Origin of the sequence: Streptomyces melanosporofaciens, assembly GCF_900105695.1 — a bacterium.
Taxonomy (GTDB): domain Bacteria; phylum Actinomycetota; class Actinomycetes; order Streptomycetales; family Streptomycetaceae; genus Streptomyces; species Streptomyces antimycoticus.
Genome location: NZ_FNST01000002.1, coordinates 1660165 through 2121537, shown reverse-complemented (window position 1 = coordinate 2121537; position 461373 = coordinate 1660165). Strand labels below are relative to the sequence as shown.

At 71.9% G+C, this 461373-nt stretch carries 267 protein-coding genes, 6 tRNA genes and 9 pseudogenes (2 of these 282 cut by a window edge); 161 read left to right on the top strand and 121 right to left on the bottom strand.

Annotation, left to right across the window (positions count from 1 at the left end; translation table 11 throughout):
* Both BLV72_RS11545 and BLV72_RS11540 read right to left on the bottom strand, forming a co-directional pair.
* On the bottom strand, window positions 1-749 hold the 5' portion of the coding sequence (locus tag BLV72_RS11545; RefSeq protein ID WP_093462020.1) for a carbohydrate ABC transporter permease. The gene continues 277 nt to the left of window position 1, outside the view; 749 of the gene's 1026 nt are visible here — the first part of the coding sequence; the start codon lies at window positions 747-749; the stop codon falls past the left edge of the window.
* Between the two features lie 7 nt (window positions 750-756).
* The gene (locus tag BLV72_RS11540; protein ID WP_093462019.1) at window positions 757-2091 is read right to left on the bottom strand and encodes an ABC transporter substrate-binding protein; all 1335 of its coding nucleotides are present in this window, start codon (window positions 2089-2091) and stop codon (window positions 757-759) included.
* 279 nt (window positions 2092-2370) lie between these two features.
* Here BLV72_RS11540 and BLV72_RS11535 point away from each other — a divergent pair, with 279 nt between their 5' ends.
* On the top strand, window positions 2371-3417 hold the full coding sequence (locus BLV72_RS11535; protein ID WP_093462017.1) for a LacI family DNA-binding transcriptional regulator: 1047 nt from the start codon (window positions 2371-2373) through the stop codon (window positions 3415-3417).
* Between the two features lie 70 nt (window positions 3418-3487).
* Here the strand turns inward: BLV72_RS11535 and BLV72_RS11530 are convergent, their stop codons facing one another.
* Both BLV72_RS11530 and BLV72_RS11525 read right to left on the bottom strand, forming a co-directional pair.
* Window positions 3488-4855, bottom strand: a complete 1368-nt coding sequence (locus BLV72_RS11530) for a glycoside hydrolase family 6 protein (protein WP_093462016.1) — start codon at window positions 4853-4855, stop codon at window positions 3488-3490.
* Entirely contained in the window at window positions 4852-6066 is a 1215-nt protein-coding gene (locus BLV72_RS11525; protein ID WP_093462014.1) for a glycoside hydrolase family 5 protein, read from the bottom strand. Before BLV72_RS11525 ends, BLV72_RS11530 begins: the two co-directional genes overlap by 4 nt.
* A gap of 359 nt (window positions 6067-6425) precedes the next feature.
* On the opposite strand from BLV72_RS11525, the gene BLV72_RS11520 reads away from it, so the two are divergent.
* The 3 genes from BLV72_RS11520 (at window position 6426) to BLV72_RS11510 (ending at window position 10572) form a co-directional block, all read left to right on the top strand.
* Window positions 6426-9317, top strand: coding sequence for a glycoside hydrolase family 48 protein (locus BLV72_RS11520; RefSeq protein WP_093462013.1), 2892 nt, complete (start codon window positions 6426-6428; stop codon window positions 9315-9317).
* A gap of 128 nt (window positions 9318-9445) precedes the next feature.
* A complete protein-coding gene (locus BLV72_RS11515) occupies window positions 9446-9772 on the top strand; it encodes a hypothetical protein (protein WP_244320728.1) in 327 nt (108 codons plus the stop codon).
* A gap of 50 nt (window positions 9773-9822) precedes the next feature.
* A complete protein-coding gene (locus tag BLV72_RS11510; protein WP_093462011.1) occupies window positions 9823-10572 on the top strand; it encodes a Clp protease N-terminal domain-containing protein in 750 nt (249 codons plus the stop codon).
* Here BLV72_RS11510 and BLV72_RS11505 read toward each other — a convergent pair.
* Window positions 10550-11023: an STAS domain-containing protein gene (locus tag BLV72_RS11505; RefSeq protein ID WP_093470302.1), complete on the bottom strand. Its 474-nt coding sequence runs from the start codon at window positions 11021-11023 to the stop codon at window positions 10550-10552. The genes BLV72_RS11510 and BLV72_RS11505 overlap by 23 nt on opposite strands.
* A 112-nt stretch (window positions 11024-11135) precedes the next feature.
* On the opposite strand from BLV72_RS11505, the gene BLV72_RS11500 reads away from it, so the two are divergent.
* Together BLV72_RS11500 and BLV72_RS11495 are read left to right on the top strand one after the other, a co-directional pair.
* Complete coding sequence (locus tag BLV72_RS11500) at window positions 11136-11495, top strand: helix-turn-helix transcriptional regulator (RefSeq protein WP_093462010.1); 360 nt, start codon at window positions 11136-11138, stop codon at window positions 11493-11495.
* A 56-nt stretch (window positions 11496-11551) separates the two neighbouring features.
* A complete protein-coding gene (locus tag BLV72_RS11495; RefSeq protein ID WP_093462009.1) occupies window positions 11552-11929 on the top strand; it encodes a MerR family transcriptional regulator in 378 nt (125 codons plus the stop codon).
* Between the two features lie 30 nt (window positions 11930-11959).
* On the opposite strand, the gene BLV72_RS11490 is transcribed toward BLV72_RS11495, so the two are convergent.
* Window positions 11960-12565, bottom strand: a complete 606-nt coding sequence (locus BLV72_RS11490; protein ID WP_093462008.1) for a hypothetical protein — start codon at window positions 12563-12565, stop codon at window positions 11960-11962.
* Between the two features lie 167 nt (window positions 12566-12732).
* Between BLV72_RS11490 and BLV72_RS11485 the strand changes: the two genes are divergently transcribed.
* Both BLV72_RS11485 and BLV72_RS11480 read left to right on the top strand, forming a co-directional pair.
* Complete coding sequence (locus BLV72_RS11485) at window positions 12733-12939, top strand: hypothetical protein (RefSeq protein WP_093462007.1); 207 nt, start codon at window positions 12733-12735, stop codon at window positions 12937-12939.
* 265 nt (window positions 12940-13204) lie between these two features.
* Window positions 13205-13516 (top strand): annotated as a pseudogene (locus tag BLV72_RS11480) (GNAT family N-acetyltransferase); the annotation flags it as partial.
* A gap of 71 nt (window positions 13517-13587) precedes the next feature.
* Here BLV72_RS11480 and BLV72_RS11475 read toward each other — a convergent pair.
* Together BLV72_RS11475 and BLV72_RS11470 are read right to left on the bottom strand one after the other, a co-directional pair.
* Window positions 13588-13875, bottom strand: coding sequence for a hypothetical protein (locus tag BLV72_RS11475; protein WP_093462006.1), 288 nt, complete (start codon window positions 13873-13875; stop codon window positions 13588-13590).
* 224 nt (window positions 13876-14099) lie between these two features.
* Window positions 14100-14849, bottom strand: a complete 750-nt coding sequence (locus tag BLV72_RS11470) for an SDR family NAD(P)-dependent oxidoreductase (RefSeq protein ID WP_093462005.1) — start codon at window positions 14847-14849, stop codon at window positions 14100-14102.
* A 137-nt stretch (window positions 14850-14986) separates the two neighbouring features.
* Here BLV72_RS11470 and BLV72_RS11465 point away from each other — a divergent pair, with 137 nt between their 5' ends.
* Window positions 14987-15421 (top strand): Rrf2 family transcriptional regulator, encoded by a 435-nt coding sequence (locus BLV72_RS11465; RefSeq protein ID WP_093462004.1) that lies wholly within the window; start codon window positions 14987-14989, stop codon window positions 15419-15421.
* Window positions 15422-15575: 154 nt separating this feature from the next.
* On the opposite strand, the gene BLV72_RS11460 is transcribed toward BLV72_RS11465, so the two are convergent.
* The 4 genes from BLV72_RS11460 to BLV72_RS11445 all read right to left on the bottom strand — a co-directional run bounded on the left by BLV72_RS11460 (window position 15576) and on the right by BLV72_RS11445 (window position 18568).
* A tRNA-His gene (locus BLV72_RS11460) sits at window positions 15576-15648 on the bottom strand.
* Window positions 15649-15759: 111 nt separating this feature from the next.
* Complete coding sequence (gene orn, locus BLV72_RS11455) at window positions 15760-16368, bottom strand: oligoribonuclease (RefSeq protein ID WP_059142078.1); 609 nt, start codon at window positions 16366-16368, stop codon at window positions 15760-15762.
* Between the two features lie 5 nt (window positions 16369-16373).
* Window positions 16374-17696 carry a helix-turn-helix domain-containing protein gene (locus tag BLV72_RS11450; RefSeq protein WP_093462003.1) on the bottom strand — a complete coding sequence of 441 codons (1323 nt, stop codon included), beginning with the start codon at window positions 17694-17696 and terminating at the stop codon, window positions 16374-16376.
* A 497-nt stretch (window positions 17697-18193) separates the two neighbouring features.
* Entirely contained in the window at window positions 18194-18568 is a 375-nt protein-coding gene (locus BLV72_RS11445) for a hypothetical protein (protein WP_342030660.1), read from the bottom strand.
* Between the two features lie 498 nt (window positions 18569-19066).
* Between BLV72_RS11445 and BLV72_RS11440 the strand changes: the two genes are divergently transcribed.
* Window positions 19067-19588, top strand: a complete 522-nt coding sequence (locus tag BLV72_RS11440; RefSeq protein ID WP_093462001.1) for a universal stress protein — start codon at window positions 19067-19069, stop codon at window positions 19586-19588.
* Between the two features lie 616 nt (window positions 19589-20204).
* On the opposite strand, the gene glmS is transcribed toward BLV72_RS11440, so the two are convergent.
* The 4 genes and pseudogenes from glmS to BLV72_RS51995 all read right to left on the bottom strand — a co-directional run.
* On the bottom strand, window positions 20205-22037 hold the full coding sequence (gene glmS, locus BLV72_RS11435; RefSeq protein WP_093462000.1) for a glutamine--fructose-6-phosphate transaminase (isomerizing): 1833 nt from the start codon (window positions 22035-22037) through the stop codon (window positions 20205-20207).
* 122 nt (window positions 22038-22159) lie between these two features.
* Window positions 22160-22435, bottom strand: a complete 276-nt coding sequence (locus tag BLV72_RS11430; protein WP_037953108.1) for a hypothetical protein — start codon at window positions 22433-22435, stop codon at window positions 22160-22162.
* 110 nt (window positions 22436-22545) lie between these two features.
* Window positions 22546-23190: a DUF4429 domain-containing protein gene (locus tag BLV72_RS11425; protein ID WP_425288515.1), complete on the bottom strand. Its 645-nt coding sequence runs from the start codon at window positions 23188-23190 to the stop codon at window positions 22546-22548.
* Between the two features lie 9 nt (window positions 23191-23199).
* A pseudogene (locus BLV72_RS51995) lies at window positions 23200-23453 on the bottom strand (DUF4429 domain-containing protein); the annotation flags it as partial.
* Between the two features lie 103 nt (window positions 23454-23556).
* Between BLV72_RS51995 and BLV72_RS11420 the strand changes: the two are divergent.
* Window positions 23557-25191, top strand: coding sequence for a beta-N-acetylhexosaminidase (locus tag BLV72_RS11420; RefSeq protein WP_093461998.1), 1635 nt, complete (start codon window positions 23557-23559; stop codon window positions 25189-25191).
* A gap of 109 nt (window positions 25192-25300) precedes the next feature.
* Here the strand turns inward: BLV72_RS11420 and BLV72_RS11415 are convergent, their stop codons facing one another.
* The 4 genes and pseudogenes from BLV72_RS11415 to BLV72_RS11395 all read right to left on the bottom strand — a co-directional run bounded on the left by BLV72_RS11415 (window position 25301) and on the right by BLV72_RS11395 (window position 31669).
* Window positions 25301-26467 carry an acyl-CoA dehydrogenase family protein gene (locus BLV72_RS11415; RefSeq protein ID WP_185930145.1) on the bottom strand — a complete coding sequence of 389 codons (1167 nt, stop codon included), beginning with the start codon at window positions 26465-26467 and terminating at the stop codon, window positions 25301-25303.
* A 3-nt stretch (window positions 26468-26470) separates the two neighbouring features.
* Window positions 26471-27403: a hydroxymethylglutaryl-CoA lyase gene (locus BLV72_RS11410; RefSeq protein WP_093461997.1), complete on the bottom strand. Its 933-nt coding sequence runs from the start codon at window positions 27401-27403 to the stop codon at window positions 26471-26473.
* Window positions 27403-29939: pseudogene (locus tag BLV72_RS51990) on the bottom strand (acetyl/propionyl/methylcrotonyl-CoA carboxylase subunit alpha). Before BLV72_RS51990 ends, BLV72_RS11410 begins: the two are co-directional and overlap by 1 nt.
* A 77-nt stretch (window positions 29940-30016) precedes the next feature.
* Window positions 30017-31669: a carboxyl transferase domain-containing protein gene (locus BLV72_RS11395; protein ID WP_093461995.1), complete on the bottom strand. Its 1653-nt coding sequence runs from the start codon at window positions 31667-31669 to the stop codon at window positions 30017-30019.
* A gap of 93 nt (window positions 31670-31762) precedes the next feature.
* Here BLV72_RS11395 and BLV72_RS11390 point away from each other — a divergent pair, with 93 nt between their 5' ends.
* The 3 genes from BLV72_RS11390 to BLV72_RS11380 all read left to right on the top strand — a co-directional run bounded on the left by BLV72_RS11390 (window position 31763) and on the right by BLV72_RS11380 (window position 34670).
* Window positions 31763-32389: an SACE_7040 family transcriptional regulator gene (locus BLV72_RS11390; RefSeq protein WP_093461994.1), complete on the top strand. Its 627-nt coding sequence runs from the start codon at window positions 31763-31765 to the stop codon at window positions 32387-32389.
* A gap of 170 nt (window positions 32390-32559) precedes the next feature.
* Window positions 32560-33717 (top strand): acyl-CoA dehydrogenase family protein, encoded by a 1158-nt coding sequence (locus BLV72_RS11385; RefSeq protein WP_093461992.1) that lies wholly within the window; start codon window positions 32560-32562, stop codon window positions 33715-33717.
* A 59-nt stretch (window positions 33718-33776) separates the two neighbouring features.
* Window positions 33777-34670 (top strand): acyl-CoA thioesterase, encoded by an 894-nt coding sequence (locus BLV72_RS11380; protein WP_059142088.1) that lies wholly within the window; start codon window positions 33777-33779, stop codon window positions 34668-34670.
* A gap of 121 nt (window positions 34671-34791) precedes the next feature.
* Here BLV72_RS11380 and BLV72_RS11375 read toward each other — a convergent pair whose 3' ends face one another.
* The 3 genes from BLV72_RS11375 to BLV72_RS11365 all read right to left on the bottom strand — a co-directional run bounded on the left by BLV72_RS11375 (window position 34792) and on the right by BLV72_RS11365 (window position 37415).
* On the bottom strand, window positions 34792-35601 hold the full coding sequence (locus tag BLV72_RS11375; RefSeq protein WP_425288366.1) for a phosphatase: 810 nt from the start codon (window positions 35599-35601) through the stop codon (window positions 34792-34794).
* Between the two features lie 120 nt (window positions 35602-35721).
* The gene (locus BLV72_RS11370) at window positions 35722-37113 is read right to left on the bottom strand and encodes a DEAD/DEAH box helicase (RefSeq protein ID WP_093461991.1); all 1392 of its coding nucleotides are present in this window, start codon (window positions 37111-37113) and stop codon (window positions 35722-35724) included.
* A 98-nt stretch (window positions 37114-37211) separates the two neighbouring features.
* Window positions 37212-37415, bottom strand: coding sequence for a cold-shock protein (locus BLV72_RS11365; RefSeq protein ID WP_010986199.1), 204 nt, complete (start codon window positions 37413-37415; stop codon window positions 37212-37214).
* 294 nt (window positions 37416-37709) lie between these two features.
* Here BLV72_RS11365 and BLV72_RS11360 point away from each other — a divergent pair, with 294 nt between their 5' ends.
* The 3 genes from BLV72_RS11360 (at window position 37710) to BLV72_RS11350 (ending at window position 39166) form a co-directional block, all read left to right on the top strand.
* The gene (locus tag BLV72_RS11360; protein ID WP_093461989.1) at window positions 37710-38009 is read left to right on the top strand and encodes an SCO5918 family protein; all 300 of its coding nucleotides are present in this window, start codon (window positions 37710-37712) and stop codon (window positions 38007-38009) included.
* 152 nt (window positions 38010-38161) lie between these two features.
* Window positions 38162-38533, top strand: a complete 372-nt coding sequence (locus tag BLV72_RS11355) for an ArsR/SmtB family transcription factor (protein ID WP_093461988.1) — start codon at window positions 38162-38164, stop codon at window positions 38531-38533.
* 3 nt (window positions 38534-38536) lie between these two features.
* Window positions 38537-39166, top strand: a complete 630-nt coding sequence (locus tag BLV72_RS11350) for an SRPBCC family protein (protein WP_093461986.1) — start codon at window positions 38537-38539, stop codon at window positions 39164-39166.
* 49 nt (window positions 39167-39215) lie between these two features.
* Here the strand turns inward: BLV72_RS11350 and BLV72_RS11345 are convergent, their stop codons facing one another.
* From BLV72_RS11345 to BLV72_RS11330, 4 genes are all read right to left on the bottom strand, one after another.
* A complete protein-coding gene (locus BLV72_RS11345) occupies window positions 39216-40286 on the bottom strand; it encodes an endonuclease/exonuclease/phosphatase family protein (RefSeq protein WP_167746341.1) in 1071 nt (356 codons plus the stop codon).
* 276 nt (window positions 40287-40562) lie between these two features.
* The gene (locus BLV72_RS11340) at window positions 40563-41843 is read right to left on the bottom strand and encodes a sensor histidine kinase (RefSeq protein ID WP_093461985.1); all 1281 of its coding nucleotides are present in this window, start codon (window positions 41841-41843) and stop codon (window positions 40563-40565) included.
* 1 nt (window position 41844) lies between these two features.
* The gene (gene cseB, locus BLV72_RS11335) at window positions 41845-42630 is read right to left on the bottom strand and encodes a two-component system response regulator CseB (RefSeq protein WP_093461983.1); all 786 of its coding nucleotides are present in this window, start codon (window positions 42628-42630) and stop codon (window positions 41845-41847) included.
* 69 nt (window positions 42631-42699) lie between these two features.
* On the bottom strand, window positions 42700-44226 hold the full coding sequence (locus BLV72_RS11330; protein WP_093461982.1) for a M1 family metallopeptidase: 1527 nt from the start codon (window positions 44224-44226) through the stop codon (window positions 42700-42702).
* A gap of 337 nt (window positions 44227-44563) precedes the next feature.
* Between BLV72_RS11330 and BLV72_RS11325 the strand changes: the two genes are divergently transcribed.
* From BLV72_RS11325 to BLV72_RS11305, 5 genes are all read left to right on the top strand, one after another.
* A complete protein-coding gene (locus BLV72_RS11325; protein WP_093461981.1) occupies window positions 44564-45487 on the top strand; it encodes an alpha/beta hydrolase in 924 nt (307 codons plus the stop codon).
* Window positions 45488-45605: 118 nt separating this feature from the next.
* Window positions 45606-46835, top strand: a complete 1230-nt coding sequence (locus BLV72_RS11320) for an acyltransferase family protein (RefSeq protein WP_093461979.1) — start codon at window positions 45606-45608, stop codon at window positions 46833-46835.
* Window positions 46828-48201, top strand: a complete 1374-nt coding sequence (locus tag BLV72_RS11315) for a sensor histidine kinase (protein WP_093461978.1) — start codon at window positions 46828-46830, stop codon at window positions 48199-48201. Before BLV72_RS11320 ends, BLV72_RS11315 begins: the two co-directional genes overlap by 8 nt.
* Window positions 48198-48875: a response regulator gene (locus tag BLV72_RS11310; protein WP_014060867.1), complete on the top strand. Its 678-nt coding sequence runs from the start codon at window positions 48198-48200 to the stop codon at window positions 48873-48875. Before BLV72_RS11315 ends, BLV72_RS11310 begins: the two co-directional genes overlap by 4 nt.
* Before the next feature lie 59 nt (window positions 48876-48934).
* A complete protein-coding gene (locus BLV72_RS11305; RefSeq protein ID WP_244320727.1) occupies window positions 48935-51802 on the top strand; it encodes a glycosyl hydrolase family 65 domain-containing protein in 2868 nt (955 codons plus the stop codon).
* A 138-nt stretch (window positions 51803-51940) separates the two neighbouring features.
* Here the strand turns inward: BLV72_RS11305 and BLV72_RS11300 are convergent, their stop codons facing one another.
* Window positions 51941-52933 carry a helix-turn-helix domain-containing protein gene (locus BLV72_RS11300; protein ID WP_093461976.1) on the bottom strand — a complete coding sequence of 331 codons (993 nt, stop codon included), beginning with the start codon at window positions 52931-52933 and terminating at the stop codon, window positions 51941-51943.
* A gap of 319 nt (window positions 52934-53252) precedes the next feature.
* Between BLV72_RS11300 and BLV72_RS11295 the strand changes: the two genes are divergently transcribed.
* On the top strand, window positions 53253-57308 hold the full coding sequence (locus BLV72_RS11295; protein WP_167746340.1) for an ABC transporter transmembrane domain-containing protein: 4056 nt from the start codon (window positions 53253-53255) through the stop codon (window positions 57306-57308).
* Window positions 57309-57444: 136 nt separating this feature from the next.
* Here the strand turns inward: BLV72_RS11295 and BLV72_RS11290 are convergent, their stop codons facing one another.
* The gene (locus BLV72_RS11290) at window positions 57445-57888 is read right to left on the bottom strand and encodes a hypothetical protein (RefSeq protein WP_078641555.1); all 444 of its coding nucleotides are present in this window, start codon (window positions 57886-57888) and stop codon (window positions 57445-57447) included.
* A gap of 183 nt (window positions 57889-58071) precedes the next feature.
* On the opposite strand from BLV72_RS11290, the gene BLV72_RS11285 reads away from it, so the two are divergent.
* The gene (locus BLV72_RS11285) at window positions 58072-59475 is read left to right on the top strand and encodes a S28 family serine protease (RefSeq protein WP_093461973.1); all 1404 of its coding nucleotides are present in this window, start codon (window positions 58072-58074) and stop codon (window positions 59473-59475) included.
* Between the two features lie 74 nt (window positions 59476-59549).
* On the opposite strand, the gene BLV72_RS11280 is transcribed toward BLV72_RS11285, so the two are convergent.
* Complete coding sequence (locus BLV72_RS11280; RefSeq protein WP_093461972.1) at window positions 59550-61472, bottom strand: glycoside hydrolase family 3 protein; 1923 nt, start codon at window positions 61470-61472, stop codon at window positions 59550-59552.
* A gap of 235 nt (window positions 61473-61707) precedes the next feature.
* On the opposite strand from BLV72_RS11280, the gene BLV72_RS11275 reads away from it, so the two are divergent.
* Entirely contained in the window at window positions 61708-62928 is a 1221-nt protein-coding gene (locus BLV72_RS11275) for a macrolide family glycosyltransferase (RefSeq protein WP_093461970.1), read from the top strand.
* A gap of 327 nt (window positions 62929-63255) precedes the next feature.
* Here the strand turns inward: BLV72_RS11275 and BLV72_RS11270 are convergent, their stop codons facing one another.
* The gene (locus tag BLV72_RS11270) at window positions 63256-64170 is read right to left on the bottom strand and encodes a LysR family transcriptional regulator (protein WP_093461969.1); all 915 of its coding nucleotides are present in this window, start codon (window positions 64168-64170) and stop codon (window positions 63256-63258) included.
* A gap of 142 nt (window positions 64171-64312) precedes the next feature.
* Between BLV72_RS11270 and BLV72_RS11265 the strand changes: the two genes are divergently transcribed.
* On the top strand, window positions 64313-65371 hold the full coding sequence (locus BLV72_RS11265; protein WP_093461967.1) for an EamA family transporter: 1059 nt from the start codon (window positions 64313-64315) through the stop codon (window positions 65369-65371).
* On the opposite strand, the gene BLV72_RS11260 is transcribed toward BLV72_RS11265, so the two are convergent.
* Window positions 65345-66142 carry a sugar phosphate isomerase/epimerase family protein gene (locus BLV72_RS11260; protein ID WP_093461966.1) on the bottom strand — a complete coding sequence of 266 codons (798 nt, stop codon included), beginning with the start codon at window positions 66140-66142 and terminating at the stop codon, window positions 65345-65347. The genes BLV72_RS11265 and BLV72_RS11260 overlap by 27 nt on opposite strands.
* 368 nt (window positions 66143-66510) lie before the next feature.
* Window positions 66511-67371, bottom strand: a complete 861-nt coding sequence (locus BLV72_RS11255; protein ID WP_093461964.1) for a helix-turn-helix transcriptional regulator — start codon at window positions 67369-67371, stop codon at window positions 66511-66513.
* Window positions 67372-67507: 136 nt separating this feature from the next.
* Here BLV72_RS11255 and BLV72_RS11250 point away from each other — a divergent pair, with 136 nt between their 5' ends.
* Entirely contained in the window at window positions 67508-68503 is a 996-nt protein-coding gene (locus BLV72_RS11250) for an aldo/keto reductase (RefSeq protein WP_093470298.1), read from the top strand.
* Window positions 68504-68522: 19 nt separating this feature from the next.
* Here the strand turns inward: BLV72_RS11250 and BLV72_RS11245 are convergent, their stop codons facing one another.
* The 4 genes from BLV72_RS11245 to BLV72_RS11230 all read right to left on the bottom strand — a co-directional run bounded on the left by BLV72_RS11245 (window position 68523) and on the right by BLV72_RS11230 (window position 72888).
* Window positions 68523-69668 carry a methyltransferase gene (locus BLV72_RS11245; RefSeq protein ID WP_093461963.1) on the bottom strand — a complete coding sequence of 382 codons (1146 nt, stop codon included), beginning with the start codon at window positions 69666-69668 and terminating at the stop codon, window positions 68523-68525.
* A gap of 296 nt (window positions 69669-69964) precedes the next feature.
* Window positions 69965-71023 carry a CU044_5270 family protein gene (locus tag BLV72_RS11240; RefSeq protein ID WP_093461961.1) on the bottom strand — a complete coding sequence of 353 codons (1059 nt, stop codon included), beginning with the start codon at window positions 71021-71023 and terminating at the stop codon, window positions 69965-69967.
* On the bottom strand, window positions 71020-71703 hold the full coding sequence (locus BLV72_RS11235; protein ID WP_093461960.1) for an RNA polymerase sigma factor: 684 nt from the start codon (window positions 71701-71703) through the stop codon (window positions 71020-71022). The genes BLV72_RS11240 and BLV72_RS11235 overlap by 4 nt, the downstream gene beginning before the upstream one ends.
* Window positions 71704-71937: 234 nt before the next feature.
* Window positions 71938-72888 carry a bifunctional helix-turn-helix transcriptional regulator/GNAT family N-acetyltransferase gene (locus BLV72_RS11230; protein WP_244320726.1) on the bottom strand — a complete coding sequence of 317 codons (951 nt, stop codon included), beginning with the start codon at window positions 72886-72888 and terminating at the stop codon, window positions 71938-71940.
* Window positions 72889-73139: 251 nt separating this feature from the next.
* Between BLV72_RS11230 and BLV72_RS11225 the strand changes: the two genes are divergently transcribed.
* From BLV72_RS11225 to BLV72_RS48730, 3 genes are all read left to right on the top strand, one after another.
* On the top strand, window positions 73140-74372 hold the full coding sequence (locus BLV72_RS11225; protein WP_093461958.1) for a helix-turn-helix domain-containing protein: 1233 nt from the start codon (window positions 73140-73142) through the stop codon (window positions 74370-74372).
* Between the two features lie 167 nt (window positions 74373-74539).
* Window positions 74540-75133 (top strand): hypothetical protein, encoded by a 594-nt coding sequence (locus BLV72_RS11220; protein WP_093461957.1) that lies wholly within the window; start codon window positions 74540-74542, stop codon window positions 75131-75133.
* A complete protein-coding gene (locus tag BLV72_RS48730) occupies window positions 75130-75420 on the top strand; it encodes a hypothetical protein (protein ID WP_208905608.1) in 291 nt (96 codons plus the stop codon). Before BLV72_RS11220 ends, BLV72_RS48730 begins: the two co-directional genes overlap by 4 nt.
* Before the next feature lie 44 nt (window positions 75421-75464).
* On the opposite strand, the gene BLV72_RS11210 is transcribed toward BLV72_RS48730, so the two are convergent.
* A complete protein-coding gene (locus tag BLV72_RS11210; RefSeq protein ID WP_093461955.1) occupies window positions 75465-76523 on the bottom strand; it encodes a LacI family DNA-binding transcriptional regulator in 1059 nt (352 codons plus the stop codon).
* A 183-nt stretch (window positions 76524-76706) separates the two neighbouring features.
* On the opposite strand from BLV72_RS11210, the gene BLV72_RS11205 reads away from it, so the two are divergent.
* From BLV72_RS11205 to BLV72_RS11150, 12 genes and pseudogenes are all read left to right on the top strand, one after another.
* Window positions 76707-77864, top strand: coding sequence for a Gfo/Idh/MocA family protein (locus BLV72_RS11205; RefSeq protein WP_093461954.1), 1158 nt, complete (start codon window positions 76707-76709; stop codon window positions 77862-77864).
* Between the two features lie 7 nt (window positions 77865-77871).
* On the top strand, window positions 77872-78846 hold the full coding sequence (locus tag BLV72_RS11200) for a DUF6807 domain-containing protein (RefSeq protein WP_093461952.1): 975 nt from the start codon (window positions 77872-77874) through the stop codon (window positions 78844-78846).
* Window positions 78847-78851: 5 nt separating this feature from the next.
* Window positions 78852-79601, top strand: a complete 750-nt coding sequence (locus BLV72_RS11195) for a cupin domain-containing protein (protein ID WP_093470296.1) — start codon at window positions 78852-78854, stop codon at window positions 79599-79601.
* A 67-nt stretch (window positions 79602-79668) separates the two neighbouring features.
* Window positions 79669-80958 (top strand): ABC transporter substrate-binding protein, encoded by a 1290-nt coding sequence (locus BLV72_RS11190; protein ID WP_093461951.1) that lies wholly within the window; start codon window positions 79669-79671, stop codon window positions 80956-80958.
* Entirely contained in the window at window positions 80955-81917 is a 963-nt protein-coding gene (locus tag BLV72_RS11185) for a carbohydrate ABC transporter permease (protein ID WP_093461949.1), read from the top strand. Before BLV72_RS11190 ends, BLV72_RS11185 begins: the two co-directional genes overlap by 4 nt.
* Entirely contained in the window at window positions 81914-82795 is an 882-nt protein-coding gene (locus tag BLV72_RS11180) for a carbohydrate ABC transporter permease (RefSeq protein WP_093461948.1), read from the top strand. Before BLV72_RS11185 ends, BLV72_RS11180 begins: the two co-directional genes overlap by 4 nt.
* Window positions 82796-82801: 6 nt before the next feature.
* On the top strand, window positions 82802-83386 hold the full coding sequence (locus BLV72_RS11175) for a hypothetical protein (protein WP_093461946.1): 585 nt from the start codon (window positions 82802-82804) through the stop codon (window positions 83384-83386).
* A gap of 19 nt (window positions 83387-83405) precedes the next feature.
* Window positions 83406-85202 (top strand): hypothetical protein, encoded by a 1797-nt coding sequence (locus BLV72_RS11170; protein WP_093461945.1) that lies wholly within the window; start codon window positions 83406-83408, stop codon window positions 85200-85202.
* A 117-nt stretch (window positions 85203-85319) separates the two neighbouring features.
* Window positions 85320-86480, top strand: a complete 1161-nt coding sequence (locus tag BLV72_RS11165; RefSeq protein WP_093461943.1) for a Gfo/Idh/MocA family protein — start codon at window positions 85320-85322, stop codon at window positions 86478-86480.
* On the top strand, window positions 86477-87646 hold the full coding sequence (locus BLV72_RS11160; RefSeq protein WP_093461942.1) for a dihydrodipicolinate synthase family protein: 1170 nt from the start codon (window positions 86477-86479) through the stop codon (window positions 87644-87646). Before BLV72_RS11165 ends, BLV72_RS11160 begins: the two co-directional genes overlap by 4 nt.
* On the top strand, window positions 87643-88473 hold the full coding sequence (locus BLV72_RS11155) for a sugar phosphate isomerase/epimerase family protein (protein ID WP_093461940.1): 831 nt from the start codon (window positions 87643-87645) through the stop codon (window positions 88471-88473). Before BLV72_RS11160 ends, BLV72_RS11155 begins: the two co-directional genes overlap by 4 nt.
* A gap of 176 nt (window positions 88474-88649) precedes the next feature.
* Window positions 88650-88865 (top strand): annotated as a pseudogene (locus tag BLV72_RS11150) (hypothetical protein); the annotation flags it as partial.
* Window positions 88866-88906: 41 nt separating this feature from the next.
* Here the strand turns inward: BLV72_RS11150 and BLV72_RS11145 are convergent.
* The 8 genes from BLV72_RS11145 to BLV72_RS11110 all read right to left on the bottom strand — a co-directional run bounded on the left by BLV72_RS11145 (window position 88907) and on the right by BLV72_RS11110 (window position 96790).
* Window positions 88907-89266 (bottom strand): hypothetical protein, encoded by a 360-nt coding sequence (locus BLV72_RS11145; RefSeq protein WP_093461939.1) that lies wholly within the window; start codon window positions 89264-89266, stop codon window positions 88907-88909.
* Entirely contained in the window at window positions 89263-89895 is a 633-nt protein-coding gene (locus BLV72_RS11140) for a SigE family RNA polymerase sigma factor (RefSeq protein WP_093461938.1), read from the bottom strand. Before BLV72_RS11140 ends, BLV72_RS11145 begins: the two co-directional genes overlap by 4 nt.
* 70 nt (window positions 89896-89965) lie before the next feature.
* The gene (locus BLV72_RS48725) at window positions 89966-90394 is read right to left on the bottom strand and encodes a hypothetical protein (protein ID WP_093461936.1); all 429 of its coding nucleotides are present in this window, start codon (window positions 90392-90394) and stop codon (window positions 89966-89968) included.
* A 431-nt stretch (window positions 90395-90825) separates the two neighbouring features.
* Window positions 90826-91221 (bottom strand): D-ribose pyranase, encoded by a 396-nt coding sequence (rbsD, locus tag BLV72_RS11130; protein WP_093461935.1) that lies wholly within the window; start codon window positions 91219-91221, stop codon window positions 90826-90828.
* On the bottom strand, window positions 91218-92144 hold the full coding sequence (rbsK, locus tag BLV72_RS11125; RefSeq protein WP_093461934.1) for a ribokinase: 927 nt from the start codon (window positions 92142-92144) through the stop codon (window positions 91218-91220). The genes rbsD and rbsK overlap by 4 nt, the downstream gene beginning before the upstream one ends.
* A 131-nt stretch (window positions 92145-92275) precedes the next feature.
* Window positions 92276-94219 (bottom strand): ABC transporter permease/substrate-binding protein, encoded by a 1944-nt coding sequence (locus tag BLV72_RS11120; RefSeq protein WP_093461932.1) that lies wholly within the window; start codon window positions 94217-94219, stop codon window positions 92276-92278.
* Window positions 94209-95777, bottom strand: a complete 1569-nt coding sequence (locus tag BLV72_RS11115) for a sugar ABC transporter ATP-binding protein (RefSeq protein WP_093461931.1) — start codon at window positions 95775-95777, stop codon at window positions 94209-94211. Before BLV72_RS11115 ends, BLV72_RS11120 begins: the two co-directional genes overlap by 11 nt.
* Complete coding sequence (locus tag BLV72_RS11110; protein ID WP_093461929.1) at window positions 95774-96790, bottom strand: LacI family DNA-binding transcriptional regulator; 1017 nt, start codon at window positions 96788-96790, stop codon at window positions 95774-95776. Before BLV72_RS11110 ends, BLV72_RS11115 begins: the two co-directional genes overlap by 4 nt.
* 186 nt (window positions 96791-96976) lie before the next feature.
* Here BLV72_RS11110 and recD2 point away from each other — a divergent pair, with 186 nt between their 5' ends.
* Together recD2 and BLV72_RS11100 are read left to right on the top strand one after the other, a co-directional pair.
* On the top strand, window positions 96977-99220 hold the full coding sequence (recD2, locus tag BLV72_RS11105; RefSeq protein ID WP_093461928.1) for an SF1B family DNA helicase RecD2: 2244 nt from the start codon (window positions 96977-96979) through the stop codon (window positions 99218-99220).
* 151 nt (window positions 99221-99371) lie between these two features.
* The gene (locus BLV72_RS11100; protein WP_043237162.1) at window positions 99372-100661 is read left to right on the top strand and encodes a citrate synthase; all 1290 of its coding nucleotides are present in this window, start codon (window positions 99372-99374) and stop codon (window positions 100659-100661) included.
* A 547-nt stretch (window positions 100662-101208) separates the two neighbouring features.
* Here BLV72_RS11100 and BLV72_RS11095 read toward each other — a convergent pair.
* The 3 genes from BLV72_RS11095 to BLV72_RS11085 form a co-directional block, all read right to left on the bottom strand.
* Complete coding sequence (locus tag BLV72_RS11095; RefSeq protein ID WP_093461926.1) at window positions 101209-103518, bottom strand: heavy metal translocating P-type ATPase; 2310 nt, start codon at window positions 103516-103518, stop codon at window positions 101209-101211.
* Window positions 103519-103605: 87 nt separating this feature from the next.
* The gene (locus BLV72_RS11090; RefSeq protein ID WP_093461924.1) at window positions 103606-103833 is read right to left on the bottom strand and encodes a heavy-metal-associated domain-containing protein; all 228 of its coding nucleotides are present in this window, start codon (window positions 103831-103833) and stop codon (window positions 103606-103608) included.
* 212 nt (window positions 103834-104045) lie between these two features.
* A complete protein-coding gene (locus tag BLV72_RS11085; RefSeq protein ID WP_093461923.1) occupies window positions 104046-104705 on the bottom strand; it encodes a TetR/AcrR family transcriptional regulator in 660 nt (219 codons plus the stop codon).
* Window positions 104706-104873: 168 nt separating this feature from the next.
* Here BLV72_RS11085 and BLV72_RS11080 point away from each other — a divergent pair, with 168 nt between their 5' ends.
* Window positions 104874-107210, top strand: a complete 2337-nt coding sequence (locus BLV72_RS11080) for an MMPL family transporter (RefSeq protein WP_093461921.1) — start codon at window positions 104874-104876, stop codon at window positions 107208-107210.
* A gap of 48 nt (window positions 107211-107258) precedes the next feature.
* Here the strand turns inward: BLV72_RS11080 and BLV72_RS11075 are convergent, their stop codons facing one another.
* The 6 genes from BLV72_RS11075 to BLV72_RS11050 form a co-directional block, all read right to left on the bottom strand.
* Entirely contained in the window at window positions 107259-107468 is a 210-nt protein-coding gene (locus BLV72_RS11075) for a helix-turn-helix transcriptional regulator (protein WP_014060813.1), read from the bottom strand.
* A 273-nt stretch (window positions 107469-107741) separates the two neighbouring features.
* Window positions 107742-108761: a Gfo/Idh/MocA family protein gene (locus BLV72_RS11070; RefSeq protein ID WP_093461920.1), complete on the bottom strand. Its 1020-nt coding sequence runs from the start codon at window positions 108759-108761 to the stop codon at window positions 107742-107744.
* An 83-nt stretch (window positions 108762-108844) separates the two neighbouring features.
* Complete coding sequence (locus BLV72_RS11065; RefSeq protein ID WP_093461918.1) at window positions 108845-109765, bottom strand: sugar phosphate isomerase/epimerase family protein; 921 nt, start codon at window positions 109763-109765, stop codon at window positions 108845-108847.
* A 162-nt stretch (window positions 109766-109927) separates the two neighbouring features.
* Window positions 109928-110800: an ATP-binding cassette domain-containing protein gene (locus tag BLV72_RS11060; protein WP_093461917.1), complete on the bottom strand. Its 873-nt coding sequence runs from the start codon at window positions 110798-110800 to the stop codon at window positions 109928-109930.
* Between the two features lie 5 nt (window positions 110801-110805).
* Window positions 110806-111876 (bottom strand): ABC transporter permease, encoded by a 1071-nt coding sequence (locus BLV72_RS11055; protein ID WP_093461915.1) that lies wholly within the window; start codon window positions 111874-111876, stop codon window positions 110806-110808.
* Window positions 111877-111883: 7 nt separating this feature from the next.
* Window positions 111884-112894: a sugar ABC transporter substrate-binding protein gene (locus tag BLV72_RS11050; RefSeq protein ID WP_093470295.1), complete on the bottom strand. Its 1011-nt coding sequence runs from the start codon at window positions 112892-112894 to the stop codon at window positions 111884-111886.
* 281 nt (window positions 112895-113175) lie between these two features.
* On the opposite strand from BLV72_RS11050, the gene iolC reads away from it, so the two are divergent.
* The 6 genes from iolC to BLV72_RS47875 all read left to right on the top strand — a co-directional run bounded on the left by iolC (window position 113176) and on the right by BLV72_RS47875 (window position 122507).
* On the top strand, window positions 113176-114123 hold the full coding sequence (gene iolC / locus BLV72_RS11045; protein ID WP_093461914.1) for a 5-dehydro-2-deoxygluconokinase: 948 nt from the start codon (window positions 113176-113178) through the stop codon (window positions 114121-114123).
* 143 nt (window positions 114124-114266) lie between these two features.
* On the top strand, window positions 114267-115154 hold the full coding sequence (locus tag BLV72_RS11040; RefSeq protein ID WP_093461912.1) for a Cgl0159 family (beta/alpha)8-fold protein: 888 nt from the start codon (window positions 114267-114269) through the stop codon (window positions 115152-115154).
* A 56-nt stretch (window positions 115155-115210) separates the two neighbouring features.
* Window positions 115211-116140 (top strand): 5-deoxy-glucuronate isomerase, encoded by a 930-nt coding sequence (gene iolB / locus BLV72_RS11035; RefSeq protein WP_093461911.1) that lies wholly within the window; start codon window positions 115211-115213, stop codon window positions 116138-116140.
* Complete coding sequence (gene iolD, locus BLV72_RS11030) at window positions 116137-118023, top strand: 3D-(3,5/4)-trihydroxycyclohexane-1,2-dione acylhydrolase (decyclizing) (protein ID WP_093461910.1); 1887 nt, start codon at window positions 116137-116139, stop codon at window positions 118021-118023. The genes iolB and iolD overlap by 4 nt, the downstream gene beginning before the upstream one ends.
* 37 nt (window positions 118024-118060) lie before the next feature.
* Window positions 118061-119566: a CoA-acylating methylmalonate-semialdehyde dehydrogenase gene (locus BLV72_RS11025; protein ID WP_093461909.1), complete on the top strand. Its 1506-nt coding sequence runs from the start codon at window positions 118061-118063 to the stop codon at window positions 119564-119566.
* Between the two features lie 196 nt (window positions 119567-119762).
* Complete coding sequence (locus BLV72_RS47875; RefSeq protein ID WP_107417391.1) at window positions 119763-122507, top strand: type 1 periplasmic-binding domain-containing protein; 2745 nt, start codon at window positions 119763-119765, stop codon at window positions 122505-122507.
* 35 nt (window positions 122508-122542) lie between these two features.
* Here BLV72_RS47875 and BLV72_RS11015 read toward each other — a convergent pair whose 3' ends face one another.
* From BLV72_RS11015 to BLV72_RS11005, 3 genes are all read right to left on the bottom strand, one after another.
* Entirely contained in the window at window positions 122543-123049 is a 507-nt protein-coding gene (locus BLV72_RS11015) for a hypothetical protein (protein WP_167746339.1), read from the bottom strand.
* A 166-nt stretch (window positions 123050-123215) separates the two neighbouring features.
* Window positions 123216-125036, bottom strand: coding sequence for an alpha/beta hydrolase (locus BLV72_RS11010; protein ID WP_093461907.1), 1821 nt, complete (start codon window positions 125034-125036; stop codon window positions 123216-123218).
* Between the two features lie 8 nt (window positions 125037-125044).
* The gene (locus tag BLV72_RS11005) at window positions 125045-125476 is read right to left on the bottom strand and encodes a hypothetical protein (protein ID WP_093461905.1); all 432 of its coding nucleotides are present in this window, start codon (window positions 125474-125476) and stop codon (window positions 125045-125047) included.
* A gap of 366 nt (window positions 125477-125842) precedes the next feature.
* Between BLV72_RS11005 and BLV72_RS11000 the strand changes: the two genes are divergently transcribed.
* The 3 genes from BLV72_RS11000 (at window position 125843) to BLV72_RS10990 (ending at window position 131772) form a co-directional block, all read left to right on the top strand.
* Window positions 125843-127957, top strand: coding sequence for an FUSC family protein (locus tag BLV72_RS11000; RefSeq protein ID WP_093461904.1), 2115 nt, complete (start codon window positions 125843-125845; stop codon window positions 127955-127957).
* Between the two features lie 139 nt (window positions 127958-128096).
* Window positions 128097-128858 (top strand): thioesterase II family protein, encoded by a 762-nt coding sequence (locus BLV72_RS10995; RefSeq protein ID WP_093461902.1) that lies wholly within the window; start codon window positions 128097-128099, stop codon window positions 128856-128858.
* A 103-nt stretch (window positions 128859-128961) separates the two neighbouring features.
* A complete protein-coding gene (locus BLV72_RS10990) occupies window positions 128962-131772 on the top strand; it encodes a helix-turn-helix transcriptional regulator (protein WP_093461901.1) in 2811 nt (936 codons plus the stop codon).
* Between the two features lie 33 nt (window positions 131773-131805).
* Here BLV72_RS10990 and BLV72_RS10985 read toward each other — a convergent pair whose 3' ends face one another.
* Window positions 131806-132447 (bottom strand): response regulator transcription factor, encoded by a 642-nt coding sequence (locus tag BLV72_RS10985; protein WP_093461899.1) that lies wholly within the window; start codon window positions 132445-132447, stop codon window positions 131806-131808.
* Window positions 132440-133684: a sensor histidine kinase gene (locus tag BLV72_RS10980; protein ID WP_093461898.1), complete on the bottom strand. Its 1245-nt coding sequence runs from the start codon at window positions 133682-133684 to the stop codon at window positions 132440-132442. The genes BLV72_RS10985 and BLV72_RS10980 overlap by 8 nt, the downstream gene beginning before the upstream one ends.
* Before the next feature lie 191 nt (window positions 133685-133875).
* Here BLV72_RS10980 and BLV72_RS10975 point away from each other — a divergent pair, with 191 nt between their 5' ends.
* From BLV72_RS10975 to BLV72_RS10920, 15 genes and pseudogenes are all read left to right on the top strand, one after another.
* Window positions 133876-134421 carry a hypothetical protein gene (locus BLV72_RS10975; protein ID WP_244320725.1) on the top strand — a complete coding sequence of 182 codons (546 nt, stop codon included), beginning with the start codon at window positions 133876-133878 and terminating at the stop codon, window positions 134419-134421.
* 76 nt (window positions 134422-134497) lie between these two features.
* Window positions 134498-134998, top strand: a complete 501-nt coding sequence (locus BLV72_RS10970) for a PH domain-containing protein (RefSeq protein ID WP_059142150.1) — start codon at window positions 134498-134500, stop codon at window positions 134996-134998.
* Window positions 134995-136539 carry a PH domain-containing protein gene (locus tag BLV72_RS10965; RefSeq protein ID WP_093461895.1) on the top strand — a complete coding sequence of 515 codons (1545 nt, stop codon included), beginning with the start codon at window positions 134995-134997 and terminating at the stop codon, window positions 136537-136539. Before BLV72_RS10970 ends, BLV72_RS10965 begins: the two co-directional genes overlap by 4 nt.
* A gap of 317 nt (window positions 136540-136856) precedes the next feature.
* Window positions 136857-161432, top strand: a complete 24576-nt coding sequence (locus tag BLV72_RS10960) for a type I polyketide synthase (RefSeq protein WP_208905605.1) — start codon at window positions 136857-136859, stop codon at window positions 161430-161432.
* Window positions 161433-161479: 47 nt separating this feature from the next.
* Window positions 161480-171748, top strand: coding sequence for a type I polyketide synthase (locus BLV72_RS10955; RefSeq protein ID WP_093461892.1), 10269 nt, complete (start codon window positions 161480-161482; stop codon window positions 171746-171748).
* On the top strand, window positions 171741-178721 hold the full coding sequence (locus tag BLV72_RS51495; RefSeq protein WP_483153940.1) for a type I polyketide synthase: 6981 nt from the start codon (window positions 171741-171743) through the stop codon (window positions 178719-178721). Before BLV72_RS10955 ends, BLV72_RS51495 begins: the two co-directional genes overlap by 8 nt.
* A 68-nt stretch (window positions 178722-178789) precedes the next feature.
* Window positions 178790-181465, top strand: a pseudogene (locus tag BLV72_RS51985) (type I polyketide synthase); the annotation flags it as partial.
* Between the two features lie 153 nt (window positions 181466-181618).
* Window positions 181619-186892, top strand: a pseudogene (locus tag BLV72_RS51980) (KR domain-containing protein); the annotation flags it as partial.
* 46 nt (window positions 186893-186938) lie between these two features.
* A complete protein-coding gene (locus BLV72_RS51975; protein WP_425288513.1) occupies window positions 186939-197114 on the top strand; it encodes a type I polyketide synthase in 10176 nt (3391 codons plus the stop codon).
* A 73-nt stretch (window positions 197115-197187) separates the two neighbouring features.
* A pseudogene (locus tag BLV72_RS10945) lies at window positions 197188-202167 on the top strand (type I polyketide synthase); the annotation flags it as partial.
* 279 nt (window positions 202168-202446) lie between these two features.
* Complete coding sequence (locus tag BLV72_RS10940; protein ID WP_425288512.1) at window positions 202447-218091, top strand: type I polyketide synthase; 15645 nt, start codon at window positions 202447-202449, stop codon at window positions 218089-218091.
* A 51-nt stretch (window positions 218092-218142) separates the two neighbouring features.
* The gene (locus BLV72_RS10935) at window positions 218143-239712 is read left to right on the top strand and encodes a type I polyketide synthase (RefSeq protein ID WP_093461887.1); all 21570 of its coding nucleotides are present in this window, start codon (window positions 218143-218145) and stop codon (window positions 239710-239712) included.
* Window positions 239713-239771: 59 nt separating this feature from the next.
* Window positions 239772-249386, top strand: a complete 9615-nt coding sequence (locus BLV72_RS10930) for a type I polyketide synthase (RefSeq protein ID WP_425288511.1) — start codon at window positions 239772-239774, stop codon at window positions 249384-249386.
* Between the two features lie 56 nt (window positions 249387-249442).
* Window positions 249443-266656 carry a type I polyketide synthase gene (locus tag BLV72_RS10925; protein WP_093461884.1) on the top strand — a complete coding sequence of 5738 codons (17214 nt, stop codon included), beginning with the start codon at window positions 249443-249445 and terminating at the stop codon, window positions 266654-266656.
* A gap of 62 nt (window positions 266657-266718) precedes the next feature.
* Complete coding sequence (locus BLV72_RS10920) at window positions 266719-278406, top strand: type I polyketide synthase (protein ID WP_093461883.1); 11688 nt, start codon at window positions 266719-266721, stop codon at window positions 278404-278406.
* A 112-nt stretch (window positions 278407-278518) separates the two neighbouring features.
* On the opposite strand, the gene BLV72_RS10915 is transcribed toward BLV72_RS10920, so the two are convergent.
* The 3 genes from BLV72_RS10915 to BLV72_RS10905 are packed head-to-tail and all read right to left on the bottom strand — an operon-like array spanning window position 278519 to window position 281937.
* On the bottom strand, window positions 278519-279457 hold the full coding sequence (locus tag BLV72_RS10915) for an ACP S-malonyltransferase (protein ID WP_093461881.1): 939 nt from the start codon (window positions 279455-279457) through the stop codon (window positions 278519-278521).
* Between the two features lie 33 nt (window positions 279458-279490).
* Window positions 279491-280915, bottom strand: coding sequence for an ABC transporter permease (locus BLV72_RS49750; RefSeq protein WP_244320723.1), 1425 nt, complete (start codon window positions 280913-280915; stop codon window positions 279491-279493).
* Complete coding sequence (locus BLV72_RS10905; RefSeq protein ID WP_093461879.1) at window positions 280912-281937, bottom strand: ABC transporter ATP-binding protein; 1026 nt, start codon at window positions 281935-281937, stop codon at window positions 280912-280914. The genes BLV72_RS49750 and BLV72_RS10905 overlap by 4 nt, the downstream gene beginning before the upstream one ends.
* 334 nt (window positions 281938-282271) lie before the next feature.
* Between BLV72_RS10905 and BLV72_RS10900 the strand changes: the two genes are divergently transcribed.
* The gene (locus BLV72_RS10900; protein WP_059145638.1) at window positions 282272-282928 is read left to right on the top strand and encodes a thioesterase II family protein; all 657 of its coding nucleotides are present in this window, start codon (window positions 282272-282274) and stop codon (window positions 282926-282928) included.
* A gap of 58 nt (window positions 282929-282986) precedes the next feature.
* The gene (locus BLV72_RS10895) at window positions 282987-284396 is read left to right on the top strand and encodes a class I adenylate-forming enzyme family protein (RefSeq protein ID WP_093461877.1); all 1410 of its coding nucleotides are present in this window, start codon (window positions 282987-282989) and stop codon (window positions 284394-284396) included.
* A gap of 91 nt (window positions 284397-284487) precedes the next feature.
* Here the strand turns inward: BLV72_RS10895 and BLV72_RS10890 are convergent, their stop codons facing one another.
* Together BLV72_RS10890 and BLV72_RS10885 are read right to left on the bottom strand one after the other, a co-directional pair.
* Complete coding sequence (locus BLV72_RS10890; RefSeq protein WP_093461875.1) at window positions 284488-286146, bottom strand: flavin monoamine oxidase family protein; 1659 nt, start codon at window positions 286144-286146, stop codon at window positions 284488-284490.
* Window positions 286147-286185: 39 nt separating this feature from the next.
* Window positions 286186-288996 (bottom strand): helix-turn-helix transcriptional regulator, encoded by a 2811-nt coding sequence (locus tag BLV72_RS10885; RefSeq protein ID WP_093461873.1) that lies wholly within the window; start codon window positions 288994-288996, stop codon window positions 286186-286188.
* Between the two features lie 580 nt (window positions 288997-289576).
* Between BLV72_RS10885 and BLV72_RS10880 the strand changes: the two genes are divergently transcribed.
* Window positions 289577-290677: a sulfotransferase gene (locus BLV72_RS10880; protein WP_244320722.1), complete on the top strand. Its 1101-nt coding sequence runs from the start codon at window positions 289577-289579 to the stop codon at window positions 290675-290677.
* Window positions 290678-290868: 191 nt separating this feature from the next.
* Window positions 290869-291804, top strand: a complete 936-nt coding sequence (locus tag BLV72_RS10875) for a LysR family transcriptional regulator (RefSeq protein ID WP_093461869.1) — start codon at window positions 290869-290871, stop codon at window positions 291802-291804.
* Between the two features lie 117 nt (window positions 291805-291921).
* Here BLV72_RS10875 and crcB (BLV72_RS10870) read toward each other — a convergent pair whose 3' ends face one another.
* From crcB (BLV72_RS10870) to BLV72_RS10855, 4 genes are all read right to left on the bottom strand, one after another.
* Window positions 291922-292296 carry a fluoride efflux transporter CrcB gene (gene crcB / locus BLV72_RS10870; RefSeq protein WP_093461867.1) on the bottom strand — a complete coding sequence of 125 codons (375 nt, stop codon included), beginning with the start codon at window positions 292294-292296 and terminating at the stop codon, window positions 291922-291924.
* Entirely contained in the window at window positions 292293-292628 is a 336-nt protein-coding gene (locus BLV72_RS10865; protein WP_086705893.1) for a DUF190 domain-containing protein, read from the bottom strand. The genes crcB (BLV72_RS10870) and BLV72_RS10865 overlap by 4 nt, the downstream gene beginning before the upstream one ends.
* On the bottom strand, window positions 292625-293125 hold the full coding sequence (gene crcB / locus BLV72_RS10860; RefSeq protein WP_093461865.1) for a fluoride efflux transporter CrcB: 501 nt from the start codon (window positions 293123-293125) through the stop codon (window positions 292625-292627). Before crcB (BLV72_RS10860) ends, BLV72_RS10865 begins: the two co-directional genes overlap by 4 nt.
* 165 nt (window positions 293126-293290) lie before the next feature.
* Entirely contained in the window at window positions 293291-294322 is a 1032-nt protein-coding gene (locus BLV72_RS10855) for a polyprenyl synthetase family protein (protein WP_093461863.1), read from the bottom strand.
* 168 nt (window positions 294323-294490) lie between these two features.
* Between BLV72_RS10855 and BLV72_RS10850 the strand changes: the two genes are divergently transcribed.
* Both BLV72_RS10850 and BLV72_RS10845 read left to right on the top strand, forming a co-directional pair.
* Window positions 294491-294709, top strand: coding sequence for an MbtH family protein (locus tag BLV72_RS10850; protein WP_078641478.1), 219 nt, complete (start codon window positions 294491-294493; stop codon window positions 294707-294709).
* Between the two features lie 149 nt (window positions 294710-294858).
* Window positions 294859-295848 carry a zinc-dependent alcohol dehydrogenase family protein gene (locus BLV72_RS10845; RefSeq protein ID WP_093470293.1) on the top strand — a complete coding sequence of 330 codons (990 nt, stop codon included), beginning with the start codon at window positions 294859-294861 and terminating at the stop codon, window positions 295846-295848.
* Window positions 295849-295897: 49 nt separating this feature from the next.
* Here BLV72_RS10845 and BLV72_RS47265 read toward each other — a convergent pair whose 3' ends face one another.
* The 3 genes from BLV72_RS47265 to BLV72_RS10835 form a co-directional block, all read right to left on the bottom strand.
* Window positions 295898-296134 carry a hypothetical protein gene (locus BLV72_RS47265; protein WP_143059767.1) on the bottom strand — a complete coding sequence of 79 codons (237 nt, stop codon included), beginning with the start codon at window positions 296132-296134 and terminating at the stop codon, window positions 295898-295900.
* Window positions 296107-296517 (bottom strand): VOC family protein, encoded by a 411-nt coding sequence (locus tag BLV72_RS10840; protein ID WP_093461861.1) that lies wholly within the window; start codon window positions 296515-296517, stop codon window positions 296107-296109. Before BLV72_RS10840 ends, BLV72_RS47265 begins: the two co-directional genes overlap by 28 nt.
* A gap of 163 nt (window positions 296518-296680) precedes the next feature.
* On the bottom strand, window positions 296681-297103 hold the full coding sequence (locus BLV72_RS10835) for a hypothetical protein (RefSeq protein WP_093461859.1): 423 nt from the start codon (window positions 297101-297103) through the stop codon (window positions 296681-296683).
* Window positions 297104-297281: 178 nt separating this feature from the next.
* On the opposite strand from BLV72_RS10835, the gene BLV72_RS10830 reads away from it, so the two are divergent.
* Together BLV72_RS10830 and BLV72_RS10825 are read left to right on the top strand one after the other, a co-directional pair.
* Window positions 297282-297752, top strand: coding sequence for a cation:proton antiporter regulatory subunit (locus BLV72_RS10830; RefSeq protein ID WP_093461857.1), 471 nt, complete (start codon window positions 297282-297284; stop codon window positions 297750-297752).
* Window positions 297753-297756: 4 nt separating this feature from the next.
* A complete protein-coding gene (locus BLV72_RS10825; protein WP_093461855.1) occupies window positions 297757-299058 on the top strand; it encodes a cation:proton antiporter in 1302 nt (433 codons plus the stop codon).
* 59 nt (window positions 299059-299117) lie between these two features.
* Here BLV72_RS10825 and BLV72_RS10820 read toward each other — a convergent pair whose 3' ends face one another.
* Window positions 299118-300131 (bottom strand): sporulation protein, encoded by a 1014-nt coding sequence (locus BLV72_RS10820; protein ID WP_093461853.1) that lies wholly within the window; start codon window positions 300129-300131, stop codon window positions 299118-299120.
* 458 nt (window positions 300132-300589) lie between these two features.
* Between BLV72_RS10820 and BLV72_RS10815 the strand changes: the two genes are divergently transcribed.
* From BLV72_RS10815 to BLV72_RS10805, 3 genes are all read left to right on the top strand, one after another.
* The gene (locus BLV72_RS10815) at window positions 300590-301009 is read left to right on the top strand and encodes a hypothetical protein (protein ID WP_093461852.1); all 420 of its coding nucleotides are present in this window, start codon (window positions 300590-300592) and stop codon (window positions 301007-301009) included.
* A gap of 146 nt (window positions 301010-301155) precedes the next feature.
* The gene (ctaD, locus tag BLV72_RS10810) at window positions 301156-302898 is read left to right on the top strand and encodes an aa3-type cytochrome oxidase subunit I (protein WP_093461850.1); all 1743 of its coding nucleotides are present in this window, start codon (window positions 301156-301158) and stop codon (window positions 302896-302898) included.
* A gap of 157 nt (window positions 302899-303055) precedes the next feature.
* Window positions 303056-303745 (top strand): siderophore-interacting protein, encoded by a 690-nt coding sequence (locus BLV72_RS10805; RefSeq protein WP_093461849.1) that lies wholly within the window; start codon window positions 303056-303058, stop codon window positions 303743-303745.
* A gap of 125 nt (window positions 303746-303870) precedes the next feature.
* On the opposite strand, the gene BLV72_RS10800 is transcribed toward BLV72_RS10805, so the two are convergent.
* Window positions 303871-303943 (bottom strand) — tRNA-Arg (locus tag BLV72_RS10800).
* 382 nt (window positions 303944-304325) lie between these two features.
* Here BLV72_RS10800 and BLV72_RS10795 point away from each other — a divergent pair.
* From BLV72_RS10795 to BLV72_RS10765, 7 genes are all read left to right on the top strand, one after another.
* Window positions 304326-305936 (top strand): dynamin family protein, encoded by a 1611-nt coding sequence (locus BLV72_RS10795; RefSeq protein WP_093470292.1) that lies wholly within the window; start codon window positions 304326-304328, stop codon window positions 305934-305936.
* A gap of 6 nt (window positions 305937-305942) precedes the next feature.
* On the top strand, window positions 305943-307835 hold the full coding sequence (locus BLV72_RS10790) for a GTPase (protein WP_093461847.1): 1893 nt from the start codon (window positions 305943-305945) through the stop codon (window positions 307833-307835).
* Window positions 307836-307972: 137 nt separating this feature from the next.
* Window positions 307973-308479 carry a single-stranded DNA-binding protein gene (locus BLV72_RS10785; RefSeq protein ID WP_093461846.1) on the top strand — a complete coding sequence of 169 codons (507 nt, stop codon included), beginning with the start codon at window positions 307973-307975 and terminating at the stop codon, window positions 308477-308479.
* Between the two features lie 215 nt (window positions 308480-308694).
* Complete coding sequence (locus BLV72_RS10780; RefSeq protein WP_093461844.1) at window positions 308695-310092, top strand: Cys-Gln thioester bond-forming surface protein; 1398 nt, start codon at window positions 308695-308697, stop codon at window positions 310090-310092.
* Between the two features lie 324 nt (window positions 310093-310416).
* On the top strand, window positions 310417-312081 hold the full coding sequence (gene ettA / locus BLV72_RS10775; RefSeq protein WP_093461843.1) for an energy-dependent translational throttle protein EttA: 1665 nt from the start codon (window positions 310417-310419) through the stop codon (window positions 312079-312081).
* Window positions 312082-312085: 4 nt separating this feature from the next.
* A complete protein-coding gene (locus BLV72_RS10770) occupies window positions 312086-312574 on the top strand; it encodes an acyl-CoA thioesterase (RefSeq protein ID WP_093461841.1) in 489 nt (162 codons plus the stop codon).
* Window positions 312571-313401 (top strand): DUF8185 domain-containing protein, encoded by an 831-nt coding sequence (locus BLV72_RS10765; RefSeq protein ID WP_093461839.1) that lies wholly within the window; start codon window positions 312571-312573, stop codon window positions 313399-313401. Before BLV72_RS10770 ends, BLV72_RS10765 begins: the two co-directional genes overlap by 4 nt.
* A gap of 42 nt (window positions 313402-313443) precedes the next feature.
* On the opposite strand, the gene BLV72_RS10760 is transcribed toward BLV72_RS10765, so the two are convergent.
* Entirely contained in the window at window positions 313444-313848 is a 405-nt protein-coding gene (locus BLV72_RS10760) for a globin (RefSeq protein ID WP_059145662.1), read from the bottom strand.
* A gap of 149 nt (window positions 313849-313997) precedes the next feature.
* On the opposite strand from BLV72_RS10760, the gene BLV72_RS10755 reads away from it, so the two are divergent.
* Entirely contained in the window at window positions 313998-315212 is a 1215-nt protein-coding gene (locus tag BLV72_RS10755) for a methyltransferase domain-containing protein (protein ID WP_244321391.1), read from the top strand.
* Window positions 315213-315289: 77 nt separating this feature from the next.
* On the opposite strand, the gene BLV72_RS10750 is transcribed toward BLV72_RS10755, so the two are convergent.
* The 4 genes from BLV72_RS10750 to BLV72_RS10735 all read right to left on the bottom strand — a co-directional run bounded on the left by BLV72_RS10750 (window position 315290) and on the right by BLV72_RS10735 (window position 321539).
* The gene (locus tag BLV72_RS10750) at window positions 315290-316438 is read right to left on the bottom strand and encodes an FHA domain-containing protein (protein ID WP_093461838.1); all 1149 of its coding nucleotides are present in this window, start codon (window positions 316436-316438) and stop codon (window positions 315290-315292) included.
* 69 nt (window positions 316439-316507) lie between these two features.
* Complete coding sequence (locus BLV72_RS10745; RefSeq protein ID WP_093461836.1) at window positions 316508-317929, bottom strand: vWA domain-containing protein; 1422 nt, start codon at window positions 317927-317929, stop codon at window positions 316508-316510.
* A 22-nt stretch (window positions 317930-317951) separates the two neighbouring features.
* Window positions 317952-319337, bottom strand: a complete 1386-nt coding sequence (locus tag BLV72_RS10740; protein ID WP_093461834.1) for a PP2C family protein-serine/threonine phosphatase — start codon at window positions 319335-319337, stop codon at window positions 317952-317954.
* 3 nt (window positions 319338-319340) lie between these two features.
* Complete coding sequence (locus tag BLV72_RS10735; RefSeq protein WP_425288365.1) at window positions 319341-321539, bottom strand: serine/threonine-protein kinase; 2199 nt, start codon at window positions 321537-321539, stop codon at window positions 319341-319343.
* Here BLV72_RS10735 and BLV72_RS51970 point away from each other — a divergent pair.
* Window positions 321517-321873: a hypothetical protein gene (locus BLV72_RS51970; protein ID WP_425288364.1), complete on the top strand. Its 357-nt coding sequence runs from the start codon at window positions 321517-321519 to the stop codon at window positions 321871-321873. The two genes, BLV72_RS10735 and BLV72_RS51970, sit on opposite strands and share 23 nt — an antisense overlap.
* A gap of 43 nt (window positions 321874-321916) precedes the next feature.
* Here BLV72_RS51970 and BLV72_RS10730 read toward each other — a convergent pair whose 3' ends face one another.
* From BLV72_RS10730 to BLV72_RS10690, 9 genes are all read right to left on the bottom strand, one after another.
* Window positions 321917-323242 (bottom strand): coiled-coil domain-containing protein, encoded by a 1326-nt coding sequence (locus BLV72_RS10730; protein ID WP_093461831.1) that lies wholly within the window; start codon window positions 323240-323242, stop codon window positions 321917-321919.
* Between the two features lie 128 nt (window positions 323243-323370).
* On the bottom strand, window positions 323371-324384 hold the full coding sequence (locus BLV72_RS10725; RefSeq protein WP_244320721.1) for a glutamate ABC transporter substrate-binding protein: 1014 nt from the start codon (window positions 324382-324384) through the stop codon (window positions 323371-323373).
* Between the two features lie 20 nt (window positions 324385-324404).
* Window positions 324405-325814 (bottom strand): hypothetical protein, encoded by a 1410-nt coding sequence (locus BLV72_RS10720; protein WP_093461828.1) that lies wholly within the window; start codon window positions 325812-325814, stop codon window positions 324405-324407.
* Window positions 325815-325948: 134 nt separating this feature from the next.
* A complete protein-coding gene (locus tag BLV72_RS10715; protein ID WP_093470290.1) occupies window positions 325949-326959 on the bottom strand; it encodes an N-acetylglucosamine kinase in 1011 nt (336 codons plus the stop codon).
* Between the two features lie 80 nt (window positions 326960-327039).
* Complete coding sequence (locus BLV72_RS10710) at window positions 327040-328254, bottom strand: 6-phospho-beta-glucosidase (RefSeq protein ID WP_093461827.1); 1215 nt, start codon at window positions 328252-328254, stop codon at window positions 327040-327042.
* Between the two features lie 43 nt (window positions 328255-328297).
* On the bottom strand, window positions 328298-329203 hold the full coding sequence (locus BLV72_RS10705; protein WP_093461825.1) for a carbohydrate ABC transporter permease: 906 nt from the start codon (window positions 329201-329203) through the stop codon (window positions 328298-328300).
* Window positions 329204-329218: 15 nt separating this feature from the next.
* Window positions 329219-330172 carry a carbohydrate ABC transporter permease gene (locus BLV72_RS10700; RefSeq protein WP_059145671.1) on the bottom strand — a complete coding sequence of 318 codons (954 nt, stop codon included), beginning with the start codon at window positions 330170-330172 and terminating at the stop codon, window positions 329219-329221.
* Between the two features lie 11 nt (window positions 330173-330183).
* Window positions 330184-331512, bottom strand: a complete 1329-nt coding sequence (locus BLV72_RS10695; protein ID WP_208905604.1) for an extracellular solute-binding protein — start codon at window positions 331510-331512, stop codon at window positions 330184-330186.
* 117 nt (window positions 331513-331629) lie between these two features.
* Complete coding sequence (locus tag BLV72_RS10690) at window positions 331630-332865, bottom strand: ROK family transcriptional regulator (RefSeq protein WP_093461823.1); 1236 nt, start codon at window positions 332863-332865, stop codon at window positions 331630-331632.
* Between the two features lie 298 nt (window positions 332866-333163).
* Here BLV72_RS10690 and BLV72_RS10685 point away from each other — a divergent pair, with 298 nt between their 5' ends.
* On the top strand, window positions 333164-335089 hold the full coding sequence (locus tag BLV72_RS10685; RefSeq protein WP_244321390.1) for a S53 family peptidase: 1926 nt from the start codon (window positions 333164-333166) through the stop codon (window positions 335087-335089).
* Window positions 335090-335213: 124 nt separating this feature from the next.
* Here BLV72_RS10685 and BLV72_RS10680 read toward each other — a convergent pair whose 3' ends face one another.
* Window positions 335214-336314 carry a mechanosensitive ion channel family protein gene (locus BLV72_RS10680; RefSeq protein ID WP_093461821.1) on the bottom strand — a complete coding sequence of 367 codons (1101 nt, stop codon included), beginning with the start codon at window positions 336312-336314 and terminating at the stop codon, window positions 335214-335216.
* 453 nt (window positions 336315-336767) lie between these two features.
* Between BLV72_RS10680 and BLV72_RS10675 the strand changes: the two genes are divergently transcribed.
* Window positions 336768-337304, top strand: a complete 537-nt coding sequence (locus tag BLV72_RS10675; protein ID WP_093461819.1) for an HNH endonuclease — start codon at window positions 336768-336770, stop codon at window positions 337302-337304.
* A gap of 110 nt (window positions 337305-337414) precedes the next feature.
* Here BLV72_RS10675 and BLV72_RS10670 read toward each other — a convergent pair whose 3' ends face one another.
* Window positions 337415-340402, bottom strand: coding sequence for a glycoside hydrolase family 84 protein (locus BLV72_RS10670; protein WP_167746337.1), 2988 nt, complete (start codon window positions 340400-340402; stop codon window positions 337415-337417).
* Window positions 340403-340793: 391 nt separating this feature from the next.
* On the opposite strand from BLV72_RS10670, the gene BLV72_RS10665 reads away from it, so the two are divergent.
* The 6 genes from BLV72_RS10665 to BLV72_RS10640 all read left to right on the top strand — a co-directional run bounded on the left by BLV72_RS10665 (window position 340794) and on the right by BLV72_RS10640 (window position 348799).
* Complete coding sequence (locus BLV72_RS10665) at window positions 340794-341084, top strand: hypothetical protein (protein ID WP_014060729.1); 291 nt, start codon at window positions 340794-340796, stop codon at window positions 341082-341084.
* Window positions 341084-343270 carry a 4-alpha-glucanotransferase gene (gene malQ / locus BLV72_RS10660; RefSeq protein WP_093461816.1) on the top strand — a complete coding sequence of 729 codons (2187 nt, stop codon included), beginning with the start codon at window positions 341084-341086 and terminating at the stop codon, window positions 343268-343270. Before BLV72_RS10665 ends, malQ begins: the two co-directional genes overlap by 1 nt.
* Before the next feature lie 175 nt (window positions 343271-343445).
* Window positions 343446-345206, top strand: a complete 1761-nt coding sequence (locus BLV72_RS10655; protein ID WP_093470288.1) for an alpha-L-fucosidase — start codon at window positions 343446-343448, stop codon at window positions 345204-345206.
* 95 nt (window positions 345207-345301) lie between these two features.
* Window positions 345302-345544 carry a hypothetical protein gene (locus BLV72_RS10650; RefSeq protein WP_014060726.1) on the top strand — a complete coding sequence of 81 codons (243 nt, stop codon included), beginning with the start codon at window positions 345302-345304 and terminating at the stop codon, window positions 345542-345544.
* Between the two features lie 360 nt (window positions 345545-345904).
* Window positions 345905-346879, top strand: a complete 975-nt coding sequence (locus tag BLV72_RS10645; RefSeq protein WP_093461814.1) for an acyl-ACP desaturase — start codon at window positions 345905-345907, stop codon at window positions 346877-346879.
* 78 nt (window positions 346880-346957) lie between these two features.
* On the top strand, window positions 346958-348799 hold the full coding sequence (locus tag BLV72_RS10640) for an SEL1-like repeat protein (protein ID WP_244320719.1): 1842 nt from the start codon (window positions 346958-346960) through the stop codon (window positions 348797-348799).
* Window positions 348800-349011: 212 nt separating this feature from the next.
* On the opposite strand, the gene pepN (BLV72_RS10635) is transcribed toward BLV72_RS10640, so the two are convergent.
* Complete coding sequence (gene pepN, locus BLV72_RS10635; protein ID WP_093470287.1) at window positions 349012-351582, bottom strand: aminopeptidase N; 2571 nt, start codon at window positions 351580-351582, stop codon at window positions 349012-349014.
* A 164-nt stretch (window positions 351583-351746) separates the two neighbouring features.
* Complete coding sequence (locus BLV72_RS10630) at window positions 351747-352772, bottom strand: aspartate-semialdehyde dehydrogenase (RefSeq protein ID WP_093461811.1); 1026 nt, start codon at window positions 352770-352772, stop codon at window positions 351747-351749.
* Window positions 352773-353087: 315 nt separating this feature from the next.
* On the opposite strand from BLV72_RS10630, the gene BLV72_RS10625 reads away from it, so the two are divergent.
* A complete protein-coding gene (locus tag BLV72_RS10625; RefSeq protein WP_093461810.1) occupies window positions 353088-354821 on the top strand; it encodes a TIGR03767 family metallophosphoesterase in 1734 nt (577 codons plus the stop codon).
* Between the two features lie 112 nt (window positions 354822-354933).
* Here the strand turns inward: BLV72_RS10625 and BLV72_RS10620 are convergent, their stop codons facing one another.
* Together BLV72_RS10620 and pepN (BLV72_RS10615) are read right to left on the bottom strand one after the other, a co-directional pair.
* Window positions 354934-355959: a hypothetical protein gene (locus BLV72_RS10620; RefSeq protein ID WP_093461808.1), complete on the bottom strand. Its 1026-nt coding sequence runs from the start codon at window positions 355957-355959 to the stop codon at window positions 354934-354936.
* 307 nt (window positions 355960-356266) lie between these two features.
* Window positions 356267-358885, bottom strand: coding sequence for an aminopeptidase N (pepN, locus tag BLV72_RS10615; protein WP_093461807.1), 2619 nt, complete (start codon window positions 358883-358885; stop codon window positions 356267-356269).
* A 171-nt stretch (window positions 358886-359056) separates the two neighbouring features.
* Between pepN (BLV72_RS10615) and BLV72_RS10610 the strand changes: the two genes are divergently transcribed.
* On the top strand, window positions 359057-359692 hold the full coding sequence (locus BLV72_RS10610; RefSeq protein ID WP_093461805.1) for a DsbA family oxidoreductase: 636 nt from the start codon (window positions 359057-359059) through the stop codon (window positions 359690-359692).
* Window positions 359693-359855: 163 nt separating this feature from the next.
* Here BLV72_RS10610 and BLV72_RS10605 read toward each other — a convergent pair whose 3' ends face one another.
* On the bottom strand, window positions 359856-360449 hold the full coding sequence (locus BLV72_RS10605) for a biotin transporter BioY (RefSeq protein ID WP_059145689.1): 594 nt from the start codon (window positions 360447-360449) through the stop codon (window positions 359856-359858).
* Between the two features lie 253 nt (window positions 360450-360702).
* Between BLV72_RS10605 and BLV72_RS10600 the strand changes: the two genes are divergently transcribed.
* On the top strand, window positions 360703-362124 hold the full coding sequence (locus BLV72_RS10600; protein WP_093461804.1) for an amino acid permease: 1422 nt from the start codon (window positions 360703-360705) through the stop codon (window positions 362122-362124).
* Window positions 362125-362288: 164 nt separating this feature from the next.
* Window positions 362289-362930, top strand: coding sequence for a superoxide dismutase (locus BLV72_RS10595; RefSeq protein ID WP_059145691.1), 642 nt, complete (start codon window positions 362289-362291; stop codon window positions 362928-362930).
* A 305-nt stretch (window positions 362931-363235) separates the two neighbouring features.
* Here the strand turns inward: BLV72_RS10595 and BLV72_RS10590 are convergent.
* The 4 genes and pseudogenes from BLV72_RS10590 to BLV72_RS10575 form a co-directional block, all read right to left on the bottom strand.
* Window positions 363236-363831, bottom strand: a pseudogene (locus BLV72_RS10590) (alpha-amylase family protein); the annotation flags it as partial.
* Window positions 363832-363976: 145 nt separating this feature from the next.
* Window positions 363977-365491 (bottom strand): tripartite tricarboxylate transporter permease, encoded by a 1515-nt coding sequence (locus BLV72_RS10585; protein WP_093461802.1) that lies wholly within the window; start codon window positions 365489-365491, stop codon window positions 363977-363979.
* Window positions 365492-365493: 2 nt separating this feature from the next.
* Window positions 365494-366075 (bottom strand): tripartite tricarboxylate transporter TctB family protein, encoded by a 582-nt coding sequence (locus tag BLV72_RS10580; RefSeq protein WP_093461801.1) that lies wholly within the window; start codon window positions 366073-366075, stop codon window positions 365494-365496.
* Complete coding sequence (locus BLV72_RS10575; protein WP_093461799.1) at window positions 366072-367085, bottom strand: Bug family tripartite tricarboxylate transporter substrate binding protein; 1014 nt, start codon at window positions 367083-367085, stop codon at window positions 366072-366074. Before BLV72_RS10575 ends, BLV72_RS10580 begins: the two co-directional genes overlap by 4 nt.
* A gap of 112 nt (window positions 367086-367197) precedes the next feature.
* On the opposite strand from BLV72_RS10575, the gene BLV72_RS10570 reads away from it, so the two are divergent.
* Both BLV72_RS10570 and BLV72_RS10565 read left to right on the top strand, forming a co-directional pair.
* The gene (locus BLV72_RS10570; protein ID WP_093470286.1) at window positions 367198-368280 is read left to right on the top strand and encodes a DUF5937 family protein; all 1083 of its coding nucleotides are present in this window, start codon (window positions 367198-367200) and stop codon (window positions 368278-368280) included.
* A gap of 113 nt (window positions 368281-368393) precedes the next feature.
* A complete protein-coding gene (locus tag BLV72_RS10565; protein ID WP_093461797.1) occupies window positions 368394-369227 on the top strand; it encodes an alpha/beta hydrolase family protein in 834 nt (277 codons plus the stop codon).
* Window positions 369228-369385: 158 nt separating this feature from the next.
* Here the strand turns inward: BLV72_RS10565 and BLV72_RS10560 are convergent, their stop codons facing one another.
* Window positions 369386-370855 carry an amino acid permease gene (locus BLV72_RS10560; RefSeq protein ID WP_093461796.1) on the bottom strand — a complete coding sequence of 490 codons (1470 nt, stop codon included), beginning with the start codon at window positions 370853-370855 and terminating at the stop codon, window positions 369386-369388.
* 181 nt (window positions 370856-371036) lie between these two features.
* On the opposite strand from BLV72_RS10560, the gene BLV72_RS10555 reads away from it, so the two are divergent.
* Both BLV72_RS10555 and BLV72_RS10550 read left to right on the top strand, forming a co-directional pair.
* Window positions 371037-371525: a ribose-5-phosphate isomerase gene (locus BLV72_RS10555; protein ID WP_093461794.1), complete on the top strand. Its 489-nt coding sequence runs from the start codon at window positions 371037-371039 to the stop codon at window positions 371523-371525.
* On the top strand, window positions 371525-372334 hold the full coding sequence (locus tag BLV72_RS10550; protein WP_093461793.1) for an Fpg/Nei family DNA glycosylase: 810 nt from the start codon (window positions 371525-371527) through the stop codon (window positions 372332-372334). Before BLV72_RS10555 ends, BLV72_RS10550 begins: the two co-directional genes overlap by 1 nt.
* A gap of 137 nt (window positions 372335-372471) precedes the next feature.
* Here the strand turns inward: BLV72_RS10550 and BLV72_RS10545 are convergent, their stop codons facing one another.
* Window positions 372472-373704 carry a GNAT family N-acetyltransferase gene (locus BLV72_RS10545; RefSeq protein WP_093461791.1) on the bottom strand — a complete coding sequence of 411 codons (1233 nt, stop codon included), beginning with the start codon at window positions 373702-373704 and terminating at the stop codon, window positions 372472-372474.
* Window positions 373705-373832: 128 nt separating this feature from the next.
* Between BLV72_RS10545 and BLV72_RS10540 the strand changes: the two genes are divergently transcribed.
* The 3 genes from BLV72_RS10540 (at window position 373833) to BLV72_RS10530 (ending at window position 378465) form a co-directional block, all read left to right on the top strand.
* Window positions 373833-374975, top strand: a complete 1143-nt coding sequence (locus tag BLV72_RS10540; RefSeq protein WP_093461790.1) for a PP2C family protein-serine/threonine phosphatase — start codon at window positions 373833-373835, stop codon at window positions 374973-374975.
* A 146-nt stretch (window positions 374976-375121) separates the two neighbouring features.
* Complete coding sequence (locus tag BLV72_RS10535) at window positions 375122-375940, top strand: ABC transporter ATP-binding protein (RefSeq protein ID WP_093461788.1); 819 nt, start codon at window positions 375122-375124, stop codon at window positions 375938-375940.
* On the top strand, window positions 375937-378465 hold the full coding sequence (locus BLV72_RS10530; RefSeq protein WP_093461787.1) for an ABC transporter permease: 2529 nt from the start codon (window positions 375937-375939) through the stop codon (window positions 378463-378465). Before BLV72_RS10535 ends, BLV72_RS10530 begins: the two co-directional genes overlap by 4 nt.
* A gap of 84 nt (window positions 378466-378549) precedes the next feature.
* On the opposite strand, the gene BLV72_RS10525 is transcribed toward BLV72_RS10530, so the two are convergent.
* Entirely contained in the window at window positions 378550-379734 is a 1185-nt protein-coding gene (locus BLV72_RS10525; RefSeq protein ID WP_093461785.1) for an acyltransferase family protein, read from the bottom strand.
* Window positions 379735-380349: 615 nt separating this feature from the next.
* Between BLV72_RS10525 and BLV72_RS10520 the strand changes: the two genes are divergently transcribed.
* Window positions 380350-380544, top strand: a complete 195-nt coding sequence (locus tag BLV72_RS10520; RefSeq protein ID WP_078641423.1) for a hypothetical protein — start codon at window positions 380350-380352, stop codon at window positions 380542-380544.
* Window positions 380545-380675: 131 nt separating this feature from the next.
* On the opposite strand, the gene BLV72_RS10515 is transcribed toward BLV72_RS10520, so the two are convergent.
* Window positions 380676-380749 (bottom strand) — tRNA-Gly (locus tag BLV72_RS10515).
* Between the two features lie 179 nt (window positions 380750-380928).
* Here BLV72_RS10515 and BLV72_RS10510 point away from each other — a divergent pair.
* The 5 genes from BLV72_RS10510 to clpX all read left to right on the top strand — a co-directional run bounded on the left by BLV72_RS10510 (window position 380929) and on the right by clpX (window position 385685).
* Window positions 380929-381005: transfer RNA gene (locus BLV72_RS10510), tRNA-Pro, on the top strand.
* A 155-nt stretch (window positions 381006-381160) separates the two neighbouring features.
* Window positions 381161-382603, top strand: coding sequence for a trigger factor (tig, locus tag BLV72_RS10505; protein ID WP_093461784.1), 1443 nt, complete (start codon window positions 381161-381163; stop codon window positions 382601-382603).
* Window positions 382604-382883: 280 nt separating this feature from the next.
* A complete protein-coding gene (locus BLV72_RS10500) occupies window positions 382884-383498 on the top strand; it encodes an ATP-dependent Clp protease proteolytic subunit (RefSeq protein WP_161561328.1) in 615 nt (204 codons plus the stop codon).
* Window positions 383499-383559: 61 nt separating this feature from the next.
* A complete protein-coding gene (locus BLV72_RS10495; protein ID WP_059145703.1) occupies window positions 383560-384216 on the top strand; it encodes an ATP-dependent Clp protease proteolytic subunit in 657 nt (218 codons plus the stop codon).
* A 182-nt stretch (window positions 384217-384398) separates the two neighbouring features.
* Window positions 384399-385685, top strand: a complete 1287-nt coding sequence (clpX, locus tag BLV72_RS10490; RefSeq protein WP_059145704.1) for an ATP-dependent Clp protease ATP-binding subunit ClpX — start codon at window positions 384399-384401, stop codon at window positions 385683-385685.
* 108 nt (window positions 385686-385793) lie between these two features.
* Here clpX and BLV72_RS10485 read toward each other — a convergent pair whose 3' ends face one another.
* From BLV72_RS10485 to BLV72_RS10475, 3 genes are read right to left on the bottom strand one after another with little or no spacing between them, the layout of a single operon-like run.
* On the bottom strand, window positions 385794-386636 hold the full coding sequence (locus tag BLV72_RS10485; protein ID WP_093461782.1) for a hypothetical protein: 843 nt from the start codon (window positions 386634-386636) through the stop codon (window positions 385794-385796).
* A 58-nt stretch (window positions 386637-386694) separates the two neighbouring features.
* Complete coding sequence (locus tag BLV72_RS10480; RefSeq protein ID WP_093461781.1) at window positions 386695-387687, bottom strand: hypothetical protein; 993 nt, start codon at window positions 387685-387687, stop codon at window positions 386695-386697.
* A gap of 53 nt (window positions 387688-387740) precedes the next feature.
* A complete protein-coding gene (locus BLV72_RS10475) occupies window positions 387741-388685 on the bottom strand; it encodes a hypothetical protein (RefSeq protein WP_093461779.1) in 945 nt (314 codons plus the stop codon).
* Between the two features lie 117 nt (window positions 388686-388802).
* Between BLV72_RS10475 and BLV72_RS10470 the strand changes: the two genes are divergently transcribed.
* From BLV72_RS10470 to obgE, 17 genes are all read left to right on the top strand, one after another.
* Window positions 388803-391490, top strand: coding sequence for a valine--tRNA ligase (locus BLV72_RS10470; protein WP_093461778.1), 2688 nt, complete (start codon window positions 388803-388805; stop codon window positions 391488-391490).
* A 224-nt stretch (window positions 391491-391714) separates the two neighbouring features.
* On the top strand, window positions 391715-393175 hold the full coding sequence (locus BLV72_RS10465) for a peptidoglycan D,D-transpeptidase FtsI family protein (RefSeq protein ID WP_093461776.1): 1461 nt from the start codon (window positions 391715-391717) through the stop codon (window positions 393173-393175).
* A 54-nt stretch (window positions 393176-393229) separates the two neighbouring features.
* A complete protein-coding gene (gene folC, locus BLV72_RS10460) occupies window positions 393230-394735 on the top strand; it encodes a bifunctional tetrahydrofolate synthase/dihydrofolate synthase (RefSeq protein ID WP_093461775.1) in 1506 nt (501 codons plus the stop codon).
* A 1-nt stretch (window position 394736) separates the two neighbouring features.
* Complete coding sequence (locus tag BLV72_RS10455) at window positions 394737-395090, top strand: DUF4233 domain-containing protein (RefSeq protein WP_093461773.1); 354 nt, start codon at window positions 394737-394739, stop codon at window positions 395088-395090.
* Between the two features lie 75 nt (window positions 395091-395165).
* Window positions 395166-395579, top strand: a complete 414-nt coding sequence (gene ndk, locus BLV72_RS10450; protein WP_078641414.1) for a nucleoside-diphosphate kinase — start codon at window positions 395166-395168, stop codon at window positions 395577-395579.
* A 321-nt stretch (window positions 395580-395900) separates the two neighbouring features.
* Complete coding sequence (locus tag BLV72_RS10445) at window positions 395901-396920, top strand: rod shape-determining protein (protein ID WP_093470284.1); 1020 nt, start codon at window positions 395901-395903, stop codon at window positions 396918-396920.
* A 148-nt stretch (window positions 396921-397068) separates the two neighbouring features.
* The gene (gene mreC, locus BLV72_RS10440; protein ID WP_093461772.1) at window positions 397069-398013 is read left to right on the top strand and encodes a rod shape-determining protein MreC; all 945 of its coding nucleotides are present in this window, start codon (window positions 397069-397071) and stop codon (window positions 398011-398013) included.
* Between the two features lie 6 nt (window positions 398014-398019).
* Complete coding sequence (gene mreD / locus BLV72_RS10435) at window positions 398020-398730, top strand: rod shape-determining protein MreD (protein WP_059145737.1); 711 nt, start codon at window positions 398020-398022, stop codon at window positions 398728-398730.
* Window positions 398731-398815: 85 nt separating this feature from the next.
* Complete coding sequence (gene mrdA / locus BLV72_RS10430) at window positions 398816-400960, top strand: penicillin-binding protein 2 (RefSeq protein ID WP_093461770.1); 2145 nt, start codon at window positions 398816-398818, stop codon at window positions 400958-400960.
* Complete coding sequence (gene rodA, locus BLV72_RS10425; protein ID WP_093461768.1) at window positions 400957-402159, top strand: rod shape-determining protein RodA; 1203 nt, start codon at window positions 400957-400959, stop codon at window positions 402157-402159. The genes mrdA and rodA overlap by 4 nt, the downstream gene beginning before the upstream one ends.
* 35 nt (window positions 402160-402194) lie before the next feature.
* Entirely contained in the window at window positions 402195-403835 is a 1641-nt protein-coding gene (locus BLV72_RS10420; protein WP_093461767.1) for a CYTH and CHAD domain-containing protein, read from the top strand.
* A gap of 71 nt (window positions 403836-403906) precedes the next feature.
* Entirely contained in the window at window positions 403907-405829 is a 1923-nt protein-coding gene (locus tag BLV72_RS10415; RefSeq protein ID WP_093461765.1) for a TIGR03960 family B12-binding radical SAM protein, read from the top strand.
* A 149-nt stretch (window positions 405830-405978) separates the two neighbouring features.
* A complete protein-coding gene (locus BLV72_RS10410) occupies window positions 405979-406755 on the top strand; it encodes a TIGR03936 family radical SAM-associated protein (RefSeq protein WP_093461764.1) in 777 nt (258 codons plus the stop codon).
* Between the two features lie 222 nt (window positions 406756-406977).
* Window positions 406978-411078, top strand: a complete 4101-nt coding sequence (locus tag BLV72_RS10405; protein WP_244320718.1) for an Rne/Rng family ribonuclease — start codon at window positions 406978-406980, stop codon at window positions 411076-411078.
* 243 nt (window positions 411079-411321) lie between these two features.
* Window positions 411322-411642, top strand: coding sequence for a 50S ribosomal protein L21 (rplU, locus tag BLV72_RS10400; protein ID WP_059145719.1), 321 nt, complete (start codon window positions 411322-411324; stop codon window positions 411640-411642).
* Between the two features lie 14 nt (window positions 411643-411656).
* Window positions 411657-411914 carry a 50S ribosomal protein L27 gene (gene rpmA / locus BLV72_RS10395; protein WP_014060683.1) on the top strand — a complete coding sequence of 86 codons (258 nt, stop codon included), beginning with the start codon at window positions 411657-411659 and terminating at the stop codon, window positions 411912-411914.
* A gap of 139 nt (window positions 411915-412053) precedes the next feature.
* Window positions 412054-413487, top strand: coding sequence for a GTPase ObgE (gene obgE, locus BLV72_RS10390; protein ID WP_059145720.1), 1434 nt, complete (start codon window positions 412054-412056; stop codon window positions 413485-413487).
* A 205-nt stretch (window positions 413488-413692) separates the two neighbouring features.
* Here the strand turns inward: obgE and BLV72_RS10385 are convergent, their stop codons facing one another.
* The gene (locus BLV72_RS10385) at window positions 413693-415804 is read right to left on the bottom strand and encodes a hypothetical protein (protein WP_093461762.1); all 2112 of its coding nucleotides are present in this window, start codon (window positions 415802-415804) and stop codon (window positions 413693-413695) included.
* A 316-nt stretch (window positions 415805-416120) separates the two neighbouring features.
* Between BLV72_RS10385 and proB the strand changes: the two genes are divergently transcribed.
* From proB to BLV72_RS10360, 5 genes are all read left to right on the top strand, one after another.
* A complete protein-coding gene (gene proB / locus BLV72_RS10380; protein ID WP_425288363.1) occupies window positions 416121-417323 on the top strand; it encodes a glutamate 5-kinase in 1203 nt (400 codons plus the stop codon).
* 270 nt (window positions 417324-417593) lie between these two features.
* Entirely contained in the window at window positions 417594-418055 is a 462-nt protein-coding gene (locus BLV72_RS10375; RefSeq protein ID WP_093461761.1) for a hypothetical protein, read from the top strand.
* A gap of 91 nt (window positions 418056-418146) precedes the next feature.
* A complete protein-coding gene (locus BLV72_RS10370; RefSeq protein ID WP_093461759.1) occupies window positions 418147-419445 on the top strand; it encodes a glutamate-5-semialdehyde dehydrogenase in 1299 nt (432 codons plus the stop codon).
* Window positions 419446-419551: 106 nt separating this feature from the next.
* Window positions 419552-420181, top strand: a complete 630-nt coding sequence (locus tag BLV72_RS10365; RefSeq protein ID WP_244320717.1) for an SCO2584 family spore wall biosynthesis protein — start codon at window positions 419552-419554, stop codon at window positions 420179-420181.
* Window positions 420182-420471: 290 nt separating this feature from the next.
* Entirely contained in the window at window positions 420472-421554 is a 1083-nt protein-coding gene (locus BLV72_RS10360; RefSeq protein WP_093461756.1) for an SCO2583 family membrane protein, read from the top strand.
* Between the two features lie 65 nt (window positions 421555-421619).
* On the opposite strand, the gene BLV72_RS10355 is transcribed toward BLV72_RS10360, so the two are convergent.
* Window positions 421620-422846 (bottom strand): M48 family metallopeptidase, encoded by a 1227-nt coding sequence (locus BLV72_RS10355; RefSeq protein WP_093461755.1) that lies wholly within the window; start codon window positions 422844-422846, stop codon window positions 421620-421622.
* A 105-nt stretch (window positions 422847-422951) separates the two neighbouring features.
* Here BLV72_RS10355 and BLV72_RS47870 point away from each other — a divergent pair, with 105 nt between their 5' ends.
* The 7 genes from BLV72_RS47870 (at window position 422952) to BLV72_RS10325 (ending at window position 427312) form a co-directional block, all read left to right on the top strand.
* Window positions 422952-423104 carry a hypothetical protein gene (locus BLV72_RS47870; RefSeq protein WP_156107794.1) on the top strand — a complete coding sequence of 51 codons (153 nt, stop codon included), beginning with the start codon at window positions 422952-422954 and terminating at the stop codon, window positions 423102-423104.
* A gap of 98 nt (window positions 423105-423202) precedes the next feature.
* Window positions 423203-423370 (top strand): hypothetical protein, encoded by a 168-nt coding sequence (locus BLV72_RS47865; RefSeq protein WP_167746263.1) that lies wholly within the window; start codon window positions 423203-423205, stop codon window positions 423368-423370.
* A gap of 59 nt (window positions 423371-423429) precedes the next feature.
* A complete protein-coding gene (nadD, locus tag BLV72_RS10345; protein ID WP_060944022.1) occupies window positions 423430-424041 on the top strand; it encodes a nicotinate-nucleotide adenylyltransferase in 612 nt (203 codons plus the stop codon).
* 10 nt (window positions 424042-424051) lie between these two features.
* Window positions 424052-425899: an LCP family protein gene (locus tag BLV72_RS10340; protein ID WP_093461753.1), complete on the top strand. Its 1848-nt coding sequence runs from the start codon at window positions 424052-424054 to the stop codon at window positions 425897-425899.
* Window positions 425900-426076: 177 nt separating this feature from the next.
* A complete protein-coding gene (gene rsfS, locus BLV72_RS10335; protein ID WP_059147939.1) occupies window positions 426077-426517 on the top strand; it encodes a ribosome silencing factor in 441 nt (146 codons plus the stop codon).
* Window positions 426514-427167, top strand: coding sequence for a histidine phosphatase family protein (locus BLV72_RS10330; RefSeq protein WP_093461752.1), 654 nt, complete (start codon window positions 426514-426516; stop codon window positions 427165-427167). The genes rsfS and BLV72_RS10330 overlap by 4 nt, the downstream gene beginning before the upstream one ends.
* A 72-nt stretch (window positions 427168-427239) precedes the next feature.
* Window positions 427240-427312: transfer RNA gene (locus BLV72_RS10325), tRNA-Ala, on the top strand.
* A 22-nt stretch (window positions 427313-427334) separates the two neighbouring features.
* Here BLV72_RS10325 and BLV72_RS10320 read toward each other — a convergent pair.
* Complete coding sequence (locus tag BLV72_RS10320) at window positions 427335-428111, bottom strand: MmyB family transcriptional regulator (RefSeq protein WP_093461750.1); 777 nt, start codon at window positions 428109-428111, stop codon at window positions 427335-427337.
* On the opposite strand from BLV72_RS10320, the pseudogene BLV72_RS10315 reads away from it, so the two are divergent.
* The 9 genes and pseudogenes from BLV72_RS10315 to BLV72_RS10275 all read left to right on the top strand — a co-directional run.
* Window positions 428080-429411 (top strand): annotated as a pseudogene (locus BLV72_RS10315) (MFS transporter); the annotation flags it as partial. The gene BLV72_RS10320 and the pseudogene BLV72_RS10315 sit on opposite strands and share 32 nt — an antisense overlap.
* A gap of 78 nt (window positions 429412-429489) precedes the next feature.
* Window positions 429490-429648: a hypothetical protein gene (locus BLV72_RS47860; protein ID WP_167746336.1), complete on the top strand. Its 159-nt coding sequence runs from the start codon at window positions 429490-429492 to the stop codon at window positions 429646-429648.
* A gap of 5 nt (window positions 429649-429653) precedes the next feature.
* The gene (locus BLV72_RS10310) at window positions 429654-429887 is read left to right on the top strand and encodes a hypothetical protein (RefSeq protein ID WP_030835565.1); all 234 of its coding nucleotides are present in this window, start codon (window positions 429654-429656) and stop codon (window positions 429885-429887) included.
* A 101-nt stretch (window positions 429888-429988) separates the two neighbouring features.
* Window positions 429989-430061, top strand: a tRNA-Ala gene (locus BLV72_RS10305).
* Window positions 430062-430340: 279 nt separating this feature from the next.
* Window positions 430341-433217 carry a leucine--tRNA ligase gene (leuS, locus tag BLV72_RS10300; RefSeq protein ID WP_093461747.1) on the top strand — a complete coding sequence of 959 codons (2877 nt, stop codon included), beginning with the start codon at window positions 430341-430343 and terminating at the stop codon, window positions 433215-433217.
* Window positions 433218-433376: 159 nt separating this feature from the next.
* Complete coding sequence (locus BLV72_RS10295) at window positions 433377-434159, top strand: hypothetical protein (RefSeq protein ID WP_093461746.1); 783 nt, start codon at window positions 433377-433379, stop codon at window positions 434157-434159.
* A 164-nt stretch (window positions 434160-434323) separates the two neighbouring features.
* Window positions 434324-435169, top strand: a complete 846-nt coding sequence (locus BLV72_RS10290) for a DegV family protein (protein ID WP_093461744.1) — start codon at window positions 434324-434326, stop codon at window positions 435167-435169.
* Between the two features lie 130 nt (window positions 435170-435299).
* Entirely contained in the window at window positions 435300-436472 is a 1173-nt protein-coding gene (locus BLV72_RS10280; protein ID WP_244320716.1) for a ComEA family DNA-binding protein, read from the top strand.
* A 104-nt stretch (window positions 436473-436576) separates the two neighbouring features.
* Window positions 436577-439258: a ComEC/Rec2 family competence protein gene (locus tag BLV72_RS10275; RefSeq protein WP_425288362.1), complete on the top strand. Its 2682-nt coding sequence runs from the start codon at window positions 436577-436579 to the stop codon at window positions 439256-439258.
* A gap of 73 nt (window positions 439259-439331) precedes the next feature.
* Here BLV72_RS10275 and BLV72_RS10270 read toward each other — a convergent pair whose 3' ends face one another.
* From BLV72_RS10270 to BLV72_RS10250, 5 genes are all read right to left on the bottom strand, one after another.
* Window positions 439332-440114, bottom strand: coding sequence for an ABC transporter permease (locus BLV72_RS10270; RefSeq protein WP_093461740.1), 783 nt, complete (start codon window positions 440112-440114; stop codon window positions 439332-439334).
* The gene (locus BLV72_RS10265) at window positions 440111-441103 is read right to left on the bottom strand and encodes an ATP-binding cassette domain-containing protein (protein ID WP_093461738.1); all 993 of its coding nucleotides are present in this window, start codon (window positions 441101-441103) and stop codon (window positions 440111-440113) included. Before BLV72_RS10265 ends, BLV72_RS10270 begins: the two co-directional genes overlap by 4 nt.
* 81 nt (window positions 441104-441184) lie before the next feature.
* The gene (locus tag BLV72_RS10260; protein ID WP_093461737.1) at window positions 441185-442042 is read right to left on the bottom strand and encodes a DUF4097 family beta strand repeat-containing protein; all 858 of its coding nucleotides are present in this window, start codon (window positions 442040-442042) and stop codon (window positions 441185-441187) included.
* Window positions 442043-442151: 109 nt separating this feature from the next.
* Complete coding sequence (locus BLV72_RS10255; RefSeq protein WP_093461735.1) at window positions 442152-442682, bottom strand: toxin-antitoxin system HicB family antitoxin; 531 nt, start codon at window positions 442680-442682, stop codon at window positions 442152-442154.
* Window positions 442683-442896: 214 nt separating this feature from the next.
* Window positions 442897-443427 (bottom strand): GNAT family N-acetyltransferase, encoded by a 531-nt coding sequence (locus BLV72_RS10250; RefSeq protein WP_093461734.1) that lies wholly within the window; start codon window positions 443425-443427, stop codon window positions 442897-442899.
* Between the two features lie 206 nt (window positions 443428-443633).
* Between BLV72_RS10250 and BLV72_RS10245 the strand changes: the two genes are divergently transcribed.
* Entirely contained in the window at window positions 443634-444215 is a 582-nt protein-coding gene (locus tag BLV72_RS10245) for a DJ-1/PfpI family protein (RefSeq protein WP_093461732.1), read from the top strand.
* A 126-nt stretch (window positions 444216-444341) separates the two neighbouring features.
* On the top strand, window positions 444342-445046 hold the full coding sequence (locus BLV72_RS10240; protein ID WP_093461731.1) for a type 1 glutamine amidotransferase domain-containing protein: 705 nt from the start codon (window positions 444342-444344) through the stop codon (window positions 445044-445046).
* Here the strand turns inward: BLV72_RS10240 and BLV72_RS10235 are convergent.
* The 3 genes from BLV72_RS10235 to BLV72_RS10225 all read right to left on the bottom strand — a co-directional run bounded on the left by BLV72_RS10235 (window position 445021) and on the right by BLV72_RS10225 (window position 446967).
* Entirely contained in the window at window positions 445021-445956 is a 936-nt protein-coding gene (locus BLV72_RS10235; RefSeq protein ID WP_093461729.1) for a polysaccharide deacetylase family protein, read from the bottom strand. The two genes, BLV72_RS10240 and BLV72_RS10235, sit on opposite strands and share 26 nt — an antisense overlap.
* Before the next feature lie 93 nt (window positions 445957-446049).
* Complete coding sequence (locus BLV72_RS10230; protein WP_093461728.1) at window positions 446050-446592, bottom strand: MOSC domain-containing protein; 543 nt, start codon at window positions 446590-446592, stop codon at window positions 446050-446052.
* A gap of 96 nt (window positions 446593-446688) precedes the next feature.
* Complete coding sequence (locus tag BLV72_RS10225) at window positions 446689-446967, bottom strand: hypothetical protein (protein ID WP_093461726.1); 279 nt, start codon at window positions 446965-446967, stop codon at window positions 446689-446691.
* Window positions 446968-447021: 54 nt separating this feature from the next.
* Here BLV72_RS10225 and holA point away from each other — a divergent pair, with 54 nt between their 5' ends.
* Entirely contained in the window at window positions 447022-448017 is a 996-nt protein-coding gene (gene holA, locus BLV72_RS10220; protein WP_093461725.1) for a DNA polymerase III subunit delta, read from the top strand.
* 108 nt (window positions 448018-448125) lie between these two features.
* Here the strand turns inward: holA and BLV72_RS10215 are convergent, their stop codons facing one another.
* Together BLV72_RS10215 and rpsT are read right to left on the bottom strand one after the other, a co-directional pair.
* Window positions 448126-448926, bottom strand: coding sequence for a hypothetical protein (locus BLV72_RS10215; RefSeq protein WP_244320715.1), 801 nt, complete (start codon window positions 448924-448926; stop codon window positions 448126-448128).
* Between the two features lie 396 nt (window positions 448927-449322).
* Window positions 449323-449589 carry a 30S ribosomal protein S20 gene (rpsT, locus tag BLV72_RS10210; protein ID WP_093461723.1) on the bottom strand — a complete coding sequence of 89 codons (267 nt, stop codon included), beginning with the start codon at window positions 449587-449589 and terminating at the stop codon, window positions 449323-449325.
* 238 nt (window positions 449590-449827) lie between these two features.
* Between rpsT and lepA the strand changes: the two genes are divergently transcribed.
* The 4 genes from lepA (at window position 449828) to hemW (ending at window position 457638) form a co-directional block, all read left to right on the top strand.
* Entirely contained in the window at window positions 449828-451705 is a 1878-nt protein-coding gene (lepA, locus tag BLV72_RS10205; RefSeq protein ID WP_093461722.1) for a translation elongation factor 4, read from the top strand.
* Window positions 451706-451951: 246 nt separating this feature from the next.
* Window positions 451952-453841, top strand: coding sequence for an AMP-dependent synthetase/ligase (locus BLV72_RS10200; RefSeq protein ID WP_093461720.1), 1890 nt, complete (start codon window positions 451952-451954; stop codon window positions 453839-453841).
* Between the two features lie 185 nt (window positions 453842-454026).
* Window positions 454027-456126 carry a SpoIIE family protein phosphatase gene (locus tag BLV72_RS10195; protein ID WP_093461719.1) on the top strand — a complete coding sequence of 700 codons (2100 nt, stop codon included), beginning with the start codon at window positions 454027-454029 and terminating at the stop codon, window positions 456124-456126.
* A 279-nt stretch (window positions 456127-456405) separates the two neighbouring features.
* Entirely contained in the window at window positions 456406-457638 is a 1233-nt protein-coding gene (gene hemW / locus BLV72_RS10190; RefSeq protein WP_093461717.1) for a radical SAM family heme chaperone HemW, read from the top strand.
* Window positions 457639-457649: 11 nt separating this feature from the next.
* Here the strand turns inward: hemW and BLV72_RS10185 are convergent, their stop codons facing one another.
* Window positions 457650-458471, bottom strand: coding sequence for a DUF3097 domain-containing protein (locus tag BLV72_RS10185; protein ID WP_093461715.1), 822 nt, complete (start codon window positions 458469-458471; stop codon window positions 457650-457652).
* A gap of 97 nt (window positions 458472-458568) precedes the next feature.
* Window positions 458569-459291 (bottom strand): MBL fold metallo-hydrolase, encoded by a 723-nt coding sequence (locus BLV72_RS10180; RefSeq protein WP_093461714.1) that lies wholly within the window; start codon window positions 459289-459291, stop codon window positions 458569-458571.
* A 165-nt stretch (window positions 459292-459456) separates the two neighbouring features.
* On the opposite strand from BLV72_RS10180, the gene hrcA reads away from it, so the two are divergent.
* Window positions 459457-460473, top strand: coding sequence for a heat-inducible transcriptional repressor HrcA (gene hrcA, locus BLV72_RS10175; RefSeq protein WP_093461712.1), 1017 nt, complete (start codon window positions 459457-459459; stop codon window positions 460471-460473).
* A protein-coding gene (dnaJ, locus tag BLV72_RS10170; protein WP_093461711.1) for a molecular chaperone DnaJ crosses the window boundary here: on the top strand, window positions 460474-461373 show its 5' portion. 234 nt of this gene lie beyond the right edge of the window; only the first 900 of its 1134 coding nucleotides appear in the window; its start codon is at window positions 460474-460476; its stop codon lies off the right edge, out of view.

Genomic DNA, 461373 nt, shown 5'->3' with positions numbered 1-461373 from the left:
ACGGTGACATGCAGGAACTGCTTCCAGCGCGAGGCCCCGTCCAGCGCCGCCGACTCGTACAGATCGTTCGGCACGGCCTGCATGGCGGCCAGGTAGATCAGCGCGTTGTAACCGGTCCACCGCCAGATGACGATCGTGGAGACCGCGATCTGCGAGGTCCAGGTGCCGTTCTGCCAGTCGATGCCGTCCAGTCCGACCAGCCCCAGAGACCAGTTGACCATGCCGTAGTCATGCCCGAAGAGCAGCGCGAACACCAGCGTGGCGGCAGCGACGGAGGTGGCGTACGGGGTGAGGATCGCCACCCGGAAGAACATCGAGGCGCGCAGCCGGTAGTTGAGCAGATGCGCGATCCCGAGGGCCATCATCAGCTGGGGAACGGTGGAGATCACCCCGATGGTGAAGGTGTTCCGCAGCGCTTTCCAGAAGAACTCGTCCTCCCACAGCCTGGAGAAGTTGTGCCACCCCGCCCATTCCATATGGGTGGGGTTGGTGAGCTCCACTTGGTGCAGCGAGGCCCACCCGGTGTAGAGCAGGGGGAAGAGGCCGAAGGCGGCGAAGAAGACGAAGAAGGGGGCGACGAAGGCGTACGGGCTCCATCGCACGTCCCAGCGGTAGCGGCGGCTGCGCCGGTCGCGACGCCGCTGCTCGGCCGGGTCGGGCGCCGGCGCGGTCGCGGCGCGCGGGGCCGCGCCCCCCTGCCCTGCGGGGGGCGCGGCCGTATCAGGGGTGAAACCGGAAGGTGCGGTCATGTCCGGGTCACTGGTCCAGCGCGTTGTCGTTCGTCTTGATCGCGGCCTTCCAGCCTTCGTCGGCGGACTTGCCCTGCTGCTCCACCTGGAGCAGGCCGACATCGGTGAAGTTCTGCTTGATGACGGCGTCCTTCGGGCCCAGGACCTGCGTCGGACTGTCCTTCGCGGCCTGCGAGAAGATCTTGCCGATGGGCGCGTTGTTGAAGTACGGGAGCTTGGCGTCGGCCACCTGGGGAAGGCTGTACGCGGCCTGGGCGCTGGGGAAGCTCGCCTGCTTCTCGAAGAGCTTGGCCTGCTGCTCGGGTGCGGTCAGCCAGGTGGCGAGCTTGACCGCCTCGTCCTTGTTCTTCGCCGCCTGCGGCACGGAGAGGAAGGAGCCGCCCCAGTTGGCGGGCTTGGGGGCGGCGGCGACGTCCCATTTGCCCTTGTACTTGTCCCCGGCGTACTCCTTGATCTGGCCGAGCATCCAGGCCGGGCAGGAGGCGGTGGCGAACTTGCCGTTGGCGAGCGCCTGCTGCCAGGGCTTGGTGAACTCCTGGAGCCCTGCGGAGAGTTTGGCCGCGGACGCGTCGGTCGCCAGCTTCCACGCCTTCTTGACGGCCGGGCCGTCCTTGTAGATGGGCTTCCCGCTCTTGTCGTAGTAGACCTCCGAGCCGCCGGAGACCGCCGCGTTGAACAGTCCGCCGGCCGAGTCCAGGAACGCGGCTCCGCCCGGCGCCTTCTTCGCGTAGTCCTTGCCGGCTTCGAGGTACTTCTGCCAGTCGCCCGCCCAGAGCTCGGAGACCGCGTCACGGTCGGCCGGGAGCCCGGCCTGCTGGAAGAGGTCCTTGCGGTAGCAGATCGCCATCGGGCCCACGTCCGTGCCGAGGCCGATCGTCTTTCCGTCCTTGGCGGTGGCCTGCGCCCACTTCCAGTCGAGGAAGTTTTCTTTTTTGACGCCGTCCGCCTTCGAAAGATCAACGAACTTGTCGGCCTGGGTGGTGGTCACCTCATTGATGTTGCCCACCTCGACCGCCTGGATATCGGCGAGCCCGCTGCCCGAGCCGAGATGGGTGAGCAGCTGCGGGTAGTAGTTCGAGGCCGGGTCGATCACATTCTCTTCGATCTTGATATCCGGGTGCAGCTTGGTGTACTCGTCATAGAGCCCGGCCTGTTTGAAACCCATGACGCCGTACGTGCCGACGGTCACGACCGTCTTGCCCTTGCTGTCCCCGCCGCCGGACGAGCCGGCGGATCCGTCGTCGCCGTCATCGGCGCAGCCGCTGAGCAGCCCGACTCCTAAAGCGGCGACGGCCGCGAGGACCACGGCTCTGCTGCGGTGACTACCAGTGTTCCTGCGCATTCCGTCCTCCTAGCGCCCCGCCCAACGGCTTCCGGCCAATACGTAGCGATACATGGGTTTTTGAGATGCATCGAGCCGAGTGGACATCGTGCGGGTTGTGTATGGCTCAGGTACTGTGGGAGCGCTCCCAGCTGTGATGTGTTGAAGGGTCGCGGCTCCCCGCTGGGGTGTCAAGGGAGCGCGCGAAACAACTTCCCGAAACCACACTGCTGTTGAATGACTTCGCAGCCGCCCATTGGGGGGTTGGAGCTGCTGGGTACGGACGGCTGGAGGCGCGATATGGCAGGAACGCGGCGGCATGGCGCGGGGCGGGGACGGCCGACCCTCGAGGAAGTGGCGGCCCGTGCCGGAGTCGGCCGCGGCACCGTCTCCCGCGTGATCAACGGTTCGCCGCGGGTCAGCGACCGCACCCGGACAGCCGTCGAGCAGGCCGTCGCCGAACTCGGCTATGTGCCCAACCGGGTGGCCCGCGCGCTCGCCGCCAACCGTGCCGACGCCGTCGCCCTGGTCATCCCCGAGCCCGAGACCCGGCTCTTCGCCGAACCGTACTTCTCCGACATCATCCGCGGCGTCGGCGCCGAGCTCGCCGACACCGATCTGCAACTGCTGCTGACCCTCATCCGCACCCCCAAGGAGCGGCAGCGGCTCGCGGACTACCTCTCCGCGCACCGGGTCGACGGGGTGCTGCTGGTCTCCGTGCACGCGGACGACCCGCTGCCGGACCTGCTGGAGCAGATCGAGATGCCCGCGGTGCTCAGCGGCCGCCGCTCGGCGCACGAATCGGTCCCGTACGTCGACTCGGACAACACCGGGGGCGCCCAGTCCGCCGTGGAACACCTCATCGGCCGTGGCCGCTCGACGGTCGCCACCATCACCGGACCGCTGGACATGTATGTCGCGCAGTGCCGCCTGGAGGGCTACGGCGCCGCGATCCGGGCGGCCGGCCGGGAGGTGGAACCGGAGCTGGTGGCCGCCGCGGACTTCACCGAGGAGGGCGGCCGCCGGGCCATGAGCCAACTCCTCGACCAGCGCCCGGACCTGGACGGGGTCTTCGCCGCCTCGGACGTGATGGCCGCGGGCGCCCGGCAGGTGCTGCGCGAGAGCGGGCGCCGCGTCCCGGACGATGTGGCGCTGGTCGGCTTCGAGGACTCGGCCGTCGCCCGCCATATGGACCCTCCGCTCACCAGCGTCCGGCAGGCCACGGAGGAGATGGGCCGGGCGATGGTGCGGGTGCTGCTGGAGGAGATCGAGGGGCTGTCGGACCGCACCTCCAAGCGGCCGCAGATGGTACTTCCCACCCAACTGGTGCGGCGGGAGTCGTCCTGAGGGGCAAAGCGTGTGGGGCCGGTGGTCGCGTCTTCGCGATCACCGGCCCCACCTTCAGGGGACGGGCCGATTACAGCGCCGGGTAGGCGTTCTTCAGCAGCTCCTGGAACTGGGCCGAGAACCAGTGGCCCGACAGCGGAGCGTTCCCCAGCGCACCCGACATGTTGTTGCCGTTGCGCGGGTTGCCGGTGTACGTCGGGTCGCACATCCGGTCGAAGCCCTTGCCCTCGTCGTTCGGGATCTGGGAGCTCGCCCCGTCCGACTCGCCCGGGGGCTTCATCCACACGTATGCGTCGATCCCGGCCGCCGGTGCCGCCTTGGGCCGCTCACCGAGTCCGGCGCCGGACTGGTTGCACCAGTTGCCGATGTGGATCCGGCGGTCGTAGCGCCCGCCGTTGATGTACGTGTCCACGTCCGTCTTCGCGCCGGGGCCGCTGGGCCGGGCCGAGCCGCCCCAGCCGTTGCGGGAGGTGTCGATCAGCGCGCCGATGTTGCTCGGGAAGCCGACGTTGACCAACTCCTGGCGGAACGCCTGGGCGAAGGAGAGCTCGTCCACGTACTGGTTCCAGTCCACCCACTTCGACTGGCGCACGGTGGTGCCGTTGACCGAGTCGTTGACGGTGAAGTTGTTCTCCTTCAGCGCGCTGTAGTTGGCCGTGTTGACGATGATGCCGGCCACCTTGTCGACCGTGCTGCCCTCGGCCGTCGCCGCCTGCTTGATCACCTGGGCGGTGGGGTTGAAGTTGCTGTCCCAGCCGATCCAGCCGTGGTGACCGGCGTCCACGTAGTTGTAGACGTTGCCGATCGAGCCCAGCTTGTTCAGGGCGTAGCCGACGCCCTTCACATAGTTGCCGTTCGCCTTCATCGTGTCGCACTGCGGGGTCGCGGTGGCGCTGCCGCCGGTGTTGGTGACCAGGTTGGGCAGCGAGTCGATCTCGATCGTGGTCACGATCCGCAGATTGGAGTTGGCGTACTTCGACTCGGAGAGGATCGCCGCGATCGGGTCGATGAACTGCGTCTTGTACTTGTCGATCTCGGTCGGGCCCAGCTCGCCGTTGGACGCCAGCGCGGAGCAGTCACGGCCGGGCAGGTCGTAGACCACTAACTGGACGACGGTCGGGCTGCCGCCCGACTGCTGCAGCGCCTTGTCGAGGTGGGCGCGCAGCCCCATCGCCCCGCCCGTGCCGTTGATCGCGGCGATCCGGTCCAGCCAGATGCCGGTCGGCTGGTTGGAGACCTTGCTGCCGCCGGGCTCGGCGGCGGCCTTCGCCGACCAGTCGGGGTTCACATACACCTTGGCGCCCGCGTACGGGTTGTCGACCTTCGCGGCGGCCGCCCTGCCGCTGTCCACCTGGGCGGACGCCACACCGGTCAGCGCCCCCATGGTCAGCGCGGAGGCGGCGAGCAAAGTGCCCGCCATTCGGATTCTGCGGCTCATTGCATTCCCTTCAGGTGATCACGGAGTCCCACGCCGAAGTTGGTCGGCGTGCCGTTGTAATCGCTGATCAGAGACGGGCCCGAGGAACAGTCCCAGGTGTTCCAGGTCCAGCCCAGATACGAGGCGCCCTTGGCGTCCAGCCAGGCCATGACCCGGTCGATATAGCCGTGGGAGCAGGTGTTCTCGCCGATCTCGCCCGCCACGAACGGGACCTGGGCGATGACCGGGGCGAGCTGTTCGTCGAAACAGCTCTCGCTCGAGCAGGTGTTGAAGTTGTAGGTGTGCCAGGCGGCGGCGAGGTTACCCGCCGGGTCGTTCGGCTTGTACGTCAGCCACTGGCGCAGATCGTTGGAGTAGGCGACCCCGGGGATCAGGACCAGGTTCTTGGCGCCCGCGGTCCTCACGGCGTTCAGCAGGGTCTGCATCCCGGCGACCTGGAAGTCGATTCCGGGGCAGCTCCCGCCGTCGCGCCAGCACTTCCACGCCGCCGTGAGATCGGAGGTGGCGCGGTCCGGGAACGGCTCGTTGAACAGGTCGAAGACCACGGCCCGGTCGCTCTTGAAGGTCTGGGCGACCGAGGTCCAGAAGGCCGGGGTGTACTGCGCGTTCGGCATCGGCTTCTGGCAGGTGGCGTACGCGGTGCCGGGGCAGTGGCTGTCCCCTCCGGTGTAGGTGCCGTGGGACCAGTGGAGTTCGACGATGGGGGTGATGCCATGGGCCTCCAGCCGGGCGACGAGTGCCTTGACCGCCGCGATGTAGTTGGCCCCTCCGTAGGCCGGGTCGATATGGGAAAGGCCCAGCCAGCACTCCTCGTTGAGCGGGATCCGGACCGCGTTGACCTTCCAGTCCGCGATGGCCTTGACGGAGGCGTCGTCCACGGGGCCGTCGAAGATGCCGTATCCCTGGACGCACATGAACTCACCGCCGGAGCGGTTGACGCCCAGCAGCCGCCGGGTGGCGCCGTTCTCGTCGACGAGCTTGTTGCCCGAGGCGCGCAGCTTCGGCGGTGCGGCGGCGTTCGGGCGGAGCGGCTTTGTCGCCTTCGACGGCTTCGACGGCTTCGACGGCGCGTCGGCCGGGGCGACCGACGCGGTGGTCGTGGCCGACGCGCTCGCCGCCGAGGCGGTGGCGCCGGTGGGCACCAGGGCGGTGCCCACCACGGATAAGACCGCGGCGGCCACCAAGGCGTAAAGACGCGGGGGTGCTCGCATGGAGCGACTCCTTGGGGTCCAAGCGCCGTTCGATACGGCGCAGACTGCTGGAACCGCTCCCACTGGTTGAAGTGAAGGTAGCGCTCGACGGGCTCATGTCAACAGCTCCCGTTCACGGAATTATCGGTAGAAGACCTCTGAGCACGTGGTGTTGTTCAAAGACTTGACACCTCATCAGGCTGACACGAACCTTGGGAGCGCTCCCACTGGTTCGCACTTTCCCCCACCACCCGCACGAACCGCGAGGAGGTCCCCCGATGCGCGTACAGCGTGGCTCGCCCTTATCAGGCACCCCACTTCCAGGCGCACGACTTTCAGGGGCACGGCTCTCAGGGGCACGGCTCGGGGCACGACGACGCATGCGACGGCTGGTGACCGCCCTGGCCGCCGCGCTCTCGCTCCCGGTGGCCATGACCGCGGCGGGCGGCGCCGCCCCCGCGCACGCCGCGGCGGTCCAGTGCGGGGTCGACTACAAGACCAACGACTGGGGCTCCGGCTTCACCGCCGACCTCACCCTCACCAACCCCGGCACCGACGCCATCGACGGCTGGACCCTGACCTACGACTACGCCGGCAACCAGAAGCTGAGCAACGGCTGGAACGGAAGCTGGTCGCAGTCCGGCAAGACCGTCACCGTCACCAACGCCGGGCACAACGCGAAGATCGCGGCCGGGGGCAATGTCACCACCGGCGCCCAGTTCACCTACAGCGGCACCAACGCCGCCCCCGCCTCCTTCGCCGTCAACGGCGTGGCCTGCCGGGGCGCCCATCAGCCGCCCATCGCGGTGCTGAGCAGCCCGTCCCCCGGCGCCGTCTTCACCTCCGGCGGCACCGTCCCGATGACGGCCACGGCCGCGGCGGCCGACGGGGCGACGATCACCAAGGTCGAGTTCTACAGCGACACCAAGCTCCTGGGTACCGACACCACCTCCCCGTACGCCTTCGACCACAAGGACGTCCCGGCGGGCGACTACTCGCTCTACGCCAAGGCGTACGACAGCCAGGGCGCCTCCGCCGAGTCCACCCCCGTCGGCATCCATGTGGCGGCCGGTCCCACGCTGGTGGCGAGCCCCGGTCAGCTCGGGGTGCAGCAGGGCAAAACCGGGACGTTCGGCGTCAAGCTGTCCACCAAGCCGTCCGCGAACGTCACCGTCTCCGTCGCCCGCACCTCGGGCAACACCGGGCTGACGATCTCCTCGGGCGCCACGCTCACCTTCACCCCCGCCACCTGGGACACCGCCCAGCAGGTGACCGTGGCCGCCGCCAACAGCGGCACCGGTGCCGCCACCTTCACCGCGAGTGCCGCCGGCCACACCAAGGCCGAGGTCACCGTCACCCAGCTGGCCGCCGCGAAGGTCTACGACGCCCGCTTCCTGGACCTCTACAACAAGATCACCGCACCTTCGGCGGGCTACTTCTCGCCCGAGGGCGTTCCGTACCACTCGGTGGAGACCCTGATCGTCGAGGCCCCCGACCACGGCCATGAGACGACCTCCGAGGCGTACAGCTATCTGATCTGGCTGCAGGCGATGTACGGCAAGGTCACCGGCGACTGGTCCAAGTTCAACAACGCGTGGGACATCATGGAGAAGTACATGATCCCCACCCACGCCGACCAGCCCACGGGCGGCTTCTACGACGCCTCCAAGCCGGCCACCTACGCGCCCGAATGGGACCAGCCCTCCCAGTACCCCTCCCAGCTCAACGGCAATGTCCCGGTCGGCAACGACCCCATCGCCGCCGAGCTGAAGAGCGCGTACGGCACCGATGACATCTACGGCATGCACTGGATCCAGGACGTCGACAACGTCTATGGCTACGGCAACGCGCCCGGCAAGTGCGAGGCCGGACCGAGCGACACCGGCCCGAGCTATGTCAACACCTTCCAGCGCGGCCCGCAGGAGTCGGTCTGGGAGACCGTGACCCAGCCCACCTGCGACAGCTTCAAGTACGGTGGGAAGAACGGCTATCTGGACCTGTTCACCGGCGACGCCGCGTACGCCAAGCAGTGGAAGTTCACCAACGCCCCCGACGCCGACGCCCGGGTCGTCCAGGCCGCCTACTGGGCCTCGGAGTGGGCCAAGGCGCAGGGCAAGGGCGGCCAGATCTCCGGCAACATCGCCAAGGCCGCCAAGATGGGCGACTACCTGCGCTACGCGATGTACGACAAGTACTTCAAGAAGGTCGGCAACTGCGTCGGGGAGACCGGCTGCGCGGCCGGGAGCGGCAAGAACAGCTCCCACTACCTGCTGTCCTGGTACTACGCCTGGGGCGGCGCCACCGACACCTCTGCGGGCTGGTCCTGGCGCATCGGCTCCAGCCACGCCCACGGCGGCTACCAGAACCCGATGGCGGCCTGGGCCCTGAGCTCGTACGCCGACCTCAAGCCCAAGTCCGCGACGGGCGCGGGCGACTGGTCCACCAGCCTCAAGCGCCAGCTGGAGTTCTACCGCTGGCTGCAGTCCAGCGAGGGCGCCATCGCGGGCGGTGCCACCAACAGCTGGCAGGGCCGCTACGCCACGCCGCCGTCGGGCAAGTCCACCTTCTACGGGATGTACTACGACGAGAAGCCGGTCTACCACGACCCGCCGTCCAACCAGTGGTTCGGCTTCCAGGCGTGGTCCATGGAGCGGGTCGCGGAGTACTACAACCGCACCGGTGACGCCTCCGCGAAGACGGTCCTGGACAAGTGGGTCAAGTGGGCGCTGTCCAAGACCACCGTCAACGCCAACGGCACCTACCAGATCCCGTCCACCCTCCAGTGGTCCGGCCAGCCCGACACCTGGAACGCCTCCAGCCCCGGCGCCAACGCGAGCCTGCACGTCACCGTTGCCGACTACACCAATGACGTGGGCGTGGCGGCCGCGTATGCCAAGACCCTGTCCTACTACGCCGCCAAGTCCGGCGACACCCAGGCCAGGGACACCGCGAAGGCGCTGCTGGACGGCATGTGGAACAACTACCAGGACGCCCTCGGGATCGCGGTCCCCGAGTCCCGCGCCGACTACAACCGCTTCGACGACCCGGTCTACGTCCCCAGCGGCTGGACGGGGACCATGCCGAACGGCGACAAGATCGACGCCGGCTCCACCTTCCAGTCGATCCGCTCCTTCTACCAGAACGACCCGGCCTGGTCGAAGGTCGAGGCGTATCTGAAGGGCGGCGCGGTGCCCAGCTTCACGTACCACCGGTTCTGGGCCCAGGCGGACATCGCGCTGGCGATGGGGTCGTACGCGGACCTCTTCGAGTAGTCACCATCGCGCGACGGCGGGGCTCCCGGGGCCGGGGGCCCCGCCACGGTGCCGCGTGGAGGCGGCGGGCTCACGCGTCCGGCGTTTCCGAGGTGCGGTGAGAGGGCGTGGGGAGCAGCCTGGGACATATGACCGAATCCCAGGCCCCGCGCATTCACCGGCCTCCGATCGTGGTGCTCGGCGTGCAGCAGAACGACCCCCCGTACCGTCTGGTCGAGATCGCCGGAGAGCTGGCGGGCAAGGCGCACTCGGTCCTGGACGTCATCGAGATCGCCCGGGAGGTCGGCCTGGACGATGTCGATCTGGACGATCCGGATGTGGTCCGGTGGGTGGGCGGCGACAAGTTCACGTGGACGTCGTTCTGGCCCCCGCACCGGTCGCACGGGTCGCACGGGTCGCACCACGAGCACCGGGCCAGGCCGTCCCGCGGGGCGGGCTCCGGCGATGTGGATTGACTGTCAACCCAACGTTGACGCTCCCTAGGGTGTCAACCTATGGTTGACACATGACGAAACCAGTCGGACTCAGTCATCCCGTACGCCTCGACGATCTGATCGAGGCCATCAAGAAGGTCCACACCGACGCTCTCGAGCAGCTCACCGACGCGGTGATCGCCGCCGAACACCTCGATGAGGTGGCCGACCACCTCATCGGCCACTTCGTGGACCAGGCCCGCCGCTCCGGCGCCTCCTGGACCGACATCGGCAAGAGCATGGGGGTGACGCGGCAGGCGGCCCAGAAGCGCTTCGTCCCCAAGGCGCCCGGCGAACCGTCGGACCTCGACCCCAACCAGGGCTTCAGCCGCTACACCCCACGGGCGCGGAACACCGTGATGGCGGCGGCGAACGAGGCCCGCGCGGCCTCCAACGGCGAGGTGTGCCCCGAGCACCTGGTCCTGGGCCTCCTCCACGACCCGGACAGCCTCGCCGCGAAGGCGATCCTCGCCCAGGGCGTCCTGCTCGACACCGTCCGCCAGGCGGCCACCGAGGCCCTCCCGCCGGCCGCCGAGGAGGTGCCCGAGCTCATCCCGTACGACGCGGGCGCCCGCAAGGTCCTGGAGCTCACCTTCCGCGAGGCCCTGCGGCTGGGCCACAACTACATCGGCACCGAGCACATCCTCCTCGCCCTCCTCGAACACGAGGACGGCGCGGGCCTGTTGACCGGACTGGGCATCGACAAGGCCACCGCCGTGGACACCCTCACCAAGGCGCTGACCCGCATCGCCGAGGCCATCAAGGACGAGATGGAGGGGTGACCGAGCGGCCCTCGACGGCCCAACGGCGGGTGTGCGGCGGCCGGAACAGGGGTGCTGTGCCGGTCAGGCTGAGGACGCGCCTGACCACGCCACTCGGGGAGCGGACGGTGACCGTCTTGCCGTGTGCGAGCGCCTCTCGGCGAAGCCTCAGCAGTGCGTTGAGGCCCGAGCAGTCCCAGAACCTCACCGCTCTCAGGTCCACGTCGACGCCCTCGGCGGAGGCGCGGAGGGCTGTGCGCAGGGCGGCGGACACGGCGGGCGCGGTCTCGTAGTCCACTTCCCCCCGGATCACCACAACCTTCCGGGGCCCCTCCTGGTAGCTGTCGGTGATGAGGGAGGGCAGGGGCGTGGGCGCGGGGCGCGACGGCGTCGGCCCGACCGCCGCGTCGTGCGCGGGTCGGTACGGCGAGCGGTGCCCGGGCTCGGGCGTGGAGACGTCTCGGGCGTGCATCTGTCTCTGGCTCCCCTCAAGTCGCCGCACGGGCATCACACGACTTGCATTACCCGAAGCATAATTCATGTTTCTGGATGCGTCATCATCGCTTCGGTAATATCATGAGCGCATGGGAGGAGTGCCTGAATCGCACACTGGATGGACGTTCCTGACCAACCACGCCCGCGTGCTGGCCACGATCGCCGACGATCCGAACGTGCGGATCCGCGACATCGCCGCGCACTGCAGGCTGACGGAGCGCGCCGTCCAAAAGATCATCGCCGACCTGGAGCAGGACGGGTATCTGTCCCACACCCGTGAGGGGCGCACGAACACGTACCGCATCGAGCCCGGGAAGGTCCTGCGCCACCCGGCCGAGGCCGGACTCCCCGTGGCCTCGCTGCTCTCCCTGCTCGTCGAGGACGAGGCCCGGCGCAAGCACCCCGACGGGTCCATGGGCGGCGGGAACCCGAACCCGACGGCGCACTGACGCTCCCGCCCTCGATTACGCTGAAACGACCCTTGATGTCAGAGGTAGGAGTCACGGTGCGTATCGGCGAACTCGCCGCCCAGACCGGCGTCAGTGTGCGAGCGCTGCGCTACTACGAGGAGCAGCACCTGCTCACCTCGGAGCGCAGCCCCAGCGGCCAGCGCCACTACCCGGACACCGCGGTCGCCCACGTCCTGATGATCCAGTGCTTCTACGCCGCGGGCCTGTCCAGCAAGACCATCCGTGAACTCGTCCCCTGCATGCACACCGGCGTCGCCACCCCCGCCATGCTCGCCCGCCTGACCTCCGAACGCGACCGTATGAACGCCCAGATCGCCGACCTGGCCAAGGCCCGCGACCACCTGGAGGCCCTCATGGCCGCGGGCGACGGCATGGTCGACGGCGAGACCCGGTGCGTCCCGCAAAGCGCTTGATCCACCGCGACGGCTAAGGCAGACGGCCAATCAGCGGCGGGCGCCGCTCCCGCCGTGATAGCCGAGTTCGAGGTAGCGGGCGCGGGTGCTCCAGGGGCCGAGGTCGGGTGTGTTGGCCAGGACGTCGTGCCAGCGCGAGCCGCCGGAAGCCGCCTTACCGGAAGGGCCCCCTGGGGCATGCGCGGGGCGTCCGGCCCAGAGCCGCACCCCCGACCGCGCCGCGGACTCGCGGACCGGCTCCCACAAGCCCATCGAGAACATGCCGGCGAGCTGGTACATGGCGATGAAGCCGACAATGCCCTCCTCGGGGTCCGAGCGGTCCGAGCGCTCGGTGAGGGCGTGCCACAGGAAGTACGGGTTCGGGAGCCGCACATCGGGCTGGAAGCGGTAGACGAGCCGCTCCAGCCTGATCGAGCCGATGCGCGGCAGCTTTATCCGGTTGAGCGGAACGACCTCGCGCTTGCCGCCGTTCCAGGTCAGCCTCTCGTAGCGGCCCATGTAGCCGGGCTCGCTGTAGACCGTGGCATAAAGGCGTTCCCTGCGATCGGGCCGCCGGTTGTGCAACATGCCCGCGCCGACGACGGCGCCGCCCACGGAGGCCAGGCCCGCCAGGAGGATTCTGGTCTTGCGCTTCATCGGGACGCGACACCTCGTTTCTGACGGGACGACCGCCTTCATCGTGTGCCACGCCGCGGAGGACCTCCACGGTTCCCCGCATCCCGCCGCCCGGCCCAACCTCAGCCATCTCTCTCCCCGGTGAGACGATCGCGAGGACCGTAAGAACGAATGCAAGGGCGGGGAACATGACTGTTCTGGTGCTGCTCGGCGTCTTGGTGCTTGTCATCGGCGGATGCGCGTGTGTGGTGTGGGCGGAACGCGGCGGTCCCCGCTGGGCCCGCGTGGTGGCGACTGTGACGCTTGCCGCGGGGAGGCTGCTGAGGCGCTCCGAGAAGAACCGGCGCCGCAGCCTGACCCCGACCAGCAGTGATGGTGGCAGTGGCGGTGACTAGGGTGCTTTCAGTGGTGGATCTGGCCGGGCGCCACCTGGCAGGCATCTGCCTGCGGTCCGCACGCTGATCCCCAGGAGAAGCCCTGGGCGGCGGCATCCCAGAGCGCCCCGGCCGCCCCGCCCGCACGCCGCGGGTCGCGTACGGTGCCCCGGCCAGCCCCGGCCAGCCCCGGCCAGCCCCGGCCAGCCCCGGCCAGCCCCGGCCAGCCCCGGCCAGCCCCGGCCAGCCCCGGCCAGCCCCGGCCAGCCCCGGCCAGCCCCGGCCAGCCCCGGCCAGCCCCGGCCGTGAGTGGTGGCGCGAGTACCTCGACCCGGCGCCGGAGAAGGACTTGACGTTCTCGTACTCCGAGCTGGCCGTGATCCCGGAGTGGCGCAAGCAGGGACTGGCCGAGCGGCTGACCCGCACGCTGATGGCAGGGCGGGACGAGGTCCTTGCGGTCCTGCTCGTGGACACCGAACACCCCCGGATCCAGGTCCTGTACGAGTCCTGGGGCTTCCGGAAGGTGGGGGAGCGCCGGCCCTTCCCGGACTCTCCGCTCTTCGCGGTGATGCTCGCTGAGCTTCCGCTGCCGAGCTGACGCCGGACACACCGAAGCGCCCTCTCGCCTACGCGGAGATGAGGGGGCGCTTACGGACGTAGTGACTGGGGCTAGCCGATCTTCCACTGGCCGGTCTCGTCGGCAACGGTGACGTCGAGCTGTTCGTCGTCGTTCTGGCCCGAGAGGGTGAGGGTGTCGCCGACGCGGGCGTCTTGGGCCTGCTCGGGTTCGTCCGTTGCGGCCGGTGTCCGCTCGGCGTCTGCGGCCTCGCTGGTGGTTGCGGCCTGCGAGGAGGACCGGACCTTGGGGCTGGTGCTGATCTTGCTGCCCTCGTTGCCGCATGCGGTGAGCGGCAGGCAGAGGATGGCGGCGGTGAGTGCTATGGCGCGAGTGCGCATGGTTCCCATGGTTCCCCCCTGAGTGCGTGCTGATGTGCCGTGTGTGGGGGGGATGAGCACTGTATCGGGCGTGTGGGCTGGTGTGGAGGGATTCGGCGGGACATGTCGCCGCCCCGCCGGTGTCGACGGGGCGGGTCGCCCGAGCACTGCCAGGAGCGCGGGTCGTCGGCGGTGCGCGCACCGAAGGCGCGACGTCCTTCGGGGCGCGCGGCAGGGGTTCCGGTTCAGGCGTTGTAGCCGCCGTGGGCGTCCAGCACCGCGCCCGTGACGTACGACGCGGCGGGGCTCGCGAGAAAGGCGATCGCCGCGGCGATTTCGTCGGGGTGCCCCAGGCGTTGCAGGGAGAGCGAGCTGACCAGGGCCTTGAGGGTCTCGGGGTCCGGCGTTTCCATGCCGCCCTCCATCAGTCCGGCCTCCACGACGTTGGCCGTGATGTCCCGGGGCCCGAGGTCCCGTGCGACCCCCATGGTGTACCTCTCGATCCCTGCCTTGGTCGCCGAGTAGTCGGCAGCTCCCGGGACACCGACCCGGGAGCCCAGTCCGGAACTCACCGTGACAATGCGGCCGCCCGCGCGCAGCACTCGGGAGGCGGCCCGGATGACGGCGATCACGCCGAGGTAGTTGGTGGCGTGCATCCGGTCCAGCGCGGCGGTGTCGGCGGCCGGGTCGTCCACCATGCCGGCCACGGAGATCGCCGCGTTGTTGACGAGGATGTCCAGGCCGCCGAAGTGCGCGACCACGTCGTCGATCAGCGTCGGCGCCCGACTCGTGTCCGCCTGGTCGGACTTGAAGGCGACGGCCTTGGCTCCCTTGCCGCGCACCTCGTCGACGACGGCCTGCGCCTGCTTCTCGGAGCTGACATAGGTGAAGGCGACGTCGGCGCCCTGCTCGGCCAGCAGTCGTACGGTCGCGGCTCCCAGTCCGCGCGACCCCCCGGTGACCAGGGCGACCTTGCCCGTGAGTGGCTTGCTCATTCTTCTCACCTCGTTGATTGACCGGATTGACCCTTCCCGGCAGTCGCAACATTAATTGTTACGACAGGCTGTCGCAACCTTAACTGTTACGACTGTGCTGTCGTAACATAAAGCGTTGCGGCCGAGAGGAGGAGCCCATGAGCGCCAACAGCAGGCTGACCATCGCCGCCCACGCGTTGGCCTGGATCGGTCTCTACCAGAGCCGGGGCCATGAGGTCGCCACCTCCGAGCAGATCGCGACCAGCGCGAACACCAACCCCGTGGTGATCAGGCGGCTGCTCGGCGAGCTGCGCAGGGCCGGGCTCGTGGAGTCCCGGCGGGGCGTGGGCGCGGGCTGGTCGCTGGCGCGCGAGCTGGGGTCGATGACCCTGCTCGACGTGTACGAGGCAGTGGAACCCGGCCCGCTGTTCGCGATGCACCGCACCACCCCGGACCAGGGATGCGTGGTGGGTTACGGCATCCAGCCGGTGATGCAGGGCATCTATGAGGGCATCGAGGAGACCCTGAGACGCGAGCTGGCCCGCGTCACGCTCGCGAACGTGCTCCGCGACGTACTCGCGGCACCTCGCTAGCCTCCCCGTTACGCCCTGACATCACCAAGATCCCCATCCATGCCCGGGCCGGCGAACAGCCTGGCAACTCCTGCCGCTGGAGCTGGGGTTCGGGTTCCGGGCGCAAAAGATCAGCCGGTGCCGCGTTTCCGCAGGTCACCGGCTGATCTGTAAGGGTGAGTAACGGGACTCGAACCCGCGACATCCTGGACCACAACCAGGTGCTCTACCAGCTGAGCTATACCCACCATGACCGGCGCTTTCCGCACCGGCCGAGAAAAAGTGTACAGGGTCCGAAGGGGTGCTCGCTCCCGGCTTTCGGGGTGTCGGGAGCGAGCACCGGGTCGGGCCGGCCCGGGTCAGGTCTGCCGGGCGGGCAGGACGTGCTTGGCCGCGATGGTCTTCGCCGTGTCCGAGTCCGGGCCGGGCGCGGGGACGAAGACCGCTTCACGGTAGTAGCGCAGCTCGGCGATGGACTCGTGGATGTCCGCGAGCGCGCGGTGGTTGCCGTTCTTCTTGGGGCTGTTGAAGTAGGCCCGCGGATACCAGCGGCGGGCCAGCTCCTTGATCGAGGAGACGTCGACGATCCGGTAGTGGAGGTAGCTCTCGAGCGTCGGCATGTCCCGGAGGAGGAAGCCCCGGTCGGTGCCGACCGAGTTTCCGCACAGCGGGGCCTTGCCGGCCTCGGGGACGTGCTCGCGGATGTAGGCCAGGACCTGGTCCTGGGCATCCTCGAGCGTGGTCCCGCCCTCGAGCTCGGCGAGCAGGCCGGAGGTGGTGTGCATCTCGCGCACCACCTCGGGCATGGTGACCAGCGCTTCCGCGGGGGGCCGGACAACGATGTCCACTCCCTCGCCCTGGATGTTCAGCTCGGAGTCCGTGACCAGCGCGGCCACCTCGATAAGCGCGTCGTTCGCCAGCGAGAGCCCGGTCATCTCGCAGTCGATCCACACCATGCGATCGTTCATACGTCTCACCCTACGGGGCGTTCCCGCTGGCCGGGCAGGGACGGACGGCCCGGAGCGCGGCCCGCGGCCTGTTCGGGCAGGCGTGGGGCGTAGGTGTCCGACTCCGGTTTGCCAGGGTCCGGATGCGGAGCGTGATGGTGGTGCGGAGGATGCCCCGAGTGACCGGTGGGACCGCCGGGCGCGCCCTGTCGCCGCAGCGGCAGGGAGTGGTCACCCGAGCGGGGTTCGATCACCTCGGCGCGGTCGGGCCGGTCGGCCCGCTCCAGCCGCTCCAGGCGGTCGGGGCGGTCCGTGCGATCCGCCGGCCCGCCCTGGGGCCTGCGGGCGCGGTACGCGGCCCGGTAGGCGGCCGGGGAGGACCCCAGCTGCCGCCGGAAGTGCCCGCGCAGCGCGACCGGCGAACGGAAGCCGCAGCGGCCGGCGACCTCGTCGACCGAGTAGTCGGAGGTCTCCAGGAGCCGCTGCGCCTGCAGCACCCGCTGGGTGATCAGCCACTGCAGTGGAGCGCTCCCAGTGAGCGAGCGGAACCTGCGGTCGAAGGTTCTGCGGCTCATATAGGCGCGCGCCGCCAGGGCCTCGACGTCGAACTGCTCATGCAGATGCTCGAGCGCCCACGCCACCACCTCGGCGAGCGGATCCGCCCCGATCTCCTCTGGTAACGACCTGTCCAGATAGCGCTCCTGCCCTCCGCTGCGGCGTGGCGGGACGACCAGGCGCCGGGCGAGGGCGCCGGCGGCGTCCGCGCCGTGGTCGGTGCGCACGATGTGCAGGCATAGATCGATCCCGGCGGCGGTGCCCGCCGAGGTCAGTACGTCGCCGTCGTCGACGAAGAGCTCGCGGGGGTCCACATGGACCGACGGATAGCGTTTGGCGAGCGTCGGCGCGTACATCCAGTGGGTGGTCGCCGGGCGGCCGTCCAGCAGCCCGGCGGCGGCCAGTACGAAGGCCCCGGTGCACAGGCCCACGATCCGCGCGCCCTCCTCGTGCGCGCGGCGCAGCGCGTCGAGCGCGGCGGCCGGTGGCGGCTGGGTTATCGACCGCCAGGCCGGTACGACGACGGTGCCGGCCCGGGAGAGTGCCTCCAGGCCGTATGGTGCGGTCAGTTCCAGTCCGCCAGTCGTTCGCAGTGGCACATCTTCGCCCGCGCACACCAGCAATCGGTACCGAGGGACTCCGGCGTCCTGCCGGTCGATACCGAAGACGGAGAGCGGGATGGAGCTTTCGAAGATGGGGCCGCCGCTGAACAGCAGCACCGCGACGATTTCTCGTCGCCGGCGTCCGGAGAGCTTGCGCGAGGTCTCCGGTACGGTCGTGGAGTCCTGGCTCATGGCACTAAGCCCCCCTCGGTGGTCGCGTCCTCTCGGTCCTGCACGTTTCCCCTCGGTCCTGAACGGTTCCCCCGCCGGTCATGGCCAAGATCGAATCTACTGTGTCGCGTGTGGTCGCCGTGACCAGTTCACCACCCGCCACTATGTCGACATGGGAACTTGGCGCGAAGCATTCGATCACGAAGCGTTGCACTCGTAGCCCTCGCTGTGAAGTACGCCTTGTGCCGACACCCACTTCCCGTAGGGGGTACGTGCCCCGCGGACCCCTTTCCACGCTGGCCGGACGGGTGTTGAGCACGGCGTTTGCCAAGGGAAGAAGTGTGGCCCGAAGTTGGCTCAAAACAAGCGGGCGCATGCGTACGGATGCGTCATGCGACCGGCGTACGGCCGGCTCGTACATCCTCGGGGCTCGAGCGACGCTCCAGCGGCGCTCCATCAGCGCTGAGTGTACGGAGCGCTACGGACCGCTTTCCCGGCCCCGGGGCTTTCGCGCGTCCTCAGACGCGGCGGCCGCCCCGGTGCGCGCCGATGCCCGTACGGCCGTGGCGGCCCCGATGCGGACTGGCGCCGTCCGCGTCCAGCCGGGCCGCGGTGCGTTCGGAATGGCGCAGCAGGGCGCGGCTGGCGGCGGTCACGGCGGCGAGGCCCGCACCGGCCCCCAGGGCGCCGCCGAGGGGTAATCCGCACATGAGCAGGACGACGGGGACCACGGCGCAGCCGAAGGCCGCCCAGCGGATCACCTCGCTCACCGCGTCGCTAGCGGTGGGCTGGACCGGGGCTCGAGCGGGGCTTGGAATATGGGGCCGTCCGGGTGTCCCGGCCGTGTCGCCGGGGATGCCGCCGGGGGCGTCGTACTCGCGGGCGACGGACACGGGCAAGGCTCCTCTCGAGCGGCCGGCGAGATGTCGGCAGGGCGCTCCGCGCGGGGGTGGGGAGGGGCGGCGGGCCGGAGATCCGGGCAGGTGAGCGGGTCGGGCCGGGGCCGCCGTACCGGCTGCCGCTACTACAACGCCCGGCCCGCCCCCAGGTCACTGCCGGGCGGCCGGGCGGCGTGCCGTGGCGGTCCGGCCGGCCCTGGCGACGGGCCGCGGACCGGGCGTGGCGGGGACCACTTGGGGCATTGCGTTACGGGCCGCCCTCCGGCATGCTCCGGGGAACGCTTCGGGCGGCTCCGCTCCCGTGGCTACCTCTGGGCAGGTGGTGAATGCCGCCGTACCCTTGGGGGTAAGGGCTTGGAAAGATGAATCCCGGACGGATTTCGACCCCTCGAGATCGTCCCCGAGCTCCAGCGGAGCTCAAGTCCCCCGACAACCCCCAACCTGAGCCCCCGCCGATCCCTCCGCACGAGGACATCCTTCGCCGAGACACCGATGGCCGGTCACGAAATCCCCGAACCCGCGGACCGCAAGCGGGTCGCCGATCACATGGCGACCCCCGAAGCGGCGGAAGAAACACGTCATTCCTGCGATCCAGCGTTCCAGCACGGTGTCGTGGTCGGATTCGACGGCTCCACGTCGAGCGAGCGCGCCCTCGCCTACGCCATCGGCATGGCCCGGCGCTCAGGCTCAGGGCTGATCATCGTCCACGTGGCCAACCGGCTGCCGACGACGGTGTGGGCGGGCTGTGAGCCGCCGGTCTTCGTCGACGTCCCCGATCACCGCACCGAGGTGCTGGGGCTCGAGTTGGCCTGCGCCGATCATCTCTCCGAGGTGCCCTGGATCCTCGTCGAGCGGGGCGGGGACATCTGCCATGAGCTGGAGGAGGTCGGCCGGGAGTACGCGGCCGACGCCATTGTGGTGGGCTCCACGCACGGGCTGGTGGGGCGGATCTTCGGCTCGGTCGCGGGGCGGCTCGCACGGCGGGCGCAGCGGCCCGTCATCGTCATCCCCTGAGCGCCGGCCGGGTGTCCCCTGGCCTCGCCTGACGTCCGCCGGGCATCCCTGGGCGTCTTCTGTCGTCCGCGGGCCATCCCCTGGGTGTCCGCTGGGCATCTTCTGAGTGTCACCGGGTGTCTCCTGGCGCCTCAGGCGCTCCAGGCGCTCCACGGGTCCCCGAGCGCCCCTGAGCGGCTTCTGCGGGCCTTCCCGGCCCCTCCAGGTCCCTTCAAGTCCCCGTGCCCTGGCGTGCCGTGGCTCCGGCGCCCGTTCGTCAAGCGCGGTTGTTCAGCCCAAAACCTCTGCCGTCGGCATGGCTTGGCCCGGACGCCGGGAACCGGACACCCTCAACTCCCCTTGACCGCAGGTGAGATGGCGTCAAGTTCATCTTGACAACGGACAAACCTACCCGTGCGTAGAGGTGGATTGTGCGTTTGTGAGGGGTACAAAACGTTCGATCGTGCCGGCGCGCGGGAAGTGACGGTTCCCGCGCGTCGGCCAGCCGTCGGCGCAAAAGGGCGACGCCGGCGAAGGGGAGGCGGCCCCCGCGTGCGTGGTGGCACACGCGGGGGACCGCCAAGGGTTCGCGCAGGGAGTCGCGGAGGATTCGCCGAGGTCGCGTGGGTGCGCGGGGCTACTCGACCGTCACCGACTTGGCGAGGTTGCGGGGCTTGTCGATGTCGCGGCCGAGCGCCAGCGCCGTGTGATACGCGAGCAGTTGGAGCGGGATGCCCATGAGGATCGGGTCGAGCTCCACCTCGTTGCGGGGTACCACGATCGTGTGGTCCGCCTTCTCCTGCTCCCGGTGGGCGACGGCCAGGATCCGGCCGCTGCGGGCCTTGATCTCCTCCAGCGTCGCGCGGTTCTTCTCCAGCAGGTCGTCATCCGGCAGGACCGCCACGGTCGGCACCTCGGGCTCGATCAGCGCGAGCGGCCCGTGCTTGAGCTCGGAGGCCGGGTACGCCTCGGCGTGGACGTAGGAGACCTCCTTCAGCTTCAGGGACGCCTCGCGCGCCACCGGGTAGCCGCGGACCCGCCCGACGAACATCATGCTCTTTGCGTTCGCATATTCCGCGGCGAGCTCTTTGATCTCTTCCTCGCCGCTCAGCACCTCGGCGATCTGCTCGGGCAGCTTGCGCAGCCCGGCGATGATCCGCTTGCCGTCGGCGACCGAGAGATCACGGATCCGGCCCAGGTGGAGGGCGAGCAGCGCGAAGGCGACGGCGGTGTTGGTGAAGCACTTGGTGGAGACGACACACACCTCCGGGCCCGCGTGGACGTACACCCCGCCGTCGGTCTCCCGGGCGATGGCGCTGCCCACGACGTTGACGACGCCCAGCACCCGGGCGCCCTTGCGCTTGAGCTCCTGGACGGCCGCCAGCGTGTCGTAGGTCTCGCCGGACTGGCTGACCGCGATGTAGAGGGTGTCCGGGTCCACGACCGGGTTGCGGTAGCGGAACTCGCTCGCGGGCTCCGCGTCCGCCGGGATCCGGGCCAGCTCCTCGATGAGCTGGGCCCCGATCAGGCCCGTGTGGTACGCCGAACCACAGCCGAGGATCTTGACCCGGCGCACCCCGCGCGCCTCGCGGGCGTCCAGGTTGAGCCCGCCCAGCCGGACGGTGGAGAAGCGGTCGTCGATCCGGCCGCGCAGCACCCGGTCCACGGCGTCGACCTGCTCGTGGATCTCCTTGTGCATATAGGTGTCGTGGCCGCCCATGTCGTACGACTCGGCCTCCCACTCCACCGTGGTGGGGGAGGGTGCGGTGCGGCTGCCCTCGGTGGTGTAGGTGCGGTAGTCGTCGGCCTTGAGGGTGGCCATCTCGCCGTCGTCCAGGGTGACCACCTGGCGGGTGTGGCTGACCAGCGCGGCGACGTCGGAGGCGACGAACATCTCCTTCTCACCGATGCCCAGCACCACCGGCGAGCCGTTGCGGGCGACGACGATGCGGTCCGGGAAGTCGGCGTGCAGCACGGCGATGCCGTAGGTGCCCTCGACCATCGAGAGCGCGTGGCGGACCTTCTCCTCCAGGGTGGGCGCCTGGGAGCGGCCGATGAGATGGGCGAGCGCCTCGGAGTCGGTGTCGGAGGCGAGCTCGACGCCGTCGGCGGCCAGCTTGGCGCGCAGCTCGGCGGCGTTGTCGATGATGCCGTTGTGGACGACGGCGACCTTGCCGTCCGCGTCCAGATGCGGATGCGCGTTGGTGTCATTGGGCGCGCCGTGGGTGGCCCAGCGGGTGTGGGCGATCCCGGTGGTGCCCGCGAACCGCTTGGGAAGCCTGGCCTCCAGCTCGCGGACCCGGCCCTTGGCCTTGGCGGTCTTCAGCCCGGCGCTCTGGGCGCCCTTGGCGGGCTTGCCCTGGATCGCGATGCCCGCGGAGTCATAGCCGCGGTACTCCAGCCGCTGCAGCCCCTCCAGCAGCAGCGGTGCCACATCGCGCTTGCCGATGTATCCGACGATTCCGCACATGGTGTTCAGGCCCTCCCATTGATCGCTCGTACATGCTCGTGCTCGTGTCCGGCGGTGGCGGCCGCCATCGTGGACCGGTGCCGTGGACCGGCGTCGTGGTCCGATGCCGTGGACCGGCTCCGTCAGCCGTAGACGATGCGGCGCAGCTGGCGCAGCGAGAGTTCGGGCGGGGCCACCGCGCGGTACGGCAGCTCGGCCGTGATCCGCTCGAAGATGTCCGCGTTGGTCAGCCCACCGGACTGCAGCTCGCGGTGGCGGCGCCGGACGAACTCCTCCGTCGTCTCGTCGAAGTACGCCAGTACGTCCAGCACCACCCGGCCCGCCTCGCCGCGGCTGAGCGGCGTACTGCGGACCAGGTGGTCGATCAGGTCATCGTGGGACATTCGGCGGTCGAGCATCCGTTGATACTGCGATGCGGTGAAGTGTTTCGCAACATTCCTGCCCGATATCGGGCAGGGGTGGGTCTCAGTGACGGAAAAAGCGGGCTCGATGACGGGAAAGCCGTGCCTCAGGCGCCGGAAAAGCGGCGGAGCACGGCCTGTTTGGCGGTGGTGAACTCCGCCTCGGTGAGGATCCCGCTCTGGTGAAGATCGCCGAGTTCGCGCAGTCGTCGCAGCAGGACGTCGTGGTCCACGTCACCCTCGTCGCCCCCGGTGGGCGGGGTGTCCGCGGACGGCTCCGGGGCGGGCGGCTGGGCGGGGAGCGCCTTCGCCGGGGCGCCCGGATGCGGCATCCGCGCGACGACGGCCGCCGCGACCAGCGCCATCAGCGGATCCTTCTTGAAGCCGTACAGCACCACGGCATGCGGGTCGTACTTGGGCGCGGCCGTCGCCGTGGCCTTCGCCACGACGAAGCGGAGGTAGCCGTTCTCCAGCCCGGCCGCCGGGACCCACTCCACCAGCTCCAGGTCCGGCAGGAGGATCGTGCGGGGGCCGCCGGACTTCTTCGACTCCTCGGTCTTCCAGTTCCAGTCCAAGCGGATCCGCTCACCGTCGAACGAGGCCGTGGCGTCGCCCGCCGAGGCCGAGACCGGCACCGAGGGGCCGTGCAGCACATAGTGGTCGCAGGGGCCGGACGGCACCTGATCCAGGGCCAGGCCCTGGCGGACCTCGTCGACCAGATACTCGGCGAGATCCCTGCGCTCCGGTTCCACCGAGAGCTGATACGGATCGGCGGCGTCCGGCAGCTTGCCGCCGGTGGTCTGCAGCAGCGGGTCCGCCCCTCGCGCAGCCGCAGCCGCAGCCGGCCCGACTTGCGCCCCGGCTCGTAGGCGACACCGGCCAAGGCCACCAGGGGGACGGTCAGTTCGCCGAGCGCCTGCCGTACGGCGTGCACGCTGCGGTCCCGCCCCGGGACGATCCGGATCGCTTCCCCGTCAAAGCTCCAGGCGCCATCGCGCTGGGTGATTTCCGCCATGCGGGGAATTCTGACAGGCCCACAGCGACACATTGGTCTACACCTTGACCGCAACTGGGCGTCGCGGTACCCAAGATGCCACGTTGCGTTGAAGGGACCCTCTGTGAGACGACGTCGTGCCCGACTTCTGTGTTCCCTCCTGCTGACCGTGGTGGCCGGGGCGGGGACCGCGGCCTCCTCCGCCTCCGCCGCTCCGGCTTCCCCCTCGTCCTCCGCCCCGGACGCCGCGGCCGCCCCGACCCCCCTGGACCGGGTCGTGCCCGCGCCCGCGTCCGTACGGCCCGCGGCGGGCTCGTACGCGATCCACCCCGACACCCCCATCCGGGTCTCCGGCTCCGACGGCTCGGCGCGCTCGGCACGCCGGGTGGCCGACTACCTCGCGACGGTGCTGCGCCCCGCCACCGGCTATCGGCTGCCCGTCACCGCGCGGGCGGGCGGCGAGGGCATCCGGCTGCGGCTGACGCCCAAGGCCGCCGCGGTGTCGAAGCTGGGCGCGGAGGGATACCGGCTGGAGGTGACCGGTCGCGGGATCACCGTCACCGCGCGCGCCTCCGCGGGGCTGTTCCACGGCGTCCAGACGCTGCGGCAGCTGCTGCCCGCGTCCATCGAGCGCACCAACCGGCAGGCGGGCCCCTGGCGGATCTCCGCCGGCACCATCACCGATGAGCCGCGCTATGCCTGGCGGGGCGCGATGCTCGATGTCTCCCGGCACTTCTTCGGCGTGGACCAGGTCAAGCGCTATATCGACCAGCTCGCCCTCTACAAGATCAACAGGCTCCATCTGCACCTCTCGGACGACCAGGGGTGGCGGATCGCGCTCGACTCCTGGCCGCGGCTGGCCACGTACGGCGGCTCCACCCAGGTCGGAGGCGGCCCCGGCGGCTACTACACCAAGGACGACTACCGCGAGATCGTGAGCTACGCGGCCAGCCGTGAGCTGACCGTCGTTCCCGAGATCGACATGCCGGGCCACACCAACGCGGCGCTCGCCTCCTACGCCGAGCTCAACTGCGACGGCGTCGCCCCGCCGCTCTACACCGGCACCGAGGTCGGTTTCAGCTCGCTGTGCGTGCCGAAGGACGTGACGTACGACTTCGTGGACGACGTCATCCGCGAGCTCGCCGCGCTCACCCCCGGCCCCTACCTCCACATCGGCGGGGACGAGGCCCACTCCACCAGCCATGAGGACTATGTGGCCTTCATGGACCGGGTGCAGCCGGTGGTCGCCAAGTACGGCAAGACGGCGATCGGCTGGCATCAGCTCACCGGTGCGCACCCCGCGAAGGGCGCGATCGCCCAGTACTGGGGGACGGACGGGAGCGAGAAGGAGGTCGCGGACGCGGCCAAGGCGGGCACCCAGCTGATCCTCTCACCGGCCAACCGGTCCTATCTGGACATGAAGTACGACGCCAGCACACCGCTGGGGCAGAACTGGGCCGGGTACGTCGAGGCGAAGCAGTCCTACGACTGGGACCCGGGCACCTACATCAAGGACGCCCCGGCGTCCTCGGTGCTCGGTGTCGAGGCGCCGCTGTGGTCGGAGACCCTCGAGACCAGCGCGCACATCGAGTACATGGCCTTCCCCCGCCTCCCCGGCATCGCCGAGCTCGGCTGGTCGCCCGCGAGCGCACATGACTGGGAGAGCTACCGGGTCCGGGTGGCGGCGCAGGGCCCCCGCTGGGACGCCATGGGCATCACGTATTACCACTCCCCGCAGATCCCCTGGCCCACGAGCTGAGCCTCTCCCGGCACGGCCGTGATGCCGGTGACGGTGCCGGTGCCTATGCCGGGCCGGGGCTGGGGCTGGGTCCCGGGGGTGCTGCCCCCGGGACCCACTCCGTGGTGGCTCAGCTCGCGAAGCCGAGCTCCCGCGCGATCAACGTCCGCTGGACCTCGCTGGTGCCCTCGCCGATCTCCAGGATCTTGGAGTCGCGCCACATCCGGGCCACCGGATACTCGTTCATAAAGCCGTAGCCACCGTGGATCTGGGTGGCCTCGCGGGCGTTGTCCACCGCGATCTCGGAGGAGTAGAGCTTCGCGATGGACGCCTCCTTCTTGAACGGCTCGCCGAGGACGAGGCGGGAGGCCGCGTCCCGCCAGGCGACCCGGGCCATATGGGCACGCATCTCCATATCGGCCAGCTTGAACTGGATGGCCTGATTGGCGCCGATGGGCCGGCCGAACGCCTCGCGGGTCCTGGCGTACGCCACCGACTCGTCCACACAGCCCTGGGCGAGGCCGGTGGCCAGGGCGGAGATCGCGATCCGGCCCTCGTCCAGTATCCGCAGGAACTGGGCGTAGCCCCGGGCCTCGGCGCCCAGCAGATTCGCGGCCGGGACCCGGCAGTCGGCGAAGGACAGCTCGCGGGTGTCCGACGCGTTCCACCCCACCTTGGAGTAGGGGGCGGCCACGGTGAAGCCGGGGGTGCCGGACGGCACGATGATCGAGGAGATCTCGGGGCGGCCGTCCTCCTTGCGGCCGGTGACGGCGGTGACGGTGACCAGCGCGGTGATGTCCGTACCGGAGTTGGTGATGAAGCACTTGGTGCCGTTGATCACCCACTCGCCGGTGGCCTCGTCCAGCCGGGCCGTGGTGCGGGTGGCGCCCGCGTCCGAGCCGCCGCCGGGCTCGGTCAGGCCGAACGCGCCCAGGGTCTCCCCGGAGCAGAGCCCCGGCAGCCAGGTGCGCTTCTGCTCCTCGGTGCCGTAGAGGAAGATCGGCATCGCGCCGAGCGAGACGCCCGCCTCCAGGGTGATCGCCACCGAGGAGTCCACCCGGGCCAGCTCCTCCAGGGCCAGGCAGAGCGCGAAGTAGTCCCCGCCCATGCCGCCGTACTCCTCCGGGAAGGGCAGGCCGAACAGGCCCATCCGGCCCATCTCGCGGACGATCTCGTACGGGAACTCATGGTGCTCCCAGTACTCCCCGATCTTGGGAGCGACCACATCATGCGCGAACGCCTCGACGGTGCGGCGCAGTTCCTCGTGTTCGGGGGAGAGTCGGTGGTCGATCGGCATGGCTCAGGTCTCCTTCTGGGAGAGGGCGCGAACGGTGCGGGACGGGCTGGGCCGGCCCAGATGCCGGGCCATCCACACGCTGGTGGCGGTGAGACGGCCGATGTCGACCCCGGTCTCGATGCCGAGGCCGTCGAGCATCCACACGAGGTCTTCGGTGGCGAGATTGCCGGTGGCGCTCTTGGCGTAGGGGCAGCCGCCGAGGCCACCGGCGGAGGCGTCGACGGTGGTCACGCCGTGCTGGAGCGCGGCGAGGGTATTGGCGAGTGCCTGGCCGTAGGTGTCGTGGAAGTGCACGGCCAGCCGGTCGTTGGCGACGCCCGCCTCGTTGAGCGTGGCCAGCAGCTCCCGCACATGGCCGGGGGTGGCCACGCCGATGGTGTCGCCGAGGCTGATCTCGTCGCATCCCATGTCCAGCAGGCGGCGGCTGACCGAGACGGTCTGGGAGATCGGGACCTGCTCCTCCCACGGGTCGCCGAAGCACATCGACAGATAGCCGCGCACGGCCACGCCCGCGTCCTTGGCCTTGGCGACGACCGGCTCGAACATCTCCAGCGCGCCGTCCACCGTGCGGTTGAGATTGGCCTTGGCGAAGGACTCCGTGGCGCTGGCGAAGACGGCGATCTCGCGTGCGCCCAGCGCGAGGGCGCGGTCGAGACCGCGCTCATTGGGCACGAGCACGGGGAGCCGGGCGGCCACGTCGTCGATCAGCGGCATCAGCTCCTCGGCGTCCGCCAGTTGGGGCACCCACTTGGGATGGACGAAGCTGGTGGCCTCGATGGTGGTGAGACCGGCTTCGGCGAGCCGCCGGATGAACTCCGCCTTGATGGCCACCGGGACCAGCGCCTTCTCGTTCTGCAGCCCGTCCCGCGGGCCCACCTCATGGATCCGGACCCGGGCGGGCAGCCCGGGGGCGGGGACGGTCATGGGGAGGGTCATCACTCACGCTCCTCGCTCTCGTGCGGGGTGACGACGGCCAGCAGCTGGTCCATGGCGACCGTGCTGCCGGGGGTCACGTCGAGCTCGGTGACGGTGCCGTCGTGCGGGGCGGAGATGAGGTGCTCCATCTTCATCGCCTCGACCACCAGCAGGCCCTGACCCGCGGTGACCTCGTCGCCGACGGCCGCCTTCACGACGGTGACGGTGCCGGGCATGGGCGCGGTCAGCTCCCCGGCGTGGGCGGCGGCGGCGCCTCCGCGCAGCGCCTCCTCCACGGGGTCGTGCCCGACCACGCGCCAGGTGTCCCCGTCCCGCCCCAGCCAGTGGCTGGCGCCGTGCGCGGCATGGCGGAAGCGGTGGGTGACCCCGCCGAGGTCCAGCAGCACGGTGCCCTCGTCGAGGGCGATGAGCCGGGCCCGCGTGCCCGCGCTCGCGTCGGCGGCCTGGCGTGGGTCCGCCGCGGCGATCATGCCCGCCGCGCCCGCCGCGCCCGCCGCGCCCGCCGCGCCCGCCGCGCCCGCCGCGCCCGCCGCGCGCGGGGCCGTGTCCGCTGCCGCGTGCGCCCCGCCGGGGTGGCGGTCAGCTGCCGCGTGGTGGGCGGCGGCAGCCTGCTCGTCCGCTTCCGCTTTCGGGGTGCGCACACTGGCGCCGGTGACGGTGCCGTCGTGGCTGGTCCGGGTGGCCGGGACATCCGCGCCACCTTCGCCCGGGGCGCCCATGGGCCGGACGGCCTCGGCGGCCGCCCCCCGCGGCTCCCCGGTCCGGCCGGTGGCGGGGGCCCCCGCGCCGCCTTGGCCCGTGCCCTGGGGCCCGCCGGGCCGGTCCGTCGCCCCGGCTGCCGCCGAGGTGCCGTCGGGGTGCTCGATGAGGAGCTCCGCGTCGTGGGCGCGGCCGCGCACACGGACCGTCACCGGGGGTGGCCCGCTACGCGGAGGCGGTGGACCGTCCAGGCGGGGGCGCCGCCGAGGCGCCAGCCGGTCGGCACCGAGAACGGATCGACCCAAACGTCCGGGGCCGGGCCGCCGAGGCCGGAGCCGCCGGGCTCCGGGCGCCCAACGGATCCGCCGCCACGCGGAGCGGCGGGCTCCAGCGCCGCCTGGCGCAGCAAGGCCGCCGCCGCGTAGACCTCCTCCGGTATGGCCGGCGGGATCAGCGAGGCCGCCGCGCGGTCGACCAGGCCCGTGTCGAGCTCGCCGGAGGCGACCGAGGGGTGGGCGGCCAGACGGCGCAGAAAGCCGGTGTTGGTGTCCACGCCCAGGACGGTCAGGGAGCCGAGGGCGGCGCGCAGCCGGCGCAGGGCGGTGGGGCGGTCGGGGCCGTGGGCGATGACCTTGGCGAGCATCGGGTCGTAGACCGTGCCGACCTCGGTGCCCGCGCTGAGCCCGGAGTCGACCCGCACCCCCTCGCCCTCCGGCTCGTCCAGCGCCAGCACCATGCCGGCGGACGGCAGGAAGTCCACCCGGCCGTCGGCCGCCGCGCGGGCGGTCTCGGCGCAGATACGGGCCTCCACCGCATGGCCGCTGAAGCCGATCTCGTCCTGCCCGAACAGCAGCGGTTCGCCCGCGGCGACGCGCAACTGCCACTCCACCAGGTCCAGCCCGGCCTGCCCGCCGACGGACACCGTCAGCTCGGTGACCGGATGCTCCACCTGGAGGCGGGTGTTCATCTCCATGAAGCAGTACGCGGACGGATCGTCGCCCGGCACGATGAACTCGACCGTGCCCGCGCCCACATAGCCGCACGACCGCGCCGCCGCCACCGCGGCCTCGCCCATCCGCGCCCGGGTGGCCTCGTCCAGCAGCGGGCTGGGCGCCTCCTCGATGATCTTCTGATGGCGGCGCTGCAGCGAGCACTCGCGCTCCCCGAGGTGGACCGCGTGCCCCTGGCCGTCCGCCAGCACCTGGATCTCGATATGCCGGGGCCGGTCGATCCAGCGCTCCACCAGCAGCGTGTCATCGCCGAACGCCCCGCGCGCCTCGCGCCGGGCGGCCGCGATCTCGTCGGCCAGCAGCGCCTCGTCGCGGACCAGCCGCATGCCCTTGCCGCCGCCGCCCGCCGAGGGCTTCAGCAGCACCGGCATCCCGATCTCCCGGGCGGCGGCGGTGAGCTGGTCGTCGGTCAGCCCGCTGCCCGAGGAGCCCGGCACCACCGGCACCCCGGCCGTGTGCACGGTCTCCTTGGCGCGGATCTTGTCGCCCATCAGCTCGATGGCGCCGGCGGGCGGCCCGATGAAGGCCAGACCCGCGTCGGCGCAGGCGCGGGCGAACGCCCCGTTCTCCGCGAGGAAGCCGTAGCCGGGGTGGACGGCCTGGGCGCCGGTGCGCGCCGCGGCGTCCAGCAGCCGCTCGATGGACAGATAGCTCTCCGCGGCGGGGGCGGGGCCGATCCGCACCGCGGTGTCCGCCTCGCGCACATGGCGGGCGTCGGCGTCCGCGTCGCTGTAGACGGCGACCGAGCGCACGCCCAGCCGCCGCAGGGTGCGGATGACGCGCACGGCGATCTCACCGCGGTTGGCCACCAGCACGGTGTCGAACATCGCGGGCGACGGGCTCGCCGCACGCGGACCACTCGCCGAGCTCATCGGGCTCTTCGGGCTCATCGGGTGCATCCCCCTCACATCCGGAAGACGCCGTAGCCGGGCGCCGCGGGCTCGGTGGCCGTACGGCCGGGCAACGGTGCGTTGGCGCAGGCGGTCAGGGCGAGACCGAGCACCGTGCGGGTCTCCAGGGGGTCGATCACACCGTCGTCCCACAGCCGGGCGGTGGCGTAATACGCGTTTCCCTGCGCCTCGTACTGCTCGCGGACCGGGGCCCGGAACGTCTCCTCCTCCTCGGCGCTCCACTCCTCCCCGCGCGCCTCCATCTGGTCGCGCTTGACGGTGGCGAGCACGGAGGCGGCCTGCTCACCGCCCATCACCGAGATCTTGGCGTTGGGCCACATCCACAGGAAGCGCGGCGAATAGGCGCGGCCGCACATCGAGTAGTTGCCCGCGCCGTAGGAACCGCCGATCACGACCGTCAGCTTGGGGACGCGGGTGCAGGCCACGGCGGTGACCATCTTGGCGCCGTGCTTGGCGATACCGCCCGCCTCATAGCTGCGGCCCACCATGAATCCCGAGATGTTCTGCAGGAAGACCAGGGGGATGCCGCGCTGGTCGCACAGCTCGATGAAATGGGCGCCCTTCTGGGCCGATTCGGAGAACAGGATGCCGTTGTTGGCGACGATGCCCACCGGGTGGCCCATGATCCGCGCGAAGCCCGTGACCAGTGTGGTGCCGAACTCGGCCTTGAACTCGGCGAACCGCGAGCCGTCCACCAGCCGCGCGATGACCTCCCGCACGTCGTACGGCGTGCGCGAGTCGACCGGAACCGCCCCGTAGAGCCCCGCCGGGTCGACCGCGGGCTCCTGGGAGGGCTCCAGCGCCCACGGCGGCGACCCCTGCCGCATCGCGGACGGCGGCAGGGTGGCGACGATGGAGCGGACGATCCGCAGCGCGTGGGCGTCGTCCTCGGCCAGATGGTCGGTCACGCCCGAGACCCGGGAGTGGACCTCGCCGCCGCCCAGCTCCTCCGCCGAGACGACTTCGCCGGTGGCCGCCTTCACCAGCGGCGGCCCGCCCAGGAAGATCGTGCCCTGCCCGCGCACGATCACGGCCTCGTCACTCATCGCCGGGACATACGCCCCGCCCGCCGTGCAGGACCCCATCACCGCCGCGACCTGCGGAATCCCGGAGCCGGACAGCCGCGCCTGGTTGTAGAAGATCCGCCCGAAGTGGTCGCGGTCCGGGAAGACCTCGTCCTGCATGGGGAGGAAGGCACCGCCGGAGTCGACCAGATAGACGCACGGCAGGTGGTTCTCCAGCGCGACCTCCTGGGCGCGCAGATGCTTCTTCACCGTCATCGGGTAGTACGTGCCGCCCTTGACCGTGGCGTCATTGGCGACCACGACCACCTCACGGCCGGACACCCGGCCGATCCCGGCGATCACCCCCGCCGCCGGGGCCTGGCCCTCGTACATCCCCTCGGCGGCGAGCGGGGCCAGCTCCAGGAACGGGGAGCCCGGATCCAGCAGTGTGTCCACCCGGTCGCGCGGCAGCAGCTTGCCGCGCGCGGTGTGCCGCGCCCGCGCCCTCTCCCCGCCGCCCAGCCGCGCCACGGCCAGCTTCTCGCGCAGCCGCGCGGCCAGCTCGCGGTGCGCGGCCTCATTGGCCTTCCAGGCGTCGGACGCCGGGTCGGCGCCGCTGTGCAGCGCCGGTGCCTGCTCCATGGCTGCGAGCCCCCTCGCTCGGTACCGTTAGTGAACGTTAACTAGTTACCACCAGGTTAACGACCACTAACCCGGCTGTCTAGAATCGATTTCATGAGCACGCAAGCAGCCGCCCCGACCCGCCGCGAGCAGATCCTCAGGGAGGCCGCCCGCCTCTTCGCCGAGCGCGGCTTCCATGGCGTCGGCGTCGATGAGATAGGCGCCGCGGTCGGCATCAGCGGCCCCGGTCTCTACCGCCACTTCCCCGGCAAGGAGGCGATGCTCGCCGAGCTGCTGGTCGGCATCAGCGGCCGGCTGCTGACGGGCGGCAAGCGGCGCGCCGCCGAGGGGGAGGGGGCCGGGCTCGCCCCGGCCGAGGTGCTGGACTCGCTGATCGAGGGCCATATCGACTTCGCCCTCGACGACCGCCCGCTGATCATCCTCCACGACCGCGAGCTGGACCGGCTGCGGGACACCGACCGCAAGCTGGTGCGCTCGCTCCAGCGGCAGTACGTGGAGCTGTGGGTCGAGGTGGTGCGCGAGGTCTACCCCCGGCTCGCCGAGGCCGAGGCCCGCGCGTGTGTCCACGCCGTCTTCGGGCTGCTCAACTCCACGCCCCACCTCGGCCGCCCCGGCGCCCTCCCGGGGCGCGCGGCCACCGCCGCCCTGCTGCACCGCCTGGCCCTCGGTGCCTTCGGTGGCGCCCACGGTGTGGACGGGGATGCGAACCGGGCCTCGTAAGACGAACCGAGCCCCTGTAGGAGGGGGCTGGACAGCCTCGGTAACTCGCGGGTAGCTTTCACTGAGCAAGCGCTTAGGTGAGTGTCGCCAAGCTATCAGTTGAGGAATCACGACGGCGGTCGGCCGGTCCGCGCAGCGGCGACGGCTCAGCCGTAAGGAGGGCCGCGCCAATGCGCCGCACGGTGTTCAACGAGGACCACGAGGCGTTCCGGGAGACCATCCGCGACTTCATCGCGGCCGAGGTCGTGCCGTACTACGACCAGTGGCGGGAGGCCGGTCAGGCCCCGCGCGACTTCTACAAGAAGCTCGGCGAGCTGGGTGTCTTCGGCATCGAGGTGCCCGAGGAGTACGGCGGGGCGGGCGAGACCAGCTTCAAGTTCAACGCCGTCATCACCGAGGAGACCGCCCGCGCCGGGGTCAGCTTCGGCGGCAGCAGCGTCCACACCGCGCTGTGCCTGCCGTACCTCCTCAAGTACGCCAACGAGGAGCAGAAGCAGCGCTGGCTGCCCTCCTTCGTCACCGGCGACCTGATGACCGCCATCGCCATGACCGAGCCCGGCACCGGCTCCGACCTGGCGGGCATGAAGACCACCGCCAAGCTCTCCGAGGACGGCACCCACTACGTCCTCAACGGCGCCAAGACCTTCATCACCGGCGGCGTCCTGGCCGACCGGGTGCTGGTCTGCGCCCGCACCGCCCCGGCCACCCCCGAGGACCGCCGCGGCGGCATATCCATCCTCGTGGTCGACACCAAGAGCGAGGGCTACGCGGTCGGCCGCAAGCTGGAGAAGCTGGGCCTGAAGACCTCCGACACCGCCGAGCTCTCCTTCACCGACGTCAAGGTGCCGGTGGAGGACCTGCTGGGCGAGGAGGGCAAGGCGTTCGGCTACCTCACCCACAATCTGCCGCAGGAGCGCCTGGGCATCGCCGTCGGGGCGTACGCACAGGCCGCGGCGGCCGTCCGGTTCGCCACCGAGTACGTCCGGGACCGCACCGTCTTCGGTCAGGCGGTGGCGTCGTTCCAGAACACCAAGTTCGTGCTCGCCGACTGCCAGTCCGAGGTGGACGCGATGCAGGCGGTCGTGGACCGGGCCCTGGACGCGCATGACGCCGATGAGCTGACCGCCGCCGACGCCGCCTCCGCCAAGCTCTTCACCACCGAGCGCGCCGCCGTCGTCATCGACAAGTGCCTGCAGCTCCACGGCGGTTACGGCTACATGATGGAGTACCCCATAGCCCGGCTGTACGCGGACACCCGCGTCAACCGGATCTACGGCGGCACCAGCGAGGTCATGCGGTCCATCGTCGCCAAGTCGATGGGGCTGTGACGCCCGTCATGAGCGGCGGCAACAGGACCGCAATCCAGGTCTGCAAGACTGCTTGAACCATGAATGACGCACTTCAGAGCCTTCTCGATCTGCTCGATCTCGAGCAGATCGAGGAGGACATCTTCCGTGGCACCAGCGACGCCGCCCCCCTCGTACCGCGGGTCTTCGGCGGTCAGGTCGCCGCCCAGGCCCTGGTCGCCGCGGGCCGCACCGTCCCCGAGGACCGCTCGGCGCATTCGCTGCACGCGTACTTCCTGCGCCCCGGCGACCCCGGGGCGCCCATCGTCTACACCGTCGACCGGATCCGGGACGGCCACTCCTTCACCACCCGCCGGGTGGTCGCCGTCCAGCACGGGCAGCCGATCTTCCATCTCTCGGCCTCCTTCCAGCTCTACGAGGACGGCCTCGAGCACCAGGAGCCGATGCCGGACGTACCGGACCCGCTCACCCTGCCCACCGCCGATGAGCTGCTGCCGCGCTATGAGCACCTCTTCGGCCCCGGGGTGACCCAGCGGATGCTCCAGGCGCGGGCCTCGATCGATCTGCGGTACGTGGACGAGCCGCCCTTCGGCAGCGTCGGACGGCCGCGCGAGCCCAAGTCGCAGGTTTGGTTCCGGACCAACGGCAAACTGGACGGCGTCGCCGACCACCCCCTGCTCCACGTCTGCCTGGCGACCTATGTGTCCGATATGACGCTGCTGGACTCCATCCTGCTCGCCCATGGGCGCGGCGGCTGGGCGGTCGGCGACATCGTCGGGGCCAGCCTGGATCACGCCATGTGGTTCCACCGGCCGTTCCGGGTGGACGACTGGCTGCTGTACGACCAGGAGAGCCCCTCGGCGTCCGGCGGGCGCGGGCTGGCCAAGGGCCGCATCTTCACCGCCGACGGGCGGCTGGCCGTCTCCGTGATCCAGGAGGGGGTCATGCGGGTACCGCGCGCGAAGAAGAAGTGAGCGCGGCGGGCGGCGGGGCCGCCCGGGCTCGTCGGTAACCCGCGGGGACGGCCCGGGGCTACTGGGCGCCCGCGGGGGCAGCCAGGGCCCGCCGGGAGTCTGCCGCGGCGGCCCGGCGCCGTCAGAACTGGGCCGACAGCCCCGCCGCGTCCAGCAGGTACGCCGTCATCGGGTCGTAGAACCGCGGGCTGGTGACATGGTCGTCCAGCGGGACCACCACCGACAGCGTGCCCTCGGACTCGCCGAGGAAGAGCGCCGGGTCGTTGCAGTCCGCGTAGCCGACCGCGTCGATGCCCCGCTGCCCCGCGCAGCCCGCCCACCCGTGGTCGGCGACCACCAGATCGGGCAGCGGCCGCCCCTCGTGGGCCAGCCCGTCGAGGATCGCGGCCATGGGCGCGGGGGAGTGGGTGTGCCACAGCGTGGCGCCCCGCTCCAGCATCGCCACATCGCAGAACTGGAAGACGTACCCCTCGTCCGCCTGCAGCCCGCCCGGGATCTCCACGATCTCGCAGCCGGCGGCCCGCAGCGCCGCCGCCGTGGCCCGGTGGACCTCCAGCAGCCCGCCCGGATGCCCGGTGGCGAACAGCACCCGCTCGCTCGCCTCCGCCGCCTTCCGCAGCACCGAGGCCATCCGGTCCAGCGCGCCGACCGTCAGCTCAGGGTCGATCGTGTCCTGCCCCGAGCGGTACTCCGGGTCGTCCACCACGCCGCACCGCTCCGCCATGACCGCCAGCACGTCCTGCTCATCGGTCCAGCGGTCGCCCAGCTCCAGGCCGAGCCAGTAGTGGCGGTCGCCGTTCGCGAGCTTGCGGTAGTGGGAGAGGTTGTTCTCACGAGGAGTGGCGACATCGCCCGCGATGCGCGTACGGATGAGGTGGTCGATCAGTTCGGCACGGCTGGGCACGGCGCTGGGTATCGGCATGTTGCCCATTGTCGCCTCTCCGACGGGGGAATGGGGACATCCGCCGCCGGTCGGGCGTGATGCGACCATGGCGAAATTCCGGATGTCGGCCCGGACCGCCGCCGCCTGGGCCCCCGTATCGGACCGGGCCTAACGGCCGGGCCGACGGCTCCGGGCGGAGCGGCGGGGGGCGCCGGGACGGCGCGCACGCTGCGGTTGGGGCTGGGGCGCGCTGATGATCACGGGCACGCCGGAGGGTTCCTGGGCGCCGGTGATCCGGGTGAGTTCGGGGTCGGCGGAGTGGACCTGGGCGGTCTGCGGGGTGATGCCCGCGTCGGCCATGAGACGGCCCATCTCCCGGCGCTGGTCCGGGGTGACCAGCGTGATGACGCTGCCGGATCCGCCCGCGCGGGCGGTGCGGCCGCCACGGTGCAGATAGTCCTTGTGGTCCGCGGGCGGGTCGACATTGACCACGAGATCGAGATCGTCCACATGGATGCCCCGGGCCGCGACGTTCGTGGCCACCAGCGCGGTGACATGGCCGGACCTGAACTGGTCCAGGGTCCGGGTGCGCTGCGGCTGGGACTTGCCGCCGTGCAGCGCGGCCGCCCGGACGCCGCTGGTCAGCAGATGCCGGGTAAGCCGGTCGACGGCGCGCTTGGTGTCCAGGAAGAGGAGGACGCGGCCGTCCCGGGCGGCCACCCGGGTGACGACGGAGCGCTTGTCGGTGTCCGCGATGTGCAGGACGTGGTGCTCCATCGTGGTGACGGCACCGGCGGACGGATCGACCGAGTGCACGGCCGGGTCGTCGAGGAACTGACGCGTCAGCTTGCTGATGTCATGGTCGAGGGTGGCGGAGAACAGCAGGCGCTGGCCGTCGGCGGGGACCTGCCGCAGCAGCCGGGTCACCTGGGGCAGGAAGCCCATGTCCGCCATCTGGTCGGCCTCGTCGAGGACGGTGGTGCGCACCTGGTCCAGCCGGCAGTCGCCGCGTTCGATCAGGTCGTAGAGGCGCCCGGGGGTCGCGATGACCACCTCCGCGCCCTTGCGCAGGGCATCGGCCTGGCGGTTGAGCGACATGCCGCCGACCACCGTGGCCGCACGCAGCCCCAGCCGCCGGGCATAGGGGGTGAGCGCCTCGGTGACCTGCTGGGCCAGCTCCCGGGTGGGGACCAGCACCAGTGCGAGGGGGCTGCGGGGCTCCGCGCGCTGCCCGGCGGTGCGGGCGAGCAGGGCGAGGCCGAAGGCGAGGGTCTTGCCGGAGCCGGTGCGGCCACGGCCCAGTACGTCCCGGCCGGCGAGCGCGTTCGGGAGGGTGGCCGCCTGAATGGGGAACGGCACGGTGACGCCCTGCTGGGTCAGCTCCGTGATCAGCTCCTCCGGCATGTCGAGCTCGGCGAAGGAGGCGACGGCGGGCAGTACCGGGCTGGAACCGGGCGCCAGGGCGAATTCGCTTGCGCCGGATGAGCGGGGGCGCCCACTGACGGCGGAACGGGAGGGTACGGGTTTTTTGCGGCGGTGCGAGCGGGTGGATCGGGTCAACGCGGTGCCTTTCGGCTGGGCGTGGTCTGTGGAAATGCGTACGAGCCGGGGCCCGCACCCCTTCAGGTGCGGGCCCCGGCTCGTGACAGGCGCTGCTATCAGGCGGGAACGATGTTCTCGGCCTGCGGGCCCTTCTGGCCCTGCGTGACGTCGAAGGTCACCTTCTGGCCTTCCTGCAGCTCGCGGAAGCCCTGGGTGGCGATGTTCGAGTAGTGGGCGAAGACGTCGGCGCCGCCGCCGTCCTGCTCGATGAAGCCGAAGCCCTTTTCCGCGTTGAACCACTTCACGGTGCCAGTAGCCATAGTCATTCTCCTTTTACCTGGGATCGGTCCGGAACGCGCAGGAAGCGCGTCCCGAGTCGCCGAAATGACCCCATCCGGAAATGACCGGCGGAAACAAAAAATGCGCCGGACGCTACATCGTCAGGCGCACACAAGTCCATGGGTACCAAAACTGCAACTAGTAAGGACCCTATCACGTGCCACCTCGGAACGGCGGGAACCACGTGGGCGATTTTTGCCGTCGGGCTGTGCCATCCCGCTTCGAGGTGTGACACGCTGGTCGTCCCGGCTCCCTTCTCTCCCCGTTGAGGCACTATGCGCTGCATCATCGCCAATTTCGCCTTCGACCTGACCGCGCGCGAGGTGACGGACGCGATGAGCGGCGTCAGCCCGGAACCGATCACCGGCCCATCGGTCCAGATCGGCCGCCGCGCCTACCCGGTCAAGCAGGTCGGCGCCGTGATCACCCGCCAGGACCGCCGCGACTTCACGGCGGGCGAGGTGATCCGGGCGATGACGCGCCTCGGCTTCACCTGTCACCCGGCACCCGCGGTCGCGGCGGCCGACCCCCTCGAGACCGCCTCCGACCTTCTGGGCAAGCCGCTGGAGGGCTGACACCCACCGGCGTGGCGCGGGCACGGCAAGGGCGTCGAGAAGGCGCTGACCTCCTGCGCTTCCGTGAGTGGGCAACATCATCGGCCGCCCATGGCGGCCATGAATGAACTTAAGCGTTGACTTATATAAGCGGCGGCTGGCATAGTCCTGGCGTGCACGCACTCGATGTCCTCTCAGACCCCGTTCGGCGCCGGATATTGGAGCTGCTGGCCGCGGGGGAGCAATCGTCCGGCGAGGTCAGCACCGTGATCCGGTCCGAGTTCGGCATCTCGCAGCCCGCCGTGTCACAGCATCTGCGGGTGTTGCGGGAGGGCGGATTCGCCTCCGTACGGGCCGAGGGCACACGGCGGTTATACGCCGTCGAGGCCGCGCCCCTGCGGGAGGTCGACCGGTGGCTGGATCAGTTCCGGGGCTTCTGGGAGCAGCGGCTGGACGCGCTGGGGACCGAACTGGCGCGAGGCAAGCGGCAGCGGCGGCTCGATCAGGGGCGCGGCGGCGACAGTCGAACCGGTGAGGACACATAAGTCATGAGCGAGATCGTCGACCAGATCAACGACGTCCACCGCGAGGTCGGCACCCGTGAGGTGCCCGACGGCGAGGCCCGTACCGTCCTGCTGCGGCGCACCTACGACGCCGCGATCGAGGACGTATGGGACGCGTGCACCGACCCGCAGCGGATCAGCCGCTGGTTCCTGCCGGTGAGCGGCGACCTGAAGCTCGGCGGCCACTACCGGCTGGAGGGCAACGCGGGCGGCGAGATCCTGCGCTGCGAACCCCCGCGGCTGCTCGCGGTGAGCTGGCTGTTCGGCGAGAACCCCGGCTTCAGCGAGGTCGAGGTGCGGCTGAGCGCCGAGGGCGAGGAGCGGACCGTGTTCGAGCTGGAGCATGTCGCCGTCGTACCGCCCGAGATGTGGGACCAGTTCGGCCCCGGCGCGGTCGGCGTCGGCTGGGACGGCGCACTGCTCGGCCTCGCCCTGCATCTGGTGGGACAGACGCCCGCGGACCCGGAGGCCTGGCAGACCTCGGACGAGGCGCGGGAGTTCATGACCCGCTCCAGCGCGGCCTGGGGCGCGGCGTACGAAGCCTCGGGGGCGTCGGCAAAGGTCGCGGCCGCCACGATGCGGGCGACCACGGAGTTCTACGTACCCCAGGGGTAGTCGCCTGGGCCCGCCGTGAGGGCCCGCCGTGAGGGTGTCCCGGGGCGGGTCACAGCTTCAGCCGTGCCGCCACCGGCAGGTGATCGCTGTCGGTGGCGGGCAGTGTCCAGGACGAGCGCGGGTCCACGCCGCGGACGAGTATGTGGTCGATCCTCGCCACGGGGAACGACGCGGGCCAGGTGAGACCGAACCCGGCGCCCGCCTCGCTCTGGGCCGAGCGCAGGGGCGACGTGATGGCGGACAGCGCCCGGTCCTCCAGCGTGCCGTTGAAATCACCCACGAGCACGGTGCGATTCCGTGGTTCGGCGCGCAGGGCGGCGCCGAGGCGGTGCGCGGCGGCGTCGCGAGCGGCGGCGGTGAACCCCGAAACGGGGCTGAACCGGACCGACAGCAGATGGGCGACGAAGACGGTGACCGGCCCCTTGGGCGTCCGCACGACGGCGCGCAGGGCGCGTGGCCAGGGCGCGATGTCCACCGTCCGGGACGCGTCGACGGGGTATCTGCTCCACAGCCCGACCGTGCCCCGCACCGTGTGATACGGGTACGTGCCGGCCAGCGTGCGCTCGTACTCCCCGGTCGCGGCGCCCAGTTCCTCAAGAGCCAGCACATCGGCGCCGGAGTCCGCGAGGGCGCGGGCGGTGCGGGCGGGGTGCGGGTTGTGCTCGTCGACGTTGTGGGTCACCACGGTCAGGTCCCCGCCGTCCGCCCGCTTGTCGAGCAGCATCCCGCCGAAGAGCGAACACCAGACGAGCGCGGGCAGAACGACCGCCACGGTGGCGGTCGCGGACCGGCGGACGAGGGCGCAGAGCAGCAAAAGGGGCACGGCCAGACCCGTCCAGGGCAGGAAGGTCTCGACGAGACTGCCGAGATGGCCGACCTGGTTGGGGATGGCGCCGTGGCCCAGCATCACCAGCGCGGCCGCCAGCGCGATCCCGGCGATGGCGCGTCCCCGACGCCAGACGCCGGGAGCGGTGGCGGCACGCGTGTCGGGCTCGGGCGGGGCAGTCGCGTCGGGATCGGGGGCGGCGCCCGCGTCGGGCTCGGGCTCGGCGTTCGTGTCGGGCTCGGCCGGGGGAGTGGGGGCCTGGTGTGCGGAAGGGGCGTCGAGGGGTGTTGCCATGGTGGCCTCACCGGGTCCCGGAGGTGGTCGTCGGCCACCACCGTCGTACGGCCTCGATCGGCTGCGGCGGCCTCGCCGCATGTGGGCCGGGTGCGCGGAGTACGCGGCGTACGCGATCAGGGAACATGCGCAAGGCACCTCCAAGGTGGTTGACGTGCTGCGGTCGCACGTCAACCACCTTGGCCGGGGCGGATCTCCGCACGGCCGTGGCCGTGGATCCGGAACCGCTCAGTCGGTCATCCGTCGTGTATCGAGCCGGGTATCGGCTCTGCCGCGTCAGTCCGTCGGCGGTAGCCGCAGCGTGACGACGGCCCCGCCGTCGGTCGCGTTCGAGAAGAGCAGCGACGCGCCGATGACCCGGGCCTGGCCGGAGGCCACGGTCAGTCCGAGCCCATGACCGCGGCCGCGTTCCGCCGCGCCGGTGCGGAAGCGCTGCGGCCCTTCCGCGAGGAGGCTGTCGGGGAAACCGGGGCCGTGGTCGCGGACGACGACCGTCGTTCCCTCCACCGTGACCTCGACCGGCGCGGCGCCGTGCCGGTGGGCGTTGCCGAGCAGGTTGGCGAGGATCCGGTCGAGTCGGCGCGGGTCCGTCTCGACCACCACGGGCGCGGCGCCGACCGCGAGGCGCGCGTCGAGGCCGGTGCGGGTCAGCGAGCCCCGGACCAGGTCGGGGAGGGTGACGGGGCGCAGATCGGCGCGTTCCACACCGGCGTCGAGACGGGAGATCTCCAACAGGTCCTCGACGAGGGTGCGCAGCACCCGGACCCGGTCCCGCACCAGATCGGTGGCTTCGCTCTCCGGGAGCAGCTCGGTGGAGGTGACCAGGCCCATCAGCGGGGTGCGCAACTCGTGCGCGACATCGGCGGTGAAGCGCTGTTCGCTGTGCAGCCGGTCCCGCAGGCTGTCGGCCATGGAGTCCACCGTGGCCGAGATCTCGGTGATCTCGTCGCCCGCCCGGCCGCCCACCTCGGTCCTGGCGGCCAGGTCGCCCGAGGCGATGCGCCGTGCGGTGCGCGCCACCCGCCGCAGCCGCCGGTTGGGGAGTTCGGCGGCGAGGGCGGACAGGGGCACGATGACGGCCAGCGCGGCCAGCGAGTACTTCCACATATGCCGGTCCAGGGCGCGGCGGCTGAGCTGGTCGGGCGTCATGTCGATCGCGATCGCCGCCAGGTGGCCACCGGACAGCCGCCGCCCGGCCCACATCCGCGGCTGGTACGGGTTGCTCTCCTCGTAGAGGGCAGCGTTCCCCCGGGCCCGGACCATCCGCACCAGCTTCGGTGGCATCTCGCCGGGGGTGTGCACGAGGGCGTCGGACCCGCTGTCGCCGCCCGGGGCGAGGGCGGTGTCCAGGGCGGTGTACGCCTTGCCGGCGCCCTCGTTCATGGACCGTTCGTACGTGCTGTGGTGCACCAGAAGGCCGACCGTCAGCGCGATGCCGCAGCAGGCCGCGGCCACCAGCAGGGCGATCTTCCAGCGCAGCGAGCGCCAGTTGAGCAGGGCGCGTGGCCAGTTGAGCAGGGCGCGTGGCCGGATAGGCAGGGCAGGTGACGTAGCCACGTCAGCGCCTCAGCTTGTAGCCGAAGCCGCGGACCGTCTCGATCCGTCCGGTGCCGATCTTCTTGCGCAGCCGCTGCACACACAGGTCGACGACCCGGCTGTCGCCGTCCCAGTCGTAGTCCCAGACGTCGCGCAGCAGCGTCTCCCGGTCCAGGACGATGCCGGGGTGCGCGGCGAACTCCAGCAGCAGCCGCAGTTCGGTGGGTGCCAGCGCGATCGGCTCACCGGCCAGGAACACCTCCAGGCCGCCCGTGTCGATGGTCAGGTCCCCGAAGCGGAGCCGGGCGCCGTGGTGGTGGCGCGGGCCGGGCTGGGGACCCGCGGAGCCGGCCGCCGCCGGGGCGGCCGGATCCGCTGACGCCGCGACCGGCGGACAGGTGGCGGGCGGATACGTCGCCCGCCGCAGCAGCGACCGGATCCGGGCCACCAGCACCGCGGTGTCGACCGGCTTGACGACGTAGTCGTCGGCGCCCGCCTCCAGGCCGGATATGACGTCCAGATCGTCGCCGCGCGCCGACATCATCAGGATCGGATCCATGCTGGTCTCCCGGATCCGGCGGCACAGCCCGATGCCGTCGAGCCCCGGCAGCATCACGTCCAGCAGCAACAGATCATGCCCGCCCGCCCGGAACAGTTCGAGACCGGTCAGCCCGTCACCGGCCGTGGACACGCGGTAGCCGTAGCGCTCCAGAGCCATCGCGACCGACCTGCGGATCACCTCGTCGTCCTCCACGAGGAGGACCGTGACGGGCAGGGGACCACCGCCACCGGTGGCTGTATGCGACATTTTCACCAACCTGTGCGAAGGGGGGAGCCCCCATCATGCCGTTATGTCACGAGCTCTTCGGCGACCGTGTCACGAGCTCTTCGGCGGCTCCGGGGCCACCCAGTCCGGGTGGCCCGCCATGGGCGGAGTCTTCTCGTCGTACAGCCAGCCGTTGATGTACGCGGTGAAGTCGCGGCCGCTGATCTCGTTCGCCACCGCGATGTAGTCCCGGGTGTCGGCGTTCCTGCCCCGGTACCGGTCGAAGAAGGTCCGCTCGATCTTCTGGAAGGTGGCGTCACCGACCTGGTGGCGCAGCCCGGCGAGCATCAGCACACCCGCGTTGTTGCCGCCGACCAGCGCGTCGATGGCCTCCTTGGGCCGGTTCGGGGGGCCGCTCGCGGCGCGGCTCTCGGGGTCGAACTCGTAGCGCGCCTTCAGCACGGTGTCCAGGTCCCGCCAGCCCTGGTCCACGGTGTAGAGGAGCTGGTAGTAGTCGGCGTGGCCCTCGCTGATCCAGTTGGTGTCCCAGTTCGAGACGGCGAGCGCGTCCCCGAAGTACTGGTGCACCATCTCGTGGACCATGGTCGGTTCGAGTTGCTCCGCCGGTCCCTGGAGGTTCTCGACGGCGAACGTGGACAGGGTCGCCGATTCGAAGGCCACTCCCAGATAGCCCTCGGGCACCCCGAGCACGCCGTAGGTCTCCAGTGGGAACGGCCGGCCGAGCTCCTTCTCGAACCAGGAGAGCTGGTCCGGGATGCGGTCGACCAGCGGCTTGGCCGCCTCGTACGCGTCGGCGTCGACATAGCTGCGCAGCGGCAGCCCGTGGGGGCCGCGGCCCCGGATCTCCTTGTAGTGCCCGACACCGACCTGGACGACCTGGGTGGAGATCTCGTCGCGGGTCGAGAAGACGGTGGTGGCCTCGTCGCCCGCCGTCGTCCGTGAGCGCAGCGTCCCGATGCCCACGGCCTGGAGGTCCTTCGGCGCGGTGACGCGGAAGGTGAACCGGGCCTTGTCGGTCGGGTAGTCGTTGGCGGGGAAGAACATATGCGCCCGGTCCGGCTGGCCGAACACCACGAAGCCGTCCTTCTTGTTCACCCATGGGGTCAGACGCGGCGCGGGGCCGGCCGGGTCGCCGGGCCGGGTCCGGTTGTCGCTCCGGTCGACGCGGTAGGCGATGTTCACGTCGAACCGCCGGTCCTTGCCGAGCGGCTGCCGCGGCGTGATGTCCAGCTTCTCGCCCGCCTTGTCCACGGCGAATCGGGCCGGCTCGCCCTGGACGGTGACCGTCTTGATCTCGTCCACGGCCGCATCGAGGCTGAACCGGGACAGCGCCTGGGTGGCGGTGGCCCGGATCCGTACGGAGGAGTCCATCAGCGTGGTGCCGGGCCGGTAGGTGTAGCCGACGTCGTACGAGCGGACGTCGTACCCGTCGTTGCCCAGATACGGCAGCAGCCGGTCACCGGCGCTCCGGGCGCCGGGGGAGGCCGGGTCGCCCGCGGGGGCACCGGCCCAGCCGGGCGGACCGGCGGCGACGGTCGCCATGGCCGCCGTCGAGGCCGCCATGGCCATCAGCACGGCACGGCGGCGGCGCGCCCGGTGGGTGGGGGCAGGGGACATCGTGACCTCCTACGGTGAGACCGGTGCGCCGCGTCGGCGCACCGGTCTCACCTTGGGCGAAGGAGATCTCCCCTTCGGCGGAGCGGGGCCTCCGGGGCCGCTCGGCTGTGCATCAACCGCGTATCGGCCGTAGCCGCGCATCAGCCGTCACCACGTAGGTATCGGCCGTCGACCCGGGCACCGTCGCGGCGCGGAGGGCGATCACCGCAGCGGCCCGACCCCCTACCCGTAGTACCTGGGGACTACCCCGCGGATGCACTCCCCGGTGGGACGCCAACCACACGGCCGACTCCATAACTTCCGTACTCACACCAGCCGTCGGTACGGAAGGAAAGCCATGGCGTCCCGTCTTCGCCGCGCCCTGCTCGCGGCGCTCGTCACCACCTCGGTGGTGGTGCCCCTGATGGGGGCCGCAGGGCCGAGCGAGGTGCCGGCGCCCGCACCCGTGGCGCTGGGGCCCGTGAACGTCCAGGGGCTGGACCACCGGTACGCGGTCAACCGGGAGGGGATCGCGGCGGCCGAGGCGATGGCGGCCCGGCACGGCGACCACGCGCGGGAGCGGGCACTGCGGAAGATGCGGAAGCCGTCGCGGCACTTCCTGTCCTTCGACGGACGGGACGGTGGCCGCGCCGTCGAGGTGTACGGGGACCTGGGCCGGGCCACGCGCGTCGCCGTGCTGGTGCCCGGGTCGGACACCAACCTGGAGACGTACGACCGGTTCCGGGCCGGGGCCCTCGCGCTGAGCCATCAACTCGGCAGCCGTACCGCCGTCGTCGGCTGGCTCGGGTACAAGACGCCGGGCACTGTGGCACCCCAGGTGCTGACCACGGGCCGGGCCGCCGGGGCGGCTCCCCGACTGGCCGCATTCGTACGGGAGTTGAACGCGGCCAAGCCCCGGGCCCGGATCTCGCTGCTGTGCCACTCCTACGGTTCGGTGGTCTGCGCCCGGGCCGCGCGGGGGCTGGAGGCCGCGGACATCGTCCTGTACGGCAGCCCCGGTACGGGATTCGACGACGCCCGGCAGCTGCACACCCGGGCCACCGTCTGGGCCGGGCGGGGCGGGAACGACTGGATCGGCGGGGTGCCGCATGTGCGGATCCGGCTGCTGGGCACGACCGTCGGCTTCGGGACCGATCCCGTCTCCGGGCGGTTCGGCGCACGGAAATTCGACGCGGGGGAGGTCGGGCACAGCGACTATCTCAAGCCCGGATCCGCCGCCCTGGTGAGCATGGGCCGGATCGTGGAGGGCCGCTATGCGTGACACCGTTCGTACACCTGACACCATTCGTACGCGCGAGAGGTTCCGTACGCGTGACACCTTCCGTACGAGTGGCACGGTTCGTACGCGTGACGCGGCTCGTACGCGTGACACCTTCCGTTTGCGTGATCTCGTCCGGCGGATCGAGGCCGCCACCCCGCCCGACCGCGACCGCGCCGTGGACGCCCTGCGGGCCCTCGCCATCCTCGGTGTGGTGCTCGGCCACTGGCTGGTGACCGCCCTGGTCGCCGACAGCGGCACCCTGCGCGCGGCCAGCCCGCTGCTGTACCAGCCCGAACTCACCCCCGTCTCCTGGGCGTTCCAGACCCTCGCGGTGTTCTTCCTGGTCGGCGGGCAGATGGGCGCCAAGAGCCACGCCTGCGCCCGCGCCCGGGGCATCGGCTATGGGCGGTGGCTGCGCGCCCGGCTGGCCCGGCTGTTCCGGCCCGTCGCCGCCGTGCTCGCCGTGTGGGCCGTGGCGGCGGCAGCGATGCTCGGCTCCGGGGTGAGCCTGCTGACCGTGCACACGCTGCTCAAACTCGTCCTGTCCCCGCTGTGGTTCCTGCTGGTCTACGCGGTGCTCACGGCCGCGACCCCGCTGGTGGCGCGGCTGCATCCGCTGTGGCCGCTCGCCGTCGTGCTCCATGTCGATCTGATCCGGTTCGGCTTCGGCGGCCCGGCCTGGCTCGGCTGGATCAATCTGGCGGCGGGCTGGCTGGTCCCGTACTGCCTGGGCGCCACCTGGGGCCGGGGCCTGCTGCGCGGCCGGACGGCCGGGTGGGTGCTGCTGATCGGGGGCGCGGCGGTCACCGCCGGGCTCGTCCTGCTCGGCGGCTATCCGGCGGCGATGGTCGGGGTGCCCGGCGCCCCGGTCTCCAACCTCAACCCGCCCACCCTGGCGGCCGTCACCTTCGGTCTCACCCAGTGCGGCGCGGCCCTGCTGCTGCGCGGCCCGCTGCGCCGGGTGCTGGCGCGGCCCGCCGCGTGGGCGGCGGTGGCGCTGGTCAACCTCTCCGCGATGACCGTGTTCCTGTGGCACCAGACCGCGATGATGGCGGTCAGCGTGACCACACTGCGGCTGTACGGGCCGCTGCCGGGGCTGCACACCGTGCCCGACGACCTCGGCTGGGTGCTGACGCGGCTGTGCTGGCTGCCGGTGTTCGCGGGGGCGTTGCTGATCTGCTGGGCGGCGTTCCACACGTACGAGGCGGGGCGGCCGCGCAAGGGCGGCGGAGGGGCCGTCCGCGGTGGTGGCGGGGTCGTCCGCGGTGGTGGCGGCGGCGTTCGCGGTGGGAGCCGCGTCGTCCGTGAGGGACGGTTGGCCCGGCATGTGGAGAAGCCCAGTGTCTAAAGTCAAGGGCATGACGGGCGGGCGGATGACGGACCGGCTGGCGGAGGGGGCGCGTGCCCTGCCGCGCACGCTGGGCGAGGGACTGCGCGCGGCGCCGGGCATCCTCCGTGCGGACCTGTGGACGATGCGGCGGGACCCGCTGCCGCGGATGCGCTGGCTGGGCCGGCTGCCCCATGGCCATGTGGTGTTGTTCGCGGTGCTCATGGCCTGGCTCAGCATGGCGCAGTTCCAGGAGCCCGCCCGCCCGGGGACGGCCCAAAACCCGGTGCCTTTGATCGGTCTCGTGGTGCTCGAAGCGCTGGCCGTCCAGGTGGCGCTGACCCGTCCGATACCGGCGTGGTGGCTCTCGACCGCCATGCTGTTGGTGACGGCGCTGGAGGGGGACGGCCGTCTCCCCGAGTACGTGCTCTACCCCTGGAACTACGGCCAGATCGCGCTGCACACCGTCGTGCTGCTCCTCCTCGCGCTGCGGGTCCGCCCCCGGATCGCCGCCGAGGCGCTGGTCCTGACCCTGCTGGTGGGGACGGTCATCGCGGCCCTCGCCACCCGGCCCCACGCGGACGGCATGGACGAGGCGTTCGTGTCCTTCACCACCGCTGTGGTGGTGGGCGCCGCGCTGCGCGGCCGCCGGGTGGCGCGGCGGCGGCTGGTCGAGCAGGAGGAGCTCACCGCGGAGGAGCGGGCCCGGCGCACCCTGCTGGAGGAGCGCAACCGCATCGCCCGCGAGCTGCACGACGTGGTCGCCCACCACATGTCGGTGATCTCCATCCAGGCGCAGGTCGCTCCGCATCTGGCCGAGAACCCCTCCGACGACCTGAAGGAGAACCTCGCGGGCATCCGCCAGAACGCGGTCGAGGCGCTGGCCGAACTCCGCCGCGTGCTGGGCGTGCTGCGCTCCGAGGACGCCCTGGCCGACGGCGCCCGGCACGCCCCGCAGCCCACCCTGGACCGGCTGGACGAGCTGGTGGGCACGGTGCGCGGGACCGGAATCACGATCCTTACGGATGTCACGGGGGAGCGGCGGCCGCTGCCGCCGGGCGTCGAGCTGTCGGCGTTCCGCATCGTGCAGGAGGCACTGAGCAATGTGATGCGGCACGCGCCGGGCGCCCAGGCGCGGGTGGAGCTGGGGTACCAGCGGCGCGGGCTCACCGTCCGGATCGTCAACACGACACCGGACGGGCCCGCCCCGCCCTCGCCGGGCGCCGGACACGGGCTGCTCGGGATGCGGGAGCGCGCTGCGATGCTAGGGGGTGAGCTGACCACCGGCCCGACGCCGGACGGCGGTTACGAGGTGACCGCCGTGCTGCCCACGCACCACCCCGACCCGTCCACCGCCGCGACCGAAACCGCCGAGGACCCCGTATGACGACGACCATCCGCGTCCTGATCGCCGACGACCAGATGATGGTCCGCCAGGGCTTCACGGTGCTCCTCAACGCCGAACCGGACATCGAGGTCGTCGGCCAGGCCGTGGACGGGGCCGACGCCATCGACCAGGTCGCCGAACTGGCCCCGGACGTGGTCCTGATGGACATACGGATGCCGGGAGTCGGCGGTATCGAGGCCACCCGCCGGCTCACCGAACCCGCCGGGGCCACCGTCAAGATCCTGGTCCTCACCACCTTCGACCTCGACGAGTACGTCTACGAGGCGCTGCGCGCGGGCGCGTCCGGGTTTCTGCTCAAGGACGCCTCGGCGGATGAACTGGCCCATGCGGTACGGGTGGTGGCGGCCGGGGACGCGCTGCTGGCGCCGAACATCACCAAGCGCCTGATCGGCGAGTTCTCCCGGGTGAGCGCCGCCGCCCCGCGCGGTCCCCTGCGGGACCGGGTGGGCGATCTGACGGAGCGCGAGACCGAGGTGCTCACCCTGATCGCCCAGGGGCTGTCGAACGCGGAGATCGCCGCACGGCTGGTGGTGGCCGAGCAGACCGTGAAGACCCATGTGAGCCGGATCCTGTTCAAGCTGGGGCTGCGCGACCGGACGCAGGCGGCGGTCTTCGCCTATGAGACGGGGCTGGTGCGCCCGTCCGCGTTCTGACGGGCCCGGCGCGCCTCGTTCTGACGCACCCGCCACGCCTATTGATCTTGTTCTCTCATATGAACTCGCGTTCACATATTGAAGGCATCACGCCATCCATTGACCTGTCGTGTTCACCTCTTTATCGTCACCGGGACCGTCACCGGCCCACCACGACGGAGAACAATGACGTACTCCCCCTCCGGCTGCCCCGGCCTGCCCGGCTGCTCGCCCCGCTGCTCGTCTGCGGGCTGATCGCCGCCGTGCCCCCGGCGTCCGCCGCTCCCGAATCCGACCCCGCCCCGGCGGCCGACGCCCCCGCCGGCGGGGACTGCACGCGCGGGCCGTCCGACGGCTGGGCGCTCTCGTCCGGCCGTATCGATCCCCAGGACAGCTCCCACGCGTATGTGGGCAACGGCTATCTCGGGCAGCGGGTGCCGCCCCAGGGGACCGGGTACTCCGGAGGGGGCGACAAGACCGGCTGGCCGCTGTTCACCCCCCGCTACGACGGCGCCTTCGTCTCGGGCCTCTACGCGCACAACGCGAAGACCACCGAGAACCGGCAGGTCGCCGCCGCCATCCCCACCTGGTCCACGCTGAACGTGGCCACCGGGGGCGCCGGTTCGGAGACCTTCGGCTCCCGGACGCCCGCCGGGCGGATCTCCCACTACCGGCAGACGGTCTTCATGCGGTGCGGGCTGGTGCGGACCTCGCTCACCTGGACCGCGTCCGACGGGCGCGCCACCGACCTCACCTATGACATCGTCGCCGACCGCGCCAACGCGCACGTGGGCGCCGTAAGGATGCGGATGACCCCGCACTGGGGCGGGGACGCGACCGTCACCGACCTCCTCGACGGACGCGGCGCGCGGCGGATGAGCGGGACCGGCGGTGGCGCCCATAAGGACGGCACGGTCGATGTCGGCTTCCGTACGGACGGCACGAAGACCGACGGAGCCGTGGCCTCCACGCTGCGGCCGGGCCCGGGAGTCCGGGCGGGCAAGGCGAGGGCGGAAGGGCCGGAGGGGCCGGAGGGGTCGAAGGGGTCGGAGGCGGCGCGGAAGCTGTCCGCGCGCCAGGCCCTCCGCTTCCCCGTCCGCCCGGGCCGTTCCTACGAGTTCACCAAGTACGTGGGCGTGGACACCGCGCTGACCTCCCGCACCCCGCGCGCCGACGCCCGCGCCGCCTCCCGCCGCGCGGCGGACCAGGGCTGGGACGGGCTGTTCGCCGCGCACAGCGCCGCCTGGCGGCGGCTGTGGCGCTCCGATATCGAGGTGGCAGGGCGCGGCCGGAACGACCTTCAGGACTGGGTGCGCTCCACGCAGTACGGACTGCTGTCGGCCACCCGCGCCGGCTCCCGGAACAGCATCTCGCCGACCGGGCTGAGCAGCGACAACTACGGCGGGCTGATCTTCTGGGACGCCGAGACCTGGATGTACCCCGGGCTGCTCGCCACCCATCCCGAACTCGCCAAGTCGGTGGTGGAGTACCGCTACAAGACCCGCGCGGGCGCCCGCGCCAACGCCCGCAAGCTGGGCTACCCGGGCCTGTTCTACCCCTGGACCAGTGCGGGCAAGGGCGGGCTGTGGACCGAATGCCACAGCTGGGACCCGCCGCACTGCCGCACCCAGAACCACCTCCAGAGCGATATCGCCGTGGCGGCCTGGCAGTACTACGAGGCGACGGGTGACACCCGGTGGCTGCGCGGACGCGGCTGGCCGGTGCTCGAGGGGATCGCCGAGTTCTGGGCCGGACGCGCCACGCGCAACACCGACGGCAGCTACTCGATCAAGAACGTGGCCGGTCCCGACGAGTACAGCAATGGCGTCGACGACGGTGTCTTCACCAACGCCGGAGCCGCCACCGCCCTGCGCGACGCCGCCCGCGCCGCCCGCGTCCTCGGCCGTGAGGCGCCCGCCTCCTGGACCCGGATCGCGGACAAGCTGCGGATTCCGTACGACAAGAAGAAGCAGGTTTTCCAGCAGTACGACGGCTATAAGGGCTCGACCATCAAGCAGGCGGACACCGTGCTGCTGATGTATCCGCTGGAGTGGCCGATGTCCGGTACGTCGGCGGCCAAGACCCTGGACTACTACGCGGCCCGCACCGACCCGGACGGCCCGGCCATGACGGACTCGGTGCACGCCATCGACGCCGCCGCCATCGGCGAGCCCGGCTGCTCCACGTACACCTACCTCCAGCGCTCCATCAAGCCGTTCGTGCGCGGCCCCTTCGACACGTTCTCGGAGGCGCGGGGCGAGAAGGCGGGCGCGCAGGACCCCCTGTCCGGCTCCCCGGCGCATGACTTCCTCACCGGTAAGGGCGGCTTTCTGCAGGTCTTCACCCACGGGCTGACCGGGATGCGGATGGGCGAGGACGGTGTGCGGCTCGACCCGATGCTGCCGCCGCAGCTCCACGACGGCGTCACCCTGCGGGGGCTGCGCTGGCGGGGCCGCACCTACGACGTGGCCATCGGCCCGCACCAGACGACCGTAAGGCTGACCGAAGGCGCGCCGATGCGGATCGAGACCCCGCGGGGCGGAGCGCAGCTCGTGAGCCGGGGCACGCCCGCGGTGCTCAAGACCCGCCGCCCCGACCTCAAGCCGACCGACAACGTCGCGCGCTGCGGGAAGGCGACGGCGAGCACGGAGGAGCCCGGGATGTACGCGGGCGCCGCCGTGGACGGCAACGCGGCCACCGCCTGGGTCCCCGACGCGGACCGGGGCACGCTCACGGCCGATCTCGGCCGCGCCGTGCGACTGGCGAAGGTCAGCCCGGAGTGGACCCGCACCGGGCCCGTCTCCCATGAGGTGCGGACCTCGCTCGACGGCCGCCACTGGCACGAGGGGACGGCCGGCCCGGCCCGCTTCGTGCGCGTCACCGTGCGGTCGGCGGACGACAAGAAGCGCGCGGGCATCGAGGAGTTGCGGGTGACCCGGGCCAAGTGACGCCCTGGCGGGCGGGACAGTGCGGTCCGTGCATGGAGGATCAAGGCACTGTGCACAGGACGCCAATGACATCCCGGCCCCGCTCGGCCCATGCTGATCAGTGACGGGTGAGCAGGGTTACCACGGGGGGAGCCCCGCTCACCTGTTCGTCCAGAGCGCCGTATGGCGGAAGTCCCGAGGGGGGACGCCATAGGCTCCGCGGAAGGCACGGCTGAAGTCCGCGGCGTGGCTGAAACCCCAGCGGGCGGCGATGGCATGGATGGGGGTGTCGCCCAGAGCGGGATCGGCGAGGTCGCGGCGGCAGCGTTCCAGGCGCTGGGCGCGGATCCACGCGGAGACCGTGTGCCCCTGCTCCTCGAAGAGGCGGTAGAGGTACCGGAGCGAGATGTGATGGGCCGCGGCGATCGACGCCGGGGTGAGCCCCGGGCTGTGCAGGTTCTGCCGGACGAATTCCTCGATGCGTAACCGCAGGGTGCGCCGACGGCTCTCGGGGGTGAGCCGGTTCTCGGCGCGCGCCTCGGCACCGGCGTCCAGCTCATGCGCGAGCAGCGCGTTGAGCAGATCGACGGCGACGGTGCCGAGGCGCGGTGCGTCGGCCGGGCCGTAGCGGTCGGATTCGGCGGCCAGCCGGATGAGGAAGTCGGCGAGCATGGCCCCGATGCCGGACCGCCCGGACAGCCGCTGCCCGAGCAGCCGGTTGAGCTCGGCCGCCGGGAACGGCAGCAGCGAAGGGCTGAGGGTGATCGACATCCCGTCGACCCGGCCACGCTCGCACACCGCCAGATACGGCGTGGAGGTCGAGGTGAGCATGAGCTGCCGGGCGCCGACCGTGGCTTCGACGTCCCCGTGGCGCACATCGCTCTCGCCGCTCAGGGTGAGCCGCAGATGGTAGAGCTCCGGGTCGGAGCGCCGGATATGGGCCGCCGTCCGCTCGTTGCGCAGTGACGGTACGGAGGTGGAGGTCAGCGTCACCTCGCCGAGGCTCACCCCGCCCCGTACGCTCGCGCGGAAGTCGTGCTCATGGTCGCTGCGGAGCTCCATCGGGATCGCCGTCAGCTCGCACAGGGCGCGCCAGGCCGCGAATCGCTCCGCGGGCGGGATGTCGTCGATCTGGAGTCCCGTCACGATCATCACCCTTTCGCCGTACGGTGGTGAGCTTTTCGGTGGACGCGACCTTAGACAGCCCTGCCAAGTGTTTGATGAACGGTCCGGTATTGAACAGTCCGCTTTTGGGCGATTCCGTGAACGCGTATCCGGTTGGGGGCGGAGCGGGCCGAGGGGGCGGCCCGGCCGGGTGTGACCCGGTCCGATTGTTGCCGAAGGATGAAATCCGCACATCAGTGTGTTGGTGCCTTCCGGAAGCGTGTGCGGATCGGGAGGTCAACGGGTGGCGGACGTAGCGGCGGACGCAACGGATGAAACGGGCAAAAAGGGTAAGAGTGGGTCAGATGTGGGCGGGCCGGATGTCGGGCAGGGCTGGGTAAGGCGGCTGTTCGGCTACTGCTGGCTGTACCGCAAGGATGTGCTGCTCGCCCTGGGTGCCTCGCTCGCCGGAATGGCCGTCATGGCGCTCGTCCCGCTGGTGCCGAAGCTGATCATCGACGATGTGATCGTCCAGCACGACCGGTCGCTCGCCCCCTGGGCCACCCTGCTGATCGTCGCCGCCCTCGTGGTGTACGTCCTCACCTATATCCGCCGCTTCTACGGCGGACGGCTCGCCCTGGACGTCCAGCACGCCCTGCGCACCGAGATGTACGCGTCCATCGCCCGCTTCGACGGCAGACGGCAGGACACCCTCTCCACCGGCCAGATCATCGGCCGGGCCACCAGCGACCTCCAGCTCATCCAGGGCCTGCTCTTCATGGTGCCGATGATGATCGGCAACATCCTCCTCTTCCTGGTCTCGCTCGTCGTGATGGCGACGCTCTCGCCGCTGCTCACCGTCGTCGCCCTCGCCGTCGCCCCCGCCCTGTGGATCCTCGCCTCGCGCAGCCGCATCCGGCTCTTCCCCGCCACCTGGTACGCCCAGGGGCAGGCGGCCGCCGTCGCGGGTGTCGTCGACGGGGCCGTGACCGGTGTCCGGGTGGTCAAGGGGTTCGGGCAGGAGGCGCAGGAGACCGACAAGCTGCGGGCGGTCGGCCGCCGGTTGTTCGCCGCCCGGCTGCGGACCGTACGGCTGAACTCCCGCTACACCCCCGCCCTCCAGGCCGTCCCCGCCCTCGGTCAGGTCGCCATGCTGGCGCTCGGCGGCTGGATGGCCACCCGCGGCCAGATCACCCTCGGCACCTTCGTGGCCTTCTCGACGTATCTCGCCCAGCTCGTGGGCCCGGTGCGGATGCTCACGATGCTGTTGACCATCGGCCAGCAGGCGCGGGCCGGGGTCGAGCGGGTCTTCGAGCTCATCGACACCGAGCCGGTCATCGACGAGCGCCCCGGCGCCCGGGAGCTTCCCGAGGACGCCCCGGCGACGGTCGAGTTCGACCGGGTGAGCTTCGGCTACGACCCCGAGCGCCCGGTGCTCTCCGAGGTGTCCCTGCGGATCGAGCCGGGCGAGACCCTGGCCGTCGTGGGCGCCTCCGGAAGCGGCAAGTCGACGCTGTCCATGCTGCTGCCGCGCTTCTACGACGTGTCGTCGGGCGCGGTGCGGATCGGCGGCCACGATGTGCGGGAGCTGACGTACGACTCGCTGCGCGGGGCGGTCGGGCTGGTGCCGGAGGACAGCTTCCTCTTCTCCGACACCGTGCGCGCCAACCTCGCCTACGGGCGGCCGGACGCGAGCGAGGAGCGGATCCGGGCCGCCGCCCGTGCCGCGCAGGCCGACGGCTTCATCTCCGCGCTGCCGCACGGCTATGACACCGAGGTCGGCGAGCAGGGGCTGACCCTCTCCGGCGGCCAGCGCCAGCGGCTGGCCCTGGCCCGCGCGATCCTCACCGACCCCCGGCTGCTCGTCCTCGACGACGCCACCTCGGCGGTGGACGCGCGGGTCGAGCACGAGATCCACGAGGCGCTGCGGGGCGTCATGGCGGGCCGTACGACCCTGCTGATCGCCCACCGCCCCTCCACGCTCGCCCTCGCCGACCGCATCGCGGTCCTGGACCGGGGCCGGGTCGTGGACGTGGGCACGGATGAGGAGCTGAGGGCGCGGAGCGCGGTGTACCGGCGGCTGCTGGCGGACGGGTCCGAGACCGTCGCCGCCCCGGGCGGCGACGGCCCGGCCGCGGCCCATGCCGAGCCGCGCGGCGGCGACGCCTCCGCGCACGCGGTGGGCCTCGCCGGGGCGTTCGGCGGGGAGTCCGCCGCGACGGGGTTGGCCGAGCCGGGTATCGACGGCGGGCCGTCCGCGGACGGCGACGGCGCGGCGCATGGCCGTGAGGAGTGCCCGTGCCTGACGGTGGGCCTACAGGCGCGTGGTGGCGACGATCCCGGGCATGCCGTCGGTGAGACGGCTTGCGACGGGGCGGCGACCGAGCCGTGGGTGCGGTCGGACGGTGGTAACGGGCGGGGCCGGCCGCGCGGCGGGGACGACCCCGAGCATGCCGACGGCTGCCCCCGGCCCGGCGGGGTGACCCCGGAGCTATGGGTGCGGCCCGATGGTGACGGCCGTAAGGACGACACGGCGGCGGGAGCGGGAGCCGCGGCCGTGGCCGGGCCCGGGTTCGCGGGGGCGCTGTCCGGGATGCCCGCCACCCCCGAGCTGCTCGCCAAGGTCGCCGCCCTGCCGCCCGCCACCGACACCCCCGACATCGACGAGGAGCAGGCCGCCCGCCCCGAGGAGACGTACGGGCTGCGGCGGCTGCTGCGCGGCTTCGGGGCGCCGCTGGCGGTCGCGTTGTTGCTCGTCGCCGTGGACGCGGTCGCCGGTCTGCTGCTGCCCGTGCTCATCCGGCACGGCATCGACCAGGGTGTCCAGCGGCTCGCGCTCGGGGCGGTGTGGGCCGCCTCCGGGCTCGCGCTCCTGGTCGTCCTCGTGCAGTGGGCCGCCCAGATCGGCGAGACGCGGATGACCGGGCGGACCGGTGAACGGGTGCTCTACGCACTGCGCGTCAAGATCTTCGCGCAGCTGCAGCGGCTCGGCCTCGACTACTACGAGCGCGAGCTGAGCGGCAAGATCATGACGCGGATGACCACCGACGTCGACGCGCTGTCCACGTTCCTCCAGACCGGCCTGGTCACCGCCGTCGTCAGCCTGCTGACCTTCTTCGGCATCCTGGTCGCGCTGCTGATCATCGACGTGGGCCTCGCGCTGGTGGTCTTCCTGACCCTCCCGCCGCTCATCATCGGCACCGTCGTCTTCCGGCGCCTCAGCGTCAAGGCGTACGAACTGGCCCGCGAGCGCGTGAGCGTGGTCAACGCGGATCTGCAGGAGAGCGTGGCGGGGCTGCGGATCGTGCAGGCGTTCCGGCGCGAGCGGTCCGGCCGGGAGCGGTTCGCGGCACGCAGCGACGCCTACCGCCAGGCGCGGCTGCGCGGTCAGCGGCTGATCTCGGTGTACTTCCCGTTCGTCCAGCTGCTGTCGTCCGTGGCCTCCGCGCTGGTGCTCATCGTGGGCGCCGGGCGGGTCGGGGACCACACGCTGACGGCGGGCGCGCTGGTGGCCTATCTCCTCTACATCGACCTGTTCTTCGCCCCCGTCCAGCAGCTCTCCCAGGTCTTCGACGGCTATCAGCAGGCGTCGGTGTCACTGGGCCGCATCCAGGAGCTGCTGCGCGAGCCCACCACCACACCGGTCGCCGACGACCCGCGCGAGGTGCCCACGACGCGCGGCGAGATCGCCTTCGACGATGTGCGGTTCCGGTACGGGGACGACGAGGAGGCGCTGGCGGGTATCTCGCTCACGATCCCCGCGGGGCAGACCGTGGCATTCGTCGGGGAGACCGGGGCCGGTAAGTCCACGCTGGTCAAGCTGGTGGCCCGGTTCTACGACCCGACCGGGGGCGCCGTGCGGGTGGACGGCGTGGATCTGCGCGAGCTCGACCTCACCGGCTACCGCGGCCACCTCGGGGTGGTCCCGCAGGAGCCGTATCTCTTCGCCGGGACGGTGCGCGACGCCATCGCCTACGGACGGCCCGGGGCGAGCGACGCGGAGGTGGAGGCCGCCGCTCGGGCGGTCGGCGCCCATGCCATGGTGGCGTCGCTCGACGGTGGCTATCTGCACGAGGTCTCCGAGCGCGGGCGCAATCTCTCCGCCGGGCAGCGGCAGTTGATCGCACTGGCGCGCGCCGAGCTGGTGAACCCGGACATCCTGCTGCTCGACGAGGCCACGGCCGCGCTCGATCTGGCCACCGAGGCGCTGGTCAACCAGGCCACGGATCGTCTGACGGGACGGCGCACCACGCTGGTCGTCGCGCACCGGCTGACCACCGCCGCTCGTGCGGACCGGGTGGTGGTCCTGGACCATGGCCGGGTCGTCGAGGACGGCACTCATGAGGAGCTGGTGGCGCGGGACGGCCGGTACGCCGCGCTGTGGCGCACGTTCATGGGCGAGACGGCCCCTGCCGTCGTCTGAGCAACCCGGTGCCCGCCGTGGGCCCTTCGTCGCGTGGCAGCGCGGCGGATGGGCCCGCGTCGCGGGGCGGTGTGCACGGGTCATCCGCCGTACGGCGGTGACGCTCAGCGTTCGCCCGCTGTTACGTACGGTAACATCACGGTTCCATGCCGCTGGCCCTCGCTATGGCCTCCACCTCCCGCCGGTCCTGCTCCCGCTGCTCCGCCTCGGCCGCCACCCGCTGCTTGTGGCGGTGCAGGAAATCGGGGTCCCCGGCCCGCTCCTGAGGCACCAGCACCTTCATGCCCTTGGCGTGCGGGCTGTCGCCGAGGTCGACCACCACCCGCTCGTCCTGGGACGTGAGCAGGCCGAACAGCACCAGCAGCTCGGCCTGAAGAGCGGGGGTGAACAGCTCTTTCTCCTCCGGCCCCATACCGAGCTCGTACGTCCCCCCGCGGACGGCCGGTGAGGTGCTCAACTCGCGCAGCAGCCGCATCAGCAGCTCGAGCGAGCGGGGATCGATTCGTTCCTGCAATTCGTTCAGATACCGCGTCAGCCGCTCGGCCCGTTCACTCCGGTCGTGCCGTTCGTCTCGGTCCATACAGGCAGCATGAGCCATCACAGCCCGCTACGAAAGAGGGCGACGGTAACAACTCTCCGTATCCGGCGTCGTGTTGGAGCACCGACGACCTCTGGCGACCCGAGTGTGTGCCCGGATAGGTTCTCGGCGGCCTGTGCGAATTCTCGGGCCACAAGAGTCATGACGGCAACAAGGGGAGGGTGCATGCGCAAGATGCTCAGATGGCTGGTGGCGCTCGCGATACTGATGGGGGCGGTCGGTGCGGGCGCCGGAGGCGCGTCCGCGGAGCCGGCCGCCCCCGCCCAGCCGGATATCAAGGAGCGCGTCCTGGCGATTCCGGGGATGCGTTTCGTGGAGGAGCAGCCCTACGAGGGCTATCGCTTCCTCGTCTTCACCTACGCCCAGCCGGTGGACCACCGGCATCCCTCCAAGGGCACCTTCCAGCAGCGGTTCACCCTGCTGCACAAGGCCACCGACCGGCCCACGGTCTTCTACACCTCGGGCTACAACGTGACCACCGCACCGCGCCGCAGTGAGCCGACGCAGCTCGTGGACGGCAACCAGGTGTCCATGGAGTACCGTTTCTTCACTCCCTCCCGGCCTCAGCCCGCCGACTGGTCCAAGCTGGACATCCGGCAGGCCGCGAGCGACCAGCACCGCCTCTACCGGGCCCTGAAGCCCATCTACGGCAAGAAGTGGCTGGCCACCGGCGGCAGCAAGGGCGGTATGACGGCCACCTACTACCGCCGCTTCTATCCGCACGACATGGACGGCACCGTCGCGTATGTCGCGCCCAACGACGTGGCCAACAACGAGGATTCCTCCTACGACCGCTTCTTCGCGGGCGTCGGCACGGCCGAGTGCCGCACCAAGCTCAACGCGGTGCAGCGCGAGGCGCTGGTGCGGCGCGACGAGATCGTGCAGCGCTACCAGAAGTGGGCGGACGACGAGAAGCAGACCTTCACCGTCGTCGGCAGCGCCGACAAGGCGTACGAGAACGTGGTCCTGGACCTGGTGTGGGCCTTCTGGCAGTACCACCTGCTGAAGGACTGCGCGGACGTCCCCGCCCCGACCGCGTCGACCGACGAGCTGTACGGCTTCATCGACGAGATCTCGGGCTTCTCCGCCTACACCGACCAGGGCCTGGAGACCTACACGCCGTACTACTACCAGGCGGGCACCGAGCTCGGCTCGCCCACCTTCGAGACCCCGCACCTGGACGGGCTGCTGCGCTACCCCGGTATCTACGCCCCGCGCAATTATGTGCCGCGCGACATCCCGATGCGCTTCACGCCGGGCGTGATGCGGGACGTCGACAACTGGGTGCGGCACGACGCCCGGCGGATGCTCTTCGTCTACGGCCAGAACGACCCGTGGGGCGCCGAGCGCTTCCGGGTCGGCAAGGGTGCCAAGGACTCCCACGTCTACACGGTCGCCGGCGGCAACCACGGCTCCAGCATCGCCCAGCTCACGGGCGAGGAGAAGGCCGAGGCCACGGCGGAGGTGCAGCGGTGGGCGGGCGTCAGCCCGACCAGCAAGCCGCTGGCCCGGCATGACGCCAAGCTGGACCGTCGCGAGGTCGAGCGCGAACCGGCCTTGCGGCCGTAAGCGGGCCCATTCGTGGGCGACGAGGGTGTCCGCCCCGGCGGACACCCTCGTCGCGGGCAAACTCTGACCGGCGCTCAATACCCCAGCCCGTGCCCGATCGGGTACAGCACCCGGGACGGGTCGTCGGCGCGCCGCACCGCGACCGGCAGCCTGCCGCGCGGGGTGACCCGCCCCGCGATCACCCGGGCGGCGGCGCGCAGCTCCACGTCCGTCCAGCAGTACGTGGCCAGCGACGCGGCGGGCTCCGTGCCGCGTCCGCCCAGCCGCGCGATGTCGTACGGATCGCGCAGCGCCAGATGCACCACCGGCACCCCGGTGGCCACCAGCCGTGCGACCAGGGTGCGCTGGGCGGATCCGGAGGCGATGTCGTACGTCGCCACGATCACCGCGTCCCGCCCCCGCGCCGCCGCGACCGCCGCCTCGATCCGCTCGGGCGAGGGGCCGGGCGAGTCGCCCGTGCCGGTGGGCAGCGCCTTGGCCGCGAAGCCGAGGCCGGACAGGGCGCGGGCCAGGACGGCCGTCGGCGGGCCGCCGGTGCCCGAGGGCGCGGCGGCGTCCACCCCCACCACCAGCAGGTCGTGATGGCGGCTCGGTGACAGCGGCAGCAGCCCGCCCCGGTTGGTGATCAGGGTGGTGGTGCGCTCGGCGATCCGGTCGGCGGTGGCCCGGTGCTCCCGGGTGCCCACCGTGCGGTTGACCGCGCGGTCGCTGGTGTACGGATCGTCGAACAGCCCCCGGCGCGCCTTGAGTTCCAGGATGCGCCGCAGCGAGCGGTCGATCCGGTCCTCGTCGAGCTCGCCCGCCCGGACGGCCTTGCGCACGCCCTCGAAGGCGCGGGACAGGCTCGGCGGGTTGAGCAGCTGGTCCACCCCCGCCTTGAGCGCGAGCACCGGCACCCGGTCGTCGCCGTACTTCTTCCGCACCCCCGCCATGCCGAGCGAGTCGGTGACCACCACCCCGTCGTAGCCCAGCTCCTCGCGGAGCACACCGGTGAGGATGGGTCGGGAGAGCGTGGCGGGGTCGTCGGCCGGATCGAGTGCGGGGAACAGCAGATGCGCCGTCATGATCGAGTCGATCCCGGCCTCGATCGCGGCCCGGAACGGCGGCGCGTCCAGCCGCTCCCACTCCTTGCGGGAGTGGGTGATCCGCGGCAGGCCGACATGGCTGTCCACGGAGGTGTCGCCATGGCCGGGGAAGTGTTTGGCGGTGGCCGCGACCCCGGCGCTCTGATAGCCCTCCACCTGAGCCGCCACCAGCCGCGCCACGGCCTTCGGATCGGCCCCGAACGAGCGCACGCCGATCACCGGATTGGCGGGGTTGACGTTGACGTCCGCGATCGGGGCGTAGTCCTGCCGGATGCCGAGCGCGGCCAGCTCCGCCCCCGCGGTGCGGGCGGCCGTACGGGCGTCGGCCGCGCTGCCGCCCGCGCCGAGCGCCATGGCGCCCGGGAACAGCGTGGCGGGCGCGCCGACCCGGGCGACGGTGCCGTACTCCTGGTCGACGGAGAGCAGGACGGGGACGGGCACGGAGGCGGCCAGCGCGGCCCTCTGGATGCCGCCCGAGAGCGCGGCGACCTGGTGGGGGTCGCGGATGTTGTGCGCCCATCCGATGTACATCACCCCGCCCACGTGATACTTCGCGATCAGCTCGGCGGCGTTGTCGACCCCGATCTCCTTGCGGTTGGCCGCGACATCGGCCGGATCGGGGTGGGTGGCCGAATGGCCGTACACCCGCATCACGAAGAGCTGGCCGATCTTCTGGTCCAGCGTCATCCGGCCGATGAGCTCGTCGATCCGCCGGCGGTCGCGCTCCTGGTCCCGGCCGGGCTCCGTGGTGGCTCGTGAGGGCGTCGCGGAAGGGCTGCCGGAACCGGCGGTGGTGCGGCGCGCGGGGGCCGCGGGCGCGGGGGAGCTGTTCGTCGGCGCACTGCAGGCACCGGCCGCGGCGGCGGCCAGGGTGGCGGTGAGCAGGGCGCGGCGAGACGTCGTCGTGTGCACCCGCACTCCTTCCATGGGACGTTCGGAGGGGGTGGCCGAAGGTGGTCCAGGACACGCTGGGACACAAAGCGCGGCCGGGTCAAGGAGAGTTGGACTTTCCGACGGCCCGGAAACGTCAAGGAAAAGACTCGTTAAAGACGGGGATCTGGCGCTCGTGCGAAACCGGCGCTAATGTAGCGATCGGGTATGCGCACTGTTTGTATGCGGCATCCGTTCTCGCTTAGGTTCCGTTTTCATGACCCCATCGACGGGTGCCAAGCCCCCCACACATATCGCCATGTTCGGCATCGCGGCGCACGGGCACGTCAACCCGAGCCTGGAGATGATCCGCGAGCTGGTGGCCCGCGGCCATCGGGTGACCTACGCCATCCCCGAGTCGTTCGCCGAGAAGGTCGCCGAGACCGGCGCCGAGCCGAAGACCTACACCTCGGTCCTCCACGGTGAGAATGTGCCGGGCGCCAGAGGATCCGATCTGATCGACTACATCGAGCCGTTTCTCACCGAGGCGGAGCAGGCGCTGCCGCAGCATCTGGCGGCCTACGAGGGCGATGAGCCGGATCTGGTGATGTACGACGTCACGGCGTACCCGGCACATGTCCTCGCCCATCGCTGGGGCGTCTCCGCCGTCGAGCTGGCGCCCAGCTTCGTGCCCTGGGACGGGTACCGCGAAGAGGTCTTCGAGCCGATGTACGCGCAGCTGCGGTGCTCCGAGCGCGGCCGGGCCTACTACGCGCGCTACCGCGCCTGGCTCGAGGACAACGGACTGGCCGGCACCGACCCCGACCGGCTCATCGGCCGTCCCAGCCGCTGTGTCGCCCTCATCCCCGAGCTGCTCCAGCCCAACGCCGACCGCGTCGACCCATCCGTCTACAGCTTCGTCGGCGGCTGCCAGAGCGCCCGCCGCGAGGCGGCGGAGTGGCCCCGCCCGGAGCGGGCCGCCGAGACCGACCGGATCCTGCTGGTCTCGCTCGGCTCGACCTGGACCAAGGAGCCCGGCTTCTACCGCGCGTGCGTCGCGGCGTTCGGAGACCTGCCGGGGTGGCATGTGGTGCTGCAGATCGGCGAGTTCGTCGATCCGGCCGACCTCGGCGAGGTCCCCGCCAATGTCGAAGTGCACAGCTGGATACCGCAGTTGAGCATCCTGCGGAAGGCCGACGCCTTCGTCACCCACGCGGGTGCGGGCGGCGCCCAGGAGGGGCTGGCCTGCGGGGTGCCGATGGTCGCCGTACCGCAGGCCGTCGATCAGTTCAGCAACGCGGACACCCTCGAAGCGCTCGGCGTCGGCCGCCATCTGCCCAAGGAGGAGGCCACCGCGCCGGCGCTGCGCAAGGCCGTGCTCGACCTGGTGGACGACCCCGAGGTGGCGGCCCGCTGTGCCGCGCTCAAGGCGCGGATGGCCGCCGAGGGCGGACCGGACCGCGCGGCGGACCTGATCGAGGCGGAGCTGCCCGTCTGAACGGTCGCCCTATGGGCGCACCGGGCCCCCTGGGCGCCCCTTGGGTGCCCGCGGTGTGCCCCTTGGGCGCCGCCGACGCTCTGGGAGGGGTGTCGCGTCGGCGGCGGGGTGCTGCTGGCCGCGGGCGGCGGAGAGGTGGTCAGCGACGCAGTCAGCGGCGAGGCCGATTACCGCCATGCGGAGACTCCCCATCAGCACACCGCTTCGACGCGTCGCGGCTCGCACCGGTTCCGCAACGGGTGTGCGGAGAGAGGATCGGCGAGGTGGGACGTACGCGCCCCAAGCGGCGGCGCCGGGCAGCCAGTTGAGCCGGTGCCCTGCCGGTGCTCAGACCGTGCGCCGCGGCCAGAGGCCGCCCAGCAGCCGTACCGTTTCGGTGATGGCGGGGCGGCGGGCCGCGCCGGTGCGCCACAGGGCGTACAGCCGCCGCACCGGGACCGGCTCCAGGGGCAGCGCCAACACCCCGTCCGGCAGCGGACCGCGCCCCAGGCGGGGCATGAGGGCGACGCCGAGACCGGCCGCCACCAGGGCGATCTGGGTGTGGTTCTCGGCCGCCTGATACGCCAGGTCCGGATCATGGCCCGAGGCGCGCAGCGTACGGACCAGCCAGTCGTGGCACACCGACCCGGGCGGCTGGCAGATCCACCGCTGCCCCGGCAGGTCCTCGCGGCGCAGCGCCCGCCGTGCGGCCCGCTCGGCCAGCGGATGTCCGGCCGGGACGAGCAGATCGCACAGGTCGTCGCCGATGACCGCCCGCTCCTGCCCCTCCGGGGCGGGCAGCGGGGCGATGTCCCAGTCATGGGCCACCGCCAGGTCGATGACCCCCTGCGCCACCAGGTCCACCGACAGATGCGGATCCACTTCGAGCAGCCGGGCGTCCAGGGAGGGGTGTTCGGCCGCGAGCGCGGCCAGCACCACGGGCATCAGCCCGCGCGCCGCCGAGGCGAAGGCGCCGATCACCAGCCGGCCCATCGGCTGTCCGCGCCGCTCCTCCAGGGTGGTCTCGGCCTCCTCGACGATGGCCAGCAACTGCTGGGCGGTGGCGGCCAGATGCCGCGCCGCGTCGGTCAGCGCGATGCCCCGGCCCTGCCGCTCCAGAAGGGTGGTCCGGGTCTCCCGCTCCAACTTGGCGATCTGCTGCGATACGGCGGACGGGGTGTAGCCGAGCGCGGTCGCGGCGGCGCTGACCGAGCCGTGCACGGACACCGCGTGCAGCGCCCGCAGCCGGGCCAGATCCAGCATGGGCCCTCCCCCCTTTGGCTGGTACCGCGTCGTTGACCGGTCCCGCGTCTTTAACCGTTACTGCGTCTTTAACCGTTACTGCATCCAAGCATGAAGACATCCGCGCTGGTGCTACCAGGTCCCGGCCCCTGATCCTCGACCCATGCGACCTGTGCACATAGCCCTCGCCGTGCTGGTCACGGCCCTGTGGGGGGTCAACTTCGTGGTCATCGAGATGGGCCTCGACCACTTCCCGCCCCTGCTCTTCTGCGCCCTGCGATTCCTGGTGGCCGCGCTGCCCGCCGTCTTCCTGGTCGGCCCGCCGAGGGTCGCCTGGCGATGGATCCTGGGGGTGGGGCTGGCCCTGGGGGTGGCCAAGTTCGGGCTGCTGTTCATCGGGATGCACGAGGGGATGCCCGCCGGGCTCTCCTCGCTGGTGCTGCAGATCCAGGCGGTGTTCACCGCGCTGTTCGCGGCCGTCGTGCTCGGCGAACGCCCCGGTCGGCGGCGACTGCTGGGCATGGCCGTCGCCCTCGCCGGGATCGCGGTGGCCGCCGTGGACGAGGGCACCTCGGGGCCGCTCATCGGCTTCGTCCTCGTCGTCGCGGCGGCCGCCTTCTGGGGTGTTTCCAACGTCCTCACCCGCAAGGCGGCGCCGCCCGACGCCCTGAACTTCATGGTGTGGGTGAGCGTGGTGCCCGTACTGCCGCTGCTCGGGCTCTCGCTGATGTTCGAGGGCGCGGGGCCCGACCTGGACGCGCTGAGCAGGCTCGACTGGGCCGGAGTGGGCGCGATCGTCTACGTCGCCTGGGTCACCACCGTGTTCGGCTTCGGGGTCTGGGGCTTTCTGCTGCGCACCTACGACGCCTCGACGGTCGCCCCCTTCTCGCTGCTGGTGCCGGTCTTCGGGATGTCCTCGGCGGCCCTGGTGCTGGGGGAGGGGATCAGCGCACCGCGCTGGCTGGCGGCGGCGCTGCTGGTGGGCGGCGTGGCCCTGACCTCGCTCCCGCGCCCACCGCGCCTCCGGCGCGGGGCGCGCCGTGGACCTGAGGTGCCCGGGGTGGACCGCCGCCCCGAGCCGGACGGCCCCGAGGCGGGCGGGCTTGAGCCGGGCGGGCTTGAGCCGGGCGGGCTTGAGCCGGACGGCCCCGAGGCGGGCGGGCTTGAGCCGGGCTCTGCTGGGGCCCCGGCGTGGTCAGGCCGCGTCGGTCAGCAGACGTAGCAGGTGCTCCCGGCCCGGGGCCAGCAGCTCCGGGAACTCCCGCGCCTGCGGATACCACCGCTTCTCGTACTCCCAGCACAGCCAGCCGTCCCAGCCCTCGCGGCTGAGCAGTTCCACGCACTCGGTCAGCGGCAGCACCCCCTCACCCAGCGGCAGCGGGGTGGTGTCGTCGGCCGAGGCGATGTCCTTGACCTGGACGTAGCCCAGATGCGGGAAGAGCGCCGGATAGCTGGTGGCCGGGTCCTCACCGCCCAGCCAGGTGTGCATCACATCCCAGATCGCCCCGACGCTGCCATGGCCCACCAGCCCGAGGACGCGGGCCGCGTCCGCGCCCGTCCGATGCGAGTCGTGGGTCTCCAGCAGCAGCCGTACGTCGAGGTCGGCGGCGCGGGGCGCGGCCGCGGCGAGCCGCCGGGCAGCCGTGGCGTCGGCCTCCTCCGGGCTCTGCTCCCCGCCGCCGGGGAAGACGCGGACATGGCGGGCGCCCAGGTCGTGGGCGAGCTCCAGCAGCTCCCGCAGCCCGGCCAGCACCGGCTCGTCCGGCCCGGCCTGGGCGGCGCGCACATACCCGGCGACGGTGAGGATCTCGATCCCGGCGTCCCGGAACTCCGCCACCACCCGGGCGCGTTCATCCGCCCCGATCCCCGGGTGCACCGGCTCCTCGGGGTGGGCGCGCAGCTCCACGCCGTGGTACCCGGCCCCGGCGGCGAGCCGGGCGACGTCGGGCATGGGCATACCGGGGACGCCGAGAGTGGAGAAGGCGAGCTTCATGCGGGCTCCCTTGATGGGGGTCGTGCGGTACGTGGGGATCTTCCTGCCCTTCATCCGGGACGCTAAGCAGGGGCACGAGTCGGGTCAATCCTGACCTCACGCCCACGGCGTGTCTTGGCGGGCGGGCAGGCCGTGGCCCGCCCGCCCGGTGCCGCGTGCGGGCGGCCGGGCCCGGCGGGCCGTGGCCGCTCAGCGGGCAGGGTGCGGGCTACGCCTGCCTCAGGTGTCCGAGGAGTGTGCGGGGGCCCCGGGGCGCGGGTGAGGGGCGGCGCGGACGGCCTCGGTAGTCGGCCAGGCCGTGGCGGCCCGTTACGTCGTGGCCGACCGCCCGGTTCTGCGGGCGCCCGGTGTCCCGTGGGGCGGCCGCTTCACCGGATGGGCGTGTTCGTCGACCCCGTGGGGAATTCCTCGATGCCGAGGACCTGAAGGAGCTGCAGGCGCTCGCGGGTCTCGGCGTCCGCCGGGGTGAGCACCAGCAGGAGCTGGCCCTGGTCGGGAGTGACCAGGGTCTCGCAGTCCAGCACCAGGCGGCCCACCCGCGGATGCAGCAGGGTCTTGCGGTCGGCGCGCCGGACCGCCACCTCGTGCTCGGCCCAGAGCCGGCGGAAGTCGGCGCTCGCGCCCCGCAACCGGTCGATGAGTCCGGTGACCGTGGGGTCGCCGGACCGGCGGCCGGCGGCCGCGCGCAGATCGGCCACGAGCTGCCGGGAGTGGTGCTCCCGCTCCTCGGGCGGGGCGGCGGCGCGCTCGGCGGGGTCGGTGAACCATCGGTAGGCGATGTAGCGCCGGTCGCCGGAGAAGCCGGTGTGGTCGCCGGTCAGCAGGACGGCCGCACGGTTCTGGGCGAGGACCTCGCCCAGGTCGGACAGGACCAGGGCCGGGTTGTCGCCGAGCAGGTCGAGCATGCGGATCAGACCGGCGCGCGCCAGGCCGGCCACCCCGTCCGCGGGCGGGGGCCGGTGCCCTGCCAGGTGGAACAGGTGGTCGCGCTCGTCCTCGGAGAGGCGCAGCGCCCGGGCCAGCGCGCCGAGGAGCTGCGGTGAGGGCTGACTGCTGCGGCCCTGCTCCAGGCGGACGACGTAGTCCACCGACATGCCCGCGAGCATGGCCACCTCTTCCCGGCGCAGACCGCTGGTCCGGCGCCGGGGGCCGTCGGTGATGCCGACCTCGGCCGGGCGGATCGCCTCGCGGCGACGGCGCAGGAAGTCGGCGAGCTGGTCACGTTCCATCTCCCCAGGGTCCCTCGCGGCGGGCGGACCATCCAGGGAGCGGCTCTCCCACGATGAACGCTCCGCTCCCGTGGGCCGCGGCGCGGGCGCAGGGTGGGTGACAGATCCACATCAGATCGACGACGAGGAGAACGCGATGCAGAGGCGAACCCTGGGCAGCACCGGCCCGGCCGTTTCCCCCGTGGGGCTGGGCGGCATGAGCATGTCGGGCGCGTACGGCGTCGCCGACCGTACGGAAAGCATCGCCACCGTGCATGCCGCACTGGAGGCGGGCGTCACGCTGATCGACACCGCCGACTTCTACGCCATGGGCCACAACGAGCTGCTGCTCGCCGAGGCGCTGCGCGGCCGCGATCGCGACAGCTACACGCTGAGCGTCAAGTTCGGCATGCTGCGGGGGCCCGGCCCCGGGGCCGCCGGGCATGACGGCCGTCCCGAGGCGGTGAAGAACTTCCTGGCCTACTCGCTGACCCGGCTGGGCACCGACCACATCGACATCTACCGTCCCGCCCGGCTGGACCCTGCGGTACCGATCGAGGAGACGGTGGGCGCGATCAAGGAGATGATCGACGCCGGGTACGTACGGCACCTCGGCCTCTCGGAGGTCGACGCGGCGACGATCCGCCGGGCGCACGCCGTGCATCCGGTCGCCGACCTGCAGATCGAGTACTCGCTGATCTCCCGCGCGGTGGAGGCGGACGTCCTGCCCACGCTCCGTGAGCTCGGCATCGGACTGACCGCGTACGGCGTCCTGGGCCGCGGCCTCATCTCCGGTCACTGGACCGCCGACCGCACCGCCGGCCCCGGCGACGCCCGCGCGTTCAGCCCGCGGTTCGCGAGCGAGAACGTGGCACACAACCTCGCCCTCGTGGACGCGCTGCGCCGGGTGGCCGAGGCGAAGGGGTGCACCGTCGCCCAGCTTGCCATCGCCTGGGTCTTCGCCCAGGGCGAGGACATCGTGCCGCTGGTCGGCGCCCGCACCCGCGAGCGGCTGGCCGAGGCGCTGCCCGCGACGGAGCTGACCCTCACCGCCGACGACCTCGCCGAGATCGAGAAGGCGATGCCCCGGGGCGCGGCGCGCGGCGACCGCTACCCGTCCGCGTTCATGTCCGGCCTCGGCGTGGGGAACTGAGGCTCGCTGCCGCGCTCGCTCAGCCCGCCGTCAGCCGCCATAGCGAGGTGACCTCCGCCGCGCGGGCCGTGTGGAGGGGGTCGGTGGGGTCGAGGGCGCGGGGGTGGGCGGGGCGGATGTCCAGGCGGGCCGTGACCGTCAGGCCCGCCGTGGCGAAGGCGGTCAGGAGTTCGGCGCGTGGCCGCAGGCCGAGGTGTTCGGCGAGGTCGGAGAGGATCAGCCAGCCCTCGCCGCCGGGGGTCAGATGACCGGCCAGCCCGTTCAGGAAGCCGCGCAGCATACGGCTGGACGGGTCGTAGACCGCGTATTCGAGGGGTGAGGAGGGCCGGGCCGGGACCCAGGGCGGGTTGCAGACGACCAGCGGGGCGCGGCCCGGCGGGTAGAGGTCGGCCTCGACCACCTCGACCCGCTCGGACAGGCCCAGGCGGGCCGCGTTCTCGCGGGCGCATCCCAGCGCCCGTGCGTCCTGGTCGGTGGCCACCACCCGCTGGATGCCGCGCCGGGCCAGGACGGCGGCCAGGACGCCGGTTCCGGTGCCGATGTCGAAGGCCAGCTCCTGCGTGGGCAGCGGGGCCTCGGCCACCAGATCGACGTACTCGCCGCGCACCGGCGAGAAGACCCCGTAGTGCGGATGGATGCGGTCCCCGCCCAGCGCCGGCACCTTGACGCCCTTACGGCGCCACTGATGCGCGCCGATCAGCCCGAGTAACTCCGGCAGCGAGGCCACCGACGGGTGCCCGCCCGCCGGGCCGTACGCCTCGGCGCACGCCTGCCGTACGTCCGGCGCCCGGCGCAGCGGGATGCCGAAGTCCGCGTCCAGCGGCACCAGCACCATCCCCAGCAGCCGGGCCCGCCGGGACCGGGCCTGGCGGTGCCGGTGGAACACCTCGGCCGGTGACGCCGCCGGGGCCCGCCGCTCCTTGGCCCGGCGCGGTCCGCGGTCGATCCGGCGCGCCATCGCCGTCAGGAGCTGACGGGCGCCCTGGTAGTCGCCGCGCCACAGCAGCGCGGTGCCCTCGCAGGCGCGGCGGTGGGCGGTGCCGGCGGGCATCCGGTCGTCCGCCACCTCGATCCGCCGGGGCGGCGGCGTGCCGTTCTCGGAGCGCCAGTGGGCGGTCCGGGTCCGGCCGTCCTCGGTCCACTCGATGACCTGCTGGGTACTCAGGGGTACACCCTTTGCTCTTGTGCCGTTCCGACGCGCCGCACGGGTGCGTCGTGTGGACGTTCCCCGTGCGATGCCCGCGTGCTGTACGGGCCCGCGTGTGCGCCGATCCTCCCCGTACGGGACCCGCCCGCGCGAGCGGATTTCCGGTCGAGGTGACGCCTCGTCATCTGTGCGACCGGGAAGGCGCCCGCCGGAGCGGACGCCGTTCGGCGCCTTGACGGCCGGCTCCAGGCGGCTCGGAACGGCTCCGGGCGGCTCGGGACGGCCCAGGCCGGCTCGGAACGGCTCCGGGCGGATCAGGGTGCGTCGACCCGTGTCACCTTGCCCTTTTCATCGGTGACGGCGACGTCCAGGAGCGCGCTCGTATCCGTTCCGAGGTAGGTCAGGGTCTTCGCGTCGAAGACCCAGCACTCGGTCGTGGTCCGGTAACGCTTCTCGCGATGGGTGTACGTGAGGCCGATACCGGACCGGCCCGCGCCGTCCTTGACGTTCTCCACGACGCGGACGTCCGGCAGCTTGGCCACGGCACGGTAGAGCGCGGCATTGAACTCGGGCAGCAGGGTGGCCTGATCGAGGATGGCTCCGACGTTCTCGAAGACCGTCTCGGTCAGCCGGGATTTCACCACCCCGCTGTCGCTCTTGAGTTTCTTCAGCAGCGCGTCGGGGTCGGTGGGGAGGGCCTCGAGCTGCCGGACGGTCGGAACTCCCGGCGACATGGCGATGTCCTCGGTCTCGTTGCGGACGGGTTCGCCGCTGGGGGACAGTCCGGTGAGGTGCCGGAGGCCGTCCCGCTTGCCGGACACGGGCTGCCACTCCTCACTGCGGACATTCCCCTCGTACGTCTTGGTGCCCGTGACCTTCCCCTTGGAGTCCCGTACGAGCTTCGAGGGACCGCCCCACGTGGACGAGGGTCCCTGGGACCTGGTGTAGATGAACTGGTCGTCGCGGGCCTTGACCGCCGGGCGGTCGGCCGCTGCCACGGCGATCCGGTCCAGTAGCTGCACGGCTTGCCGGTGCTCGGCCCTGGGGTCGCCGCCGACGCCGGTGGCGCCGCCTTCGCCGTCCCGCAGGCCATCGACCGCCACCGCGCCCACGACCACGGCGGTGGCCAGCGCCAGCGGCGCCGCGATGAGGACGAGGCGCCGTCGGGGGCGCCGGGTTGGGGGCGGCGCGGATGCGGTGTCCGGCGTACCCGACAGCTCGTAGACGGTCTCGCTGCTGATCTGCTCCATCAGATGTTCCTTCAGGACGCGGTGGCGGTCCTGCCGGAGCACCGGACGGCCCGGGGCGGGCAGCAACTCGGCCAGCTCCTGGGGGTCGACCGGCTGATCGGCTCGTCGCGGGTTGGTGTTCATCGCTTCTTCTCCTGCGTGGACCGGGCCGCCCGATGGCGGCTGACCGGTATCTGTCCGCCCATGGCCGCGCGTTGCACCGCGTCCTGCCCGGTGCAGCCGTCCGCGCCGTCGTTATCCGTGCCCTCGCCGCCTGCGCGGCGGAGTTCGAGCTCGGTGAGCTTGCGCAGGCGCTTTCTCGCGCGGGAGAGCCGGGCCCGTACGGTGCCGGTGGCCACGTCCAGGGCCTCGGCCACCGTCGCGGCGTCCAGGCCCTCCCATACGCAGAGCGTGAACACCTCGCGCTCCCCACGGCGCATCGTGCGCAACGCCTTCCGCGCGGCGGCCAGCTCCTCGGTGTCGGCCAGGCGCTGGGTGACCTCGTCGGCGAAGTCCGGAACGGGGTCCGGGGGTGGGAGTCTGGCGAGCGCGGTCCGGTGTCTTCGCGCCGCCCGCGTGGTGTTGCGCGTGACGTTCGTCGCGATCCCCAGCAGCCACGGGCGGAGGCTGTCGTCCCCCGGAAGCAGCCGCTCGCGCAGCCGCCACGCCTCCAGGAAGGTGAGCGACACGATGTCGTCGGCCATGCCCCAGTCGCCGGTCAGCCGGACGGCATGCCGGTAGACCACCGAGGCGCACTCGTCGAAGAGCTGCCCGAAGGCATCCGGGTCCCCGGCTCGCACGCGAGTGCGCAGTGATGTCTCCACACTCCCCCCTGTCCACCGCGCGGACCGCGTTGCGGTGATCTGCGTCACAGAGTGCTCCGCCGGTGTGCCGTGATGTGCCGTCGTTCGTCCGCGGCGCCGTCGTGGCCGGTCGCGCCCACGCGGCGGAGCCGCACATGGACACAGCCCCGCGCCCCTTGGCGGCGCTGCTGGACCGCAGCCGACTTCACCAGGTCCGCTGAGTCGCGTGCGGCGTATCACCCGGACCGCAGGCCGTCAGTCGTGTGCCGAGCCCCGGAGCGCGAGCCGCCAGTCCTGCCCGACCAGGGGCGATCCATAGCCGCGGTGCGGCTTTTCGGCGATCAGCTCGAACCCGGCGCCCTCGTAGATCCGGCGGGCGGAGGTCAGGACGTCATTGGTCCACAGCACGAGATCGCGGTAGCCCGCCTCACGTGCGAAGTCGACACAGGTGCGGACCAGCCACTCGCCGAGCCGCCGCCCGCGCGCCTCCGGTTCGACGAGCAGCAGCCGCAGCCGGGCCGTATCGGGCCGCTCGTCCCGGACGCACATCACCGAGCCGACGGGACGGCCGTCGAGCTCCGCGATCCACGCCCGCTCGCGGGCCGGGTCATGGCCCGCGCCGAACTCCCCGACGATCCGCGCCACCAGGGCCTCGAACTCGGCGTTCCACCCGAACTCCCGCGCGTATACGGCGCCGTGGCGCTGCACGATCCAGCCCAGGTCGCCCGGCTCCAGCCCGCGCAGCCGCACTTCCGGCTCCGCCGGGTTGGTGAATACGCCCCGCGCGGTTGCCAGCGCCTCGCGCAGCCGCCCCAGCTCGTTCCGGGGGATCTTGGCCAGCAGCCTGGTCACCGCGTCCCGCGACCGCCGGTCGAGATCGTCGGCCGCCGCCCGGCCCTCGGCGGTGAGCAGCACCTCCTGGAAGCGGGCGTCGCGGTGGTGGCGCTCGCGCGTCACCAGCCCCCGCTCCTCGAACCGGCTGAGCGTCCGGCTCAGATGCGCGGCGGTGACGCCGAGGTGCTCCCTGAGGGCGGAGACATGGGTGCGCTCCCGCCGCGCCAGCTCGTAGAGGATGCGGGCCTCGCTCAGCGTGTACGGGGTGTTGAGCTGCCCGGGGTAGTCGAGGACGCCGATCAGGCGGGTGTACATCCGGTTGAAGTCGCGGACCTCGTCCACGGCCAGATCGAGATTGTCGCGCGGGCCCATCCGGCACCCCTCCGTACCCCTGTGTCGATTTTGCTTGATCTCATAGTTGCGCCAGATCAAGTATTTGGGAAGGGGGTCCCCTCCCGGGGGAGGGAGATGTCGGCGGCGACCGCAACGCCGACGCGCTTCGCGTTCGTCCCGGCCCGCGGGGCGGGCGAGCGCTCCTTCGTGTGCCCAATGCCTGCTGGGCTCCCACGGCTCCCCCTCCGGGCGTACCGTGGCCCAAAGACCTTCTGGCGGTGGTGTATCGCATGACTGATCTGTCCGTTGGTAAGCGACTGGCCCGACTTCGCGACATTCGCGACCTCACGCAAGAGCAACTCGCCGACCGTGCCGGCGTGTCCGTCGACACCATCCGCAGGTTGGAGCAGGGCACCCAGCGGGGAGCGAGAATCGCCACGTATCAGAAGCTGGCGGGCGCACTCGATATCGAGCTCGCCCGCCTGCTGGGCCAGCCCACCATGACGCAATCTCTCGCGCCCGACGGTGGAGTCATCGCGTTGCGGGCCGCCATCCAGGCCCCGAGCGATCTGCCGGGGCTGGACCTGTGCGGCGCGGACAGCGACGCGCCCGGCCCGGATGACCTCCGCCCGGTCATGGAGCAGGCCCAGAAGCACTATCGGCGGGGACAGTTCACCGATCTGGTCGGCATGCTGCCCGGGCTCGTGACCGATCTGAAGGCGGCCACCCGCGAGGCCGAGGGGGGCCCCGACCACGACACGGTGTGGTCGATGTCCGCTGCCGCGCACATCATCGTCGCCGACGTGGCCGCGCAGTTGGGGCAGACCGATCTGGCCTACACCGCGGTGGAGCGAGCCATGCATGCCACGGCGCGGGCCGGCGACGAGCTGCGGCACGCTCTCGCCGTCTCGACGCTTTCGCTTGTGCTCCTGCGGCAAGGCCGATGGAGCGATGCCCAGCGGGTCGCAACCAGCAGGGCGGCTGAGATCGAGCCGCGGTTCTCCGACCGCAGCCCCGAGAAGTTCGCGATGTTCGGGATCCTGCTGCTGTCCGGTGCCGTCTCGGCAGCACGGGCGAACCGCGATGAGTCCGACAGCACAAAAGATGACGCGCTCACCTTCCTCAGGCAGGCGGAGGCGGCGGCCGCGCTGTCCGGGGCGGTACGGGTGCGAGGCACCGCCTTCGGCCCGGCGAGTGTGGGCATGCAGGCCACCACCGTTCAGGTGTCGCTCGGTCACCCGGACAAGGCTTTGGCCACAGCCAGTGGGGTCAACGTGGATGAGCTGCCCTGGAAGATCTCGCGCGCCAGGCATCGGCTGGATCTGGCATTCGCCCGCTACCAGACGCATGACGACGAGGGAGCCCGCGATGTGCTGCTCACCCTCGACGAGGAGCATCCTGAGTGGCTGACGCATCAGATGCTCGCCGCCTCCACCGTGGGAGGACTGCTGGAGACCGAGCGCCGCCGCGACCGAGACCTGCGAAAGCTCGCGGTGCGGCTGGGCGTGGACCCGGCAGCATGAACAAGTGCCGTAGTCCCGCCGAAAACTGAGGCTGGACTACGGCACTTCGTCACTGGGCTGTGATCACACGCACACCTAGCGTGATCCGCATCGCGGCGGCGTCGCCCCTTGCTCCCGCCAGGAACCTGTCCGGCGCCGCCCCTCGTAGATCAGCAGGGGAGCCCGATGTGACGACCAGAGCCTTACCGTGGACACCGCCGCCCGCCGTGGATGTCCAGGCGTTACCCGCAGGCAAGTGGTGGGATGCCGTACGGGCCGCGCCGACCGTCGGGGAACGCGCCTTAAAGCTCCTCGGCGACGAGAACGGCGCCGTCATCCAGGACAAGTACGGCACCCTGTACTGGCTCGTCGCGGTGGGCTCCGCCACGAGCTGGCATCTGCGGCAGGTGCGGGTCCTGACCGAGCTGGCGGACGAGTGCAGCTACCTCGGTGTGCCGCCCAACTCCTGGACCACACCGCCCGGTACCCACTGGCGCGTGCCGCTCTCGGTCGACCACTACCTGACCGACGCCTGGAAGCTGTGGGGAGCGCTGGCCGAGGCCGACCGCGTCGAACTCGGCCCGGTCCCACAGGGGCGCCAGACCTGCTATCGCTGCGAGCTGCCCACCGAAGAGCCCGTCATCGTGGACGTCCAGCACGGCGGCAGCGGACCCGGCCGCACGGTGTACGCCTGCCCGACCCACGCCCTGGCCCACCGGCGCGACCCGGTCGCCGAGGCCGCCGCCATGCGCCGCGCCCGCGAACGGGGGCACACCCGGTGACGGAGGACGAGCGCACCGAGCGGGAGCGGATAGCGGAACTGCGGACCCCGGGCCGGAAGTGGGTCTTCGGCCAGCTCCAGGGCTGGAACTGCGCCCTGTGCGCGGCACGCCTCTACGCGGACCGGCCGATCTGCACGGTGGAGGTGGACTACGGCAGCGTCACCGAGACGTACCGGCTGTACGTCTGTGCCCCCTCGTGCGAGACGGCCCGCGCCGCTCGGCGCCCCGCCCCGCCGGACGGCGACCACCCGTTGATCCGCGCGCCCCGCCGGCGGACCGGGGCATAGACGGCTTCGTACGGAGGAGACCCGCCCCGCACGGAGTGCATTGCTCAGCCGCGCGGCGGGGCCGTCGAGGCGCGAGCCATCAGTTCGGCGCGGACCATCGCCACCCCGCCCGGCGGCTGCGGCTCGCGGCCCAGGGCGAGGCGCCCGGCCCGGGCGCCCGCCTCGTGCAGCGGCAGCCGCATCGTGGTGAGGGCGGGGACCGCGTCCGCGCTGAAGGGAAGGTCGTCGAAGCCCGCGACCGAGACGTCCTCGGGGATCCGCAGGCCCTGGTCGCGCAGGGCCGCGCAGACGCCGAGCGCGATGGTGTCGTTGGCGGCGACTATGGCCGTCAACCCCCGGTCCCGGCGCAGCAGTTCGAGGGTCGCGTCATAGCCGGAGGCGCGGTCGTACAGGCCGTGCACGGTGAGCCGCTCCATGTCGGCGTCGAGACTGTTCACTCGCGCGGCGCCGAGCGCCGCCCGGTGGCCCTCCAGCCGGTGGCGGGTCGTGGTGCGCTCGGCGGGGCCCGCGACATAGCCGATGCGGCGGTGGCCGAGGGTCAGCAGGTGTTCGGTGAGGCGGCGGGCGCCGCCGCGGTTGTCGAAGGTGAGGGTGGTCGCGTCCGCGATCGGCGGGCGGCCGCACAGCACCACCCGGGTGCCGGACGCGGCCAGCCGGGACGCCTTGGTGGCCACGGCGGCGGCGTGGTCGGGGTGCTCGACCGCGCCGCCGGTGAGCACGACGGCGGCGGCGCGCTGCCGCTGCAGCAGGGTGAGGTAGTTCAGCTCGCGCTCGGGCGAACCGCCGGTGTTGCAGATGACCGCGAGCTTCTCGGCGCCGCGGCCCGGTTCGCCCGCCGGTGCGCCCATCTCGGCCTGTACGGCGCCCGCCATGATGCCGAAGAAGGGGTCCGCGATGTCGTTGACGAGTACCCCGACCAGATCGGAGGTGGCGGCGGCGAGAGCGCTTGCCGGGCCGTTGACCACGTATTCCAGCTCATCGACCGCGCGCAGCACCCGGGTCCGGGTCGACTCCGCGACGGGGTAGTTGCCACTCAGGACGCGCGACACGGTGGCCGCCGAGACCCGAGCCCGTGCCGCCACATCGGCCAGGGTCACTGCCATGTTTCCTCCGTTGGATGGTCACCCGATGGTCACCTTCTGGGACACCGCGCGCACTGGTTGGCGCCCCCATGCTCTCACTCCATGAGCGGCGCGATTCTGCCGTCCAGGGTCTTGTCCTGTCATCCGGACCATGCCTAGGGTCCTCTGCAGCAAGCGCTTACCCCCGGCGAGGAGCCTCAGCCCATGGCCGCAGCAGCCACCGCCCGTATCCGTGCCGCAGTGGTCGGCACCGGAGGAATCGTCACCGGCAGCCATCTGCCCGCACTACGTGATCACGTCGACCGTGTGGACCTCGTGGCCGCCGTAGACGTGGCCGCCGACCGACTCGACGCCTTCCGCGCCACGGCGGCCGAAGGCGGCACCTTCGCCGTCACCGGCTACTCCGACGTGGCGGCCATGCTGGAGGCCGAACGCCCCGATCTGGTGCTCATCGGCACCCCGCCCTCCCTGCACCGCGAGCAGACGGTGGCCGCGCTGAAGGCCGGCGCCTGGGTGCTGTGCGAGAAGCCGCTGTGCCTCACGCTCGCGGAGTACGACGAGATAGCCGCGGCCGAGCGGGAGGCGGGCGGCCCGTACGCCTCGGTGGTCTTCCAGCACCGCTACGGCTCGGGCGCCGTCCACGCCCGCGAGCTGCTGGCCGAGGGCGCCCTGGGGCAGCCGCTGGTGGCCCACTGCCAGACCACCTGGCACCGCGACACCGCCTATTACGCGGTGCCGTGGCGCGGCCGCTGGGAGACCGAGGGCGGCGGCCCCTCGATGGGCCACGGCATCCACCAGATGGATCTGCTGCTCCATCTCCTCGGCGACTGGACCGAGATCCGCGGCATGGCCGGACGGCTGGTCCACGAGGTGGAGAGCGAGGACGTGTCCACCGCGCTGGTGCGGTTCGCGAACGGCGCCATGGCCACCGTCGTCAACAGCGTGCTCTCGCCCGACGAGGTCAGCCGGATCCGTATCGACTGCGCGGACGCCACCGTCGAGCTGACCCATCTCTACGGCCACCGCAACGACGACTGGGTCTACACCCCCGCCCCGCACCTCCGCGACGAGCCCGCCCGGCAGCGGCGCTGGCGCACCCCGGCCGCCGATCTGCCCAGCTCGCACGGGGCCCAGCTGACCGGGCTGCTGGACGCGATACGCGACGGCGTAAGGCCGCCCGGCAGCGGCCAGGACGCCCGCCGCACCCTCGAGTTCATCGCCGCGCTCTACAAGGCGGCCTTCACCGGGCAGCCCGTGCGCGCGGGCGAGATCGTGCCCGGGGACCCGTATTACGACGCCATGCACGGCAACCACCCCGCTTGGGCGCCGAAGGCAGCGACCGCCACCACCAAGGAGAGCTGAGGCCGCCATGACCCAGCACATCACCGTCACCCACACCCACGGGACACGGATCTCGGTCGCCTCCGGCGGCGTCGAGCTGATGGCCTACGTCTACCGGCCCGACCCGGAAGCCTTCGAGGCCCGTAAGCCCTACGCCCACCCGCTGCGCACCCTCGCCGGGAACCCGGTCTCCGGCTACCGGCCCAGCGACCACCGCTGGCACAAGGGCCTGCAGATGACCTCCAGCCATCTGTCCGGCCAGAACTTCTGGGGCGGCAACTCCTACCTCGGCCCCGAGCAGGGCTACCAGCATGTCGAGGAGCGCGTGGGCTCGATGCGCCACGACGGCTTCGAGGAGTTCGTGGTCGCGGACGACCGGCTGCGCTTCGTGGAGAACCTCACCTGGGTCGCCAACCCTTCTGTACAACACAGCGGCGGCCAGGAGTGGGCGCGCGAGGTGCGCACCATCGAACTCCACTCGGTGGAACCGGAGGAGGGCACCTGGGCCCTGGACTGGTCCATCCGCCTCACCAACATCCGCGGCGAGGCCCTGCACTTCGGCTCCCCTACCACCGCCGGCCGGGAGATGGCCGGATACACCGGGCTCAACTGGCGCGGCCCGCGCGACTTCACCGGCGGCGACGTGATCGGCCCGGACGGGCGCGGCGGCGAGGGCGAGAAGGGCGCCTCGGACCTGATGGGCACCCCGGCCGCCGAGGCCCCCTGGGTCGCCTTCACCGGTGAGCACGACGGCGTGGACGGGCACTCCACGCTGCTGTTCGCGCACGCGCCGGAAAACCTCGACAACACCGAATCCATCCACGCCTCCCACTGGTTCGTGCGCTCCGAGCCGATCCCCTCGGTCGCCCCCTCCTGGGCGTTCTTCGAGGAGTTCGAGCTTCCCCCGGGGGAGTCCTTCGGCTACCGCTACCGGGTGGTGGTCGCCGACGGCGCCTGGGACCGGGCGCGCGCCGAGGGCTACCTCGAGAACCACGGGTGGTGAGCCGGATGAGCGAGATGTTCGCCCCGCTGCCGGGTGGTGTGGGGATGTCCCACATCAGCGCGTACGAGTGGGAGGCCGCCGACGGGGTGTGCGGCGGCAGCCCCCATCTCCATCTGGCCTGCACCGAGGCGTATGTGGTCACCGCCGGGCGCGGCGCCGTGCAGACCCTGACCGTCCAGGACGGCTTCACCGAGACACCGCTGGAGCCGGGTGCGGTGGTGTGGTTCACCCCCGGCACCGTGCACCGGATGGTGCAGGGCGGCGGCCTCAAGGTGACCGTGCTGATGCAGAACAGCGGGCTGCCGGAGGCCGGGGACGCCGTCTTCACCTTCCCGCCCGAGGTGCTGGCCGACCCCGAGCGGTACGCGGCGGCCGCCGCGCTGCCCGCCAAGGAGGGGCCGGAGGCCGACGCGGCCGCCCGGCGCCGCCGGGACCTGGCGATCGAGGGCTATCTGACGCTGCGGGCCGCCGCCGAGAGCGGCGACGAGGGACCGCTGCGCGCCTTCCACGAGGCGGCGGTGCGGATCGCCGCGCCCAAGGTGAAGGAGTGGGAGCCGCGCTGGCGGGACGGGGCGCTCGCCGCCGCGCGGCGCACCGGTGAGCAGCTCACCGCGCTCGCCGCGGGCGACCCCTCGCATCTGGCCGAGGCGCGGGTCACCGCGACCGGGCCCAGCCGCCGGGGCGGCTACGGCATGTGCGGCCGCCGGGACGAGTACGAACTGCCGGGTGTCACGCTCCCGTACTACGGCGAATAGTCGCCGTAGAGCACCACCACCCACGCTCATACGCTCAACGGAATTCAGGAGGGAGGTCGGCTCCGGTATGCGCGGAAACAGGACAAGGGCGTCCTGCGCCCTGGCTCTCGTGCTCACGCTCGCAGGGACCCTCACGGGCTGCGGCGGCGATGGCGGCGGCGGCTCGGGCGGCAAGGTCAGCCTGCGGTTCACCTGGTGGGGAAACCCCGACCGGGCCGCCCGCACCGAAGAGGCCGTGGGGCTCTTCGAGAAGCGCCACCCCGACATCGACATCAGCACGTCCTTCGCGGGCTTCGACACCTACAAGGCGAAGCTGGCCACGCAGGCGGCGGGCGGCGACGCCCCCGATGTGATGCAGCTCGACTACCGGCAGATCAACCAGTACGCCACCTCCGGCATCCTGCTGGACCTCGGCAAACACCCCGAGCTGCGCACCTCGGAGATCGACAAGGGGCTGCTGGCCACCGGGGTGGTGGACGGCAAGCAGTACGCGCTCCCGGTGGCCCGCGGCACCGAGACGATGGCGTACGACGCCACGCTGTGGCGCAAGGCGGGCGTCCCCGAACCCACCCTGACCTGGACCTGGAACGACTGGGCCGACGCGATGCGCAAGCTGGCGGCGTCCCCGGCGACCAAGGGGCGGGTCGGCTCCACCGACCCGGGCCAGAGCGAGGACGTCTTCGAGATCTGGCTGCGCGGCCAGGGCAAGTCCCTCTACACCAAGGACGAGAAGCTCGGCTTCACCGCCGACGATCTGACCCGCTACTGGGAGTGGTGCACGGGGCTCCGCAAGGAGGGGGCGGTCTCGTCCGCCGAGCAGACCACCCAGATGGACGGCACGGTGGAGAACACCCCGCTGGGCCGGCTGAAGTCCGTCGCCGACTTCAACTGGGACGCCCCCGTCAGCGGCTATGCGGCCATCGTCGGCGAGGGGCTGAAGATGGCACCGTTCCCGGTCGGCGAGGACGGCACCCCCGGGCAGTACTTCAAACCGTCGATGTTCTTCGGCGCCTCGGCCAAGACCGGACACCCCAAGCAGGCGGCCCAGTTCATCGACTTCCTGCTCAACGACAAGGAGGCGGGCGCCATCCTCGGCGCCTCCCGCGGCATCCCGGCCAACGACGCCATCCGGCAGGGCGTGCTGCCCAAGCTGGAGGGCTTCGACCAGGTCATCTCCACGTACCAGAAGCAGTTCGAGGGCAGGCTGAAGGACCCGCCGCCCGCGCCGCCCAAGGGTGACACCTCCCTGCAGTCCACCTTCTCGCGCGACTACGACCAGGTCAGCTACGAGCGCATGTCGCCACGCGAGGCGGCGGAGAACTACATCACCGAGGCGAAGGCGGAGCTGAGGCAATGACCGCGACCGCGACCCGCCCCCAGGACGCCGCGCCCCCCGCCACCGGCGGCAAGCGGGCGCCCAAGCGCGAGCGGCAGGGGGCCGCCTGGGTGTTCCTGTCCCCATGGGTGCTCGGCGCCGCCGTGCTGACCCTGCTGCCCATGGCCGTGTCCCTGTACCTGTCGTTCACCGACTACGACATGTTCGACGCGCCCCAGTGGATCGGCTTCCGCAACTACACGCAGATGTTCACCGAGGACCCCCGCTACTGGCGGTCGGTCATCACGACCCTGACGTATGTCGTGATCGCGGTGCCGCTGCAGCTCGCCATGGCGCTCGCCGTCGCCATCGCGCTGAAGTCGGTCAAGCGCGGCAAGGGTTTCTACCGCTCGGCGTTCTACGCGCCCTCGCTGCTCGGCGCGTCGATGTCCATCGCCCTGGTCTGGCGGGCGATCTTCAACGACGGCGGCTCGGTGGACAACCTGCTCTCCGGCATGGGCATCGACATCGGCGGCTGGATCAACAAGCCGGGCTGGGCCATCCTGTCGGTCGCGCTGCTGACCATCTGGCAGTTCGGCGCCCCCATGGTGATCTTCCTGGCCGGGCTCCAGCAGATACCCGTGGAGCTGTACGAGGCGGCGGCGGTCGACGGGGCCTCCTGGTGGCGGCAGTTCCGCTCCATCACCATCCCGATGCTCTCCCCGGTGCTCTTCTTCAACCTGGTGCTCCAGATGATCCAGGCGTTCCAGGTCTTCACCCCCGCCTTCGCGGTCAGCGCGGGCAAGGGCGGACCCGCCGACTCCACGCTGGTCTACACGCTCTACCTCTACGACCGCGGCTTCACCGCCTCCCATATGGGCTACGCCTCCGCCATGGCCTGGGCGCTGCTGCTGGCCATCGGGGTCGTCACCGCGGTGCTCTTCCGCACCTCCCGGGCCTGGGTCTTCTACGCCAACGACAACAACGAGGGGGGCCGATGACCACCGCCCCGATCTCCACCGCCCCGGCCGGCCCGGCGGCGCGGCGGCGGCCCGCGGGCCGGATCGCGCTGCACGCCTGCCTGATCGCCGTGCTGCTGGTGATGCTCTATCCGCTGGCCTGGCTGCTGGCGACCTCGTTCAAGCCCGCCGACGAGGTCATCGCCAGCCTCAAGCTGCTGCCCAGCCACTTCGAATGGAGCAACTACTCCACCGCCCTGGACGGGGTGAACGAGGTCAGCGTCGGACGGCTGCTGTGGAACTCGCTGCTCATCGCGTGCGGTGCGGTGCTCGGCAACGTCATCAGCTGCTCGCTCGCCGCGTACGCCTTCGCGCGGCTGCGGTTCAGGATGCGCGGTCCGCTCTTCGCGTTCATGATCGCGACGATCATGCTGCCGCACCACGCCATCCTCATTCCGCAGTACATCATCTTCAACCAGCTCGGCATGGTGAACACCTACTGGCCGATGATCCTGCCGAAGTTCCTGGCCACCGACGCCTTCTTCGTCTTCCTCATCGTGCAGTTCATGCGCGGACTGCCGCGTGAGCTGGAGGAGGCGGCGCGGATCGACGGGTGCGGGCCCTTCCGCTCGTTCTTCAGCGTCATCCTGCCGCTGACCCGGCCCGCGCTGATCACCACCGCGATCTTCACCTTCATCTGGACCTGGAACGACTTCTTCACCCAGCTCATCTATCTCTTCGAGCCGGAGAAGTTCACCCTGACCCTGGCCCTGCGGTCCTTCGTGGACGCCTCCAGCCAGTCGGCCTTCGGCCCGATGTTCGCGATGTCGGTGTTCGCGCTGCTGCCCATCGTGCTCTTCTTCCTCGCCTTCCAGCGGTTCCTGGTCGAGGGCATGGCCAGCTCCGGACTGAAGGGGTGACCGGCCATGGACACCGCCACCAAACGTGAACCCGGCGAGCTGTTCGGCCCGCGCTTCGCCCTCTTCGCCGACGTCCTGGCGGTGGGCCTGGCCACGGCCGCCGCCTCGCTGCCGCTGATCAGCGCCCCCGCCGCCATGTCCACGGCCTGCGCCGTCCTGGACCGGCGGGTGCGCCAGGACGCGCCCACCACGGCGGGCGGCTACCTCCGCGCGCTGCGGAGGCGGCTGCGCACCGGCGATCTGCTGGCCGGGGCGGGGCTGCTGGTCGGTGGCGTCCTGCTGCTGTTCAACGCGCTCGCGGCAGGCGCGGGGCTGCCGGGCGCGGTGGTCTTCCGGCCCGCGCTGCTCGCCGTGGCCGGACTGCTCGCCGTCGTCTATCTGCGGGCCTGCGCCCGCCCCGAGTCGGCGACGAACTGGCGGGCCGCGCTGCGCTCGGCGGCGTACGCCAGTGTGCGCGGGCCCCGCGCGAGCGCCGTGCTGCTGCTGGCCGTCGCCACCGCCGCCGTCTGCGCCTGGGCCTATCCGCCGCTGCTCTTCCTCGTCCCCGGCCCCCTCGCGATCGCCGCCAGAGCCACGGAGCACCATCTATGAGAGCCACGGAGCACCACCGATGACACCCCTGCCCCGCCGTCACTTCCTCGCCGGGACCGCCGTCGCCGGCGCGCTGCCGGCCATCGGCGCTCCGGGTGCCGCCTCGGCCGCGGGCCGGGTCGACAAGCCGTTCCTGGCCCTGCTCACCGAGGCGGCCGACGCCCGGGTGGCCGAGGTCGTGGACGGGCTCGACGCGGTCCTCGACCAGCTCGACAACCTCGGCCAGGCCCGCCCCGCCGCCCGCAGCCTGCGGCTGCTCGCCTCCGTCCATGTGTGGGGCGACGCCGCCCACCACCACGACGGCGCGCTGCTCGCGCCGATGACCCGGCTCGTGGACGCGCTGGCCGCCGCCCAGTTCGACGACGGGCTCTACGACCAGGGCGCGGTCCACTCGCCCCCGGACACCGCCTTCTCGATCGTCGATCTGGGCTTGGTGTACGGCCTGCTGGACGCGGACGGCCACATCGGCACCCGGGCGATTTGCGCCGGCTTGAAGACGATCCTGCTCAAGGCGGGCAGGGGCCTGTCCACCGGCGGGGTGCACACGCCCAACCACCGCTGGAAGGTGTGCGCCGCGCTGGCCCGGATCAACTCCTTCTGGCCCGACGCCCGCTTCACCCGCCGTATCGACGCCTGGCTGGCCGAGGGCATCGACCAGTACGACAGCGGCCAGTACAGCGAGCGCAGCGCCACCTACGCGCCCATCGTCACCAACCCGTCGCTGCTGACCCTCGCCCGGCTCACCGAGCGCCCGCGGCTGTACGACCATGTGCGCCGGAACCTGGAAGCCACTATGCACCTCATGGAGCCGAACGGCGAGGTGGAGACGGTGCATTCGCGCCGTCAGGACCAGAAGACCCTCAAGCATCTGTCCGAGTACTGGCTGCAGTTCCGGGCGCTGGCGCCGCGGGAGCGGGACGGGCGGTTCGCGGCCGTCGCCGCCACCATCCAGCGGCGCGGGGCCGACCAGACCTTCGACGAGACCCCGCTCGGGGACTTCCTGGCCGAGGTGCTGGACCATCCGGAGCTGGCCGCGCCGCTGCCCAAGGCCACCGGGGTGCCGGGGGAGTTCACCTTCCACGACCGGGACTGCGGGCTGGTGCGGATCGCGAAGGGGGACACCCGGACCACCGTCTTCGGTGGCACCGACTTCCCCGACGTCCACGCGATCTCCTCGGGCCTGTCCACCAACCCGACGTTCTTCAAGTGGCGCAAGGGCGCGGCCATCCTGGACTCGCTCCGGCTGTCCCCGCAGTTCTTCTCGCTCGGCCACTTCCGGGCCGAGGACGTGGAACGCACGGCGGACGGCTGGCGGCTGTGGGCCGAGGTGCGGGCCGGATACCATCTGCCGCTGCCGCCCCAGCACCGCCGCCCCGACGGGCGGTATCCGCTGACGGACGACGGCCGGTTCTGGTCCGCGATGGACTTTCCGCACCGCCCCAAGGAGTGGCGCACCCTGCGCACCGAGGTGCGGATCGCGGAGGCCGACGGCGGCTGGAACCTGGACGTCGAGATCGGTGAGTCCGAGGTCCCGTTCGCCCTCGAACTGTGCTTCCGCGGCGGCGGGAAGCTGACCGGGGTCGACCCCGTGCCCGGCCAGAAGGACACGTATCAGCTGGTCAAGGGGTACGGGACCTATACGGCGGACGATGACGTGATCACCTTCGGACCGGGCAACGGCAGCGGCCCCCGCCAGCCCGCCGTCGTGGACTCCGGCGAGCGCTACAGCTGGATGGCCGGCGATCTGACCCCGGCGGGACAGCGGGTCCTGATCACCGGGCGTTCGCCCCTGCGCTACCGGCTGACGCTGCGCTGAAGCGCTGACCGTCCCGCGTTCGCCCCCGTGTTCGCTCTGTACAGGGGCGGGGCGGGGCGGTTAGCGTTCATATTTAGAAAGCGCTTACTGTTACTCGCGGTGAGGAGAAGAACCCACGTGACACGCAAGACAGTGCGGATCGCCATGAACGGTGTGACCGGCCGGATGGGCTACCGCCAGCACCTCGTCCGCTCTCTCCTCCCCATCCGCGAACAGGGCGGCCTGGACCTCGGCGACGGCACCGTGCTGTGGCCCGAGCCGCTGCTCGTCGGCCGCCGGGAGCACGTGCTCAAGGAGATGGCCGAGCGCCACGGCCTCGACCCGGTCGCGGACGTCTCGACCGACCTGGACGCCGTGCTCGCGGACGACCGCGTCGACATCTACTTCGACGCCCAGGTCACCGCCGCCCGCGAGGAGGCCATCAAGAAGGCCGTCGCGGCGGGCAAGCACATCTACACCGAGAAGCCGACCGCCACCGGTCTGGAAGGCGCCCTGGAGCTGGCCCGGCTCGCCGAGGCGGCGGGCGTCAAGCACGGGGTCGTCCAGGACAAGATCTTCCTGCCGGGGCTGCTGAAGCTCAAGCGCCTCATCGACGGCGGCTTCTTCGGCAGAATCCTTTCCGTGCGCGGGGAGTTCGGCTACTGGGTCTTCGAGGGCGACTGGCAGAGCGCCCAGCGGCCCTCCTGGAACTACCGGTCCGAGGACGGCGGCGGCATCGTCGTCGACATGTTCCCGCACTGGGAGTACGTGCTGCACGAGCTGTTCGGCGCCGTGCGCACCGTCCAGGCGCAGGCCACCACCCACATCCCGACCCGCTGGGACGAGCAGGGCAAGCCGTACGAGGCCACCGCCGACGACGCGGCCTACGGCGTCTTCCAGCTCGAGGGCGGCGCCATCGCCCAGATCAACTCCTCCTGGGCGGTCCGGGTCAACCGCGACGAGCTGGTCGAGTTCCAGGTCGACGGCACCGAGGGCTCGGCCGTCGCGGGGCTGCGCAAGTGCCGCGCCCAGCACCGCTCGGCCACCCCCAAGCCGGTATGGAACCCCGATCTGCCCGCCACCGAGTCCTTCCGCGAGCAGTGGCAGGAGGTGCCGGACAACGAGGAGTTCGACAACGGCTTCAAGGCGCAGTGGGAGCTCTTCCTGCGCCATGTCGCGCTCGACGAGCCCTGGCGCTGGGACCTGCTGGCCGGGGCGCGCGGTGTCCAGCTCGCCGAGCTGGGCCTGAAGTCGTCGGCCGAGGGCCGCCGGCTCGACGTACCGGAGCTGAGCCTGTGACCGTCCACCTCCCCGCGCCGGGCGGCACGACCCGCCCCTACGAACCCCGCACCGAGCCGCTGTCGCTCACCCCCGGGTCCCCCTTCACCTCCCGCGTCGTCTTCTCGGCCGCCCATGTGGTGGCCGACCCGTACGCCGATGTGACCCCCGACAGCCTGGCCGCCGTCGACTGGGACGCCACCCTGGCCTTCCGCCGCCACCTGTGGTCGCACGGGCTGGGCGTGGCCGAGGCCATGGACACCGCCCAGCGCGGCATGGGCCTGGACTGGGCGGGCGCCGCCGAGCTGATCCGCCGCTCGGCGGCCGAGGCGAAGGCGGTCGGCGGCCGGATCGCCTGCGGCGTCGGCACCGACCAGCTCTCCGCCACCGAGATCGGCTACCCCTACGGCGTGTCCGAGGTCCGGGCCGCCTACGAGGAACAGCTCGCCGTCTGCGAGGAGTCCGGCGCCCGGGCCGTCCTGATGGCCTCGCGCGCCCTGTGCGCGGTGGCCAAGGGCCCCGAGGACTATCTCGAGGTCTACGGCCATCTGCTGCGCCAGTCGGCCGAACCGGTGATCCTGCACTGGCTGGGCCCGATGTTCGACCCGGCCCTGGAGGGCTACTGGGGCAGCACCGACCTGGACGCCGCCACCCGTACCTTCCTCGACGTGATCGCCGCCCACCCCGACAAGGTCGACGGCATCAAGGTCTCCCTGCTGGACGCCCAGCGCGAGATCGACCTGCGGCGCAAACTGCCGGACGGGGTGCGCTGCTACACGGGCGACGACTTCCACTACCCCGAGCTGATCGAGGGCGACGACCGGGGCTTCAGCCACGCGCTGCTCGGCATCTTCGACCCGCTGGGCCCGCTGGCGGCCGAGGCCGTGCGCAGACTGGACACCGGCGACGCCACCGCCTTCCGGGCCCTGCTGGACCCGACGGTGGAGCTCTCCCGTCACCTCTTCCAGGCCCCGACCCGCTACTACAAGACGGGCGTGGTGCTGCTGGCCTGGCTGGCGGGCCACCAGTCGCACTTCACGATGGTCGGCGGCCTGCAGTCGGCCCGTTCGCTGCCGCATCTGGCGCGGGCGTACGAACTGGCGGACGGTCTCGGCCTGTTCCCGGACCCGGCGCTGGCGGAATCCCGGATGAAGGACCTGCTGTCCGTGTACGGAGTCGCCCGATGAGCGCTGTGTCCCGGCTGAGCCTCAACCAGGAAACGATCAAGCAGTGGTCGCTGCCCGAGCTGGCGGAGGGCTGCGTCAAGGCGGGCGTCACGGGCGTGGGCCTGTGGCGCGAGCCGGTCCAGAAGTACGGCGTGGCGGCCGCCGCCGAGCTGGTGCGGAACGCGGGCCTGACCGTCACCAGCCTGTGCCGGGGCGGCTTCTTCACCGCGATCGAGCCCGAGGCGCGCGCCGCGGCACTCGCCGACAACCGTAAGGCCATCGACGAGGCCGCGACCCTGGGCACCGACACCCTGGTCCTGGTCTCCGGCGGCCTCCCGCCCGGCAGCCGCGACCTCTTCGCCGCCCGCGAGCGCATCGCCGACGCGCTGGGCGAGCTCGCCCCGTACGCCGCGGACCACGGCGTCCGCCTGGCCATCGAGCCCCTGCACCCCATGTTCGCCTCCGACCGCTGTGTGGTCTCCACCCTCGCCCAGGCCCTCGACCTGGCCGAGCGCTTCCCGGCGGACCAGGTGGGCGTGATCGTGGACACCTACCACCTGTGGTGGGACGACACCGTGGCGGACCAGATCGCCCGCGCGGGCGCGGGCGGCCGCATCGCCGCCTTCCAGCTCGCCGACTGGATCACGCCCCTCCCGGAGGGCGTCCTCCTGGGCCGGGGCCAACTCGGCGACGGCTCGGTCGACTTCCGCTGGTTCCGCGAACAGGTCGACGCCACGGGCTACACCGGCCCGATCGAGGTGGAGATCTTCAACCCGGACCTCTGGGCCCGGGACGGCGCGGAGGTCCTGGCCGAGGTCGCGGACCGGTATCGGGCGCTGGTGCTGTAACGACTGGATCCAAGAACACCAGGGCCCCTCCTGCCGGGAGGGGCCCCCTCGTGCACTGGTTACGCGCCTCACTCACGCAGGCAGCCGCCACGAGAGGCCGTGAGGCGTCTCGTACCAGAGGCGATGCCCTTCGTCCGAGACCGTGAGGCCGAAGCGATCCCACTCTCATCCAGCAGGCCGCCGACATCCACCGCACGGGCATGGCGGAGTCGGACTCCCAGGCGCACATGGCCGGAAGCGAGATCCTGGTAGGTCTGGTGGACGAGCTGGTCGCTGTGTGGGACGGGCAGCCGGCTCGCGGGTACGGCGGCACGGCCGATGTCGTGGCCTACGCCGAGCGCACCGGTGTCCGGTCTCGGGTGATCTGGCCGGAGGGTGCTACCCGGGACTGACCGGGAGCGCGGCTGGCGGGGGCGTACGAGGCGGGCCGGTGTCAGCCCTGGGCGGCGGCGGAGGTCGAGGTCGGGGGTCCGGGCGGTGAGGTGGGGGAGGGCCGGGTCGGAGTCCCCGTGGTGGACGAGGGGGTCGAGGTGGCCGGGGGCGAGGGGCGGGGGTCGCGGGCGGGTGGGGCCGGACGGTTGCCCTCCGGGGAGCCGGACAGCAGCAGGAAGGCCACGGCCGCCGCCGCTGCCGCCGCCACGGCGACGGCGGACGCGACCCGCCGGATCCGCCGGGTGCCCCAGGCCGGGCCGGTGGGCGGCCGGTACGGGGACAGCTCATGGGCGTCGATGAGCCGCGCACGGGCGTCGAGCGCGGCGCGCAACCGGTCCTCGACGGGTGGGGGAGTGCTCATCGGGCCGCCTCCAGCAGCTTTTCCAGAGTGACGAGCGCACGGCTCGCGGTCGACTTCACGGTGCCTCGGGAGACGCCCAGGGTTTCGGCTATCTGGGCCTCGGTCAGCTCCGACCAGTAGCGCAGCACCAGCACCTCGCGCTGGCGCGCGGTGAGTCGGGCCAGCGCGTCGAGGACCTGCCGGTGTTCCTCGGCGAGCAGCAGCGGCTCGTCCACGGGCGCTCCCGGCCCCTGGTACGGCGGGGTGTAGGCGCGCGCCGTACGCCGTCGGCGCAGCACCGAGCGGGCGGCGTTGACCACGGCGGTGTGCAGATAGGCGTGCGCGTCCTGGAGGCTGTCCAGCCGTGAGCCGTGTCGGCGGCAGACGGCGGCGAAGGCGTCCTGGACGACGTCCTCGGCGGTGTGCAGGTCGTCCACCAGGAAGACCGCCAGCCGGATCATGTCCAGCCGCCGGGCCTGGTACAGATCGGCCAGCGTGGGGCCGGGCTCCCCGTCGCCCCGGCCGTCCACCGGCCTCAGCGCCCGCAGCCGCCGCCCGGCGCGCCCCGTCTCCACCGGCGGCGTCGAGGCGGTCGTCCGGGCGCGGCGGAGCAGCCGGGTCCACCAGGGCAGGACAAGAGTGAGCTGCATCGTCCTCGTTCACCTCATCGGCGGGGCGGGGCCGGCTCCGGAACCGGCCCCGCCCCATCCGTGGTTGCGGCTAGCGACCGGCCTTGGTGGGGGCGGGCTCGGTGGGCGCGGGCTTGGTGGGCTCGGGCGCGCTGGTGGGCGGCTCGGTGGGCGCGGGCTTGGTGGGCTCGGGCGCGCTGGTGGGCGGCTCGGTGGGCGCGGGCTTGGTGGGCTCGGGCGCGCTGGTGGGCGGCTCGGTCGGCGCGGGCTTGGTGGGCTCCGGTGCGCTGGTGGAGGGCGGGGTGGGCGCCGGCTTGGTGGGCTCGGGCTTGCTGGTGGGCGGCTTGGTGGGCGCGGGCTTCGAGGTTGCCGCCGGGGCCGGCTCGGCCGGGCCGGAGCGGTCGCCGGTGGCCGCCTGGGCGGCGATGCCCCCGCCCACGATCAGGGCGATACCGGCGGCCGACCCCAGAATCCAGGGGCGCAGACGGCGGTTGGGCTTCTTGGCGCGGTCGTGCTGCATACGGAACGACTCCCGAAAGGATTGAGCGAACGCTGATGGGGAGGCGCGTACCGAGGGCGCGAAGGACCCGTTCCGGAACCCGCCTTCACCCCACCAGACGTGCGGCCCCACCCGAGGTTGTCGCGCCCCGGAAAAAATTCCGCGACCGCGCTCCGGGTGCCGACGCTCCCCCTCCCGGAGCCGATCGCCCCGTGCCCTGAGCCGACGTCCGGCCCTGCCCTGATCTGACGTCACGTAACGGATCGATAACTACCGGAAACCGTGCAACCGTTCCCGCCCCTGGTGGGTCGTACCTGGCATCGGGCTTCCTGGGGAGGATCCGGGGGGATTGAGAGGAAGCCCCGTGGAGGGGGAAACGAGGGGCTCGGCCAAGGCCGGGCCCCTCGAAACGTCTCGCACCGCGCCCCGGGGACGACCGCGCGTCGCACCCGTCAGAAGGGCACCCCGCACCGCAGCAGCACATTCGCGTACGGCCGCGCCTCCCCCGTACGCACCACCAGCCTCGCCCGTGCCGTCATCGTCTTGAGCTCCTCGTGCGGGACCAGATCCAGCGCGGGAGCCGGGAAGAGGCGGTCGAGCAGGGCGGTCGCCCCGGGGTTGTGGTCGCGTACCTCCCGCGCCGCCGTGGCCGCTTCGACCACCAGCTCGTCCAGCAGCCCGGTGAGCACCCGCTCGAACGACGGCACCCCGGCCGTGAAGGCGAGGTCCACCACGAACGGCCCGTCCGGTATCGGAAGGCCCGCGTCACACACCATCACCGTGTCGGTGTGGCCCAACAGGGCGATGCCCGCGCTCAGATGGCGGTTGAGGATCCCGGATCGCTTCACAGCGCCGCCACCTCCTCGGTGCTCGGGAAGGACGCCTGCGCCCCGGCCCGTGTCACCGCGGCCGCGCCCACGCGCACCGCGAACCGCACCGCGGTCGGCAGGTCGTCGCCGACGCCGAGGCGCCAGGCGAGCGCGCCGGTGAAGGCGTCCCCGGCGCCCGTGGTGTCCACGGCCGTCACCGCGGGGCTGGGCACGAGCACCGTACGGTCGCCGTCGGCGACCAGCGCGCCCTCGGCGCCCAGGGTCACCACGACCGAGCGCGGACCGCGCGACAGCAGGGCGTCGGCCCACTCCTCGGGGTCGTCCGAGGACCCCACCGGGGCGTCGCTCAGCAGGAACCGCGCCTCGTGCTCGTTCACCACCAGCGGATCACAGGCGGCCAGCACATCGGTGGGCAGCGGCGCGGTCGGCGAGGGGTTGAGCACCACCCGCGGCCCGGGGCGGCCACCGAAGCCCGCGCCCGCCGCGCGGACCACCTCGGCGACCGTCTCCAGGGGGATCTCCAACTGCAGCGAGACCACCCGCGCCGCGGCCAGCAGGCTCGCCGCGGCCCGGACGTCCTCGGGGGTCAGCCGGGCGTTGGCCCCCTGGGAGACCACGATGCTGTTGTCACCCGAGGGGTCCACCGTGATCAGCGCGACCCCGGTGGGCGCGCCGCCGACGAGGACGCCGACGGTGTCGACCCCGGCCTTCGCTTGCGAATCCAGCAGCAGTCGGCCGTAGTCGTCGTCGCCGACCCGGGCCAGCAGCGCCGTCCGGGCCCCCAGCCGGGCGGCGGCGACGGCCTGGTTGGCCCCCTTGCCGCCCGGGTGGACCGCGAGGTCGGACCCGAGGACGGTCTCGCCGGCCCCGGGGCGGCGGTCGACTCCGATCACCAGATCGGCGTTGGCCGACCCCACGACCAGCAGGTCGTAGTCGTGCATCCGCACGTCCTTTCGTTTGTCACTTCGCAGTGACGACCTTCACCGGCACCTTCACCGTGCCGTCGATCTTCTGCCCCTTGGCCGCCTTGACGGCGTTCTGCACCACCATCCGGCCCAATTCCTTTCGTTTGTCACTTCGCAGTGACGACCTTCACCGGCACCTTCACCGTGCCGTCGATCTTCTGCCCCTTGGCCGCCTTGACGGCGTTCTGCACCACCATCCGGCCCAATTCCTTGGGCTGCTGGGCGACGGTCGCGGCGAGGGTGCCGTTCTCGACGGCCTTGAGCCCGTCCGGGGTGCCGTCGAAGCCGACGACGTCCACGGACTTGCCCGCCTTGGAGCCGAGCGCCTTGACCGCACCGAGCGCCATCTCGTCGTTCTCGGCGAAGATCCCGTCGATGCCCGGGTGGCCCTGGAGCAGATTGGTGGTCACATCCAGCCCCTTGGCCCGGTCGAAGTCGGCGGTCTGCTTGCCGACGACCTTGATGTCCGGGTACGCCTTGAGGCCCTCCGCGAAGCCCTTACCGCGCTCACGCGAGGCGGAGGTGCCGGGGGTCCCCTGCAGCACCAGGATCGTGCCCTTCTTTCCGAGCCGCTCGGCGAGCGTCTTGGCGGCCAGCTTGCCGCCCGTGATGTTGTCCGAGGCCACCAGGGTCGCGATCTTCGCCTTGTTGACGCCACGGTCGGCGGCCAGCACCGGGATGCCCGCCTTGTCGGCGGCCCGGACGGAGGGGCCCGCGGCATCGGAGTCGACCGGGTTGATGATGATCGACTTCATGTTCTGGCTGGTGAAGTTCTGGATCTGATTGGCCTGCTGGGAGGCGTCGTTCTGGGCGTCGGTGACCGTGAGGCTGACCCCGGCCCGCTTGGCCTCCTCCTGGGCGCCCGCCTTCAACTGGACGAAGAAGGGGTTGTTGAGCGTGGAGACCGAGAGGCCGACCTTGGTGGACGCGCCCCCGGAGGAGCCGGAGCGCCAGACGGAGGCGCCGACGGCGATGGCGGCGACGACCACGGCGGCCAGCGCGAACTTGCCCGCGTTGACGGCCTTCTTACGGCCGCCACCGGACGATCCGCCCGCCGCGGCCCCGGGCGCGCCCGGGCCGGCCCCGGCGCGTCGGCGCAGCGTGTCCAGCAGCACCGCGAGCGCGATGACGACACCGATGACGACCTGCTGCCAGAAGGGGGAGACCTCCAGCAGGTTGAGCCCGTTGCGCAGCACCGCGAGGATCAGCGCGCCGATGAGCGTGCCGGACGCCTTACCGACACCACCGGACAGGCTCGCGCCGCCGATGACGACCGCGGCGATCGCGTCGAGTTCGTAGCCGACGGCCGCCTGCGGCTGGGCGGAGGACAGCCGGGAGGCGAGCACGATGCCCGCGACGGCCGCGAAGCCGCCGGAGAGCGCGTAGATGACCAGCTTCTGCCGGGTCACCCGGATTCCGGAGAGCCGGGCGGCCTCCTCGTTGCCGCCGATCGCGTACATCGCGCGGCCCGCGTACGTACGGCCCAGCACACCCGCGGTGATCAGCCCCATGCCGATCATCACGAGCACCGGGATGGGCAGCCAGCCGCCGATGGTGTCGCCGAGACCGGACATCGAGTCGGGGATCGGTATCGGGCTGCCCTGGGAGATCACCAGGGCCAGGCCGCGGCCGATCGACAGCATCGCCAGCGTGGCGATGAACGGCGGCAGCTTCCCGAAGGAGACCAGCGCCCCGCTGACCAGACCGCAGGCGATACCGGTGGCGACGGCCAGGAGTACGGCGATCCACACCGGCAGCCCCTGTGAGGTCGCCGACCAGGCGAGCACGGTGGCGGACAGCGCGGCCACCGAGCCGACCGACAGGTCGATCCCCGCGGCGACGATGACGAAGGTGACGCCGAAGGCGAGGATCGCGGTGACCGCCGCCTGGACGCCGACGTTGAGGAGATTGCCGGTGGTGAGGAAGTCGCCGGAGAGCAGCGACATGGCCGCCACCAGCAGCACCAGGGCGCTCAGGGCGCCGTTGTCGAGCAGCACGCGGCGCAGCACCGCCGAGCCCCCGGGGTCCTTCGTAAGCGTGTCAGTGGCCACGGGAGCCCTCCTTTTCGTTGCCGCCGACTCCTTCGTCGGCGCCCTTGACGTCCTTCACTGCCAGGGCCATCACGGCGTCCTGGGTCGCTTCCCGCGCGGTCAGCTCGCCCGAGATCCGGCCCTGGGCCATGACCAGGACCCGGTCGCTCATCCCCAGCACCTCGGGCAGATCGCTGGAGATCATCAAAACGGCGTGGCCGGACGCGGTGAGTTCATTGATGAGCTGGTAGATCTCGACCTTGGCGCCCACGTCGATACCGCGGGTCGGCTCGTCGAGGATCAGCACCTTGCTGTCGGCGAGCAGCCACTTGCCGATGACGACCTTCTGCTGGTTGCCGCCGGAGAGGGTGCGCACCCGCTGGTCGAGCCCGGCCATCCGGACGGCCAGCCGCTCGGCGACACCGGCCGCCGCGCTCCGCTGGGCGGCCCGGTCGACCAGCCCGGCGCGGGTGGCGGCGCGCAGCGTGACCAGGCCCAGGTTCTCCTGGACGCTGCCGTCCAGGACCAGGCCCTGGCCCTTACGGTCCTCGGGGACGAGGCCGATCCCGGCCCGCATGGCGGCCACCACGTCATGGCGGGCCAGCGGGCGGCCGAGCACCTCGACGGAGCCGGAGTCGTACGGGTCGGCGCCGAAGAGCGCCCGGACGACCTCCGTACGGCCCGCGCCGACCAGCCCGGCCAGGCCCACCACCTCCCCGGCGCGCACGTCGAAGCCGATGTCCTGGAAGCTGCCGTTCCGGGTGAGCCCCCGGACCTTCAGCAGGGGGTCACCGGCGTCCGTGCGCTCCCGTGGGTACTGCTGTTCGATGGAGCGGCCCACCATCAGCCGCACCAGCTCGTCCCGCTCGGTGGTGGCCGGGACCTGGGTGACGCTGCGGCCGTCGCGCAGCACGGTGACGCGGTCGCCCAGGGCGGCGATCTCCTCCAGGTGATGGGTGATGAAGACGACGCCCACCCCGTCCGCGCGCAGCGTGCGCACGATCCGGAAGAGCTTGTCGACCTCCTCGGTGGTGAGCACGGCCGTCGGCTCGTCCATGATCAGGACGCGGGCGTCCAGGCTCAGCGCCTTGGCGATCTCCACCATCTGCAGCCGGGCGATGCCGAGGTCCCGGACGCGGGTCCGGGGCGCGACGTCCACCCCGACGCGGGCCAGCAGCTCGGCGGCGCGCTCGTCCATGGTCTTGCGGTCGATCATGCCGAAGCGGCGCGGCTGGCGGCCCAGGAAGATGTTCTCGGCCACGGTGAGGTCCGGGACGAGGTTGAACTCCTGGTAGATGGTGGCGATTCCGAGCCGCTCGGCGTCCTGCGCGCTGTTGATGCGCACCGGGCCGCCGTCGACCAGGATCCGGCCCCCGTCGGGGCGGTGCGCGCCGGAGAGCATCTTGATCAGCGTGGACTTGCCCGCGCCGTTCTCGCCCAGGAGGACGTGCACTTCGCCCCGGCGCAGATCGAAGTCCACCCCGTCCAGGGCGATCACCCCGGGGAAGGTCTTACGGACGCCCTCCATGCGCAGCAGCTCCGCCCCGCCGGGGGAGGACCGTTCGGACTCGGCACTCATGGCTTGCTCCCTTCGGGCTCGCCGCACGAGCGGCGGGTGACCAGGCGGGCGGACAGGGTCACCGATTCGGCGGGCCGCCCCTCGACGAGGTCGATCAGCGCGCGTACGGCGGCATGGCCGAGCGCTCCGGTCGGCTGGGCGACGGCGGTGATCGGCGGATCGGTGTGGACGAACCAGGGGATGTCGTCGAACGCGGCGAGCGCCACGTCGTCCGGCACCCGCAGCCCCCGCGCGCGGATCTCGTCCATCGCGCCGAGCGCCATCAGGTTGTCCGCGGCGAAGATCGCGTCCGGGGGCTGCGGCAGATCGAGGAAGCGGGCGGTCACCCGGCGGCCGCTGTCCGCCTGGAAGTCCCCCTGGCCGATGTGGTCCTCGGACAGCGCCAGACCGAACTCGCGCAGCGCGGAGCGGAAGGCGTCCACCCGTTCGCGGCCGGTCGTGGTGGCCGCCGGGCCCGCGATGATCGCGAGCCGGCGGTGTCCCAGGGCGCACAGATGGTCCACCAGATCGCGGATGGCGCCCCGTCCGTCGGTGCGGATCACCGGCACCGCGTCCAGGCCCTCGCCCTCGATCCAGCGGTCGACGAAGACCATGGGGGTGCCGGCGCGGGCGGCGGCCAGCATCATCGGGGAGCCGCCGTCGGTGGGGCTGACCAGCAGGCCGTCTATGCGGCGGTCCATGAGGGTGCGCACATGGTGGTCCTGGAGTTCGGGCCGCTCGTCGGCGTTGCCGATGATCACGCTGTAGTCCAGCTCGCGGGCGGCGTCCTCGACCGAGCGGGCCAGCTCGGTGAAGAAGGGATTCAGCACATCGCTGATGACCAGCCCCAGGGTCCGGGTCTGATCGGTGCGCAGCGAGCGGGCCACCGCGTTGGGGCGATAGCCGAGGTCGGCGACCGCGGCGAGCACCCGTTCACGGGTGTCCAGGCGAACGGAGGGGTGGTCATTGAGCACCCGTGAGACCGTCGCGACGGAGACCCCGGCACGCCGCGCCACGTCCTTGATGGCCGGCATCGTCCACCTCCTTGTGGAATCGATTACATGTGATTGGAATCGATTACATGGAAGGAGGCAAGGGGTCGGTCCCCGGTGAAACCGGATCGTGATATTCCGCGACCGGACACCCACCCGCGTTCCTTCCCCACGGGCGTTGTCCACAGGCCCGAACCGTCTGTCGGCTCCCGGCGGTACGGTCGGGGCATGCTCAAACTCGCGGTGGTGGAAGGGGTCCTGGAGCGGATCACCTACGCCAATGAGGAGAACGGCTATACGGTCGCGCGGGTCGACACCGGCCGAGGCTCCGGCGATCTACTGACCGTGGTCGGATCGCTGCTGGGAGCCCAGCCGGGCGAGTCGCTGCGGATGGAGGGCCGCTGGGGTTCCCATCCGCAATATGGCAAACAGTTCACGGTCGAGAACTACCAGACCGTCCTCCCCGCCACCGTCCAGGGCATCCGGCGCTATCTCGGCTCGGGGCTGATCAAGGGCATCGGCCCCCGGATCGCCGACCGGATCACCGAGCACTTCGGCGTCGACACCCTCGATGTCATCGAGCAGGAGCCCAAGCGGCTGGTCGAGGTCCCCGGCCTCGGCCCCAAGCGCACCAAGATGATCGCCGCCGCCTGGGAGGAGCAGAAGGCCATCAAGGAGGTGATGGTCTTCCTCCAGGGGGTGGGCGTCTCCACCTCCATCGCGGTGCGGATCTACAAGAAGTACGGCGACGCGTCGATTTCGGTCGTGAAGAACGAGCCGTATCGGCTGGCGTCCGACGTCTGGGGCATCGGCTTCCTCACCGCCGACAAGATCGCCCAGTCGGTCGGCATTCCCCATGACAGCCCCGATCGGGTGAAAGCCGGTCTGCAGTACGCGCTGTCCCAGTCCGCCGACCAAGGCCACTGCTATCTCCCCGAGGAGCAACTCATCGCGGACGCCGTGAAGTTGCTCCAGGTGGACACCGGTCTGGTCATCGACTGCCTGGGGGAGCTCGCGGCCGAGGACGAGGGTGTGGTGCGCGAGCCGGTCCCGGGGCCGGAGGACGGCGAGCCGGTCTCCGCGGTCTATCTGGTGCCCTTCCACCGCGCCGAGATCTCCCTCGCCGGCCAGGTGCTGCGGCTGCTGCGCACCGAGCAGGACCGGCTGCCCGCCTTCGGGAATGTGGACTGGGACAAGGCGCTGAGCTGGCTGGCGAGCCGCACCGGCGCCGATCTGGCGCCCGAGCAGAGCCAGGCGGTGCGGCTCGCGCTGACCGAGAAGGTCGCGGTGCTCACCGGCGGGCCGGGCTGCGGCAAGTCCTTCACCGTGCGGTCCGTGGTGGAGCTGGCCCGCGCCAAGAAGGCGAAGGTGGTGCTGGCGGCGCCCACCGGCCGGGCCGCCAAGCGACTGTCCGAGCTGACCGGCGCCGAGGCGTCCACCGTCCACCGGCTGCTGGAGCTCAAGCCCGGCGGAGACGCGGCATATGACAGAGACCGCCCGCTCGACGCGGATCTGGTGGTGGTCGACGAGGCGTCGATGCTCGATCTGCTGCTGGCCAACAAGCTGGTCAAGGCGGTCCCGCCCGGTGCCCATCTGCTCTTCGTCGGGGATGTGGACCAGCTTCCCAGCGTGGGCGCCGGGGAGGTGCTGCGCGATCTGCTGGCCCCCGGCAGCCCCGTCCCGGCGGTGCGGCTGACCCGGATCTTCCGCCAGGCCCAGCAGTCCGGTGTGGTCACCAACGCCCACCGGATCAACGAGGGGGTGCCGCCGGTCACCCAGGGCCTCTCGGATTTCTTTCTCTTCGTCGAGGACGACACCGAGGAGGCCGGGCGGCTCACGGTCGATGTCGCGGCCCGCCGCATCCCCGCCAAGTTCGGCCTCGACCCCCGCCGTGACGTGCAGGTTCTGGCCCCGATGCACCGCGGCCCGGCGGGCGCGGGCACGCTCAACGGACTGCTTCAGCAGGCCATCACCCCGGCCCGCCCCGACCTCGCGGAGCGCCGCTTCGGCGGCCGGGTCTTCCGGGTCGGCGACAAGGTGACCCAGATCCGTAACAATTATGAGAAAGGGGCCAACGGGGTCTTCAACGGCACGGTTGGCGTCGTCACCTCACTCGACACCGATGAGCAGCGGCTGACCGTGCGGACGGACGAGGACGAGGAGGTACCGTACGACTTCGACGAGCTGGACGAGCTGGCTCATGCCTATGCGGTGACCATCCACCGGTCACAGGGCAGTGAGTACCCGGCCGTCGTGATTCCGGTGACCACCGGGGCCTGGATGATGTTGCAGCGCAACCTCCTGTACACGGCGGTGACCCGTGCCAAGCGCCTTGTCGTGCTGGTCGGCTCGCGCCGCGCGCTGGGGCAAGCGGTGCGCACCGTCTCGGCGGGGAGGCGCTGCACCGCGCTGGATCACCGACTCGGCGGTGATGTGACAGTCGAGCGTGTCAAGAGGGTTTCCGAACGATGACGAACGGGGCAGGATGGCCGTGAAGGCGGCACTGAGTGCCGCCAAAAGGCTCTTCAGCCGACCCCGAGTGCACGTTCTCTACCCGAGTAGGGGAAGGTGGGGGGAGTCAGGGCACCTCGAAGAAGAGAACCAGACGTCGGTGAGGGATGACGTGAGCGACAACTCTGTAGTACTGCGGTACGGGGACGGCGAGTACACCTACCCGGTGGTCGACAGCACCGTCGGCGACAAGGGCTTCGATATCGGCAAGCTGCGTGCCCAGACCGGTCTGGTGACCCTGGATTCCGGTTACGGCAACACCGCCGCGTACAAATCCGCGATCACCTATCTGGACGGTGAGCAGGGCATCCTGCGATACCGCGGCTACCCCATCGAGCAGCTGGCGGAGCGTGCCTCCTTCCTGGAGACCGCCTTCCTGCTGATCAACGGGGAGCTGCCGACCGTCGATGAACTGGCGGCCTTCCGTGGGGAGATCACCCGCCACACGCTCCTGCATGAAGACGTCAAGCGGTTCTACGACGGTTTCCCGCGGGACGCCCACCCGATGGCGATGCTGTCCTCCGTGGTCAGCGCGCTGTCGACCTTCTACCAGGACAGCCACAACCCGTTCGACGAGAAGCAGCGCAACCTCTCGACGATCCGGCTGCTGGCCAAGCTGCCGACCATTGCCGCGTATGCGTACAAGAAGTCGGTCGGTCACCCCTTTGTCTACCCGCGCAATGACCTGGGCTATGTCGAGAACTTCCTCCGGATGACCTTCTCGGTCCCCGCGCAGGAGTACGACCTCGACCCGACCGTGGTCTCCGCGCTCGACAAGCTGCTGATTCTGCACGCCGACCACGAGCAGAACTGTTCGACCTCCACGGTCCGGCTGGTCGGCTCCTCGCAGGCCAATATGTTCGCCTCCATCTCGGCGGGCATCAACGCGCTGTGGGGCCCCCTGCACGGCGGCGCCAACCAGTCCGTGCTGGAGATGCTCGAGGGCATCCAGGCTTCGGGCGGCGACGTCGACACCTTCATCCGCAAGGTGAAGAACAAGGAAGACGGCGTGAAGCTCATGGGCTTCGGGCACCGCGTCTACAAGAACTTCGACCCCCGGGCGAAGATCATCAAGTCGGCGGCGCACGATGTCCTCTCCGCGCTCGGCAAGTCCGACGAGCTACTCGACATCGCGCTCAAGCTGGAGGAGCACGCCCTCGCGGACGACTACTTCGTCGAGCGCAAGCTCTACCCGAACGTGGACTTCTACACCGGTCTGATCTACCGGGCGATGGGCTTCCCGACCGAGATGTTCACCGTGCTGTTCGCGCTCGGCCGGCTGCCGGGCTGGATCGCCCAGTGGCACGAGATGATCAAGGAGCCGGGCTCCCGCATCGGCCGCCCGCGCCAGATCTACACGGGCGTCGTCGAGCGCGACTTCGTCCCGGTCGAGGAGCGCTGACCTTCGCTTCTCCGGTGCCCCCGTCCTGGCTGCCCGGCCGGTCGGGGGCACTTCGCGTCCGGGGACGCCTTCGGGTATCCGGTGCTTGGCCGCCGTAGCGCCTCGGGGTGTGCCGACCGTCGACACAGGCTTTTGCGCCCCGGAGGCGAACCGAGCCCCAAAAAAACCAGAAGCGCCCCGCTTCCGATCCCCCCACGGGTCGGAGCGGGGCGCTTCCCTTGCCCCGGAGCGGATTCCCCCCACGGGATCCGGCCGGGTGTCCACGGGCCCTTGCGGGCCGTATGGTGCGCGATCCGCCGGGACGCGTACCTACGGGAGGGCCGCTCAAAGCTCCCCGAGTACGTCGTCCCGGCTACGCGTAGCGGGATGCGTCCCCCAAGACGAATCCCCACCGTCCCATTAGACTCGCCACCCCCCTCGATGGTTACGTTGGGTTGTCTGTGATCTGCGTCTCTTGCCATATGCGCCATAAAAGGGCAAGAGCCTCGATTTGAAGATCGAGGCCCTGCCGTATGGGTGTTGTGCGGCTTATGGGGACTTGGTGAATCTATGTGGACGCTGTGAAGGTCCGCAGTCGCAGACTGTTCGTCACCACGAACACGGATGAGAACGCCATGGCCGCTCCCGCGATCATAGGGTTCAGCAGTCCGGCCGCCGCGAGCGGGAGCGCGGCGACGTTGTAGCCGAAGGCCCAGAAGAGGTTGCCCTTGATGGTGCCGAGCGTCCGGCGCGCCAGCCGGATCGCGTCCGCCGCCACCCGCAGGTCGCCCCGGACCAGTGTCAGATCCCCGGACTCGATGGCCGCGTCCGTGCCCGTGCCCATCGCGAGCCCGAGGTCCGCGGTGGCGAGGGCGGCCGCGTCGTTGACCCCGTCGCCCACCATGGCGACCGTACGGCCCTCGCCCTGCAGCCGCTTCACGACGTCCACCTTGTCCTGGGGCAGCACCTCGGCGATGACGTCGTCGATGCCGACCTCGCGGGCCACCGCCTCGGCGACGAGCCTGTTGTCGCCGGTCAGCAGCATCGGGGTGAGGCCGAGGGCGCGTAGCTGGGCGACCGCCTCGGCGCTGGTCTCCTTGACGGCGTCGGCCACCAGGAGGACGCCGCGCGCCTTACCGTCCCAGGCCACGGCGACCGCCGTCTGCCCCTCCGACTCGGCCGCCGCCTTGGCGGCCGCCAGGTCCTCGGGCAGTTCGACGGCCCATGCGCCGAGCAGCTTCTCGCGGCCGACCAGGACCGCGTGGCCGTCCACCGTGCCCTGGACGCCGAGGCCGGGCTCGGACCGGAAGTCCGCGGGCGTCGGGAGGTCGCCGAGCCGCTCGGCCGCGCCGTCCGCGATGGCGCGCGCGATCGGGTGCTCCGAGGCGTGCTCCAGGGCGCCCGCGAGCCGCAGCAGCTCCACCTCGTCCACGCCGGGCGCCGTGACGGCCCCGCGCAGCCGCATCTGTCCGGCTGTCACCGTGCCGGTCTTGTCCAGGACGACGGTGTCCACCCGGCGGGTCGACTCCAGCACCTCGGGCCCCTTGATCAGGATGCCCAGCTGGGCGCCGCGGCCCGTGCCGACCATGAGCGCGGTCGGGGTGGCCAGGCCCAGGGCGCAGGGGCAGGCGATGATCAGGACGGCCACGGCCGCGGTGAAGGCGGCGGCCGTCTCGCCGGTGGTGAGCAGCCAGCCCAGCAGGGTGCCGACGGCGATCAGCAGCACGATCGGCACAAAGATCCCCGAGACCCGGTCGGCGAGCCGCTGCACCTCGGCCTTGCCGTTCTGCGCGTCCTCGACCAGCTTGGCCATGCGGGAGAGCTGGGTGTCCGCGCCCACGCGGGTGGCCTCGACCACGATCCGGCCCGCCGTGTTGACGGTCGCGCCCGCCACCGCGTCGCCGGCCACCACGTCCACCGGCACCGATTCGCCGGTCAGCATCGAGACGTCCACGGCGGAGGAGCCCTCGACCACCGTGCCATCGGTGGCGATCTTCTCGCCGGGGCGCACCACGAAGCGGTCGCCGACCGCCAGCTCGCCGACGGGGATCCGCACCTCGCTTCCCCCGCGCAGGACGGCCACGTCCTTGGCGCCGAGCTCCAGTAGTGCGCGCAGCGCCGCACCCGCCCGCCGCTTGGACTTCGCCTCCAGGAAGCGGCCCAGCAGGATGAGGGTGGTCACCCCGGCGGCCGCCTCCAGATAGATCGAGGACGACCCGTCGGCCCGGGAGACGGTGAGGTCGAAGCCGTGGCGCATTCCCTGCATGCCCGCGTCGCCGAAGAACAGCGCCCACAGGGACCAGCCAAGGGCCGCCAGCGTGCCGATGGAGACCAGGGTGTCCATAGTGGCCGCGCCGTGCCGCAGGCCCGTCCAGGCGGCCTTGTGGAAGGGCGCGCCGCCCCAGACGACGACCGGCGCGGCGAGGGTGAGCGAGAGCCACTGCCAGTTGTCGAACTGCAGCGACGGCACCATCGCCAGCACCACGACGGGCAGGGACAGGGCGAGGGAGACGAGCATGCGGTGGCGCAGCGGGTCCGGCCCGGCCTCGCCGCGCCGGTCGGCCTCCGGTGCGCCGGTGTCCTCGGGGGTGCGGGGCTCGGGCACGACGGGGCGCGGTTCCTCGGCGGTGTACCCGGTTTTGACGACGGTGGCGATCAGGTCGGCGACCTCGATCCCCGCGCCGTAGGACACCTTGGCCTTCTCGGTGGCGAAGTTCACCGTGGCGGTGACGCCGTCGAGGCGGTTGAGCTTCTTCTCGATGCGCGCGGCGCAGGACGCACAGGTCATACCGCCGATGGCGAGCTGGACCTGCGAGGGCCCGCCGGTCGTCGCCGTGGTGTCGGCGGTGGCCCCGGCGGGGGGTGCCGTGCTGGTCATGTCTGGTCTCCTGGGAGGAGGGCCGGGCCGTACGGCGACTGTATGAGCAGGGCGGTACGGTCCGGCGGAGGTTTGGTGGGGGCTCGCTCAGGCCGCCCGGCCGGTGAGCTCGTAGCCCGCCTCGTCCACGGCGGCGCGGACGGTCTCGTCGTCCAGCGGGGCGGCCGAGATCACGGTGACCTGCCCGGTGGACGCCACGGCCTTGACGGAGGTGACGCCGTCGAGCGTGCCGATCTCCTCGGCGACGGCGCCTTCGCAGTGGCCGCAGGTCATACCGGTCACCTGGTAGACGGTGGTGACAGCCTCGGAGCTCATGGGGTTTCTCCTGTGTGGGGTGAGCGTGACGGTCGGTGCGCAGGAGGCACCGGAATGCCTCAGCGTCTCCTGACGATCCCCACTTTATACCCCTAGGGGGTATCGATGGAAGCCGGTGGTGCGCCGGCCTGTGACGGGTGTGCCGCGCCCGCGCGCACTTCTCCCCGGTCCGGGGCGTACGAGGGGCCGGGGGAAGAGGGCGTGGTGCGGGGTCAGGGGCGGGCGCCGACCGCCCCGGTGCCGAGTACCGGGGCCAGATAGCCGTACAGGGCGGTCTTCAACTCCGCGACGTACGCCTCCCGTTCGGCGCCCTCATGGCCGAGGATCAGCGTCAGTCCGGCCTTGAACAGGGCGAACGTCATGGTGGTGGTGTGGGTGCGGCGCTCGGGGGAGAGGTCGGGGTTGCGGATGCCGATCAGCTCGCTGATGCGGTCCTGGATCGAGTCGTGCAGTTCGGCGTGTTCCTCGAGGAGTTGGCCCGGCGCGTCGGAGGACTGGATCAGGGCCAGGAAGACCGGATTCGCGCAATTGAACTCGATCATCGGATCGAGGACCGTGTCGAGCAGCTCGCCGAGGGGCAGTCCCGCGTTCTCCGGTGTGAGGACCGTCCCGTGGGTCTCCGTCATCCGGCGGTTGAGGCGCTCGCCGAGCTCGACGGCGATGGCCTCCTTGTTCGGGAAGAACTGGTACAGCGTGCCGGGGGAGACTCCGGCCTCGCGGGCGATGGCGTTGGTGCTCGCCGAGGTGTAGCCGGTGCGGCAGAAGACATGGGCGGCGGCGTCGAGCAGCTGCTGGATCCGGCGCTCACCGCGTGCTTGTCTGCGGCGCGGCTTCGCCGTTTCGTCGCGCAGGTCCGCCTTGCTCTCGCTCACCTGTTTTCCCCGGCTCTCCGTGTTCGATTGACAAACACGAGTAACCGCTCGCATTCTTGAGAAACGCGAGCGGTCGCTCGTGTTTACCACCCATGGTAATCAGCGACCCATGCTGCCCACGGACGTGTGGGTGGCGGCATGGGGCACAGGTGAAGGGGACACCGCGCCATGACCGATGTCAACCGCCCACCCGGGGACCGGATCGGAGGGTGGACGCGCCTGGTCACCGCGCGGCCGCGGCTGTCCCTTCTGATCGCTCTGCTCTTCACGGCGCTGGCCGTCGTGGCCGGGAGCGGGGTCGCCGATCGGCTGGGAAGCGGCGGCTGGGAGGACCCGGCGGCCGAGTCCTCGTATGCCACCAAGGCGCTGGAGAAGCGCTTCCCCGCCTCCCAGCCCAATCTGATCCTGCTCGTCGACAGCGGCGGCAGGACCGTGGACGATCCGGCCGTCGCCGCCGAGGCCCGGGCCCTCGCCAAGAAGCTCTCGCATGAGCAGGCGGTCACCGGCGTCACCTCGTACTGGGCCACCGGCGCGCCCTCGCTGCGGGCCCGTGACCGGGGCGAGGCGATCATCGCCGCGCGGATCGTGGGCGACGAGTCCGCCGCCGGCAAGACGCTGGAGCGCATAGCGCCCCATTACCGGGGCGCCCATGGCCCGGTCGAGGTGTCCATCGGCGGGATGGTCGCGGTCCGCCACGAGCTGCAGACCACCATCCAGGAAGATCTGCTGCGGGCCGAGATGATCGCCCTGCCCATCACCCTGGTGCTGCTCGTCATGGTCTTCGGCAGCGCCGTGGCCGCACTGCTTCCGCTCGGCGTCGGCATCATCGCCATCCTCGGCACCGACGCCGTGCTGCGCGGGCTCACCGAGTTCACCGATGTCTCGGTCTTCGCGCAGAACCTGACCACCGCGCTCGGCCTCGGACTCGCCATCGACTATGCCCTGTTCATCGTGCGCCGCTTCCGGGAGGAGCTGGCCCGGGGCGCGGAGAAGCTGCCCGCCGTCGCGACCACGCTGCGCACCGCCGGGCGCACCGTGCTCTTCTCGGCGCTGACCGTCGCCGCCTCGCTCGCCGCGATGCTCGTCTTCCCGCAGTACTTCCTGCGCTCCTTCGCCTATGCGGGGATCGCGGTGGTGCTGATCGCCGCTACCGCCGCCCTGGTGGTCCTGCCCGCGGCGCTCATCCTGCTGGGGGACCGGGTCAACGCACTGGACCTCACCCGGCTGCTGCGCCGCGGCCGCCCGGCCCGCAAGGGTGAGCCCGGGGCGGGCTGGGCGCGGCTCGCCCGGCTGGTGATGCGGCGCGCCCCGCTGTTCGCACTGGCCACCGTCGCCGGTCTGGTCGCGCTGGGACTGCCGTTCCTGAGGGTGGAGTTCGGCACCGCGGACGACCGCCAGCTCCCGTCGAGCGCCGAGTCCCATGTGGTGCAGCAGCACATCCGGGAGGGATTCCCCGGCGGTCCCGGGGGCGCGGTGGAGGTCCTCGCCGAGGGCGGCACCGGCACCAAGGCCCTCAACGACTACAGCGCCAAGGTCTCGGCCCTCCCCCAGGTGCTGCGGGTGGACGGCCCGGCGGGCCGGTTCGCGGACGGGCGGCGGGTGGCCGAGCCGGGGCCGGCGGAGGCCGCGCGTCTGGCCGGTGGCTCGGCCGACATCACCGTCCTGCCCAAGGGCGAGGCCGTGGACGCGGCCAGCCAGGACCTGGTGCGCACGATCCGCGCCCAGGAGTCGCCATTCACCACCTCGGTCACCGGCACCGCCGCCGTCCTGGTGGACACCAAGGACTCCATAGGCGACCGGCTGCCCTGGGCCGCCGGCATCATCGTCGCCGTCACCCTGCTGCTGGTCTTCCTGCTCACCGGCAGCGTGCTGATACCGATTCAGGCGGTGCTGCTCAACGCGCTCAGTCTGACCGCGATGTTCGGCGCGGTGGTGTGGGTCTTCCAGGAGGGGCATCTGTCCGGTCCGCTCTCCTTCACCACCTCCGGCGATATCGAGACCACCCTGCCCGTCCTGATGTTCTGCGTCGCCTTCGGTCTCTCCATGGACTACGGAGTCTTTCTGCTCTCCCGCATCAAGGAGGAGTACGACCGAACCGGAGACCATCAGGCGGCGGTCGAGTTCGGACTGCGGCGCACCGGCGGCCTGATCACGGCGGCGGCGCTGATCCTCGCCGTGGTGATGGTGGGCATCGGCACCTCGCGGGTCACCAACACCAAGATGCTGGGGCTGGGCATCGCCCTGGCCGTGATGATGGACGCGATGGTGGTGCGCGGTCTGCTGGTGCCGGCGGTGATGAAGCTGACCGGCCGGGCCACCTGGTGGGCCCCTGGCCCGCTGCGCCGACTGCACACCCGGTTCGGCCTGAGCGAGGGGAGTCCGCTCCCGCCGGAAGCCGCACGGACGCCGGGACCGGCACAGATGCCGCCAGTGGCAGCGAGGCGGACGGCCAGTGTGAGGAGGACGGGCTGTCCGGAGAGGGGGAGCCGGCGCGGGACCGGGTGAGCACGGGCCACCGCTAACGGATCACGGGGATACGGCACCACGGCGCCGCTAATCCTTGGCGTCCCGCCGGGCGCGGCGGTTGCCGGGTCTGCGGGCCACCCAGGAGCGGATGGTGTCCGCATACCAGTACGGCTTGCCGCCCTCCACCAGATCGGGGGGCGGCAGCAGGCCGTGCTTGCGGTAGGACCGCACGGTGTCGGTCTGCACACCGATATGCGCGGCGATCTCCTTGTAGGACCACAGCCTCCGGTCGGTCATCTCTTATGCCCTTCCGCAGGTCGTCGCGGCCACGGCCAGTGGGCCGTCGGGGGAGCCGCGGCGCGCCTGCTCACGCTCCATCAGCCTGTGCCCGGGTCAACGACGCTGAGTGACGGGCGGCCAGGGGCTGTTGAGCAGCTGTGACGTAGACGTGTGGAGATGTGACGGCTGTGACGCACGAGTGACGCACCGGACGATCGATCCTCTGCCATGGCCACAGCGGACCGGCCGTGGGGAAACGGCCGGGTCCGCTGGGGGCGAGCTGGTGAGGCGTCAGCTGTAGAACGCGGGGCGTTCGATCATCTCGACGATCGTGCGCTCACCCGTGGCCTGGGCCCGGACCCCAGCCTCGCTGACGGCGGTCGCGGCATAGCCGTCCCAGGTGCTGGGGCCCTCGACCTCGCCGCGCCGGGTGGCGTTGACCCACGCCTGCACCTCCCGGTCGTACGCCTCCTCGAAGCGGGCGACGAAGTCGGGGGCGATCTCCCCGCCCCAGGTGCCGGGCCGGTTGACCAGCATGCCGTGGGCGTCGCCGACGCGGGCGGTGCCCCGTTCGCAGACCGCCTCCGCCTGGACCTGGTAGCCGAAGCCGCAGGTGGCGAAGATCTCCACATTGACGATCGCACCACCGGTGGTCTCGAAGACCACCAGCTGGGGGTCGCTGAGCGGCTCGGGGGACAGTGAGCTGGGGGTCGGCTTGAGCACGGTGACCGCGGCGATCTCCTGCTCCAGCAGCCAGCGCGACTGGTCCATCTCATGCACCACCGAGTCGGTGATCATCATCTCGTTGGTGAAGTACGAGTGCACCGAGGCGTTGCGGTGGCGGCAGTGCAGCAGCAGCGGGCGGCCCAGCTCACCACCGGCCAGCAGCGCCTTGAGCTTCATGAACTCGGTGTCGTAGCGGCGCATGAAGCCCACCTGGACCCGGCGGTGGCCCAGCTTCTGCTCGGCCTCCAGCACCCGCAGCGCGGACGCGGAGTCCGGGGTGAGCGGCTTCTCGCACAGCACCGGCAGATCGCGCTCGAACGCGCTGAGCAGCGCGGCCTCGTGCGCGGGTCCCGGCGAGGCGATCAGCACCGCGTCCACGCCGGGGGCGGCCATCGCGGCGGCCGGGTCGGTGAACGCCTGACAGCCGTCGGCGGTGTCGGCGACCGCCTTGGCCCGCGCCTCGTCGATGTCGACCACGGCGGCCACCCGGGCGCCGCTGATCACCTCGTTGATGCGGCGGACATGGTCGGCGCCCATCTTGCCGGTCCCGATGACGGCGACCCCGAGCGTTCCCTGCTGCGTCATTGGCTGACCTCTCTTCTCTCTCTGCTCTCTGGACGGTTCGACGGCCCGTGGGGGCGAAGCGGCCCGTGGGGGCGAAAGGGAGGTCAGGCGCCGCAGGAGCGCAGGAAGCGCCGGGTGCGCTCGGCGATGGGGTAGGGCTGGTCGGGCGGGCAGGGGTACATGTCCTGCTCGACGATGGCGAACAGGTCCACATCCAGGTTCTGGGCCGCGGTCAGGACCGGTCCCAGCTCCGGAACGCCGTTCGGCGGTTCGCACATGACGCCGCGCTGGACGGCGGGGCCGAACGGCACCTCGTTCTTGACCACATCGGCGAGGATCTCCGGGTCGACCTGCTTGAGGTGGAGATAGCCGATGCGCTCGCCGTAGGTCTCGATCAGCTTGACGCTGTCGCCGCCGCAGTAGGCGTAGTGGCCGGTGTCCAGGCAGAGGTTGACCAGGTCGGAGTCGGTGGCGTCCAGGAAGCGGGCCACGTTCTCCTCGGTGTCGATATGGGTGTCGGCATGCGGGTGGACGACGATGTCGAGCCCGAAGCGCTCCCGCACCTCACGGCCGAGCCGCTCCATCCCGGTGGACAGATGGCGCCACTGCTCGGCGGTGAGCGTCGGGGGCTCGATCAGCTCGGCGGTCTTGTCGTCCCGCCAGAAGGAGGGGATGACCACCAGGTGCTTGGCGTTCATCGCCCGGGTCAGCTCGGCCACCTGGGAGACATGCTCCCAGGTGGCGTCCCAGACCTCGGGGCCCCGGTGCAGCGAGGTGAAGATGGTGCCCGCCGATACGGTGAGGCCGCGCCGGGCGGTCTCCTCGGTGAGCCGGGCCGGGTCGGTCGGCAGATAGCCGTACGGACCCAGCTCGATCCACTGGTAGCCGGCCTGCGTGACCTCGTCGAGGAAGCGCTGCCAGGGGACCTGCTGGTCGTCGTCGGGGAACCAGACCCCCCAGGAGTCGGGGGCCGAGCCGACCCGGATGCGGTCCAGGGCGGGTGCGGGGGAGGCGTCGGCAGTCATGGCAGAGGGTCTCCTCGTGTGCTGGGGTGCCCGCGTCGTACTGTTTTGGGCAGCTTCACCGGCCGGGCGGGCGGCCGTCAAGAGTTCGTCAGGACATTCGGACGTCTTGTCAGGAGAAAGACATCCGGAGGATGGGGTCCTGTCAGGGGGGAAGGTGTCCGGTCAGGCGGAAGGGGCGGTCACCTCCTCGGGCAGCTCATCCACATCGACCCCGCGGACCTGGGCCAGCTCATGCTTGAGCGCGGCCAGTTCGGCGCCGCCGGCCATATGGTTGGTGAGCTCTTCGAGGCTGACGTCCTCGCGCGCCGCGTTCAGTTCCAGGGCGCCGAGTCTCAGCACCGCGAAGTGATCGCCGACCATATAGGCGTGGTGCGGGTTGTGGGTGATGAAGATGACCCCGAGCCCGCGCTCGCGCGCCGCCGCGATGTACTTGAGCACGACACCGGACTGCTTGACGCCGAGCGCCGCGGTGGGCTCGTCCAGGATCAGCACCCGGGCGCCGAAGTGGACCGCCCGGGCGATGGCCACGGACTGCCGCTGGCCGCCGGAGAGGGTGCCGATGGGCTGTTCCAGGTTGTCGAGGTGGATGCCCATGGCGGACAGCTCCTCGTCGGTGATCTTCTTCATCCGCTCGATGTCCAGCCGGCGCACCGGCCAGGGGCCGCGGGTCAGCTCGGAGCCGAGGAAGAAGTTCCGCCACACCGGCAGCAGGGGCACGGTGGCCAGGTCCTGGTAGACGGTGGCGATGCCCAGGTTCAGGGCGTCGCGCGGGTTGTTCAGCCGCACCGGCTCGCCGTCGACGAGGTATTCGCCCTCGTCGTGCTGGTGCAGCCCCGAGATGATTTTGATCAGGGTGGACTTTCCCGCTCCGTTGTCGCCGAGCACACAGGTCACCCGGCCCGGCCGGACGGCCAGGTCGATGCCCTCCAGGGCGCGTACGTTTCCGTAGAGCTTGCCCACGCCGCGCAGCCGGACCACCGGCTCATCGGCCGGTGCGGCGCCGGCGGGGCTGTTCTTGGGGTCCTTCGTTGCCATGACGGTCACCTCCTGGCGGCCTGACGGCGCACCCACAGATTGACGAGGGTCGCGAGCAGCAGCATCACGCCGACGAAGAACTTGAACCAGTCGGGGTTCCAGTTGGCGTAGACGATGCCCTGGTTGACCATGCCGAAGATGAAGGCGCCGAGGACCGCGCCGATCGCCGAGCCATAGCCGCCGGTGAGCAGGCAGCCGCCGATCACGGCCGCGATGATGTAGTAGAACTCGTTGCCGACGCCCTCGCCGGCCTGCACGGTGTTGTACTCGAAGAGCAGATGCATGCCGACGAACCAGGCCGCGAAGCCCACCGTCATAAAGAGGGCGATCTTGGTGAGGTTCACCGGTACGCCCACGGCCCGTGCGCTCTCCTTCGAACCACCGGCCGCGAAGATCCAGTTGCCGAACTTGGTGCGCAGCAGCACCCAGGTGGCGATGGCGGCGAAGATCAGCCACCACAGCACGGTGATCTTCACATCGACGCCGAAGACGCCGATCTCGGAGGCGAAGAGCGACTTGGCCTGGTCGAAGCCGTCCATGTCGGTGATGGAGTCGGTGGCGACATTGTCGGTCAGCAGCTTGGTGATGGCCAGGTTGGCGCCCTGCAGCATCAGGAAGCTGGCGAGGGTGACCAGGAAGCTGGGCAGCCCGGTCTTGATCAGCAGCAGTCCGTTGATCAGCCCCACGGCGAGCGAGACCAGCAGGGCGACGATCACGCCCACCCAGACATTGGCGGTGAGCTGGAAGCTGAGCATGCTCGCGGTCAGCGCCGAGGAGGTGACCGCGACCCCGGCCGACAGGTCGAACTCGCCGCCGATCATCAGCAGGGAGACGGCGAGCGCCATGATCCCCATGGTGGACGCCTGGTAGAGGACGGTGGCGAAGGAGTCGGCCTGGCGGAAGGTGGGGGCGGCGACGAAGAAGAAGAGATAGACGCCGATGGCCGCGACCAGCGCCCCGATCTCGGGGCGGGCCAGCGCCCGCCGGGCCAGCGAGCGCTCGGCGGTGCGGCTCTTCGGCGGGGCCGCGGGGGAGGCGGGCGGTGTGGCGGCCGCCGGGGTGGCGGTATGGGTCATGGCCGGGTCACCGCGTTCCGTTCTTGGCGAACGTGGCGATGGTGTCCACGTTCTCCTTGGTGACGAACGCGGGCCCGGTCAGCACGGGCTTCTCCCCGCCGCCGCTGAAGTTGCCGTTGTTCTTGAAGAGCCACAGGGAGTCGATGGACAGATAGCCCTGGAGATAGGGCTGCTGGTCGACGGCGAACTGGACATCGCCGCTCTGGACGGCGGAGACGAGGTCCTTGTTGAGGTCGAAGGTGGCGACCTTGGCCTTTCCGCCCGCGTCCTTGGCGGACTGGACGGCGGTCAGGGCGAACGGGGCGCCCAGGGTGACGACGTAGTCGATGCTCGCATCCTGCTTGAGCTTCGCGGCGATGGTCGACTTGACGGACGGCATGTCGGTGCCGTTGACGTAGAGGGTGTCCGTCTTGCCCTTGAAGGTCTTCTTCACACCCGCGCAGCGGGCCTCGAGGGCGACATGGCCCTGTTCCTGGATCACGCAGATGTTGTGCTTGGCGCCGATCTCGTTGAGATGTTTGCCGAATGCCTGGCCCGCGATGTTCTCGTCCTGGCCGAAGTACTCCAGCAGACCCATGCTCTTCCACTGCTCGAGTCCGGCGTTGAAGGCGACGACCGGGATTCCGGCCTTCTTCGCCTTGGCTATCGCGCCCTTCATGGCGTCGGGCTTGGCGAGGGTGACGGCGATGCCGTCGACCTTCTGGTTGATCGCGTTCTGGATCAGGTTGGCCTGGTCGGCTCCGCTGGGGTTGCTGGAGTAGACGAGGTCGACATTGTCCTTGGCCGCCGCGGACTTGGCGCCCTTGCGCACGGTGTCCCAGAAGGTGTCGCCGGGGGCCGCGTGAGTGATCATCGCGATCCTCAGCCGGGGGGTGTCGGCCTTGCCGGCCGCGATGCCGGAATCGGCTTCCTGGGCCTTCTTGCCGCCCTGGCTGCTGCAGCCCGCGGCCAGGAGGACGGCGGCGGTGGCGAGTGCGGCGAGGCCCGCTCTGCGGTGTCGATTGAGTCTGAGGTCCATCCGTTCCAGCACCTCTCAAGGCAGGTCCGTCGAGTTGGCACGGCCGTGCAGAACGGGAGCCAACTCCCCGCGGCTGTCCTCTGTCAAGGCTTTGTCATGACAACATTTCATCTAGACGTAACGACGCGATAACGTCCCATGCGGGACCGAATGATGACGTCAGTATGTAAGGACAAAGCCTTGACAGTGGCTGGGGGACACGTCTAGACCTGAAGGGCCGGGGGACCTCCCGGAGTTCTGTGCACCAGACCCTGAGCTGCGTCTTTCCCGAAGGGGCAGGCATGAGTGAGCCGTACGACCTGATCACGATGGGCCGCATCGGAGTGGACCTGTATCCGCTGCAGACCGGTGTGCCACTGCCGCAGGTCGAATCGTTCGGAAAGTTTCTCGGCGGCTCGGCGACCAATGTCGCGGTCTCCGCGGCCCGCTTCGGCCGCCGCTCCGCGGTGATCAGCCGCACCGGGGCGGATCCGTTCGGCGACTACATCCACCAGGAGCTGCGGGCCTTCGGGGTGGACGACCGCTTCGTCACCCCCGTCGAGCAGTACCCCACCCCGGTCACCTTCTGCGAGATCTTCCCGCCCGACGACTTCCCGCTGTACTTCTACCGCCGCCCCAAGGCACCCGATCTGGAGATCCACTCCGATGAGCTGAACCTCGACGCCATCCGCGCCACCCGGATCTTCTGGATGACCGGCACCGGGCTCAGCGAGGAGCCCAGCCGCACCAGCACCCTCGCCGCGCTCGCCGCCCGCGCCAAGAGCGGCACCACCGTCTTCGACCTCGACTGGCGGCCGATGTTCTGGGCGGACCCGGACACCGCCCGGCCCTTCTACGCCGAGGCGCTGCGCCATGCGACCGTCGCCGTCGGCAACGTGGACGAATGCGAGATCGCCACCGGTGCGCGCGAGCCCAAGGCGTGTGCGCAGGCGCTGCTGGACGCGGGCGTGGAGCTCGCCATCGTCAAACAGGGCCCCCGCGGGGTGCTCGCCGTGCACCGCGACGGCACCACCGCGGAGGTCCCGCCCGTCCCGGTCGAGGTGGTCAACGGGCTCGGCGCGGGCGACGCGTTCGGCGGCGCCCTGTGCCATGGGCTGCTCTCCGGGTGGCCCCTGGAGCGCGTCATGCGGTACGCCAACGCGGCGGGCGCCATCGTCGCGTCCCGCCTCGCCTGCTCCTCCGCGATGCCCACGGAAGCGGAGGTCGAGGCCCTGCTGGGTGGGGGCTGACCCAGGGCCCAGCGGTAAGGCCGTTGAGCGCCCATCGTTACGGGCTGTCCCCGTGAACCGGCCGGGGGCGCCTCCCAGCGGTAGCCGGGGGAGGCTGGAGCGCCCCGGAGGCGAACCGAGCCTCGAAAAGGAGGAGCAGAATCTTGAGTATCAGCGTTTCGGACCTTGTGACGGTGCGGAGCCGCCACCCGGAGGCCATCGCCGAGGCGGCCGAGCGCCGGGTCCGCCGCCCCCTGATCGGTGACAGCGGCCGTCTGATGATCGTGGCCGCCGATCACCCGGCGCGTGGCGCCCTCGCCGTCGGTGGCCACAAGCTGGCCATGGCCAACCGGGCCGATCTGCTGGAGCGGCTGTGCCTGGCGCTGTCCCGTCCCGGGGTCGACGGGGTGCTCGCCACCGCCGACATCCTCGAGGACCTGCTGCTGCTCGGCGCCCTCGAGGGCAAGGTCGTCATGGGCTCGATGAACCGTGGCGGCCTCGCCGGGGCCTCGTTCGAGCTCGACGACCGGTTCACCGGGCACCGCCCCCAGGACCTGACCCGGCTGCGCTTCGACGCCGGCAAGCTGCTGCTGCGCATCGACTACGAGGACGCCGGTTCGCTGACCACCATGGTCAGCACGGCCCGCGCCATCGACGAGATGGCCGAGCGGCGGCTGCCCGTCTTCGTCGAGCCGTTCATCTCCCGGCGCACGGGCGGAAAGGTCGTCAACGATCTGAGCGCCGAGGCCGTCACCAAGTCCATAGCCATCGCCTCCGGCCTCGCCGGAACCTCCGCCTACACCTGGCTGAAGGTGCCGGTCACCGACGACGCCGACGAGATGGCGGCGGTGATGGAGACGAGCACCCTGCCGGCGGTGTTGCTCGGCGGCGACGTGGGCAAGTCTCCGCAGGACCAGGAGGAGGCGTACGAGAAGTGGCGCAAGGCGCTGGGTCTGCCCACCGTGCAGGGGCTGGTCGTCGGGCGCTCGCTGCTCTATCCGGCGGAGGGCAGTGTCGAGACCGCCGTGGACACCGCCGTCGGCCTGTTGTGACGCTACGAAACGTGAGCTACGAGACGTGACGCTACGGAAGGCAGAGACTTCACGCCATGACCACCACTGATCCGTTCCCCGGCTTCCATGTGCAGGCCGGCAAGGCCGCCGACGGCCCCTACGCCGTGGACATCACCCCCGAGCGGGCCGGCTGGGGCTACTCCAGCCTGCGGGTCCTCGAGCTGCCGCCCGGCGGTTCGCACTCCCTGGCCACCGGTGACAGCGAGTGGATCGTGCTGCCGCTGAGCGGCGGCTGCACCGTGATCGCCGAGGGCGAGGCCTTCGAACTGCACGGCCGGGAGAGCGTGTTCAGCGGGGTGAGCGACTTCGTCTACCTGCCGCGCGACTCCCACGCCCAGATCGCCAGCGGGGCCGGCGGCCGCTTCGCGCTCACCGGCGCCCGCTGCGAGCGGCGGCTGCCCGCGCGCTACGGACCGGCCTCCGCCGTCCCCGTCGAGCTGCGCGGCAGCGGCAACTGCTCGCGCCAGGTGAACAACTTCGGCGCGGCGGGCGTCTTCGCATGCGACAAGCTCATCGCCGTCGAGGTGCTCACCCCGGGCGGCAACTGGTCCTCGTACCCGCCGCACAAGCACGACCAGTGCCGCCCCGGCGAGGAGAGCGAGCTGGAGGAGATCTACTACTTCGAGGTCGCCGAGGCCCACGGCAACGAGGGCATCGGCTATCAGCGGGTCTCCCCGTCGGGTCACGGTCGCGGCACCGACGTCCTCGCCGAGGTCCGCTCCGGGGACACCGTGCTGATCCCCGACGGCTGGCACGGCCCCTCCATCGCCGCCCCCGGCCATGACATGTACTACCTCAACGTCATGGCGGGCCCGGAGGAGGAGCGCGCCTGGCTCATCTGCGACCACCCGGACCACGCCTGGATCCGCTCGACCTGGCCGGACCAGCCCGTCGACCCCCGGCTGCCCCTCTATCAAGCACCCGATTCCGCACCCGATTCCGCACCCGCTGGAGGCCCACGATGACCGCTTCGGCAGTGCGCCGCCTGACCGTCGCCCAGGCGCTGGTGGAGTTCCTCGCCCACCAGTACACCGAGCGCGACGGGCGGCGGCAGCGCCTGATCAACGCCACCTGGGGCATCTTCGGCCACGGCAATGTGGCCGGGCTCGGCCAGGCGCTGCTGGAGTCCGGGCCGGACACCATGCCGTATCTCCAGGGCCGTAACGAGCAGGCGATGGTGCACGCCGCGGTCGGCTACGCCCGCCAGAACAACCGGCTCGCGGCCCAGGCCGTCACCACCTCCATCGGCCCCGGCGCCACCAACCTCGTCACCGGTGCGGCACTCGCCACCGTCAACCGGCTGCCGGTGCTGCTGCTGCCCGGCGACACCTTCGCCACCCGGACCGCCGACCCGGTGCTGCAGCAGCTCGAAGTCCCGTACGCGGGCGACGTCTCGGTGAACGACGCGCTGCGCCCGGTCTCCCGCTACTTCGACCGGGTGATGCGCCCCGAGGCGCTGATCCCGGCCGCGCTGCAGGCCATGCGGGTGCTGGCCGACCCGGCCGAGACGGGCGCCGTCACCCTGGCCCTGCCGCAGGACGTCCAGGCCGAGGCGTTCGACTGGCCCGAGGAGTTCTTCGCCGACCGGGTCTGGCATGTCCGCCGCCCCGCCCCCGAGGCGGCCGAGGTGGCCGCCGCCGCGCGGACGATCCGGGCCGCCCGCCGGCCGCTGATCGTCGCGGGCGGTGGGATCCACCACAGCGAGGCCGAGGACGCCCTGCGCGCGCTTGTCGACGCGACCGGCATCCCGGTGGCCTCCACCCAGGCGGGCAAGGGCTCGCTGCGCTACGACCACCCCGCCGACATCGGCGGGATCGGCCACACCGGCACCGCCGTCGCGGACGACCTCGCCCGCGCCGCCGACCTGGTCATCGGCGTGGGCACCCGCTACAGCGACTTCACCACCGCCTCCGCGACCCTGTTCGCGGAGGCGGCCGTGCGCTTCCTCAACCTCAACATCACGCCGTTCGACGCCCACAAGCTGGGCGCCACCACCGTGGTCGCCGACGCCCGCGCCGCGCTCGAAGCGCTCACCGCCGAGCTGGCAGGCCACCGGGTGGAGGAGACGTACGAGGCCGAGTACCGCACCGGCAAGGCCGCCTGGGAGCGTCGGGTGGACGCCGCGTACGCCGCCGGGGACGAGAGCGCCCGCCCGTCCCAGACCCAGGTGCTGGGCGCGCTGGACGCGGTCGTCGGCGACGAGGACGTGGTGATCAACGCGGCGGGTTCGCTGCCGGGCGACCTCCACAAGCTGTGGCGCGCCCGCTCCCCGCGCCAGTACCACCTCGAATACGGCTACTCCTGCATGGGCTACGAGATCCCCGGCGCCATCGGCGTACGGCTCGCGGCGCCCGGCACCCCGGTGTGGGCGCTGGTCGGCGACGGTACGTATCTGATGATGCCCACCGAGATCGTCACCGCGGTCCAGGAGGGCATCAACATCAACATCGTGCTGTTCCAGAACCACGGCTATGCCTCGATCGGCGGTCTTTCGGAGACCACCGGCGCCGAGCGTTTCGGCACCGCCTACCGCTACCGGGCGGCCGACGGGCAGTACACCGGCGATCCGCTCCCGGTCGATCTGGCCGCCAACGCCGCCTCGCTGGGCATGGATGTGCTGCGTGCCGAGAGCGTGGGCGAGCTGCGCGAGGCGCTGGCCGCGGCGCGCGCCTCGGACCGGCCCACATGTGTCTATGTGGAGACCGAAACGGCCGACACAGTGTCCGGCGCACCCGAGGCACAGGCGTGGTGGGATGTGCCTGTCGCCCAGACCGCGACCCGTCCGGCCGCCGTGAAGGCCCGCGAGGACTACGACCGGCAGGCCGCCGCACGCCGCCGCCACCTCTGACGTTTCTGACGTTGTTCGAGAGAAAGGCTCCGCACCCATGAAGACCGTCAACCACTGGATCGGCGGAAAGACCGTCGAGGGCGCGACCGGCGCGTACGGCCCGGTCTACAACCCCGCCACCGGCGCTCAGGACACCCAGGTCGCCCTGGCCTCCGTGGAAGAGGTCGACGCGGCCGTGGCCGCGGCCAAGGAGGCGTTCCGCTCCTGGGGCACCGTGTCCCTGTCCAAGCGCACCGCGATCCTCTACAAGTACCGCGAGCTGCTGGACGCCCACCGCGACGAGATCGCCGAGTTGATCACCGCCGAGCACGGCAAGGTCCACTCGGACGCGCTCGGCGAGGTGGCCCGTGGTCTGGAGATCGTGGAGCTGGCCTGCGGGATCGCCGAGAAGCTGAAGGGCGAGCTGTCCACCCAGGTCTCCACCGGGGTCGATGTGTCCTCGATCCGCCAGCCGCTCGGGGTGGTCGCGGGCATCACGCCGTTCAACTTCCCGGCGATGGTGCCGATGTGGATGTTCCCGGTGGCCATCGCCTGCGGTAACACCTTCGTCCTCAAGCCCAGCGAGAAGGACCCCTCGGCCTCCCGCCGGCTGGCCGAGCTGGCCACCGAGGCAGGGCTGCCGGACGGGGTGCTCAACGTCGTCCACGGCGACAAGGTGGCCGTCGACCGGCTGCTGGAGCACCCGGACATCGCGGCCGTCAGCTTCGTCGGCTCCACGCCGATCGCCAAGTACATCCAGTCCAAGGCCATCGAGCACGGCAAGCGGGTGCAGGCGCTCGGCGGCGCCAAGAACCACATGCTGGTGCTGCCCGACGCGGACCTGGACTTCGCCGCGGACAACGCCATCAACGCGGCCTACGGCTCGGCCGGTGAGCGCTGCATGGCGGTCTCCGTCGTCGTCGCGGTCGGCGACATCGGCGACGACCTGGTGAAGAGGATCGCCGACCGGGCCGCCAAGCTGCGCATCGGCCCCGGGAACGACCCGTCCTCCGAGATGGGCCCGTTGATCACCAAGGAGCACCGCGACAAGGTCGCCGGTTATGTGCACGGGGCCGCGGCCCAGGGCGCCGAGGTGGTCGTGGACGGCACGGGGTACACGGTGGAGGGACACCCCGAATGTGCTGACGGCTTCTTCATCGGCGTCTCGCTGCTGGACAAGGTCCCGCCGACGGCCGACGCCTACCGTGACGAGATCTTCGGCCCGGTGCTGTGCGTGGTGCGCGCCGAGACCTACGACGAGGCCATCGAGCTGATCAACAGCTCCAACTGGGGCAATGGCACGGCCATCTTCACCCGCGACGGCGGCGCCGCCCGCCGCTTCCAGCTCGAGGTGGAGGCGGGCATGGTCGGCGTCAATGTGCCGATCCCGGTGCCGGTGGGCTACCACTCCTTCGGCGGCTGGAAGGACTCGCTCTTCGGCGACCACCACATCTACGGCAACGACGGGGTGCACTTCTACACCCGCGGCAAGGTCGTCACCACCCGCTGGCCGGAGCCGTCGGAGGAGGTCGGCATCAACCTCGGGTTCCCGAAGAACCACTGAGGCGTATGTGACGAACCACTGAGGTCCATACGGAGAACCACTGAGGCGTATGTGACGTGTGATTCGCACGTTTGAGTGGTTTCCCCACCCCCCTGCCGGACCCGGTCCGGCAGGGGGTTTCGCCGTCGTGGGGGACGGGGATCCCAGGCCCACGGAGAAAACGGGGGAAAACGGGGGTGGCGACGTGCCTGGGTTCATGGAGGGAGAAGGGGCCGAGGAGTTCATCGAGGCGCTCAAGGGCGCCGTGGTGCCTCGGGACCGCAAGGCCAAGGGGCGCGATCTGCTGCCACCCGTGCTGCTGCTCGCCGACGGCGAGCGGGCGGTGGCCCACGCCCATCAGGCGATGCGGGGGCTGCGCCGGATGCTCTATCCCGACGGCGCCAAGCGGGTGCCGTACGCGGCGCTCGGCCCCGATGAGATCCGCGACGCCCCCGGGCGGCGGCCGCTGACGCTCGACCTCGGCCGCGAGCTGTGCGTCGATGTGCCCCGCCGCACCGGCCGCCTGCGGCTCACCGACTTCTTCCTGACGCGGGACATCGTCGAGCAGGCGCTGGACCCGAGGGCCCCCGAGCCGGATGGCCGCGCGCTGCGCGACCACTGCTACGCCCGGCGGATCGCACGCGGACCGCTGCTGCGGGCGCTATGGACGCTCGGCGGCGAAAGCGCCGAGGGCGGCACGGCGGGCCCGGGCTGGATCGCGGAGCTGCGCCGGCTGCTGATGCGCCCCCTCTTCCAGCTCCTGCCGCGCTGGTGGTGGGGGCGGCGCCGCACCCGCCTGCTGCTGCGCTCCACCCGGCGCGGCTGGTACGCCGACTGGCGGCGCATCAGCCATGGCCGCACCGCCGAGGATTTCTTCGAGAACGCCGCGCGGCTGCTGCGCGCCGAGCGCGGACGCGACCCGGAGGCGGCGGCCGGCCGGTGGGAGGAGCTGCTGCTGCACGCGCTGCTGGCGGATCTGCGGCGCGCGGCGCTGCCGGGCCGGATCTCGCCCTGGCGGCGCCGGCGGCGCACCCGGTGTGTCTTTCTGCTGGAGCTGCCGGAGGGCGCCGCCGGTGCGGCGGCCGGGGAGCGCTTCCTGGAGCGGTACGCGGAGGCCGCCCGGGACACCCGGTGCGCGGCGGTCGTGGTGGTGGCCGTCTCCCCGGCGGGCGCGGTGGCCGTCTCCCCGGTGGACGCGGCGGGCGTGTCCCGGGCGGACGGGGCGGCCGCGTCCCCGGCGGGCGGGGCGGCCGCGGGGGAGAGCGGCGGGCTGGGCCGGGCGGCCGCCAGGCTGCGCGGCGCGAGCGGGATGCCGTCGCGGGCGCCCCGGCCACTGCGGGCCGTGCTGCCCGCGCCCGTACCGGATTCGGAGGGGCTGGACCTCGACCCCGTCTCGCCACGCACCTTCCGGCTTGGCCCGGCCGCCGAGCTGACCCTGACCGGGGCGGTGGTGGCGGCCCTGCTCAGCGCCCCGGGCGTATGGCTGCTGGACCGGGTCACGGACGAGCCGGACCGCGGCTGTCTGGGCGGGGCGGCCAGCGAGGTCGTCGCGGGCCGGCCCGAGCTGAGCGCGGACTCCCCCCGGAAGCAGTACGAGGACGCCCGGCGGTTGATCCGCGAGGAGAACGCACGGGTGGACCGCGAGGTCGGGGACGGCGACGGCACCGCCCGTACGGTGGTGCACATCGGCTCGGACGTGGCCGCCGACCCGCAGGGGCAGCGGTACAACGCGGCCGTGCCCGAGCTGCGCGGTATCGCACTGGCCCAGCGCGCGCTGAACGACGAGGCGCGCAACGACTCCCAGAAGGTGTGGCTGCGCATCGACAGCCGTAACGCGGGGGACGACTTCGCCAACGCGCCCCGTATCGCCCGCCAGGTCGCCGAGGACGCCCGGAAGAAGCGCTCCGGGATCATCGGCGTGGTGGGCTTCTCCAAGAGCCTGAAGCAGACCCAGGAGGCCGTGCGGATCCTGGGCGGTGCGCGGATCCCGGTCATCGGCACCACGGCCACGGCGGATCTGATGCAGGTGGACGGGTACTACCGCAGGGTGGCGCCCACCGACAGCCGTGAGGCCGCGATCGAGGCCGAGTTCGCCCGCCGGGGCAACATCATGGACGACGGCACCGGGAGCTGCTCCCCGGCCCGCGCCGCCGTGGTCGTCAAGGACCCCCGGGATCTGTACAGCGACGAGATAGGGACGCTGTTCGCCGGGCGGTTCGGCGCCCGGCCGTTCACCCTGGAGTACACCCCCGGCGGCCGGTCCGGCGGTGTCGCCCAGGGGCCGGGGCAGGACGGTGCAGCCCGTAAGGACAGCATCGGGGAACTGGCCGACGCGGTGTGCGAGCGGGTCATCGCCAACCCCCGGACAGTCGTCTACTGGGCCTCCCGCGCCCTCCAGTTCAGCGCGTTCCTCGACGACTTCGGGGACAACACCGCGTGCGAGGGCAGAAAGCTGACGGTGCTCGGCGGCAATGACCTCACCACCGCCGCCCTCGCCGGTGCGTACGCGGACCGGCCCTGGCTGCGGCTCTACCACACCGTCCATGTGCTGCCCGCGGGCCATCCGCGGCTGAGCGATATCGCCAAGAAGTTCAACGCCGACTACGCCAGGGACTTCGGAGCCCATGACCTGTGGCGCGACGACGGGCGGGCCGCCCTGGCGTACGACGCGATGCAGTTGATGGCCGAGGCGGCCAATCGGGCCTTCCGCAGCACGGACAACGTGGAGCGCTCCAATGTGCAGATCGGCCTCGACAACGGCATCCGGAAACAGGGCGCCAGCGGCTATCTGGACGTCGGGCGGGGCCGCTCGGTGCCCCGGGACAAGCCGCTGGTGATCCTGCACCACACCGACCGGGGCTCGGAGCCGGTGCTGTACTGCGGCGCGTTCACCCAGAATCCGGCCGGGCGGGCCACGCACTGGGGGCCGCGGGGGAAGTTCTCATGTCCCAGGGACAGTTGAGGCACCACCATTCGAGCCTCCTCCGGGGCGTCAGGCTAGGAGTGCTCGATCGTCTTTCCTTCAGGGACTCGGTAGCAGCCTGAGGTGACTTCGATGCCGATGCTCGGGGTGTCACGCTTGCTGTACCCGACGATCCAGACACTCATCTTCTTGGAGTCGTTGTCGGCGACGATATTGACGTTCTTGTTCGCGCTGTTGTCGCGGTAAGAGCTCTTGATCACCCAATCGCCCGTGCCGAGTTTCTCCTTGAGGTTCTTCATGGCGACGTCGTTGTCCGCGCCGGACATGGGCTTGAAGTTCCACGGGTGGTAGACCTGGAAGTACTTGTCCGGATCCTTGCCGGAACACGCCTTGACACCGGGCCCGGGTTGGGATGCTGTGCCGGGTACCCCGATGAAGTCGTAGATCTGGCTGGAGACCGCTTTCACGGCGGCAACCGCCTCGTCGGTACTGGCCGTGCCCGCGTGGGGAATCCCCGAGGTCGAGTCGCCCGACTCGCTGGTGTTGGTGGCGGGAGATTCCGAGGTGTCGTCGTTGGTCATGCCGCATCCACTAAGAAGAAGGCCGGTCAATAGGAGAGGGAACAGGACACTGCCCGGGCGACGCCGATGAGAGGTGGGGAGCAGTGCGCGGAGCATGCGAGTCCTTGGTGTTGTTCGGCAGGTCGGTGGTGGTCCGGTGGGTGTTTGCACGCCTGGATGGGATTCGTTACCGGGCAGCGGTGACGTCGCCGTACTCGCCGACCACGACCAGCGCTTGGTTCTTCAGCGCGGTCGTGCCCTTGTTCCAGTACTCACTGTGGCCTTCCGATCCCGTGGTCGCTTGGGGGCCACTGCCCTCAGCGTGCGTGTTCATCTGGTGGGCGCCGAAGGCATCGTCGCTGGGGATGAGGAATACGCCGCCGCCCATCTTCCACTGACTGCCGCCGTGACCCCAGCGGCCGATGTCCGGGACTTTGTCCCCGTCTGCTTCCTCGTTCCACACGTGCCCCTTCGGAGCGTCCATCTCATCGGCCGAACCCACCTTTACCCCCGGGCTCCCGGCGAAGATCACATCATCCGCGTTGAGGTCGCCTGTCTGGGCCGCCGCTCCGATGAGGGTGGTGCCGTAGGAGTGCCCGATGGCCGTGCGGTGCGGCTCGCCGGAACCACTGTACGAGGCGTCGAGACCGTCCATGAACTTCCGGTAAGCGGGCGCTCCGTCATAGGCGTAGTGCTCGAACGGGGCGTCTTTGACGATGCTCTGCGGGGCGTCGTAGCCGAGCCAGGTGATGGTCGACACAGACGCATCCGGTGTCGCCTGCTGTGTCTGGCGCCACAGCTCGGTCATCCGGTCGACGTTGCCCTCGATGCTGCTCAGGTTCGACGTCGTGCCGGGCACGTACACGGCCTGGTGCCGAGCGGTGTCCGGGTTGCCGTTGGCCACGATGGCCCGTCCGTTGCCCTCCGGACTGAAGCCGAGCAGATACGCCTCGGGCAAGCCGCCCTCGCCGGTCTGGTCGAACCGGGTCTGGATGGCGTTCATGCCCTTGAGGGATGACTCCAGGTGCCGGTACTGGTCGCCGTACTTCTTTTCCCACTCCATCCACTCGTCGGTGTGGACCTTGGAGGGGTACATCCCGGAGGTGATCCACGTCCACTCGTTCGCGGGCGGCTTGGGGATCCCATTCAGCTCCGTCTGGTACTGGCCCCGCTTCTCGTCGAGGACGATACGGTTGGCCTCGTCCCGAGCCGTGGCGGGCAGGCCATCGAGCCCGCCGACGGTGTTCGGCTGGAGCGCGGTCCAGGCCGCCCGCTGTTCGGGGTCGAGCCCCTTCCACCAGTCCGCGTTGGCCTTTGGGCTGCCCTCCTTCGGGGGCTGCGGCAGGGAGTCCAGATAGTCCTTGCCCGCCCTGCGGACGCCCTCCGTGTCCTTCCCCGCGTCCGCCCAGTCTCCGGCGGACACGACCAGGTCGTCGTCCGCCTTGAGCTTGCGCAGCTGCGGCGCCCACTTCTGGTCCGCGTCTGTGGCCTCCTTCAGGGCCTCCGCGATGCGGTTGGCGATGCCCTGGGCTATCGCGTAGTTCGGGTTCGGGTCGAAGTTGCCCGCCTGGCGCTGGATCGCCCGGACCTGCTCGGACAGGCTGCCGCTGGCCGAACCGGGCTGCGGCGGGGAACCGCCCGGGTTCTCACCGGCCGCCGGATAGGCCACCGAGCCATCGGCGTCCACCGTGAATTTGTGCTCGGCCGCCTCCGACAGCGCCCGCTTCAGTTTGTCCTGCGCCGGGCGCATGTCCGCCGCGAAGGCGTTCAGGGCTGTGCCGACCAGGCCGCACTCGACCTGCACGTAATGGAAGTCCTTCGCCACCTCGCGCAGTTGGACGACCGCGGCATCGACCGCCTCACCCTTCAGCGCCTCCCGCATCTGGGTGGTGATCCGCTGCTCCAGCGCGTCCTTTGCCTGGCTCGCCATGTCGCTGACCGAGCGGTAGCCGGTCGCCGCTTCCTCGAACTCGTGCAGCTTGAGCGTCTTCAGCGCCTCGATGTCCATGGCTCAGGTCACTTTCCCTCGCCGCCGACGGCCGGGGTGTCGCGGTACTGCTTCCCCATCTCCACGAAAAGGCTCTTGACGTTCTCGTCGGTGAGGAGCAGGTCCTTGCCCGCCCGCTCCAGGTTGCCCTGCAGCGTGGTGCACCGCCCGGACAGCTTGTCCAGGTACGTCTTCCAGCTCTGGTAGATCTCGGACTGTGCCGCCGCGGTCTCCACCTCTCCGCCGGTGGCCAGACCGTGCTGGCCGGTTTCGAGGGAGGTCAGCACCTTCTTCGCGTTGCTGCTAAGGCCCCCGACGGCGCTGCCCGCCGCCGTCCACGCGGCCTTGCTGGACTTCACGCCCCCCTCGCCGCCGCCGTCCCCGGCGCTCGCCAGCCGCATCCCGGGCCCGCCCGCAGCGGCGCCCTTGAGACGCGCCCACTCCTCCTCGAACGAACCCATTGTCCCCCTCCGTTACGCTTGAGCCGCGCATGACCCGTATCAGCCGCTGCCAGGCTAGAGGGAACAATACGGCGGCTCGTGAGTACACGTACTCAGAAGCCGGGCCGCGTTTCCAGACCCCGGCTCGTCGTGGTCCAAAGATGAAGGACCAGCCGTCCGCCTGGGCCGCCGTGGGGTCCTCGGCGATGTCGTTCGGGGCATCGCCGCACTTGCCGCGGCGGCGCATCGGCAGATTGACCCGTTGCGGAAGGGCCGGCTCTCGGCAGGTGAGGGGGCGGTATGGATGTGGTGGGGTCTCCGGAGGCGGCGCTCGGGGACCGGAACGGTTGGTTCAGTTCTCCCGGGGCCACCCCGTAGTCTCGCCGTATGACCTGGTCGCACGCGTTGAAGGAGACCGCTCGGACCGGCCTTGCGATCGAGCGCACGAGGACGGAGCCGCTGGTCGCGCTCCGCGGTGCGTGCGGGGTCGCGCTCGTCGTCGGGATGGCGCTGTGGCTCGGCTCGCCGACGCTCGCCGTCTCGGCGGCCTTCGGCGCCTTCTCCGCCGGGATCGCCACCTTCCAGCGCAGTTGGCGCCCCCGCCCCTGGCTGGCGCTGGCCGCCGCGACCGGTCTCGCGGTGAGCACCTTCTTCGGCTATCTGGCCGCCACCCACACTTTCACCTTCGTCATCATGCTCGCCGTCTGGACGCTGATGACGGGCATGTCGTGGGCGGTTGGCCCGGTCTCCGGGCTGGTCTCGACCCAGATGGTGGCCGTCATGCTGATCACGGTCACCCTCCCGACCTCGACCCTGGGCGCCCTGGGGCACGCCCTGCTGGTCGGGCTCGGCGGCGTGGTGCAGGCCGCGCTGATCGTGCTCTTTCCGGTCCGCCCGTGGGGCGTGCAGCGCGACGCCCTCGCGGACGCGCTCGCCGCCGTCGCGGACTACGCCCGCAAGCTGCGCTACGAGCCGGTGGCGCACTTCGACCCCAAGCCGCTGATGGAGGCCCGCAGCGCCGCCGCCCTCACTCCGCGTCAGGCCCGGCGGCGGCCTCGGCAGCTGCGTGGCTACCGGCTGCTGGCCGAGCGGATCCGCCCGGTGCTCGCCTCGCTCGCCGACCCGGTGGTCGGCGCCCCCGAGGAGGGGCCCGAGCGCGACCGGGTGCGGGAACTGCTGGCCGCCACGGGCACCGTGCTGGACGCGGTGGCCCACGCCATCCGCCACGGCACATCGGTGCGGGTGCCCTCCGAGGCCATGTCCGTCCTGCGGATGCCGGAGGACGGGCCGAAGCTGAGCGGTGCCGCCCGCCGTGCCGCGCTGCGGCTCTTCTCGCTGGTGGCGGACGTGGTGGAGGCGTCCGATGAGCCGGTGGAGGAAGTGTCCCCCGAAGGCCGCACGGTCCACCGCTTCCGGCCCCGCCCCGGTATCACGGGCGCCGTGGCCATGGCGCTGCGCGCCATCCGCCGGGAGGCCCGCTGGTCCTCGCCGGTGCTGCGCCACGCGGTGCGCCTGTGCGCGGTCGACGTCAGCGGCTATCTGCTGAGCACGGCCCTGCCGCTGGGGCACTCCTACTGGGCCCCCCTGACCTCCACGATGGTGCTGCGGCCGGACTTCGCCCAGACGTACTCCCGCGGCGTCGCCCGCTTCCTGGGCACCCTGGCGGGTGTGCTGGTCGGCGGCGGGGTGGTGGCACTGGTCCACCCCGGCTCCTATCTGAGCGCCGGGCTGGCCGTGGTGTGCGTCCTGGCGATGTACCTGTTGCTGCGCACCGGTTTCATCGTGACCTCCGCGTGCGTGAGCGCGTATGTCGTCTTCCTGCTCAGCATCGCGGGCGAGGCATGGGGGCAGACCGTGCAGGCGCGGGTGGCGCTGACCCTGCTCGGCGGGGTGCTGGCGATGGTGGCGTACGCGGTCTTCCCCGCCTGGGAGACACCGCGGCTGCGGGACCGGCTCGCGGACTGGCTGGCCGCGAACGGCTCCTTCGCCACCGCCGTCTTCGACGCCTACGCCCGCCCCGCCGACCGCCGCCCCCGCCAGGTGCGGGACGCCCTGCTGGACGCCCGCGCGGCGCGGGCGGCCTGGGAGCAGAGCGAGGCACAGGCCCACCGGGAACCGGTGCGCCACCGTGGACTGTCGCGGCGCGCGGCGCGGGCGGCGCAGACGGCGCTGTCCACGATGGGACGAGTCGTCATGCTGCTGGAAGCGCATCTGCCGGAACGCGACGCGGCGCCGTCCGAAGGGGCCGGGGACTTCGCCGAGGCACTGCGGCAGGCGATGCCGAAGGCGGTCGAGGCGGTACGGGAGCGGCGGCCGCTGAACTGGGAGGCGGTGCACCAGTCGCTGGAGCGGTGGCGGCAGAAGGCGGGGGACCGCCCGGGGGTGGCGCTGCGCGACGCCGAGCAACTCGTGCACGCCCTGGACGATCTGGCGGAGGCGCTCACCAGGAGTGGGCGACAGTCACGCACGCCCCGGGGTCCCAGTCAAGGAGAATCCCCCTAGACTAGGGGTGCCCCCTACATCAATGGGCGTGTTAATCATGAAGGGGCAGTGCTGTGCCGAGGTGCCCTGGACGCACGCCCGGTAGGCTCTGCCGTCTGCCCGCACGGATTGCCTGACGAGTGAAAGAACTTCCCTACGCATGGGTGCACAGCGAGACGACAGCGTCTGGATACGACGATTCCATCCGGCGCCCGAGAGTCGCGCCCGTCTGATCTGTCTGCCGCACGCCGGTGGTTCGGCGTCGTTCTTCTTCCCGATGTCCCAAACGCTTTCGTCGTCCGCGGATGTCCTGTGCGTGCAGTATCCGGGGCGTCAGGACCGGCGGCAGGACCCGCTGATCGAGAACATCGGTGAGTACGCGGACGCCATCGCCGCGGAGTTGAAGCCGTGGCTCGATCTCCCGGTCGTCTTCTTCGGGCACAGCATGGGCGCCGTTCTCGCGTTCGAGGTGACCCGGCGACTGGAGGAGGCCGACGCGGAGTTCTCCGCGCTCGCCCTCTTCGCCTCGGGGCGCCGGGCGCCGTCCCGTTACCGCGATGAGAATGTGCACCGGCGCGATGACGACGGCGTCGTACGCGAGATGAAGCTGCTGAGCGGCACCGATTCGCGCGTCCTCGGAAATGAGGAGATTCTGCGCATGGCGATGCCGGCGATCCGCGGTGACTACAAGGCGATCGAGACCTACCGCTCCGCGCCCGGCGCCGCCGTCCGCTCGCCGATCACCGTGCTGACCGGCGACAACGACCCCAGGACCAGCCTCGAAGAGGCGGAGGCATGGCGGTCGCACACCACCGGCGCGTTCGACATCCGGGTGTTCCCGGGAGGTCACTTCTTCTTGGCCGGGCATCAAGAGCCGATTATGAGTCTCGTCGCGGAGAAGCTCTCGGGGTCGAGACCCTGACCCGGGCGCTTCAGCAACCTGGCCGACGCACTGGAAAACACCACTCGTCACGCTTGTTGCCCCCGGCGGTCCGTTGGGGGTATCAGGTGGCGTTCATCGGGGGATGAATTCTTTGCCTGCGAACCTCTTCGAATGGGAGAACCACCTCTCCGCCCTGCGTGAAATGCTGCGCGGCGCGACACAGGGCAGAGGTCGGCTGGCTCTGGTCAGCGGCGCGGTGGCCAGCGGGAAGACCACGCTGCTGAACACCTTTGCCGAACAGGCCATCGAAAGCGGTGCGTTGCTCCTGGAAGCGACCGGTTCGAGAGCCGAGAGAGATCTCCCGTTCGGGATTATCCGGAAGATTTTCGACAACGGCGCGATGCCCTCCGATGTGCGATCCGAAGTGACCGCGCTGCTTGACGGAAACGGGCTGGAAAGCACCGCCGCGGGACGCATGCACGTGATGTCCCAGATTTCCTCGGTACTGCTGCGGATGGTCGACGATCGCACTCTTGTCGTCCTCGTCGACGATGTGCACTGCGGCGACGATCAGTCCCTGCAATTCCTGCTCCACCTGGCCCGCCGGGTGCGTCAGGCGAAGGTTCTCATCGTCCTCACCGAATCCCCTCGGCTTCGTCAGGAACAGTTCACCTTCCACGCCGAACTGCTCCGCCAGCCCAACTGCGTCCGCGTGCGGCTGCACATGCTCACCGAAGCGGGCGTCGCCGAGGCGCTGTCCGGCTCCCTGTCCGCCACCGTCGCCGCCCGCCTCGCCCCCGAGTGCCACCGCGTCTCCGGTGGCAACCCGATGCTGCTGCGCGCCCTGCTGGAGGACTGGCGGACCGTCGGTGAGCACGGAGAGGCCCAGCAGCGCCCCGCGCCCGGCGAGGCGTTCGCCCACGCCGTCCTCGGCTGTCTGCACCGCGGCGAGCCCGAGGTGCTGGAGGTCGCCCGCGGGGTCGCCGTCCTCGGCGACGCCCGCTCGCCGCGGCTGCTCGGCCAGCTCCTCGACCTGAGCGTCAACACGGTCCAGCAGGCCGTCCAGGACCTGCACCAGTGCGCCATCCTGGAACACAACGCCTTCCGCGACGAAGTGGCCCGTACCGCGGTGCTCGACGCGACCCCCGCGACCGCCCGTGACGCCCTGCACGCCCGCGCCGCCCGGCTGCTGCACGCCGACGGCGCCTCCGCCCTCGACGTCGCCCGCCAACTGGTCTGCACCCGGCAGGACGCCGAGCGCTGGACCGTCCCCGTCCTGCGCGAGGCCGCCGAATTCGCCCTGGTGGAAGAGGAGTTGGAGTTCGCGCTCCGCTGCCTGGAACACGCCCACCACGCCTGCGGGCCCGGCCCCGAGCGCACCGCGCTCAAGGCCCGGCTGGTCAGCATCGCCTGGCGGACCGGTCCGGCCGCCGCCGAGAGCCATCTGCCGGAGCTCCTCGCGGACGCCGAGCGGGGCCGGCTCGCGCCGCGCGACGTCGCCCCGATCACCTCCTGCCTCGTCTGGTCCGGGCGGCTGGACGCGGCGGCCGACGCCGTCGCCGCGCTGGCCCGCTCGGCCGGCACCAACGACGACCCCGCGATGACCGCCGCCGTCTCCGCCTCCGCCCAGTGGCTGACGATGCTCAGCCCCCCGCTGCGCGACCGCCTCCCCACCGTCGGGACCGGTGTCACGGCGGCCACCGGCGCCCCCCGCGACATGGCCTACCTGGCCTACGCCCACGCCGCCGCCACCATGTCCGCCGCGCTCACCGAGGGCCAGGCCGACCGGGCCGTCATCGAGGCCGAGCGGGTCCTGCAGCGCCACCACCTGAGCGACAGCACCCTCCAGCCGCTGGTCGTCGCGCTGCTGGCGCTGGTCCTGGCGGGCCGGCTCGACCTCGCCCTGTCCTGGTGCGAGCGGCTGCTGGGCGAATGCTCCGCCCGCCGCGTCCCCACCTGGCAGGCGCTGCTGTCCGCCGTACGGGCCGAGATAGCGCTGCGCCAGGGCGATCTGCAGGTCGCCGCGCACCAGGCGCGCAGCGCGATGTCACGGATCTCGGTCCAGGGCTGGGGCGTGGGCATCGGGCTGCTGCTGTCCACCCTGATCCAGGCCGAGACCGGCATGGGCCACTACGACGAGGCCATGGCGCTGCTCGAACAGCCGCTGCCCGACGAGCTCTTCCAGACCCTCCCCGGGCTGCTCTACCTGCGGGCCAGGGGCCGCTGCCATCTGGCCACCGGCCGCTACCACGCCGCGCTCGGCGACTTCACGGCCGCCGGTGAGCTGATGGACGCCTGGCGGATGGACATGCCCCTGCTGACCCCCTGGCGGGTGGACGCCGCCGAGACCTGGCTGGCCCTCGGCGACCCCAAGCGCGCCCGCGCGCTGGCCGAGGAGCAGCTGCGGCTGGGCCCGGAGGACCCCCGGCTGCGCGGCGCCCTGCTGGTCGTCCTGGCCCGCACCGACGAGCTCAAGCGCCGGGTGCCCCGGCTCAAGGAGGCCGTCGAGATCCTGGAGGGCGGCGACGACCGCATCCAGCTCGCCATCGCCCTCGGTGAACTCGGCCGCGCCTACCGCTCGCTGGGCGACTTCAACCGGGGCCGGGTGTTCGTCCGCAAGGCGTGGCATGTGGCCAAGACCTGCGGCGCCGATCCGCTGTGCCGTGAGCTGATGCCCCGCCACGCGGACGCCGGGGAGTTCGCGGCGGCCGCCGCCCAGCCGGGCCAGGGCGCCGAGCAGCAGCGCGATGTGGAGGCGCTGACCGAGGCGGAGGTGCGGATCGCGGTGCTGGCCGCGCACGGCAACACCAACCGGGAGATCGCCTCCAAGCTGTTCGTCACCGTCAGCACCGTGGAGCAGCACCTGACCCGCATCTACCGCAAGCTGAACGTCAAGCGCCGCCGTGACCTGCCCGCGAAGCTCTCGGACAGCAGCCTGACGGGGACGGTGTAGAGCGGGCCGGCGCGGTCGTAAACCACGGCCGCGCTAGCTCAGCAACCCGTGCTCCATGGCCTTCATCACCGCGGCCGTGCGGTCGGAGACGCCGAGCTTCCGATACGAGCGCAGCAGATGCGTCTTGACCGTGGCCTCGCTGACGAACAGCTCGGCGCCGATCTCGGCGTTGGTCAGCCCCCGGCCGACCAGCCGCAGCACCTCGCGCTCACGGCCGGAGAGCGGGGACGGCTCGACCGTCCGGGAGCGGAAGAGCTTGCCCGCCAGGGACGGGGTGAGCACCGTCTCGCCACGTGCCGCGGTCTGCACCGCGTCGATCAGCTCCTGGCGTGAACTGCCCTTCAGCAGATAGCCCGCGGCGCCCGCCTCCACCGCGCGCAGGATGTCGGAGTCGTCCTCGTACGTGGTCACGATGACCACCTTGCAGCCCGGCACCTGCCGCAGGATCTGCCCGGTGGCCTCGACCCCGTCCATCCCGCCCATACGCAGATCCAGCAGGGTGATGTCCGGCCGCAGCGCGACCGCCTGGACCACCGCCTCCTCGCCGGAACCGGCCTGCCCGACCACCGTGATCCCCTCGGCGGACTCCAGCATGGCGCTCAGCCCCTCCCGCACCACGGGATGGTCATCGGCCAGCAGCACCCTGATCGGATTGCCCGGCGTACCCTCAGCCACGCGACTCCTCCCCGGTCAGCGCCGTCACCGGCACGCTCACCTCCACGGTGGTGCCCCGTCCGGGGCTGCTGGTGACGGACGCCACCCCGTCGATCTCCTCCACCCGGGCCTGCATCCCGCGCAGCCCGTAGCCTTCCTGGGTGCCGTCCGGGGTGAAACCCTCGCCGTCGTCACGGACCAGCAGCCGGACGCCGCCCTGGTCGAAGACCACGATCACATCCACCGTACGGGCCTGTTTGGCGTGTTTGCGCACATTGGCGATGGCCTCCTGCACCGTACGCAGCAGCACCACGCTCACCGCCATCGGCAGCGGCTTCTCCTCGCCCATCACCGAACACCGCACCTCCAGGCCGGTCTCGGCGATCAGCCCCTCGGCCTGCCGGCGCACCGCCTGGGAGAGCGAACCGCCGCGCAGCGCGGGCGGGGTGAGGGCGGCCACGAAGTCACGGGCCTCGGCGAGCGACTCCTTGGCCACCCGCCCGGCCAGCGACAGATGGTTCACCGCCTGGTCCGGGGCGTCGCGCACCTCCGACTCGGCCGCCTGCACCAGGCTGATGATGCTGGTCAGGCCCTGTGCCAGGGTGTCGTGGATCTCCCGGGCCAGCCGCTCGCGTTCGGCCGAGATCCCGGCCTCGTGGGAGAGCCGCGCCACCCGCTCCCGGCTGCGCTGCAACTCCTCGATGAGCTGCCCGCGCCCCTTGCTCTGCCGCACCACCCGCTTGATCCACAGCCCCAGCAGCATCGACAGCGCGATGCTGAGCAGCGAGATGGGCAGGACGCCCAGAACGCTCAGCCCCAGGTCCTCACCGATGAACGCCACCACCAGCACGGGGCAGAGATTGGCCACCATGGCCAGCACCACCGCCGAGACCATCGGCAGGCTCATGATCAGCATCGGGATGACGGCGAACAGCGCGAACGCGCCGACGAGGTTGAACGCCGTGGTGATACAGAACAGCGTCACCAGACCCGCCGCGAACACCAGGTTCCGCGGGCCGTAGGTGTCCTCGATCATCAGCGGCCGGCCGACCGCCGCGTACCACGGCACGCACAGCGTCAGCGCGGCGATCGGGATGGAGTGACTGGCCTGGGAGCCACTGGAGAGGAAGAGCAGGATCGCGGTGACGAGATAGGAGACGGCGAAGAAGCCGTCCCACAGGCCGAACCAGCGGGTGCCGGACTCGGGACCGTAGTACGCCCCGGTCTGCGAGCCCTCCCCCGGAGAGTGATTGCGCACGGGCTCAGTACTACCACGCGTGTCCACCGTGTCCACCGGACGGTTGACAGCCAGAACCCACCGTTCAGTCGTCTCGCGGCGGCCGGTCCGCTTCTAGCGTTGAGCCAGGTGGGACGGAGCGTCGTCACACCGCCTGCACATCACCCTTTTTGGCTTGGAGAACGTCCCGTATGCCACAGATGAGCCAGTTCATGTCCGCACTGATCGCCAGTGGCACGATCCTGATCATCATCCTGGCGACCGACATCGGCCGCCGCCGCATCACCACGATGCGGATGGTGCGCTCGGTCATCGCCGTGGCCATCGTCATCGCGATCTTCGTCGAGTCCTTCCCCACCAAGGGCAACGACCTCTCCCTGCAGCTCGTGGGCGTCGGCACCGGTGTCATCTGCGGTCTGATCGCCGGAGTGCTGCTGCCCGCCTACAAGGACGCCACGTCCGGTGACCTCTACACCATCGGTGGCATCGGCTACGCCCTGGTGTGGATCGTCCTCTCCGGCGGACGCATCCTCTTCGCCTACGGCGCCGAGCACTGGTTCACCATGGACCTGGTCAAGTTCTCCATCGACTACAAGATCAGCGGTCAGGACACCTACGCCAACGCCTTCGTGTTCATGTCGCTGGCCATGGTGCTGACCCGAACCGCCGTGCTGCTGGCCAAGATGCGCAAGCTGAAGGGCCAGGACATCGCGAGCGGTCAGCTGCCGCAGCAGACCACCACCGGTGCGTCGGTCTGAACCGCCTGATTTCATAGTCCACCAACCCCGCCGGGCCCGCCCCGGCACCCGTCAGACGCAAGAGCAGGGTGAAGCAGTGGAACGCCATGACAACCTGAGGCTCCGACCGCCTCGGCACCGGGTCGACCGCCGTGCGATCGGCTGGTGGACCGTGCAGTCCGCGGTCTTCGCCCTGCCTCTGCCGCTCGTCTTCGGGATCCTGTGGGCCTCCATCCCCCCCACGCGTGAGTTCTTCATGTGGGCCACGCTGATCTCGCTGGTCCCCGGGCTGCTCTACATGGCCGTCATGCCGGCCTGGCGCTACCGGGTCCACCGCTGGGAGGCCACCAACGAGGCGGTCTACGCGGCCTCCGGCTGGCTCTGGCAGCAGTGGCGGGTCGTTCCGCTCTCCCGGGTCCAGACCGTGGACACCCTGCGCGGCCCGATCCAGCAGATGTTCGGGCTCTCCGGCGTCACCGTGACCACGGCCTCCGCCGCGGGCGCGGTGAAGATCAAGGGCATCGATCAGAAGATGGCGTCGGACCTGGTCGAGTACCTGGCCAAGTCCACCCAGGCCGTCCCGGGAGACGCCACATGACGTCGGACACCAGCGTGCGGCCGCCCTCCCGCGCGGCCGGCGAGGACTGGGGGCGGCTCAACAGCCGGCTGCTCCTGGTCAACCTGTCCATCCTGGCCGCACCGGTGGCCATGTTCCTGGCCAGCCTCGCGGTCACCGGCGGCGACACCAACCTCCAGGTCATCATCACCCTCGGCTCGCTGTTCGTGACCTTCCTGGTCATCAGCGGCATCGGGCTGATGCGGCTGTTCACCACCCGCTACCGGCTCACCGAGGACCGCTTCGAGCTCCACACCGGTCTGCTCTTCCGCAGCGAGCGCTCGGTCCCGATCGGCCGCATCCGCGGTGTCGACCTCACCGCCAACCCGGTCCACCGGATCTTCGGCCTCACCACCCTGCGCATCGACAGCGGGGACCAGAGCGACGCCGCCGCGCGCAGGCTCGCCCTCGACGGCATCACCAAGGCCGAGGCCCTGGAACTGCGCAGCCGGATCATCGCCCTGCGCGACGCCGGTCAGGCCCGGCCGGTGGACAGCGACGGGGTGCTCAGCCGGCTGGACTGGTCCTGGCTGCGCTACGGCCCGCTGACCCTCTGGGGCGTGGGCGGTGTCTTCATCGCCGCCGCCAGTGCCTACCGCACCCTGAGCGAACTCCAGGTCAACCCGCTCGACCTCGGCATCATCAAGGACCTCGAGAACCGGTTTGGCACCATTCCGCTCTGGTACGGAGCCCTGCTGGCCGCCGTCCTCATCGTCGTCCTCGGCATGATCGGCTCCACCGCCACCTTCATCGAGAACTGGGCCGGTTACGAACTGCGCCGCGAGGACGGCGGAATCCTCCGCATCCGCCGCGGACTGCTGGCCACCCGCTCCGTGAGCATCGAGGAACGCCATCTGCGCGGCCTCGAACTCGTCGAGCCCATCCCGCTGCGCTGGGCCAAGGGCGCCAAACTCAACGCCGTCGCCAGCGGCCTGGGCAACCAGGAGGACAACCGCAGGCGCCGCGCCCTGACCCCGCCCACCCCGCGCGGCGAGGCCCTGCGGGTCGCCGCCGAGGCGCTGCCGACCGGCCCCGGTCTGATCGAGCGCAAGGGCCTCCTCCCGCACCCCAGGGAGGCCCTGCGGCGGCGGATCAACCGCGCCCTGATCTGGTCGGTCCTGATCGCGGCCGTCCCGGTGGGCCTGGGCCTGTGGCTCGGCTCCTGGCTCGTCATCACCGGCGTGATCACCGGTGTGGTGCTGGTGCCGGTCCTGGTGGCGTTCGCCTTCAACGCCTACCACAGCCTCGGCCACCTCCTGCGCGGCCGCTTCCTGGTGATGTGCTCCGGGGCGTTCGCCCGCCGCACCGTCGCCCATCAGCGTGAGGCGATCATCGGCTGGAAGTTCTCCCGGACGCCGTTCCAGCGCCGGGTCGGGCTGATCACCCTCGGCGCCACCACCGCCGCCGGTGAAGGCGTCTACCACGTGTACGACCTGACCGAAGGCCAGGGAATCGCCCTCGCGGAGACCGCGGTACCGGGGCTGCTCGCTCCGTTCATCGAGAGAGCCCCCGACCGCGGCTGACACCACCCCAAGACCAACTGGCGATCCCCCGAGAGGTGGAGGGGCGGACCGAAAGGCCGCCCCTCCACCTCTGAACCCCTCCGCCTCCGAAAAACTGAATACTGGGCGCATTATTTGCTCGAGATCCTTGTCGCCACCGGAATTCTCATGCACTCTGGTGAATTAAGCGTGGCCATTGCGCGATGCCCCTCGGATACGGGACCCCAAAGGGATGATAGGGGTCCATAGGGGGTTTGAAGGGGTTTCTAGCCACCCTGCCCTGTGTAAAGCTGACGTACGGTCTTGGTGTTATGTCTGCGAGGGTAATGGGGCGCGCGATGGTGAGTGAGTCCGTGGATTTCACGCCCGAGCACACCGAAATGGGGGGCACGAGCCCCCAGGGAACGTCCCCGTGGCGGGACCGGCTCGCCGGGATTCCCGAGGCCGAGCGCGCCGAGGCCCTCACCGCCTGGGTCGGCGAGATCGTCGAGCAGGCCCTCAAGGACAAGGCGCCGGATGTCCTCGACCCCGAGCGCCCCTTCCTCGACCTGGGCTTCGACTCCCTCGCCACCGTTGATCTGCACGCCCGGCTGACCGCCGCCACCGGACTGCGGCTGCCCGTCACCCTCGCCTTCGACCACCCCACCCCCGCCGACCTCGCCCGCCATGTGCGCGCCGAACTACTGGGGGAGAACGACGGCCCCGACGCGTCCTCGGCCGACGCCACCACGGGCCCGATCGCCGCCGACGAGCCCATCGCCATTGTCGGAATGAGCTGCCGATTCCCCGGTTCGGTCGGCTCTCCCGAAGAACTGTGGGAAATCGTCGCGGGCGGAAAAGACGTCATCTCCGAATTCCCGGTGACCCGGGGCTGGGATCTCGCCGGGCTTTACGACCCCGACCCGGACAAGGCAGGCAGCAGCTATACCCGCGAAGGCGGATTCCTGCACGACGCCGATGAGTTCGATCCGGCGTTCTTCGGCATTTCGCCGCGCGAGGCCCTCGCGATGGACCCGCAGCAGCGGCTGCTGATGGAGACCTCCTGGGAGGTCTTCGAACGCGCCGGTATCGACCCCGCGACCCTCCGGGGCGGCCGGGCCGGTGTGTTCGTCGGCGCCGAGACCCAGGATTACGGCCCCCGGCTGCACGAGGCCGAGCAGGGCTTCGAGGGCTATCTGGTCACCGGCAACGCCGCCAGCGTCGCCTCCGGCCGCATCGCCTACACCTTCGGCTTCGAAGGCCCCACCGTCACCGTCGACACCGCGTGCTCCTCCTCCCTGGTCGCGCTTCACCTGGCCGTCCAGGCGCTGCGCGCGGGCGAGTGCACCATGGCGCTCGCCGGTGGCGCGGCCGTCATGGCCAACCCCGGCTCGTTCATCGCCTTCAGCCGCCAGCGCGGCCTCGCCGCCGACGGACGCTGCAAGCCGTTCGCCGCCGCCGCCGACGGCACCGCCTGGGGCGAGGGTGTCGGCATGCTGCTCGTCGAACGGCTCTCGGACGCCCAGAAGAACGGCCACCGGGTCCTCGCCGTCGTCCGCGGCACCGCCATCAACCAGGACGGCGCCAGCAACGGCCTCACCGCCCCCAGCGGCCCCGCCCAGCAGCGCGTCATCCGCCAGGCCCTCGCCAACGCCGGACTGTCGTCCGGTGAGGTGGACGTCGTGGAGGCCCACGGCACCGGTACGACGCTGGGCGACCCCATCGAGGCCCAGGCGCTGCTCGCCACCTACGGCCAGGAGCGCCCGGCGGACCGGCCGCTGTGGCTGGGCTCGCTCAAGTCCAACATCGGCCACACCCAGTCCGCGGCCGGTGTCGGCGGCATCATCAAGATGGTCATGGCGATGCGCCACGGCGTCCTGCCGCGCACCCTGCACATCGACGAGCCGACCCCGCACGTCGACTGGACCGCCGGTGACATCGAGTTGTTGACCGAGGCGCGGGCATGGCCGGAGAACGACCGCCCGCGCCGCGCGGCCGTCTCCTCGTTCGGCATGAGCGGCACCAACGCCCACGCCATCATCGAGCAGCCCCCGGCCGACGGCGAGGAGCGAAGCGAGGCCGAGGACCCCGATGGCGAGGGCTCCGCGGAACCCGCCGTCCTGCCCTGGACCCTGTCCGCGAAGACCACCGACGCCCTCCGCGGCCAGGCCGAGCGGCTGCACGCGCTGCTGGAGGCCGACCCCGGGCTCGCCCTCACCGACATCGGCCACTCCCTGGCCACCACCCGCGCCACCTTCGAACAGCGCGCCGTGCTCCTCGCCGGTGACCGCGACGGCTTCCTCTCCGCCCTGCGCACCCTCGCCGAGGACGGCGACGGGCCGGCCGTCGTCCGCGGCGCCCCCGTCGCCGGAAAGCTCGCCCTGCTCTTCACCGGACAGGGCAGCCAGCGCCTCGACATGGGCCGCGAGCTCTACGACGCCTACCCCGTCTTCGCCGAAGCCCTCGACGACGCCTGCTGGTACCTCGAGGAACAGCTCGAACACCCGCTGCTCGACGTGCTCTTCGCCGAGGAGGGCAGCCCCGAGGCCGCCCTCCTGGACCGCACCGACTACACCCAGCCCGCCCTGTTCGCCGTCGAGGTCGCGCTCTACCGCCTCGTCGAGTCCTGGGGACTGCGCCCCGAACTGCTCGCCGGACACTCCATCGGCGAACTCGCCGCCGCCCATGTGGCGGGTGTGCTGTCCCTGGAGGACGCCGCCGCGCTGGTGGCCGCGCGCGGCCGACTGATGCAGGAGCTTCCGGCCGGTGGCGCGATGGTCGCGGTGCAGGCATCGGAGGACGAGGTGCTGCCGCTGCTCGCCGGACGCGAGGACCGGATCGGCATCGCCGCCGTCAACGGCCCCCAGTCCGTCGTCGTCTCGGGCGAGGAGGAGGCGGCGCTGGAGATCGCGGCGTCCTTCGAGGAGCGGGGCCGCAAGACCAAGCGGCTCACCGTCAGTCACGCCTTCCACTCCCCGCTGATGGACGGCATGCTCGCCGAATTCCGGCGCGTCGCCCAGGTGCTGGACTACGCACCGCCGCGCATTCCCGTGGTCTCCACCGTCACCGGGCGCGTCGCCACCGCCGAGGAGCTGTGCTCGCCCGAGTACTGGGTGCGCCATGTCCGCGAGGCCGTCCGCTTCCTGGACGGTGTGCGGACGCTGGCCGACAAGGGCGCCACCACCTTCCTGGAGCTCGGCCCCGACGCCGTGCTCACCGCCATGGCCCAGGACTGTCTGCCCGACGCCGACGGCACCGCCTACGCCGCCACGCTGCGCGGCGGGCGCCCCGAGGCCGAAACTCTGACCGCGGCCGTGGCGCTGGCGTACGTCCGGGGCAAGAAGGCCGACTGGGCCGCCCCGTACGCCACCACCGGCGCCCGCGCGATCGACCTGCCCACCTACGCCTTCCAGCGCCAGCGCTACTGGCTCAACGCCCCGGCCCCGGCCCTGGCCGGATCGGCGGAGGCCGCCGCGTCGGGCAGTGCCGTCGATGGACGGTTCTGGGATGTGGTGGAGCGCGGGGATGTGGCCGCGCTGGCGGCGGAGCTGGCGGTGGATCCGGGGGTGTCGCTGGGTGATGTGCTGCCTGCTTTGTCGTCGTGGCGGCGGCAGGAGTCGGTGCGTTCGACGGTGGATGGCTGGCGTTACCGGGTGGCGTGGAAGCCGGTGACGGAGCGGTCTTCGGCTGGGGTGCTGGGTGGCTGCTGGGTGGTCGTGGTGCCTGCCGGTGAGGCGGGGGGCGTGTGGGCCACGGGTGTGGTGCGGATGCTGGCCGGGCGTGGTGTGGATGTGCGCGTGGTCGAGTCGGCGGCGGCGGACCGGGCCGGGATGGCGGATGAGCTGCGTGTGGCGGTGGGCGACGCCTCGGTGACGGGTGTGGTGTCGCTTCTGGCGGTGGGCGAGGGTGCGGGTGAGGCGGGTCTGCTGCGGACGGCTGCGCTGGTGCAGGCGTTGGGTGGTGCGGGTGTGGGTGCGGCGCCGTTGTGGGTGGCGACGCGGGGTGCGGTGTCGGTGGGGCGTTCGGATGGTGTGGTGCGTCCGGGCCAGGCGCTGGTGTGGGGGCTTGGCCGGGTGGCGGCGTTGGAGCTGCCGGAGCGCTGGGGTGGTCTGGTCGATCTGCCGGAGTCGGTGGATGAGCGGGTGCTGGGGCGGCTGGCGGGTGTGCTGGCCGGGTCCGGTGGCGAGGACCAGGTCGCGGTGCGTGGCTCGGGTGTCTTCGGGCGCCGGCTGGTACGGGCGGCGGCGGGGTCGGCCTCCGAGGGTTCGTGGACACCGGGTGCCGGGTCGGTGCTGGTCACGGGCGGTACGGGCGCGCTGGGTGCGAAGCTCGCCCGCTGGCTGGTGGCGAACGGTGCCGAGCATGTGGTGCTCACCAGCCGCCGGGGGCTGGAGGCTCCGGGTGCGGTGGAGCTGCGGGATGAGCTGGCGGCTTCGGGCGCTCGGGTGACCGTTGCCGCGTGTGATGTGGCGGACCGGGACGCGCTCGCGGAGCTGCTGGCCGGGCTGCCCGAGGAGCTTCCGCTGACCGCCGTCGTCCATGCGGCCGGTGTGCTCGACGACGGCGTACTGGACTCGCTCACGCCCGAGCGGTTCGCCTCGGTGCTCCGGGCGAAGGCCGACGCCGCCCGCCATCTGGACGAGCTGACGCGCGACCTGGACCTTTCGGCGTTTGTGCTCTTCTCCTCGATCACCGGGTCGGTGGGCGCCGCCGGACAGGGCAACTACGCTGCGGCGAACGCCTACTTGGACGCGCTGGCCGAGCTGCGGCGCGCCGAGGGCTTGCCCGCCACCTCGATCGCCTGGGGCCCGTGGGCCGACTCCGGCATGGCCGGTGACGACGCCATGGAGCGGCGGATGCGCCGCGAGGGCATGCCGCCGATGGCGCCCGAATCCGCCGTCGCCGCGCTGCGGCAGGCGCTGGACCTCGATGACACCACCGTGACGGTCGCGGACATCGACTGGGAGAACTTCACCCGCACCCTCACCGCCGTACGGCCGAGCCCGCTGATCGCCGAGCTGGCGGCGGCGGAGACCGGGCCGCGCGCCGCGACCGGCGCCGACACCGGGCAGGTCGTCACCGACGCCGACTCCGCCACCCCGCTCGGCGAGCGCCTGCGGGGCCTTCCGAAGGCCGAACAGGACCGTGCGCTGCTGGAGTTGGTGCGGACGCGGGTCGCGTCGGTGCTGGGCCACGGTGGGGCCGAGGCGGTCGAGGCCGGACGTGCCTTCAAGGAGCTGGGCTTCGACTCGCTGGCCGCGATCGAGCTGCGCAACCGGCTGAACGCGGCGACCGGCCTGCGGCTGGCCGCCACGCTCATCTACGACTACCCGAACGCCGGAGCCCTCGCGGACCATCTGCGGACGGAGCTGGTGGGCGCTGACGCCGCTGCGGGTGGCGATGTGGCCGCGCCGGCGGTCGCGGTGGCCGACGATCCGATCGCGATCGTGGCGATGAGCTGCCGTTTCCCGGGTGGGGTGCGCTCGCCCGAGGAACTGTGGGAGCTGCTGACGGCGGGTGGGGACGCGATCGCGGAGTTCCCGTCCGATCGTGGCTGGGACCTGGCGGGGCTGTACGACCCGGACCCGGAGCGTCAGGGGACCTCGTACGCGCGTGAGGGTGGTTTCCTCTACGACGCCGGGGACTTCGACGCCTCGTTCTTCGGCATTTCGCCGCGTGAAGCCCTGGCCATGGACCCGCAGCAGCGGTTGCTGCTGGAGACGTCGTGGGAGGCGTTCGAGCGCGCGGGCATCGACCCGGCCACGTTGCGCGGCAGCCGTACCGGTGTCTTCGCGGGCACCAACGGACAGGACTACGCCGCCCTCGTCTCCACCCCGCCCGAGGGCCTGGAGGGTCATCTGGGCACGGGCAACGCGGCGAGCGTGGTGTCCGGCCGGGTGGCGTACACCTTCGGTCTTGAGGGCCCGGCGGTGACGGTGGACACGGCGTGTTCGTCGTCGCTGGTGGCCCTGCACATGGCGGTTCAGGCGCTGCGCGGCGGCGAGTGCACGATGGCGCTCGCCGGTGGCGTCACGGTGATGTCCACGCCGGAGGCGTTCGTGGACTTCAGCCGTCAGCGTGGGCTGGCGGAGGACGGCCGGATCAAGGCGTTCGCGGCGGGTGCGGACGGCACCGGCTGGGGCGAGGGCGTCGGCATGCTGCTGGTGGAGCGGCTGTCGGACGCGGAGAAGAACGGCCACCCGGTGCTGGCGATCGTGCGAGGCAGCGCGATCAACCAGGACGGTGCGTCGAACGGTCTGACGGCGCCGAACGGTCCGTCGCAGCAGCGTGTCATCCGGCAGGCGCTCGCCGGTGCGGGGCTGTCGGCGGGCGATGTGGACGTGGTCGAGGCGCACGGTACGGGTACGACGCTGGGCGATCCGATCGAGGCGCAGGCGCTGCTGGCCACGTACGGGCAGCAGCGGGACGTGGAGCGGCCGTTGTGGCTCGGCTCCATCAAGTCCAACATCGGTCACACGCAGGCGGCGGCCGGTGTCGCGGGCATCATCAAGATGGTGCTGGCGATGCGGCACGGTGTGTTGCCGCAGACGCTGCACGTGGACGCGCCGTCGCCGCATGTGGACTGGTCGGCGGGTGCGGTTTCGCTGCTGACCGAGCAGGTGGAGTGGCCGGAGACCGACCGCCCGCGCCGCGCGGGCGTGTCGTCCTTCGGGCTCAGCGGCACCAACGCGCACACCATCATCGAGCAGGCCCCGGTCCCGGCCCTTCCGGCTGCGGTCGTGGAGCCGGCGCCGCGTGAACTGCCCGTGCTGCCGTGGCTGCTGTCGGCGAAGGACGGTCAGGCGCTGCACGCCCAGGCCGCACAGCTCGCCACCCATCTCCGCACCCACCCCGAACTGAGCCCGACCGACCTCGCCTTCTCGCTCGCCACCAGCCGCACCGCGCTGGAACAGCGCGCGGCGCTCATCACCACCGACCGCGAGACCTTCCTCGCGGGCCTGGACGCCGTGGCTCGGGGTGAGTCTGCCTCGGGTGTGGTCGAGGGGGCGGTTGCCGAGGGCAAGGTGGCGTTCCTGTTCACGGGGCAGGGCAGTCAGCGGCTGGGGATGGGCCGTGAGTTGTATGACGCCTATCCGGTGTTCGCGGATGCGTTGGATGAGGTGTGTGCGCATCTGGATCTGTATTTGGAGCGGCCGCTGCGGGATGTGTTGTTCGGGGAGGACGCCGAGGCGCTGGATCAGACGGGGTTCACTCAGCCCGCGCTGTTCGCGGTTGAGGTGGCGTTGTTCCGGTTGGTCGAGGCGTGGGGTCTGACGCCGGACTTCCTCTCCGGGCATTCGATCGGTGAGCTGGCCGCCGCGCATGTGGCGGGTGTGCTCTCGCTCGCGGACGCGGCGCAATTGGTGGCGGCTCGTGGCCGTTTGATGCAGGAGCTGCCTGCCGGTGGCGCGATGATCGCCGTCGAGGCGTCGGAGGACGAGGTCACACCGCTGCTCGGCGAGCGTGTCTCGATCGCCGCGCTCAACGGGCCGACATCGGTCGTGATCGCGGGTGACGAGGACGCGGCGCTGGAGATTGCCGCGTCGTTCGAGGCGCAGGGTCGGAAGACGAAGCGGCTGACGGTCAGCCATGCGTTCCACTCGCCGCGTATGGACGGGATGCTGGAGGCGTTCCGCGAGGTCGCCGAGGGCCTGTCGTACGAGGCCCCGCGGATCCCGATCGTCTCCAACCTCACCGGTTCCGTCGTCTCCGCCGAGGAGATCACCAGCGCCGACTTCTGGGTGCGTCATGTCCGCGAGGCCGTCCGCTTCCTCGATGGTGTGCGGACGCTGGAAGCGGAGGGTGTGACGACGTTCGTCGAGCTCGGCCCCGACGGTGTCCTCTCCGCGATGGCGCAGGAGTGTGTGACCGGCGACAAGGCCGCGTTCGCCCCCGCGCTGCGGAAGGGGCGCGCGGAGGCCGAGTCGGTGACCGCCGCCCTCGCCCTGCTGCACGTCCGGGGCCAGTCCCTGGACTGGGGTGGCTACTTCGCGGGCACCGGGGCCCGGCGGGTCGAGCTGCCGACGTACGCCTTCCAGCGCACGCGGTACTGGTGGGAGGAGGCCCCGACGGCGGAGGCTGCCGCGTCGGGCAGTGCCGTCGACGGGCGGTTCTGGGATGTGGTGGAGCGCGGGGATGTGGCCGCGCTGGCGGCGGAGCTGGCGGTGGATCCGGGGGTGTCGCTGGGTGATGTGCTGCCTGCTTTGTCGTCGTGGCGGCGGCAGGAGTCGGTGCGTTCGACGGTGGATGGCTGGCGTTACCGGGTGGCGTGGAAGCCGGTGACGGAGCGGTCGGCGGCCGGGGTGCTGGGTGGCTGCTGGGTGGTCGTGGTGCCTGCCGGTGAGGCGGGGGGCGTGTGGGCCACGGGTGTGGTGCGGATGCTGGCCGGGCGTGGTGTGGATGTGCGCGTGGTCGAGTCGGCGGCGGCGGACCGGGCCGGGATGGCGGATGAGCTGCGTACGGCGGTCGGGGGCGGTTCGGTGGCGGGGGTGTTCTCCCTGCCGGCGGCGGTCGACGATGAGTCGGGATTGGTGCGGACGGCTGCGTTGGTGCAGGCGTTGGGTGATGCGGGTGTGGGCGCGCCGCTGTGGGTGGCGACGCGGGGTGCGGTGTCGGTGGGGCGTTCGGACGGTGTGGTGAGCCCGCACCAGGCCCTGGTGTGGGGGCTTGGCCGGGTGGCGGCGTTGGAGCTGCCGGAGCGGTGGGGCGGTCTGATCGACCTTCCCGAGACGGCCGACGAGCGTGCGCTCGGGCGGCTGGCGGGTGTGCTGGCCGGGGCCGGTGGCGAGGATCAGGTCGCGGTGCGTGGCTCGGGCGTCTTCGGGCGCCGGCTGACGGAGGCTTCCGGCACCCGGACGTCGGACGACGAGGGCTGGCGGCCCTCGGGTTCGGTGCTGGTGACCGGCGGCACGGGTGCGCTGGGTGCGCAGCTGGCCCGCTGGCTGGTGGCGAACGGCGCCGAGCACCTGGTGCTCACCAGCCGCCGGGGGCTCGATGCCCCGGGTGCGGTGGAGCTGCGGAACGAGCTGGCTGCTTCGGGCGCTCAGGTCACCGTTGCCGCCTGCGATGTGGCGGACCGGGACGCGCTCGCGGAGCTGCTGGCGTCCATACCGGCCGAGTTCCCGCTGACCGCCGTCGTGCACGCGGCCGGTGTGCTGGACGACGGCCTTGTGGACACGCTGGACGCCGAGCGCCTGGAGCGCGTGGTGCGCGCCAAGGCCACCTCCGCGCAGAACCTCCATGAGCTGACGCGCGACCTGGACCTTACGGCGTTCGTCCTCTTCTCCTCGTTCGCCGGATCGGTGGGCGCCGCCGGACAGGGCAACTACGCTGCGGCGAACGCCTACTTGGACGCGCTGGCCGAGCTGCGGCGTGCCCAGGGCTTGCCCGCCACCTCGATCGCCTGGGGCCCGTGGGCCGAGGGCGGCATGGCCGCCGACGAGGCGCTGGAGCGGCGGATGCGCCGTGACGGAGTGCCACCCATGGCGCCCGAGTCGGCGCTCACCGCGCTGCGGCAGGCGCTGGACCTCGATGACACCGCCGTGACGGTCGCGGACATCGACTGGGACCGGTTCCTGGCCGAGTTCACCGCCGTACGGCCGAGTGCGCTGTTCGGCGAGGTGCGGGCCGCACGTCCGGCGCCGGCCGCCGAGGGCGCGCCGCGCGTGGCCGCCACCGCCGGGACCGGCACCCTGGCGGAGCGGCTGTCCGGCCTGACGGACAGCGAGCGGGCACAGACGCTGCTGGAGCTGGTGCGGACGCAGGTCGCGTCGGTGCTGGGGCACGGCGGTGCCGAGGCGGTCGAGGCCGGACGCGCCTTCAAGGAGCTGGGCTTCGACTCGCTCACCGCCGTCGAACTCCGCAACCGGCTGAACGCGGCCACCGCCCTTCGACTGCCCGCCACGCTCATCTACGACTACCCGAACGCCACCGCCCTCGCCGACCACCTCCGCACGGAGCTGCTGGGCGCGGACGCCGCGGTGACCGGTGGCGTGGCCGCGCCGACGGTCGCGGTGGCCGACGACCCGATCGCGATCGTGGCGATGAGCTGCCGTTTCCCGGGTGGGGTACGCTCGCCCGAGGAACTGTGGGAGCTGCTGACGGCCGGTGGCGACGCCATCGCGGACTTCCCCTCCGATCGTGGCTGGGATCTGGCGGGGCTGTACGACCCGGACCCGGACCGTCAGGGGACGTCGTACGCACGCGAGGGCGGTTTCCTCTACGACGTCGCCGACTTCGACGCCTCGTTCTTCGGCATTTCGCCGCGTGAAGCCCTGGCCATGGACCCGCAGCAGCGGTTGCTGCTGGAGACGTCGTGGGAGGCGTTCGAGCGCGCGGGCATCGACCCGGGTGCGCTGCGCGGTCAGCAGATCGGTGTCTTCGCCGGGACCAACGGCCAGGACTATCTGTCGCTGCTGATGCAGGCGCCCGAGGGCCTGGAGGGCCATCTGGGCACGGGCAACGCGGCGAGCGTGGTGTCCGGCCGGGTGGCGTACACCTTCGGTCTGGAGGGCCCGGCCGTCACGGTCGACACGGCCTGCTCGTCGTCGCTGGTGGCGCTGCATCTGGCGGTGCAGGCGCTGCGGCAGGGCGAGTGCACGATGGCGCTCGCGGGCGGCGTCACGGTGATGTCCACCCCCGAGAACTTCATCGACTTCAGCCGTCAGCGCGGTCTGGCCGCCGACGGCCGGATCAAGGCGTTCGCGGCCGGGGCCGATGGCACCGGCTGGGGCGAGGGCGCGGGCATGCTGCTCGTGGAGCGGCTGTCGGACGCGCGGCGTAACGGCCACCCGGTTTTGGCGGTGGTGCGGGGCTCCGCCATCAACCAGGACGGTGCGTCGAACGGTCTGACGGCGCCCAATGGCCCGTCCCAGCAGCGGGTCATCCGGCAGGCGCTGACCAGCGCCGGGCTGTCGGCGGGCGATGTGGACGTGGTCGAGGCGCACGGTACGGGTACGACGCTGGGTGACCCGATCGAGGCGCAGGCGCTGCTCGCCACCTACGGGCAGCAGCGGGACGTGGAGCGGCCGTTGTGGCTGGGCTCCATCAAGTCCAACATCGGTCATACGCAGGCGGCGGCCGGTGTCGCGGGCATCATCAAGATGGTGCTGGCGATGCGGCACGGTGTGTTGCCGCAGACGCTGCACGTGGATGCGCCGTCGCCGCATGTGGACTGGTCGGCGGGTGCGGTTTCGCTGCTGACCGAGCAGGTGGAGTGGCCGGAGGTCGGTCGTCCGCGCCGTGCGGGTATCTCCTCGTTCGGCATCAGCGGCACCAACGCGCACACCATCATCGAGCAGGCCCCGGAGCAGGTCCCGGCTCTTCCGGCCGCCCCGGCCGAGATGCCCGAGCGGAACGGTCTCGATGGCCGCGTGCCGTTCGTCCTGTCCGCCAAGAACGCCGAGGCGCTGCGGGAGCAGGCCGCGCGGCTGCACACCCACCTCGCGGCGCGGCCGGAGTCGGCGCCGCTCGACGTCGCCCACGCCCTGGCCGTCGGCCGCGCCGCCCTGGAGCGGCGTGCGGTGCTGACCGTCGGCGACCGGGACGAGCTGCTGCGGTCGCTCGACGCCCTGGCCCAGGGCGAGTCTGCCTCGGGTGTGGTCGAGGGGGCGGTTGCCGAGGGCAAGGTGGCGTTCCTGTTCACGGGGCAGGGCAGTCAGCGGCTGGGGATGGGCCGTGAGTTGTATGACGCCTATCCGGTGTTCGCGGATGCGTTGGATGAGGTGTGTGCGCATCTGGATCTGTATCTGGAGCGGCCGCTGCGGGATGTGCTGTTCGGGGATGACGCCGAGGCGTTGGATCAGACGGGGTTCACTCAGCCTGCGTTGTTCGCGGTCGAGGTGGCGTTGTTCCGGCTGGTGGAGGCGTGGGGGCTGCGGCCCGACTTCCTCTCGGGGCATTCGATCGGTGAGCTGGCGGCCGCGCATGTGGCGGGTGTGCTCTCGCTCGCGGACGCGGCGAAGCTGGTGGCGGCGCGTGGCCGTTTGATGCAGGAGCTGCCTGCCGGTGGTGCGATGGTCGCCGTCCAGGCGCCCGAGGACGAGGTCACACCGCTGCTCACCGAGCGCGTCTCGATCGCCGCGCTCAACGGGCCGACCTCCGTGGTCATCGCGGGCGACGAGGACGAGGCTGTCGCGATTGCCGCCGGCTTCGAGGCACAGGGCCGCAAGACCAAGCGCCTCACCGTCAGCCACGCGTTCCACTCGCCCCGTATGGACGGGATGCTGGAGGTGTTCCGCGAGGTCGCCGAGGGCCTGTCGTACGAGGCCCCGCGGATCCCGATCGTCTCCAACCTCACCGGCGCCATCGTCTCCGCCGAAGAGATCACGACGGCCGACTTCTGGGTGCGCCACGTCCGCGAGGCCGTCCGCTTCCTCGATGGCGTCCGCACCTTGGAAGCCCAGGGTGTGACGACCTTCGTCGAACTCGGCCCCGACGGCGTGCTCTCCGCGATGGCGCAGGAGTGCGTGACCGGCGAGGACACCGCGTTCGCCGCCGTGCTGCGCAAGGACCGCCCGGAGGCCGAGGCGCTGCTCTCGGCCGTCGCGCGGGCGCATGTCCGTGGGGTGACGCCGGACTGGACGGCCGTCTTCGCCGGTGCGGGCGCCGCCGCCGTGGACCCGGCCGAGCTCCCCACTTACGCCTTCCAGCGCCGGCGCTACTGGCCCAGCGCCGCCGCCCTCGCGGCGGGCGACCCCGAGTCGATCGGGCTGGGCGACATCGACCATCCGCTCCTCGGCGCCGCAGTCGCGCTCGCCGACGCCGATGGGCTCCTGCTCACGGGGGTGCTCTCCACTCGTACGCATCCCTGGCTGGCCGACCACGCGGTCATGGGCACCGTGCTGCTGCCCGGTACGGCCTTCGTCGAGCTGGCCGGCGCCGCAGGCGCCCAGGTCGGCTGCGAGCGGCTGGACGAACTGACCCTGGAAGCCCCGCTCGTGCTGCCCGAGCACACCGGGGTGCGGGTGCAGCTCGTGGTGGACGGGCCGGATGAGTCCGGCCGCCGTTCCTTCAGCCTGCATTCGCGTCGGCAGGACGCGCTCGGGACCGAGCCGTGGACGCGCCACGCCACCGGTGTGCTCGCACCCGGTGCCCGGATCGCCGAGTCCGGCGAGGCCGATGAGCTGGCCGTATGGCCGCCGCAGGGTGCGACGCCGATTGCGGTCGAGGGGCTGTACGAGGAGCTGGCCGGGGCGGGGCTCGGCTACGGGCCGGTGTTCCAGGGGCTCAAGGGCGCCTGGCGGCTCGGCGAGAACCTCTACGCCGAGGTGGGCTTCCCCGAGGACGCGCCGCTGACGTCGGGCGCCGAGGCCGGGCGGTTCGGGCTGCACCCGGCCCTGCTGGATGCCGCGCTGCACGTCATCGGCCTCGACAGCGCCGACCGCGAGGCGGCACTGGCCGAGGGCGTGCTGCTGCCGTTCGCGTGGAACGGCGTGCAACTGCACGCGGCCGGGGCCGGTGCGCTCCGGGTGCGGCTGTCCGAGCGGTCGTCGAACGCGGTCTCGCTGCTGGTGGCCGACGGTACGGGCCGTCCGGTGGCCACGGTCGAGTCCGTGGCGCTGCGGGCCGCCTCCGCCGATCAGGTCCGCGCGGCGCGCGGCGGGCTGCACGAGTCGCTGTTCCGGCTGGACTGGACGGCGGTTCCGGCGCCCGCGACCGGCGCGGCCACGGGCGACTGGGCGGTGCTCGACGCCGACGCCAGTCAACTGGCCGCACTGGAGGGCGCGTTCGGGCCCGGGATCCGACTCGCCGGGTACCGCGATCTGTCGGTGCTGCGGGCGGCCGTGGACGCCGGGGCGCCCGCGCCCGACACCGTCCTGCTGGCGGGTGCTGATGTCGGTGAGGGCGCCGACGCGGCGGCCGTGTACGAGGCCACGCAGACCACCCTCGCCCTGCTCCAGGAGTGGCTGGCCGATGAGCGGTTCACCGCCTCGCGTCTGGTGCTGTTGACCCGGGGCGCGGTGGAAACCGAGCCGGGGGCGGGCGTGGCGGATCTGCCGTATGCCGCCGTGCGCGGTCTGTTCCGCTCCGCGCAGTCGGAGAACCCCGGCCGTCTGGTGCTGCTGGACGTGGACGGCGAGGACGGCTCGTACCGTACGGTGCCCGCCGCGCTCGGCGTGGACGAGGCGGAGCTGGCGCTGCGCGCGGGCGTGGCGTTCGCGCCCCGGCTGGCCCGGGTGCCGGTCACCGAGAACACCGCTGACACCCACGCGGATACCGCCACCGCCCCGTCGTACGACCCCAACGGCACCGTACTGATCACCGGCGCCACCGGAACCCTCGGCGGCCTCTTCGCCCGCCACCTCGTCTCCGCCCACGGCGTACGGCGACTCCTGCTGGTCAGCCGCCGTGGCGCCGACGCCGACGGCGCCCAGGAGCTGGCCGCCGACCTCACGGCGGCCGGTGCCACCGTGACCTGGGCGGCCTGCGATGTGGCCGACCGCGACGCGCTCACCGCGACCCTGGCCGCCATCCCGGCCGAGCATCCGCTGACCGCCGTGGTGCACACGGCGGGCGTCCTGGACGACGGCATCCTCGGCTCGCTGACGCCCGAGCGGGTGGCCCGGGTGCTGCGTCCCAAGGTGGACGCGGCGCTCAACCTGCACGAGCTGACCCGCGGCCACGAGCTGTCCGCGTTCGTACTGTTCTCCGGTGCCGCCGCCGTGTTCGGCGCGCCGGGACAGGCGAGCTACGCCGCCGCCAACTCCTTCCTGGAGGCGCTCGCCCAGCACCGCGTGGCCCAGGGGCTCCCGGCCACCGCGCTGGCCTGGGGCCTGTGGGGCGGTGCGGGCATGGGCAGCGGTCTCGACGAGGTCGACCTGCGGCGCATCGCGCGTGGCGGGGTCGCCCCGATCGCCGCCGACGAGGGGCTCGCGCTCTTCGACGCGGCCCGCGCCGACGGCGGCGCCGTGCTGTTCCCGATGCGGCTCGACTACGCGGGTCTGCGCACCGAGGCCACGGCGACCGGCACCGTCCCGGCGCTGTTCCGCGGCCTGGTGCGGGCCCCGGCCCGGCGGGCCACCACCGCGGCCGCCACCGCCGACGGCTCCTCGCTCGCCCAGCGGCTGGCCGGGCTCGCCCGGCCCGAACAGGACCGTGAGCTGCTGGAGTTGGTGTGCGGACGGGTCGCCGCGGTGCTCGGTTACGCGGGCCCGGAGGCGGTCGAGGCCGGGCGGGCGTTCAAGGAGTTGGGCTTCGACTCGCTCACCGCCGTCGAACTCCGCAACGACCTCAAGACCGTCACCGGGCTGCGGCTCCCGGCCACGCTCGTCTTCGACTACCCGACCCCCGCCGCCCTGGCCGGTCATCTGCGCGAAGAGCTGCTGGGCGCCGAGGAGACCACGGCGCCACTCGTCCCCGTACGGACGGGCGCGGCTCCGGCGGTCGACGACGATCCGATCGTCATCGTCGGCATGAGCTGCCGCTACCCCGGCGGGGTGCGCACCCCGGAGGAGCTGTGGGAGCTCGTCGCCACCGGTGGCGACGGCATCTCCGGCTTCCCCGTGGACCGTGGCTGGGACCTCGACGGTCTGTACCACCCGGACCCCGACCACGCGGGCACCTCCTACACGCGCGAGGGCGGCTTCCTGCACGACGCGGCCGACTTCGACCCGGACTTCTTCGGGATCTCGCCGCGTGAGGCGCTCGCGATGGATCCGCAGCAGCGGTTGCTGCTGGAGACGTCGTGGGAGGCGTTCGAGCGCGCGGGCATCGACCCGGCGACCGTGCGGGGCAGCAAGACCGGTGTGTTCGCGGGCGTCATGTACCACGACTACGTGACCGGGCTCGACGGCATCCCCGACGGTGTCGAGGGCTACATCGGCACCGGCAACGCGGGCTCCATCGCATCGGGCCGGGTGGCCTACACCTTCGGTCTTGAGGGCCCGGCGGTCACGGTCGACACGGCGTGTTCGTCGTCGCTGGTGGCGCTGCACTGGGCGATCCAGGCGCTGCGCGCGGGCGAGTGCACCATGGCGCTGGCCGGTGGTGTGGCGGTCATGGCCACCCCCGAGACGTTCATCGACTTCAGCCGTCAGCGCGGCCTGGCCACGGACGGCCGGTGCAAGTCCTTCGCGGCGTCGGCGGACGGCACGGGCTGGGGCGAGGGCGCGGGCATGCTGCTCGTGGAGCGGCTCTCGGACGCGCGGCGTAACGGCCACCCGGTGCTTGCGGTGGTGCGGGGCTCCGCGATCAACCAGGACGGTGCGTCGAACGGTCTGACGGCGCCCAACGGCCCGTCCCAGCAGCGCGTCATCCGGCAGGCGCTGGCCGCCGCCGGGCTGTCGGCGGGCGATGTGGACGTGGTCGAGGCGCACGGTACGGGGACGACGCTGGGTGACCCGATCGAGGCGCAGGCGCTGCTCGCCACGTATGGGCAGGAGCGGGACGTGGAGCGGCCGTTGTGGCTGGGCTCCATCAAGTCCAACATCGGTCATACGCAGGCGGCGGCCGGTGTCGCGGGCATCATCAAGATGGTGCTGGCGATGCGGCACGGTGTGTTGCCGCAGACGCTCCACGTGGACGCGCCCTCGACCAACGTCGACTGGGATGACGGCGCGGTCTCGCTGCTCACCGAGCGGAGGGAGTGGCCGGAGACCGGCCGTCCGCGCCGCGCCGGTGTCTCGTCGTTCGGCATCAGCGGCACCAACGCGCACACCATCATCGAGCAGCCGCCGGCCGCCGAGGACCACGAGGACGGCGCGGCGCGGCCCGCCGCCGTACCGCCGGTGCTGCCGTGGCCGCTGTCGGCCGTGGGCCGGGACGCGCTGCGCGACCAGGCCCGCCACCTGCGCGACCGGCTGCGTTCCGCCGACTCCGTTGGCGAGGACGTGGACCTGGCCGCCATCGGCTACACCCTGGCCGCCGGGCGCACCACCTTCGAGGACCGCGCGGTGCTGGTGGCCGACGGCCGCGAGGGTTTCCTGCGCGCCCTGGAGGCGCTGGCCTCCGGCGAACCGGCCACGGGCCTGGTGCAGGGCTCGCCGGTGGCCGGGAAGCTGGCCTTCCTGTTCACGGGGCAGGGCAGCCAGCGGCTGGGGATGGGGCGTGAGCTGTACGACGCCTATCCGGTGTTCGCGCAGGCGCTGGACGAGGTGTGTGCTCACCTGGACGCGCATCTGGAACGACCGCTGCGGGATGTGCTGTTCGGGGACGACACCACGACTCTGGACCGGACCGGTTTCACTCAGCCCGCGCTGTTCGCGGTCGAGGTGGCGCTGTTCCGTCTCGTTGAGACGTGGGGGCTGCGGCCCGACTTCCTCTCCGGGCATTCGATCGGTGAGCTGGCGGCCGCGCATGTGGCGGGTGTGCTCTCGCTCGCGGACGCGGCGAAGCTGGTGGCGGCGCGGGGCCGTCTGATGCAGGAGCTGCCTGCCGGTGGTGCGATGGTCGCGGTGCAGGCGTCGGAGGACGAGGTCACGCCGCTGCTCACCGAGCGTGTCTCGATCGCCGCGCTCAACGGGCCGACCTCCGTGGTCATCGCGGGTGATGAGGACGCGGCTGTCTCGATCGCGGCGACCTTCGAGGCACAGGGCCGCAAGACCAAGCGGCTCACCGTCAGCCACGCCTTCCACTCGCCGCGTATGGACGGGATGCTGGACGCGTTCCGCGAGGTCGCGGAGGGGCTGACCTACGAGGCCCCGCGGATCCCGATCGTCTCCAACCTGACCGGGAACGTCGTCTCCACCGAGGAGATCACCAGCCCCGACTTCTGGGTGCGCCACGTGCGCGAGGCCGTCCGCTTCTTCGACGGCGTCCGCACCCTCGAAGCCCAGGGCGTCACCACCTACCTCGAACTCGGCCCCGACGGCGTCCTGTCCGCCATGGGCCAGGACTGCCTCGCCGAGGGCGACGCGGCGGCGGCCTTCGTCGCCACCCTGCGCGGTGGCCGTTCCGAGGCCGAGACCGTCACCTCCGCCCTCGCGGCGCTGCAGGTGCGGGGCGTGGCCCTGGACTGGGAGGCGTTCTACGCCGGAACCGGTGCGCGGCGCGTGGAGTTGCCGACGTACGCCTTCCAGCGACGGCGCTACTGGCTGGACGTGCGGACCTCCGCCGCCACCCCCGACGCCACCGCTCAGGACGCGGTCGACGCCCGCTTCTGGGAGGCCGTCGAGCGCGCGGACCTGGCCTCGCTCGCCGAGACCCTGAACCTCGGCACCGAGGACAACGGCGCGCTGGAGGCCCTGCTGCCCTCGCTGTCGTCGTGGCGGCGGCAGCAGTCGGAGCGTTCGACGGTGGACGGCTGGCGCTACCGGGTGGCGTGGAAGCCGGTCACCGACCGCTCCGCCGCGTCCCCGAGCGGCCGTTGGCTCGTGGTGGTACCGGCCGAGGCGGCCAAGGACGCCTGGGTCGCGGGTGCCGTACGGATGCTGAACGAGCGCGGTGCCGACGTACGCCGCATCGAGCTGACCGCCGCCGACGACGACCGCGCCGCGGTGGTCGAACGGCTGGCCGGAGTCATCGGCGACGAGCCGGTAACCGGTGGCGTGCTGTCCCTGCTGGGCCTCGCGGACTGTCCGGCCCTCGCGGACGGTCCGGCTTCCGCGGACGGTCCGGCTTCCGCCGACGGCGACGCGCTGCTGCGGACGGCCGCGCTCACGCAGGCCCTGGGCGACGCGGGTATCGGCGCGCCGCTGTGGGTGGCCACACGGGGCGCGGTGGCCGTGGGCCGCTCGGACGGTGCGGTCAGCCCGGAGGGGGCGCGACTGTGGGGTCTGGGCCGGGTGGCGGCGCTGGAGCTGCCCGAGCGCTGGGGCGGTCTGGTCGACCTCCCGGAGAGCGCCGATGAGCGTGCGCTGGGGCGGCTGGCCGAGGTGCTGGCCGGTGTCGGTGGCGAGGACCAGGTCGCGGTGCGGGCGTCGGGCGTGTTCGGACGCCGGCTCGTACGCGCCACCGTCTCCTCGGGCGACACATGGACGCCGGGCGCGGGTACGACCCTGGTCACCGGCGGTACGGGCGCGCTGGGCGGGCAGGTGGCCCGCTGGCTGGTCGCGGGCGGAGCCGAGCACGTGGTGCTCACCAGCCGCCGTGGCCTGGACGCCCCCGGCGCCGTAGAGCTGCGCGACGAACTCGCCGCCTCCGGCGCCCGGGTGACCGTCGCCGCATGCGATGTGGCCGACCGGGACGCGCTCGCGCGGCTCCTCGCCGATCTTCCCGCCGAGCTGCCGCTGACCGCCGTGGTGCACACGGCGGGGGTGCTGGACGACGGCGTACTGGACTCGCTCACCCCCGAGCGCTTCACCTCCGTCCTGCGTGCCAAGGCGGCCGCCGCGGCCCATCTCGACGAGCTGACGCGCGACCGGGAGCTGTCGGCCTTCGTGCTGTTCTCCTCGATCAGTGGCACGTTCGGCGCCGCGGGCCAGGGCAACTACGCCGCCGCCAACGCCTATCTGGACGCGCTGGCCGAGCGGCGGCGCGCCCAGGGTCTGCCCGCCACCTCGATCGCCTGGGGCCCGTGGGCCGAGGGCGGTATGGCCACGGGCGGGGCGCTGGAGCAGCGTCTGCGCCGGGGCGGACTGCCGCCGATGGACGGCGAGTTGGCGATCGGCGCGCTCCAGCGGGCGCTCGACCTCGATGACACCGTGGTCACCGTCGCGGACATCGACTGGGACCGGTTCGCACCGGACTTCACCGCCGCCCGGCCCAGCCGCCTGCTCACGGAGCTCCCGGAGACCCGCGCGGTGGAGGACACCGCCACCGAGACCGCGGCCGACGGCTCCTCGCTCGCCGCCCGGCTGGCCGGGCTGGGCGAGGCGGAGCGGGACCGGCTGCTGCTGGACCTGGTCCGTACGCAGGTGGCCGCGGTGCTCGGACACGACGGCTCGGAGTCCATCGCCGCCGACCGGGCCTTCGGTGAGCTGGGCTTCGACTCGTTGACCGCCGTCGAGCTGCGCAACCGGCTCGGTGCCGCCAGCGGTGTCCAGCTCCCCGCGACCCTGGTCTTCGACTACCCAACGGCCGCCGCCCTCGCGGACTATCTGCGCGGCGAGCTCATCGGGACGGACACCACCGCCGCCGGGGCGTTGCAGCCTGCGGCCGTGACGGCGGCGGCCGATGACGACCCGATCGCGATCGTGGCGATGAGCTGCCGCTTCCCGGGCGGGGTCCGCACCCCCGAGGAGCTGTGGCAGCTGCTCACCGCGGGCGGGGACGCGATCGCCGAGTTCCCGGCCGACCGCGGCTGGGACCTGGACGCGCTCTACGACCCGGACCCCGACCGGCGGGGCACCTTCTACGCACGCGAGGGCGGTTTCCTCTACGACGCGGGCCACTTCGACGCCCCGTTCTTCGGGATCTCGCCCCGTGAGGCCCTGGCCATGGACCCGCAGCAGCGGCTGCTGCTGGAGACCTCGTGGGAGGCGTTCGAGCGCGCGGGCATCGACCCGGCGACGCTGCGCGGCACCTCCGCCGGTGTCTTCGTCGGCTCCAACGGACAGGACTACGACGCCTCGCTGCACACCGTCCCCGAGGAGGTCGAGGGCTACCTGGGCACGGGCAACGCGGCCAGCGTGGTCTCCGGACGGCTCGCGTACACCTTCGGTCTTGAGGGCCCGGCGGTCACCGTCGACACGGCGTGCTCGTCGTCGCTGGTGGCGCTGCACTGGGCGATCCAGGCGCTGCGCCAGGGCGAGTGCTCGCTCGCGCTCGCGGGCGGTGTGACGGTCATGTCCAGCCCCGGTGCGTACATCGAGTTCAGCCGCCAGCGCGGGCTGGCTCCGGACGGCCGCTGCAAGGCGTTCGCGGCCGGTGCGGACGGCACCGGCTGGGGCGAGGGCGTCGGCATGCTGCTCGTGGAGCGGCTGTCGGACGCGCGCAAGAACGGCCACCCGGTGCTGGCCATCGTGCGCGGAAGCGCCATCAACCAGGACGGCGCGTCCAACGGTCTGACCGCGCCCAACGGCCCCGCCCAGCAGCGCGTCATCCGCCAGGCGCTGGCCGGTGCGGGCCTGTCCCCCGCCGAGGTGGACGCGGTCGAGGCCCATGGCACCGGCACCCGGCTCGGCGACCCGATCGAGGCGCAGGCGCTGCTGGCCACCTACGGCCAGGAGCGGGACGCGGACCGGCCGCTGTGGCTGGGCGCCATCAAGTCCAACATCGGCCACACCCAGGCCGCCGCCGGTGTCGCGGGCATCATCAAGATGGTGCTGGCCATGCGCCACGGTGTGCTGCCGCGCACCCTGCACGTGGACGATCCGTCGCCGCATGTGGACTGGTCGGCGGGCGCGGTGTCGCTGCTCACCGAGCAGGTGGAGTGGCCGGAGACCGGCCGTCCGCGCCGCGCGGGCGTCTCCTCGTTCGGCTTCAGCGGCACCAACGCCCATACGGTTCTGGAGCAGGCCCCGGTCCACGACGAGCCGGTCGAGAGCACACCGCGGCGCCCCCTCGTACGGCCCGATGCGGTGGCCTGGCCGCTGTCGGCCAAGGGCGAGGACGCGCTGCGGGCCCAGGCCGAGCGGCTGCGCGCCCACGTCGAAGCCGACACCGGGCTCGGCGCGGTGGATGTGGCGTACTCCCTGGCCACCACCAGGTCCGCCCTGGAGCACCGCGCGGTGGTCCTCGGCCCGGATCGGGACCGGCTGCTCGCGGGTCTCACCGCCCTGGCGCGCGGCGAGTCCGCCGCGCAGCTGATCCGGGGCCTGCCCGCCGAAGGCCGCACGGCCGTGCTCTTCACCGGACAGGGCAGCCAGCGGCTCGGCATGGGCCGTGAGCTGTACGAGGCCAGCCCGGTCTTCGCGGAGGCGCTGGACGCGGTCTGCGCCGAGCTGGACCGGCACCTCGAACGACCGCTGTACGACGTGCTGTTCGGGGACGACAAGGAGGCGCTGGACCGGACCGGTTTCACCCAGCCCGCGCTGTTCGCGATCGAGGTGGCGCTGTTCCGGCTGGCCGAGGCCGCCGGGCTGCGGCCGGACGTCCTGGCCGGGCACTCCATCGGGGAACTGGCCGCGGCGCAGGTGGCCGGGGTGCTGTCGCTGGAGGACGCCGCCACGCTGGTGGCCGCGCGCGGCCGGCTGATGCAGCAACTGCCCGCCCGTGGCGCGATGATCGCGCTGCAGGCGGCGGAGGACGAGGTCGAACCGCTGCTGACCGAGCGCGTCGGCATCGCCGCGCTCAACGGGCCTACCTCGGTGGTCATCGCGGGCGACGAGGACGCGGCGCTGGAGATCGCGGCGTCGTTCGAGGAGCGGGGGCGCAAGACCAAGCGGCTCAACGTGAGCCACGCGTTCCACTCCCCGCTGATGGACGGCATGCTCGCCGACTTCCGCAAGGTCGCCGAGGGGCTGACGTACCGCGCGCCGCGCATCCCGATCGTCTCCACGGTCACCGGGCAGCCGGTCGCCGACGAGCTGGGCATGGCCGCGGACTACTGGGTGCGCCATGTCCGCCACGCCGTCCGCTTCCTCGACGGTGTCCGCACCTTGGAGGCCCAGGGCGTCACCACCTACGTCGAACTCGGCCCGGACGGGGTGCTGTCCGCCATGGCGCAGGAGTGCGTCACCGCCGGAGGCGACGGCGCCGAAGAGGTGGCCTTCGTGCCCGTGCTGCGCGCCGGGCGCCCCGAGACGGAGACGCTGACCGGCGCCCTCGCCACGCTGCATGTGCGGGGCGCGGCCGTGGACTGGGAGGCGCTGTTCGCCGGGACCGGCGCCCACCGCGTCGAACTGCCCACCTACGCCTTCCAGCGACGGCGCTACTGGCTCGACGGCACCCCGCGCCACACGTCCGGCGCGGCGGCCACGGCCGTCGACGTCGACACGGCCGGCGCCCGGTTCTGGGAGGCCGTCGAGAGCGACGACCTCGCCTCGCTGTCGGACACCGTGGGCATCGACGTGGACCAGCCGCTCAGCGCGCTGCTCCCGGCGCTGTCCGCGTGGCGGCGGCGCGAACGCGAGCAGTCCGCGCTCGACGGCTGGCGCTACCGCGTCACCTGGAAGCCGCTGGAGGAGCCGCGGCTCGCCGCCGCCCCCGGGGTCTGGCTGGTCGCCGAACCGGCCGGGGCCGCGGGCCACGCCGAGACCGTGCGGCGCGTCGTGGCCGCGCTGGCCGACCGGGGCGCCGACATCCGGCGCGTCAACATCACCCCGGCCGACGGCGGTGACCTCGACCGGGACGCGCTGGCCGACCGGATCCGCAAGGCGGCGGCCGACGAGCCCGTGCACGGGGTGCTGTCCCTGCTCGCGCTGGACGAGCGCCCGCACCCCGACCACCCCGCCGTGGCCACCGGGCTGCTGCGCACCGGAGTGCTGGTGCAGGCGCTCGGGGACGCGGGCCTGGACGCCCCGCTGTGGTGCGCCACCACCGGCGCCGTCTCCACCGCCGCCTCGGAACCGGTCGGCAGCGCCGCACAGGCGCAGCTCTGGGGCCTGGGCCGGGTGGTCGCACTGGAGCACCCGGAGCGCTGGGGCGGTCTGATCGACCTGCCCGCGACGCTCGACGAACGGGCCGCCGACCGTCTGGCCGGTGTGCTCGGCGGACACGGCGACCACCACGAGGACCAGCTCGCGATCCGTACGGCCGGAATCCTGGCCCGCCGCCTCGCCCACGCCGAGTCCACCCCGGCCACCGGCGCGCCCTGGCGGCCGCGTGGCACGGTCCTGGTCACCGGCGGCACTGGCGCGCTGGGCGCCCATGTGGCCCGCTGGCTGGCGGAGAACGGCGCCGAGCATCTGGTGCTCACCAGCCGCCGGGGCCCCGACGCCCCCGGCGCCGACGTACTCGCGGCCGAACTGATCGCGAAGGGCGCCGAGGTGACCGTCGCCGCCTGCGACGTCAGCGACCGGGAGGCGGTCGCCGGGCTGCTGGCCCGGATTCGCGACGAACACCCGGTCCACCCGCTCACCGCCGTCGTACACGCGGCGGGCGCCGGGCAGTTCGCACCGCTCGCGCAGACCACCCCGGCCGAGGTCGCCGATGTGGTGGCCGCCAAGGTCGCGGGCGCGGCCCATCTGGACGCCCTGCTCGGCGACACCGAGCTGGACGCCTTCGTGCTGTTCTCCTCGATCGCCGCGGTGTGGGGCAGTGGCGGCCAGGGTGCCTACGCGGCCGGAAACGCCTTCCTCGACGCACTCGCCGAACAGCGCCGGGCCCGCGGTCTCACCGCCACCTCCGTGGCCTGGGGCCCGTGGGCGGACGGCGGACTGGTCACCGACGACGAGGCGGCCGAGCACCTGCGCCGCCGCGGCCTGCCGGTGATGGCCCCGCACTCCGCCATCGCCGCCCTCCAGCAGGCGCTGGACCGGAACGAGACCGCCGTGACGGTGGCCGATGTCGACTGGGACCGCTTCGCCCCCACCTTCACGGCGGCCCGCCCCCGCCCGCTCATCGCCGATCTGCCCGAGGTCCGCGCCGCCCTGGCACCGGACCCGGCGGAGGGCGCGGACGGCGGCAAGGCCGAGGCATCGGCGGAGTCCCTGCGGCAGCGGCTGGCCGGGCTCACCGGGTCCGAGGCCGACAAGGTCCTGCTCGACCTGGTCCGTACGGAGGTCGCCGCCGTCCTCGGACACGACGACACCACGGCCGTCCAGGCGGGCCGGGCCTTCAAGGAGCTGGGCTTCGACTCCCTCACCGCCGTCGAACTCCGCAACCGGCTGAACGCGGCCACCGGGCTCCAGCTCACCGCCACCCTGGTCTTCGACCACCCGACGCCCGGCGCGCTCGCCGATGTGCTGCGCGCCGACCTGCTCGGCGAGGACACCACACCCGAACTCCCGGCCCTCGCCGAAATCGACAAGCTGGAATTCACCCTTTCCCACGTCTCCGACGACGCGACGGAACGCGAACGGGTCACGGCCCGACTCGAAGCGCTGCTGCGGACATGGAACGAGACCGAGAGCGCGGCGGGCGCCGACGGCGGCGAGGACGATGAACTCGCCCTCGACGCCGCCTCCGCCGAAGACATCTTCGACATCATCAACAATGAATTCGGAAGGTCCTGACGTGATGACCGCCCTCAATTCAACTGACCTCAGGAGGTGACGTTTCCGTGGCTAGCGCGAACGAAGAGAAGCTCCTCGACAATCTGAAGTGGATGACCACTGAGCTGCGCCGGGCCCGTCGCCGCCTGACCGAGGTGGAGGCGGACGCGCAGGAACCGATCGCGATCACCGCGATGAGCTGCCGGTTCCCCGGTGGCATCGGTTCGCCCGAGGATCTGTGGCAATTGGTCGCGGAGGGCGGTGACGCCATTTCCGGATTCCCCGCCGACCGCGGCTGGGACATCGAGGGGCTGGCCGATCCGGATCCCGACCGCAAGGGCACCTTCTACAACAGCGGCGGCGGATTCCTCGACGGCGCCGCCGAATTCGACCCCGCGTTCTTCGGTATTTCGCCGCGCGAGGCGCTCGCGATGGACCCGCAGCAGCGGCTGCTGCTGGAAACCTCCTGGGAGGTATTCGAGCGCGCGGGAATCGACCCGACCTCCGTCAAGGGCAGCCGCACCGGCGTTTATGTGGGCGCCTCGGCCATGGGCTATGGCTCGGACGTTTCGGGCGCGCCGGAGGAACTGGAGGGGCTGCTGCTCACCGGCGGCGCCACCAGTGTGCTCTCCGGCCGTATCGCCTACACCTTCGGGCTGGAGGGCCCGGCCGCCACGATCGACACGGCGTGCTCGTCGTCGCTGGTCGCCCTGCACTGGGCGGCCCAGGCGCTGCGGCAGCGCGAATGCTCGCTCGCCCTCGTCGGCGGCGTCACGGTGATGCCCAACCCGGACGTCTTCGTGGAGTTCAGCCGCCAGCGCGGCCTCGCCCCCGACGGCCGCTGCAAGTCCTTCGCCGCCTCGGCGGACGGCACCGGCTGGTCCGAGGGCGTCGGCGTGCTGCTGGTCGAGCGGCTCTCGGACGCGCGCAGGAACGGCCACCCGGTGCTGGCCGTGGTGCGCGGCAGCGCGGTGAACCAGGACGGTGCGTCCAACGGTCTGACCGCGCCGAACGGCCCCTCGCAGCGGCGCGTCATCCGCCAGGCCCTGGAGAACGCCCGGCTGTCCGCCGCCGAGATCGACGTCGTCGAGGCGCATGGCACCGGTACGACGCTGGGCGACCCGATCGAGGCGCAGGCGCTGCTGGCCACCTATGGCCAGGAGCGGCCCGAGGGCCGGCCGCTGTGGCTGGGCTCGCTCAAGTCCAACCTGGGCCACGCCCAGGCGGCGGCGGGTGTCGCGGGCGTCATCAAGATGGTCATGGCGATACGCCATGGCATCCTGCCCAAGACCCTCCACGTCGACCAGCCGTCCCCGACCGTCGACTGGTCGGCGGGCGAGGTGTCCCTGCTGACCGAGGCCCGTCCCTGGGACGAGACCGGCAGGCCGCGCCGGGCCGGTGTCTCGGCCTTCGGCGTGAGCGGCACCAACGCCCACACCATCCTGGAGCAGGCCCCCGAGCCGGAGGCCGAGGAGCCGTCGGCCACGGACGAGGACGCCACCCCGGCTCCGGTGGTCACCGCCACCGTGCTGCCGTGGCCCCTGTCCGCCGGGAACGCGGCCGCGCTGCGCGACAACGCCCGCCGCCTCGCCTCCCACCTCGGCCGCGAACCCGCCCTCGGCACCACCGATGTGGCCTACTCGCTGGCCACCGGCCGGGCGGCGCTGGAGCGCCGCGCGGTGGTCGTGGGCGAGGACCGCGCCGGGCTGCTGTCCGGGCTGGAAGCGCTGGCGCGGGGGGAGTCCGCGCCGGGGCTGGTCGAGGGCGTGGTTGCCGAGGGTGAGCTGGCGTTCCTGTTCACGGGGCAGGGGAGTCAGCGGCTGGGGATGGGGCGTGAGCTGTATGACGCCTATCCGGTGTTCGCCGAGGCGCTCGATGCGGTGTGTGCCGAGCTGGACCGGCATCTCGAGCGGCCTTTGAAGGACGTGCTGTTCGGGGACGATGCCGAGGCGCTCGACCAGACCGGTTTCACCCAGCCCGCGCTGTTCGCGGTCGAGGTGGCGCTGTTCCGTCTCGTCGAGGCGTGGGGTCTGAAGCCCGACTACCTGTCGGGGCATTCGATCGGTGAGCTGGCCGCCGCGCATGTGGCGGGGGTGTTGTCGCTCGCCGACGCGTCGAAGCTGGTGGCCGCGCGTGGCCGTCTGATGCAGGAGCTTCCGGCCGGTGGCGCGATGATCGCGGTGCAGGCGTCGGAGGACGAGGTGCTGCCGCTGCTGACCGAGCGGGTCAGCATCGCCGCGCTCAACGGGCCGACGTCCGTCGTCATCGCGGGTGATGAGGACGAGGCTGTCGCGATTGCGGCGGGCTTCGAGGCGCAGGGTCGGAAGACCAAGCGGCTCACCGTCAGCCACGCGTTCCACTCGCCGCGCATGGACGCCATGTTGGACGCGTTCCGGCAGGTGGCGCAGGGGCTGTCGTACGAGGCTCCGAAGATCCCGATCGTGTCGAATCTGACCGGTGGCGTGGTGTCCGCCGACCAGATCACGACCGCTGACTTCTGGGTGCGCCACGTCCGCGAGGCCGTCCGCTTCCTCGACGGTGTCCGCACCCTCGAGGCCAAGGGTGTCACCACGTTCGTCGAGCTGGGCCCGGACGGTGTGCTCACCGCGATGGCGCAGGAGTGTGTGACCGACTCCGCGTCGGACGCCGCGTTCCTCTCCGCGCTGCGCAAGGACCGTCCCGAGGCCGAGGCGCTGACCACGGCCGTGGCACGCGCGCAGGTGCGCGGTGTGACGGTGGACTGGGCCGGGTTCTTCGCCGGTCGGGGCGCGGAGCAGGTGGATCTGCCGACGTATGCCTTCCAGCATGAGCGGTTCTGGCTGGAGCCGGGCGCCGGGTCCGTCGGTGATGTGGCCTCCGTGGGGCTGGAGTTGGCCGGACACCCGCTGCTGGGTGCGGCGGTGCCGCTGGCGGAGACCGATGGGCTGGTGTTCACCGGTCGGCTGGGTGTGGATACCCATCCGTGGCTGGCCGACCATGTGGTGCGGGACACGGTGGTGCTGCCCGGCACCGCGTTCGTGGAGCTTGCCGTGCGCGCCGGTGACCAGGTCGGCTGCGATCTGCTCGACGAGCTGACCCTGCACGCCCCGCTGGTGCTGCCCGCACGCGGTGGCGTCCGGCTGCAGCTCACGGTGGGCGCGCCCGACGGCGCCGGACGGCGGTCCCTGACCGTGCTGTCCCGCGCGGAGGACGCCCCGGCCGAGGAGCCGTGGACGCGGCACGCCGACGGTGTGCTCGCCTCGGGCGCGCCCCGGCCGTCGTTCGCGCTGACCGCGTGGCCGCCGCAGGACGCCGAGGCGGCCCGTACCGAGGAGCTGTACGCGGCCCTCGCGGACGGCGGTCTGCGGTACGGCCCGGTGTTCCAGGGGCTCACGGCCGCCTGGCGGCGCGGGGACGAACTCTTCGCGGAGGTACGGCTGGACGAGTCCGCCGCCTCCGACGCGCAGGCGTACGGACTGCACCCGGCGCTGCTCGACTCGGCTCTCCACGCGCTCGGCATGGACGGCCTGGGCGACGGCGAGAGCCAGGGCGGGCGGCTGCCGTTCGCCTGGAGCGGTGTGTCGCTGTACGCGAGCGGCGCCTCGGCGCTGCGGGTGCGGCTGGTGCTGCGGGGCGCGGACGGGGTCCGGCTGGAGATCGCGGACTCGGCCGGTGCGCCGGTCGCCGCCGTGGACTCGCTGGTCCTGCGCGCCGTCTCGGCGGAGCAGGTGCGGGCCGCGCGGGCGGCGTACCACGAGTCGCTGTTCCGCGTGGAGTGGACCGAACTCCCGGCCGGAGCGGGCGCCGGCGCGCCCGGCGGCAGCCGGTGGGCGGTGCTCGGCGCGGACGCCCTCGGGCTCGCGGCCGCCGGTGCCGGTGCGTACGCGGACCTCACGGCGCTGGGCGAGGCCGTGGCGTCCGGGGCGGCCGTACCGGAGTACGTGTTCGTGACGCCGTCCACCGGAGGCGGCGACGAGGTGCCGGGCACGGTGCGTCGGGTCACGGCCGAGGCGCTGGGCCTGGCCCAGGCATGGCTGGCCGATGAGCGGTTCGCCACCTCGCGGCTGGTGTTCCTGACCCTGGGCGAAGGCGAGCCGGTGCGCGATCCGGCGCAGTCCGCGGTGTGGGGTCTGCTGCGCACGGCGCAGGCCGAGAACCCGGACCGCTTCGTCCTCCTGGACACCGACGGCCAGGACGCGTCGCTCGCGGCGCTTCCGGCCGCGCTGGCGGCGGGCGAGGAGCAGCTCGCCCTCCGTGCGGGCGTCGCGCGCATCCCGCGGCTGGCCAGGGTGCCGGTCGCGGAGGAGACGACGGCGGTTGCCTTCGACTCCGAGGGCACGGTGCTGGTCACCGGCGCCTCCGGTTCGCTGGGCGGTCTGGTGGCCCGGCATCTGGTGGCCGAGCGTGGCGTACGCCACCTCCTGCTGGTGAGCCGCCGTGGGCAGCAGGCCCCGGGTGCCGCCGAACTCGCCGACGAGCTCACCGAGTTGGGCGCCGACGTGGCGTGGGCGGCGTGCGATGTGGCGGACCGGGACGCGCTCGCCGCGACCCTCGCCGTCATCCCCGCCGAGCATCCGCTGACCGCGGTGGTGCACACCGCCGGTGTGCTGGACGACGGTGTGATCGGCTCCCTCACCCCCGAGCGCGTCGAAAACGTCATGCGCCCGAAGGTGGACGCGGCGTGGAACCTGCACGAGCTGACCCGCGACCTGGACCTGACGGCCTTCGTGCTGTTCTCCTCCGCCTCGGGCGTCTTCGGCACCCCCGGCCAGGGCAACTACGCGGCCGCCAACGCCTTCCTGGACACGCTCGCCGCACACCGCCGCGCCGAGAGCCTTCCGGCCGTCTCGCTGGCCTGGGGCCCCTGGGCGGGCGCCGGTATGGCCGGTGGCCTGGACGAGGCCGACATCAGCCGGATGCGGCGCGCCGGACTGCCGCCGCTGTCCCCGGCGGAGGGTCTGGCGCTCCTGGACGCCGCGCTCACCACGGACGAGGCGGTGCCGGTCCCGATGCGCGTGGACGCCGTGGCGCTGCGCGCCCAGGCCGCGGCGGGCGCGCTCGCGCCACTGCTGCGCGGGCTGATGCGGATCCCGGTGCGCCGCGCGGTGGACGCGGCCGCGGGCGGCGGTTCCGCGCTGGCGGAGCGGCTGGCCGGGCTGAGCGCGGCCGAACAGGACCGGCTGCTGCTGGACCTGGTCCGTACGCAGGTGGCGGCCGTCCTCGGCTATGCGGGCCCGCAGGCCGTCGAGGAGGGCCGGGCCTTCAAGGACCTGGGCTTCGACTCCCTGACCGCCGTCGAACTGCGCAATCTGCTGCGCGAGGCGACCGGGCTGCGGCTGCCGCCCACGCTCGTCTTCGACTACCCCACCTCGACCAGCCTGGCGGGCCATCTCCGCGAGGAGATCGTCGGGGACACGGCCGACGGAAACGTCCCCGACCGGGTGATCAGCACGGTGGACCGCGACGACCCGATCGCGATCGTCGCGATGAGCTGCCGTTTCCCCGGCGGTGTACGGTCGCCCGAGGAACTGTGGCAGCTCCTGGTCGCCGGTGACGACGCCATCACCCCGTTCCCCGCCGACCGCGGCTGGGACCTCGCCACCCTCTACAGCGACGACCCCGACCTCGAGGGCACCAGCTACACCCGCGAGGGTGGCTTCCTGCACGACGTGGCCGACTTCGACGCCTCGTTCTTCGGCATCTCGCCGCGCGAGGCCCTCGCGATGGACCCGCAGCAGCGGCTGCTGCTGGAGACCACCTGGGAGGCGTTCGAGCGGGCCGGGGTCGACCCCGCGTCCCTGCGCGGCAGCCGTACCGGTGTCTACATCGGCTCCAACGACCAGGACTATCTGACGCTGTGGCTGAACGAGCCGCAGGGCCTCGAAGGCCACCTCGGCACCGGCAACTCCTCCAGCGTGGCCTCCGGGCGGCTCTCCTACGCCTTCGGGCTCGAAGGCCCGGCGGTCACCATCGACACGGCCTGCTCGTCGTCGGTGGTGGCGCTGCACCTGGCCGCGCAGGCGCTGCGCAACGGCGAATGCTCGATGGCGCTGGCCGGCGCCGTCACGGTCATGTCGACTCCGGGCGCCTTCCTGGAGTTCAGCCGACAGCGCGGACTGGCCGCCGACGGCCGGATCAAGGCGTTCTCCGGTGACGCGGACGGCACCAACTGGGCCGAAGGCGTGGGCCTCTTCCTGGTGGAGCGGCTCTCCGACGCGCGCAAGAACGGCCATCCGGTGCTCGCCGTCCTGCGCTCCACCGCCATCAACCAGGACGGCGCGTCGAACGGTCTGACCGCGCCCAACGGCCCCTCCCAGCAGCGCGTCATCCGCCAGGCCCTCGCCAACGCCGGTCTGTCGGCCACCGACATCGACGTCGTGGAGGCCCACGGCACCGGTACGACGCTGGGCGACCCGATCGAGGCGCAGGCGCTGCTCGCCACCTACGGTCAGGACCGGCCCGAGGACCGGCCGCTGTGGCTGGGCTCGGTGAAGTCCAACATCGGCCACACCCAGGCCGTGGCGGGCGCCGCCGGCATCATGAAGATGGTCATGGCGATGCGGCACGGTGTGCTGCCGCGGACCCTGCACGTCAGCGAACCGACCCCGCACGTCGACTGGTCGGCGGGCGACATCGAGCTGCTGACCGAGGCCCGGCCCTGGCCGGAGACCGGCCGTCCGCGCCGCGCGGGCGTGTCGTCGTTCGGCTTCAGCGGCACCAACTCGCACGCGATCATCGAGCAGGCCCCGGCGATGGACACGGTCGCCACGACCGCTCCGGAGCGGTCCCTGCCCGTCCTCGCCTGGCCCGTCTCGGGCCGTACCGAGGACGCGCTACGGGCCCAGGCCGCACGGCTGCGCCCCACCGTGGACGCCTTCGTGGACGCCTTCGGGGAGACCGGCGCCGACGGTCCGCGCCCGCTCGACCTCGCCTACTCGCTGGCCACCTCCCGCGCCGCCCTGGAACACCGGGCCGTGGTGCTCGGCCGGGACGGCGGCCTCCTCGGCGAGCAGCTCGCGGCGCTGGCCGACGGGCGCGACGCCACGGGGCTCGTCGAGGGCTCGGTGACCGGTGGCAAGCTGGCCTTCCTCTTCACCGGGCAGGGCAGTCAGCGGCTGGGGATGGGGCGTGAGCTGTACGACGCCTATCCGGCGTTCGCCGAGGCGCTGGACGCGGTCTGCGCGGAGCTGGACGCCCATCTTGAACGGCCCTTGAAGAACGTGCTGTTCGGGGACGACGCCGAGGCGCTCGACCGGACCGGTTTCACCCAGCCCGCACTGTTCGCCATCGAGGTGGCGTTGTTCCGGCTGGTGGAGGCGTGGGGGCTGAAGGCGGACTTCCTGTCGGGCCATTCGATCGGTGAGCTGGCGGCCGCGCATGTGGCGGGTGTGTTGTCGCTGGCGGATGCGTCGAAGTTGGTGGCGGCTCGTGGGCGGTTGATGCAGGAGCTGCCCGCCGGTGGCGCGATGATCGCCGTCGAGGCGTCGGAGGACGAGGTGACGCCGCTGCTCGGCGAGCGCGTCTCGATCGCCGCGCTCAACGGGCCGACGTCGGTGGTCATCGCGGGTGACGAGGACGCGGTGCTGCAGATCGCGGCGGGCTTCGAGGCGCAGGGTCGTAAGACGAAGCGGCTCACCGTCAGCCACGCGTTCCACTCGCCGCGCATGGACGGGATGCTGGAGGCGTTCCGTGAGGTGGCGCAGGGTCTGTCGTACGAGGCCCCGCGCATCCCGATCGTCTCCAACCTCACCGGCGCCATCGTCTCCGCCGAGGAGATCACCAGCCCCGACTTCTGGGTGCGCCACGTCCGCGAGGCGGTCCGCTTCCTCGACGGCGTACGGGCGTTGGAAGCCCAGGGCGTCACCACCTTCGTGGAGCTGGGCCCCGACGGCGTGCTCACCGCCATGGCCCAGGAGTGCGTCAGCGACGCCGAGGTGGCGGGCTTCGCCGCCGCGCTGCGCAAGGACCGTCCCGAGGCCGAGACCGCCACCACCGCGCTCGCCCAGGCGTATGTCCGGGGCGCCGAGGTGGACTGGTCCGGGTACTTCGCCGGGACCGGCGCACAGCGCGTCGACCTGCCGACCTACGCGTTCCAGCGCCGCCGCTACTGGCCGGAGTTCGCCCTGGAGGCCGGGTCCCCGGCCGAGGGCGCGGTGGACGCGGTGGACGCGCGGTTCTGGGAGGCCGTGGAGCGCGAGGACTGGGAGTCGCTCGCCACCGAGCTGCGGGTCGAGGGCGACCAGCCGCTCAGCGCGGTGCTGCCCGCCCTGTCGACGTGGCGCCGTGCCCAGCGCGAGCGGTCCGCCGCCGATGGCCACCTCTACAACGTGGTGTGGAAGCCGCGTCCGCAGGGCCCGTCGGGCTCCCCGGCCCCGGCCGGCACCTGGCTGACCATCGTCCCCGCGCACCACGCCGACGACCCGCGGATCACCGCCGTGGCCGAGGATCTGACGCGGCGCGGGGTGCGGATCGTCAGCGTCGAACTGGACGCCGCGGACACCGACCCCGCGGCCGTGGCCGACCGCCTCGCCCAGGCGACGGCCGACGGCCCGGTGGCCGGAGTGCTCTCCCTGCTGGCGCTGGACGAGCGCCCGCACCCGGAGCATCCGGCGGTGCCGGTCGGCCTCGCGCTGACCGGTGCGCTGGCCGAGGCGCTGGCGCTGCGCGGCGAGGACGCCCCGGCGCGGCTGTGGTGCGTCACCCGGGGCGCGGTCGCGACCGGTGGCGCCGACCGGCTGGACAGCGCCACCCAGGCCCAGGTCTGGGGCTACGGCCGGGTCGTCGCCCTGGAGCAGCCCGAGCGCTGGGGCGGTCTGGTCGACCTGCCGGAGACAGTGGACGAGCGGGCGCTGGGCCGGCTCGCGGCCGTGCTCGCCGGGGCCGACGACGAGGACCAAGTGGCGATCCGCGCCACCGGGGTCTTCGTACGCCGCCTCGTCCCGGCCCCGCGCGACGCGGCCACCGCCGCCGCCGAGCCCTGGACACCGCGCGGCACCGTGCTGGTGACCGGCGGCACCGGCGCCCTGGGGCGGCATGTCGCCCGCTGGCTGGCCCACCACGGCGCGGAGCGCCTGGTGCTGCTCAGCCGCCGGGGCCCCGACGCGCCGGGCGCGGCCGAGATCGTGGCCGAACTGTCCGGCACCGACACCGCCGTGACCGTCGAGGCATGCGATGTGGCCGACCGCGACGCGCTCGCCGCGCTCGTGGAGAAGCTGGCGGCCAACGGCACCCCGGTACGCGCCGTGGTGCACTCGGCCGGGATCTCCCAGGAGCCCGGCACCGCCACCGAACTCCCCGAGTTCGCCCGGATCGTGGCGGCCAAGACGACCGGGGCGGTCCACCTCGACGCCCTCTTCGGCGAGGCCGCCGAGCTGGACGCCTTCGTGCTGTTCTCCTCGATCGCCGGGGTGTGGGGCAGCGGTGGCCAGGGCGCTTACGCGGCCGGAAACGCCTTCCTCGACGCGCTGGCCGAACAGCGCCGGGCCCGCGGTCTCACCGCCACCTCCGTGGCCTGGGGCCCGTGGGCGGAGGGCGGGATGGCCGCCGAGGGCGACGCGGAGGAGCAGTTGCGCCGCCGTGGACTGCCGCCGATGGCACCGGAGCTGAACATGGTCGCCTTCCAGCGGGTGCTCTCCCGCCAGGAGACCGCCGTGACGGTGGCCGATGTCGACTGGGAGCGTTTCGCCCCGGCCTTCACCGCCGCCCGCCCCCGCCCGCTGATCGACGATCTGCCGCAGGTCGCCAAGGCCCTGCGGGGCGGCGCCGAGGGCGGATCGGCGGACCCGGCGGCGGCCGACGGCGCCTCCGCGCTGCGCGAGCGGCTCGCCGGACTGGCCGTGGCCGACCGTAAGGACGCGGTGCTGGAGGTGGTCCGCAGCCATGTGGCCACCGCCCTCGGCCATGCCTCCGCCGACGAGGTCGGGGCCGGACGCGCCTTCAGCGAGCTGGGCTTCGACTCGCTCACCGCGGTCGAACTGCGCACCCGGCTCGGCGCGACCACCGGCCTCAAGCTGCCCGCCAGCCTGGTCTACGACTATCCGACACCGGCCGCGCTCGCCGAGCATCTGCTGACCGAGCTGATCCCGGACGGACCGGGCCACGGCCCCGGCGACGCCCCCGCCCATGTGGACACCGATCCGCAGGACGCCGAGCTGCGCCGCACCCTGGCCACCATCCCGATGGGCCGGATCCGGGAGGCGGGGCTGCTGGACACGCTGCTCCGGCTGGCCGATCCACAAGCAGCCACTTCCGATCCCAGCCGCGTCGAGGACGAGGCGGAGTCCATCGACGAGATGGACGTCCAGCACCTCATCGACATGGCGCTCGACCTCGACAGCCTCGACGGCAACGATTCCTGACGCGGGCCCAAGCACGGAGTACACGATGACAACCCCCAACGAAAAGCTCGTTGATGCGCTGCGGGCCTCGCTGAAGGAAACCGAGCGGCTGCGGAAGCAGAACCAGCAGCTCACCGACGCGTCCCGGGAACCGATCGCGATCGTCGGCATGAGCTGCCGGTTCCCCGGCGGCGTCGGCAGCCCCGAGGAGCTGTGGCGGCTCGTCGCGGACGGCCAGGACGCCATCTCCGGCTTCCCCACCGACCGCGGCTGGGACATCGAGTCGCTGTACGACCCGGACCCGGAGCGCGAGGGCACGTTCTACGCCCGCGGGGGCGGCTTCCTGTACGACGCGAGCCGGTTCGACCCGGGCTTCTTCGGCATCTCGCCGCGTGAGGCGCTCGCCATGGACCCGCAGCAGCGGCTGCTGCTGGAGACCTCCTGGGAGGCGTTCGAGCGGGCCGGGATCGACCCGGACACCATGCGCGGCTCGCGCACCGGCGTGTTCGTCGGCGCGTCCACGCAGGCGTACGGGGCGGGGGAGTACGACCTCCCGGAGGGTGTCGAGGGCCATCTGCTCACCGGCACCGCCTCCAGCGTCGCCTCCGGGCGGCTCTCCTACGCCTTCGGGCTCGAGGGCCCGGCGGCCACCATCGACACCGCCTGCTCGTCCTCCTCGGTCGCACTGCACCTGGCGGTCCAGGCGCTGCGGCAGAGCGAGTGCTCGCTGGCGCTGGCGGCGGGCGCGACCGTGCTGTCCTCCCCGGATGTGTTCGTGGAGTTCAGCCGTCAGCGCGGACTCTCCGCCGACGGCCGCTGCAAGTCCTTCGCCGCCTCGGCGGACGGCACCGGCTGGTCCGAGGGTGTCGCGGTGCTGCTGGTCGAGCGGCTGTCGGACGCGCGGCGCAACGGTCACCCGGTGCTCGCGGTGGTGCGCGGCAGCGCCGTGAACCAGGACGGCGCCTCCAACGGCCTGACCGCGCCGAACGGGCCCTCGCAGCGGCGCGTCATCCGGCAGGCCCTGGAGAACGCCCGTCTCACCCCCGCCGACGTGGACGCGGTGGAGGCCCATGGCACCGGCACCACGCTGGGCGACCCCATCGAGGCACAGGCCCTCCTCTCCACCTACGGCAAGGAGCGGCCGGAGGGGCGGCCGCTGTGGCTCGGCTCGCTGAAGTCGAACATCGGCCACACCCAGAACGTCGCCGGTATCGGCGGCATCATCAAGATGGTCATGGCGATGCGGCACGGGGTGCTGCCGCGGACGCTGCACGTGGACGAGCCCACCCCGCATGTCGACTGGTCGGCGGGAGAGGTGTCCCTGCTGACCGAGGCGCGGCCGTGGCCCGAGACCGGCCGGCCGCGCCGGGCGGGCGTCTCGTCGTTCGGTGTGAGCGGGACCAACGTCCACACCATCATCGAGCAGGCGCCGGAAGCCGAAGCGGCGGAGGCTGCTTCGGCTCCTGTCGTGGTTCCGGCTGTGGTGCCGTGGGTGCTGTCGGGGCGGGGCGCGGCCGCGCTGCGGGACCAGGCCGAGCGGCTGGTCGCGCATGTGGAGGCGGGTGGCGAGCTGCGTCCGGTGGACGTGGGGTTCTCGCTGGCGACCGGGCGGTCCGCCTTTGAACACCGTGCGGTGGTGGTGGCCGAGGACCGGGATGGGCTGCTCGCTGGTCTGGGTGCCCTGGTCGAGGGCCGTGGTGCGCCGGGTGTGGTCGAGGGCTCGGTGGCCGGTGGCAAGGTGGCGTTCCTGTTCACCGGGCAGGGGAGTCAGCGGCTGGGGATGGGGCGTGAGCTCTACCAGGCGTATCCGGTGTTCGCGGAGGCGCTGGACGCGGTGTGCGCGGAGCTGGACGCGCATCTGGAGCGGCCGCTGCGGGATGTGTTGTTCGGGGATGACGCCGAGGCGCTGGATCAGACGGGGTTCACTCAGCCGGCGTTGTTCGCGGTTGAGGTGGCGTTGTTCCGTCTCGTTGAGGCGTGGGGTCTGAAGCCGGACTTCCTGTCGGGGCATTCGATCGGTGAGCTGGCGGCCGCGCATGTGGCGGGTGTGTTGTCGCTGGCGGACGCGGCGAAGCTGGTGGCGGCGCGTGGCCGTTTGATGCAGGAACTGCCTGCCGGCGGCGCGATGATCGCGGTGCAGGCGTCCGAGGACGAGGTGGCGCCGCTGCTGACCGAGCGGGTGTCGATCGCCGCGCTCAACGGGCCCACTTCCGTGGTGATCGCGGGTGATGAGGACGAGGCTGTCGCGATTGCGGCGGGCTTCGAGGCGCGGGGCCGTAAGACCAAGCGGCTCACGGTCAGCCACGCCTTCCACTCCCCGCGCATGGACGGGATGCTGGACGCGTTCCGTGAGGTGGCGGAGGGGCTGACGTACGAGGCCCCGCGCATCCCCATCGTCTCCAACCTCACCGGGAATGTCGTCTCCGCCGAGGAGATCACGACCGCCGACTTCTGGGTGCGTCACGTCCGCGAGGCCGTCCGTTTCCTCGATGGCATACGGACGCTTGAGGCGCAGAACGTCTCCACCTTCATCGAGCTGGGCCCCGACGGTGTGCTCACCGCCATGGCCCAGGACTGCGCGACCGGCGAGGACGCCGCGTTCCTCTCCGGGCTGCGCAAGGACCGTCCCGAGGCCGAGGCGCTGACCACGGCCGTCGCCCGGGCCCACGTCCGTGGCGTGGCGCCGGACTGGGCCGCGTACTTCGCCGGGACCGGCGCGGTTCGGGTCGACCTGCCGACGTATGCCTTCCAGCACGAGCGGTTCTGGCTGGAGCCGGGTGCGGCGTCCGTGGGTGATGTGGCCGCCGTCGGGCTGGAGTTGGCCGGACACCCGCTGCTGGGTGCGGCGGTGCCGCTGGCGGAGTCCGATGGGCTCGTCTTCACGGGACGACTCGGCCTCGACACCCATCCGTGGCTGGCCGATCACACGGTCCGGGATGCGGTGGTGGTCCCGGGCTCGGCGTTTGTGGAGCTTGCCGTCCGGGCCGGTGACCAGGTCGGTTGCGATCTGCTCGATGAGCTGACCCTGCACGCCCCGCTGGTGCTGCCCGCACGCGGTGGCGTCCGGCTGCAGGTCACCGCCGGTGCGCCGGACGACGCCGGGCGTCGTCCGTTCACCGTCTCCTCCCGTCCGGAGGACGCCGCCGCCGACACGGCGTGGGTGCGGAACGCGAGCGGTGCGCTCGCCTCCGGCGCCCCCAACCCGTCGTTCGACCTGGCCGAGTGGCCGCCGACCGCCGCCGAGGCGATCGAGCCCGACGCGCTCTACGCCCGGCTGACCGAGGCCGGGCTGCGCCACGGGCCGGGGTTCCAGGGGCTCACGGCCGCCTGGCGGCGCGGGGACGTACTCTTCGCCGAGGTCCGGCTGGACGACGACGCCAAGCCCGGCGCCGAAGAGTTCGCCGTGCACCCGGCGCTGCTGGACGCCGCCCTGCACGCACTCCACGGCCGTGAGGGCGCCCAACTGACCGATGCCTGGCAGGGCGTCCGGCTGTACGCCGAGGGCGCGTCCGCGCTGCGCGTACGGATCGCTCCCGCCGGAACCGACACCGTGACCCTGGCGCTCGCCGACGCCACGGGCGAGCCGGTCGCCGCCGTTGACGCCCTGCGCTGCCGTCCGCTCCCCGACGACCTCACCGGCGACGCGGACGTGGCGCGGCAGAGCCTGTTCCGGCTCGACTGGGTGGCCCCGCAGGCCACCTCCGCCGGTCCGGATGCCGCCACCCGCCGTATCGCCCTGGGCGAGGACCCGTTCGGTCTTGTCCCGGCCGCAGTGGCCGCCGCCTCCGCCCCCGACCTGGCCGCGCTGGGCGCGTCCGTCGAGGCGGGCGACATCGCCGCCCCGGAGCTGGTCCTCGCGTCCTTCGCGCCCGCACCCGGCGGCCCGGACGAGGACGTGGCCGAGGCCGCGCACCGGGAGGCGCGGCGTGCGCTGGCCCTGGTGCGGGACTGGCTGGCCGACGAGCGGTTCGCCGATGCGCGCCTGGTGGTGGTCACCCGGGGCGCGATGGCCGCCGATGCCGAGGAGGGCGTCACCGATCTGGTGCACGCGCCGCTGTGGGGTCTGGTGCGCTCCGCCGAGACCGAGAACCCCGGCCGCTTCGTCCTCGTGGACGTTGATGAGACCGCTGACACCTCCGCCGACGCGCTCTCCGACGCCCTGGCCACCGGGGAGCCGGAGCTCGCCCTGCGCGCGGGCCGGGCCCTCGCGCCCCGGCTGGCCCGCGCCTCGGCGCCGGACAACGACACGCAGGCCGCCCCGGCGTTCGACGCCGACGGCACCGTGCTCATCACCGGCGGCACCGGCGCCCTGGGCCGGCTGCTCGCCCGCCACCTGGTCGCCGAGCACGGCGTACGCCACCTGCTGCTGACCAGCCGCCGTGGCGCGGACGCCGACGGCGCCACCGAGCTGGCCGCCGAACTCCGTGAGCGCGGCGCCGAGGTCGCCCTCGCCGCCTGTGACACCGCGGACCGCGACGCCCTCGCCGCGACCCTGGCCGCCATTCCGGCCGAGCATCCGCTGACGGCCGTCGTGCACACCGCCGGTGTGCTGGACGACGGCACGGCCGCCGCCCTGACGCCCGAGCAGTTGGAGCGGGTGCTGCGTCCGAAGGTGGACGCGGCCTGGAACCTGCACGAGCTGACGCGCGACCTCGACCTGTCCGCGTTCGTGCTGTTCTCCGCCATCGCGGGCACGCTGGGCGGCGCGGGCCAGGCCAACTACGCCGCGGCCAACGTCTTCCTCGACGCGCTCGCCGCCCACCGCCACGCGGCGGGCCTGCCCGCCACCTCGCTGGTGTGGGGCCTGTGGGCCCAGTCCGGCGGTATCACCGGCGATCTGACCGAGACCGATCTGCTGCGGCTGGCCCGCAGCGGAATGGGCGCCCTCACCGACGACGAGGGCATGGCGCTCTTCGACGCCGCCCGCCGCACCGGCCGGACCCTGCTGATCCCGGCCCGGCTCGACCTCGCGGCACTGCGCTCCGCCGCCGGATCCGGCCCGGTCCCGGCGCTGCTGCGCGGGCTGATCCGCACGACCGGCCGGCGCACCGCCGCGGGCGCGCCGGCCGCCGGTTCGTCCCTGGCCCAGCGGTTGCACGCGCTCTCCCCGAACGAGCGCCGCCGGACGCTGCTCGACCTCGTCCGCGGCCATGTGGCCACGGCCCTCGGCCACGCCTCCGCCGACGCCATCGAGGCCCGCCGCGCCTTCAAGGAGCTGGGCTTCGACTCGCTCACCGCCGTCGAACTGCGCAACCGGCTCTCCGCCGCCACCGGGCTCAAGCTGCCCTCCACGATCGTCTTCGACCACCCGAACCCCACCGTCCTCGCCGACCATCTGCGCGCCGAACTCATCGGCCCGGACGTCGACGGGGCCGAGGCCGAGCACGCGGAGGCGCTCCCCGCCACCGCCGCCTCCCTCGCCGACGACCCGATCGCCATCGTCGCGATGGGCTGCCGCTACCCCGGCGACGTCCGCTCGCCCGAGGACCTGTGGCAGCTCGTGGCCACCGGCTCGGACGCCATCACCGGATTCCCCGTCAACCGCAACTGGGAGAGCCAGTGGGCGGCGGACGGCGACGAGGCCGACGCGGCCCCGTCCGATTACGCCCGCGCCGGTGGCTTCCTGCACGACGCGGACCTCTTCGACGCCTCGTTCTTCGGCATCTCGCCGCGTGAGGCCCTCGCGATGGACCCGCAGCAGCGGCTGCTGCTGGAGACGTCGTGGGAGGTGTTCGAGCGCGCCGGGATCGACCCCGACTCGCTGCGTGGCCGCTCCGTCGGCGTGTTCGTGGGGGCGGCCTACAGCGGCTACGACGCGGGCCTGGAGCAGGCCGGCGCGGAGGTCGCGGGCCATGTGATGACGGGCAACGCGGGCAGCGTCATGTCCGGCCGTATCGCCTACGCCCTCGGTCTTGAGGGCCCGGCGGTCACCGTCGACACGGCGTGTTCGTCGTCGCTGGTGGCGCTGCACTGGGCGATCCAGGCGCTGCGCCAGGGCGAGTGCACGATGGCGCTCGCGGGCGGTGTCACCGTGATGACGACGCCCGGCCACTTCACCGAGTTCGGCCGCCAGGGCGGCCTGGCCGCCGACGGCCGCTGCAAGGCGTTCGCAGCCGGTGCGGACGGCACCGGCTGGGGCGAGGGCGTCGGCATGCTGCTCGTGGAGCGGCTGTCGGACGCCCGGCGCCACGGCCACCAGGTGCTGGCCGTCGTGCGCGGCTCGGCCGTCAACCAGGACGGTGCGTCGAACGGTCTGACGGCGCCGAACGGCCCGTCCCAGCAGCGCGTCATCCGCAAGGCGCTGACCAGCGCCGGGCTGACCAGCGGCGATGTGGACGTGGTCGAGGCACACGGCACCGGTACGACGCTGGGCGACCCGATCGAGGCGCAGGCGCTGCTGGCCACCTACGGTCAGGAGCGGGACGCGGGGCGGCCGTTGTGGCTCGGCTCCATCAAGTCCAACATCGGCCACTCCCAGGCCGCGGCCGGTGTCGCGGGCATCATCAAGATGGTGATGGCGATGCGGCACGGTGTGCTGCCGCAGACGCTGCACGTGGACGAGCCGTCGCCGCACGTCGACTGGACGGCCGGGGACATCGCGCTGCTGACGCAGGCGCAGGAGTGGCCCGAGACCGGCCGCGCGCGCCGTGCCGCGGTGTCCTCGTTCGGCATCAGCGGCACCAACGCCCACACCATCATCGAGCAGGCCCCGGCCATCACGGCCGAACCGGTGGCGGAGGAGCCCGAGCGGGGCGGCTCCGATGTGCTGCCGTACGCGCTCTCCGCCAAGGGCACCGACGCCCTGCGGGCCCAGGCCGAGCGGCTCCACGCCCATCTGACCGCGCACTCCGACCTCGCACCGGCCGACGTCGCCCACACCTTGGTCACCGGCCGCGCCGCGCTCGACCACCGCGCGGTGCTCGTCGCGGACGGCCGGGACGACCTGCTGCGCGGCCTCGACGCACTGGCGCGGGGGAGTCCGCGCCGGGGCTGATCGAGGGTGCGGTCGCCGAGGGTGAGCTGGCGTTCCTGTTCACGGGACAGGGGAGTCAGCGGCTGGGGATGGGCCGTGAGCTCTACCAGACGTATCCGGTGTTCGCGGAGGCGCTGGACGCGGTCTGCGATGCGCTGGACGCGCATCTGGAACGGCCGCTGAAGACGGTGCTGTTCGGGGAGGACGCGGAGGCGCTGGACCGGACCGGTTTCACTCAGCCCGCGCTGTTCGCGGTCGAGGTGGCGTTGTTCCGGTTGGTGGAGGCGTGGGGGCTGCGGCCCGACTATCTGTCGGGTCACTCGATCGGTGAGCTGGCTGCCGCGCATGTGGCGGGTGTGCTCTCGCTCGCCGATGCGGCGAAGCTGGTGGCGGCGCGTGGGCGGTTGATGCAGGAGCTTCCGGCCGGTGGCGCGATGATTGCCATCCAGGCGTCCGAGGACGAGGTGGCGCCGCTGCTGACCGAGCGGGTGTCGATTGCCGCGCTCAACGGCCCGACGTCGGTGGTCATCGCGGGTGACGAGGACGAGGCTGTCGCGATTGCGGCGGGTTTCGAGGCGCAGGGTCGGAAGACGAAGCGGCTTACGGTGAGCCATGCGTTCCACTCGCCGCGTATGGACGGCATGTTGGAAGCGTTCCGTGAGGTGGCGGAGGGGCTGTCGTACGAGGCCCCGCGGATCCCGATCGTCTCCAACCTCACCGGTGGCGTCGTCTCCGCCGAGGAGATCACGACGGCCGACTTCTGGGTGCGCCACGTCCGCGAGGCCGTCCGCTTCCTCGACGGCGTAAGGACGTTGGAAGCCCAAGGCGTCACGACCTTCGTGGAGCTGGGCCCCGATGGTGTCCTCACCGCGATGGCGCAGGAGTGTGTGACCGGTGGCAACGCCGCGTTCGTCTCCGCGCTGCGCAAGGACCGTCCCGAGGCCGAGGCGCTGACCACCGCCCTCGCCCGCGCCTATGTGCGGGGCGTGGCGCCGGAGTGGGCCGCGTACTTCGCCGGGACCGGCGCCCACCGCGTCGACCTGCCGACGTACGCCTTCCAGCACCGTCGCTACTGGCCCGAGGAGTCGGTGGCGAGCCGGGCGGCCGCCGGTGTCGACGGCTGGCGCTACCAGGTGGCGTGGAAGCCACTGTCGCTGGGCTCGGCCGGCCGGCTGTCCGGGGTGTGGCTCGTCGCCGCCCCCGCCGAGGACACCGCCGCCGACGCGTGGACGGACGGTGTCGTCCGTACGCTGACCGAGCGGGGCGCCGAGGTGCGGCGGCTCGACCTGGCCGCCGAGGACCGCGCGGGCATCGCCGAGCGGCTGCGTACGGCGGCCGACGGCGGGGCCGTGGCCGGTGTGCTCTCGCTGCTGGCCACCGGGGACACCGACGCCCTGCTGCCCACGGCCGCCCTCGTGCAGGCCATGGGCGACGCCGCGATCGACGCGCCGCTGTGGTGTGCCACCCGGGGCGCCGTCTCGACGGGGCGTCAGGGCGAGCTGGTGGACCCGGCCCGCGCCCAGGTGTGGGGACTTGGCCGGGTGGCGGCGCTGGAGCTGCCCGACCGCTGGGGCGGTCTCGTCGACCTCCCCGAGACCATGACCGACCGGGTGCTGTCGCGGCTCGCGGTGGTGCTCGCCGGGGCCGGGGACGAGGACCAGATCGCCGTCCGCGCCTCCGGGGTGTTCGGCCGTCGGCTGGCGCGGGCGACCGCACGGCAGATGGCGGGGTCCGAGGGCTGGAGCGCTCGCGGCACCGTGCTGGTGACGGGCGGTACGGGCGCGCTGGGCGGCCAGGTGGCCCGTTGGCTGATCGACAAGGGCGCCGAACACGTGGTGCTCACCAGCCGCCGGGGCCTCGACGCCCCGGGCGCTGCCGAGCTGCGCGATGAACTCGCCGCCACCGGCGCCCGGATCACCGTCGCCGCCTGTGATGTGGCCGACCGGGAGGCCCTGGCCGGGCTGCTGGCCGACCTCCCCGCCGAGTTGCCGCTGACGGCCGTGGTGCACGCGGCCGGGGTGCTGGACGACGGCATTCTGGAGTCGCTGACCCCCGAGCGCTTCGCCTCCGTCCTGCGTGCGAAGGCCGACGCCGCGCTCGCCCTGGACGAGCTGACGCGCGAGCTGGACCTGTCCGCGTTCGTGCTGTTCTCCTCGACCAGCGGCACCGTCGGCGCCGCGGGCCAGGCCAACTACGCCGCCGCGAACGCCTTCCTGGACGCGCTCGCCCAGCGGCGGCGCGCCGAGGGCCTGCCCGCCACCTCGATCGCCTGGGGCCCGTGGGCCGCGGGCGGTATGGCCGCCGACGAGGCGCTGGAGCAGCGCATGCGCCGCGCCGGGATGCCGCCCATGGACGCCGATCTCGCGATCGACGCCCTGCAGCGCGCCCTCGACCTGGGCGACGCGGCCGTGACCGTGGCGGATGTCGACTGGGACCGGTTCGCCCCGGGCTTCACCGCGGGCCGCCCCAGCCCCCTGCTGGCCGACCTGCCCGAGGTGCGCCAGGCCGCCGCGCGCGGCGCCGCCACCGCGACCGGCGAGACCGCGCCGGTCGAGACGGCCTCCGCGCTCGCGCGGCGGCTCCTCGGCCTGCCCGAGGCGGAGCGCCACCGGGCGCTGCTGGATCTCGTACGGACCCATGTCGCGGAGGTCCTCGGCCACGCCGATGTGTCCGACATCAGCGCCGAACGGGCCTTCCGTGAGATCGGCTTCGACTCCCTCACCGCCGTCGAACTGCGCAACGGCCTCAACGCCGCCACCGATCTGAGGCTCCCCGCCACCCTCATCTACGACTACCCGACGCCGCTCGCCCTCGCCGACCACCTCTTCGCCGAACTGCTCGGCGGACAGGTGGCGGTCACGGGCGGCGCGTCGCCGGTGGCGGGCGTGGCCGACGACGATCCGATCGCGATCGTCGCGATGAGCTGCCGCTTCCCGGGCGGTGTCCGCAGCCCCGAGGAGCTGTGGCAACTGCTGGTGTCCGGCACGGACGCCATCGTGGACATGCCCGCCGACCGCGGCTGGGACCTCCGGACGCTCTACAACCCGGACCCGGATGTCGAGGGCACCTCATACGCCCGCGAGGGCGGCTTCCTGAGCGACGCGGCCGACTTCGACCCGGCGTTCTTCGGGATCTCGCCGCGCGAGGCCCTGGCCATGGACCCGCAGCAGCGGCTGCTGCTGGAGACCTCCTGGGAGGCGTTCGAGCGGGCCGGGATCGACCCGGCGACGCTGCGCGGCTCCACCGCCGGTGTCTTCGTCGGCACCAATGGCCAGGATTATCTCTCCCTGCTGCTGGGCGACTCGCAGGGCCTCGAAGGCCATATGGGCACGGGCAACGCGGCCAGCGTGATCTCGGGCCGGCTCGCCTACACCTTCGGTCTCGAAGGCCCGGCGGTCACCATCGACACCGCCTGCTCCTCCTCGCTGGTCGCCCTCCACTCGGCGATCCAGGCGCTGCGCGGCGGCGAGTGCTCGATCGCGCTCGCGGGCGGTGTGACCGTGATGTCGACGCCCGGTGTGTTCGTGGACTTCAGCCGTCAGCGCGGGCTCGCCGAGGACGGCCGGATCAAGGCGTTCGCGGCCGGTGCGGACGGCACCGGCTGGGGCGAGGGCGTCGGCATGCTGCTCGTCGAGCGACTGTCGGACGCGCGGAAGAACGGCCACCCGGTGCTCGCGCTGGTGCGCGGCACGGCGGTCAACCAGGACGGTGCGTCCAATGGTCTGACGGCGCCGAACGGGCCGTCGCAGCAGCGCGTCATCCGCCAGGCGCTGGCGGGTGCGGGTCTTTCGGCGTCCGAGGTGGACGCGGTCGAGGCGCACGGCACGGGCACCCGGCTGGGCGACCCGATCGAGGCGCAGGCGCTGCTCGCCACGTACGGCCAGGACCGGGCGGAGGGGCAGCCGCTGCTGCTCGGCTCCATCAAGTCCAACATCGGGCACACGCAGGCCGCGGCCGGTGTCGCCGGTGTGATGAAGATGGTTCTCGCCATGCGGCACGGGGTGCTGCCGCGGACGCTGCACGTGGACGAGCCCACCCCGCATGTGGACTGGTCGGCGGGCGACATCAGCCTGCTGACGGAGCAGGTGGAATGGCCGGAGACCGGCCATCCGCGCCGCGCGGGCATCTCCTCCTTCGGCTTCAGCGGGACCAATGCCCACGCCGTGGTGGAAGAGGCCCCGGCGGCTGACGTTGTTGAGACCGTTGAGCCCGCCGATGAGGGCGGGGCGGCCCTGCCGGTGCTGCTCTCGGCCCGGACGGCGGAGGGGCTGCGCGAACAGGCCCAGCAGCTCCACGGCCACCTGACCGAGCGGACCGAGCTGCGGACGGCCGACCTCGGCCGCGCGCTCGCCGTGGGCCGCTCGGCCTTCGAGGAGCGCGCGGCGCTGATCGCCGAGGACCGGGACGGGCTGCTGTCCGGCCTGGCGGCGCTCGCCGAGGGGCGTACGGCGGCCGGGCTCGTTCAGGGTGCGGTGGCCGGCGGCCGGGTGGCGTTCCTGTTCACGGGGCAGGGCAGCCAGCGGCTCGGCATGGGCCGTGAGCTGTACTACGCGTACTCGGTGTTCGCGGAGGCGCTGGACGCGGTCTGCGATGAGCTGGACGCGCATCTGGAACGGCCGTTGAAGACGGTGCTGTTCGGGGATGACGCGGAGGCGCTGGATCAGACGGGGTTCACTCAGCCTGCGTTGTTCGCGGTTGAGGTGGCGTTGTTCCGGTTGGTGGAGGCGTGGGGTCTGCGTGCGGACTTCCTGTCGGGTCACTCGATTGGTGAGTTGGCGGCCGCGCATGTGGCGGGTGTGTTGTCGCTCGCGGACGCGGCGAAGTTGGTGGCGGCGCGTGGTCGGTTGATGCAGGAGCTGCCTGCCGGTGGCGCGATGATCGCGGTGCAGGCGTCGGAGGACGAGGTGCTGCCGCTGCTGACCGAGCGGGTCAGCATCGCCGCGCTCAATGGGCCGACGTCTGTCGTGGTCGCGGGTGATGAGGACGAGGCTGTCGCGATTGCCGATGGTTTCGAGGCGCAGGGTCGGAAGACGAAGCGGCTCACGGTCAGCCACGCGTTCCACTCGCCGCGTATGGACGGGATGCTGGAGGCGTTCCGTGAGGTGGCCGAGAGGCTGTCGTACGAGGCCCCGCGGATCCCCATCGTCTCCAACCTGACCGGGAACGTCGTCTCCGCCGAGGAGATCACGAGCCCCGACTTCTGGGTGCGCCACGTCCGCGAGGCCGTCCGCTTCCTCGACGGTGTGCGGACGTTGGAAGCGCGCAACGTCACCACGTTCATCGAGCTGGGCCCCGACGGGGTCCTGACCGCGATGGCGCAGGAGTGTGTGACCGACTCCGCGTCGGACGCCGCGTTCCTCTCCGCGCTGCGCAAGGACCGTCCCGAGGCCGAGGCGCTGACCACGGCCGTCGCGCGGGCGCATGTGCGCGGTGTGGCCGTGGACTGGGCGGCCTTCTACGCCGGGACCGGCGCCACCCGACTGGCGCCGGACGAACTGGCCGAGCTGCCCACGTACGCCTTCCAGCGGCAGCGCTACTGGCCGAAGGTCTCCTCGCTGTTCCTCGGTGACGTGGCCGCGGTCGGGCTGGGCGAGGCCGAGCATCCGCTGCTCGGCGCCAGCGCCGAACTGCCCAGCGCTGATGGGATGTTGTTCACCGGACGGCTGGCGCTGTCCACGCACCCGTGGCTGGCCGATCACACGATCATGGACACCGTGCTGCTGCCGGGCACCGCGTTCGTGGAGCTGGCGGTCCGGGCCGGTGACCAGGTCGGCTGCGAGGTGCTGGAGGAGCTGACCCTCGAAGCGCCGCTGGTCCTGACCGAGGACGGCGGCGTCCAGCTGCGGCTGTGGGTCGGCGCGGCCGATGGCACCGGCCGGCGCCCGCTGGAGCTGCACTCCCGCGCCGAACACCTGTCGGCCGAGGAGCCGTGGACCCGGCATGCGTCCGGTGTCCTGGCGTCCGACGGTGCGCCGGAGGCGTCGTTCGAGCTGACCGCATGGCCTCCGGCGGACGCCGCCGAGGTGGAGGTCGGCGACCGTTACGCCGAGCTGCGGGACGTCGGTTTCGCCTACGGCCCCGCGTTCCAGGGGCTGCGCAGGGCATGGCGGCGCGGTGGCGAGGTGTTCGCCGAGGTGGTGCTGGACGAGGACACGGCCGAGGAGGCCGCCGCGTTCGGTCTGCACCCGGCGCTGCTGGACGCCGCGCTGCACGCGCTCGGCCTGGCCGGGCTCGGTGGCACCGAGACCGAGGGGCGGCTGCCGTTCGCCTGGACCGGGGTGTCGCTGTACGCGAGCGGCGCGGCCACGCTGCGGGTGCGGATGGCCGCCGTGGGCGGCGACGGCGTCCGCCTGGAGATCGCGGACGCCGCGGGCGCCCCGGTCGCGGTCGTGGACTCGCTGGTGTTGCGGCCGGTCTCGGCCGAGCAGCTGCGGAGCGCGCGGACGGCGTACCACGAGTCGCTGTACCGCGTGGAGTGGACGAAGGCCGGACCTGCTGACATGGTCGATGCTCCGAGCGACGGCCGCTGGGCGGCACTGGGTACGGACACCCTGGGCCTCCCCACATACCCGGACCTGGCCGCGCTGGCCGATTCCGGAACGGCGCCGCCGGAATACGTCGTGGTGGACCTGACGCATCAAGCCCGTCCGGCGATTGAGGACCGGGGCCTCGGGGCGGAGCCCCAAGTTTCGGGAAGGGGCGGGGTAGGGGACAACCTCTCGCAAGCCGCACACCACGCCACCACCCGAGCCCTCCACCTCCTCCAGTCCTGGCTGGCCGACGACCGCTTCACGGACTCACGCCTGGTCCTGCTCACCTCGGGCACCGTGGCCACCGAGCCCGGTGAGCCGGTAACGGACCCGGCTGGCGCGGCCGTCCGCGGTCTGGTGCGTTCGGCGCAGTCCGAGAACCCGGATCGCCTCGTCCTGATCGACCTCGACGACACGCGGGCCGCGCTGCCCTCACTGTCCACAGCCGTCGCAAGCGGCGAGCCCGAGGTCGCAGTACGGCAAGGCGTCCTCAAGACCCCCCGCCTGGCCCGCGCCGCGTCAACGGCCGAGAGCGAGACCCCGGAGTGGAACCCGGACGGCACGGTGCTGGTGACCGGTGCATCTGGTTCGCTGGGCGGCCTGTTCGCCCGCCACCTGGTGGCGGAGCGTGGCGTACGGCAGCTCCTGCTGGTGAGCCGCCGTGGCGACCAGGCCCCGGGCGCGGCCGAACTCGGCGCGGAACTGGTCGAGTTGGGCGCGGACGTGCGCTGGGCCGCCTGCGATGTGGCGGACCGGGACGCGCTCGCCGCGACCCTCGCCGCCATCCCCGCCGAACACCCGCTCACGGCGGTCGTCCACACCGCCGGTGTGCTGGACGACGGTGTGATCGGCTCCCTCACCCCGAGCGCGTCGACCACGTCATGCGCCCGAAGGTGGACGCGGCCTGGAACCTCCACGAGCTCACCCGCGACCAGGATCTCTCGGCGTTCGTCCTGTTCTCCTCGGCCGCCGGTGTCTTCGGCGGCCCGGGCCAGGGCAACTACGCGGCCGCCAACGTCTTCCTGGACGCCCTCGCCCAGCACCGCGCCGCGCAGGGCCTGCCGGCCACCGCGCTGGCGTGGGGCCTGTGGGCCGGTGGCGGCATGGGCGACACCCTGGACGAGGCCGACATCACCCGGATGCGGCGGGCCGGAGTGCCGCCGCTGCCGGTGGCGGAGGGCCTGCGGCTCTTCGACGCGGCGCTGACCGTCGACGAGGCGTCGCTGGTGCCGATGCGCCTGGACCTCGCGGCGCTGCGCAACCAGCCCGCCATCTCGCCGCTGCTGCGCGGTCTGGTGCGGGTCCCGGCGCGGCGCGCGGTGGACGCGGTCGCGGCGGGCGGCGAGTCCGGCCTGGCCGGGCGCCTCGCCGGGCTGTCCGAGCCCGAGCAGGAGCGGCTGCTGCTGGACCTGGTCCGGGCGCAGGTGGCGACCGTACTCGGCTACGCGGGTGCGGAGACCATCGGCTCCGGGCGGGCGTTCAAGGATCTGGGCTTCGACTCGCTCACCGCCGTTGAGCTGCGCAACCAGCTCAACTCCGGCACCGGGCTGCGGCTGCCCGCGACGCTCATCTTCGACTATCCGGACCCGCAGGTCCTGGCCCGCCATCTGCGGACCGAGCTGGTGGGCGAGGAGTCGGCGGAGGTGCACACCCCGGTCCCGGTGACGGCCGTCACCGAGGACGAGCCGATCGCCATCGTCGGGATGAGCTGCCGCTACCCGGGCGGGGTCACCACCCCGAGGAGCTGTGGCAGCTCGTCATCGGCGCCACCGACGCCATCTCCGACTTCCCCGTCGACCGTGGCTGGGACCTCGACGCGCTCTACAGCGACGACCCCGACCAGGTGGGCACCAGCTACACCCGCGAGGGCGGCTTCCTGCACGACGCCGCCGACTTCGACCCGGACTTCTTCGGGATCAACCCGCGCGAGGCCATGGCGATGGATCCGCAGCAGCGGTTGCTGCTGGAGACGTCGTGGGAGGCGTTCGAGCGCGCGGGCATCGACCCTGCGGCCGTGCGCGGCAGCAAGACCGGTGTCTTCGCGGGCGTCATGTACCACGACTATCTGACGCGGCTGACCGCCGTCCCCGAGGGGCTCGAGGGCTACCTCGGTACGGGCGGCGCGGGCTCCATCGCCTCGGGCCGGGTGGCGTACACCTTCGGTCTCGAAGGCCCGGCCGTCACCATCGACACCGCGTGCTCGTCGTCGCTGGTGGCACTGCACCTGGCCGCACAGGCGCTGCGCAACGGCGAGTGCTCGCTGGCGCTGGCCGGTGGTGTGACCGTCATGGCCACCCCGGACACGTTCATCGACTTCAGCCGCCAGCAGGGCCTGTCCACCGATGGCCGCTGCAAGTCCTTCGCGGCGTCGGCGGACGGCACCGGCTGGGCCGAGGGCGCGGGCATGCTGCTCGTCGAGCGGCTGTCGGACGCGCGGCGCAACGGACACCGCGTCCTGGCGATCGTGCGGGGCTCGGCCATCAACCAGGACGGCGCGTCCAACGGTCTGACGGCGCCCAACGGCCCGTCCCAGCAGCGCGTCATCCGCGACGCGCTGACCAGTGCCCGGCTCACCACCGCCGATGTCGACGTGGTGGAGGCGCACGGCACGGGCACGACGCTGGGCGACCCGATCGAGGCCCAGGCCCTGCTCGCCACCTACGGCCGCGGCCGGCCGGAGGGGCAGCCGCTGTGGCTCGGCTCGCTGAAGTCCAACATCGGTCACACCCAGGCCGCCGCGGGCGTCGCGGGCATCATCAAGATGATCATGGCGATGCGACACGGCGTGCTTCCGCAGACGCTGCACATCGACGAGCCCACCCCGCATGTGGACTGGTCGGCGGGCGACCTTGAGCTGCTGACCGAGGCCCGGCCGTGGCCGGAGCTCGGCCGGCCGCGCCGGGCGGCCATCTCGTCGTTCGGCGTGAGCGGCACGAACGCGCACACGATCATCGAGCAGCCCCCGGCCCCCGAGGAGATCCCCGCGACCGCTCCGGTGGCGGAGCTGCCGACGGTGCCCTGGGTGCTCTCGGGCAAGTCCGAGGCCGCCCTGCGCGGCCAGGCCGAACGGCTCCTCGCCCACCTCGGCACCCACCCCGACCTGGACACCACCGACGTCGGCTACGCACTGGCGACGGGCCGGGCGGCGCTGGAGCGGCGCGCGGTCGTCGTCGGCGAGGACCGGGACGGGCTGCTGTCCGGCCTGGAGGCGCTGGCGCGCGGCGAGTCGGCCGCGGGGCTGGTCCAGGGGACGGTGGCCGGGGGCGGCAAGGTGGCGTTCCTGTTCACCGGACAGGGGAGTCAGCGGCTGGGGATGGGACGTGAGCTGTACGACGCCTATCCGGTGTTCGCGGAGGCGCTGGACGCGGTCTGCGCGGAGCTGGACGCGCATCTGGAACGGCCGCTGCAGACGGTGCTGTTCGGGGAGGACGCGGAGACGCTCGACCGGACCGGTTTCACCCAGCCCGCGCTGTTCGCGGTCGAGGTGGCGTTGTTCCGGCTGGTGGAGGCATGGGGGCTGCGGCCCGACTTCCTCTCCGGGCATTCGATCGGTGAGCTGGCCGCCGCGCATGTGGCGGGTGTGCTCTCGCTCGCCGATGCGGCGAAGCTGGTGGCGGCTCGTGGGCGGTTGATGCAGGAGCTGCCTGCTGGTGGCGCGATGATTGCCATCCAGGCATCGGAGGACGAGGTCACACCGCTGCTCACCGACCGTGTGTCGATGGCCGCGCTCAACGGGCCGACGTCGGTGGTCATCGCGGGTGACGAGGACGCGGCGCTGCAGATCGCGGCGGGCTTCGAGGCGCAGGGTCGGAAGACGAAGCGGCTCACCGTCAGCCACGCGTTCCACTCGCCGCGCATGGACGGGATGCTGGACGCGTTCCGTGAGGTGGCGCAGGGTCTGTCGTACGAGGCCCCGCGCATTCCGATCGTGTCCAACCTGACCGGGACCGTGGTCTCCGCCGAGGAGATCACCAGCCCCGACTTCTGGGTGCGCCACGTCCGCGAGGCGGTCCGCTTCCTCGACGGCGTCCGGACGATGGAGGCCCAGGGCGTCACCACTTACGTCGAGTTGGGCCCGGACGGTGTCCTCACCGCCATGGCCCAGGAGTGCGTCTCCGGCGATGCCGCCGCCTTCGTATCGGCGCTTCGCAAGGGTCGTAACGAGCCGGGGGCGATGACCACCGCCCTCGCCGCGTTGCACACCCGGGGGCTGGCTCTGGACTGGTCGGCGTTCTTCGCCGGTACGGGAGCCCGCGCCATCGAGCTGCCGACCTACGCCTTCCAGCGGCAGCGCTTCTGGGTGGAGAACCCGGAGGAGGTCCGCGAGGCCGTCGCGGCCATGGATTCGGTGGACGCGCGGTTCTGGGAGGCCGTCGAGCGCGAGGACTTGGAGGCCCTGGCCGGGACGCTCCAGTCCGAGGACGCCGACGCGCTCACCTCGCTGGGTGCCGTTCTGCCGGTGCTGTCCTCGTGGCGGCGCCGCCAGGGCGAGCGGTCCACCGTGGACGCGTGGCGCTACCAGGTGACCTGGAAGCCGGTGGCCGCTCGCGCCGAGGCGGCGCCGACCGGCCGCTGGCTGGTCGTCACCACCGCTGGAGAGGCGGACCGCGCACTGGCCGAGGGTGTCGTACGGACGCTGTCCGCACGCGGCGCCGAGGTCCAGCGGGTCGAGCTGGCCGCCGGGGACCGTACGGGCATGGCCGAGCGGCTGGCCGAGGCGGTCGCCGACGCTCCGCCGGCCGGGGTGTTCGCCCTCCCGGCCCTCGCCGAGGGCGCCGACGGGCTGGTCCGTACGGCCGCCCTGGCGCAGGCGCTGGGCGATCTGGGCGTGGACGCGCCGCTGTGGGTCGCCACGCGCGGCGCGGTCTCGACCGGCCGCGCGGACGGTCCGGTGGACCCGTCGCAGGCCCGGGTCTGGGGCCTGGGCCGGGTCGCGGCCCTGGAACTGGCCGAGCGATGGGGCGGTCTCGTCGATCTGCCGGAGACGGTGGACGACCGGGCGCTGTCGCGGCTGGCGGGTGTGCTGGCCGGTGGCCAGGGCGAGGACCAGGTGGCGGTGCGCGCCTCCGGCGTCTTCGGGCGCCGGCTGACCCGGTCCGCCAACACCGGGCGTGGCCGCGACTGGCGGCCGGGCGCGGGCTCGGTCCTGGTGACCGGCGGTACGGGCGCGCTGGGCGCGCATGTGGCCCGCTGGCTGATCGACAAGGGCGCCGAACATGTGGTGCTCACCAGCCGCCGTGGCCTCGACGCCCCCGGCGCGGCCGAGCTGCGGGACGAACTCACCGCCTCGGGCGCCCGGGTGACCGTCGCGGCCTGCGACGCCGCCGACCGCGAGGCGCTGGCCGCACTGGTGGCGGGGCTTCCGGCCGAACTGCCGCTGACGGCGGTGGTGCACGCGGCCGGGGTGCTGGACGACGGCGTTCTGGAGTCGCTGACCCCCGAGCGCTTCGCCTCCGTCCTGCGGGCCAAGGCCGAGGCCGCGGCCACTCTGCATGAGCTGACGCGGGACCTGGACCTGACGGCCTTCGTCCTGTTCTCCTCGTTCGCGGGCTCGATCGGCGCCGCCGGTCAGGCCAACTACGCCGCCGCGAACGCCTTCCTGGACGCGCTCGCCGAGCGCCGCCGGGCCGAGGGCCTGCCCGCCACTTCGGTGGCCTGGGGCCCGTGGGCCGAGGGCGGGATGGCCGCGGACGACGCGCTGGAACAGCGCATGCGCCGCGCCGGTGTGCCGCCGATGGGGGCGGACCTGGCCATCGCCGCGCTGCAGCGTGCGCTGGACCTGGACGAGACCGCGGTGACGGTCGCGGACATCGACTGGGAGCGGCTGGCCCCCGGCTTCACCGCCTCCCGGCCGAGCCCGCTGCTGCTGGAGCTGCCCGAGGTGCGTACCGCGCTGGAGGCCGAAGGCGGGCGGACGGCCCGTACGGCCGGTGGCGGCGCGGACGAGTCCTCGCCGGCCCAGCGGCTCGCGGGGGTCCCGGCGGCCGAGCGCGAGCGGATGCTGCTGGACCTGGTGCGCTCGGCCGTGGCCGACGTGCTGGGCCACTCCGACGCGGAGGCGGTGGAGGCGGACCGGGCGTTCCGGGATCTGGGCTTCGACTCGCTGACCGCCGTCGAGCTGCGCAACCGCATGAACACCGTGACCGGGCTGCGGCTGCCGCCCACGCTGGTGTACGACTACCCGTCGTCCTCGGCGCTCGCCGCCCACCTCCGTACGGAGATTTGGGGCGAGGAGAGCGCGGCCGAGGCGGTCGCCGGTGTGCCGTCCACGACGGTGGCCGTCGCCGACGATCCGATCGCGATCGTCGGGATGAGCTGCCGCTTCCCGGGTGGTGTGCGGTCGCCGGAGGAGCTGTGGCGGCTCCTGGTCTCCGGGCAGGACGCGGTGACGGGCTTCCCGGCCGACCGTGGCTGGGACCTGGAGGCGCTGTACGACCCGGACTCCGCCACCGAGAACACCAGCTATGTCCGCGAGGGCGGATTCCTGGCGGACGCCGGGGACTTCGACGCCTCGTTCTTCGGGATCTCGCCGCGCGAGGCGCTTGCCATGGACCCGCAGCAGCGGTTGTTGCTGGAGACCTCGTGGGAGGCGTTCGAGCGGGCCGGGATCGACCCGACGACGCTGCGCGGTCAGCAGGTCGGCGTGTTCGCGGGCACCAACGGCCAGGACTACATGTCGCTCGTGCTCCACTCGCCGGACGGCGGCGATGGCTTCATGGGGACGGGTAACGCGGCCAGTGTGATGTCGGGCCGGGTGTCCTACGCGCTGGGCCTTGAGGGTCCTGCGGTGACGGTGGATACCGCCTGCTCGTCGTCGTTGGTGGCGTTGCACTGGGCGATTCAGGCGTTGCGGGCGGGTGAGTGCTCGTTGGCGCTGGCCGGTGGTGTGACGGTGATGTCGACGCCGGGTTCGTTTGTGGACTTCAGTCGTCAGCGTGGGCTGGCGGAGGACGGCCGGATCAAGGCGTTCGCCGCCGGTGCGGACGGCACCGGTTGGGGCGAGGGCGTGGGCATGCTGCTCGTCGAGCGGCTGTCGGACGCCCAGCGCCATGGCCATGAGGTGCTGGCCGTCGTCCGCGGCTCCGCGATCAACCAGGACGGAGCCAGCAACGGTCTGACGGCGCCGAACGGTCCCTCGCAGCAGCGGGTGATCCGGCAGGCGCTCGCCGGTGCGGGGCTGTCCGCGTCCGAGGTGGACGCGGTCGAGGCGCACGGCACCGGTACGACGCTGGGCGACCCGATCGAGGCGCAGGCGCTGCTGGCCACGTACGGCCAGGAGCGGGACCCCGAGCGGCCGCTGCTGCTCGGCTCCATCAAGTCCAACATCGGCCACACGCAGGCCGCGGCCGGCGTCGCCGGGGTGATGAAGATGGTGCTGGCACTGCGGCACGGTGTGCTCCCGCCGACCCTGCACGTGGACGAGCCGACCCCACATGTCGACTGGTCCGCCGGTGAGCTGGAGCTGCTGACCGAGGCGCGGGAGTGGCCGGAGACCGGCCGTCCGCGCCGGGCCGCGGTCTCCGCGTTCGGCATCAGCGGTACCAACGCGCACACCCTGCTGGAGCAGGCCCCGGAGCCGAAGGAGAGCCCCACCGTCGCTCCGGCGGTGGAGCTGCCGACGGTGCCGTGGGTGCTGTCGGCCAAGTCCCCGGCCGCCGTACGCGGCCAGGCCGAACGGCTCCTGGCCCACCTCGGCGGCGCGACCGCACCGGCCGCCGCCGATGTGGCCTACTCGCTCGCCACGACCCGCGCCGCCCTGGACCACCGGGCCGTGCTCACCGCGGACGGCGGGGACGGGCTGCCGGCCGGTCTCGCGGCGCTGGCGCGAGGCGAGTTGGAGGTGCCGGGCCTGGTCGAGGGCTCGGTGTCCGGTGGCAAGGTGGCGTTCCTCTTCACCGGACAGGGCAGCCAGCGGCTCGGCATGGGCCGTGAGCTGTACGACACCTTCCCGGTGTTCGCGGACGCGCTGGACGAGGTGTGCGCCCACTTGGACGCGCATCTGGAGCGGCCGCTGAGGGACGTGCTGTTCGGCGACGACGCCACCGCACTGGACCGGACCGGATTCACCCAGCCCGCGCTGTTCGCCATCGAGGTGGCGCTGTTCCGGCTGGTGGAGACCTGGGGCCTGAAGGCGGACTTCCTGTCCGGCCACTCGATCGGTGAGCTGGCGGCTGCCCATGTGGCGGGTGTGTTCTCGCTCGCCGACGCGGCGAAGCTGGTGGCGGCCCGTGGCCGCCTGATGCAGGAGCTGCCTGCCGGTGGCGCGATGATCGCCGTCCAGGCGTCCGAGGACGAGGTGGCGCCGCTGCTGACCGAGCGGGTGTCGATCGCCGCGCTCAACGGGCCGACGTCGGTCGTGGTGGCGGGTGATGAGGACGAGGCGCTGCAGATCGCCGCGGCGTTCGAGGCGCAGGGCCGTAAGACCAAGCGCCTCACCGTGAGCCACGCGTTCCACTCCCCGCGCATGGACGGCATGTTGGACGCGTTCCGCGAGATCGCGGAGGGGCTGACCTACGAGGCCCCGCACATCCCCATCGTGTCCAACCTGACGGGCGAGCCGGTCTCCGCCGAGGAGATCACCAGCCCCGGCTTCTGGGTGCGCCACGTCCGGGAGGCCGTGCGCTTCCTCGACGGCGTCCGCACCCTCGAAGCCCGGGGCGTGACCACCTTCGTGGAGCTGGGCCCCGACGGTGTCCTCACCGCCATGGCGCAGGACTGCCTGGCCGAGCCCGACGCGGCCGAGCTGCTGCCCGCGCTGCGCAAGGGCAGGCCGGAGGCCGAGGCGCTGACCGGCGCGCTGGCCCGGCTGTACGTCCGCGGCCTGGCCCCGGACTGGGAGGCGTTCTTCGCCGGTACGGGGGCCCGGAAGGTCGCGCTGCCGACGTACGCCTTCCAGCGCAGCCGCTACTGGGTCGACGCTCAGCTGAGCCTGGACGAGGTCGCCTCGGCGGGGCTCGGTTCGGCCGATCACCCGCTGCTGGGCGCGGCGGTGGAGTTGCCCGACGCGGACGCGTATGTGTTCTCCGGGCGGCTGTCGCTCGCCTCGCACACGTGGCTGGCGGACCACACGGTCGCGGACACGGCCGTGCTGCCCGGCTCCGCGTTCGTGGAGCTGGCGGTGCGCGCCGGGGACCATGTGGGCTGTGGGCTGCTGGCGGAGCTGACCCTGGACGAACCGCTGATCCTGCCGGAGCGCGGCGGGGTGCGGCTGCGGGTGTCGGTCGGCGAGCCGGACGCCGACGGGCGTCGCCCGCTGGGCGTGTACGCGCGGGACGAGCGCGCGGAGGCGGACCGGCCGTGGACCCGGCACGCCGCCGGTGTGCTCGCCTCGGGCGAGGCGGTGGCGGGCATGACCCCGGCGGGTGGCGGCGTTGAGTCGCTGTCCGTGTGGCCGCCCGCCGACGCGGAAGCGGTCGACACCGATGAGCTGTACGCGAGCATGGCGCGCGCCGGACTGCTGCACGGCCCCGCGTTCCAGGGCCTGCGCCGCGTCTGGCGGCGTGGCGAGGAGCTGTTCGCGGAGGTCCGCGTGGCGGCGGAGCGGCAGCCCGAGGCCGCCCGCTTCGCCCTGCACCCGGCCCTGCTGGACGGTGCGCTGCAGCCGCTCGCGCTGGGCGCGGGCGGCGCCGCGGTGGCGCGCTCCTGGCGTGGGGTGAGCCTGTACGCGGTCGGCGCCGAGGCGCTGCGCGTACGGCTGGCGCTGACCGAGGACGGCGCGGTGTCGATGGTGGCGGCCGATGAGACGGGTGCGCTCGTCGCGTCGGTGGACGCGCTGGAGACCGGGGCGCTGGAGGTGGACCGGATCGCCGGTGCGACCGCCTCCGACCGCCATGAGTCGCTGTTCCGCATCGACTGGGCGCCGGTGGCGGCACCCTCGAAGGAGCCCTCGACGGCGTCCTCGCAGGCGCCTTCGCGGACCGCGTCGGCGGGCTTCGCCGTCATCGGCGGCGATGAGCTCAAGTTGAGCGTGGCCCTGGAGACGGCCGGGTTCCGCGCCGCGGTCCACGACGACCTCGTCTCGCTGAACGCGGCGGTCGAGGCGGGCGAGGCCGCGCCGGACACCGTACTGGTGCCGTTCCCGCCGGAGCCGGGCGCCGAGGGCGGCCTCGCCGCCGGTGTGCACACGGCCACCCACCGTGTCCTGGGCCTGCTCCAGGAGTGGCTGAACGGCGGCCGGCCCGGATCGGCCCGGCTGGTCGTGGTCACGCGTGGCGCGGTCGCCGCGGCCGCCGACCCGGCGGTGGCGGACCTGGTGCACGCGCCGGTGTGGGGCCTGCTGCGCTCGGCGCAGACGGAGAACCCGGGCCAGTTCGTGCTGCTGGACGTGGACGGTGAGGTGTCGTACCCGGCGATCGCGGCGGCGCTGGACTCGGGCGAGCCCGAGCTGGCGCTGCGCGCCGGGGCGGCGTACGCGCCCCGTCTGGCCAGGGTCGAGGCGGCCCCGGCCGCCGAGGCGTCGGGGAAGAAGGCCATCGACCCGACCGGCAAGGCCATCGACCCGGACGGCACGGTGCTGATCACCGGCGCCACCGGCGGTCTGGGCAGGCTGTTCGCCCGCCATCTGGCCACCGCGCACGGCGCCCGCCATCTGCTGCTCACCAGCCGCAGCGGTCCCGCCGCCGACGGCATGGCCGAACTGGTGGCGGAGCTGGCCGAGGTGGGCGCACAGGCCACTGTCGCCGCATGCGACGCGGCCGACCGGGAGGCGCTGGCCGGGCTGCTGGCCACGATTCCGGCCGACCGTCCGCTGACGGCCGTGGTGCATACCGCGGGCGTCCTCGACGACGGTGTCATCGACATGCTGACGCCCGAGCGGGTGGACACGGCGCTGCGGCCCAAGGTCGACGCGGCGGTCAACCTGCACGAGCTGACCCGCGAGCTGGACCTGTCGGCCTTCGTGCTCTTCTCGGCCGCGGCCGGCACGCTGGGCGGCGCGGGCCAGGGTGGCTACGCGGCGGCGAACGTCTTCCTCGACGCCCTCGCCGGATACCGCCGCGCCACCGGCCGTACCGCACTGTCCCTGGTGTGGGGCATGTGGGCCGAGGAGCGGGGCATGGGCGGCCGGCTCGGCGAGGCCGACCAGCAGCGGGCGGCGCGCGGCGGGGTGCTGCCGCTGTCCACAGAGGAGGGGCTCGCCCTGTTCGACGCGGCCCACGCCGTGGCCGACGAGGCGGTACTCGTGCCCGTACGGCTGGAGATGGCGACGCTGCGCGCCGCCGCCGCCACCGGGGAGCTGCTGCCGCTCTACCGCGGTCTGGTGCGCACGCCCGTGCGCCGCGCCGCGACCGGCGGCCCCGCCGCCCCGGAGGCGGTGGCGGACACCGGGGACGGCACGCTGGCCCAGCGGCTGGCCGGGCAGTCGGAGGCCCAGCAGCAGCTGACCGTGCTGGACCTGGTCCGCCGTCAGGTGGCGGCCGTGCTGGGCTACGCCTCGAAGGACCAGGTGGGCGCCGAGCAGGCGTTCAAGGATCTGGGCTTCGACTCGCTGACGGCCGTGGAACTGCGGAACCGGCTGAACGCGGCCACCGGGCTGCGGCTGACGGCCACGCTGGTCTACGACTACCCGACACCGGTGGCGCTCGCGCGGCATCTGCGTCAGGAAGTGGCGCCGGAGGCCGACGGCCCCGGAGTGTCCGTACTGGAGGAACTGGAGCGGCTGGAGAACAGCCTGTCCTCGCTGACGCCGGAGGATCTGGCATCGGTGACGGAGGACGAGGCCGCGCATGCGAACATCGCGGTGCGCCTCCAGACGCTGCTCGCGAAGTGGAACGACGTGCGTCGCACCGCGGACGACGCCGGGGCGGACGCCGAGGCGGACGCGTTCGAAGAGGTCAGCGACGACGACCTCTTCGACTTCATCGACAAGAGGTTCGGCAACGGCTGAAGCGCGGCAGCACACCCATCCGAACCCCCCGACGAACCAGAGCATTGCGAATAGGTGAACGTCCATGGCGACTGCGAACGAAGCCAAGCTCCGCGAATATCTGAAGAAGGTCACCACCGACCTCACCGCCGCCCACCGGCGGCTGCAGGAGGTCGACGAACAGGCCCATGAGCCGATCGCCATCGTGGGCATGAGCTGCCGCTTCCCCGGGGGTGTGCGCACCCCCGAGGAGCTGTGGGAGCTCATGGCCTCCGGTGGCGAGGCGCAGACGGAGTTCCCGGCCGACCGCGGCTGGGACCTGCAGAACCTGTTCGACCCGGACCCGGACACCCCGGACACCACCTACACCCGGGAGGGCGGGTTCCTGGGCGACGCAACCCGGTTCGACGCGGCGTTCTTCGGGATCTCGCCGCGTGAGGCCATGGCGATGGACCCGCAGCAGCGGCTGTTGCTGGAGACGTCCTGGGAGGCGTTCGAGCGGGCCGGGATCGACCCGGCGTCCCTGCGCGGCAGCCGGACCGGTGTCTTCGCGGGCATGAACGCCTCCGACTATCTGTCGGTGGCGCTCGACGCCGAGGACGACTTCGGCGGCCACCTCGGCACGGGCAACGCCGGCAGCGTCGTCTCCGGCCGGCTCTCCTATGTCTTCGGCCTCGAGGGCCCGGCCGTCACGGTGGACACGGCCTGCTCCGCGTCGCTGGTGGCGCTGCACCTGGCCGTCCAGTCGCTGCGGCTGGGCGAATGCTCGCTCGCCCTGGCGGGCGGCGTCCATGTGATGTCCACCCCGGGTCTGTTCATCGAGTTCAGCCGCCAGCGCGGGCTGTCGCGGGACGGCCGCTGCAAGGCGTTCTCGGCGGACGCCGACGGCTTCGGCCCGGCCGAGGGTGTGGGCGTCCTGCTGCTGGAGCGGCTCTCGGAGGCCCGTCGCCGGGGCCACAAGGTGCTGGCCGTGGTGCGCGGCTCCGCCGTCAACCAGGACGGTGCGTCCAACGGTCTGACCGCGCCCAACGGCCCGTCCCAGCGGCGCGTCATCCAGCAGGCGCTGGCCAACGCCCGACTGTCCGGCGGCGATGTGGACGTCGTCGAGGCCCACGGCACGGGCACCTCGCTGGGCGACCCGATCGAGGCGCAGGCGCTGCTGGCCACCTACGGCCAGGACCGGCCCGAGGAACTGCCCCTGCTGCTCGGATCGGTGAAGTCCAACATCGGCCACACCCAGGGCGCCGCGGGCATCGCCGGGGTGATGAAGATGGTGCTGGCGATGGAGCACGGGGTGGTGCCCGAGTCGCTGCACATCGCCGAGCCGTCCCCGCACATCGACTGGGCGGCGGGGAAGGTCGCGCTGGTCAGGTCGGCCACGCCGTGGCCCGAGACCGGCCGCCCGCGCCGTGCGGCCATCTCCTCCTTCGGCTTCAGCGGCACCAACGCGCACACCATCATCGAGCAGGCCCCCGCCGAGGAGCCGGGCCCGGTCGAGCTGGTGTCCAAGCAGCCGGGTGTGCTGCCGTGGGTGCTCTCCGGCAAGAGCGAGGCGGCGCTGCGCGCCCAGGCGCGGCGGCTGCTGGACCGGCTCCACGACGAACCGGCGCTGCGCCCGGTGGACATCGGCCTGTCGCTGGCCACCACCCGCTCCGCGCTGGACCACCGCGGTGTGGTCCAGGGCCGGGACCGCGAGGAGCTGATGGCCGGGCTGAACGCGCTCGCCGACGGCGGTATGGCGGCCGGTGTGGAGCGGGGCACGGTGGTCGCCGGGCAGACGGCGTTCGTCTTCCCCGGGCAGGGGTCCCAGTGGGTGCGGATGGGCGTGGGGCTGATGGACGCCTCGCCCGTCTTCGCGGCCCACATGGAGGAGTGTGCCGCGGCGCTCGCGGAGTTCACCGACTGGTCGCTGGTGGATGTGCTGCGCGGCGCGGAGGGTGCGCCGTCGCTGGACCGGGTGGATGTGGTCCAGCCGGTGCTGTTCGCGGTGATGGTCTCCCTCGCCGAGCTGTGGCGCTCGCTGGGTGTCGTCCCGTCCGCGGTGATCGGCCACTCGCAGGGCGAGATCGCCGCCGCGTATGTGGCGGGGATCCTTTCCCTGAAGGACGCGGCACGGGTGGTGGCGCTGCGCAGTCAGGCGATCGGCCGGGTGCTGGCGGGCAAGGGCGGCATGGTGTCGGTGGCGCTGCCGGTGGCGGACGTGCGTGAGCGCATCGAACCCTGGGGCGAGGAGCGCATCTCCGTCGCGGCGGTCAACGGGCCGTCCTCGGTGGTCGTCTCCGGCGAGCCGACGGCGCTGGACGAGCTGGTCGCCGCGTGTGAGGCCGATGAGGTGCGGGCCCGCCGGGTGCCGGTGGACTACGCCTCGCACTCCGCCCAGGTCGAGCTGCTCCGCGAGGAACTCCTGGAGCTGCTGGCCCCCGTACAGCCGAAGAGCGCCCAGGTGCCGTTCCTGTCCACGGTGACGGGGGAGTGGGCCGAGGGTTCCGAGCTGGACGCCGAGTACTGGTTCACCAACCTCCGTCGCACCGTTGAGCTGGAGGGCGCGGTCCGGCGGCTGCTGGACGAGGGCTTCGGGGTGTTCATCGAGTCCAGCGCCCATCCGGTGCTGACGATGGGTGTGCAGGAGACCGCCGAGGACGCCGGTGTCGACGCGGCCGCGATCGGGTCGCTGCGCCGTGACGAGGGCGGCCAGGACCGCTTCTGGGCCTCGGTCGGCGAGGCGTGGTCGCGGGGTGTGAGCGTCGACTGGGAGGCCGTGTTCGCCGGCACCGGCGCCCGCCGTATCGAGCTGCCCACCTACGCCTTCCAGCAGCAGCGCTACTGGCCCGAGGCCGCACCCGCGCGGGCGACCGGGGAGACCGGGCACGACCCGGTGGAGGCCACGTTCTGGGCCGCCGTGGAGGCGGAGGACTGGCAGACGCTGGCCGCCGAGCTGACCGTCGACGGCGATCAGCCCATGAGCGCCGTCCTGCCCGCCCTGGCCACCTGGCGCAAGCAGGCCCGTGAGCGGTCCACGGTGGACGGCTGGCGCTACCGGGTGACCTGGAAGCCGCTCGCCGAGGAGCGGTCCGCGCGGCTGTCCGGCGCCTGGCTCGTCGTCGCCCCGGCCGCCGAGGACGTCTGGACCGACGCCGTGGCCGGTGTGCTCGCCGAACGCGGCGCCGACGTACGGCGGATCGCCGTGGACACCGGCACCGACGGCCGGGACGAACTGGCCGAGCGGCTGCGCACCGCGCTCGCCGAAGCCGACGGCGGCTCCTTCGCCGGGGTCGTCTCGCTGCTGGCCCCGGCCGAGGGCGCGCACCCCGAACACGCCTCGCTGCCCGCCGGAACGGCCGCCCAGCTCGCGCTGATCCAGGCCCTCGGCGACGCCGGAATCGGCGCCCCGCTGTGGTGCCTGACCCGCGGCGCCGTCTCCGTCGGCGCTTCGGACCGGCCGGCCGCCCCCGAGCAGGCGCTCGTCTGGGGTCTGGGCCGGGTGGCCGCGCTGGAGCACCTGGAGCGCTGGGGCGGTCTGATCGACCTGCCCGCCACGCCCGACGAGCGCGCCCTGACCCGGCTGGTGGGCCTCCTCGCCTCCGACGGCGACGACGACCAGGCCGCGATCCGCGCCACCGGCCTCTTCGGGCCCCGCCTGGTGCGCGCCCCGCTGGCCGACACCTCCGCCGTACGGTCCTGGAAGCCGACCGGCACCACGCTGGTCACCGGCGGTACGGGACGGCTCGGCGGGCAGGTCGCCCGGTGGCTGGCCCGCAACGGCGCCGAGCACCTGGTGCTGGCGAGCCTCAGGGGCCCGGACGCCCCCGGGGCCGTCGAGCTGGAGGCCGAGCTGACCCAACTCGGCGCCAAGGTCACCCTCGCCGCCTGCGATGTGACCGACCGCGTCGCGCTCGCCGAGACCCTCGCGGCCATCCCGGCCGACCAGCCGCTGACCGCCGTCGTGCACACCGCCGCGGTCATCGAGGACGGGGTGATCGAGGGGCTGACCGCGGATCAGGTCGAGCGGGTGCTGCGGCTGAAGGTGGACGCCACGCGCCATCTGCATGAGCTCACCCGGGACCTGGACCTGACCGCGTTCGTGCTGTGCTCGCACTTCTCCGCCACCTTCGGCGCACCCGGCCAGGGCAACCAGGCGCCCGGCAACGCCTTCCTGCACTCCTTCGCCGAACAGCGCCGCGCGGACGGGCTGCCCGCCACCACGCTGACCTTCGGCCCGTGGGGCGACGGCGCCACGGTGGACGGCGCGGTCGGCGACCGGATGCGCCGCCACGGCATCAACGAGATGGCGCCGGAACCGGCCACCACCACCCTCCAGCACGCGCTGGACCGCGACGAGACCGCGCTGACCGTCATCGACATGGACTGGCGGCGCTTCACCCTCGCCTTCACCGCCGACCGGTCGCGTCCGCTGCTGCACGACCTGCCCGAGGCCCGCGAGGTCGTGGAGGAGATGGCCACCGCCGAGGCCGACGGCGGCGGCGCGGCCGCCGGCGCGGCCGCCGGGGCGGCCCTGGCCGGACAGCTCGCCGCGCTGCCGGAGACCGAGCGGGAGCGGGTGCTGCTGGATCTGGTGCGCAGCGCGGTGGCCGCCGTGCTCGGCCACTCCGGCGCCCAGGCGATCGAGGCGGGCCGGGCCTTCAAGGAGCTGGGCTTCGACTCGCTGACCGCTGTCGAACTCCGCAACCGGCTCGGCGCCGCGAGCGGGCTGAAGCTGCCCCCGAGCCTGATCTTCGACCACCCGACCCCGGCCGCCGTGGCCGCCTATCTGCGGGCCGGGATCGTGCCCGACGAGGCGGCCGACGGCACCGCGGTGCTCGAAGAACTCGACAAGCTGGAGACCGCGCTCACCGGCACCGCGCCCGACAACATCACCCGGGCCCGGATCACCATGCGCCTGCAGTCGCTGATGGCGAAGTGGAACGAGTCGGACGGCACGGCGGTCACCGCCGAACCCGCCACCACGGCGGCGCCGGAGCGACCGGCGAAGGACACGGTCGACGCCGAACAGCTCCAGTCGGCCAGCGACGAAGAGCTCTTCGCATTCATCAACAAGGGTCTCGGAAGGGCATGACGGGAATTCTGCTATTGACGTCGTTCTCGATGTCGGCCAGGATTTTCCATACCCTTCAATAGAGTTGCCGAATACCGGTTGCCCCCTATCGCTCCCTGGGTCTCCAGGGGGTCGTAGGGGGCATCTAGGGGTTGTTGTGAGGGTTAGTTCGCACATAGCCTCTCAGCGAGAAGTCGACTGATTTGGTTGTTGGTTACCGGCTCCCCTGTTGAGGATCTGTGGAGCATTTCCGATGCCGTCTGCCGTAATTGGATTGCGTAAATGGCGAATGAAGAGACGCTGCGGGACTACCTCAAGCTGGTAACGGCGGATCTGCACCAGACTCGCCTCCGCCTGCAAGAGGCCGAGGCGAAGAACCACGACCCCATCGCGATCGTGGGGATCGGCTGCCGTTATCCCGGGGGCGTTCAGTCGCCCGAGGACCTGTGGCGCATCGTCAGCGAGGGCGTCGACGCGGTCAGCGAGTTCCCGCTGGACCGCGGGTGGAATGTCGACACGATGTACCACCCGGACCCGGACCACCCCGGCACCAGCTATGTGCACGAGGGTGGATTCGTCGACGGCATAGCCGATTTCGACCCGTCGCTGTTCGGCATCAGCCCGCGAGAAGCGCTCGGCATGGACCCGCAGCAGCGGATGCTGCTGGAGACGTCCTGGGAGGCGTTCGAGCGGGCCGGAATCGACCCGGTCGCGGTGCGCGGCCGGCAGATCGGCGTCTTCGTCGGCACCAGCAATCACGATTACCTGGGCGCGATCCTCAGTTCCAACGAGAACTTCGAGGGCTATTTCGGTACCGGTAACGCCGCGAGCGTCGCCTCCGGCCGCCTTTCCTACACCTTCGGCTTCGAGGGCCCGGCCGTCACCGTCGACACCGCCTGCTCCTCCTCGCTGGTGGCGCTCCACCTCGCCGTCCAGGCGCTGCGCAACGGCGAATGCTCGCTCGCGCTCGCCGGCGGCGCCACTCTCATGTGCGCGCCCGGCGTCTTCGTCGACTACAGCAAGATGCGCGGACTGGCCCTCGACGGCCGCTCCAAGCCCTTCGCCCCGGAGGCCGACGGCTTCTGCCTGGGCGAGGGCGTCGGCATGCTGCTCGTCGAGCGGCTGTCGGACGCCCAGCGCAAGGGCCACCCGGTCCTCGCCGTGGTCCGCGGCTCCGCCGTCAACCAGGACGGCGCGTCCAACGGCCTCACCTCGCCCAACGGCCCCTCGCAACAGCGCGTCATCCTCCAGGCGCTGGCCAACGCCCGCCTCAGCCCCGACCAGGTCGACGCCGTCGAGGCCCATGGCACCGGCACCGCCCTCGGCGACCCGATCGAGGCGCAGGCGCTGCTCGCCACCTACGGCCAGGACCGACCCGAGGGCAAACCGCTGCTCATTGGCTCCATCAAGTCCAACATCGGCCACGCCCAGGCGGGCGCCGGTGTCGGCGGCGTCATCAAGATGGTCATGGCGATGCGGCACGGTGTGCTGCCCAAGACCCTCCACCTCACCGAGCCCACCCCGCACGTCGACTGGACGGCCGGGGACGTCGAACTGCTCACCGCCACCACCGAGTGGCCCCAGGACCCCGAGGGCGCGACCCCGCGCCGCGCGGGCGTCTCGTCGTTCGGCATGAGCGGCACCAATGTGCACACCATCCTCGAGGAGCCCCCGGCCCTCGCCGCCCCCGCCGAGAGCGGCGAACCGGAGCCGGAGCGGGCCGAGGTGCCCCTGGTCCCGGTCGTGCTCTCCGGCAAGGACGAGCAGGCGCTGCGCGCCCAGGCCCTCCGGCTGCGGACCCATCTGACCGCCAACCCCGGCCACCGCCTCGCCGACCTCGGCTACTCCCAGGCCGTCACCCGCGCCGCTCTCGACCGCCGCGCCGTGGTCCTCGCGGCCGATCACGACGAACTCCTCGCGGGCCTCGACGCGCTCGCCGAAGGCCGCCACCACCCCGAGCTGGCCGAGGGGCTGGCCGCCGAGGGCAAGGTCGCGTTCCTCTTCACCGGCCAGGGCAGCCAGCGGCTCGGCATGGGCCGTGAGCTGTACGAGACCTACCCGGTGTTCGCCGAGGCGCTGGACGCGGTCTGCGCCCAGCTCGACCGGTTCCTCGACCGGCCGCTGAAGGACGTGCTGTTCGGCGACGACGCCGCCACGCTCGACCGGACCGGCTTCACCCAGCCCGCGCTGTTCGCCGTCGAGGTGGCCCTCTTCCGCCTCGTCGAATCCTGGGGGCTGCGCCCCGACTTCCTCGCCGGCCACTCCATCGGTGAGCTCACCGCCGCCCATGTCGCCGGGGTGCTCTCGCTCACCCACGCCTCCGCCCTGGTGGCCGCGCGCAGCCAGCTGATGCAGCAACTCCCCGCCGGTGGCGCGATGATCGCGGTGCAGGCGTCGGAGGACGAGGTGACGCCGCTGCTGACCGAGCGGGTCTCGATCGCCGCGCTCAACGGGCCCACCTCGGTCGTCATCGCCGGTGACGAGGACGCGGCGCTGGAGATAGCGGCGTCCTTCGAGGAGCGGGGCCGCAAGACCAAGCGGCTCACCGTCAGCCACGCCTTCCACTCCCCGCACATGGACGGGATGCTGGAGAACTTCCGTCAGGTCGCCGAGCGGCTGACCTACGAGGCTCCGAAGATCCCGATCGTCTCCAACCTCACCGGTGCCATCGTCTCCGCCGACGAGATCACCACGCCCGACTTCTGGGTCCGCCACGTCCGCGAGGCCGTCCGGTTCCTCGACGGCGTCCGCCGCCTCGAGGACCACGGCGTGACCACCTTCGTCGAACTGGGCCCCGACGGGGTGCTCTCCGCCATGGCCCAGGAGTGCGTGACCGGCGGCAGGAACCGCACGTTCGCGTTCCTGCCCGCCCTGCGCTCCGGCCGCCCCGAGGCCCGCACCCTGGGCCACGCGCTCGCCCAGGCCCAGGTCCGCGGCGTGCCCGTGGACTGGGCCACGTACTACGCGGGCACCGGCGCCCGCCGCGTCGAGCTGCCCACCTACGCCTTCCAGCGGCAGCGCTACTGGCCCGCCAACCCCTTCTCGTACGGCCCCGACCCCGCCGAAGCCGAAGCCGCCGCCCCGGCCGTGGCCGACGCCCGGTTCTGGGAGGTCGTGCACAGCGAGGACCTGGCCGCCCTGGTCGACACCCTCGGCCTCGACGGCGACCAGCCCCTCAGCGAGGTGCTGCCCGTCCTGTCCGCGTGGCGCAGGCGCAGCCACGTCGACACCACCGTCGACGGCTGGCGCTACCGCATCACCTGGACACCGCTGCCGCAGACCCAGGCCAAGCCGCTCACCGGCACCTGGCTCGTGGTCACCCCCGAGGGGCGTGCGGAGGACCCCTGGGTAGCCGCGTCGCTGCGGCTGCCGGCCGAGCGCGGCGTCACGGTCCACGAGATCGCGGTCGACGGCGCCACCGCCGACCGCACCGCCCTCGCCGAGCGCATCCGCATGGCCCTGACGCGGGACCCGGCGCGGGAGACCGGCGGGGCCCCGCACATCGACGGTGTGCTCTCCCTGCTCGGCCTGGACGAGCGCCCGCACGACCGGCACCCCTCCCTCACCGCCGGGCTCGCGGGGACCCTCACCCTCGTCCAGGCCCTCGGTGACGCCGAGGTCGACGCCCCGCTGTGGGCCGCCACCCGCGGCGCGGTCTCCGTCGGCCGCTCCGACCGGCTCAGCAGCCCCGACCAGGCCCAGATCTGGGGCCTGGGCCGCACCGCGGCCCTCGAACACCCCGAGCGCTGGGGCGGTCTGATCGACCTGCCCGAGACCGCCGACGACCGCGCCCTCGGGCGGCTCGCCGACATCCTCGCCGGGCCCGAGGGCATCAGCGGCGAGGACCACCTCGCCATTCGCCCGCAGGGCATCCACGTCCGACGGCTGGCCCGCGCACCGCACCACGAGACCACCGGCGACGGCTGGACCACCCACGGCACCGCGCTGATCACCGGCGGCACCGGCGCCCTCGGCGGCCACGTCGGCCGCTGGCTCGTGGCCCACGGCGCCCAGCACATCCTGCTGACCAGCCGCCGCGGCCCCGACGCCCCCGGCGCCGCCGAGCTGCGCGACGAACTCACCGCCCTCGGCGCCCAGGTGACCATCGCCGCCTGCGACGTCGCCGACCGCGACGCCCTCGCCGGGCTGCTGGCGACCGTCCCCGCGGACCTTCCGCTGACCACGGTCGTGCACGCCGCCGGAGTGCTGGACGACGGTGTCCTCGACGCTCAGACCCCGCGGCGGATGGCCGATGTGCTGCGCGCCAAGGCCGATGCCGCCCGCCATCTGCACGAGCTCACCCGCGGCCTCGACCTGTCCGCCTTCGTGCTCTTCTCCTCCATGGCCGCCACCTTCGGCGCCGCGGGTCAGGCCAACTACGTGGCCGCCAACGCCTACCTCGACGCGCTCGCCGAACAGCGCCGCGCCGAGGGCCTGCCCGCCACCTCCATGGCCTGGGGTGCCTGGGCCGACGGCGGCATGGCCACCGACGAGCTGGTGGCCGAGCGGCTCCGGCAGTCCGGGCTGCCCGCCCTCGCCCCCGAACCGGCGACCGCCGCACTGGGCGCCGCGCTCGACCTGGACGAGACGTTCTCCCTCGTCGTCGACATCGAATGGGACCGCTTCGCGCCCGGCCTCTCCGGCCACCGCCCGAACCCGCTGCTCGCCGAGCTCTCCGAGGCGCGCCGCGCGATCGAGGCCGCGCGCACCGCCACCGGCGGCCCCGCCATTCCCGGCCGGCCCACCTCGCTGGCCCAGCGGCTGACCGACGCGGGCACCGACGAGGAACGCGACCAGATCGCCCTGGACTTCGTCCGCACCCAGGTGGCCGTCGTCCTCGGCCACCCCGGACCGGACTCGGTGGAGCCCAGCCGCGCCTTCCGCGACCTCGGCTTCGACTCGCTGACCGCCGTCGAGATCCGCAACCTGCTGGCCACCCTCACCGGGCTGAAGCTGCCCGCCACCATCATCTTCGACTACCCCACCCCGATCGCCCTCGCCGACCATCTGCAGGCCGAACTCATCGGCTCGCGCCCGGCGGTGACCGGTGCGTCGTCGGTTGGCGTGGCGCTGGACGACGACCCCATCGCGATCGTCGGCATGAGCTGCCGCTTCCCCGGTGGTGTGCGCTCGCCCGAGGAGCTGTGGCGGCTGCTGGCGTCCGGGCAGGACGCGGTGACGGGTTTCCCGGCCGACCGTGGCTGGGACCTGGAGACGCTGTACGACCCGGAGGGCACGGGCGAGCACACCAGCTACGTCCGCGAGGGCGGATTCCTCGCCGACGCCGCCGAGTTCGACCCCGTCTTCTTCGGGATCTCGCCGCGCGAGGCGCTTGCCATGGACCCGCAGCAGCGGCTGCTGCTGGAGACCTCGTGGGAGGCGTTCGAGCGGGCCGGGATCGACCCGACGACGCTGCGCGGTCAGCAGGTCGGCGTGTTCGCCGGTACCAACGGCCAGGACTATCTGCCCGTCATCCTGTCCGCCCCCGATGGCTCCGAAGGCTTCATGGGGACGGGTAACGCGGCCAGTGTGATGTCGGGCCGGGTGTCCTACGCGCTGGGCCTTGAGGGTCCTGCGGTGACGGTGGATACCGCCTGCTCGTCGTCGTTGGTGGCGTTGCACTGGGCGATTCAGGCGTTGCGGGCGGGTGAGTGCTCGTTGGCGCTGGCCGGTGGTGTGACGGTGATGTCGACGCCGGGTTCGTTTGTGGACTTCAGTCGTCAGCGTGGGCTGGCGGAGGACGGCCGGATCAAGGCGTTCGCCGCCGGTGCGGATGGCACCGGTTGGGGCGAGGGCGTGGGCATGCTGCTCGTCGAGCGGCTGTCCGAGGCCCGGAAGAACGGCCACCCGGTGCTGGCGGTCGTCCGTGGCAGCGCGATCAACCAGGACGGTGCGTCCAATGGTCTGACGGCGCCGAACGGTCCCTCGCAGCAGCGGGTGATCCGGCAGGCGCTGGCGGGTGCGGGGCTGTCCGCGTCCGAGGTGGACGCGGTCGAGGCGCACGGCACCGGTACGACGCTGGGCGACCCGATCGAGGCGCAGGCGCTGCTGGCCACGTACGGCCAGGAGCGCGACGCCGACCAGCCGCTGTGGCTCGGCTCCATCAAGTCCAACTTCGGCCATACGCAGGCCGCGGCCGGTGTCGCCGGTGTGATGAAGATGGTGCTGGCCATCCAGCACGGCATGCTGCCGCAGACTCTCCACGTCGATGAGCCCACCCCGCACGTGGACTGGTCGGCGGGCGCGGTGTCACTGCTGACCGAGGCGCGGGAGTGGCCCGAGACCGGCCGTCCGCGCCGGGCCGCCGTGTCCTCGTTCGGCATCAGCGGCACCAACGCGCACACCATCATCGAGCAGGCCCCCGCGTACGCGGACGAGACCGAGGACCCGGCGCCCGCCGTCGCGCCCCGGTCCGGCGTCCCGGCCGCCTGGGTGCTCTCCGCCAAGTCCCCCGAGGGCCTGCGCGACCAGGCCGTACGGCTGCGGGCCCACCTCGGCGAGCGCCCCGAACTGGACCTCACCGACGTGGCGTTCACCCTCGCCACCCGCCGTACCGCCTTCGAGGAGCGCGCGGCGCTCGTCGCCGTGGACCGGGACGGGCTGCTGTCCGGCCTGGCGGCGCTCGCCGAGGGGCGTACGGCGGCCGGGCTCGTTCAGGACGCGATGGCCGGTGGCAAGCTGGCCTTCCTCTTCACCGGACAGGGCAGCCAGCGGCTCGGCATGGGCCGTGAGCTCTACGACACCTTCCCGACGTTCGCGGACGCGCTGGACGAGGTGTGTGCCCACCTGGACACGCATCTGGAGCGGCCGCTGCGCGAGGTGCTGTTCGGCCACGACGCCGAGGCGCTGGACCGGACCGCCTTCACCCAGCCCGCGCTGTTCGCGGTCGAGGTGGCGCTGTTCCGGCTGGTCGAGGCGTGGGGCCTGAAGCCGGACCTCCTCTCCGGGCATTCGATTGGTGAGCTTGCTGCCGCGCATGTGGCGGGGGTGCTGTCGCTCGCCGATGCGGCGAAGCTGGTGGCGGCGCGTGGGCGGTTGATGCAGGAGCTTCCGGCCGGTGGCGCGATGATTGCCATCCAGGCGTCCGAGGACGAGGTGGCGCCGCTGCTGACCGAGCGGGTGTCGATTGCCGCGCTCAACGGCCCGACGTCGGTGGTCATCGCGGGTGACGAGGACGAGGCTGTCGCGATTGCGGCGGGTTTCGAGGCGCAGGGTCGGAAGACCAAGCGGCTCACGGTCAGCCATGCGTTCCACTCGCCGCGTATGGACGGCATGGTGGACGCGTTCCGCGAGGTGGCGGAGGGGCTGTCGTACGAGGCCCCGCGGATCCCGATCGTCTCCAACCTCACCGGTGGCGTCGTCTCCGCCGAGGAGATCACGACGGCCGACTTCTGGGTGCGCCACGTCCGCGAAGCTGTCCGCTTCCTCGATGGCGTACGGACGTTGGAAGCCCAAGGCGTCACGACCTTCGTCGAGTTGGGTCCCGACGGTGTCCTCACCGCCATGGCCCAGGAGTGTGTGACCGGCGAGGACGCCGCGTTCGCCGCCGTGCTGCGCAAGGATCGCCCCGAGGCCGAGGCCCTGCTGTCGGCCGTCGCGCGGGCGCATGTGCGTGGGGCGGCGGTGGACTGGGCGGCGTACTACGCCCGAACGGGCGCCGCGCAGGTCGAGCTGACCGCGTTTCCGACGTATCCCTTCCAGCGGCAGCGCTACTGGCCGAAGGTCTCCTCGCTGTTCCTCGGCGATGTGGCCGCGGTCGGGCTGGGCGAGGCCGCGCATCCGCTGCTCGGCGCCAGCGCCGAACTGCCGGACGCGGACGGGATGCTGTTCACCGGACGGCTGGCGCTCTCGACCCATCCGTGGCTCGCGGGCCACACCATCCTGGACACCGTGCTGCTGCCGGGCACCGCGTTCGTGGAGCTGGCGATCCGCGCCGGTGACCAGGTCGGCTGTGACTACCTGGAAGAGCTGACCCTCGAAGCGCCGCTGGTGCTGCCCGCGCAGGGCGGTGTCCAGCTACGGCTGTCGGTCGGCGCGGCCGACGAGGCGGGCCGCCGTCCGCTGTCGCTGCACTCCCGGCTGGAGAGCCTGCCCGCCGAGGAGCCGTGGACCCGGCACGCCGCCGGTGTCCTGGCGTCCGGCGGCCGTCCGGAGGCGTCGTTCGAGCTGAGCGCGTGGCCCCCGGCGGACGCCGCCGAGGTGGAGCTGGACGGCCGCTACGAGGGCCTGCTGGACATCGGTTTCGCCTACGGCCCCGCGTTCCAGGGGCTGCGCAGGGCGTGGCAGCGCGGCGGCGAGGTGTTCGCCGAGGTGGTGCTGGACGAGGACACGGCCGAGGAGGCCGCCGCGTTCGGGCTGCACCCGGCGCTGCTGGACTCCGCCCTGCACGCCATCGGCCTGGCCGGTCTGGGCAACACGGGCGGGGAAGGGCGGCTGCCGTTCGCCTGGACCGGTGTGTCGCTGTACGCGAGCGGCGCCTCGGCGCTGCGGGTGCGGCTGGCCCCCGCGGGCGCCGAAGGCGTCCGGCTGGAGATCGCCGACACCACCGGTGCGCCGGTCGCCGCCGTCGAGACGCTCGGGCTGCGCCCGGTCTCGGCCGAGCAGCTGCGGAGCGCGCGCACGGCCTACCACGAGTCGCTGTTCCACCTGGAGTGGACGACGCCGTCCGGGCTCGCCGACGCGGCCGGAGCCGATGTGCCGGCCGACGGCCGGTGGGCGGTGCTGGGCGCCGATCCGCTCGGGCTCGGGGCCACGGCGTACGGGGACCTCGCGACGCTGGCCGACGCGGTCGCCGCGGGCACGGCGCCCGCGCCCGAGTACGTCGTCGTGTCGCCGTCCGCCGAGACCGGTGAGCGGGTGGCCCGTGCGGCGCACCGCGCCGCCGCCGTGGCGCTCGACGTCGTCCAGCGGTGGCTGGAGGAGGAGCGGTTCGGGGACGCCCCGCTGGTCGTGGTGACCCGTGGCGCGGTGGCCGTCGAGGCCGACGAGCCGGTGGCGGATCTGGCCGGTGCGGCCGTGTGGGGTCTGCTGCGCTCGGCGCAGTCGGAGAACCCGGGCCGTTTCGTGCTGGTGGACACCGACGGCCGGGACGAGTCGCTGCGGGCCCTGCCCGCCGCCCTGGCCTCGGACGAGCCGCAGCTGGCGATCCGCGCGGGTGCGGTGTCCGTGCCGCGGCTGGCGCGGGTGGCCGTGGCGCCGGAGGCCGACGACGCCCGGGGTCTCGACTCCGAGGGCACGGTGCTGGTGACCGGTGCATCTGGTTCGCTGGGCGGTCTGGTGGCCCGGCATCTGGTGGCGGAGCGTGGCGTACGGCAGCTCCTGCTGGTGAGCCGCCGTGGTGACCAGGCCCCGGGCGCGGCCGAACTCGGCGCGGAACTGGCTGAGTTGGGCGCGGACGTGCGCTGGGCCGCCTGCGATGTGGCGGACCGGGACGCGCTCGCCGCGACCCTCGCCACCGTCCCCGCCGAACACCCGCTCACGGCGGTCGTCCACACCGCCGGTGTGCTGGACGACGGTGTGATCGGCTCCCTCACCCCCGAGCGCGTCGACCACGTCATGCGCCCGAAGGTGGACGCGGCCTGGAACCTCCACGAGCTCACCCGCGACCTCGACCTGACGGCCTTCGTGCTGTTCTCGTCCTCCTCCGGCGTGTTCGGCGGCCCGGGCCAGGGCAATTACGCCGCGTCCAACGCCTTCCTGGACGCCCTCGCCCAGCACCGCGCCGCGCAGGGCCTGCCGGCCACCGCGCTGGCGTGGGGCCTGTGGTCCGGGGCCGGTATGGGCAGCACCCTGGACGAGGCCGACATCACCCGGATGCGGCGCGCAGGACTGCCGCCGCTGCCGGTGGCGGAGGGCCTCGCGCTGCTCGACACCGCGCTGACCGTCCGCGAGGCGTCGCTGGTGCCGATGCGGGTGGACATCGCGGCCCTGCGCACCCTGGCCGCCAGTGGCGCGGTCTCGCCCCTGTTCCGCGGTCTGGTGCGGGTCCCGGCGCGGCGCGCGGTGGACGCGGTCGCGGCGGGCGGCGAGACCGGTCTGGCCGGGCGGCTCACCGGGCTGTCCGAGCCCGAGCAGGAGCGGCTGCTGCTGGACCTGGTCCGCGGCCAGGTGGCCACCGTGCTCGGCTACGCCGGTGCGGAGACCATCGGTTCGGGCCGGGCGTTCAAGGAGCTGGGCTTCGACTCCCTGACCGCCGTCGAGCTGCGCAACCAGCTCAACACGGTCACCGGGCTGCGGCTGCCCGCCACGCTCATCTTCGACTACCCGGACCCGCAGGTCCTGGCCCGCCATCTGCGCACCGAGCTCGTCGGCACGCAGACCCCGGCGGTGCACACCCCGGTGCCGGTCATGGCCGCCACCGACGACGAGCCGATCGCCATCGTGGCGATGAGCTGCCGCTACCCCGGCGGGGTCACCACCCCCGAGGAGCTGTGGCAGCTGCTCGCCGCGGGCGAGGACGGCATCTCCCGCTTCCCCGACAACCGCGGCTGGGACCTCGAGGCGCTCTACGACCCGGACCCGGAGACCCAGGGCACCTCCTACGCCCGCGAGGGCGGATTCCTGCACGACGCCGCCGAGTTCGACCCGGCGTTCTTCGGGATCTCGCCGCGCGAGGCGCTCGCCATGGACCCGCAGCAGCGGCTGCTGCTGGAGACCTCCTGGGAGGCGTTCGAGCGCGCCGGTATCGACCCGCTGTCCGTGCGCGGCAGCAGGACCGGTGTGTTCGCGGGCGTCATGTACCACGACTACGGGTCCCGGCTGCACGCCGTCCCGAACGAGGTCGAGGGCTATCTCGGCACCGGCAGCTCCAGCAGTGTGGTGTCCGGCCGGGTGGCGTACACCTTCGGTCTGGAGGGCCCGGCCGTCACGGTCGACACGGCCTGCTCGTCGTCGCTGGTCGCGCTGCACCTTGCGGCGCAGGCGCTGCGGCAGGGTGAATGCTCGCTGGCGCTGGCCGGTGGTGTCACGGTGATGTTCACCCCGGGTACGTTCATCGACTTCAGCCGCCAGCGCGGACTGGCCAGGGACGGCCGCTGCAAGTCCTTCGCGGCCGCCGCCGACGGCACCGGCTGGGGCGAGGGCGCGGGCATGCTGCTGCTGGAGCGGCTGTCGGACGCCCGCCGCAACGGCCATGAGGTGCTGGCGATCGTGCGCGGCAGCGCCGTCAACCAGGACGGTGCGTCCAACGGTCTGACGGCGCCCAACGGCCCGTCCCAGCAGCGCGTCATCCGCCAGGCGCTGGCCAACGCCCGCCTCACGACCGGTGAGGTGGACGTGGTCGAGGCGCACGGCACGGGCACGACGCTGGGCGATCCGATCGAGGCGCAGGCGCTGCTGGCCACCTACGGTCAGGAGCGGGACGCGGAGCGGCCGCTGTGGCTGGGCTCCGTCAAGTCCAACCTGGGCCACACCCAGGCGGCCTCCGGTGTCGCCGGCATCATCAAGATGGTGCTGTCGATGCGGCACGGTGTGCTGCCACAGACGCTGCATGTGGACGAGCCGTCGCCGCACGTGGACTGGTCGGCGGGCGCGGTGTCGCTGCTCACCGAGCAGGTGGAGTGGCCCGAGACCGGCCGTCCGCGCCGCGCCGCGGTGTCCTCGTTCGGCATCAGCGGCACCAACGCCCACGCCATCATCGAGCAGCCGCCCGCCCCCGAGGCGAGCGAGCCCGTGGCCGAGCCCGAGGCCCTGCCGTACGTGCCCGTGCTGCTGTCGGCCCGCACCGAGGACGGTGTGCGGGCGCAGGCGCGGCGGCTGCGGTCGCGGATCGCCGCCGAACCCCGGGCCACCCTCACCGACCTGGGCTTCTCGCTCGCGACCACCCGCGCCGCGCTGGAACACCGCGTCGCCCTGGTCGCCGAGGGCCACGACGACGCCCTGGGCGCGCTGGACGCGCTGGCGCGCGGTGACCACCCGGCGCAGGCGCTGCGCGGTGTCGCCACCGAGGGCAAGGTGGCGTTCCTGTTCACCGGCCAGGGCAGCCAGCGGCTCGGCATGGGCCGCGAGCTGTACCGGACGTTCCCGCGCTTCGCACAGGCGCTGGACGAGGTGTGCGCGCATCTGGACGGGCATCTGGAGCGGCCGCTGCGCGAGGTGCTGTTCGGCGACGACGCCGAGGCGCTGGACCGGACCGGCTTCACCCAGCCCGCGCTGTTCGCCATCGAGGTGGCACTGTTCCGGCTGGTCGAGGCGTGGGGTCTGAAGGCGGACTACGTGTCCGGCCACTCCATCGGTGAACTGGCCGCCGCGCATGTGGCCGGTGTGTTCTCGCTCGCCGACGCCTCCGTGCTGGTGGCGGCCCGTGGCCGCCTGATGCAGGAGCTGCCGGCCGGTGGCGCGATGATCGCTCTCCAGGCGTCCGAGGACGAGGTGGCACCGCTGCTCACCGACCGCGTGAGCATCGCCGCCCTCAACGGCCCGAACTCCGTGGTCATCGCGGGTGACGAGGACGTGGCGACGCAGATCGCGGCGGACTTCCAGGCGCGGGGTCGCAAGACCAAGCGGCTCACGGTCAGCCACGCCTTCCACTCGCCACATATGGACCCGATGCTCGCGGACTTCCGCAAGCTGGCCGCGTGCCTGACCTACAACGCCCCGAAGATCCCGCTGGTGTCCTGCCTCACCGGCACCGTGGTCTCCGCCGACGAGATCCGCCTGCCGGAGTTCTGGGTGCGTCATGTCCGGGAGTCCGTGCGCTTCGCCGACGGGGTCCGCACCCTGCGCGACCAGGGTGTGACCACCTTCGTGGAACTCGGCCCGGACGGGGTGCTCTCCGCGATGGGCGAGGACTGCCTCGCCGAGACGGAGACCGGGATCGGGACCGGGACCGGGACAGGGACCGAAGGGGAGGCCGGCACCGAAGCCGTGTTCGTCCCGACCCTGCGCAGCGGCCGCTCCGAGGCCCAGGCGCTCGCCACCGCCCTCGCCCACGCCCATGTCCGCGGCGCGGCCCCGGACTGGGCGGCGGTCTACGCCGGGCGCGGCGCCCGCCGCGTGGAGCTGCCCACCTACGCCTTCCAGCGCCAGCGCTACTGGCTCGACGTGGGCATCTCCGTCGAGGACGTGATCTCCGCGGGCCTCGGCACCGCCGACCACCCGCTGCTGGGCGCGGCGGTGGAACTCCCCGACACCGGCGGCTTCGTGTTCACCGGGCGGCTGTCGCTGCTGACCCATCCGTGGCTGGCCGACCACGCCGTCATGGACACCGTGCTGCTGCCCGGCACCGCCTTCGTCGAACTCGCGCTGCGGGCCGGCCATGAGGCGGGCTGCGACACGGTCGAGGAGCTGACCCTCCAGGCGCCGCTGGTCCTGCCCGAACAGGGCGCCGTCCAGCTGCGGCTGGAGCTCGCGGCGGCCGACGAGACCGGACGCCGTTCGCTCACCCTGCACTCCCGCCGGGAGGACGTCCCCGCCGACGAGCCGTGGATCCGCCACGCCACCGGCTTCCTCGCCCCGGGCGAGCAGGCGACCGACGCCGAGCGGGTGGACCTGGGCGTATGGCCCCCGGCCGACGCGACGGCCCTGGCCACCGAGGAGTTCTACGAGGGCGCGGCCGCCGCCGGACTCGGCTACGGCCCGGTCTTCCAGGGGCTGCACACCGCCTGGCGGCGCGGCGACGAACTCTTCGCCGAGATCCGGCTGCCCCAGGGCTTCGAGCCCGAGGCCGCCGCGTACGGGGTGCATCCGGCGCTGCTGGACGCCGCCCTGCACACCCTCGGCCTCGACCCGGAGGGCGAGGAGAACGAGGGGGCGCGGCTGCCGTTCGCCTGGACCGGCGTACGGCTGTACGCCGGGGGCGCCGCATCGCTGCGCGTACGGCTGCGGCCCGGCGCCGACGGGGTGTCGCTGCACCTCGCCGACGGCACCGGCGCCGCCGTCGCCACCATCGACGGCCTGGTGCTGCGGCCGCTGTCGACCGAGCAGCTCGACGCCTCGCGCGCCGCACACCACGAGTCGCTGTTCCGTCCTGACTGGACAGCGCTGCCCGCCCTCACGACGTCCGCCACCGACATCCCGCTCGGCGAGCGCTGGGTGACCCTCGGCGCCGCCACCGGCTTCCCGGCCACCGGCTCCACGGCCACCGGCTTCACCGTCGCGGGCGAGCGGCTGGACGACTACGCGGACCTAGCGGCACTCGCCACCGCGCTCGACGGCGGCGCCTCCGCCCCCGAGGTGGTCGTGGCACCCCTCGCCGCCACCGGCGGCGCGGCGGCCCTGCCCGACACCGCGCGGGCCGTCGCCCGGAACACCCTGGAACTGGTCCAGAACTGGCTGACCGACCAGCGGTTCGCCGACACCCGCCTCGTCCTCGTCACCCGTGGCGCGGTCGCGGCGGCCCCCGGCGAGGACATCGCCGACCTGGCCCACACCACCGCCTGGGGCCTGGTCAAGTCCGCGCAGTCGGAGAACCCCGGCCGCTTCGTCCTGGTCGACCTCGACGGCACCGACGCCTCCCAGCGGGCCCTGCCGTCGGTGCTCGCCACCGACGAACCGCAGCTCGCCCTGCGCTCCGGCACCGGCCACGCCTACCGGCTCGCCCGGGTCCCGGCCCGGCCGGACACCCCCGAGCCGACTGGGCTCGGCGACCCGGAGGGCACCGTGCTGCTGAGCGGCGCCACCGGCGCCCTGGGCGGACTCTTCGCCCGCCACCTGGTGGCCGAGCGCGGGGTGCGGCGTCTGCTGCTGGTGAGCCGCCGTGGTGGCGAGGCACCGGGCGCGGCCGAACTCGCCGCCGAACTGGGCGAGATGGGCGCCGAAGTCACCTGGGCGGCCTGCGACACCGCCGACCGGGACGCCCTGGCCGCCACCCTCGCGGCGATCCCGGCAGAGCATCCGCTGACCGCAGTGGTGCACACCGCGGGCGTCCTGGACGACGGCGTGATCAGCTCGCTGACCGGTGAGCGGATCGACACCGTGCTGCGCCCCAAGGTGGACGCGGCGTGGAACCTCCACGAGCTGACCCGCGAGCTGGACCTGGCCGCGTTCGTGCTCTTCTCCTCGGCCGCCGGTGCCTTCGGCAGCTCGGGACAGGGAAACTACGCCGCGGCCAACACCTTCCTGGACGCACTCGCCCAGCACCGCCACGCCCAGGGCCTGCCCGCGAGCTCGCTCGCCTGGGGCCTGTGGGCGGCGGCCGACGGCATGGCCGGAAGCCTCGACGCCTCCGATGTGACCCGCATCTCGCGCGGTGGCTTCGCGGCCCTCCCGCAGGACGAGGGCCTGGCCCTGTTCGACCTCTCGGGCACCCTGTCCGAGGCCGTCCTCGTCCCGATCCGCATCGACACCGGTGCGCTGCGCGGCCAGGCCGCCGCCGGGCTGCTGCCGCCGCTGCTGCGCGGCCTGGTCCGCACCCCCGTACGGCGCTCCGCCGACACCGGTGCCACCGGTGCCGGGACCCTGGCCGACTCCGCCGCGGGCTCGCTCGCGACAAGGCTCTCCGGGCTCTCGGAGACCGAACGCGACCGGGAGCTGCTGGAGGTCGTCCGCAGCCATGTGGCGGCCGTCCTCGGCTACGCCACCCCGGACGACGTGGACGCCGGCCGCGGCTTCCTCGACCTCGGCTTCGACTCGCTCACCGCCGTGGATCTGCGCAACCGACTGGGTGCCGCCGCCGGGCTGCGCCTGCCGGTCACGCTGATCTTCGACTACCCGACGCCCACCGCGCTCGCCGGGTATCTGCGCGAGGAGCTGAGCTTGGACGGCGCCGCCGGCGCGGCCGGACACCCGCCCGTACACGCGGAGCTCGACAAGCTCGAGGCGATCCTCGCCACGATCGCCCCGGACGACATCGAGCGCCCCGGCATCACCACCCGCCTGCGCGACCTCCTGTCGAAGTGGAATGAAACGCACAGTGCTACGGACAGCACCGCAGAAGACCGTGAAATCCAGTCCGCTACGGCAGACGAGATCTTCGATCTCCTCGACGACGAGCTCGGGCTCTCCTGACCAGCTCCACAAGAGCTCATCGACTCATCTCAGCACCGCGGGGACGGCGTAATGGCGACGGCGAACGAAGAGAAGTACCTCGACTACCTCAAGCGGGCCACCACCGACCTGCGCGAGGCGCGGCGGCGGCTGCGCGAGGTCGAGGAGCGTGAGCAGGAGCCGATCGCCATCGTGGCGATGAGCTGCCGCTACCCCGGCGGGGTCAGCACCCCCGAGGAGCTGTGGGAGCTCGTCGCCCGCGGCGGTGACGCGGCCACGCCGTACCCCACCAACCGCGGCTGGGCCACCGACGTCCTCTTCGAGCCGGACCCGGACAGCGGCCAGGAGCCGTACGTCCACGAGGGCGGCTTCCTGCACGACGCGGCCGACTTCGACCCCGCGTTCTTCGGCATCTCGCCGCGCGAAGCCCTCGCCATGGACCCGCAGCAGCGGCTGCTGCTGGAAACCTCCTGGGAGGCGTTCGAGCGCGCGGGCATCGACCCGACCTCGCTCCAGGGCAGCCAGACCGGTGTGTTCGCGGGCGTGATGTACCACGACTACGCCTCTCGGCTGTTCTCCGCGCCCGAGGACGTCGAGGGCTTCCTCGGCAACGGCAGCTCCGGCTCCATCGCCTCCGGCCGCGTCGCCTACACCTTCGGCCTGGAGGGCCCGGCCGTCACCATCGACACGGCCTGCTCCTCCTCCCTGGTCGCCCTGCACTTCGCCGCGCAGGCGCTGCGCCGCCGGGAGTGCTCGCTGGCCCTGGCCGGCGGTGTCACGGTGATGTCCACCCCCGGCACCTTCACCGAGTTCAGCCGCCAGCGCGGCCTCGCCGCCGACGGCCGCTGCAAGTCCTTCGCGGCGGCCGCGGACGGCACCGGCTGGGGCGAAGGCGCCGGCATGCTCCTGCTGGAGCGGCTCTCCGACGCCCGCGCCAACGGCCACCAGGTGCTCGCCCTCGTCCGCGGCAGCGCCATCAACCAGGACGGCGCCAGCAGCGGCCTGACCGCGCCGAACGGCCCCTCGCAGCAGCGCGTCATCCGCCAGGCCCTGGCCTCCGCCCGGCTCTCCGCAGGGCAGATCGACGTGGTCGAGGCCCACGGCACGGGTACCACCCTGGGCGACCCCATCGAGGCGCAGGCCCTGCTCGCCACGTACGGGCGCAACCACACCGAGGACCAGCCGCTGTGGCTGGGCTCCATCAAGTCCAACATCGGCCACACCCAGGCCGCCGCCGGTGTCGCGGGCATCATCAAGATGGTCATGGCGATGCGCCACGGGACGCTTCCGCGGACCCTGCACGTCGACCAGCCCACCCCCAACGTCGACTGGTCGGCCGGCGCCGTCTCGCTGCTGACCGAGGGGCGCGCCTGGCCCGACACCGACCAGCCGCGCCGGGCCGCGGTGTCCTCGTTCGGCATCAGCGGCACCAACGCGCACACCATCCTGGAGCAGGCGCCCGAGCCGGACGCCGAGGAGCCGCAGACCGCGAAGACGGCCGACGGCGGCGCCCCCGCCGAGGCCCGCGCCACCGCCGCGCTGCCGCTGTGGACCGTGGCGGCCAAGAGCCGCCCCGCGCTGCGCGCCCAGGCCGCGAACCTGCGCGCCCACCTCGAAGCCCACCCCGAACTGCGCCTCACCGACGTCGGCTTCTCGCTGGCCATCGGCCGGGCCGCCTTCGACCACCGGGCGGCGATCGTCGCCGACGACCGCGAGGGCCTGATACGCGCCCTCGACGCACTCTCCCGCGAGGAGCCCGCGACCGGGCTGGTCGAAGGGAAGATCACCGGCGGCAAGGTGGCGTTCCTGTTCACGGGGCAGGGCAGCCAGCGGCTGGGGATGGGGCGTGAGCTGTACGACGCCTACCCGGTGTTCGCGGATGCGCTGGACGCGGTGTGCGCGGAGCTGGACCCGCACCTTCAACGGCCTTTGAAGGATGTCCTGTTCGGGGACGATGCCGAGGCGCTCGACCGGACCGGTTTCACTCAGCCTGCGTTGTTCGCGGTCGAGGTGGCGTTGTTCCGGCTGGTGGAGGCGTGGGGGCTGCGGCCCGACTTCCTCTCCGGGCATTCGATCGGTGAGCTGGCCGCCGCGCATGTGGCGGGTGTGTTGTCGCTGGCGGACGCGGCGAAGCTGGTGGCGGCGCGTGGCCGTTTGATGCAGGAGCTGCCTGCCGGTGGTGCGATGGTCGCGGTGCAGGCGTCGGAGGACGAGGTCACGCCGCTGCTCACCGAGCGTGTCTCGATCGCCGCGCTCAACGGCCCGACGTCGGTGGTCATCGCCGGTGATGAGGACGCGGCGCTGGAGATCGCGGAGGGCTTCGAGGCGCAGGGCAGGAAGACCAAGCGGCTCACGGTCAGCCACGCCTTCCACTCGCCGCGTATGGACGGGATGCTGGAGGCGTTCCGGCAGGTGGCGCAGGGGCTGACCTACGAGGCCCCGAAGATCCCGATCGTGTCGAATCTGACCGGTGGCGTGGTGTCCGCCGAGGAGATCACGACTCCCGACTTCTGGGTGCGCCACGTCCGCGAGGCCGTCCGCTTCCTCGACGGCGTACGGACGCTGGAGGAGCGCAACGTCACGAAGTTCGTGGAACTGGGCCCGGACGGTGTGCTCACCGCGATGGCCCAGGACTGCCTGACCCGCGACGACGCCACCCTTGTGTCCGCGCTGCGCTCCGGCCGTCCGGAGCTCCGGAGCCTGGCCGCCGCCGTCGCCGGGGCCCATGTCCACGGTGTCTCCCCGGACTGGGCCGCGGTGTTCGCCGGGACGGACACGGCCCGTACGGACCTTCCGCTCTACCCCTTCCAGCGCGACACCTACTGGCTCGACACCGGCTACTGGGCGGGCGACATGGTGTCCGCCGGGCTCGGCGCGGCCGACCACCCGCTGCTGGGTGCCGCGGTGGCGCTCGCCGACTCCGACGGTTTCCTCTACACCGGCCGTCTCGCCCTGGACACCCATCCGTGGCTGGCCGATCACGCGGTGGCGGGCTCGGTGCTGCTGCCCGGCACCGCCTTCGTGGAACTGGCGATCCGCGCCGGTGACCAGGTCGGTTGCGATCTGCTGGAGGAGCTGACGCTGGAGGCGCCGCTGGTGCTTCCCGAGGTGGGCGGCGTCCAGCTCCAGCTCTCGGTGGGTGCGCCCGACACTTCGGGACGCCGCTCGCTGACGGTGTACTCGCGGCACGAGGACGCGGCGGTCGACGAGCCCTGGACCCGCCATGCGTCGGGCGTGCTGGGCTCGGGCGCGCCCGCGGCGTCGTTCGACCTGGCTGCGTGGCCTCCGGCGGGGGCGTCGGAGCTGCCCGTCGAGGGTCTGTACGAGGGGCTGGCCGAGGCGGGGCTGACGTACGGCCCGGTGTTCCAGGGGCTGACGTCCGCCTGGCGGCTGGGGGACGAGGTCTACGCGGAGCTGGAGCTGCCGGAGGACACGCGGTCCGAGGCGGGCGCGTTCGGTCTGCATCCCGCGCTGCTGGATTCCGCGCTGCATGCGGTCGGCCTGGGTGGTCTGATCGAGGGTGAGGACGGGGCGCGGCTGCCGTTCGCGTGGGCTGGTGTGTCGCTGCACGCGGTGGGTGCTTCGGTGCTGCGGGTGCGGTTGTCGGCCGCTGGTGCGGACGCGGTGTCGCTGGCGGTGGCCGATGGTGCCGGGCGTGCGGTGTTGTCGGTGGATTCGCTGGTGCTGCGGCCGGTGTCCGTCGAGCAGATCCAGGGCGCACGGGGTGGCCGTCAGGAGTCGCTGTTCCGACTTGACTGGGTCGAGGTGTCCGCCCAGGGACCGGCGGGACGCTGGGCGCTGCTGGGGTCGGACGCGCTCGACCTGGCGTCGGCCGGGCAGCGGTTCGACACCTACGCCGACCTGGACGCGCTGGCCACGGCGGTCGAGTCCGGTGCGGCGCTGCCGGATGACGTGGTGGTCGCCCTTCAAGCCCGTCCGGCGATTGAGGACCGGGGTCTTGGGGCGGAGCCTCGAATGTCGGGAAGGGGCGGGGCAGGGGAAAGCTCCCCACCCGCCGACGCGGTGCACCGCGCCACCGCCCAGGCGCTGGGCCTGCTGCAACGGTGGCTGAATGACGACCGCTTCACGAACTCGCGCCTGGTCCTGCTGACCTCGGGCGCCGTGGCGGCCGGTACGGACGAGCCGGTGGCCGATCTGATCCATGCCGCCGTTTGGGGCCTGGTGCGCTCCGCCGAGTCGGAGAACCCGGGCCGGTTCGTCCTGGTCGACGTCGACGGCGCGGCCGATTCGCTGAGGGCGGTGCCGGACGCGTTGGCGTCGGGCGAACCGCAGGTGGCCGTACGGAACGGGGCGCTGCGCGCGCCGCGCCTGGCGCGGGCCGCCGCCGTGAGCTCGGGCTCCGGGGACGACGCGCCGGAGTTCGACGCCGACGGCACGGTGCTGGTGACCGGTGCGAGCGGCACGCTGGGCGCTCTGTTCGCCCGCCACCTGGTGGCCGAGCGTGGCGTACGGCGTCTGTTGCTGGTCAGCCGCCGTGGTGGCGAGGCTCCGGGCGCGGTCGAACTCAGCACCGAACTGGCCGAGTTGGGCGCCGAGGTGCGCTGGGCGGCCTGTGATGTCGCCGACCGTGGCGCGCTGGCCGAAACCCTGGCCGCGCTCCCCGCCGATCAGCCGCTGACGGCCGTGGTGCACACGGCGGGTGTGCTGGATGACGGTGTGATCGGTTCGCTGACGCCGGAGCGGTTGGAGCGGGTGCTGCGTCCGAAGGTGGACGCGGCCTGGAACCTCCACGAGCTGACCCGCGACCTCGACCTGTCCGCGTTTGTGCTCTTCTCGTCCGCCGCCGGTGTCTTCGGCGCCGCCGGACAGGGCAACTACGCCGCCGCCAACGCCTACCTGGACGCCCTCGCCCAGCACCGTACGGCGCTCGGCCTGCCCGGAACGTCCCTGGCCTGGGGCCTGTGGGCCGCCGAATCCGGTGGTATGTCCGGTGAGCTGGACCAGGCCGATGTGTCCCGGATGAGCCGGGGCGGTGTCGCCGCGCTCGCCACCGACGAGGGCAAGGAACTGTTCGACGCGGCCGGACGGGCCGGCGAGGCCCTGCTCGTCCCGGTGCGGCTGGACCTGGCGGCGGCACGGGCCGAGGCGGCGTCCACCGGTGTGGTGGCCCCGCTGATGTCCGGGCTGGTGCGGGTCCCGGCGCGGCGTACGGCGGAGGGCTCCGCCGGAACGGGCGCCCTGGCGCAGCGGCTGGCCCGCCTGAACGGCACCGAGCAGCTCGAGACGCTGCTGGAGCTGGTCCGTACCCAGGTCGCCGCCGTCCTGGGCTATGGCACCGCCGACTCCGTCGACCCCGACCGCGCCTTCCGCGACCTGGGCTTCGACTCGCTGACCGCCGTCGAACTGCGCAACCGCCTGAACGCGGTCACCGGGATGCGGCTCCCCGCCACCCTGGTCTTCGACTACCCGACCTCCCTCGTCCTGGCCGAACACCTCCGGGACGAACTGGCGGGCACCGGCGCCCAGTCGGGCCTGCCCGTCCAGGCCGTGGGCGCGATCGACGACGAGCCGATCGCCATCGTGGCGATGAGCTGCCGCTTCCCGGGCGGGGTGCGCACCCCCGAGGACCTGTGGCGGCTGCTGTCGGCCGGCCAGGACGCGATCTCCGGCTTCCCCGTCGACCGTGGCTGGGACCTGGACGCGCTCTACCACCCGGACCCGGAACACCCCGGCACCTCGTACACCCGCGAGGGCGGTTTCCTCCACGACGCCGCCGACTTCGACCCCACCTTCTTCGGGATCTCGCCCCGCGAGGCACTGGCGACGGACCCGCAGCAGCGGCTGCTGCTGGAGACCTCATGGGAGGCGTTCGAGCGCGCGGGCATCGACCCGGCCACGCTGCGCGGCAGCCGGACCGGTGTCTTCGCGGGCGTCATGTACCACGACTACGCCACGTTGGTCGAGCAGGCCCCGGACGGCGGTGGCGAGGGCGCGATCGGCTCCGGCAGCACGGGCTCCATCGCCTCCGGCCGCGTCGCCTATGCCCTCGGCCTGGAGGGCCCGGCGGTCACCGTCGACACGGCGTGCTCGTCGTCGCTGGTGGCGCTGCACTGGGCGATGCAGGCGCTGCGCTCGGGCGAGTGCACGATGGCGCTGGCCGGTGGCGTCACGGTGATGGCGACGCCCGGCACATTCGTCGGCTTCAGCCGCCAGGGCGGCCTGTCCGCCGACGGCCGCTGCAAGGCGTTCTCGGCGGACGCGGACGGCACGGGCTGGGCCGAGGGCGCGGGCATGCTGCTGGTCGAGCGGCTGTCGGACGCGCGCAAGAACGGTCACCCGGTGCTGGCCGTAGTGCGTGGCAGCGCGGTGAACCAGGATGGTGCGTCCAATGGTCTGACGGCGCCGAACGGCCCGTCCCAGCAGCGCGTCATCCGGCAGGCGCTGGCCGCCGCCGGGCTGTCGGTCGGCGATGTGGACGCGGTCGAGGCACACGGTACGGGCACGACCCTGGGCGACCCGATCGAGGCCCAGGCCCTGCTCGCCACGTACGGCCAGGAGCGGGACGCGGAGCGGCCGTTGCTGCTCGGCTCCATCAAGTCCAACATGGGCCACACCCAGGCCGCCGCCGGTGTCGCGGGTGTGATGAAGATGATCCTCGCCATGCGGCACGGGGTGCTTCCGAAGACCCTGCACGCGGACGAGCCGTCGCCGCATGTGGACTGGTCGGCGGGCGCGGTCGCGCTGCTGACGGATCAGGTGGAATGGCCGGAGACCGGCCGTCCGCGCCGCGCGGGTGTGTCGTCGTTCGGCATCAGCGGCACCAATGTGCACACCATCATCGAGCAGGCGCCGGAGGTGGAGGCGGCGGAGACGCCGGCGGCTCCCGCTGCCCCGCCCGCCGTGGTGCCGTGGGTGCTGTCGGCTCGGAGTGCGGCTGCGCTGCGGGACCAGGCCGAGCGGCTGGTCGCCCATGCGACGGACCGGCCCGAGCTGGACGCGGTCGACCTGGGCTACTCGCTGGCGACCGGCCGCTCGGCGTTCGACCACCGTGCGGTGGTGGTGGCCGAGGACCGGGATGGGCTGCTGAAGGCGCTGGGGGCACTGGCCGAGGGACGTCGCGCTGCGGCGCTCGTCCAGGGTTCGGTGGCCGGTGGCAAGGTGGCGTTCCTGTTCACGGGGCAGGGGAGCCAGCGGCTGGGGATGGGGCGTGAGCTGTATGACGCCTATCCGGTGTTCGCGGAGGCGCTGGACGCGGTCTGCGACGAACTGGACCAGCACCTTGAACGGCCGCTGAAGGGCGTCCTGTTCGGGGACGATGCCGAGGCGTTGGATCAGACGGGGTTCACTCAGCCCGCTTTGTTCGCGGTTGAGGTGGCGCTGTTCCGGCTGGTCGAGGCGTGGGGTCTGAAGGCGGACTTCCTCTCCGGCCACTCGATCGGTGAGCTGGCTGCCGCCCATGTGGCGGGTGTGTTGTCGCTGGCGGATGCGTCGAAGTTGGTGGCGGCGCGTGGGCGGTTGATGCAGGAGCTTCCGGCCGGTGGCGCGATGATCGCGGTGCAGGCGTCGGAGGACGAGGTGGCGCCGCTGCTGACCGAGCGCGTCTCGATCGCCGCGCTGAACGGGCCTACGTCGGTCGTCATCGCGGGTGATGAGGACGAGGCTGTCGCGATTGCGGCGGGCTTCGAAGCACAGGGTCGGAAGACCAAGCGGCTCACGGTCAGCCACGCGTTCCACTCACCTCGCATGGACGGGATGCTGGACGCCTTCCGTGCGGTGGCCGAGGGTCTGTCGTACGAGGCTCCGCGCATTCCGATCGTGTCGAATCTGACCGGTGGCGTGGTGTCCGCCGAGGAGATCACGACGGCCGACTTCTGGGTGCGCCATGTCCGCGAGGCCGTGCGCTTCCTCGACGGTGTCCGCACCCTCGAAGCCCAGGGCGTCTCCACGTTCGTCGAGCTGGGGCCGGACGGTGTGCTCACCGCCATGGCCCAGCAGTGTGTGACCGGCGAGGACGCCGCGTTCGCCGCCGTGCTGCGCAAGGACCGCCCCGAGGCCAAGACGCTGGCCACCGCCGTCGCCCGGGCGCATGTCCGTGGTGTGGCGGTCGACTGGGACGCGGTCTTCGCCGGTACGGGCGCGGCTCGGGTCGAGCTGCCCACGTATGCCTTCCAGTACGCGCGCTACTGGCCCGAGCTCCCGGCCGCTGCCCTGGGCGGTACGGCCGGGCTGGGGCTGGCGACCGTCGACCATCCGCTGGTCGGGGCCGCCGTGCCGCTGGCCGGTGGCGAAGGGCTGCTGCTCACGGGCCGACTGGGGCTCGACACGCATCCGTGGCTGGCCGACCACGCCGTGATGGGTTCGGTGCTGCTGCCGGGTACGGCCTTTGTGGAGCTGGCGGTTCGTGCCGGTGACCAGGTGGGTTGTGACCAGGTCGAGGAGTTGACGCTGGAGGCGCCGCTGGTGCTTCCCGAGGTGGGAGGCGTTCAGCTTCAGCTCTCGGTGGGTGCGCCCGACGGCTCCGGTCGTCGTGGGTTCGAGGTGTACTCGCGGTTCGAGGACGCGGCCGCCGATGAGCCGTGGCTGCGCCATGCCTCGGGTGTGCTGGTGGAGGGCGCTTCGGAGCCGTCGTTCGACCTGGAGGTGTGGCCGCCGGCGGGTGCGACGCCGATTGCGCTCGATGGTCTGTATGAGGCCATGGCGGGGCTGGGGCTCGCTTACGGGCCGGTGTTCCAGGGGCTGACGTCCGCGTGGCGAGTCGGTGGCGAGGTCTACGCCGAGCTGGAGCTGCCGGAGGAGGCGCGGGCCGAGGCGGATGCGTTCGGTCTGCATCCTGCGCTGTTGGATTCCGCGCTGCATGCGGTGGGTCTTGGTGGTCTGGTCGAGGGTGAGGACGGGGCGCGGCTGCCGTTCGCGTGGGCTGGTGTGTCGCTGCACGCGGTGGGTGCATTGGCACTGCGGGTGCGGTTGTCGTCGGCCGGTGCGGACGCGGTGTCGCTGGCGGTGGCCGATGGTGCCGGGCGTGCGGTGCTGTCGGTGGACTCGCTGGTGCTGCGGCCGGTGTCGGCCGAGCAGATCGGTGGTGCGCGGGGCGGTCGTCAGGACTCGCTCTTCCGCCTGGAGTGGGTCGGCCTGCCCGCGACCGTGTCCTCCGCCCCCGTGCCGACGGCCCGCTGGGCGGCGCTCGGTTCGGGCGACCTCGGGCTCGGGTCGGTTGGCGCCGAGATCGCGACGTACGCGGATCTGGCCGCCCTGACCGAGGCGGTCGCGGCGGGTGGCGAAACGCCTGAGCTGGTGTTCGTCTCGCCGTCCGCCGAGGGCGGCGAGGATGTGGCGGGTGCGGCACACCGGGCCACCGCCGAGGCGCTGGAGCTGGTCCAGGCGTGGCTGGCCGATGAGCGGTTCGCGGAGGCGCGTCTGGTCGTGCTGACCTCGGGTGCCGTGGCCGTCGGCGCGGAGGAGTCGCTGGACGATCCGGCCCAGGCCGCGGTGTGGGGTCTGCTGCGCTCGGCGCAGTCGGAGAACCCGGAACGCCTTGTGCTCGTCGACCTCGACGGCCGGGACGCGTCGTTCCGTACGCTGTCCGCCGCGCTCGCCTCGGGGGAGTCGCAGCTCGCGCTGCGTGCGGGCGAGGTGCGGGTGCCGCGCCTGGCGCGGGCTGCCGCCGCGAGCTCGGGTTCCGGGGAGGCCGCGCCGGAGTTCGACGCCGAGGGCACGGTCCTGGTGACCGGGGCGAGTGGCACGCTGGGTGGTCTGCTGGCCCGCCACCTGGTGGTGGAGCGTGGCGTACGGCGTCTGCTGCTGGTCAGCCGCCGTGGCGACCAGGCTCCGGGCGCGACTGAACTCCGGTCTGCGCTGGTCGAGTTGGGTGCCGAGGTGCGGTGGGCGGCGTGTGATGTCGCCGATCGTGACCAGTTGGCCGAGGTGCTCGGGGCGATTCCGGCGGAGCATCCGCTGACGGCCGTGGTGCATACGGCCGGTGTGCTGGATGACGGCGTGGTCGGTTCGCTGACGTCGGAGCGGTTGGAGCGGGTGCTGCGTCCGAAGGTGGACGCGGCCTGGAATCTGCATGAGCTGACTCGCGACCTGGACCTGTCGGCGTTTGTTCTCTTCTCGTCCGCCGCTGGTGTCTTCGGCAATGCGGGTCAGGGCAACTACGCCGCCGCCAACGCCTTCCTGGACGCCCTGGCCCAGCACCGTGCCGGGCGCGGTCTGCCCGGCACCTCGCTGGCCTGGGGTCTGTGGGCCGACTCCAGTGCGATGACCGGTGACTTGGACGACGCGGATGTGTCCCGGATGAGCCGGGGCGGTGTCCTCGCGCTGTCCGCCACCGAGGGTCTGGAGCTGTTCGACGTCGCCGGCCGTCTCGGCGAGGCGCTGCTGGTGCCGATGTCGCTGGACATGGCCGCGCTCCGGGCGCAGGCGTCCGGCGGTGCGCTGTCGCCGCTGTTCCGTGGGCTGGTGCGGGTTCCGGCGCGGCGTGCGGCGGAGGGTGCGGCGGCGTCGGGTGCGCTGGCGCGGCGGCTCGCCGGGCTGGACGCGGCCGAGCAGCTCGATGTGCTGCTGGACCTGGTCCGTACGAACGTCGCGACGGTGCTCGGATACGCCGGTCCGGAGACGGTTGACCCCGACCGCTCCTTCCGTGAGCTGGGCTTTGACTCGCTGACGGCGGTGGAGTTGCGGAATGCGCTGGGTGCGGTGAGTGAGCTGCGGCTGCCCGCGACGCTGGTCTTCGACTACCCGACGCCGGTGGTGTTGGCGGAGTTCCTGCGCGCTGAGGTGGTCGGTGCGGCGGCTGCTGTGTCCGGGCCGGTGGTGGTGACGGCCGCTGATGATGAGCCGATCGCGATTGTGGGGTTGGGCTGTCGTTATCCGGGTGGGGTGGAGACTCCGGAGGATCTGTGGCGGCTGGTCATGGAGGGCCGGGACGCGATCTCGGAGTTCCCGACCGACCGTGGCTGGGACCTCGGGGCGCTTTACCACGAGGACCCGGACCACAGCGGTACGAGCTACGCCCGTGAGGGCGGCTTCGTGGAGGAGGCGGGCCACTTCGACCCGAGCTTCTTCGGTATCTCGCCGCGTGAGGCCCTCGCGATGGATCCGCAACAGCGGTTGCTGCTGGAGACGTCGTGGGAGGCGTTCGAGCGGGCCGGGATCGATCCCGGTGTGCTGCGCGGCAGCAGGACCGGTGTCTTCGCGGGCGTCATGTACCACGACTACGCCTCGCTGCTGGAGCGGGTGCCGGAGGGCGTCGAAGGCTTCCTCGGTACGGGCAATGCGGCGAGTGTGATTTCGGGGCGGTTGGCGTACACGTTTGGTCTTGAGGGGCCGACGATTACGGTGGATACGGCGTGTTCGTCGTCGTTGGTGGCGTTGCATCTGGCGGTTCAGGCGCTGCGGAACGGTGAGTGTTCGCTGGCGTTGGCCGGTGGTGTGACGGTGATGGCGACTCCGGCGCCGTTTGTGGAGTTCAGTCGTCAGCGTGGGCTTGCGGCGGATGGTCGGTGCAAGGCGTTCTCGGCGGATGCGGATGGTACGGGGTGGTCCGAGGGTGCGGGCATGCTGCTGGTGGAGCGGCTGTCGGACGCGCGGAAGAACGGGCATCCGGTGCTGGCGGTGGTGCGGGGTTCCGCGATCAACCAGGACGGTGCGTCCAATGGTTTGACGGCGCCGAATGGTCCGTCGCAGCAGCGGGTGATTCGTCAGGCGTTGGCGAATGCGGGTCTGTCGACTGGTGATGTGGATGCGGTCGAGGCGCATGGCACGGGTACGTCGCTGGGTGATCCGATCGAGGCGCAGGCGCTGATGGCCACGTATGGCCAGGAGCGGGATGCGGAGCGGCCGTTGCTGCTCGGTTCGATCAAGTCGAACATGGGCCACACGCAGGCTGCTGCCGGTGTTGCGGGGATCATCAAGATCGTGATGGCGATGCGGCACGGTGTGTTGCCGCGTACGTTGCACGCGCAGGAGCCGTCGCCGCATATTGACTGGTCGGCGGGTGCGGTGTCGTTGTTGCAGGAGTCGGTGGAGTGGCCGGAGGTTGGTCGTCCGCGGCGGGCGGCTGTGTCCTCGTTCGGTTTCAGCGGGACCAACGCGCACACGATCATCGAGCAGGCCCCGGCCATCGAGGACGAGGCCCCGGGCGAGGCGGCGACCGCGCCTGGCGTGACGTCGTGGCCGCTGTCGGCGAAGACCGCCGACGCCCTGCGTGCGCAGGCCGTGCGGCTCCGTTCCTACCTGGACGAGCGGCCGGAGATCGCACCGGCCGACCTCGGCTACTCGCTCGCGACCACGCGCGCCGCGCTGGACCACCGCGCGGTGCTGGTGGCCGACGACCGCGAGGGTTTCCTGCGCGGTCTGGACGCCCTGGCACGCGGCGAGTCCGGTGCGGAGGTGATCCAGGGGTCGGGCGCGGCCGTCGGCAAGGTGGCGTTCCTGTTCACCGGGCAGGGCAGCCAGCGGCTCGGCACGGGCCGTGAGCTCTACGACGCCTGTCCGGCGTTCGCGGAGGCGCTGGACGTGGTCTGCGATGCGCTGGACGCGCATCTGGAACGGCCGCTGAAGACGGTGCTGTTCGGGGAGGACGCCGAGGCGCTGGATCAGACCGGGTTCACTCAGCCTGCGTTGTTCGCGATCGAGGTGGCGCTGTTCCGGCTGGTGGAGATGTGGGGTCTGAAGGCGGACTTCCTCTCCGGGCATTCGATCGGTGAGCTGGCCGCCGCCCATGTGGCCGGTGTCCTCTCCCTCGCGGACGCGGCGAAGCTGGTGGCCGCGCGTGGCCGCCTGATGCAGGAGCTGCCTGCCGGTGGCGCGATGATCGCCGTCCAGGCGTCCGAGGACGAGGTGCTGCCGCTGCTCACCGACCGCGTGAGCATCGCCGCCCTCAACGGCCCGACCTCGGTCGTGGTCGCGGGTGATGAGGACGCGACTCTGGAGATCGCGGCGGGCTTCGAGGCGCAGGGTCGGAAGACCAAGCGGCTCACCGTGAGCCACGCGTTCCACTCCCCGCGCATGGACGGGATGCTGGAGGCGTTCCGTGCGGTGGCCGAGGGTCTGTCGTACGAGGCTCCGCGCATTCCGATCGTGTCGAATCTGACCGGTGGCGTGGTGTCCGCCGAGGAGATCACGACGGCCGACTTCTGGGTGCGCCACGTCCGCGAGGCCGTCCGCTTCCTCGACGGCGTCCGGACGATGGAAGCCCAGGGCGTCACCACTTACGTTGAGTTGGGTCCCGACGGTGTCCTCACCGCCATGGCCCAGGAGTGCGTCACCGACCCCGAGTCCGCCGGATTCGCCGCCATGTTGCGGGCCGGGCGGCCCGAGGCGCGGGCGGTCCACGCCGCCGTGGCGCGGGCGCATGTCCGTGGTGTGGCGGTGGACTGGGAGGCGGTCTTCGCCGGTACGGGCGCCGCTCGGGTCGAGCTGACCGACCTGCCGACGTACGCCTTCCAGCGTCGCCGGTACTGGCCCCAGGCGTCGGCGTACGGCGTCGGCGGCACGGCGGGGCTCGGACTGGCCGCCGCCGACCACCCGCTCGTAGGTGCCGTTGTACCGCTCGCGGGCGGCGATGGGCTGCTGCTGACCGGGCGGATCTCGGCGCAGACGCATCCGTGGCTGCTCGACCACGCCGTGATGGGTTCGGTGTTGCTGCCGGGTACGGCCTTTGTGGAGCTGGCGGTTCGTGCCGGTGACCAGGTGGGTTGTGACCAGGTCGAGGAGTTGACGCTGGAGGCGCCGCTGGTGCTTCCCGAGGCGGGAGGCGTCCAGCTTCAGCTGTCCGTCGGCGCGTCGGACGGCTCCGGTCGTCGTGGGTTCGAGGTGTACTCGCGGTTCGAGGACGCGGCCGCCGATGAGCCGTGGCTGCGCCACGCCTCCGGTGCGCTCGTGGAGGGCGCCCCGACGCCGTCGTTCGACCTGAGCGCGTGGCCGCCGGCCGGTGCGACGCCGGTCGAGCTCGACGGTCTCTACGAGGGCATGGCGGGCCTGGGGCTCGCTTACGGCCCGGTGTTCCAGGGGCTGACGTCCGCGTGGCGGCTCGATGGCGAGGTCTACGCCGAGCTGGAGCTGCCGGAGGACGGGCAGTCCGACGCGGGGCTGTTCGGTCTGCATCCTGCGCTGTTGGATTCCGCGCTGCATGCGGTGGGTCTTGGTGGTCTGGTCGAGGGTGAGGACGGGGCGCGGCTGCCGTTCGCGTGGGCTGGTGTGTCGCTGCACGCGGTGGGTGCTTCGGTGCTGCGGGTGCGGTTGTCGTCGGCCGGTGCGGACGCGGTGTCGCTGGCGGTGGCCGATGGTGCCGGGCGTGCGGTGCTGTCGGTGGACTCGCTGGTGCTGCGGCCGGTGTCGGCCGAGCAGATCGGCGGTGCGCGCGGTGGCCGTGGGGATTCCCTCTTCCGCCTGGAGTGGACCGAGTTCGCGGCCGAGAAGGACGCGCGGGTCGGCGGCGGCTGGGTGGTGCTCGGCTCCGAGGCGCTGGAGCGCGGCCTTTCCGGCCCGGACGTGGCCGCGTACCCGGATCTGGCCGCGCTGGGCGCGGCGATCGAGTCGGGCACGGCAGTGGCCGATGAGGTGCTCGTCGACTTCTCGTCCGACGGTGACGGCGGTCCGGCCGCCGTGCACCGGGCCACGGCCAGGGCGTTGGAGCTGGTCCAGGCGTGGCTGGCCGATGAGCGGTTCGCGGATGCGCGTCTGGTCGTGGTGACCTCCGGCGCGGTGGCCACCGAGGCCGCTGAGCCGGTGGCGGACCTGGCGGGTGCCGCCGTATGGGGTCTGCTGCGCTCGGCCCAGTCGGAGAACCCGGGCCGGTTCGTCCTGGTCGACGTCGACGGTGCGGCCGGTTCGCTGTCGGCGGTCGCGGGTGCGCCGGGGTCCGGCGAACCGCAGGTGGCCGTACGGAACGGGGCGCTGCGCGCGCCGCGTCTGGCGCGGGCCGCCGTGGACACCGAGCAGCCGCTCGATGTCGATGCCGAGGGCACGGTGCTGGTGACCGGTGCGAGTGGCACGCTGGGTGGTCTGCTGGCCCGCCACTTGGTGGTGGAGCGTGGCGTACGGCGTCTGCTGCTGGTGAGCCGCCGTGGCGACCAGGCCCCGGGTGCGGCCGAACTCAGCGCTGAGCTTGTCGAGTTGGGTGCCGGCGTGCGCTGGGCGGCGTGTGATGTGGCGGACCGGGACGCGCTCGCCGCGACCCTCGCCGACATCCCCGCCGAGCATCCGCTCACGGCGGTCGTCCACACGGCGGGTGTGCTGGATGACGGTGTGATCGGTTCGCTGACGCCGGAGCGGTTGGAGCGGGTGCTGCGTCCGAAGGTGGACGCGGCCTGGAATCTGCATGAGCTGACCCGCGACCTGGACTTGTCGGCGTTCGTTCTCTTCTCGTCCGCCGCTGGTGTCTTCGGCAATGCGGGTCAGGGCAACTACGCCGCCGCCAACGCCTACCTGGACGCCCTCGCCCAGCACCGCCGGGCGCACGGACTGGCCGGCACCTCGCTGGCCTGGGGTCTGTGGGCCGACTCCAGCGGGATGACCGGCGATTTGGACGACGCCGATGTGTCCCGGATGAGCCGGGGCGGCGTGGTCGCGCTCTCCGCGACTGAGGGTCTGGAGCTGTTCGACGCCGCGTACCGCACGGACGAGGCGCTGCTCGTGCCCGTCCGGCTGGACCTGGCCGTGCTGCGCGCCGAGGCGGCGTCGGCCGGTGCGGTCGCGCCGCTGCTGCGGGGGCTGGTGCGGGTTCCGGCGCGGCGTGCGGCGGAGGGTGCGGCGGCGTCGGGTGCGCTGGCGCGGCGGCTCGCCGGTCTGAGCGAGGCCGAGCAGCTCGACGCCCTGCTGGAGCTGGTCCGTACGCAGGTCGCCGCCGTACTCGGCCATGACTCGCTGGACACCGTCGAACCGCATCGCTCCTTCCGTGAGCTGGGCTTTGACTCGCTGACGGCGGTGGAGTTGCGGAATGCGCTGGGTGCGGTGAGTGAGCTGCGGCTGCCCGCGACGCTGGTCTTCGACTACCCGACGCCGGTGGTGTTGGCGGAGTTCCTGCGTACTGAGGTGGTCGGTGCGGCGGCTGCTGTGTCCGGGCCGGTGGTGGTGGCGGCGGCGGATGATGAGCCGATCGCGATTGTGGGGTTGGGCTGTCGTTATCCGGGTGGGGTGGAGACTCCGGAGGATCTGTGGCGGCTGGTCATGGAGGGCCGGGACGCGATCTCCGAGTTCCCGACCGACCGCGGCTGGGATCTGGACGGGCTCTACCACCCGGACCCCGACCACCCGGGCACCTCGTACTCCCGCGAGGGCGGCTTCGTCGACCGGGCGGGCCACTTCGACCCGAGCTTCTTCGGTATCTCGCCGCGTGAGGCCCTCGCGATGGATCCGCAGCAGCGGTTGCTGCTGGAGACGTCGTGGGAGGCGTTCGAGCGGGCCGGGATCGCCCCGGGCGCGCTGCGCGGCAGCAGGACCGGTGTCTTCGCCGGTGTGATGTACCACGACTACGCCTCCTCGCTGCCGGCGCTTCCGGAGGGCGTGGAGGGATTCGTCGGTACGGGCAATGCGGCGAGTGTGATTTCGGGGCGGTTGGCGTACACGTTTGGTCTTGAGGGGCCGACGATTACGGTGGATACGGCGTGTTCGTCGTCGTTGGTGGCGTTGCATCTGGCGGTTCAGGCGCTGCGGAACGGTGAGTGTTCGCTGGCGCTCGCGGGTGGTGTGACGGTGATGGCGACTCCGGCGCCGTTTGTGGAGTTCAGTCGTCAGCGTGGGCTTGCGGCGGATGGCCGGTGCAAGGCGTTCTCGGCGGATGCGGATGGTACGGGGTGGTCCGAGGGTGCGGGCATGCTGCTGGTGGAGCGGCTGTCGGACGCGCGGAAGAACGGGCATCCGGTGCTGGCGGTGGTGCGGGGTTCCGCGATCAACCAGGACGGTGCGTCCAATGGTTTGACGGCGCCGAATGGTCCGTCGCAGCAGCGCGTGATTCGTCAGGCGTTGGCGAATGCGGGTCTGTCGACTGGTGATGTGGATGCGGTCGAGGCGCATGGCACGGGCACCAGCCTTGGTGATCCGATCGAGGCGCAGGCGCTGATGGCCACGTATGGCCAGGAGCGGGATGCGGAGCGGCCGTTGCTGCTCGGTTCGATCAAGTCGAACATGGGCCACACGCAGGCTGCTGCCGGTGTTGCGGGGATCATCAAGATCGTGATGGCGATGCGGCACGGTGTGTTGCCGCGTACGTTGCACGCGCAGGAGCCGTCGCCGCATATTGACTGGTCGGCGGGTGCGGTGTCGTTGTTGCAGGAGTCGGTGGAGTGGCCGGAGTCGGGTCGTCCCCGGCGGGCGGCTGTGTCCTCGTTCGGCTTCAGCGGGACCAACGCGCACACGATCATCGAGCAGGCCCCTGAGCCCGAACCGGCGGAGGCTCCCACCGCCCCGGTCGCCCAGCCGTCCGTTCTGCCGTGGGTGCTCTCCGGCAAGAACACCGACGCGCTGCGCGCCCAGGCCGAGCGGCTGCTCGCCGATGTCGAGGGGCGGCCGGAGCTGTCGCTGACCGACCTGGCGTACTCGCTCGCGACCACGCGGGCCGCGCTGGACCACCGCGCGGTGGTCGTCGGCGGGGACCGGGCCGGGCTGGCCTCGGGCTTGGAGGCGCTGGCACGTGGCGAGTCGGTGGCCGGGTTCACCGAAGGCGCGGTGGCGGACGGCAAGGTGGCGTTCCTGTTCACGGGGCAGGGCAGCCAGCGGCTCGGCATGGGCCGTGAGCTGTACGACGCCTACCCGGCGTTCGCCGAGGCGTTCGACGTGGTCTGCGATGCGCTGGACGCGCATCTGGAACGGCCGTTGAAGACGGTGCTGTTCGGGGAGGACGCCGAGGCGCTGGATCAGACCGGGTTCACTCAGCCTGCGTTGTTCGCGATCGAGGTGGCGCTGTTCCGGCTGGTGGAGATGTGGGGTCTGAAGGCGGACTTCCTCTCCGGGCATTCGATCGGTGAGCTGGCCGCCGCCCATGTGGCCGGTGTCCTCTCCCTCGCGGACGCGGCGAAGCTGGTGGCCGCGCGTGGCCGCCTGATGCAGGAGCTGCCTGCCGGTGGCGCGATGATCGCCATCCAGGCGTCCGAGGACGAGATACTGCCGCAGCTCACCGACCGCGTGAGCATCGCCGCCCTCAACGGGCCGACCTCCGTCGTCATCGCGGGCGACGAGGACGCGACTCTGGAGATCGCGGCGGGCTTCGAGGCACAGGGCCGTAAGACCAAGCGCCTCACCGTCAGCCACGCGTTCCACTCCCCGCGCATGGACGGGATGCTCGACGCCTTCCGTGCGGTGGCCGAGGGCCTGACGTACGAGGCCCCCCGCATCCCCATCGTCTCCAACCTCACCGGGACCGTCGTCCCCGCCGAGGAGATCACGACCGCCGACTTCTGGGTGCGCCACGTCCGCGAAGCCGTCCGCTTCCTCGACGGCGTCCGCACCCTCGAAGCCCAGGGCGTCACCACCTACCTCGAACTCGGCCCCGACGGTGTCCTCACCGCCATGGCCCAGGAGTGCGTCACCGACCCCGAGTCCGACGCCGCCTTCGCCGCCGTGCTGCGCAAGGACCGCCCCGAGGCCGAGACGCTGACGGCCGCCATCGCCCGGGCGCACGTCCGTGGCGTGGCAGTCGACTGGGAGGCGTTCTTCGCGGGGACCGGCGCCCAGCGCACCGAGTTGCCGACGTATCCCTTCCAGCGCGAGCGCTACTGGCTGGAGGCTCCCGCCGGAGCCGTGGGCGACGTGGTCTCGGCCGGTCTCGGCGCGGCCGATCACCCGCTGCTGGGCGCGGCGGTGGATCTGCCCGATTCCGAGGGCTTCCTCTTCACGGGCCGGCTCTCGCTCCGTACGCACCCCTGGCTGGCCGACCACGCCGTCATGGACACCGTGATGCTGCCCGGTACGGCCCTGGTCGAGCTGGCGGTGCGCGCCGGTGACCAGGTCGGCTGCGATCTGCTGGACGAGCTGACCCTCGAAGCGCCGCTGATCCTTCCGGAGCGCGGCGGAGTGCAGCTTCGGGTCGCCGTGGACGAGCCCGACGGCCCCGAGGGGCGGCGCGCGCTGACCGTCTACTCGCGGCTGGAGGACGCCGCCGACGAGCCGTGGATCCGGCACGCCTCCGGTGTGCTCACGGTCTCCGGCTCCGCCACCGTGAACACCGGCACCGCGGAATGGCCCCCGGCCGCCACCGGGACCACTGATGACCTCGAACCGCTCGACGTGGACGGGCTGTACGACGGCTTCGCCGCGCTCGGCCTCGCCTACGGGCCGGTGTTCCAGGGGCTGCGGGCCGCCTGGCGGCGCGGGGACGAGGTGTTCGCCGAGGTGGCGCTCGACGAGGACCGGCAGGGCGAGGCCCGTGCGTACGGGCTGCACCCGGCGCTGCTGGACGCCGCGCTGCACACGGTGGCGCTCGGTGGGTTCTTCCCGGCCGAGGAGGCTGGGCAGGCCCGGCTGCCGTTCTCGTGGGACGCCGTACGGCTGCACGCGGTCGGCGCGACCGCGCTGCGGGTGCGAGTCTCCCCGGCCGGGCAGGGCGCGGTGGCGCTGGAGATCACCGACGAGGCCGGTGCTCCGGTGGTGTCGGTCGGCTCGCTCGCGCTGCGGCCGCTGGACGCCGAGCAGTTCGCGGCCGCCCGTACCGCACACCACGAGGCGCTGTTCCGTCTCGACTGGGCCGCGCTGCCCGCCCCCGCCGAGCCGCGGCGGTCGGAGGACACCGCCCTGTGGGCCGTCCTGGACGGCACCGGCGGCGATCTGAAGATCACGGCCGCGCTGACGGACGCGGACACCGGTATCGAGGCCGAGACCTACGCGGGGCTCTCCGCGCTCGCCGAGGCGGTGGAGGCCGAGGGGATCGCGCCCGACGTGGTCCTCGTGCCGTGCCTGCCCGACCTGGGCACGCCCGGGGACACCGCGGGCGCCGCGCACACCGTCGTCCGGCGGACGCTGGCGCTGGTCCAGGAGTGGATCGCGGACGAGCGGTTCGCCGACTCCCGGCTGGTCCTCCTCACCCGTGGCGCGGTGGCCGTGACCACCGGCGACGACACCGGGGCCGAAGGGGGCGAAGGGGCCGAGGGCGTGGACGATCTGACCCACGCCGCCGCCTGGGGACTGGTGCGGTCGGCGCAGGCCGAGCACCCGGGCCGCTTCGTCCTGGTCGATGTCCAAGGCGACGTCGATGTCCACGGCGACCCGGCCGACGGCACCGCCAACGGCTGGCTCCCCGCCCTGGTCGCAGGGTTGCGGACGGACGAGCCTCAGCTTGCCGTCCGCGCCGGGACCGTCCACGCACCGCGCCTCGCTCGGGTGGCGGCCCTGGACGAGGCGGCCGTGCCCGGTCTCGACCCGAACGGCACCGTACTGATCACCGGCGCGTCCGGCACCCTGGGCGGGCAGTTGGCCCGCCATCTGGTGACCGAGCGCGGCGCCCGCCACCTGCTGCTGACCAGCCGCCGTGGCGCGGAGGCGGCGGGTGCCGCCGAACTGGCCGCCGAGCTGGGCGCGTTGGGCGCCGGGGTCACCTGGGCGGCGTGCGACGCGGCCGACCGGGACGCGCTCGCCGGCCTCCTGGCGGACATCCCCGCCGACCACCCCCTCACCGCCGTGATCCACGCGGCGGGCGTGCTGGACGACGGGATCATCGAATCCCTCACCCCGGAACGTGTCGAGCGGGTGCTGCGGCCCAAGGTGGACGCGGCGTGGAACCTCCATGAGCTGACCCGCGGCCTCGACCTGTCCGCCTTCGTGCTGTTCTCCTCGGCGGCCGGTGTCTTCGGCAACCCGGGGCAGGGCAACTACGCGGCGGCCAACACCTTCCTGGACGCCCTCGCCCAGCACCGCCGCGCCCAGGGCCTGCCCGCCACCTCCCTGGCCTTCGGCCTGTGGGAGGACGACGGCGGCATGGCCGCGACCCTCGCCGACGCCGACCGGCAGCGGATGAGCCGCGGCAGCATGGGCGCGCTGAGCAACGCCGAGGGCCTGGCCCTGTTCGACGTGTCCGCCCTCGCCGGACACGCGGTGCTGATCCCCGCCGCCCTGGACATCGCCGCCCTGCGCGCCCAGTCCACGGGCGGGGTCGCCCCGCTGCTGCGCGGGCTGATCCGCACCCCCGTACGGCGGGCCGCTGCCGGTGGCGGCGGGGCGGACGAGGCGGCGGGCCTCGCCGAGCGGCTCGCGGGCATGTCCGCGGCCGAACGGGACCGCTTCCTGCTCAACCTGGTCTGCGGTCAGGTGGCCACCGTGCTCGGCTACGGCAGCGCGGCGGCGATCGAACCCGGCGCGGCCTTCAAGGAGCTGGGCTTCGACTCGCTCACCGCCGTCGAACTCCGCAACCGGCTCGGCGCGGCCACCGGACTCCGGCTGCCCGCCACGCTGATCTTCGACTACCCGACCCCTGACGCCCTCACCGACCATCTGCGCGCGGAACTCCCGCACGGGGACGGCGGCGGCCCGTCGGTGTTCGGCGAACTCGACCGCCTGGAAGCCGCCCTGGCGGTGGCCGCCGACGACAGCGTCACCCGCTCCAGGATCACCATGCGCCTCCAGGCGCTCCTGGCGAAGTGGAACGACGCCCAGGAAGCGACCGGAGACGGCGACACCGACGACCACGACCTCGAATCCGCGACCGACGATGAGCTCTTCGACCTGCTCGACGACGAACTCGGCTCCTCCTGAACGGGAGCGTTCTGAACACATGAGCACCCCCTCCCTCTTCGCAAGGAGCCGACGCAATGGTGAATAACGAGGACAAGCTCCGGGATTACCTCAAGCGGGCCACCGCCGACCTGCGTCAGGCCCGCCGACAGCTTCGCGAGGTCGAGGAGCGGCACCAGGAGCCGATCGCGATCGTCGCGATGAGCTGCCGCTACCCGGGCGGTGTCCGCACCCCCGAGGAGCTGTGGCGGCTCGTCCTGGGCGGCGAGGACGCGATCTCCGGCTTCCCCACGGACCGCGGCTGGGACATCGAGTCGCTCTATGACGCCGACCCCGACCAGGCGGGCGCCAGCTATGTGAACGAGGGCGGATTCCTCTACGACGCGGGCGGCTTCGACCCCACGCTCTTCGGGATCTCGCCGCGCGAGGCCATGGCGATGGACCCGCAGCAGCGGCTGCTGCTGGAGACCTCCTGGGAGGCGTTCGAGCGGGCCGGGGTCGACCCGACCGGGCTGCGCGGCAGCCGGACCGGCGTCTTCGCGGGCGTGATGTACCACGACTACACCTCGCGGCTCGACTCCGTGCCCGAGGGAGTCGAAGGCTTCCTCGGCACCGGCAGCTCCGGCTCCATCGCCTCCGGCCGGGTGTCGTACACCTTCGGTCTGGAGGGCCCGGCGGTCACCGTCGACACGGCGTGTTCGTCGTCGCTGGTCACCCTGCACATGGCCGTCCAGGCGCTGCGAGGCGGCGAATGCTCCCTCGCGCTCGCGGGCGGTGTCACGGTGATGGCCACCCCCTCGACGTTCACCGAGTTCAGCCGGCAGCGCGGACTCGCCGCCGACGGCCGCTGCAAGCCCTTCGCCGCCGCCGCGGACGGCACCGGCTGGGGCGAGGGCGTGGGCATGCTGCTGGTCGAGCGGCTGTCGGACGCGCGGAAGAACGGCCATCCGGTGCTGGCGATCGTGCGCGGAAGCGCCATCAACCAGGACGGTGCCTCCAACGGCCTGACCGCGCCCAACGGCCCGTCCCAGCAGCGCGTCATCCACCAGGCGCTCACCAACGGCCGCCTCTCCGCGGCCGATGTCGATGCCGTCGAGGCACACGGCACGGGTACCACCCTGGGCGACCCGATCGAGGCGCAGGCGCTGCTGGCCACCTACGGCCAGGAGCACACCGAGGACCAGCCGCTGCTGCTCGGCTCGATCAAGTCCAACATCGGGCACACCCAGGCGGCGGCCGGTGTCGCCGGCATCATCAAGATGGTCATGGCGATTCGCCATGGCGTCCTGCCCAGGACCCTGCACATCGACGAGCCGACCCCGCATGTCGACTGGTCGGCGGGCGCGGTGTCGCTGCTCGCCGAGACCACCCCCTGGCCGGAGACCGACCACCCGCGCCGGGCCGCCGTGTCCTCCTTCGGCTTCAGCGGCACCAACGCGCACACCATCCTGGAGCAGGCCCCCGCCGAGGAGGCAGAGGAGGCCGAGGAAGCCACCGGGCGACCGGCCCCGTCGTCCGAGCGGCTGGACGTGGTGCCGTGGGCGGTGTCGGGCAAGAGCGCGGCGGCGCTGCGCGCCCAGGCGCAGCGGCTGCTGGCCCATATCGAGGCCGACCCCGGGCTGAGCCCGGCCGACGTGGGCCTCTCGCTGGCCACCACCCGGGCCCAGCTCGACCACCGCGCCGTGGTGCGCGGCCACGACCGCGCCGAGCTGCTGGCCGGGCTCACGGCCCTGGCCGAGGGCGGTATGGCGGCGGGTGTCGCCCAGGGCTCCGTCGTCGGCGGCCGGACGGCGTTCGTGTTCCCGGGGCAGGGGTCGCAGTGGGCCGGTATGGCGGTGGGGCTGATGGACGCCTCGCCGGTGTTCGCCGCGCGGATCGAGGAGTGTGCCGCGGCGCTGGCGGAGTTCACCGACTGGTCGTTGGTGGAGGTGCTGCGGGGCGCCGAGGGCGCGCCGTCGCTGGAGCGGGTGGACGTCGTTCAGCCGGTGCTGTTCGCGGTCATGGTTTCGCTGGCGGAGCTGTGGCGTTCGCTGGGTGTCGTCCCGGCGGCCGTGGTCGGCCACTCCCAGGGTGAGATCGCGGCCGCGTGTGTGGCGGGGATTCTGTCGCTGCGGGACGCGGCGCGGGTGGTGGCGTTGCGGAGCCAGGCGATCGGCCGGGTGCTGGCGGGCAAGGGCGGCATGGTGTCCGTGGCATTGCCGGTGGCGGAGGTCCGGGAGCGGATCGCGGCGTGGGGCGAGGAGCGCATCTCTGTCGCTGCCGTCAACGGCCCCTCGTCGGCGGTGGTTTCGGGCGAGCCGGAGGCGCTGGACGAGCTGGTCGCCGCGTGTGAGGCCGATGAGGTGCGGGCGCGCCGGGTGCCGGTGGACTACGCCTCGCACTCGGCCCAGGTCGAGTTGCTCCGTGACGAGCTGCTGGAGCTGCTGGCGCCCGTAGAGCCCAGGACGGCCGAGGTGCCGTTCCTGTCGACGGTGACGGGGGAGTGGGTCGAGGGTCCGGAGCTGGACGCCGAGTACTGGTTCACCAACCTCCGTCGCACCGTCGAGCTGGAGGGTGCGGTGCGCCGTCTGCTGGACGAGGGCTTCGGAGCCTTCATCGAGTCCAGCGCCCACCCTGTCCTGACCATGGGCGTGCAGGAGACCGCCGAGGACGCGGGCCGGGAGGCTGCCGCGATCGGGTCGTTGCGCCGTGACGAGGGTGGCCTGGACCGCTTCTGGGCCTCGCTGGGCGAGGCATGGACACGCGGCGTCACCGTCGACTGGGACGCGGTGTTCGACGGCACGGGCGCGGAGCGCGTCGAGCTGCCCACGTACGCCTTCCAGCACCAGCACTACTGGCTGGAGGCGGGCACCCCCGCCGCTGCCGCCACCGCCGCAGACCCCGTCGAGGCCCGCTTCTGGGAGGCCGTGGAGCGCGAGGACTGGCAGGCGCTCGCCGCCGAGCTGGACGTCGACGGCGACGAGCGGGTCAGCGCGCTGCTGCCCGCCCTGGCCACCTGGCGCAAGCAGAGCCGTGAGCGGTCCACGGTGGACGGCTGGCGCTACCGCGTCACCTGGAAGCCGCTCGCCGAAGGGCAGCCCGCGCGGCTGTCCGGCGCCTGGCTCGTCGTCGCCCCGGCCACCGAGGACGTCTGGACCGACGCCGTGACCGGTGTGCTCGTCGAACGCGGCGCCGACGTACGGCGGATCGCCGTGGACACCGACGCCGACGGCCGCAATGAGCTGATCGAGCGGCTGCGGGCCGCGCTCACCGAAACCGACGGCATCCCGTTCGCCGGAGTGTTGTCGCTGCTGGCCCTCGACGGCCACCCGCACCCCCGGCACCCCTCTGTTCCCGCCGGGGTGGCGGCGCAGCTCGCGCTCGTCCAGGCGCTGGGCGACGCGGAGATCGGCGCGCCGCTGTGGTCCGCCACCCGTGGCGCGGTCTCCGTCGGCGTTACGGACACTCTCGAATCCCCCGAGCAGGCGCTGGTCTGGGGGCTCGGCCGGGTGGCCGCGCTGGAGCACGGCGAGCGCTGGGGCGGTCTGGTCGACCTGCCCGGGGCGCCCGACGAGAAGGCGCTGGCCCGGCTGGTGACCGTGCTCGCCGGGGCCGAGGAGGAGGACCAGGTCGCGATCCGCGCCACCGGGCTGCTCGTACGCCGTCTGGTGCGCGCCCCGCTGGCCGCCACGCCCGCCGTACGGTCCTGGGAGCCGGCCGGTACGACGCTGGTCACCGGCGGTACGGGCGCGCTGGGCGCCCATGTGGCGCGCTGGCTGGCCAGTAACGGGGCCGAGCATCTGGTGCTCACCAGCCGCCGTGGTCTGGAGGCGCCGGGCGCGGCGGATCTGCGGTCCGAACTGACCGAGCTCGGCGCGAAGGTCACCATCGCCGCATGCGATGTGGCAGACCGCGCCCAGGTCGAGGCGCTGCTCGCGGACATCCCCGCCGAGCATCCGCTGACGGCCGTCGTCCACACGGCCGCCGTGCTGGACGACGGGGTGATCGAGGGCCTGACCCCGGACCAGGTGGACCGGGTGCTGAAGGTCAAGGTCGACGCCACCCGCCATCTGCACGAGCTCACCCGGGAGCTGGACCTCTCGGCGTTCGTGCTGTTCTCGTCCTTCGCGGCCACCTTCGGCGCGCCCGGACAGGGCAACTACGCGCCGGGCAACGCCTTCCTCGACGCCTTCGCCGAGCACCGGCGCGCCCAGGGCCTGCCCGCCACCTCGCTGGCCTGGGGCCCGTGGGGCGAGGGCGGGATGGCCGAGGGCGGCGTCGGCGACCGGATGCGCCGCCACGGCGTCATCGAGATGGCGCCGCGGTCGGCCGTCACCGCCCTCCAGCACGCGCTGGACCGCGACGAGTCGGTGCTGACCGTCGTCGACATGGAGTGGAAGCGCTTCGTTCTCGCCTTCACCTCCGGCCGCTCCCGTCCGCTGCTGCACGACCTGCCCGAGGCGCGGGACGTCATCCAGGACATGGCCGGGGACGCCGAGGCGGACGGCGCGGGCGTGGTGGCGCTGGCCCAGCAGCTCGCCGGGGTGCCGGACGCCGAGCAGGAGCGGCTGGTGCTGGAGCTGGTCCGCACCGCCGTCGCGGCCGTCCTGGGCTATGCGGGCGCGGACGACGTCGAGGCGGGCCGGGCCTTCAAGGAGCTGGGCTTCGACTCGCTGACGGCTGTGGAGCTGCGCAACCGGCTCGGCGCCGCCAGTGGGCTGAAGCTGCCGCCGACGCTGATCTTCGACTACCCCACCCCCACGGTGCTCGCGCGCCATCTGCGCACCGAGATCGCCGGCGGGCAGCAGGCGGCCGTGGCCGCGCTGCCGACCGCGGCGGCGCTCGCCGACGACGAGCCGATCGCCATCGTCTCCATGAGCTGCCGCTTCCCGGGCGGTGTGCGCACCCCCGAGGAGCTGTGGCAGTTGCTCACCTCCGGTGGCGACGCGCTGTCGGAGTTCCCGGGCGACCGCGGCTGGGACATCGAGTCCCTCTACAACCCGGACCCGGACGCGCAGGGCACCAGCTACACCCGCGAGGGCGGATTCCTCACCGGGGCCGCCGACTTCGACCCCACCTTCTTCGGGATCTCGCCGCGTGAGGCCATGGCGATGGACCCGCAGCAGCGGCTGCTGCTGGAGACCTCCTGGGAGGCGTTCGAGCGGGCGGGCATCGACCCGGCCACGCTGCACGGCACCCCGTCCGGTGTCTTCGTCGGCACCAATGGCTCCGACTACTCCATCGTCATGCGCAACAACACCGAGGGCTACGAGGGCCACCTGGCCACCGGCAGCGCCGCGAGCGTCGTCTCCGGCCGCCTCTCGTACACCTTCGGTCTGGAGGGCCCGGCGGTCACCGTCGACACCGCGTGCTCGGCGTCGCTGGTGGCGCTGCACCTGGCCGTCCAGTCGCTGCGCCAGGGCGAGTGCACGATCGCGCTCGCGGGCGGGGTGACCGTGATGGCCACCCCGGGCACCTTCATCGAGTTCAGCCGCCAGCGCGGACTGTCCTCCGACGGCCGCAGCAAGGCGTTCTCCTCGGACGCGGACGGCTTCAGCCCGGCCGAGGGCGTGGGCATGCTGCTGGTCGAGCGGCTGTCGGACGCGCGGAAGAACGGCCACCCGGTGCTGGCGGTGGTGCGGGGTTCGGCCATCAACCAGGACGGTGCGTCCAACGGTCTGACGGCGCCCAACGGCCCGTCCCAGCAGCGCGTCATCCGGCAGGCCCTGGCCAACGCCCGGCTGTCCGCCGCCGAGGTGGACGTGGTCGAGGCACACGGCACCGGTACGACGCTGGGTGACCCGATCGAGGCGCAGGCGCTGCTCGCCACCTACGGCCAGGAGCGGCCCGAAGGACAGCCCCTGCTGCTCGGCTCCATCAAGTCCAACATCGGCCACGCCCAGGCGGCGGCCGGTGTCGCGGGTGTGATGAAGCTCGTGCTCGCGCTGCGCCACGGCGTCCTGCCGGAGTCGCTGCACATCGTCGAGCCCACTCCGCATGTGGACTGGTCGGCGGGCGAGGTCGAGCTGCTGACCGAGGCGCGCGAGTGGCCGGAGACCGGCCGTCCGCGCCGGGCCGCGGTGTCCTCGTTCGGCTTCAGCGGCACCAACGCCCACGCCATCATCGAGCAGGCCCCGGCCGAGGAGCCGGACGAGACCGAGCCGGCGACCCGGCGGCCCGGCGCGCTGCCGTGGACGGTGTCCGGCAAGAGCGAGGCCGCGCTGCGCGCCCAGGCCGCCAAGCTGCTGGCCCATCTCGACGCGGACCCGGCCCTGCGCCCGCTGGACATCGGCCACTCGCTGGCCACCACCCGCGCCGCCTTCGAGCAGCGCGCGGTGCTGGTGGGCACGGATCGGGACGAATTCGCCGGCGGTTTGGACGCCCTCGCTAGGGGGCAGGTCCTGCCCAACCTGGTGCAGGGGGCCTCAATCGGGGGCAAGGCCGCATTCGTGTTCCCAGGACAGGGGTCACAATGGGTAGGCATGGCCGTGGAGCTGTTGGATGCTTCACCGGTGTTCGCTGCCCGTATTGATGAGTGTGCCGCCGCGCTCGCAGAGTTCACCGACTGGTCGTTGGTGGATGTGCTGCGCGAGGCGGAGGGCGCACCGTCACTGGAGCGGGTGGACGTTGTTCAGCCGGTGTTGTTCTCCGTGATGGTTTCGCTCGCGGAGCTGTGGCGTTCGCTGGGTGTGCGGCCCTCGGCCGTGGTCGGCCACTCGCAGGGCGAGATCGCCGCCGCGTGTGTGGCCGGAGCCCTGTCGCTGCGGGACGCTGCCCGGGTGGTGGCGCTGCGCAGTCAGGCGATCGGCCGGGTGCTGGCGGGCAAGGGCGGCATGGTGTCGGTGGCGCTGCCGGTGGCGGACGTGCGTGAGCGGATCGCGGCGTGGGGCGAGGAGCGCATCTCCGTCGCGGCGGTCAACGGTCCGTCCTCGGTGGTCGTCTCCGGTGAGCCGACCGCGCTGGACGAGCTGGTCGCCGCGTGTGAGGCCGATGAGGTGCGGGCGCGCCGGGTGCCGGTGGACTACGCCTCGCACTCCGCGCAGGTCGAGTTGCTCCGTGACGAGCTGCTGGAGCTGCTGGCGCCCGTAGAGCCCAAGACGGCCGAGGTGCCGTTCCTGTCGACGGTGACGGGGGAGTGGGTCGAGGGTTCCGAGCTGGACGCCGAGTACTGGTTCACCAACCTCCGTCGCACGGTGGAGCTGGAGGGCGCGGTCCGGCGGCTGCTGGACGAGGGCTTCGGGGTGTTCATCGAGTCCAGCGCCCATCCGGTGCTGACGATGGGGGTGCAGGAGACCGCCGAGGACGCGGGCCGGGAGGCTGCCGCGATCGGGTCGTTGCGCCGTGACGAGGGTGGTCTGGACCGCTTCTGGATCTCCGTCGGCGAGGCGTGGACGCGTGGCGTCGGCGTGGACTGGGACGCGGTGTACGAGGGGACCGGCGCCGAGCGCGTCGAGCTGCCCACGTACGCCTTCCAGCACCAGAGCTACTGGCCGCAGGCGGTCGACGCCCCGGCCGACGAGTCGGGCACGCCGTCCGATGCCGTCGACGCCCGCTTCTGGGAGGCCGTCGAGCGCGAGGACCTGGCGTCGCTGGCCGACACCCTCGCGTTCGAGGACGAGGCCGAGCGGTCCTCGCTCGGCGCCGTCCTGCCCGCCCTGGCCACTTGGCGCAAGCAGGCCCGTGAGCAGTCCACGGTGGACGGCTGGCGCTACCGCGTGACCTGGACCTCGCTGACCGAGGCGCAAGCCCCGCGGCTGTCCGGGACCTGGCTGCTGGCCGTGCCCGAGTCGGCCGCCGTCGACGACTGGACGCTCGGCGCGGTCCGGATGCTCACCGAACGCGGCGCCGAGGTACGGCAGATCACCCCGACCGCCGTGGAGTCGGACCGCGCGTCGCTGACCCGTCTGGTGCGCGAGGAGCTGGCCGACACCGCGACCGTCTCGGGTGTGCTGTCACTGCTCGCCTTCGACCAGGGCACCGCGCCCGGCACCGACGGCGTCAACGCCGGGCTGATCGGCACCGCCGTACTGATCCAGGCGCTGGGCGACGCCGGGGTGGACGCGCCGCTGTGGTGTGCCACCCGGGGCGCGGTCGCCGTCGGGCAGACGGACACCGTGGACTCCCCCGAGCAGGCGCTCGTCTGGGGCCTGGGCCGGACCGCGGCCCTGGAGTACCCGGAGCGCTGGGGCGGTCTGGTCGACCTGCCCGGATCGCCCGACGAGCGGGCGCTGGCCCGGCTCGCCGGAGTGCTCGCCGGGACCGACGGCGAGGACCAGCTCGCGGTGCGCGCGGCCGGGGTGTTCGCCCGCCGGCTCGCGCACGCCCCGCTGGCCGGTGCGCCCGCCGTACGGACGTGGAAGCCGGCCGGTACGACCCTGGTCACCGGCGGTACGGGCGCCCTGGGTGCCCATGTGGCGCGCTGGCTGGCCGGCAACGGTGCCGAGCATCTGGTGCTCACCAGCCGCCGTGGTCCGGAGGCGCCGGGCGCGGCCGAGCTGCGGGACGAGCTGGCCGAGCTGGGCACCAAGGTCACCGTCGCCGCGTGTGATGTGGCCGACCGCAAGGCCGTCGAGACGCTGCTGGCCACCATCCCGGCCGACCAGCCGCTCACCGCGGTCATGCACGCCGCGGGGGTCCTGGACGACGGTGTCCTGGACGCGCTCACCCCGGAGCGGTTCGCCACCGTCCTCGGCCCCAAGGCCGACGCGGCGCGCCATCTGCACGAGCTGACCCGCGAGCTGGACCTGTCCGCGTTCGTGCTGTTCTCCGGTATCGCGGGCACCCTCGGCGACGCCGGACAGGGCAACTACGCGGCGGCCAACGCCTATCTCGACGCGCTGGCCGAACAGCGCCGCGCCCAGGGCCTGCCCGCCACCTCGGTGGCCTGGGGCCGTTGGGGCGAGACGGGTCTGGCCGCCGACGGCGCCATCGGCGAGCGGCTGGACCGGGGCGGTGTCCCGGCGATGGCGCCGCACGCGGCCATCACGGCGCTGCAGCGGGCCCTGGACCACGCCGACACGGTCGTGGCCGTCGCCGACATCCAGTGGGACCCCTTCGCCTACGGCTACACGGCGGTCCGCCCGAGCCCCCTCATCGGCGAACTGCCGGAGGTCCGGCGGCTGCGGGAGACCGGCGCCACGGCCGGTGAGCCCGGCACGGCCCCGGACGGGTCCCCGGCGGACACGCTGCGCAAGCGGCTGGCCGGGATCTCCCGGGCCGAACAGTCCGTGGTCGTCCTGGAGGTCGTGCGCACCAACGCGGCCGCCGCGCTCGGCCACCCCTCGACCGACGAGGTCGGCGCCGGGCGGGCGTTCAAGGAGCTCGGCTTCGACTCGCTCATCGCGCTGGAGCTGCGCAACCGGCTGACCGCCGCCACCGGGCAGAAACTGCCTGCCACGCTGGTCTTCGACTACCCGACCCCGGCGGTCCTCGCCGAGTTCCTGTGCGGCCGGATCGTGGGCGACGGCGGTACGGCCGCCGCCCCCGGGCTCGCGGAGCTCGACGCGCTGGAGTCCGCGCTGTCCGTCCTCGACCCCGACAGCGAGGCACGGGACGACATCGCGGCCCGGCTGCGGGACCTCGCGGCGAAGTGGGCGGAGCCCCGTACCGACGAGGCCGGGGCGGCCGACGGCGAGGGCGGGACCGTGACGGAGAAGTTGCAGGAGGCGACGCCCGACGAGGTCTTCGCCTTCATCGACAAAGAACTCGGAATCTGAGGATCTGAAGGTCCCCGGGCGCAAGGTTTGTGACGAGAAGCATGGGTGAGACTCCAATGGCGGATCAGGACAAGATCCTCGACTACCTCAAGCGGGTAACTGCCGATCTGCACCAGACGCGGCAGCGTCTTCGCGAGGTCGAGTCGCAGGAGCCTGAGCCGATCGCGATCGTCGGCATGAGCTGCCGGTTCCCCGGAGGCGTCACGTCTCCGGAGCAGCTGTGGGAGCTCGTGGCCGCGGGCGGCGACGCCATCGCGGACTTCCCCACGGACCGTGGCTGGGACACCGACGCGCTCTTCGACGCCGATCCCGACCAGCAGGGCACCAGCTACACCGACAAGGGCGGGTTCCTGGAGGGCGCGGGCGAGTTCGACGCCGCGTTCTTCGGGATCAGCCCGCGCGAGACCCTCGGCATGGACCCGCAGCAGCGGCTGCTGCTGGAGACGTCCTGGGAGGCGTTCGAGCGGGCCGGGATCGACCCGGCCACGCTCCGCGGCAGCAAGGCCGGTGTCTTCGTCGGCACCAACGGCCAGGACTACCCGGAGCTGATGCACACGCTGCCGCAGGGCGTGGAGCAGTATCTGCTCACCGGCAACGCGGCCAGCGTCATCTCCGGCCGGATCTCCTACACCTTCGGTCTGGAGGGCCCGGCGCTCACCGTCGACACCGCGTGCTCGGCGTCGCTGGTGGCGCTGCACCTGGCCATCCAGGCGCTGCGAGGCGGCGAGTGCTCGATGGCGCTCACCGGTGGTGTCACGGTGATGAACAGCCCGCGCGCGTTCATCAACTTCAGCCGCCAGCGGGGCCTGGCGCCCGACGGCCGCTGCAAGGCGTTCGCCGATGGCGCGGACGGCACCGGCTGGGGCGAGGGCGTCGGCATGCTGCTCGTCGAGCGGCTGTCGGACGCCCGCAAGAACGGCCACCCGGTGCTCGCCATCGTCCGGGGCTCCGCCATCAACCAGGACGGCGCGTCCAACGGTCTGACGGCGCCCAACGGCCCGTCCCAGCAGCGTGTCATCCGCCAGGCGCTCACCGACGCCCGGCTCACCCCCGCCCAGGTGGACGTCGTCGAGGCACACGGCACCGGCACCAGCCTCGGCGACCCCATCGAGGCGCAGGCCCTGCTCGCCACGTACGGGCAGAACCGGGCCGAGGGCCGCCCGCTGTGGCTCGGCTCGATCAAGTCCAACTTCGGCCACACCCAGGCCGCGGCTGGTGTCGCGGGCATCATCAAGATGGTCAAGGCCATCGAGCACGGCGTGCTGCCCAGGACCCTGCACGTCGACGCGCCCTCCCGGGACGTGGACTGGACGGCCGGTGCCGTCTCCCTGCTCACCGAGAACACCCCGTGGCCGGAGACCGGCCAGCCGCGCCGCGCGGGCATCTCCTCCTTCGGTGTGAGCGGCACGAACGCGCACACCGTCATCGAGCAGGCGCCCGCCGAGGACCGCGAGGCCCCTGACAGCGACGCGACGCCTTCGGAGTGGACCGGCGTCGGCGGCCTCGTGCCGGTGCTGGTGTCCGCGCAGAGCGCGGCGGCCCTGCGCGCCCAGGCCGAGCGGCTCACCGCCCATGTGCGGGACGCCCCCGGCCTCGGCCTGGTCGACCTGGCCCACTCGCTGGCCACCACCCGCGCCGCACTGGACCACCGCGCCGTGGTCCTCGCGGGCGAGGGCGGCCGCGAGGACCTGCTGCGCGGACTGGCCGAGCTCGCCGAGGACGCCCCCGCGGGCGGCGTCGTGCGCGGCGAGGTCGGCGAGGGCAAGGTCGCGTTCCTCTTCACCGGCCAGGGCAGCCAGCGCACCGGAATGGGCCGTGAGCTGTACGCGGCCGTCCCGGCCTTCGCCCGCGCCCTGGACGAGGTGTGCGCCGAACTCGACCAGCACCTCCGGCAGCCGCTGCGCGAGGTGATGTTCGGCGACGACAGCGGACTGCTGGACCGCACCGGCTACACCCAGCCCGCGCTGTTCGCCCTCGAAGTGGCGCTGTTCCGGCTGCTGGAAACCTGGGGTGTGAAGCCCGACTTCCTCGTCGGCCACTCCATCGGCGAACTGGCCGCCGCGCATGTGGCCGGTGTGCTCTCGCTCGCCGACGCGGCGAAGCTGGTGGCCGCCCGTGGCCGGCTGATGGAGGAACTGCCCGCCGGTGGCGCGATGATCGCCATCCAGGCGTCCGAGGACGAGGTGGCGCCGCTGCTCACCGAGCGGGTCTCCATCGCCGCGCTCAACGGGCCCACCTCGGTCGTCATCGCCGGGGACGAGGACACGGCCGTCGCCATCGCGGAGTCGTTCCAGGCGCGGGGCCGTAAGACCAAGCGGCTCACCGTCAGCCACGCGTTCCACTCGCCCCGCATGGACGGCATGCTGGAGCCCTTCCGCGAGATCGCCCGGCAGGTGACCTACGCCCCGCCGGTCATCCCCATCATCTCCAACCTGACCGGCGGCTCGGTCTCCGCCGACGAGATCTGCTCGCCCGACTACTGGGTCCGGCACGTCCGCGAGGCGGTCCGCTTCACCGACGGCATCCGCCGGCTCGAGGAGTACGACGTCGGCGCCTATGTGGAGCTCGGCCCCGACGGGGTGCTCTCCGCCATGGCGCAGGACTGCGTCACCTCCGACGACGCCGTGTTCGTCCCCATGCTGCGCGGCGACCGCCCCGAGGCCACCGCCCTGGCCGGTGCGCTCGCCCGCGCCCACGTCCACGGCGTGGCCGTCGACTGGGCCGCGGTCTTCGAGGGCTCCGGCGCCCGCCGCGTCGAACTGCCCACCTACGCCTTCCAGCGCGAGCTGTACTGGCCCGAGCCGCCCGGTCCCTGGACCGGCGACGTCACCGCCGCCGGACTCGGCTCCGCCGACCATCCGCTGCTCGGCGCCGCCGTATCGCTCGCCGACGCCGCCGGATTCCTCTTCACCGGCCGGCTGTCCCTCCAGACCCACCCCTGGCTGGCCGACCACGCCGTCATGGACACCGTGCTGCTGCCCGGCACCGCCTTCGTGGAGCTGGCCATCCGCGCCGGTGACCACGTCGGCGCGGACGTCCTGGAGGAGCTCACCCTCGAAGCCCCGCTGGTCCTGCCCCCGCAGGGCGGCGTCCAGCTCCAGGTGTCCGTGGGCGCCCCGGACGAGACCGGCCGCCGCTCGCTGACCCTGCACTCGCGCCTGGAGGACGCCGCCGACGGCACCTGGGGCGAGGGCGAGTGGACCCGCCACGCCACCGGTGTGCTCGGCACCGGCGCCACCGCACCCTCCGACCATGCCGAGAACCTCACCGTATGGCCGCCGGCCGGTGCCACCGAGGTCCCCGTGGACGGCCTCTACGACTGGCTCGCCGAGACCGGATTCGCCTACGGCCCCGTCTTCCAGGGCCTCCAGGGCGCCTGGCAGCACGAGGACCGGGTGTACGCCGAGGTGCGGCTGCCCGAGAGCGCCCGCGCCGAGGCCGAGCTGTTCGGACTGCACCCCGCGCTGCTGGACGCCGCCCTGCACGCCGTCGGCATCGGCTCCCTCCTGGAGGACACCGAACACGGCCGCCTCCCCTTCTCCTGGAGCGGCGTCCGGCTCCACGCCGTCGGCGCCGCCACGCTCCGCGTCCGGCTCTCGCCCGCCGGGCAGGACGCCGTGGCCGTGCTGGTCACCGACGAGAGCGGCGCACCCGTCGCCTCCGTCGACTCGCTGCTGCTGCGCCCCGTCTCGCCCGACCAGGTGCACGCCGCGCGCGCCGCCTTCCACGAGGCGCTGTTCCGCGTCGAGTGGACCCCCGCCCCGGTGCCCGCCGCCACCACCGTCGTGGCCGGGCAGTGGGCGGTCCTCGGCGCCGAGCACCCCGAGCTCGCCGCCGCCCTGCCCACCGCCGCCGGCTACGCCGACCTGGCCGCGCTCGGCGAGGCCGTGGACGCCGGGACCCCGCTGCCGCAGGCCGTCGTCGCCCCGTTCTTCGCGGACGAGACCGACCGTCCCGTCGAGGAAGCCGTACGCGAGGCCCTGCACCGCGCGCTGGAGCTGGTCCAAAGCTGGCTCGCCGACGACCGCTTCGAGGGCTCCCGGCTGGTGATCGCCACCCGCGGCGCCGTCGCCACCTCCGCCGACGCGGACACCGAGGACCTGGTCCACGCCCCGCTGTGGGGTCTGCTGCGCTCCGCGCAGTCCGAGAACCCGGACCGCTTCGTCCTGATGGACTTGGACAGTGCCGTTGGGACCGACGAGTCCTACCGTGGGTTCGCCCCCGCCCTGGCCACCGGCGAATCGCAGCTTGCGGTCCGCGCCGGGACCGTGGTCGTCCCGCGGCTGGCCAAGGTCGCCTCCGACCCCGAGCAGACCGCGCCCGCGCTCGACCCCGAGGGCACCGCCCTGGTCACCGGCGCCACCGGCACCCTCGGCGGGCTCGTCGCCCGCCATCTGGTCACCGAGCACGGCGTACGCCACCTCCTGCTGCTCAGCAGGCGCGGGGCCGACGCCCACGGCGCCGCCGAACTCGTCGCCGAGCTGCGCGCGTCGGGCGCCGACGTCACCCTCACCGCCTGCGACGTGGCCGACCGAGACGCCCTGGCCGCGGCCCTGGCCGCCATCCCGGCCGAGCATCCGCTGACCGCCGTGGTGCACACGGCGGGCGTGCTGGACGACGGTGTGATCGGCTCGCTGACCGCCGAGCGCGTCGACCGCGTTCTGCCGCCCAAGGTCGATGCCGCGTGGAATCTGCACGAGCTGACCCGCGACCTCGACCTGTCCGCGTTCGTGCTGTTCTCCGCCGCCGCCGGCACCCTCGGCGGCCCCGGCCAGGCCAACTACGCGGCCGCCAACGCCTTCCTGGACGGCCTCGCCCACCGGCGCCGCGCCCAGGGGCTGCCCGCCACCGCCCTCGCCTGGGGCCTGTGGGCCGAGCGCAGCGGGATGACCGGCGACCTGGACGACACCGACATCCAGCGCATCACCCGCGCCGGAGTGGCCGCCCTCTCCTCCGAGGAGGGCCTGGCCCTCCTGGACACCGCTCTCGCCGTGGGCGACCCCACGCTCGTCCCCATGCACCTGGACCTGGCGCCGCTGCGCCACGCCGACGCCCACATGGTGCCCGCGCTGCTGCGCGGCCTGGTGCGGGCCCCCGGCCGCCGTGTGGTGGAGTCGGGCGGCGGCGCGGCACCCGGCGGGCTCGCGGAGCGGCTGCTGGGGCTGTCCGTTCCCGAGCGGGACCGGCTGCTGCTGGAGATCGTCTGCGGTCAGGTGGCCGCCGTCCTCGGCTACGCGGGCCCCGAGGCCGTCGGCGCCGGGCGCGCGTTCAAGGAGCTGGGCTTCGACTCGCTCACCGCCGTCGAGCTGCGCAACCGCCTCGGCGCCGTCACGGGCGTACGGCTCCCGGCCACCCTTGTCTTCGACTACCCGACGCCCACCTCGCTCGCCGGTTTCCTGCGCACCGAGATCCTCGGCGACCAGGCCGACGAGGCCGCGGCGGCCCCCGCCGCCACCGTGGCCGTCGGCGACGACGAGCCCATCGCCATCGTCGGCATGAGCTGCCGCTACCCGGGCGGGGTCACCAGCCCCGAGGAGCTGTGGCAGCTCGTCACCGGCTCGGTGGACGCCATCTCCGGCTTCCCGACCGACCGCGGCTGGCAGCTCGACGGGCTGCTGGGCGAGGACCCCGAGCAGACCGGCACCAGCGCCACCATCGAGGGCGGATTCCTCTACGACGCGGGCGAGTTCGACCCCGACTTCTTCGGGATCAACCCGCGTGAGGCCCTCGCCATGGACCCGCACCAGCGGCTGCTGCTGGAGAGCTCCTGGGAGGCGTTCGAGCGGGCCGGGATCGACCCGGCGACCGTGCGCGGCAGCAAGACCGGCGTCTTCGCGGGCGTCATGTACCACGACTACCTCTCCCGGCTGACCGCCCTGCCGGAGGGCCTGGAGGGCTACCTCGGCACCGGCACGGCGGGCAGTGTCGCCTCCGGCCGGGTGGCGTACACCTTCGGTCTCGAAGGCCCCGCGGTCACCATCGACACGGCGTGCTCGTCGTCGCTGGTGGCGCTGCACCTGGCGGCGCAGGCGCTGCGCAGCGGCGAGTGCACCATGGCCCTCGCGGGCGGTGTCACCGTCATGTCCACCCCGGACACGTTCATCGACTTCAGCCGCCAGGGCGGGCTGTCGACCAGCGGCCGCTGCAAGGCCTTCTCGGGCGACGCGGACGGCACCGGCTGGGCCGAGGGTGTCGGCATGCTGCTGGTGGAGCGGCTGTCGGACGCGAAGAAGAACGGTCACCGGGTGCTGGCGGTCGTGCGGGGCACGGCGGTCAACCAGGACGGTGCGTCCAACGGTCTGACGGCGCCCAACGGCCCGTCCCAGCAGCGGGTGATCCGTCAGGCGCTGGCGAACGCGCGGCTGTCGGCGTCCGAGGTCGACGCGGTCGAGGCCCATGGCACCGGCACGACGCTGGGCGACCCGATCGAGGCGCAGGCGCTGTTGGCCACGTACGGCAAGGAGAAGACCGAGGACCAGCCGCTGTGGCTGGGCTCGATCAAGTCCAACTTCGGTCACACGCAGGCGGCCGCCGGTGTCGCGGGCATCATCAAGATGGTGCAGGCGATGGACCACGGCGTCCTGCCCCAGTCGCTGCACATCAACGAGCCGTCGCCGCATGTGGACTGGGAGTCGGGTGCGGTCTCGCTGCTGACCGAGGCGCGGGAGTGGCCGGAGACCGGGCGTCCGCGCCGGGCCGGTATCTCCTCCTTCGGCGTCAGCGGCACCAACGCGCACGCCATCATCGAGCAGGCGCCGGAGCCCGAACCGGCCGAGGCGTCCGCGCTTCCGGCCGCCCGGCCCTCCGTGCTGCCCTGGCCGGTTTCGGGCAAGAGCGCCGAGGCGCTGCGGGCGCAGGCCGAGCGGCTGCTCGCCGACCTGGAGCTGCGGCCGGAGCTGTCGCCCACCGACCTGGCGTACTCGCTCGCGACCACCCGTGCCGCGCTGGACCACCGTGCCGTCGTGGTCGGCCAGGACCGCGCGGCGCTGGTCTCGGGCCTGGAGGCGCTGGCGCGTGGCGAGTCGGCCTCGGGGCTGGTGCAGGGCTCGGTGGTGGACGGCAAGGTGGCGTTCCTGTTCACCGGGCAGGGCAGCCAGCGGCTCGGCATGGGCCGTGAGCTCTACGACGCCTATCCGGCGTTCGCGGAGGCACTGGACGCGGTCTGCGACGCGCTGGACGCGTATCTCGAACGGCCGTTGAAGACCGTGATGTTCGGGAACGACGCCGAGGAGCTGGACCAGACCGGCTTCACCCAGCCCGCGCTGTTCGCCATCGAGGTGGCGCTGTTCCACCTGGCCGAGGCGTGGGGCCTGCGGCCCGACTTCCTCTCCGGTCACTCCATCGGTGAGCTGGCCGCCGCCCATGTGGCCGGTGTGCTCTCGCTGGCGGACGCGGCGAAGCTGGTGGCCGCCCGTGGCCGCCTGATGCAGGCGCTTCCGGCCGGTGGCGCGATGATCGCCGTCCAGGCGTCCGAGGACGAGGTGCTGCCGCTGCTCACCGAGCGGGTCAGCATCGCCGCCCTCAACGGCCCGACCTCGGTCGTGGTCGCGGGCGACGAGGACGCGGCGCTGGAGATCGCGTCGGCCTTCGAGGAGCGGGGCCGCAAGACCAAGCGCCTCACCGTCAGCCACGCGTTCCACTCGCCGCGCATGGACGAGATGCTGGAGGCGTTCCGTGAGGTTGCGGAGGTCCTGTCGTACGAGGCCCCGCGCATTCCGATCGTCTCCAACCTGACCGGGACCGTGGTCTCCGCCGAGGAGATCACCAGCCCGGACTTCTGGGTGCGCCACGTCCGGGAGGCCGTGCGCTTCCTCGACGGCGTCCGGACGTTGGAAGCCCAGGGCGTCACCACCTATCTCGAACTGGGCCCCGACGGTGTGCTGTCCGCCATGGGCCAGGACTGCCTCGCCGACGCCGACGCGGCCGGTTTCGCCGCCACGCTGCGCGGCGGCCGCCCCGAGGCCGAGACCGTCGCCACCGCCCTGGCCGCGCTGCAGGTCCGCGGGGTGACGCCGGACTGGTCCGCGTACTTCGCCGGGACCGGCGCCCACCGCGTCGACCTGCCGACCTACGCCTTCCAGCACCGACGCTTCTGGCTGACCTCCCCCGCGGGCTTCGTCGGCGACGTGGAGTCGGCGGGCCTGGACCGGGCCGACCATCCGCTGCTGGGCGCGGCCGTGCCCCTGGCGGACTCCGACGGCTTCCTGTTCACGGGCAGGCTCTCCCTCGAAAGCCACCCGTGGCTGGCCGACCACGCCGTGATGGGCACCGTCCTGCTGCCCGGCACCGCCTTCGTCGAGCTGGCCATCCGCGCCGGTGACCAGGTGGGCTGCGACCGGCTGGACGAGCTGACCATCGAGGCGCCGCTGGTCCTGCCCGAGCGTGGCGCGGTCCAGCTCCAGATCCTCGTCGGCGCCCCGCAGCAGGCCGGGCACCGCACGCTGGAGCTGTACTCGCGGGCGCAGGACGCGCCCGCCGAGATGCCGTGGATCCGCCATGCCAGTGGTGTGCTGGTGGCCGGTGCCCCGCGGCCCTCGTTCGACCTGACGGCATGGCCGCCGCCGGGCGCCGAGCCCGTCGAGGTCGAGGGGCTCTACGAGCACCTGGCGCAGGGCGGCTTCGCGTACGGGCCGATGTTCCAGGGGCTGAGCGCGGCCTGGCTGCGTGGCGACGAGGTGTTCGCCGAGGTGCGGCTGCCGGAGGACCGGAAGTCCGAGGCCACCGCGTTCGGGCTGCACCCGGCGCTGCTGGACGCCGCGCTGCACAGCACGTTCGCCCGTGCGGGCGGCGATGAGCAGGGGCGGCTGCCGTTCTCCTGGAGCGGGGTGTCGCTGCACGCGGTCGGCGCCGACGCGCTCCGGGTCCGGCTGACCCCGGCCGGGGCCGACGGCGTGGCGCTGGAGCTGGCCGACGGCACCGGTGCCCCGGTGGCCTCGGTCGAGCAGCTCGCGCTGCGCCCCGTCTCGGCCGGACAGCTCGCGGACGGCCGGTCCGCCGCGTACCACGAGTCGCTGTACCGGCTGGACTGGGCCACCGTGCCGCCGGCCACGGACGGCGCGGCCACCGCGGCGTGGACGGTGCTCGGCGAGGGCGCGCCCGCCGCGCTGACCTCGGGTGCCGCGGTCCACGCCGATCTGGACGCGCTGGCCGCGGCCGGGGACGCGCCCGCGTACGTCCTGACCTACCTCGACCCGCACGGCGCCACCGATGACCAGGTGACCGCCGCCGTCCACACCGCCACCCAGCGGACCCTGGCGCTCGTACGGGCGTGGCTGGCCGACGACCGCTTCGCGGCGTCCCAGCTCGTGCTCGTCACCCGGGGCGCGGTGGCCACCGCGGGCGACGCCGGCACCCACGACCTGTCCCATGCCCCCGCGTGGGGTCTGGTGCGCTCGGCGCAGTCGGAGAACCCGGACCGGCTGGTGCTGGTGGACCTCGACGGCACCGACGCCTCCTACGAGGCGCTGGGCACCGCGATCGCCTCCGGCGAGCCGCAGTTCGTGCTGCGCCGGGGCGCCGTACACGCCCCCCGGCTGGCGCGCACCGCCGCCAGTGGGCCCATGGTCCCGCCGCCCGGCGAGCCGGCCTGGCGCCTGGACATCCAGGACAAGGGCACCCTGGAGAACCTCACCCTGCTGCCCAGCCCGGAGGCCGCCGCGCCGCTGGAGACGGGACAGGTGCGGGTCGCGGTCCGGGCCGCCGGTGTGAACTTCCGCGATGTGCTCAACGCGCTCGGCATGTACCCCGGCGACGCGGGCCTGATGGGCAGCGAGGGCGCCGGTGTCGTCCTCGAAACCGGACCGGGGGTCACCGATCTGGCGCCCGGCGACCGCGTGATGGGCATGCTGCCCGGTGGCTTCGGGCCGCTGGTGGTCGTGGACCGCCGCATGATCGCGCCGATGCCCGACGGCTGGTCGTTCGCCCAGGCCGCGTCGGTGCCGATCGTCTTCATGACGGCCTACTACGCGCTGCGCGACCTGGCCGACCTCCAGGGCGGCGAGTCGCTGCTGGTGCACGCCGCCGCCGGTGGTGTCGGCATGGCCGCCGTGCAACTGGCCCGCCACTGGGGTGTGGACGTCTACGCCACCGCCAGCCAGGGCAAGTGGGACACCCTGCGCTCGCTGGGGCTGGCCGACGACCGCATCGCCTCCTCCCGCGACCTGGCCTTCGAGGAGACGTTCCGCGAGGCCAGCGGCGGTCGCGGCGTCGATGTGGTGCTGGACTCGCTGGCCCGGGAGTTCGTGGACGCCTCGCTGCGGCTGCTGCCGCGCGGCGGCCGGTTCGTCGAGATGGGCAAGACCGACGTCCGGCTCCCGGAGGAGGTCGCCGCCGCCTACCCCGGCGTCTCCTACCAGGCGTTCGACCTGACCGAGGCGGGCCTGGACCGCATCCAGGAGATGCTGTGCGAACTGCTGGAGCTGTTCCGGCGGGGCGCGCTGCGGGCGCTGCCGATCACCGCATGGGATCTGCGGCAGGCCCCGGACGCCTTCCGCTACCTCAGCCAGGCCCGCCACATCGGCAAGGTCGTGCTCACCGTGCCCGCCCCGTGGAACCCCGACGGCACGGTGCTGATCACCGGTGGCACCGGCACCCTGGGCGGCCTGGTCGCCCGGCACGCGGTGACCGAGCGCGGCGCCCGCCGTCTGGTGCTCACCAGCCGGCGCGGTGAGCAGGCCGCGGGTGCGACCGAACTGGCCACCGAACTGCGTGAGTTGGGCGCCGAGGTCACCATCGCCGCCTGTGACGCCGCCGACCGGGACGCGCTCGCCGCCGTCCTGGCCGACATCCCCGCCGGGCATCCGCTGACCGCCGTCGTGCACACCGCCGGTGTGCTGGACGACGGTGTGATCGACTCGCTGACACCGGAGCGGCTGGAGAAGGTGCTGCGCCCCAAGGTGGACGCGGCCGTGAACCTGCACGAGCTGACCCGCGACCAGGACCTCGCCGCGTTCGTCCTGTTCTCCTCCGCCGCCGGTACGTTCGGCGGCCCCGGGCAGGCCAACTACGCGGCGGCCAACTCCTTCCTGGACGCGCTGGCCCGCCACCGCCAGGCCCAGGGCCTGGCCGCCACCTCGCTGGCCTGGGGCCTGTGGGCCGAGGCCAGTGGGATGACCGGTGAGCTGGAGGCCACCGACAAGTCCCGGATGACCCGCTCCGGTGTGCTCGGCCTGTCCTCCGACGAGGGCCTTGCGCTGTTCGACGCCGCCCAGGAGGTGGGCGACGCCTTCCTGGTGCCCATGCAGCTCGACCTGGCGCCGCTCACCGGCGCGCCCATCGAGATGGTGCCGCCGCTGCTGCGCGGTCTGGTGCGCGGTGGTACGACCCGCCGCACCGCCGAATCCGGCGCGGCCCAGGACGGCTCCTCGCTGGTGGAGCGGCTGGTCCGGCTGGACGCGGCCGAGCGCGAGCAGACCCTGCTCGACCTGGTGCGCGCCCAGGTGGCCGTGGTGCTCGGGCATGACTCGCCCGACGCGGTCGAGGCGAGCCGGGCCTTCAAGGACCTCGGCTTCGACTCGCTGACCGCGGTGGAGTTCCGCAACCGCCTCGGCGGCGCCGCCGGGCTGCGGCTGCCCGCCACGCTGGTCTTCGACTACCCGACGCCGACCGCGCTCGCCGGATATCTGCTGGAGGAGCTGCTCGGCTCCGAGGCGGCCGCGGCCGTTCCCGCCCGGGCGGAAGGCCCGGCGGGTGGCGTGGCCGACGAGGACGACCCGATCGCGATCATCGCCATGAGCTGCCGCTTCCCCGGGGATGTGCGCACCCCCGAGGAGCTGTGGGAGCTGCTGGCCGAGGGCCGGGACGGTATCGCCCGGCTGCCGGAGGACCGCGGCTGGGACCTCGACGCGTTCTACGACCCGGACCCGGACCGGCCCGGCACCTCGTACGCCCGCGAGGGCGGCTTCTACTACGACGCCCACCACTTCGACCCGGCCTTCTTCGGGATCAACCCGCGCGAGGCGCTCGCCATGGACCCCCAGCAGCGGCTGCTGCTGGAGACCTCCTGGGAGTCCTTCGAGCGGGCGGGACTGGACCCGGGCGCACTGCGCGGCAAGCAGGTCGGCGTGTTCGTCGGCCAGATGCACAACGACTATGTGTCGCGGCTGCACACCGTCCCGGAGGGCGTCGAGGGCTACCTCGGCACCGGCGGCTCCAGCAGCATCGCCTCCGGCCGGGTGTCGTACACCTTCGGCTTCGAGGGCCCGGCCGTCACCGTCGACACGGCGTGCTCGTCGTCGCTGGTGGCGCTGCATCTGGCGGCGCAGGCGCTGCGCAACGGCGAGTGCACCATGGCGCTCGCGGGCGGTGTCACCATCATCACCACCCCCGATGTGTTCACCGAGTTCAGCCGCCAGCGCGGACTGGCCAGGAACGGCCGCTGCAAGCCGTTCGCCGCCGCCGCCGACGGCACGGCCTGGGGCGAAGGCGTGGGCATGCTGCTGGTGGAGCGGCTGTCGGACGCGAAGAAGAACGGTCACCGGGTGCTGGCGGTCGTGCGGGGCACGGCGGTCAACCAGGACGGTGCGTCCAACGGTCTGACGGCGCCGAACGGTCCCTCCCAGCAGCGGGTGATCCGTCAGGCGCTGGCGAACGCCGGTCTGTCGGCTCGTGATGTGGACGCGGTCGAGGCCCATGGCACGGGTACGACGTTGGGTGACCCGATCGAGGCGCAGGCGCTGCTGGCCACGTACGGCAAGGAGAAGACGGAGGACCAGCCGCTGTGGCTGGGCTCGATCAAGTCCAACTTCGGTCACACCCAGGCGGCCGCGGGTGTCGCGGGCATCATCAAGATGGTGCTGGCGATGCGGCATGGCGTTCTGCCGAAGTCGTTGCACATCGATGAGCCGTCGCCGCATGTGGACTGGGAGTCGGGTGCTGTCTCGCTGCTGAGCGAGGCGCGGGAGTGGCCGGAGACCGGGCGTCCGCGCCGGGCCGGTATCTCGTCCTTCGGCATGAGCGGCACCAACGCGCACGCCATCATCGAGCAGATGCCGGAGCCCGAACCGGCGGAGGTGCCCGCGCTGCCGGCCGGCGAGCCGTCCGTGGAGCCGTCCGCGCTGCCGTGGGCGATGTCCGCCAAGACCCCCGAGGCGCTGCGCGCCCAGGGGGCCCGGCTCCGGGCCCATGTGGCCGACCACCCCGAGCTGTCCCTCGCCGACATCGGTCACTCCCTGGCCACCTCCCGGGTGTCCTTCGAGCACCGGGCGACGCTCGTCGCCGCGGGCCGGGACGGCTTCCTGGCCGGGCTCGACGCCCTCGCCGAGGGCCGCACCGCGACCGGACTGGTCGAGGGCGCGGTGGCCGAGGGCGGCAAGCTGGCCGTCCTGTTCACCGGGCAGGGCAGCCAGCGGCTCGGTATGGGCCGTGAGCTCTACGACGCCTATCCGGCGTTCGCGGAGGCACTGGACGCGGTCTGCGACGCGCTGGACGCCCATCTGGAGCGGCCGCTTCGTGACGTGCTGTTCGGGGACGACGCCGAGGAGCTGGACCAGACCGGGTTCACCCAGCCCGCGCTGTTCGCGGTCGAGGTGGCGCTGTTCCGCCTGGTCGAGACCTGGGGCGTGAAGCCGGACTACCTGTCCGGCCACTCGATTGGCGAACTGGCCGCCGCGCATGTGGCCGGTGTGCTCTCGCTGGCGGACGCGGCGAAGCTGGTGGCCGCGCGTGGGCGGTTGATGCAGCGGCTCCCGGCCGGTGGCGCGATGATCGCCGTTCAGGCGTCCGAGGACGAGGTGACCCCGCAGCTCGGCAAGCGGGTGAGCATCGCGGCCGTCAACGGCCCGACCTCGGTCGTGGTCGCGGGCGACGAGGACGCGGTGCTGGAGATCGCGGCGGCCTTCGAGGCGGAGGGCCGCAAGACCAAGCGCCTCACCGTCAGCCACGCCTTCCACTCGCCCCATATGGACGGCATGCTGGACGCCTTCCGCGAGGTGGCGCAGGGGCTGGCGTACCAGGCTCCGAAGATCCCGATCGTGTCGAATCTGACCGGTGGCGTGGTGGCCGCCGAGGAGATCACGACGGGCGACTTCTGGGTGCGCCACGTCCGCGAAGCGGTCCGCTTCCTGGACGGCGTCCGCACCCTGGAGGCCCAGGGCGTCACCACCTACCTGGAACTCGGCCCCGACGGGGTGCTGACCGCGATGGCGCAGGACTGCGTCACCGAGGACGGCGGCTCCTTCGCCACCGCCCTGCGCGGCGGCCGGCCGGAGGCCGAGACGCTGCTCACGGCGGTCGGCACGGCCCAGGTCCGGGGCTTCGCCGTGGACTTCACCACGCTGTACGCGCCGTACGGGCCGCATCAGGTCGACCTGCCGACGTACGCCTTCCAGCGCCGCTCGTTCTGGCTGAACGCCGGTCCGGTCGGCGGCGACGCCACCGCGATCGGCCTGCACGCGGCCGGTCACCCGCTGCTGGGCGCCGCCGTGGAACTGCCCGACTCGGACGGCATCGCCTTCACCGGACGGCTCTCCCTGCAGACCCAGCCCTGGCTGGCCGACCACGCCGTGATGGGTACGGTCCTGCTGCCCGGCACCGCGTTCGTGGAACTGGCGCTGCGCGCCGGGGACCACGCGGGCTGCGACCGCCTGGACGAACTCACCCTGGAAGCCCCGCTGATCGTGCCCGACCAGGGCGCCGTCCAGCTCCGGCTCGCGCTCGCCGCGCCCGACGACACCGGCCGCCGCGCGCTGACCCTGCACTCCCGCACCGAGGGCGCCCCGGCCGACGAACCGTGGCTGCGCCACGCCACGGGCGCGCTGGTGGAGTCGGAGACCACGGCCCCGACGTTCGACCTGTCCGCCTGGCCGCCTGCCGACGCCGAGAAGATCGAGGTGACGGGCCTCTACGAGGGCCTGGCCGGATCGGGCTTCGACTACGGCCCGGTCTTCCAGGGCCTGACCGCCGCCTGGCGCCGCGACGACGAGGTGTTCGCCGAGGTACGGCTGCCGGAGGACCGTACGTCCGACGCCGCCGCGTTCGGCCTGCACCCGGCACTGCTGGACGCCGCGCTGCACGCGCTGGGCCTCCGGACGACCGAGGAGGGCACCGGCCAGGGCCGCCTGCCCTTCTCCTGGACCGGCGTCTCCCTGCACGCGGTCGGCGCCGCGGCGCTACGCGTACGCCTCGCCGGTACGGCCACGGGCACGGTGTCGCTGGAGCTCGCCGACGTGACGGGCACCCCGGTGGCATCGGTCGAGGGCCTGGCCCTGCGCACGGTCTCCCCGGACCAGTTGGGCGCGGCCCGCCCGGGCGGCGCGTCCGACTCCCTGTTCCGCCTGGACTGGGCGCCGGTGACGGCGTCGCCGTCCGCCGAGGCAACCCCCGACCGCTGGGCGGCAGTGGGCCCCGACACGTTGGGCCTCACGGCCTACGAGGACCTGGCCGCGCTGGCAGAGGCACTCGATTCCGGCGCAGAGCTGCCGGAGTACGTAGTGGTGTCGATGCCCGCAACGCACACGGCATCTCAGGCGTCTACGGCGACGCAAGCCCGTCCGGCGCTTGAGGACCAGGGTCCTGGGGCGGAGCCCCAGATTTCGGGAAGGGGCGGGATGGGGGAAAGCTCCTCGTCCGCCGAGACGGCGCACCAGGCCACCACCCACACCCTGGCCCTCCTTCAGAAGTGGCTGACCGAAGACCGCTTCGCAGACGCGCGTCTGGTGCTACTGACCACGGGAGCCGTGAGTACGGGTACGGACGAGTCCGCCCCCGACCCGGCCCAAGCCGCCGCCTGGGGCCTCGTCCGCTCCGCACAAGCGGAAAACCCGGACCGCATCGTCCTGGTGGACACCGACGGCCAAGGCGAGGCGAACCAGAAGACCGTGGCCGCCGCCCTGGCCACAGGCGAGCCGCAAACCGCCATCCGCGACGGCGTCGTCCGGGCCCCGCGCCTGGCACGGGCCACCGTGGCACCGGAGAACCAGGCACCCGCCTGGAACCCCGACGGCACGGTCCTGATCACCGGCGCCACCGGCAGCCTGGGCACCCTGTTCGCCAAGCACCTGGTCACCAACCACGCCGTACGCCACCTCCTCCTGCTCAGCCGCCGAGGCGACCAGGCCCCGGGCGCATCCGAACTCACCGCGGAACTCACCGCGCTGGGCGCGGAAGCACACTGGGTCGCCTGCGACGCGGCCGACCGCACCGCCCTCGCGGAGGTCATCGCGTCCATCCCCACCGCCCACCCCCTCACTGCCGTCATCCACACGGCAGGTGTCCTGGACGACGGCGTGATCGCCTCGCTGACGCCCGAGCGCATGGCCCACGTACTGCGCCCGAAGGTCGACGCGGCGTGGAACCTCCACGAGCTGACCCAGGGCGCGGACCTGGCGGCGTTCGTCCTGTTCTCCTCGGCCGCCGGTGTCTTCGGCGGCCCGGGCCAGGGCAACTACGCGGCGGCCAACGCCTTCCTGGACGCCCTCGCCCAGCACCGCACCGCGCAGGGCCTGCCCGCCACCTCCCTCGCCTGGGGCCTGTGGTCCGTGGCCGGCGGCGGCATGGGCGGTGAGCTGGACGAGGCGGAGATCGCCCGCATCCGCCGCGGAGGCGTCGGCGTGCTCACGGCCGAGAGCGGCCTGGAGCTGTTCGACGCCGCGCGGGGTTCGGACGAGGCCCTCCTCGTACCGCTGCCGCTGGAGATGGCCGCCCTCAGGGCACAGGCGGGAAGCGGCATGCTGCCCGCGCTCTTCCGCGGTCTGGTCCGGGCCCCCGCCCGCCGCGCTGCCGAGTCCGCGGCGGCAGCCGCGGCCGGTGCCGAGGCGCTGCGGGAGCGGCTCGGCGGGCTCTCCGAGCCCGAGCGGGAAGAGGTGCTGCTGGAGCTGGTGTGCACCCAGGTGGCGGCCGTGCTCGGCTACCCGGGTCCGGAGACGGTCGACCCGGCCCGCTCGTTCAGCGAGGTCGGCTTCGACTCGCTGACCGCCGTGGAGCTGCGCAACCGCCTGAACGCGACCACCGGAGTCCGGCTCCCGGCGACGCTGGTCTTCGACTACCCCACACCGAACGCACTGGTGGAGTACCTGCGCGGCGAGATCCTGCCGGACGACGCGACGGCGGTCACCTCGCTGCTCGCGGAGCTCGACGGGCTGGAGAAGTCCCTGTCCGGGGCCACCCCGGACGACGAGGGCCGGAGCAGGATCACCGCGCGACTGCAGGCGCTGCTCGCGCAATGGAATGACGACCGAGGACCGGAAGACGGCGCCGGAGTCGCCGAGGAGCTGGAGTCCGCCACGGACGACGACCTCTTCGACTTCATCGGCAAGGAATTCGGGATCTCCTGAAATGACCGTGGCCGGCGTGAAGTGACAAGGTCTTCCGGATTCCTCGAGAGGGAAACGCACGTATGAATGAGGAAAAGCTCCGCTACTTTCTCAAGCGGGTGACCGCCGACCTGCATGAGACCCGGCGCCGCCTGCAGGAGGTGGAGTCGGAGGACCAGGAGCCCATCGCGATCGTCGGCATGAGCTGCCGCTACCCGGGCGGCGTCGAGTCGCCCGAGGACCTGTGGCGGCTGGTGTCCGAGGGCGGGGACGGCATTTCCGAGTTCCCCACCGACCGCGGCTGGGACATCGGGCGGCTCTTCGACGACAATCCGGACGGCGCGGGTACGAGCTATGTCCGGGAGGGCGGTTTCCTCCACGACGCCAACTACTTCGACCCGGCGTTCTTCGGCATCAATCCGCGCGAGGCGCTCGCGATGGACCCCCAGCAGCGGCTGCTGCTGGAGACCACCTGGGAGGTGTTCGAGCGGGCGGGCATCGACGCCACCTCCGTGCGCGGCACCCGTACCGGTGTCTTCGCGGGCGTCATGTACCACGACTACGCCTCGCGGCTGCGCGCCGTGCCGCCCGGTGTCGAGGGCTATCTCGGCACCGGCGGCTCCAGCAGCATCGCCTCCGGGCGGGTGGCGTACACCTTCGGCCTGGAGGGCCCCGCGCTCACCGTCGACACCGCGTGCTCCTCGTCGCTGGTGACCCTGCATCTGGCCATGCAGGCGCTGCGCAACGGCGAATGCTCGCTGGCGCTGGCGGGCGGTGTCACCGTGATGTCGACGCCCGGCACCTTCACCGAGTTCAGCCGTCAGCGGGGGCTGTCCTTCGACGGCCGCTGCAAGTCCTTCGCGGCGTCGGCGGACGGCACCGGCTGGTCCGAGGGCGCGGGCATGCTGCTGGTGGAGCGGCTGTCGGACGCCCGCAGACACGGCCACCGGGTGCTGGCCGTCGTCCGTGGCTCGGCCATCAACCAGGACGGTGCGTCCAACGGCCTGACCGCGCCCAACGGCCCGTCCCAGCAGCGCGTCATCCGGCAGGCGCTCGCCAGCGCCCGGCTGACCGCCGACCAGATCGACGTGGTCGAGGCACACGGCACCGGCACGACACTCGGCGACCCGATCGAGGCGCAGGCGCTGCTGGCCACCTACGGCAAGGAGAAGAGCCCGGAGCGGCCGCTGCTGCTGGGCTCCATCAAGTCCAACGTCGGCCACACCCAGGCCGCCGCCGGTGTCGCCGGGATCATCAAGATGGTCAAGGCCATCGAGCACGGCTATGTGCCGCGGTCCCTGCACATCGACGAGCCGTCGCCGCACATCGACTGGTCGGCCGGGGCCGTCTCGCTGCTGACCGAGGGCCGGCCGTGGCCGGAGACCGGCCGTCCGCGCCGGGCCGCCGTGTCCTCGTTCGGCATCAGCGGCACCAACGCCCACCTGATCATCGAGCAGGCGCCGGTGGCGGACGAGGCCACCGACGGCGAGGAGGCCGAAGGAGCCCCCGGCGAGGCTCCCGCCGAGGAGATGGCGGAGCCCCGCGACCTCCCGCTGCTGCCGTGGCTGGTCTCCGCCAAGGGCGAGGAGGCCCTGCGCGCCCAGGCCGCCCGGCTCCACAGCTATGTGGCCGAACGCCCCGAGCTGGACCCGGTGTCCCTCGGCCACTCCCTGGCCACCACCCGCGCCGCCCTGGAGAACCGGGCCGCCGTCATCGCCGGTGACCGCGCGACCTTCCTCGACCGCCTTGCCGCACTCGCCTCCGGTGAGCCCGCCGCCGGGGTGGTCCAGGGCGTGGAGACCCGGGGCAAGCTGGCGTTCCTCTTCACCGGCCAGGGCAGCCAGCGCCTCGGCATGGGGCGCGAGCTGTATGAGACGTACCCGGCGTTCGCCGAGGCGTTTGACGCGGTGTGCGCCGCGCTCGACCCGCGACTCGAACGGCCGCTGAAGGACGTGCTGTTCGGCGACGACGCCGCCGCGCTGGACCGGACCGGCTTCACCCAGCCCGCGCTGTTCGCCATCGAGGTGGCGCTGTTCCGCCTCGTCGAGTCGTGGGGCCTGAAGCCCGATGTGGTCTCCGGACACTCCATCGGCGAGATCGCCGCCGCGCATGTCGCGGGGGTGCTCTCGCTCGACGCCGCCGCACTGCTGGTGGCGGCCCGGGGCCGGTTGATGCAGCGGCTGCCGGGCGGCGGCGCGATGATCGCCGTCCAGGCGTCCGAGGACGAGGTGGCGCCGCTGCTGACCGAGCGGGTGTCCATCGCCGCGCTCAACGGCCCGACGTCGGTCGTCATCGCCGGTGACGAGGACGCGGCCGTGGAGATCGCGGAAGGTTTCGAGGCGCAGGGCCGTAAGACCAAGCGGCTCACCGTCAGCCACGCCTTCCACTCGCCGCTGATGGACCCGATGCTGGAGGCGTTCCGCAAGGTCGCGGAGAGCCTGACGTACGAGGCCCCGAAGATCCCGGTGGTCTCCAACCTGACCGGCTCCATCGCGCCCGCCGCCGAGATCGCCACCGCCGACTTCTGGGTCCGCCACGTCCGCGAGGCCGTGCGCTTCCTGGACGGCATGCGCGCGATGGAGGCGCAGGGCGTCACCACCTACCTCGAACTCGGCCCGGACGGGGTGCTGTCCGCGCTCGGCCAGGAGTGCCTGGTGGGCGAGTCCGAGCACGTGGCGTTCGCCGCCGCGCTGCGCAAGGACCGTTCCGAGGCCGAGACCCTGACCACCGCGCTGGCCACCCTGCACACCCGGGGCACGGCTCCCGACTGGGCGGCGTACTACGCGGGGACCGGCGCCGAGCGCGTCGAACTGCCCACCTACGCCTTCCAGCGCGAGCACTACTGGCTGGACGCGGGCACCGCCTACGGCGACGTCTCCTCATTCGGCCTCGGCACCGCCGACCATCCGCTGCTCGGCACGGCCGTGTCCCTGGCCGACGCGGAGGGCTTCCTGTTCACCGGGCGGCTCGCGCTGGACACCCACCCGTGGCTGGCCGACCACGCCGTCATGGGCGCGGTGCTGCTGCCCGGCACCGCGTTCGTGGAGCTGGCGGTGCGCGCCGGTGAGCAGGCCGGCTGCGACCTGGTCGAGGAACTCACCCTGGAGGCCCCGCTGATCCTGCCCGAACGGGGCGGGGTCCGACTCCAGATCGCCGTGGGCGCCCAGGACGACACCGGCCGCCGCACCCTCGCCCTCCACTCCCGCCCCGACGAGGCCGGAGACGACGAGCCGTGGCTGCGCCACGCCACCGGTGTGCTCGCGCAGAGCGCGTCCGCCGCCCCGTCGTTCGACCTGAGCGCCTGGCCGCCCGCGGGCACCGAGCGCATCGAGACCGACGGCCTCTACGACGGCCTGGCCGAGGCGGGCTTCGGCTACGGCCCGGTCTTCCAGGGGCTGCGGGCCGCCTGGCGGGGCGACGGCGAGGTCTACGCCGAGGTCGCCCTCCCCGAGGACGCCGAACCCGGCGCCGCCTTCTTCGGACTGCACCCGGCCCTGCTGGACGCCGTCCTGCACACCATCGGCCTCAGCGACCTGACCGAGAACCCGGGCCAGGGCGGACTGCCCTTCTCCTGGACCGGTGTGCGCGTCCACTCGGTGGGCGCGGACAGCGTACGGGTCCGCCTGTCGTCGGCAGGAAACGGCACGGTGTCCCTGCAACTCGCCGACGTCACCGGCGCCCCGGTGGCCGAGGTGGAACGCCTCGCCCTGCGCACGGTCTCCCCGGACCAGCTCAGCGCCGACCGCCCCGGCGGCAACGCGGCGGACGCCCTGTTTCGCGTGGACTGGACGCCGATCCCGACACCGTCCGGCCCGGTATCCACGGACGGCTGGGTGGCGGTGGGCCCCAATCCCCTGGGCCTGGAGACCTACCCGGACCTGACCACCCTGACCGAGGTGGCGGGGAAGGCCCCGGAGTACATCGTGGTGTCGCTGCCGACTCAAGCCCGTCCGAGCGCGGCATCTCCAGCCCGTCCGGCGCTTGAGGACCCGGGCCTCGGGGCGGAGCCCCACCACGCGGCGGAGCCGCATATCGATGCTGCGGGAAGGGGCGGGACAGGGGAAAGCCCCACCCAAGCCGCACACGAAGCCACCACCCAAACCCTCACCACCCTGCAGACCTACCTGGCCGAAGACCGCTTCGCGGACTCCCACCTGGTCGTCCTCATCTCCGGCGCCGACCTGGCCCACGCCACAGCCCGCGGCCTGATCCGCTCCGCCCAGTCGGAGAACCCGGGCCGAATCCTGCTCGTGGACGTGGACGGCCACGCGGATTCGCTGGACGCACTGCCGACCGCTGTGGCTTCCGGCGAGCAGGAAGTCGCGGTGCGCGACGGCGAGGTCCGGGCCCCGCGCCTGGCACGGGCCGTAGCGGCGGCGGAGAACCAGGCACCCGCCTGGAACCCCGACGGCACGGTCCTGATCACCGGCGCCACCGGCACCCTGGGCACCCTGTTCGCCAAGCACGTGGTGACCGAGCGCGGCGCCCGCCACCTCCTCCTGCTCAGCCGCCGAGGGGACCAGGCCCCGGGCGCATCCGAACTCACCGCGGAACTCACCGCGCTGGGCGCGGAAGCACACTGGGTCGCCTGCGACGCGGCCGACCGCACCGCCCTCGCGGAGGTCATCGCGTCCATCCCCACCGCCCACCCCCTCACTGCCGTCATCCACACGGCAGGTGTCCTGGACGATGGCGTGATCGCCTCGCTGACGCCCGAGCGCATGGCCCACGTACTGCGCCCGAAGGTCGACGCGGCGTGGAACCTCCACGAGCTGACCCAGGGCGCGGACCTGTCCGCGTTCGTCCTGTTCAGCTCGGCCGCCGGTGTCTTCGGCGGCCCGGGCCAGGGCAACTACGCGGCGGCCAACGCCTTCCTGGACGCCCTCGCCCGGCACCGCACCGCGCAGGGCCTGCCCGCCACCTCCCTCGCCTGGGGCCTGTGGGCCGAGTCCGGCGGCATGGCCGGAGAGCTGGACGAGGCGGAGCTGGACCGGCTGCGGCGCGGTGGCGTCGCCGCCATCACGGCCGACCAGGGCCGGGAGCTGTTCGACCTCGCGGACACCGCCGACGAGGCCCTCCTCGTGCCGATGCCGCTCGACCTGGCCGCCCTCCGGGCGCAGGCGAGCGCCGGAATGCTGCCGCCGCTCTTCCGCGGTCTGGTCCGCGTCCCGCCCCGCCGCGCGACCCAGGCCGCCGCCGCGGCGCGGTCCGGCGCGCTCGCCCAGCAGCTCGCCGGGGCGTCCGACGCCGAGGCCGAGGCGATCGTCCTCGGCGTGGTCCGTACGCAGGTGGCGGCCGTGCTCGGCTACGCCGGGCCCGAAGCGGTCGAGCCCCAGCGCGCGTTCAGCGAGGTCGGCTTCGACTCGCTCACCGCCGTCGAACTGCGCAACCGTCTCACCGCGGTCAGCGGCGTCCGGCTTCCCGCCACGCTGATCTTCGACTACCCGACCCCCGCCGCCCTCGCCGCGTATCTGCGGGCCGAGGCCCAGGGCAGCCAGGAGGACGCCGCCGCACCCGTCGCCACCGCCATCGCAGGGGCCGACGAGCCGATCGCCATCGTGGCGATGAGCTGCCGGTTCCCCGGCGGGGTGACCTCGCCCGAGGACCTGTGGAAGCTGGTCGTCGAGGGCGCGGACGCCATCACCGACATGCCCACCGACCGTGGCTGGGACATCGAGTCGCTCTACGACGACGACCCCGACCAGCAGGGCACCAGCTACGCCCGCAACGGCGGATTCCTGCACGACGCCCACCACTTCGACCCCGTCTTCTTCGGGATCTCGCCCCGTGAGGCGCTCGCCATGGACCCGCAGCAGCGGCTGCTGCTGGAGACCACCTGGGAGGCGTTCGAGCGGGCCGGGATCGACCCGGCGGCGGTGCGCGGCAGCCGGACCGGTGTCTACACCGGCGTCATGTACAACGACTACGGCACCCTGCTGCACCGCGCCCCCGACGGCCTCGAGGGCTACATGGGCACGGCCAGCTCCGGCAGTGTCGCCTCGGGCCGGGTGTCGTACACCTTCGGTCTGGAGGGCCCGGCGGTCACCGTCGACACGGCGTGCTCGTCGTCGCTGGTCACCCTGCACATGGCGGTGCAGGCGCTGCGCAGCGGCGAATGCTCGCTCGCGCTCGCGGGCGGCGTGACCGTGATGGCCACCCCCGGCACCTTCGTGGCCTTCAGCAAGCAGCGCGGCCTCGCCACCGACGGCCGCTGCAAGCCCTTCGCCGCCGCCGCAGACGGTACGGCCTGGGGCGAGGGCGTGGGCATGCTGCTGGTCGAGCGGCTGTCGGACGCCCGCAAGAACGGCCACCCGGTGCTGGCGATCGTGCGCGGAAGCGCCATCAACCAGGACGGCGCCTCCAACGGCCTGACCGCGCCCAACGGCCCGTCCCAGCAGCGGGTGATCCGGCAGGCCCTGGCCAACGCCCGGCTGTCCGCCGCGGAGGTGGACGTGGTCGAGGCACACGGCACCGGTACGACGCTGGGCGATCCGATCGAGGCGCAGGCGCTGCTGGCCACCTACGGCCAGGAGCGGACCGAGGACGAGCCGCTCTGGCTCGGCTCGGTGAAGTCCAACTTCGGCCACACTCAGGCCGCGGCCGGTGTCGCCGGAATCATCAAGATGGTCAAGGCCATCGAGCACGGCGTGCTCCCCAGGACCCTGCATGTGGACGAGCCGTCGCCGCATGTGGACTGGTCGGCGGGCGCGGTGTCGCTGCTCACCGAGCAGATGGAGTGGCCGGAGACCGGCCGTCCGCGCCGGGCCGCCGTGTCCTCGTTCGGCATCAGCGGCACCAACGCGCACACCATCATCGAGCAGGCCCCGGCGGAGCGGCCCAGGGCCGCCGACGCCGCGCCCGAGCCCGGTGTGCTGCCCTGGATCCTGTCCGGCAGGAGCGAGGCGGCGCTGGGCGCCCAGGCCGAGCGGCTGCTGGCACACCTCGACACGGACCCGGGCCTGCGCCCGGCCGACGTCGGCTACTCCCTGGCCACCACCCGCGCCGTCCACGACCAGCGCGCCGTGCTGGTCGGCACGGACCGCGACGACTTCGTCCGCGCCCTGATGGCGCTCGCCCGGGGCGAGGCGGTGGCCCAGTTGGTCCAGGGCACCGGAACGGCCGGCAAGACGGCGTTCGTGTTCCCCGGGCAGGGGTCGCAGTGGGCCGGTATGGCGGTGGGGCTGATGGACGCCTCGCCGGTCTTCGCGGCCCGGATCCACGAATGCGCCGCCGCCCTGGCGGAGTTCACCGACTGGTCGTTGGTGGAGGTGCTGCGCGGCGCCGAGGGTGCGCCCTCGCTGGAGCGCGTGGATGTGGTCCAGCCGGTGCTGTTCGCGGTGATGGTCTCCCTCGCCGAGCTGTGGCGTTCGCTGGGCGTCCGGCCGTCCGCCGTGGTCGGCCACTCCCAGGGTGAGATCGCCGCGGCGTGCGTGGCCGGAATCCTGTCGCTGCGGGACGCTGCCCGGGTGGTGGCGCTGCGCAGCCAGGCGATCGGCCGGGTGCTGGCGGGCAAGGGCGGCATGGTGTCCGTGGCATTGCCGGTGGCGGAGGTCCGGGAGCGGATCGCGGCCTGGGGCGAGGAGCGCATCTCCGTCGCTGCCGTCAACGGCCCCTCGTCGGCGGTGGTCTCGGGTGAGCCGGAGGCGCTGGACGAGCTCATCGCCGCGTGTGAGGCCGATGAGGTGCGGGCCCGCCGGGTGCCGGTGGACTACGCCTCGCACTCGGCCCAGGTCGAGTTGCTCCGTGAGGAACTCCTCGAACTGCTGGCCCCCGTAGAGCCCAAGACGGCCGAGGTGCCGTTCCTGTCGACGGTGACGGGGGAGTGGGTCGACGGTTCCGAGCTGGACGCCGAGTACTGGTTCACCAACCTCCGCCGCACCGTCGAGCTGGAGGGTGCGGTGCGCCGTCTGCTGGACGAGGGCTTCGGAGCCTTCATCGAGTCCAGCGCCCACCCCGTCCTGACCATGGGCGTGCAGGAGACCGCCGAGAGCGCGGGCCGGGAGGCCGCCGCGATCGGGTCGTTGCGCCGTGACGAGGGCGGCCTGGACCGCTTCTGGGCCTCGCTGGGCGAGGCGTGGACGCGCGGCGTGAGCGTCGACTGGGACGCGGTGTACGAGGGGACCGGCGCCGAGCGCGTCGAGCTGCCCACGTACGCCTTCCAGCACGAGCGCTACTGGATCGAGGTCCCGCTCTCGGTGGGCGATGTGGCCTCCGCCGGTCTTGGCGCCGCCGGGCATCCGCTGCTGGGCGCCGCCGTCGAACTGCCCGACTCCGATGGCTTCCTGCTCACCGGGCGGCTCTCCCTCCAGACCCACCCCTGGCTCGCCGACCACACCGTGTCCGGCACCGCGCTGCTGCCGGGGACGGCCTTCGTGGAACTGGCGATCCGGGCCGGTGACCAGGTCGGCTGCGATCTGCTGGAGGAGCTGACCCTCGAGGCGCCGCTGATCCTGCCCGGCCGGGGCGGCATCCAGCTCCGGCTGACCGTCGGCACGCCCGACGCGAGCGGTCGCCGGGCGCTGGACGTCTACTCCCGCCCGGAGCCGGACGCGGACCGGGGCGACGCCTCGGACCGGCCCTGGATCCGTCACGCCAGCGGTGTCCTGGCCTCCGGTGACGCCACGGACGGCGGAGCCGACCTGTCCGTATGGCCGCCCGTCGAGGCCGTCGCCCTCGACGTGGACGACCTCTACGAGCGGTTCGCGGCGGGCGGCTTCGGCTACGGCCCGGCGTTCCAGGGGCTCAACGCCGCCTGGCGGCGCGGCGAGGAGGTCTTCGCCGAGCTGCGCCTGGAGCAGCGGCAGCACGCCGACGCCGCGCTGTTCGGACTGCATCCGGCGCTGCTGGACGCCGCGCTGCACGGGGTCGCGCTCGGCGACTTCCTGGGCGGTGAGGCCGACGGGATCCGGCTGCCGTTCTCCTGGACCGGGGTCACCCTCCACGCGGCGGGCGCCACGGCGCTGCGCGTACGGATCGCCCCGGCCGGGCCGGACACGGTGGCCCTGACCGTCGCGGACGAGAACGGCGGCGCGGTCGCGTCGGTGGACTCCCTGGTGCTGCGGCGTATCGCCCCGGAGCAGCTGCGCGCGGCCCAGGTGACCTACCACGACTCGCTGTTCCGGCTGGAGTGGACGCCGGTGCCGGCGCCCTCGGCGGCCCCCGGGACCCTCCGCTGGGCCCTGATCGGCCAGGACGTGGCGAACGGCGCCGGTCAGGACACGGCGAACGGCGCCGGCCAGGACGCCGCGCACGGCACGGACGCCTTCGGGCTCGTCGCCGCGCTGGAGTCCGCCGGTGCCGACTGCGCCGTCTTCCCCGACCTGGCCGAGCTCGCGGCCGTGGTGGCCTCGGGCAGCCCCCGGCCGGACGTCGTCCTCCTCCCGCACACCGGGCCCACCGAGGGCGGCGATGTGGCGGAGGGCGCCCGGCTGGCCACCCACGCCGCGCTGGACAGCGCACAGTCATGGCTCGCGGAGGAGGGCCTGGCCGGGGCGCGGCTGGCGTTCGTCACCCGGCGCGCGGTCGCCACGTCCCCGGACGCCGAGGTGCACGCCCTGCCGCGGTCGGCCGTATGGGGCCTGATCCGCACCGCCCAGACCGAGAACCCGGACCGATTCGTGCTGCTCGACCTGGACGGTGACCAGACCTCGGCCGAGCTGCTCACGGCGGCCGTGACCGGCGGGGAACCGCAGCTCGCCGTCCGCGCGGGCGCCCTCCACGCGCCCCGGCTGGCCCGGGTCGCCGCCCAGGAGCAGAACCAGGACGGCGCGTCGGAAGGACTCCCGGAGTTCGACCCGGACGGCACGGTCCTGATCACCGGCGCCACCGGTGTCCTCGGCGGACAGCTCGCCCGCCACCTGGTCGCCGAGCGCGGTGTGCGGCATCTGCTGCTCAACAGCCGCCGCGGACAGCGCGCCCCGGGGATGCCCGAGCTGGTCGACGAACTGACCGCGCTGGGCGCCCGGGTGAGCGTCGCGGCCTGTGATGTGGCCGACCGCGAGGCGCTGTCGATGCTGCTGGCCGAGGTGGACGCGGAGCATCCGCTGACCGCCGTCGTGCACACCGCCGGTGTGCTGGACGACGGGCTGCTGCCCACGCTCACCCCGGACCGGATCGACACGGTCTTCCGGCCGAAGGTGGCCGCGGCGCACAACCTGCACGAGCTGACCCGCGATCTGGACCTCTCCGCGTTCGTGCTCTTCTCGTCCGCCGCAGGCACCTTCGGCGCGCCGGGCCAGGCCAACTACGCGGCGGCCAACACCTTCCTGGACGCCCTGGCCGCGCAGCGCCGCTCCGCCGGACTGCCCGCGCTCTCGCTGGCCTGGGGCCTGTGGGAGCAGCGCAGTGCGATGACCGGTGGTATGGCGGACGCGGATGTGGCCCGTATGGAGCGCTCCGGGATGGCGCCGCTGTCCTCGCGGGACGGTCTGGAGCTGTTCGACACGGCGTGCACGGTCGGCGGTGAGGCGGTGCTCGTACCGCTGCACCTGGACACCGCGCCGCTGCGCGAGCAGGCCGCCGAGGGCGGGCTGCCCGCCGTGTTCCGCGGGCTGGTCCGGGCTCCGGCCCGGCGGCGCGCCGTCGCCGCCGGGGCGGCCGATGCGGGCGGCCCCTCGCTGGCGCGGCGGCTGGCCGGGCTGGCCGAGGCGGAGCGGGAGAAGGCCGTGCTGGACCTGGTCCGCGGCCAGGCCGCCGCGGTCCTCGGCTTCCCGGACGCGGAGGCGGTGGGGGCCACGCGTGGTTTCCTGGAGCAGGGCTTCGACTCGCTGACCGCCGTCGAGCTGCGCAACCGGCTGAACGCCGCGAGTGGGCTGCGGCTGGCCCCGACGCTGCTGTTCGACCACCCGACGCCCGAGCTGGTCGCCCGGCAGCTGCTCGCGCAGCTCGCCGGTTCGGTGGCCGCCGAGGGCGGCGCGGTCTCGGACGCGGCGCGCGCGGAGGCGGCGGGCGCGGAGCCGTCGGCCGTGTTCGGCGCGATGATGCGGGAGGCCGGACAGCTCGGCAGGCAGGAGGAGTTCACCCGGCTGCTGATGGACGTCTCGCGGTTCCGGCCCTCGTTCGCGAGCGCCGCCGAGCTGGACAAGGCGCCCGCGCTGGTGCGGCTGTCGCGCGGGGAGACCGGGCCCGCGCTGGTGTGCTTCTCCTCGATCCTGTCGATCGGCGGCCCGCACCAGTACGCGCGGTTCGCCGCCGGATTCCGCGGCCACCGGGACGTCCTCGCGCTGGGCAACCCCGGCTTCGTCGCCGGGGAGCGGCTCCCGGCCAACCCGGAGGCGGTGATCGAGGCGCAGGCCGAGGCGGTCCTGCGGGAGACCGACGGGGCGCCGTTCGTGCTGCTGGGCCACTCCTCGGGCGGGCTGCTCGCCCATGAGGTGGCCGCGCGGCTGGAGAGCACCGGGGTCTTCCCGGACGCGGTCGTCCTGCTCGACATCTACTCGCACGACCGGGACGCGGCCGTGGCCCTCCAGCCCGGGCTGAGCGCCGGGATGGACGAGCGCAGCGCCGACCAGGTGCCGGTGGACGACACCCGGCTGCTGGCCATGGGCGCCTACTTCCGGCTGTTCGGCCAGTGGCGGCCCAAGGAGGTCAAGACGCCGACGCTGCTGGTCCGGGCCGGGGAGCGGCTCTTCGACTGGTCCCGCGACGGCGACTGGCGGTCGTACTGGCAGCTCCCGCACACCGCGCTCGATGTGCCGGGGAACCACTTCACCATGATGGAAGAGCACGCCGGGACGACGGCGCGGGCCGTGGCCGACTGGCTGGCGGACTGACGGGTTTCGGGCCCGCACCCCCACACGGGCCCGAACCGCCAAAGGGCCGGGCCCCGCTCCCCTCCTCGGAGGGGGCGGGGCCCGGCCCTTATGCGTGGTGCGCGGTGGGGGATCAGCGCTTACGGGCGGGGCGCGAGCGCTTGCCGGGACCCACCGTCACCACCTCGAAGTTGGACTTGGTGCGGTCCAGCCGGTGGAAGAGGTTGTCCGGCCCGGTGATGTACATCTTCGACACCCCGGCGCCCTTGAGCGTGTCCACCACCTTCGGCCAGTGGATCGGCAGGTCGAAGGTGTCCAGAAGCATCGTGCGCAGCGCGTCGGCCGAGGTCACGATGGTGCCGTCCTGGTCGGTGACCACGGGCAGCTTGGGGTCGAGGATGTCGTACTTCGGCAGGATCTCCTCGGCCGCCCGGCGCCGCAGCTCCGCGAACGCGGGCGCGTGCACCGCCGGGACCATGGTGTACATGGAGTAGCCGCCGGCCTGGCTGATCGCCTTCTTGAAACCTTCCAGCTCCTTCTCGCGCAGCGAGACCATGAAGAAGCCGTCGTCGAGATAGCCGGAGTAGTCGTACCACTCACCGCGCTCGCCGAGCTCGGTGAGGATCTCCGTCAGCTTCTCCTGCGGAGTGCGGACGAAGGTGTGGGTGACCGCGTCCTGGTGCTCCTCGGCGAAGTACGCGTGCTCGCAGCGAGCCAGCTCCGCGGTGAGCCGTACCACCTCGGGGAACGGCAGCGAACTGACGTACGCCGCGGCCGCCTTCTGCCCGAAGCTGGGGCCCACGCACAGGTCGGGGACCAGTCCGTGTTCCTGCTCCGCGCGGTCCGCCGAAGCCATCGAGTTCACCAGGAAGGCGATCTGGGTGGCCTCGGAGTAGTCGTCCTCGGAGTCGCGGAGCCGGTCGAAGACCGAGTAGCCCAGCGCCTCGTCGGCCTCGGCGAGCCGCTTGCGGGCGAACGGGTCGAGCGTGAGGAACCTGCCCACCTCGGAGAAGCCGGAGGGCCCCATACCGGGGAACACGATGGCTGTCTTCGTCTGCTCGGATGCCGTCATGGTGTGGTGCCTTACTCTCGATCCTGCCGTCGCTCAGTCCTGCGCCCGGCGGTTGAAGCCCCGGATGCCGATGGTCCCGAAGAGCAGGATCGCCGCTCCGATGGCGGAGAAGCAGATCCACAGCGGGATCGATTCCGGCACCTTGGGCCCTGGTTCCAGCAGCAGTCCGCGCATCGCCTCGGTGACGTAGGTCAACGGGTTGAAGCTGCAGAGGATCTGGAACCAGCGGACGGTCTCCAGGCTCCGCCACGGGAACTGCGTGGCCCCGGTGAACATGATCGGGGTGAGCGTCATGGCGAAGACGATGGAGATGTGGCGCGCGGGCGCCAGGGTGCCCAGGGTGAGGCCGACGCAGCCGCCGACCAGTCCGCCCAGGCTCAGGATGCCCAGCGTGACCGGCATCTTCTCCAGCGGCCAGGAGACGTCGTCCAGCAGCGCCAGACCGATCGGGATCATGACCAAAGAGCCGATCAGACCGCGCATCGCGCCGAAGATCGCCTTCTCCACCGCCACCAGGGAGACCGGGATGGGTGCGAGCAATCGGTCCTCGATCTCCTTGGTCCAGGAGAAGTCGATGGCCAGCGGCAGTGCGGTGTTCTGCAGGGCGACCAGGAAGCTGTTGAGCGCCACCACACCGGGCAGCAGCACCTGCTGGAAGCCGGGCTGGGTGAAGCCGATCTCGCCGAGCACCTTGCCGAAGACGAACAGCATGAAGAACGGTTCCACGATGACCTGGCCCAGGAAGGGGCCCATCTCGCGGCCGGTGACGAAGATGTCGCGCCACAGGATGAAGAAGAACGTCCGCCACCGGTTGGCGCGGCGCCGGTGGCGCCCGCTGCGGCGCTTGGCGTCGGGCAGTTCGAGTTCGAATTCGGGCTGCGGCTGGGGCTCGGGCTCCACGAGCGGCGAACGGGCGTCGGCCGCCGCGATGATGGCGTTCAGCGCCGCCTTCGCGTCCTGCGCGGCCTGGGACGCCGACGGGGCCGGAATGGGCTTGATGACGAGCGTCAGGGTGTCCCCGATGTCGCCGTGGTGCGTGGTGCCCGCGCCCGCCTCGTGGTGCCGGTGCTCCTGCGGCCGGCTCTGCTGCTGCCGGGGGTCGGGCTGCCGGACATCCGGCGCCTTGCCCTCGTGCTTGACCGGCGCGTTCGGGGTGGCCTTCTGCACCTCGGCGCCCGGACGCGGGGCCGACGGCTTGGACCGGACGAGCACGGTCCTGGTGTCCTCGAAGCCGTCGTCCTCGGGGGACTTCGACTCCGCGGCCCGCGGGTCGGTGGTGCCGTTCCCGTCCGGCCTGGCAGCGGGGGTCCTGGGGTCGGCGGGCCGGTGCTCACCGCCCCTGGCGGCGCCGCCCTGGTGCGACGCGGGTGCCCCGGCGCCGGCCGCGGGCTTCTCCTCCGCGGCCTTGCCACCCGTGGTCCCGTCCGTCGATGACGTGGGTCGAGAGGAGGAGCTCATCGCATCTCCTTCCCCGTCAGGTCGACAAAGACGTCTTCCAGGCTCGCCTTGCTCACATTCAGGTCCTTGATTTCGCAGCCGGTGTCGGTCAGGGCCTTGATGACCGTGGGCAGAAGTACGGAGGACGACGCGTTGCTGTAGACCTTCATCCGGAAGGTGCCGTCGTCGATCGCCCCGGCCCCGCCCATGGCTGCGGCCATCTCGGCCTCGGCGCTGAGCACCTCGACCCGCTCGGCGACCCCGAGGCCCTGCACCATGTGGACCACGCCGTTCATCCCGCTGTGCGGCGGGCGCACCGTGACGGTCAGCGCGGTGTTGCTCATCCGGCTGGTCAGTGCCTCGGGGGTGTCCAGGGCGAGCAGCTTGCCGTGGTCGACGATGCCGATCCGGTCACACAGCTTGGAGGCTTCCTCCATGTCGTGGGTGGTGATCACCACCGTGACGCCACGGGTCTTCAGTTCGGCGACCCGGTCGCGTACGAAGATCTGTGACTGCGGGTCCAGACCGGTGGCCGGCTCGTCCAGGAACAGCACCCGGGGGCGGTGCATCAGCGCCCGCGCGATCATCACGCGCTGTGCCTGACCACCGGAGACCTGGTCCGCCCGGGCCTTGGCGTGGTCGCCGAGGCCGACCCACTCCAGGCTCTCGTCCGCCAGGCGGTTGCGCTCCGAGCGGGGGAGACCGTGGTAGCCGGCGTGGAAGGTCAGGTTCTGACGGATGGTCAGGGACCGGTCCAGGTTGTTGCGCTGCGGCACAATGGCGAAGGACTGCCGGGCCACCGCCGGCCTGCGCACCACATCGACGCCCTGCACGAAGGCACGCCCGCCGCTGGGTGCGACCCGGGTGGTCAGGATGCCGATGGTGGTGGTCTTGCCCGCTCCGTTGGGTCCGAGGAAGCCGAAGACCTCGCCGTGCCTGACGGTGAAGCTGAGATTGTCGACAGCCGGAACGGGCCGGCCGGGATACTTCTTGATCAAGCCGTCGACAACGACGGCGAAGTCAATAGGACGTGTTGTGTTCATCGCTGTCGTCGCACCGATTTAATTGGCTTGAGGAGAACATTACTTTCCTCTTGTTTAACACGACGGCTTGACTCCTGACCCCTAACTGCCTGCAGATTAGGGGGTGGTGGCACGGGTGAGGGGGCCTTAGGGGGCGCCTGCTGTGTCCCGCTGTGTCCCGGGCCACGCCGGGATGGCGCGGTACCCGCATATAGCGCGTACCTCGAATAGCGGTTACTAGGGGTTGTGGCCCGGGAGAAGGGCTCATAGCCTCACGGAGTCAGCATCTCGGACGAGCGTGGTCGACGCGCCCCACCATCGCACTCGTGCCCGGCCCCTCAGTGCAATCGCGGGGATGTACTCCTTGAGCCAGATCAAGCCCGATGATGTGGGCCTTATTCGGATATTGCAAACGGAAACTCCGAGTAGTTTCCGGCTGATCTGTTTCCCGGAATCCGCCCACTCCACCGCGTACTACCTCTCGCTGTCCGAGCTTCTGCTGCCCACCGTCGAGGTGTTGGCGATCCAGTACCCGCTGTACGTGGGCATCGACGACGATGAGCGGCTGACCGATTCGGCCGACCTCGCGGACCGGATCTTCGGTGCGCTGGGGGAGTGGATGGACCGCCCGCTGGCCTTCTTCGGCCACCGGGCCGGCGCCGACCTCGCCTACCGCGTCGCCGAGCGCCTGGAACGGGAGACCGGGACGGCGCTGCTGACCCTGTTCGTATCCGGCCGCACCGCGCACTGGGGCATGTCCCTGGGGCCCCCGGAGCTCGGCTGCCGGATCGTCGCCCTCGCCGGTGAGGGCGACCCCAAGACCCCGCTGCGCGGCGTACGGGCCTGGCGGCGGCGTACGAGCGGACGATTCGACCTCGAGGTGTTTCCCGGCGCCCGTTACTACCTCGACTCGAGCCGGAGAGAGGTCGTCAACCTGGTGCACGACCAGTTGCTCTCGCACGTCCCCGTCGATGCCGAGTGGGAGACCGGCTTCGAAGACCAGGGAGCCTAGGGGGGACCCGCCCAGGGCTGCCCGTACTCCTGAGCGAAAAGGAAAAGAGTACGTTTCGATGACCGCGAAGATCTACGCGCTCGACTCGGTGCAGACCCTGGCCGACTTCGAGCTGGACGCGCTGCGCGTCGCCGATGTGATCCGCGAGCACGGGGTGACCCACGGCGACCGCGTCATCTTCAAGGCGGGCAACTCCGCCGCCTACGTGAGTGTGCTGTTCGCGCTCATGCACGTGGGAGCCTCCATCGTGCTGATCGACCAGCAGGAGCACCCGGACGAGACCCGGCGGATCGCCGAGCGCACCGGCGCCGCGATCGCCTTCGTGGACGACGACGCCCCGATCCACGCCGACATCCGTACGGTGAACCTCTACGAACTGATCGCCCCGGCCGCCGGGCGCCCGCTCACCACCCGGGAGCTGTCCTTCGACGCCTGGGCCGACCGCCGCGACGGCCTGATCATGTGGACCTCCGGCTCCACCGGCGAGCCCAAGGGCGCCGTCAAGTCCGGCGCCAAGTTCCTCACCAACCTGGAGCGCAACGCCGCCCAGGTCGGGCACCGGCCGGACGACGTGCTGCTGCCGCTGCTGCCCTTCGCCCACCAGTACGGGCTGTCCATGGTGCTCATCGCCTGGCTCACCCGCTGCTCGTTGGTGATCGCCCCGTACAAGCGCCTGGACCGGGCCGTGCAGATGGCCGGACGGACCGGTGCCACGGTGATCGACGCCACTCCGTCCAGCTACCGCACCATGCTCAACCTGGTCGGCCGGAAGCCGTCGCTGCGGACGCAGTTGGAAGGCGTCCGGATGTTCTGCTCGGGCGCCGCGCCGCTCGACGGAGCGCTCTCCGAGCGCTATGTGGCCGAGTTCGGCCTGCCGTTGCTGGACAGCTACGGCAGCACCGAGCTGGGCAACATCGCCTTCGCCACCCTGGAGAACCCGGTCTCCTGCGGCCGGGCCATGGAGGGCATCAAGCTGCGCGTCGTCGACGAGGACGGCCACCCGGCCGCCCCCGGCGAGGCCGGTGAGATCGAGGTCGACACCCCGGACGCGCTGGAGGGCCATCTCGCCGAGGACGGCACCATCGACGCCGTGCCCACCGGCTGGCAGACCACCGGCGACCTCGGCTACCTCGACGCCGACGACAACCTCTTCGTCCTGGGGCGGAAGTTCGCGGTGCACCGCTCCGGCTACACGCTCCACCCCGAGCTGATCGAGCGGAAGGCCGCCCTCGCCGAGATCTCCACCCGGATCGTGCCGCTCCCCGACGAGCGCCGGGCCGGCGACACCCAGCTCGTCTTCTTCGTGGAGGACGACGAGCTGCGGGACGCCAAGCACTGGCGGGAGCGGCTGTGCCAGGTGCTCCCGGTCTATGAACAGCCCAACCGGGTCGAGGTGCTGGAGAGCTTCCCGCTCAACCGCAACGGCAAGCCCGACAAGCGCCGGCTCGAACAGATGGCCCAGGGCTGAGACGTGACAGGGGGAGCCGACGGGGCGCGTCGGCTCCCCCTGTGTGCCAGGTGTACGGCCATGGCCGTCCGTAGGTGTACGGCCATGGCCGTCAGTCGTACGGAAGCTCCAGCGGCGCGCAGGTGTTGAAGAGATCACCGGGGCCCGGGTTGTCCGGATGCGTGGTGCCGCCGAGGTGGTGGAGGACTCCCCACACCGCGTTCAGCGCCGTGGTCACCGCACCCTCGGCGAACCCGGCCGTCCAGGAGACATCGTCCCCGCACAGGAAGAAGCCCTGCTGCGCCGGATCCATCCCGTCCTGCATGAACTGGGTGAACAGCCGCCGCTGATAGCGGTAGTGGCCGGGCAGATTGTTCTTGAAGGCCCCCATGAAACGGGGCTCGGTCTCCCAGGTGACGGTGAGCGGCCCCGCGATGATGCGCGACCGGATGTCCACATCCGGATAGATCGCGGCCAGCTTGGTCAGCAGCGTCTCCAGCCGCTCCTCGGCCGAGAGCGTGGCGACCTTCAGCGAGTCGTCGTTCCAGGTGTACGACAGGCACATGACCCCGGGCCGGTCGGGCCCGTCGTCGAAGAGATAGACCCCGCGCGGCATCCGGTCGGTGAGCGTCATGCTCATCACGTCGTGGCCGGTCGCCGGGTCGGCGTCCCGCCAGAACGGCCGGTCGACCAGGACGAACAGCTTGGACGCGCCCATGTAGTGGGTGCGCTCCACCGCCGTCCACAGCGGAGTGGACAGCAGCGACGGATCGCAGTCGACCCGGTTCAGCAGCGTCCACACATGCGGGCTGTAGACCACCGCGGGGAACTCGCGCTCCTCGCCGCTCTCGTCGGTCACCCGGACGCCGTCGGCGGTCCGCCGCAGCCGGGTGACCGCGGGGCGGGGCCGGCCGCCGTGCAGCGACGCGAGCGACGTCCCCTGCGGCCAGTGCGCGAGCGTCTCGGGCTGGTGCTCCCACAGCCCGTTCGGCACCTGGGAGGAGCCGCCGACTATGCCCACCTGGTTGTCGTCGGCCTCGGTGACCACGACCCGCAGGATCTCCAGCACCGAGTTGGGGAAGTCGGTGTCCCAGCCGCCGGTGCCGAAGCCCACCTGGCCGAAGATCTCCCGGTGGCGGAACGACTGGAAGGCGGAGGAGGTGGCGAGGAAGCCGTAGAAGGACTGGTCGTCGAACTCCCTGACCAGCGAGTTCCATATGGTCTTCAGCGTGCTGACGTCCCGCCGCTGGATGGCGTCCCGCAGCGTGGCCAGGTCGGCCCGCTCCTGGAGCGCCTTGTCCCAGGCGTCGGCGACCTCCTGGTAGACGTCCGGGAGCTCACCGGCGGTGCGCGCCCGGTCCTGACCGCCGTTCAGGTCGATCAGCGTGCTCGCGGTGGCCGGTGCCAAAGGATTAGGGAAAGGACGAGTGGACAGGCCCAGCAGATCGATGTAATGGAACAGCGATCGGGCGGAGACGGGAAAGCGCATCGCGCCCATCTCCGCCTTGTATTCCGGATTCCCGGGGAACGGCGTGGACCGCATCCGGCCGCCCAGTTGCTCCGCTTCATAAAGAACTGGGGAAAGCCCTAGTCGTAGAAGCTCATAGGCCGCTGTCAACCCGGACATCCCGCCGCCGATGACGGCGACTTCGGTCCCGTGTGCCGCGGCAGGCAGGGCGCCCAGACCGGCAGGATGGGACAGCCACCTGTCATAGGAATAGGGGAAATCCGGCACGAGCATGGTCGTGGCGGACGCGGTAGCGCACGTCATGGCATCAACCTCTTGGGGCCGAGTGGCATCGCGGGGATATCAGGCGGTGTAAGCGACATCGAAATCCAGGCTCGCGGGCAGTTCTCGGCGCTGGCTGATGTTGATCTTCCGGTAGACGCGGGTCAAGTGTTGTTCCACCGTGGAGATCGTGATGTAGAGCTTAGCGGCGATTTCCCGGTTGGTGTAGCCGGAAGCTGCTAGTGCTGCGACCCGGCTCTCGGCGTCGGAGAGTTCGGAAAAGGCGGCCGTATCCTCGCCGGTACGGGTCGCTTCCGACAGGGCCGAACGGGCCGGAGTGCGCTGCAGCGAACGCGACAGCTCCTCGGCGCCGCAGCTGTCCGCGAGCCGCAGGGCCCGACGGGTCATCAGCCGGCTGGTGTCCAGATCGCCGAGCTGCTTGTGCGCCTCCGCGAGATCCGCCAGCGCCCGCGCCATCTCGTACCAGCCGCCGCTCGCCTGGAGCACCGCCACCGCCTGTTGCAGCAGCGCGATCCGCTCGTTCAGCGGCCGGGTGGCGGCCAGCACCCGCAGCGCGGCGCCCCGGGTGCGGGACGAGGACTCCCCGGCCAGCTCCAGCTGCTCCTCCGCCAGCCGCGCCGCCCGCTCCTGGCCGCCCAGGGTCAGCCAGGTCTCGGCGGCGCCCAGCCGCCAGGTCAGGGTGGCGGGCGAGTCCAGGCCCCAGGCGGCCATCTTCTCGCCACAGGCGCGGAAGTCGGTGAGGGCCGCGTGCTGCCGGCCGGTGGCCAGCTGATGCCGGGCCCGTGCGTAGAGGTAGTGCAGCCCGAAGCGGTTCCGGTACATCTCCTCCGGCACCGGGCGGGCGAGCAGTTCGGCCGCCGCGTCGTGGTTGCCCATCGCGGTGTGCGCGTTGATCAGCATCCCGAGCGGCATGCCGACGGTGACCCCCCAGCCGCGCGCCGGAAGCTCCTCCAGCGCCCGCTCCGCGTACCGGACCGTGTCCCGCAGCCGTCCGACGCGCAGCGCGATCTGGGCCCGCAGCACACAGAAATAGGCCAGCAGCGCCTTGGCGCCGCGCTCCGAGGTCTCCTCGATCAGCCGGTCGCACCAGCTCGTGGCGGTGGCGTGGCGGTCCGCGTACACCAGCGTCTGCAGCGCGGCGTGCACCGTCAGCATCGTCCGATCGGAGAGCCGGACGGTCTCCAGCACCCGCTCCGCGGCCCGCACGGCGCTCTCGTCGACACCGCGGCTCAGCACGGTCCGCAGTGCCCGGAACGCCGTCAGTTGGGGCGACTCCGGGGACTGGCCGGGCGACAGCGGGCCGATGTCCCACGGGCCGTCGCACTCCTCCTGGTCCAGGAAGGGCCGCAGTTCGGGGTGGTCGGGGTAGGTGGAGGACAGCGCGAGCCGGATGGCGCGCAGCGCGGTGTCAAGGTCGGTGCCCGGGTGCTCGTCGGCGGCCCGGCTGACCTGCTCCAGCGCGGCGGCCGCCTCGCCCATCCGCCCCAGCCCCAGCAGCCCGATGACGACCGGGATGGTCTGCGGCGCGGGCAGCAGCCCGCTGCCGGCCGGACCGGCCAGCGCCTGCAGCCGCCGCATCTGGGACAGCGGGTTGAACGGCCACATGGCCTGCACCATCGTCGCCTGGAGCTGCAGCGCCTCGCGCTCGTCGGTGCTGTACCGGTCGGCCATCTGCAGGCAGTTCATGGCGAGTTCCCTGCGGTCCGCGGCGATGGCGTGCACGGCCGCGTCGCACAGCGCCTGCGAGATCCACTCCTCGACCGGCCCGGGGGCCTCGTGGCTGAGCAGATGGCGGGCCACGTCGATGGGGTCGGCGCCCTCCTCGTACAGCAGCCGGGCGGCCCGCAGATGCAGCGGGCCGAGCTCGTGCAGCTCCAGATCGTCCTGAAGCACGGTGCGCACCGCGTCGCTGCGGAAGCGCCCGCCGTGCAGGATGCCCACCTCGGTGAGCAGCCCGACGGACTGCCGGACCAGCCGCTCCTCGACCTCGATCAGCCTGCTCAGCAGGGGAACGGACGTGGCGTCACCCAGCAGCGCGACCCCGTGGGCCACCCGGCGGTGGGCCGGGCCGCCGCGGTATACGCAGGACAGCGCCGCCTGCCGGAACAGCTCCCCGGCCACCGGGGCGTCCGTCCCGGGCGCGGGGTCGAGGGGGCCGCGGGTGAGGCGGGAGAACCGGTCGTCCAGGAGGCCGCGCAGCAGCAGCAGATTGCCGCCGGTCATCTCGTGGTACGCGGCGGCGTGGCGCCCGGCCTCCTCGGTGCCCAACTCCTGGGTCAGCAGCGTGGAGACGCCCGTGACGGTGAGCGGGGCGAGCCGCACATGGCAGACCTTCGGCTCGTGCAGCAGCTCGTCCAGGGCCGTGGCGGCGGGCCCGGTCAGCGACCCGCGGCTGACCACGACGGACAGCGCCTCCGAGCGGCAGCGGCGGATGCCGTACGCCAGGCAGCGCAGCGACGGAAGGTCCGCGAACTGGACGTCGTCGATGGCGATCAGCAGGGGGGCGTCACCGGTCAGCTCGTCGAGCGTGCGGTGGAAGTCCTGGAGCAGCGGGAGTTCGGCCTCGATGGGGCCGTGCGGGTTCCGGAGCGCCTCGAGGCCGGGCCGCGGCCTGGAGTGCTGCAGACGGGCCGGCATGCCCTGGTAGATCTGCTCGAGCACGGCATACGGGAACTTCTGCTCCGAGGCGGAGGCGACCGCGGGCAGCACCCGGACGCCGCGTCCACCCGCCGTGTCCGCCACGGTGTGCAGCAGTGCGGTCTTTCCCGACGTAACGGCGCCGCTGATCACGGCGAGCCGGCTTCCCTCGCGGGCGCCCTCGAAGAGGAGCCGATTGAGCCGGGCTATCTCCTGATCGCGCTCCACCAACACGTACGAAACACCTTCCCCGATTTAACGTATGCGCAGGGGTCTTGAAAGCGAATCACCGTGCATGGCGCACCTGGTAATGCATCGTCCCCCGAGTCGAAAATACCGCGCCGCTGTTGTGCCTCAGGTCCCTTCCGTTGTTGACACCCTGTGCGGCGGCATGGCTGCTCTGTGTCATGTCGCGTCTTCTTCCGCCCCTCCCGGCCGGGTTGGGCATGCCAGCCCAGGATCGGGGGTATGGGGCGGATGTGCACTCTAGCAGTGCTGTTGGTACGAAAAGATGACCGTCTCGTCACGGGAGAAACTGTTCGATTATGGTTTCGGCCCCGTAACCGAGTTGTGAAGCCGGGCGTCGACTCTCGGATCGCGCCTCGCCGCTGGTGGCTGGGGGGTTGCCGGAGGTAACACCCTTGTCGGATGTGAAAGTTGCGCAAAAGTGTCGGAAACTACTGAACCTTGAGTTCGTCCCCTCGCATCCCGTTGTGTGCGTTTCCCCTGTTCCATGGTCGTAGCCATCGTCGCCCAGGGCGTCCATTAGCATCGCCGCGGCCGCCGAATGGGCTGCGGTGTGTCATGGACCACTATGGGAACGGCTACTAGGGAAACGACTAGTTGTCCGAGAAAACGGGAGGAAGTGCGCGTGGTCAACCAGAAGTTGACATTTGTCGTCGGCACCGGTCGGTGCGGTTCGACGGCTCTGTCTCAGGTCATCAATATTCATCCGGATGTTCTCAGCATCAATGAATTGTTCGCCAGCATTCCCGATACGGAGATGCTGGACGAGGCCCCGCTGAGCGGTCCGGAGTTCTGGGGATTTCTGTCCCGGCCCAATCTGATCACCAATAGCATGATCAAAAATGGCGCCACCCCGCCCGAGTTCCTCTACCACAAGCTGCCCAAGCGGCGGTTCGACGCGGAGACCACCGGTATTCCGGCCATCAGCGTCATGGTGCTGCCCCATCTGACCGACGATCCCGACGCGCTCTTCGACGAGTTGGAGTCCGAGGTCACCTCCTGGCCCACCCGCCGTCCGGCAGATCACTGGACGGCCCTTTTCGCCTTCCTCGGCGCACGGTTCGGCAACCCCGGTGCCGTCGTCGAGCGGACCGGCCTGTCCATCGGCCGCGTGCCGGAGATGCACCGGGCCTTTCCCGAGGCGTGCTTTGTGCACCTCTACCGCGAGGGCCCCGACTGCGCCGTCTCCATGAGCCGCCACTTCAGCTTCCGGATGATCCCGTTGCTGTGGGAGATGGCCATGCACCTCGGTCTGGAGACCCCGCAGCACCTGACGCCCCAGCACGCCGCCCAACTCCCGCCCGACCTGGCGCCGCTGCTGAGCGACCGGTACGACCCGGCGCTGGTGATGGAGCGTCCCATCCCGCTCAGCGCGTTCGGCACCCTGTGGTCCGAGACGATCGTCGACGGACTGCGGAAGCTGGACGACGTCCCGGCGGAGCAGCGCACCGCGCTGTCGTACGAGACGCTGCTGGAGGAGCCGGAGAAGGAACTGATCCGGCTCGCCGAGTTCATCGGGGTGGAACCGCACCGCACCTGGCTGGACGCGTCCGTCGCCCACCTCGACGGCGGCCGGCCCGGCGCGGCGCGGAAGCTGCCCGAGGCGGAGCTCACCCCGCTGCTCGAATCCTGTAGCCCGGGCACCCGGGCGCTGGCCGCCCACCAGTAGGGCGCGCGTCGTCACTCGGCGACGGCCGCCCACCCCGAGGCCGGTCGCCGGGTGGCGCCCTGCTGCCTCGTCCCGGCCCCCATGTCGTGGGCCATGTGTCCCGGCCCATGTGTCCCGGCCCATATGTGCTGGCCCATATGTCCTGGGCACGCGGTGGCGAGAGGTCCATAGCCGGTGCCTATCATCGTGGTGTGCAGTTGCATCAGCTGCGTTATTTCGCCACCGTCGCGGAGACCCGGCACTTCACCCGCGCCGCGGAGCTCCTGCATGTCGCCCAGCCCTCGCTGTCCCAGCAGATCCGCGCCCTGGAGCGGGAGCTGGGAGCCGATCTCTTCCACCGGGCGCGCGGCAATATCGCCCTCACCGACGCGGGAGAGGCACTGCTCCCGCTGGCCCGCCAGATCCTCGCCGACGCCGAGACCGCGCACCGCGAGGTCCAGGAGGTCGCCCAGCTACGGCGCGGCCGGGTGCGGCTGGGGGCCACGCCGAGCCTGTGCGCCAGCTTCGTCCCCGATGTGCTGCGCCGCTTCCATGACGAGTTCCCGGGCATCGAGCTGATCGTGGACGAGGGCGGATCCCAGGACCTGGTCCGCACGCTCTCCGCGGGCGAGCTGGACCTCGCGCTGATCATCACCCCGCTGCCCGGCCAGGCCTCCGCCCTCGCCGCCACCGAGCTGCTGCGGGAGGAGCTGGTGGTGGCCTCCTCGCCCGCGGCCCCGCCCCCCACCCGGCGTCGTCGGATCCTGGTCGAGGATCTGCGGGACCGCCCGATGGTGATGTTCCGGCGCGGCTACGACCTGCGCGAATTCACCACGGCGGTCTGCCGGGCGGCCGGGTTCGAGCCGTCCTTCACGGTCGAGGGCGGCGAGATGGACGCGGTGCTGGGCTTCGTACGGGCCGGGCTCGGCATCGCCGTACTGCCGGGGATGGTGGCGGCCCGGTCCGGGCTGCGGATCACGCCGTTCGCGGGCCACGACATGCAGCGCACCATCGCCGTCGCCCACCGTAAGGACGTCGCGCCGCCCCGGGCCGCGCGTGAACTGCGCCGGGTGATGCTGGAGCATCTGCGGACGGCGGCCGCGGGGGAGTTCGGCCTGCCGCCGAGCGCGACGCGACTGCTGCCGTAGCTGTGCGGGGGTGGGGCTTGTGGACGGTAAGGGCCGGTGCGAACCGTAAGGCCGCTGCGAGGCATGTGCCGGGGCCGGGGCCGGTGCGAACCGTAAGGCCGTCGCGAGGGTCGTGCCTCAGCCCCAGATCGCGTGGGCCAGTGCCGCACCCGCGAAGGCGGCGCCCACCCCGGCCACCACACTCAGCACCACATTCGCCACGGCGAAGAGCCGGGCGCCCTCCTCGGCCAGCCGCAGGGTCTCGTACGAGAACGTCGAGTACGTCGTCAGCGCCCCGCACAGCCCCGTGCCCAGCAGCAGTTGCACCCGCTGAGAGGCCGCCCCCTCCGCCGCCGCACCGGTCAGCAGGCCCAGCACCAGACAGCCCCCCACATTGACCATGAACGTGCCCCAGGGGAACACCGAGTCGTGCCGTGCCTGGACCGCGCGGTCGGTCAGATAGCGCAGCGGGGCACCGACCATCCCGCCCGCGATCACCAGCAGCCAGTTCACCGGGCCCGGCCCCGGGGGTGCACGATCTCGACCGGGTCGACCACCACGAGGCCGTCACCCACGATCTCCTCCAGCTCGGGCAGGAAGGACCGCACCCGCTCCTCCGTATCGATCATCACGATGGCCATGGGCAGATCCTCGCCGAGCGACAGCAGCCGCGAGGTGTGGATCAGGGACGAGGAGCCGTACCCCTCGACGCCGCGGAACACGCTCGCACCCGCGAGCCCCGCGCGATGGGCGCGGTGCACGATCTCGGCGGACAGCGGCCGGCGATGCCAGGTGTCGTTCTCGCCGATGAAGACGGTCAGCCGCAGCGCGGGCTCGCCGGTCACCGGGCCGCCCTCCCGCCGGGCCCGTACCCGCCCAGGACGTGGCGGGTCGCCGCCACGGCCGCCCATACGGCCGCCATCGCCACCACGAGCGTCCCCGCCAGATAGGCGAAGGCGATCGCGAAACGGCCGTCCTGGATCAGCCGGGTGAAGTCCACGGCATACGTCGAGAAGGTGGTGAAGCCGCCGAGCACACCGGTGCCGAAGAAGGGCCGTACCAGCCGGTGAGCCGTCCACATTTCGGTGATCAGCACCAGGAAGACGCCGATGACCGCGCAGCCGACGGCGTTGACCAGCAGGATCGTCCAGGGGAAGGCGCTGGACGGGGTCGGCCACAGCAGCGACGCCCCGTAGCGTGCCGTCGCCCCGAGTGCGCCGCCCACCGCCACCACGCCCACCACGGGGCCCTGCCCCCGCCAGGGGTGGTGCCGGGCGGGCGTCGTCGGGCCGGTATCGGGGTCGAGGGGCTCGTCCACCACATCCGACCGTGAGCTGCCCATAGGGATCAGGCTACGTCGTGACGCCGCCACCGGCCGATCGGGAAGACGCCGCCACCGGCCGACCGGGAAGACGCCGCCACCGGCCGACCGGGAAGGGGACGGAAACGGACCAGGGAGGACGGCAGAAACGGACCCGGGAGGACGACGCGGACGTACGCGAGCCGGTCAGTGGTCCCGGCGCGACACGAAGTCGCACAGCGCGTGCAGAACCCGCGTCGCCGATCCGTCCGGCAGCCCGTTCACCGCGGTCCGGGCGCGCAGCAGCCGCGCGTGCATCACCGTCCGCGCCTCCGCCAGCGCCCCGCAGCGGTGCAGCAGCGCGACGGCCCTCGGCAGCCCGGTGCCCTCCGGGCCCGCGGTGGCGGCGGTCAGCAGGGTGCGCAACTCACCCGCCTCCGGCCGCTCGTCGGCCAGCGCCAGCAGCACCGGGAGGCTGGCGACGCCGATCGCGAGATCCTTGCCCTGTTCCTTCCCGGAGACCTCGGAGGTGGAGGTGATGTCGAGGATGTCGTCGGATATCTGGAAGGCGATTCCCAGATGTTCCCCGTATTCGGCGAGCGCCTGGACGACAGGCTCCGGGGCGCCCGTCCGGACCGCCCCGAGCTGCAGCGCCATGGCGATGAGCGAGGCCGACTTCCCCGCCACCACGGTGAAGTAGTGGGAGAGCGGATCGTCGTCGTCCGAGGGGCCGACGAGTTCCCGTATCTGGCCCATGATCAGCCGATTGGTGACCTTGGACTGCAATCGAATGGCTTCCGGGCCGAGTTCCGCGGCGAGCTGGGCCGCTTTCGACAGCAGCCAATTGCCCGCGAGCACGGCGGTGGTGTTGCCCCAGCGGGCGTTGACGCTGGGCACTCCGCGCCGGGTGCGGGCCTGGTCCATGACGTCGTCGTGGTAGAGCGAGGCGACATGCACCAGCTCGGCCAGGGTGGCGGCCTGCACGGCGGCGGAAGGATCGCGTACCCCGAACTCCGCGCCGACCAGTGCCAGAAGCGGCCGCAGCCGCTTTCCGCCGGGACCGAAGAGATGTCCGGCGACTTCCGCGACACAAGGGTCCCGGGCCTCGGTGGCGAGAGCGCGCAGCTGCTCCTCCGAGGCGTCCATCCCGCGTTCCAGACGGGCCGTGAGCGCGGGGTCGCCGGTGGTGAGCTCCATGGCCATGGAGCCCTTGGGCTCGGTTGTGGCGGGCGCGACCATGCGGTGGACCGTAGGCGAGGGACATGCCGGAACACGGAATTCCGTCAGGAAGGTGCCATTTCCGTATCCCAGGCTTTTCCCCAGGGCCCCGGGGACCCCTCGGCGGGTGCCCACTCCGGCCGGTACCGTCAAGCCTGTCGATGCCGACCGCGAGCGAGGAGAACCGCGATGAGCAACCCCTTCGAGAACCCCGACGGCCGCTATTTCGTGCTCGTCAACGAGGAGGGGCAGCACTCCCTGTGGCCGGCCTTCGCCGAGGTCCCCGCGGGCTGGACGGTCGCCCACGGTGAGGACGACCGCCAGGCGTGCCTGGACTACGTCAACGAGCACTGGACCGATATGCGGCCCAAGAGCCTGATCACCGCGATGGACGGCACCTCGGCCTGACCGCATCCGCACTCGGTTGGCAGTTTCCGGCCGTATCTCTTCTCTTTTGGCGCCGCATGGTCTGAACGCGTGCCTTACGGTCGCCGCGGGCCCCACGGCGTTACGTTGACGGTGTGACGACGGACGCGAACGCCGACCTTCCGGCGACCATGCGGGCATGGGTGGTCCCCGCCCCGGGCCGGATCGAGCAGGTGGAGCTGCCGGTGCCGCGGCCGGTGGAGGACGAACTGCTGATCCGGGTCCGAGCCTGCGGGGTGTGCCGCACCGATCTGCATGTCCGCGACGGCGACCTGCCCCCGCACCGCAGCCCCGTCGTCCCCGGCCACGAGGCCGTCGGCGAGGTCGTCGCGGCGGGTTCGCGGGCGCACGGCCCCGGCCCCGGAATCCGGCTCGGCGTCCCCTGGCTGCGGCGCACCTGCGGCCGCTGCCGCTACTGCCTCCGGGGCCAGGAGAACCTGTGCCCGTCCTCGGAGTACACCGGCTGGGACGCGGACGGCGGCTACGCCGAGTACGTCACCGTACCGGCGGCCTACGCCTATGAGCTGCCCTCCGGATACACCGACGAGGAACTCGCCCCGCTGCTGTGCGCCGGCATCATCGGCTACCGCGCCCTGCGCCGCGCCGATCTCCCGCCGGGCGGCCGGCTCGGCATCTACGGCTTCGGCGGCTCCGCCCACCTCACCGCCCAGGTCGCCATCGCCCAGGGCGCCGTCGTCCACGTCCTGACCCGCTCACCCGCCGCCCAGACCCTCGCCCTGGAGCTCGGCGCCGCCTCCGCGAACGACTCCTACGACCGCCCGCCCGAGCCCCTCGACGCCGCCATCCTCTTCGCCCCGGTGGGCCAACTGGTCCCGGTCGCCCTGGAGGCCCTGGACGCCGGCGGCACGCTGAGCATCGCCGGGATCTACCTCTCGGACATCCCCTCCCTCGACTACGAGCGCCACCTCTTCCGCGAACGCACCATGCGCAGCGTCACCGCCAACACCCGCGAGGACGGGCGCGAATTCCTCGCCGCGGCCGCCGAGGACCGCATCAGTGCCACGGTCACCCCCTACCCCTTCGACCGGGCGGACGCCGCCCTCGACGACCTCGCCGCCGACCGCGTCAACGGTGTGGCGGTCCTGACGATGCCGCACTAGCGCGAGGGGTCCGGCGCGTCGCGACATGCGGCGAGGGTCCGGCGCGCCGCTACATGGCGCCGACGCCTGGCGAAGTGGCCCCGGCACCTCGGCGAAGTGGCCCCGGCACCTCGGCGAGCGGTCCCGGCACCTCGGCGAGCGGTCCCGGCACCTCGGCGAGCGGCCCCGGCGCCCGGGCGAGCGGCCTCGGCACCTCGGCGAGCGGCCCCGGCGCCCGGGCGAGCGGCCTCGGCACCTGGGCGAGCTGCCTCGGCGCCGTCAGGAATTCGACCAGTCCCGTCGGCACAGCACCAGGCGGTAGCCGTCGGGGTCCTCGACGGTGACGCCCCATTCGTTCCAGTAAGGGTTGGGGGAGAGCACGCGGGTGCCGCCGTGCTCGATGAGGCGGGCCACCAAGTCCTCGGGGACCGGTTCGTCGAGGTAGATCACCAGGAGGTCCTCCTCGGTCGGCCGGGGCTCGACGGGGTGGGCCGCCTCGTGGACGAGCTCCAGGTGCCAGGAGGCGTCCGGCCAGCCCACCATCAGCAGATCGTGTTCCCCGGCCCGGTCGCCGCCCTCGATCCGGTACACCACGCTCAACCCGAGCCCACCGCACCAGAAGCGCTCCGCCGCCGCGAGGTCACGCGAGGGGCGGGCGATACGGATATGGCTCTGACCGTCGGCGGGCATGGGCGTCTCCTACGTCGTGAGGAACACATCGACGGCACCGTGACCGCCGGGCAGCGCCCCACACCCTAGGGACGGTCCCGCCCCTGGAGCATCGGCCTTTCGCCGGGCCGTCCCACGGCCGTGGGACCTACGACCATGGGCCGGTCGTCGGACCGGCCGTCGCTCACTCCGGCGGCCCCGGCCGGCGGCCGAGCGGGGAGATGCGGCGGTATCCCGCCCGGGCGTTGACGATACGGGCGAGCGCGGTGCCCGCGACGGCCGCCGCCAGCAGGCAGGCCAGCCAGCCGGTGTCGCGATCGCCCGCCCAGGAGAGCCGGCCCGCGGGCGGAATGGCGAAGCCGTTGAGGAACAGCCAGCACAGCGCCGCCGTACCGGGCGCCGCGACAAAACGCGCGCACAGCCCCAGCAGGGCGGCCAGCAGCGAGAGACCGATCAGGGCGAACATCGGGCGGCCATGGCCGCCGAGGAAGTTCAGGGTTACCACCAGCACCAGCGCACCGAGGAAGGCCCCGCCCCAGATGACGGGAGTGGCGACCGGATCGGGAACCGGTCTGATGCCTGTGCTGAGCCGCCTCCACTCAATCATGGGCCCCATCCTCCTCCGGGCACCATCCTCCTCGCCTGTCGATGGCCACCCCACCCTTATGCGGTCGGCATCGTCCCATCGGGCCCTCACTCACCGGCCATCATTACCAATTCTTTGCCATTCGTTAGGGTGGCACGAGACTCGAGCGACGAGAGGGATGATTGTGGGCGCTCCGCGGATGAGCAGTACGCCATTGCCCGGCATCGGGGTTCGCTACGACCTGACGACGCGAGAGAACCGGCTGCTGTCGGTCATCGCGCACCGCGACGGAGACCGGACGCTGAGTGCGTACCGGAAGGAGGATCCCGATGAGTGTGCCCTGTCCACCAGGCTGACCGCGGGGGAAGCGGAAGCGCTGGTCGGGGTCCTGATGCCGAGCCATCACAGCCCGAATCTGCTGTCCACCACCGAGCTGGGGCTGGTGGCCGAGCGGATCGAGCTGGTGTCCACGTCGTACTGGAACGGGCGGGTGCTGGGCGAGACGCGGATGCGGACCGAGACCGGCGTCTCGATCGTGGCCGTGCTGCGCAGGGCGGAGGCGATCCCCTCGCCGACTCCCGACTTCCGGCTGGCCGGTGGGGACGAGCTGATCGTGATCGGTACCCGCGAGGGTGTGGACTCGGCCGCGGCGATACTCGGGCGGGTGTAGGCCCATGCATTCGTCTGCCGTCTTTCTGATCGAGTTCGGCGCGGTCATCCTGGGCCTCGGGCTGCTGGGGCGGCTGGCCGGACGGTTTCAGTTCTCCCCGATCCCGCTGTATCTGCTGGCCGGACTGGCCTTCGGCGAGGGCGGGTTGCTGCCGCTGGGGACCAGCGAGGAGTTCGTCGCGACCGGTGCCGAGATCGGCGTCATCCTGCTGCTGCTGATGCTCGGCCTGGAGTACACCGCCAGCGATCTGGTCAGCAATCTCAAGACCCAGTACCGGGCCGGGCTCGTCGACGCGGTGCTCAACGCGCTGCCCGGCGCCGTCATGGCCCTGCTGCTGGGATGGGGGCCGGTGGCCGCCGTGGTGCTGGCCGGTGTCACCTGGATCTCCTCCTCCGGAGTCATCGCCAAGGTCCTCGGCGATCTGGGCCGGCTCGGCAACCGCGAGACCCCGGTGATCCTGAGCATCCTGGTCCTCGAAGACCTGGCGATGGCCGTCTATCTGCCGATCGTCACCGCTCTGCTGGCCGGTGCGGGCCTGGCGGCGGGCAGCGTCACCCTGGCCATCGCCCTCGGCGTGGCCGGTCTGGTGCTCTTCCTGGCCGTCCGCTACGGCCGGCACATCTCCCGTTTCGTCTCCAGCGACGACCCCGAGAAGCTGCTGCTGGTGGTGCTCGGGCTGACGCTGCTGGTGGCGGGGATCGCCCAGCAGCTCCAGGTGTCGGCGGCCGTCGGCGCGTTCCTGGTGGGCATTGCCCTGTCCGGGGAGGTCGCCGAGGGCACCCACCATCTGCTCAGCCCGCTGCGGGATCTGTTCGCCGCCGTCTTCTTCGTCTTCTTCGGTCTGCACACGGATCCGGCCAGCATCCCCCCAGTGTTGCTGCCCGCCATGACGCTGGCCGTCCTCACCGCGAGTACGAAGATCGCCACCGGCTACTGGGCGGCGCGGCGGGCCGGGATCTCCAAACGGGGCCGCTGGCGGGCGGGTGGCACGTTGGTGGCCCGGGGCGAGTTCTCGATCGTCATCGCGGGACTCGCCGTCACCGCCGGTATCGAGCCCTCGCTGGGCCCGCTGGCCACGGCGTACGTCCTGATCCTGGTCGTCCTCGGCCCGCTCACCGCCCGCTGGACGGAGCCCGTCGCCCGGCGGGTCACGGCCCGGCTGGCGGCGCGCCGTGAGCCCGCTCCGGCGACGGCGACGGCGGTCGAGGGCGGGGGTGAGGCCGGGGTCGGGAACGGAGGCGATCGCGTGGCGGAGGAGCCGCGGGAGACGGTGGACGACCCCGATGCCGTGGGGCGCCGTTCCTAGCCGTTCGCCGCTGGTGCACCGGAAGGGCCGCGGGGAGATCCGCGGCCCTTCCGCGCGTCTCAGCCCTGGTCCGCTTCCTCGTGCCCCGAGTCCCTCAGGTCTTTTGAGTCTTTCAAGCCCGCTAAGTCGTCTGAGCCGTCTAAGCCTCCTAAGCCCTCTAAGTTCCCTAACGCGTCGCCGAGCCCGGCCGCGACCATGCCGCCCGCGGCCCCGGCCGCCGTACCGGCCGTGACGCCCGAGGTGATCGCCCCGGCGCGGAGCGTGTGGGCGGTGCGGGCCGCGATGAGCGCCTGGATCCAGGAGTCGACCTCGGCGGTCCAGTCGCGACGCTCGAGGCCCTCATGGCTCACGGTGTGGCGGCTCAAGGCGGCAGGGCCACCGGGGAGTCGCTTGCCGGGGGAGGACGCGCCGGAGAAGGGCCGGCCGCGCTTGTCGGCCTCCAGGACGACCTCCATGCCGTCGGGGCCGGTGAGAAGGGTCAGCGCGATCTCGTTCATGGCGTGGAGGTACCGCGGGGCGGGAGTGAGCTCGATCTCCTGGTGGAAGGGGAGCGTCTGCCCGGTGCCGGTGCTATGGCCGAGCCGCAGATCGGCGGCGATGAGGCCGAAGCCGAGCCGCCCCAGCGCCCCCAGCACGGCTTCCTGAGCCGGCAGCGGGTGCACGATCAGCTCTTCCGGATCGCCGTGGTCCTTCGCGCCCGCCGACGCGAGCTCGATCCGGATGCCCAGGACGACGCCCAGCGGCTGTCCGGAGAGCTCGGTGAGCGGGGTTTCCCACGGTATGTGAAGGGTGAACGGAACGTCTCTGTGCTCTCTCGTGTCGAGCCGGAACCCCCCGCTGAGCCGCAGGCGGTCGAAGACCACGCCGCCCGCGCGCTCCTCGCCGCCGTGCCCGGCCGCGACCCGGGCGACCAGCTCCAGTGCGAGGTGCTCGATATCGCAGGCCCGGCCGCCGCCCCGGAGCCGCACCTGCCCCCGCACCACCCCACCGGGGCGCACCGGCTCCCGGTCCAGGACCGTGTCCACGACGGGTCCACCGACCCCGAGCGAGCCGAGCACTCGTTTGAACACCATCGCGGCGTCCACTCCTTCACTGTCACTGGGTTCGTTCTCTGTTCCGTGGGGGGCATGCGTGGAACGAATGGGATGGTAAAGGGATTCCCATGTATGCCTTCTGGGCTGGCAAAACCGGCCAGGGATGGCGCGGCCCCGACCGCCGGCGTCCGCGACGGCCCAGCTCAGGCGCCCTTCGGTGGGTCCCTCGTCCGGTCGAACGTTTTTCGGAATCCGTCCGGCCGGACCCGACGCCACCCTTCCGGGTGACCCGGATTCGGGCGGGGAAAACGGTCCGCTTCCACCAACGCCCGCGCGCGCGGAGCCATCTGATTGGGTCCTCCGGCCACGGGTAACCGGCGGTGGGTCCCCGGCCCACGACGGGCGGGTGCCGTGCGGAGAGCGGAGTATGTCCGCAGAGGCCTGTGCCCGAAGGCGGGGCGCCTGCTCATCCTCATGCCGGAAGACAGGAGGAACCGATGTCACGTGTGCGACGGGTGAGATCGGCGCTGCTCAGCGCCGCGGCGATCGTCGTGAGCGCGGGGATCCGGCGATGGCGGCGCAGGCCGTCGCGGATGGCCCGGCTGGCCGACGCCCAGAACGGCGGCCGATGGCAGACGGTCACCGTCAACCGGCCGCCCACGGACGTACGGGCCGAAGCGCTGCCGGAGCCGCTGGAGCGCTACGGAGACCGGCTGGAGATCCGGATTCGCCCGGCGCCCGGGAACTGCGGCACCGAGCTGGCGGCGCGGACGAAGGATCAGCCCTCGCGGCTCGCCATCGCCCTGCCGGGCAGGCTGGCCGGTCAGGACCCCCGCCAGGAGGTACGCCGCGCCCTGCGCGAGGCGAAGTCCCAGTTGGAGGCGGGAAAGACGGCACAGACAAAGCCACAGCCATAAGGGCGGCACATATAAATCCTCTACGGCGAGTCGGGTCCGAATCGCCGTCCCGCTTCGGGTAATGGTGGGCGAATCAATACAACGTATGCGTTGGCCGGTGCCGCCGGCCGCCCACACATGCATCCTGCCGAGGAGCGGACACGGACATGGCGACGACAACCAAGCCCGAATTTGAAGCTCCCGCCGAAACCACCAAACTCGGCAGCATCGTGGTCGACTGGCTCACCACCACGGACCATAAGAAAATCGGACACCTGTACCTGGTGACCGCGTTCGGTTTCTTTCTCATCGGCGGCCTTCTGGCGATGGTCATGCGGGCCGAACTCGCCCGGCCCGGACTGCAACTGGTCAGTCCGGAGCAGTACAACCAGGCTTTCACCCTGCATGGCACGCTGATGCTGCTGTTCTTCGCCACACCGGTTTTCGCCGGATTCGCCAACGAGATCATGCCGCTGCAGATCGGCGCCCCGGATGTCGCCTTCCCCCGGCTGAACATGTTCTCGTACTGGCTCTTCGCCTTCGGCGGGCTGATCGTGATCGGCGGTCTGCTCACCCCCAACGGTGCGGCCGACTTCGGCTGGACGGCCTATACGCCGCTCAGCAGCAAGACGCGCACACCGGGCGTGGGCGGCGACATGTGGGTGATGGGCCTCGCCCTCTCCGGCTTCGGGACGATCCTGGGCGCCGTCAACTTCATCACGACCATCGTGTGCATGCGCGCCCCGGGAATGACGATGTTCCGGCTGCCCATCTTCACCTGGAACATCCTCTTCACCTCGATCCTGGTGCTGCTCGCCTTCCCCATCCTGGCGGCCGCCCTGCTGGTGCTGGAGGCAGACCGTAAATTCGGCGCGGTCGTCTTCGAGGGGGCCAACGGCGGACCGGTGCTCTGGCAGCACCTCTTCTGGTTCTTCGGCCACCCCGAGGTCTACATCATCGCCCTGCCGTTCTTCGGCATCATCACCGAAATCATTCCGGTGTTCTCCCGCAAGGTGGTCTTCGGCTATATCGGTCTGGTGGGCGCCACCATCGCCATCACCGGCCTCTCCGCGACGGTATGGGCCCACCATATGTTCGCCACCGGGGCGGTGCTCCTGCCGTTCTTCTCCTTTATGACGTTCCTCATCGCGGTGCCGACCGGGGTGAAGTTCTTCAACTGGATCGGAACCATGTGGCGTGGCTCCCTCTCCTTCGAGACACCGATGCTGTGGTCCATCGGCTTCCTGGTCACCTTCCTCTTCGGCGGGCTGACCGGGGTGATCCTCGCCTCGCCGCCGATGGATTTCGAGGTCCACGACAGCTACTTCGTCGTCGCCCACTTCCACTACGTGGTCTTCGGCACGGTGGTCTTCGCGATGTTCGCCGGATTCTATTTCTGGTGGCCCAAGTTCACCGGCACGATGCTCGATGAGCGCCTCGGCAAGATCCACTTCTGGACCCTGTTCGTCGGCTTCCATACGACCTTTCTGGTGCACCACTGGCTGGGCGCCACCGGCATGCCGCGCCGCTATGCCGACTATCTGGCCGCCGACGGCTTCACCACGCTGAACACGGTCTCCACCATCGGCTCCTTCCTCCTGGGCCTGTCCACCCTGCCGTTCATCTACAACGTGTGGAAAACCGGGAAGTACGGAAAGCGGGTCGAGGTCGACGACCCCTGGGGGTGGGGCCGCTCCCTGGAATGGGCCACCTCATGCCCGCCGCCCCGGCACAACTTCCTCACCCTGCCGAAGATCCGCTCCGAATCCCCGGCCTTCGACCTCCACCACCCCGAGGTCATCCTCCATGAGATGGCCACGTCCAACAGGACGCCCCTCTCCGGGGCGGGGCGCACCGACGGCGAGCGCGGCCCCGAAACGGGCGGCGACACCGGGGACCGCAAGGACTGACCCTCTCCCGGGAGCCGGGGCGGCGAGATCTCGGGGTCCGGGTCCGGGGCAACTCACGCACTATCGCATTCGGCCGGAAACACGTACTATCGCGTCCGGTCGCCGATGGCTGCCCAACTTCCCCCGCACGCACCTGAGTTCCCCGAGGAGCCCTCCCATGCCCACGCTGCTGGACCCGGTCCTGGACCTGCTGATGCTCCGCGGCACCGTCACCGAGGCCGAACCCATAGCCGCCCGTATGCGCCGGCTGCGCATCGAGGGCGACACCCTCGCCGGGCTCGACGTCCGCCCCGGGCAGCAGGTGCGCGTCCTGGTCGGCTCCGGGCTGACCCGCCGTACGTACTCCGTGTGGCGCTACGACCCCTCGGGCGCCATCGAGTTGTGCGTACTGGACCACGCCGAAGCCGGGCCGGGGGCGCGCTGGGGCAGGAGCGTCCAGGTCGGGGAGCGGGTGCGGCTGGGCAAACCCGAGGGGTCGTTCACGCTCCGCCCCGAGGCCGCCCACCACGTCTTCGTCGGGGAGGAGACGGCGTCCGTCCCCTTCGGCGCGATGCTGGCCGCACTGCCGCCCGGGGTACGGGTCTCCGGCTGCGTGGAGACGGAAACGACCGCGGACCGCCTCCCGCTGCCCCACTCGGACCGCCTCAACTGGCTGACCAGGGGAAGCGCTTCACTCCCGGACGCGATACGCCGCCTCGCCCCCGAACCGGGCGGGATCGCCTACGTCGCCGGGGAGGCCCGCACCGTCCAGCGAGTGCGCCAGGTGCTCGTCCGGGAGGCGGGCTGGGACCGCCGCGCGGTACTCACCAAGCCCTTCTGGGCGCCGGGCAAGCGAGGCATGGAGTAGGGCAGCCGGGCCCACGCCTGCCCCTGACCGCCGGGCGCGCCCGGGGCGGCGCCCTGGCCGGTGGAATCGGCTCCGAACGGCAAGAAGACCCCCTTCGCTACGTGCGTAGAGAAGAGGGTCCGGTGCGCCCCCGGCAGGACTCGAACCTGCGGCCAAGCGCTTAGAAGGCGCCTGCTCTATCCACTGAGCTACGGGGGCCGGTGGTGGTCGCGGAGCTGCTGAGCCCCCGGTGCCTGCGGGGCCGCCGGGGCGGCCGTGGTGCGGGTGGCCGGGCTCGACGGACCGTGACCTTGCCGGGACAAGGATAGGGCTCCTTGCGCCTCGCCCCGGTTGCTTCACCTCCGTGGCACGTTGTGGAGGTTCGGTGAAGCGGTCTGATAATCGCAGGCAGGTCCGAAACTTGCATCGTTTTTCACGCCTCAGGGAACGGGTGTTGTGCACTCGTTATGCCCGCGCCCCTGTCGTCACGTCCGCCTCATGCCCCTTTTAGAGTGATCCGGGTGGGTCTCTTTGACGCGCACGAGTGACCATACGCTTCAAAAAGGCACCAAAAGCGTGCATTCTTCACCACGTGGCGATCTTGGACGTACGGCCCCGGCTGCTCGACGCGCTGACCTCACTGCGCGACCGTGTCGACGCCGCTCGGTTTCCGCTCCCCCTTCCCGGCGCCGACCGCGCTCGCCGCAGCCGAGCCGAGCTGCTCGCTCAACTGGACGACTACCTCGTGCCCCGGTTGCGCGCCCCCGAAGCGCCCCTGCTGGCGGTAATCGGGGGATCGACGGGGGCGGGCAAGTCCACCCTCGTCAATTCGCTGGTCGGCCGACGGGTCACCGAGGCCGGTGTGTTGCGGCCCACGACGCGTACGCCGGTGCTGGTGTGCCACCCCGACGACCACCCCTGGTTCGCCGGGCAGCGGGTGCTGCCGCGGCTCACCCGGGTGTGGGTGCCGGCACAGGGGGAGCGGGCGGAGAGCGCGTACGACGAGGAGGGGCGGGCGCAGGAGGGGCCGGCGGCGCTGCGGGTGGAGACCGATCCGGGGCTGGCGCGGGGGCTCGCACTGCTCGACGCGCCCGACATCGACTCGCTGGTCGCGCGGAATCGCGATCTGGCCGCGGAATTGATCTGCGCCGCCGACATCTGGGTGCTCGTCACCACGGCCACCCGCTACGGCGACGCCGTCCCCTGGCATCTGCTGCGGACCGCGAAGGAGTACGACGTCACCCTCGTCACTGTCCTGGACCGGGTGCCGCACCAGGTGGCCGCCGAGGTCACCCGGCAGTACGCCGCGCTCCTTACGGCGGCCGGCCTCGGCGATATCCCGCGCTTCACCATCCCCGAGCTCCCCGAGTCCGCGGGCGGCGGCAGCGGGCTGCTGCCGGCCACCGCCGTCGCAGCCCTGCGGTCCTGGCTCACCCAGCACGCACAGGATCCGTACGCCCGTACCGTCGCCGCCGCCCGTACGGCCGCCGGGACGCTCGCCTCGCTGAGCTCCCGGATGCCCGCGCTGGCCGGGGCCGCGGCGGCACAGCACGCGGCCGCGGTGCGGCTGGTCCAGCAGGTGGAGGGCGCGTACGGGGAAGCGGTGGAGCGGGTGCGGCGCGAGATCGCGCAGGGCGCGGCGCTCGCGGGCGGTGCGCTCACCCACTGGCATGGCCTGCCGCATGACAGCACCCCCGATGAGCTCCTTACGGCACTCACCGACTCCCTGGCCACCCTGCTGCGCGGCGCGGCCGCCACCGCCGACGAGCGGGTCGCGGAGGCCGGCAGGCAGGACCCGGTCGCCCAGGCCGGGCTCGCTCCGTGCGACACGCCCGGCGCCGCCGAGCGGATCGGGGTGGCCGTACGGCACTGGCGGCGCTGTGCCGAGGAGCTGGCGGAGGAGGAGGCACGGGCCCGGATCGCCGAATACGGGGGCAGCTGTGCGCCCGAGGAGATCGCCGCCCTGCTCGCCGCGTCCCTGCTGGGCGGACGCCGCGCCCGTAAGGCGGGCGAGAAGCTCGCCGAGACCTTGGGCGCGCATGCGGCGCTGCGCCTGGGCGACCGCGGCGGACGGCTGCTCGACAGCTGTGTCGCACGCGCCATGCGGGCGGAGCGCGACGGCAGGCTGGCCCCGCTGGACGCCCTGGACATGTCCCCGGAGCACCAGGTCGAGCTGATCGCCGCGCTGTCCGTACTGCAGAAGGAGAGGTGACCGACGGTGACGGCCACGGAGGGCAATGGCGGCAACGAGGGCGGCGGGGGAGACCGGGCGGCGGGGGGCCGCCACACCTGGGACGACGGCCTGATCGCCCGGCGCGCGCACCGCTGGACCGGAGGACGCACCGGGGCCCGCCCGGCCCGCGCGGCGGACGAGAGGAGGTCGGAGGAGGCCACGGCGGGCATTCCCCACGCCACGGCGGGCTACTTCCCGGGGGAGGAGACCGCCCGGCGGTCCTTCGGCGGCCCTCCCTACGCCGTGTACCAGGCCGGCGTCCGCAGCTTCGCCACGGGCACCCTGCGGCCCCGGCTCGAGGCCCTGCGCCAGCTGGTCGGGCTCTCCCGGTCCCGGCTCGAGGGGCACACGCTCGCCGGGGCCGCACGGGTGCTCGACGAGGCGGACGCGCGGGGTCGGCATCCTTACGGGCACACCGTGGTCGCCGTCGCCGGGGCCACCGGAAGCGGTAAGTCGACACTGTTCAACGCCCTCGCCGGAGCCCCCCTCTCCGAGGCCGGAATCCGACGGCCGACCACCGCCACGCCCCTCGCCTGTGCCTGGACCGACCACGCCGACGGCCTGCTGGACCGGCTCGGCATCCCGGCGATGGACCGGCGCAACCCGGGCTATCCCTACGACCCCGCGCTGCGCGGTCTCGTCCTCCTCGACCTGCCCGACCACGACTCGGCCGCCCCGGGCCACCGGGAGCGGGTGGACCGGCTGCTGGGGCTCGTCGACGCGGTGGTGTGGGTGGTGGACCCCGAGAAGTACGCGGACGCGGTCCTCCATGAGCGCTATCTGCGGCCGCTCGCCGGTTATGCAGAGGTGACCTTCGTCGTGCTCAACCAGGTGGACCGGCTGCCGGGCGAGGCCGCGGACCAGGTGCTGGACGATCTGCGGCGGCTGCTGGACGAGGACGGGCTCGCCCTCGGGGAGCACGGGGAGCCGGGGGCGACCGTGCTCGCGCTGTCCGCGCTGACCGGCGAGGGCGTCGGGGAGCTGCGGGAGACGCTCGGGCGGCTCACGGCCGAGTGCGGGGCGGCCGAGCGCCGGCTGTCGGCGGACGTGGACGGCACGATGACGCGGCTGCGGCCGCAGTATGTGGCGGACAACGGGCCGGTCGGGCTCACCGAGCGGGCGCGGGCGGAGTTCGAGGACCGGCTGGCCGAGGCGGCGGGCGCGGCCGCGGCCGGACAGGCGGCGGAGCGCGCCTGGCTGAGGGACGCGGAGTGGCGGTGCGGAACGCCGTGGGGGCGGGTGCGGGGGAGGAGGGCCCGCGCCTCGGGGGGCTCCCTGGCCTCGCGAACCCCCGGAGTCGCGGAGCGGATGGAGATCCCGGGCGCGCGGGCGCGCACGGTGGCGGTGGAGGCGGTCACGGCGCGCCCCGCGGTGGAGGAGGCCGTACGGAGGCTCGGGGACCAGGCGACGGCCGGGCTGCCCGGCCCATGGGCGCAGGCCGTGCGGGAGGCGGCGGGGTGGGGCGGCAGAGGGCTGGCGGAGGCGGTCGACGAGGCGGTGGCGGCCGCGGCGGTGGACCGGCAGCTGATCCGGCCCGTGTGGTGGTCGATGGTGGCGGCAGCTCAGGTGACCTTGCTGGTGCTGCAAGTGGTGGGGGCGCTGTGGCTGCTGGGAGCCACCGCCGGGGTGTTCCGCGGGCCGCAGTGGTGGATGCCGGCGCTGCTGGTGGGCGGCGCGGCGGTCGGCCCGGCGCTGGCGTGGGGCTCCCGGGTGGCGGCGCGGGGGCCCGCCCGGCGCCACGGCCGGTCGGTGGAGGGCCGACTGCGGGAGGCGGCGGCCGAGTGCGGGGCCAGGCGGGTGCTGGAGCCGGTGGAGGCGGAGCTGGCGCGGTACGGGGAGGTACGGGCCCAGTACGTCATCGCGGCAGGCGGCGCGTGACAGGCGGTCACCCGGTCGGGTGACCGAGTTGTCCACAACCGCGGGGTCGTGCACAGGGCCCGGCGGGGCCTCGCGATCCCGGGCAGCATGGTCCACGAACGGCACGGCAGAGCCGGGAATCGATGGGGGAGTAGCCGGTGAATGAGAGCTGGGTGACCGTGGTGGGCAATGCCGCGACGCGGCCGGACTTCTGGGAGACGGCGGCGGGTGTCGCGGTGGCCCGGTTCCGGCTGGCGGTGACGGTGCGCCGGTGGGACCGGGGGCGGGACGCGTGGGCGGACGCGTACACGAGTTTCTATACGGTCTGGACGTGGCGCACGCTCGCCGCGAATGTCGCCGGATCGGTATCGCTCGGTGAACCCCTCGTTGTCCATGGGACGTTGCGGGTGCGGGAGCGCGAATGGGACCGGGAGCGAGAGCGGGAGAGGGACCGTCCGCTTCAGGGAGAAGGGGAAGTCGCGGCCGCGCCCGCGGCCCCGGGTGCGGATTCCGGCGGCGGCGCGAATCAGCCCAGGCGCTGGGTCACCGCGGAGATCGACGCGATGGCCGTCGGCCATGACCTCACGCGGGGTACATCCGCTTTTCGCCGGGTTTCACAGGCTAAACCGCTTCTAAACACACTGACCGGGACAACCTCCCCGTGAGCGGCCGCGAGCACGGGAGACTTGTCGATAAACCCAGCTCATATGGGATCTGAAGATTGATAACGATTCCGATTCGGATCGGTTGGGTCTAGGTATTGGCGGGGAACATGCCCCGCTTTTCTCCCTAGGATCCGTGCGTGCCCAACGGGGGTTCCTGAGTTTTGAGTTCGCTGGCGAGGCGCACCAACTGACTGGTGCTCGCCCGGAGGGAAATCATGATTTCTGTTAGGAGGCGGGGCGCTGCCCGCCTTGCGGCCGCCGTGTTGGCGTCCGGACTGGTCGCGGCGGGTGCGCTGTTCACCGCCGGCACCGCCGCCGCCGATGACGCGCCCCCGAGCCAGGGTGGCGCCACCGCCACGCTGGGCGGTCTCAAGACGTTCGACAAGGCCGTCATCCACGAGAACGGCAAGGACCAGCAGGTCGGCGCCGGCCTTTTCGAGATGTCGGTCGACAACGGCGGCTCCATCCAGACGTACTGCATTGATCTGCACAACCCGACGCAGAGCAAGGCCAAGTACGAGGAGAAGTCCTGGGCCGAGACGTCGCTGGCGAACAACCCCAACGCGGGCAAGATCAATTGGGTTCTGCAGAACTCCTACCCGCAGGTGAACGACCTCGGCGCGCTGGCGAAGACGGCCGGCACCGGTGCCCTCACCGAGAAGACCGCCGCCGCGGGTACGCAGGTCGCCATCTGGCGCTTCTCCGACAATGCGAAGGTCGACGCGGTCGACCCGCAGGCCGAGAAGCTGGCCGACTACCTCGAGAAGAGCGCCCAGAACATCGAGGAGCCCAAGGCATCGCTGAGCCTGGACCCGCCGGCCGTCTCCGGCAAGGCCGGTGAGCGCCTCGGCCCGGTCAAGGTCCACACCAACGCCGACAGCGTCACCCTGACCCCGGGCACCGAGGCCGGTGGCAGCGGAGTCAAGCTCGTCGACAAGAGCGGCAAGACCCTCACCAGCGCCGCCGACGGCGGCGAGGTGTACTTCGACGTCCCGGAGGGTGCGGCCGACGGCTCCGCCACGCTGACCGCCCAGGCCGCCACCAAGGTTCCGGTGGGCCGCGCGTTCGCCAGCGCCACCAAGAGCCAGACCCAGATCCTGGCCGGGTCCAGCGAGAGCACCGTCTCCGCCACCGCCACCGCGAACTGGGCGAAGAAGGGTGCGGTCCCGGCGGTCTCCGCCGAGAAGGACTGCGCCAAGGGCGGCGTGGACATCACCGCCAGCAACAAGGGCGACGAGGCGTTCACCTTCGAGCTGCTGGGCGAGAAGTACACCGTCGAGGCGGGTCAGTCGAAGACCGTCACCGCCCCGGTGAAGGAGGACCAGAGCTACAAGTTCAGCATCACCGGTCCGAACGGCTTCGAGAAGACCTTCTCCGGCGTTCTCGACTGCAAGACCGCCAGCAGCGGTGGCGGCAGCGACACCCCCTCCTCGCAGCCGAGCGCCGCGTCGGCCGGTGGCAGCACCGGCGGTGACACCTCCGGTGGCGACCTGGCCGAGACCGGTAGCAGCAGCAACACCCCGATGATCGCCGGCATCGCCGTGGCGCTGGTCGTCGTCGGTGGCGGCGCGGTGTTCTTCGTCCGCAAGAAGAAGGCGCCCGCGGGTCAGTGAAACGCCTGGGCGGCGACGCCAGGGCAGCAGTGATCGCTGAGTGAAGCGAAGGTCACCGAGTGTGGTGATCGTCGAAAACGCGGTGATGGAGGGCCGGAGCCTCACGGAGGTTCCGGCCCTTCGCGTCGCGGTGGCGGCGGATGCCGGGGCCGCGGGGCCGCGGATGCCGGAGTCACGCCGCACGCCGGACCAAACGGGTTTCCGCCTCGGGCTCGGCGTACGGCAAGATGGCTGTATCTACCCTCATGCGGTGGAGCTGCCACGGATACGGACCCCGCGGCGGAGCCGCACCTCGATACCTACCAGATTGCCGGACGGTTTCTCTTGGCTGAGTTCATCTACACCATGCGCAAGACGCGCAAGGCGCACGGCGACAAGGTGATCCTCGACGACGTCACGCTGAGCTTTCTGCCCGGCGCGAAGATCGGTGTCGTGGGCCCCAACGGCGCCGGTAAGTCGACGGTGCTGAAGATCATGGCGGGCCTGGAGCAGCCGTCCAATGGTGACGCTTTCCTCTCGCCCGGCTACAGCGTCGGCATCCTGCTCCAGGAGCCCCCGCTGGATGAGTCCAAGACCGTGCTGGAGAACGTCCAGGACGGCGTGGCGGTGACCAAGGGCAAGCTGGACCGCTTCAACGAGATCGCCGAGCAGATGGCGACCGACTACAGCGACGAGCTGCTGGAGGAGATGGGCAAGCTCCAGGAGGACCTGGACCACGCCAACGCCTGGGACCTGGACGCCCAGCTCGAGCAGGCCATGGACGCCCTCGGCTGCCCGCCCGGCGACTGGCCGGTCACCACCCTCTCCGGCGGTGAGAAGCGCCGGGTCGCCCTCTGCAAGCTGCTGCTCGAGGCCCCCGACCTGCTGCTGCTGGACGAGCCCACCAACCACCTGGACGCCGAGTCCGTCAACTGGCTGGAGCAGCACCTCGCCAAGTACGCGGGCACCGTCGTGGCCATCACCCACGACCGGTACTTCCTGGACAACGTGGCCGAGTGGATCCTGGAGCTCGACCGCGGCCGCGCCATCGGTTACGAGGGCAACTACTCCACCTACCTGGAGAAGAAGCAGGCCCGGCTGAAGGTCGAGGGACAGAAGGACGCCAAGCGCGCCAAGCGCCTCAAGGAGGAGCTGGACTGGGTCCGCTCCAACGCCAAGGGCCGCCAGGCCAAGTCCAGGGCCCGGCTGACCCGTTACGAGGAGATGGCCGCCGAGGCCGAGAAGACCCGGAAGCTGGACTTCGAGGAGATCCAGATCCCGCCGGGCCCGCGCCTGGGCAGTGTCGTGGTCGAGGTGGAGAACCTCTCCAAGGCGTTCGGCGAGAAGGTCCTCATCGACGACCTCTCCTTCACCCTCCCGCGCAACGGCATCGTCGGCATCATCGGCCCCAACGGTGCCGGTAAGACCACGCTCTTCAAGATGATCCAGGGCCTGGAGACCGCCGACGCGGGCAGCATCAAGGTCGGCGAGACCGTCAAGATCTCCTACGTCGACCAGAGCCGCGCCAACATCGACCCCAAGAAGACGCTCTGGGCGGTCGTCTCCGACGAGCTCGACTACATCAACGTCGGCCAGGTCGAGATGCCGTCCCGCGCCTATGTCTCCGCGTTCGGCTTCAAGGGCCCGGACCAGCAGAAGCCGGCCGGGGTGCTCTCGGGCGGTGAGCGCAACCGCCTCAACCTCGCGCTCACCCTCAAGCAGGGCGGCAACCTGCTGCTCCTCGACGAGCCCACCAACGACCTCGACGTCGAGACCCTGTCCTCGCTGGAGAACGCGCTGCTCGACTTCCCCGGCTGCGCCGTGGTCGTCTCCCACGACCGCTGGTTCCTCGACCGCGTCGCCACGCACATCCTGGCGTACGAGGGCGAGTCCAAGTGGTTCTGGTTCGAGGGCAACTTCGAGTCGTACGAGAAGAACAAGGTCGAGCGGCTCGGCCCGGACGCGGCCCGTCCGCACCGCGCCACCTACAAGAAGCTCACCCGGGGCTGAGTGGATGGCACGCCATATCTACCCCTGTCCCCTGCGCTGGTCCGACATGGACGCGTTCGGCCACGTCAACAACGTGACCTTCCTCCGCTACCTGGAGGAGGCCCGGGTCGACTTCATGTGGCGGCTGGCGCCGGGGAACGGGAGTGACGCGTTCACCGGCGGCGTGGTCGTGGCCCGGCATGAGATCGACTATCTGAAGCCCCTCGTCCACCGGCACAGCCCGGTGACGATCGAGACCTGGGTGACGGAGATCAAGGCCGCGTATCTCACCCTGCGCTACGAGATCAAGGACGAGGACGCACTGTATGTGCGTGCCGCCACCCGCATCGTGCCGTACGACCTCGACCAGGGCCGGCCGCGCCGGGTCTCCCCGGAAGAGGAGAAGTTCCTCACCGATTACCTGGAGCCGGACCCGGTGAAGAAGGGCGCCGGTAAGGCGCCCGCGAAGCCCGCCGGCGGGGCCGAGCGGTCGGAGGGGGCCGTCGCCGTATGACGGCCGCCGACCAGGAGCTCCACTTCGCCGACGCCGGGGAGGCGGCCGATCTCGCCGCCTTCCTGGCCCGGCTGATCCACTACGACCGGGCGGCGGCGGTGCGGCTGCAGGCGGGCGGCGGTGTGCTCGCCGTCTTCGGCCGGCCGCCGTCCTTCGAGGTCCTCGCGATCCGTACGGCGCGGCTCGAGGCGATCATCGGCACCGACGCCACGACGGCCGGGGAGGCCGGGGCGGCGAGCGGACCCGGCGCGCTGGATACGACGGTCTCGGCGGGTGAACTCGGGGACGCGCTGGACACGGCGCGGGCCGGGCGGACCGCCGACGGGTCCGAGGTCCGCGACCGGGGCCTGGTGGTCACCGTGCCGCAGGCCGTCACCGGTCCGCCGTGGGCCGGTGTGCTGCCGCCGCGCGGCGGCTGGCGCCGGGTGAGCGGCCTGCCGGGTGTGGACGAGGTGCACGGGGCGGTCGCCGCCGCCGTCGCCGAGTTCCGGGCCCGCGACGCGGAACTCCCCGAGGAGCGCCGTACGCGCGCCGAGCGCGACCGCATCGGCCATGAGATCTGGTCCCGCACGCTCGGCGACACCGGGCTCCCGCTGCGCGCCGTGCATGCCGCCCAGTCGCTGGGCTTCCTGCGCCCGGTCCGGGCGGCGGCGCCGGCCGCCTCCGCCACCGGTGCCGGGGGCGGTGTGGCCACGGCCGCGCCCGGCCCCACGGCCGAGCCGCTGGCGTTGCTCGCCGCGGGCGGCTGGCTGCGGCTGCGCACTCCGTACGGCTCGATCGCGGTGCGTACGTCGGGCCTCTCCGGCCTGTCCGTCACACCCGCCTGAGCCCGCCTGAGCCCGCCGGGTCAGCCCTACGGGCTCAGGCGGTCAGCCCTCCGTGTTGATCATGGAGGCGGCGGCGTAGGTGAGGTAGCGCCACAGCTGGCCCTCGAGCTCCGGGGCCAGCTCCAGCTCGTCGACCGCGTCGCGCATATGGCGCAGCCAGGCGTCATGGGCGGCGCGGTTCACGGTGAAGGGGGCGTGGCGCATGCGCAGCCGCGGGTGGCCGCGGTTGTCGCTGTAGGTGCGGGGGCCGCCCCAGTACTGCATCAGGAAGAGTACGAGCCGTTCCTCGGCCGGTCCCAGGTCGTCCTCGGGGTACATCGGCCGGAGCAGCGGGTCCTCGGCGACCCCCTGGTAGAAGCGGTGGACCAGACGCCGGAAGGTCTGCTCGCCGCCGACCTGCTCGTAGAAGGTCTGCTCCTGAAGTGTGCCTCGCGGAATCTCTTTCACGCCTCCATGGTCTCAGACACCCCCGGCTGGAAAAGGGGGCGTGGGTCGCGGCCGAAGGGCGGGCGCAGGAGAGTGGAGTCATGGGCAGCACGGGCGGTGGCACACGCAGTGCGCCGGACGCCGTGGAGCGTGTGGCGCGGGGGAGGCGTATGGGTCGGGAGGCCGATGTGTGCGCCGAGGAGGCCGCGGCGGTACGGGCCGGGCTGGTCCGGGAGATCGTGGCGGGCGGCGGCCTCACGGACCCCGCCTGGCGGGCGGCCTTCGAGGAGGTGCCGCGCCATCTCTTCGTGCCCTACTACTACGAGGCCGGTGAGGCGGGCACGGCGGCACGTACGACGGGTACGGCCAGTACGGCAGGCGCGGCGGGTGCGCCAGGCACGGCAGGCGCGGCGGCTACGGCAGGCGAGGCAGGCACGAGCGCGGCAGGTGCAGGCGAGGCAGGCACGGGCGCGGCAGGTGTGGGCTCGGCAGGTGCGCCGGGCCGCGAGACAGCAGGGGCGGCAAGGGCTGGTGCGGCACATGGGACGGTCGGCTACACCCGGCTGTGGCGCGACGACCCCCACCCGCTGCGGCGGGCCCGCTGGCTGGCCGGCGCGTACGCGGACGCCCCGCTCGCCACGCGGGTGCGCGACGGTGAGCTGATCACCTCCAGCAGCCAGCCGTCGCTGATGGCACGGATGCTCCAGGCGCTCCAGGTGCGGGACGGGGACCGGGTGCTGGAGATCGGCGCGGGCACCGGCTACAACGCCGCGCTGCTGGCCCATCGGCTAGGCGACACCCACGTCACGACCCTCGATCTCGACCCGGAGATCACCGAAGCCGCCCGTAACCATCTGGCCGCCGCCGGATTCCGTCCCGCGGTCGTCACGGGCGACGGGGCGCGCGGCTGTCCGCTGTACGCTCCCTACGACCGGATCATCGCCACCTGCGCCGTGGCGTCCATCCCGTCCGCGTGGATCGGCCAGTGCCGGCCGGGCGCGCTGATTCTGACGCCGCTCGCGACCGGGCTGATCGCCTTGAGGGTCGCCGACGCTCGCCATGCGGAGGGGCATTTTCTGGCCATGCCCGCGTACTTCGTTCCGCTGCGCGGCAGCGGCCCGCCGCCTCAGGTGCCCACGCACGGTCTGCCGTCCCGGCCGCTGCTGGACGACTCCTTCCGCTTCCTGCTGAACGTGGCCGCGGGCCATATGGAGCCGGTCGAGGCCCTCGCGCTGTGGGAGCACGAGGGCAGGCCGGGGCGGGAGCGTTACGGGGTGACGGTGCGGGGCGAGCGCCAATGGGCCTGGCTGGACGACCCGGAGGGCGCCTACGGCTGGCCGCTGGACCCTCCCAGCGGCCTTCAGCCCGGGCTTCAGCCCTTCTAGCCCTCTGGCCCTCCGGCCCTGGCCCTCTGCGCGGCGCCGCCCCGGACCTCCGGGCCCGCCCGCCGCCCGTCCCGGCCTCAGCCCCGGCGCACCGTGATCGTCGTCCAGGCGCCGACGTGGACGCGGTCGCCTTCCCGGAGCGGGACCGGCACGAACGGCTGGATCGGCTCCTCGCCGCCGTTGATCGTCGTCCCGTTCGTCGAGTCCTGGTCGACGACCGCCCAGACGCCGTCGGGCTGCTGGACGAGAAGCGCGTGCTGATGCGAGACGCCCGGGTCCTCGGGCGGGCGCCCGAGGTCGATGTCGGGGGCCTCGCCGGTGCTGTGGCGGCGCCGGCCGATGGTGATCTGGCCGCCGTTGAGCGGCAGTTGCTGCTCGGGGGAGTAGGCCGGGAGGTTCAGCCCGGCGGCCTCCGGGCCGCTGCGGTTCATCATCGCCATGAAGTACTCACGGTCCGGGGCGACGACGGCTATCCAGTTTCCGGGCGCCGACGACGGAGCCCCGCCCTGGCCGAACTGGGCGGCGCCGGGCGGCGTCGAGTGCTGCGGGGCGCTGGGGTGCTGCTGCTGTGGCGGCTGGTGGCCCGGACCCTGCTGCTGGGGCGGGGCGTACCCCTCGTTCCCGTACGGCTGGGCGGGGGGCGCGGGGGCCTGGGGATAGCCGTAGCCGTACTGTGGCGCGGCCGGGGGCGCGCCCTGGCCGTGGCCCGGGGCACCCTGCTGCGGTGCGCCGTGCGGGGGCGTGCCCCCTTGCTGCGGCGGCGGAAGCGTCCAGTCGGTGTCGCCACCGAATCCCGGACCGGAGGAGTGACCGGCGCCGCCCTGCCCCGGGTGCGGGACATGCGGTGCCCCGGGCCCCGGCTGCTGCGGTGGCGCGTAACCGCCCTGCGGCGGACCGTACGGAGAAGGCGTATGCGTCTGGAAGTTGAACCGGCACTCCTCGCAGAACGGAGCCTGCGCCTCACGCGGCGTACGGCACTGCGGGCACAGCTCCTGCTGCTGCGCCGGATAGCCGTAGCCCCCCGCGCCGCCGGGTGGCGGTGGGCCGCCCGGCCCCGGACTCCCGTAGCCGCCCGGTGGCACGGGCACGCCGTGGCCACCCGGCGCGGGCTGTGGCGGAGGTGGCGAGACGGCACCGGAGGGCATGGGTGTCCCCGACATCCGGTGGCCACACACCTCGCACCAGTCGTCGGCCGCCGAGTGGTGGCCGTTGGGACAGGTCGGCATGTCGGATCCCCCTCTTGTGGCTTTCTCGGTGTTTCTGCCGAGAAGTGCTACGTGAGTGCTGGTTATGTGCTACTTCTTGACGCGAACTGTCTTGGTGGAGCGCGTTTCGAGTGTCATCTCGTCCGCCTCCGCGACCTTCGCCTTCAGTCGCACAGTACCTGCCGCCACATCGAGGACGTCCACCACCTTCGCAAGCAGTTTCGCCGTGTCCTCGTTCCCCGATGCGGTCGCCAGCTGTACGGCACGCCCCAGCTTCGCGGTCGCTTGTTCGGCATCGCCGGACTTGCGGGCATTCATGCCCTGTTGGATGACCTGGGCCAGTTCGGCTTGGCCCGTATAGTGCGCCACCTGCGGATTCATCGCGGTGGAGACGGCCAGGTCAGCCGTCCACACCGCGCGTACCAGCCCTTGGGCCAGTGGGCTCGGCGGGCTGCCGACACCCTCGGGCGGCGGCTGGACCAGGGAAATCCTGGCCGCGAGCATCTCCTGGCCGACCTCCGCCGCCGGAACTCTCACACACAGGTGGTAGTCGCGGGACTCATCGCCCCAGGACCCGGTGGGATAGTCGCCCGCGCGCGGACCGGCCTCGACGCGGCGGGCGGTCAGATCCTCGACCGTCGGTGCGACCTGTTTCACATACGCCACCTCGGCGCCCTTGGGAGTCCACAGCCGGAGGCTGACGTCGGCGATCTCCTTGCCCATCGCCGCCTCCATCATCCGCGTGAAGTCCGCGGAGAGCCCGGCGGGATCGGCGACGATATCGGCCGTGCCGAGCAGGGCGGAGGCGATCCCGGTGACCTCCTCGACCTCCCAGTCGGTGCCCACCCCGCGGGCGTCGCAGGTGAAGCGGCCCGCGCAGGCGTCGAGCACCGCCCGCAGCCGCGCCGGCTCCTCGTGCTCGTTCCGGCCGTCGGTGAGCAGAATGCCGTGCCGGATTGTGGCATCGGCGGAGCCGAGCAGCAGGTCGGCCAGCAGCAGCCAGGTGCCGATCGCGGTGCCGCCGCCCGGACTCAGGCTTCGCAGTGCGTCCTTGGCCTGGGCGCGGGTGAGCGGATCGGCGATGGCCAGCTGCCCGTTCCCCGGGAAGACCTCGACCGCTTTATGGGTGCCCGCTACCACGGAGAAGGCGACGCCGTCGCGCACCGTGTCGATGGCGGCGGCGGTCGCCTCCCGTGCGTGGCGCATCTTCGTCGGCGGATAGTCCATCGAGCCGGAGCAGTCCACCATGATCACCACGGCCGCGCGGGCGGGGGCACCGCCCGGGACGCCCCCGCCGTCGTACGCGCCCGGGACGCCGTCGTACGCACCGGGGACGCCGTCGTACACGTCGGGGGCGGCGGGAGCGGGGACCTGCGGGCCTCCCGCGGCCCCGCCTCCGGACGAGGTCACGGTGATGATCGCGTTCACCTCGTGGCCTCCCTCGGGGAGGTACTCGTTCTGATAGACCTCGACCGAGAACCGCGGCGCGTCGGACGTCGAGAAATGGGCCATATCATCCGCTCCTTGGCGACCGTCAGGCGGATCCTGCCCGGCCCGGAGCTGCGGGGAACGGCACGACCGCCACTGTTACGTTGTCGTGGCCCCCGCCGTCGAGGGCGTGGCCGACCAGGATCTGGGCGCTGTTCAGCGGCCGGGAGCGGGCGTCCGGTGGCACCGCGCGGGCCATCTGCTCCGCCGATTCCGCGTAGTTCCACAGCCCGTCGGTGCACACCACCACGACGCCCGGCCGGTCCGGCTTGTAGGAGGCGGTGTGGGGCTCCAGCTCATAGGCGTCCGCCCCGAGCCAGCCGGTGATGGCGTGGGCGCGCTCGTCCGCGTACGCCTCCGCCTCCGACATCAGCCCGGCTGCCACCATCTGGGCCGCCCAGGAGTCGTCCTCGGTGAGCCGGGCGGGCGGGGTCGTACGGTCGTCGGGGACCCAGTAGGCGCGGCTGTCGCCGACCCAGCCGATGGTGAGGATGTCGCTGGTGACGATGGCGCTGACGATGGTGCACGCCGGTGCGTTCTGATGGCGCTGGCCCTCGTGGTGCGCGGCGGCCGCGCCGGTCTCGATGGCCAGGGAGTTGACCGCCTCGGCGGCGGCGACGATCGCCTCGTTCATGGCCTGCTGGGGGTGGGCGCCGCGCGGCAGCGAGGCCCGCAGCGCCTCACCGGCCGCATGGGCCGCGGCGGCCGAGGCGTCGTCGGGGCGGGTGGCCGAGGAGACACCGTCGCACACCACCGCGACCATGACCGGTGAGCCGTCGGGCAGCTCGGCGGCGGACACCGCGAACGCGTCCTCATTGCGGTGATGCCGCAGCCCTCGGTCGCTGGCCGCCGCGATGCCCTCCAACTCGCTCTCCATATGGTCGCGTGTCCGTGCCTGGGCGTGTCCGCAGCGCTCGCAGTATCCGTCCTGGTCGATGGTGCCCTCCTGGCACGCGGCGCACCGGGGACGGTGCTCGCCGCCGGGCAGCCGGGGGTCCGCCCCGGTGCCGGTGCCCGCCATGCTGCCCGTGCTGGTCGCCGCGCTGGTGTGCGTACTCGCGTTGACCCCCGTGTCGATCTCCGCGGGGGTGCCGGTCTCGGTGGGTGGCGCCGCCTCGGGCGCGCCGAGCGCCCCGGTGGCCCGCGGATCGGCCGACTGCCCGTACCCGTCGGGGGCCGGGGCGGCCGGCTCGTACCCGTCGGGGGCCGGAGCGGCCAGCTCGTAGTCGTCCGGCTCCGGCTCCGGATGGGGGGACCACGCCGCGCCGTTCAGCTGCGGAGGCAACGGCCGGTCGCCGGGCGTCCGCGCCGCCGGCGCGGCCGCCGCCGTCAGATCCGCACCGCACTGATCGCAGTATCTGTCCCCCGCCTGCGGCGGCTCATCACAGGTCGGGCAGGCTGACAGCTGGGCTGGCTGCGGCATCTGCGACATCGATCACACCCACGTCCTGGGGCGGAAACGGTTGGCCCGCTCCACCAGTTCGATCCTCTCCTCGCCTCGCTGCGCGAGTCTGGCGAGTACCCGGTACGAGCGCTCCAATCCGAAGCGCAGCCCGCGCTCGTCCAGGCTGCTGCCGAGCAGAGGCGGCCGGTTGTGTCCCGGGGGCGCCCCGCTGCTGCCGGACAGTACCCAATCGAGGGCACTGCCCAGGACCTCCGTACGCAGCCGCTCGCGCCGCACCGCGTCCAGCCCGAACTCGCCCAGCCGCTCGACCTGGGCGGCCGAGGCCGCCAGATCGCCCAGCAGGGCGTCGTACGGGGCGCGCTGGCGCAGCCGGGCCCGTACGGCGGCGACCCGCGCCGCCGTGTAGTGGATCGAGGACTCCGGGACCGACTCCAGGGCCCGCACCGCGCCCGTCCGGTCCCCGGAGCACAGCAGGACCCGGGCGAGGCCGAAGGCGGCGCTCACAAAGCTGGGGTCGGTGGCCCACACCAGGCGGTAGTACTCCGCCGCGTTGTCCAACTGGCCCAGGACCTCGGCGCAGACGCCGAGCGCCAGCTTCGGCGCGGGCTCACCGGGGAACGCGTCGTAGACCGCGTCGAAGGAGAGCGCGGCCGTCTCACGGTCGCCGGTGGCCAGCGCGTGCAGCCCCCGGTACCAGACGATCCGCCAGTCGTCGCTGTACGCGGCCTCCAGGCCGGTGAGTGCGACGCCCGCGTCATGCTCCTGGCTCAGCTCCAACTGGGCGCGGACCCGGCGCAGCCGCAGCTCGACCGAGTCGACGGGCGCGGTCCGCAGCGCGGCGCTCACCTCGGCGGGGTCGGCGGCCAGCAGGCCGGCCAGGAATCCGGCGTTGGGGTCGTCGGGGTCCACCAGCGGCACCGGGAGGGCCAGCGCGGTGGCTCCGCCTTCCAGGGTCGCGATGGCGGGCAGCGGCAGGGCCAGCGGGCCCGGCGGCCGCTGCGCGGGGACGGGCGCGGTGGCGCCCCGGCCGAGGGGCCGGGCGCCCAGCAGGGACGGATCCTGGCCGTCGTCGGCGAACAACTCGGTGTCCACGACGCGTGGTTCGGGCCCGAAGAGGGTGGACAGGGCCGGCCGGGGCCGCCCGGTCTGCAGCGCCACGACCTCCCGCAGCACCCCGGTGAGCTGGTCGGCCATCTCCCGCGCGGAGGCGAAGCGGCGCCCCGGGTCCGGGTCGGTGGCCCGCACCAGCAGCCGGTAGAAGGATTCATAGCGCCGGAAGACCTCGATGTGCTCGGGGTCCGGCAGGCTGTCCACGAAGACGTTCGTATAGCCCTGGAAGTCGAAGGTGAGCACGGCCAGGGTGCGCGCCACCGTGTAGAGATCGGAGGCGACCGACGGGCCGGTCTCGGCGATCTCGGGGGCCTGGTAGCCGACCGTTCCGTAGATGGGGCTGTCGTGGTCGTCCATCCGCCGGACCGCGCCCATGTCGATCAGCTTGAGCTGGTCCTGCTGCTGAATGGCGTTGTCGACCTTGAAGTCGCAGTAGAGCAGATTGCGGCTGTGCAGATGGCCGAGCGCCTCCAGGGCCTCGATGCCGTAGGCGCACGCCTGCTCGACGGGCAGCGGATTGCGCCGGCCGTCGGTGGTGCGCAGGGCGTTGGCGATGTCCTTGAGGGACTTGCCGCCCACGTACTCCATGACGATGTAGCCGTCGAGGCTGCCGGTGCGCTGGTCGAGATGCTCGACGAAGTTGTAGATCCGGACGATGTTGGAGTGCTCGATCTCGGCGAGGAAGCGGCGCTCGGAGACGGCGGCCGCCAGGGCCTCCTCGTCGCCCGTGTCGAGCAGACCCTTGAGGACCACCCAGCGGTCCGACACCGCGCGGTCGATGGCCAGATAGATCCAGCCGAGCCCGCCGTGCGCCAGACAGCCCGCGACCTCGTACTGGCCGTGGACGATGTCACCGGGGTTCAACTTCGGTACGAATGAGTACGGATGGCCGCATTTGGTGCAGAACCCCTCGGTGCGGCCCGGCCGCTGGCCGCGGGCGCGGCCCACCGGGGCACCGCAGTCCCCGCGGCTGCAGAACCGCTTCCGCTCCGGGACCTCGGGGTCCGCGAGCACCGCCGTCCGCGGATCGGGACGCGGCACATCCGGGACGCTGACCAGACCGGCGCCCAGTGCGTTCCGCCCCGAGGAGGCCGCGGTGGAGGAGCGGGAGCTGCGCACCGAGACCGAACGCGACGAAGACCGCCCGGACATGGAGCGGGACAGCCGCCCGGACACCGAGCGCCGGGACGAGGAGGAGCGCGCCGAACGCGACCGGCTCGAGGCGCTGGACGAGGAGTCCCGGCCGGACAACGGGGAGGAGCCTCGGCCGGACGGCAGGGAGGAGCCCCTGACCGACGACGAGGATCCGCCGCCCGACGACGAGGAGCCCCCGACCGGTCCGCCCTGCCCGGTGATCCCGGTGGGCGGTGAGGCCACCAACCCCTGCGGTGAGACGACCGGGGCCATACCGCAGACATCGCAGTACAGCTCACCTCCGCCCACGTCCTCGTAGGACCCGCCGCAGTCACGCCGCTGGCAGGCGGCGACCGCCGCAGTCATTTCGTGCCTCCCTCGATACCTTCGTCGGCCGGGCCCGTCTGGCGTGGCACCAGGGCCTCGGCCGCCGCCTGCTGATAGCGCAGCACGGCCTGCTCGGCCGCCCGCAGATCACACGGAGCGCTCCACAGCATCCGGCGGGCCACGTCATACCGCTCAACCAGCATCGAATCCTCCGCCATGCCATGGCGGGCGACCTTCGCCTTGTACGCGTCGAGACGGCCGCGCAGCTCGGCGCGGACCGCCAGCGGCGCGGTGACCGCGGTTAACGACTCGCGGGCCCGCAGCAATTCGTCGTCGGCGCGCTGCTCCAGGCTCTCCAGCAGTGGCGAGAGCCGGTGCCACTGGGAGCGCCTGCGGTAGTCGGCGGCGGCGACCAGCTGCTCGTGCAGCGCGGTCGGCGGGCCGCTGACGGCCGGAACCTCCGACGCCGCGATCTTCGCGAGCACCTCACCGCGCGCCTGGCGCGCCTCCGCCAGGGTGCGATCGGCGCGGGAGAGCACATCCCGCAGCCGCATCAGCCGCCGCTCGGCGTCCTGCCGCACATCCAGGACCGCCTCGATCTCCCGTCGCACATCCTCCAGGGCGCGGGCGGAGCGGTCATAGCGCTGGGTGTCGGGGCTGCCGCCGCCGGGCGCGGAGCTGCCGCCGGCCGGTTTCCAGAAGGCCAGCGGGTCGGAGACCACCTCGGCACGCAGCGCGGTCAGCTCGGCGGTGATCTGCTCCAGATCGTCCCCCGAGGGGTGCTCACCGGGGCGCACTCCGACCGAGTGGGCGAGCGAACGGGTGCGGTGCAGCTCGGCGGAGAGCATGTCGATCCGGGCGGGCAGCGCGGACCATACGGCGTCGGCGCTGACGATGACGCCAAGAGCCTCCGCGTACCAGCGGTTCATCCGGTCGACCAGCCGGTCCAGGCTCAACTCCTCGCTGAGCAGGGGCGAGCCGCCGAGGGTGGCGCTGCTGGGCAGGGTGATCGCGGTGCCGCACAGCAGCTCGGTGAGCTCGGTCAGCTCTTCCTGCGTCGGCCAGCGGTGACGGGAGCGCAGCTCACGGGCGCGGGTGAGGGCCTCGGAGTACGCGTCGAAGTAGCTCCACAGGAGAGAGATGGCCTGCTCGGTGGTGGACCACCGGTCCTTGGTGATGCCCGTGAGCTCGGCGCCCTCGAGAAGCCTTCTGCCCGCGTGGTCCTGGAGGGCGAGCAGCGAGGACTCGATCGCCTCGTGTTCGGCGGCGAGCTTCGCCAGCGCGCGGTCCACCTCCTCACGGCCCATGACCGGGCCGTCGGGTGCCCCCGCGAAGCTGGGGAAGGGTCCCGGGACCCCCATCGATCACCTCTCCATGTCCGTAACCGTTGTGTGATCCGTCTGCAGCGTCATCCCTACGCGTGTGAGGCGGGTGCTAATCCTTGCCGGTCCGTGATCCTTGCTCATGCCCGATGTGTCCGGGTCCGGCGCTAGTCCTTGTATTCGGGGACGGGTGGTGCCGGATTCTCCTGTGCCGTGCTGAAGTCCTTGGCGAGCCACTTCTGGTAGGCCTGCATCCAGGGGCTGCCGGCACCGCCCTGGCGGTAGTTCTCCAGAACCTTGTTGACCCGGCGTACCAGGTCGTCGTCGTCCTTGTTCATCGCCACGCCGTAGAGCTCATCGGTGAATCGCGAGCCGACCAGCTTGACGGAGGGGTCCTGGGCCGCCTGGCCGGCCGCCAGCGCATTGTCGGTGATCACCGCGTCCACCTCGCCGAGTTGTAGCCTGACCAGGCAATCCAGCTGGTTGGGAACGGGCTTGACCTTGATCGCGCCCAGCTGCTCGGCCCCGGTGTCCGGCTTGTCCAGCTCGGCCTCGGCGGTGGAACCCTGTGCCGTGCAGACCTTCTTGCCGCGCAGGGTCTTGTTGTAGCCGGTGATGGACGAGTCGTCGGCGACCAGCACCTGCTGCCCGGCCTGGAAGTACGCGGTGGAGAACGCGACGTCCTTGATCCGATCGCAGTTGATGGTCATGGTGCGCACCACGACGTCCACCTTGCCCTGTTGCAGGGCCTTGATGCGCTGACTGGTGGGGATGGTGCGGAAGATGACCGCGTCCGGATCGCCGAATATGTCCTCGGCTATGGCGCGCACCAGGTCGATGTCGAACCCGGTGAGGTCACCGGTGGCCGGATCGCGGTATCCCCAGCGGTAGCTGTTCTGGTCGACGCCGGCGATCAGCTTGTTGAGCTTGTGGCCGTTGACCTCACGGTTCTTGATCCGCTTGATGGCCGGGCCGCTGGCGCTGGACGGGCGCAGGCTCGCCTCGGGATTGCGGCAGCTGTCCGCCGCGGCCTCGGCGCCGGCCCGCATCGTCTGCGGGCGCGGCGCACCGCCCTTGCTGTCGCCGTCACCGCCGTCGTCCATCATCGCCGGCACCGCGATGGCCGTGGCCACGCCCAGGGCGCATACCGTCACCGCGGCGGCCGATCGCAGCGATCGCATGCTTCCGCCCCCCATCGTCCTCATCGGTACTCCGACAGTCTGCGGCCTATGCCCAGCACCGCGCCCGCGGCTCCCAGCACGGCCAGCACCCCGGCGCCCAGTGCCATGGCGGTGAACGCGCCGCGTCCGTCGTCGGCGGCCTGCTGGAACTCCCGCTGCTCGTGGGAGAGGGCCTCGGCCAGCTTGCTGTCCACCGCGTCGAAGGACTCGCCGGTGCTGTCCTTGGCGCCGATGACCTTGGTCAGCGCCGTCTTGTAGTCGCCCCCGTCATCGGCGGTGCGGGCGGCCTTGTGCCGCACCTGCCACTCCTTGACCCGGTCGGCGGCCTTCTCCAGCGGCTCACGGCCCGCGTCGTCGTCCGCGAGGGCGCGCGCCTTGTCCAGCAGGCTGCCCTCCGCGGGACGGCCGCCGGACGACTTCCCCACGAGCGCGGACATCCGTGAGCCGTAGCTGACCTCGTAGGCGTCCTTGCCCTTGTTGGAGCCGTCCTCGTCGACGACGACCGCGCCGCGCGCCACCAGGGTCAGATTCTCGTCGGCGCGGGCCCGCAGGGAGTCGATCCGCGCCTCGTTGAGCACCTGGAGGGACTTCGCCCCGTGGTCGTTGGAGTCGCTGAGCTCGGTGCTGGCGACCGCATGGCCGACCACCAGCCACAGCATCACCACCGTGGAGGCGGCCGTGGCGGCGAGCATGCCGTGGTTGAGCACCCGGTTCGTCCGCCGGTAGTGGCGGCGCTGGGCCCACCCCAGCGCACCCAGGGCGACCAGGCCGGTGCCGATCGCCACCCACGGCCATGCCTCGGCGTCCTCGTAGTCATCCCCGAGACGGGCGGTCTCGGCCTGATAGAGCCTGCCCGCGGCGGGCAGCAGCCGGCTGCGCATGGTGTCGTTGGCATAGCGCAGATAGGCGCCGCCCAGCGGCAGCCCCTGGCGGTTGTTGGCGCGCGCGGAGTCGACCAGACCGGTGTAGACCGGCAGCAGCTGGTTGATCTTCCGTATCTCCTCGCGGGCGGAGGCCGACCCCCCGGTATTGGCGGCGGCGCTCACCAGCAGCTTGGAGGCGGTGTCGATGTCCTGCACATAGCGCTTGCGGACCTGGGCGGGCTCCTGGCCGCCCGCCAGGAAGCCGCGGGTCGCCGTGGTGTCCGCGTCGGCCAGGGAGCGGTAGATCTGCGCCGCGTCGGCGCTCAGCGGCTGGCTGCGCTCGGCCACGGCGTCCGCCGCGGTCTGCCGGTCGGAGACCTGCCAGGCCGTGACCGCGCCGAACGCGACCACCAGCGCGGCCAGCACCGCCCCGATGACGCGCAGCCGGCCGGGTTCGGTCGTCGCCGCCGCCCGTGCCCGGTCGAGCCCTTCACGCCACGCGGTCCGCGGCGGGGCCGCGGGCGCGGGTGGCGGCGCGGCTCTGCCGGTGGTCGGCGGGTATGACACAAGACCTCCCCCTTGGCCCGGATTCCGTAGTTGGTGTCGCGGTCGGTGTCGCAGCAGTATGGACCGCGGCGCCAGGAGAGGTCACCGGTCGAGCCTCGATCTTGTTCGGATCGCGATCTTCCCTCCCCTTTTCATTACGCTTCGGACGGACTTTCGGTTCCACTTTCCGCGCCATCAGCTGGGGCGTAGTGCGCGCGCAGCCGGGCGTACGCCGCCTCGGGCGCGCCGGTGCGGTCCAGGCCCAGCAGCGCGGCGCCCAGCACCGGCGGTGCGGTGACCACCCGCGGCTCGGCCTTCGGTGCGCGCTCCGCCAGCAGTTCGCGGATCCGGTCGTCCAGCAGCGGATGGCGGGCCGCGAGTACCCCGCCGCCCAGCACCACCGGTGTCTCCTCACCCAGCAGATCGAGGCGGCCGAGGGCGACCGTGGCCATGGTCACCACCTCCTCCGCCTGGCGGTCGACGATCGCCCGGGCGATCTCGTCGCCGGCGTCGGCCACCGCGAAGAGCACCGGCGTCAGCTCATGCCGCCGGGCCGCGTCCAGCCGGCCCAGATGCAGCGCCTCGATCAGCTCGTACATGGTGGTCAGGCCGAACTGCGCGGGCAGGGCGCGGGCCAGCTCGGTCGGCTCGCCGCGGCCGTCCTCCGCGCGTGCCGCCCACCACAGCGCCTCCTCCGACAGATAGCCCCCGCCGCCCCAGTCGCCGGAGATCCGGCCGATGGCGGGGAAGCGGGCCACCCGGCCGCCGTGACCGATCCCGGCGCAGTTGATGCCCGCGCCACAGACCACGGAGACGCCGGTCGGCTCGCCGTCGTCGGCGACCCCGGCCCGCAGCAGCGCGAAGGTGTCGTTGGCGACCGTGACGGTGGCGCCCCAGCCGCGATCGGCCAGTACGCCCGTCAACTCCTCCTCCTCGCTGGGCAGATCGGCGTTGGCCAGGCATGCCGAGATATGCCCCACGCGCGGTGGACCGGATCCGCCCGCCTGCCGCGCCGCCTCCTCCACCAGGGGCACGAGCGAGCCGACCGCTGTCTCGGCGCCCACGACGGGCGGCCGGAAGCCGCCGCCGCGGGCCGCCCCGAGGACGGAGCCGTCCGGGCCGACGAGCGCGACATCGGTCTTGCTGTTGCCCGCGTCGATCGCCAGGACCGACCGCTCCGGCGCAGCGGCGGAGGAAGCGGAGGGAGAAGACGAAGGGGAAGGAGAGGGGGTCGATACGGACTGGGTCAGGCCCACGCCAGATGCTCCCGGTTGTGCGCGATGAGGTCGTCGGTCAGCTTCTCGGCGTATTCGATCTGGCCGATGAGGGGGTGGGACAGCAGTGCCTGGAAGACCCGCTCCCGGCCGCCCTTCAACGCCGCCTCCAGCGCCAGGTGTTCGTACGCCGTGACATTGGCGACCAGACCGGCGAACAGGGGCTCGAGGGGGCGCACGGGCAGTGGCTTCGCGCCCTGTGCGTTGACGGCCGCCGGGACCTCGATCACCGCGTCGTCGGGCAGGAAGGGCAGGGTGCCGTTGTTGAGCGTATTGACGATCCGCACCTCACCGGTGTCGCCCAGCAGGGACGAGGTGAGATCGACCGCCGCCTCCGAGTAGAACGCCCCGCCGCGCTTGCCGAGCAGCTCGGGCTTCTCGTCCAGCGTCGGATCGCCGTACATCTCCAGCAGCTCCCGCTCGATCGCCGCGACCTCCGCCGCCCGGGACGGCTTGCTGCGCAGCTCCCTCACCACCGCGTCGTGCTGGTAGAAGTAGCGCAGATAGTACGAGGGGACGACGCCGAGCCGGTCCACCAGCGTGCGCGGCATCCGCAGATCCTCGGCGATCGCCTCGCCGTGCTCCGCGAGCAGCTTGGGCAGCACATCCTCGCCGTCGATGCCGCCGATGCGCACCGCGCGCTCCCAGGTGAGGTGGTTCAGGCCCACATGCTCCAGCGTCACCTCGCCGGGGGTGACCCCCAGCAGCTTCGCGAACTTCCGCTGGAAGCCGATGGCGACATTGCACAGGCCGACCGCCCGGTGCCCGGAGGTGAGCAGCGCCCGGGTCACGATCCCGACCGGGTTGGTGAAGTCCACGATCCGGGCGTCGGGGTTGCGGCGGCGCACCCGCTCGGCGATGTCCAGCACCACCGGGACCGTGCGCAGTGCCTTGGCCAGCCCGCCCGCGCCGGTGGTCTCCTGTCCGACGCAGCCGCACTCCAGCGGCCAGGTCTCGTCCTGATTCCGCGCCGCCTGGCCGCCGACCCGCAGCTGCAGCAGGACCGCGTCCGCGCCGTCCACGCCCGCGTCCAGGTCGTCGGTCCACGAGATGGTGCCCGGGTGGCCCTGCTTGGCGAAGATCCTGCGCGCCAGCCCGCCGACCAGCTCCAGCCGGTCGGCGGCCGGGTCGACCAGGACGAGCTCCTCCAGCGGGAGTGCGTCCCGCAACCGGGCGAATCCGTCGATGAGTTCGGGGGTGTAGGTGGATCCGCCCCCACGACTGCGAGCTTCAACCCTTGACTCCTGTCAGTGTGACGCCTTCGACGAAGGCTTTCTGAGCGAAGAAGAAGATGATGATGACGGGGGCCATGACGAGCAGGGTCGCGGCCATCGTCAGATTCCAGTTGACGCTGTGCGCGCTCTTGAAGCTCTCCAGGCCGTAACTGAGCGTCCAGGCGCCCGGATTCTGCGCAGCGTAGATCTGCGGGCCGAAGTAGTCGTTCCAGCAGTAGAAGAACTGGAAGAGCGCGACGGCCGCGATCCCCGGCTTGGCCATCGGGACCACGATGCGCAGCAGCGTGCCGAGTTCACCGCTGCCGTCGACCTTCGCCGATTCCAGGTACTCCCGGGGAATCGTCAGCAGGAACTGGCGCAGCAGAAAGATGGAGTACGCGTCGCCGAACGCCATCGGAATGATCAGTGGCCACAGCGAACCCGACAGATGGAGCTGCTGGGCCCAGACCAGATACATCGGGATCACGATCACCTGCGGCGGCAGCATCATCGTGGAGATGACCATGATCATGGCGGTGCGGCGGCCGCGGAAGCGGAATTTGGCGAGGGCGTAGGCCACCGGAATGGAGGAACAGACCGTGAACAGGGTGCCGAGCCCGGCGTACATCAGCGAATTGCGCCACCAGTCCAGAAAGCCCGGAGTGTTGAAGACATCGGCGTAATTCGACCAGTTCCATTCGGTGGGCCACAGATCGCCGCTCAGCGCCTGGTCATCGCTCATCACCGAGGTAAGGAAGACAAAGACGAAGGGCAGGATGAAGAAGAGCGCGGCGGCGATGGCGACCGTGTGCACGGCGATCCAGTGCAGCGCGGCGCGGCGGCGGGCGGCGGGGGCGGGGGAGCGGCCGGCGGCGGGGCGCGTGGGCGCGGACGGCGCCGAGAGGGCGGTGGTGGCGGTCATGGCGGATCGGTCCTCTCAGTCCTCGGCCGACAGCAGTCCGGCACGCTTGCGCATCAGCAGCGTCGTCACGGCCATCGCGATCGCGAACAGCACGAGCGAGAGCACGCAGGCGGCTCCGGTGTTGAAGTTCTGGAAGCCGAGCGAGTAGACGAGCTGCGGCACGGTGAGCGTGGAGTGGTCGGGATAGCCGGGCTGGATGACCGATCCGGGTCCGATGCTGACCCCGGAGGCGAGCTTTCCGGCGACCAGCGCCTGGGTGTAGTACTGCATGGTCTGGACGACACCCGTCACGACCGCGAACATCACGATCGGGGTGATCGACGGCCAGGTCACATAGCGGAACTTATGGAACGCCCCGGCGCCGTCGAGCTCGGCCGCCTCGTACTGCTCCTTGGGCACATCCAGCAGGGCCGCCATGAAGATGACCATGAGATCCCCGATGCCCCACAGGGAGAGCAGCACGAGGGACGGCTTGGCCCAGGCCGGGTCGTTGAACCAGTTCGGCGCGTGAATCCCGATATTCCCGAGGATGTCGTTCACCGGGCCGGTACCGGGATTGAGCAGAAAGACGAAGGCGACGGTGGCCGCCACCGGAGGGGCGAGATACGGCAGATAGAAGGCGGTGCGGAAGAATCCCACCCCGGACTTGATCCTGGTGACCAGCAGTCCGATGCCCAGGCCGAAGACGACCCGCAGCGCCACCATGACCACGACCAGCCAGAGCGTATTCCACAGCGCCGGTCCGAACAGCGGCATCTGCTCCAGCACATAACGCCAGTTGCGCAGCCCCACGAAGGTCGGGGCCTCGATCTGGTTGTAGTGCATGAAGGAGAAGTAGACGGTGGCGATCAGCGGATAACCGAAGAAGACGGTGAAGCCGACCAGCCAGGGGGAGAGAAAACCGAGGGTGCGCAGCCGCTCTCGCCGTGCTTTGCGGCGCAGCGCGGGGGCGTTCGTCAAAGTGGCCATATCGCACTCCGTCAGTTCTGTGCCTGGAGATTGTCGGCGTCTATCTCGTCATCGAGTTTCCGTAGCCCCGCGTCCAGATCGTGCACCTTGCCCGCCTCGACGCCGTAGGAGAAGTCCTGCAGCGAGGTGACGTACTGACCGCCGTTGATCGACGGCGGCAGGGCGGTGCTGTAGCGGTTCTGCGCGATATCGAGGAAGGCCCGGAAGGTGGGATCCGAGTCCAGTTTCGGGGAGGTGAGTGCCGCCTTGGTGGACGGCACATTGTGAATGGCGTTGGCGAAGGCGACCACCTGATCGGTGTCGGCGGTCAGGAACTTCACCAGCTCCCAGGCGGCGTTCTGATGGGTGCTGGAGTGCGCGATGCCGACCACGGTGCCGGTGAGATAGCCCCGGCCGTAGGTTTCGGGCCGGTCGTCGGGCACCGGCAGCGGAGCGGTGTCCCACTTGAACTTCGCGCCCTTCATGAAGAGCCCGCGCCATTCGCCGTCCATATGCATGGCGAGCTTTCCGGTGAGAAAGGCGTTCTGGGACGACATCTCATCGCCGAAGGAGGTGCGGAACGTCTCCAGCGGGCCATAGCCGCCCTGGCCGCGGATCAGCTCCCGGGTGGTGGCGTAGAACTCCTTGGCCGCCTTCTCCTTCGCCAGCCGCGCCTTGCCGTCCTTGCCGAAATAGGACGGGCCCCACTGGGCGAAGAGCCGGTCCGGGCTGTTCTGGTAGAGCCGGAAATTGGGCATGAACCCGACCCGCTGATAGCCGCCGCTCTTGGTGCGCTTGGTCAGCTTGATGGCGTCGCGCCGCAGCTCCGACATGGTGCGCGGCGGCCGCTTGATGCCCGCCTCCGCGAAGGCGTCCTTGTTGTAGTACATGCCATACGCGTCGGCGAGCAGCGGGAGGGCGCACTGGTCGCCCTCGTAACTCGTGTAGTCCAGCAGTGTTTTCGGGAAGACCTTGGTCTTGTCCAGCCCGGTCTTCTGCATGAACGGATTGAGGTCCACCCACATCCCGGACGAGCAGTACTGCCCCACGTTGTTGGTGGTGAAGGAGGAGACCACATCGGGGGCATCGCTTCCGCCGGCCCGCAGCGCCTGGTTCACGGTGGCGTCGGTGACGTTCCCGGTCGCCTTCACCTTGATATTGGGGTGGAGCTTCTCGAACCGGGCGATGCTGGCATCGATCGCCTTGACCTCGCTCTTCTCCGACCAGCCGTGCCAGAACTTCAGCGTGACGGGTTTGGTCGGATCGTCCTCGGCGCTGCCGGTGCTGGGATTGGCGCAGCCCGTCAGGAGGAGGGCGCCGGCGCTCAGCACCGACGCGAGAGCGGCCAGTTTTCGTGGCATGGGGAACTTCCTTTACTGCGGTACAGGGGGACGGCAGGGGGAAGCGGCGGTGCGGGCGCCGGATGATGAACCAGGAAGTACGGGGAGGAGGAAATACGGGGAGCGTGGGGCGGTGAATCAGGCGTCGAATCGGGCGGTGTCGAAAACGGTCTGACGGGCATCGGCGACCGCCGTCCGCAGCGCGCCGATGAGAATCGGATCCCCCTCGAGCTCACTGATCCGCAACTGCGGGCGGGGCAGTGCGAGACCGGTCATCTCCACCTCGACCAGCTGACGCAGGCGGTCCCCACCGGCCTGGGCGACCTCACCCGAAAGGACGACCAGCTCCGGGTCGACCACGGCGACGACGGAGGCCAGCCCGGTGGCCAGCCGGCGGGCCAGCTCGGTCAGCACCTCGTCACCCGCGCCGGGGGTGCGCCGCGCGGCGGCGAGCGCCTTGGTGGCCGTGGGCGCGTCGATCCCGTGGTCGCGGGCCAGCTCCACGACGGCGGGCGAGCCGACCAGCATCTGGAACCCCCCGCCCCCGTCCGGCCGGGCGGCGGCGTCCGGGCCGCCCCGGGCCAGCGGGGCGCCCGGCAGCGGCATATAGCCGATCTCGCCGGCCCCGCCGGTGGCGCCGCGCAGCAGGGTGCCGCCGAGCACGATGGCCGCGCCGACCCCTTCGTCGGCCCAGACCAGCGCGAAGTCGTCGAAGTCCTGGGCGGTGCCGTGGTGCTGTTCGGCGATGGCGGCGAGGTTGACGTCGTTCTCGATGACGATCGGGGTGTGCAGCACCTCGGCCAGCTCGTCGCGCAGGGTACGGGACTGCCAGCCGGGCAGATGCGGGGCGTAGCGCAGCTTCCCGGTGCGCGGGTCGAGCGCGCCGGGGGTGCCGATCACGGTGGAGTGCAGATCGTCGCGGCCGAGTCCGGCGGCGGCCAGCGCGCCGTCCACCGCCTCGGCGACCAGCTCTCCGGTCCGGTTGGTCAGGCTCTCGTCGGTCGCCGGGGCCGTCACCCGGTGCTCACCGGCCACCTGGCCGGTGATGTCCGCGACGGCGGCGGTGATGCCCTCCTGGTCGACGGCGAGCGCGGCCACATGGGCGGCGGCCGGATCGATCTCGTACAGCTGCGCGTTGGGACCCGGCCGTCCGGTGACGTTCCCGGTCGTGCGGACCAGGCCGACGGACTCCAGGCGGGTCAGCAGCTGGGAGGCGGTGGGCTTGGACAGCCCGGTCAGCTCCCCGAGCCGGGTCCGGGTGAGCGGCCCGTGCGCGGCCAGCAGCTCCAGCGCGGCGCGGTCGTTCATGGCGCGGAGGACGCGGGGAGTCCCGGGCGTGCCGCCCTGCGTGCTGCTGCCGGGTGGTGCGGCCATGTGCTGCCCCCGTCCTCACTCTGTTAAGAAAGTTTCCTATTGATGAACAGCAAGCTAGGGGGCGGACCGGGGTGGCGTCAATGGGTCATGGGTGGGCTTTCCTTGGCGGGTTCTTGGCGAAGAGATGGATCTCGCATGTACCTGGCATGGACAAGTCACCGTAAGAGTGGCCTCCGGTGGGGTGGCTGTGATCGTCGGCCTCCACCGGAATGCGACTACTCGTATCGCAGGGGGTTTGGTGAGATCTTCTTCTTCCCGGAAGCGCGCGGCCCGTTCCAGACAGCGCACGGCCTTGGGGCTGGCGGCGGCGCTGCCGTTGGTGGCCGGTGCGCTGGCACTGGGCATACCCACGGCCCAGGCCGACTCCACACCGCAAGGCCGTGACACCCTGAGCGGCACCAAGCCCACCTGGGCGACGGTGCGTTCGGACCGCGGCGCCACCGATGACGGCAATAAGGTCACCGCCCGCGTCTACCTCGCCGGACGGGACGCCAAGGGGCTGGCCGACTACGCGAAGGCCGTGTCCGACCCGTCCTCGCCGGACTACGGCAGGTATCTCTCGGCCCGGCAGACCCAGGCACGTTTCGGAGCGACACGGCAACAGAAGGACGCCGTGACCGCCTGGTTGAAGGGCTCCGGGCTCGACGTCACCGGCGCCAACCAGCACTATCTGTCCGTCACCGGCGAAGTCGTCGCCGTCGAGCGGGCGTTCGGCACCCAGCTGCACAACTACACCATGGGCGGCAAGGTCTACCGGGCGCCGTCGAACGCGGCCACCGTGCCCGCCTCGCTCCATGGCGCCGTGCTGACCGTCGTGGGCCTCGACAACGCGCCCAAGCGGGCCAAGCACGACGAGACCCTCCCGCCTCCCGGGCCGGTCTTCAAGAACGCCGGACCGTTCTCCACCTCCTACGGCTCCCGGACCAACCGGAGTCTGCCGTCGGCGTACGGCGCCAAGCAGCCGTACGCGATCAAGGGGTACACCGGCAAGCAGCTGCGCGCCGCCTACGGCGCCAAGAGCCGTCACACCGGTAAGGGCGTCACCGTCGCCATCACCGATGCCTTCGCCTCGCCGACCATCGCCGCGGACGCCGCCAAGTACGCCCAGCGCAACGGCGACCCGGCCTACCGCAAGGGCCAGCTGACGCAGGTGCTGCCGGCCGACTACCGGTACACCGAGGAGTGCGACGCGGGCGGCTGGTACGGCGAGGAGACCCTCGACGTCGAGGCGGTACACGCAGTGGCGCCCGCGGCCGACATCGTCTACGTCGGCGGAGCCTCCTGCACCGACGACGATCTGCTCGACTCGCTCGCCAAGGTCGTCGACAACCGGCTGGCCGACATCGTCTCCAACTCCTGGGGCGATGTGGAGGCCAACGAGACCCCGGACGTGGCCGCCGCCTACGACCAGGTCTTCCAGCAGGGCGCGGTCGAGGGCATCGGCTTCTACTTCTCCTCCGGTGACAACGGCGACAACGTGGCGTCCACCGGCACCAAGCAGGTCGACACCCCGGCCAACTCGGCGTGGGTGACGGCGGTCGGCGGTACCTCCCTGGCCGTCGGCAAGGGCGACAAGTACCAGTGGGAGACCGGCTGGGGCACCACCAAGGCCACCCTCTCGGCCGACGGCACCAACTGGGACGCGCTGCCCGGCGCGTATACCTCCGGCGCCGGCGGCGGCACCAGCAAGACCGTCGCCCAGCCCTTCTACCAGCGCGGAGTGGTGCCGGACTCGCTCGCCCTGGCAGGCGGCGGCACGGCCAAGCAGCGGGTGACCCCGGACGTCGCGGCCGTGGCCGACCCCAACACCGGCTTCCTGGTGGGCCAGACGCAGACCTTCCCGGACGGATCGCTCCAGTACGGCGAGTACCGCATCGGCGGCACCTCGCTGGCCGCGCCCGTGATCGCCGGTGTCCAGGCGCTCGCCCAGCAGGCGCGTGGCGGCCAGCCGATCGGCTTCGCCAACCCGTCGCTGTACGACCGGTACGGCACCGCCTCGTACCACGATGTGACCGATCACCCGCTGGGCGCGGGTACCTCACTGGGCGTGGTCCGGGTCGACTACGTCAACAGCCACGACGACTCCGACGGGCTGGTGACCTCGCTGCGCAGCCTCGGCCGGGACAGCTCGCTGCACGCGGTCGTGGGCTACGACGATGTGACCGGCGTGGGCACCCCCGCGGCCGGCTACCTCACCTCGTTCGGCGGACACCACCGCCGCTGAGCCGGGGCTGAGCTCCTTACGGTTGCCATGAGGCTCCCGTCCCTCCCTGGGGCGGGAGCCCTGCCATGTCCGCCGGGCTCATTTCCGCGTGGGCCGCGCGCTTACTTCTGTGTGTGCGCCATGCTCACTTCTGCGTGGGCGGCGGCACCGTCGCGGAGGGGGTGGCGGCCGGACCGGCCGGGGCGGAGAGCGGGCTGGCCGCCGTGGACTGCGGCGAGTCCGGGTTGGCCAGCGCCGACGGCGCCGCCGTGGTGGCCGACGGATCGACGCCCTCGGTCTGCAGCTCCGGGTCCAGGGGCCGGCCGACGAGCTGAATGCCCGCCTCGTTCAGCGCCTTCTTGATCCGCCAGCGCAGCTCCCGCTCGACACCGAGCGACTTGCCGGGCATGGTCCGCGCCGACACCCGGATGATCATCGAGTCCAGATAGACCGCGTCGAGCCCCAGGACCTCGATCGGCTCCCACAGCCGCTCGTTCCACGGCTCGTCCTTGGCCATGTCCACACCGACCTGCGTGATCACGGAGCGGACGTGGTCCAGATCCTCCTCGGCCCGGACCTGGACGTCGAGCGCGGCCGTCGCCCAGCCCTGGCTGAGGTTGCCGATCCGCTTGACCTCGCCGTTGCGCACGTACCAGATCTCGCCGTTGTCCCCGCGCAGCTTGGTGACGCGCAGCCCGACCTCGATCACCTCGCCCGAGGCCACCCCGGCGTCGACCGTGTCGCCGACCCCGTACTGGTCCTCGAGGATCATGAAGACACCGGAGAGGAAGTCGGTGACCAGATTGCGGGCGCCGAAACCGATCGCCACACCCGCGACCCCGGCGCTGGCCAGCAGCGGCGCCAGATTGATCTGCAGCGCGGAGAGGATCATCAACGCCGCGGTGCCCATGATCATGAACGAGGCGACGGAGCGCAGCACCGAGCCGATCGCCGCGGAACGCTGTCGCCGTCGCTCCACATTGACCAGCAGCCCGCCGAGCGCGGTGCCGTCGACGGCCTGGGCCGTGCGGTTCATCCGCTCTATCAGCTTGGTGATCGCCCGCCGGATGACGGATCGGAGCACGAAGGCGATGATCAGGATCAGGGCTATGCGCAGGCCGATGCCGAGCCAGGTGGACCAGTTCTCCTCCACCCAGCCCGCGGCGTTCGTGGCGCTCCTATGCGCATCGTCGAGAGTCGTGGGACGAGGCGTCGAGTCTGCGGCCAGAGCAGCGGACCAGAACACAGCAGAAACCCTTCGTATGCGACATGCCCGCACGGATCACCCGCGCGCGGAACCTCTCACACAGTAGCCGGGCGCGAGACGCGCCGTTCCTGTGTTCGAGAGCGCGCGAGCGTGCTCAGGGGGCGCGTATGAGCGGGGCCGGAGGCCGCAATTCCACCTTCTGCCCCGGCCGGGAGGGCGCGGCGGCGGCAGCGGGGGAGGGGCCGTGATTCTTGCCACTCCGCAGTGGTGTCCCGCCGCCCGCGCACCCGTGAGCGAGGCCGCCGTGAGGCTGTCGGGACGGTGGTCGAGCGGCCGCCGCCCCTACCGCGCGCGGGCGGTATACGCGCGGTACGCGGAAATGCCTCTCAACCGTTAACCCGGTGATAGTGGCGTTCCGGCCAGGGTTCAGGGGAAACTGGGGGAGATCGTCCCGGCGCGAGCCACGCGCCGCCGGCGTACAAGGAGGCCCCCGTGCCGCATGTCCTGGTCCTCAACGCGTCGTACGAGCCCCTCGGCGTCGTACCGCTCCGCCGCGCGCTCGTACTCGTCCTCAACGACAAGGCCATCAGCCTTGAGGACTCAGGCGCCCTGATGCACAGCGCTACCCGCGCGATCCCCGCACCCAGCGTCGTCCGGCTGAAGCGCTTTGTGAGGGTGCCCTTTCGCGGCCCCGTCCCGCTCACCCGCCGCGCGCTGTTCGCCCGCGACGGCGGTCGATGCGCGTACTGCGGTGGCGTCGCAACCAGCGTCGATCACGTCATCCCGCGCAGCCGTGGCGGGCAGCACACCTGGGAAAACGTGGTCGCCGCGTGCCGTCGCTGCAATCACGTCAAAGCGGACCGCCATGTCGCCGAGATCGGCTGGCGGCTGCGCCATCAACCCGCGCCGCCTTCGGGGCTCGCGTGGCGGATCATCGGCACGGGGCATAGGGACCCGCGCTGGCTGCCATACCTGCAGGCATACGGCGCGGAAGACGCCATGGCCCGGATCGACGGCAAATCTGCCTGAGACCCGGGTCACCATTTTTTTGCGGCTCGGTTCGCCCCTGGCCGGAAGAACCAAGGGGCCGGAAGCTCCCGGTGCCCGGTCGGGCACCGGGAGCCGGGACGGAGAGGGCCCTAATCCTTCTGGACCGCGTAGGCGGCGACCGACCAGAGGGAGTAGCCGAAGCGGGTGGCGCGCTCGACGCCCTGGATGCGGATGAAACGCGTGTCCGGGGCGTCCATGCCGATCGACTCCCGACCGCCCTTCCCATGGGCGACCGTCGCCGCGTCGCGCCAGGTGCGGCCGTCCCCGGAGACCTGGACGCGGTAGCGGGAGGCGTAGGCGTCCTGCCAGTTCAGCTCGAGGCGGCCGATCCGGGCCGGGCGGGCCAGCTCCAGCTGGAGCCAGGCGCCGTCCTCGGGCGGGGAGGACCAGCGGGTGTCCGCCTTGCCGTCGATCGCGGCGGACGCCGGGAGGTCGGCGGTCTCGTCGCCGGACGAGGTCGCCTTCGTGCCCTCCGCACGGGCCAGGTCCGGGCCGCCGGCGCTCGGGAGCGCCCTTACGGTCAGCCTGCGCTCCTCCGACCCGAAGCCGACCGGGAGGGAGTAGCTGCCCGCCTTGGTGCCCTGGGCCACCGATATCTCCAAGCGGGCGGTCACCGCGCCGCCGCGCGGAGCCGTCACCCCGCCGGGGGCGCGGACGGTGATGCCGTGCGGCGCCTTCACCGTAAGGTCGCCGTTCACATCGCCGGGGCGGTGGGAGACCAACTGGGCCTCGACGACGGCCGCCTCTCCGCCTATCTCCGCGTCCGCCGTCTTGTGGGACAGCGTGAGCTCGGCGTCCGGGGTGTCGCCGAACCAGGGGGTGATCTCGTGCACGGCGGGTGGGGTGGTGCCGGCCGACCAGCTCAGCCGGATCGCGTCCGCCAGCAGGTCCTTGTCCCCCTCCGCCGCCCTGACCTGGGTGAAGCCGCTGCCCGAGAGCGCACCGAGGCTGCGCCAGCCCTTACCGGGGACATGCGCCTCCACGGTGCCCGGTGAGGGGTCCTGGACCCGGGTGGTGAGCGCGGAGACGGCGGAGAGCGGACGGCTGCGGCCGAAGCGCACCGTGACCGGGCGGCCGGGGGACGTCACCTCCGTGGCCGCCTTACCGTCGGCCGCCGCGTGGTCGTCCTTGCCGGTCCGCAGCCCCTGCTTCGGGGTCCGGTCCACGCCCGACCAGGCGTCCGCCCGCGTCAGGGCCTTGGCGAGGAAGGGATCGAGGACGCCCTTGCCGACCGTGACCCGGCTGTCCCCGATCTTCTCGCGCAGCGCCTCCACCGCGAGCCGGGCCTTCCAGGCCGCCGCTCCGTCACCACGTGCCTGGGCGGTGAGCATGTCCACGGCCCGGACGCCCGCGTCGCCGTACCGGCCGAGCTGGTCGAGCCAGGGCCGCACATCGTCGCCCAGTGTGCGGGACAGCCGCTCGGGGGCGTCGCGCATGGTCCGGAAGGCGTCGCGCAGCCGGTCCCCGGACCGCTCCAGCCGCCCCACGTCCGTACCGGCCAGGGCCGTCCAGAACGCGTCGAGGAGCGGGCGCAGATACGCGGACTCGTCGCCGCCGAGCGTCGAGGAGGCGTCGTTCCCGGCCAGGGCGCGCAGGGCGGCGCGGGTCTTGGTGTCGGGGCCCGCGAGGTCGTCGATGGCCGCCTGCCAGGACTCCTGGGGGCGGTAGCCGCGCGGGTTCCAGGCGAAGTCGGCGGCGGTGAACAGCGGGATCCGGGAGGCGGTCGGCTGCTCCATGGCGTTGGCCAGCAGCGCCGCGGACTGGGTGGCCACCGCCGGGTCGCGGCCGGTGTACGGGCCGAGGAAGATCCGGTCCTGCGCCCAGTCGTTGACCGGGTAGTTGTCCATGGTGACCAGGCGGTGGCCGAACGCCGACCGGGCACCGGCCAGCTCACCGCCGGTGATGGTCCTGGGCACCACCCCCACCCCGGTCCAGGCGACGTCCACGCCGTCGTCGAGCGCACCGGACAGCGCGCGCCGGAACTCGGTGTCGCCTTCCTGGAAGTACTCGGTCGGCATCAGGGACAGCGGGGCCGAGCCGGGGTAGCGGCGGGCCAGATGGCGGGCGAGGGCGCCTGCCACCTTGGCCTGTGCGGTGGCGGCGGCCTCCGGGCCGGAGCCGAAGGTGTCGGCGTCGGCGCCGCAGTGCCACTCGCTGTAGCTGACGTCCTGGAACTGCAGCTGGAAGGAGCGCACTCCGAGCGCCCACATGGCGTCGACCTTGCGCAGCAGCGCCTTGAGGTCCTTCGAGGACGAGAAGCACATCTCCTGGCCGGGGGAGACCGCCCAGCCGAGGGTGACGTGGTTGGCCCGGGCGCGCGTGGCCAGCTCGCGGAACTCCTCGCGCCGCTCGGCGGGGTAGGGGTCGCGCCAGCGGGCCTGCCGGTAAGGGTCGTCGCCGGGCGCGTAGAGATACCGGTTCTGCTTGGTGCGGCCCATGAAGTCGAGCTGGGCCAGCCGGTCGCGGTGCGACCACGGGGAGCCGTAGAAGCCCTCGGTCGTGCCCCTTACGGCCGTCCCGGGCCAGTCGCGGACGGTCACCCCGGCGACGGCGGAGCCCTTGCCCTCCCGCTTGACCAGCAGCTGGCGCAGGGTCTGGACGGCGTGGAAGAGACCGTCGGGGCCGACGCCGGACAGCGCGACCGTGGGCCGCCCCTCCACCGGGCCGGTGGCCAGGAGATAGCCGCCGGACGGGAGGTCGCCGCGCTCGGGCGCGCGCAGGGCGCGCAGAGCGCCGGCCGCGCCCCGGCCGCCCACCTGCACCACCAGTCCGCGCGTCGGGGCCTTGCCGCCGGGGGTGGCTTCGTTGACGGTGCGCACCCCCGCGTCGTGCAGCAGGCCGCGCAGCGCGTCCAGGGCGTACGGATCGGCGTCGCCGTCGGCTATGAGCGTGGCCTCGTCCCCCAGGGCCAGCTCGGGCCCGTGTGCCCGCAGCGACTGAGGGCGCGGCCATACGGGCGGTATGCCGTCGCTGCTGTCGCGCTCCGGTGTGGAGGCGCCTGGCGAGCCGTGGTCCACCGGTGCGGCGGCGGCCGCTGGGGCGCCGCCGAGCAGCCCGCCGATGACCGCGGCAGCCATGGCCGTCGCCCCCGCGGCCCTGGGCCTCTTCCCCCCGAACTGCACGGGCCTCTCCTCGATCCAGATAGCCGGTCCCCGTAGATGGCGCCGATAGGCGTGAGCCCACCACCAGGCCGGTGAGGGTGTCAACGCGGACGACCGAACTGTCGGCATTGCCGCGTGCGCGAGGCATCGGGCGGACCGGGGCCCGGCGCGGCGCGCCCGGCGCAAGTCTGACGGATGAAGGGCGGTCCTGTTCGTAAACTCTGTGCTCCCGATCCCTTACAGCCGTGAAATCGCCGCCCAGAGGGGATGTGACCTACAGCACGTACGGGGGGCGTTTACGTCTGCGCCCGTCCGGAGTGGGTAGGGCTCGGGATGACCCACTGCCGACAACCCCACGGAGGTCCGTGTGGCCGCGTCAGCTCAGCTTCTGCTTTCCGCCCTGTCCAAACCCGGACCCGAGACGTCCAGTGAACCGGATCCCTTCGACGGAGTCTCCGACCCCGACTGTGGACTGTGCGGCCTGGACGGCTTCGGGTCCGGAAGTGCCACGGAGGCGCCCCTCACCAGCGAGCCCCCGCTCGCCGACAACGTTCCCCTGACCAGCGAGCCCCCGCTCGCCGCCGAACGCCCCCTGACAAGTGAGCCGACCGCCGCCCTCACCGGCGTGGGCGCGGGCTGCGAGCCGATGGAGTACTGATGGGCAGAGCGCGGCTCGCCGAGCTGCACGGTGTCGCCACCTCCTACGAGCCCGCCCCGGGCCGCACCGTCCAGGTGCCCGAGGACACAGTCGTCGCCGTACTGGCCGCGCTCGGCGTAGACGCCTCGACCCCCGAATCGGTACGCGAAGCGCTGGACCGGCATGAGCGCCGGCAGCGCGACCAACTGCTGCCCCCCTGCGTGGTGGTGCGCCCCGGCAAGGCGCCACGCCTGAGCCTGCCCGAGGGCACGGCGCTGCGGGTGCGCCCCGAAGACGGCGCACCGCCCACGCGGGGGCGGGCGGCCGCGGGGACCCGTGGGGCCGATGGCCCCCTTGCGGAGCCCCGCACAGACAGTGTTCATACGGGTGGCGTCCTTACGGAGGGCGCCACCGCCGACGGCCTCCTTACCGCGCTCACCGCGCTGCCGCCCGGCGCCCATACCCTGCTCGCCGAGGCCCCCGACGGGCGCCGCGCCACCACCCCCCTCATCGTGGCCCCCGACCGGATGCCGTTATCCCCGGTCCGCAGCCACGGCTTTCTGGTGCAGCTCTACTCGCTGCTCTCCGCACGCTCCTGGGGCATGGGCGACCTCGGCGACCTGGCCGATCTGGCCGCCTGGTCGGGGCGGGCCCTCGGCGCCGGCTTCGTCCAGATCAACCCGCTGCACGCCGCCGTGCCCGGCACCCCGGGTGCCCCCACCGACCCCTCGCCCTACCGCCCCTCCTCGCGCCGCTTCCCCGACCCGGTCCATCTGCGGATCGAGGACGTGCCCGAATACGTCCAGCTGCGCGGCCCCGCCCGCGAGCGGGCCGATCAGCTCCTGGAGGCCGCCACCGCCCTCCGTACGTCCGTCCTGCGCGAGGGCGCCCTCATCGACCGGGACGCCGTCTGGGCCCTCAAGCGCGAGGCGCTGGAGCTGGTGCGGACGGTCCCGCTCAGCCCCGGCCGCCGCGCCGCCTACTGCGACTTCCTCGCCGAGCGCGGCCAAGCCCTGGAGGACCACGCCCTGTGGTACGCGCTGGCCGAGACCTACGGCCCCGAATGGCGCACCTGGCCCGGCGGCCTGGCCGATCCGCGCTCGGCGGCCACCGCCCGCGCCCGGACCGAGCACCTGGATCGCACCGACTTCCACTGCTGGCTCGCCTGGCTCACCGACACCCAGCTCGCCGCCGCCCAGCGCGCCGCGCTCGACGCGGGCATGGGCATCGGCCTCGTGCACGATCTGGCGGTCGGGGTCCATCCCTCGGGCGCCGACGCCTGGGCGCTCCAGGACGTCTTCGCCTCCGGCATGTCGATCGGCGCGCCCCCGGACGCCTTCAACTCCCGGGGCCAGGACTGGGGCCTGCCGCCATGGCGCCCGGACGCCCTCGCCGCCACCGGCTACGCCCCCTACCGCGATCTGCTGCGCGGCCTCTTACGGCACGCGGGCGCGCTCCGTATCGACCATGTGATGGGCCTCTTCCGGCTGTGGTGGGTCCCCGAGGGGCGGGAGCCGACCGAGGGCTGTTACGTCCGCTACGACGCGGAGGCGATGCTCGGCGTGCTCGCCCTGGAGGCGCACCGGGCCGGGACGGTCGTCATAGGGGAGGACCTGGGGACGGTCGAGCCTGGCGTGCGGGAGGAGCTGGAGCGGCGCGGAGTGCTGGGGACGTCGGTGATGTGGTTCGAGCGGAATTACAACGGAGCGGGCGCGGCCCGGCCGCTGTCTCCCGGGGAGTGGCGCGCGGACTGCCTGGCCACCGTGACGACCCACGATCTGCCGAGCACGGCCGCCCGGTTCACCGGCGACCATGTCGAACTCCGGCACCGGCTGGGCCTGCTGACCCGCCCCTTCGCCGAGGAGCGTGCGGCGGACGCGGTCGAGGTCGCCGAGTGGCTGGCGCTGCTGGGGCGGCTCGGGCTGCTGCCGGAGGGGCCGGGCGACGAGGAGGGGGCGGTCAAGGCGGTCCACCGCTTTCTGCTGCGCACCCCGGCGAGGATGGTGGGCGTATGGCTGCCGGACGCCGTGGGGGACCGCAGACCGCAGAATCTGCCGGGCACCTGGGATCAGTACCCCAACTGGCGGCTGCCGATCGCCGACGCCGAGGGGCGCCCGATGTCCCTGGAGGAGCTGGTCGCCTCGCCCCGGCTGCGCGCGCTGATGGCCGAGGTGGCCCGGCTCGCCCCTCGTCAATCCGCGCCGTAAGGCCGACTCCGCCCATGGCCGCCTCGCCGGACTTTGATGCCCCGGCCTGCTCGACCCGCCCATAGGTTGGATCTCTGCTTTGCGCAGTCTCCCCAGAACACTTCTCCTCTGGCAGTCTGTCATGGACACCGCCATAGAGATCCGATCAATGACGACCGGAGAGCTGGAGGGGACCATGGCCCGACCCCTGGGTGGAACGCCCGGCACCCACCGACCACGCGGACGGCGGCGCGCGCTGCTCGCGCTCCGCGCCCTCGCCCTGGCCGCCCTCGCGGCCGCCGCCGCCCCTCCCGCCCCCGCGCAGGCCGCCACCGCGCAGGCCGCCCCCGCCAAGGGCGTCGCGCGCGCCGAATGCCAGGGGCCCGTCACCCCCGCCCCGCAGCAGACCGTCGAGGACTGCGACACCCCCGCCCGCATCATCGACAAAGCCGTCCACACCGTCCCCACTCCCGGACAGCGGGCCTGGCAGAAGCGTGAGATCACCGCCTTCACCCACTTCGGCATGAACACCATGACCGGCCGCCAGTGGGGCTCCGGGGCCGAGGACGAGAAGCTCTTCGACCCGCCCGAGCTCGACATGGACCAGTGGATGCGGGCGTACAAGGCCGCCGGCGCCCAGCAGGTCATGCTCACCGCCAAGCACCACGACGGCTTCGTGCTCTACCCGAGCCGCTACACGGATCACGACGTCGAGGCCAGCCCGTGGTGGACGAACGGCCCCGGCGGCAGGAATCCCGACGGCGATGTGCTGGGCGCGTACGTCAAGGCCGCCCGTAAGGCGGGCCTCAAGGTCGGCGTCTATCTCTCGCCCGCCGACGGGGCCGAGCTGCCGCACGCCTGGCACGCCCAGTGGGTCGAGAAGATCCGCGAGAAGCAGCAGAACGGCGAGGAGCTGTCGCTGCCCGAGCGCATGGCCCTGGAGGACGGCGACCGCGCGCCCGCCGGGCAGGGCCGCTACGGCGACGGCAGCAAGCCCACCGAGCGCACCATCCCCACCCTCGTCCCCGGCGACGACCGGGCGGACAAGGTCGCCTCCGGCGCGCTGCCCTCCTTCCGCTTCACCGCCGACGACTACGACGCGTACTACCTCAACCAGATCTACGAGATCCTGACGCAGTACGGCCCCATCGACGAGTTCTGGCTGGACGGCGCCAACCCCTGGGGCGGTGCGGGCGTCACCCAGAACTACGACGTCAGGAACTGGTTCGAGCTGATCCGCGCGCTCTCCCCGGATGCCGTGGTCTTCCAGGGCGCGCAGGGCGTGCGCTGGGTGGGCAACGAGGACGGCGTCGCCCGGGAGACGGAATGGTCGGTGACCCCGTCGGCCGTCGACCCCTGGACGGTCGTGGGCGGCGGGCTGCCCAATGACTCCACCGACGCCGACATCGGCTCGCGCGCGAAGCTGACCGCCCCGGGCGTGCGCCATCTGCAGTGGTATCCGGCCGAGGCCGATGTCTCGATCCGCCCCGGCTGGTTCCACGACCCCGCGGAGCGGCCCAAGACCCCCGGCCAACTGATGTCGCTGTACGAGCGCAGCGTGGGTCGCAACGCCTCGCTGCTGCTCAACGTCCCGCCCGCGAAGAACGGCCGGATCGACGACACCGACATCGCCTCCCTTACGGCCTTCGGCAAAGCCGTAAGGACGACATACGGCACCGGAGCGCGGCCGGCCACCGGCCATCCGGTGACCTTCGACCGGGTACGGCTCGGCGAGGACATCCGCCGGGGACAGCGGGTGGAGCAGTTCACCGTGCAGGCTCGCGTGGCGGGGGCATGGCGGGACATCGCCTCCGGGACGACCATCGGGGCCCGGCGCATCCTTCCGCTGGCCGCGCCCGTCACCGCCGATGGGCTGCGGGTACGGGTCCTCGCCTCCCGCGCCGCGCCACGGCTGCTGCCGCCCACCGTCCACCTCGGCGCGGCGGGCCGCCGCTGAGCCGACGTCCGAGGCCGCGGTCATGGCCATCTCAACGCGGTGGTAAAGGCCACCCCGGGCACGCGGCGCCGAGGAGCATCGGATAACTTGAGTCCGTGAGCAACAAGGTCAAAAAGAACGCCGTGCGCGCCGGTGCAGTCATCGCCGCGACGACGGCGATGCTGCTGATGTCGTCCCCCGCGTTCGCGCTCACCCGCGACGACGGTGACGACCCGGGTCCGGGCCTGAGCGTCGCCGAGACGCTGGGCCTTTATGTCGCCGCTCCGATCATTCTCTTCCTGGTGATCGCGGGTCTGGTGATGGCGGGAGACAGGAAGTCCCGTAAGCAGACCGACTGAGGCGATTGATCGACGAAGCGCGCACGCCGCTGCGGAGCGCCCCGGCCATCCGGCCGGGGCGCTTTTGTCGTATGAGGGGCGCGTCTTTGTCGTATGAGGGGCGCCGTCTTGGGCCGGGTGGCGCGGGCCGTCCCCGGCCGCGTATGGCTCGGGCCGTTTCCGGCCGTCCGCCTGTACCGAGTAGGCCATCCGCGCCGAGCCGCATCGCGCCGCCCCGGATCCCAAGTGCGACCGTGTCACGCCGAGTTCACCGTGTGCCATCCACAGGCCCCGGGCCGTTTATTTTCGCTTTAACCTACGGTGTCGTAACCTACGGGTCCGTAGGTAAAGCCCGTCGCCCCCGTCCCCTGGAGCGCCACCGTGACACTCGCCCCTACCCACCGCAATGGTCAGGCCGTATGGAGCGACACCCAGCTCCTGTACGCGCTTGAAGAGGTGGTCGAGACCGAGCTCAACCGGCATCTGGCGGTCGCCAAGGAGTGGATGCCGCACGAGTACGTCCCGTGGAGCGACGGCCGGAACTTCGATGGTGTCATGGGCGGTGAGGCCTGGGCGCCCGACCAGTCCAAGGTCAGCGACGTCGGCCGGATCGCGCTCGTGGTCAACCTCCTCACCGAGGACAACCTCCCCAGCTACCACCACGAGATCGCGACCCTCTTCGGCCGGGACGGCGCCTGGGGCACCTGGGTGCACCGCTGGACGGCGGAGGAGGGTCGCCACGGCATCGTGATGCGTGACTACCTGCTGACCAGCCGCGCCGTCGACCCGGTGGAGCTGGAGCGGTTCCGCATGGCCCACATGTCCGAGGGCTTCGAGTCGGACAACCAGCACAGCATGCTGCACACGGTGGCGTATGTCGCCTTCCAGGAGCTGGCCACCCGCATTTCGCACCGCAACACCGGCCATCACTCCGGCGACCCGGTCTGCGACCGGATGCTGGCGCGTATCGCCACCGACGAGAACCTGCACATGATCTTTTACCGGAACCTGCTCGGGAAGGCGTTCGAGCTGGCCCCCGACCAGACCATGGGCGCCGTCCGCGATGTGGTGGTCAACTTCCGCATGCCGGGTCATGGGATGCCCGGCTTCGAGCGTGCCGCCGCCCAAATCGCCATTGGCGGTATATACAACCTGCGCATCCACCATGACGACGTCCTGCAGCCCGTGCTGCGCTTCCTGAAGGTCCTGGAGATCGGCGGGCTCGGCCCGGAGGGGCTCAAGGCGCAGGAGGAACTGGGGCTCTACATGGGTGGATTGGACGATCAGGCCACCAAGTTCGACGAGCGGCGCGAGGCGCTGCTGGCCCGTCGCAGGGCCCGTGCCGAACGTTCGTGATCACTCTGGCACCATCGGGTGATGGTCGAACATTCATCGCAGGGGACGTCCGGCACGGCTCACGGTGAAATGCCCGCCATGGCGGACCAGCTGGCGGCGGATCAGAAGGCGGACCCGGGAGCGGATCAGGAGCCGGACCCGGCGGTGGATCCGGCAGTCGAGGCGGCCCGGTTGAGGGCCGCCGCGGCCGCCGGGAAGCCGGAGGCGTACCGGGCCTACGCCGAACTCCTCACCGGCCAGGGCCGCTTGGACGAGGCCCTGCCGTGGTGGGCCAGGGCCGCCGACGCCGGGGACGCGGATGCCTCGCGCACGCTCGCGATCTGTCACAAGGACCGCGGCGAGTTCCCCGAGGCCGAGCGGTGGTACCGCACGGCCGCCGATCGCGACGGCGGCTGTGCGTTCGGTCTGGCCCGGCTGCTGCACGAGGCCGGCGATACGGCCGGTGCCGAGACGTGGTACGAGCACGGGGCCGCGCTCGGCAGCGTCGAGTGCACGACCAACGGCGCCGTGCTGCTGGCCGCCCGTGGCGAATGGGACACCGCGCTGGAGCGGCTGGCCGAGGCGTCCGCCCAGGGCGACGACATCGCCACCCGCACCCGCGGGGCCATCCAGAACATGCTGCGGGACCTGGACGGCTGGCGCGAGGCCCTCGCCCGGGCCGAGGCCGAGGGCGACCCCGAGGAGGCGTACGAGGCGCTGCGCGACCTGCTGGACCCGGAGCGCAAGGCGATGTTCGCGCGCTACCCGCGGATGGTCGCGGAGGCCGAGGCGCTGTACGCCCGGGCGGCCGCGGTCGGCAGCGCCAAGGCACTGGTGGACCAGGCACTCTTCATCGCCCGCGACGACAGCCGCTGGGACGAGGCCCGTGCCCTCGTCGAACGCGCCCATGAGCGGGGCTACGACGGCGCGGCGTACGTCCTCGGCGTCTGGGCCGAGGAGAACGGCGAACTGCGCACCGCCGAGGAGTGGTACCGCACGGCGGATGAGGCGGACGGCGGCCACATATGGGCCTGCTTCAACCTCGGTGTGCTGTGCGTACGGCAGCGGCGGCTGGACGAGGCGGAGCGATGGCTGCGGGCCACGGGGCTCGACGGTGCCGAGGCTGGCGGGGGCGCCGAGGGCGTGGATGCGGAGGGCTCGGACCGGGGGTCGTTCGACGAGGGTGAGGAGCGGATCGTCAGGGCGCTGGAGGACATCGCCGCGATCCGTGCCGACCCCGAGCGGATGCCGACCGCCGAGTGGGAGGAACGCCTGCCCGGGCTGCGGGCCCGCGCCGAGGAGGGCGGCCCGGACGCCTGGTGCGCGTACGCCGACGCGCTCGACCGGCTGTACCGGCTCCCGGAGGCCGCCGAGTGGTACCGCAGGGCGGGCACCCCGCGTGCCCTGCTCGCCCTCGGCCGGATGCTGTACGAAGGGGGCGGCGCCACGGGGCTGCGGATGGTGCCGTACTACGAGCCCGCGGCGGCGGAGGGCGACGCCGGGGCGGCGTACGACATCGGCCGCATCCACGACGAGGCCGGGGACCGGCGCACCGCGCAGATCTGGTTCCGCCGGGCGGCCGACCTCGGGCACGGGCGGGCCGCGTGGTGGCTCGGCTGGACGTCGGAGGAGCGGGGCGGCGACCCGCAGCACGCGGAGCGCTGGTACGTGCGCGCCGCGCGCAGCGGTCTGGTGCCGCCCGCGTTTCTCGCGGGGCGCAGCATGGTTCGGCGCGGTGCCTATGGTGAGGCCGAGCCGCTGCTCAGGGTGGCGTGCGAGGGGAAGCACGAGGAGGCGCCGTACTGGCTTGCGCAGGCCCTGCGGGGGGTGGGGCGGGTGGAGGAGGCGGAGCGGTGGCTTCGGGTGGCCGCCGAGGCGTACCCGGATCTCCTGCGTCAATACGGCCCGATGGCCGGCCTGGCCATACCCGATCCCCGCTGACGCGTTTGTGGGCAATCGTCCGCACCCAGGAACGAAACCCTGGCTGTCGACGGGCCGACCCAGTGCGGCCCAGCTCGGCCCTGGCTGAGCCATCGCTACCGGGTGCGGCCCGGTGGCCGGGTTGTGCCCACCCGCCCCGCCCCGCGGGACGAATGCCCACAATGGGGCGGCTCCGTGCGGGGCGCTGGGCCCCGCACGGCGCCGCAACCCGGTCAGCCCGCGTTGGCGTCCGCGGTCTGGGCTCGGAGCGCGCGCTCGATGCCCGCGCGGGACTCCGTCATCAGACGCCTCAGCGCCGCCGTGGGCTCGGCCGACGCGAGCCACGCGTCCGTCGCGTCCAGGGTTTCCTGGGAGACCTGCAGCGCCGGGTAGAGCCCCACCACGATCTGCTGCGCCATCTCATGGCTGCGGCTGTTCCACGTGTCCTTCGCCACCGCGAAGTACTTCTCCGTGTACGGCGCCAGCAGCTCCCGCTGATCGGTCTGGACGAAGCCGCCGATCACCGCCTCCTGCACCGCGTTGGGGAGCTTGTCGCTCTCCACGACCGACGCCCACGCCTCCGCCTTGGCCTGCGGCGTCGGCCGCGCGGCCCGCGCCGTCGCGGCGTGGCGCTCGCCCGCGGAGGTCTTGTCGCGCTCCAGCTCCGCCGCGATGGCGGCCTCGTCCGCCCGCCCCGTGGCGGCGAGCCGCTCCAGCAGGGCCCAGCGCAGCTCGGTGTCGATGGCCAGGCCCTCGATCGTCTCGGTGCCCGCGAGCAGCCCGGCGACCAGGTCGAGCTGCGCGTCCGTACGGGCGGTCGCGGTGAAGGCCCGCGCCCAGGCGAGCTGGTGGTCGCTGCCCGGCGCCGCCGCCCGCAGATGGTCGAGCGTGGCCTCGGTCCACTTGGCCAGGCCCGTCTCGCGCCAGGCCGGCGCCGCGTACAGGTCCAGGGCCAGCTTCACCTGGCGGTGCAGCGACTGGACGACGCCGATGTCGGACTCCTTGGCGATGCCCGAGAGCACCAGCGCCAGGTAGTCGCGGGTGGCCAGCTCGCCGTCACGGACCATGTCCCAGGCCGAGGCCCAGCACAGCGCGCGCGGCAGCGACTCCGCGAAGTCGCCGAGGTGCTCGGTGACGACGGCCAGCGAGTCCGGGTCCAGCCGCACCTTCGCGTAGGTGAGGTCGTCGTCGTTGAGCAGGATCACCGCGGAGCGCTTCGCGCCGATCAGCTGCTCCACCTGGGTCAGCTCACCGTCCACGTCCAGCTCGATGCGCTCGGAGCGGATCAGCTTGCCGGTCGCGTTCAGGTTGTAGAGCCCGATGGCGATGCGGTGCGGCCGCAGGGTGGGCTCGCCCTTGGCGCCCGGCGGCAGCGCGGGGGCCTCCTGCCGCACCGCGAAGGAGGTCACGGTGCCGTTCGCGTCCGTCTCGATCTCCGGCCGCAGCACATTGATGCCCGCCGTCTCCAGCCACTTCTTCGACCAGGTCTTCAGATCGCGCCCGCTGGTCTCCTCCAGCGCGCCGAGCAGATCCGACAGCCGGGTGTTCTTGTAGGCGTGGCGCTTGAAGTACGCCTGGACGCCGCTGAAGAACTCGTCCATCCCGACGTACGAGACCAGCTGCTTGAGCACCGAGGCGCCCTTGGCGTACGTGATCCCGTCGAAGTTGACCAGGACGTCGTCCAGGTCGTTGATCTCGGCCATGATCGGGTGGGTGGACGGCAGCTGGTCCTGCCGGTAGGCCCACGTCTTCATGGAGTTGGCGAAGGAGGTCCAGGACCGCGGCCACCTGCTGCCCGGCGCATGGGCCTGGCAGGCGATCGAGGTGTAGGTGGCGAACGACTCGTTCAGCCACAGGTCGTTCCACCACTCCATGGTGACGAGATCGCCGAACCACATATGGGCCAGCTCGTGGAGGATGGTCTCGGCGCGCGCCTCGTACGCGGCGTCGGTGACCTTGGAGCGGAAGACGTACTGGTCGCGGATGGTCACCGCGCCCGCGTTCTCCATCGCGCCCGCGTTGAACTCCGGCACGAAGAGCTGGTCGTACTTGGCGAACGGGTACGCGTAGTCGAACTTCTCCTCGAACCACTCGAAGCCCTGCCGCGTCACCTCGAAGATGGCGTCCGAGTCGAGGTACTCCGCGAGCGAGGGACGGCAGTAGATGCCCAGCGGCACCGAGCGGCCGTCCTTCTGGTAGGAGCTGTGCACGCTGTGGTACGGGCCCGCGATCAGCGCGGTGACATACGTCGACAGGCGCGGGGTCGGCTCGAACCGCCAGACGTTGTCCTTCGGCTCCGGCGCCGGCGAGTTCGAGATCACCGTCCAGCCCTCGGGCGCCGTCACGGTGAACTGGAACGTGCCCTTCAGATCGGGCTGCTCGAAGCTGGCGTACACCCGGCGGGCGTCGGGCACCTCGAACTGGGTGTAGAGGTACGCCTGCTGGTCGACCGGGTCGACAAAGCGATGCAGCCCCTCACCGGTGTTGGTGTACGCGCAGTCCGCGACCACCCGCAGCTCATTGCGCCCGGCCAGCAGCCCCGGCAGCGCGATCCGCGAGTCCTTGAAGACCTCGTTCGGGTCGAGCGCGTCGCCGTTGAGCACCACGTCGTGCACCGTGGGCGCCACCAGGTCGATGAACGACTCCGCGCCCGACTCGGCGGCGTCGAAGCGCACCGTGGTCACGGAGCGGTAGGTACCGCCCTCCTGGGCGCCGCTCAGGTCCAGTTCGATCTCGTACGCGTCCACCGTGAGGAGGCGCGCCCGCTGCTGCGCTTCCTCCCTTGTGAGGTTGGTGCCAGGCACGTCGGCCAACTCCCGTTCGTCATGTGCGGTACGCCATGCGTCAGGCGGATGGCCATCCTCGCACGTCGGGCGGTCGGCGTCGGTAGGCCAAAGGGCGACTGAACGGGAGGAACACCGAGGGGGAGCGGCCGGCCGGCCGCTCCCCCTCGGACGAGGCGTGGGCGTCAGCTCAGGTCGGCCGCCACCAGCTCGGCGATCTGCACCGCGTTCAGCGCGGCGCCCTTGCGCAGGTTGTCGTTGGAGAGGAACAGCGCGAGACCGTGCTCGACCGTCTCGTCCACCCGGATCCGGCCCACATAGCTGGGGTCCTGGCCCGCGGCCTGGAGCGGGGTGGGGATCTCCGAGAGCGCCACGCCGGGGGCCGCGGCCAGCAGCTCGGCGGCGCGCTCCACGCTGATCGGACGCGCGAAGCGGGCGTTCACCTGGAGCGAGTGGCCGCTGAAGACCGGCACCCGGACACAGGTGCCGGACACCTTCAGCTCCGGGATCTCCAGGATCTTGCGGCTCTCGTTGCGGAGCTTCTGCTCCTCGTCGGTCTCGAACCGGCCGTCGTCGACGATCTTCCCGGCCAGCGGGAACACATTGAACGCGATCGGGCGGGCGTACACCTCGGGCTCGGGGAAGTCCACCGCAGCGCCGTCGTGGGTGAGCTCGGCCGCGCGGTCGGCGGTCTTGCGGATCTGGCCGTCGAGCTCGGCGACGCCGGACAGCCCGGAGCCGGAGACGGCCTGGTAGGTGGTGGCCACCAGGGCGGTGAGCCCGGCCTCGGCGTGCAGCGGGCGCAGCACGGGCATGGCGGCCATGGTGGTGCAGTTCGGGTTGGCGATGATGCCCTTGGGGCGGTCCACCGCGGCGTGCGGATTGACCTCGGCGACGACCAGGGGCACCTGGGGGTCCATCCGCCAGGCCGAGGAGTTGTCGATCACGACGGGGCCCTGTGCGGCGACCCTCTCGGCCAGTGCCCTGGACGTGGCGCCGCCGGCGGAGAACAGGACGATGTCCAGACCGGAGTAGTCGGCCGTGGCGGCGTCCTCGACGGTGATCTCGGTGCCGCGCCACGGGAGCGTACGGCCGGCCGAGCGGGCGGAGGCGAACAGCCGCAGCTGCTCGGCCGGGAAGTCACGCTCGGCGAGCACCCTGCGCATCACTCCGCCGACCTGGCCGGTCGCTCCGACGATTCCGATCCTCATATCAGCCCTTTTCCTCGGTTGTGCCTGTTCGAGGCGCCTACCCTCCTGGCAAGTGTCTCAGGCGGGTCCGTTATCGTCCCGTGATTTATCCCACGGCGGGGGCGGTTCCCAGGCTGGATGAACACCGAGTGAGCGAAAGAATTCCTGTTCACAAGGGCGCGATGACCGTTTGCTACCGCCAAGATCCACGTGTGGAGATCGGCGACCGGCGTTGCCGCCTCGTTCACCGCCAGGCCATTCCCGATGCCAACGATCCGAGGTGAGGGCAGCGTCGCTGTCCGCCCGTTTCCGCGTGTCCACTCGGGGAGATCGCGCATGTCCCGCATACGGTCCGCCGCCGCTGCCGTCGCTCACCTCGACCGGCGTACCTTCCTCGCCGCAACCGCCGCCACCGGTGCCACGGCCGGTCTGGGGCTCGCCTTCGGGCCGGGCAGCGGTTCGGCCGACGCCACGCAGCCCGCCACCGCGCGCGCCGCGGGCCGCCGGGTGGTGCAGGCCCCGGCGGCACCCTCGACGGCCGGTACGACGCTGGAGTCGTTCTCCGCCGCGCAGGGCGCCACCGGCTACCGGCGGCTGGCCGGCGGCCCCGCCTGGACCCGTGAGGTCCGCACCGAGATCACCGGCGCCAAGGGCGGCCGCGAGGACCGGCGCACCGCGCTCGTCTCGTTCGTCCAGCTCACGGATCTGCACCTGACCGACGTCCAGCACCCGATGCGCTACGAGTTCCTGCGCAGCGGGCGCGCCGGGGCGTGGCGGCCGCACGAGGCGCTGACCATCGCCGGGGTCGCCTCGCTCATCGAGCGGATCAACGGGCTGCGCGGCGGACCCGCCACCGGGGCGCCGCTGTCGTTCGTCATGACCACCGGCGACAACACCGACAACAACGCCAAGATCGAGCTGGACTGGTTCCTGGCCGCGATGAACGGCGGCCGGATCACCCCCAATACCGGCGATCCGCGCCACTACGAGGGCGTCCAGAACAGCGGGCTCAAGGAGTTCTGGCACCCCGAGGACGCGCTGCGCGACGCCGACAAGAAGCTCGGCTTCCCGCGCATCGACGGCTTCCTCGAGGCCGCGCTGCGCACCGTCAACAGCCCCGGGCTGCGGCTGCCGTGGTACTCCACCATCGGCAACCACGACGATCTGGCGGGCGGTGTCTACTCCCTCGGCCACAACTTCTACGCGGACTTCGCCACCGGGAAGCGCAAGCTGGAGATCATCCCGGCCGATGACGCCGAGCGGCTCTTCAAGGGCACGCGCGTCGGGGACGACCCCAAGGGCGTCCAGATGAAGGCGCTGCTGGACGCGCACGCCAAGGACATGCGCACGGTCACCCCCGACGAGCGCCGCGCGCCCTTCACCCAGACCGAGTACCTGGCCGCGCACCTGGACCCGGCGGCCACCGGCCCCGGCCCGGTCGGCCACGGCTACACCAAGGACAACCTCGAGCAGGGCACCCTCTACTACTCGTTCCGGGTCTCCCAGAACGTGATCGGCATCAGCCTGGACACCACCGACCCGGGCGGCCACTACACCGGGTCGCTCGGCACCGCCCAACTGCGGTGGCTGGAGCGGACCCTGAAGACCCACAAGGACGACTACGTCATCGTCTTCAGCCACCACTACAGCCGCAGCCTGGACAACATGAACCGGGACCCGGGCCGGCCGGGCGAGGCCCGCCACGGCGGGGACGAGGTCGTCGCCCTGTTCCAGCGCCACCCCAAGGTGCTGGCCTGGATCAACGGCCACAGCCACAAGAACGAGATCACCCCGCGCGGCACCTTCTGGGAGATCACCACCGCCTCGCATGTGGACTTCCCCCAGCTGGCCCGGGTATTCGAGGTCGTGGACAACCACGACGGCACGATCTCCCTGTTCACCACCCTCATCGAGTCGGCCGCGCCGCACCGCACGGACTTCTCGGACCTGTCCCAGACCGGGCTCGCGGCGCTCTACCGCGAGCTGTCCTTCAACGCGCCCGGCGCCAGCCAGAAGCTGGCCGGTGACGCGACGGACCGCAACACCGAGCTGCTGCTGCGCAAGCCCTGAGCCCGGAGCCCGGAGCCCGGATCCCTGGTCCTGAGCCTGAGCCTGATCCTGAGTCGCCCGCACCGGGTGTGACCCGCCCGATGCCCCGCCTCCGCGCCGGGACATCGGGCCGTCAGCGCGGCAGGACCACGACATAGGAGGCCGGGTCGCGGTCGGCCGCCGCGATCAGGGCGGTACGGACCACCGCGGCCTGCTCCTCCGGGGCCTCCCGGAGCTTCTTCGGGGTGACGCGCACCACCGTGATCCCGAGCCGCTCCAGGTGTTCGCGCTTGCGGCCGAAACCGCCGCGCCAGACCTCCTCGTCCTGGCGGGGCGCCCGAGTGTCGATCTCCACCGCCACCGCCTGCTCACGCCAGTAGGCGTCCACCCCGCCGAGGGCGGGCCCGCCGGGCAGCCGCAGCTCCACATTCCACAGCGGCTCGGGCAGGTGGTTGCCGCGGATCATGTCGTACAGCCGCCCCTCGGCGATCGCCCGGCCCTCGGCGAGCAGCGCGTCCACGGCGTCCACGACATGCGGCCGGGACAGCAGCCGGGCCGAGTTCAGCTCCGCGACGACGGCCGTGGCCTCGCAGTGGCCGTGGCGCACGGACTCGGTGAGCAGTCTGCGGACCAGGACGGCGTCGGTGAGCCGGGCGACCGCGTCGGCGAGGGCGCGGGCCACCGGGGCGGTGGGCACCCCCGCGACGTACTGGGGGCCGGGCAGGGTGCCGGCCCGCACGAAGCGGACGAAGCCGGTGGCGCGCAGCCGCCGGGTGCGCGGCACCAGGACGTCGATCCGGTCGAGGGAGGCCAGCGGGGGAGCGGAGGAGAAGTGGTGCATGGCGAGCGCGGCAAGCCCGGTGATCATCGCCTCGCCGTGCGGCTCGCCGCCACCCGGCGCGGAGCCGTCGGCGCCCTGCCCGCGGCTCGCGGTGTACAGCAGCGCGGCCAGCAGCCGCTCCTCGCTGGTGGCCGGGCCGGGGTGGAGCAGATGGACGCCCGGCAGGATCTGCTGCCAGGGCCCGCCGGCCCGGCTGCGCTCCGCGGCGACGGACGCGGTCACACCGTGCTCGCGGAGCTGACGGGTCGTCAACACCCGGCGCTGGACGTCCGAGAGGTGGTGGAGGGGGCGGGGGGACAGCGGCGTGTTGTGGCTCATGCCCCCGCCATTCCCGCCCCCGCCGCACCGGCTAACCCCTGTTACAGAGTCGTCGACAAAAGCGGACAACCCCGCACTAAAGTACGGTAGTTCGAATGCCGAAAAGGCTCCCCGCCCCGGCGCCCGGACCCCCGGCGCCCGGACCCCGGCCCCTGGCCCCCGGCCATCCGGCCGCGCGGCCCGGCTACGGAGTCCGGCCGCACGGCCCGGTCGCGAGGCCCCGGCGCGGGGTCCCGCCCCGATGCCCGCGCGGCGCTCGCCCGGCGGTAGCCGGGGGCGCCGCCGGGCGTCCGGGGCGGCGTATGCCTCAGGCGGCCGCCCGCTCGTCGCATTCCTGCCCGCGCAGGGCGCGGGCGAGGTCGTCGCGCGCCTCCAGGACCAGCCGGCGCAGCGCGGGCGCCGCGTCCGGGTGGCCGTCCAGCCAGGTGTCGGCCGCCTCCAGGGCGCGGGTGTCCCCCTGGGCGGACGGGAAGAGCCCGCGCACGATCGCCATCCCGATCTCGATCGACCGCTCCTGCCAGATCCGCTCGATCACCTCGAAGTAGCGCGGTGTGTACGGCGCCAGGAGCTCCCGCTGGCCCGGCTGGTCGAAACCGGAGATGGTGGCCTCCACCAGGGCGTTGGAGAGCCGGTCGGACTCCACCACCGCGTCCCATGCCTCGGCCTTGACCGCGGCGGAGGGCCGGGCGGCCAGACACCGCACCTGGTGGCGCTTGCCGGAGGCGGTGTCGTCGCGTGCCAGCTCGGCGGTGATCAGCGCCTCGTCGGCCTGGCCGCTCGAGGCCAGCGCGGCCAGGAACGTCCAGCGCAGCTCCTGGTCCACATCCAGCCCGTCGATCCGGGCCGTGCCGTCCAGCAGCCCGCTCAGCATCCGCAGCTCGGAGTCGGCGACGGCGACCTGGGCGAAGAACCGCGCCCAGGCCAGCTGATGCCCGCTGCCCGGCTCGGCCAGCCGCAGCTCGCTCAGCGCGACCTCGGCCAGCTGGGCACCGGCCGCCTCGCGCGCGCCCGGCGCCGAGTAGTGGTGCAGGGCGGACAGCGCCCACGCCTGGACCATCTGCAGCACGCCGATGTCGCTCTCGGCCCCGGCGAACCGCCGCACCAGCTCCAGATAGTCGCGGGCGGGCAGCAGCGCGTCACGGGTGAGGTTCCACAGCGCGGACCAGCTCAGCGCGCGGGCGAGGGGGTCGGTCAGCTCACCCAGGTGCTGGCGCAGGGTGTCCAGCGACCCCTCGTCGAAGCGGATCTTGCAGTAGGTGAGGTCGTCGTCGTTGACCAGGATCAGATCGGGCCGGGAGGCGCCGGTCAGCTCGGGGACGACCGTACGGGGGCCGTCGACGTCCACCTCGGCGCGGGCGTAGCGCACCAGCGCCCCGGGGCGCTCACCGGCCGGGGCCTCCTTGCGGTACAACCCCACCGCCACGCGGTGGGGCCGCAGCGTCGGGTGGCTCTCGGCGGCCTGCTGCTCCACCGCCAGCTCGGTGATGTGCCCCTCGGCGTCATAGGTGGCCAGCGGGGTGAACGCGTTGACCCCCGCGGTCTCCAGCCAGGCGCGCGACCAGGTGGCCATGTCCCGCCCCGAGGTCTCGCCGAGCACCGACAGCAGATCCGACAGCCGGGTGTTGCCGTACGCGTGCCGCTTGAAGTAGCGCCGCGCGCCCTCCAGGAAGGCGTCCTGCCCGACGTAGGCCACCAGCTGCTTGAGCACGGACGCGCCCTTGGCGTAGGTGATCCCGTCGAAGTTGAGCTTGGCGTCCTCCAGGTCACGGATGTCGGCCGTGACCGGGTGGGTGGACGGGAGCTGGTCGGCGCGATAGGCCCAGGCCTTGCGGCGGTTGGCGAAGGTGATCCAGCCGTCGGTGAAGCGGGTCGCCCCGACCAGGGCGAAGGCCCCCATGAAGTCGGCGAACGACTCCTTGAGCCACAGGTCGTCCCACCACTCCATGGTCACCAGGTCGCCGAACCACATATGCGCCATCTCGTGCAGGATGACGTTGGCCCGGCTCTCGTACGACGCCTGGGTGACCTTGCCGCGGAAGACGAACTCCTCCCGGAAGGTCACACAGCCCGGGTTCTCCATCGCGCCGAGGTTGTACTCCGGCACGAACGCCTGGTCGTACTTGCCGAACGGGTACGGATAGTCGAAGTGGTCGTGGAAGAAGTCCAGACCCTGCTTGGTGACCGTGAAGATGTCGCCCGCGTCGAAGTGCTTGGCCAGCCCCTTACGGCACAGCGCGCCCAGCGGGATCTCCAGCTCCGAGCCGTCCGGCAGCGTGCGGCGGTAGAGGTCGCTCTCGTGGTGGTAAGGACCGGCGAGCACGGCCGTGATGTATGTCGAGATAGGCCGGGTCGGGACGAAGTGGCTGGTCGTGGCGCCATCGTCGGCACCGGACGGCTCCACCCGGTCCACCGTCCCGTTGCTCAGCACCGTCCAGCCCTCCGGGGCGGTCACCGAGAAGGTGAACGGGCCCTTGAGATCCGGCTGTTCGAAGTTGGCGAAGACCCGGCGGGCGTCGGCCGGCTCGTACTGGGTGTAGAGGTAGACCTCGCCGTCCTCCGGGTCCACGAAGCGGTGCAGGCCCTCGCCGGTCCGGCTGTAGGCGCACTGCGCGTCCACCACCAGCTCGTTCTCCGCGGCGAGGCCGTCCAGCGCGATCCGGGAGCCGTCGAAGACCGCCGCCGGGTCCAGCTCCCGCCCGTTGAGCCGCAGCGAGGTCACCGAGGGCGCCAGCAGATCGGCGAAGGCCGCCGCGCCCGGCTCGGCGCAGCGGAAGCGGATCGTGGTCGTGGAGCGGAAGGTGCGCGGCCCGGACCCGGTGTGCTCACCGACCGCGGACCGCAGATCGAGCGCCACCTCGTAACGCTCGACGGCCAGCAGCTTCGCCCGCGCACGGGCCTCGTCACGGGTCAGGTTCTCACCGGGCACGAAGCGGCTCCCTCGGCAATGTCTCGCATCTCGGATATCGGACAGCGGAAATCATGTCACGGTGCACCGACAGCCGGTATCGGGGAATGGGCTCCCCTCCCGCCCGCGTTGGGTGAGGTAGCCAGCTCTCTATTCATTTGCGACTACGACGCGCCCGCTCGAGGAGAAACCGTGACCGAGACTGCCAAGACTCCTGTTGATTTCTGGTTCGACCCGCTGTGTCCCTGGGCCTGGATGACCTCGCGCTGGATGCTCGAGGTGGAGAAGGTGCGCCCGGTCGAGGTGCGTTGGCACGTCATGAGCCTCGCCGTGCTCAACGAGCCCAAGATGGATGAGCTGCCCGAGGAGTACCGCGAGCTGCTGACGACGGCCTGGGGCCCGGTCCGGGTCTGCATCGCCGCCGAGCAGAAGCACGGCAGCGAGGTCCTCGGCCGGCTCTACACCGCCCTCGGCACCCGCTTCCACAACCAGGGCCTGGAGAAGAACCGCGAGACGATCGTGGCCGCCCTCGAGGAGGCCGGTCTCCCCGCCGAGCTCGCCGACTACGCCGACTCCGACGCGTACGACACCGAGCTGCGCGCCTCCCACAAGGAGGGCATCGAGATGGTCGGCCAGGACGTGGGCACCCCCGTCATCGCCGTTCCGGGCGCGGACGGCGAGCAGGTCGCCTTCTTCGGCCCGGTGGTCACCCCCGCCCCCAAGGGCGAGGACGCCGCCAAGCTGTGGGACGGCACGCTGCTGGTCGCCTCGATTCCCGGCTTCTACGAGATCAAGCGGACCCGTACGGTCGGCCCGATCTTCGACTGACCCCCTCTGCGCCGCCGCCACGGCAGGGCCCCCGCGCGAGTCGACCGCGCGGGGGCCCTTTCACGTGCCAGCCGCTTTCACGTCCGAGCCCGCCCATGCATGGGCTCACGCACAGGCGGCTGAGTGGCCGTGCCCGGGGGATGGGCCCGGGCGTACGGGTGGCTCAGCCCCGGCGGCCCACCAGCTTCCAGGCGGCCGGCAGCGCGCCCATCGCCAGCGCGGCCTTCAGCGCGTCCCCGATCAGGAACGGGGTGAGCCCGGCCGCGACCGCCTCGCCCAGGGAGATGTGGGTGGCCAGCGCCAGGTACGGGACGCCCACGGCGTAGGTGACCGCCGAGCCGACCGCCATGGTGCCCGCGGTGCGCAGCACCCCGCGGTCGCCGCCCCGCCGGGCCAGCGCGCCCACCACGGTCGCCGCCAGCAGCATGCCCAGCACATAGCCGAACGACGGCATGGCGGCGCCGGAGCTGCCCTCGGCGAACCACGGCACACCGGCCATGCCGACCAGGGTGTACAGCGCCAGCGACAGGAAGCCGCGCCGGGCGCCCAGCGAGGTGCCCACCAGCAGGGCGGCGAACGTCTGGCCGGTCACCGGCACCGGCGAGCCGGGGACGGGCACCGAGATCTGGGCGGCGAGACCGGTGAGCACGGCGCCCCCGATGACCAGCGCGGTGTCCCGGGCCAGGACGCGCCGGGCGGGAAAGACCGCGTCCGCGAGGACCGTACCGGGTGTGGCGGCGGCAGAAACCGTGCTCATCAGCGATGCTCCCAGGTCAGAGGGTGGATACCGCGACGCTAACCCAACCCGTGGGCCGCGGACACCGTCGGATGACCACAAAGCCGGACGCATCGGCTTGGCGGCTTCTGGCAGAGACACTCGATACGGAGCGTGACGCAGGTGTCCGATATCCAGAAAAGATTGGCCGTGATGTTGTCCTGATAGGACGCGGCCTTCACACTAGGGACGTTTTGCATCCCCCCGCTCGCCTCGTAAGGGACAGAGAAGAAGAATGAACCGGACATCCGCGTCCTCCGGGCCATCCGGCACCGCCGAGGCGACCGGCGCGGGCGCGACCGCCACGCCACCGCTCTCCCACGGCCTCAAGCAGCGCCATCTGTCCATGATCGCCCTCGGGGGTGTGATCGGCGCGGGGCTGTTCGTCGGCTCCGGCGCCGGAATCGCCGCCGCCGGTCCGTCGATCGTGGTGGCCTATGCGCTGTCCGGGCTGCTGGTGATGCTCGTGATGCGGATGCTCGGCGAGATGTCGGCGGCCAACCCGGCCTCCGGTTCGTTCTCCGTGCACGCCGAGCGGGCGATCGGCCCCTGGGCGGGGTTCACGGTCGGCTGGATGTTCTGGATCCTGCTGTGCGTGGGCATCGCCGCCGAGGCGATCGGCGCGGCCGGGATCATGGTCCAGTGGTTCCCGGGCACCGACTCCTGGATGTGGGTCGCCCTCTTCATGGCGATGTTCTGCGGCACGAACCTCGCGGCGGTCAGCAATTTCGGCGAGTTCGAGTTCTGGTTCGCCGCGCTGAAGATCGCCGCGATCACGATCTTCCTGGTCCTCGGCGTACTCGCGATCCTCGGTGTCCTGCCGGGCACCGACGCCCCCGGCGGCTCGCATCTCACCGGCGACGGCGGCTTCCTCCCCAACGGAGTGAACGGCCTGGTCGTCGGTCTGCTGGCGTCCGTCTTCGCCTACGGCGGACTGGAGACGGTGACCATCGCGGCGGCCGAGTCCGAGAACCCGGTCAAGAGCGTCGCGGGCGCGGTGCGCACCGCGATGTGGCGCATCGCCCTCTTCTACGTCGGCTCGATGGTGGTCGTGGTCACGCTGATCCCGTGGAACGACACGTCGGTGGTCGCCGAGGGCCCCTACGTGGCCGTCCTCAACCACCTCGACATCCCCGCGGCCGGCGACATCATGAACGTGATCGTGCTGATCGCGCTGCTCTCCGCGATGAACGCCAACATCTACGGCGCCTCCCGCATGTCCTACTCCCTGGTCACCCGCGGCGAGGGCCCCGCCTTCCTGGGTCGCGTCACCGGCGGCGTCCCCCGCCTCACCGTCCTCGCCTCCTCCTTCTTCGGCTTCGTCGCGGTGCTGCTCAGCTACTGGTGGCCGGACACCATCTTCAAGTGGCTGCTCAACATGGTCGGCGCCGCGGTACTGGTGGTCTGGGGCTTCATCGCCGCTGCCCAGCTGCGCATGCGCAGCCGGCTGCAGCGCGAGGCCCCGGAGAAGCTCGTGGTGAAGATGTGGCTCTTCCCCTACCTGACCTGGGTCGCCCTGGCCGCGACGGTCGGCGTGCTGGTCCTGATGCTGCGCGAGAGCGACACCCGCAGCCAGCTCTACGCCACGGCCGTGATGGCGATCGCCCTCGCGATCATCGGCTACGCACGGCAGCGGACGGCGGCGGCGCGAAGCTGATCCCTCACCATCCCGCGCACGGAGGCGGGGCGGGTCCTCGATCGGAGGGCCCGCCCCGCCTCCGTCTTTGGGGCCAGGCATCCGATTCCGGCTGGCGGAAAGCGCTCTTGCTGCTAGCGTGTACTTGCAAGTTAATTGCAATAACGCGGTCCGAAGGGCTTCGCATGGCCATCTACACACTTCCTGAACTTCCGTACGACTACTCGGAGCTGGCCCCGGTCATCAGCCCCGAGATCATCGAGCTGCACCACGACAAGCACCACGCCGCGTACGTCAAGGGCGCGAACGACACGATGGAGCAGCTCGCGGAGGCGCGGGACAAGGATCAGTGGGGCTCGATCAACGGGCTCGAGAAGAACTTGGCCTTCCATCTGTCCGGCCACATCCTGCACAGCATCTACTGGCACAACATGACCGGTGACGGCGGCGGCGAGCCGCTGGAGAGGGACGGGGTCGGGGAGCTGGCCGACGCCATCGCCGAGCACTTCGGCTCCTTCGCGGGTTTCAAGGCCCAGCTGTCCAAGGCCGCCGCCACCACCCAGGGTTCGGGCTGGGGCGTGCTGGCGTACGAGCCGGTCAGCGGGCGGCTGGTGGTCGAGCAGGTCTATGACCACCAGGGGAACGTGGGGCAGGGCTCGGTGCCGATCCTGGTCTTCGACGCCTGGGAGCACGCCTTCTATCTGCAGTACAAGAACCAGAAGGTGGACTTCATCGAGGCCATGTGGAAGGTCGTCAACTGGCAGGACGTGGCGCGCCGTTACACGGCCGCCAAGGAGCGCGCCCACAACCTGCTGCTGGCCCCGTAACCCGGAGCGCCCGCCAGACCACCTGCTTGCGTGATCGTCTTCTCACCGAACACCGGGCAGGTCGGAAAAGGGGCCCCCGCGCGGTCGACTCGCGCGGGGGCCCTGCCGTGGGTGGGAGCGGTGTCCTCGGGTGAGAGTTCAGCGCTGGTTCCGGCCGGTGATCCGGACGCCGTCGGTGCCGGGGAGGTCCTGGACGGTGATGCTGTCCGGGCCGCCGCTCAAGCTGACCGGGCGGGACGGTGGCGGTGCAGCCGCCGCTATGGGTGCCCACCGGGGCGCGCTTCCAGACGTCACGGACGGAGGCGCCCGCGCGGGTCCTGGTCGACGGCGATGACCTCGGGGTTGGTGAGGTTGGCGGCGGTCTCCCGCGTCATGGCGGTGAGGTCGTTCCCGGCGAGCAGCGGGGCACCGGAGATCGCCCACAGGCTCATATGGGTGCGGTCGAGCGTGGCGTTGGATCCCCTCATGCCGACCATGAGCATGTCCGGGTCGTTGTCATACCCGGTGTGCTGGGCGGTGGGGTGCAGGCCCTGGTCGAAGTGGGACAGCATCGCGGTGGCCGACGGCGTCTGTCGGCGATGGCCTTCATCCCGCCGGGCCACTGCTGGGTGTCGACGGTGATGTTGCCCTTGCTGTCGCGGGTGCCCCACCACCACCCTTCGTCGATGTTGACGTACTCGTTCCCGGCCTCGGCCGTGCCGGAGGACACCAGGGCGTCCACCTGGGCCTTGATCGTGTCGTAGTCGATCTGGCTGGCCAGGCTGTTCCACGACGCCCAGCCCATGGGCGCGGCGGGGACGTCGATCTGTGGAGCGGAGGCTGCCGCGGCCGAGGGCGCCGCGTACGCCACGGCGCCCACCCCCGTGGAGGTCAGCAGGACGGACAGCAGCGCCCCGGCCAGGCGCCTGGGCCGGGACCGCGACCTGGGCCGTGACCCGGCCGGTCGGTGACAAGAGGTGTGCGTGGGGAGACTGTCCCCCGACACCACGGGGCCCCGCGCGGACGGCTCGCGCGGGGCCCCGGTGGTTCGCGATGGTCCGCGGTGGTCAGCCCGCCGTCTCCGGTTCGCGTCCCCGCGTCCGGCGGAACGCCCGCGCCGCCATCGGGCCGACCAGGGCGATCAGCGACAGGCACAGGATCGCCGCGGAGAGCGGGCGGGTGAAGAAGATCGTCCAGTCGCCCTCGCTGAAGGCCAGCGCGCGCCGGAACTGGGTTTCCGCCATCGGGCCCAGCACGGCGCCCAGGATCAGCGGGGCGACGGGATAGCCGGTGCGGCGCATGCCGAAGCCCAGGACGCCGAAGAGCACCGCGATGCCGAGGTCGACCGCGTTCTGCGACAGCGCGTACACCCCCAGGGCGGCGAAGACCAGGATGCCCGCGGTGAGCAGCGGGCGCGGCAGCCGGAGGAGCTTCACCCACAGCGGGATCAGCGGCAGGTTGAGCACGAGCAGCATCACATTGCCGATGTAGAGGCTGGCGATCAGCGTCCAGACCAGCGCCGACTGGGTCTCGAACAGCTGGGGCCCTGGCTGCACGTTGTACATCTGGAACGCGATCAGCAGCACCCCGGCCGTCGCGGAGGTGGGGATGCCCAGCGTCAGCAGGGGCATCAACACCCCGGAGAACGCGGCGTTGTTGGCGGCCTCGGGGCCCGCCACCCCCTCGATGGCACCCTTGCCGAACTGCTTCTTGTGCCGGGACAGCCGCTTCTCCACGTTGTAGCTCAGGAACGTGGGGATCTCCGCGCCGCCCGCGGGCAGGGCGCCGATCGGCAGGCCGATCGCCGTACCCCGCAGCCACGGCTTCCAGGACCGCCGCCAGTCCTCGGGGCTCATCCCGATCTTGCCGCCCACCGGGAGCACCCGCTCCTCGGGCGCCCGCCGCAGCCGGGCCGCGGTGTGGAGCGCCTCCCCGATCGCGAAGAGCCCGACGGCGACGGCCACGATCTGAATCCCGTCGTACAGCTCCGGCACCCCGAAGGTGTAGCGCGCCTGGCCGGTGAGGCCGTCGATGCCGACGAGCCCGATGGCCAGGCCCAGGAAGAGGCTGCACAGCCCGCGCGCCGGGGCGTCGGCCACGACCGCGGTGACCGTGGCGAAGGCGAGGATCATCACGGCGAAGTACTCGGCGGGCTGGATCTTCTCGGCGATCTGCGCCATGGCCGGGCCCGCGAAGGTGATCCCTACGGTGGAGATCGTGCCCGCCACGAACGAGCCGATGGCGGCTGTGGCGAGCGCGGCCCCGGCGCGCCCGGAGCGGGCCATCGGATGACCCTCCAGGGTCGTGGGGACCGACGCCGTCTCCCCGGGCACGTTCAGCAGGATGGCCGTCGTGGAACCGCCGTACATCCCGCCGTAGTAGATGCCCGCGAAGAGCACCAGCGCTCCGGTGGGGTCGAAGACGAAGGTGAGCGGGAGCAGCAGCGCCACCGTGGTGGCCGGGCCCAGGCCGGGCAGCACGCCGACCAGCGAGCCGAGTGTGCAGCCCGCGAACGCCAGCAGCAGATGCATGGGGCTGAACGCGCTGCCGAAACCGCCCATGAGGTCGTTGAGGACATCCATGGTCAGAACGCCAATCGGACGATGCCGGGCGGCAGATGGATGCCCAGCAGACGGTCGAAGAGGAAGTACACGGCCAGGGCGAGCACCAGGCCGATCAGGGCGTCACGGAGGAGCCGGCGGCTGCCGAGCACCCGCGCGACCAGTGCGAAGAGCACGGCGGTCGACTGCCAGTAGCCGCAGGGGGCCAGCGCGAACAGATAGCCGACCAGCAGCGCGAGCAGGGCCGCCACCGGGCGCCACTCGGTGAGCCGGGCCTCCTCGCGCGCCTGCTCGGCCAGCACCGGGTCGCTGCCGCGGAACGCCTGCACGACGGCGACCGACGCCGCGACGCACAGCCCCACGCCGACCAGCAGGGGGAACGCCCGGGGGCCCACGTCCTGGTCGATGGCGCCCTCAGGGATGGCGAACGCCCAGCCCAGCACGGCCAGGCCCGCGGCGAGGAAGAGCAGCGCGGCCACCCGCGGGCCCCAGAGCGGCCCCTCCGCCGGGGCCGCGGCGCCGGGCGCGCCCGTGGCCGCCGCCACATCGTTTCGCGTGCTCACCGCCTCGTCCGGTGTGCTCACCGCCTCGTCCCGCGCGCTCATGAGCCCAACCCCACGGACGTGAGCGCCTGGCCGACCTGGCGCTGCTGCTTGTCGATCAGGGCGCCGTACGTCTTCCCCGGCACCCACACGCTCTTCCAGTCGTTCTGCCGCAACGCCCGCTTCCAGCACGAAGTCCGGCGCATCCGGTCCACCACCTTCACGATCGCCCGCTGTTCGTCGTCGCTCAGCCCGGGCGGGGCCATGACCCCGCCGACGCTCACCACGCTCTCGTCGCCGTAGCCGAGTGCGGAGAGAGTGGGGGCGTCGATGCCCTCGGGGGCCTTGTCGCCGCTGACCGCGAGGACCCGCAGCTTCCCGGCCTCGATCTGCGGACGGACCTCCGTCAGCGTGGACAGGCCGACCTTCGAGGCCCCGCTCAGCAGCAGGTTGAGCACCTCCCCGCCGCCACCGGTGGGCACATAGGTGACCTTGCGCGCCGAGACTCCCGCGGCCTTGGCGAGGGCGGCCACCGTGATGTGGTCCGGGCCGCCCAGCGAACCGCCCACCCAGGACGTCCGCTTGGGGTCCTTCCGCATGGCCGCCAGCACCGAGCGCAGATCGCGGAAGGAGGAACGGGCCGGCACCACGATCGCGCTCGTGCTCACCGTGAGCCCCGCCACGGGAGTGAGCTCGGACAGCTCCACGGGGGAGTGGTTCTGGATGGCGCCGCCGATCATGGTCACCGTGTCCATGGTCATCAGCTGGTACGGATCGCCGCCCCGCCCCGCCATCCGGGCGAGCCCGATGGTGCCGCCCGCGCCCGGGGCGTTGGTGACCGTGACGTCCTCGTCGATGGTCTTGCAGGTGGTGAGCGCCGAACCGATGCCGCGCGCCCGCGCGTCCCAGCCGCCGCCGACGCTCCCGGGAGCGAGGATCGACAGCCCGCGGGAGGGGTAGTCGGCGACGGCGCCCGAGTCGTCCAGCGAACCGATGGTGCACGCACTGCTCACCGTGGCCACGAGGGCGACCACCACTGCCAGACGCGGGCCGTTCCTGAGGAGAGGAGGCATGGGGACGCTCCAGGCGAGGGAGGGGAAGGCGAAGTGGGCTGGAGCTTGCGCCTCCGCCCGCGGCCCCCACAAGACGATTGACTGGAAGGCATCAATGGCCGACGCTGCCCGGATGCCCGTCGTGATCGAGCTGGGGCCCGCCCCGGAGCACCGCATCAGCACCCGCCTGTCCCCGCTCGCCGAACTGTGCGCCTGTCTGCACGCGCTGGACGGACCGCGCCACCATCCGGCCAGCCGGCGCTGGGTGGGAGCGGTCCTGCACGGCGCGGACGAACGGCTGTTGGAGCGGGCCGGGCTGTGGGCGCCGCTGTGGGGAGCCTTCCGCGCCCGTTATCTGCTGCCCCTCACCCCGGGCCCGGAGCGCGACCTGGAGGAGGAGCTGGCGGAGGTGGCGCGGCTGGACGTGGAGACCTTCACGACCATGACCGAGCAGGCGCTCGTCGGCAAGAACGGCCATGGCCCGGGCTCCGGGCCCCGACGCGGCGGCCGCTCGCCGGAGCGCTTCCTGGCCCGGCTGCGGCAGCTCTCCGAGCGCCGGTTCGACCTGGGGCTGCGGCTGCTGGCCGATCCGGCCGGGTTCCGGGACGGCCTGGTCGCCTTTCTGTCCGCCGTCGCCGAGGAGGTCTTCGAGGCGGAGTGGACGCGGCTGCGCGCCACTCTGGAGGCCGACGCCCGGATCCGCGGCCATGAGCAGTCCCGCTACGGGGCGGCGGTGCTGGCCGGATTCCCCACCGCCCGCATGGAGCAGGACCCGCCCCGGGTGGTCTTCGACAAGCTCTACAACGCGCGGGCCAGCCTCGCCGACAGCCCCTGTCTGCTGGTGCCGTCACTGCACATCAACCCGCATCTCGCGATCAAGCACTACCCCGGCTACCCGGTCGTGGTGCAGTACCCGGTGCGCGACGCGGCGGGCGCCGAGCCGACCGCCCTGGACGTGGTGATGCGCGGGCTGCGGGCGCTGGACGAGCCGCTGCGCATCCGGATGTGCCGGGCGCTGCTGCGGCAGTCGATGACGACGACGGAACTGGCCACCCAGTTCGAGATGACGCCCCCGCAGATGTCGCGGCATCTGCGCAAGCTGCGGGAGGCCGGAATGGTGCACACCCACCGGGAGGGGGCGCGGGTGCACTACCAGCTCGACGAGGCGGCGGTGCGCAACCTCGGCGTCGATCTGCTCTCCGCGCTGCACCGCTGAGAGCCGGCGCCGCTGAGGCCGAAGGTATTGACGCTCAGGAGGCAATCATCTTGAGCGGTGTGCGGGCCGCCCCGGATCGTGGCGGCACCCGCCACGGCAGAAGGAAGCGATACGTGACCACCCCCCGCGTCAAGACCACCAAGGCGTTCTACCGCACCGGCTCCACCACCTGGTTCGCCTCCCGGCACGACCAGCGGTTCTCGTTCGGCCTGCACATCCCGTCGGTGCACGAGACCACCGACACCCCGCTGCCGCTGATGGTGATCCAGCACGGCACCGCGCGCACCGCGGCCCAGTACCGGGACGCGATGGCCGAGTTCTCCGAGCGGCACGGCTGTGTCGTGCTCACCCCCTTGTTCCCGGCGGGCATCGGGGACCCGGAGGATCTGCACAACTTCAAGTTCATCGAGTACCGCGGCATCCGCTACGACGAGGAGCTGCTGGCGATGGTGGCCGAGGCGGGGGAGCGGTTCCACATCGACACCGAGCGCTTTCTGCTGCAGGGCTTCTCGGGCGGCGGGCAGTTCGCGCACCGCTTCCTGTATCTGCACCCGGAGCGGCTCTGCGGAGTGTCCATCGGCGCGCCCGGCCGGGTCACGCTGATCGATCCCGACCGCGAGTGGTGGCTGGGCACGGCGGGGTTCGAGGAGCGCTTCGGGGTGCCGCTGCGGCTGGAGGAGATCCGTAAGGTGCCCGTGCACATGGCGGTCGGGGCGGAGGACACCGAGACCTGGGAGATCAACAACCCCGGTGACTCCAACTGGATGGACGGCGCCGACGCCGTCGGCCGCACCCGCGTGGAGCGCATCACCGCGCTGCGGGACAACTACACCGCGCTGGGCATCGACGTCACCCTCGACATCGTGCCCGGTGTCGGGCACCGGGGCATGGGCGTGCTGGACGCGGTCCGGGCCTTCGCGGAGCGGGTCCTTCCGCGCGTCGTCTGAGCCCGGCACAGCTCCCGTACGGCAGCGCCCGAGACAGCCCCCGTACGCGGCCCCCGGACACAGCCCACCGGCCCCAGTCCCCGGACACGGCTGTGCCCCCGGGCGGCGGCCGGTATACCGCCGCCCAGGGGCACAGGGGAATTCAGCAGAGCGTGCCTCTACGGGGCCGCCGTCTCCTTGGCCGAGGCATCGGAGGGTGCGGCCGGGTCGACGGCGCGGCCGGCGGCGAGGCGGTCCCGGGCCAGGGCGAAGGCCACCACGAGCGCGGCCACCAGCGCGGAGAGGATCACCTGCTCGCGCCCGTCCTTGTCGGTGAGCATATAGACCAGGACGAACGAGATCATCGCGATCGTCGCCCAGGTCAGATACGGGAACAGCCACATCCGGACGATCAGCTTCTCGGGGTTCTCGCGCAGGATGATCCCGCGCATCCGCAGCTGGCTGAAGCAGATCACCAGCCAGACGAAGAGCGCGACCGCACCCGAGGAGTTCAGCAGGAAGGTGAAGACCGTGTCCGGCCACTGGTAGTTGAACCAGACCGCGACGAAGCCGAAGACGACCGAGCCGAGGATCGCGGCCGCCGGTACGCCGCGGGAGTTGGTGCGGGCGAAGGCGGCCGGGGCGTCGCCGCGCTGGCCGAGCGAGAAGGCCATGCGGGAGGCCGTGTAGAGGCCGGAGTTCAGACACGAGAGCACGGCGGTCAGCACGATCACGTTCATGATGTCGCCGGCGTGCGGAATGCCGATCGAGTCCAGCGCCGCGACATAGCTGCCGTCGTCGGCGATCGCCTTGGCGTCCCAGGGCAGCAGCGTGACCACGACGAAGATCGAGCCCAGGTAGAAGACCGCGATACGCCAGATCACGCTGTTGGTGGCCTTGGTGACCGCCCGCTGCGGGTCCTCGGACTCACCGGCCGCGAGGGTGACGATCTCGCTGCCCATGAAGGAGAAGACCACCAGCAGCACACCGGTGAGGATGGCACCCGGCCCGTTCGGCAGGAAGCCGCCGTGATCGGTGAGGTGGGACAGGCCCGCGCCCTCGTTGTCCGAATGCGGCAGCACCCCGAAGACCGCGAGCCCGCCGACCACGATGAACGCGGCGATCGCCACGACCTTGATCCCGGCGAACCAGAACTCGAACTCACCGTAGGAGCCGACCGAGACCAGGTTGGTCGCGGTGAGCACCACCATGACGATCAGCGCCCAGCCCCACTGCGGGACCGCCGGCCACCAGCCCTCCAGGATCTTGGCGCCGGCGGTGGCCTCGACCGCCAGCACCACGACCCAGAAGAACCAGTAGAGCCAGCCGATGGAGAAACCGGCCCAGCGGCCGAGCGCCCGGTCGGCGTAGGCGGAGAAGGAGCCGGAGGTGGGATTGGCGGCGGACATCTCGCCGAGCATCCGCATGACGAAGACGACCATGAGGCCGACCAGCGCATACGAGACAAGAATGCCGGGACCGGCCTTCGCGATACCCGCGCTGGAGCCGACGAACAGACCGGCGCCGATCACCCCGCCGATCGCGATCATCGACAGATGGCGGTTCTTGAGCCCCGCCTTCAGGCCGTCGGGCGAGCCCGGATCGCCGGGAGCCTGCTGCTCCGGCGTGGTCGCAGGTTGTGCGCTCATGTGCTGGATTCCTTTGCTCTCGCGTTACGAGCGACGCCAGTGAATCTCAGGAGGTCCGCCAGTTGAACCTTTGATTCCAGATTGTTACTTGAGGTTTTCATGAGGTTCCTTGGCGCTACAGAGTTTTATGCGACGCCTACCCGGGGCGGCGGGGGTCACACGGCCATGACACACTCGGAATATGCGCGTGTACCTCGGCTCGGATCATGCCGGTTTCGAATTCAAGAACCACCTCGTGGAGTGGCTCAACGCCGCCGGCCACGAGCCCGTCGACTGCGGCCCGCACGTCTATGACGCGCAGGACGACTACCCGCCGTTCTGCCTGCGCGCCGCGGAGCGGACCGCGGCCGACCCGGAGAGCCTCGGCATCGTGATCGGCGGATCCGGCAATGGTGAGCAGATCGCGGCGAACAAGGTCAAGGGGGTGCGCGCGGCACTTGCCTGGAGCGAGCAGACCGCGGCCCTCGGTCGTGAGCACAACAACGCCAACGTGATCAGCGTCGGCGCCCGGATGCACACGCGGGAAGAGGCGACCAAGTTCGTCGAGATCTTCCTGAACACCCCGTACTCGGGCGAGGAGCGGCACACCCGTCGTATCGAGATGCTCAGCGCCTACGAGACCACCGGCGAGCTGCCGCCCATCCCGGCCCACCACCCGCAAGGCGACTGATGCCCGAAGGGCACACGATCCACCGGCTGGCCGCCGACCACCTCACAACCTTCGGCGGCCGGCCCGTCCGGGCCACCAGCCCGCAGGGGAAGTTCGCCGACGGCGCCGGGCTGATCGACGGCCAGCCGCTGCACCACGCCGAGGCCCACGGCAAGCACCTCTTCCTGGACTTCGCGGCCACCGGCTGGGTCCACGTCCACCTCGGGCTCTTCGGTACGTACGCCTTCGGCCCGGCCCCCGCGCCGCCCGCCACCGACACGGTCCGGCTGCGGCTGGCGAACCCCGAGGGCTACGCGGATCTGCGCGGCCCCACCGCCTGTGCGCTGATCACCGACGGGGAGAAGCAGGCGATCCACGACCGGCTGGGCCCCGATCCGCTGCGCCCGGCGGACGACGGCGAGCGGGCCTGGGCCCGGATCTCCCGCAGCCGGGTGAGCGTGGCCGGGCTGCTCATGGACCAGAAGGTGATCTCCGGCGTCGGGAACGTCTACCGCGCCGAGGTGCTCTTCCGGCACGGCATCGACCCCTACCGGCCCGGCCGTGCGCTGACCCGCGCCGAATGGGACGCGATCTGGGCCGACCTGGTGGCGCTGATGCGCGAGGGGGTGCGAAACAACCGGATCGACACGGTCCGCCCCGAGCACACCCCCGAGGCGATGGGCCGCCCGCCGCGCGTGGACGACCACGGCGGTGAGGTCTATGTCTACCGGCGCGCCGGACAGCCCTGCCATGTCTGTGGTGGCGAGATCCGCACCGCCGATCTCTCCGCCCGCAACCTCTTCTGGTGCCCCGACTGCCAGCGGCCGTAAGGCGGCGGCCGTAAGACAGTGGCCCCTAGGGCAGCGGCCGTAAGACAGCGCCCGTAAGGCGGCGGCCGTAGGGCTGCGCCCTTGAGACGGCCGCCGGGCCGCTCGCCCTCAGGGCCGTATCCGCCGCCACGAAGCTGTCAGAAGCCGTGGGGCAACCATGGGGCGACCGGAGCGGCGAAGGCCGTCGCGGCCTCCGTAAGGGCGCCCTGGCGGGTCTCCTGGACGCGTCCCGCACCCGCCAGCGCGGTCAGCGAAACCCCGCCGAGATACGCCGCCCCCAGCTCCCGTACGCCCAGCCGGAGGTCGGGGGCGTCCTGCGTGCGCTCGCAGGAGGCGCCCTTGGTGTCGCCGCTCAGCCGCCAGCGCCCCTCGTTCCACGGGCAGAAGGGGTCCGTGACCTCCAGGACGGCGTCCACCGGGGTCGTGTACGTCCGCCTCTCGAGCGCGGCCCCCACGTCCACCGGGCGGACGTACAGCGAGTCGCGCAGCCTTACGGCACACCGCCGGATGTCCGAGACCAGGTGCTGCCACGGATCGTCGACCGGGCGGGAGCCGGTCCGGATCACCGAGGTCAGGTCGGTTTCGAAGAGAAGGCGCCACAGCGCCGCGTAGGACGCCGGGTCCAGGGCCTCCAGATCGCGCAGGACGACCGTGCCCTTGGGCCCGGCCAGATCCCAGTCGGGCTTGACCGCGAAGCGCGCATAGCCGGTGACCTCGCCGCCCGACTCGGCCAGCACACAGCGCAGCGGGGACGCCCCCTCGCGATCGCCGGGCGGGTCCAGCAGCGGCAGCCGCTCCCAGCCGGGGCGCCGCTCCAGCATGCCCGGCCGCGCGGACACCCGCCGGGCGTAGACCGCCTCGCACGCCTCGACGGCGGACTCCGGGGGCACCGTGCGCAGCCGCACGTCGTCGGTGCCCTCGGGAACGGTCAGCCGCACCCGGGTGGTGTCGATCTCGGCGTAGGCGTTCTGCGTGGCGGCGCCGTACCCGAACCGTCCGTAGATGTCCGGTTCCGATGCGGTCAGAACGGCCAGCGGCTCATCGCCCGCCGCACGTATGTCGTCCAACTGCCGCCGCATCATGGACCGCAGCACCCCGCGCCGCCGGTGCGTGGCCTGCACGCTCACCATGGTGACGCCGGCCGCGGGGACGATCGCGCCACCGGGAACCGACAGCCGGAAGCTGAACAGCCCGGCCGTGCCGACGATGTCGGCGCCGTCCCACGCGCCGATCGAGCGCTCGCATTCGGTCAACTCCCTCCAGAGCGCGGATTCCTCCGGCGCTTCGGGAACTCCTCCGAATGCGAGTACCAGTTTTCCGTACCAATCATCCCAAATCGATGGGTCGAGCACGCGTAGCTCAGTCCTCATATTCCCATCCCTAGCAGCCGTTTCCCGTACACGCGAACGAATTTCGCTTACTATTGCCCCCCTGGCTGGGTGGTTCAACGCGCCACGAATCGACGCGCGTCCGAACGGGTGGGTAGGGTCCCGATGCAATGACTGGCGGCTTGGACACTCCGTGGGCCCGGATGCGCAGAGCTCTGCACCGGGCTCGCACAGGCGTGCGCAAAGCCGGAGTGGACTATTTCCGCGGCGAGGGCTCCGACCGACTCGCCCTGACGGCGCTGCTCCTCGGCATCCCCGCCATCGCCGGAGGCACCATCGCCCAGCCCGACTGGTGCTCCCCGTCCGCCCTCGTCCTGCCCATCGTCGCGGGCGGGCTGCTGCTGCGCCCCGCCAGTCTGCTCGCCCTCTACGCGGCGGCCGCCACGGCCCTGATCGTGGAGTCCGCCGTGCTCGGCCCGTACACCGAGGAGGACGCCTCCTCCCGGGTCACCCCCGGCACCATCCTGGTCGTCGCCGCCGTCGGCTTCTTCGGCCTGCTGATCGCCCAGTTCCGCAGCCGCGTCGGGGTGCCCTGGCGGCGCGGCGGCACCATGCTCTTCGACCTGCGCGAGCGCATCCGCGTCCAGAGCAAGCTGCCCGGTCTGCCGCGCGGCTGGCACCGCGAGATGGCGCTGCGCCCGGCCGGCGGGCAGTCCTTCTCCGGTGACTTCGTCGTCGCCGCCCGCACCGGCGGCGGCCGCACTCTCGAGGTCGTCCTCACCGATGTCTCCGGCAAGGGCATGGACGCCGCCTCGCGCGCCCTGCTGCTCTCCGGCGCCTTCGGCGGCCTCCTCGGCTCCCTGCCCCCGCACGGCTTCCTCCCGGCGGCCAACGGCTATCTCCTGCGCCAGGACTGGGACGAGGGCTTCGCGACCTCCATCCATCTCGTCCTCGACCTCGACAGCGGCGACTTCGAGCTCTTCTCCGCCGGACATCTGCCCGCGCTCCAGCTGAGCGCGGGCACCGGCAAGTGGGAGGAGAAGTCCGCCGACGGCCCGCTGCTGGGCGTCTACGACGGCGCCCAGTTCGACCCCACCAAGGGCACACTGCGCCCCGGCGACGTCCTGATGCTCTTCACCGACGGCCTCGTCGAGACCGCCGACCGGGACATCAGCGAAGGCATCGACCGCCTTACGGGTGAGGCGGACCGCTACGTGGGCTCCGGCTTCCACGGCGCGGCCTGGCATCTGATCGAGACGGTCGCGAAGGACGTCAACGACGACCGGGCCCTGCTGCTGATCTGCCGCGAGTAGCCGCACCTTTCCGCTGACTGTCCGGTGGCGCCTTACGGCGGGGGTTAACCCCACCCCGGATACGCCGGTCGCCGTCATGGCTGCCAACGGGCCGCGATCCGTACGTTCGAGGGGAATCGGGCGAACTCCTCGGAAGGGTCACCACCATGCGGCTGCGCAAGCGGCGAGAGACGGCGGCACCGGCGCCGCACCACGACGCCCATGCCATCGAACTCCACGGCATCCAGCGCCGCTACGGCCGTGGCCGCACCGCCGTCCACGCCCTGCGCGGCATCGACCTCGCCCTTCCGCGCGGCAGCTTCACCGCCGTCATGGGCCCCTCGGGCTGCGGCAAGTCGACGTTCCTGCAGTGCGCCGCCGGACTCGACCGGCCGACCGCCGGGTCCGTGCGGCTCGGTGGCACCGAAATCACCGGAATGAGTGAGAACAAGCTCACCGCGCTGCGCCGGGCCCGCCTCGGGTTCGTCTTCCAGTCCTTCAACCTCCTCCCCTCCCTGACCGTCGAGCAGAACGTGCTGCTCCCGATGCGGCTCGCGGGCACCCGCCCCGACCGCCGCCGGGCCCGTGAGGTGCTCGCCCAGGTCGGGCTGGGTGAGCAGACCAGGCGGCGGCCCGGTGAGCTCTCCGGCGGCCAGCAGCAGCGGGTGGCCATCGCCCGCGCCCTGGTCACCCGCCCCGATGTCGTCTTCGCCGACGAGCCGACCGGCGCCCTGGACACCAACACCGCCGCCGAGGTGCTCACCCTCCTGCGGCAGGCCGTGGACGCGCTGGGCGCGACCGTCGTGATGGTCACGCACGACCCGGTCGCCGCGAGCTACGCCGACCGCGTGCTCTTCCTCGCCGACGGCGCGATCGCCGACCGGCTCCTCCGCGCCCCGGCCCACGAGATCGCCGAGCGGATGACCCGCCTCACCGCCCGCACTCCGGCTCCCGCCACGGCCTGGGCCGCGGAGGGGGCCCGGTGAGGCCGCTCACCAACGGACTGGCCCGGGCCGCCGTCCGTTTCAAGCCGTCCGCCTTCGCGGGCACCTTCATCGCCCTGGCCGTGGCCGCGGCGATCGTGTCCGCGTGCGGCATCCTGCTGGAGACCGGGATCCGGGCCTCCGTACCGCCGCAGCGCTATGCGGGCGCCCCGGTGGTGATCGCCGCCGACCAGCGGGTGCACTACGTCATCGGCCACGGCGACGGCCGCTCGGACGAATCCGAGCAGGTCCCCGACCGTGCCCGGCTCGACGCCTCTCTGGTGGCCACCGCCGCCCGCACTCCCGGGGCCGCGGCCGCGGCCCCGGATGTGACCTTCCCGCTCCGCACCGCCCATGGGGCGCTCACCGGCCATGGCTGGGGCGCGGCGCCGTTCACGGGGGTGGCGCTCGCCTCGGGCGCGGCGCCCCGGGACGGCGAGGCGGTCCTCAGCCCCGGGGCCGCCCGTGCGGCGGGTACCGGCGTCGGCGGCCGGATCACGGTGTCGGCCCCGGACGGCCGCCACACGTTCCGGGTCTCCGGTGTGACCCGTAAGGCGGGCGGCGCCGACGGCGACGGCCTTACGGCGTGGTTCACCGACCACCGGGCCCGGGCGCTGAGCGGCCATCTCACCACCGTGGACGCCGTCCTCGTCCGCCCCCGCCCCGGCACCACCCCCGACCGGCTGGCCGCCCATCTGGAGCGGGCCGTGAAGGGCGCGGCGCACTCCCCGCGCGTGCACACCGGCGGCGGCCGCGGCGCCATCGAGGAGCCCGCGCTCGCGAACGCCAGGGAGACGCTCATGGGGCTCGGCGGCTCCTTCGGTGGCATCGCCACCGCCGTCGCCGTCTTCACCACTGCGGGCACCGTCGCCCTCTCCGTCGGCCAGCGCGGCCGCGAGGTGGCCCTGCTGCGGGCGATCGGCGCGACCCCGCGCCAGATCCGCCGTTCCGTCGCGGCCGAGGTGCTGCTGGTCGCCCCGCTCGCGGGCGCGGCCGGCCTGCTGCCCGGGTACGCGCTCGCCCACTGGTGGTTCGGACAGCTCAAGGAGAAGGGCGCCATTCCGGGGCCCGTGGAGCTCTCCGTCTCCTGGATCCCGCTGGTCACCGCAGTCGGCGCCGGCCTTCTCACCTCGCTTCTGGCGGGCCTGATGGCCGCCCGCCGCCCGGCGCGGATCCCGCCGGGGCGGGCGCTGGGCGAGGCGGCCGTCGAACGGCTGCGGCCCGGTGTGATCCGTACGGTCCTCGGCGCCGCGGCCCTCGCCGGCGGCATCGTCATGACCGGCGTCGCCGCCTCCGCCTCCGGCGACGACGCGGCCAACGCCGCCCTCGGGGTCGTGATGCTGTTCATGCTCGCCGTGGCCCTGCTCGGCCCGGTCATCGCCCGGCTGTGCGCCTGGTTGATCGGTCTGCCGCTGCGCGCCGGACCGGCGTCGGCCCATCTGGCCTCGGTCAACAGCCGGGCCAACGCCCGCCGCCTGGCCTCGGCGATCACCCCGATCGTGCTGGCCATGGCCTTCTCCTCGACGCTCGTGTTCATGCACACCAGCGAGGACCACGCGGGCGACCACCAGCGGCGGGCGGGCATCGTCGCCGACCACGTGATCTCCGCCCCTGCCGGGCTCCCCTCCGGTACCGCGGCCCGCGCCGGTTCGGTACGGGGCGTGGCCGCGTCGGTGGGGCTGCTGCGCACCGGGGCGCTGGTCCCGGTGGGCTCGGGCGACGGCCGCTGGCTGCGGACCGCGTCGACACAGGGCGTCTCGGGGAGCGGCCGCGACCTGGCGGCCGTACAGGACCTGGACGTCCGTAAGGGGCGCCTGGACGCCCTGGGGCCGGGCCGGGTGGCGGTCGACGCGCTCCTGGCGAAGGCGGCCCACGCCCGGATCGGCCACCGGCTCGCCCTCCACCTTCCGGACGGTACGAGGATCTCGCCCACCGTGGTCGCGATCTACGGGCGCGGACTGGGCATCGCCGAGCTCACCCTGCCCCGTACGGCGCTGGCCGGCCATGTGACGTCGTCGTTCGACAGCGATGTGCTGGTGCGGGACGCCGAAGGGGCCGACCGTGAGGCCGTCGCGGCGGCGCTCGGCCGACTCGGCGAGCAGGTCACCGACCGGGACGGCTACGCGGCGGCCCAGGACGAGGACCGGAAACTGAACGCCTGGGCCAACACCGTCATGGCGGCCGTCCTCGGCGGCTTCGCAGCCGTCGCCGCCGTCAACACCCTGGTGATGACGGTGCTGGACCGCCGCCGCGAACTGGGCACCCTGCGGCTGATCGGCACCACCCGGCGGCAGGTGCTCGGGATGGTGCGCTGGGAGGCGCTGCTGGTGGCCACGGCGGGCATCGCCCTGGGCACGGCGATCGCCCTGGCCACGCTGGTGCCGATGATGCGCGGTCTGACCGGCGAGGACCCGTACGTGCCGCCGCTCACCTATGCGGGCTTCGCGGGCGCCGCCGTGGTGCTCGGCCTCGCGGCGACGGCCCTCCCGGCCCGTGCGGCGCTGCGCCGCACCACGCCGAAGCCGTGAAAGGGCCGGACCGCCTCCGAAGCCGTGAAAGGGCTGGCCCGTGGGGTCCGCGGTCCAGCCCTTCGCGTCGTGGCCGTCGGCGCGCTAGGCCGACGTCGCCGTACGGCTGCGGGCCTGTTCGGCGGGATCCTTACGGAAGGCCCAGGCCATCTTCGGCTCCATGGCGAAGCGGAAGGCGCGCTGGACGGGAGGCGTGCACAGCACGGTGACCACGGAGGCGGCGATGACCGTGACCGCGATCTCCCCCAGCGGCTTGTGCAGCCACTCGTGGTTGTCGAACCAGCCCCAGAAGCGGGAGCCCTTGGCGAGGAAGCCGTGCAGCAGGTAGCCGTACAGCGTTCCGGCGCCCAGCACCGTGAACCACATGTGCCGCCGCGGCACCCAGGCGAAGAAGCAGCTCACCAGCACGACCGAGCAGCCGAAGAGGGCGAGCGTCATCACCGGGCCGGTCCACGGCGGCGCGCCCAGCTCCTGGACGCTGTCGCGGTGGTAGAACCACACCGAGGTCATCCGCGGCGCCGCCCAGTAGGCGAAGACGAGGGCGCACGCGAAGATCGGCACGGACGCGATCCGCACGGAGCGGCGGCGGATCATCTGGAAGTGCTCGGGCTTCATGCACAGGCCGAGGACGAAGAACGGCAGGAACTGCAGCAGTCGCTGCATGTCCAGGTCGTCGCCGATGTCGGGCGAGACCGCCGCGAGAGTGGCGATCGCGAGCGAGAGCGGGATCGGCCAGCGCACCAGCTTCCACAGCGGAGTGGACAGCCGCCATACGAACAGCGCGATCAGGAACCAGGTGAGGTACCAGGGGTCGAGCAGGCTGAAGTCGTACGTCGGGTCGTCGTCCGCCCAGCGCTTGAACAGCGTGTACGCGACCTCGAAGATCACGTAGGGCACCGCTACGCCGGTGACCAGCCGCTTGAGCCGGTCCGGCCGCATGTCGAAGCTGCGCGAGAAGTAGCCGGAGATCAGGATGAAGGCCGGCATGTGGAAGGTGTACACGACCATGTACAGCGCTTCCGCGGTGCGGCTGGCGTCGGTCAGAGGCTCCCAGGAGTGGGCCATCGCGACCAGCACGATCGCGAGGTACTTCGCGTTGTCGAAGAACGCGTCCCGCTGTTTGGGCTTTCGTCCGGCGGGGGCGCTGGGGGCGGGCGGAGTGGACGCCTGCTGCCCGGGTTCTTCGGCCCGCGGCGTAGGGGGAGTGGGCGCCGCCTCCTGGGGGAGGGGGGTCCGCTGATAACCGTGCGGGCGCAGGGAGTTGGTCACAGGCCCTCCCACCAGGAACTGGGGGAGACCACCCGGGACCTCACTGCGCGTGGGGGAGTCATGGCAGCGTGAAACATCTAAGGCACGATAGCGCTCAAACCTGTATTGCGTAAAACCTCGTTCTGTTTGCTTTCCGTTCATGGTCTTCGCATCGCGACTGATAGCCGACCTCGGGAAGTCGGCGAGGAGTCGACAAAGCGATGCGATCATTCGATATCTCGGCCAAGACTGTCCGTTCTGGCCACTTTCATCCTACTTAATTGGGGCATATGCCCCGCAGGAGGCTCTGGCGGAATGTCTGATTCATTGATGTTTTGTCACCCCGTCGAGTGGTCACCGGACGAATTCCGAATTTCCGTCCGAGATCATCCGGGGCGGTCGGAATTAATCGGCCGGGCGCCGCGCGGAGTTGTGGGAAGCATCACCCGGGGCCCTTTGAATGAGCGCTTACCGGATGGGTACCGGAGGGGTGGGTGGCGTGTGCACAGGTGACCGTATATCGCTCCATCCCACTGCTGAGCGGCGGGAGTTGATGGCACGATGGTGGCTGCGGGGGTGTGCGGGGTCGCGTGCTTCCGGGGCCTGTGAGACGTGTGCGACTGAGGGTGGGATGTTGTGGCCATTTCCCTGTCATTGGTGCTGCTGGTGGGCATCATCCTGGTGATAATGATCCGGAATGGCCGGGTCAAGTGGGGCCCTGCCCTCGTCGCGATCCTCTTCGGCTTCCTGCTCGCCTCGTCCAACGTCGCGCCGGACATCCAGAAGTTCCTCGACTCGGCCGCCGAGGCGATTGCCGACATCAATCCCTGACGCCGCCCTGGCTCAACCCCTGAGGCATCCGCGCCCCGCGTCACGGGGGAGCGGATGCCCGGGCGTACGTACGTGTGCGCACAAGCAAACGGCCCGGCTCCGGGGAGTTCCCCGGGCCGGGCCGAAAGCAGTGGAGCGGGCGACGGGAATCGAACCCGCGTAGCCAGTTTGGAAGACTGGGGCTCTACCATTGAGCTACGCCCGCACACGCCGCGTACACGGATGCACCGGTCACCCGGACACCTCCGCCCAGGCATGATCACCCGGATCGCGGCACGAGATGCATGGTAGCGGTTCTCCACCGTTCCCCGCACACCCTTGCCCACCAGTCGAATAACCGGCAGCCGGGGGGTCCGCGGGCATGTACCCTACGTGTCGCACCGACGGGGTGTGGCGCAGCTTGGTAGCGCGTCCGCTTTGGGAGCGGAAGGTCGTCGGTTCGAATCCGGCCACCCCGACCATCCACAGGCGTCAAGATCGCGTTGTGGGGCCCGTCATGCTTGCGGTTACTATGCAAGCTGCGTGTCTGTGTCTTTTTAACCGGACGCGAATCCGCTGCGACGCGACAGCGCACCGCAGCTGAACACCACACGTCAGCCCCCAAGGAGACCGAACCGTGAAGAGCGCCGTGGAGAACCTGAACCCGACCCGGGTTCGGCTCACTGTCGAGGTGCCCTTCGAGGAGCTCAAGCCCAGCCTCGACGCGGCGTACAAGAAGATCAACCAGCAGGTCACGGTGCCTGGGTTCCGTAAGGGCAAGATCCCGGCCCGCATCATCGACCAGCGGTTCGGTCGTGGCGCCGTGCTGGAAGAGGCCGTCAACGAGGCGCTCCCGAAGTTCTACACCGACGCGGTCAACGAGGGTGAGCTGAACCCGCTCGGCCAGCCCGAGGTGGACATCACCGAGCTCAAGGACAACGAGCTCCTGACCTTCACCGCCGAGGTCGACATCCGCCCGACGATCGAGATCCCGGACTACTCCGGTATCGAGGTCACCGTCGACGCCGTGGAGGTCTCGGACGAGGACCTCGACAAGTCCGTCGAGCAGCTGCGCGAGCGGTTCGCCACCACCAGCCCGGTGGAGCGCGCCGCCGCCGAGGGCGACATCGTCGTGATCGACCTGGAGGCCAAGGTCGAGGACGAGGTCCTGGAGGACGGTGTCGCCACCGGCGTCACCTACACCATCGGCTCGGGCGAGCTGCTGGACGGCATCGACGAGGCCGTGACCGGCCTGGAGGCGGGTGGCGAGGCCACCTTCACCTCCGAGCTCAAGGGCGGCTCCGCCCAGGGCAAGGAGGCCGAGGTCTCGGTCAAGGTCTCCGAGGTCAAGGCCCGTGAGCTGCCGGAGCTCGACGACGACTTCGCCCAGCTGGCCAGCGAGTTCGACACCCTCGAGGAGCTGCGCGCGGACAGCCGTAAGCGCCTGGAGCGGTCGAAGAAGTTCGAGCAGGCCACCCAGGCCCAGGAGAAGGTGCTGGACGCCCTGCTGGAGCTGGTCGAGGTGCCGATCCCCGAGAAGCTCCTCGAGGAAGAGATCAACACCCGTAAGCACAACCTCGAGCACCACCAGCTCGGGCAGATGGGCCTGAACCTCGAGTCGTACCTGCAGATGCAGGACAAGACCGCCGAGGAGTTCGACGCCGAGCTCAAGGAGCAGGCCGAGAAGGGCATCCGCACCCAGTTCGTCCTCGACGAGCTGGTCAACAAGGAGCAGCTGTCCGTCGGCCAGGAGGAGCTCACCGAGCACCTCATGCGCCGTGCGCAGTCCTCCGGCATGAGCCCGGACCAGTTCGCCCAGGCCGTCGTCGAGGGCGGCCAGGTGCCGATGCTCGTCGGCGAGGTCGCCCGCGGCAAGGCGCTGGCCGTGGTGGTCGAGGCCGCCAAGGTCGTCGACGACAAGGGCGAGACCGTCGACCTGGACGACGAGGAGGACGAGACCGGCGAGACGGTCGAGGCCACCTCCGAGGCCGTCGAGGCGCCCGCCGAGGCCGAGGCCGCGACCGAGGCCGCCGAGGAGCCCGCGGAGTCCCAGGAGAAGCAGGACAAGGCCGAGAGCTGATCCCGGTCCGCTCCACAGCCCGTAACGAACGGGCCCGAACGTCTGCACGCGTCCGGGCCCGTTCGTGTTCCGCGATGCCGGTCCGGTGCCGGAACATGCGCTCAGAGCGAACAGTTACTGATGCGGGATGGCGCCCGCCGACCAGCGCGTTAGGGTCCGTAGATACGAGGGCAGGGGAGTCTCGCAAGCCCGCCGGGGCCGCACCGGCGGCCACACCCCCGCACCCCAGAAGAAGACGCTGAGACGGCCAGTCAGCCGTCAGAGACGAGCAGGTGGATACGTGACGAATACGATGCCTTCCGCCGCCGGCGAGCCGACCGTCGGTGGCCTCGGCGACCAGGTCTACAACCGGCTGCTCGGCGAGCGGATCATCTTCCTCGGCCAGCCGGTCGACGACGACATCGCCAACAAGATCACGGCTCAGCTGCTCCTGCTCGCCGCCGATCCGGACAAGGACATTTACCTCTACATCAACTCTCCGGGCGGCTCGATCTCGGCCGGCATGGCGATCTACGACACCATGCAGTACATCCAGAACGACGTGGTCACCATCGCCATGGGCCTCGCCGCCTCGATGGGCCAGTTCCTGCTGAGCGCGGGCACCCCGGGCAAGCGTTTCGCGCTGCCCAATGCCGAGATCCTGATCCACCAGCCCTCCGCGGGTCTGGCGGGTTCCGCCTCGGACATCAAGATTCACGCCGAGCGGCTGCTGCACACCAAGAAGCGCATGGCCGAGCTGACCTCCTTCCACACCGGCCAGACGGTTGAGCAGATCGTCCGTGACTCCGACCGCGACCGCTGGTTCTCCGCCCAGGAGGCCAAGGAGTACGGCCTGGTCGACGACGTCATGACGTCCGCCTCCAGCGTTCCGGGCGGGGGCGGCACCGGGGCCTGAGTCCCGCCGTCCCGTAGCCGACCTCCAGCCCCCAGATCGCCACAGGATGGTGAAGACCCAGATGAGCAACTTCCCCGGCAGCGGCCTGTACACGGGCCCGATGGCCGAATCCCGCTATGTCGTTCCGCGTTTCGTCGAGCGCACCTCCCAGGGCATCCGCGAGTACGACCCGTACGCGAAGCTCTTCGAGGAGCGCGTGATCTTCCTGGGCGTCCAGATCGACGACGCCTCGGCCAACGACGTCATGGCGCAGCTGCTGTGCCTGGAGTCGATGGACCCGGACCGTGACATTTCGGTCTACATCAACTCGCCCGGCGGCTCGTTCACCGCGCTGACCGCCATTTACGACACGATGCAGTTCGTCAAGCCCGACATTCAGACGGTCTGCATGGGCCAGGCGGCGTCCGCCGCGGCCGTGCTGCTCGCCGCCGGTACGCCGGGCAAGCGGATGGCCCTGCCCAATGCCCGCATCCTGATCCACCAGCCGTACAGTGAGACCGGGCGTGGTCAGGTCTCCGACCTGGAGATCGCGGCCAACGAGATCCTGCGGATGCGCTCGCAGCTCGAGGAGATGCTGGCCAAGCACTCCACCACGCCCATCGAGAAGATCCGCGACGATATCGAGCGGGACAAGATCCTCACGGCCGAGGAGTCCCTGTCGTACGGTCTTGTCGACCAGATCGTTTCCACCCGCAAGACGTCGGTCGGTCTCGGCTGAATCTTCGGTGGCGACACCTCCCTTGGACCGAGTAGGTCCAAGGGGGGCCCGAACCGGGGGCCCGGCAAGGTACCGTCGTAGAGGGCTGGGGGCCCCGGCCCACGGGAAAAGAAGCAGAAAGCGCAGCGCAAGCACCCGGTTCCGCGCAGCAAAGCGGATCCAAGGCGAAGGGGAAGCACCTCGTGGCACGCATCGGTGACGGCGGCGACCTGCTCAAGTGCTCGTTCTGCGGGAAGAGCCAGAAGCAGGTGAAGAAGCTCATCGCGGGCCCGGGTGTGTACATCTGCGATGAATGCATCGATCTCTGCAACGAGATCATCGAGGAGGAGCTCGCCGAGACCTCCGAAGTGCGCTGGGAGGAACTCCCCAAGCCGCGCGAGATCTATGAATTCCTCGAGGGCTATGTGGTCGGCCAGGAGGCCGCCAAGAAGGCCCTCTCGGTCGCCGTCTACAACCACTACAAGCGGGTCCAGGCGGGCGAGAACGGCGGCCACAGCCGGGACGACGGCATCGAGTTGGCGAAGTCCAACATTCTGCTGCTCGGCCCCACCGGCTCCGGCAAGACCCTGCTCGCGCAGACCCTCGCCCGGATGCTCAACGTCCCCTTCGCCATCGCCGACGCCACCGCGCTCACCGAGGCGGGCTATGTCGGCGAGGACGTGGAGAACATCCTCCTCAAGCTGATCCAGGCCGCCGACTACGACGTCAAGAAGGCCGAGACGGGCATCATCTACATCGACGAGATCGACAAGGTGGCCCGCAAGAGCGAGAACCCCTCGATCACCCGCGATGTGTCCGGCGAGGGCGTTCAGCAGGCGCTGCTGAAGATCCTGGAAGGGACCACGGCGTCGGTGCCGCCGCAGGGCGGCCGGAAACATCCGCACCAGGAGTTCATCCAGATCGACACCACGAATGTGCTGTTCATCGTGGGCGGTGCCTTCGCCGGTCTGGAGAAGATCATCGAGTCGCGGGCGGGTGCCAAGGGCATCGGGTTCGGCGCCACGATCCGCTCCAAGCGCGAGATCGAGGCGAGCGACCAGTTCCAGGAGGTCATGCCCGAGGACCTGGTGAAGTTCGGGATGATCCCGGAATTCATCGGCCGTCTCCCGGTCATCACCTCGGTCCACAACCTCGACCGTGAGGCGCTGCTGCAGATCCTCGTCGAGCCGCGGAACGCGCTGGTGAAGCAGTACCAGCGGCTGTTCGAACTCGACGGTGTGGAGCTGGACTTCGACCGCCCTGCCCTGGAGGCCATCGCCGACCAGGCGATCCTGCGCGGCACCGGGGCCCGGGGCCTGCGCGCCATCATCGAGGAAGTGCTGATGTCGGCGATGTACGAGGTGCCGTCCCGCAAGGACGTGGCCCGCGTCGTCATCACGGAGGACGTCGTGCACTCCAATGTGAATCCCACGCTGGTGCCCCGTACCCGGGGCACCGAGCCGGGCGAGCGGCACGAGAAGAGCGCGTAGCCGCCGCCCCGCACGCGTAGCCGCCCCGCAGAGAGCATGCGAAGAGGGCCCCGGTCTCCCGGGGCCCTCTTCGTGTCGTACGCGCCCTGTGGGCGTCTTGCGGGCGGTTCAGGCGGGCTTGCGGGTGTCCTGGTAGATGCCCGCGGTCACCTTGGCGAAGGACTCCATGTCGGCGTCCGATGCCGAGGTGTTCTCCGCGTTGACGTCGAGCACCATCGCCGCGTCCGTCTCCTCCGCCCAGACACAGGCCGGGGCGTAGATCCGGTCGTAGAGCTTGACCACCTCGCACTCCACCGAGGGGCCGTCGCCGCCCTCCGGCTGGAACCGCTTGCGCTTCTCCTCCACCGTGGGGGAGCCGTCGCCGCCCGCGAAGCCCTTGAACATTTCGTCCCGGACCGCCTCCGGGTCCCTGATCTCGCCGTACATCCCGGAGAAGGCGAGCCCCGAGTTGTCGTCGTCCGACCGCTTGTACTGGGCCAGGACCGAGGTCGCGCCCTCGGGCATGCTGCCCTGCACGCTGGTGCCCTCGTTGTCGAGGTCGTCCGTGCCCTTGTCCAGCGTGTAGGTGCCGTCGTCGAGCGTCTTGGGGGTGACCAGCTTCATCGACTTCGGGCCGTCGTCGCCGCCGGACAGCACCACGGCGCCGGTGACGATCGCGCCCACCACCACGAGCCCGGCCACCGTCACCGCGATGATCTTGGTGCGGTTGCCGCCCCCGCCGGCCGCGGGCGGCGCGGGGTAGGGCGGCTGGCCGTAGGGACCTGCCTGCTGCGGGTAGCCGTAGCCCTGCGGGGGCTGCGCTTGCGGATAGCCGTAACCCTGCGGCTGCGCGTACGGGTTGGGCCCCGCGGGCTGCTGCTGCCCTCCGCCGTACGGATTGGGCTGAGCGCCCCCGTACGGGCTGGGTCCGCCGCCGTAGGGCCCCGGCGGCGGTGGCTGGTTGTGGCTCATGGCTGTGGGGGTCCCCCTCCGGGTCGGCTGTGGCCTGTGAACTGGGCGGCCCGCTCGGCTACTTGATCTCCACGCGCGCGTCGTTGCGGACCTTCGCGGTGACCTCACCGGCCTCGTCGAGCGACATGCCGTTGCCGGACAGCGCCGCGGCCGCGTCGGAGACGACCACATAGCCCACCGTGCTGTTGTCACCCCACATGCAGATCGGGATCGTGAACCCCTTGCTGGGTATGCCGCTGGAGCTGGAGCCCTCGCCCGGGGTGAACTTGGTGTTCTGGCACTTCATCACGGCGTTCTCGAAGCCGCTGGGCGACACCGACTCCGGGCTGCCCACGAGCTCGGCCTTCATCCCGCTGCTGGTCGAGGAGTCCTTCTCGGCCTCCTGAGCGATCTTCGCAAAGCCGCCGTCGACAACCGACTCCGGGTCCTTCACCTCGCCCCAGACCCCGTTGAGCTGGAGCTTCTTCACGCTCATGCCCTCGCCGGACTTGTACTCCGCGCTCACCGGCTCGGGGTTGCTGACGCCGAACTTCTCGAAGTCGTCCGCGTCCGAGGAGGTGAGACCGCCGCCGGAGCCGGAGGACTCCTTGGTGTAGTCGCCGGCCACCGTCTGGGGGGTGGTGAGCTTGTACCGCTTGCCGTCGTCGGCGACCTTACCGCCGCCACCGCCGCCGTTGTCGTCCCCGCCCTGGACCATCAGGACGCCGCCGACGACCGCGGCCACCACGACCACCGCGCCGATCGCGAGCCACAGGCCCTTCTTCTTGCCGCCGCCCTGGCCCGGGTCCGGCTGGTACGGGCCCGGCATGCCCGGCTGGCCGTACGGCTGCTGCTGCTGGCCGTACGGGTTCGGGGGCTGTCCGTAGGGGCCCGGCTGCCCCTGCGGCTGCCCGGGGTAGCCGTAGCCCGGCTGCGGCGGCTGCGGCGGCTGTCCGTAGGGACCCGGCTGCTGCGGGTAGCCGTAGCCGGGCTGGCCGGACGCACCACCCTGTCCGTAGGGACCCGGCTGCCCGGGCTGCTGGCCGTAGGGGCCCGGCTGGTTGTAGCTCATCTGTATCCCTCGTTGGTGAAACCGCTGTTGTGTTGCTGTTCGCCGGTCGCGGGCTAGCCGTCGATCTCGACGCGCGCGTCCTCGCGCACCTTGGCCGTGAGGCCGGCGGCGTCCTCAAGGGACATACCACCGCCGAGCACCGCGGCTGCCGGGTCCGCCATGACTGTGACGCCCAGGGTGTCCTTGTCGCCCCAGACGCACGCGGGGGCCTCCATGGATCCCTGATCCGAGGTGAACTTCATGGACTGGCACTTCAGGACGTCCCCGTCGAAGCCGTCCGGGGAGAACGTCTGGGGGCTGCCCTTGGCCTGCGCTGTGCCGTTGTCCTGCAGCGTCTTGACGATGACCGCCAGTGCGAGGTCCGCGCCCCGCGCCGGGTCGGTCACATCGCCCCAGACGCCGGTGAACTTCAGCATCTCCTTGCCGGAGCTCTGGTAGTCGGCCGCCACCAGATGCGGGTCCTTGACGACCGGCACCTGCTGGAGGTCCTTCCGGCCCGCCGCGGACAGATCGCTGTCGTCCGTGCCCGAGCCCTGGCGCTCGTAGTCCGCGGCCACGGTCTTGGGCGTGGTCAGCTTGTACGGACCGCCGCTGCCGCCGCCGAACAGCATGAACGCCCCCGCCCCCAGCGCCCCCACGACCACCACCGCACCGACCGCGAGACCCACCGTGCGGCCCTTGCCGCGGCCACCGGCCGCCGGTCCCTGGGACGGCGGCGCCTGGGGCCCGCCGTAGTAGCCCGGGCCCTGCTGGGGCACGGGGCCCGGCTGCTGCGGCTGGGGAGGCTGAGGCGGCTGCCCGTAAGGATTCGCGGGCTGAGGATGTCCATAGCCGCCGGACCCGCCGTAGGGGTTCGGCTGACCGTAGCCCCCCTGCGGCGGTTGGCCGTAGCCCGGTGTCTGCGCATACGGATTGGGCACCGGCGGCTGGCCGGCGCCGTACGCCCCTGGCTGGCCCCCGTAGGGGCCGGGCTGCGGCGGCGGCTGCTGATGGCTCATGTGCCTCTCCTTATGCGCATGACAGTTCCAAACATCCTTCCCGACGCCTCAGGGCGCCTTGGCCCCGGGGCCACAACGGGTTCGTAACGGAAGGCCGTGGCCCTTTAGACTGCGGAGGTGACCGAGAACTCTTCGCAGCGCCCCACGAGCGGGCCGAACAGCCACCCCGAACTGCCGACCCAGTACGCGCCGGCCGATGTAGAGGGGCCGCTGTACGAGCGCTGGGTAGAGCGCGGTTACTTCGAGGCGGACGCGAAGAGCGACAAAGAGCCCTACACCATCGTCATCCCGCCCCCCAATGTGACCGGCTCGCTCCACCTCGGCCATGCCTTCGAGCACACGATCATCGATGCGCTCACCCGGCGCAAGCGAATGCAGGGCTTTGAGACGCTCTGGCAGCCCGGTATGGACCACGCCGGTATCGCCACGCAGAACGTCGTCGAGCGCGAGCTGGCCAAGGAGGGCGTCTCCCGCCACGACCTGGGCCGCGAGGCGTTCGTCGAGCGCGTCTGGCAGTGGAAGGGCGAGTCCGGCGGACAGATCTCCGGCCAGATGCGGCGCCTGGGCGACGGCGTCGCCTGGAACCGCGAGCGCTTCACCATGGACGAGGGGCTCTCCAAGGCCGTCCAGACGATCTTCAAGCGGCTCTACGAGGACGAGCTGATCTACCGCGCCGAGCGCATCATCAACTGGTGCCCGCGCTGCCTTACGGCCATCTCGGACATCGAGGTGGAGTACGACGACGATGACGGCGAGCTCGTCTCGATCCGGTACGGCGATCTGGAAGAAGGGGCGGCGCGTAGCGCCTCGGTTGAGGGTGGTGGCGGGCGACGGGCGGGCGCGTCCATCATCGTGGCGACCACCCGCGCCGAGACGATGCTGGGCGACACCGCGGTCGCCGTCCACCCCGACGACGAGCGCTACCGCCATCTGGTCGGCACCGAGATCGAACTGCCGCTCACCGGCCGCCGGATCCCGATCGTCGCCGACGAGCATGTCGACCCCGAGTTCGGCACCGGCGCGGTCAAGGTCACCCCGGCCCACGACCCGAACGACTTCGAGATCGGGCAGCGGCACGGCCTGCCGAACCTGACCGTCATGGACGAGCACGCGGTCATCACCGCCCACGGCCCCTTCCAGGGCCTGGACCGGCTGGAGGCGCGCAGCGCCGTCGTCGGCGCGCTGCGCGCCGAGGGCCGGATCGTCGCCGAGAAGCGCCCGTACACCCACTCCGTGGGCCACTGCTCGCGCTGTAAGACGACCATCGAGCCGCGGCTGTCCATGCAGTGGTGGGTCAAGGTCGGCCCGCTGGCCAAGGCCGCGGGCGACGCGGTCCGCGACGGCCGGGTGAAGATCCACCCGGAGGACATGTCGAAGCGCTACTTCGACTGGGTCGACAACCTCCACGACTGGTGCATCTCGCGCCAGCTCTGGTGGGGTCACCGGATCCCGGTCTGGTACGGGCCGAACGGCGAGGTCGTCTGCGTCGGACCGAACGAGGAGCCGCCGAGCGGCGAGGGCTGGCACCAGGACAGCGATGTCCTGGACACGTGGTTCTCGTCCGGCCTGTGGCCGTTCTCCACGCTCGGCTGGCCCGAGCAGACCGAGAGCATGGCGAAGTTCTATCCGAACTCGGTCCTGGTCACCGGCTACGACATCCTCTTCTTCTGGGTCGCCCGGATGATGATGTTCGGCCTGTACGCGATGGACGGCACCCCGCCGTTCCACACCATCGCGCTGCACGGCATGGTCCGTGACCAGTTCGGCAAGAAGATGTCCAAGTCCTTTGGCAACGCGGTCAACCCGCTGGACTGGATGGACACTTATGGCTCGGACGCGGTCCGCTTCACCCTGGCCCGGGGCGCCAACCCCGGCGTCGACGTCCCGATCGGCGAGGACTGGGTCCAGGCGTCCCGCAACTTCGCCAACAAGATCTGGAACGCGACCCGCTTCGCGCTGATGAACGGCGCGACGGTCGAGGGCGAACTGCCCGCCCCCGAGCGGCTGTCCGCCACCGACCGCTGGATCCTGTCCCGGCTGAACGAGGTCGTCGCCGAGGTCGACGCGCACTACGAGGACTACCAGTTCGCCAAGCTCTCCGACGTCCTCTACCACTTCGCGTGGGACGAGGTCTTCGACTGGTACGTCGAGCTGTCCAAGACCACCTTCGCCAAGGGCGGTGCGGAGGCCGACGCCGCGCGGCGCGTCCTCGGCGAGGTCCTGGACGTCACGCTGCGGCTGCTGCACCCGGTGGTCCCGTTCGTCACCGAGAAGCTGTGGACCTCGCTGACCGGCCAGGAGTCCGTCGTCATCGCGGACTGGCCCGGCGACAGCGGCTTCCGGGACGAGGCGGCCGAGCGGGAGATCGAGAACCTCCAGCAGGTGGTCACCGAGGTCCGCCGGTTCCGCGCCGACCAGGGCCTTCAGCCCGGTCAGCGGGTCCCGGCGCGGCTGGAGCTGTCCGGCACCTCGCTCGCCGCCCACGAGGACGCCATGCGTTCGTTGCTGCGCCTCCAGCCGGCCGGTGAGGACTTCACGGCCACCGCCTCGCTGCCGGTCGCGGGCGCGACGGTGGCGCTGGACCTCTCCGGTGCGATCGACGTCGAGGCCGAGCGCAAGCGGCTGGCCAAGGACCTGGCCGCGGCCGAGAAGGACAAGGCGCAGACGACCGCGAAGCTGTCCAACGAGGGCTTCCTGGCCAAGGCCCCCGACCATGTCGTGGAGAAGATCCGCACTCGGCAGGCGACCGCCGAGGCCGATATCGCGCGGATCACCGCCCAGTTGGCGGCCCTCCCCAAGGGCTGACAAGGGTTGACCGAGGGCCGACCGAAAGCCGGTCGGCACTGATCGCATGAGGCGCCCCCCGCCGGATTCCGGCGGGGGCGCTTTGCTGTGTGCGATGTGCCACAGATGCCCGGAGAAGCCGCACAAACGCCGCACAGACGCCGCACAGCAAAGCCCCACCGGGAACCAAACACTCCCTTCCGGGAGTTCTCCGGCAGTACGTCCCGGAAGGAGCTCCACCCTCCATGAACAAGCCGCTGCGAAGGGCCTCCATCTTCTCGCTTCTGCTCGTGCTGTCCCTGCTCGCCTGGGCCACCTATGTGCAGCTGGCGAGAGGCGACAGTCTCCGGGACAACTCGCACAACAGCCGTGTGGCCATCTCCCAGTACGCCGGCCCGCTGGGCGACATCCTGGCCGGCGGCAAGCCGATCACCGGCTCGGCCTCCACCGACGGCGACCTGAAGTACAAGCGCACCTACACCGACGGCAAGCTCTGGGCCCCGGTCACCGGCTATGCCTCCCAGTCCTACGGCAGCACTCAGCTGGAGGCCCTGGACCGGCAGGTCCTCGACGGCTCCGACAGCCGGCTGAAGAACCCGCTCGAGGCGGTGACGCGGGAGCGGTCCAAGCCCGGCGATGTGATCACCACGATCAATCCGGCCGTACAGAAGGCCGCCTATGAGGGCCTGGGCAACAAGACCGGCGCGGCCGTGGCGCTCGACCCCACGACCGGCGCCGTCCTGGGCCTGGCCAGCACGCCCTCGTACGACCCCGGCAGCTTCGCGGGCTCCTCCACCAAGGACCAGAAGGCGTGGCTCGCGCTGCAGAAGGACGAGAAGCAGCCGATGCTGAACCGCGCGCTGCGCCAGACGTACCCGCCGGGCTCGACCTTCAAGGTCCTGGTCGCCGCCGCGGCGCTGGAGAACGGGCTGTACTCATCGGTGGACGAGCCGACCAAGAGCCCGGATCCGTACCGGCTGCCGGGCACGGTCACCGATATGCACAACGAGAACAGGTCGGCGCCCTGTGAGAACGCGACGATACGCACCGCCCTGGAGTACTCGTGCAACACGGTCTTCGCGAAGATGGCCGTGGACCTGGGCCAGTCCAAGGTGGCGGCGCAGGCCGAGAAGCTGGGCTTCGACGACTCCAAGCTGGACATCCCGGTGCGCGCCGCGAAGAGCCTGTACCCGAGCGGGATGAACGATTCGCAGACGGCCCTGAGCGGTATGGGCCAGTTCGATGTGACGGCCACTCCGCTGCAGATGGCGATGGTCTCCTCGGCCATCGCGAACGACGGCAAGCTGATGACGCCGTACGAGGTCGACCGCACCACGGACGGCAGCGCCTCCGCCCTGGACCGTAACCAGGGCAAGACCTACGGCGAGGCGATGTCCAAGCACACCGCGTCCGAGCTGCAGTCCGCGATGGGGACGGTCGTGGACGAGGGCACCGGGACCAACGCGAAGATCCCCGGGGTGACGGTGGGCGGCAAGACCGGCACCGCCCAGCACGGTGAGAACAACAGCGCCAATCCCTACGCGTGGTTCATCAGCTACGCGGACGCCGGCAACGGCCACAAGGTCGCGGTCGCGGTGGTGGTCGAGGACAGCGACGCGGCCCGCGCAGACATTTCTGGTGGCGGTCTCGCGGGGCCGATCGCGAAGTCGATGATGAAGGCCGCATTGGCCGATACCGGGTCGTGACCCCGGGGATGGCGCTGGCCCGGCTTGTCACCCCTGCCTCGTAGACTGGTCGGCGTGAGCGAGGAGCGCCCCCAGAACGAGTCCGACGAGTTCGAAGAGATCGTCGAAGCCGAGACCGACCGCGACCCCGATCTGGCGGTGATCGAGGCCGGTAGCCGGACGCTGCGTGCGCAGTCCGGGCCACCGCAGGGGGACGGCATTCCCTCCCGCCCGGCCGACCCGGAGGTGGACCGCGCCCTGCGCGAGGTGGAGGGCGAGCTGGCCAAGCGCTGGCCGGAGACCAAGCTGGACCCGTCGCTGGTGCGCATCGAGTCGCTGATGGACATCCTCGGCTCGCCGCAGCGGGCCTATCCCTCGATCCACATCACCGGCACGAACGGCAAGACCAGCACCGCCCGTATGGTCGAGTCGCTGCTCGGCGCCTTCGAGCTGCGCACCGGCCGCTACACCAGCCCTCATGTCCAGTCGATCACCGAGCGGATCAGCCTGGACGGGGCGCCGATCTCCGCCGAGCGGTTCATCGAGACGTACCAGGACATCCAGCCGTACATCGAGATGGTCGACGCCCAGCAGGAGCACCGGCTGTCCTTCTTCGAGGTGCTCACCGGGATGGCGTACGCGGCCTTCGCGGACGCGCCCGTGGACATCGCGGTGGTCGAGGTCGGCATGGGCGGCTCGTGGGACGCCACCAATGTGGTCGACGCGGGCGTCGCGGTGATCATGCCGATCTCGCTGGACCACACCGACCGGCTCGGCACCACTCCTGAGCAGATCGCCACGGAGAAGGCCGGCATAGTGAAGCAGGACGCCACCGTGGTGCTCGCGCAGCAGCCGGTGGAGGCCGCCTCCGTGGTGCTCAAGCGCGCCGTCGAGGTGGACGCCACGGTCGCCCGCGAGGGCATGGAGTTCGGTGTGCTCTCCCGGGAGGTGGCGGTCGGCGGTCAGCTGCTGACCCTGCGCGGCCTCGGTGGGGAGTACCCCGATGTCTTCCTCCCGCTGCACGGCGCCCACCAGGCGCACAACGCGGCGATGGCGCTGGCCGCGGTCGAGGCGTTCTTCGGCGTCGGCTCCCAGCACGCCCGCACGCTCGATATCGACACGATCCGCTCCGCCTTCGCCTCCGTGACCTCGCCGGGCCGGATGGAGGTCGTGCGCCGCAGCCCCACCGTGGTGCTGGACGCCGCACACAACCCCGCCGGCGCCCGTGCGGCGGCCGAGGCGGTCACCGAGTCCTTCGACTTCAGCCGGCTGGTCGGCGTGGTCGGGGCGAGCGCCGACAAGGATGTGCGCGGTCTGCTGGAAGCCTTCGAGCCGATCTTCGCCGAGGTCGTGGTGACCCGCAATTCCAGCCATCGCTCGATGGACCCGGATGAGCTGGCCGCGATCGCCGTCGAGGTCTTCGGCTCCGACCGGGTCCAGGTCGAGCCGCGGCTGGACGACGCCCTGGAGGAAGCCATCACCCTGGCGGAGGAAGAGGGCGAATACGCCGGAGCGGGTGTGCTGGTGACCGGGTCGGTGATCACGGTCGGCGAGGCCCGGCTGCTTCTGGGAAGGGGCTGATATGCGAACGCTGTGCGCTTCCACCCTCATCGGTGAGTTCTTTGTGATCGGCTTCGCCGGGCTGGTCGCGATGAAGACGTCCGGGCTGTCGATGGGCACCGTCTGGACGGTCAGCGGGATCGCCATGGCGCTGTGTGTGGTGCTGTGCGGGATGCTGAGCCGTCCGGGCGCGGTGCAGATCGGCTGGGCCCTGCAGATCGGCCTGGTGCTGAGCGGCTTCGTGGTGACCACGATGTTCGTCCTCGGGGTGGTCTTCGCCGCGCTGTGGTGGGCCTCGGTCCACTTCGGCCGTAAGGTCGACGAGGCGAAGGCGCGGTTCGCCGCGGCCGCGGCCGCCTCGCCTGACACTGCGTGACGTGGCCCTCGTTCACCCATGTAGCCTCTGCCTCACAGCGCCACCCGCACGCCATTTCCCAAAGGAGCCCGCACCGTGAGCCAGCGCACGCTCGTCCTTCTCAAGCCCGACGCCGTCCGACGCGGTCTGGTGGGCGAGATTCTGGGGCGGATCGAGAAGAAGGCGGGCTGGACGATCAGCGCCCTCGAGCTGCGTCAGCTGGACCGTGAGGTCCTGGAGCAGCACTACGCCGAGCATGTCGGCAAGCCCTTCTACGAGCCGCTGATGGAGTTCATGGCCTCCGCTCCGGCCGTGGCGCTGGTCGTCGAGGGCGAGCGGGTCATCGAGGGCGTCCGGGCGCTGGCCGGGCCGACTGACCCGATCGCCGCCGCGCCCGGGTCCATCCGTGGCGATTTCGGCACCATCGTTCGGGAAAATCTGATCCATGCCTCGGACTCGGAGGAGTCCGCCGAACGGGAAATCAAGATTTTCTTTCCCGGGCTCGCCTGATCCCGATCCGATCGGTACTGATCGGCCATCAGTTTGATCATCAGCTTGCCACACCCCTGCTGACCTGGGGGCGGCCGAATTACCCGGCCGCCCTTCGGCATATGCGAGCCGATCGGGGGAACGCATCTCCGCGACACGACGTCACCATTAGAGGAGGCGGGGTCGTGTTCTGCTGACAATGGCGGAGGACCCCCGCAGCGTGTTCGAGCGGGCGTGACTACGATGAAGCTTCCGCGCCTCGCAGCGCACACCCATCCTGCCGACCTCTAGCAAGCAATCGCTCCAGCAGGGAAGGCCTGACGTATCCTCATGGGGAACAACATGTCGTTCATCGGCCGTGACATGGCTGTCGACCTCGGGACCGCCAACACGCTGGTGTACGTCAGGGGCCGCGGGATCGTCCTCAACGAGCCATCCGTCGTCGCCATCAACACCAACACGGGCGGAATTCTCGCCGTGGGCGCCGAGGCGAAGAAGATGATCGGCCGCACCCCTGGCAACATCGTCGCTGTGCGTCCGCTCAAGGACGGCGTTATCGCCGACTTCGAGATCACCGAGCGGATGTTGCGGTACTTCATCCTGAAAATTCATAAGCGCCGCTATCTCGCCCGGCCCCGTGTGGTCGTCTGTGTGCCGTCCGGTATCACCGGAGTCGAGCGCCGTGCCGTCATCGAGGCGTCCACCCAGGCGGGCGCCCGCCAGGTGCACATCATCGAGGAGCCCATGGCCGCGGCCATCGGTTCCGGCCTTCCGGTCCACGAGGCCACCGGCAACATGGTCGTGGACATCGGCGGTGGCACCACCGAGGTCGCCGTCATCTCGCTGGGCGGCATCGTCACCGCGCAGTCCATCCGGGTGGCGGGCGATGAGCTGGACAACGCGATCATCCAGCACATCAAGAAGGAGTACAGCCTGCTGCTCGGCGAGCGCACCGCCGAGAACATCAAGATCACCATCGGCTCCGCCTCCGAGAGCGACGAGGAGGAGCACACCGAGATCCGCGGCCGTGACCTCGTCAGCGGCCTCCCCAAGACCGTCGTGATCTCGGCCGCCGAGGTCCGCAAGGCCATGGAGGAGCCGGTCAACTCGATCGTCGACGCCGTCAAGACCACCCTCGACAAGTGCCCCCCGGAGCTCTCCGGCGACGTCATGGACCGCGGCATCGTGCTCACCGGCGGCGGTGCGCTGCTGCGCGGCCTGGATGAGCGGCTGCGCCAGGAGACCGGGATGCCGATCCATATCGCCGAGGACCCGCTGGACTCCGTCGCGCTCGGATCCGGCAAGTGCGTGGAGGAGTTCGAGGCGCTCCAGCAGGTGCTGGACGCCCAGCCCCGCAGATGACAATCCGGCGAACCGGCCGTGCGGGTGGTTGGCTGCCCGTGCGGCGGAACGCTGATATACAGGCATAAGGCTCCCCAGGACCGGCCGGTCACCACATCTCCGGCACCGGCACCGGTCCGACTTCGACGAGGAAGGCACGTCGCCGCACGTGAGGGACACACGAGAGAGCCGGCTGCTCCTGGTGCTGCTGGTCGCCATCGCGTTCGCGCTGATCACGGTGGATATCCGCGGCGGCGAGGACTCACCCCTCGATGGCGCACGTCAGGCCGCCGCTTCCGTCTTCGGGCCCGTGGAGGACGGCGTCGCGTCCGCCGTCGACCCGGTCGGCAACGCCGTCGCGGCCGTACGGGAATCGGGCGACCGGCACGACCGGGTCCGCCGCCTGGAGGAAGAGAACACCAAACTCAAGCAAAAGCTCGGCAACGACTCCCGGAACCGCGCCCGCTCGGCCGAGCTCGACAAGCTGCTCAAGACCGCGGGCGCCGGCCAATACGGCATCAAGGGCGCCCAGGTCATCGGCATCGGCGCCGCCCAGGGCTTCTCCTGGACCGTCACCCTCGACATCGGCAGCAACGACGGCATCCGCCGCGACATGACCGTCATCAACGGCGACGGGCTGGTCGGCCGGGTCACCACCGTCGGCTCCTCGACGGCGACCGTGCTGCTCGCCATCGACCCGGACTTCACCGTCGGCACCCGTATGGAGGGGTCGGGCGAGCTCGGCTTCGCCACCGGGCGCGGCGACCGCTCGCTCCACGTGCAGCTCCTCAACGGCAAGGCCCGGATCAAGCAGGGCGACCGGATGGTCACCTTCGGCTCCCAGGCGGACAAGCCGTTCGTCCCCGGAGTCCCGGTCGGCAAGGTCGTGCGCGTCGACCCCACCGGAGGGGATCTCACCCGAACGCTTCAAGTGCGCCCGTACGTGCGGTTCAGCAAGCTGGACATCGTCGGGGTCGTCGTCCAGCCGCCGCGCGGCAACCCGCGTGACACCGTGCTGCCGCCCAAGCCCGCGAAGCCCAAGCCGACGCCCACGGTCACCGTCACGGCCAACCCCTCCGCCACCGCCACGAGCCCGGCCGCCAACAGGAGCTGACCGATGCTGCACCTCAACCGGATCGTCCTGTCGACCTGCCTGGTGGTCTTCGCCCTCGTCGTCCAGATCTGTGTGCTGGCCCGGCTCCAACTGCCCGGCGCCGTCCCGGACCTGCTGCTTCTCGTCGTGCTCGGTCTCGCGCTCGTCTACGGCCACACCGGCGGTGCGCTCATCGGCTTCGCCGCGGGCCTGCTCGCCGACCTCGCCCCGCCCGCCGACCACGCCGCCGGGCGCTATGCCCTGGTGCTCTGCGTCATCGGCTATCTGGCGGGGCTCGCCAAGCCGGAGTCCGGCCAGCTCAGGTCGGCCACCGGGCCGATGCTGGTGGTCGTGGCGGCGGCCATCGGCGCCACGCTGCTGTACGCGGGGGTCGGCATCCTGGTGGGCGACGACGCGGCCCGTCAGGTGGGCCTGGGCAAGCTGCTGTTCACCGCGGCCCTCTACGACCTGCTGCTGGCACCCTTCACGGTGCCGCTGATCATGGGGCTCGCCAGACGGAGTGAGAACGATCCGATGGCCGACAGCGCGGGCGGCGGCGGTGAGAGCACGTCCCGCTGGATCAGCGCGGCGGGCGGCGTCAGCACCGGCCGGGTCGGCCGGATGAGCCGGCTCAGGCGCCCGGGCCGGGCGGCCCGGATCGGCAGCCAGCGCGGCGGGCTGCTGGCCCGCACCGGGAAGAACAGGACGGCACGCATCAAGGGGGTCAAGCGCCTGTGAGCACAGCCCTCCCGTCGCCCGCCGCCCTCCCCTCTGTCGTCTCCGTTCGTCCTCTCGTCGCCCACCACCGCCCTCAGGGGATGCCATGAGTAATATCCCCGAGACCGGACGGACCCCCCGGGTCACCATCCGGCTCGTCGGCCTCCAGATCCTGGTCTTCTCGCTGCTGCTGACCCTCGGCGGGCGCCTGTGGTACCTGCAGATCCGCAACGGCGACGAGTACACCGCCGAAGCCGCCAACAACCACGTCCAGCAGGTCGTCCACCCCGCCGTGCGCGGCTCCATACTGGACGCCCGCGGGGTGCCGCTCGCCGACAACGAGACCCGTCTGGTCGTCTCCGCCAGCCGCACCGAGTTGATGAAGATGCCGGACGACGGCAAGGCCGCTCTCACCCGTCTGGCCGACGTCCTGGGCATGAAGCCCAAGGACGTCATGGACAAGGTCCGGCTGTGCGACGCCAAGACCCCGCAGCCGTGCTGGAACGGCTCCCCGTACCAGCCCATCCCGATCACGGACGAGGCCAGCGCCAAGCAGGCGCTGCAGATCCGCGAGCGCGAAGAGGACTTCCCCGGGATCAGCGCCGAGCCCACCGCCGTGCGCCGCTACGCCGCTCCGGCCGGCTCCAACGCCGCCCAGGTGCTCGGCTATCTCTCCCCGGTCACCGATGAGCAGGTGAAGGAGGCCGAGCACACCAAGTCGCCGCTGCTCCGCTCGGACCAGGTCGGCAGCAACGGCCTCGAGCGCCAGTACGACAGCGAGCTGCGCGGCAAGGCCGGGGTGACCCGCTACGAGGTCGACAACCTCGGCCGTGTCATCGGTCAGCGGGAGAGCCAGCGGGCCCGTCCCGGCGACAACGTCGTCACCAGCATCGACTCGCGCGTCCAATCGGTCGCGGAGAAGGAGCTGGAGCAGGCGATGCGGGACGCCCGCAAGCAGCACGACCGGAACACCGGCACCAACTACAAGGCGGACTCCGGCGCGGTCGTGGTCATGGAGGCCAAGACCGGCCGGGTGGTGGCCATGGCGTCCAACCCGACGTACGACCCCAACGCCTGGGTCGGCGGCATCTCCGGCAAGGACTACAAGCAGCTCACCGGCAAGAAGTCCAACTACCCGCTGCTCAACCGGGCGATCCAGGGCCAGGCGGCCCCCGGCTCGATCTTCAAGGTCATCCCGACGACCGCCGCGATCAACGCCGGGTACTCCTTCAACGGGCCGTATCCCTGCACCAGCTCGTTCAACATCGGCAGCCAGGTCTTCAAGAACTTCGAGTCCGAGAACTACGGCGGGATCAGCCTCGGCCGCGCGCTGGAGGTCTCCTGCGACACCGTCTTCTACCACCTGGCCTACGAGCAGTGGAAGAAGGACGGCGGCAACAAGCCCAAGAAGAAGCCGGGGGACTGGTTCTACCGGACCGCCCACCAGTTCGGCCTCGGTAAGGAGACCGGCATCGACCTCCCCAACGAGGTCACCGGCCGGGTCCCGGACCGCCAGTGGAAGAAGGACTACTGGAAGGCCAACAAGGACGCCTGGTGCAAGACCGGTAAGAAGGACGGGAACTACGGCCAGCGGATCGCCTACGAGAACTGCCTCGAGGGCATGAAGATGCGCGCCGGTGACTCCGTGAACTACTCCATCGGCCAGGGCGACACCCTCGTCACCCCGATCCAGATGGCCACCATCTACTCGGCCATCAGCAACGGCGGAACGCTCTACAACCCGACCGTCGGCAAGGCGATCGTCAGCCCCGACGGCAAGGACGTCCGGGAGATCAAGCCGGAGTCGCACGGCAAGCTGCCGATGAAGGGCCAGACCCGCGACAAGATCGACAGCGCGCTCGCGGGCGTCGCCACCCGGGGCACCGCCGCCTGGCGGTTCCAGGGCTGGCCGCAGGACAAGATCCCGATGCACGCCAAGACCGGTACCGCGGAGGTCTACGGCAAGCAGACCACCTCGTGGTTCGCGACGTACACCAAGGACTACTCGATCGTCATGACGATCTCCCAGGGCGGTACCGGCTCCGGGGCCTCCGGCCCCGCGGTGCGCAAGATCTACAACGCGCTGTACGGGGTCGACGCCAAGGGCGGCATCGACAAGAAGAAGGCGCTGCTGCCCCAGCCGCAGGCCAACCTGCCGAAGATCTCCTCGGACGGCTCCATCGAGCCCCAGCCCCTGGGCAAGCGGTTCGAGGCGGCTTCGAGGGAGCGGCGGCGGGGAGCGGATTCATGAGCGCGTCCACGCACGGCTACTCCGTACGCCGCTTCACCCCTGAGCGCGGCGCCTGGAGCAAGCTCATGGCGCGCGACTCCATCGTGCGCCGCCTCGACTGGGTGCTGCTGCTCACCGCGCTGGCCCTGTCCACGATCGGTGCGGCGCTCGTCTACTCCGCCACCCGCAACCGCACCGAGCTCAACCAGGGCGATCCGTACTACTTCCTGGTCCGGCACGCCCTCAACACCGGCATCGGGCTGCTGCTCGCCATCGGCACCGTCTGGCTGGGCCATCGCACCCTGCGCGGCGCGGTCCCGGTCCTCTACGGCCTGTCCGTCGTCCTCGTCCTCGCCGTGCTCACCCCGCTGGGCTCAACGATCAACGGGGCGCACGCATGGATCGTGGTCGGCGGCGGATTCTCCCTGCAGCCGGGCGAGTTCGCCAAGATCACGATCATTCTGGGCATGGCGATGCTGCTGTCCGCGCGCGTGGACGCGGGTGACCGGCTCAACCCCGACCACCGCACCGTGGTCCAGTCGCTCGGGCTGGCCGCACTGCCCATCGCGATCGTGCTGCTGATGCCGGACCTCGGCTCGGTGATGGTCATGGCGGTGATCGTGCTCGCCGTGCTGCTCGCCTCCGGCGCGTCCAACCGCTGGATCGCGGGGCTGATCCTCACGGCCGTGCTCGGCGCACTGCTCATCTGGCAGTTGCACGTCCTCGACCAGTACCAGATCGACCGCTTCGCCGCGTTCGCCAACCCCGCGCTCGACCCGGCCGGGGTCGGCTACAACACCAACCAGGCGCGGATCGCGATCGGCTCGGGCGGTCTCACCGGTAAGGGGCTCTTCCACGGCACCCAGACCACCGGTCAGTTCGTCCCCGAGCAGCAGACCGACTTCGTCTTCACGGTCGCGGGGGAGGAGCTCGGCTTCCTCGGCGCGGGCCTGATCATCGTGCTGCTGGGGGTCGTGCTGTGGCGCGCCTGCCGGATCGCGCGCGACACCACGGAGCTGTACGGGACCGTGGTCGCGGCCGGGATCATCGCCTGGTTCGCCTTCCAGTCGTTCGAGAACATCGGGATGACGCTGGGCATCATGCCGGTGGCCGGTCTGCCGCTGCCGTTCGTCTCCTACGGCGGAACCTCGATGTTCGCCGTATGGATCGCGATCGGGCTGCTGCAGTCCATCCGAGTGCAGAGGCCCGTCTCCGCTTAGGGCTGATTGGCCCGAGTTCGGGTACGTGACATCACATGGTGGACACGAAGCAGGAGATTGAACGCAAGTACGAGGCCACCGCCGAAGAAGCCGGTCCGTCCGGGCGACCCGACCTGCCGGGTCTTCCCGAACTGACCGGGGCGGGTCCGGTCGCGACCGTGGTGAGCCGCGGTGTCGCGACCCTCGAGGCCACCTACTACGACACCCCCGGGCGACGGCTGCTGGCCGACGGCATCACCCTGCGCCACCGCACCGGCGGCGCCGACGAGGGCTGGCATCTGAAGCTGCCCGTCGGCCAGGACACCCGGGAGGAGCTGCAGGCGCCGCTCGGCACCGAGGTGCCCGCCGAGATGGTCGCGCTGCTGCGGTCGCGGGTCCGCCACGCTCCGCTGCGCCCGCTCGCCCATCTGCACACCGAGCGGGACCGTAAGGATCTGGTGGACGCCGACGGCACCGTGCTCGCCGAGGTGGCGGTCGACCGCGTGACGGCCCGGCGGCTGGCGCCGGAGGAGAGCGAGCCGGTGCGGTGGACCGAGGTCGAGGTCGAGCTCGCCGAGGGCCGGGGCCACGATCAGCGGCTGCTCGACGCGGTGGAGGGGCGGCTGCGCGACGGCGGTCTGCACCGCGCCGACACCCCCTCCAAGCTCGCCAAGGCCCTGGCCGAGACGGAGAAGGTCGCGGTCGCGGTCGAGACCGGCGGAGGCGGGCCCGGCCGGTCCGCCAAGCCCGGGAAGCCCGCGAAGAGCGCCCGTCAGGTCGAGGAGGCCGCGCCGTCGGCGGTCCGGCGGCCGCTCGGCGCCGACGACGTCGTCCTGGACTATGTACGCCGTCAGATCGACGCCATGGTGCGGCTCGACCCCGCCGTGCGCAGGGACCTGCCGGACGCGGTGCACCGGATGCGGGTCGCCACCCGCCGGCTGCGCAGCGCCTTCCGCTCCTACCGCAAGGTCCTGGACCGTACGGTGACCGATCCGATCGGCGACGAGCTGAAGTGGCTGGCCGGTGAGCTCGGCCTGGAGCGCGACCGTGAGGTGCTCACCGAGCACCTCGAAGGCCGTCTCGACGAGCTGCCGGACGACCTCCGGCTCGGCCCGGTGCCGGCCCGGCTGCACCACTGGTCGCAGGGACGGCGCGAGTCCGCCCGCGCGGCCGTCCTGGGCGCGCTGGACAGCGAGCGCTATCTCACGCTCCTGGACACCCTCGACGCCCTGGCGGCCGATCCGCCGCTGCGCCCCGCCGCCGCGAAGCCGGCCGCGCCGGTGGTCGTCAAGGCCGTGCTGCGCGACTATGAGCGGCTCGCCACCCGTATGACCACCGCCCTGGAGACGCCCCCGGGGCCGGACCGCGACGTCGCGGTCCATCAGGCCCGTAAGGCCGCCAAGCGCGTCCGCTACGCCGCCGAGACGGCCCGGCCCGCGCTCGGCAAGTCCGCCAAGAAGTTCGCCCGCCGCATGCAGGCCGTACAGGACGTGCTCGGCGACCACCAGGACAGCGTCGTCGTGCGCGAGGCGCTGCGCGCGCTGGCCACCCAGGCCCACGGCGCGGGGGAGAGCGACTTCACCTTCGGCCTGCTGTACGGCAGGGAGGAGGCGCGGGCCGCCGCCCGCGAGCGCGAGCTGCCCGGTCTGTGGGCCGATGTCTCCCGTAAGAAGCACCGGGCGGCCCTGGAGGCGTAGAGCCGTGGCGAGGGAGTCCGACGCGGCAGGTACGCTAGAGGGTCACCCCTGTCAGCTCACGAAAGTCCGCGATGTCTGTCGAGTCGGTCTTCCCACAGCTCGAGGCCCTGCTGCCGCATGTGCAGAAGCCTATCCAGTACGTAGGTGGCGAGCTCAATTCCACTGTCAAGCCGTGGGAGAGCTGCGACGTCCGCTGGTCGCTCATGTACCCGGACGCCTACGAGGTCGGTCTCCCCAACCAGGGCGTCATGATCCTTTACGAGGTCCTCAACGAGCGCGAGGGTGTGCTCGCCGAGCGCACCTACAGCGTGTGGCCGGACCTCGAGGAGCTGATGCGCGAGCACAAGGTGCCGCAGTTCACCGTGGATTCGCACCGCCCGGTGTCCGCGTTCGACTTCCTCGGCGTCTCCTTCTCCACCGAGCTGGGGTACACCAACCTGCTCACCGCGCTCGACCTCGCGGGCATCCCGCTGGACGCCCGGGACCGCACCGAGGACCACCCCGTCGTGGTCGCGGGCGGCCACGCCGCGTTCAACCCGGAGCCGATCGCCGACTTCATCGACTGCGCGGTGATCGGCGACGGTGAGCAGGCCGTGCTCGACATGACCGCGATCCTCCGCGACTGGAAGGCCGAGGGCCGCCCGGGCGGCCGCGACGAGCTGCTCTTCCGTCTCGCCCGCACCGGCAGCGTCTACGTCCCGAAGTTCTACGACGTGGAGTACCTGGCCGACGGGCGGATCGCGCGCGTCGTGCCGAACCGCTCGGGCGTGCCGTGGCGGGTGTCCAAGCACACCGTCATGGACCTCGACGAGTGGCCCTACCCGAAGCAGCCGCTGGTGCCGCTGGCCGAGACCGTCCATGAGCGGATGTCGGTGGAGATCTTCCGCGGCTGCACCCGGGGCTGCCGCTTCTGCCAGGCGGGCATGATCACCCGCCCGGTGCGCGAGCGGTCGATCACCGGCATCGGCGAGATGGTCGACAAGGGGCTGAAGGCCACCGGTTTCGAGGAGGTCGGCCTGCTGTCGCTCTCCTCCGCCGACCACACCGAGATCGGCGACATCGCCAAGGGCCTCGCCGACCGGTACGAGGAGGACAAGATCGGCCTGTCCCTCCCGTCGACCCGGGTGGACGCCTTCAACATCGACCTCGCCAACGAGCTGACCCGCAACGGGCGCCGCTCGGGCCTCACCTTCGCCCCCGAGGGCGGCAGTGAGCGCATCCGTAAGGTCATCAACAAGATGGTCTCGGAAGAGGACCTCATCCGTACGGTGGCCACCGCGTACGGCAACGGCTGGCGCCAGGTGAAGCTGTACTTCATGTGCGGTCTGCCTACCGAGACCGACGACGACGTGCTGCAGATCGCCGACATGGCGACCAAGGTCATCGCCAAGGGCCGCGAGGTGTCCGGCAAGAACGACATCCGCTGCACCGTCTCGATCGGCGGTTTCGTCCCCAAGCCGCACACCCCGTTTCAGTGGGCCCCGCAGCTGAGCGCCGAGGAGACCGACGCCCGGCTGGAGAAGCTGCGCGAGAAGATCCGCGGCGACAAGAAGTACGGCCGCTCGATCGGCTTCCGCTACCACGACGGCAAGCCCGGCATCGTCGAGGGTCTGCTCTCGCGCGGCGACCGCCGGGTGGGCGCGGTCATCCGCGCCGTCTACGAGGACGGCGGCCGCTTCGACGGCTGGCGTGAGCACTTCTCGTACGACCGGTGGATGGAGTGCGCCGAGCGGGCCCTGCCCCAGTTCGGCCTCGACCTCGACTGGTACACCACGCGCGAGCGCACCTACGAGGAGGTCCTGCCCTGGGACCACCTCGACTCGGGCCTCGACAAGGACTGGCTGTGGGAGGACTGGCAGGACTCGCTCGACGAGACCGAGGTCGAGGACTGCCGCTGGACCCCCTGCTTCGACTGCGGCGTCTGCCCGCAGATGCAGACCGAGATCCAGATCGGCCCCACCGGCCGGAAGCTGCTGCCGCTGTCGGTGAAGTAGCCGTCCGGCGGCCCTCCGTCACCGGGGGGCCCACAAAGTAGGCTGGAAGAGACCGGGGCCTTGCGGCCCTGGTGCTCGACCGCAAGGAAGTACAAGGAGACAGTCCCCTGGGCAAGCGACAGCCCGAAGGCCCCCCGCCCGCTCCCGCGGTGCAGCGCATCCGTTTGCGTTACACCAAGCGCGGCCGCCTCCGGTTCACCAGCCACCGCGACTTCCAGCGCGCCTTTGAGCGGGCGCTGCGCCGCGCCGAGGTGCCGATGGCCTACTCGGCGGGCTTCACCCCGCATCCGAAGGTGTCCTACGCCAATGCCGCACCCACCGGCACCGGCAGCGAGGCGGAGTACCTGGAGATCCAGCTGACCGAGGCGCGCGACCCCGAGAAACTCCGGGCGCTGCTCAACGAGTCGCTGCCCGCGGGGCTCGATGTGATCGAGTCCGTGGAGGCCCGCACCTCGGGGCTCGCCGACCGGCTGCAGGCGTCCGTATGGGAGATCCGGATCGACCAGGTCGCCCGGGCGGACGCCGAGCGGGCCGCCGCCGCCTTCCTCGAGGCCGACACGGTCGAGGTGGAGCGCCGGACGAAAAACGGGTTGCGAACCTTCGACGCCCGTGCGGCGGTGGCCCGGCTGGAGGTGCTTCCGCCTCGGGCCGATAGGCCCGGAGACGCTGGCTGTGCGATACTGCGGCTGGTGGTACGGCATCTGACACCTGCCGTGCGACCCGACGACGTCCTGTCCGGTCTCCGCGCTACGGCCGACCTGGCGCCGCCGGTCCCCGCAGCGGTGACCAGGCTGGCGCAGGGGCTGCTCGATGAGGAGTCCGGCACGGTGACCGACCCGCTCGCGCCCGATCGCGAGGCAGTTCAGGCCGCCCCAACCACGGCCGCCGAGCTGACCGCCGCGATGGCGCCGGGAGGTTCCGCGTAGGGCCGCCGTCGATGCGCCGCCGATGCACTTGGGAGCCACCCGGGTGCGGCTGGCGCACTGACCAGGAGACTTTCGCCGGTCCCGACACATTCGGTCCCGGTGAGCGAGACGACAGCTCCCGTGCGGCGACCGCGCCCCGGGCGGCGGCACACGCGCACAGTGCGCGGGTTGCCGGCCGGAGGCAGGCGCGGCGCCCGGGAGCGTGACGGGAGAAACGCCCGCATGCTCGAACCAATTGAGCCGACCCAACCTGTCCAGCCCCTTGGGCCGCCCGCGCCGCGTGCCGCGGCGCCCGGGGATCCCATCGAGAGCACGCCCAGCGACACCCTGCCGCCGCGCCGCCGCCGTGCGGCCTCCCGCCCGGCCGGCCCGCCGGTCGGCGGAGTGAGCGGCGCCGAGGTCACCACGCCCTCATCGCCGGCCATACCGGCCGATCAGATCGTTGCCGTCGCCGCGTCCGAGGCCGCTTCCGAGCCCGTCGCCGCCGGCGCCGCCGTGGTCACCGCGAGTGGATCCGCATCCGGGTCCGACACCGAATCCGCCGCTCCGCCCGCCCGTACGCGGCGTCGGGTGGCGCGCAAGGCGACGGCTCCGGCGGGTTCGCCGGAGGCCGCGGAGACCGTGGTGACGGCCGATGCCGGCCGTGGCGGCGAGGAGACCCAGGCCGCCGCCGAGCCCGTGGCGGAGGCCGCCCCCGAGGCCGCTCCGCCCGCTCGTACGCGCCGCCGTGCGACCCGTAAGGCGACCGCTCCGGCGGGTGCGCCCGCGGAGGCCGCGGCGCCGGACCAGGCCATCGAGCCCGAGCGGGCCGAGGAGCCGGCAGCGGCTCCGGAGGCCGAGGCGGAGACCGCGCCCGCGGCCCCTGCCCGTACGCGCCGTCGTGCGAGCCGTAAGGCCACGGCCCCCGCGGGCCCGCCGCAGGCGGAGGCCGCCGACGCGGACGCGTCGTCTGCGGCGGCCGCTGGTGGCAGTGGTGACGAGGCCACGGCCCCAGCCGCAGTCGCAGCCGACGCCCCGGCCGATGAGGTCCCGGCCGACGAGGCGCCGCGCACCCGTGCGCGTCGTCGTGCGAGCCGTAAGGCGACCGCTCCGGCGGGTGCGCCCGCGGAGGCGGAGGCCGTGGAGCCGACGGAGCCCGATGAGGCCGCGGAGGCCGAGGCCGAGGCGGAGACCGTGCCCCCGGCGCCCGCCCGTACCCGTCGCCGTGCGAGCCGTAAGGCCACCGCCCCCGCCGGAGCGCCCGCGGAGGCCGAGGCCGCCGAGGAGCCCGCCGCCGAGCAGCGGGGCGAGAGCGCCGAGGAGTCCGCCGGTACGCAGGCCGAGGAGGCGCCGCGCGGCCGCACCCGCCGCCGCGCCACCCGAGGCACCACCGCCGAGGAGCCGGGCAGCGCTCCGGAGCCGCAGACCGCCGAGGCCGAGGCCCCGGCCGCCGAGGCCGAGTCGGAGCCCGCGCCCCGTTCGCGTCGCCGGGCGGTCCGCCCGCCGACGGCCGTGTTCCAGGCGCCGGTCTTCACCGAGCCGGTCTTCCAGACGCCGGAGAGCGCCGCCGCCGAGGCCGCCGCCGCGCTGGAGGAGCCCGAGGAGGAGGAAGAGGAGCAGCCGACGGCCGAGGAGACCCCCGAGGTCGTCGAGCCCGAGGTGGCCACCGGCCGCCGTCGGCGCCGCCGCCGTGGTGGTGAGCCCGCCGAGGAGCAGCCGGAGGCCGAGGAGCCCGAGGCCGCCGAGGCCGAGTCCGGTCAGCCCGAGGGCGAGCACGGCGATGAGGAGCAGGGCGACCGTCCGGCTCGTCGCCGCCGCCGTGGTGGACGGCGTCGCCGCCGGGGCGAGGCCGCCGAGGGCGAGGGCGCCGAGGGGCGCTCCGAGGCCGAGACCGAGCGGTACGAGGACGAGTCGTCCGCCGAGGGCGAGAGCGCCGAGGAGCAGGGCGAGGGCCGGGACGAGGCGGACGCCGAGGCCGGTGAGCACGGCGGCTCCGGCAGCACCAGCAGCCGTCGTCGCCGTCGGCGCCGCCGTCGCAGCGGTGACGCGGTCGAGGCGGAGGCGGGCGGTGACGACCCGGAGCGTACGGTCGTCAAGGTCCGCGAGCCCCGGGAGCCCCGCGAGCGACGCGGCAAGGAGTCCGAGTCCGGCGCCGACGAGGTGCAGTCGATCAAGGGATCGACGCGTCTCGAGGCCAAGAAGCAGCGCCGTCGCGAGGGCCGTGAGCAGGGCCGCCGCCGCGTTCCGATCATCACCGAGGCCGAGTTCCTGGCCCGCCGGGAGGCGGTCGAGCGGGTCATGGTCGTCCGGCAGAACGGCGACCGTACCCAGATCGGCGTGCTGGAGGACAACGTCCTCGTCGAGCACTTCGTGAACAAGGAGCAGGCAACCAGCTACGTCGGCAACGTCTACCTGGGCAAGGTCCAGAACGTGCTGCCGTCGATGGAGGCCGCCTTCGTCGACATCGGCAAGGGCCGCAACGCCGTGCTGTACGCGGGCGAGGTGAACTTCGAGGCGCTGGGGCTCTCCAACGGGCCGCGCCGCATCGAGACCGCCCTGAAGTCCGGCCAGTCCGTCCTGGTGCAGGTCACCAAGGACCCGATCGGCCACAAGGGCGCCCGGCTGACCAGCCAGGTCTCCCTCCCGGGCCGGTATCTGGTCTATGTGCCCGAGGGCTCGATGACCGGCATCAGCCGCAAGCTGCCCGACACCGAGCGGGCGCGGCTGAAGCAGATCCTCAAGAAGATCGTCCCCGAGGACGCGGGAGTGATCGTCCGCACCGCCGCCGAGGGGGCGAGCGAGGAGGAGCTGTCCCGCGACGTCGCCCGGCTGCAGGCGCAGTGGGAAGAGATCAAGAAGAAGTCGAAGAGCGGCAACGCCCCGTCGCTGCTCTACGGCGAGCCCGACATGACCGTCCGGGTCGTCCGCGACATCTTCAACGAGGACTTCTCCAAGGTCATCGTCAGCGGTGACGACGCCTGGGAGACCATCCACGGCTATGTCTCGCATGTGGCGCCCGACCTCGCCGACCGGCTCCAGAAGTGGACCTCGGACGTCGACGTCTTCGCCACCTACCGGATCGACGAGCAGCTCATGAAGGCGCTGGATCGCAAGGTCTGGCTGCCCAGCGGCGGCTCGCTGGTGATCGACCGGACCGAGGCGATGGTCGTCATCGACGTCAACACCGGCAAGTTCACCGGCCAGGGCGGCAACCTGGAGGAGACGGTCACCAGGAACAACCTGGAGGCGGCCGAGGAGATCGTGCGCCAGCTTCGGCTGCGCGACCTCGGCGGCATCATCGTGATCGACTTCATCGACATGGTGCTGGAGTCCAACCGCGATCTGGTGCTGCGCAGGCTGCTGGAGTGCCTGGGCCGGGACCGTACGAAGCACCAGGTGGCGGAGGTCACCTCGCTCGGCCTGGTCCAGATGACCCGTAAGCGGGTCGGCCAGGGGCTGCTGGAGTCCTTCTCCGAGTCCTGTGTGCACTGCAACGGCCGCGGCGTGATCGTCCACATGGACCAGGCGTCGGCCGCCGGCGGCGGTGGCGGCAAGCGCAAGAAGAAGAAGTCGGCCGGTGCCGCCCAGCAGCCGGCCGAGCAGGAGCAGGCCGCCGTGGCGGAGGCCGAGCCCGAGGACGTCACCGAGGCGGCGGCCGAGATCGCGGCGGAGGCCACCCAGCCGAAGCCGGAGCCGGAGCCGGTCTTCGCGGCCGACGAAGAGCTGTACAGCAGCGCCGCGGAGGCCGAGGCCGCCGCGACCCGTGGGCGTACGCGCCGCCGTGCCACCCGTAAGGCGTCCGCTCCGGCGGGTGCCCCGAAGGCCGCCAAGGAGCCGGAGGGCTCGGTGGTCGTCGTGGCCGACGAGCCGAAGGAGGCGCCCAAGGCGGAGCCGGAGGCGGTCGCCGAGGCCCCCGCTCCCACCGAGGAGCCGGAGTCCGTGGCCCCGCTGGAGGCCGTTCCCGCGCCGCGTACGCGCCGTCGGGTGACCCGTAAGGTGACCGCCCCCGCGGGCTCGCCGACGGGCTCCGAGGAGGCGGCCGTGGTGGTCGTGAGCGCGTCTTCGACGGAGTCGGAGACCGAGCCGAAGGCGGAGGTGGCGCCCGAGGGCGAGGCCGAGTCCGAGGCGCCGGCGAAGAAGACCGCCCGTAAGGCGGCCGCCAAGAAGGCCCCCGCCAAGAAGACGGCGGCCAAGAAGACCGCCGAGAAGAAGACGGCGGCGAAGAAGACGGCGGCCAAGAAGACCACGGCGAAGAAGACGACCGCCAAGAAGACGGCGACGAAGAAGACCGCGGCGGCGGAGCAGCAGACTCCGCAGTCGGTCTCGGCCGCCGCCGACGACTGACCCGGCCGTCCGGCCGACCGGGGGGCACCCTGCCACGTGGCAGGGTGCCCCTCCGGGCTCTGGTAGCCTTAATCTTCGGCGTCTATACGCCAAACCCCTGAGCACATCCCTTCCGCTTCGCCGGAAGAGGCCGTTCGGCCGATGGTGAATCGCATGAATCCCTCGGTTGTCACGACCCCCCGTGGGCCGTGTTGGGCGGCTGGCATCAGAGGTCCTGATTTCTAGCGAGAGAGTGAGAACCGCGTGTACGCAATCGTGCGCACCGGCGGCCGCCAGCAGAAGGTGGCCGTGGGCGATGTCATCGAGGTCGACCGTCTGGCCAACAACAAGGTCGGCGACACCGTCGAGCTCTCGACTCTGCTCGTTGTCGACGGCGACGCCGTCACCAGCGACCCGTGGGTGCTGGCCGGCGTGAGGGTTCACGCCGAGGTCGTTGATCACCACAAGGGTGAGAAGATCGACATCCTGAAGTACAAGAACAAGACCGGTTACCGGAAGCGGATCGGCCACCGCCAGCTGCACACCGCGCTGAAGATCACCGGCATCGACTCGGCTGCGAAGTAAGGGACTGAGGAGAGATGGCACACAAGAAGGGCGCATCGTCCACTCGGAACGGTCGCGACTCCAACGCCCAGCGGCTCGGCGTCAAGCGCTTCGGCGGCCAGACCGTCAACGCGGGCGAGATCCTGGTCCGCCAGCGCGGCACGCACTTCCACCCGGGCACGGGTGTCGGCCGCGGCGGCGATGACACGCTGTTCGCGCTGGCCGCCGGTGCGGTGCAGTTCGGCACCAGCCGGGGCCGCAAGGTCGTGAACATCGTCCCCGTCGCTGAGTAATCAGCCCGGGCGATATCGCACAGCCTTTCCGAGGGCGGACCGCTCTTCCCGTGACGGGAAGCGGGTCCGCCCTCGGCGCGTTACGAGCGTGAGGCACATCAGAACACCCCTGAATCCGCATTAACTGGAGGCACCCGTCATGACCACCTTCGTGGACCGCGTCGAACTGCACGTCGCCGCGGGTAACGGGGGCCACGGCTGCGCCTCCGTGCACCGCGAGAAGTTCAAACCGCTCGGGGGGCCGGACGGGGGCAACGGCGGCCGTGGCGGCGATGTGATCCTGGTCGTGGACCAGTCCGTCACCACGCTCCTCGACTACCACCACAGCCCCCACCGCAAGGCCACCAACGGCAAGCCCGGCGAGGGCGGGAACCGCTCCGGTAAGGACGGCACCGACCTGATCCTGCCGGTCCCGGACGGCACCGTCGTCCTCGACAAGCAGGGCAATGTGCTGGCCGATCTGATCGGGCAGGGCACCACCTACATCGCCGCCCAGGGCGGCCGCGGTGGCCTCGGCAACGCCGCGCTCGCCTCGGCCCGCCGTAAGGCCCCCGGCTTCGCGCTGCTGGGTGAGCCGGGTCACTCCGGGGACGTCGTCCTCGAGCTCAAGACCGTCGCGGACGTGGCCCTCGTCGGCTACCCGAGCGCGGGCAAGTCGTCGCTGATCTCGGTGCTTTCGGCGGCCAAGCCGAAGATCGCCGACTATCCGTTCACCACGCTGGTGCCCAACCTCGGTGTGGTCACGGCCGGTTCGACCGTCTACACCATCGCGGACGTCCCCGGCCTGATCCCCGGCGCCAGCCAGGGCAAGGGCCTGGGCCTGGAGTTCCTGCGCCATGTCGAGCGCTGCTCGGTGCTGGTGCATGTGCTGGACACCGCGGCCCTGGAGTCCGAGCGCGATCCGCTGACCGACCTCGATGTCATCGAGGCGGAGCTGGCCCAGTACGGCGGTCTGGACGACCGGCCGCGGGTCGTCGTGCTCAACAAGGTCGACATCCCCGACGGCCAGGACCTCGCCGACATCATCCGGCCCGATCTGGAGGCCCGCGGCTACCAGGTCCTCGAGGTCTCGGCGGTCGCCCATCTCGGCCTCAAGGAGCTGTCCTTCGCCCTGGCGCAGATCGTCGCGGAGGCGCGGGCGGCCAAGCCGCAGGAGGAGGCGACCCGGATCGTCATCCGGCCCAAGGCCGTGGACGACGCGGGCTTCTCGGTCGTCGCCGAGGAGGGCTTCTACCGCGTGCTGGGCGAGAAGCCCGAACGCTGGGTCCGCCAGACCGACTTCGCCAACGACGAGGCCGTCGGCTACCTCGCCGACCGCTTGGCCCGCCTCGGCGTCGAGGACGAGCTGGTGAAGGCGGGCGCCCACTCGGGCGACGAGGTCGTCATCGGCCCCGCGGACGACGCGGTCGTCTTCGACTGGGAGCCGAGCCTGGCGACCGGCGCCGAGATGCTGGGCCGCCGCGGTGAGGATCACCGCTTCGACGCGCCGCGTCCGGCTGCTCAGCGGCGGCGTGAGCGGGATGTGGAGCGGGACGAGGCGGACCAGGAGTACGACGCGTTCAAGCCGTTCTGAGGGGCGGGCGGGCCGCGTCGGGGTGGGCGCCAAGCGTTCTGAGGGGCTGAGGGGTGCGTAGCCGCCCCTTGGCCCCTCAAGGGCTCTGAGCGGGCGTCTCCGCGCCGCCCGGCAGGTGGTACGACGAAGGGCCCGGGAGGGATCTCCCGGGCCCTTCGTCGTGGCTCTCGGCGGTCGCGCTCAGCCGCCGCGCGTACGGCCGGTCTCAGACCGTCGCGGTCTCCTCCGGCTCCGGCGAGCCGGACTCCAGCTCCATCTCCTCCGCCGCGTCACGGGCCTCACGCTGCGAGGGGATCTCGTCGGACAGCCGGGTGGCCATCCGGGCCCGGCGCTCGTCGGCCTTGTCGCACAGCGCCTGCGTGGCCTGGTTGAAGCGCACCAGCGACGGCGGGTCGGACGGGCCGAGCAGGTGCACCTTCAGCTCGGAGCGGGCGGCCGCGAGGGTGTCCTTCTCGGGGTCGCGGACGGCTTCCAGCAGCCCGGCCATGCCCTCGGCCTCCGGGGTGAGGATCGTGGCGGCGCGCACCGTCGGGAAGCCCGCCCGGAACTCCTCCTCCGTCATCCCGCTGGTGTTCGCCACCGCGTACGGCTTCTCGCTCGTCAGGTAGTCCGAGACCACGCTGGAGACATCGCTGATCAGCACGTCGGCCTGGTTGAAGCAGGTGAAGATCGCCGGACGCGGGCCGGTGACGATCTGGTGCTCCCAGACCGGCAGCGAGGCCCAATAGGCGCTCTCCCAGGCGGTCGTGGCCGCGGTGACGGCCGCCGCGCGGCCGCCGTCCGGGGCTCCCTGGAGCTTCATGCGCTCGATCTCGTCCGCGCTGGGGCGGAAGGCGGTGCTGGTGAGGCGGTTGAGCTCATCGGCGCACCGGGCCAGCTCGGCGGCGGCCTCCGGGCCGGGACGGTCGCCGCCGCGCTTGGTGTTCGCCTCGGCGATCATCGCCCGGATGCGGTCGTTGGCGCGGCCCGCGCGCGGGTCCACCGAGCCGGTCATCGGGTGCGGCTTGTACAGCAGGCGCACCTTGGGGTCGGTGAGCAGCTCGCGGACGATGTTCTCACCGGCCAGGATCACCGAGGTGTTGCCGGGGTTGCCGTCCCAGCCCTCCCAGGTGGGCGCGTACAGCACGGTGGTGAAGTGTTCCGTACCGGCTCCGCCGAGGGCGCCGGTGGGCACGCCCGCGTAGGGGCGGATGGGGGCCAGCTGCGGCCGGCCGACCTCCACGACGTCCTTGTCCTCGACGCCGATGTCGGCGAGCTGGTAGCGCTCGCGCGCCGCCGGACCCGCGACCCACACCTCGTCGTACGCCTTGGCGTACGGGTTGCAGCTGGAGAGCTTGTCGCTCTCGCCGTGGTTGATGAAGGCGTGCTTGATCGAGGGGATGCGCAGCACCTGCGAGGTCTTGCCGGAGTTGGCCGGGTGCAGCAGCACCTTGAGCGTCGAGTGCTCCAGACGCATCAGATGGGCCACCTTGGGGAGGCAGACGACCGGCACGTCCGTCGCGTCGATCTTCTGCACCATGAACCGCTCACGGAGCACGATGATCGGCTTGCCGTCGAGCGCGGCGAGCGTGGAGAGCCACATGTTCGCCTGGTACGCCGAGGAGTTGCCGCCGGAGAAGTACATGCCCACGGTCGGCTGGTAGTCGGCCAGCCACTTGTCGAGCCACCGCAGGGCGGCGGCCTCGTTCGCCACGCGCTTGCGCGGCAGCAGCCAGGTGGCGAGGTGCGCCGTGCCACCGATGCCGATCAGCAGGCCGATCACCAGACCGGCACCGCCCCAGACGGCGTCCTTGGTGCCGGCGGTGACCAGCAGACCGGCGGTGACCGGCGCGGCCAGACGGAGCAGACGGCGCCCGTGCTGACGGGCGAACAGCCGCGGCGGGGCCTCGCTCAGGCGCAGCGCGGACGCGTCGATGTTGCGCGTGACGAACGGCAGCTGCCGGCTCCGGCGGACCAGGATGGCCGCCGCCTGGCAGGCGAAGTGCACCAGGTAGAACAGCAGCAGTCCCACGGTCAGGGGCGCCTGCTCATGCAGGGGATTGATGCCCTCGATGCGCAGCAGCCCGACCATGATGAGCATGTCGCGGAACAGCTGGCGCACCGTGACGTCAAGGCGGATCTTGCCCAGCAGCGACAGCAGACCGGGCTGCTTGTGCTGAAGGAAGAGATCGAGCGCGAGACCGCACGCCGAGGCGGCGATGAAAAGCGGTACGTTCGGAAGCACGGCGCCGACGAGCTGTGTGGCAAAGAACACGAGCATCGCGAGCAGCGCCGTCAGCTGTACGACCCGGCGTGGGGCGATTCCGGCAGAGGGCACGGGGTGGGCTCCTGGCAGGAGGGCGAGGGACTGATGGGGGGACCCCTGACCGTATGCCGACGCCCCGCCCGGTGACAATCCGCGCCGGTGCCAACCGGTCGCAATCGGTGTCAATGGTCACCCGAGGGAGCCCGCGGGGTGCTCGCGCCGGTGTGTGAGGCGGTGTGAGGCGGTGTGCGCGGATGGTGTCCGGGGGCTGAAATGCCGAGGCGGGCCGGGCCTCGTCTGTCGTAGATTGCCCACTTGTCATGATGAGTGTGTAGGGCATGCGTTTCTTCGGGACGTGTGGTGAGCCGGGGACGAGCAGGGGAGCGGCGTGGCGGAGCAGGACGGGTCGGCCGTACGGGACGAGGTGGCCGCCGCCCGGAGGATCGTGGTCAAGGTCGGTTCGTCCTCCCTCACCACCGCGGCGGGGGGCCTGGACGCGGACCGCGTGGACGCGCTGGTCGACGTGCTCGCCAAGGTGCTCGACGGCGACGGTAAGGGCGACGGCGGCAGGGACGGCGACGGTAAGGGCGGCGACAGTAAGGGCGGCGCGAACGGCAAGGAGATAGTGCTGGTCTCCTCCGGCGCCATCGCCGCCGGACTGGCGCCGCTGGGCCTGGACCGGCGCCCCCGCGACCTCGCCCGCCAGCAGGCGGCCGCCAGCGTCGGACAGGGGCTCCTGGTGGCCCGCTACACCGCCTCCTTCGCGCGCTACGGGCGCCGGGTCGGCCAGGTGCTGCTCACCACGGACGACACCAGCCGCCGTGCCCACTACCGCAACGCCACCCGCACCCTGGACCAGCTGCTGGCCATGGGCGCGCTGCCGATCGTCAACGAGAACGACACGGTGGCCACGGACGAGATCCGGTTCGGCGACAACGACCGGCTCGCGGCCCTGGTCGCCCATCTCGTACGGGCGGATCTGCTGGTGCTGCTCTCCGATGTGGACGGCCTGTACGACGGTGACCCCAGGACCCCCGGCGCCTCCCGGATCGACGAGGTCCGGGGGCCCGAGGACCTGGACGGTGTCTCCATCGGCAGCGCGGGCCGCTCCGGGGTGGGCACCGGTGGCATGGTCACCAAGGTCGAGGCGGCCCGGATCGCCACCGCGGCCGGGGTCCCGGTGGTGCTCACCTCCGCCAGCCGGGCCGGTGACGCCCTGCTCGGCCGCCATACGGGCACGTTCTTCCACCGCACCGGCCGCCGCTCCGCGAACCGGCTGCTGTGGCTGGCCCACGCCTCCGCGCCGCGTGGCGCCCTGACCCTGGACGACGGCGCCGTACGGGCCGTCGTGGAGCGGCGCACCTCGCTGCTGCCGGCCGGGATCGCGGCCGTGGAGGGCGAATTCACCGCCGGTGACCCGGTCGAGCTGCGGGACACCCGGGGCCGCCCCGTGGCCCGTGGGCTGGTGAACTTCGACGCCAAGGAGATTCCCCAGCTCATCGGCCGCTCGACCAGGGACCTGGCCCGGGAGCTCGGCCCGGCCTACGAGCGCGAGGTGGTCCACCGCGACGACCTCGTCGTCCTGGACTGAGCCGCTGCGGCGGCCCGAGCGCCCCGGCGGGGCACCTCCCGGCGGTAGCCGGGGGAGAACCGAGCCCGCAAAAAACACCCACCTCCGAAAAACCTCAAAAGCGCCCCGCGGGCGGGCGAGGGCTGGTCAACTTTGTTCAACGGGGTCGCGCGGGGCAGCGCGCCGGCTGTGGGAGACGCGGCGGAGAGCGAGCGGAACGCCGCGGCCATGGCACCGTCACGAGTGCTCCGCCCGCGCGTGAGCGGAGCAGCGAGTTACAGGAGGCCGCCGGTGAGACGAGGGCGCCCGGGGGCGTCGCCCAGAGGGGCGGCGGAGCGCACCCTGACCAGTGTCGGAGCGGGCGACGCCGCGACCGGCGACGCCATGGCGCACGCCGCCGAGCGCGGCGAGGCGTCCCGGCTGTGGTACATCACCCTCAGCGTCTCGGGGAGCGAGGCGCCGCTGCGGGAGGTCCGCAGGGCTCTGGAGCAGCTGGCCCATGACCATCCGTTCCTGCTGACCAGCCGCTATGCGGTCGATCACGCCGAGATCCGCTACTGGGAAGAGGCCCGTGATCTGCATGACGCCGCGGCGGTCGCGCTGCGGCTGTGGGGCGAGCACCGGGCCTCGGCCAATCTGCCGCCCTGGGAGATCGTGGGGCTCGAGGTCATCGACCGTGATACGTACCACCAGCGGGTCGCGGAGGGGTACGGGCCGCCGCCGGCCTCCCCGGTGGGCGTGCATCCGTTCTGAGAACGGATGTGCGGTGCCGGGATATGAGAATGTCATCTCGAACTGCGGAATAGCGCGCGGCTTCCGCCCGTCGGCTCAGTACGCTTCGTGCATGACCAGCGCACCCACGTCGCCGCTCACCGACCCCTGGCCGAAGTCCCCGGTCCTCCAGGCCGCCTACCGGTCCCGGGCCGCGGCCGCCGATCTCGCGCCACTGCCGCGCGCCGTCAAGGACGACGCGCTGCTGGCGATGGCCGACGCGCTGGAGGTGCGCACCAAGGAGATCGTCGAGGCCAACGCGGCCGATGAGGAGCGGGCCCGCGAGGCCGGCACCAGCGATGCCATCGTGGACCGGCTGACCCTCACCCCCGAGCGGGTGCGGGCCATCGCCTCCGATGTCCGCGATGTGATCGCGCTGCCCGACCCGGTCGGCGAGGTGGTGCGCGGCTCCACGCTGCCCAACGGGATCGACCTGCGCCAGGTGCGCGTGCCGCTCGGCGTCGTCGGGATCATCTACGAGGCCCGGCCGAACGTGACGGTGGACGCCGCGGCGCTGTGCCTGAAGTCGGGCAACGCGGTGCTGCTGCGTGGCTCCTCGTCGGCGTCCCACTCCAACGCCGCGCTGGTGAAGGTCCTGCGCGACGCCGTGGGCGGGGCGGGGCTGCCCGCGGACGCGGTGCAGCTCGTGCCGGGCGAGAGCCGGGAGTCGGTGCGCGAGCTGATGCGCGCCCGCGGCCTGGTGGATGTGCTGATCCCGCGCGGCGGCGCGTCCCTCATCCGTACGGTCGTCGAGGAGTCCACTGTTCCGGTCATCGAGACCGGCACCGGCAACTGCCATGTGTACGTGGACGCCGACGCCGACCTCGACATGGCGGTCGAGATCCTGGTGAACTCCAAGGCCCAGCGGCCGAGCGTGTGCAACGCGGCGGAGACGCTGCTGGTGCACCAGGACATCGCCCCCCGGTTCCTGCCCCGCGCCCTGGAGGCGCTGGCCGAGGCCGGGGTCACGGTCCACGCGGACGAGCGCGTCATGGCGCTCGCGGAGGGCTCCAAGGCCACGGTGGTCCCGGCGGTGATCGAGGACTGGGAGACCGAGTACCTCTCGTACGACATCGCGGCGGGCGTCGTGGACTCCCTGGAGGCCGCGGTGAGCCACATCCGCCTGTGGTCCTCCGGGCACACCGAGGCCATCGTCACCTCCTCCCAGCAGGCTGCCCGCCGCTTCACCCAGCTGGTGGACTCCACCACGGTCGCCGTGAACGCCTCCACGCGGTTCACCGACGGCGGGCAGTTCGGCTTCGGCGCCGAGATCGGCATCTCCACCCAGAAGCTGCACGCCCGGGGACCCATGGCGCTGCCCGAGCTGACATCGACGAAGTACATCGTCACCGGCGACGGCCACACCCGCTGACTCACCCGTTCGGGGGGTGCCCGATTCCCGGCGGCGCTGGGGTGGATCTTCCCCCGAATACCATTTCACCCTGCCCAAAATGACCCGTCCGGTCTACTCTGAATGGGTGCCGGACGACGTGGGGGGCAAGCCGTTCCCGGACGGCGATGAGCCCGACGAGCGCAGCCACGGCGAGACGAACGACGAGTTCGCCGCCGTGGTCTTCGACGAGGACTTCGTGCGGTCGGCCCCGATTCACGAGCCCACCGCCATCGAGCGGATGCTGGCCGCCGCCGAGGCCCGTGCCGAGGCCGAGGCGTCCCGGCGCCGCAGGGCCGGTGTGCCTCCCGAGGACGAGCTCTTCGAGGACGGCTACGGCCAGGAGGCCGAGTTCTACGGCGTGGACGACCCCGACGGGCGCTTCGGCCCCGGGCGGGACGCGGACGACGCCTATGGCCCCTATGGGCGGTACGGCAGCGCGGGGCGTCCTTATCGCGGTCATGCCCGCTGGCACCGCCCGGTGGCCTGGCTGCTGGCCATCCTGATGGGCATCGGCGTGGTCGCCCTGGCCTTCACGGCCGTCTACCGGGGCGCCTCGGGCAACCGACAGGAGCCCGCTCCACCGCCCGCCACCAGCGGTGTCGACGGCTCGCCCAGCGGGCAGCCGCGCCTGGAGCCCTCGGGGTCGGAGTCGCCCGCCCCGGAGCCGACCGCGTCCAAGGGCTCGCCCGCCTCCGCCGTACCGCCTGCGCGGTGACGACCTCGCACATCGCTGAGCGGCATCGATGAAGTCCGGTGCGGTCCGGGTGCGCCCCGAAGGGGCGCGGGGCTGTGTCGATATGCGGCTCCGCCGCGGCTGTGTCGATATGCGGCTCCGCCGCGTGGGACCGGCCACGACACAGCCGCGGATGAACGACCGCACCTCGCGGCACTTCCCGCGGAGCGCTTAACACGTCGTGGCCTATGGGGCGTTTCCTCCCCCCTCGCCTCCCAAGTTGTGGAGTAGCACCGCGTTTACCGCCGCCCCTGGCGACCTACTCTTGAGATATGACCGGGCGTGGAGACCCTCCCGAGGGGACACCCGAGGGCGTCCCGGGAGGTGGTGAGGACGAGTACCGCTCCGTCGTATTCGACGAGTCGTTCGTCCGTGCTGCCCGGCTCCAGGAATTCTCCGCCCAGGAGCGCATGGGCGAGCACGCGCGGGCGGTGCGCAGCCGGCACGCCTGGGCCAGGGCCGGGGCGTCGCGCCAGGCCGTCGCGCTCGTCCTGCTGATCGCCATCGCCTTCGCCGCGGCCGTCTACATGGGCGTGCGCCATCCGTACCAGACGCCGCAGCCGCAGACCGTGGAGCCGCTGCACAGCAGCGTGGTGCCGCTCGCACCGCGCGGTGAGGTGCCCGGAGGGCCGCCGGACCGGCTGTTCCGCAGCAGCCCGGCCGCCGAGTTCCGCACCGGCGCCGAAGGGGTCACGGTGCCCGGGGCCCGCCGCACCCAGAGCTTCTCCGAGAGCCAGGTGATGACGGCGCTCACCACCGCCAAGGAGTACCTGGTCAAGTCCGCCATCGACCCGGGTGTGCTCACCGGTGGCCCGGTGCGGGCCGTAAGGCTGCTGCTGGACCCGGCCCAGCAGACCCAGTTCGACCAGAGCTTCGCCCATCCGGTCGACGACGGACGGCATGCGGCCACCGGCTGGCTGACCCGCTTCAACCCGGCCGAGGTGACCCTGGCCGACACCCCGGTGCGGGTCCGCGGCACCCTTACGGTCGTCGAGCGCAGCCCCGCGACCCTGGAGGTCGCCGCCGACCACGTCTTCGTCTACGCGGTCGAGCAGGCCCATGAGCGCGGACCGGACCATGCCTCGCTGTTCACGGTGCGTCGCGAGGCGCGGTTCCGCTTCGACCGGAACGATCTGCGCGACCACCATCTGGAACTGGTGCAGAGCACCGTACTGGCGGGCCCGCAGGCCTGTGCCGCGAACGCCTCCGGCTATCTGCGGCCGATGCTCGCCGGCCAGACCGCCAAGGGCGACGCCCCCACGGGCACCGACCCGTACACCACCGGCCGCACCACGGTCTCGCTGTGCGGCGTCATGGCCCCCGGAACCCAGCCCGCCCTCGACGGGCAGTCCTGAGGGCCTCGGGCGGTCCTGGGCCCTCTGGCAGTCCTGAGGGCCTCCAGGGGCCGCCTCGGCCGGTCTCAGCGCTGCGGCGGGGTGTCCCCGGGCCCGTCGTCGTCCCCCGGGCGCTCGTTCCCCGGCCGCTGGTCCGGTCCGTCCCCGGGCCGCTGGTCCTGAGCCCGCTCCGTCCCGTCCTGGCGCTCGTCCCGGGGTGTGGCGCCCTCCTCGGGGGTCTCCCCACCCTGCTTGCCCCCGCCGCCGGTGAACCGGTCGCGCAGCTTGCTGCCCAGGTCCCCGGCGCCGCCCGCCACGTCCCTGACGAAGGCGAACAGCGGATCCTTGCTGTTGCGCACCGACTCCGCGTAGTGGGTCGCGGACTCCCGGATCGAGTCGCTGACCGAGGCGTCCCCGTCCTCGTCGCGACGCGGGTAGTGGCCGTCCATGAGCCGCTGGTAGTCGCGGGTCGCGGCCCACTTCTTGAGCTCGGCGGCGCGCACGGTGGTGAACGGGTGGCTGCGCGGCAGCATGTTCATGATCTTGAGGACGGAGTCCCGCAGATCGCCGCTCGACTCGTACTCCTCCGCCTGCTCCAGGAAGGCGTCCACGTTCATCTCATGGAGGTGGTGGCCGCCCGCGAGCTTCATCAGCCCGCGCATCGAGGCCCGCAGATCCTGCCCGACCAGCAGCCCCGCCCGGTCCGCCGACAGCTCCGACTTGCGGAACCACTCCCGCAGCGCCGTCACCAGCGCCAGCACCGCCACATTGCCGAGGGGGATCCAGGCGACCTTCATCGCGAGGCTGGTGAGGAACAGCAGCATCGTCCGGTAGACCGAGTGCCCCGACAGCGCATGGCCCACCTCATGGCCGATGACCGCCCGCATCTCCTCCTCGTCGAGCAGCTCGACCAGACCGGTGGAGATCACGATGATCGGCGCGTCCATGCCGATGCACATCGCGGTCGGCTGCGGGTTCTGGGTGACGTACATGGCCGGGACCCGCTCCAGGTCCAGGATGTAGCAGGCGTCCCGCAGCATGTCGTGGAGGTGGGCGAACTGCCGGTCGCCGACCCGCACCGAATCCGACAGGTAGAGCAGCCGCAGACTCCGCTCGGGCAGCAGGCCGCTCATCGCCTTGAAGACCGTGTCGAAGCCGGTCAGCTTGCGCAGCGCGACCAGCGCGGAGCGGTCCGCCGGATGTTCGTACGCCCGTGAGGAGATCCCGGGGAACCGCCGCCGCTCCCGGCTGGGCACATGCTCCCGGGCGTCTCCCGTCCCGCTTCCGCCGCCGGTTTCATGAGTGTCGCTCATCTGGCCCCCTCGGTCGATTGCCCGCTCGACGGGACGCCCGGTCCGGGCCCCTCGTCCGGCGGCCCCCAGCCTAGGCCCTGACGGTCCGAGGGTTAGCGTGGAGACATGCCCGATATGACTGGCCTCACCGAAGCCCTCGCCGCCACCTCCCACAGCAACGACGGCCCGGGAGCGCTGCTGCGCATCGTCATCGTGGTCGGCGTGGTGGGCGCCGCCCTGCTCGCCTGGTTCCTGCTGCGCGGTTACAAGCAGGACTGAGCGGATACCGGCAGGACGGACAGCAGGACCGAAAACCGCCTCGCATACGATGTGGCCGACGTGTTGTGTCGCCTAGACCCGGATAGGTACTGCCTGCGATGATCGCTATCAGCACCGCACATGCTGCCCTGACCACGCTCGCGGCCGAGGGCGGTGAGCACACCGACACCCACCCGACCATCAGCCCCTTCATGACCGGCGGTGCGGCCCTGGTGATCCTCTTCCTGCTGCTGTGGATCACCACGCGCTTCAACCGGGACCGCTGAGCTGGGCGATTGCCCCTATGGGCCCCGGCTCCGGGCCGGGCCCAGTAGGGTCTGCACGCATGGAAGAGCAGAAAGGGTCCGGCAAGCGGCGACTAGGCGTGATGGGCGGGACGTTCGACCCGATCCACCACGGTCACCTGGTCGCGGCGAGCGAGGTGGCCTCGCAGTTCCACCTCGATGAGGTGGTGTTCGTGCCCACCGGTCAGCCCTGGCAGAAGAGCCACAAAAAGGTCTCCCCGGCCGAGGACCGCTATCTGATGACGGTCATCGCGACCGCGTCGAATCCGCAGTTCTCGGTCAGCCGTATCGACATCGATCGCGGCGGGCCCACCTACACCACCGACACGCTCCGAGAACTACGCGCGCTCAACGGTGACGCGGATCTGTTCTTCATCACCGGGGCCGACGCACTCGCCCAGATCCTCACCTGGCGTGACGCCGAAGAGCTCTTCTCATTGGCCCACTTCATCGGGGTGACCAGACCGGGGCACATACTGGCCGACCCGGGGCTGCCGGAGGGCGGGGTGTCGCTGGTGGAGGTTCCGGCACTGGCGATCTCGTCATCGGACTGCCGGGCGCGGGTCGCTCATGGCGACCCCGTCTGGTACCTGGTGCCGGACGGCGTGGTGCGCTACATCGACAAGCGCGAGCTGTACCGGCACGACTGCTGAAGGGGTACCGGTGAACGACCGGCAGGATCCGTACGACCCGTACGCACAGGACCCGTATGGCCAGGAGCCGCAGATCTACGGCTATGACGCCTACGGGCGTCCCGTCTACCAGCCGCAGGCGGCACAGCAGCAGAGTTACGACCCGTACGCCCAGCAACAGCCGCAGCAACAGTACGGGGAGCAACAACAGCAGGACGGGTACGGCTACGACCCCTACGCCCAGCCGCAGCATCACCAGCCCCAGCAGCCTCAGCAGCAGCACACCCAGACGCAGAGTTACGACCCATACGCTCAGCAACAGCCACAGCAACAGCAGTACCAACAGCAGCCGCAGTACCACCAGCAACAGCAACAGCAACAACAACAGCCACAACAACAACAGCCACAACAACAGGGCTACGGCTATGGCTATCCACCGGCCGCCGCCCCGGCCGCCGTCCCCCCGCAGCGCGAGGCGAACCCCTACGAGGAGCTGAGCCCGGAGCAGCTGCGCGGCGGACCCGAGGCGCCTCCGGCCGAGGAGCCCCGGTCCGCGCAGCCGAAGCGGCCTGGGGGACCCCGGGGGCCCGGGGGCCCCGCGGATTCCGATCAGGAGGAGTACCACACCGAGCAGTTCTCCTTCGTCGAGGAGGAGGACGAGGAATCCGACGACGTCATCGACTGGCTGAAGTTCGCCGAGACCCGCTCCGAGCGCCGTGACGAGCGCCGCCGTAAGGGCCGCAACCGCGTCATCGCGCTGGTCGTGGTCCTGGTCATCGCCGCGGCGGGCGGTGTCGGCTACCTCTGGTACGCGGGCAAGCTCCCGGGGCTGTCCGACAGCGCCGAGGACCAGGCGGCCGCGGGCGGCCCGCAGAAGCGCGATGTGATCGTCGTCCATCTGCGCGAGACCAAGGGCGGCGGCACCTCCACGGCCCTGCTGGTGGACAACGAGACCACCAAGAAGGGCACCACCGTCCTGCTGCCGAACTCGCTGTCCGTCTCCACCGAGGACGGCTCCTCCACCACGCTCGGCAAGTCGGTGACCGACGAGGGCTCCGACTCCACCCGGGACTCCCTGAGCACCCTGCTGGGCTCGAAGATCCAGGGCACCTGGCGGCTGGACACTCCGTATCTGGAGAACCTCGTGGAGCTGGTCGGCGGGATCACCCTCGACACCGACGCGACCGTCCCCAGCCCCCAGAAGGGCGAGGATCCCCTGGTCAAGCGGGGCAAGGACCAGATCCTGAGTGGCCAGGCGGCCGTGGCGTACGCCACCTACCGGGCGTCCGGCGAGGCACAGTCCAAGCAGCTCGCGCGGTTCGGGCAGGTCATGCACGCGGCGCTGAAGAAGGTCTCCAGCGATGCGAAGGGCGCCACCAGCACCGTGGAGTCGCTGGCCCAGATCCCCGACCCGTCGCTGTCCGAGCAGCAGCTCGGCGCGTCGCTGGCGAGGCTGGCCGGGCAGGCCAAGAGCGGGGCGTACGACACCGCCATGCTGCCGGTCCAGTCGGACGGGACGCTCAGCAGCCAGGCGACCGACCATGTGGTCAAGGACATCCTGGGCGGCACGGTCAAGAACACCGACAAGAACACCGCGCCCCGGGTCAGCGTGACCAACGCCGGAGGCCCCAAGGACGGGTCGGGTGCCGCGCGGGTCGCGCTGGTCAACGGCGGCTTTACGGTCGTCACGGCCACCGAGGGCGGCGGTACGCCGCAGTCGGCCTCGCGGGTGACCTACGCGGACGCCGCACAGGCGGGCCAGGCCAAGGAGGTCGCCAAGACGCTCGGGCTGCCGGAGACGGCGGTGCGCAAGGGCAAGGGCGCGGCCAACGCGGACATCACGGTCCTCCTCGGCGCGGACTACGACGCCACGGGCTGAGCCGTGCCGCCCGGGCGCCCCGTTCCCCCGGGCGCCCCGGGCGTTCCCCCGGGGTACTCCCGGCGTTCTCCCCGGGCACGCCGGGCGGCCGAGGAACGGCCATCCGGCGTGACGGTGGGGCGTGAGATCCTGGGGGAAGCCAGACCTTCGAGGTACCACCGACCGAAAGCTTTGCCTGTGACCGCCACGGACCGCTCCCTCGAGCTCATCAACGCCGCCGCACAGGCGGCCGCCGACAAGCTCGCGCACGACATCATCGCGTACGACGTCAGCGACGTGCTCTCCATCACCGACGCCTTCCTGCTGGCCTCGGCCCCCAACGACCGCCAGGTCAAGTCGATCGTCGACGAGATCGAGGAGCGGCTGAACAAGGATCTGGGCGCCAAGCCGGTGCGCCGCGAGGGCGACCGTGAGGCCCGCTGGGTGTTGCTGGACTACGTGGACATCGTGGTGCATGTCCAGCACAGCGAGGAGCGGGTGTTCTACGCCCTGGAGCGGCTCTGGAAGGACTGCCCGCAGCTGGAGCTCCCGGCCGACGCCGAGGCCACCCGCGGCAAGGGGCAGGAGTACGCGCAGGCGCAGGCCGTGGACGGCGGCGTGGGCGGTGAGCTGAGCTGAACGGCACGCACGATGGCCGTGGCCGCCGCATCGTCCTGTGGCGCCACGGCCAGACCGCCTGGAACATAGAGCGGCGTTTCCAGGGCTCTTTGGACATCGAGCTCACCGACACCGGGGTCGCGCAGGCGCACCGGGCGGCCCGGCTGCTGGCCGCCCTGAAGCCGGACGCGATCATCGCTTCCGATCTGAAGCGGGTGGCGGCCACGGCCGCCGAGCTGTCCGCCGTCACGGGGCTTTCGGTCACGCATGACGCGGGGCTGCGGGAGACCTACGCGGGCGCGTGGCAGGGGCTGACCCACGAGGAGATCATCGAGAGCTTCGGCGAGCAGTACGCGGCGTGGAAGCGCGGCGAGCCGGTCCGGCGCGGTGGCGGTGAGCTGGAGACCGAGGTCGCCGACCGGGCGGCGCCGGTGGTGCTGGAGGGCGCCGACAAGCTGCCGGACGGCGGCACGCTCGTGGTGGTCAGCCACGGCGGCACGATCCGCACCACCATCGGCCGGCTGCTCGGCCTGGAGCCCCGGACCTGGGAGGCGCTGGGCGGCCTGTCCAACTGCTGCTGGTCCGTTCTGGGCGAGGGCGCCCGGGGCTGGCGGCTGCTGGAGCACAACGCCGGATCGCTGCCCGAGCCGGTGCTCGGCGACGACGACTGAGCGGATTTCCTTTTCCGGCAGGTCACCGGCTATGCTCCTTCTCGTTCGAAGCGCTCCGGCGCCGAGAAGAGCGGGGCTATAGCTCAGTTGGTAGAGCGCCTGCATGGCATGCAGGAGGTCAGGAGTTCAATTCTCCTTAGCTCCACAGATTCACGATCCCGTCTCCCTCACAGGGAGGCGGGATCGCTGCTTTCTACGCCGCTTCCGGCGGCTCGCTCCGCCGCCGGGACCGTCTCCACTGCCGGGGCTCGCACCGCCGCCGGGACCGTCTCCTTGGCCGCGGCTTGTTCCGCCCGCATCACGGACAGCGGCTTGGCGTGCACCGGGCAGCCGATCAGCGGGTCGTGGAGGGTGCGCACCCGCCGGACATGGTCGCGGCTCTCCTCGTCGCAGGGGGTGTAGACCACGACCCGGGTCTCCGGCGCCCCACTGACCAGCATCGAGGTCGAGGTCAGCCGGATCTCGCCGACCGAGGCATGCCGCACCACCTTGATCCGGGAGCCCGGCGGCGCGACGTCCCCGCTCCGCCACAGCCGGGCGAAGTCGTCGCTGGCTTCCAGCAGCCGGGCGATGAAGTGCTCCCACGCGGGCTCGCCCACATGGCGTCCGTAGCCGCCGCGCAGCGTGGCCACCAGGAGCGGCAGCTCCTCATCGAGGTTCACATAGGGCGCACAGCAGCGGTGGGCCACGAACAGCTGCCACAGGGCGTTCCGCTCGGAGGCGGGGGAGAGCAGCATGGCCGGGAAGAGGCCGCCGTACGCGGCGTTGGCCGTCAGGACGTCGTAGCGGGCGTTGTAGACCACCGCGGGGAGCGGGTCGAGCGCCTCGATGATGCCCCGCACCTCCGGGCCCACCGTCCGTGGCTCGCCCTCCCGGCTGGGCACATACGGCACCTCGGCCAGGTGGTAGAGGCACGCCTCCGGCGCCGGGCTGCAGCTCGTCATCGCGGGCTACACCATCTCCTACGCCGTGCTGCTGATCACCGGCGCGCGGCTGGGCGCCCTGCTCGGCCACCGGCGGATGTTCCTGACCGGGCTCGCGGTCTTCACCGGCGCCTCGCTCGCCTGCGGGCTGGCCGCCACCACCGGGCAGCTCATCGCCTTCCGGTTCGTCCAGGGCGCGGGCGCCGCGCTGATGCTGCCGCAGGTGCTGAGCCTGATCCAGCGGACGTTCACAGGCGGTTCACGGGCGCGGGCGCTGGGCGCGTACGCCGCGGTGCTGGCCTCCGGCGCGGCCGGCGGGCAGATCGTGGGCGGGGCGCTGGTCGAGGCCGATTTCCTCGGCTCCGGCTGGCGCCCGGTCTTCCTGGTGAACGTGCCGATCGGGCTGTTGCTGCTGATCCTCGGGCCGCGGCTGCTGCACGAACCCGCCGATCCGCCGCGCCCCGCCGATCCGCCGCGCCACCGCGCGGAGGGCTCAGCCGTTCGCCGGAGCGGCCTGGACCTGCCCGGTCTGGTGCTGCTCGCGGCGGCCGTGCTGCTGTTCACGGTGCCGCTGGTGCTCGGGCAGGAGCGGGGCTGGCCGCTGTGGGGCTGGATCGCTCTAGGTATGAGCGCGGTCCTCGTGGCGCTCTTCGCCGCGTACGAGACACGGCTGGCCCGGCGCGGCGGTGCGCCGCTGATCTCCCCGCGGGTGGTGCGGGCGCCGGGGATGCCGCTCGCGGTGATCCGTATCGCGCTGGGGATGGCGGCCAACGCGGGTTTCCTGTTCGCCATGACCCTGCATGTGCAGGGCGGGCTCGGCTACAGCCCGCTGCGGGCGGGGCTGACGTTCGTCCCCACGGCGGTCGCGTTCGGCGTCGTCGGCCTCAACTGGCAGCGGCTGCCCGCGCGCTGGCAGGCCGTGGCCGTACCGGGCGGATTCCTGCTGGCGGCAGCCTCGTTCGCCGGGACCGGTCTGGTACTGCGCGGGGGAACGGACGGCGGCCCCTGGCTCCTCGTCGCCCTTACGGTCTCCGGCGCGGGGCTCTCGTTCGCCTACAGCCCCCTGCTCACGCGGACGTTGGCGACCGTAAGGCAGCAGGACGCGGCGGACGCCAGCGGGGTTCTGGTGACAGCGGCTCAACTCGGCCTGCTCACCGGCGTCGCGGTCTTCGGGGCCGTGTTCCTGGGCGCGACGGAGGGTACGGTGCCCAGTGCGGGTGTCTCCGCGGACGCCCTGTGGGTGACCTGCGTCGCCTTGGCCGGGGCCGCGCTGTGCGGAGTACTGATGAGTCTGGTGAGACGAGTGGGGAATCTCCGCTGACCTGCGCGTCGTCCCGTGGCAGAATCGGACGGCCGGAGGGGGATGGGGCCGACACGTCCGATGGGGAGGGCAGGTGGGATGCGGACCAGCATCCTCGATGCGATCGAGGACCCGTCCCGCAGGACACGAGCGGGCATCGTGTGCCCGTCCTGCGGCTCCGCGCATGTGGCCCAGGTCCTCGGTGACAACGGTGGTGTTTCCTACGTGTGTACGGCCTGTGGCCATAGCTGGAGCTGAGTGAGATGGGAGCCCACAGCCGGAAGTGCGACTGGTGCGGCACCGGCACACCGATCGTCCGCGACATGGAGCCGCTCAACTCCGACTACCAGTATTGGTGTGCGGAGTGCGCGCGGGCGCTGATCATCAGGGGCGATCCCATCGAGACCTACCGCGAGCTCGAAGGGGAGCCGATCTATGGTCGCCTCCTCGACGAGCACTGCACGCTGAAGCGTTTCTATTCGTTCGCGACGGCGTAACGGGGCTCTGCTCCGGCCCCCGGGTAATCGATTTGGCGGAAGGCCGGGGCGTCCGTGTAATGTAGGCGTCGCCGCCAGGGAAACCGGGCGGAGCAAGACCTGGGGCTATAGCTCAGTTGGTAGAGCGCCTGCATGGCATGCAGGAGGTCAGGAGTTCAATTCTCCTTAGCTCCACATCAAGGAGGCGGGTCGTCCGAATGCGGACGGCCCGCTTTTCGTCGTGCGTGACGGGGGTCACCTCCGTGCGGGCCGTCAGTGCCCTGCGGTAACCTGGCTCCATGCGTGCCGTACGCCTTCTGCTTAGCGGGCCGCGCTGACCAGTACCGACCGAGAACAGCCCCGGTCGGTATCAGCGCGGCGTCCCCTCCTGTGTGAGGGGTCTTTTTGTTTCGGAAGCGTGAGGGATCCGCTGCGTTGCCGCAGGCAGAGACGACCGATGGAGCTTTGAGGACCATGAGCGAGACCAATGCCGCGGCCGAGGTGGCCGCGCCGCACCGCTACACGGCCGCCTTGGCCGCCGACATCGAAGCCCGCTGGCAGGACTTCTGGGACGCGCACGGCACGTATGAGGCGCCCAACCCGGGCGGGGATCTGGCAGGCGACGCCGAGGCCGTCGCCCGGCCCAAGAAGTTCGTCATGGACATGTTCCCTTACCCCTCGGGTGCGGGGCTGCACGTGGGCCATCCGCTGGGCTACATCGCCACCGATGTGTTCGCCCGCTACCACCGCATGACGGGTCACAACGTCCTGCACACCCTGGGCTTCGACGCCTTCGGCCTGCCCGCCGAGCAGTACGCGGTGCAGACCGGCACCCACCCGCGGGTCAGCACCGAGGCCAACATCGAGAACATGCGGCGGCAGCTGCGCCGTCTGGGCCTGGGTCACGACCAGCGCCGCTCCTTCGCGACGATCGACCCGGACTACTACCGCTGGACCCAGTGGATCTTCCTGCAGATCTTCAACTCCTGGTACGACCCGGAGGCGAAGACCGCGCGCCCCATCGACACCCTGGTCCAGCAGTTCGCCTCGGCTGAGCGCCCGACCCCCGACGGCCGCCCCTGGGCCGAGCTGACCGAATCCGAGCGCGCCGACATCCTGGGCGCATACCGTCTGGCCTACGCCTCGGACGCGCCCGTCAACTGGTGCCCCGGCCTGGGCACCGTGCTGGCCAACGAGGAGGTCACCGCGGACGGCCGCTCCGAGCGCGGCAACTTCCCGGTCTTCAAGGCCAAGCTGCGCCAGTGGAACATGCGCATCACCGCCTACGCCGACCGGCTGCTGGACGACCTGGACGAGCTGGACTGGCCCGAGGCCATCAAGCTGCAGCAGCGCAACTGGATCGGCCGCAGCGAGGGCGCCCGGGTCGACTTCCCGGTGACCGACCACGCCGACGCCAAGATCACGATCTTCACCACCCGCCAGGACACCCTGTTCGGCGCCACCTATATGGTCCTGGCGCCCGAGCACGGCCTGGTGGACGAGATCGTCCCGGACGCCTGGCCCGAGGGCACCCGCGACGCCTGGACCGGCGGCCACACCACCCCGGCCCAGGCCATCGACGCCTACCGCAAGCAGGCCGCGGCCAAGTCCGACGTCGAGCGGCAGGCCGAGGTCAAGGAGAAGACCGGCGTCTTCACCGGTGCGTACGCCACCAACCCGGTCAGCGGCGAGCGGGTGCCGGTCTTCATCGCCGACTACGTCCTGATGGGCTACGGCACCGGCGCGATCATGGCCGTTCCGGCGCACGACAGCCGTGACTTCGCCTTCGCCCGCGCCTTCGAGCTGCCCATGCGCTGCGTCGTCGAGCCGTCCGACGACCGCGGCACGGACCCGTCCACCTGGGACGACGCCTTCGCCTCGTACGACGCGAAGATCGTCAACTCGACGGGGGAGTCCGTATCGCTGGACGGGCTGGGCGTCGTCGAGGCCAAGGCGCGCATCACCGAATGGCTGGAGTCCCGCGCCATCGGCGAGGGCACCGTCAACTTCCGGCTGCGCGACTGGCTGTTCAGCCGGCAGCGCTACTGGGGCGAGCCGTTCCCGATCGTCTACGACGAGGAGGGTGTGGCCCACGCCCTGCCCGAGTCGATGCTGCCCCTGAAGCTGCCCGAGGTCGAGGACTACTCGCCGCGCACCTTCGACCCGGACGACTCCGACACCTCCCCGGAGACCCCGCTGTCCCGGAACGAGGAGTGGGTCAATGTGGTGCTGGACCTGGGCGACGGGCGCGGGCCGCGGCCGTTCCGCCGCGAGACCAACACCATGCCCAACTGGGCCGGATCCTGCTGGTACGAGCTGCGCTACCTGGACCCGCACAACAGCGAGCGGCTGGTCGACCCCGAGACCGAGCGCTACTGGATGGGGCCGCGCGAGGGTCAGCCGCACGGCGGTGTCGACCTGTACGTCGGCGGCGCCGAGCATGCGGTGCTGCATCTGCTGTACGCCCGGTTCTGGTCCAAGGTGCTGTTCGACCTGGGTCACGTCTCCTCGGTCGAGCCGTTCCACAAGCTGTACAACCAGGGCATGATCCAGGCGTATGTCTACCGGGACAGCCGCGGTATCGCCGTCCCGGCCGCCGAGGTCGAGGAGCGGGACAAGGCCTACTGGTACCAGGGCGAGCAGGTCACCCGGCTGCTGGGCAAGATGGGCAAGTCCCTGAAGAACGCCGTCACGCCCGACGAGATCTGCGCCGAGTACGGGGCCGACACCCTGCGGCTGTACGAGATGGCCATGGGCCCGCTGGATGTCTCGCGGCCCTGGGACACCCGCGCCGTGGTCGGCCAGTACCGGCTGCTGCAGCGGCTGTGGCGCAATGTCGTCGACGAGGGCACCGGTGAGGTCACCGTCGTCGACACCGAGCCCGACGAGGCCACGCTGCGCGCCCTGCACAAGGCGATCGACGGCGTCCGGCAGGACATGGAGGGCCTGCGCTTCAACACCGCCATCGCCAAGATCACCGAGCTGAACAACCACGTCACCAAGGTGCGCGAGGTGCCCAGGTCGGTGGCCGAGGGGCTGGTGCTGCTGATCTCGCCGCTGGCCCCGCATGTCGCCGAGGAGCTGTGGCGCAGGCTGGGTCACTCCGCCTCCGTCGTCCACGAGCCCTTCCCGGTCGCCGACCCGGCGTATGTCGTGGACGAGACCGTCACCTGTGTGGTCCAGGTCAAGGGCAAGGTCAAGGCCCGGCTGGAGGTCGCGCCCTCGGTCTCGGACGAGGAGCTGGAGGCGCTGGCGCTGGGTGACCCGGCGGTCGTGGCGGCGCTGAACGGCGCGGGCATCCGTAAGGTCATCGTGCGGGCGCCGAAGCTGGTCAACATCGTTCCGGCGTGATGCGGGGCGGGGGCGGGCCGCGCGGTAAGGGCCGTCCCATCCGCGGAGTGCCGCATGTGGGCGGGTTGGGGGTTCGTCAGGAACCTCTGGCCCGCCCGGCGCGTTTACGCTGAGAGGACGACCGCCACCGTGCCGTGACCGCCGCCCCAAGGAGCGCACATGGAAGCCATCTGGATCCTGTTGCTGCTTTTCGTCCTGATCATGCTGGCGGGGGTCTATGCGGCCGTTCGCGCGGTCAGAGCGGCCAAGCGCGGTATCGACCGCACGGTGCACCAGGCCCGCCGCACAGTGGAGGAGACCAGACTCCGGGCCCGGCAGTTCGCGCAGCCGGGGGCGGCCGGTGAGCTCGCCCAGCTCCGGCTCTCCCTGCGCGGCTCGATGCGCGCCACCAGCCAGGCACTGCAGGCGGCCGCCCCGCAAGACCAGTCGCTGTCGGAGTCGTTGGTCCTGTTCCAGCGGCTGAGCGCCCATGCGCTGGATCTGGAGGCGGATCTGAAGCGGCTGGAGCAGGAGCCCGACAAGTCCCGCCTCGCCGCCCTGCTGCCCGATCTGCGGCAGCGTACGGAGCGGATCACCCACTCCGCCGACTCGCTGCGCTGGGCGGTGCAGGAGCGGACGCAGCGGTTCGCGCACGACGACCTGGACTCGCTGAACCGCGAGATCGAGATGGAGGCCGGGGCGCTGCGGCACTGGACGGCGGTGGAGCCGGAGGAGCCGCGGACGGATGCGGGGTCGTGGCCGCCGCCTGAGGCGGGGACGCGGCCTGAGACAGGGGCTCGGCCTGAGGCGGGGTCTCGGCCTGAGGCGGGGGCGCGATCGGGGCCCGAGGCGGGGCGGGAGCCGGAGCCGCCGCGGCCGTCGCTCGGGGCGAGGCCGCAGACGGAGCCCCAGGCGTGGCAGAAGCCCTGGCAGCAGTCCCGCCGTCCCGAGAACACGGCCTGATTCCCATCATCCGGCCTGGTATCCCACGCCGCGGCTCGAGACCCCGGAACCCGGTCCGAGAACAGAAACTGGCCGCATCTGAACAGGGCATGATGGGTAAGGCAATTGATCATCCGCTGGGGTCGCGCTGTCGGCGGGCTCCATCCCCCGCTAACCTCCCAGTCATGTCCCGCCATGTCGCGATCGTGACCGATTCAACGGCTTACTTGCCGCAGGATGCGATGGAGCGGCATCGCATCACCGCGGTGCCGCTGACGGTCGTGCTCGGAGACCGGGCCCTGGAAGAAGGCACCGAGATCTCGGCCCGGTCCCTCGCGCAGGCGTTGCAGAAGCGGAAGTCGGTGACGACGTCCCGGCCCAGTCCGGAGATGTTCGCGGCCGCCTACCGGGCCGCCGCCGAGGAGGGCGCGACGGGGATCGTCTCCCTGCATCTGTCGGCCGAATTCTCCGGCACCTACGACGCGGCGTCGCTCGCGGCGCAGGACGCGGCCGTTCCGGTGCGGGTGGTGGACAGCGGAATGGTCGCGATGGCGCTGGGCTTCTGCGCGCTGGCGGCGGCCGAGACGGCGGAGGGCGGCGGCACGCTGGACGAGGCCGTGGCGGCGGCGGAGAAACGGGCCGACGGCACCGCCGCCTACTTCTACGTCGACACCCTCGACTATCTGCGGCGCGGCGGCCGCATCGGCGCGGCCCAGGCCCTGCTCGGCTCGGCGCTCGCGGTCAAACCGCTGCTCCAGCTCGACGAGGGGCGGATCGAGCTGCGGGAGAAGGTCCGCACGGCTTCGAAGGCCATCGCCCGGCTCGAGGAGATCGTGGTGGAACGGGCCGGCCGGAGCCCGGTGGACATCGCGGTGCAGCACCTGGCGGCGGGCGAACGGGCGGCGGCGCTCGCGGAGCGGCTGCGGGACCGGGTGCCGGGGCTGGCGGAGCTCTATGTGAGCGAGGTGGGTGCGGTGATCGGGGCCCACACCGGGCCGGGGCTGCTGGGAGCGGTGGTCTCTCCGCGGTAGCGGAGGGTGGCCGGTACTTCGGGCACGCTCCTCACTCGGCGGGGTGGCGGAGTTATCCACAACCTCGGGGTTATCCCCGGGAATTGAGGTGGATCGGCGCGATCGGCCGCTTGTGCCTACCGTCGGGTGCATGAGGACACGATCACGCACAGTAACCACGGGTCCGGGGCGCGGCCGTCATCGCGACGCCGGGGCCGGCCGCCGCCCCCGCCCGCCGTCCGGCGCCGGTTCGTCCCGGGCCGGGGGCCACCACCGCAGCACCCACCGCCAGACCCAGCCCATCACCCCCGCACGCGCCAGCCGCGTGGCGGCGATCTTCTCCGCACCGTCGGCGCGCCCGATCGCGGCCGGGTCGATCAGCCTGGGCAGCCGGGATGGGCCGAGAGGCGTGGCGAAGGCCCGGTACAAGGAGCTCCCGGCCAGGGAAGCGTCGGCCGCGGAGGCGGAGGAGGTGCGGAGCAGGGAGGTAAGGAACGAGGGGCCCCTCGGGGACGAGCCCGAGGAGCCGTCTCGGGACGCGCGCAAGGGGCCGTTCGAGGAGGCGTTCGAAGACGAGCCCGGGGACGGTCCGCTGCGTCGCCGTGACCGGGTAAGGCTCGCCCTGCGCGAGCGGCTGCCGGTGTGGCTTCAGCTGCGCTGCGGTATGGAGCTGAGAACGGTCGCCGCCCTGGCGGTCGCCCTGCTCGCCGCGGTGGCCTTCGCGGCCTATCACTTCTGGACCGGCCGTCCTCAGACCGTGCGCGCGCCGGATCCGGAGCCCCCGCGCGCCGCGCCCTCGGAACCCGGTCCGATGCCCAGGGGACGGCTCACCCCATCCGGCGGCGGTCGCACGGTCGTGGTGGATGTGACCGGCAAGGTCCGCCGTCCGGGGCTGCGGAAGCTGCCGCCCGGGGCGCGGGTCGCCGACGCCCTCGAAGCGGCGGGTGGAGTACGGCCGGGTGCCGACCTGAGCGGGCTGAACCGGGCCCGGCCGCTGGTGGACGGGGAGCAGATCGTCGTCGGCGCCCCCGAGGGCGGACCACCCGCCCCGGGTGCGGCCGCAGGTCCGGCCGCTGGCGCACCGAACGCACCCAACGGCCCGAACGCACCGGCCGGTCCCGGGGTGCCCGGTGGCTCGGTCAGCCTCAACTCCGCGACCGCCGAACAGCTCGACACCCTCCCGGGAGTCGGCCCCGTCCTGGCCCGGCACATCCTCGACTACCGCACCCAGCACGGAGGTTTCCGCTCCATCGATGAACTCCGCGAGGTGAACGGCATCGGCGAGCGCCGGTTCGCCGATCTGCGTCCACTGGTCCGGCCGTGACGGTCGCGAGGCCCCCGCGGACCCGCGCCCCGGTCCATACGGCGGCCGCGTCCCCGCGCGGTGCGTCACAGCCACACCAGGAGGGCCCACCCGACCTCCGCCTCGTGCCCCCGGCCTTGGCGGCCTGGGCGGCCGCGGCTCTGGCCCTGGACGCACCGACCCATATGGTGGCCCTCGCCTGCACGGTTGCCTCCCTTGTGGCGGCCGCCCTGCTCATCGGGGCTCGCCGGCGAGATCCGGCATCGGGTGGACGACGGCGCGGCGCACCCCGTCCCAGGCGCTGCCCGGGTGTGCCCTCGCCGGTGCCGCTCCCGGACGTCCGACAGGCGCTCGACCCCACCCCGTCGCAGCCGCGTGGCGCCCAGCCTCGGCAGCGGGAACGGAAGGCGCCGCCGCGGACGGCCGGCCGGTCGCCCGGTGCCGCGCCCAATGCCGTACCCGGGACTCACGGCCGTCCGGGCACCGGCGGAAGTCACACCGTGCCGCGGCGGCAAGCCACTTCGCCGTCCCGTACCGGCGCGTGGCGTGGGCGCCGTACGGCGGGGGCGGTGGCGGCCGTGCTGTTGTGCGGGGCCGCCGCGGGGGCGGTCGCCGGGCTGCACGGGGCGGACGTACGCCGCGGCCCGGTGCCCGCGCTGGCCCGGGAGTACGCCGAGGCCACCGCCGAGGTGACGATCACGGGGGATCCACGGCTCACCCGGCCACGTGTGCGGGGGGCGGCGCTCGCGCCCGCGTCCGTGGTCCTGGAGGCCGAGGCCCACCGGGTGACCGGCCCCGACGGCACCACGACCACCACCCGCGCACCCCTCCTGGCGACGGTCCACCCGAGGACCGGTAAGGAGCGGACGGCCTGGCTCGGGCTGTTGCCGTCCACCCGTCTGCGTGTCCACGGCCGCCTGGTGCCGCCGCTGCGTGACGGGGACCGCATAGCGGCCGTGGTGCGTGTGAACGGTGGTGGGCCCCCGCGGGTCACGGGCCGGCCCAGCACGGTCCAGCGGCTGGCCGGGCGGCTGCGCGCCGGGCTGCGCACCGCGAGCGACGGACTCTCCCCGGACGCGCGGGCGTTGCTTCCGGCGCTGGTCGTGGGGGACACCTCACGGGTGCCGCCCGAGCTGGACGAGGCGTTCCGGGCCACGGACATGCTCCATCTCATGGCCGTCTCCGGCAGCAATCTGACGCTGGTGCTCGCCCTGCTCACCGGTCCGCCGCAGCTGGCCGGGCGGGCCGAGCGGCGCGGTCTCGCGGGCGCGCTCGGCATCCGGCTGCGGACCACCGCCCTCCTCGGCGGCGGACTCACGCTCGCCTTCGTCATCGTCTGCAGACCCGATCCCAGTGTGCTGCGGGCCGCCGCCTGCGGGCTGATCACGCTGCTCGCCCTCGGCACCGGCCGTCGCCGCTCCCTGCTCCCGGCCCTGGGCGCCGCCGTGCTCGCGCTGGTGCTCTACGACCCCTGGCTGGCCAGGAGCTACGGCTTCCTGCTCTCCGCGCTGGCCACCGGCGCCCTGCTCACCATCGCGCCGGGATGGAGCGCGGCCCTGCGGCGCCGTGGCGTACCGCCCCGGCTCGCCGAGGCGCTGGCGGCGGCCGCTGCGGCCCAGGCGGTCTGCGCCCCGGTCGTGGTGGCGATGGCCGCGCGGGTGAGCCTGGTGGCGATTCCCTGCAATCTCATCGCCGAGGTGGCGGTCGCCCCGGCCACCGTCCTCGGGTTCGCCGCGCTCGCGGTGGCCGCCGTCGCGCCGCCGGTCGCCGCGTGGATCGCCTGGCCGGCGGGCTGGCCCGCCGGGTGGATCGCCCAGGTGGCCCGCACCGGTGCGGCGCTGCCCGGGGCCGAGGCGGACTGGCCGGACGGCTGGACCGGCGCGCTGCTGCTGGCCGTCGTCACCCTGGCCGTGGTCCTCGTCGGCCGCCGACTGTTGCAGCACCGCCTGCTGTGTGCCGTGTGCGCCCTGCTGGTGCTGCTGGCCGTCATACGCCCGGCGCCCCTGGCCCGGATCATCACCGGCTGGCCACCGCCGGGCTGGCGAATGGTGGCGTGCGATGTCGGACAGGGCGACGCCCTCGTCTTGGCCGCGGGGCCCGGTACGGCCGTCGTCGTGGACACCGGGCCCGAGCCGCGGGCCGTCGACCGCTGTCTGCGTTCGCTGGGCGTCGTCCGGATTCCGCTGCTGGTCCTGACCCACTTCCACGCCGACCATGTGGCCGGGCTGACCGGTGCGTTACGCGGGCGCGCGGTCGGCGCCATCGAGACGACCGGTCTGGAAGAGCCACCCGGCCAGGCCGAGTTCGTACGGCGCAGGGCCCGTTCGGCGCATGTCCCGGTCGTCGCGGCGGTGCCGGGGGAGCGGCGGCGCTTCGGCCCGCTGTCCTGGGAGGTCCTGTGGCCCGCGCCGCCGCCCGCCCCGGCCGGGGCCGAGGGGCCGAACGACGCGAGCGTCACCCTCCTCGTCCGCACGGCGGGCCTGACTCTGCTCCTCCTCGGCGACTTGGAGCCCCCGGCCCAGCAGGCCCTGCGGACGGCGCACCCCACCCTCCCCCAGGTCGATGTCCTCAAGGTGGCCCACCACGGCTCCGCCTACCAGGACCCGCAGCTGCTCCGACGCCTCAGACCCCGCCTCGCCCTGATCTCCTGCGGCGCCGACAACCCCTACGGCCATCCGTCGCCCCGCACCATCGCCTCTCTGCGCGCCCAGGGAGCCGCCGTGTTGCGGACCGACACCGACGGCCCGATCGCGGTGATACGAGACCCGGGGCTGCGCGCGGTGCTCGGAGGCCACGATGGGCCCTGAGCGCGGACACACCCGGGCGGGGTGCCCACTCCCCGTCGATGAGTGGGCACCCGGCCCGGGTGTGTTCCGGTGCTCAGCGCTTGGTGTTGCTGTTGAAGAGCGAGCGCGACCAGACGTAGCCGACCAGGGCGATCCCGGCGCACCAGGCGAGCGAGATCCAGCCGTCGTTGCCGATCTCCGAGCCGGAGAGCAGACCGCGCAGTGTCTCGGTCATCGGTGTGAACGGCTGGTACTCGGCGAACCAGCGCAGGCCCGGGGACATCGACTCGGCCGGTACGAACGCGGAGCCCAGGAACGGCAGGAACTGGACCAGCAGCGGCTTGTTGCTCGCGGACTCCACCGTCTTGGAGATCAGGCCGAGCGCGCACGACAGCCATGTCACGGCGAACGCGAGGGCCGTGAGGAGGCCGGTGGCGGCCAGCCACTCCAGCGGGTTGGCGTCCGGCCGGAAGCCGATGGCGAGGGCGACGCCCACCACCAGGACGAGGCTCACCATCGTGGTGAGGACGCTGCCGACGACATGGCCCGTCATGAACGACGAGCGCGTGATGTTCATGGTGCGGAAGCGGTTGATGATGCCCTCGGTCATATCGGTGCAGACCGCGACCGAGGTCGACATCGAGCCGGCGGCCACCCCCATGATGATGATGCCGGGCGTCAGATAGTTCAGATACGCGTTGCGGCCGCCGCCCATGCCGGAGCCGATCGAGTCGCCGAAGGCGTACACGAACAGCAGCAGCATCATGATGGGCATCATGGAGGCGCCCAGCGAGACGCCCGGATAGCGCAGCGCGTGCTTGATATTGCGCCGCAGCATCGTCATCGAGTCGTGCACGACGTAGGTGAGCGTGCTCATCGCAGGGTCTCCTTCGCGTGGAGCGCGGTGTTGGTGCTGCCGTCGCCGGTCAGGGCGAGGAACACGTCGTCGAGGTCGGGGGTGTGCACGGAGAAGTCGGCGGCGCGGATACCTGCGGCGTCGAGCCGGTCGAACAGGGCGCGCAGCGCGTCGAGATCGCCATCGCCCGCGACGCGCAGGGCGAGCTGCTCATCGTCCCGGGCCGCCTCGGGGAAGGCGGCGGCCGCGCGCTCGTACTCGTCGGGGTCGGTGAACCGCAGGCGTACATGGCTGCCGGGAATCTGCGCCTTGAGTTCGTCGGCGGTGCCCTCGGCGACGATCCGGCCGCCGTCGAGCACGGCGATCCGGTCCGCCAGTTGGTCGGCCTCTTCCAGGTATTGGGTGGTGAGGAAGACGGTGACGCCGTCGGCGACCAGCGAGCGCACGGTCTCCCACATGGTGCGGCGGCTGCGCGGGTCCAGCCCGGTCGTCGGCTCGTCGAGGAAGATCACCTGCGGGTCGCCGACCAGTGTCATGGCGAGGTCGAGCCGGCGCCGCATACCGCCGGAGAAGAAGGCGGCGCGCTTGTGCGCGACGTCCGCGATGTCGAACCGCGCCAGCAGTTCCTTGGCCCGCCTGCGTCCTTCGCGCTTGCCCAGGCGCAGCAGATCGGTCATGAGGAGCACGTTCTCCTCGGCGGTGAGCAGGTCGTCGAGTGCGGCGAACTGCCCGGTGACGCCGATCGTGGCGCGCACCCCCTCCGGTGAGGTGGCGACGTCGTGGCCCGCGACCTGGGCCTGGCCGCCGTCGGCCGCGATCAGTGTGGACAGGATCTGCACGGTGGTGGTCTTTCCGGCGCCGTTCGGCCCGAGCAGCGCGAACACGGAGCCGGACGGGATGCGCAGATCGATGCCGTCGAGGACGGTCTTGTCGCCGTACGACTTGCGCAGATCGGCGGTGGAGACGGCGGCGGGCGGCTGCTGGCCGCTGCCCTGCCTGGACGTGAGCATGACAGATGAATGCATGGGGCCCTCCCCTTCGAAGGCGCGGTGAGCGGTGAAGTGATCTTGGTTGTCTGGAGAGCGGGCGGGTCAGGCCCGGGCGCGGCGGATGTTGATGTTGCCGAAGCGGGTACGCGCCCTGACCTCGGCGGTGTCCTCGGACGTGTCCGGGCTCTCGGACGCGGTGAGCGCGTTGATCACCTGGCCGGCGCTCGAGCTGACGTCGAGCCAGGCGGCCGTGCCCTCGCGGATGCCGACATCGATGGCGCCGTAGGAGGTCTCCAACTGGACGGTGCCGCGCGCGACCTCATCGAGGCGCACGGCGCCGTGGGCGGTGGTGGCGGTGACCGAGCCCTCGGCGTGCTCGATGAAGATGTCGCCGTTGGCGCCGCTCACCCGCAGATCGCCCAGGGCGTCGCCGACGGTCGTGGTGCCGTGGGAGTTCTTCAGGACGGCCGCGCCATCAATGGCACCGACGCGCAGGCTGCCGGAGCTGGTGGTGATCTCGGCGGGCCCCTCGACGCGGTCCACGGTGATGGTGCCGTGGGACGCGATCAGGTGCAGCGGCCCGGTGGTGTCGAGGCGGACATCGCCCGACGAGGTCTTCACCCGGACCTCGCCGAGCCGCCCCTCGCCGTGCACCTGGGCCCAGGCGCCGGTCATCTCCACTTGCGAGCCGGTGGGCAGTTCGACCGTCACATCGACGGTGCCGGTGCGCCCGATGAGATAGCGCTGCTTGGGTGTCCTGATGGTCAACAGGCCACTCGCGTACCGCACGTCGGACTGTTCGGCCGCCCGTACGTCCTGGTCCTTCTTCGGGTCGCGGGGCCGCACATCGACGAGGGTGTCGAGCCGGTCGGCGGCGATGAACCGGATGGACCCGGCTTCCACATGGGCGGTGACCGAGATCGGTCCGGGAGTGTCGAAGGGAGCGTCGAAAGAAGGCATGGCTGTCCCGTCCTCTTGGGTCTTCGTGGCGTCCCCGCTGGTGGGACGTGGTGTGGGAGAAGTGGGGTGGGCGGAGTGGCGTAGGCGAAGTGGGGTAGGCGGGGCGCGGTCAGCGCACCCAGCCCGTGAAGCTCTGCCCGACGGTGCGGGTGGTGCGGGGCTGCTCCGTCGTCCGTGACGGGGCGCCGCCGTCGACCGCGGCCGACACGGCTCGTACCAGCCACGCGTTGACCGACAGGCCCTCGCGGTTCGCGGCCTCCTCGGCGCGCGCCTTGAGGTGGGCGGGCAGCCGCAGATTGACGCGGGCGGTGCCGCCGTCGTCGCCGTCGGCGGGTGCCGGGGCCGGTGCCTTGAGCGGCTCGGCGGGTCCGCTCATGCCCTCGTACGCCTCGTCGCCCGCCGGCCGCGTCACCACGAAGTCGGGGTCGAGCCCGCGCAGCCGTACGTCGACCGAGCCGGGGGCGAGTTCACGGGTGATCTCGTCCATCGCGGCGGAGAGCACATTGAGCATCGTCAGCCGGGTCGCCGACTCCAGGGGAGCGGTGAGCCGGTCGGCCAGCTCGCGGGCTTCTTCGCCGCCCGCTTCGGCGGCCACCGCGAGTTCGCGGCGGAGGTTGTCGACATACGGCGTGAGGTCCATAACGCCATAGTGGCACCACAATGGCGCCATACGCAAGGTCGTCAGGGAGGTGGCCGTGGGTTGGGGTTCATCGGGCGGCTCTGGCCTGCGTAAACGCGCTGGTGTCAAACTGCGTCAATGCGGTGCCACATCGAGCCGAGGCCGCCCTTGCGCCTCCAGTGGCACCACGTGATGCCACTGTGGCGCCCTGCCTCGCTCCGCCCTGCCCGCGCCGTCAGTCGACCCGCCGGGCCAGCACCTGTCCGGGCCAGGACCCGGACAGGAAACGGTCGGTGGTGGTGAAGCCGTTGCGCTCGTAGAACGCGACCAGTTCGCCCCCACCGCCCGCCCAGCAGTCGACCCGCAGCAGCCCCACCCCGGCCCGCCGGGTCTCCTCGACGGCATGGGCCAGCAGTGCCGCCCCGATGCCCAGGCCGGCGCGCTGTCGGTCGGAGACCAGCAGCCGGACGTACCGCTCGGGTTCCCCGGCCGGTGCGATCGGCACCTGCGGGCTGGGTCCGGAGTCCAGCACCATGGCCCCGACAGGCGTTCCGTCCAACTCCGCGATGTACGGGGCGTTCTCGGTCGTGTACCGCTGGACCCGCGCCACCCCGCCCGTCTTTTGCGAATACGGCGTCGTACCCCACTGCTCGGTGTTGCCCCGAGCGTTCATCCAGGCCACCGCGGAGTCGAGCATGTCCAGAATGGCCGGAGCGTCGGCCAGGCTGCCTGGTCTGACGTCTATGCCAGGTGTCGTGTCGTTCACGGCGAGAGCTTAGGCACTGTCGGGCCGGTCACGGCCGCTTGGTGCCCGCGTCGGCGAGCCGCGACCCCTCTGTGCCAACTACCGCCTTCGTAGCGGGGGATGGCCGGACGGGAACTTTTCCACCGGCGCACCCGACTAGTAGGGCAGGCCGGCGCTCCCGAAGAGCGATATGGGCCCCCGCTCCACCGTCCAAGGAGACGAAGCCGATGCCTCTACGCGTTCAGATCCTCCTGTACGACGGGGTGGAGGAGCAGGACTTCATCGGGCCGCGTGACGTTCTCGGGCATGCCGAGTCGGCGGGCGGCCAGATACGAACGACCCTGGTGCGGCCCTCGGCTCCTGGCGAGGTGACATGCTTCTTCGGCACCGGAGTCACGGTGCCGGCCGCATGGGATCCCACCGACGCCGATCTTCTGATCGTGCCGGGCGGCGGCGACCGGCTGATCAACGATCCGGATGTGCTGCGGGACCTCGTGCGGGCACAGCAGGCCGGAGTCATCGTCGCCGGTGTCTGCACAGGAGTCATGGTGCTGTCCGCGGCAGGCTTGACCAAAGGCCGCCCGTGCACGACACACCACCTCGCCAAGGCCGATCTGGCCGCCCAGGGAGGCAAGGTGATCGACGCGCGGGTCGTCGACGATGGGAACCTGGTGACCGCGGGCGGGGTCACCAGCGGAATCGATCTGGCGCTATGGATGATCACCCGGGAGTGCGGGGCATCTATCGCCATCAGCGTCGAGTCCATCATGGAGTACGAGCAGCGCGGTGTGGTCTGGCGAAGCTCCTGATCGCCATCGCATGGGGGCATCTCGGCCCCGAGTTGCAGCCCCCCAGCATGCCCGCTCAGACTTGCTGCATATGTGCAATCCCGGACGCGGGCCCTTTCCAGGGCAACGGATTCAGAGGAGCGTCCCATGGCCAAGATCCTGTGCGTGCTGACCGGCGCGAGCTATTGGACCCTGAAGGACGGACACCGACACCCCACCGGATACTGGGCCGAGGAGTTCGTGGCGCCCTACAGCGTATTCACCGGCGCCGGACACGAAGTCACCGTGGCAACTCCGAATGGGGTCGTTCCCGTTGTCGACACGATGAGTCTGGAAGCCCGCATGGCGGGCGGCGAGGAGAATTCCCTCAACGAGGAGGCCGTCATCGAGTCGGCGGATGAGCTGAGGCATCCCATCTCGCTCACGGAAGTGCGCCTCGAGGACTATGACGCGGTCTATTACCCCGGCGGCCACGGCCCGATGCAAGACCTCTCGGTCGACCCCGACTCCGCGGCACTGCTGCGGAAGGCACTCGCTTCGGGCAATCCGCTCGGCATTGTCTGCCACGCCCCCGCCGCTATCCTCGCCACCCGTGACGCGAACGGCGACACCCCCTTCGCCGACTACCGTCTGACGGGTTTCTGCAACGAGGAGGAGGCCGGCGTCGGTCTCGCCGACAAAGCCAAGTGGCTGCTGGAGGACGAGCTGAAGACGCTGCCCACCCAGTATTCGCGGGGTCCCGCCTGGGAGCCCTATACGGTCGTGGACCGCAATCTCTTCACCGGGCAGAATCCGGCTTCCTCGGGCCCTCTCGCACAAGAGCTCGTCAAGGCCCTGGCACACGCCGAGTGAAGTCCGCGGCGGTCCTCTCGGGCCGCACAGTTGTGCCCCAGACCTGCTGGATCGTCCGGTAGTCGATCACGGTGATGTCCTCCTGTCGGAGAACTTCACGGGCCCGCGGCGATATCAGGAACTCATAGTCCGTCCGGCGCACGCGCCAGCCATCGTCGCGGGCCTGTGACTCCTTGTCTCCCACACTCGGGTGCACCGCCCATTCATTGAGCCCGGCGGGCAGGTCGCGCAGCATCCGGACGTATCGGGCGGCCTTTCCTTCGATGGCGAGCGAGAAGCTGTCCAGGAAGTCGTTGTCGGTGACCGGCAGCCCGCGGTGCCGCATTGTCCGGCGCGCGGGTTCGAGCCAGACCCGGACCGCGAGGCCGTACTCCGCGGCCAGCCCTACCGTCAGATCGAGGATGTCGTCGCGGCCGCCATCGGCCAGGCAGTGGAAGTCCAGATGAGTCGGCGCGAGCCCGGCGTCGGCGACGGCATCGATCTGGGCGCGGAACTCGAACTCGATCTCCTCGAGCCGGGCCCGGCCGAGCAGGGCCGCGCGTCCGGCGGGCGTCGGCGGGAACAGTTCACCCTCGGAGTCCAGCAGCGAGGGAACGCGTTCTCTCGCGGCGATCGGCGCCCATCGGTGGTCGGGCATCTCGCACACCAGGGTGAGATGGATTCCGAACGGGATCCGCGGCCGTCGGCTGAGCAGTTCCATGGCCTGCGCCGCCGCGGGGCACGGGACCATCAGACTGCATGAACTGGCGATGCCCTCTTCGATCGACTCGATCACCGCGGCGTTGATCGCTGGATACATGCCGAAGTCATCGCAGTTGACGATCAGCAGCCGCGCATCGGGCGGATACCCCAGCAACTCACTCGACCGCTGTGCGGGCGTGACGGCCGCGGGGTCGGCGTTTTCATCCATGCCCGCAGTGTGGGACCCGGCCCGATGGCGCGCACGGGAATTTGAGCGCCTCCGGAAGAGAGCCCAGGGCGATTCTGCCCCGCCGGGAAGCCGTCAGACCCGGTCCAAGGGGCGGTGGGGGCCGGTGGGGAGCTCTGCCGTGATCGTGTCGCCCGGGCGCACCGTGCCGCCCTCCTTCACGATGCTCATGATTCCGGCCTTGCGCACGATGTTCCCGGCCTCATCGCGGCCGACGACCTGCTTCAGAAGACCGTTCCGAAAGTTGTCGATCTGCAGGCAGGGATTGCGGAGGCCGGTCACCTCCAGCACCGCGTCATCGCCGATGCGCAACAGCGTGCCGACCGGCAGGCCGAGCAGATCGATGCCACGGGTGGTGATGTTCTCGCCGAGGTCACCGGGCACGACTGTGAATCCCTCCGCACCGACGTCGGCGAAGAGCTCTTCATGGATGAGGTGGACTTGGCGCAGGTTCGGCTGGGTGGGGTCCTGTGCGACGCGTGAGCGGTGCTTGACCGTCACACCGGCGTGTACGTCGCCCTCGACACCGAGACCGGCGAGCAGTGTGATGCCGTCCCGGTTCGGCTTGGTGAACGAGTACTCGCCGTTGCTGCTGACTGCCGTCACTGTCCCACTCATCCTTGGAACCCCCTCTTCAGCGACCACCTTCAGTGACCACCCACAGTGGCCCTTTTCAGTGACCACGATGAGCCATGCCCCTGGCCGGGCGCCAGGCTATTCGGCCTCCAGCCAGCCCTCGTACTCGTCCGCGAACGCGTCCAGCGCCGCCGGGTCCAGGCCCTGGGCCGGGTCCTCGATCACCACCAGCCACTGGGCGTCCTCGGCGTCGTCCTCGCCCGCCAGCGCGTCCCGCACCAGCTGGGGCTCCTGGGCAATGCCGAAGCGCTCCGGCAGCGCCTCGGCCACCTCCTCCGCGGCGTCGCGGTCGGGCAGCACCAGGATGTGCCGGGCGCCGGTCAGTCCTTCATCGATCACCGGAACATTGTCGGACATCCGGACGGCGGCACGCGGCGGGGCTGTCGGTGGTCCGTGGGATGCTGGACCGCGATGGCCAGGAAGACGACGACCGACGATCCGCTCGCCCCCGTGACACTCGCCGTGGGCCAGGAGGAGCTGCTGCTCGACCGCGCCGTGCAGCAGGTGGTGGCGGCTGCCCGCGCGGCCGACCCCGACACCGATGTGCGCGACCTGACGCCCGACGCGCTCCAGCCCGGCACCCTCGCCGAGCTCACCAGCCCCTCGCTCTTCGCCGAGCGCAAGGTGGTCGTGGTGCGGAACGCACAGGATCTGTCGGCTGACACGATCAAGGACGTGAAGGGCTATCTCGGCGCCCCCGCCGAGGAGATCACGCTGGTGCTGCTGCACGCGGGCGCGGCCAAGGGCAAGGGGCTGCTCGACGCCGCCCGTAAGGCCGGGGCGCGCGAGGTCGCCTGCCCGAAGATGACCAAGCCCGCCGACCGACTGGCGTTCGTGCGCTCGGAGTTCCGCGCCACCGGCCGGTCCGCCACCCCCGAGGCATGCCAGGCCCTGGTCGACGCCATCGGGAGCGATCTGCGCGAGCTGGCCAGCGCGGTCTCCCAGCTCGTGGCCGATGTCGAGGGCACGATCGACGAGGCCATCGTCGCCCGCTACTACACCGGCCGCGCCGAGGCATCCAGTTTCACCGTCGCCGACCGCGCCGTCGAGGGCCGTGCGGCCGAGGCACTGGAGGCACTGCGCTGGGCCGTCTCCACCGGGGTGCCGCCGGTGCTGATCACCAGTGCCCTGGCCCAGGGCGTCCGCGCGATCGGCAAGCTGGCCTCCGCGCCGCGTAACGCCCGCCCCGGCGATCTCGCCCGCGAGCTGGGCATGCCGCCCTGGAAGATAGACCGGGTGCGGCAGCAGATGCGTGGCTGGTCGGCGGATGGAGTGGCGGTCGCGCTGCGTGCCGTCGCCGAGGCCGACGCGGGGGTCAAGGGCGGCGGAGACGATCCGGCGTACGCCCTGGAGAAGGCGGTCGTCACGATCGTCCGCGCCGCCCGGGCGGGCCGAGGTCAGCCGTAGGCCCTGGCCCAGGGGGGCCACGGGCAATCCGCAGCCGCAGGCCCTGGCCGAGTTGCCGCGTACAGGACGCATCCGATCCAAGCCGCGGCCCCGGATCGGCCCCGCGAGCTACTCCTTCATCTTCTCCAGCGTCGACTCGGCGCTCTTCTTGAGCAGCTCGGTGGCTTCCTCGGGCGTCTTGGCCGAGCCGCTGGACGAGGACGACACATACTGCGACCAGGTCGACTGATAGGTCATCCAGCCGTCCCGCACGGCGAGGATCACATAGGCGCCGGTGTTGGAGCTGCTGCTGTTGTTCTGCTTCACCACATACGCTTCGTCGCCCAGCCCGCTGACCGGGCTCACCTCGTAGCTGTACGTGGACGTCTTCTGGTCCTCGTACGACCGGTACTGGGCCTCGAACTCCGGCCCGGGGTTGGTCTTCTTGTGCAGCGACGCCGTGGTGTAGAGCCAGACCGAGGAGTAGTCGCTGCTGCTCGAGCCGCTCGGCTCGAAGTCGATATTGCAGGTCATCGAGTCCAGCGCGGCGTTCTCGGAGCTGCTGTGCTGCGGGTTCGACGTCGATGTCGACGACGACCCGCTCTCGTCCTTCTGCTCGTACCCGGCGTCCTCGAAGGGCTGGGTATCCGTCGGGGTGCACAGATTGGTCCGATAGCGGTAGCCCGCGAGATCAGCCTTCGTCTCGTCCTCGAACCCTCCGGTGGCGAACAGCACCCCGGCCCAGACCGCCGAGGCGACGACGGCCCCGCCCAGCCCCCACAGCCAGCCCTTGCCGCCTCCGGGGCCGGTGGGCGGCGCCCCGGGTGGCATGCCCATCGGTCCGTACCCGCCGCCCAGGGGGATGGACGGCATCGTCGGCTGGGCGTACGCGTACGGATGGTGCTGCGGCGTCTGGGGCTGAGGCGGCACCTGACCGTACGGGCCGGGCGGCGGGCTCTGCGGCGGCCCCTGCGGAGGGCTCTGCGGTGGGCTCTGCTGAGGTGGCTGGGGGGGTTGGGGCGGCTGCGGCGGGCCGTACGGATTGGGTGTTTCCCCCGGTGTCGACATGACGTGAACATACCCGAATTAACCGCGAAAGCCCCGCCCTGTCCTTGGGGAAAGGACAGGGCGGGGCCTTCGTGTCGATCGAGTGCGCCGCACCCGCGTGGCGAACGCAGGCCGCGTGCGGCGCGGTGCCGCTGAGAGAGCTGAACAAGCTCTCGGCTGCCGGTCGGAGCGGGTGAGAGGGACCGCTGTGCCCAAACCGGCGGCGGGGTGGGGCGGTATGCCCCGGAAGGGTCAGCCTTCGAGATCAGCCGGAGGGTGTCAGCCCTTGAGGCCGGCGACCTGCTGGGCGATCGCCGACTTCTTGTTGGCGGCGTTGTTCTTGTGCAGAACACCCTTGCTGACGGCCTTGTCGAGCTTGCGCGCGGCGGCGCGGGCGGCTTCGGTGGCCTTCTCGGCGTCACCGGCGGCCACGGCCTCACGGGTGCGGCGGATGGCGGTCTTCAGCTCGGACTTGACCGCCTTGTTGCGCAGGCGCGCCTTCTCGTTCGTCTTGTTCCGCTTGATCTGGGACTTGATGTTCGCCACGTAGAAAGCCTTCGCAGGTTCGTTGGGTTTCGCTTGCTTCGGTGTGCGTCCGTGCCCGCGGAGGTGTCCATGAGAGTCCATGGAGATGTCCGTCAGCGAGGGGCACGAGACACAGTCGGCCAGGTTACCAGCAGGGTCCATGGCGTCCCAAACCCGGAAGAGGTCGCCATTCATGGGACCATGGACGGGACTGACCCATACCGATAACACCGAGTCCCGCCTAGACACAGGACCCTGCGTGCCCGCGACCCCTACCAATGTGCCGGAGCCTAGCCGTACCGATCCGGCTCTGATCCGTAACTTCTGCATCATCGCGCACATCGACCACGGCAAGTCGACGCTCGCCGACCGCATGCTCCAGCTGACCGGTGTGGTTGATCAGCGGCAGATGCGCTCGCAGTACCTCGACCGCATGGACATCGAGCGCGAGCGCGGCATCACGATCAAGTCCCAGGCGGTCCGGCTGCCCTGGGCGCCGACGAAGGACGAGGGCGGCGAGCCGGCCACCCATATCCTCAACATGATCGACACCCCCGGCCATGTGGACTTCACCTATGAGGTCTCGCGCTCCCTCGCCGCCTGTGAGGGCTGCATCCTGCTGGTCGACGCGGCCCAGGGGATCGAGGCGCAGACCCTCGCCAACCTCTATCTGGCGATGGAGAACGACCTCACGATCATCCCGGTCCTCAACAAGATCGATCTGCCCGCCGCCCAGCCCGAGAAGTACGCCGCCGAGCTGGCTCATCTGATCGGCTGCGACACCTCCGACGTGCTCAGGGTCTCCGCGAAGACCGGCGAGGGCGTGGCCGAGCTGCTGGACCGGGTCGTCGAGCTCGTTCCGTCCCCGGTGGGCGTCTATGACGCCCCCGCCCGCGCGATGATCTTCGACTCCGTCTATGACGCCTACCGGGGCGTGGTGACCTACGTGAAGGTCGTCGACGGCACGCTCAGCAAGCGCGAGCGGATCAAGATGATGTCCACCGGCGCCGCCCATGAGCTGCTGGAGATCGGCACCAACTCCCCGGAGATGACCCCCGCCGACGGGCTGTCCGTGGGCGAGGTGGGTTATCTGATCACCGGTGTGAAGGATGTCCGCCAGTCCAAGGTCGGTGACACGATCACCCAGGTCACCCGCGGTGCGCAGGAGGCTCTGGGCGGTTACAAGGACCCGAAGCCGATGGTGTTCTCGGGGCTGTATCCGCTGGACGGCTCCGACTATCCGGAGCTGCGTGAGGCCCTGGACAAGCTGCAGCTCAACGATGCCGCGCTGGTCTACGAACCGGAGACCTCGGCCGCTCTCGGCTTCGGCTTCCGCGTCGGCTTCCTCGGGCTGCTGCACCTGGAGGTCATCCGTGAGCGCCTGGAGCGCGAATTCAATCTCGACCTGATCGCCACCGCACCCAATGTGGTCTACCGGGTGGAGATGGAGGACGGCAGCGAGCACACGGTGACCAACCCCAGTGAGTTCCCCGTGGGCAAGATCGACACGGTGCACGAGCCGGTCGTCCGGGGCACGATCCTCGCCCCGAGCGAGTTCATCGGCGCGATCATGGAGCTGTGCCAGAACCGCCGCGGGGTGCTGCTCGGCATGGACTACCTCTCCGAGGACCGGGTCGAGATCCGCTACACCCTGCCGCTGGCCGAGGTCGTCTTCGACTTCTTCGACCAGCTGAAGTCCAAGACCCGCGGCTATGCCTCGCTCGACTACGAGCCCACCGGTGAGCAGACCTCGGACCTGGTCAAGGTCGACATCCTGCTGCACGGCGACAAGGTGGACGCCTTCTCGGCGATCACCCACAAGGACAAGGCGTACGCGTACGGCGTCCGGCTGGTCGCCAAGCTGCGCGAGCTCATCCCGCGGCAGAACTTCGAGGTGCCCATCCAGGCGGCCATCGGCTCCCGGGTCATCGCCCGTGAGACGGTCCGTGCCATCCGTAAGGACGTCCTCGCCAAGTGCTACGGCGGTGACATCTCCCGTAAGCGGAAGCTGCTGGAGAAGCAGAAGGAAGGCAAGAAGCGGATGAAGATGGTCGGCAACGTGGAGGTCCCGCAGGAGGCCTTCATCGCGGTGCTGTCCTCCGACTCCGACGGTAAGGACGCCAAGGCGAAGAAGTAGCAGCCGCCCCGGGCGGGCGCGGAGCCCTGGCGAGGGCGAGGGCGGAGCCCACGGAGCGAGTGTGGTCAGCGGGCCCGGCGTGATGGTTGCGCCGGGCCTGCTGTGTGCGGGGGATCCTCTTGGGCATCTCGTGAGAACAACGTGACGCGGACCCCCTTACGCGGTAAGGATTCGGCCCCTACTCTGATCACCACTCGAAGGTTACTCGCGAGTCACCAAGCAATGAGGCGGGCCCCGGAGGATGCCGTGACCGACACACAGATCTTGCTCGAGAACCGGCCGCCGTCTTTGGCGACGCACTTCCTCCAGCGCGTCGAGGCGACACCGGACGGGGAGGCGTACCGCTATCCGGTGCCTCCCGCCTCGGGTACCGGCCCCGATGACTGGCGGCCGCTGACCTGGCGGGAAAGCGCCGATCGGGTCTTCGCCATCGCCGCCGGGCTGATCGAACTGGGCATCCGCCCCGAGGAGCGGGTGGCGCTGGCCTCCTCGACCCGCGTCGAGTGGATCCTGGCCGACCTGGGCGTGCTGTGCGCGGGCGCGGCCACCACCACGGTCTACCCGACCACCAACGCCGACGAGACCTCCTTCATCCTCTCCGACTCCGGCAGCCGGGTGCTGATCGCCGAGGACGCGACGCAGCTCGCCAAGGTGCGGGCGCAGCGCGATGAACTCCCCGAGCTGGCCCATGTGGTGGTGATCGAGGCCGGGGACGCGGTCCCCGCCGAGGACGACCCCGAGGGCTGGGTGCTCTCGCTCGCCGAGCTGGAGAAGCGGGGCGCGGCCCGTCTGGAGCGCGAGCCGGGGGCCGTACGGGAGCGGATGGACGCCCTGCGCGGCGATCAGCTGGCGACGCTCATCTACACCTCCGGTACCACCGGGCGTCCCAAGGGCGTACGGCTGGCGCATGACTCGTGGTCGTACATGGCCATTGTGATCGGCACCCAGGACGGCCTGCTCTTCCCCGACGATGTGCAGTACCTGTGGCTGCCGCTCGCGCATGTCTTCGGCAAGGTACTGACGGCGGGGCAGATCTACGTCGGTCACACCACGGCGGTGGACGGCCGGGTCGACAAGATCATCGACAATCTGCCGGTGGTCCGGCCGACCTATATGTGCGCCGTGCCGCGGATCTTCGAGAAGGTCTACAACGGGGTGGCCCAGCGGGCGCGCGAGGGCGGCGGCGCCAAGTACAAGATCTTCCAGTGGGCGGTCGAGGTCTCCCGGGAGTACGCCAAGACCTCGCAGGACACCTTCCGCCGCACCGGCACCGCCTCCGTGCCCTTCGGTCTCAAGGCCCAGCACGCGGTGGCCGACAAGCTGGTCTACGGCAAGCTGCGCGAGGCGTTCGGCGGCCGGCTGCGGGCCGCGGTGTCCGGCTCCGCGGCGCTCGCCCCGGACATCGGCTACTTCTTCGCGGGCGCCGGGATCAACATCCTGGAGGGCTACGGCCTGACCGAGTCCAGCGCCGCCAGCTTCCTCAACCCGGCGGACTACCGCACGGGCACGGTCGGCAAGGCGTTCCCCGGCCTGGAGGTGCGGTTCGCCGACGACGGCGAGGTGCTGCTGCGCGGACCCGGCATCATGCAGGGCTACCACGGGCTGCCGGAGCTGACCGAGCAGGTGCTGGAGTCCGACGGCTGGTTCCACACCGGGGACATCGGCGAGCTGTCCCCCGACGGCTATCTGCGGATCACCGACCGCAAGAAGGACCTGATCAAGACCTCGGGCGGCAAGTACGTCGCCCCGGCGGAGGTCGAGGGCCAGTTCAAGGCGGTGTGCCCGTTCGTCTCCAACATCCTGGTGCACGGCGCCGACCGCAACTACTGCACCGCGCTGATCGCCCTCGACGAGCCGACGATCATGAAGTGGGCGGCCGAGCACGGCCTCGGGGGCAAGTCCTACGCGGAGGTCGTGGCCACCGATGAGACACAGAAGCTGATCGAGAGCTATGTGCTCCGGCTCAACGAGGGGCTGCAGCGCTGGCAGACGATCAAGAAGTTCCGGCTGCTGCCGCGCGATCTCGACGTGGAACACGGGGAGTTGACGCCCAGTCTGAAGCTGAAGCGGCCGGTGGTCGAGCGTGAGTACAAGGCTCTGATCGAGGACATGTACGCGGGCACGCGGGAGGTTTAACGGCCAAGGATACGACCCCGCACCGGATTTCAGGTTGACCGGCCCGCCGGACACATGAATTTTCCCCTTATCGCGGTTCACTTGCGTAACCCGGTGCATATGAGGGCGGTCCGTCTGTCACTCTGTCCGTGCCGGATACGGTTACGGATACGGCGTTATGACGGAGCTTCTTCAGGAGCCGCACAGTGGGGACGTCATCTTCTGCCACTTCTGGTGGGTCGGTTGAGGGCGGTGGGGTTGTTCTACCGGTCGGGGGTGGGGTAGGCCCCGTTCGTACCAGTGCCTCGGCACGCGTCAGCCTGCCCGGTACTCCGCTCGCGGCCTCGGCCGCCCGCCGGTTCGTCCGTGCCGCCCTCGCCGACTGGGCCGCGCTCGAGGTCCCGGCCGCCGACCGGGTCACCGACCGGGTCGCGGACGAGGCCATACTGCTGGTGAGCGAGCTGGTCACCAACGCGGTGGTGCACGCCGGCACCGCCGTCGAGGTGAGCTGTGCGCTCGATGTCTCCGACCGCGAGGGCGAACCGCCGTCCCTGGTGGTGGAGGTGACCGATCACCATCCCACCCGGGTGGTGCGCGGCGATCCGCCGGATCCGGACGAGCGGCCGGAGTACGCCGGTGGCCACGGGCTGCGGCTGGTGGCCGAGATCGCCGAGTCCTGGGGGACGACCTACCGGCGGGCGACCAAGTCGGTGTGGTTCCAGATGGCGGTGGCGCCCACGAGCGCGGCCGCCGCGGGGACCGGTGCCATGGGCTCGGCCTTCATGGACGCCGCGGCCACCATGGACCCGGCGGCCGACACCGTGGCCGCGCCCGAGGGCGGGTTCGGCGCGGGGACCGTCCGCGAGGGCCTGGGCCCCGCCCCCGAGGGTGCGGGAGTCGTCTGTGAAGGCCGTAAGGAGGCCGTCGAGATCGTCGCGCCCGCGCCGGGCCGCGCCCCCGTCCGCGTGGACCCCGACTGGATCCAGCGCGGCGCGCTCTCCTTCCTCGCCGAGGCGTCCGACCTGCTGGCCGGGCAGTTCGACGAGGACATGGTGACCTCGCTGGCCGGACAGCTGCTGGTGCCCCGGCTCGCCGACTGGTGCGCGATCTGGCTCGACTCCACGAGCGGCCCGCCGCGCCTGGCCCGGGTCTGGCACGCCAGCGAGGGGCGCATCGAGGGCCTGCGGCGGGTGCTGGAGAAGGAGCCGCCCCAGGTGCCCGCCGCCGTCCGCGGCAGCGCCGTGGAGTGGCCCTGGCCGGCCGACCCCGCCGCGTACGGGCCCGGCGGCGCGGCCCTCGCCTGCCGGCTGGTCGCGGGCGGCCGCGCCCTCGGCACGCTGCTGCTCGGGCGGGCCGGGCTGGTGCGGATGCCGGACGAAGCGGTCGGCCTGGTCGAGGACTTCGCCCGCCGCGTCGCCCTGGCCCTCGCCTCCGCCCGCCGCTACACCCGGCAGGCGACCATCAGCCGGGTGCTGCAGCGCGGTCTGCTGCCGTCCGTCATCCCGCGGATCCCCGGCGTCGAGTCGGCGGTCGTGTACGAGCCGACCGGCGACATCTCGGCCGGGGGCGACTTCTACGACGTCTTCCCGGCCGGTGACGGCCGCTGGTGCTTCGTCCTGGGCGACGTCTGCGGCAACGGCCCGGAGGCGGCCGTGGTGACCGGCCTCGTCCGGCCCTGGCTGCGGCTGCTCGCCCGCGAGGGATACGGCGTGGGAGAGGTCCTGGACCGGCTCAACCAGCTTCTGGGCGAGGAGGCGGTGGAACAGGCGGTCGAGGGCGCCGCGGAGGCCGTGGCGGCCGGTGTGGAGGCCGTGGGAGGCCCCGCCGGGGTCGTGGAGCTGATGGACGGCGGCCTGGTCGGCACGGGGCTCCCGGCGGGCGGCGGGGTCGCGCGGTTCCTGTCGCTGCTGTACGGGGAGCTGGAGCCGCTGGGCGAGGGCGAAGGGGTGCGCTGCACGCTGGCCAGCGCGGGGCATCCGCTGCCGCTGGTGCTGCGGCCCGAAGGCGGGGTGCGGACCGTGGCGGCGCCGCAGATACTGCTGGGCGTTGTGGACGATGTGACGTACGAGAGTGAATCGTTCGATCTGGCGCCCGGGGAAACGCTGCTCTGTGTGACGGACGGGGTGACGGAGCACCGATCCGGCGACCGGCAGTTCGACGACGAGGACGGCCTGGCGGCGGCGTTCGCGCTGTGCGCGGGGCTGAGCGCGCGGGAGGTCGCGGAGCGGGTGCGGCAGGCGGTGGACGAGTTCGCGGCGGAGCCGCCGGACGACGACCTGGCGATGCTGGTCCTGAAGGTGGTCTGAGCGGCCTCGATGAAGTCCGGTGCGGTTCGGGTGCGCCCCGAAGGGGCGCGGGGCTGTGTCGATACGCGGCTCTGCCGCGTGGGACCGGCCACGACACAGCCGCGGATGAACGACCGCACCTCGCGGCACTTCCCGCGGAGCGCTTAGGCCCCATCCGGCGAGGCCCCGTTCCGGCGACGTTCCGCCGGACGGGCCCGGGCGGGGCCCAGGGCTCCGGGGCCCGCACCTCGCCGCACCTCGTGGTCCCGGGCGACGCGGGCCGTGACGGACAATGGGGGCATGCCTTCCGTACTGCCAGATGGTGAGCCCATGCCCGAGGACGGCGCACTGCCCGCGACCGCTTTGGCGGAGGCGGAGCGGCGGCCGCTGGGGTTCTATCTGCATGTGCCGTACTGCGCCACCCGCTGCGGCTACTGCGACTTCAACACCTACACCGCCAGTGAGCTGCGCGGCTCCGGCGGTGTGCTCGCCTCGCGGGACAACTACGCCGAGCAGGTCGTCGAGGAGGTGCGGCTGGCGCGGAAGGTGCTGGGCGACGACCCACGGCCCGTGGAGACCGTCTTCGTCGGCGGCGGGACCCCGACCCTGCTCGCGGCGGCGGACCTCGGGCGGATGCTCGGCGCGATCCGGGAGGAGTTCGGGCTGGCCGAGGGGGTCGAGGTCACGACCGAGGCGAATCCGGAGTCGGTCGATCCGCGCTATCTCGCGGAGCTGCGGGAGGCGGGGTTCAACCGGATCTCCTTCGGGATGCAGAGCGCCCGGCAGCACGTCCTGAAGGTGCTGGACCGTACGCATACCCCCGGGCGGCCGGAGGCGTGCGTGGCCGAGGCCCGGGCGGCCGGGTTCGACCATGTGAACCTGGACCTGATCTACGGGACGCCGGGGGAGAGCGACGCGGACTGGCGGGCCTCCCTGGAGGCGGCGCTCGGGGCGGGGCCCGACCATGTGTCGGCGTATGCGCTGATCGTGGAGGAGGGCACCCAGCTGGCGCGGCGGATCCGGCGCGGCGAGGTCCCGATGACCGACGACGATGTGCACGCGGACCGCTATCTGATCGCCGAGGAGATCCTGTCGGCCGCCGGGTTCGCCTGGTACGAGGTCTCCAACTGGGCCACCTCGCCCGCCGGGCGCTGCCGGCACAACGAGCTGTACTGGCGCGGCGCCGACTGGTGGGGCGCCGGCCCCGGCGCGCACAGCCATGTGGGCGGCGTGCGGTGGTGGAACGTGAAGCACCCCGGGGCGTACGCGCAGGCCCTGGGCGAGGGCAGGTCGCCCGGCGCGGGCCGGGAGCTGCTGACCGCCGAGGAGCGCCGGGTGGAGCGCATCCTGCTGGAGCTGCGGCTGGTCGAGGGCTGCCCGCTGGAGCTGCTGCGCCCGGCCGGGGCGGCGGCCGCGGCCCGGGCGCTGGAGGACGGGCTGCTGGATCCGGGGCCGTACGGACGGGGGCGGGCCGTGCTCACGCTGCGTGGGCGGCTGCTGGCGGACGCGGTGGTGCGCGACCTGGTGGACTGAGACGGGAGCCGTCAGCCCTGCGGGGCCGTCACGAAGTCGATCAACTCCTCCACCCGCCCCAGGAGCTCCGGCCGGAGGTCCTTGTAGGAGTGGACCGAGGACAGGATCCGCTGCCAGGCGGCCCCGGTGTTCTCCGGCCAGCCCAGGGCGCGGCAGACGCCCTTCTTCCAGTCCTGGCCGTGCGGCACCGTCGGCCAGGCCGGGATGCCGACGGAGGACGGCTTCACGGCCTCCCAGATGTCGATATAGGGGTGGCCGAGGACCAGCACATGCTCGCCGGTGACCTGCCCGGCGATACGGGACTCCTTCGAACCCGTCACCAGATGGTCGACGAGGACGCCGAGCCGGGCGTCCGGGCCGGGGGAGAAGCCATCCACGATGGCGGGCAGGTCGTCGACGCCCTCCAGGTACTCCACGACGACGCCCTCGATGCGCAGATCGTCGCCCCAGACCCGCTCCACCAGCTCCGCGTCGTGGCGCCCCTCGACATAGACGCGCCCCGCACGGGCGACCCTCGCGCGCGCTCCCGGAACGGCGATCGACCCCGAGGCCGTGCGCTGGGGCGCGCTGGGGGCCGCCGCGCGCGGGCGTACGAGGGTGACGACACGCCCCTCGAGCAGAAAACCGCGCGGCTCCATGGGGAAGACGCGATGTTTGCCGAAGCGGTCCTCCAGAGTGACCGTGGGGCCCTGGGCGGTCTTCTCGCAGCGGATCACGGCGCCGCAGAAGCCGGTGGTGACCTCCTCCACGACGAGGTCCGGTTCGGCGGGGACCTCAGGGGCGGGCCGCTGCCGCTTCCAGGGCGGGGTCAGGTCCGGGTCGTACTGTCGCATCCGGATGACGATAGCGCGCGACGACCGCCCGCTCCTGTAGTGCGGACAACTAGGTGGACGCCTAGTAGGGCGCCTAGTCGGGCGGCTGGGGAGACGCCTAGAGGGACACGCCGAAGCGGGCCGCCAATTCGTCACGTTGGGCCCGGACGAACCCGGCGCTCACGACCGAGCCGTGCCCCGGGACGTACCGCGCGTCCGGGCCGCCGAGGGCGAGCAGCCGGTCGAGGGCGGCGGGCCAGCGGCCGGGGATCGCGTCCGGTCCGGCCTGCGGCGTGCCGGACTCCTCCACCAGATCGCCGCAGAAGACCACCTCGGGCCGGCCGGGCACCAGAACGGCCAGGTCATGGGCGGTGTGGCCGGGCCCCACATTGGCCAGCAGCACCTGCCGGTCACCCAGGTCCAGGGTGAGCTCCCCGGAGACCAGGTGGTGCGGGCCGACCAGATGGTCCACGGCCTCGGTGGCGGCGTTCCGGTCCACCCCGTGGCGGATCGCGTCCTCGCGCAGCGTCTCCCGCTCCCGGCGCAGCAGCTCGTCCATGCCCGTGGCCCCGTACACCTCGCAGCCCGCGAAGGCGGCCGAGCCCAGGACGTGGTCGAAGTGCGGATGGGTGAGCGCGATCCGGGTGGGGCGGCGGCCGGTCAGCCGGGTGATCAGGGCGCGCAGCTCGGCCCCGGCGCGCAGGGTCGCGCCGGTGTCCACGACGAGGATGTCGGTCCGGCCGACGACCACGCCGACCGTCTCGTCCCACTCCGGCAGCCGACGGCGGGCCACACCGGGCGCGAGCCGCTCCCAGCCTGCCTCTTCCCAACACGTCTCCATACCGCGACGCTAGCTCAACGGGGATGGGGGAGAGTTGCTGCCGACGGCGGCTCTTGCCCATGCCACCGCACCCCGCCGTACACTGGCGGAGGGGTTCTGGCACTCGTGCCCGGTGAGTGCCAGGGCGGACGACCTGATGAGACCGCTGGACTGGAGGTGCGCGGGGTGCTCAGCGAACGCAGACTCGAGGTGCTGCGTGCCATTGTCCAGGACTATGTGGGGACGGAGGAGCCGGTCGGCTCCAAGGCGCTCACCGAGCGGCACCGGCTGGGGGTCTCGCCGGCCACGGTGCGTAACGACATGGCCGCTCTGGAGGACGAGGGGTTCATCGCCCAGCCGCATACGAGCGCCGGGCGGATCCCCACCGACAAGGGCTATCGCCTCTTCGTGGACAAGCTGGCGGGAGTGAAGCCGCTGTCCAGCCCGGAGCGGCGGGCCATTCAGAACTTCCTGGACGGCGCGGTCGACCTCGATGACGTGGTGGGCCGCACGGTCCGGCTGCTGGCGCAGCTGACCCGGCAGGTGGCGGTGGTGCAGTATCCGTCGCTGACCCGCTCGACGGTGCGCCATGTGGAGCTGCTGCCGCTGGCCACGGCCCGGGTGATGCTGGTGCTGATCACGGACACCGGCCGGGTGGAGCAGCGCATGGTGGACTGCCCCAGTCCGATCACCGAGGACTCGCTGGCCGATCTGCGCGCCCGGCTCAACAGCCGGGTCGTGGGTCGGCGTTTCGCGGATGTGCCGCAGTTGGTGCAGGATCTTCCGGAGTCCTTCGAACAGGAGGACCGGGGGACCGTCTCGATCGTGTTGTCGACCTTGCTCGAGACGCTGGTGGAGGAGACCGAGGAGCGGCTGATGATCGGCGGCACCGCGAACCTCACGCGTTTCGTGCATGATTTTCCCCTGACGATCCGGCCCGTCCTGGAGGCACTCGAGGAGCATGTCGTCCTCCTCAAGTTGCTGGGCGAGGCCAAGGACTCGGGTATGACCGTGCGGATCGGGCATGAGAATGCTCACGAGGGGCTCAACGCCACCTCGGTCGTCGCGGTCGGCTACGGTTCCGGCGACGAGGCGGTCGCCAAACTCGGCGTGGTCGGACCGACCCGCATGGACTACCCCGGAACGATGGGAGCGGTACGCGCAGTGGCACGTTACGTCGGACAGATCCTGGCGGAGTCGTAAGTGGCGACGGACTACTACGCAGTCCTGGGCGTGCCGCGTGATGCCTCGCAGGACCAGATCAAGAAGGCATTCCGTCGGCTCGCGCGCGAGCTGCATCCGGATGTGAACCCGGATCCGAAGACCCAGGAGCGGTTCAAGGAGATCAACGCCGCTTACGAGGTCTTGTCGGACCCACAGAAGAAGCAGGTCTACGACCTGGGCGGGGACCCGATGTCCGGGGCCGGCGGCGGTGGCGCCGGAGGCTTCGGCGGAGGCTTCGGCAACTTCTCCGACATCATGGACGCGTTCTTCGGCACCGCCTCGCAGCGCGGTCCGCGCTCCAGGACCCGGCGCGGTCAGGACGCGATGATCCGTCTGGACGTGGAGCTCAGCGAGGCCGCGTTCGGGACCACCAAGGACATCCAGGTCGACACCGCGGTCGTCTGCACCACGTGCAGCGGCGAGGGCGCGGCGCCGGGCACCTCGGCGCAGACCTGTGACATGTGCCGTGGCCGCGGTGAGGTCTCCCAGGTGACGCGGTCCTTCCTGGGCCAGGTCATGACCTCGCGGCCGTGCCCGCAGTGCCAGGGCTTCGGCACCGTGGTGCCGACCCCGTGCCCGGAGTGCGCGGGCGACGGCCGGATCCGCTCGCGGCGCACCCTGACCGTGAAGATCCCCGCCGGTGTGGACAACGGCACCAGGATCCAGCTGGCCGGTGAGGGCGAGGTCGGACCGGGCGGCGGCCCGGCGGGCGACCTGTATGTGGAGATCCACGAGGTCCCGCACCCGGTCTTCCAGCGGCGCGGCGACGATATGCACTGCACGGTGACCATCCCGATGACGGCGGCGTCGCTGGGCACCAAGGTGCCACTGGAGACGCTGGACGGCCTGGAGGAGGTCGACATCCGGCCCGGTACCCAG

Coding starts and splice junctions, on each gene's coding strand:
- BLV72_RS11540 (WP_093462019.1), bottom strand. CDS start 2,091: ATGCGCAGGAACACTGGTAGTCACCGCAGCAGAGCCGTGGTCCTCGCG.
- BLV72_RS11535 (WP_093462017.1), top strand. CDS start 2,371: ATGGCAGGAACGCGGCGGCATGGCGCGGGGCGGGGACGGCCGACCCTC.
- BLV72_RS11530 (WP_093462016.1), bottom strand. CDS start 4,855: ATGAGCCGCAGAATCCGAATGGCGGGCACTTTGCTCGCCGCCTCCGCG.
- BLV72_RS11525 (WP_093462014.1), bottom strand. CDS start 6,066: ATGCGAGCACCCCCGCGTCTTTACGCCTTGGTGGCCGCCGCGGTCTTA.
- BLV72_RS11520 (WP_093462013.1), top strand. CDS start 6,426: ATGCGACGGCTGGTGACCGCCCTGGCCGCCGCGCTCTCGCTCCCGGTG.
- BLV72_RS11515 (WP_244320728.1), top strand. CDS start 9,446: ATGACCGAATCCCAGGCCCCGCGCATTCACCGGCCTCCGATCGTGGTG.
- BLV72_RS11510 (WP_093462011.1), top strand. CDS start 9,823: ATGACGAAACCAGTCGGACTCAGTCATCCCGTACGCCTCGACGATCTG.
- BLV72_RS11505 (WP_093470302.1), bottom strand. CDS start 11,023: ATGCACGCCCGAGACGTCTCCACGCCCGAGCCCGGGCACCGCTCGCCG.
- BLV72_RS11500 (WP_093462010.1), top strand. CDS start 11,136: ATGGGAGGAGTGCCTGAATCGCACACTGGATGGACGTTCCTGACCAAC.
- BLV72_RS11490 (WP_093462008.1), bottom strand. CDS start 12,565: ATGAAGCGCAAGACCAGAATCCTCCTGGCGGGCCTGGCCTCCGTGGGC.
- BLV72_RS11485 (WP_093462007.1), top strand. CDS start 12,733: ATGACTGTTCTGGTGCTGCTCGGCGTCTTGGTGCTTGTCATCGGCGGA.
- BLV72_RS11475 (WP_093462006.1), bottom strand. CDS start 13,875: ATGCGCACTCGCGCCATAGCACTCACCGCCGCCATCCTCTGCCTGCCG.
- BLV72_RS11470 (WP_093462005.1), bottom strand. CDS start 14,849: ATGAGCAAGCCACTCACGGGCAAGGTCGCCCTGGTCACCGGGGGGTCG.
- BLV72_RS11465 (WP_093462004.1), top strand. CDS start 14,987: ATGAGCGCCAACAGCAGGCTGACCATCGCCGCCCACGCGTTGGCCTGG.
- orn (WP_059142078.1), bottom strand. CDS start 16,368: ATGAACGATCGCATGGTGTGGATCGACTGCGAGATGACCGGGCTCTCG.
- BLV72_RS11450 (WP_093462003.1), bottom strand. CDS start 17,696: ATGAGCCAGGACTCCACGACCGTACCGGAGACCTCGCGCAAGCTCTCC.
- BLV72_RS11440 (WP_093462001.1), top strand. CDS start 19,067: ATGGCCGGTCACGAAATCCCCGAACCCGCGGACCGCAAGCGGGTCGCC.
- glmS (WP_093462000.1), bottom strand. CDS start 22,037: ATGTGCGGAATCGTCGGATACATCGGCAAGCGCGATGTGGCACCGCTG.
- BLV72_RS11430 (WP_037953108.1), bottom strand. CDS start 22,435: ATGCTCGACCGCCGAATGTCCCACGATGACCTGATCGACCACCTGGTC.
- BLV72_RS11415 (WP_185930145.1), bottom strand. CDS start 26,467: ATGCCGATCGACCACCGACTCTCCCCCGAACACGAGGAACTGCGCCGC.
- BLV72_RS11410 (WP_093461997.1), bottom strand. CDS start 27,403: ATGACCCTCCCCATGACCGTCCCCGCCCCCGGGCTGCCCGCCCGGGTC.
- BLV72_RS11395 (WP_093461995.1), bottom strand. CDS start 31,669: ATGGAGCAGGCACCGGCGCTGCACAGCGGCGCCGACCCGGCGTCCGAC.
- BLV72_RS11390 (WP_093461994.1), top strand. CDS start 31,763: ATGAGCACGCAAGCAGCCGCCCCGACCCGCCGCGAGCAGATCCTCAGG.
- BLV72_RS11385 (WP_093461992.1), top strand. CDS start 32,560: ATGCGCCGCACGGTGTTCAACGAGGACCACGAGGCGTTCCGGGAGACC.
- BLV72_RS11380 (WP_059142088.1), top strand. CDS start 33,777: ATGAATGACGCACTTCAGAGCCTTCTCGATCTGCTCGATCTCGAGCAG.
- BLV72_RS11375 (WP_425288366.1), bottom strand. CDS start 35,601: ATGGGCAACATGCCGATACCCAGCGCCGTGCCCAGCCGTGCCGAACTG.
- BLV72_RS11365 (WP_010986199.1), bottom strand. CDS start 37,415: ATGGCTACTGGCACCGTGAAGTGGTTCAACGCGGAAAAGGGCTTCGGC.
- BLV72_RS11360 (WP_093461989.1), top strand. CDS start 37,710: ATGCGCTGCATCATCGCCAATTTCGCCTTCGACCTGACCGCGCGCGAG.
- BLV72_RS11350 (WP_093461986.1), top strand. CDS start 38,537: ATGAGCGAGATCGTCGACCAGATCAACGACGTCCACCGCGAGGTCGGC.
- BLV72_RS11345 (WP_167746341.1), bottom strand. CDS start 40,286: ATGGCAACACCCCTCGACGCCCCTTCCGCACACCAGGCCCCCACTCCC.
- cseB (WP_093461983.1), bottom strand. CDS start 42,630: ATGTCGCATACAGCCACCGGTGGCGGTGGTCCCCTGCCCGTCACGGTC.
- BLV72_RS11330 (WP_093461982.1), bottom strand. CDS start 44,226: ATGTCCCCTGCCCCCACCCACCGGGCGCGCCGCCGCCGTGCCGTGCTG.
- BLV72_RS11325 (WP_093461981.1), top strand. CDS start 44,564: ATGGCGTCCCGTCTTCGCCGCGCCCTGCTCGCGGCGCTCGTCACCACC.
- BLV72_RS11310 (WP_014060867.1), top strand. CDS start 48,198: ATGACGACGACCATCCGCGTCCTGATCGCCGACGACCAGATGATGGTC.
- BLV72_RS11305 (WP_244320727.1), top strand. CDS start 48,935: ATGAACTCGCGTTCACATATTGAAGGCATCACGCCATCCATTGACCTG.
- BLV72_RS11300 (WP_093461976.1), bottom strand. CDS start 52,933: ATGATCGTGACGGGACTCCAGATCGACGACATCCCGCCCGCGGAGCGA.
- BLV72_RS11290 (WP_078641555.1), bottom strand. CDS start 57,888: ATGGACCGAGACGAACGGCACGACCGGAGTGAACGGGCCGAGCGGCTG.
- BLV72_RS11285 (WP_093461973.1), top strand. CDS start 58,072: ATGCGCAAGATGCTCAGATGGCTGGTGGCGCTCGCGATACTGATGGGG.
- BLV72_RS11275 (WP_093461970.1), top strand. CDS start 61,708: ATGACCCCATCGACGGGTGCCAAGCCCCCCACACATATCGCCATGTTC.
- BLV72_RS11270 (WP_093461969.1), bottom strand. CDS start 64,170: ATGCTGGATCTGGCCCGGCTGCGGGCGCTGCACGCGGTGTCCGTGCAC.
- BLV72_RS11265 (WP_093461967.1), top strand. CDS start 64,313: ATGCGACCTGTGCACATAGCCCTCGCCGTGCTGGTCACGGCCCTGTGG.
- BLV72_RS11260 (WP_093461966.1), bottom strand. CDS start 66,142: ATGAAGCTCGCCTTCTCCACTCTCGGCGTCCCCGGTATGCCCATGCCC.
- BLV72_RS11255 (WP_093461964.1), bottom strand. CDS start 67,371: ATGGAACGTGACCAGCTCGCCGACTTCCTGCGCCGTCGCCGCGAGGCG.
- BLV72_RS11250 (WP_093470298.1), top strand. CDS start 67,508: ATGCAGAGGCGAACCCTGGGCAGCACCGGCCCGGCCGTTTCCCCCGTG.
- BLV72_RS11240 (WP_093461961.1), bottom strand. CDS start 71,023: ATGAACACCAACCCGCGACGAGCCGATCAGCCGGTCGACCCCCAGGAG.
- BLV72_RS11230 (WP_244320726.1), bottom strand. CDS start 72,888: ATGGGCCCGCGCGACAATCTCGATCTGGCCGTGGACGAGGTCCGCGAC.
- BLV72_RS11225 (WP_093461958.1), top strand. CDS start 73,140: ATGACTGATCTGTCCGTTGGTAAGCGACTGGCCCGACTTCGCGACATT.
- BLV72_RS11210 (WP_093461955.1), bottom strand. CDS start 76,523: ATGGCAGTGACCCTGGCCGATGTGGCGGCACGGGCTCGGGTCTCGGCG.
- BLV72_RS11205 (WP_093461954.1), top strand. CDS start 76,707: ATGGCCGCAGCAGCCACCGCCCGTATCCGTGCCGCAGTGGTCGGCACC.
- BLV72_RS11200 (WP_093461952.1), top strand. CDS start 77,872: ATGACCCAGCACATCACCGTCACCCACACCCACGGGACACGGATCTCG.
- BLV72_RS11195 (WP_093470296.1), top strand. CDS start 78,852: ATGAGCGAGATGTTCGCCCCGCTGCCGGGTGGTGTGGGGATGTCCCAC.
- BLV72_RS11190 (WP_093461951.1), top strand. CDS start 79,669: ATGCGCGGAAACAGGACAAGGGCGTCCTGCGCCCTGGCTCTCGTGCTC.
- BLV72_RS11185 (WP_093461949.1), top strand. CDS start 80,955: ATGACCGCGACCGCGACCCGCCCCCAGGACGCCGCGCCCCCCGCCACC.
- BLV72_RS11180 (WP_093461948.1), top strand. CDS start 81,914: ATGACCACCGCCCCGATCTCCACCGCCCCGGCCGGCCCGGCGGCGCGG.
- BLV72_RS11175 (WP_093461946.1), top strand. CDS start 82,802: ATGGACACCGCCACCAAACGTGAACCCGGCGAGCTGTTCGGCCCGCGC.
- BLV72_RS11170 (WP_093461945.1), top strand. CDS start 83,406: ATGACACCCCTGCCCCGCCGTCACTTCCTCGCCGGGACCGCCGTCGCC.
- BLV72_RS11155 (WP_093461940.1), top strand. CDS start 87,643: ATGAGCGCTGTGTCCCGGCTGAGCCTCAACCAGGAAACGATCAAGCAG.
- BLV72_RS11145 (WP_093461939.1), bottom strand. CDS start 89,266: ATGAGCACTCCCCCACCCGTCGAGGACCGGTTGCGCGCCGCGCTCGAC.
- BLV72_RS11140 (WP_093461938.1), bottom strand. CDS start 89,895: ATGCAGCTCACTCTTGTCCTGCCCTGGTGGACCCGGCTGCTCCGCCGC.
- BLV72_RS48725 (WP_093461936.1), bottom strand. CDS start 90,394: ATGCAGCACGACCGCGCCAAGAAGCCCAACCGCCGTCTGCGCCCCTGG.
- rbsK (WP_093461934.1), bottom strand. CDS start 92,144: ATGCACGACTACGACCTGCTGGTCGTGGGGTCGGCCAACGCCGATCTG.
- BLV72_RS11115 (WP_093461931.1), bottom strand. CDS start 95,777: ATGAGTGCCGAGTCCGAACGGTCCTCCCCCGGCGGGGCGGAGCTGCTG.
- BLV72_RS11110 (WP_093461929.1), bottom strand. CDS start 96,790: ATGCCGGCCATCAAGGACGTGGCGCGGCGTGCCGGGGTCTCCGTCGCG.
- recD2 (WP_093461928.1), top strand. CDS start 96,977: ATGCTCAAACTCGCGGTGGTGGAAGGGGTCCTGGAGCGGATCACCTAC.
- BLV72_RS11095 (WP_093461926.1), bottom strand. CDS start 103,518: ATGACCAGCACGGCACCCCCCGCCGGGGCCACCGCCGACACCACGGCG.
- BLV72_RS11090 (WP_093461924.1), bottom strand. CDS start 103,833: ATGAGCTCCGAGGCTGTCACCACCGTCTACCAGGTGACCGGTATGACC.
- BLV72_RS11080 (WP_093461921.1), top strand. CDS start 104,874: ATGACCGATGTCAACCGCCCACCCGGGGACCGGATCGGAGGGTGGACG.
- BLV72_RS11075 (WP_014060813.1), bottom strand. CDS start 107,468: ATGACCGACCGGAGGCTGTGGTCCTACAAGGAGATCGCCGCGCATATC.
- BLV72_RS11070 (WP_093461920.1), bottom strand. CDS start 108,761: ATGACGCAGCAGGGAACGCTCGGGGTCGCCGTCATCGGGACCGGCAAG.
- BLV72_RS11065 (WP_093461918.1), bottom strand. CDS start 109,765: ATGACTGCCGACGCCTCCCCCGCACCCGCCCTGGACCGCATCCGGGTC.
- BLV72_RS11060 (WP_093461917.1), bottom strand. CDS start 110,800: ATGGCAACGAAGGACCCCAAGAACAGCCCCGCCGGCGCCGCACCGGCC.
- BLV72_RS11055 (WP_093461915.1), bottom strand. CDS start 111,876: ATGACCCATACCGCCACCCCGGCGGCCGCCACACCGCCCGCCTCCCCC.
- BLV72_RS11050 (WP_093470295.1), bottom strand. CDS start 112,894: ATGGACCTCAGACTCAATCGACACCGCAGAGCGGGCCTCGCCGCACTC.
- iolC (WP_093461914.1), top strand. CDS start 113,176: ATGAGTGAGCCGTACGACCTGATCACGATGGGCCGCATCGGAGTGGAC.
- iolB (WP_093461911.1), top strand. CDS start 115,211: ATGACCACCACTGATCCGTTCCCCGGCTTCCATGTGCAGGCCGGCAAG.
- iolD (WP_093461910.1), top strand. CDS start 116,137: ATGACCGCTTCGGCAGTGCGCCGCCTGACCGTCGCCCAGGCGCTGGTG.
- BLV72_RS11025 (WP_093461909.1), top strand. CDS start 118,061: ATGAAGACCGTCAACCACTGGATCGGCGGAAAGACCGTCGAGGGCGCG.
- BLV72_RS47875 (WP_107417391.1), top strand. CDS start 119,763: ATGGAGGGAGAAGGGGCCGAGGAGTTCATCGAGGCGCTCAAGGGCGCC.
- BLV72_RS11015 (WP_167746339.1), bottom strand. CDS start 123,049: ATGACCAACGACGACACCTCGGAATCTCCCGCCACCAACACCAGCGAG.
- BLV72_RS11010 (WP_093461907.1), bottom strand. CDS start 125,036: ATGGACATCGAGGCGCTGAAGACGCTCAAGCTGCACGAGTTCGAGGAA.
- BLV72_RS11005 (WP_093461905.1), bottom strand. CDS start 125,476: ATGGGTTCGTTCGAGGAGGAGTGGGCGCGTCTCAAGGGCGCCGCTGCG.
- BLV72_RS11000 (WP_093461904.1), top strand. CDS start 125,843: ATGACCTGGTCGCACGCGTTGAAGGAGACCGCTCGGACCGGCCTTGCG.
- BLV72_RS10995 (WP_093461902.1), top strand. CDS start 128,097: ATGGGTGCACAGCGAGACGACAGCGTCTGGATACGACGATTCCATCCG.
- BLV72_RS10990 (WP_093461901.1), top strand. CDS start 128,962: ATGAATTCTTTGCCTGCGAACCTCTTCGAATGGGAGAACCACCTCTCC.
- BLV72_RS10975 (WP_244320725.1), top strand. CDS start 133,876: ATGTCCGCACTGATCGCCAGTGGCACGATCCTGATCATCATCCTGGCG.
- BLV72_RS10965 (WP_093461895.1), top strand. CDS start 134,995: ATGACGTCGGACACCAGCGTGCGGCCGCCCTCCCGCGCGGCCGGCGAG.
- BLV72_RS10960 (WP_208905605.1), top strand. CDS start 136,857: ATGGTGAGTGAGTCCGTGGATTTCACGCCCGAGCACACCGAAATGGGG.
- BLV72_RS10935 (WP_093461887.1), top strand. CDS start 218,143: ATGGCGACGGCGAACGAAGAGAAGTACCTCGACTACCTCAAGCGGGCC.
- BLV72_RS10925 (WP_093461884.1), top strand. CDS start 249,443: ATGGCGGATCAGGACAAGATCCTCGACTACCTCAAGCGGGTAACTGCC.
- BLV72_RS10920 (WP_093461883.1), top strand. CDS start 266,719: ATGAATGAGGAAAAGCTCCGCTACTTTCTCAAGCGGGTGACCGCCGAC.
- BLV72_RS10915 (WP_093461881.1), bottom strand. CDS start 279,457: ATGACGGCATCCGAGCAGACGAAGACAGCCATCGTGTTCCCCGGTATG.
- BLV72_RS49750 (WP_244320723.1), bottom strand. CDS start 280,915: ATGAGCTCCTCCTCTCGACCCACGTCATCGACGGACGGGACCACGGGT.
- BLV72_RS10905 (WP_093461879.1), bottom strand. CDS start 281,937: ATGAACACAACACGTCCTATTGACTTCGCCGTCGTTGTCGACGGCTTG.
- BLV72_RS10900 (WP_059145638.1), top strand. CDS start 282,272: ATGTACTCCTTGAGCCAGATCAAGCCCGATGATGTGGGCCTTATTCGG.
- BLV72_RS10895 (WP_093461877.1), top strand. CDS start 282,987: ATGACCGCGAAGATCTACGCGCTCGACTCGGTGCAGACCCTGGCCGAC.
- BLV72_RS10890 (WP_093461875.1), bottom strand. CDS start 286,146: ATGACGTGCGCTACCGCGTCCGCCACGACCATGCTCGTGCCGGATTTC.
- BLV72_RS10880 (WP_244320722.1), top strand. CDS start 289,577: ATGGGAACGGCTACTAGGGAAACGACTAGTTGTCCGAGAAAACGGGAG.
- crcB (WP_093461865.1), bottom strand. CDS start 293,125: ATGGGCAGCTCACGGTCGGATGTGGTGGACGAGCCCCTCGACCCCGAT.
- BLV72_RS10855 (WP_093461863.1), bottom strand. CDS start 294,322: ATGGTCGCGCCCGCCACAACCGAGCCCAAGGGCTCCATGGCCATGGAG.
- BLV72_RS10850 (WP_078641478.1), top strand. CDS start 294,491: ATGAGCAACCCCTTCGAGAACCCCGACGGCCGCTATTTCGTGCTCGTC.
- BLV72_RS10845 (WP_093470293.1), top strand. CDS start 294,859: ATGCGGGCATGGGTGGTCCCCGCCCCGGGCCGGATCGAGCAGGTGGAG.
- BLV72_RS10840 (WP_093461861.1), bottom strand. CDS start 296,517: ATGCCCGCCGACGGTCAGAGCCATATCCGTATCGCCCGCCCCTCGCGT.
- BLV72_RS10835 (WP_093461859.1), bottom strand. CDS start 297,103: ATGATTGAGTGGAGGCGGCTCAGCACAGGCATCAGACCGGTTCCCGAT.
- BLV72_RS10830 (WP_093461857.1), top strand. CDS start 297,282: ATGAGCAGTACGCCATTGCCCGGCATCGGGGTTCGCTACGACCTGACG.
- BLV72_RS10825 (WP_093461855.1), top strand. CDS start 297,757: ATGCATTCGTCTGCCGTCTTTCTGATCGAGTTCGGCGCGGTCATCCTG.
- BLV72_RS10820 (WP_093461853.1), bottom strand. CDS start 300,131: ATGGTGTTCAAACGAGTGCTCGGCTCGCTCGGGGTCGGTGGACCCGTC.
- BLV72_RS10815 (WP_093461852.1), top strand. CDS start 300,590: ATGTCACGTGTGCGACGGGTGAGATCGGCGCTGCTCAGCGCCGCGGCG.
- ctaD (WP_093461850.1), top strand. CDS start 301,156: ATGGCGACGACAACCAAGCCCGAATTTGAAGCTCCCGCCGAAACCACC.
- BLV72_RS10805 (WP_093461849.1), top strand. CDS start 303,056: ATGCCCACGCTGCTGGACCCGGTCCTGGACCTGCTGATGCTCCGCGGC.
- BLV72_RS10780 (WP_093461844.1), top strand. CDS start 308,695: ATGATTTCTGTTAGGAGGCGGGGCGCTGCCCGCCTTGCGGCCGCCGTG.
- BLV72_RS10770 (WP_093461841.1), top strand. CDS start 312,086: ATGGCACGCCATATCTACCCCTGTCCCCTGCGCTGGTCCGACATGGAC.
- BLV72_RS10765 (WP_093461839.1), top strand. CDS start 312,571: ATGACGGCCGCCGACCAGGAGCTCCACTTCGCCGACGCCGGGGAGGCG.
- BLV72_RS10755 (WP_244321391.1), top strand. CDS start 313,998: ATGGGTCGGGAGGCCGATGTGTGCGCCGAGGAGGCCGCGGCGGTACGG.
- BLV72_RS10750 (WP_093461838.1), bottom strand. CDS start 316,438: ATGCCGACCTGTCCCAACGGCCACCACTCGGCGGCCGACGACTGGTGC.
- BLV72_RS10745 (WP_093461836.1), bottom strand. CDS start 317,929: ATGGCCCATTTCTCGACGTCCGACGCGCCGCGGTTCTCGGTCGAGGTC.
- BLV72_RS10740 (WP_093461834.1), bottom strand. CDS start 319,337: ATGTCGCAGATGCCGCAGCCAGCCCAGCTGTCAGCCTGCCCGACCTGT.
- BLV72_RS10730 (WP_093461831.1), bottom strand. CDS start 323,242: ATGGGGGTCCCGGGACCCTTCCCCAGCTTCGCGGGGGCACCCGACGGC.
- BLV72_RS10725 (WP_244320721.1), bottom strand. CDS start 324,384: ATGCGATCGCTGCGATCGGCCGCCGCGGTGACGGTATGCGCCCTGGGC.
- BLV72_RS10705 (WP_093461825.1), bottom strand. CDS start 329,203: ATGACCGCCACCACCGCCCTCTCGGCGCCGTCCGCGCCCACGCGCCCC.
- BLV72_RS10700 (WP_059145671.1), bottom strand. CDS start 330,172: ATGGCCACTTTGACGAACGCCCCCGCGCTGCGCCGCAAAGCACGGCGA.
- BLV72_RS10695 (WP_208905604.1), bottom strand. CDS start 331,512: ATGCCACGAAAACTGGCCGCTCTCGCGTCGGTGCTGAGCGCCGGCGCC.
- BLV72_RS10690 (WP_093461823.1), bottom strand. CDS start 332,865: ATGGCCGCACCACCCGGCAGCAGCACGCAGGGCGGCACGCCCGGGACT.
- BLV72_RS10670 (WP_167746337.1), bottom strand. CDS start 340,402: ATGGCTGCCGCGGTCATCGGCGGGCTGCTCGGCGGCGCCCCAGCGGCC.
- malQ (WP_093461816.1), top strand. CDS start 341,084: ATGGGCAGAGCGCGGCTCGCCGAGCTGCACGGTGTCGCCACCTCCTAC.
- BLV72_RS10655 (WP_093470288.1), top strand. CDS start 343,446: ATGGCCCGACCCCTGGGTGGAACGCCCGGCACCCACCGACCACGCGGA.
- BLV72_RS10640 (WP_244320719.1), top strand. CDS start 346,958: ATGGCGGACCAGCTGGCGGCGGATCAGAAGGCGGACCCGGGAGCGGAT.
- BLV72_RS10630 (WP_093461811.1), bottom strand. CDS start 352,772: ATGAGGATCGGAATCGTCGGAGCGACCGGCCAGGTCGGCGGAGTGATG.
- BLV72_RS10625 (WP_093461810.1), top strand. CDS start 353,088: ATGTCCCGCATACGGTCCGCCGCCGCTGCCGTCGCTCACCTCGACCGG.
- BLV72_RS10620 (WP_093461808.1), bottom strand. CDS start 355,959: ATGAGCCACAACACGCCGCTGTCCCCCCGCCCCCTCCACCACCTCTCG.
- BLV72_RS10605 (WP_059145689.1), bottom strand. CDS start 360,449: ATGAGCACGGTTTCTGCCGCCGCCACACCCGGTACGGTCCTCGCGGAC.
- BLV72_RS10600 (WP_093461804.1), top strand. CDS start 360,703: ATGAACCGGACATCCGCGTCCTCCGGGCCATCCGGCACCGCCGAGGCG.
- BLV72_RS10595 (WP_059145691.1), top strand. CDS start 362,289: ATGGCCATCTACACACTTCCTGAACTTCCGTACGACTACTCGGAGCTG.
- BLV72_RS10585 (WP_093461802.1), bottom strand. CDS start 365,491: ATGGATGTCCTCAACGACCTCATGGGCGGTTTCGGCAGCGCGTTCAGC.
- BLV72_RS10580 (WP_093461801.1), bottom strand. CDS start 366,075: ATGAGCGCGCGGGACGAGGCGGTGAGCACACCGGACGAGGCGGTGAGC.
- BLV72_RS10575 (WP_093461799.1), bottom strand. CDS start 367,085: ATGCCTCCTCTCCTCAGGAACGGCCCGCGTCTGGCAGTGGTGGTCGCC.
- BLV72_RS10570 (WP_093470286.1), top strand. CDS start 367,198: ATGCCCGTCGTGATCGAGCTGGGGCCCGCCCCGGAGCACCGCATCAGC.
- BLV72_RS10560 (WP_093461796.1), bottom strand. CDS start 370,855: ATGAGCGCACAACCTGCGACCACGCCGGAGCAGCAGGCTCCCGGCGAT.
- BLV72_RS10555 (WP_093461794.1), top strand. CDS start 371,037: ATGCGCGTGTACCTCGGCTCGGATCATGCCGGTTTCGAATTCAAGAAC.
- BLV72_RS10550 (WP_093461793.1), top strand. CDS start 371,525: ATGCCCGAAGGGCACACGATCCACCGGCTGGCCGCCGACCACCTCACA.
- BLV72_RS10545 (WP_093461791.1), bottom strand. CDS start 373,704: ATGAGGACTGAGCTACGCGTGCTCGACCCATCGATTTGGGATGATTGG.
- BLV72_RS10540 (WP_093461790.1), top strand. CDS start 373,833: ATGACTGGCGGCTTGGACACTCCGTGGGCCCGGATGCGCAGAGCTCTG.
- BLV72_RS10535 (WP_093461788.1), top strand. CDS start 375,122: ATGCGGCTGCGCAAGCGGCGAGAGACGGCGGCACCGGCGCCGCACCAC.
- BLV72_RS10495 (WP_059145703.1), top strand. CDS start 383,560: ATGAGCAACTTCCCCGGCAGCGGCCTGTACACGGGCCCGATGGCCGAA.
- BLV72_RS10485 (WP_093461782.1), bottom strand. CDS start 386,636: ATGAGCCACAACCAGCCACCGCCGCCGGGGCCCTACGGCGGCGGACCC.
- BLV72_RS10480 (WP_093461781.1), bottom strand. CDS start 387,687: ATGAGCTACAACCAGCCGGGCCCCTACGGCCAGCAGCCCGGGCAGCCG.
- BLV72_RS10475 (WP_093461779.1), bottom strand. CDS start 388,685: ATGAGCCATCAGCAGCCGCCGCCGCAGCCCGGCCCCTACGGGGGCCAG.
- BLV72_RS10465 (WP_093461776.1), top strand. CDS start 391,715: ATGAACAAGCCGCTGCGAAGGGCCTCCATCTTCTCGCTTCTGCTCGTG.
- BLV72_RS10455 (WP_093461773.1), top strand. CDS start 394,737: ATGCGAACGCTGTGCGCTTCCACCCTCATCGGTGAGTTCTTTGTGATC.
- BLV72_RS10445 (WP_093470284.1), top strand. CDS start 395,901: ATGTCGTTCATCGGCCGTGACATGGCTGTCGACCTCGGGACCGCCAAC.
- mrdA (WP_093461770.1), top strand. CDS start 398,816: ATGAGTAATATCCCCGAGACCGGACGGACCCCCCGGGTCACCATCCGG.
- rodA (WP_093461768.1), top strand. CDS start 400,957: ATGAGCGCGTCCACGCACGGCTACTCCGTACGCCGCTTCACCCCTGAG.
- BLV72_RS10420 (WP_093461767.1), top strand. CDS start 402,195: ATGGTGGACACGAAGCAGGAGATTGAACGCAAGTACGAGGCCACCGCC.
- BLV72_RS10415 (WP_093461765.1), top strand. CDS start 403,907: ATGTCTGTCGAGTCGGTCTTCCCACAGCTCGAGGCCCTGCTGCCGCAT.
- BLV72_RS10405 (WP_244320718.1), top strand. CDS start 406,978: ATGCTCGAACCAATTGAGCCGACCCAACCTGTCCAGCCCCTTGGGCCG.
- rpmA (WP_014060683.1), top strand. CDS start 411,657: ATGGCACACAAGAAGGGCGCATCGTCCACTCGGAACGGTCGCGACTCC.
- obgE (WP_059145720.1), top strand. CDS start 412,054: ATGACCACCTTCGTGGACCGCGTCGAACTGCACGTCGCCGCGGGTAAC.
- BLV72_RS10370 (WP_093461759.1), top strand. CDS start 418,147: ATGACCAGCGCACCCACGTCGCCGCTCACCGACCCCTGGCCGAAGTCC.
- BLV72_RS10360 (WP_093461756.1), top strand. CDS start 420,472: ATGACCGGGCGTGGAGACCCTCCCGAGGGGACACCCGAGGGCGTCCCG.
- BLV72_RS10355 (WP_093461755.1), bottom strand. CDS start 422,846: ATGAGCGACACTCATGAAACCGGCGGCGGAAGCGGGACGGGAGACGCC.
- BLV72_RS47870 (WP_156107794.1), top strand. CDS start 422,952: ATGCCCGATATGACTGGCCTCACCGAAGCCCTCGCCGCCACCTCCCAC.
- BLV72_RS47865 (WP_167746263.1), top strand. CDS start 423,203: ATGATCGCTATCAGCACCGCACATGCTGCCCTGACCACGCTCGCGGCC.
- nadD (WP_060944022.1), top strand. CDS start 423,430: ATGGAAGAGCAGAAAGGGTCCGGCAAGCGGCGACTAGGCGTGATGGGC.
- BLV72_RS10320 (WP_093461750.1), bottom strand. CDS start 428,111: ATGACGAGCTGCAGCCCGGCGCCGGAGGCGTGCCTCTACCACCTGGCC.
- BLV72_RS47860 (WP_167746336.1), top strand. CDS start 429,490: ATGCGGACCAGCATCCTCGATGCGATCGAGGACCCGTCCCGCAGGACA.
- BLV72_RS10310 (WP_030835565.1), top strand. CDS start 429,654: ATGGGAGCCCACAGCCGGAAGTGCGACTGGTGCGGCACCGGCACACCG.
- leuS (WP_093461747.1), top strand. CDS start 430,341: ATGAGCGAGACCAATGCCGCGGCCGAGGTGGCCGCGCCGCACCGCTAC.
- BLV72_RS10295 (WP_093461746.1), top strand. CDS start 433,377: ATGGAAGCCATCTGGATCCTGTTGCTGCTTTTCGTCCTGATCATGCTG.
- BLV72_RS10290 (WP_093461744.1), top strand. CDS start 434,324: ATGTCCCGCCATGTCGCGATCGTGACCGATTCAACGGCTTACTTGCCG.
- BLV72_RS10280 (WP_244320716.1), top strand. CDS start 435,300: ATGAGGACACGATCACGCACAGTAACCACGGGTCCGGGGCGCGGCCGT.
- BLV72_RS10270 (WP_093461740.1), bottom strand. CDS start 440,114: ATGAGCACGCTCACCTACGTCGTGCACGACTCGATGACGATGCTGCGG.
- BLV72_RS10265 (WP_093461738.1), bottom strand. CDS start 441,103: ATGCTCACGTCCAGGCAGGGCAGCGGCCAGCAGCCGCCCGCCGCCGTC.
- BLV72_RS10260 (WP_093461737.1), bottom strand. CDS start 442,042: ATGCCTTCTTTCGACGCTCCCTTCGACACTCCCGGACCGATCTCGGTC.
- BLV72_RS10255 (WP_093461735.1), bottom strand. CDS start 442,682: ATGGACCTCACGCCGTATGTCGACAACCTCCGCCGCGAACTCGCGGTG.
- BLV72_RS10245 (WP_093461732.1), top strand. CDS start 443,634: ATGCCTCTACGCGTTCAGATCCTCCTGTACGACGGGGTGGAGGAGCAG.
- BLV72_RS10240 (WP_093461731.1), top strand. CDS start 444,342: ATGGCCAAGATCCTGTGCGTGCTGACCGGCGCGAGCTATTGGACCCTG.
- BLV72_RS10235 (WP_093461729.1), bottom strand. CDS start 445,956: ATGGATGAAAACGCCGACCCCGCGGCCGTCACGCCCGCACAGCGGTCG.
- BLV72_RS10230 (WP_093461728.1), bottom strand. CDS start 446,592: ATGAGTGGGACAGTGACGGCAGTCAGCAGCAACGGCGAGTACTCGTTC.
- BLV72_RS10225 (WP_093461726.1), bottom strand. CDS start 446,967: ATGTCCGACAATGTTCCGGTGATCGATGAAGGACTGACCGGCGCCCGG.
- holA (WP_093461725.1), top strand. CDS start 447,022: ATGGCCAGGAAGACGACGACCGACGATCCGCTCGCCCCCGTGACACTC.
- hemW (WP_093461717.1), top strand. CDS start 456,406: ATGCCTTCCGTACTGCCAGATGGTGAGCCCATGCCCGAGGACGGCGCA.
- BLV72_RS10185 (WP_093461715.1), bottom strand. CDS start 458,471: ATGCGACAGTACGACCCGGACCTGACCCCGCCCTGGAAGCGGCAGCGG.
- BLV72_RS10180 (WP_093461714.1), bottom strand. CDS start 459,291: ATGGAGACGTGTTGGGAAGAGGCAGGCTGGGAGCGGCTCGCGCCCGGT.